Here is a 360200-nt window from a genome sequence, read left to right as displayed (position 1 = left end):
GTGGGAAAGCATGTGGGATTTCCAAAACAACCAGGAGGTTGGCTTAGAAGCAGCCATCCTTTAAAGAAAGCGTAACAGCTCACTGGTCTAAATAAGAGATCCTGCGGCGAAGATGTAACGGGGCTCAAGACGTGCACCGAAGCTTAGGGTTCAGCACTTTGTGCTGAGCGGTAGCGGAGCGTTCCGTAGGCCGTTGAAGCGGGAGGGTAACCGACCGTGGAGGTATCGGAAGTGCGAATGCAGACATGAGTAGCGATTAACAGTGTGAGATGCACTGTCGCCGAAATTCCAAGGGTTCCTGCTTAAAGCTAATCTGAGCAGGGTAAGCCGGCCCCTAAGACGAGCCCGAAGGGGGTAGTCGATGGGAACCACGTTAATATTCGTGGGCCTGGTGGTGTGTGACGGATGGCGTAACTTGTTCGGCCTTATTGGATTGGTCCGGGCAGGGAAGTTGTCCCAGGAAATAGCCCCACCGTATAGACCGTACCCTAAACCGACACAGGTGGAATGGTAGAGTATACCAAGGCGTTTGAGAGAAGTATCCTGAAGGAACTCGGCAAATTGCCTCCGTACCTTCGGAAGAAGGAGGCCCCACATATGCGCAAGCACTTGTGGGGGGCACAGGCCAGGGGGTAGCGACTGTTTAGCAAAAACACAGGGCTCTGCTAAGTCGGCTTCAAGACGACGTATAGGGCCTGACGCCTGCCCGGTGCCTGAAGGTTAAGAGGAGGAGTGCAAGCTCTGAATTGAAGCCCAGGTAAACGGCGGCCGTAACTATAACGGTCCTAAGGTAGCGAAATTCCTTGTCGGGTAAGTTCCGACCTGCACGAATGGCGTAACGACTTCCCCACTGTCTCCAGGATATGCTCAGCGAAATTGAATTCTCCGTGAAGATGCGGAGTACCCGCGGTTAGACGGAAAGACCCCGTGCACCTTTACTGCAGCTTCAGAGTGGCATTAGGAAAGAACTGTGTAGCATAGGTGGGAGGCTTTGAAGCGTGGGCGCCAGCCCGCGTGGAGCCATAGGTGAAATACCACCCTGTTGTTTTCTGATGTCTAACCTCGCACCGTCATCCGGTGCAGGGACCCTCTGTGGCGGGTAGTTTGACTGGGGCGGTCGCCTCCTAAAGAGTAACGGAGGCGCGCGATGGTGGGCTCAGGACGGTTGGAAACCGTCTGTTAGAGTGCAATGGCATAAGCCCGCCTGACTGCGAGACTGACAAGTCGAGCAGAGACGAAAGTCGGTCATAGTGATCCGGTGGTCCCTCGTGGAAGGGCCATCGCTCAACGGATAAAAGGTACGCCGGGGATAACAGGCTGATGATTCCCAAGAGCTCATATCGACGGAATCGTTTGGCACCTCGATGTCGGCTCATCACATCCTGGGGCTGGAGCAGGTCCCAAGGGTTTGGCTGTTCGCCAATTAAAGTGGTACGTGAGCTGGGTTCAGAACGTCGCGAGACAGTTTGGTCCCTATCTGCCGTGGGCGTCGAAATTTGAGAGGAGTTGACCCTAGTACGAGAGGACCGGGTTGAACATGCCTCTGGTGTACCTGTCGTCCTGCCAAGGGCGCAGCAGGGTAGCTATGCATGGACGGGATAACCGCTGAAAGCATCTAAGCGGGAAGCCTCCCTCAAGATAAGATTTCTTCGAGCGGTCGTAGACCACGACCTTGATAGGCCGGATGTAGAAGTGTGGTAACATATGGAGCTAACCGGTCCTAATTGCTCTGATCGCGCCTGAAAGTCCCACCATCAATGACAACACTGGATAAAACCAGCGTCAGCCATCGAGCGTGGTGATCAACCTCATGCCAGATAAACAAACCAACTCATTTGATGACGCGTTTCTCAACCGAAACGACCAAGTGCACGGCACCGATTAAAACCCGAAGCGCAAGCTCTATTGCTTGGTGACCATAGCGTCTGTGACCCACCCGATCCCTTCCCGAACTCGGACGTGAAACCAGTCTGCGCCGATGGTACTGTGGCTCAAGCCCCGGAAGAGTAGGGCGTCGCCAGGCATTATAGCTCGCGCTTCACATTAACCCATTCGCAATCTCCTGCGCCCAGGCGCAATGCCCCCAAGCGCAGCCCCTCAGGCCGCGCTGGCAACCGGCAAACCACCAGCCCAAATCATACCTCAAACCCACCCTCCAAACCTGGTAGATTTCCTGGAAGGAACCGGTTGAGAATCAATGGCCGTCAGAGCTGTTCCGGGATAGCAAGAACACCACATAGCCTTTGAATTGCGGATGACGCGATAGCATAGGCGGTGCCTGCCATGCTCCGCCCTCGATCAATGCCACGCGGAAGGGAATGGGGAAGCTTTCCATCCGGCGAAAATAATCCTCATAGCCGGGGATGGTGGTGCGACCCTGGTAGGTTTGGACCACAACCTCATCGACCAGGCCGGCGAGTCTTGCCAGGGCCTGCGGGTCGCCATGGGCGCTCCAGTCCATCAGGCCGGTGATCGACAGCCGCCAATGGTGGGGCAGGCGTTGCCGCAAATCACGCAGAAAGTTGCCATAGCCGCCGATCCCGCGCGTAGCGGCATCGAAATCGATCTGGAGTCCGACAACCTCATTGCCTGCCTCGCGCCAGCGATGCAGATCGTCGAAGATCGTCTTGTAAACAGCATCATTCCAATCCAGCCGATCGGCCCTGACGACCAGCCAGATCTTCTTGCCCGGCAACCGGGGCATTCCCATGCGCAGCTTTTCAAGCCGGGCCGGTCCCCGACGCCGAACCTCTCCGTCAAGAAGGTAGAGGATCTTCGCCTGGACATGCGTTGCCGGACGCACGCCAGGCCAGAGATAGAATGCCTCATAGCCAGCCGGATCGACACGCTCCGCCTCCGTCTCGCGCTGACAGCCGGTCAACGTCAGCAGCGCCAGCAACGCCATCGACCATCCGCTTGCACGCATGTTCACCAATAATAACGCAGGGACTTTGCCCATCGGCTGTCGGGATAGCGCTGCTTTAACTCGGTGAACCACGCCTTGCGATCGGCTTGAGGTGCCTGCGCCGCCTCCAATTCCTCATAGCTGCGATAGGGCCCGGTACAGCCGTTAAAGCCAGACGGCGCATAGCACATCACGGCACGATACAGGGCATAGGCCCGGTCTTCAGCCGCCGCTCCCTTGTCCGCGATGATCGCGGCATAAATGTCCGCGCGAGACAGCGGGCGGCCGGAAAAGCCGTCCGGCCCATTGCCGAGGCTGAACCTGTCGCCACCTGCCTTGAACAGGCTGAAGCCATCGAAACCGTTCAGCCGATAGAAATCGCCCAAACACAACCGCGCCTTTGCATTGGCGGGAGCGTGCGCGAGAGTCGCGGCGGTTTGCGCTATGCTGGGGCAAGGAAAGCCGTCCGACCATCTGCCCTTTCGGAACAGCCCCACCGGAATCATGTCCTGCTGGGAGAAGTCCCATATCCCGCCCTCGCTTCCCGCGCTGGCGGGCACCAGCGTAAGATCGCCGGTGAAATCGCCAAAAGCGCCTCTCGTCAAATCCTTGTAGAGCAAGGTGAAGCGCGCCACGTCCCGCTCGCGCACTGGACGCGTGCCATCATTCGCCGCCGCACGCAGGATGGATGGGCTTGCCAGGGTTTGCAGCAAAATCGCCCGGGTCATGCTGTCCGTGACAGGCGATCCGGGCGCGAAGACCTGCTCCAGCCGTCCATCGCGCTGCCAGCGGACAGCAAGCCCCATTTCCACCAACGGCCGCTCATAAAGCGGGTTCGCCCCACGCAGCAGATCGCGCCAGAACCCCGCCTCGTTGGGATCGCGCGTTCGACCAAGGGCCATGCCGCGCAGCATCTGCCGGCTGAAAGCAAGCGGCGTGAAGCGGCTGCTGCGCGCCGCATCGGGCAGCAGCGCCAGGATCGCCTTAGGATCGTCCCCGGCATAATAGAGCCTGCTGGCCTGGAGCAGCCCGTAAAGATCGGCATAGGCGGTGAACTGGCTCTTTTGCGCCGCCAGCTCGGCGGCAGACAGGACGGCCGGATCGGCGCCCTGCCGCCGCATCCGCTTGAGATCGGCCACGGCCAGCAGCAGCGGCGTTCCGTTCTGGCTGCCGATGATCCGGCTCGCATCCTGACGTTCCAGCAGCTTGATGTCGATCTCCTCTGCAAGATCGGCTGCTGCCTCATCGTCGCCGGGCACCGTGGCCAGCAGCTTTTCATAGCTGCGGGCAAGCGTCGCCATGTCCCCGCTCAACCACGCCACGCGGCGCATCAGCCCTTCGGCCGATGCGGCATAGCGGCCCCTGGGATAAGCCTTGAAATAAGCGGAAATGGCGTTGCCCGCCTCCGCGACCGCGGCGCGATCGACCTTTTCGGGGCCAGCGAAATCGCCATATTCATCGGCCGCCTGGGCCACCGCCGCGCGCAGGCCGATACGGATCGGCATATATTTCGCTGTTTCCGCGACCCATTGGCTGCGGGCGCGGGTCAATGGACCGAAGCTGTCTCGCGCAACCTGCCAGTCGCCCTTGTGGAAGGCCTCTGCCGCTTTCAGATAGGATAGATATTCGCGGCCCGGCCTGCTGGAGATCGCGGCATTTCCCCAATCGGCCGTGCCGCAACCGGTCTGTGCGCGCAGCCGCGCCAGTTCGGTGCGTTCCGCCTCCGGCAGGCCGGTCTCGACGGCCAGCGCGGCATTGAAGGCTGCGGTGGCTTCAGCGGAAGCCGCGCAGTCGGTCGCATGGCCGTTCGCCGCAGCGCCATCGCCCTGGCTGTCCCTTGCAGCTTCCGGCCAGAAGGCGGCGCGCAGGCCGGGCCATGTCATGAAGGTTCCACCGAATTGCGGATTGTTCACATCGGTCGCCGCGCCTGGGCGAGGGCCGTCCACGGGCCTCAGGCTTCGCATGAGCAGCAGGATGTTGATCCGCGTATCGTTGCCCGGGCTGATCGCCGCGCGTCCGCCGCAATCATAATCGGGGGAAGCCAATTGCCAGCCGGGCGAGCAGGAAGAGTCGGCGCAGGCCCAGAGAGTCCCGCCCAGGCCGATTGCCGACAGCGCCAGCGTCACCAGCGTGGCGGCGACGGGATGTTTGCGGTGAAACGCGATATGTCGGGCCATGGGACGGTCCTGCCGATCATCTTCTTTCATCATCCGGCGCGAAACTGAACAAAAGATCGCTTCCACGCAATGACGAAGACAGGAGACGCCGGCCTTACATTCCCCCGGCCGCTGCCGAACGACGCCGCCGCCTTGCGAAAAACAGCGCACCGGCCCCTAAGATGAAAAGCAGCCATGCCGGACCTTCGGGAACCGGCGTTGCTCCCGAACTGCCGCCGGGCGGCGTCACCGGTGGATTATACCCGCCATTATAGGTGCCCAGATGCATTTCCCCGTCCTGATCGAGGCTGCCGAACACAGCCGATCCCTGAATGTAATTGCTGCTATGGGCGGCCGCCCACGGCGCCAGGACGGAGCCGCCCCAACTGGTCGTCAGGTCCAGATTCTGTGCATCGCCAAAGTTCCAGATGACATGTTCGCCCAGTCCCGCGGTGCCGCCCAGGAAATTGTCGTTCAGGTTGATCGACGCCCCGCTCACATTGACGATGGCCGTATCCGCGCCATTCAGATGGAAGGCGATTTCCCCGATGGAATTGAGGTCGGCCGCCGTGATCGAAAAGACCGCCAGACCGTCCGCATCGGGGGCCGCGTTGAAAGTCGCCCGATTGCCGCTGATGTCCATCTGGCTGTTCGGGGAAAGGCCCGACAGGGTCGCGGACAATTGTTTCATGCTGCCGGCCAGGGTCGCTCCCTGAGCGGTCAGATTGCCGATGAAGGCGGGGTCCGAACCGGCCAGTCCGGACTGCACCACATTCTGGTTGACGTTGGTGTTGTTGATCGTTCCGCCGACCTTCACCGTCTGGCTGGGGCCATTGAGGTTGAACCCGCTATCGACATTGCCGCCGATGACGGCGCCCGATCCGTTGTTCAGGTTCTTGACGCCGCCCGTGACGTTGCCGACCACGGTCAGGCCGGGCTGACCGGTGGGGGAGGCGGTCGGCGTGCCGATCTGATAATTGGACGACGTGCCGGTCAGGTCGCCGCCCACGAAGGTTCTGCCTTCCACTTCGGAAGAGGAATCGAGGTTGCCAAGGACGATCAGATTCCATTCGCGCAGCGCGTCCGTGCCCGCGACGGGAGAAGCGAGGCCGGGCGAGGCTGCAAGGGCGGCAACACTGGCGGCGAAGAGAATGCTGAGCTTTTTCATGCGCCGACCCTATGCGACCGATCGCCCGAAGCTAAGGGTTAAAGATGGTTAACATAGGGTTGTGCCGGATCGGGACATGCATGGCTACGACCAGCGTCGCGCCCCGGATCAAGGCCCCCAGGCCTGGCGATAAAGCGCCTGGATTTCGTCCGCGTCCGGCACGATGGGGTTGTTGCCGGGCGATCCGGAAGCGAGCGCCTGCTCCGCCATCAGCGGCAGCAGCGCGTCCCATTTACCGGCGTCTATGCCGTAGGCGGCGGGCGTGGGGACGCGGAGTTCCTCGATGATGCGGGTCAGATCCTCGATCAGCTTGCCGACGGCGCCCTGGTCGCCCTCCTCCGCCGCGGCGACGCCCATGGCCCGCGCGCAATCGGCATAGCGCCGAAGGGCGCCCGGCGCCGAAAAGGCGGTGACAGCCGGCAGCAGCATCGCATTGGAAAGGCCGTGCGGCACGTGGAAATGCGCCCCGATCGGCCGGCTCATGCCATGAACCAGCGCCACGCTGGCGTTGGAGAAGGCGATGCCGGCCTGGGTCGAACCGAACATCATCGCCTCGCGTGCGGGGCGGTCTTCCGGGTCCGCCCATACGCGTTGCAGATGCGGCGCGATGGCGCGCATGGCCGATAGCGCGAAGCTGTCCGAAAAGGGATTGGCCCGGCGCGACACATAGGCTTCGATGGCATGGGTCAGCGCATCGATCCCGGTGTCGGCGGTCAGGCGCGGCGGCATCGTCAGCGTCAGTTCGAAATCGACCAGGGCGGCTGTCGGCAGATAGGCGAGGCCGGCCAGCAGCATCTTTTCGTCCGTCGTCTCATCCGTGACGATGGTGAAGCGCGTCGCTTCCGATCCGGTGCCGGCCGTAGTGGGTATCGCAATGACGGGAAGGCCGGGCGCGTCCTGGACATGGGGCACCTTATAGTCGCGGCAGACGCCGCCATGGACGGCGAGCACCGCGATCGCCTTCGCGCTGTCGATCGGGCTTCCGCCGCCGAAGCCGACGACGCAGTCATGATCGCCCTCCTCCAGAAAGGCGCGGGCCTCCTCGATGGAGGCGGCGGTCGGTTCGGGCAGGGTGTCGGCAAATATGCGGGCGGCCATGCCCGCCTTGTGCAGTTCGTCCATCAGGGCATCCGCTCGCCCACCGTCCTTCAGGAAGCGGTCTGTGACAATCAGAGGCCGCGACAGCCCCAATGTCGCCAATAGCGGGGCGAGTTCGCCGGACACGCCGCCGCCGACGCGAAGGATGCGTGGAAGCGCCGCCTGAAAGCCCATCATCTGTTCTCCGCCATCGGTTCGACGGAAATCTGGACGATTTCGATGGGGTGGACAAGGCTCCATGTCCGGGCCGGAATCCGGTGCTATGGCGCGGTCGGCGCTTCTGCCCCGCCGCTGTCCGCAAGCCATTCGCGAAAGCGCCGCATCGCGTCGCTTTCAGGACGGGAGATGAGGCGCGTGAGCCAATAACGGCCCGCGTCGATCATGATCGGGAAGGGCTGGACGAGCAGTTCCGAGGCGAGTTCGCGCATGAACATGACGGGCGGCGCCAGCGCCACGCCCAGGCCGGCCATGGCGGCGGAGACCATCAGTGCCGAACTGTCGAAAACGGGCCCGCGCAGAAGCGGGGCGGCAACGCCCGCGGCCCCGAACCAGAGCGCCCATTCGTCCGGCCGGTAGGAACGCAACAAGCGTTCATGGATGAGGTCTGCAGGTGCGCTGAGCCGCGCCGCCATGGCCGGCGCGCAAAGCGGCGTCAGCGGTGCTTCGAACAAGGGTTCGGCATGGGTGCCATGCCATGCGCCGTCACCGAAGCGAATGGCGAAATCCAGCGCTTCTCCCGCCAGGTCGACGCGATTGTTGTTGGTCGAAATGCGGAGGTCGATGGCGGGGTGGGCGCGGGCAAAGGCGTCCAGTCGCGGCAACAGCCAGCCGGTCGCGAACGTGCCGACGACGCCGACCTTCAACATCTCGCGAAAGCGGCCGCCGGCATATTGGTCGAGCGTCGCGCCCACGCGGTCGAACGCCTCCGCCAGCACGGGCACGAGCGCATGCCCCTCGTCCGTGAGCGCCAGCCCACGCGGCAGGCGGTGAAAGAGGCGGACGCCAAGGCGGCGCTCAAGCTGCGCGACATGATGACTGACCGCCCCCTGACTGACGCAAAGCTCGATCGCCGCGCGGGTGAAATTAAGGTGGCGCGCCGCCGCTTCGAAGGCACGCAGGGCGTTCAGGGGAAGTTGGGCGCGATCCATGGCCCGTCATCAATTATTCTCATGGCTTTGTCGAGAAATCATGCTTTGTGCGCGAAAGCATCCATCGGCATCCCGGCAGGGAAGGGAGATGAAGATGATCGCATCGATGGCCATGGCCGCATCGCTGGCGGTGAGTTCCGCGTCAGCCCCTGTCAGGACGGAACCCCATGCGCCCTTGCCTGCGGACGACCCCTTGACCCGCCCGATGGCGGTGGAAAGAGCCGGGGAGTGGCTTGCGCCTCTGCCGCCGGAGAAGATTTTCGGCAGCAGCTATCTGGTGGGTTTCGGCGGCCTGAGCGTCGTGCTGATCGACACGGGGGCGGGCCTCGTCCTGATCGACGGTGCGCTCCCGCAGGCGGCGCCGATGATCCTGAGGCATGTCCGCAAGCTGGCGTTCGATCCCAAAGACATCAAATTTATTCTGAGTACCGAGCCGCATTATGATCATGCCGGCGGCTTCGCGGCCCTGGCGCGCGCCACCCGCGCCACGGTGGTGGCCAGCCGGCGCGCCGCCGAGGGCCTGCGGGCCGGCGCACTTGCGAAGGACGATCCGCAATTCGATTATGGCGGCACCTGGCCGGCGGTGTCGCGGCTGCGCATCATGGATGACGGAGAAGTCCTGAGGCTGGGCCGCATATCCATCAAGGCGCATGCGACGCCCGGCCATACGATGGGCAGCATGACGTGGAGCTGGAACGCCTGTGAGGGCAGGGCGTGCAAGGAGATCGTCTTCGCGTCCAGCCTCAACCCGGTGTCGGCCGACGATTACCGCTTTACCGCGCCTTCCAGCGCCGCGATCGTCAGAGGTTTTGCTGTCAGCTACAGGCGCATGGGCATGTTGAAGTGCGACATATTGATTGCCGCGCATCCGGACAATGCCGGTCCTGGGCGGTATGACGGCTCGCCCGGCGCCTGCCGCCGCTATGCCGGGCGGTCACGCCGACTGCTGGCGACGCGGCTCGCGCGGGAGCGGGAGGAGGCGGTGAAATAGGGGCGTCCTGCCCGTTCGATCCCATCGATGAAAGGCGGGATCGACGGAGAAGGCGTCATGATCCGCGCAGGCGGCGTGCGAGAAAGTTGAGGCACGAGCGGACCTTGGGTGAATTCAACTGCCCCGGCAGATAGAGCGCCGCGATGGTCGAGGGCGGCAGCGACAGGTCGGGCAGCACCGGCTCCAGCCGGCCGTTCTCCAGATCCTCCCGCACATCCCACAGCGACTTGATGCCGATGCCCGACCCCTCCAGCGCCCAGGCGCGCGCCAGTTCGGCATCATTGGTGTTCAGCGTCAGCCGCCATCCTGCCGCGCCACCCATGATCCTTCGCCACAGCTCGCCCTGCGACGCGCCCACGACGATCTTGTTGTGTCCCGCGAGATCGGCTGTCCGCGACGGGCGCCCGCGCCGGTCGAGATAGGCGGGGGCGGCGCAGAGCAGCCGGGGATTGTCCGCCAGCCGCTTCATCATCAGTGCGCTGTCGGCTGGCGGATCGAAGCAGATGGCGATGTCGTGCCCGCTGCCGATCATGCTGGTCGCTGGCTGATCCGACGTTTCCAGATGCACGGTGACGTCGGGATGCAGCAGCGCATATTCGTGGAAGAGCGGCGCCAGGCGCGCCCGCCCCGCGTCGATGGTCGTGACGATGCGCAGCGTGCCGCTCGCCTCCGTCGACCGGCGCATCAGATCGGTTTCCGCCTCCTCGATTGCGGTCAAGGCGTGGCCTGCCCGTTCATACAGCAGCGATCCTTCGTCCGTCAGGCTGAAATGCCGGCTGTTGCGGCGGACGAGCAGCACCCCCAGCCGCTGTTCCAGTTGGGACAGGCGGCGGCTGGTCGCGGCCAGCGACAGGCCCAGACGCCGCGCCGCCTCCGACAGGTTGTTGGATTGGGCGATCGTCACGAAGGATTCGATCTCGGCAAAGCGATCAGGCATGGGGACAAGCTAGGCACGGCATGGTGCGATGCAACGGAAGTCGGGTTGCAAGGCCGTATGTTTTCATTGCCGCGTCTCTGAAATAAGCCCGGACTGTTAGCGTTTTTTGCTCGTTTCACCCTGACGCAAGACTGGGTTGCACGGCGCGGGAAGCGTTGACCGCGCCTTTCGCAACGCATCATTTTCGCGGAAATCCCCGCATCTGGAAGAGGAGTTTCCGTCATGCCGCCGATCCGGCTTTCCCGCGCCGACGCCCTTGCCCCCATCGGATGGAACGACCTGGAGGCGCTGCCCATCTATGCCGCCATGCTCCTGGGCCTGGGCTGCCTTGTCCTGGCGCTGCTCGATGGCGTGCCGACCCTGGAAGCCACGACGCTGAAAGCCGTCGGCATATTCGGCAGCCTTGCATTGCGCAACGCCTGGCTGAAGCTGGACGAACATGACGGTGCCGTTTCGTAACCTCTCATGATCATCGGTACCGCCCCACGTATCCGTCAGGGTTTCGAGCGAGCCTGGAGCGTGCTGGTCGCGCTCTTCTTCTGGGACCTGGCGGTCACCATCTTCTACTTCATCTCGCCGTTCAGGGCTCCCGCCCTGCCGCTTACCATCTTCGGCACGGCGCTTGCGCTGGTGCTCGGCGTGCGTGTCAATTCGGCCTATCAGCGCTGGTGGGAAGCGCGCATATTGTGGGGCGCGATGGTCAATGCGTCGCGCAGCTTCGCCCGCGCGGTGCTGGCCTTCCTGCCCGAAGAGGAGGAGGCGCAGGCCCTGGGACGTGAACTGGTGCTGCGCCAGGTGGCCTATGTCCACACGCTGCGCCGGCAGTTGCGGCGGCTGGAAACGGGCGGGGACATCCACCGCATATTGGGCCCGGGCGATCATCCGGAACTGGCCCGGCGCAATCCCGCCAACGGCGTGCTGGAGGGCAGCGGACGCCGTGTCGCCGGTCTGGTGCGGCGGGGATGGATCGACACTATCCAGCAAGGCCGGATCGAAGCCGTGCTGGTGGACATGGCCAATGCGCAGGGCGGCATGGAGCGGATCAAGAATACTCCGCTACCTGCCCAATATCGTGCCTTCCCGCAATTCTTCACCCGGCTTTTCTGCATCCTGCTGCCGATCGGGCTGGTGGAGACGCTGGGCGCGGCGACGCCGATCGGATCGGCGGTCGCCGGCTTCATGTATCTGGCGGTGCTCCAGATCGGGGACGATCTGGTCGATCCGTTCGGCAACAGCGTCCATGACCTGCCGCTCGACAGCATCACGACCGTGATCGAAGCGGACCTGTACCAGTCCATCGATCTGCCGCCGCCCGCCCCGGTGGAACCGGTCGATGGCGTGCTATGGTGAAGGCCGAATGCGCGGGTTGCCCGCGCTGCCCTGTTCCCCGCAAACATGGCCGAAAGAATTTTCTTCGCAGGTGCGGAACAAAATGGCCAGCCTGCCGTTTGTGGCCAGTTGACGGAATTAACCATGAAAATGCGGGCAAAGCCGCATGACGGGCGCATGAACATCGCTGGGGGGACATGAATGTCGGACCATAAGAACGCCCTGATTCGCTCGATCGTCAAACGCGCTGCCGCCGAGAATCTGGAGATTTCCTTCACCACGCCGCCATTCTGGTCCCCCGTGTCGCGGGGGAATGCCGCTGCGATCCTGAACGCCATCCAGCAGCACCAGCCGTCCCATTGCGTGATGCGGCGGTCCAATGGAGACAAGGTCGGGAGCGTCCTGCTGCGACGATAGCGCAGCCGCGCGATGCACGACGCCGCGTCCGGGAACCAGCCCCGGCGCGAGCGGTTAAAGGACGATCCGCAATTTCGCACGGAGGCAGCGCGTGGAGCCGGGATCAGGATGGATACCCTATTGCGGCCCCGCACCGGCGCCCGTGGACCTGCTGACCCGCTGGAACTTCGATCCGGTGCTGCTGGCAGCGTTCGGGCTTGCCATCATGGCGAGCCTCCGGCTGCGGTCCGCGGACGGGAAAAGCCGGTCCTTGTCCGCGATCCTGTTGCTCGCATTTCTGTTCATCTCCCCCCTATGCGCATTGACATCCGCCCTGTTTTCGGCCCGGACCCTGCACCATCTCGTCCTGACATCGATTGCCGCCCCCTTGCTGGCCATGGCTTTTGCCGAGCGGCGAGCCGCGGGCGGCGTGGCCTTATGGACCTGCCTGCATGCGGCCGCTTTATGGTCGTGGCATATCCCCGGCGCCTATGCCGCCGCGCTTTCCGATCATGCCGTCTACTGGACGATGCAGGGAAGCCTGCTGCTGACCGCGCTGGCGCTGTGGCGTGGGGTCATGGCCGCGCCGCTTCCTCTGGCGGTGACCGCTCTTCTGGCCACCATGCTCCAGATGGGCCTGCTGGGCGCGTTGCTGACCTTTTCGAGCGTGGCGGTCTATTCCCCGCATTTCATCAGCAGCTTGGCCTGGGGATTGACGCCGCTGGAGGACCAGCAGCTTGCCGGGCTGCTGATGTGGGTTCCCGGCGCGGGCCTCTATATCGCCGCTGTGCTGTTCCTGCTTTCGCGCTGGTTCAGGCAGGAGCGGGAAGCCGCGGCCACGGCATGACCGGCGCTTCGCGGCCAGCTCCGCCTTCCGGCGCGCCGGAAGGCGGAGCTGGCCGGCTCCCCTGACCGCCGCGCGTGACGCAGCCTCTTGTTTTTGCCGGGCCGCACCGTCACCCTGACGCCGGATCAACGATGCTGCGGAGCCCCAATGTCCACGAACAAGCCGAATCCGGAAACCCTTGCCGTTCATGCGGGATGGCGGGCCGATCCAGCGACGGGCTCCGTTGCGGTGCCGATCCACCAGACGACATCCTATCAGTTTCGCGACGCGGAGCATGCGGCCTCGCTCTTCGCGCTGCAGGAAATGGGCAATATCTACACGCGGATCATGAATCCGACCACCGATGTGCTGGAAAAGCGCGTCACGGCGCTGGAGGGAGGCGCCGCCGCGCTGGCCGTGGCGTCGGGACAGGCGGCGTCGGCCTATGCGATCCAGAATCTGGCGCGGGCCGGCGACAATATCGTCAGTTCGACGGCGCTCTATGGCGGCACCTATAATCTGTTCGCGAACACGCTGAAGGACCAGGGGATCGAAGTGCGCTTCGTCGATCCGGCCGATCCGGAAGATTTCCGGCGGGCCACCGACGATCGTACGCGCGCCTACTATGCCGAAACCCTGCCCAATCCCAAGCTGGAGGTGTTCCCGATCGCGGAGGTCGCCGCCATTGGCCGGGAACGAGGCATCCCGCTCATCATGGACAACACGGCCGCTCCGCTGCTGTGCCGTCCGCTGGATCACGGCGCGGCCATTATCGTCTATTCCGCGACGAAATATCTTGGCGGACATGGCACGTCGATCGGCGGCCTGATCGTCGATGGCGGGAATTTCGACTGGGCCGCTCATCCCGAACGACAGCCGCTGCTGAACACGCCCGACCCTTCCTACCATGGCGCGATATGGGCAGAGGCGGCAAAGCCCCTCGGTCCGATCGCCTATATCCTGCGGGCGCGGGTCATCCTGCTGCGCGACCTGGGCGCGGCATTGTCCCCCTTCAATGCGTTTCAGCTGATCCAGGGTATCGAGACCGTGGCGCTGCGGATGGAACGGCATTGCGCCAATGCGGTCAGGGTGGCCGAACATCTGGCGCGCCACCCCGCCGTGACCAGGGTCATCCACCCCTCGCAACAGGATGGCCGCGCCCGGGCCCTTGCGGAGCATTATCTGACCGGAGGCAAGGGCGGGCTCGTCGGGTTCGAGCTTGCCGGCGGCATGGAGGCTGGTCGCCGCTTCATCGATGCGCTGGAGCTTTTCTACCATGTCGCCAATATCGGTGACGCGCGCAGCCTGGCGATCCATCCAGCGTCCACGACCCATTCGCAGTTGAACGAAGCGGAGCAGATGGCGACCGGCGTGTCGCCCGGCTATGTGCGGCTTTCCATCGGGATAGAGCATATCGACGACATATTGGTCGACATCGACCGGGCGCTGGCCGCGGCAAGCTGACCTTCCGGGACGAAGGGGCGGACCGCCGGGCCATGTCGCGGCAACGCCGGCGGCGGCGGCGCGTTGCCCCCCCATGGAAATGCCGTTCACCGCGCCCGAACCCTATATTCTGGTCCTGACGGGCGCGGGGCTGCTGATAGTCCTGGTCGCATGGCTGCCGCTGGCCTTGAGGAAGCTGCCACTGTCGCTGCCCATCGTCTGCATCCTGATCGGCGCCGCGATATTCTGCATCCCCGGCATCGAATTCCGGCCGTCGCCGCTGGAATATCCGGATGTGACCGAACATTTTACCGAACTGGTCGTGATCATCGCCCTGATGGGCGCGGGATTGAAGCTGGACCGGCCGTTCGACTGGCGGCGCTGGATGGTGACCTGGCGGCTGCTCGCCATCACCATGCCGCTGGGCATCGCGCTCATCACGCTGTTGGGGGGCGTGCTGCTCGGTCTTCCCTGGGCCATCGCCCTGCTGCTGGCCGCCAGCCTCGCCCCCACCGACCCGGTGCTGGCCGCCGATGTCCAGGTCGGCCCGCCGCGCACGGGCGAGGAAGATGAAGTCCGCTTCGGCCTGACATCGGAGGCAGGCCTGAACGACGGCCTTGCCTTTCCCTTCGTCCACCTCGCCATCGCGCTCGCCTTGACGGGGAATATGGGGGAGCCATGGTTCGGAAAATGGCTTGGCCTGAACGTGCTGTGGGAGATCGTCGTCGGCGTGGGCGGCGGCTGGGCCGTCGGAAAGCTGTTCGGATGGCTGACCTTCCACATTCCGGCCGAGACGAAGCTTGCCCGGACCGGAGACGGCCTGATCGCCATAGCCGCCACCTTCCTGTCCTATGGCCTGACCGAAATCCTCAACTGCTATGGCTTCCTGGCGGTCTTCGTGACGGCGCTGACCCTGCGCGCGTCGCATCGCGACCATGCGTTCAACGTGCAGATGCATGACCTTACCGAACAGGTGGAGCGCCTTTCGATGATGGCTCTCCTGCTTCTGTTCGGCGGCGCGCTGATCGGCGGTCTCCTGTCGCCGTTGCGCCTGTCCGACATCGTGCTGGTGCTGCTGATCCTGTTGATCGTTCGTCCGGTGACGGGTCTTGTGGGTCTGGCCGGCTTCAGGGCGGATCGGGTCGAAAAGCTGACCATCGCCTTCTTCGGCATAAGGGGCGTCGGATCTTTCTACTATCTGGCCTATGGTCTGAACCAGATGAAGGTGGGAGAGGCCAGCCGCCTGTGGGCGATCATCGGCCTGACCGCACTGATGTCGATCCTGCTCCACGGCCTAACCGTCACACCCGCCATGCGATGGCTCGACAGGCGTCAGGGGCGTGATCCGGACATGAGCGACTGACTGCATGCCCATGGCGCCGTTCCCCAGTCCAGCGGCAATCATCGGGCGGGGCGCAGCATTGCCGTCCCCAAGCGATTTGCGCAAGCCGGGCCGGTGGACCGCCGCCCGGAACGGATTCCCAGGCAGCAGATGATTCTACCTGCCGGGAAAAGGCGCTAAATCTTCCGCTTGAGGCCTAGCAGCCATGGCTTCACCCCGCGGGTCGGATGCGGCTTGCCGTCGAGCCGCTTCGCACGGATGATCCTGACCGGCTTGACGATCATCTGACCGCGCATCGGGCCCGATCCGCAGCAGGTCGGCACGGCCAGGATGCGCTTCACCACATCCATGCCCGCGACGACATGGCCGAAGGCGGCATAGCCGATATAATCGCCCCGCGCGTCCATGTTCGGCGTCGGCCCTATGGTGATGAAGAAATTGCCCATCGCGGAATTGGCGCGGTTGGGCCGCGCCATGGACAGTGTTGCGTCCAGATGCCTGATCCCCGTCCGCGTCGTCGGCTCATGGCGGATCGGCGGCAGCGAACGGCGCGCATCGGTATCGATGCCGCCCTGGATCAGCCCCAGCTTTGGATCGCTCTTGCGCCGCGCCGCGCGATAGAAGGTGACGCCGTCGAACCGGCCGTCATCGACATAGGTCAGGAAATTGGCGGAGGTTATCGGTGCCCGGCGATCGTCCGTCGCCACGATGATGGTGCCGAGCGAGGTTTCGATCGCCACGCGGGTTTGGCCCGGTTTCGGCGCGCTGGCAGGCAAGGCGAGGACGGAGCATGGCAGAAGGGCAATCAGCGGAACGACATAACGCAAGGCAGCAGGAGGCATCGGCAACAGGCACGCTTTCAGGGATTGATGTTCCGCCCCAGGCTAGAGCGCCGGCATGCGCGGCGCAACCGGGCGACGTCCGGGAGGAGGTATCGTCCATCGAGATGAGGGCACATGCGCGGCATGGGCGGCGTTGCGCCTTCATGCATGCAATGCTTTCGAAGCCGTCTAGGCGCTCTCGTCAACCCGACGGCTCGGCGACGGCTCTGTAAGCCATCGGATTATTGATCCAACGCGACACTTCGGACGCGTGCCAGCCAGAGGCATTATCGCTGAGCGAAAGCTGCCTCGGAAACGTGCCCTTCGCAATTTTTCGGTAGAGTGTAGCCCGGCTTAATCCTGTGCGGCGCAGAACCTCGCCGATCCGGAGAATATGCTCGTCAGTTTGCATCTGGCACGACCTCAAAAGGTCTGCCCGCCACACGGATATTATAATTGGAACAGCCAAACTTGCAATAAGGCCAGCCGTCGCGCTGCGCGTTTGCGGTTATCCGGCGCTGGTGTGTGGGACAGGCCCCCATCGCTGATGCGCCGCTCGCGCTTACCCGCGAACCCACACATCACCGGGGCTGAACGTGAAAGTTTCTATGCCCAATAAAGGCGCGTTGGATTCGTAACGAGCAGCTTCTGCTGCAGCTCGACGGTTGGCGCGATGCGAGGGATCATGTCGACGACATGGCCGTCGTTGGGAATCTTGTCCTGCATGTTGGGGTGTGGCCAGTCGGTGCCCCAGATGACGCGGTCGCTATAGTCGGCCACCAGGGGTGCGACGCAGGCCGCGAAATCGTCCCACGGATCTGCTTGGGAGGAGAGGCGGTCGGGGCAGGTCGGCTTGAACCAAATGCTCTCGCGCGCATCCAGCAGCCTACGGAACGCCTTCAGCTCTGCCCCATCCGGCCCCTGGCTCATGTCCGGGCGGCCCATATGGTCGATGACGATTGTGCCGGGCAGGGCGTCGAGGAAGGGCTTCATCTCCTCCAAAATGTCCGCCTCGAAATAGACGACGACATGCCAGCCGAGCGGCTGGATGCGCCTGGCGACTTCGATGAATTTGTCCTTCGGCGCATCGTCGACCAGGCGCTTGAGGAAATTGAAGCGCACGCCCCGCATCCCGCCCGCGTGCAGCGCCTCCAGATCCGCATCGGAAATCGCCGGATCGACCACGGCGACGCCGCGACAGGTGCCGTTCGACTTCGCAATGCCGTTCAGTGTCGCGCGATTGTCGGTGCCATGGCAACTCGCCTGCACGATCACATTGCGCGCGAAGCCCAGATGCTCGCGCAGCGCGAACAGTTGGTCCGGCCCGGCATCCTCGGGCAGATATTTGGCCTTCGCGCTGAACGGGAATTCCGCCATCGGCCCGAACACATGGCAATGCGCGTCCACCGCGCCGGGCGGGGGCGTATAGAGCGGCCGGGACGGGTTCGCGTGCCAGCTGACGATGCGCGCATCACTCATGCGAAAACCTCTCCGTCCATCAGCTTGCGGGCAGTGCGCAGCAGGCCCGCGGTCAGCACCTCGCCCGCATCGTCCAGTTCCATGACGCAGCTCATTTCGCCGGTCAGATGTTCGACCGACAGGGTGATACGCTGGCCATCCGGTATCTGCGCCACCTCGGCCGCCGGCGATCCCTCGATCAGGCAGGCGGTGGCGACGCTGACCGCGCCGAGCACACCGATGGAGGCGTGAGCGCGGTGCGGGATGAAGCTGCGCACGGTCACCGCGCCACCCTGTTTGGGCGGGGCGACCAGCATCATCTTGGGCACCGATTTGTCGGTCACGTCGCCCAGGTTCATCGTCGGCCCGACGGCGAGGCGGATCGCCTCTATCTTGGCCTTGAGGTCCTCGGCGGCGTCCAGTTCCTCGCGGCTTTCATAGCCAGTAGCCCCGACATCCTTCGCCTTCATGACGACGCAGGGCATGCCATTGTCGATCAGTGTCACCGGCACGCCGTTCACGACATCGACGGCATGGCCGCTCGGCAGCAGCGCGCCGCAGGAGGAACCGGCGGTGTCGCGAAATTCGAGTGGGACGAGCGCATGGCTGCCCGGCACGCCATCGATCGTGGCGGTGCCGGCATAGGTCGGCTTGCCCCCCGGCGTCTGCACCGTGGCGACGGCGATCTGGCCGGTATTCTCCATATAGATGGCGACGCGCGTCTCTTCTCCCGTTGCGGGGATCAGCCGGCGCTCGATGGCGAAGGGGCCGATGCCGGCGAGGATGTTGCCGCAATTCTGCTGGTCGCTGACCAGCGCCCTGTCGACGAAAACCTGCAGGAACAGATAGTCGACATCAACGCCCTCGCGGGCCGACTTCGACACCACCGCGACCTTGCTGGTCAGCGGGTCGGCGCCGCCCATGCCATCGATCTGGCGCGGGTCGGGCGAACCCATGACCTTGAGCAGGAACGCATCGCGCTCGGCGGTATCGGCGGGCAGATCGTCTTTCAGAAAATATCCGCCTTTGGACGTGCCGCCGCGCATCCACATGCACCGAACACCCTCAGACATATTTCAGCCCCATCGCCTCGAGCTTGCCGCGCATGTCGTATATGTCGAGGCCCAGTTCCCCAGCGGCGAGGCGATGACGCTTGGCCTCCTCATTCGCCTCGCGCTCCTGCGCTTTCTTGAGCACTTCGACCGCGTTCTCGCGCGGGACGACGCACACGCCGTCATCGTCGGCGATCACCACATCGCCCGGATTGACCAGCGCGGCCGCGCACACGACCGGCACATTGACCGAACCCAAGGTCGCCTTGACCGTGCCCTGCGCATGGACGGCGCGCGACCAGACCGGGAAGTTCATCTGCGTGAGGTCGCGGACATCGCGTACCCCCGCCTCGATGATGAGCCCCCGGCAACCGCGCGCCTGGGCGGAGGTCGCCAGCAGGTCGCCGAAATAGCCGTCGGTGCAGGGGCTGGTCGGCGCCAGCACGATGATGTCGCTGGGCTTCAACTGCTCGATCGCGACATGCACCATCCAGTTGTCGCCTGGAGGGGCGGAGATGGTGACGGCGCTGCCCGCGATTCGCGCGCCGGGATAAATGGGACGCATATAGGGAAGCATCAGGCCGGTGCGCCCCTGCGCCTCGTGGACGGTCGCGACGCCCGCGCTCATCAGCCCGTCGATTACCGACTGTTCCGCCCGCTCGATATTCTGGACGACGACGGCCATGCTGCTCTCCTGTAAAAATGCCGACTGCGAGATGCGGCGGCGGTCCTGCCCGCGCAATTGGAAAGATCGACCGCGGCATAAATTTTTGCTAATCCTTGGGAGGTATGGACCCGCGCGCCCTCAACCTTCGCCATCTGCACGCGATGGCCGCGATCATGCGGACCGGCAGCATCAGCGCGGCGGCCAAGGCGGTGAACCTGACCCAGCCCGCGATCACCCAGGCGATCGCCAAGCTCGAAAGCCTGATCGGCCAGAAGCTGTTCGAACGGCAGCCTGACGGCATGGTCGCGACGGAGGTGGCGCGGTTGCTGCTCCCCCGCGTCGACGCCGCCCGCCGCCTGATCGGCAGCCCGCGCGTCACCATGTCGCAGCTTCACGCGCTGATCGCGCTGGCCCGCGCGGGAAGCTATGCCGGCGCCGCGACCGAGACGGGCCTGTCCGAACCCACGCTCCACCGCGCCATCGCCGATCTGTCGCTCGCGCTCGGCCAGCGCCTGGTCGACCGGCGGGGCAGGGGGATCGCGCTGACGCCGCGCGGCGCGCTGTTCGCCCGCAATTTCCGGCTCGCGCGCGCCGAATTGCAATCGGGACTCGACGAAGTGGCGGCGCTCGCGGGACGGGAAGTGGGACGGATCGCCATCGGCGCCATGCCCTTGTCGCGCGCCCGGCTGCTGCCGCAGGCGGTGGTCCAGTTCCATGCCCGCTATCCGCATTTCGAGATCGCCATTGCCGAGGGCTCCCATGCCGAACTGCTGCGCCCCCTGCGCGAAGGCGAGCTGGACCTGCTGATCGGCGCGCTGCGCAATCCTTCGCCCGGCGAGGATGTGGTGCAGGAGCCGCTGTTCGAGGATCAGCCGGCGGTCATGGCGCGTGCCGACCATCCGCTTGCCCGGCTGGCTGCGCCCGACATGGCCTCGCTCGCCCGCTATCCCTGGATCATCGCCGCGCCGGGCGCGCCGCTGCGGGCCTTCTGGGAAGGGATGTTCCGCGACGCCGGCATGTCGCCGCCGCCGGTGCCGATCGAATGCGGATCGGTGATCGCCATCCGCCAGATGCTGATGCAGGGCGATTTCCTGACCCTGCTGTCGCCCGACCAAGTAGCGATCGAGCTGGAGGCCGGCTGGCTGGCGCGCATCGCCGCGCCCCGCGCACCGGTGCGCACCATCGGCATGACCACCCGTCGCGACTGGGTGCCGACCCCCATGCAGGCCCACTTCGTCGATGCGGTGCGCCAGGCAGTCGCGCCCCGTTGATCCGCTCTCAATTCGCAAAATCTTATGTCGGGGCCGCCATTCATATTGGCGCTTCGGCGGCATCCCTTCGTAGCGAGGGTCCATGGAGCGGATTGCCCTCATCGGATTCGGCGAAGCGGGCCAGGCCTTTGCGGGCGGCTGGCGCGGCGTCGCGCGCGGCTATGACATCAAGCTCGACCGGCCCGAGGATGCGGAAGCGAAATGCGCCGACTTTGCGCGCTTCGGCATCGACGCGGCGGGCAGCACCGGCGATGCTATCGATGAGGCGTCCCTGATCCTCAGCCTTGTCACCGCCGAGCAGGCGGAAGCCGCCACCGACGAAGCGGCAACGCACATCCCACCCGGTGCGCTCTTTTGCGACATGAACAGCATCGCGCCCGACACCAAGCGCCGCAACGCGCAGGTGATCGAGGCAGCGGGCGGGCGCTATGTCGATGTCGCGGTGATGGCTCCGGTCCATCCGCAACAGGTCGCTGTCCCGCTCCTCGTCTCCGGCCCGCATGCCGATGCCGCCGCAGCCGCGCTGATAGACGCCGGCTTCAGCCGGGTGCGCGTCGTCCCCGGCGATGTCGGCCGCGCCTCCGCGATCAAGATGATCCGCTCGGTCATGGTGAAGGGGCTGGAGGCGCTCACCACCGAATGCGTGCTCGCCGCCAATGCCGCCGGGGTGCTGGAGGAAGTCGTCGCCTCGCTGAACGCGAGCTGGCCCGGCACCGACTGGGCGTACAAGGCCGACTATAATCTCAACCGCATGATGATCCACGGCCTGCGCCGCGCGGCGGAGATGGAGGAAGTGGTGAAGACGCTCAATGCGCTCGGCACCGGCTCCATGATGACGCGCGGCACGGTCGAGTGCCAGCGGGCGATCGGCAGGCTCGGCGTCGCCAGCCCGCCCGATCGTCTGGAACCCAAGATCGCCACGTTGGCGGAGAGGACCGCATGATTATCGATTGCCACGGCCACTACACCGTCCTGCCCAAGGGGCATGACACCTGGCGGGAAGAGCAGAAGGCCGCCTTCAAGGCAGGAACGCCCTGTCCGCCGTACCCCGAGATTTCCGACGACGAGATCCGCGAGACGATCGAGGCGAATCAGCTGCGCCTGATCAAGGAGCGCGGCGCGGACATGACCATCTTCTCGCCCCGCGCATCGGCCATGGCGCCGCATGTGGGCGATGCAGCCATGGCGAAGGAATGGGCGACCCGCTGCAACGACCTGATCGCGCGGGTGGTGGCGCTGTTCCCCGAAACTTTTGTGGGCGTCTGCATGCTGCCCCAGTCGCCCGGCACCGATATGGCAAACTCGATCGCGGAGTTGGAACGCTGCGTGGACATGGGCTTCATCGGCTGCAACCTGAACCCAGATCCGGGCGGCGGCCATTTCAAACATCCCCCGCTCACCGATCCCTATTGGTATCCCTTTTACGAAAAGATGGTGGAGCTCGACGTCCCGGCGATGATCCATGTGTCGGGCAGCTGCAACCCGGCCATGCACGCGACCGGCGCTTATTATATCGCGGCCGACACCATCGCGTTCATGCAGTTGCTCGAGGGCGACCTGTTCGTCGATTTTCCGACCCTGCGCTTCATCATCCCGCATGGCGGCGGCGCGGTGCCCTATCATTGGGGCCGCTATCGGGGTCTGGCCGACATGCTGAAGAAGCCGGCGCTCGACACGCATCTGATGAACAACATCTTCTTCGACACCTGCGTCTATCACCAGCCGGGCATCGACCTGCTGGCCGATGTGATCGAGAATAAGAATATCCTGTTCGGGTCGGAAATGGTGGGCGCTGTGCGCGGCATCGATCCGACCACGGGCTTCTATTTTGACGACACCAAGCGCTATGTCGATGCGCTCGACATCAGCGATGCAGAGCGGGACGCGATTTTCGAAGGCAATGCCCGCCGCGTCTTCCCGCGGCTCGACGCGCAACTGAAGGAGCGCGGGCTATGAGCGGCGCGCCGACGGATATCCATGAATATCTCGCCTCGCTCGAGGATATTCCCGGCACCCGCGTCTTCACCGCCGCGCGGGCGCGCACCGGCTATCACCTGAACCAGTTCGCGATGAGCCTGATGAAGCCGGAGAATCGCGAGCGCTGGAAGGCGGACGAGGCGGGCTATCTGGAAGACTGGCCGCTCACTGACGACCAGAAGGCGGCGGTGCTCGCCCGCGATTACAACCGGCTGCTAGACCTGGGCGGCAACATCTATTTCCTCGCCAAGATATTCGCCACCGACGGGCTGAGCTTTCTCCAGGCAGTCGGTACCATGACCGGCATGGCGCCCGAAGCCTATCAGGCAATGATGCTCGCCGGTGGGCGGTCGCCCAGTGGTGTTCGTTCGATCAGGGAGGAGCGCTGATGTCGCGTATCACAGCCGGAGTCGCAACCAGCCATGTGCCGGCCATCGGCGCTGCCATGGACCTTTTGAAGACCGCCGAGCCATATTGGCAGCCCATGTTCGACGGATATGGCTGGTCACGACGGTGGATCGCAGCCGAAAAGCCCGACGTCGTGATCCTGGTCTATAATGACCATGCGTCGGCCTTCGACATGAAGTTCATTCCGACCTTCGCGATCGGTTGCGCCGATCGCTATGGCATCTGCGACGAGGGCTGGGGTCCCCGTCCGGTGCCCGACGTCGAAGGGCATGCGGACCTCGCCTGGCATATCGCGCAGAGCCTGATCCTGGATGAGTTCGACATGACGATCATCAACGAGATGAACGTAGATCACGGCCTGACCGTGCCGCTCAGCCTCATGTTCGGTCAGCCGACGCGTTGGCCAGTGAAGGTCATCCCGCTGGCGGTGAATGTCGTCACCTATCCGCCGCCCTCGGGCAATCGATGCTGGCTACTCGGTGAGGCGATCGCCAGGGCCGTCGAAAGCTATCCAGAGGATCTCAACGTCCAGGTCTGGGGAACCGGCGGCATGAGCCATCAGCTACAGGGCCCGCGCGCCGGCCTCATCAATGCCGAGTGGGATAATCGCTTCCTGGATCTCATGAGCATGGACGACGGCGAGAAGCTCCGTGCCATCCCCCACATCGAATATCTGCGCGAAGCAGGCTCGGAGGGCATCGAGATGGTGATGTGGCTGATCATGCGCGGCGCGCTTGGCGCGCACGTCCGCCCGCTCCACCGCCACTATCACGTGCCGGCGAGCAATACCGCAGTCGGCCATCTCATACTGGAGCCCACATGACATAATGATGATCGGAGGGCGAATGACCAAGGCATATGAGTTCAGGCAAGCAGCAAGAGATCTGGAACAATTGCACCGGGAAATCGCGGAACTGGACATTGATGACGAGCGAGCATGGAAGAAGCAATTGATCGATCTACGACGTCGCCTTCAGACCCAGATTAGCAGTGTCGGTGCTCTTGTCTCGAAATTTTCAGAGTTTGGTGTCGATCGCGAGACTGCCCGGTCGTTCGGAAATCGCTTCGCCGCGATGCGATCGAAGATCGCACTGCATCAGGCTGACTGGCCGGCCGTCGCAATTGACCAAAAGGATCCATTGTATCTGGAGTCGTTGGCTAATGTGCGCCGTGCCAATCGCGACTTCGCAGACAGGATAGAAGAAATGGTGACCATCATGGAACGTGCACTCCATGGTTCCCCGCAATGAAAGGAAAGCGGACATGCGTATTGCCCTAGCCGGAGCGGGTGCTTTTGGTGAAAAGCATCTCGATGGCTTAAAATCCATCGAAGGCGCCTCGGCGACTTGCCTGATCGAGCCGAACGCTGAGCTTGGACGCGCTTTTGCCGAGCGCTACGGGATCGAAACTGTCGTTGCCGATCTGGAGACGGCGCTCGCTCTGCCCAACCTTGATGCGGTCATCTTGTGCACACCGACGCCGCTTCATGCGGCGCAGGCATTGCAATGCCTGGAGGCGGGAAAGCATGTCCAGGTCGAGATCCCGTTGGCCGACAGCTGGAAGGGAGCCCAGGCGGTGCTCGCCAAGCAGCAGGAAACGGGCCTGATCTGCATGGTCGGCCATACGAGGCGCTTCAATCCGAGCCATCAATATGTCCACAATCGCGTGAAGGCCGGAAAATTCAGCCTCCAGCAGTTGGACGTGCAGACCTACTTCTTCCGACGCAAGAACATCAATGCCAAGGGCGAGCCGCGCAGCTGGACCGACCATCTGCTCTGGCATCACGCCGCGCACACTGTGGATCTGTTCGCTTATCAGGCGGGCCGGATCGTCGCCGCGCACGCCGTTCAGGGACCGATCCATCCGGAACTCGGCATCGCCATGGACATGTCGATCCAGCTCAAGAGCGAGACCGGGGCGATCTGCACGTTGTCCCTCTCGTTCAACAATGACGGTCCGCTTGGTACCTTCTTCCGCTACATCGGCGACACCGGCACCTATATCGCGCGCTATGATGACCTCGTGAACGGCAAGGAGGAGGTGGTCGACGTCAGCAAGGTCGATGTGTCGATGAACGGCATCGAGCTCCAGGATCGCGAGTTCATCTCAGCCATCCGTGAGGGCCGCGAACCCAATAGCTCGGTCGGGAAGGTTTTCGACTGCTACCGAGTGCTGGGCGACCTGGAGGCGCAACTCGCCGGTGCCTGACCGTTTGCGTCCTTATACCGACTGGGAGCAGCGCTAGTGACGGCGGCGTTGCCGGCGTTATCGGTCCGCAGCCTCGGACCGTTCAAGGTCTCCGCGATCGGCCTTGGCTGCATGAACCTGTCGCATGCCTATTTGCCGAGGCCGGATCCCGCCGACGCCAAGCGGTTGTTGCAACATGCCTTGGACAGCGGCGTTACTCATTTTGATACCGCCGCTCTCTACGGCTTCGGTGCCAATGAAAGGCTGCTCGGCGAAGCTATCATGCATCGCCGCTCGACGTTTACGCTCGCTAGCAAATGCGTCCTCGCCGAGATAGACGGCAAGCGAGGGCTCAACGGCTCTCCCGACGCGATCGCACGTGTACTCGAGGATTCGCTTCGTCGGTTGCAAACAGATCATATCGATCTCTATTATCTCCACAGGCTCGACCGCAACGTGCCGATCGAGGAGTCGGTGGGCGCGCTCGTCCGTGCTCGCGAGGCAGGCAAGATTGGCGCTATCGGGCTATCGGAGATGTCCGCCGCCACGCTGCGGCGAGCCCAGGCGATCCATCCGATCGCCGCGATGCAGACCGAATATTCGCCTTGGACGCGCAATGTTGAGGTGGCGGTGCTCGACGCCTGCGCGGAGCTAGGCGCGGCGCTGGTCGCCTTCTCCCCGCTGGCACGCGGGATGTTGGCGGGCGGTGTAGGAGCACAGGGTTTTGAGCCGGGCGACATTCGCGCTGACATGCCGCGCTTCCAGGCCCAAAATCTCGAGACGAACCGCGCGTTGGCGGCCCGGTTCGCGGCCCTTGCGAACGGGGCCGGTTTGAACGCGGCGCAATTGAGCCTGACCTGGACCTTGTCACGGGGCGATCATGTGATCCCCATCCCAGGGACAACCAGTATCGCACATCTCGACGAGAATTTGGCGACGCTCTCTTTATCCGTCCCACAGGATCTGCTCGATGCCGTTGACCACTTGCTGCGCCCAGACGCTGTCGCTGGAGCACGCTACGCGCGGGCAGCGCAGGCGCAGGTCGATACAGAGCTTTGTCCGGGCGAACAGCTCATTTGATTTCGCGCGCCGGCAACCTGCTTGCGCCTAATCCCCTCCCGACATGGAGGCTGTTGCCGCGCCGGCCGGCGGCTCAGACCGGAATTGGACGCACCAATTGGCGTGGTCATGCCGCCGTGGCTTTGAGCCGTGCTCCGGTCGGTCTCGTCGCGCCGAAAGCCACAATTGCTGGAAATATGGACCAGCCCGCCTCGTGCTTCTTCTCGACAAGCGAAGAGCGTTTAGCAAAGCTGGATCGCAAATGAGGGGCTTCGTGCATGACCAGACGTCTTCGCGACCTTGAAATCATTGCTGCAAAGGCGATTCTCAAAGCGAAACGCGCCAGGTCATCCAGACGGTCGCGGTCTCTTATCCCGTTCGCCACCCCCTCGTAGAGTGTCATAGGTGGCAACGGGGGTGCAACGGCGCAGATTTCGGATTCACATTGATCCTCGTCTGTGCTTGATTCAATCGCGTTAAGTTTCAGCCCACTACTCCTCTCAAGCCTTCGGCCAGCTGCGATATCGCAGCCGCACTGGAGCGATTGGCGCGGGTCTCAAGCCGCCCCCGTTATGCCTTCGTGCTGCTCAACCTAATTGCGCACGTTGCTCGCTCCGACGGGTGCGCCGTTCCCTGGATCAAGCGGGACAACGAGCTTATTTCGCGGTGTGACTGGCTTTGCGACGCGCTTACGCCGACGGCCTACCGGGGCCCGCGTAACGTGGACTTGGCGGCGCGGGTCCATCGAGACCTCATCAGAGGAGGAGCGCTCCCGCGCGATGCGAAGGATGCACAGCGGGCGGTCGCCGAGAAAATGCGCGCGCGCATTCGAACTGCCGGCAAAAGCAATCTCAGCCGGGCTGCTTCCGAACTTGTGCACGCTGGACTGCTGCGTCGTCATTATAAGGGCTATCGCATCGACCACCAGAACCGCGGCGGGCAACGCTATGCCGTCTATACATTGTTTGGGAATGCGAAGCATTTGGTGTGTCCAGCTCCTCGATTCGATTCTGCACAAGCCGCCTTGGCAATGGGCAGGCGTCAACCCCTCATTGAGAGCTCATGCCAACGCCTTGCTGTCCGAAGTCATGCCGGGATGTAGCACGATTGGTGTGCGCTTCGTCATCAGTAATTCGAGTAGCCAAACCCTTCGATTCTCTTGCGCGCGAGCGCAAAACATGTGATCGCCCTTCGGGCAATCGCATTTACCGCACGCAGCTCGCAATGGTTTGCTCCGGCGTAAAGCACTGAGCGTTCCATATAATTTGGTAGTGTGCGGGATGTTCTGCAAAATCCATTGAGGATTTGAGCGGCCATGGCAGGCTGGTGATGTTCAAAGTCGCCAACCCCAATGGAGCCCCACCATGACCAGGAATGAGAATAGACCATCGATAGCGGCCGTCAAAGATTTGATGGGCGCGAACCGCGACGCCTTGCGGGAGATCGTGCAGGATTTGCTGCAGGAGATGCTGGAAGGTGAGATGACCGATGTCCTTGGCGCCTCGAAGAGCGAACGCATTGACGGCCGTGTTGGCTATCGATCCGGACATTACAATCGGACGCTGATCACGCGGGTGGGCAAGCTGGAGCTGCGGGTGCCGCAGGATCGCGACGGCCGTTTCTCGACCGAGCTGTTTGAGCGCTATCAGCGCTCGGAGCAGGCGCTCGTGGCATCGTTAGCCGAGATGTACGTCCAGGGTGTGTCGACCCGGAAGGTGAAGGCTATCACCGAAGAGCTTTGCGGCCACAGCTTCTCCGCCTCGACCATCTCAGCGATCAACAAGCGACTGGACGAGAGCCTGACAGCCTTTGCCCGACGTCGGCTGGACGAGCCGTTCGCCTACCTCATCATCGATGCCAAATATGAGAAAGTCCGCCAGGCAGGCGTGGTGCGCTCCTGCGCCGTACTCGTCGCACTGGGTGTGGACTGGGAAGGCCGGCGCCAGATTCTGGCTGTAGAGCTCGCCAACCGCGAGAGCCGCTCTTCGTGGAAGGACTTTCTCGTCGGCCTCAAGGAGCGCGGCCTCCACGGTGTCGAATATATCGTTGCCGATGACCATGCGGGTTTACGAGCCGCTGTTCGTGAAGTGTTGCCAGATGCCTGGTTCCAGCGCTGTTACGTGCACTTTTTAAGAAATGCTCTCGACCATCTGCCGCGTAAAGCTGATGACGACTGCCTGCAGGAGCTGCGTTGGATCTACGATCGTCGCGAACTATCAGAGGCCAAAAGCGATCTGGCTGCCTGGCTGAGAAAATGGTCGCCACGATACCCCAAGCTCACCAGCTGGGCGGAAGAAACCATCGAGGAGACGTTCACCTTCTACCGGCTTCCGCGGCAGCATCATAAACATATGAAGAGCACCAATATGCTCGAGCGCTTTAACGAAGAAATCAAACGCAGGACGATCGTCCTGCGTATCTTCCCCAATGAAGACAGCTGTTTGCGCCTCATACGCTCGCTTGCTGTCGAGACCCACGAAAACTGGCTCGAAGCCAACCGCTATCTCAACATGAACGACCTTAAGGAGATGAAGAAAGCCGATCTACGTCAAGCCGCCTAGCCAGCATGCCCGCCGCTATTTGCAGAACTTGACGCACACAACCTATAATTTTTAATCCTGGTGCCCAAACGGGCACTTTTGCAAATTGGACCAACTACTGAAGATAGACCCGCCTGCTAGCGCTCGCTTTAGCGTTCCCCTCCCAGCCAGTTACGCCAACCTGGTGCCGAACACTTTCAGGATACTCCCTGGTGCATCTTCGGATAAGAAAATGCCGGGCTTACCGGTAGAAGGCCAGTAAGCGTGGGCTGGAGGCCGCAGATCAGGCGGCTTCGGCGATCGGTTGCTGATCTGGTCGCCAATTCCAGGGCATGAGTTCATCCCAGCGAGCGGCAGGCCAGTTGCCGGCGATCTTGGCGATAACGTCGGCAATATAGGCCTGTGGTTCGAGGCCGTTGAGCTTTGCGGTCTCGATAACGGAGTAGATGGCCGCCGCCCGATCGCCGCCTGCCTTTGATCCGGCGAACAGCCAGTTTTTACGGCCCAAGGCCACGCATCGCATGGCACGCTCCGCAATGTTGTTATCGATCTCCAGACGCCCATCATCGAGGAAGCGCGTGAGCGCCACCCAGCGCTTGCGACCATAGGCGATCGCTTTCGCCATCTCGGACTTGGGCGAGAGGCGGCGCAGGGCATCGTCAAGTGCTTGCCGCAGCTCATCGATCAACGGCTGAGTGCGGTCGTGCCGGCTTCGTCGGCGGATCTCGGGTTGCTGGCCTTGAACCTCTGCCTCGATCTCATAGAGTTGGCCGATGCGTTCTAGCAGGTCGGTGGTGAGCGGCGTCGGCTTGGTGGCGTGGATGTCGAATATCTTCCGCCGGAAATGCGCCCAGCAAGCAACCTCGGTGACGCGGTTCGTGTCGTAGAGCTTGTCATAACCGGCGTAACCATCAGCCTGCAGGTAGCCGGCGAAGTTGGCCAGCTGACGCTGGGGATGCGCACCGGTGCGATCGGTGGTGAACTCATACCAGACGAGCGAGGGGGTCGTAGCGCCCGAGCCACGATCATCGACGGCGTAAGCCCAAAGCCTGCCGGTGGCCGTCTTGCCCCGGCCCGGATCAAGCATGGGAACAGGCGTATCGTCGGTATGGATCTTTGAGGCGGTGAGGCCCACCTCGCGAATGCGACTGACGATCGGGTCGAGCAGCACGGATGCCTGTCCTACCCAGCCCGCCAGTGTCGATCGGTCGATCTCGACCCCCTGCGCAGCCATGATCTCGGCCTGGCGGTAAAGCGGCAGATGATGGTCGAACTTGGAGACGACAACGTGGGCCAGCGTGCCGAAGGTCGCCTTGCCGCGCGCTATCGCCTTTACCGGCACGGGCGCCTGGACGATCTTCTCGCAGGACCGGCAGCTATACTTGGGCCGGATGGTCCGAACGACACGCCATTGCACTGGCACGGCATCGAGCATCTCGTCGCTATCCTGCCCCAGAGGCCGCAGCGCTCCGCCGCAATCTGGACAGGTGCAACTGCCCCGTTCGGGCTCGATCCGCTGTTCCTCCCGCGGCAGATGAGCAGGCAGCGCACGAACAGGCGACGGCCGATCAACCTCTGCCGGATCGGCCCGGCGGGCGGCGGCGACGATGGCCTCGCCTTCGAGCTCTTCGAGCGCAAGCTCAAGCTGTGCGATCTGAGTGTCGAGCTTCTCGGACGACTTGCCGAACTGCATCCGCTTGAGGCGCGCGATCTGCACGCGCAGCGTGTCGATCAGGATGTCGCGGGCAGAAATATCGGCGTGGGCGGCCGCCAAAGCAGCTTCGAGCTCGGCGATCCGAGCGTCTTTATCAGCGGTGGAAAGGCCTGCGTCCGACACCGCGACCCTATAGCGGAACAGACGCCGCAATGCCAGAAAAAGCGCCGGAAAATGGGCGTTTTAGCCCGCAAGTGACGGGGTGAAAGTGCGTTCCGGCCGCCGCCAGTCGATGCCTTCCAGAAGCATGGAAAGCTGGGCCGCCGTCATCACCACCGAACCGGTCTTGGTCGATGGCCAAATGAACCGGCCTCGGTCCATCCGCTTGGAGAAAAGGCACATGCCCTGACCGTCATACCAGAGCAGCTTTACCAGATCACCGCGCTTCCCTCGAAAGGCGAACAGCGCACCGGAATGCGGGCTCTGCTCCAGAACTTGCTGCGTCATCACAGCCAAGCCGTCAAAACCCTTACGCATATCTGTTGCGCCGCAGGCCAGGAATATCCGCGTTGAGGGCGGCAGCGGGATCATTGCGTCAGGACGCCGATCACCCGCGACAGGGCATCGGCATCGACGGTGGCGTCCACGTTCACCCTGATGCCAGACGGCAGCTCGATGCCGATCACTCCCTCGCTGCGTGCTGCGACCGTTGGCCCAGGCAAGGCCAGCTGATCGCTGATCTGCACCTCCGCAAAGGCAGGCTTGATCGACTTGCGCACCCCGGCGAGCTCACCGGACATCGCCTGTCGCCGCCATGTGTAGATCGAGCCGCTGCCGACGTCATGGCGTTCACAGGCCGCGCGCACGCAGCCCTCCGGGCCGAATGCATCCTGCAGCACGGCCAGCTTCTGCTCTACCGTCCACCGCCGCCGGCCTGACACCCGGCTAACGATCTCTATCCGACTACTCATACGACCGCTCGTATGAGTAGTCGCTGCGCTGCTCGCTGAATCTTCAATCTCGTCCGACACCGGCCACCCCGCTTAAAGAGCGGCAATCATCCCGGCTAATGGGCGCTGCGCAAGGCGGTCGCCAGACCCCGCTTACCCTCGGGCTTCGTGATCGGCAAATGCTACAAGCGCCACCGGGCAACCGAATTCCTCGACTTCCTCAAGCAGATCGACGCGCGGGTCAGCCATCTTGCCCTGCGGTGCAGCGGACCGACGGTTTAGGCTGCTGTCATCGGAAGATCTCTGAAAGCCAACTCAACACGGCTAGGGATCAATTCGGCACATCCTCTCGGAAACGCTCGATCTGATGCATGCGCTCGTGCAAAATGGTGACAATACCAACGGCACCATCGGACAAGATACGCCAATAGACATAATGATGCTCATACCGGCAATAGAAGCCTTCGACGCCGAGTCCCCGGGGGATATCCCGCCAAGCAATGCGGCGTTCGGCAATATCTTCAAAGCGAACAAAAAGGCCGCGAATATAACGGTCGGCCTGATCCTGTCCCCATTGCTCGCGTGTATAGTTGTAAATGTCATCTATCCGGCGGCCGGCGGCGTGCTGCACGCGATAACTGATCATGAGACTTAGTTGCGAGCGTTACGGGCAATAATTGCGTCGGCATCAAGCGGCAGATATTCGCTCTCTGATACGGCAAATGCGGCGGTCAACTCGGCCTTTAAGAGCGCCAACCGTTCGCTCTCGACCCGCTCCTTGTCACGCCGAATCAGGTCTCGAACATACTCGCTCACATTTTCATAGGCCCCCGCCTCCCCGACGTTAGCGGACACAAAATCGCTGAGAGAGCCGCTGACGCGGACATTCAAAGTTATAGATTTCGACATAAGACCAGTCTCCTGTCCACAAGATAAGGAATAATGAGGACGGAAGCAAGGGCATACGTCAGCAGCAGTACGGGCAGCGCCGGTGACGACCCTTGCACTAACCCGCTCTACGGGAGGGTCGCTTGGGGCGCGTTAGTGCGGTAAATATGAGCCTTTAGCGGGCGAGGTTGCCCACTGAGGTTGGAAGTTTCTTCAGCGAAGAGGAACTTGCCGTGACTGTCTCGATCAACACCGCCCCGATCAGCCTACTGCGTCAACGGATGTAGCACGACATGATGATGCGGGGTCTCGGTCCCCACACCCAGAAGGATTATGTGCGCCATGTGAAGCGTCTGGCTGCCTTTCTCGGCCGCTCTCCCGACACGGCGACGCCTCGTCCGGCCGCACATGACGCTTGGTCGCCATGAAGCTGTGCATGGTTGCCGCCATCGGTCCGTCGCCTCGTCGTCGTGGGCTGGACGAATGCGGTCGAGACGGCGTGGCAGAAGGTCAGCGGAACTTATTCGCTCTGCTTTGACTGGGATTTCGCGCGCAACTGGGTGATCGAAAATATCGACTGGTCAGATCCGGCAAATCCGTATCGGTTGCCGACGACATCGGCACCAACTTGTGCACACCCCATGCACCAAAAGTAGATACAATGTTGATACATGTTCGTGTTATGATAATGTATTATCAATATCGATACGGTGGAGATGGTTATGCGTGTGCGAGTGAAAAAGTGGGGTAATAGTGCTTCGGTCAGGATTCCTTCCTCGATTATGGCCGCGGCTGCGCTGCATATCGATCAGGAGGTGGATGTCAGGGAAGAAGAGGGCCGGGTCATCATCGAGCCGATCACCGCACCTGCCTTCACTCTTGAGGGGTTGCTGGCGGGCATGAAGCCTGAAAACTTTCCTGAAAACGTCGATTTCGGTCCGCCTGTCGGCAATGAGCTTTGGTAATGGCCAAATATGTCCCCGACATGGGCGATATCGTCTGGCTAAACTTTGATCCCCAGGCTGGACATGAACAGGCTGGTCATCGACCTGCCCTTGTCCTGTCACCGGCAGCCTATAATCGCGTGCGCGGGATGATGATTTGTTGTCCTATGACAAGCAAAATCAAAGGCTATCCCTTTGAGGTGTTAACCAGCCAGAACCTGCCAAGTGCTGTATTGGCAGATCAGCTCAAAAGTGTTGACTGGATGACACGGAAGGCGACCAAAAAAGGAACAGTATCGCAAGCGGCGCTGCTGGAAGTTCAGGCAAAAATCCGTGCTCTGTTGGCGATTTAACCTATATCCCGTCAGGCGATTTTTCTGCCCCATGGGCAGCGTTCCCCGGCAAAAAATCTCGCGGGCGATCCGCTGGAAAGGATGGCGGCATGCCGACCTGCCTCGTGCGTGCATGATGAAGGCAGTCCGTCTGCCTCGACGTTTTTCGGCGTGGTCAGCGGAGGCGATCACTCTTTGCCCGGTTACCAGGCGCAAACGCCGCAGTCTTCGTCAATCTGTGTCTTGCATGCTACTATCATAAAGTGATATTCATCATCGACAGAGGAGTTTGGCCATGCCTTCCAGTTTCACCCTGGGGCCGCATTTCGAGGGCTTCATCAAGCAGCAGGTGAACAGCGGCCGCTACGCGTCTGCCAGCGAGGTCGTTCGCGACAGCCTCCGGCTGCTCGAAGAGCAGGACGCCATCCGCCAGGCTCGGCTTGACGCGCTCCGTGCCGAGATCGAACGGGGCGCTGCCAGCGGCCCGGGCATTCCCGCCAGTGAGGCTTTCGCGAACGCCCGGCAGCGGATCGCGAATATGGCCGCCGGCGCTACCGATAGTTGATGGGTCTCGAATTTTCGCCGGCTGCTGCTGCTGATCTTGTCGCGATCGCCACCTTTACCGCGCGCGACAATGTTCTTCGGGCCGTCACCTTCGTTGATGAACTCGAAGGGGCTTGTGCGAAGATCGCCGACTTCCCCCGGTCCGGCGTTGCCCGGCCTGAGATTCGTGCCGGGCTCCGGTCCAAGCCGCACGGCAGCTATGTTAAATTCTACAGCGTTTTGGTTTCGGTCATCCGCATTGAGCGCATTCTGCATGGCCCAGCGCATCGAGCGCCGCGATCCGTACCCGATCCCAGTTTGGCCAATGACCACCTTTACGCCGTATTGCTTCGGCCGCGTCGAGCGCGGCTATCGCCTCCGCCGCGCGGCCCGCAGCCAGCAGGCGCTCGGCAATGGCTGCGGCTATCGCGGGATTATGGCGCTGGTCGGCCGGACATTGCGCGATGAAGGCATCGACATCGCCCAGCGCATCGGCAATGTCGACCAGCGCCTGGCGGACAAGCCGCTCATGCCGCCGGGCTTCCATCTCATCCTCGTAGAAAACGCCGCCTGAGCCAAAACCGATGACGCGCCGTTCGCCCTGGGGCGGCCGCTGCTGTACTTCGCGCGCCATGGCCTCGAATTTGCGCCTGAGGGATTTCAATCCTGCTTCGCCAAGCGGCTCCGTCATCAGGGTGACGAGGCCGTGGAACTGGCCATGGTCATTGTCGCAGACGCTGTCGAACACCCGGTCGACAAGCTGGTCAGTGGGCAGGCGGGCCGCAGCGGCCAGCGCGCCAAGAACAGAGAGCGCCGTTGCAAACACGGTGCCCAGCGTACCATGGCTGTCGTCGCACCAGCTGAGCACCGGACGGGCCAGCGCGATCAGCTTCCAGAGCAGCTCGAACGCCGTTGCCGGATCGGTGGGCGCGATATGCTCCATGATCGCGCGCCGCTGCGCCTCGATATCCCGGGCGAGGGGCTTCACCTTGTTCCAGTCGACAAAGGCCTCTGCCTTGGCGATGGTGGCGAGGCGCTTGGCGACCTCTCCAGCGACATCGCCGCTGCGGTTTGCGCTGGCAAGCTCCAGGCGCAGGCGCCGCTTGGTCTGGGCATCCACCGCCACGAGCTCCAGCAGTAATTGCGCCAGCCGATTGGCGCCCAGCGTCTCGAGATTGGCCTGGTTGAGGGTTTTGGAAGAAGCCATGGAATCTGTCTGTCGTCAGATGGGGCAGGGCGTCAAGGGTGGAACGGTGTGGGGTTTGAGGCTGGGTGACTGCCCGCGCATGCGCGGGCAACGGGCTGACGGGCTGGCGCCCCGAGTCCCGCTGCTCGGGTCTCGGCCCTCGCGGGCGTTCATCCCTGCCGTGGTGGCGTGTGCGGGGGGGGGGGGGGGGGGGGGAAGACATCGCGCGGCTGTCAGTGGGCGATACACGCGCGCGAATGGGGACCTTGGTCTGGAGAGGTCGTGCCGATGCGGAGGCGGACGCGTCCAGCCGCGCCGCCGGGATCAGAGAAGAGAGGGATCTCAGATTTTTGTCGCCGAAAAATGGGTTTCGGGCGACAGAATGAAAGGTCAAGTCAATGAACATCGTTGAAGTTCGTGAAATCAACGGTCGCCTCGAAGGCCGCATCGTCACCCGCACGATCGATCTCCCCCGGAGCGGGCTGCGCAAGGTCGAGAGCATGAATCCCAGGGCGCCCGCCTATGAAGTCATCGCCCTCAGATCGGCAAGACCGTAACGTATAATTATTCAGCCTATCTCCAGGCCAATTATCGCCTGACCGACCGGCTGACGCTGACCGCCGGCGGGCGCTATATCAGCATCCGGCGCGCATTCGATTTTCAGGGCGTCAACTATGACCTGGACGGCCATCCGATCGATCCGACGTTCTATCCGCAGGTGAAGACAGGCGGCGCGATCCCCGCGCTGGGCGTCACTGTCGCCGCGACGCAGGTAAATTTCGACAATAGCGGCGTGCTCAACAAGAAGACCGGGCATGCGTTCACGCCGAAGGCAGGCATTTCCTACCAGGCAACGCCGACGATCTTCCTGTTCGCCAACTATGCCAAGGGTTTCGACGCGGGCGGCTTTACCGCGCGCTTAACCTTGCCACCGCGCTGCCCTATGATCCTGAGACGGTCAATGCGTTCGAGATCGGCTTCAAGACAGACTGGTTCGATCGCCGGCTGAGGGTCAACGCGACAGGTTTCTATAACGACTATAAGGATCTGCAGACAGCGGTGTCGGCGTTCAGTCCGATCTCCGGCACTTATGTCAGCACGCGCGGCAATGCGCCGTCAGTGCACACGCAGGGCTTCGAACTGGAAACCTCGGCAGAGCCGACCAACAATCTGTCGCTGGCTTTCAATGTCACCTATCTGACAACCGAATATGACGATTATTCGGCGCCGGCGCTGGGCACCGTTCCCGCCTATAACTATACGGGCAAGCAATTTCCCGGTCAGCCGAAATGGCAATATTTCGCGTCCGCCGACTGTTCGATCCCGATTGAGGGGCTGGGCGCGATCAAGTTCGGCGGCAGCGTCAACTGGCAGACCGGCTATTTCTCCGACCAGCTCAACAATCCCCAATATCGGATCGGTTCGAAGCATTTCGTAAATGCCTTCATCGGTTTCCAGACTGCTGACAAGCGGTGGGATTTCACGCTGACGGCGCGCAACATCGGCAATGAATTTTATTATTCTACGCTCACGCCGATCGGCACGGCCATCAAGGCCGGGCCCTATGCGGGCACCTTGCTGCTGCAAGGCGCTCAGAACCCGCCGCGCACCATCTTCTTCAAGGTCGGCTTCAAATATTGATCCTTTCCGCCCGCGGCCACAAGCGGCTCTTGCGTGGCCGCGGGCGACCTGCGCTCCTCGTGATCCCTCAGTCCCCGCCATGAAAGAAACATTCCTGTCGGGGCCGGGCGCACATGGCGATCAAGCTGGGACAGGCCATGTTCGAGACTTGGGTGATACACCCCGCGACGCACGTTACCCTCCATGAGGCGGCGCGCGCGCTTTTGCATGAGGACGATCCGATGGATTTCCTGGCGATCATGACGGCTGGAACTTGATCTGCGGAAGAGCTATATCGGGCTTATGGCAAAGCGGAGCAAAATGGCTTCGGCGAGCATGCGCGACGGAAAGACCGGGATTATCATCGGGCCTGCGGGCTCGAAGCGCACGCGGACGGTCACCACCAAACTGGGTAATGTGACCGTCAGTGCCCAGAAGCCGTCGGCCGCGCTCGTCAAGGATAATGTCAAGCGCAGCTCCCAGGCGTTGGAGCGTGCCGCGGCCCGTATCGTGCGGGGCGGGGTGGCTATTCCTCAGCGCAAGAATGTGCCGCTCTATTCGGTTGATGAAGATAATCCCAAGATCGTCATCCGTAAGCTCAACGGACAGGTGAGTCGCGGCCAGCTTGTCGACGGCAAGTTTCAAGAATTTGCGTGACGGCGCTCAAGGGCGCGGTAGACCAGATACTTTCCGCACAGGTCAGGACCGACAAGCCGCTCGCGATCATTCTGGCCGGTCATAACGGGTCGGGCGAATCGACGATGTGGCGTAAGATTCTTACGCAAAAGCTCCAGCTGCCGTTGCTGAACGCGGATCGCATGATGCTTTCGATTCTGCCGGAAGCCCAGGGGGACGGATCGCTTGTGGACTGGGCGCAGGAATTGCGCGACACAAACCTCGGCTGGATGCAGGTGGCGCAAAATGGCGTGAAGGCGTTCGCCGCCCATGCCATGGCCGCGAAGGTGCCATTCGCAACCGAAACCGTCTTCAGCCATTGGGAAGAGCGGCCTGACGGCACGGTCGCCTCGAAACTCGACACGATAACCGATCTTCAGGCGGCGGGTTATTTCGTCCTGCTGTTTTTCGTCGGTCTTTCGAACGCCGATCTGTCCATATTGCGCGTCAGCCAGCGCGTGCTTGAACATGGCCACGGCGTCGACACCGGCAAACTCGTCTCGCGGTTTCCCAGGACGCAGAAGGCCATATCGCACGCGCTGGGCGTGGCCGACGCCTCCATATTGACGGACAACAGCCGTGACGAAAAGCGGGCCTTCACCGTGTGCCGGGTCCAGCTTGGCGGCGAAGCGCTTTATGACCTGCGGGATGGCGCGGACAAGGTCCCACTGGCCATCACCGAGTGGCTCGACGTCGTGAGCCCGCTCGCCTGATGAAGGGGCAGTTGATCGGGAACGGCTGTTGATATTTGCATGCGAATAGCTGGAACAGGCAGGTCAAAGCCTGCCGCATTCGCAACCCGTCCGTGTCTACGCGCAAATGGGCTATGGCGGCGACTTCGGTTCAGCAGACTGAATTCGAGGAAAATGTCCCACCGATCGCCGCCTGAATCTCAGCGCGGCCGGACCTTGCAATCCGGTCGCGCTGAGGCCGGTACTGTCCGCCGGCTGCGGTCAGTCGACGAAGATGGCCTGGAACACGATCTTGTCGTCGCGCACGATGAAGGCGTCCTTGCCCGAGACCTGCTGGGGCTGCCCCTTGAACTGGACCCAATGCAGGATGACGCTGTCCGGGCCGGCCGGTTCGATGGTCGTTTCCATCGCCTTGATGCCGGGATGATGATCCTTGTCGGTCAGCGTCGTGAAAACGCGCCGCGCCTGCGCCTGACCCGAATAGATGCCCGGCCCCTTGGCCGGCGCCTGATCCGCGACCAGCCCCTGGGGAGTCACGACGACGGTGTCCGCGGAGTAATCGTCCATGATCGGCTGCAACTTGCCGGCTTTCATGCTCTCGACATGACGGGCGACCACTTCGGCGGGTGTGGCGGCTTGGGCGGCCCCGGCCAGGCAGAGACTGAGGAGGGTGGCGAAGGGGAGGCGGAAGTCCATGTTGGCGGGGCCTTTCTCAAGCATTTCGGGGGGAAGGGTGGGTTGCGGGCCGGTCATCCCTCATAGGGGATGCCCGCTTCATGATCGCGGATGATCTGCCTTACGGCGTCGGGCTTCACGGGCAGCTTGTTCTGATTAGCCTGGAGCCAGGCGAAGAAGTCCGCCTCGATCGCGTCGGTCCAGCGGGTGTCGATCTGGCCGGCGGTATATCTGCCCTCGCGCAGGCGCATATGGCCGAACATATCGCGCAGCCGCGTATTCTCCGACAGCTTCACCACCTTTTCGGCCAGTTGCGGCGGGATGAACAGCACGCCGCCGTCCCGGCCCAGCACGACATCGCCGAGCATGGCGGTCGCCTTGCCGATGCGGATCGGACCGTTGATGCCCACCATCGTCGAATTGAGCCGCGCGCCCGTCGCCATGGCGCCGAAATGATGCGACGGATCGTAGGAGCGGACGAAGGAAACGAAATTCGGCAGTTCCCTGAGGCCGTTGATGTCGCGCACCGCCCCGTCATAGACGACCCCGTTGCCGCTGCGGGCGTAGATGGCGTTGCCGACATTGTCGCCGATCGATGGGCCGTCCTGCTTCAGCCCGAAATGGTCGCTGACATAGACGTCGCCCTTTTGCAGCATGTCGACCGGCCAGGCGTTCATGGCGCCCTTGCGTCCGTCGTCGGCGCCCTGCTTTTCCAGTACGGTCTGGATGTCCGGGCGGCCGGGCAGCCATTGGGAGGTCAGCGCCCGACCGACCAACACCTTGTCGGGGAAGATGGACAGCCAGCCATCCTCATATTGATGGTTGAAGCCGGCGCTGCGCAGCGTCGCCCAGGCTTCCTCCAGAGTGACTTCCCGCATCCGCTCCAGAATGTCGTCGGGGACCTTCGGCCGTCCGTCCGGAAAGCGTTCGCCGGTCCAGGCCGGCGTATGCCGGATCACCTGTTCGCGCGTGAAGAAGCCGTCCTCGGCCAGCGCGTGCTGCGGCAGCAGCATGGCCGCGAAGGCGAGGGCGGCGCCCATCAGCCGCCGGTCAAATCCCATGGCTCGGTCTCTCCCCATCCAGTGCGTGGCGCAGCGCCGATCCGCGCAGCGGCCGGTCGGATCTTCCATTCTAGAATTCCGGCGGCATCTGGTCGTTCGCGCCGCCGCGCGGCACCTCGACCCCTGCGGCCCACAGTATTCCATTCACCAGGAACCGGCGTTGCTGCGGATAGAGGTGCATGTTGTCATGGAAGTCGTTGCCGCCCCACACGACCGAACGTCCGCCGTCGGGCCGCTCATAGGCCCAGGCTACCGGACCGCCGGTGCCATTGGCCGCCTGTGACGGCCGGGCGGTGAGCAACGGCGTGCGGCGGGGATTGTCGGGCAGGAAATAGCGCGCGTACATTTCCTCCCGCGGCGTCCAGGGCTTGACCCCGCGCAGGATCGGATGCTTGCCGGGGATCGGCCTGATCGCCCATGTGTCGACGGGATTGTGCGAGACATAGGGAATCCAGACGCCGCCCAGCCAATCGTTCAGATAGAGGCGGCCTGCCCGGTTATCGACGAACATCGTATAATGATAGACGACCAGCCCCGTCTTCCTGCGCTTCAGAAGCGCGTCGAAACCCTTGAGCGCGGCACTGGTCTCGGCATTATAGCCCAGACCGTCCGTTTCGGCATATTGCTGGAAGATCGCGCCGGTTTCGCGCTTCAGCCAGTCGCCATTGCCGTCGATCACGATGGCGTCGGCCGCCTCCAGCATTGCCAGATCCCGCGGCTTTTCTCCGACGATGACCTGCGTCTTCACCTCTCGCGCCGCGCCGGAATGTTCGAGCAGCCAGGCCAGTTCGCGCAGGTCCTTCTCATATTCATGGCGGCCGGGCGCGCCATGCTGCTTCGGTCCCGCGAATAGCAGGATGCGCAGGGGCGGCAAGGGCGCCGTTCCAGCCGGCATCGGCAACAGGAAAGCGACCGCCATCGCCGCCAGCGCCGCACCCGCCGGGCGCGGGGCACGGGAATGGCTTCGCTTCCTGCCCGGCGGAGCAGCCATATTGCGGACCTTGCGGGCCCAGCTTGTGAACGTCCCTTTCAACTCATCCTCACCAGCAAAGATTCGTATCGCGACTCTCTCGGTCGATCCTATCCTATATGATCTGCCACAAACTGGTGGACATACCAAGACCCCGCCGCATATTTCCTGCGATCATGTCTTGGCTTTGTTCGGGGAGTGTTGGTGCACGCGCGTCTGCCACTGGCTGAGACAGAGCAGATCATGCCGCTTCTACCGGCCATCTTGTGCCGGATCTTGGCTTGAAGGCATTCACTCCACAGCCTGAACGCCTTTAGTCGGAGCGAACCATGGCTGATCGCGATTTGGAAGGGTCTGCTTGGCCGTCCTTACCGGGGAGCGGAAAGCCTCCGCAATGCCTGGCTGACCGCGAAGGCGATGAATGCCTTGGTGGGATCTGCCAATGGCCTGATCACCTATGTGGCCATGCCTTATTTCAATGACGCCGTCAGTCCGGCGGGCTAGCCGCAGATCGCCCGCACGCGCCGATGTTCCTCTGCCGCCGGTAGAAATCGCGCCGGGACCGACGCGGGGGTTCCCGAATCATGCAAATCCTTCTTTGATGCGTCAGGCTGCGCGATCAAATCGCGACGCGATACATGAAGATGAAGGTCAGATGGAAGCAGACGGCGCCATATTGCAGGATGAAGATTATGCGGCGCTGGCGGAATTCCGCTTCGCTCTGCGACAGTTCCAGGCGTTCAGCAGCGAGCGGGCGGCCAGGGTGGGACTCACCCCGCAGCAGCATCAGGCCTTGCTCGCCCTGCGCGCTGCGCCGGCCGAGGATGCGACCGTCGGCTATGTCGCGCGGCGACTGTTGCTGAAGCCCCACAGCGCGACGGGGCTGGTCGACCGGCTGGAAAAGCTGGGGCTGGTGACGCGCCATGCCAGCGCCACGGACCGGCGGCGCTCGCAATTGCAATTGACGCTGGGCGCTCTGGACCTGCTGGCGAAGCTGTCGGCCACGCATCGCGATGAGATCCGCCGCTTGCGTCCGCTGCTCAACCAGTTGCTGGCGCGCTTTGCCTAGGAAATTTCAGGCCCCAGGATAGCGGTGGAGACCTGCTCCAGCCCTTGCGGCAGGACATGGCTGGCGGGCCCAGCCCGCTACCCCCGTCGGTGGTGCAGGCGCGGAACCGCGTCGGATTGCCGGCGGACCAGCCTGTAGTCCAGTCGCGCCAACCCCCGCCCGTCCACTTCTTCCCCGCCCTTCATCGCTTCCGCCAGCAGGGTCATGGCGGCCCGGCTCATGTCGCGAATCGGCTGGCGGATGGTGGTGAGCGTGGGCCAGATCGCGGCGGCAAGCGGCGTGTCGTCGAAACCGCAGACCGTCAGATCGGCCGGCACGCTGATCTGACGCTGATGCGCGATGGTGATGGTCGCCGCGGCCATATCGTCGTTGCAGGCGAAGATCGCTGTCGGCGGCGTCTTCAGGCTCAGCAGATGCGCCGCCGCCTCCAGCCCGGACCGGTAGCTGAAATCGCCCTCGACGATATAATCTTCCTCAACCGGCAGGCCCTGCGCGGTCATGGCGACGCGAAAGCCCTCCAGCCGTCGCGCGCTGGAACGGTGCTGGGGATTGCCCTGGATGAAGGCGATGCGGCGGTGGCCGAGGTCGATCAGATGCCGCGTCATCTCGCTCGCGGCCTGGCGGTCGTCTATCGCGACGACCATCATGCCATGGTTCTCGTCCGGCGCGATGGCGACCCAGGGAATGCCCTGCCGCCCGAGCGCCTGCGCCAGTTCGTCCCAGTCGCACAGGGGCGGCGGCACGATGACGCCGGAAACGCGCGCCTGAAGAACCTGGGCGACGATGTCCTGCGCCGTGGCGCCCATCTCGCACTGTTCGACCACCAGGTGGAGGTGATGCTTCGCCGCCTCGTCCAACCCCCCCAGCAACAGTTCGCCCAGATAGGCGGAGGTCGTCGTATTGCGGTAAAGCAGCGCCACTCGCCGGTCGTCGCCCCCGGCCAGCGCCCGGGCGGAGACATTGGGCGCATAGTTCAGTTCCGCGATCGCCTTTTCCACCCGGGCTCGGGTCTGGGGGCTGACCCAGCTCTGCTTGTTCGCGACGCGCGACACGGTCATCACGGACACGCCGGCCCGCGCTGCAACTTCCCGGATTGTCGGCGGCTTACGTTCGTTCATGGTCGTTCACCGCCTAGCCTTTGCGGCCCTTGAAAGCCAGTCATGGATTGCCCGGCGCATAGGGGAAAGCGAGCGATTTGTACCAGTTCAGATCATGTTCCGGCGGTGCCGTGCCCGCCGGCAGCGGGCGTTTGGACAGCGTCTGGAAATAGGCGATGCTGGCATCGCGCCACCATTTCGCCTCGCGATGCTGGATGCCGAGGAAGGACTGCGTCTGGGCGAAGCGTTCCGCATCGACATAGGGACGCAGGCTGTCCCACGTCCTGCGCATGGCCGCGACATAGGCGACCCCCGCGTCATAATGTCGGATGAGGCCGTTCCACAGGGTTTCGCCCGATTTCAGCTTCGCGTCCCAGCCGACATGGTGGAACCAGAGGAGGTCGCGTTCCGGCGTCGTCTTCGGGTCGGCGAGCATCCTGGCGACCGGCGGGGCATATTGGGCGATGGCGTTGCTGCCGGTCCTCGTCCGGTCGAAGCCGATCCCCTGCGCGTCCGCCTTGTGATAATAGACCGGGTTCCATTCGGGCCGGGCAAGCTCTGAAATCCAGGGAGCCGGGCCGTAATGATGGCCGGTGCCCATGACATGGGACAGGCCGAGCGGGGTCATATAGTCGACCGCCGCCTCCCGGGATCCCATCATCATGGCGACCACCGGATCGGCCACCTTTGCATCCGTCGAGAAAGTCTGCGCCGCCCATTCGCGTGCGATTGCCTCCGCCGACAGATCCGGATCCCAGGCAAGGCGGCCGAAGGCGTACCAGTCCGCCTGGTTGAAGATCGATCCGCTCCAGTCGCGGTCGGCGCCGATATTGGCGACGCCGGCAATGCCAGTCAGCTTGTGGCCCTCCAGCGACCCGTCGATCACCCTGGCCACGGTCGACCCCTTGCCGCGGGCGAAGGTGTCGCTTTTCAGCGTCTCCTCGAACAAGGGCCCCAGATAGGTGAGGTGCGTCGACTGGCCCAGATATTCCTTGGTGATCTGGAATTCCATCATCAGCGGCGTCCGGGGCATGGCGCCGAACAGAGGATGGAAGGGTTCGCGGGGCTGGAAGTCGATCGCGCCGTTCTTCACCTGCACCAGCACATTGTCCGCGAACTGGCCGTCCAGCGGCTTGAAGTCGTTATAGGCCTGCTTGGCGCGGTCGTCCGGATTGTCATGCGCATAGACGAAGGCGCGCCACATCACGATGCCGCCATGCGGCTTCACGGCCGCGGCCAGCATGTTCGCGCCATCGGCATGGGTGCGCTTGTAATCCTGCGGCCCCGGCTGCCCTTCGCTGTTCGCCTTGACCAGGAAGCCGCCGAAATCGGGAATGGCCCTGTAGATCTCGTCGGCCTTCGCCTTCCACCAGGCGGCGACTGCCGGGTCGAGCGGATCGGCGGTCCCGAGGCCGGACAGCTCCATCGGCGCGGTCCATTTCACCGACAGATAGACCTTGATGCCATAGGGCCGGAACACGTCCGCCAGCGCCGCCGCCTTGGCGATATAGGGCGCGGTCAGGCTGTCGGACCTGGCGTTCACATTGTTGAGCACCGTGCCGTTGATGCCGATGGAGGCGTTGGCGCGGGCATAGTCGGTGTATCGCGGCCCCTTCCAGTCGGGCAGGCGCCACCAGTCCCAGATGGATTGCCCGGCATAGCCGCGCTCCACCGTGCCATCCAGATTGTCCCAATGGTTGAGCAAGCGCAGCTTCATGCGCGGCGCGCTGCGAATGTCGAGCCGGTCCAGCGGGGCGCCCGTTTCCGCCAGCCGCAAATAGGCATAGGCGCCATAAAGAAGTCCGGCATCGCCATTGGCCGCGATCACCGTCACGGACTGGCCGTCCAGCGTGACCGAGCGAATGGCATAGCCCTCTTCGCCCAGCCCATCGAGCTTCACTGGCAGATCGGGGGCGGAAGCCGGAGTCGCCAGCCAGATCGCGCCATTCATGGGCTTGTCAGCCAGCGCCGGCGCCGCGCCATTCGCGCCCGCAAGGCCGCGCATCAATTCATCGCGGGCGGCCAGCGCAGTCGCACCGCGGCCCGGCGCAACGACCGCCGTGGCGTGCCGCGCCATTTTGCCGCCATCCTGCACCTTTTCGTGCCGCAGCCACAGATCATAGCCGTCCTCCGCCATGGCGGGCGCCGTCATCACGGCGGTGGCGACGGTCCAGCAGAACAGGCGCGCGAACATAGATCCCCTTTCCTCTCCTTCCCGTCTTCGCCCGAACCGACGCTTCGGATCGAAGGGCATTGACAGGCCGCTCTTGTCTGAGCAATGTTAACGCTATCAGTTGGGATGCGGCAAGCAAAAAGCTGGAAGCCGCCGCAAAAAAGGGGAGAGGCTGTTTCGTGATCCGGTTCCGCAAGCTGTTGGGCGCGGTTTCGCTGCTGACGCTGACGGTCGCGACGCCCGCCGTCCCCGTTCTGGCGGCGCCTGCGTCGACGGGCGCGCGTCCGCTCTACAAGGATGCTTCCGCTCCCATCGAATCGCGGGTCGACGATCTGCTCTCCCGCATGACGCTGGAGGAGAAAATCGCCCAGATCACGGCGGTGTGGACCGACAAGGTCAAGATTTTCGATGAGAGGTTGCAGCTCGACCCATCGAAACTGGCGCAGATCTTTCCCCATGGCATGGGGCAGTTCACCCGCCCGTCCGATGCCAAGGGGGCTTTTTCCCCCCGCGAAGTTCCCGGCCGAAATCCGCGCCAGACAGTGGCGCTGGTCAATGCGCTGCAACGCTGGGCGACGACGCGGACGCGGCTGGGCATTCCGATCCTGTTCCATGAGGAAGGGCTGCACGGCTATGCGGCTGTTGGCGCTACCAGCTTTCCGCAGTCGATTGCCCTGGCCTCGTCCTGGGACCCTGACATGCTGCGCGAGGTGAATGCCGTCATCGCCCGCGAAATCCGCTCGCGCGGCGTCAGCCTCGTCCTTTCCCCCGTAGTCGACATCGCCCGCGATCCGCGCTGGGGCCGGATCGAGGAAACCTATGGCGAAGACCCCTATCTGGTCGGTGAAATGGGGGTGGCCGCTGTCGAGGGGCTGCAAGGCAAGGGGCGTTCGCGCCTGCTGCCGCCGGGCAAGGTGTTCGCGACGCTCAAGCATCTGACCGGCCATGGCCAGCCCGAAAGCGGCACCAATGTCGGTCCGGCGCCGGTTTCCGAACGCGAACTGCGCGAGAATTTCTTTCCGCCCTTCGAACAGGTGGTGAAACGCACCGGGATCGAGGCGGTGATGGCCAGCTACAATGAAATCGACGGCGTGCCCTCCCATGCCAATCGCTGGCTGCTGCGCGATGTGCTGCGCGGCGAATGGGGCTTCAAGGGCGCGGTGGTCAGCGACTATTCGGCGATCGACCAGTTGATGAGCATCCACCATATCGCCGGCGATCTGGAACAGGCGGCGGGGCGCGCACTGGATGCGGGCGTGGATGCGGACCTGCCCGATGGCCTCTCCTATGCGACGCTCGGCCGGCAGGTGCGCGAGGGCAAGATCAGCGAGGCACTGGTCGACCGTGCCGTGCGGCGCATGCTGGAACTGAAATTCCGCGCGGGCCTGTTCGAAAATCCCTATGCCGATGCGACGGCGTCGGAGAAGATCACCAATAATGCGCAGGCCCGCGCATTGGCGCTCAAGGCGGCGCAGCGCTCCATCACCCTGCTCAAGAATGACGGCATGCTGCCGCTGAAGCCGGAGGGCAGCATCGCCGTCATCGGCCCCAGCGCCGCCGTGGCGCGGCTGGGCGGCTATTATGGCCAGCCGCCGCATAGCGTCTCGATCCTCGAAGGCATCAGGGCCAAAGTCGGAACCCGGGCGAAGATCGTCTTCGCGCAGGGCGTCAGGATCACGGAGAATGACGATTGGTGGGCCGACAAGGTCGTCCGGTCCGATCCCGCCGAAAACCGCCGCCTGATCGCGCAGGCGGTCGAGGCGGCCCGTCATGCCGATCGCATCGTCCTGACGCTGGGCGACACGGAACAGTCGAGCCGCGAAGGCTGGGCCGACAATCATCTGGGCGACCGGCCCAGCCTTGATCTGGTGGGGGAGCAGCAGGACCTGTTCGACGCGCTGAAGGCGCTGGGCAAGCCGATCGCCGTGGTGCTCATCAACGGCCGCCCTGCCTCCACCGTCAAGGTTTCGGAACAGGCGGACGCCATTCTGGAGGGCTGGTATCTGGGCGAGCAGGGCGGCCATGCCGTGGCGGACGTGCTGTTCGGGGACGTCAATCCGGGCGGCAAGCTGCCGGTGACCATCCCGCGCTCGGCGGGACAATTGCCGATGTTCTACAATGCGAAGCCCAGCGCGCGGCGCGGCTATCTCTTCGATACGACCGATCCGCTCTACCCCTTCGGTTTCGGCCTCAGCTATACGAGCTTCGACCTGTCCGCGCCGCGACTGTCGGCCGCGAAGATCGGCGTCGGCGGCACCGCCAGCGTGTCGGTCGACGTGCGCAATGGCGGCCAGCGCGAGGGCGACGAGGTCGTCCAATTATATGTGCGGGACAAGGTCAGTTCCGTCACCCGGCCGATCAAGGAGCTGAAGGGATTTCAGCGCGTGACGCTGAAGCCCGGCGAGGTTCGCACGGTGACCTTCACGGTCGGGCCGGAAGCGCTGCGGATGTGGAACGATCATATGGACCGCGTGGTCGAGCCGGGCGATTTCGAGATCATGACCGGCAACAGTTCGGTCGCGCTCAAATCGGCAACGCTGACGGTGGTGCCATGAACGGTTTCGCGCGCCGGCAGGCGCTGGGCCTGCTCGCTTCGACCTCGCTGCTCGCCGCTGTGCCCGCCGCCGCGAAGGGGAGGGGCGGGCCGCTCTACAAGGATGCTTCCGCCCCCATCGACCTGCGCGTCAGGGACCTGCTGGCGCGCATGACGCTGGAGGAAAAGGTTGGCCAGATCATCGCGCTCTGGGCGACCAAGGCCGACATCATGGACGATCTGACCTTCTCTCCCGCCAAGGCGAGCAAAGCCTATCCCGACGGCTTCGGCCAGATCACCCGCCCGTCCGACCGCCGCGGCGCCCCGAACGGATGGACCCAGGCGGGCGGCGTGGGCGCGCGCTGGCGGACGCCCGCCGATACCGTCGCCTTCATTACCGCCGTCCAGAAATGGGCGACGGAGGAGACGCGGCTCGGCATCCCGGTGCTGTTCCATGAGGAGGCGCTGCACGGGCTCATGGCGACAGAGGCGACCATGTTCCCCATGGCGATCGGGCTCGCGGGCAGTTTCGACCGCCAGTTGATGGAGGAGGTTCAATCCGTCATCGCCCGCGAGGTGCGGGCGCGCGGCGTCCATCTGGCGCTGTCGCCGGTGGTCGACATTGCCCGCGACCCGCGCTGGGGCCGGATCGAGGAGACCTTCGGCGAAGACCCCTATCTCTGCGCCGAGATGGGCGTGGCCGCCGTGCGCGGCCTTCAGGGCGAGAGCAGCCGGATCGGCCCGGACAAGGTCATGGCGACGCTCAAGCACATGACCGGCCACGGCCAACCCCAGAGCGGCGAGAATATCGCGCCCGCGCCGATCTCCGAACGGGAACTGCGCGAGAATTTCTTTCCACCCTTCCGGGAGGTGGTGAAGCGCACCGGCATCGCCGCCGTCATGCCGTCCTATAATGAGATAGACGGCGTGCCTTCGCACCAGAACCGCTGGCTGCTGAACGACATATTGCGCGGGGAATGGCGTTTCGACGGTGCCGTGGTCAGCGACTATGGCGCGGTCCACGAACTGGACAGCATCCACCATGTCCAGCCCGACCCGGAGGCGGCGGCGCGCGCCGCGCTGCGGGCGGGCGTCGATTGCGAACTGCCCGATGGCCAGACCTATCGGACGCTCGTCGAACAGGTCCGGGCGGGCAAGGTGCCGCTTGAGGCGGTCGATCTGGCCTGCGCCCGGATGCTGACGCTCAAGTTCCGTGCGGGCCTGTTCGAAAATCCCTGGCCGAGCAAGGATCATGAGCGGCTGACCGGCAATGCGGAGGCGCGCGCGCTGGCGCTGAAGGCGGCGCATCGCTCCATCGTGCTGCTCGGCAATGACGGTACGCTGCCGCTCACGCCCGGCGCGCACAAGCGGGTTGCGGTGATCGGTCCCAATGCCGCCATTGCGCGACTGGGCGGTTATAGCAGCGTCCCGCGCCAGACCGTCTCCCTGCTGGAAGGCGTGCAGGCGAAGCTTAAGAGCAAGGCGGAGGTCGTCCACGCCCAGGGCGTCTTCATCACGCGGAGCGAGGATCGCTCGGCGGACGAGGTGCTGCTGGCGGACCCGGCGGAGAACCGCGCCCTGATCGCGCAGGCGGTCGAGGTCGCGAAGACCGCGGACATCGTCCTGCTCGCCATCGGCGACACGGAACAGACCAGCCGGGAAGGCTTTGCGAAGAACCATCTGGGCGACCGCACGAGCCTGGACCTGCTGGGCGAGCAGAACGAACTGTTCGCCGCGCTGAAGGCGACCGGCAAGCCGGTGGTGGTGTGCGCCATCAACGGCCGCCCGCCCAGCTATCCGATGGTCGCAGATGGCGCCAATGCGCTGCTGGAGTGCTGGTATCCGGGGCAGGAGGGCGGCACCGCCATGGCCGACATCCTGTTCGGGGACGTCAATCCCGGCGCGAAGCTGCCCGTCACGGTGGCGCGCGACGCGGGGCAGATACCGATCTTCTACAACCGCAAGCCATCGGCCCGGCGCGGCTATGTGTTCGAGGATATTTCGCCGCTCTTCCCCTTCGGCTTTGGCCTCAGCTACACGCATTTCGAATTTGGGCCGCCCCGCCTGTCGTCGCCGCGCATCGGCACGGGCGGCGAGGTGACGGTGGAGGTCGACGTCCGCAATGCCGGGCAGAGGGCAGGGGATGCGGTCGTGCAGCTTTACGTCCGCGACCAGACCGCCAGCGTCACCCGGCCGATCAGGGAACTGAAGGGCTTCGAACGCATCACGCTGGCGCCCGGCGAGAGCCGCGCCGTGCGCATGACGCTGGGCCCCGCCGCCTTCGCGCTCTGGAATCTCGACATGGAGGAAGTGGTCGAACCCGGCTTGTTCGACGTCATGACCGGGCCGGACAGCGAAAATCTCCAGAAAACCACGCTCGAAATCATCTGAACAGGATCGTCCAATGCCCAAGATCATCGATGCCAAGGTCATCGTCACCTGCCCCGGCCGCAATTTCGTCACGCTCAAGATCATCACCGATGAGGGGGTCCATGGCGTGGGCGACGCGACGCTCAACGGCCGCGAACTGGCGGTGGGGAGCTATCTGGCCGACCATGTCGTTCCCTGTCTGATCGGGCGGGACGCGCACCGGATCGAGGACATCTGGCAATATCTCTACAAGGGCGCCTATTGGCGGCGCGGTCCCGTCACCATGACCGCCATTGCCGCGGTCGACATGGCGCTGTGGGACATCAAGGGCAAGATTGCGGGCCTGCCCGTCTATCAGCTCCTGGGCGGGGCCAGCCGGGAGGGGGTGATGGTCTATGGCCATGCCAATGGCACGACCATAGAGGATACGATCAACGCCGCGCTGGAATATCAGGCGCAGGGCTACAAGGCGATCCGCCTGCAATGCGGCGTGCCGGGCATGGCGTCGACCTATGGCGTGTCGAAGGACAAATATTTCTACGAACCCGCCGACGCCGACCTGCCGACCGAAAATGTCTGGAACACGTCCAAATATCTTCGCGTCGTTCCCGAACTCTTCAAGGCCGCCCGCGAAGCGCTGGGCTGGGACGTGCATCTGCTGCACGACATCCATCACCGCCTGACCCCCATAGAGGCCGGACGTCTGGGCCGGGACCTGGAGCCATATCGCCCCTTCTGGCTGGAGGATGCGACGCCGGCGGAAAATCAGGAGGCGTTCAGGCTGATCCGCCAGCACACCACCGCGCCGCTGGCGGTGGGGGAGATCTTCAATTCGATCTGGGACGCGAAGGACCTGATCCAGAACCAGCTTATCGATTATATCCGCGCGACCGTGGTGCATGCGGGCGGGATCACCCATCTGCGCCGGATCGCCGCGCTGGCCGATCTCTATCAGGTCCGCACAGGCTGCCATGGCGCGACCGACCTGTCGCCGGTCTGCATGGCCGCCGCGCTGCATTTCGACCTTAGCGTGCCCAATTTCGGCATTCAGGAATATATGCGGCACACGCCCGAGACCGACGCGGTCTTCCCCCATGCCTACACTTTCTCCGACGGCATGATGCATCCGGGCGAGGCGCCGGGCCTGGGCGTCGACATCGACGAGCAACTGGCCGCCGGATATGAATATAAGCGCGCCTTCCTGCCGGTGAACCGGCTGGAAGACGGCACGATGTTCAGTTGGTGATCCGTGCCTGCCCCTTCTTCTCCGTCATCCCCGCGCGGGCGGGTATCCCTCTCCCGGCCTTGCGGCTGGATATGGGGCGCGAACCGGATCGCCGCCTGCGCGGGGATGACGGATCATAGGGACCGACCATGACCCGATCCATCCCCAAACCCTCCGGCAAGGTCCGCTGGATCGTCTGCGCCCTGCTGTTCGCGGCGGTGGTGCTGAGCTATGTCGACCGGCTGGTCCTGCCGACGCTCAAGCCCGATCTCCAGGCCCGCTACGGCTGGAGCGAGAGCGGCTATGCCGACCTCGCCATCTGGTTCCAGGCGGGCTACGGCATCGCCTATGTCTTCTTCGGGCGGCTGATCGACCGGATCGGGGCGCGGGCGGGCTATGCGCTGGCGGTGGGATTGTGGACCGCCGGCCACGTCATGCACATCTTCTTCACCTCGACGGCGGGGATGCTGCTTGCGCGCATTCCGCTCGCCATCGGGGAAGCGGGAACCTTCCCCGCCGCCATCGCCGCGACCAATGAGTGGTTCCCCAGGAAGGAGCGCGCCTTCGCCATCGGCATCTTCAATGCCGGGTCCAATGTCGGCGCGATCCTGACGCCGCTGATCGTGCCCGTCATCGCCGTCACCATGGGCTGGCGCTGGGCCTTCATCCTGACCGGCCTGCTGACGGTGGTCTGGCTGGCGGCATGGATCGGCTTCTATCGCCGCCCGCGGGAGAAGAAGACCCTCTCGCAGGAAGAACTCGCCTGGATCGAAGCCGACCCGCAGGAGCCGCAGCGCCCGGTCAAATGGCGCGCCCTGTTCCGCCATCGCCAGACCTGGGCCTATATCGCCGCGCGTTTCCTGATCGATCCGGTGTGGTGGACCTTCCTCTTCTGGCTGCCGGACTTCTTCAACAAGCAATATGGCGTCAAGATGCTGGACTTCGGTCCGCCGCTGATCGCCGTCTATCTGCTGGCGGACGTGGGGTCCGTCACCGGCGGCTGGCTGTCGTCGCGACTGATGGGCCGGGGCATGAGCATCAACCGCGCCCGCAAGACCGCGATGTTCTGCGCCGCGCTCTGCGCCCTGCCCATCGCCTTCGCCGCGCAGGCGCCGGGCCTGTGGGTCGCGGTCGGGCTGATCGGCCTTGCCTGCGCCGGGCACCAGGGATTTTCCGCCAATGTCTATGCGCTGCCGGGCGACCTCTTTCCCCGCTGGATGGCGGGATCGGTCGTCGGCCTTGGCGGGCTGTCGGGCGCCATCGGCGGCATGCTGATGGCGAAGTTCGCCGGCATGATCCTGGAAAGCGTCGGCAGCTTCCAGCCGATCTTCATCGTCGCGGCCTGCGCCTATCTGATCGCGCTGCTCGTCGTCCACCTCATCGTGCCGCGCTACGCGCCCGTCACCCTTTCGGAATCCCGTACATGAAGCCGCTGAAGCTCCACCCCGACCGCCTTTTCCCTGCCGAACCGCGCACCCGCGACATCGCCCGCGCGCTCCATGCCACGGTCGGAGACCTGCCCATCGTCAGCCCGCATGGGCATACCGATCCGCGCTGGTTCGCCTATGACGATCCCTTCGCCAACCCGTCCGAACTGCTGATCGTGCCGGATCACTATGTGTTCCGCATGCTGATGAGCCAGGGCGTGAAGCTGGAGGAGCTGGGCGTTCCGACCAAGGATGGCAGCCCCACGGAAACCGATCCCCGCGCCATCTGGCACAGGTTCGCCGCCCATTATCGCCTGTTCCGCGGCACGCCGTCCCGCATGTGGCTCGATTGGGTCTTCGCCGAAGCCTTCGGCATCGATGTCCGGCTGGAGGCGGAGACTGCCGACCATTATTACGACATCATCGACGCCGCGCTGAAGACGCCCGGCTTCCGTCCCCGCGCTCTGTTCGAGCGTTATGATATAGAGGTCATCGCGACCACGGAAGGGCCGCTGGACCCGCTCGACCATCATCGGGCGATCCGGGCGTCCGGCTGGGGCGGCAGGGTGATCACCGCCTATCGGCCGGACCCGGTGATGGACCCGGCGGTGCGCGGCTTTGCCGACAATGTCCGCGCCTTCTGCGCCATGGCGGGGGAGGATGCGGGCAGTTTCGCCGGCTATCTGCGCGCCCATGAAAGGCGTCGCGCAGACTTCCGCGCCGCCGGGGCGACCTCCACCGATCATGGCCACCCCACCGCCTTCACCGCGCACCTCGGAGGGGCGGAGATCGAGGCGCTTTATGCCAGCGTCATGTCCGGGCCCGTCAGCGACCGCGACGCCGAATTGTTCCGTGGCCATATGCTGGTGGAAATGGCGCGCATGTCGATCGAAGACGGCATGGTGATGCAGCTCCATCCCGGCGTGCATCGCAGCCATAATGCAGCCGTGCTGGCGCGTTTCGGCAGGGACAAGGGCGGTGACATTCCGGCGGCCGGAGAGTTCGTCCAGGCGCTCAAGCCCCTGCTCGACCTCTACGGCAATGACCCGCGGCTGACGCTGATCCTCTTCACCCTTGACGAGGATGTCTATTCCCGCGAACTCGCGCCGCTGGCGGGCCATTATCCCGCCCTGAAGCTGGGCCCGCCCTGGTGGTTCCATGACAGTCCGGAAGGAATGCGCCGCTTCCGCGAGCGCGCGACCGAGACGGCGGGTTTCTACAACACGGTCGGCTTCAACGACGACACCCGCGCCTTCCTGTCGATTCCCGCGCGGCACGACATGGCGCGCCGGATGGACTGCGCCTGGCTGGCGCGGCTGGTGGCCGAACACCGGCTGGAAGAAGACGAGGCTTTCGAACTGGCCCGCGCCTTGTCCTACGACCTCGTGAAGCAGGCCTATAAGCTGTGAGGCGGCTATCCTCCGCGACGCTCGATACGCTGCCCGCCGATGTGATCCGGCCTGCCTATGATCGCACGGCGGTCGAGGCCGGCGTCGTCCATCTCGGGATCGGCGCCTTCCACCGCGCGCATCAGGCGGCGGTCTTCGATGATGTGCTGAATGCCGGCGACCTGCGCTGGGGCATCGTCGCCGCGTCCCTGCGCTCGCCGCAGGTGCGCGACCAGATGGCGCCGCAGGACGGCCTCTACACCATGCTGGTGCGCGACGGCGCATCCCGGCGGGCGCGGATCATCGGCGCGGTCCAGCGGGTCATCGTCGCGCCGCAGGAGCCGCAGGCGCTGCTGGACGCCCTGGCGTCGCCCGACACCCATGTCGTGACGCTGACCATCACCGAGAAGGGCTATAAGCTCGACCCCGCTACCGGCGCGCTGATCGAGGGTGATCCGCAACTGGCGGCCGATCTCGCCTCGCTCGCCGCGCCGCAGACGGCGCCGGGCTATCTGGTCGCGGCGCTGGCGATGCGGAAGGCGCAGGGTCTGCCGCCCTTCACGGCGATTTCCTGCGACAATCTGCCGCATAATGGGCAGCGGTTGCGCAATGCCGTGCTGGCGCTGGCGCGCCGCCATGATCGCGTGCTGGCGGAGTGGATCGCGGAAGAAGCGGCCTTCCCGGAGACGATGGTCGACCGCATCGTGCCCGCCACCACGCCGGAGGATGTCGCCGCGCTCGCCGCACGGCTGGACGCGGAAGACCGGGCGATGGTCAAGACCGAACCCTTCATCCAATGGGTGATCGAAGATCGGTTTTGCGGCCCGCGCCCCGAATTCGGGGCAGGGGTGCAACTGACGGCGGCCGTCGCCCCGTGGGAGGAGGCGAAGCTGCGCCTGCTGAATGGAGCCCACAGCGGCATCGCCTATCTGGGCGGCCTTGCGGGCATCGACCATGTGCATGACGTGCTGGCGCTTCCCCCGGCACGCGCCTTTGTCGAGGCGCTGTGGGATGAGGCGCAGACGACGCTGTCGCCGCCACCGGAACTCGACATCGCCGCCTATCGTGACGCGTTGATGGCCCGCTTCGACAATCCGACGCTGCGCCATCGCACGCGGCAGATCGCCATGGACGGATCGCAGAAGCTGCCCCAGCGCCTGCTTGCCCCCATCGCCGCGAGGCTGGCGGCGGGGCAGGGGATAGGGGCGCTGTCCCTGGCCGTCGCGGCATGGGTGCGTTGGCAGGCGGGACGGGACGATCTCGGCAAGGCGCATGTCGTCGACGACCCGCTGGCAGGCACGATCGCCGCCCGGCTCGCGGATGCCGACACGCCGGAGGAGCGGGTCGCCGCGATCCTGCGCCTCGACTCCGTGGTTCCGCCCGCATTGGCGGCGAATGCGGCTTTCCGCGTGGCGCTGGCCCGGTGGCTCGCCATCCTCGAAACGCAGGGCGCGCTGGCCGCGCTCGCCACCTTACAGGGGGAAATATGATGCAATTCGCCAGGATCGGCGCCGCGCTCACCGCCTTCGCGCTGGCCGCCACGGCGCAGGCCGAACCGCCCCGGCTCGTCAGGCAGGGCAGCGCCACCCAACTCAGCGTGCAGGGCAAGCCGATGCTGCTGATCGCGGGCGAGCTGGGCAACAGCAGCGCGTCGAGCGCGGCCTATATGGCGCCGCACTGGAAGCGGCTGAAGGCCATGCACCTCAACACCGTGCTGGCCCCTGTGTCCTGGGAACTGATCGAGCCGGAGGAGGGCAGGTTCGACTTTTCCTCGGTGGACGCGCTGATCCGTGACGCGCGGGCGAATGACCTGAAGCTGGTCATCCTCTGGTTCGGCGCGTGGAAGAACAGCATGTCGACCTACGTCCCCGCCTGGGTGAAGCGCGACCAGAGCCGCTTCCCCCGCGCGCAGCTTCCCAATGGGCAGGGCGTCGAAATCCTTTCCGCCATGGCGCCCGCGACGCTGGAGGCCGACCAGAAGGCCTTTGCCGCGCTGATGGCGCATATCAGGGCCGTGGACGACAGGCAGAATACGGTGCTGATGACCCAGGTGGAAAATGAGATCGGCATGCTGCCGGTCGCCCGCGACTATGGTCCCCTCGCCGATGCCGCTTTCAGGGGTCCGGTGCCGGCTGAACTCATGACCTATTTGCAGCAGCATCGCGACACGCTGGTCCCGCAGATGAAGCGCCTGTGGGAGGAGCAGGGGAACAGGACCAGCGGCACCTGGTCCGAAGTGTTCGGCCCCGGCCATCAGGCGGAGGAAATCTTCACCGCCTGGCATTATGCGCGCTTTGCCGATGCCCTGACCCGCTCGGGCAAGGGCGCCTATCCCATGCCCATGTATGTCAATGTCGCGCTCAACCGCCCCGGTCGCCTGCCGGGCGAATATCCGAGCGGCGGGCCGCTGCCGCACCTGATCGACGTGTGGAAGGCGGGAGCGCCCGCCATCGATTTCCTGGCGCCCGACATTTATTTCCCGAACTTCGTCGACATCGTGAACATCTACAAGCGGCCCGACAATCCGCTGTTCATCCCCGAAGCCAATAATGCCGACCATCCGCAGGTGCCCGGCAATGCCTTCTACGCCATCGGCAAGCTGGACGCGATCGGCTTCGGCCCCTTTTCCATCGAGTCGATCGACGAGAAGCCGGGGGCGCTGGGCGAGGCCTATGGCCTGCTGGAACAGCTCGCCCCCCATATCCTCGCCGCGCAGGGTCTGGGCCGAATGTCGGCTTTCCGGCCGAAATCGCTCTATGACGAAACGCTGGTCTATGAGCCGGTGACGGAGACGATCGGCAATTACCGCTTCACCGTCGCCTTCGCCGACATCCAGAGACCCGTCGCCACTCCTGATACCGTTAACGCAGGCGGCATCGTCATACAGACCGGGCCGGAGGATTACCTGATCGCCGGGCAGGGCATCACCGTCACCTTCGCCCCGGCCGGATCAGGACCGGGTCTCGCCGGGATCGACAGCGCCTGGGAAGGGCATTTCGACGCGCAGGGCCGCTGGATCGCCGGACGATTGCTGAACGGCGACCAGACCCATCAGGGGCGCCATATCCGGCTGCCCGCCGGGAACTTCCAGATCCAGAAGGTCCGCTTGTACCGTTACCAATAAAGACGCTTCCGGGCTTGACAAAAATAACTCAGGGTTTATCAAAGCCGCACTGATAGCGCTACCAGACAGGCTTACCGGATAGGCGGAAGCTGCGCTCAGGAGGGGATTTTCAAATGGCAGATTCTCACATTTATTCTTTCCGCATCGCGCTTTGCGCAGCGTCGGCCTTCGGCGCGCTGACGCTGGCCCAGGCGGCGATCGCCCAGGACAGCGCGGCCCAGCCCGCCGCTCAACCCGTCGCCCAGCAGGACGAAGCAGCCGACATCGTCGTGACCGGCATCCGCGGCAGCCTGCAAAGCGCCACCAACGCCAAGAAGAACGCGGTCGCCTTCGGCGACTCCATCTTTGCCGAAGACATCGGCAAGCTGCCCGCCACCAACCTTGCGGAAACGCTGAACCGCATGCCCGGCGTGCGCCTGAACCGCGACATCAGCGGCGAAGGCACGCAGGTCGCGATCCGCGGCCTTGGCCCCAGCTTCACCCGCGTCCTGCTGAACGGCTCTCAGCTTCAGGTCGCGTCGGACGGCGGCACGAACGGCGGCAGCGCCAATCGCGAAGTCGACCTCGACTTCTTCCCGTCCGAACTCTTCACCCGCCTCGACCTTGCCAAGACGCCGTCGCCCTCTACGCTGGAAGGGGGCATTGCGGGCACCGTCAACCTGCGCAACGCCCGTCCCTTCGACAAGCCGGGCACCCATGTCACCGTGGTCGCGCAAGGCCAATATACCGACAGCAATGAAAAGCTGAGCCCGCGCGGCGCGATCGTGGCCAGCCATACGACCGACACTTTCGGCATTCTGGTCGGCGTGGCCGGCGTCAAGACCAAGACCCGCATCGATGGCTTCGACACGGTCGGCTGGACCGACGGCAATCTGGGTCCGGTCAATGGCGTCCCCGATCCGGGGGGCAACAACTTCTTCTGGGCTTCGACCGTCCCCGCCAATGCAGGTCACGGCCTTATCCCGGGCCAGCCGGTCGATGTCGTCGCGACCTCCGGCCTGACCCGCAGCCAACTCAGCACCGCGCTGCTGCCCCGCCTTGGCCGCAATACGCTGACTGTCGGCGACCGTTCGCGCATTTCAGCCCTGGCCTCTCTTGAATGGCGGCCCAGTGATACGCTGCACTTCGCCCTCGACGGCATCTGGGCAAAATCGAAGCGTGACTATTCGCGCATCAACATGAACTGGCAGGTCCGCAACTCCGGCCCCGGCACGGGAGCGCAGGCGACCGGCGGCATGATTCCGATCGATCTCACCGTCGACGACAACGGGGTCGTGACTTCGGGTACCTTCGCCAACTCTTCCTTCTTCCTGGAGGCGAGCGAGTTCAAGCAGACCACCAAGTTCTGGAACATCAATCCCAGCCTGAGCTGGCAGCCGACCGAAACCCTGAAGGTCGACCTCAGCGCCAATTATTCCAAGAGCCGCTTCTTCCGCGAGCAGCCGACCTTCGCGTTCCAGACGCCGCCCAATTCGGGGGTCGACGTCTATTATGACAATCTGCAAGGCTATTATCCGTCGATCACCACCAATGTCGACCTGAACGACCCCAATCTCGGCTGGCAATGGTATCGCCAGAACATCGCGCTGGTTCGCCGCAAGACGGAAACCAAGGGCGCGCATCTGGACGTCATGCTGGGCGACGCCATGTTCAACGTGAAGGTCGGCGCCGCCTATGACCGGGCGACCCGCTCGATCCGCGCCTATGACAACAGCCCGGCCTATCAGCTTTCGGTCTGCGGCACGGGCTGCACCGGCGCCACCGGATCGATCCCCACCAGCGCCATTCCGCAATATCTGATGCCGATGACGGTCGGCAATTTCGGGCATCTGGCGGGCCGGAATATCGGCTATAACGCCTTCATCATGCCTGATTTCGGCGCGATCAAGGATGCGACCGACTATTACAGCTATCGCGACAGCGCGCCGGAAACGCGCGGCGCGGTGACGGGCGGCGCGACCGGAGACATGGATGAAAAGGTCTGGGGCGCCTATTTCGAACTGAACGGCGTCACCACCATCGGGGGCCGCGACCTGCACATCAATGCCGGCATGCGCTACGCCGCCACCAACCAGCTGGTGGTCGGTCCCAGCCAGGTCGGCACGGCGATCGTCGACATCACCTCGCGGTCGAAATATGATAATTTCCTGCCATCGATTAACCTGACCTACGACATTGCCGACAATGTGAAACTGCGCGCCTCCGCCTCGCGGACCATGACGCGCCCGGATGCGAGCCAGATCCTGCCGGGCGTGACCTTCACCGATCCCTCGGCTCTGGTGGCGACCGCCGGCAATCCGACGCTGAAGCCCTATACTTCCGACAATTACGATCTGGGCGGCGAAATCTACACCGGCGGCATCGGCTATGTCGGGCTGTCGCTGTTCCAGAAGAATGTCCAGGGCTTTACCGTCACCCAGTCCCAGGATGTCACCTTCGGGTCGCTCAATATTCCCTATGACAGCCTGATCGCGACCCAGCAGCAAGCGCTGACCAACCGCGCGGCATCGACCGGCGTGGCGATCAACGACCTGATCGTTTCGGTGAACCGGCCGATCAACCTCAGCGACCTCAAGATCAAGGGGATCGAGGCAACCTGGGTGCAGCCGCTCGACTTCCTGGTGAAGGGCCTCGGCTTCTCGGCCAACGGCACCTACCTCAAGCAGTCGTCGAAGCTGATGCCGGGTCAGGCGACCAGGCTGGTTGCGACCGGCGTTTCCAAATGGTCGTATAATCTCCAGGGCTTCTATGAAAATAACGGCCTCTCGGTCAGCCTGAACTATGTCTGGAACGACAAGTCGATTGCGGTCAACGCGCCGCAGAACGGCATTACCGGCGCCGCCCTGCGCAATGATGCCCGCGGCCAGCTTGATCTGTCCGCCGGTTATCAACTGCCTTTCCTCAACAAGGCGATGCGCCTGACGCTGGATGTGCTCAACATCACCAACGAACCGATCCGCACCACCTTCGAATATGATAATGCACCCTATTCGATCTACTATCCGGGCCGGACGGTGTTGGCGGGCATCCGCGCGAATTTCTGATCCTCCCCCAAGGAGCCTGGGGCCGGTTGCAAGACCGGCCCCTTTCTTTCGTTCTGACGAGGACAAGCCCATGCGGTTGACCTTTGCGGCTTTTCTGTTCCCGCTCGCGGCCTGCATCGCGGGCCCGGCTCTGGCGGCGCCATGCGCAGGGCGTTGGACTGCGGCCTGGGCCTCTGCCCAGATGGCGCCCACCGGGGACAATGCGCTGGCGCCGGGCATGCTGGCGGACAGCAGCCTGCGGCAGATCGTCCGGCCCTCCATGGCGGGGGACCGGCTGCGGGTGCGCCTGTCCAATCTGATGGGCGCCGCGCCGCTGCACATAAGGGGCGCCAGCATCGCGCGCGCGCTGCGGGCCGGATCGCCGGCCATCGATGCGAAGACCCTCCTTCCGCTCCGCTTCGACGGGCGCAGCGACGTGACGATCCCGGCCGGCGCGGATTATCTGTCCGATCCGGTGGCGCTGCCGGTCCGCGCCTTTGACGATCTGGCGATCAGCATCGCCTTTGGGGAGGAGCCTTCGGGCCAGACCTCCCACCCCGGATCGCGGGCGACCTCCTGGCTGCTCAAGGGCGATCATCTGACCGACCCTGCCATGGCGGGCGCGCAGGCGGTGGAGCACTGGTTCTCGCTGGCCGCGCTGGAGGTGGAGCGCTGCACGGCGGCGAAGCTGATCGTCGCGCTGGGCGATTCCATCACCGACGGGAGGGGGTCGACCACGGATGGCAATGACCGCTGGACCGACAATCTCGCCCGGCGGCTTCAGGCCGATCCGGCGACACGGCATCTGGCGGTCGTCAACCAAGGCATAGGCGGCAACCGCCTGCTGAACGACGGCCTTGGCCCCAACGCGCTTGCCCGGCTCGACCGCGATGTGCTGGCGCAGCCGGGCGTGCGCTACCTGATCCTGCTGGAGGGGATCAACGACATCGGCACGCTGACGCGCGAAGCGCCGGTCAGCGATGCCGAACATGCCCGGCTGGTATCGCGCATCATCGGGTCCTATCGCCAGATCGTCATGCGGGCGCGGGCCCGGGGCATCAAGGTGATCGGCGGAACCATATTGCCCTTCATGGGCAACGACTATTATCATCCCGACGCCCGCAACGAAGCCGACCGGCAGGCCGTCAACCGCTGGATTCGCGAACCGGGGAATTTCGACGGCGTGATCGATTTCGACCGGGCGGTGCGCGATCCCGCTCGCCCCGACCGCCTGCTTCCCCGCCATGATGTCGGGGATGCGCTGCATCCTTCGCCCGAAGGCTATCGGGCCATGGCCCGGGCGATCCCGCTCGATCTGTTCAGATAGCGGGGGTCGGGCGAGCTCGTCCGTCTCGCCCTTCTGCCTGTCATCCTTTCGGGCAGGGCGGATTGCCAATGGCGATCCAGCAGCATTATGAATCGACACGGACGATATTGTCGGACTTAATAGCGCAAGCCTGCCAAGGAAGAACCGGCCCATGGACGACATGACCAGCACCCCGGCCGATCCCTTTGCGGCGCTGGGCCAGCGCGACCATCCGCTGCGGGCTTCCCTCTCGCGGGAAATGCATATTCGCGGCCTGCCCCGTTTCGATGCGCCGGCCCTCGCGCTGCAATTCGTGCTGCTGGTCGACGAGCAGCAGGCCGAGCAGGGCATCGCCCTGCTGTCCCACCGCTTTCCCGCCCTCAAGGCCGGTGATCGCTTCCTTGCCGCGCGGATCGGCGACCTCCATTTTTCCTGGGAGCGTCATACCGAATTCATGACCTACAGCTTCCTCGCGCCGGTCGAGGGCGCGACGCTGTTCGACCTCGCGCCATTTGGCGATGTGCCAGCATGGATGGCGGACATGCCGGGCCGGGTGATCCGCTCCACCCAGATCGCCATGGTCATGGACGAACCGCCCTCCGCGGCGATCGCCGCCCATTTCGCGACCGACGACCTCATCATATCCGACGTTGCGGACGGCCATGCCCGCATCTGGAGCGACTTCCGCCTGCATGCCGACGGCTTCGGCCGGCTGCTCATCCACGACAAGGGGCTGCAAGGCGGCGAAAGCTCGCAACTGGTCCAGCGGCTCCAGGAACTGGGCAATTACCGCAAGATCGCCTTGCTCGGCCTGCCCGAGGCGCAACAGGCGACCCCCTTGCTCACCGCGCTCGAACAGCGGCTGACCGCGATCACGAGCCGCGTCGCGCAGAAGGATGCGGATGCCGATCAGGTGCTGGAGCAACTTTCCGCCTTGAGCGCGGAGCTGGCCGGGATCGTGGCGCGCACCCGCTACCGCATGAGCGCGACGCAGGCCTATGCGGAAATCTGCCGCGACCGCCTCCGCCGTCTCGCCGTCGTGCCGGTGCGGGGGTATCGCTCGCTCGACGATTTCACCGAGCGGCGCCTGCTGCCGGCCATGCGCACCTGCGATGCCTTCACCCGCCGGCTGGAGGATCTGGCGCAGCGGACCGCCTGGACCAGCGCCTTGCTGCGCACGCGGGTCGACACCGCCCTTGCCCGCCGCAACCGCGACCTGCTGGCGTCCATGGACCGCCGGACCGCGCTGCAATTGCGGCTCCAGCATACGGTGGAAGGGCTGTCGGTGGTGGCCATCAGCTATTATGCCCTTGGCCTTTGGCACCATCTGAAGGAAGCGCTGGAGCTTCAGGGATGGCATTTGCCCGCCTGGATCGATGTCGCGCTGTTCCCGGTGACGATCATCACGGTCTTCCTGGGGATCGGCCAGATCAGAAAGGTGAAGCGTCCATCCGGCGACGCGCATTAGGACCGATCGACATTCAGGCTCATGGTGGCCTGCAATGGTTGAATCGAGTCACCTGCTCCGCTTCCATTCCCGTGCTTCCGGTGCTCGCTTACTTTGAATATGCTGCGCTCCGGGTCACGGAAAACTGCCATTTTCGGCTCACCCGGGACTGAGTCGGTCCCAGGATTTCCGGTTCGGTGGAACCCTGTTTGTGCCATGCCTCCCCTCAGTTCCGGGCATAAAGATAGGCGGCGATGTCGCGCGCCTGACGCTCCGACAGGCCCTGTTCGGGCATGCCGCTTCCGGGCCGCAGCGCCTGCGGATGCATCAGCCATCGCACCATCGTCTCCGGATCGTTGGGGAGCGAACCGGCCAGGCTTGCGCGTTGGCCGACATGGGTCAGGTCCGGCCCCACCATGCCGTTCGCGCCGTCGATGCCGGGAATGACATGGCAGGCGCCGCAGCCATGGCGATAAAGGGCGGCCCGGCCCCTTTCCGAATGTCCGCCGGTCATGGCGTCGGCGCGGGTTTCATCGGCGGACCTGGTTTCCAGATAGATCGCGCCGCCCGCCACAAGCGTGACGCAGACCGCGAGCAGAAGGATCGCTGCCAGCCAGACGAGGCTTGAGGGGACGGGACGGCTAGCCATATGCAGGCCTCGGCACTTTGCGGGTGACGCGCATCGCTGCGTCGGCATGGACGAGACAGCCCGGCGGCGGCGCTGGAAGGATCACGCCTATCCGAGGCATGGCGGCACGATCAGCAATGCGAGGGTCTGGAAGGCGCTCGCCAGCGCGAATATGCCCGCGACGGCGAGGGCGAGCCTGGCCAGCCAGGGATGGGAAAGGGGGCCATGCGACCCTGTCAGGGGCCAGGCGATGCGCGCCGCCAAGGCGCAAAGGGCGATGCTGACCACCCCCCAAGCAAGGCCGATCCGCCATCGCCCGCAATCGGCATGGAGCAGTGCGGAAAGGCCCTGTTCGAACAGGAACCAGGTCATCGGCGGCAGCAGCAGGCCGATCCAGGCCCGCGCCCGGATGCTGAGGCGGCTGGGCGTCATAGCGCCCTCGGCGCCCAGTAGATGAGGGCATAGACGGGCAGCCAGCATAGGATCACGAAGGTCCAATAATTGGAATTGTCCTCCACATCCGCGAACTGATCGTCTCCGACCTCATGGGTGAAAAGCCAGACGCCCAGCACCACCGTGTCGAACCAGTCGGTGACGACATGGGTGGTGTGGAGGATGAGGAGCGTCCAGACGATCGATCCATAGGCGTCCTGATGCCAGGATATGCCGAGATGCGCGAACTCGAACGCGCGGGGTATGAAGAGCAAGGCTGCGATGACCGCCATCGCCAGCGTACCCCAGCGAACGCCGCCCAGATGCTTCTTCCTGGCGCAGCGCAACACCCAGACATTGGGCACCGCGCTCAGCAGCAGGCCGATGGTGAAGATCGCGCTCCACAAAAGTCCGGGCAAGGCGTCGCCCTTGGGCGGCCAGGCAGGAGCCTGGGTCATAAGGTAGAGATAGGCCGCGGCGGCGAGTGCGAAGCCGGTCCCCTCTATGACCATGAAGCCGATATTGCCCCACCAGACCAGATGGCGCGGGCCCGATGCGCTTTCCGGCAGGGTGGAAAGATCGCCGACGATCCGGATGGAGCGGGAAGGACTCATGCATTCACCCCCAATGGTCCCGATCGGGAGCGGGGCCGGCTGGGCCAGAACCATCCCGTCAGGGTGGCGGCGACCGGCGCAGCGCCGACGACAATGGCCCAAGGCGTGAAGATGCTGCCGATGAACATGGCGGAGACCGCGAGCGCCGCCAGCAGCGGCCAGATCGACGGCGCGGCGCTCTTCTGCCTGTAGAGGGGAATGGCGTCGGTCACGGACGTCACCAGCACTTCGCGCCGGTCCGGGCGAAGGCCGTCCATGACGTCGAGCCGCCCGGCATCGTCCCACATCGGGGTCAGGCCGTGCACCACGGGCACATGCGCCATGTTGTACGGCGGCGGTGGGGAGGGGGACGCCCATTCCAGCGTCGATCCGCCCCATGGGTCGTCGCCCGCCGGCTTGCCGCGCCAATAGGCCCATAGCGCATTGCCCACGAAGACGAGCCCGCCCGCCACGGCGATGGCGCTGCCAGCGGTCGCGACCTGGTTCAGCGTTTCCCAGCCCATGCCGGGCGGATAGGTATAGACGCGACGGGGCATTCCCATCAGGCCCAGGAAATGCATCGGCATGAAGCCCAGGTTGAAGCCGCCGACGATCAGGACGAAGGCGACCTTTCCCCAGCGTTCCGACATCAGCCGCCCGGTCGCCTTGGGGTACCAATAGGCAAAGGCCCCCAAAAGCGGGAAGATCGCCCCGCCGATCAGCACATAATGAAGATGCGCCACCACGAAATAGGTGTCGGTGAGTTGCAGGTCGAGAGCGGCCGACGCGGTCATCACGCCTGAAAGGCCGCCGATGATGAAGGTCGCGACGAAGCCCAGAATCCACAGCATCGGCGTCGCAAGACGGATTCTGCCGAGCCAGATCGTCGCGATCCAGCAGAAGATCTGCAATCCGGCGGGCAGCGCGATCGCCATGCTGGCGGCGGTGTAGAAATCATTGCCCAGGCGGGGCAGGCCGACGGCGAACATATGGTGCACCCACAGGCCGAAGGCCAGCGCGCCGATGGAGATCATGGAGAGGACGAGGGCGGCATGGCCGAACAGCGTCCGCCGCGAAAAGGTCTCGACGATGGAGGATATGAACCCGGTGGCGGGCACGAAGATGATATAGACTTCCGGATGCCCGAAGAACCAGAAGAGATGCTGGAACAGAGGCGTGTCGCCGCCCCCGGCGGGCGAGAAGAAATGGGTCGAGACGAGCCGGTCGGCGATCAGCATGGAGGTGACGAGCATGACCGCCGGCATGGACAGGATCGTCATGATCGATGCGATCAGCATGGCCCAGAGGAATACCGGCATGCGGGTCAGCGTCATGCCCGGGGGCCGCATCTTGAGGATGGTCGCCGCGACATTGACCGAGGCGGCAAGCGCGGCAACCTCCGTGAAGGTGATCATCTGCGCCCAGATGTCGGCGCGATGCCCCGGGCTGTAGGATGGACCTGAGAGCGGGGGATATTCGAACCAGCCAAGGTCGGGCGTGATGTCGATCGCATGGGCGATCCACAGGGTCAGGACGCCGCCGAAATAGAGCCAGAAGCTGAAGGCGCCAAGGCGCGGGAAAGCCATGTTGCGCGTGCCAAGCATCAGCGGCACCAGCCAGAAGGCCATGGCCTCCATCAATGGCACGGACACCAGGAACAACATGGTCGAACCGTGCAGCGAAAAGCTTTCATTGTAGAGCTGCGGGCTCATGCGGGTGTTTTCGGCGACCGACAGCTGCCATCGCATGTCGAGCGCGAGCATGCCGGCCAGGAACATGAGGAACAGCGCCGTGACGATGTAGCGCGCGGCGATGCGCTTGTGATCGACCGTGGTCAGGAAACCCCACAGGCCCGGCGGGTCGCGCCACCTTTCGTCCAGCCGTTCGATCAGGGTCGCGTCGGCGGTCATCTGAGCCTCGCCAGATAGGTGGCGAGCGCATCGGCATCCGCAGGCGGCAGCGGCACGGCCGGCATCGACGTACCGGGCTTCAACGCCTGGGGCTGCGCGATCCAGCCTTGCAGCGCGCCCCGCGTCATGGGCAGCGTGCCGGCGGCGATGGACCTTCGCGCGGCGACATGGGTGAGATCGGGTCCCGCCCGGCCTGTTGCCGATGTGCCCCTGATCCTGTGGCAGGCCGCGCATTTCGTCGCGAAGAGCTGGGCTCCGCGCCCTGTGGCGGGCGCGCCGGATGCCGCCGGGGCTGCCTGGGTCTTCAGCCAGAGGTCGAAGTCGGCAGGCGCTTCCACCTTCACATCGAAGGCCATATGGGCATGTTGCGCGCCGCAAAATTCCGTGCAGGCCCCGCGAAACCAGCCCGTTCGACGCGGCGTCAGGTCGAGAAGGTTGCGGCGGCCGGGAATCATGTCGATCTTTCCGGAGACGTTCGGCACCCAGAAACTGTGAATGACATCTCCCGACGCAAGCTCGACCCGTGTCGTGCGGCCCAGCGGCAAATGGAGTTCGTTGGCGGTTTCGATCCAGCGCCCGCTCGCCGGATCGCGATATTCGATCCGCCACCACCATTGATGCCCGGTCACGCGCACGGCCATGGCGTCCTTCCCGCGGGTTGCGAATAGGGCGCGGTCAGCGAAGAAGCTGACGGTGATGAGGATGGTGAGTCCGACGACGATGATCCCCGCCGCGACATGGAGGGCGCGGTCCACCCGCGTTTCAGCGCGTCCTTCATCCTTTTGGCGGCGCGAGCGGGCGCGCATGACGGCCCAGACGAGCCCGCCCATCACCAGCAGATAGACCAGCCCGCAGACCACCGTCATGACGATCAGGAGCATGTGGAGCGCGGACGCCTGATCCCCTGCCGGGGCGAGCGGCGACTGGACGCCGGTGCAGGCGGACAGGAACAGCATGGCGATGACCGATGTCGATCGTCTCATTGCGGGCCGGACCATGCCGATCCCTGCGGCTCGCCCTTCTGGTCGAGCAGGAGCCGCCGCCGCTTTTCGGGATAGTGCAGCGGCAGATCGCGGACATAGGCCGTGATCTGCCAAAGCTGCTCGACCGGCACACGCTGGCCAAAGGCGCCGCCATGGCCCGTGGCGATCGACCGGTAGACGTCCGCGAAGCCCCCGCCCTGAACCCATTGCCCATCGGACAATCGGGCGCCGCCCTTTGCCTGTTCGCTGTGGCAGGGCGAACAGCCATACCAGGCGAAATAGCGGCCGCCCTGCGCGATCTGGTAGAAATTCCCCTGATAGGCGTCGATCCGCGGGTCCGCATTGCCATGCGGCGCCGTCTGCGGCAGGCCGGGGCCCAGGTCGCGCGCTTCCTGGCTGCATCCGCCGAGCAGGATCGCCATCAATGCCGCTGCCCCACGCTTCCGCATCTCAGATGACGATGCGGACGGGAACGCCCTTGGCCGCAGGGGTCTTCGACTGCTCGTCGTGGTACCAGAGCGGAACCAGGGGATTCATTTCCGGATAATATGCGCCCAGACAGCCGCGCGGCAGCAGGAAGGGCGTGACCGCCAGGCCGTCGACCTGACGATGAACGCCATCCCCGGCATCGCTCGCCAGGCTGACGACTTGGCCCGCCCGAAGGCCGGCGGCTCCCATATCCTCAGGGTTCATCAGCACGACGTCACGTGTTCCTTCGATGCCGCGCAGCCGGTCGGAATAGCCGTAGATCGTCGTGTTGAACTGGTCGTTCGACCGCAAGGTCACCAGCCTGTAACGGCCCACCGCCGGTTCGAAGCCGACCGAACTCATCGTCTTGGGAACGGTGAACTGCGCCTTTCCGCTCTCGGTCTTCCAGATCCGCTCCCGCGCCGAATTGCCGCGGTAGAAGCCGCCGGGCGTGAACACCCTGTCGTTGAAGTCGTGGAACTGGTCCGGGTAGCTTTCCTCGATCCTGTCCCTGATCCTGGCATAATCCGCCGTCCATGCGTCCCATTCCAGCTTTGGATTGGGGGGAAGCGTCGCCTTCGCCATTCCGGCCACGATCGCCACCTCCGACTTCAGATGGTCGGAGGCGGGCTTGTTCTTGCCCAGCGAGCCGTGGATGCAGGAGAGAGAATCCTCCATCGTCACCGCCTGCGGGCCGGATGCCTGCATGTCTTCCTCGGACCGTCCAAGGCACGGCAGAAGATAGGCGATTTCGCCGTTTATGAGGTGACTGCGGTTGAGCTTGGTCGCGATCTGGACCGTCAGGCGCAGACGCTGCCAGGCCTCCTCCATCTTCTCGCGTTCCGGGATGGCGCGGACGAAATTGCCCCCCAGGCCGATAAAGGCCTTCACCTCTTCCGACAGGATCTTCTCGCACGCCTTCACCGTGTTCATGCCCTCTTCCCGCGGCGGGTCGAAGCCATATTGCCGGGCGATCCTGTCCAGCGGCACCAGTTCCGGCTTTTCGGAAATGCCGACCGTCCGCTGGCCCTGCACGTTCGAATGGCCGCGGACCGGGGATATGCCGGTGCCGTCGCGGCCAATATTGCCCTTGAGCAGCCACAGATTGGTGAGCGCCGCAAGATTTTCGAAGCCATGGACATGCTGGGTCAGGCCCATGCCGTACATGGCGATGGAGCGGGGAGCGTCGATGTAGATCTGCGCCGCCTGCTGGAGGTCGGCGCGGGCAAGGCCGCTCTCGCGCTCGATCTCCTCCCAGCCTGTCGCCTCGACATGGGCCTTGAGCGCTTCGAATCCGGTGCAGTGCTGCTCGATGAAGTCGATGTCGAGGACGTGGCGCTGTTCCTCGCGCCACTTCCTTTCTTCCTCGGCAAGGACATGCTTGATCAGTCCGGTGATGGCGGCAATGTCCCCGCCGGCCTTGACCTGGAGATAGAGCGTCGAGATCTGCGTCGCCTTGGGCGTCAGCATTTCGGTCGGGCTCTGGGGATTTTTGAAGACCTCCAGACCCTTTTCGCGGATCGGGTTGAAGGTCACGATCTTCACCCCGCGTTTCACCGCCTCCTGCAGCGGATGCAGCAGCCGCGGGCTGTTGGAGCCCGTATTCTGCCCGAAGAAGAAGATCGCGTCGCACAGGTCGAAATCGGCCAGCACGCAGGTGCCGACCGGGGAGCCGATGAGCTTCTTGAGCGCGACGGACGTCGTCTCATGGCACATATTGGAACTGTCCGGCAGGTTGTTGTGGCCATAGGCCCGGGCGAACAGGGCATAGAGATAGCTTGTTTCCAGGCTGGCCCGCCCCGATGAATAGAAGACGGCGTCGCGGGGATCGATGGCCTTGAGTTCCCTGCCGATCGCCTCGAACGCCTCGTCCCAGGAGCAGGGCACATAGCGGTCGCTCGCCCGATCGAAGCGCATCGGATGGGTGAGCCGCCCAAGCTGCTCAAGGTCGTGGTCCTTCCATGTCCTAAGCTCGCCGACCTTGTGTCTGGCCAGCACTTCGGGCGTGCAGCGGCGGCTGGTCAGTTCCCATAGCGTGGCCTTGGCCCCGTTCTCGCAAAATTCGGCGGCATGCGGATGGGCGGGCTTGGTCCAGGCGCAGGACACGCACATGAACCCCTTGACCTTGTTTTGCCGGCGCAGCGTGTTGAGGACGGCCGGCGTCGGCTTCTCGCGCCAGGCGATTTCGGCCATGCCCTTGATCGAGCCCCAGCCGCCTTCCGTGCCGTCATAATGAACGGTGTCGTCTTCATCGCCCATGGCACGACCCTCCTGTCGCTTCTCTATCGGTTTATTACGCAGCGCGAACTAACCTGGGTTGGACGCCGGTCGGGCGAGGCTGATTTGTTTCTGTTTCATGTCCCGAACGGTTTGAAGGCGGAGACGTTCCAAGGATCGGCGTCGGCCGGTTCAGGCGGACGAGGCACCGGCCTTGTTCCCGGGCTAACCGCGCGCCAGGCCGGGGCCGATATGTCCGACGGGCGCCGGATCGCCGCGGGAATAGGTGCCGACCAGCACGCCCACCCCCAGCACCTGGCCGTCCATCGCCTTGACGATGTCGGACCGGCCGGGCCCCGGCCCCAGATCAATGGACTGCGCCAGGGCGAAGAGCTGGAAAATATAATCATGCTCGCCATGACCCGTCGGCGGGTCCGGCGGAAGCCAGGCCTGGGCAAGATAGCTGTTTCGGCCAACGGAACCGACGGTGGCCTCCTTGCCCTCCGCAATCTCCCCCTCGTCCACCTGGCGGAGATCGCCGGGCAGGTCCCAGAGCAGACCATGGACCAGCGGATTGGGTGTGGGCGCGTCGGGGTCCTCGACGATCAGCGCGATGCTGGCCGTGCCTGCCGGCACCTCACCCCAGACAAGCGGCGGGGATACCCCTTCGCCATCCGCCGTGAAGCGGATCGGCAGCCGGCCGCCGGCAGCGAAAGCCGGGCTGGACAGCGGGATCATGGGCGCCGTTCCCTGCAGCCCGGCCCTGACGATGGCCAGCCTTTCATGGCCGGCGCGGACATTGGTGAAGATCCTGCCCATCCAGGCGGGAATATGTTCGAGCATCGGCTGGCTCCATGGCTCCGGTCATCGACTGAAGGGAAAACTTCAGCCGCGTGCAGGACGTTCCATCGCGATGAGTCGCGCCGCGCTATAATCCATAACCTGAGAGACATGGATTAAAGGATGGCGCCATCCGGAAGGACGGCGCCGGTCCAAATTGTTATCTCTATCCGTCTTAGAGGATTTCGAGAGCCACGGCGGTCGCTTCGCCGCCGCCGATGCAGAGCGCCGCGACGCCTTTCCTGAGGCCGCGGGCCTTCAATGCCGCCACCAGCGTGGCGATGATGCGCGCGCCGCTGGCGCCGATGGGATGACCCAGTGCGGTGGCGCCGCCATTGACGTTGATCCTGTCATGCGGAATGTCGAGGTCGCGCATCGCGATCATGGCGACGGCGGCAAACGCCTCGTTCACTTCGTAGAGATCGACGTCCCCGGCGGACCAGCCCGCCTTCTCCAGCACCTTGCGGATCGCGAAGACCGGGGCAGTCGTGAACAGCGCGGGAGCATGGGCATGGGATGCGGTGGCGACGATGCGCGCCTCCCTGGCAAGGCCAAGCTTCTCAGCGACATCCGCACGGGTCAGCACCAGCGCGGCTGCGCCGTCCGAAATCGAGGCGGAGGAGGCCGCCGTGATCGCACCGTCTTTGGCGAAGGCGGGCTTCAGCGAGGGTATCTTCTCCGGCTTCGCATTGCCGGGCTGTTCGTCCTTGTCGACCTGGACCTCGCCGCCGCGCGTCCTGACGGTGACAGGCACCACCTCCGCAGCGAAGGCGCCGCTGTCGATCGCCGCATTGGCGCGGGCGAGGCTTTCGACCGCATAGGCATCCATTTCCGCGCGGGTGAACTGATAATCGCGGGCCGTGTCCTCGGCAAAGGCTCCCATGGGCTTGCCGCGATCATAGGCGTCCTCCAGCCCGTCCATCATCATCGTGTCGATGACCCGATCGTGGCCGATGCGCGCGCCGGAACGGTGCTTGGGCAGGGCATAGGGCGCATTGGTCATGCTCTCCATGCCGCCGGCGACGACGATGTCCACGGCCCCGGCGCTCAGCGCTTCGGCGGCCATGATTGCCGCCTGCATGCCCGAACCGCACATCTTGTTGACCGTCGTCGCCTCCACCGACTGGGGCAGGCCCGCGCCAAGCGCCGCCTGCCGCGCGGGCGCCTGGCCGAGGGCGGCGGGCAGGACGCAGCCCATATAGATGCGGTCGATGGCCTCCGGCGCGGCGCCGGAGCGCTCGACTGCCGCCTTCACCGCAACGGCGCCCAGTTCCGGCGCCGAAACGCTGGAAAGTGCGCCCTGAAAGCCGCCCATGGGCGTCCGGGCATAGCCAGCGATGATGATGTCCTTGCTCATATCTCTTTCCTCAAGCGGTTCAGGGACGAACCCTGCACTGGATCATGCCGCGAATCGTGACGAGGGTTTCCGTCCGTATCGCCAGCCTCTTCTCCCATCCCGGCAATGCGTGCAACGGGCGCACCGATATTCCTTCGAGCGCTGTCCACGTTCACGCACGCGATCAGCGGTATATTTTTTGCCTTAAGCGTATGAGCCAGGCAAGGAATTGAGTCCTTGGGTCGACCAGGATCAGGTTCTATGTTGCGGGTTCCACTCGTTTCGCAGGGAAAGGCCATGAATCCGTTTCCTCAGGATATTTTTACCGAGCCAACCGGTGTCGACCCCGACACGCTCGCCAATCTGGGACCGCTGGCGAGGCTGGCCGGTCGCTGGGAGGCCCATAAGGGTGTTGATATCAACCCCAAGGCAGACGCTCCCGAGCGGCGCGTGTTCGTTGAGCGCGTTTCGTTCGATGCCATCGATCCTCAAACCAACGGGCCGCAGCTTTTCTACGGCCTGCGCTATCACACCCATATCACGACCGAGGAAGAGGACATCACCTTCCACGATCAGGTCGGTTACTGGCTATGGGAACCGGCGACCGGGCTGATCCTGCAGACATTGGCAATTCCACGTGGGCAGGTGGCGCTGGCCGCGGGCCACGCCAAGGTCGGCGACGACAATTTGTCGCTGGTCGCGACACGCGGTCAGACGCAATATGGGATATGCTCGACCGCTTTCCTGGAATATGGTTTTCGAACGGATGCATACCGGATCGACATCCGCTTCGACGGCGACGATAGCTGGAGCTATGATATTCACACCACTCTTGCCGTCCACGGCAGGCCGGACCCGTTCGACCATCACGATACGAATACCCTTCGGCGTGTGGCCCCGGGGAAACCCAATCCTCTCAAGCAGATTCTGGACCGACGGGCGAGGTCGAACTGATATGGCGGACATCCCTGTCCGCTTTCGAAAACCGGAATTCGACGCTTGAGTCATTACCGAGAGTTAAGCTGCCCAAACGTCATTTTCGACCTGTATCGGTAAGTCACATGTTGTTGAGAAAGGGCACGCAAACCCGCCCGCCCTTTCCCATTCCCGCTTTGCAAATCAAAGTTTGACAGACACGCCCATATACATGAAGCGGCCGATATTGTCGTAAATGGCGTCGCCATCACCATTGCTGCCATTGCCGAACAATCCGTAGGGCGGTTTACGGTTGGTGAGATTGTCGACCCCGCCATAAAGGGTGAACCGCTTGTCGACATCCAGCGACGCACGGATCGAATGGTAGAAAACGCGCGGATAATAGACGGTGTCGGCATAGTTGGGATCGAGCGCCGGCACGCCATAAGTGTCGTGCTGGGCCTCCCAATCCGTGATCGATTGGCGGCCGATATAGCGGATTTGATACCCCAGAGTGAGGTTGCGGTGCGTATAGTCGATGGACGCATTGACGTTCCAGATCGGATCGCCCAGCTCTCCCTTCACCCGTTCGGGCTGGCCGGGATTGTCGAGATAGGGATAGTCGGTGCGGGTCCGCACCCAGGTGCCGACGACCCGGACCGCGATCCTGTTGTCGGGGTCGAACCGATGATTATAGGCGACATCCATGTCGATGCCTTTCGCCACCAGGGCGGCGAAGTTCACCGTGCTCTGCAACAGGGCCGGTCTGGCGAACAGTCCATTGGCCTGACGGGGATAGATGAGCTGACAGAACTGGTTGTTCAGATTTGCTCCATCATAGCAGGCGTCGAGAATGGTCTGCGCATCCACGGCACTGATGACCTTGCTGATCTTGATGTCGTAATAGTCGACCGTGATCGACAGGTCCGGGATCATGCGCGGTTGCAGGATGAACCCATAGGTCCAGCTGCGCGACTTTTCGGCGGTCAGATTGGGATTGCCGCCCGACAGAAACTCCGTGCTTCCGGCCCGCGCCACGCTGTTGACGAAGCCCGCGGGCACGCCGGCGGCGGCGCAATTGGCCGCGCGGGTCGACTTGCCCTTGTCGATGAAATTGACGTCGCAGGGATCGTCCAGAAGATCGAAATTCTGTGACGGCGAGGAATAAAGGTCGCTCAGTGTCGGAGCCCGCACCGACCGGGAGTAATTGACCCGGAACTTGATGTCGGAAACCGGCGCGTAGATCGCACCGCCATTATAGGCCCAGACGGTGCCGGTTGCGCCCTTATAGTCCGCGACGCGAACCGCGCCATTGACGCTGAGTTCCCGCGCGAACGGCATGTCCTTCAGAAGGGGAACGTCCAGTTCGCCATAGGCTTCCTTCACGGCGAAGGATGGCGGATTGAAGTCGGGAATGGCGTTCAGGAAAGTATCGCCGCTCTTCACCGTATCGTCATAGGCGTAAAACGCCTTTTCCCGACGATATTCGGCGCCAATCGCAAAGGCGACGGGACCGCCCGGCAGCTCGAACCATTGCGAGCTGTCGCCCACCAGATTGGCGTTGATGTCGAATTGACTGGCGCTACCCCGGCGATGGGATGTGGTGTTGATATAATCGAGCGCCGCCTGGCTGGGCGCACCGTCCCCGAAGAGGTTGAGCGGTGCGCAGGCCGGGTCTGTGACGGTCACCTGATTGATGCGGCAGACGATATTGCCCGCAGCGTTGAAAACGGCGTCGGCCGCATTCTGAAAGCGGGATTCGATACGGTTGTTGAAGAACAGGGAGCGGCTCTTGAACTTCCCGTAGTTGACGGAAAAATCATAGCGCCAGTCGTCGTTGAACGTTCCTTCGGCGCCCACGACGATGCGATAGGTGTCGCGGCGGTCATATTCGTCGCGGGTGCCAAGATCGTTATTATTGCGGTTGAGCCGGAAGAATTCCGCGCCCGCCGGCAGCAGCGAGCGAATGGTGGCTGCCGCGCCCGGCTGCAAATAGGCATTGTCGAAGAAGATCGGAACGCCCGATCCCAGATAGGTGTCGGGCGTCGCCGCCACGCGGATCGGATTGCCGTCCTCATCCTCCGACGCGACCGTGCCTTGTTCCCCGCCTTGTCCGAATGTCGGGCTGCCCTGGTTAAAGCTCTTCACCCGGACGAACTTGGCCTCGATAAAGGGGCGAAATGCATCCGACACGTCATAATGGGCAAGGAAATTCGCCACGAAGCGCTTGAGCGAGGGATTGAGCGTGCCGCGATCGTTCAGCGTCGCGCCGTTGCCATTCTGATTATTCCCGGATCCGGCAGGGCGGAAATCATTGCCATAGGCATATTCGTAAAGCGATCCGTCGGGGTTGAAGCCGAAAACGCGCGGGAAGCCATTTGCGCGGCAGGCCCCCGCAGCGCCAGTGCCGCAGGACAGGGGGCTGCCGCCATTATAGGCGATGAAATTGCCGCCATTGTCATAACCGAAGCTGTGCACCCCGGTCAGGAAGCTTCTGTCGGGAATGTCATTGTCCAGAGACGGATTGTCGACCAGTTGGAATTGCCGCCGTCCGGAAAAAGCGCCAGTCAGGGCGGGCCGGTCGGTATAGGTCAGCAAATTCGCGCGATTATATTCCAGGCTCAGCGCAACATTGCCCCGTCCGTCGGCGAAATTCCGGCCGAAGGTGCCCGACAGCCGATAGGTTCCCCGGTCGCCATAGCTGGAGATACCGGCCTTGCCGTCAAGCGAAAGGCCATCGAAATCGCGCTTCAGCACGAAATTGACCACGCCGGCCATGGCATCGGAGCCATAGACGGCCGAACTGCCGCCGGTCACGATGTCGACGCGCTCGATGAGGTCGGTGGGAATGGTGTTCGTATCGACGAGAAAATCGCCTTCGGACGAGGTGACATGGCGACGGCCGTTCACCAGAACCAGCGAGCGCGTGACGCCCAGGCCACGCAAATCGAGCAGGTTGAGGCCGGACGTGCCGATATATTGGGTGGAGTTCGCCTGACTGTAGGAGGACCGCAGCGAGGGCAGATCATTCAGCACATCGCCGATGACGGTGCCGCCGCTCCGGGTAAGGTCCGCAGTCGACAGCGATGTTACGGGGATCGGCGAATCCAGTGTCGGCCGCGCAATGCGGGAACCTGTCACAATGATGACCGGCTCTCCTCTTTCCGACGCCGTGTCGCTGCCCTGCGGCACCGTTGCGGCAGCCGGGGAGGCTGCGTCCGCATTCGTCTGCGCACAGGCCGCGCCGGTTGCGATCAGGAAAGCCGCGCTCCAGCTCGCCGAGCCAAGCAGAATAGCACGAAGCTGCATGTTACACCCCTCATCCCTTGCAGAAGGCATCCCTTCATGCCTTCGGGGATAGAACAAGCATCGGCAGCGCGATTTCCCACATGACGCACAAATAGCTGCATTGTCACTATTATATCACATCAAAGGTGGAGGAACGGCTATTTGCCAGGGCCGTCTCTGCCAGTGGGCGGCAGATTTGCTCCTCGATGTTGCGCATGACATAGGTTCCTGGATCGCCATGTGACATGCACCGAAAGCTTTCGATCAATGCGCCGCATCGGGATCAACTGCGCGCGTGGGTCGCGATGCAAGCCAGATGATCGATGCCGCGCAGGCGAAGAAGAAAGCAGCAAGGACGAAAGTCTGTCCGGTCGCCCGCGCTAAGCTTTCCAACTCGAGGCATATCGATCGTGCGCCAGAATCACAGCCTTTGCTCTGATCTTGAAGGCAATCTTATCCGACGCCGCCGGATCATTCCGCGCGGGCGGGTACCGGGACAATGATGAAGTGATCGTGGACTTGCCGCTGGTCGGGTGTCTCCAGCGGCTCTCGCAGGCCGGTCTGGAGTTCACCAATGGTTTGCGCCGGCAAGGGGAGGGGATGTTCGTCTGGATGGGTTGACGCTTCATGCCCATAGTCGCGCCCCGGCTCGGACGTCATCTCGATATGAGCTCCCATGACGGCGCAGATCGGATGCTTCGCCGCGAAGGCTGCCAGCCGTTCGATGCTGGCGCGATTGTCGGCCATGAAATTTACCGGCACGTAAAGGCGGCCGGGGTAGAGCGTGTCGCCCGACAACAAGATCTTGAGGCGAGGGTCGTAGATCATGATCGCGGCGGCCTGGTGCCCTGGTGTTGCGATGACGCTGAGCGCGCGATCGCCCAGGTCGAAATTGGCAACTCCCTCGGGCCAATGGGAGATGCCGAAAAAGCTGGCCACGTCCGATGGCTTCAGCCCGACGACGGTCGTATCCGGGCGGTCACGGAAGGCGGCGTCTCCGGCAACATGGTCGCCATGGCTGTGGCTATGGGCGACCACGAGCGGGATCGAACGGCGTCCGTGAGCGGCCAGCCACTGGGCGACCAGCCGGTCGACTGTCGGCCTGATGCGGCCGCCTTCGGCCCCTGTGTCGATCAGCAAAGCCCTGTCGCGCCCGAAGAGGAGATAAAGGAAGGGCGCTTCGAAATTGGTCTTGACCGACTGGCGGATGACGAAACTGTCCTCGTCGAGTTGCTGGACCTGGGTGAAGGGCTCCTGCAGCAGCGTGCCGTCGATCCACTTTTCCGCGAAGAGCTTCGGCAGCGCTACGCAAGCTGCCTTCAGGTCCGGGGCATATCCCGAGCCGCTCGCCATCAAGAGCGCCGCACTCAATCCAAGGGTTCGTACCCGTCGAACCCTGCGCGCATCAGCGGCCATGGCTCTTTCCCTTTCATGCAAGGCAGCATTGCGATGATCCTGCGCGCTCGCCGGGGCGCCATCCTTTCGAAATGGCGCCCCGGCAGCATCATTAGATCAATATTTGAAGCGTGCTTCGATGCCGAAGGTGCGCGGATTGATCACGGTCTGCTTGTAATAGCGCAGCACCACTCCATCGTTAAGGCCCACGCGCGAGCGGTCATTGGAGACGGAAGCCACCGCATATTTGTCGAAGATATTGTTCGCGAACAGGACGAGGCTGTAACGGTCCGTCTCATAGGCCAGCGAGGCGCGGTGCAGCACATAGCCCGGAAGCTTGTCGCCATAGGCGCGGTCCCAGCCCAGCCGCGTCACGACATTGCCGCGATAGGTCGCTGTCCAGTCCGCCACCAGGTTCCCGGCCATGAACGGCATGGTGTAGGTCGCGCCCAGGCTGCCGCTGTTCTTTGCAGAGCCTGGAAGGCGATCGCCCGATAGCGCGTCCAGCTGAATGGGTGAACTGGGATAGGTTCCCGCCGGGTCGTTGACCGCGATGATCCCCGGAACATCCTGGGTCAGCTTGGCATCGGTGTAGGAATATGTTCCCTGGATCGACAATCCTTCTATCGGCTTGGCCTGGAACGACGCTTCGAAGCCCTCCGACTTCGCCTTGCCGCCGTTGACGGTGATGCCCACGATGCCGTTGATGGTGGCAGAATCGACTTGAATACCGTTCCACTTGATCTGGAAGACGTTGAAATTGAACGTCAGCTTGCGATCCAGAAGCTGGGTGCGGATGCCGAGTTCCGCGTTTTTCGTGGTGTCCGGGCCATATTGGATTTCATTGGGCAGCGCGCACACATTCTGCTGCGTTAGATCGAGTGGCAGGACGCAGGGCGCGACAGTGTTCGGCCCTCCGATCCGATAGCCCTTGCTGTAGGTGCCATAGAGCATGATGTCTGGCGTGAAGTTGTAGGAGCTGTTAAACTTCCACACCCAGCCGCTCTTCTTCGACTTGCCGCCGGCAGAAGGAAGATCATAGGGGCTGACCGGATCGCCGAGCAGTGGAAGTACCGCGCGTCCGCTGACGTCCGACGTATAGCCGAAATAGCGCACGCCTGCCGTCACCTGCCATTCGGGTATGATCCTTAACGTGCCTTCACCGAAGACTGCCTTCTCCGTCACTTTCGACTTGTTGAAGCTGTTATACTCGACCTCCTCGGGGTTGGGCTGCGTTCCGAATTCCACCCAGGGATGATTCGGAACATGTTCGGTATATTCGCGCAGCCGCTTCTGCTGATTGTAGAAGCCGCCCAGCACCCAGTTGAACGGACCGCCATGGCGGGAAACGAAGCGGACTTCCTGGTTGAACTGCTTGCGGCGATCGTGGCTTTCGTTCCAGCTCGAAAAAGCGGGGAAGGATTCATAGCCATAATCGAGATCGAGCAGAAGGTCGGTATTGTCCGTCCGATTGTCGTTCTTGACATCGGTATAGGCAGTTGTCGAAACAAGATCGGCAATGTCCGCGAGGTTGGCGTTGATTTCCATCGCTCCCAGGTGCGCGCGGCGCTTCACCGGCTCGATATAACGCGCCGCACTTTGATATTTGCCCGTTCCGAGTACGCCGTCGCTATTATATTGACCTCCATCGGTCTTGGTCTGCTGGAACGCGTAGGTGAAGTTGACCTTCAGATCCTCGCTGATCTGGAACAGCAACTGGTTGCGGGTGGTGAAGGTCTTCTCGAAATTGAGGTCCTTCTCCTTTCTCAGGTTCGCGGCATAGCCGGCGGGCGAGATGCTCGTCGGACCATCCGGCTGGGGCAGCGAAACGCCGGGCGTCTGGAGCAGCAGCGGATAGTCGATGAAGCCGGGATCGTAGAAATAGCCCGTGGCCGACCGGAAGGCGATATGATCCTTGACGATCGGGATGTTGATGACGCCGTCGACCTGATAGCCCAGCTTGCCGCTGTGGCCCTTGCCGTAAAGGCGGCTATGCACCTCGCCCTCGATCTTGTCCGTGTCGGGCCGGTTGGGGATATTGCGGATCGCGCCCGCCAGGGTGCCAAGGCCATAGAGTGTCCCCTGCGGCCCGAGCAGCGTTTCGACGCGCGCGATGTCGAGCAATTTGAAGTCGTAATAGAGCGGAACCTCGCCGAGATAGACGCCCAAGGCCGTGTCATAGGAATTGCCGGTGGAACTGGAATCCGAAGCGTTGAGGCCGCGAAGCACGATCGTTCCGGTCGAGCCCGGGCCCGTGTCCGATATGGTCACGCCTGGCGTAAAGTCGGCAATGTCGCGCACGTCGTCGATCCGCTGCCGGGCGAGCTGCTCCTGGCCGACGGCGCTGATGTTGATCGGCACGTCCTGGATCGAAACCGCGCGCCGCGTGGCCGTCACGACGATCTCGTTGCCCTCGCCGCCTGCACCGTCAGCACCGTCCGCGGCGCCTTGAGCGAAAGCCGAAGTGGTCCCAACGCCCATAAGAATGGTCGCGCCAAGCAATGTATTGCGAAACAATTTCATAGTCACTTCGACCCCCTTGCAGTTGAGCCCCAAGTGACATCCTTCTCCCTGGCGCTCTGGCTAGGCCGGCACCTTGTCGGCCGGTTCCCGGCCAGTCGTCATTGTCATGCCATGATGTGCATGGTCTTTTGCAACCGAAGCGGCTGCAATCATCATTTGATCTGTTCGAGCGCCGTGCGATGAACCGGCAAGGTCACAATGCCGCGCATTGCTGGCGACCGGCGCCATAGCGCCTGAGAGAGCAGCATTGCGAGCCGTTCTTCGATTCACGAACCCTCACTTCAAGCCGGTGACTGCCCGGCTAATCTACCCTTTTGTTGCGCCGCTTCGACGAGCGGTCGATCAACTATACGGTATGGATATTACGTAATGGGTCAAGCGTAATAATTTCGCACTTGCTCAGTATGACTGCAATCGTTGGGTGCGGCGCACAATATGGCGGTTTTCTTACGATGAAGACCGATTCCAATATTGGTGGGAGGAATGGCGGCGGGACCGGAGTGGGAATTATGTGGGACCATTCGGCCCCGAATCGCAAACCCCGACCAACGGATCGACGCTGCCCGCTGTCTATCCGTCAAAATAACGCAATCTGGTCGATTCGCGGGGAGGGGCCGGTCATCGGCGCGGTCGCTCAGCCGGCCCGACGGCGGGTGTCAGGGCGCTGGCCCCCGGATTTCCGCCACGATGGAGAGTATTACCTAAAACTTTAAAGGTAATAATTCTTGGTGGACAGACCCGTGCTGCTTTGCAATAGTGTTTGCCGAAAGGGGACGAAAGAATGATCCGAATGTTCCGCAATGCAGGCCGGGCTGCTCTGATGGCTGGAGCGCTTTTGCTTGTATCCTGCTCGCAAGCGCCGGACGCCCCCTCCAAGCCGAAGACAGAGTTCAACATCGGATGGTCGATATACGCTGGCTGGATGCCGTGGCCCTATGCCCAGCAGGCCGGAATTGTGAAGAAGTGGGCGGATAAATACGGCATCAAGATCAACATCGTTCAGGTCAACGACTATGTCGAATCGGTGAATCAATATACCGCCGGCAAATTCGATGGCGTGACGGTCACCAATATGGACGCCCTGACGATTCCGGCCGCCGGGGGGAAGGATACCAGCGCGATCATAGTCGGTGACTATTCAAACGGCAATGATGGTATCTTGCTCAAGGGCGCCGACAATTTTTCAGCGATCAAGGGCAGGCAGGTCTATCTGGTCGAACTTTCGGTCTCCCACTATCTTCTCGCCCGCGCGCTGGAGAAGTCGGGGATGAAGCCCACCGACATCAAGACCGTGAACACCTCCGACGCCGATATCGTCGGGGCCTTTTCCAGTCCGGACGTCACCGCGGCGGTCGCATGGAACCCGCAGCTTTCGGTCATGAAGGGACAGGCCGGGACAAAGGAGGTCTTCAGCTCGGCCCAGATCCCCGGTGAAATACTGGATCTGCTGGTGGTCGATACGGCGACCCTGAAAGCCAATCCGAATCTGGGCAAGGCGTTGACCGGCATCTGGTTCGATACGATGGCGCTGATGAAAAGGCAGGACGCGCAGGGCAAGGCGGCACGCGCGGCCATGGCGAAGCTGGCGGGCACGACACCCGAAGTGTTCGAGAGCCAGTTGGCGACCACGCATCTCTATGCCGATCCCAAATCCGCCGTGGCGGCCACATCTGCCCCCGCACTCGTTCAAAGCATGGCGCAGGTGCGGGATTTCAGCTTCGCCCATGGCCTGTTCAAGGGCGCGGCCTCAGCCGATGCCGTCGGCATGAGCTTCGCCGGCGGGAAGACGCTGGGCGACGCGCAGCATGTAACGCTGCGGTTCGACGAAAGCTTCATGAAACTGGCGGCCGACGGAAAGCTTTGAGCTGCCCCGATCGATCCACTCTGTAGGACGATGATGATATGCGCTGGGTGAATCGACATGTCAGCCGAGGCGACCGGCTGCTGCTGGGGGCGGTGCCGATCCTGCTGCTGGTCCTGCTCTATCTTTTCCTGGCGGCTCAACGCCACGCCGCCAATCAGTTCGACAAGATATTGCCGTTGCCCGACGGCATGACGAAGGCGATGTCCGGGCTGCTTTTCCAGCCGGACCAGCTGACGGGACAGCTGCTATTCTGGGCGGATACGCTGGCGAGCCTGGAGCGGCTTGGCATCGGTTTGGGCATCGCGACGCTCGCGGCGCTTCTTGTGGGGCTGGTGCTCGGCATCCTTCCCCCCGTGCGGGCGACCTTCGGACCTTTGGTAACGGGCATCGCCGTGATCCCACCCATCGCGCTGCTTCCTATCCTCTTCATCGCCCTGGGCCTGGGGGAAACTGCCAAGGTCGCGCTCATCGTCATCGGCATAGCGCCGGTCATGGTGCGGGACATTGCCGCGCACGTCGCTGCCCTGCCGCGCGAACAGATCATCAAGGCGCAGACGCTGGGGGCGAGCAGCTGGCAGATCATAATAAGGGTGGCGCTGCCCCAGGCCCTGCCGCGCCTGCTTCACGCCGTACGCCTGTCGCTGGGGCCGGCCTGGGTCTTCCTCATATCGGCCGAGGCGATCGCGTCCGACATCGGACTTGGCTACCGCATATTCCTCGTCCGCCGCTATCTCTCGATGGATGTCATCATTCCCTATGTCGCGTGGATCGCGCTGCTGGCCGTGGTGATGGATCTTTCCCTCACCTTCCTCAGCCAGCGCCTGTTCCCCTGGGCCCACGGAGTCAGCCATTGAGCGCGCTTCTCTCTCTTCGTGATGTCTGGATCGAATATGGCGAGAAGATCGTGCTCGAACGCGTGACGATCGATATCGAGGAAGGGTCTTTCGTGTCGATCATCGGCCCTTCGGGCGCCGGCAAAAGCAGCCTGCTGCGTCTCATCCTCGGCCAGGAAGCGGCGACGCGGGGTTCCATCCTTCTCGACGGGATGCCGCTGACGCCTGAATGCGGACCCGATCGGGGCGTCGTGTTTCAGCGCTATTCGGTATTTCCCCACCTGTCGGCCTTGCGGAACACGGTTTTCGGGCTGGAATGCGCCCAATCGCCGCTTCTGGCGCGCCTGTTCGGCAGGGCTCGCAGCGCGGCGGTGGAAGAAGCCACCGAAATGCTGGATGCCGTCGGCCTTGGCGACAGCCTTCACCTCTATCCCGCACAGCTTTCGGGCGGCATGCAGCAGCGTCTGGCCATCGCGCAGGCGCTTATCAAGCGCCCCCGCATCCTGCTGCTCGATGAACCGTTCGGCGCGCTGGATCCGGGTATCCGTTCCGACATGCACCGGCTGATCACCCGGCTTTGGCGCGACTATTCGCTGACGATCATCATGGTGACTCACGACATCCACGAAGCCTTCAACCTGGGGACGCGGGTGCTGGCGCTCGACAAGCGCCGTCACGACCCGCACGCCCCGCACCGCTTCGGCGCGACGGCTGTTTACGACCTCGCCCTGCGCAAACGCGCGAGCGACGCGGCCGGGGAAGAGGCGATAGCCGCGCCGGAAAACGGCGACCGGCATCATGAGGAGAAGATTGGACATGGGTAGCGAATCTGCGGGCCTTGCAAGGCTGAGCATGAGCCTGCCGGCGGACCTGTTCCGGCAGCTCGACATGATGGTGGAGGAACGCGGACTGCCGTCGCGTTCGCAGCTCATCGCCGAACTCATCCGTCATGCGCTTGCCGAACATGAAGCCTTTACCCGGCCCGACGAGATGTTGGCCGGCACCATCACCATCGTCTATCGCGGCGACCGCGGCCGCGTGCGGCATCAGCTTGCCCAGACGCAGGCGGACTATCTGAAGGAGGTCATCTCCTCTCAGCATGTCTTTCTGGAGGATGACCAGTCGCTTGAGGTGCTGCTGGTGCAGGGGCCTGCCTCGCTGCTCAAGGAACTGTGCGATGCGCTTCGGCGGGTGCGCGGCGTCCACCAGCTCCAGCTCGTCACCACAACCGCCCTGCTGCCGCCGCTCTATGAACAGGAATCCAGCAAACAGACCAAGGGAGTGATGGCATGACGGCCCTTACCAACCCCACCGCCGCCCGCGACCATGCCAGAGCCAAGGCCGGGACCGCGGTGGAAGCCATGCCGGTGTTGCCGCCGGTGGCCAGCGACCTGCCGGACGGCGTGCCCGCGGACGATCTTCTGTGGGAAGAGACGATCGCGGCGGGCGGCTATGCAACGCGGCGTTTGCCGCGCGGCGCCCGCCTGCGGCTGATCGACCTCAAGGGCGATGCCTGTGCTTCGCTCCTCATCTTCAACGCCGAACTGCCGACCGAACGGCTCAACGTCGCCGATACGGTGAAAGTGCAATGGAACGCCTATCTCGGCACGGGCAAGCTGCTGCTGTCGGACATGGGCCGTGTCCTCATGAGCTTTGTCGAGGATGGGGCGGGGACGCATGATGCCTTCTGCGGCACCTCCAACGCTGCGACGAATGCGGCCAGATATGGCAATGGGGCCAATAGCGGCCCGACGCCCAGCGGACGCGACCGCTTCCTGCTCGGCGTCGCCAAACACGGCCTCCAGCGGCGCGACGTGCATCCGTGCGTCAACCTGTTCAAGGGCGTGCGGATCGAAGCCGACGGAGCGATCGTGCCGCAGTTGGGCCCCTTTGCCCAGGCGCGAAGCCTGGTGCTGCGCGCCGAGATGAATGTGATCGTGGTGATCGCGAACTGCCCGCATGTCCTGGACCCGCGCGAGGATTGGACCGTGACGCCGCTTCGCGCGACGGCCTGGCGCGGTCCGGTCACTCCCGCCGACGATGCCATCCGCACCGCCACTCCAGAAGGCCTGCGCGCCTTCGAGAATGTCGAAGACTATTTCCGCCGTTAAAAGGAAAACGCCTCAATGAGCGTCGATATTCACTTGTCCGGCCTTCCGGGCACTGTCCTCCATGACGTGATCGTGCCGGCGCGAGCGCCCTGGCTGCATCATGTCGCAGCCGGCCAGACCCTGCGGATCGTCGATCTGGAAGGGAATCAGGCGGTCGATTTCCTCCTCTATTCCGCGCAGGACGATGCGGAGCGTTACAGCGCGCAGGACACCGTCGCCGCGCAAGGCAATCTATTCCTTCGCGAAGGCGCGGTGCTGCGTTCCAACGAGGGGCGGGCGATGATGACGATCACCGCCACGTCCGTCGATTATCACGACACCATCGGCGGCGCCTGTTCCTGCGAATCCAACACGCTTCGCTACGGCCACCACACCAAGGCCGAACATGCCTGCGTCGAAAACTTCCTGGAGGCGAATCTGCGCGAAGGCCGGGGCAAGCGCGACATTGTCTCCAACATCAACTTCTTCATGAACGTGCCGGTGGAGGCCGACGGATCGCTGGGGATCGTCGATGGCATCTCCGCGCCCGGCCTGACCGTGGACCTGCGTGCGGAGATGGATGTCATCGTGGTGGTTTCCAACTGCCCGCAGATCAACAATCCGTGCAACGGTTTCAACCCGACGCCCGTGCGCATGATTGTCGCCGCATGAGGTTCGATACCGTTCTCATCGCGAATCGCGGAGCGATCGCCACCCGCATCATCCGCACGCTGCGCCGGATGGGCCTGCGATCAGTCGCGGTCTATTCCGAAGCCGACGAGGATTCGCTCCACGTCGCACTGGCCGACGAAGCGGTCTGCATTGGCGGCGCGCGCGCCTCGGAAAGCTATCTCAACATAGAGGCCATATTGGATGCGGCCCGCAGGACGGGATCTGGCGCCATTCACCCGGGTTACGGTTTCCTCGCTGAAAATGTCGAGTTCGCACAGGCTTGCGCGAAGGCCGGGATCATCTTCATCGGCCCCACGCCGGATAATATCCGCACCTTCGGCCTGAAGCACAGCGCGCGCGAGCTTGCCGCCGCGCACGATGTTCCGCTCGCGCCCGGCACGGATCTGCTCAGGGACGAGGCGCAGGCCGTACTCGCCGCTCGTGAGATCGGTTTCCCCGTGATCCTCAAGGCGACTGCGGGCGGCGGCGGCATCGGCATGCGCGTCTGCGAGGACGAGGCCGCCGTCCGCGAGAGTTTCGCCGCCGTCGCTCGTCTGGGCGAAAGCAATTTCGGCGACGCGGGCATCTTCCTGGAACGCTACATCCGGCGCGCGCGGCATATCGAGGTGCAGATATTCGGCGATGGCGAGGGGCGCGTCCTGCCGGTGGGCGAACGGGACTGCTCGCTCCAGCGCCGCAACCAGAAAGTGGTCGAGGAAGCGCCTGCGCCCCTGCTGCCCGACGCGGTGCGCAGCGCGCTGATCGCTGCCGCCACGCGGCTGGGCGAGGCCGCGTCCTATCGGTCGGCGGGAACGGTCGAATTTCTCTATGATGCGGAACGGGAAGAATTTTTCTTTCTAGAGATGAACACCCGCCTTCAGGTCGAACATGGCGTCACTGAAGAAGTGATGGGCATCGATCTTGTCGAATGGATGATCCGCGGCGCTGCCGGAGACTTCTCCTTCCTCGACAGGGAGCCGCCGCGTCCCAATGGCCATTCCGTGCAGGTGCGCCTCTACGCCGAAGATCCCGCACTCGACTATCGCCCGACTTCCGGCACGCTGGCGGCGGTCGCGTTTCCGCCCGACATTCGCGTCGAAACCTGGTGCATGGCCGGCAGCACGGTCAGCGCCTGGTACGATCCGATGCTGGCGAAGCTGATCGTGCACGCGCCCACCCGCGCCCAAGCCGTATCCGCCATGCAGGCGGCACTGGACCAAAGCCGTATCGACGGGATCGAGACCAACCTGCGCTGGCTTCGGGAGGTGGTGCGTTCGTCTCCCTTCGTCAGCGGGGAAGTCTCGACCCGCGTCCTCGACGGCATCGCTTTCCATCCGCGCAGCATCCAGGTCGTCAGCGGCGGCACGGCGACGACCGTTCAGGATTGGCCCGGCCGGCAGAAACTGTGGGCCGTGGGTGTTCCGCCATCGGGCCCGATGGACGACCAGTCGTTCCGGCTGGGCAACCGGCTGCTCGGCAATGCCGAAGGCACGGCTGGCCTGGAAGTGCTCCATACCGGCCCGACATTGACCTTCAACGCGCCAGCGCGCATCTGCCTGACCGGCGCTGATTTCGACGCCAAGCTTGACGGAACGCCGGTGCCGCGTGGCGTCGCCTTCGACGTGGGGGAGGGGCGGACGCTTAGCCTTGGCCGGGTGAGGGGCGGCGGCATACGCGGCTACATCCTCATGGCCGGCGGCCTGGACATCGCGCCCTATCTCGGCAGTCGCAGCACCTTCGAGCTTGGCCAGTTCGGCGGACATGCCGCGCGCCGGTTGCTGGCTGGCGATACGCTGCATCTGGCCGGTGACGGGGTCGGGCCTGCCTTGCCGGAAGTCGCGCTGCCGCCCTTGACGAATGAATGGACCTTGCGCGTGCTCTATGGCCCGCACGGGGCGCCCGATTTCTTCACCGACGAGGATATTGAGGAAATCGTGACGGCGGAGTGGCAGGTCCACTATAACAGCAATCGTACCGGCGTCCGGCTGATCGGCCCCAAGCCCCGCTGGGCGCGCACCGACGGCGGGGAAGCGGGTCTGCACCCGTCCAACATTCACGACAATCCCTATGCGATCGGGGCCGTGGACTTCACCGGCGACATGCCGATCATATTGGGTCCGGACGGCCCTTCGCTCGGCGGCTTTGTCTGCCCCTTCGTCGTGATCGCCGCCGATCGCTGGATCATGGGTCAGCTGGCGCCCGGCGACAAGCTGCGCTTCGTGCCGGTCGATGTCGAGGATGCGCGCGCGGCGGATTTGCACCAGCGCGGGCTGATCGCATCGGGTACGGCGCTTGGGGGCGGACCAGCCCGGCCCATCGGCACGCTCACCCCCATCCTTGCGGAAATCCCGGCCACCCCGGATCGCCCGCGCACGGTCTATCGCCAGCAGGGCGACCGCAATATCCTGGTCGAATACGGGCCCATCGTGCTGGATATCGAGCTGCGGATAAGGGCGCATGCGCTGATGGCCGAGCTGGAAAGGCTCGATCCTGCCGGGATTGTCGACATCGTGCCCGGAATCCGCTCCCTCCAGTTGCATTTCGACGGCGAGATCATGGATCAGCGAGCCGCCCTCGACATGCTGATGGCGGCGGAGGAGCGGCTGGGCGATCTGGCGGACTTCGTCGTCCCGTCGCGTATCGTCCACCTGCCGCTCAGCTGGCGCGATCCGGCCACGATCGAGACGATCGAGAAATATATGGGCGCCGTCCGCGCCGATGCGCCCTGGTGCCCCGACAATATCGAGTTCATCCGGCGGATCAACGGCCTTCCCGATGCCGCGGCCGTGGAGAATCTGATCTTCGAGGCCAATTATCTCGTCCTGGGCCTGGGCGACGTTTATCTGGGCGCCCCGGTGGCCACGCCGGTCGATCCTCGGCATCGGCTGGTCACCACCAAATACAACCCCGCGCGCACCTGGACGCCGCCCAATGTCGTTGGCATCGGCGGGGCCTATATGTGCATCTACGGCATGGAAGGGCCGGGCGGCTATCAACTGTTCGGCCGCACCATCCAGATGTGGAATACCCATCGGCAGACCGACGCCTTCACCGAGGGAAAGCCCTGGCTGCTGCGCTTTTTCGACCAGATCCGCTTCTATCCTGTAAGCGCGGACGAACTCGTCGAATGGCGGCGCGATTTTCCGAGCGGCCGACGCTCGATCAGGATTGAGCCGTGCGAATTCCGCCTCTCCGATTATCGCGCTTTCCTTGCCGACAATGCGAAGTCGATCGCGGAATTTGAGGCGCGACGACAGAGCGCCTTCGATGAGGAGCGGGCCGAGTGGCAGCGGAACGGCGAATTCGACCGCGTCGCTCATCTATCCGAAGCTGAGCAGCCCCAGCCGGACGCCGTGGAAATTCCCGATGGCGCCGATCTGGTCGAAGCGCCGTTCGGCGGCAGCCTGTGGAAACTGCTCGTTGGGCCCGGCGACGAGGTCGATGCCGGCGAAACGATCGCGATCATAGAGGCGATGAAGATGGAATGTGCCGTTCACAGCCCGGGCGCGGGCAGGGTCGAGGCGCTCTATGTGCAGGAGCGGCAGTCGCTGCAGCCCGGCGCGCCGATGATGGCGCTGAGGAGGCACGCATGACCGCGCCAGCCGGGAACCGGCTGAACCGCCGCAGCGTGTCGATGATTGCCGATGCGGTCAGGGCGGGGCGCATGAGCGCCGTTGCGGTGGCCGAAGAGACGATCGCGCGTCTGGCCCTTTATGACGCGGTTCAGCCCCAGATCTGGATCAGCCGGGTCGCGCCGGACGCCCTGATCGAGGCCGCCCGCACGGTCGATGCGCGGGTGGCGGCGGGCGAAGCCTTGCCGCTGGCCGGCGTCCCCTTCGCCGTGAAGGACAATATCGATGTCCAGGGGCTCGATACGACCGCGGCCTGCCCCGCCTTCACCTATCGGCCGAAGGCTTCGGCCACGGTCGTTGAGCGGCTGATCGCGGCGGGTGCGATCTGCGTCGGCAAGACCAATCTCGACCAGTTCGCCACGGGACTGAACGGCACGCGAAGCCCCTATGGCAGCCCCAGAAACGCCTACAACCTGTCCTATGTCAGCGGCGGCTCCAGCTCCGGTTCCTCGGTCGCCGTGGCGGCGGGACTGGTTGCCTTCGCGCTCGGCACCGACACCGCAGGATCGGGCCGCGTTCCGGCCGCTTTCCAGCATTTGATCGGGTTCAAGCCCAGCAAAGGCCGGTGGAGCAACAGCGGTCTCGTGCCAGCCTGCCGCACGCTCGACTGCATCACCGCCTTCACGAGCGACACGGCGGACGCCCGGCTGGTCGATTCCGTCGCGGCTGGCTTCGATGCGGCCGATCCCTATTCCAAACCGCTTGCCGACCGGCCGATCGGGCGCAAGAGGATCGGCGTTCCCCGCCGCGACCAGCGCTCCTTCTTCGGCGACGCGCAGTCCGAATATCTTTACGACCGGGCGCTCGACAGGCTCTCCACCGTCGCCGAACTGGTGGAGATCGACTATGCGCCGCTACAGGAAGCGGCGCAGCTCCTCTATGGTGGCCCGTGGGTGGCGGAGCGGACCGCCGCCATCGCGGACCTGCTTGCCGACCATCCCCACGCGATAGACCCGACCGTGCGTGAAGTCGTCGAGCCGGGACTGGAAATAAGCGCCGTCGATCTGTTCAACGGCATCTATCGGCTTGCCGAACTCAAGCGTCACGCCGACACGCTTTGGGAGAGCATCGACCTGCTCGCCTTCCCCACCACCGGCACGACCTATCGGGTGGCGGAACTCAAGGCCGCGCCGATCGCGCTGAACAGCGCCCTGGGCTTCTACACCAATTTCGTGAACCTGCTGGACATGGCCGCCGTCGCCGTGCCCGCCGGCATAAGGTCGAATGCGACCGGGTTCGGCATCACCCTGATCGGTCCCGCCGACAGCGATGTTGCGCTGCTCGACGCCGCCGACGCCTATATTTCGGCCGCGGATATTCCGTCGCCGCCACCGCTCGATCTGGAGGGCAAAATGGAAACCGTAAAACTCGCTGTAGTCGGCGCTCATCTGAAGGACATGCCGCTGCACTGGCAACTCACCTCCCGCGACGCGAAGTTCGTGGGTGCTTTCGAAACGGCACCCAACTACCGCCTCTACGCGATCGCGAACAGCGTGCCGCCCAAGCCTGCACTGGTGCACAGCGAGGATGGCGGATCGATCGCGCTTGAGGTTTACGAGCTTGGCATCGCCGAGTTCGGCAGCTTCGTGGTCGAGGTGCCGGCGCCACTTGCCATAGGCACGGTGACGCTGGCCGACGGCAGCAGCGTCAAGGGCTTCGTCGCTGAGCCGCGCGCGCTGACGGGAGCGGAGGACATCACCGCCCTGGGCGGATGGCGCGCCTATATCGCGCAGCGCGCCTGATCTTCGCAAGGAAAGGGCAAGGCATGAAAAGGCTCAGGAGATTGATCATGACAGTGGCGGCGGGATGTGCGGCTTCCATGGCCCATGCGGAGCAGGTGATCGAGGTGCCGGGCTTTGCGGACTTCCTGGCGGTCGACGGCGACAGCGTCTGGGCGACCAATGCCGGCCGGGTCGAGCGCTGGTCGCGGCAGGGCAGGCTTGCCGCCGTCGCCATGTCGAAACCCTGCGGCGCCATGTCCCTGTCCGACGGAGCGCTCTGGGTGGCCGATTGCCAGGAAAATGCGCTCATAAAGATCGATACGAAGACCGCGCAGAAGACTGCCACCATCCCCACCGGCATCGCCAATCCCAAGGGCGAACTGAATGTGGTCGCCGGTGCCGGATCGATCTGGGTCGCCAGCGATCAGAAGGGCGTCGTATCCCGCGTCGACCCGGCGAAGAACGCGGTGACGGCAACCATCCCCGTCAATCCCGGCACCCATTATCTGGCGTTCGGTTTCGGATCGGTCTGGGCGGTCAGCAGCGAGAGCCGCTCGATCCAGCGCATCGACCCCGCGACCGACAGCGTCGTCAAGACGACGGCACTGGGCAAGGAGCCGGGTTTCCTTGCGGCCGGGGAAGGCGGGGTCTGGGTTCAGGAGCAGGGCGACGGAACGGTCGTCCGCATCGACCCGGAAACTGGCGACGCGGCTGGCCGGGTGAAGGTCGGCGCAGTGCTGAAATGGGGCGACATCGATACGGGCGGCGGGCTGGTGTGGCTGCGCACCACGGAGGATCAGACCTTTGTCGTGATCGATCCCAAGTCGATGACGGTCAGGGCGCGAGTGGGGAAAGCGGAAGGCAGCGGCGCGCTGCGCTTCACGGATTCAGGCATCTGGACGTCCGCGCATGACGTGCACACGCTGACCTGGTGGCCCGATCCGGCGAAGCTGGCGAAATGAGGCGTCCGCGGCGCCATCAAGCGCCGCGGAGCAGATTTTCAGCGGGCGGAAGCCATTTGGACGGGCGACTTATCGCCAGCCTTGGCAAGCCGGGCTTCAATCTGGGCGCGGATGTCGGCCGCAACCGCAGTGCGACAATCCCGCGCCTTGGATTCGAGAGCGAGGTGCACGCCCGCCAAATGATCGCCGCAAACGGCCCGCGCCGCCTGATCCATGCGGATGGCGAGGCTCTGCTGGCCAGAGGCGGTAGAGAGGTCCAACCCCTCGAGGTCGAGGATCGCGGTGTCCTGAGCGAAGGGATTGCCGCCGGCAGTGCCAGCGATTGCCGGGGTCGCGAAGGCGAAAGCCGCCAGGCACATGAGCCCAATCTTCATTATCTTCTCCTGTGCGAAAAACGAGCACCGCTCTTCGGCGGCTGGCGCGTAGATAAGCCCAGGAGAGAAAACTTACAATATCTATTCCGAATATGTTCTTTTATTACTTATGACCATAGCGGTTATTACTTCGCCCTGACCACCAGCATCGCAAGGTCATCAGCATGACCGAGCAGCCCGATCGGCAGATCGGCTTCATGGCTCAATCCCTCGACCGCGACCGTAACCGTTCGCGCCATGGGAGCGGACCAGGACCGGACGGTGCTGACCGGCAAGCGAACCCGCCAGTTATGGCGGCCTTCGACCGGCACGATGTGGCCATTGACGCTGACCTTTGAAGCGGCATTGTCGCGACTGCCGGAAATCAGCAGGCAGTTTTCCGACCGAAACTCCACCAGACGGGTCCGTGGGGAGGAAGCGGCGGCGGCTGGCTGCACGAACCCCGCAGCCAGGGCCATGCAGAAGGCGAATGTTCCAGATCTGGGCATGGTCGCGCGCTCCCTTTCAGTCGATGGAAATGCCGGATCGTTCGAAGAAGCGTCGAACGGGTTCCAGGACCTGCTCATGCCGTTTCCACCGCGCAACCGCGTCGCGGTAGATCGGCCGGCGGACCTGCGCCGCGCTGGGCGTGGAAACCGGCGCATCATTGGTGTGGAAGGACAGGCACTCATCCGCCCATTCCAGACCGCAATGGGCGAGCAGGCGGCGGCTCTGGCCTTCCTGGTCCGCCACAAGATCCTCGTAGCGCAGTTCGATGACCCGCCCCGGCAGGACTTCGCGCCACAGGGCCATCAGCCGGTCGAAGCGGACGTAGTAAGCGGCGATCTCCAGAAGGTCGTAGCTATAGTCATAATAGCGCGAATTGACGGCAAAGAGATTGCGGAAGTTGCTGAGCACCGTGTCCATCGGGTGGCGACGGAGGCAGACGATGCTGGCTGCCGGGAGGGCCCGCGCAATGAACCCGGCATAGTGGAAATTACCCGGAAACTTGTCGATGAACCTCCGGCCCGGGGCGCGGCGGTGATGGCTGGCGCGTTGCAGGAAGTCGCGGCCGATCGCGCCCATGTCGCTGGCGGCAGCCGTGGCGATCGTCTCCGGGTCCATGACCGTGGGCGTGCGCGTGCCTGCCGCCTTCTTGACGGCGAGCGGCATCGCTTGCAGTTCCCCGGCGCTTTCGACGTCAGGGTGAGACGAGAGAATGCGGTCGACCAGCGTCGTGCCGGTGCGCGGCATCCCGATGATGAAGATCGGCGCATCTCCGGGGGCGTCGTTCACAGGAGCCGCGGCGATGCTCGGCCAACTCGCCTCTATCGCGTCGAAGGTCGCTGCATCGCGCGCAAATTCGTAGCGCAACGTCCGGCGATGCTCGGCATTGACCGCGCAGAGCCGTTCCAGTGCTTCTTCCGGGCGGCCGAGATCTTCGAGTTCTTTCGCCAGAGCATAGCCCAGCAGCAGCCTGCCCCGTCCGTCCCCGGTGGTGGAGTGGACCTTCGCGAGGCGCTCGACATGATTATGCCCGGCTGACTGCTTGCGCAGGCTGGAGAGAAGGTGATGGGCACGGGCATCATCCGGCGCCAGGGCGATCAACGCCTCCAGCGCGGCTTCGGCTTCCTCCGTCCGGCCGAGGAAGTTGAGCGTCACGGCCTGGTTGTAGCGGAACTGCCTGTTCCCGGGTTTGAGCCGCACCGCTGCCGAAAAATGACCGAGCGCGGCCGGATGGTCGCCAAGGCGGGCATAGACGCAGCCCATCGTGTCGCGGCTCAGGGCATCGCCGGGCAGGGCCTGCTCTGCGTCGTGGAGCACCGCGGCGGCGTCCCCGTCCTGCCGGACGAGGGTGAAGAGCTTGGCAAGCTGCGCGCGATATTCGCCTTGGGGATCGAGTTCGATCGCGCGGCCGAGATGCTGGATGCCCGCATGGACGCGGCCGATGCTCGATTCTGCGACGCCAAGGAGGAAGTGACCTTCGGCATCGCCGGGATTTTCCGACACCAGCGTCGCGGCCAATCGCTGAGTGGCATCGATATCGCCCCGGGCGAGCGCGCTTCGCGCTGCGATGGCCTGACCGGAGCGGGCCGCCATCATGCCGCGGCCTTTGCTCCCGCAGCGTCCCGGTCCAGATCATCGGCCGGGCCTGCCTCAGCCAGTGCGCCGCGTGGCTGCTTGGCTGCGCGCCAGACCTTGAATTTCTCGATCATCGGCGCGAAGGGGAACATCGTCTGCTCCCGGATGGTCAGCCGCTTGCGGTCGTCCTGCCCGACGAAAATGCCCTCGCCCTCGCGATATGTTCCGAAGATGCGATCCAGCAGGATCAGCGAGTTGCCGTAATTGCAACGCGTGCTCTCATAGTCGGTGGAATGGTGCAGGCTGTGGTGCCTGATCGTCGTGAAGAAGAAGGAGTACCAGATCGGGGGGTCGGCGCGCACATTGGCATGGGCGAAGACGGAGATGACGCCCATGGCGTTCAGGGCTGCGAAGATGGCCGTCTTGTCGAAATCGAACAGCGCGACGACGCTCAGGCTGATCAGGAACAGCTCGATCGGGTTGCCGACGGCGCCCTTGGCCGCATTAAGCTGGGTGATATGGTGATGCGGCGCATGGGTCAGCCAGAAAGGCGTCCAATTGTGCATCAGCCGATGCATCCAATACTGTCCGAATTCGATGAGGAAGATCACCATTGCGACCTGCGCCAGCCAGGGCAGATGGCTCGCCCATGCCGTGGTCAGCCCCAGCGAGGCCTTGAGGGCGACCAGCGGTTCCTCGGCCAATTTCTGCGTCAGCCAGGCGATCACGGTCGCGCTGAGGACCGAATAATAAAGGTCCGTCAAGAACTCCCGCCTGTTCATGCGCCAGCCGGCATGACGTTCGTGCACAGCCTCCAGCAGCAGGATGGCGATCACGATGAGGGGAGAAGTCACGGTGAGAGCCCAGGGATGCTCGACCAGAGACCTTGGCCCGCACGCCCAGAAGCTGAGGACGACCGCGATCATGGCAGGCGGGATCAGGTTGAATAGCCGGTCTTTGAGGCTGGTTTCCATGCCGCAGCTCCTGTCAGTGCATGCACACTGCGCTGCGCTGCGTCATGAAGGGAGGTGGAAAATCCCGATGAAAGCCATAGACTGGATTTATGCCCGTTGCGCACGCACGCGCCGGATGACCTCATCCCAGAAGAGCTGCGTGGCTGTGTCCCGCGCCGGTTCCGACCGGGCAAGCAGGAAGATGTCGTAAGCGGGCTCGAAATCCGCGAACAGCATGGGCCATAAACGGCCGCTTGCAACGTCACTTGCAGCAGCGGCGGTGGGAAGGAAGCCGATCCCTACGCCCATGTTGATAAGTCGCCGCGCCTCATTGATGTCCTCCGCAAGGCCGCTCACCACGGTGCCGAGCCGATAGCGCCGGCGCAAATGGGTGATCGCCTCTATTTCATCATCGCCGGTCAGGACGAAACCCTGATCCTTCAACTCGCCCAATCGGCTCACCCGATAGCCGAAATAGGGGCTGCTGCGCGAACAATAGAGCTGCTGACGCTCGATCAGCAGCGGTTCGTACATCAGGCTTCCCCGAACGCTGCTGTCATAGCCCACCCCGATCTCCACCTCCCCCTGCTCCAGCGCATCGAGAAGCTGACGCCAGGGAGAGACACGGATTTCGATGTGGATGGCCGGATTGCGCCGGTGAAAGCTGGCAATGGCTTCGTCGAACTCGGCGGACACCAGGCCGGACACGATCTGGATGCGGACGATGCCCTCGACCCGCTTGGTCGCCTGCGCGATCACATGGGGCATCATTCGGGCGGATTCCAGCATGTCCTCGCACAGCGCCATCATCGCCTTGCCGGCCGCGGTCATCTCCACGCCGGTGGCGGTGCGGTGGAGCAGCGCCGTCCCGACATGGTCCTCCAGCCGCTTGAGCGCCGCGCTGATGCTGGGCTGCTGCCGGTTGAGCCGTCGCGCCGCCGCGCCTATGCCGCCGGCGCGAACGATATCCACGAAGGTCCGCATGAGGTTCCAATCGACCCGGCTGGCAAATTTCCTGTCGATCAGCGGCGTTCTATCGTTCATGCGCGTGCTGCTTTCGTGGAAGATATAGCGGCTCTTCATAGGCGGTGGACTGCTCCGCTCATAGATCAAATCGATGGAAATCATAGCATGGGTCCATCTATCGCTATGCCCCGGGGGATTTACGCTCCTCATCCATGACACAGCACCATGCCCTGCCGCTCGTCGACATTTCGAAACTGGATAGCCCCAGGCTTGAGGATCGGCTTTCCGTTGCCCGTGAACTCGACCGCGCCTGCGTGGAGGCAGGGTTCCTCTACATAGCGGGCGCGCAGATGGACGATGCCTTGTTCCGCAGGATCGTCGCGCGCGCGCAGGCTTATTTCGCGCTCGACGCCGACACCAAGATGAAGAGCTATATCGGCCTTTCGGAAAACCACAGCGGCTATGTGCCGGTGGGAGAGGAGCAATTCGCCGCCGGCCAGCGCGACCTCAAAGAGGCGTTCGACGTCAATTGCGACTATGTGCGCTCCGAGGGCAGGCGACCGCTGCTGGGTCCGAATCTGTGGCCCGAAATGCCGGGCTTCCGCGAAGACGTGCAGGCTTATTACCGCCATGTGACGGGCATCGGAGGCCAGCTTTTCCGCGCTTTCGCCCTGGCGCTCGGGCTCGACGAAGATCATTTCCAGGCGCATCTGCGAAATCCCCCCAGCCAGCTTCGGCTGATCCATTATCCCTTCGACGCGACGGCTGAAGACCGCCAGGGCATCGGCGCGCATACCGATTACGAATGTTTCACCCTGCTGTTCGCAACGGCGCCCGGTCTCCAGATCATCGACCGGCAGGGCCAGTGGATCGACGTTCCCCTGGTCGAGGGCACGATGATCATGAACATCGGCGACATGATGGAGATACTCTCCAACGGCCGCTATGCCGCGACACGGCACCGCGTGAAGAAGGTCAGGGAAGAACGCTATTCCTTCGCGCTCTTCCACGCCTGCGACTATGATTATGTCGTTGCCCCGGTCGTGCGCGGGGAGGAGCCCCGTTACGCCGCGCTCAAGGGCGGCGAGCATCTGTTCAACCAGACGGCGCAGACCTTCGCCTATCTGAAGCGCAGGATCGCCAGCGGCGAACTCGTGCTCGAAGGCGCCCTGCCGCTCGATTCCTTCGGCCCGGCCAGCAGCGCAGCCGAACCGATGCAGCCATCGTCAACTCAGCAGGCTCTTTCTGAACAGTGATTTGACGAGCCGACCCTCCAGAATACGTCCCACGACATAGAGCGCGGCGAACAGGCCGGCGAAGACATAGGCCGCAGTGGGCTTTGGCGCCTTGCCATCCTCCTTGTTCTTGTCGTCCTTCTTGGGCTTTTCAGGCGCCGGCGCGCCCAGCGCCTTGTCGATCCAGTGCTGCGGCAGGACCTTGTCCTTCTTGTCGTCCTTTTTCACCGTCTCCTGCGCCGCTGGCTTTGCGAGCTTGCCGGCGACGATCGTCAGCCCGGCGAAGCTCAGGAACAGCAGCGGCGCCAGGAAGCAGAACAGCAATGCCCGGCTGGTCAGGCAATAGCGCAGCACCGGCCCGGCTGGCTCCCTCTCGATCCTGAGAATGCCGCCATCGAAGATGGACATCCTGTCCTGCGCGGCCTGATCCTTCTTGCTGAAGGTCAGCGTGTCGCCAATACGCTCATGGCTGGTGCCGGCCTGACGGAACAGGGGCCCGAGCCTGGCCATGGCTTCATCGGCCGATTGCCCGGAGGCGAGCGCCATGCTGCCCTTTATATGCCAGATCCAGTCCAGGAAACGCGCTGTCACATGACCCCCTTTTTGCAAGAGCAGTTGCCTTATTCAGCCGGCACCGCCGCTGGGCGGCCGTAGCGTTCCTTGATCGTCTTCCAGCCTTCGGTGAAGGGATAGGTCATCTGCTCGCGGATCGACATCCGGCGTCCGCCCTCCAATCCCAGCAATTCGGCCTCGCCATCGACGCAGGTTCCGAAGATGCGATCGATGAAGATATAGGTGTTGGAATAATTGCTGCGGGTCGCTTCGAAGTCCTGCGAATGATGCAGGCTGTGATGTTCGGTGGTGTTGAACAGGAAGCGCCACCAACGCGGCGTGTTGAAGCGGACATTGATGTGCTGATAGGTGCCGATCGCCAGACCGAAGGTGCCGGCAAGGAGGGCGGCCCTCGGCAGGAAGTCGAAGAACCCGCCAATGCCCAGCCCGATCAGGAAAAGCTCGACGGGATTGCCGACCGCGCCTTTGTTGATGTTCAACTGGGTGATGTAATGATGCACCGAATGGGGCAGCCAGAGCGGATACCAGTTATGCATCCCCCGGTGCATCCAATATTGCCCGAAGTCGAAAATGAAGGAGATCAGGAAAGCCTGCACCAGCAGCGGCAGGCCCGTGAACCACGCCAGCTTGTCCCAGTCGAAACTGTGCAGGATGGCCTCGATCACCGCACCGCTGCCGATATAATGTTCGACAAGGTCCAGAATGGTGTAGCCCAGCCCGACATAGAAGAGATCGGTGACCAGTTCCTTCCACGTCAGGCGCCAGCTCTCATAGCGCGGGCTGACCCATTCGAGCGCCAGCAGCAGCACCCTGAAACCGATGCCGATCCCGATGGCGGTGGACGCCTTGGCGATGGAATTGGGCGCATAGTACCAGAAGGCGATGAGCGCGAACAGCGCCGTGGGCTGGAACCAGGTGAAGATGAACTGCTTGAGCGGTCCGCCTTCCACCCGGCCTATATTTTCCCACCCGATGATGACGGGCGCCTGTGCGCCTATCACTCTCTTGCCTACGCGAACGCCGTCCATATGCTGACCTCGAGATGCTGCCTCGTCCCTGCGGGCGTGTCCGCCTCGCCAAGGCGACGAAAATGATGTTCGCAGTTCATTGAACTTCATGTCGTTTCAGCATCGGGAAGACGCGCCCAATGCGCCAGATGCGATTAAGGTATATGCCCCATAGATGCTGCCTATGCCCTTCCGACCCGGCGGCGATGGATCATGCGCCGGCTATTCCGATCCGCGCAGATGACGGCGCGGTTTCGGGAATGACGATCCGTTAGGGCGAAGGGGCAAAGGGGCGACGGACCATGGGCGGGCGATTTCCGGCTGCTCGTTTCAACGCATCTTGCCGGCTTTCAGTTTTCGCGCTCCGGGGCGGACCCGCGCCGGTTGGGCATGGTCATGGAATCGGCGTCCGGATCGTCCGATCCGCTCTCGCGCGGACCGATATGCTTTTCGAATATGAGCAGCAGAGAAAGCAGCAGCAGCGCGATCAGCGACCCTGCCAGCACGAGGACATATTGGCCAGCGCCCGCCGTGATCCCGACGGCAGCGGCCATCCACAGGCTTGCCGCCGTGGTCATGTTGCGTACATCTCCGCCGCGCACGAAGATCAGGCCGCCCGCGATGAAGCCGATGGCCTGGGCAAGGCCCTGAACGACGCGGATCGGGTCGCTGTCCTTGTGGACTTCCGCCAGTTCCAGGGCGGACAGGGTCAGCATGGCCGAACTCAGCGATACCAGCCCGTGGGTGCGCAGGCCCGCATCATGGCCGTTGCGTTCGCGCTCGAACCCCAGGGCGAGCCCCAGCAGGGTCGCGAGAAAGAGGCGGACGAGCGTGGTGCCGAGGTCGTTGGCCAACATAGCCATAATACCCGCGAGAGGCGCACCCGTTCCCGTGAATGCGGGCCGAATGGGAAAGCGGCTGCGCGCCTGCCGCTCAGCGTTCGGTGATGTCGGAACGGATGTGCGCGATCAGGTCGTTGACCAGCATGTCGTTTTCAGCCGTGCATGCGAACAGGCGGCAGAACCAGTCCATCCATCGCGTCAGAATCGCCATGGCCCTCTCCCTATCGCCCGATAATAGCAGTTCACGCAGGTGAAGAGAAGCTTTGCCATTGCCCGGCCGAGGGCAAGTCGCGCGATTGGAGCGGGCTGGGCCGGCTTTGTTTTTCCACCCTTGCGATTGGACGAAGGCGGCTTTATCAGCGCTGGTGCGACAGGTTCCCCGCAAGGGGATGAAAAGGGAAGTCGGGTGGAACGCCCGCGCTGCCCCTGCAACTGTAAGCGGCGAGCCATCCGGCCATCGCGCCATTGGGCCATGAAGGTCCGAGAAGGCGGCCGGAAAGCATCGACCCGCGAGCCAGGAGACCTGCCTGACGCCGTCGTTCTTCGACCGGACAGGGTGTGCCGGCCGAACGGGGGTTCCCTCGCTGAACGACAGCCATCGCCTTGCCGGTTGGACCGTGCGGGGGAAGGCCTGTCGCCTGCCTGGTGCCGGACCGTCCTCCCTTGCCCGGTTCCCGTCGGGGCACATGCCGTCGGGCGGGAGGATGTGGAATGACTGATTTGCGGGGCGATCGCTGATGCTGCGGGCCGTGGGGCCGGGGGCTTCGGTCGTCGTCTGTTCGACCTGCCGCCTTTCGGGGGAACAGCGGGAGGATGCTGCCGGACGGCGCGGCGGCGCCTTGCTGGCGGAGGCGCTGCACAGGGTACGCGATGGCGATCCCGCTTATGCGTCCGTCGCTGTTCAGGACATGCCCTGCCTCTTCGCCTGTCAGCGCCATTGCACGGTACATGTGCGCGGAACGGGCAAGATCGGCTATGTGCTGGGCGACTTCACGCCGGATGAGGAAGCCGCGCGCGCGATCCTGGATTATGCCCTGCGCCATGCCCAAAGTGACGAGGGCGTGGTGCGCTATGCGGACTGGCCCCAGGGGGTGAAGGGGCATTTCATCGTCCGCACGCCGCCCGAAGGCTTCGTCTGTTCATGATCCGGTTCAACGACCGCGCGGCCTTTGCCGCCGCGCTGGCCGCCCTTCCCGCCCCGGATGCAGACGCCACCGAATCCGCGGCGGCGCGGCAGCGGGTGCTGACGAAGCCGGCCGGTTCGCTTGGGCGGCTGGAGGAGATCGCGCTTTTCATGGCGGGTTGGCAGGGGCGGGAACGCCCCCGGGCGGAGCGCATCCGCGCCGCGATCTTCGCCGGCAATCATGGCGTGGCCGCGCGCGGAGTCAGCGCCTTCCCGGCCGAGGTCACCGCCCAGATGGTGGCGAATTTCCGTCATGGCGGCGCGGCGATCAATGCGCTGGCCCAGGCCTGCGGGGCGGAGCTGGCCGTCGTCGCGCTCGATCTGGAACGGCCGACGGAGGACATCTGCGTCGCGGCGGCCATGAGCGAGGCGGATTGCCTGAGCGCGATCAATGCGGGGGCGGCGGCGGTGGAACCGGGACTGGACCTGCTGCTGCTGGGCGAGATGGGCATTGCCAACAGCACGCCGGCGGCGGCGCTCTGCGCGCAGGCCTTTGGGGGTGCTGCGGCCCATTGGGTGGGACGGGGGACAGGCGTGGATGGCGACGGGCTGGCGCGCAAGGCCGAAGCTGTGGCGCGGGCGCTCGCCCTGCACGGGGCGCATTGCGCCGATGCCTTCGACACGTTGCGCCGGCTGGGCGGGCGAGAGATCGCGGCGCTGGCCGGTGCGGTGCTGGCGGCGCGGATGCTGCGCGTGCCGGTGATGCTGGACGGGTTCATCGGCTGCGCGGCGGTCGCGCCGCTGGCGAAGGACAATCCGGCGATCGTCGGGCACTGCATGGCCGCCCATATGTCGGCGGAGGCGGGGCATGAACGCCTGCTGGCCGCTCTGGCGCTGGAGCCGTTGCTGCGGCTCGACATGCGGCTGGGCGAAGGAAGCGGCGCGGCGGTCGCGGCGCAGATCGTGCGTTCCGCTCTGGCAGCGCATGGCGGCATGGCGACCTTTGCCGAAGCGGCGGTGGCAGGTGCGCTATGAACGCCTTTCCCCTCCACCTGATGCGCCATGGCGCGCCGCAGCTTGCCGGACGGTTGCTCGGCCATCTGGACGCCCCGCCGGAAGCGGAGGGGATCGCCCTCTGCATCGAGCGGGCGCGGCATCTGGATTTCGCGCGGGTGGTGACATCCGACCTCGCCAGGACGCGGGCGCCGGGCGCGGCGATCGCGGCGGAGCGGGGTATCGAACTTGACGTCGACCGGCGCTGGCGGGAACTGAATTTCGGGGATTGGGAGGGTGCGGACCCCGCGCTCCTGCCTGTGGAGGATCTGGCGCGCTTCTGGGACGATCCGGACGGATTTCCGCCGCCTGGGGGCGAAAGCTGGACCGACCTACGCGCCCGGATCGGGGACGGGCTGGACGTGCTTGGCGAGCCGGCGTTGGTGGTCTGCCATGCCGGGGCGATACGGGCGGCCCTGGCTGTGCTGTGCGGTTTCGACGTGCGGCAGGGCTGGGCGGTGGACCTGCCCTATGGCGCGGTGCTGAGCCTGCGGGTCTGGCCGGAAGGGCGGTCGGGACAGATTACGGGCCTGATCGCATGAAGCGGCTGGTGCTGGCCCTGCAATTGATGACGCGCCTGCCGTTGCCCGCGCAGGATGTCGATGAGGGGGATTTCGCCGCCGCCATCCGCTGGCTGCCCGCAACGGGCATTGCCGTCGGGCTGGTGGTCGCGGGCGGTGCCGGGCTGGGCATGCGCATCGACCCTTGGGCGGGGGCGCTGTTCGGCCTGGTCGCCTGGGTGGCCGTGACGGGTGCGCTGCACCTGGATGGATTGGGCGACATAGCGGATGCGGCGGGGGCGGCGCATGGCGATCGGAGCCGCCTGTCCGCCGTTCTGGCCGATCCGCATATCGGCAGCTTCGGCGTTGTCGCCATCGGCCTGCAACTGGCGGCCAAGCTGGTGCTGTTGCAGCTGTGGCTGGAAAGCTTTCCGCCATGGATGCTGGCGGCCGTGGCGATGGTGGCGCGCATCGGGCCGCTATTCTGGACGCGCTGGCTGCCGCCGCTCCATGAAGGACTGGCCAGCCGTTTCCGGGCCGGGTGGCGGGCGGAGCCGTTTATCCTCTGGTCGATATTGGGGCTGGCGCTGGGTTATCGGGAGCCTGCCCTTTTGGCGGCGATCCCGTTGATCCCGCTTTGGGGTCTTTGGCTGAGCTCGCGGATCGGCGGCATCTCCGGGGATGGGCATGGCGCCGGCATCGAACTGCTGGAAAGCGCCCTGCTGCTGGCGATGGCGGTGGCGCGATGAGCGGCTTCACCTGGCATGGCGGCCGCCTGGCCGAAGCGCGGGGCGCTTATGGCGGGCAGGACTGGATCGACCTCTCGACCGGGATCAGCCCCCTGGCTTGGCCGGGGTCCGATCATCTGTCCATCGACTGGCGGCATTTGCCCGATCCGCACGATCTGGCGGCGATGGAGGCGGCGGCGGCAGCCTGTTTCGGGGTCGATCCCGATCATCTTTGCACCGTGCCCGGCAGCGAGGCGGGATTGCGGCTGGTGGGGCGGATGCTGGACATGCCCGCACGATGGCTCGTGCCCAGCTACCGCACCCATGCGGAGATTTTCGCGCATGGCGCCCCGATGTCCGCCGATGAAGAACCGCCTCGCGAAGCGATCGCCCTGCTGCTCGCCAACCCCAACAATCCCGACGGCCGCATCCTGCCGCCTGCCCGCCTGCTGCAATGGCTGGCCCGGCTGGAGGAGCGCGGAGGATGGCTGATCGTCGACGAAGCCTATGCCGACGCCGTGCCTTCATGCAGTCTGGCGGGCGAAGTGGGGGATGGGCGGCGGCTGATCCTGTTGCGGTCCTTCGGTAAATTCTTCGGGCTGGCCGGTGTCAGGCTGGGCTTTGTGCTCGGGCCGCGAGAGGTCGTCGCACAGCTGCGGCGGATGCTGGGGGAATGGCCGGTTTCGGCGGCGGCGGTCGCGTTCGGCGGCGCGGCCTATCGCGACCGGAACTGGATCGACGGGACAGTGACGGCGCTGGGCGAGCACGCGGCGCAACTGGATGGTTTGCTGGCGCGGCACGGATTGGGGGCGCGGGGCGAATGCCCGCTATTCCGTCTGGTGGAGGTGGAGGATGGGTGGGCCCTGTTCGACAGGCTGGCGCGGCGTTCGATCCTGACGCGCCCCTTCGAGGAGGACCGGCGCTGGCTGCGGATCGGCCTGCCTGCCGATACGAGGGCTCTCGCCCGTCTTGACCGGGCGTTGGCCGATGGGTGAGCCGGTGGCCCTGGCGGCGCTGATGCTGGATGCGGCGCTTGGCTGGCCGGGCTGGCTGCATGCGCGGATCGGCCACCCGGTGGGCGGTTTCGCCCGGATCATCGGTGCGGCGGAGCGGCGATGGAACCGGGAGGCGTGGAGCGGCCCGGTGCGCCGCTGGACGGGAATCGCCCTGCTGTTGCTGTTGCTGGCCGTGGGCGGGGGTGCCGGTCTGGCTTTGGAATGGGCGATCCGCCGCTGGGGCGGGTCCATGGCCTGGCCATGGCTGGCGCTCGCCGCATGGCCGGCGCTGGCGCAGAACAGCCTCTATGTCCATGTGGCGCCGGTGGTTCGGGCTCTGGCGCGCGGGGATCTGGATGCCGCGCGGCAGGCGGTGGCCCGGATCGTGGGCCGCGACACGGCCGCGCTGGATGAGGCGGGCGTTGCACGGGCCGGCATAGAAAGTCTGGCCGAAAGCTTCTGCGATGGCGTCGTGGCGCCGCTGTTCTGGCTGCTGCTGCTCGGTCTGCCGGGAATATGGGCCTATAAGGCCGTCAACACAGCCGACAGCATGATCGGGCACAAGGAAGCGCCCTATACCGACTTCGGCTGGGCGGCGGCCCGCTTCGACGATTTGTTGAACTGGGTGCCGGCGCGGCTCTCCGGCTTGATCCTGTGCGTTGCGGGCGGCGGCGGATGGGCCGTGTTGCGGCGGGATCGCCGGAAGCATGCCTCGCCCAACGCGGGATGGCCGGAGGCGGCGATGGCCGGCGCGCTCGGCATCCGGCTGGCGGGACCGATCCACTATGACGGCGTGCTGCACGACAAACCATGGATCGGCGCGGGTGGGGAAGCGGACGTCCGCGCGATGCGGGCCGCGCTCCGGATCTATTTGCGCGCCTGCCTGCTGCTGTGGGTCCTGGCCGCCATTTGGGAGAATGTCGGATGACGAGAATGCTGGTGCTGGGCGGATGCCGGTCCGGCAAGAGCCGCTATGCGCAGCAACGCTGCGAGGCTGTCGGGAACGGGAACCTGGCCTATATCGCGACCGCGCAGGCCTTCGACGCGGAGATGGAGGAGCGGATAGCGCGCCACAAGGGTGAGCGTGGAAGCCGCTGGCTGACCATCGACGCGCCCATGGACCTGCCCGCCGCCCTGTCCAAAGCAGCGCGCCGGGCAGATGCCGTCCTGGTCGATTGCCTGACGCTGTGGCTGACCAACCTGATGCTTGCCGAAGAGGATTTGGCCAGCGCCCGGGCAGCGCTGGCGGAGGCGATGATGGCCTGTCCGGTTCCTGTCGTGCTGGTGAGCAATGAAGTGGGCCTCGGCATCGTGCCGGACAATGCCCTGGCCCGGCGGTTCCGGGACGAGGCGGGCTGGCTGAACCAGCAGATGGCGGCCCTGTGCGAGGACGTCATATTGATGGCCGCCGGCTTGCCGCTGCGGTTGAAGGGCTAAGGTCAGGCGGCGTAGGTTCGGCCAGCCATGGCGATCACCCTTCCCGAAAATCGGCCCCGATGACCCGGTAGAGCAGGATGCGGTTCCTGATCAGCGCCAGGTTCGTCGCGATCGCGCTTTGCTGCGCATTGTAGAGGCTTCGCTGGCTGGTCAGGCTGTTGAGGAATGGGTCGATGCCCGCGCGATAGCGTTCCTCGGCCAGCCTGTAACTGCGCTGGCTGGCGAGGACCAGACGCTGCTGGGCGGCCTGCTGCTCGTCAATCGTGCCTTCGCGCGCCAGTGCGTCGGATACTTCCTGAAAGGCGGTCTGGATCGCCTTTTCATATTGGGCAAGGCTGAGGTCGCGCTGCGCCTTGCTATATTCGAGATTGCCGCGAGCCGCGCCGCCGAAGATCGGCATGCCGACGGACGGCGCCGCCGACCAGGCGAAGCCGTCGCCCGTGAAAAGCGACGACAGCGCCGAACTGGCGACGCCGATGGCCGCGGTCAGGCTGATCCTCGGGAACATCGCGGCGCGCGCCGCGCCGATGTCGGCATTGGCGGCCTTCAGCTGATGTTCGGCCTGCAGCACGTCCGGCCGCTGGAGCAGCACGTCGGAGGAAAGGCCCGCCGGCACCTTCGCAATGCTGCCGGTCAGTTGCTGCAACGACCGGGGCAACAGCGCATCCTCGACCGGCGCGCCGGCCAGCAGGTCCAGCGCGTTCCGGTCCTGCGCCACCTGGGTGACGTTCGCGGCAATGTCGCTGCGCGCCTGTTCGACCGTGGTTTCGGCCTGATGGACGTCCAGCTTGCCGATCAGCCCCGCGCCGTTCAGCGACCGGGTGAGGGCAAGCGTCCGTTCGGCGCTCGCCAATGTCTGCCGGGAAAGGTCGAGATATTCCTGATCGGCGGCCAAGGTCGCATAGGCCGTGGCCGTTTCCGCGATCAGGGCGATGCGGGTCGCCCGCGCCCCTTCTTCGGTCGCCAGATAGGATTCCAGCGCCGATCGGGCCAGGTTCTTCACCCGGCCGAACAGGTCGATCTCGAACGCGCTGAAACCGATGTCGGCGCTGTAACTGTCCTGGCGGGCGTCGTTCCGCCGGGAAAAGCTGGCTGCCGCCTCGCCGGTGACGGCGGGCAGCCGTTCGGCGCGCTGCACCCGGTAGAGCGCCCGGGCCGCCTCCACATTGGCGAGCGCGGCGCGCAGGTCGCGATTATTGTCCAGCGCACGCCCGATCACCGTCCTGAGGCTGGGATCGCCGATCAGCGCGGTCCAGGGCAGGCCGGGCCTTTCCGTCGCGGCCGCGGGCGCATAGGCCGGGCCGCCGGGGAAGCCGGCGGGCACCGGGGGCGTGGGCCGCACATAGGTCGGCGCCATGTTGCAGGCCGACAGGGCCGCTCCCCAGGTTAGGATGAGGAAGGCGCGCCTCATGCCGGAACCTCCGTGGCGTTGGCGGCGGGGGAGGGCGGGTTCTTGCGGTTGAAGATGCGCATGATCGTCAGGAAGAAGAGGGGGACGTAGAAGATGGCGAGCACCGTCGCGGTCAGCATGCCGCCGATCACCGCCGTGCCGATGGCGACGCGGCTCTGCGCGCCCGCGCCGCTGGCGATGGCGAGCGGAATGACGCCCGCGATGAATGCCAGCGACGTCATCAGGATCGGGCGGAAGCGCAGGCGCGCGGCCTCCAGCGCGGCGGACATGGCGTCCTTGCCCTGCAGATAGGCGAGTTCCGCGAATTCAACGATCAGGATCGCGTTCTTGGCGGCGAGGCCCATGGTGGTGAGCAGGCCGACCTGGAAATAGATGTTGTTCTCCAGCCCGCGCAGCGTCACCGCCAGCACCGCGCCGATCAGGCCGAGCGGGATCACCAGCAGCACGGCGAGCGGGATTGACCAGCTTTCGTAGAGCGCGGCGAGGCAGAGGAACACGACCAGCACAGACAGGCCGTAGAGCAGCGGCGCCTGCCCGCCGGAAAGCTGCTCCTGATAGGATAGGCCGCTCCAGGCATAGCCGGTGCCGGGGGGAAGCTGTTTTTGCAGCTTCACCATCTCGTCCATCGCCTCGCCCGAACTGGAACCGGGCGCGGCCTGCCCCTGGATTTCATAGGAAGACTGGCCGTTATAGCGCGAAACGGTGGTCGGCCCCATCGTCCAGTGGGTGGTGGCGAAGGCGGAGAAGGGCACCATTTCCCCCGTCGTGGCGGAGCGCACCTGCCAATTGTCGAGATCGGTCGGCAGGGCGCGGAAGGGCGCGTCGGCCTGCATATAGACGCGCTTCACCCGGCCGCGGTCGACGAAATCGTTGATATAGGTGCTGCCCCAGGCGGCGCTCAGCACATTGTCGACGCTGCTCTGGGTGAGGCCGAGGACCGCGAGTTTCTCGGAGTCGATGTCGACCTTGAGCTGCGGCGTGTCCTCCAGCGTGGCGGCGCGCACGCCGGCCAGTTTCGGGCTGCCGGTCGCCGCCTTCATGAGCTGGTTGCGCAGTTCGAGGAAGCGTTCGCGGCTGAGGCCGCCGGTGTTCAGCAGTTCGAAGGTAAAGCCGTTGGACTGGCCCAGCCCGCGAATGGAGGGCGGAGTCATCGCCAGCGCCTTGGCATCGCGGATCGCGGCGAGTTGCTTCGTGGCGCGGTTCGCGATCATGGTCGCGCTGTTGGCGGCTCCCTTGCGCTTGTCCCACGGCACGAGGCTGACGAAGCCCTGGGCGGTATTCTCACCCTGCCCGGCGAAGCTGAAGCCCTGGGTCACGAAGATGAAGTCGACATTGTCCTTCTCGTCATTGACGAAGTAATTCTGGATCTGGTCGATCGCGGCGCTGGTGCGGGAGGATTTGGCGCCGGCGGGCAATGTGACCTGAACCATCACCTGGCCCTGGTCCTCCACCGGCAGGAAGCTGGTGGGCAGGCGGACGAATAGCAGCCAGAGCAGGCCGAGCATCACCGCATAGCCGATCCAGAAGACGGTCCGCCGGCCGATGAAGCCATTCAGCCGCGCCATATAGCCATGGGTGACGCGGCCGAACCAGCGATTGAACTTGCCGGTCCATCCCCGGTCGCGTTTCTCATGCGAAACCGGCTTCAGGATCGTCGCGCAGAGGGCGGGCGAAAGGATCAGCGCAACGACCACCGAAAGCAGCATGGAGGAGACGATGGTGATCGAGAATTGCCGGTAGATGACGCCTGTCGACCCGCCGAAAAAGGCCATGGGCAGCAGCACGGCGGACAGGACCAGCGCGATGCCGATCAGGGCGCTGCCGATCTCCTCCATCGACTTGATGGTGGCCTGCCGCGGGGAAAGTCCTTCCTCTTCCATGATGCGTTCGACATTCTCGACCACGACGATGGCGTCGTCGACCAGCAGGCCGATGGCCAGCACCATGCCGAACAGCGTCAGCGTGTTGATCGAATAGCCGAACAGCGCCAGCACGCCGAATGTGCCGAGCAGCACCACCGGAACGGCGATGGCGGGCACCAGTGTCGCGCGCCAGCTTTGCAGGAAGATGAACATCACCACCACGACCAGAGCGACCGCCTCGATCAGCGTCTGGACCACTTCCTCCACCGACAGCTTGATGAAGGGCGTGGTGTCGCGTGGATAGGTGACGGTGTAGCCATGCGGCAGGTTGGTCGACAGTTCCCGCACCTTCGCCTTGACCAGTTCGGCGGTCTTGAGCGCGTCGGCGCCCGGCGCGAGCTGCAACGCCATGCCGGAGGCGGGATGACCGCTGAGGCGCGCGGAGGAGGTGTAGCTTTCATTGCCCAGTTCGACCCGCGCCACGTCCGACAGGTGGACGACCGATCCGTCGCTCTGCGTCTTGACGATGATGTTGCGGAACTGCTCGGGCGTCTGCAGGCGGGCGCGAGCGGTGACGGTGGCATTGAGCTGTTGCCCCTCCGGCGCGGGGTCGGCGCCGATCTGGCCCGCCGACACCTCGACATTCTGGGCCGCGATGGCGCTTTGCACGTCCGACGGCATCAGCTTGACGGTGGCCAGCCGGTAGGGGTCCAGCCAGATGCGCATCGCATATTGCGATCCGAAGATCTGGGATGAACCGACGCCGTCGACGCGGGCGATGGCGTCCTGGAAATTATTGACCAGATAGTCCGCGATGTCGGCCTGCGACGCCGTGTCGGTCCTGTCGTAAAGGCCGACGACCATCAGGAAATCGGTCTGGGACTTGGTGACGGTCAGGCCCTGCTGCTGCACGGCATTGGGCAGCCGGCTCAGCGCCTGCTGCACCTTGTTCTGCACCTGCACCTGCGCGGTGTCGGGATCGGTGCCCTTCTTGAAGGTAACGGTGATCCGCGCCTGTCCATTGGCCGTGGACGAGGAGGAGAAGTACATGAGACCGTCGATGCCGGTGAGCTGTTGCTCGATCACCTGGGTGACGCTGGTCTCCACGGTTTCGGCCGCCGCGCCGGGATAGTTGGCGCTGATGTTGACCGACGGGGGAGCGATGTCCGGATATTGGGCGATCGGCAGGGTCAGCATCGCGCCCAGGCCTGCCATCATGATGCCGATGGCGATGACCCAGGCGAAGATCGGCCGTTCGATGAAAAAGCGGCTGAGCAAGGTCCCGGCCCCTTATTTCGCGGCCTGGTCGACCGGAACGGCCTTGACCGTGTCGCCGGGCTGCACCTTGTCCGTGCCCTCGACGATCAGCCTGTCGCCTCTCCGCAATCCGTCGGTGATCAGCCATTTGTCGCCCACGGCCTGCGCGGCGGTGACGGTGCGCCGTTCGACCTTGTTCCCCTTGTCCACCACCAGCGCGGTGGCGTTGCCCTTGGGATCGCGGCTGATGCCCTGCTGCGGCACCAGTATCGCATTCGGCACGACCGACTGCGGCGCGACCACGCGCACGAACATGCCGGGCAGCAGCAGGCCGTCCGGATTGGGGAAGCGGGCGCGCAGCGTGACGGTGCCGCTGTCGGGATCGACGATGGGCTCGGCAAATTCGATGCGGCCTTCCAGCGGATAATCGGTGCCGTCGTCCAGTTTCAGCCGGATCGTGGCGCTGGCGGGCAGCGCCTTGCCCGCCGCCAGCGCGCGGCGCAACTGGAGCAGCTTTGCGCTCGATTGCGTCACGTCGACGAAGATCGGGTCGAGCTGCTGGATGATGGCGAGCGGCGTCGCCTGGCTGGCCGTCACCAGCGCGCCGGGCGTCACGGCGGACCGGCCTATGCGCCCGCTGATCGGCGCCCGGACCTGCGTGAAGTTGAGGTTGATGCCCGCCGTCTGAAGCGTGGCGCGGGCCTGTTGCACGGCGGCGGCGGCCTGACGGGCCGTGGCGATGACGTCGTCGCGATCCTGCGCGCTCACCGCCTCGCTCTGGCCTAGCGTACGGTAGCGACTGGCCCTTGCCTGCGCGGCGGCGGCGGTCGCCTGCGCGCTGGCCAAGGTGGCCTGCGCCTCGTCGCGGGAGGCGCGGTAGAGCGAGGGGTCGATCTGGTAGAGGGGCTGGCCCGCCCTGACCGTCGAACCCTCCGCGAACAGCCGCTTCTGGACGACGCCGGCGACCTGCGGCCGGACCTCCGACATCATGGTGGAGGCGGTGCGGCCGGGCAGTTCGGTGGATACGGTCACGTCCTGCGCCGCCAGAGTCACCACCCCGACCTCCACCGGTCCCTTTTTCGGCGCCTCCTTGTGACCGCAGGCGGCGACAAGGACGCAAAGCGCCATGGAGGCGGTCCGAAGGGCGGGGAGGCGGCTGGGCATGGTCGTCGGGCGGGTCCAGAATGAAGATGGGGACTTCGCCCGGCGCAGGGGGAGGGAGGGGCGCGCCGGGCGAAGGTCGGCTCCTCCAAGGGGGCGCCGACCTGCTCCTCATCCCTCTTCATCATGTCGCATGGTAGAGCGACTTTTCATCCGGTTGGATCATTGTGTAGCGGATTGTATCGATATGTAACGGCCGCCGCCGCGAGCGCAGACTTGCCGCGCGAATGCGGTTAGAAGGAGACGATGCCCGATATGCCGCCATCCCGCCCGTTCCGCGTGATCGTCGTCGATGATGATGAGGACATAAGGGGGCTGATCGTCGGACAGCTTGCGCAGGACCATTATGAGGTGGAGGCGGCCGGCAGCCTTGCCGAGTTGCGGGGGCTCATGGCGGCGGGGGCGGTCGACCTCATCGTGCTCGACCTCAACCTGCCAGACGGCGACGGCCTGTCGCTGTGCCGGGAATTGCGGGGGCAGGGCAATGGGGTTCAGATCATCATGGTGACGGCGCGGGGCAGCGCCATAGACCGGGTGCTGGGATTGGAACTGGGCGCGGACGATTATCTGACCAAGCCGTTCGAGCCGCGCGAGCTGCTGGTGCGGGTCCGCAACCTGCTGCGGCGGTCGCGCAGCGAGGAGCCGGCGCGGCAGAAGACGGCGCGGATCGCCCGCTTCGGATCGTGGCGGCTCGACCTGTTCCAGCGGCGGCTGATCGCCAGCGACGAGCGGCTGATCATGCTCTCCTCCGCCGAATTCCGCCTGCTGTCGCGCTTCATCGAGGAACCCAATGTGGTGCTCTCGCGCGAGGCGCTGGTGCCCGAACGCCGGGCCACGGCGGCGTTTGACCGGTCCATAGACCTGCAGGTCAGCCGGTTGCGGCAGAAACTGGCCGACAGCCCGGGCGGCGACGGCCTGATCCTGACGGTGCGGGGCGAAGGCTATGTGCTGGCGAGCACGGTGACCTATGAATGACGGGCGGATGATCGGCGCATGATGATCCCCGTCGTGGCGCGGGCGCGCAATTTCTTCCGGTCGCTGGTGGGGCAGATATTCCTGCTGCTGACCGTCGGCATGACGATCGCCGCCGTGCTGGCGCTGCTGGTCGCGGAGCAGGCCCGGCATCTCGATTTCGAGCGCTGGCGCCTTCAGCGCGTCGTGGCCAGCGCCGTCGACATCGCGCAGCGGCTGAGTCACGATCCGGTCAAGATAGAGGCGATGCTGAAGGACCAGCAGATCATGGGGGCGAGGACCGCGCCGGAGGGCGTGGCGCTGGCGGACCCGGACCCGACGCTGGCGGACGCGCTGGCGGTGCGTTTCGGGCCGCACTCCAACCCCGAAGCGGGGCAGGTGCCGGTCGGGCTGTGCTTTCCGGCCGGCAAGGTCGATCCGAACAATCGGGCGGCGGGTCTGATCGACGCGCCACGGCCCGATTGCTGGGTCGTGCGCTTCACCGACGGCACGGGCGAACGGCGGTCGCTCGCCCTCTATTTGCCGCGGGTCGTCAAGCCGCCCAGCAATCTCGCCAAGCCGATCTACCTGCTGCTGATCCTGCTGTCCTCGGCGGGGCTGGCGATCGTCGTCGCGCGCTTCGTCGCCAAGCCGCTGCGCCGGCTGGAGCGGGCGGCCGAAGCCTTTTCGGTATCGGTCGATCCGGAAGAAATCCCGGAGCGGGGGCCGGAAGAAGTGCGGGCTGCCCTGTCGACCTTCAACCTGATGCAGCGCCGGGTCCGTGCGGGCTTTGCCGAGCGGACGCAGTTGCTGGCGGCGATCAGCCATGATCTTCAGACGCCGCTCACGCGCCTGCGCTTGCGGCTGGAACTGGTGGAGAACGAGGAGTTGCGGGCCCGCCTCTTGCAGGATCACCAGGCGATGATGACGCTGGTCCGCGAAGGGCTGGACCTGGCGGCGAGCACGGAGGCGCAGGAGGACTGGTCGGTGATCGACATCGATTCGCTGCTGACCAGCATGGCCGAAGACGCGCAGGACCTGGGATTGCCCGTGCGTTTCCTGTCAGGCTGCGGCGGCACGGTCCGGGTCAAGCCCAACGCGCTGACCCGCTGCATCAGCAATCTGGTGAACAATGCCGTGAAATATGGCGGCAGCGCCGACGTCAGTTGCATGCGGCAGGGGGCGCGCGTGCTGATCGAGGTGCGCGACCATGGGCCGGGCATCGCGCCCGATCAGTTGGACCAGATGTTCGAACCCTTCACCCGCGGTGTGGCGGGGCAGCCCGGCGGGCGGCCCGGGACCGGCATCGGCCTCACCATCGCGCGATCGCTGGCGCTGAGTTTCGAGGCGTCCGTGCGCCTGGCCAATGCGCCGGACGGCGGGCTGATCGCCACGATCGACATGCGGGCGTAACGGCATTTCCGCAGGCGGGATGGATGCCGAAACAGGTTCAGCATATGCAATGCAGCCTTCGATCGTCGCGATCGCATCGTTCCATGCATGGGAACCAATGCACCCCTGGTGAGATTATCTCCTTTACCCTCTTCCCTCCCGGGGGCTCAGGTGACACTATGCATCATATCGCGGCGGGGGAACGTCGCGCCGATTGGAAGATGCTGCATGACGGCGGCGCGGTAATGATCTTGCCGGTCGCATGAAGATGGTCGTGCGATTGCCGGAAATGCTTCTGCGTGGCCGGATAAGCATCGTGCGTTCTTTTTGCAGAAACATGCAGATCGACGATTGGACAGATTTGAATTTTTTACTCTGAACAGGTTCTATTGCACTGTTTTTACAGACCATAAGGGTCTATATACATTCCATGGCTACTTTAGCGGGAGTCGCCAGTGACAAAGAATGAGCTGTTTTCCAGCTTCACGCGGAAGTTCGATGATCGGCGTCAGGCCGAAATGTCTATCGAAGATTATCTGCTGGGATGTCGCAACGATCCATTGATGCATGCGTCCGCGCCGGAGCGGCTGCTGGCTGCAATCGGTGAGCCGGAGATCATCGACACCTCGCGCGATCAGCGGCTGGGCCGGATCTTCATGAACCGGACCATCCGCCGCTACAAGAGCTTCACCAATTTCTACGGCATGGAAGGGACGATCGAGCATATCGTCAGTTTCCTGCGCCACGCCAGCCAGGGATTGGAGGAGCGCAAGCAGATCCTATACCTGCTGGGTCCGGTGGGCGGCGGCAAGTCGTCCCTGGCCGAACGGCTGAAGGCGCTGATGGAAGTGCATCCCATCTATGTGCTGAAGGCGGGGGATGAGATCAGCCCGATCTTCGAAAGCCCGCTCGCCTTGTTCGACGCCGAAACCCATGGCGACTATATCGAGGAGAATTACGCCATTCCCCGGCGGCGGCTGACCGGCATGATCAGCCCCTGGTGCCGCAAGCGGCTGGATGAATATGGCGGCGACATATCCCAATTCAGGGTCGTGCGCATGATGCCGTCCCGCATGCGGCAGGTCGCCATCGCCAAGACCGAGCCGGGCGACGAGAACAACCAGGACATCAGCTCGCTGGTCGGCAAGGTCGACATCCGCAAGCTGGAAATGCTCTCGCAGAACGATCCGGACGCCTACAGCTATTCGGGCGGGCTCAACCGGGCGAACCAGGGCATGCTGGAATTCGTCGAGATGTTCAAGGCGCCGATCAAGATGCTCCACCCGTTGCTGACCGCGACGCAGGAGGGCAATTATATCGGCACGGAGAATATCGGCGCCATTCCCTATACCGGCATCATCATGGCCCATAGCAATGAATCGGAATGGGCGAATTTCAAGAACAACAAGAATAACGAAGCCTTTATCGACCGTATCTACGTCATCAAGGTTCCCTATAGTTTGCAGGCCACCGAGGAACGGCATGTCTACGAGAAGTTGCTGCGGGAATCGGACCTGAACAAGGCGCCCTGCGCGCCGGGGACTTTGGACATGCTGGCGCGTTTCTCCGTGCTGACGCGGCTGCGGGAGCATGAGAACAGCAATCTCTACTCCAAGATGCGCGTCTATGACGGCGAGATGCTGCGGGAAATCGATCCGAGGGCCAAGAGTCTTCAGGAATATCGCGACGCTGCTGGCGTGGACGAGGGCATGTCGGGCATTTCGACCCGCTTCGCCTTCAAGGCGCTGTCGGCCACCTTCAACCATGACACCAATGAGATCGCGGCCGATCCCGTGCACCTCATGTATGTGCTGGAGGGCATGGTCCGGCAGGAGCAGTTCCCCGCCGAGATCGAATCCCGCTATCTGGAGTTCATCAAGGGCGAACTGGCGCCGCGCTATGCCGAGTTCATCGGCAATGAAATCCAGAAGGCCTATCTCGAATCCTACCATGATTATGGGCAGAACCTGTTCGACCGTTATGTCGCCTATGCCGATGCGTGGATCGAGGATCTGGACTTCAAGGACCCGGACACGGGTCAATTGCTGGACCGGGAGGTCATCAACCAGGAACTGTCCAAGACCGAAAAGCCCGCCGGGATCGCCAATCCCAAGGATTTCCGCAACGAGGTGGTGAAGTTCGCGCTGCGCATGCGGGCCAGCAATGACGGGCGCAACCCGTCATGGACCAGTTACGAGAAAATCCGCGAGGTGATCGAGAAGCGGATGTTCAGCCAGGTCGAGGACCTGCTGCCGGTCATCAGCTTCGGATCGAAGAAGGACGGCGAGACTGCGACCAAGCATGACGAATTCGTCGCGCGGATGATCGAAAGAGGCTATACTGAGCGGCAGGTTCGGCGGCTTGTCGAATGGTATATACGCGTCAAGCAGGCCGGATGATGGAGGCGCCAAGCCCGCCATGCACATAGTCGACAGACGGTTGAATCCAGGAGGCAAGAGCCTGGTCAACAGGCAGCGCTTCCTGCGGAGGGCAAGGGCATATGTGCAGCAGGCGGTGCGCGACAGCCTGAAGGACCGCAGCATCAAGGATCTGGACAAGGAAGGCCAGATTTCGATCCAGCGCGACGTCATCCACGAACCGACGCTGCACCGCGCCGCGCAGGGGGGCAGCCGTGAACGGGTCTTCCCCGGCAATCACGACTATATGGAAGGCGACCGGATCAAGCGGCCCGATGGCGGCGCGGGCGCGGGGTCGAAGGCCGGGCAGGGCGAGGGGAATGACGATTTCCAGTTCGCGCTCAGCCGGGAAGAGTTTCTGGATCTGTTCCTCGACGATCTGGAGCTGCCGGACCTCGCCAAAAGGCGGCTGATCGGCGGGGCCGTCGACGGCATAAGGCGGGCAGGCTATTCGACGGTCGGCAACCCGTCCAACCTGTCCGTGCCGCGCACCATGCAGAAGGCGATGTCGCGTCGGTTGGCGCTGCGCCGTCCCAAGGGCGCCGATCTTGCCCGGATCGAGGAGGAGATCGCGCTGATCGAGGCGCGCGATCCGGCCCTGCCCGACGATGCCGTACGGCTGGAGGCATTGCGCGAGGAACGCTCGACCGTCATCCGCCGCCGCAACCTGATCGCCTATATCGACCCTGTGGACCTGCGCTATCGCCGGTTTGAGACGGTGCCCAAGCCCGTGGCCCAGGCAGTGATGTTCTGCCTGATGGACGTCTCCGGCTCCATGACGGAGCATATGAAGGATCTGGCGAAGCGTTTCTTCGCGCTGCTGCACCTGTTCCTGTCGCGCTGCTACGAGCATGTGGAGGTGGTGTTCATCCACCATACCGACCGGGCGGCGGAGGTGGACGAGCAGACCTTCTTCTACAGCACGGTGACGGGCGGAACTTTGGTGTCGAGCGCGCTGGAGAAACTGATCGAGGTGGTGCAGGAACGCTTCCGTCCGGATGACTGGAACATCTATGTGGCGCAGGCGTCGGACGGCGACACCATGCAGTCCGACAATGGCCGGGTGGTCAGCCTGATGCAGCAGGAAATCCTGCCCTTCAGCCAATATTTCGCCTATCTGGAAGTCGGGCGAGAGGAATTCGCCGACATAGAGACCATCGGCACGACGACCGGACTGTGGCAGGCCTATGCCCCGGTCAGCGAGGCAAACCGCAATTTCGTAATGCGCAAGGTGCATCATCGGCGGGAAATCTATCCGGTTTTCCGGGAGTTGTTCCAGCGCAAGGGCGTGGCGGAGCGGAGTTCATGAAGGTGGAACCGGCATGACGGTCGAACTGGCGTCCGCCCCGCTGTTCACGGGAAGCGATTGGGACTTCGCGCTCATCAACCGCATTTACGAAATGATCGAGCCCATCGCGCTCCAGGAAATGAAGCTCGACATCTATCCCAACCAGATAGAGGTCATCAGCGCGGAGCAGATGCTGGACGCCTATTCCTCCATCGGCATGCCGCTCTTCTACAAACACTGGTCCTTCGGCAAGCAGTTCGTGACCAATGAGATGATGTACCGCAAGGGGCTGCGCGGCCTGGCCTATGAGCTGGTCATCAACAGCGATCCCTGCATCAACTATCTGATGCAGGAAAATAGCGCGACGATGCAGACGCTGGTCATCGCCCATGCGGCCTTCGGGCATAATCATTTCTTCAAGAATAATTATGTCTTCAAGCAATGGACCGATGCCGAGGGAATTCTGGATTATCTGGAATTCGCCAAGCGCTACATCGCGCAATGCGAGGAACGCTACGGCCAATTGCCGGTCGAGCGGGTGCTGGACGCCGCCCATGCGTTGATGAACCAGGGCGTGCATCGCTATCCGCGCGTCCGCCCAAGGGACTTGAAGGCGGAGGCGGCGCGGGAGGCGGAACGGCAGGCTTATCGCGACCGCATCTATGACGATCTGTGGCGCACCGTGCCCACTGGAGCGAAGGCGGACGCGATCCCCAGCGACGCCAGACGGGCGGCGCTGGGACTGCCGCAGGAAAATATCCTCTATTTCCTGGAAAAGTCCGGCCCCCGGCTGGAAAGCTGGCAACGGGAGATTTTGCGGATCGTGCGGTTGATCGCGCAATATTTCTACCCGCAGCGCCAGACCAAGGCGATGAACGAAGGCGCTGCGACCTACACCCATTATCGCATCATGACGACGCTGCACGAACGGGGATGGCTGACCGACGGCGCCTTCATGGAATTCCTCTCATCCCATACCAATGTTGTCTATCAACCCACCTATGATTCAGGACAATTTGGCGGTTTCAACCCCTATGCCCTGGGCTTCGGCATCATGTCGGACATCGAAAGGGTCTGCCGGGCGCCGACGGAGGAGGATCGCGAATGGTTCGGGGATATTGCCGGATCGGGCGACCCGATGGAGGTGCTGAAGGACATATGGGCCAATTATCGCGATGAAAGCTTCGTTTCGCAATTTCTGAGCCCACATCTGATCCGGCAATGGCGGCTGTTCAAGATCCTCGACAAGCAGGGCGAATCGGAACTGCGGGTCGACGCCATTCACGATGAGCGCGGCTATCGCCGGATTCGGCGCTCCCTGGCGCGGGAATATGAAATCGGGCGGCAGGAACCCGACATACAGGTGGTCGATGTCGACCTGGCCGGCGACCGCAAGCTGATCGTTGAGCATTCGGTGCTGGACGGCGTCCAACTGGAGGCCCGCGATGCCGCTATGGTCTTGCAAAATCTGGCGAATCTCTGGGGTTATGAAGTGCTGTTGAAGGAGGTTGATTCCGCAACGCGCAAGGAATTGAAAAGCCATAGCGCGCAGCCCAATGCGGCCTGGCTGCGCTGAACCGGTGCGCGCGGCGGACGGGAAAAGGGCTGCGGCAAGATTCCGTTTTCAATCGATGATGGGAAAGGTTAAGTTGTGCGCCGGTTTTTCGTGGGCGAAGTCGGATCTGTCGCTCTGAAGGCGGTGGAGAGGACGGGCCCTGCGACAGGCAGGAGTTCGATTCATGACGAATGCTCTTACGCCAGAAGAATGTCTAGACCGGGCAAGAATGCATGATCAACTGGCAGCGACCACCGCGGATGCTTCGGCGCGCATGATGCATCAGGCAATGGCTGCCGAGTTCCGCCGCCGCGCCGAAACGGCATCGAGCGGCCTGCGACAGGCCGCGAGCAGGCCGATCATCGAATTGATGCCGAACGTCGCCTGACGGCTTCAGGGTCGTCGGACCGTCTTGCGCCTTCGTAAAAGATAGATGTCCATGATCCAGCCGTGTTCCTGGCGGAGCGCGGCGCGGCATGAGGCGATTTCGGCCCCCCTCATGGCCAGCGGACCCTGGGCGAGTCTTTCCTGGGGCAATCCCAGATAGGCGCCCCACCATATGTCGAGACCCTCGGGCGGCAGGGTCTGGAAGGCGCAATGGCCATCCAGCATGACGACCAGGCTGTCGGCGCAGTCCGGCCAGCCGCGTTCGCTGAGGCGCCGGCCGGTGGTGATCAGCACGGGATCGGCAAGGTCGTTGAGGCAGATGCCGTGGGCGGCGGTCAGCGCCTGTACGCTGGTGATGCCGGGGATCACGCGGACCTTCACGTCCGGCAGGCGCCCGGCGATGCGCAGGCTGCTGTCATAAAGCGACGGATCGCCCCAGACCAGCAGGGCGAGCCTGCCGCCTTCGGGAAGGTGCCGGGCGACCTGCTCCATCCAGAGCGCGGCGATGGCATCGTGCCAGTCGAGGACGGCGCCGACATAATCGGTCCGGTCCGGTCGCCGGGGCATGTCGAATTCCACGATTTTCACCGCCTGCGTCAGCAGTTCGGCGCAAATGGCGCGGCGCAGGTCGATGAGGTCGGACTTGGCGTCGCCCTTGCGGGGCAGCAGGATGAGGTCGGCGTCGTTCATCGCCTTCACCGCGGCGCGGGTGAGGTGATCGGGATTGCCCGTGCCGATGCCGATAAGGTCGATGCTGATCATGAGGAGGCTTTCGAGGCGGGAGCGATGAGGTGGAAGAAACTGCCGGTGACGCGGCCGCGATGCGATCCCGTCGACGGAACGGCCTGACCTTCCGCGTCGGTCACATGAGCGAGCGGGCTGTCCGGTTGCTCGACGATGGTGGAATAATGGAATTCATGGCCGTTCAGCATCGCTCCCGCAGGCATGCCGCCCATCGGCGCCAGCAAGCGCGCCTGTCGGTAGCCAAGATGAAGGCGCCGTTCCGCGAAGCTGGTGACGAGGCCGAGCAGGCCGGCCATGGCATGTGCCCGCCCGTCGGCATCGATCAGCGCCTGTCCCAGCACCATATAGCCGCCGCATTCGCCATGGATCGGACGGTCCAGTGCGTGGCGGCGCAGGCCGGAAAGGAAATGGGCCGCCTGCGCGATCCGGCCCGCATGGAGTTCGGGATAGCCGCCGGGGAGCCAGACCGCATCGGCATCGGCTGCCGGGGCTTCGTCGGCCAGGGGGGAGAAGGGCAGGATTTCCGCGCCTGCATCCCGCCAGCCGGACAGGAGATGCGCATAGGTGAAGGAGAAGGCTTCGTCCCGGGCGATGGCAATGCGCTGGCCGGGTGGCGGCAGGGTCGGCATTGAAGCGCGATCCTGCGCCGGGGCGGACCGGGCCGCGCGCCGGACAGCGTTGAGGTCCACATGGGTCGCCACGATGTCCGCCATCCGGTCGATGATCCGGTCGAGATCGGCCTGTTCGGCCGCCTGGACCAGACCCAGATGACGCTCCGGCAGGTGGAGCGCGGCGGAGCGCGGAATGGCGCCCAGGACGGGGATGTCCGCCCCCTCCATCGCCGCGCGGATCAGCCGTTCGTGGCGCTGGCTGGCGACTTGGTTGAGGACGACGCCTGCCATGGAAATATCGGAACGAAGGCCACGGAAACCGCTGGCGATGGCGGCGGCGGACTGGCTCTGGCCCGACACGTCCATGACGAGAAGGACGGGCCAGCCGAACAGCGCCGCGATGTCCGCGCTCGCGCCGGTGCCGGCTTCCCCGACGGCGGGGGCGCCGTCGAACAGGCCCATCACGCCTTCCGCGACGATCAGTTCTGCGTCGGCCCGGCCTGCAACGGTCGCCATCTGCGATGCGGACATCGCCCAACTGTCGAGGTTGAAGGAGGGGCGGCGGCTGGCCGCCTGCTGAAATGCCGGGTCGATATAGTCGGGGCCGGACTTGAACGGCTGTACCCTGATGCCCATTCGGGAAAAGGCCCGCAGCAGGCCCAGCGTGACGGTCGTCTTGCCCGATCCTGATCGGGGCGCCGCGATCAGAAGGCCCGGCGTCATGGCTTGTCGATGAAGGCGGAGTCGGCGCTGGCCGGTCGGAAACGGCGGTCATAGCCGGGCGCGTAGAGGCTGCTTTCCGCGAAATCCTCGCTGCCCAGCACCGGGCCGACAAGAATGATGGCGGTCCGTTCGGGCCCGTCCGCAGCAGCTTCCCCGATGGTGCCCAGCGTCGCCCGCACGATCCGCTGATCCGGCCAGCTTGCGCGCCACACCACGGCCGCGGGGCAATGGGCGCCATGATGCGGGATCAGGTCGCGCACCACCTGCGCCAGATTATGGATCGACAGATGGATGGCGAGCGTCGCGCCGGTCGCGCCGAATGCAGAGAGGCTTTCACCGGACGGCATGGCGCTGGCGCGCCCCGGCGTCCGCGTGAGGATCACCGACTGGCCGAGTTCGGGCAGCGTCAGTTCGGCGCCGATGGCGGCAGCGGCGGCGGCGAAGGAGGGGACGCCGGGCGTGATGCTGAAAGGAATGCCGATCGCTTTCAGCCGCCGAAGCTGCTCGCCCATGGCCGACCAGACGGACAGGTCGCCGGAATGAAGGCGCGCGACGTCATGCCCCGCTTGATGGGCATCGACGATGATGGCGACGATCTCGTCCAGCGTCAGCGGCGCCGTGTTGACGATCCGCGCGCCCGCCGGACAATGATCGAGCAGGGCGGCGGGCACCAGCGATCCGGCATAGAGACAGACCGGAGAACGTGCGATCAGGTCGCGCCCGCGCAGGGTGATGAGGTCGGGCGCGCCGGGACCGGCGCCGATGAAATGAACGGTCATGGGGCAGGGCTTTCGGCTAGGGCGCAACTTGCGAGGCGGTCGGAGGAGAAGGCGCGGGGCGCTAGCAGGCGGCCCTCTGGCCCTGAAGCGGCGAGGGCCGTGGCTTCGGCGACGCTGCCGGTGCCATGGGCGGCCATGCTGGCGGGAGATCGGGTGGCCACGGGCTGTTCCGCCAGCCTTTCCACGCCGACGGCCATCAGGGGCAGGGCGAGCTTGCGCGCCAATGGCGCAAGCTGCCCGGCCTTGCCATCGAGGGTTGCCAGCGCGTCGACCGCGATCATGGCGCCCGTCGCCTGCTCCAGCGCCGATTCCAGCGAAGCGAGCGACGCGCTGTGGCGGAAGCCGAAGCCGGCGACGATCATAGCGTCACGCTCCACTGCACCAGCGGATAGGCGGAACGCCAGCCGCGACGGCTGCCCAGGGGCATCGCCTGCGCAAGCTCGATGCGAAGCAGGTCGCCGCCCTTGTCGGCATGCCATTTGGCAAGCAGCGCTTCCGATTCCAGCGTGACGGCATTGGCGACAAGGCGCGTGGGACCGCCGGGCAGGGCGAACAATGTCGCGAGCAGGGACTGGCTCAGCCCTCCGCCGATGAAGACGGCCTCGGGGCGGGTCCGGCCGGTCAGGATGTCGGGCGCTCTGCCCTCCATGACGGTCAGGCGGTCGACGCCCAGATGAAGGGCATTGGCGCGCGCCCGGGCGGCGCGATCCGGATCGGCCTCGAAAGCGATGGCCTGGGTGGAGGAATGGGCGAGCAGCCATTCTATGGCGATGGAGCCGGAACCTGCGCCTATGTCCCATAATGTCTCGCCAGGGCGGGGCGCCAGGGCGGACAGGGTCAGGGCGCGGGCCGGGCGCTTGGTGATCTGGCCGTCATGGTCGAACCAGTCGTCGGGGATGCCGCTGGAGCGGGGGAGCGTCCTGCCTTCGCCCGCCACGGACAGGCCGACCGCAACGGGATGCGCGACATCGGCAAGGTCCGGCGCTTCGGCCGTGCACTGGCGGATATGTTCGCGGGGGCCGCCCAGCGCTTCCAGCACATGCAGGGTCGAACGGCCGAAGCCCTGTTCCGTCAGCCAGGCGGCAAGCTCGACCGCCGCCTGCCCGTCGCGCAGCAGCAATATGGCGCGGCGGCCGGGCACGAGACCGGGGCGCAACCGCGTCAGCGGCGCGGCGTGGAGGCCATGGCATTCCACGTCCTGAAGCGCCCAGCCCAGCCGCGCGGCGGCAAGGGAGAATGTGGAGGGGGCAGGGTGCGCCGTCCATTCATCCGGCCGCAAATGCCGCGTGATGCTGCTCCCCGCGCCGAACCAGAAGGGATCGCCGGAGGCAAGCAGGACGGTTGGGTCTCCACGGCGGGCGAGCAGCATCGGAACGCCGGCCGCGAACGGGACTGGCCAGGGCAGGCTTTCGGCCCTAAGGGCTGGCAGCAGCGCAAGATGGCGCGGCGCTCCGGCGACGAGCGCGGCTTTCTCCAGCGCTTCGCGGGCGGCGGACGACAGGCCATTCGGGCCGTCTTCCCCGATGCCGACGATCGTCAGCCACGGACCGTCAGGAGTATCGGGCATGTCCAACATCCTCATTCTGGGCGGCACCACGGAAGCGAGCGCGCTTGCGGCTGCTCTTGCCGAGCGGGGCGTTCGCGCGGTGTTGAGCTATGCGGGGCGGACGGACAAACCACGGGCGCAGCCGGTGCCGGTGCGCGTCGGCGGCTTCGGGGGCATGGCCGGCCTCGCGCGCTATTTGCGGGAGGAAGGCGTCACCCATCTGGTGGACGCCACTCATCCCTTCGCCGCTGTGATGAGCGGGAATGCCCTTGGCGCGGCGCGGGAGGCGGGGGTGGAGCACATCATGCTGACCCGGCCGCCCTGGACCGCGGCGGAGGGAGACTGCTGGACCCATGTGCCGGACATGGCCGGGGCGGTGGCGGCGCTGGAGGGAGCCAGGCGGAATGTGATGCTGGCCCTGGGGCGCATGCATGTGGACGCCTTCGCCGTGCAGCCTCAGCATCATTATCTGTTGCGCTTCGTCGATATGCCCGCCGTTGCGCCGGGGCTGCCCGATCATGCGCTGGTCATCGACCGCGGTCCCTTCACGGTGGAGGGCGACATGCGGTTGATGCGCGCCCATGGCATCGACTGCGTGGTGTCGAAAAATGCGGGCGGCGGCGGCGCGCGGGCGAAGCTGGTCGCCGCGCGGATGCTGGGACTGCCGGTCGTGATGATCGAGCGTCCGGCCTGTCCAGCGGCGCAGGTGACGCATGAGGTCGCCGGGGTGCTGCAATGGCTGGGTCATGCGGCGGAGCGCGGCGTATAGAGGATCGGTGGGCCGGAGCGTTCGATCAGCCGGGTGCGGCTGGAACCGACGATGACCATGGTGCGCATGTCGGCCATGTCCGCAGTGGCCCGGCTCAACGGCACCACGCTCAGCGTTTCCTCCGGCGTGGAGACGGCCCGGGCGAACAGGATGAACCGGTCCTCGCCGCATTCCTCGCGCAGGATCGCCAGCGCCCGCCCGAAACCCTCCGGCCGGGAACGGGAACGGGGATTGTAGAAGGCCATGGCGAAATCGGCCTGTGCGGCGAGGCGCAGGCGGCGCTCGATCAGCGGCCAGGGCTTGAGATTGTCGGACAGGTTGATGGCGCAGAAATCATGGCCGAGCGGCGCGCCCGCCCTTGCGGCGGCGGCGAGCATGGCGGTGATGCCGGGCAGGACGCGGATGTCGAGGTCGCGCCAGTCCTCCGGCCCCGCCTCCACGGCTTCGAACAGGGCGGAGGCCATGGCGAAGACCCCCGGATCGCCCGAGGAAACCACCGCCACCCGCTTGCCCTGCGCGGCGAGGGCCAGGGCATGGGCGGCGCGGTCGAGTTCGACCCGATTGTCCGAGGCGTGGAGCGTCAGGCCCGGTCTTTGGGCCACCCGGGCGACATAGGGGATGTATCCGATCACGTCGCTCGCCTGCGCCAGCGCATCCGCCACCTCCGGCGTGATGAGCGCGTCCGCTCCCGGACCAAGACCGGCTGCCACGACCCATCCGGTCATGGACGGCGGCCCTGTCCGTGGACCAGCAGGATCGAAAAATAAGCGGTGACGTCGGTCGCTTCCGCCAGCGGGGTGATGCGCTGATCCGCCATGGTCGCATATTCGACCAGCCAGGCGCTGTCCTGCTTGCCGGCGGCTTCGACGGCGCGGCGAAGCCTGGGAAGGTTGCGGCCGATCTTCATGACGACCAGAGCATGGCTGTCGCGGATGCGGCGGGTCAGTTCCTCTTCGGACAGGGTGGCCATCAACACCGTCAGGACATCGTCGCCCCAACTGATCGGCGTGCCGCTGGCGGTCCAGGCGCCGGACATGCCGGTGATGCCGGGGACGATCTTCACCGGCGCGGCAAGGCGGCTGTGCAGGTGCATGAAGCTGCCGTAGAAGAAGGGATCGCCTTCGCAAAGGACGACCACATCCTCGCCGCGTGCCGAAAGCCTGTCCAGATGCGCCGTGCAATCGGCATAGAAGGTCGAGAGCAGATCATTGTAGCGCGGGTCTGACAGCGGGATTTCCGTCGTGACCGGATATTCCATCGGATATTCGACGGCATCGGCGCGCAACATGCCCTCCACGATGCTGCGGGCATGGCCCGACCTTCCCCTCTTGCGGAAATAGGCGATGTGCCGGGCATTGCGGATCAGCCGGTCGGCGCGGACGCTCATCAGGTCCTGCGCCCCCGGTCCCAGGCCGACGCCATGGATGGTCCCGCCGCTCATTCCGCCGGGCTCGCTATCGCATTCACCGCCGCGACCGTGATGGCGCTGCCGCCGGGGCGACCCTCCACGATACAGCAGGGGACGGGCCGGCTGCGCCAGAGCGCTTCCTTCGATTCTGCCGCGCCGACGAAGCCGACGGGGCAGCCGATGATCGCGGCCGGGCGGGGGCAGTCGGGGTCCTCCAGCATGTTGAGCAGATGGAAAAGCGCCGTCGGGGCATTGCCGATCGCGACCAGCGCGCCTTCCAGATGCGGGCGCCAGAGTTCGAGCGCCGCGGCCGAGCGGGTGTTGGACATTTGCGCCGCCAGGGCAGGCACCTGCGGATCGTTCAGGGTGCAGAGGATCGGATTGGCGGCGGGCAGGCGCTTCAGGGTTATGCCCTCCGACACCATGCGCGCGTCGCAGAGGATCGGCGCGCCCGCCTGAAGCGCGGCGATGGCGTCCCGGGCGAAGGACGGCGAAAAGCGGATGTGGGAAGCAAGTCCGACCAGGCCCGCCGCATGGATCATGCGGACGGCGATGCGTTCCTCCTCGGGCGAGAAGCGGGCAAGGTCGGCTTCGGCGCGAATGGTGCGGAAGGACTGCCGATAGATGGCGGCTCCGTCGGTTTCGTAGCTGTGGGGCATCAGGGCCTTCCGAACAGGGCGAGGATTTGTCGGGCGGTCAGGCCGGTTTTTTCCGGCGGCGATCCGGCGCGGGCGTTGCGGGACAGGTCGAAGCGGCCCTGCCGGCCGGTGAGGACCAGCCCTGCGGGCCTTTGGCGGGCGCAGCCCTTGGCGCAGCCGGACACATGCAGCGACCCTTCGACAAGGGGCGCGAGCCGGGTGGCGAGGCCGCGCGTCTCGACGCTTGCCTGCGGGCATGCGGGCGCGCCGGGGCAGGCGTCGACGCGGAGCAGGCCGTCAGGAGAGGCGTGCTCCGCACTGTCTGCGCCGCCCTCCAGGATCAAACCGCGCCATGGGGTGAGGCGCAGGGCCGTGACATGCGGTTTCCCGGCCAGCGCGATAAGGCTGTCGGCGTCAAACTGACCGAAGGGAATGCCGTGGAAAGGCCCCGATGCCTCCGCCAGCAATCGGGACAGCGGGCGGGATGGCGCGGGCGCGATGTCGGCAGCGGTCGGCAGCGGGGCTTCGTGCCGGGCGGCACGGCCCGATGCGCCGCCGCCCGTGGCAAGGAACCAGCGGGCAAGCGCAATCAGGTCGCGCGCCGCCGTTTCAACGCTGGTGGGCGAACCCAGCGGACGCCCCTCCACCCGCAGCAGCAGCCTGCCCGCCTCGCTGCGCTCGAACCGGAAATCGGCGGGGACGGCGGCAAGACAGGGCGCAGGCCCGGCATCTATGGCGATCCCTATCTTGGAAGGAAGCTGGGGCAGCTCATCGATGTGGGCGATCAGGCTGAGCGCGATGCTTTCCGTGTCATCCCCGGGCGATGAATCGGGAGCGAGCAGGAAATTGCGGCGCGCTTCGCGGGCCGGATCGTGATCCGTAAGGCCCAGGGCGACAAGGTGCCGGAGCAGCGGGCCATGGCCTTGTTCCGTCACGCCGCGAAGCTGGAGCGCGGCCCGGTTGGTGAGGTCGACAAGGCCATTGCCGTGAAGACGCGCGGCTTCGGCAAGGCCGATGGCCTGGGGAACGGTCAGGCGGCCCAGCGGTGGACGGACCCGCACCAGCAGCCCGTCGCCCGCCATCATCGGGCGCCATGCCGTCGGGCACCAGCCGCGAATGGCGGCGGACGATGCGCTTTGCGCGTCTGGCAACGGACCTTACCTCCCACGTCGCAACGACGGCCGGAGGGTTCACCCCCAGCCGCATTTCGTCGCCCGTGCGGAGAACCGAGCCGTGACCATCCCCTGGACCATGGCTAGAGCGACCTTTGCGTTCGGCAGGTCTCCTGGCTTGCGGGTCGTCGCTTCGGCACGGGCCTTCCCGGATCGCTCCAGTGGCTGGCCGTTCCCCGGGGGGAACCGCACGTCCTTGCCTTGCTCGCCGCTCACAGTTGCAGGGACAGCCACGGATTAGGGAGTCTCCTCCCGCACCGCGTTCCCATTTAAGCCCCTTCGGGGCACCGACGCGATCGATGGAGCGGGCGGAACCCGCTCCAAAAACGCTCATAGGCCGGGCGGAAAGGAAAGGGAAGAGGCCTTCGGACGGGAATCGTCAGCGCGTGACAATGGTGGAATGCCAGTCTGTGCGATGTTCCCAGCCGCGCCTCTCCAGTTCCGGCGTCGCCTCCTCGCTCACCGGATAGCCCAGGCACAGCAGGCCGAGGCAGCGCCAGTTTTCCGGAATGGCGAGCAGGGCGTCTACGGTCGGGCGGTCGAGGATCGAAACCCAGCCCATGCCGATGCCGCGCGTGCGGGCAGCCAGCCAGAGGGTGTGGATCGCCATCACGCAGCTATAGCGGCGCGCCTCCGGCATGGTGATCGCGCCCAGCCTGTGGCCGGTTTCCGTGCCTTCGTCGCAATAGACCGCGAAAAGCACCGGCGCTTCGCGCAGGCCGTGCAATTTCAGGCTTCGGTACAGCCTGTCTTCCTCCCCCCGATAGATACTGCCCGCCTCGATCACCTGCGCGTCGACATGGGCGGCAAGATCCTCGCGCAAGGCGGGCGTTTCGATCCGGACGAAACGCCAGGGCTGCGAAAGCCCGACAGAGGGCGCGCTATGGGCGAGGGCAAGGAGCCGTTCGACCTCGCTCTCGTCCAGCGGATCGGTGAGGAAATGGCGCACGTCGCGGCGCAGGTGCACCAGTTCCTCGAAGGCGGCGATGTCGAAGGCGGTGTGTGTCAGAATTCGATTCCCGGCTGGGCCTTCACGCCGCTGCGGAAGGGATGTTTGACGAGGGTCATTTCAGTGACGAGATCGGCCGCCTCTATCAGCGCCTCGGGCGCGTTGCGGCCTGTGACGATGACATGCTTCATTTCGCCCCTGGCGGTCACGGCCTCCAGCACCTCTTCGACCGGAAGATAGTCGTAGCGCAGGACGATGTTGAGTTCATCGGCAAGGACCATGTCATAGGCCGGATCGGCGATCATGCGTTTCACCTCATCCCATGCTTCGCGTGCAAGGGCAATGTCCCGCGTCCGGTCCTGCGTGTTCCAGGTGAAGCCTTCGCCCATCGGCTTGAATTCGACATTGTCGGGGAATGCATCGAACACCCGTTTTTCTCCGGTGGTCATCGCGCCCTTCACGAACTGCACGACGCCCACCTTCCTGCCATGGCCGATGGCGCGGACCACCATGCCGAGCGCGGCGGTCGTCTTGCCCTTGCCCTTGCCGGTGTGGACGATCAGCAGGCCCTTTTCCTGCGTCTTGGTCGCCATGATCCTGTCATGGGCGGCCTGTTTCTTCTTCATCTTTTCGGCATGCTGTTCGGGCGTGCGTTCGATCATTGCGGGGCATCCTTGAGTTGGGAGAGAAGCATGGCGGCGCTGTTCGACCGGGGTTTCCAAAGGGCGCGGTCCAGCGCTTCGTGGAGGCGGGCGGCGGTCTCCCGCAGGGCGGCCGGATTGGCTTCCGCCATGAAGGCGCGAACCGCCTCATCCTCGATGAAGGCGGCGTGGACCGCGTCGAAATGATGGTCCTTCACCGCATGGGTGGTCGCGGCGAAGGCGAAGAGATAGTCGACGGAGGCCGCGATCTCGAACGCGCCCTTGTAGCCGTGGCGCATCATGCCCGCGATCCATTTGGGGTTGGCGACGCGGGCGCGGACGATGCGGCCGATCTCGTCCTCCAGCGTGCGGATGACGGGACGTTCGGGACGGCTGTGGTCGTTATGATAGCTGAGCGGCCTCCTGCCGGAGAGATGCTCGACCGCGGCGGCGATGCCGCCCTCGAACTGGTAGTAATCGTCGCTGTCGAGCAGGTCGTGCTCGCGATTGTCCTGATTCTGGATCAGCGCGTCGGCTTCGGTCAGGCGCTGCGCGAAGAGGCCGCGTTCGCTGTCGCCTTCCACCCCGCCGCCATAGGCATAGCTGCCCCAGTCGAGATAGACATTGGCAAGGTCCGACCGGTCGTGCCAGATCTTCTCGTCGATCATCGCCTGGAGGCCGGCGCCATAGGCGCCCGGTTTCGAACCGAAGACGCGGCTTCCCGCGCGGCGCCGCGCGGCCTTTTCCGGCGTGCCCTGCGCGATCAGCGCGGCGGTTTCGATGCGGTGGCGGGCGGCGGCCGGATTGTCCTCGTCCGGCTCGTCCAGCGCCATGACGGCGCGGGCGGCGCTGTCGAGCAGGTCGATCTGTTCCGGGAAGGCGTCGCGGAAGAAGCCGGACACGCGGAAGGTGACGTCGACGCGGGGGCGGTTCAGTTCCGCGATCTTCATGACCTCAAAACCGATGACCCGGCCCGAAGCCCAGTCCCAGCGGGGCCGGACGCCCATCAGGGCCAGCGCCTGCGCTATGTCGTCGCCGCCGGTCCGCATATTGGCGGTGCCCCAGGCGGAAAGGGCGATGGCGCGGGGATAGTCGCCCTCGCGCTGGAGATAGTCCTGCACGATGAGATCGGCGGAGCGCTGCCCGAGATTCCATGCCGCCACCGTGGGCACGGCCCTGGTGTCGACCGAATAGAAATTGCGCCCGGTGGGGAGGACGTCGGGGCGACCCCTGGTGGGCGCTCCGGAAGGGCCCGGGGCGACGAAATCGCCGTTGAGGGCTTTGAGGAGTGCGGCTTTTTCGGCCTCTCCGCAGCCATCGACGCGCGGGGCGAGATCGGTTTCGATAGCCTTGAGAACCGCAGCGCTCCGTGGACCGGGAGCGCCTTTCCGGCAACTGCCGTCATCCCCGCACGCGCGGGAATGACGATGTTCCAACTCATCGAGCAGGCGGATGGCGTGAAGTTCCAGCCGTTCCACCGTGTCGCCCGTGCTGCGCCAAGGTGCTCCTGTCAGGCTTTGCAGCGCTTCCGGCCGGGGTCCGGCCCAGGGCGCGCCCATCGTGCAGTCGAGCGGGTCGAGATCCAGCCCAAGATCATCCGCCAGCGCACGGAGCAGGGACTGCTGGCCGGCATCGTCCATACCCCTTGGGCAGCGGGCAAGGGCCATGAGTAGGTCGCGGCGAAGCGAACCCTTCGGGCTTTGCGTGAAAACGTGCAGCCCGTCGCGTATCTGCATTTCCTTGAGTTCGCACAGATAGTTGTCGATCGCTGCTAAAGCTTCGTCTCCGCTTCCCTGCGCGCCTGAATCCTTGTCCAGCCCTTGCGAGGCGGCGAGGGCCAGAATGTCCTTGCGCAGCGTTTCCAGCCGGCGTGGGTCCATGCCGGCGGCGAGATAATATTCGTCGACCAGAGCCTCCAGTTCCTTGAGCGGGCCGTAGCTCTCGGCGCGGGTCAATGGCGGCGTCAGATGGTCGACGATGCAGGCGCCGATGCGACGCTTGGCCTGGGTGCCTTCGCCGGGATCGTTGACGATGAACGGATAGATTTGCGGGATCGGCCCGGCGCAGATTTCCGGAAAGCAGTTTTCGGACAGCGCGATCGCCTTGCCCGGCAGCCATTCGAGATTGCCGTGCTTGCCGACATGGACGACGGCATGGGCGCCGAAATCGCCGGCCAGCCAGATATGGAAGGCGAGATAGGCATGGGGCGGGGGCAGCGCCGGGTCGTGATAGCTGCTCTTGGGATCGACATGATAACCGCGCGACGGCTGCACGGCGACCGCGATCCGGCCGAAGCGGTGCACCGGCAGATGGAAGGCGCCATCGCGGAAGAAAGGATCGGTTTCGGGCGCGCCCCAGCGGCATTGGACCGCTTCGCGGACCCCTTGGGGCAGCGTGGCGAAGACTGCGTCATAGGCCTGGAGCGAGAGGGTGATTTCACCCGGACGGTCCGGCGCGGCATTGGTGATGCCACCTGTCATGCGCTGCATCAGCGCGGCGCCGTCGGTGGGCGCATCATCCGTTCCGTAGCCTGCTTCCGCCAGGGCCTTCAGAATGGCGGCGGCACTGGCGGGCGTATCGAGGCCGACGCCATTGCCGATGCGGCCATCCCTGTTGGGATAGTTGGCGAGGATGAGCGCGACGCGACGTTCCTCCACTCGCGTTCTACGGAGTTTAGCCCAATTTGCAGTAAGTTGGGATACGAAGCTGACACGATCTTCCAGTATCTGGGGCACGACGATGCTGCATTCCGTGCGGGCATCGAACCGTGCCGCGGCCTTGAAGGCGACCGCGCGGGTGAAGAGGCGGCCGTCCACCTCCGGCAGCGCGACATGCATGGCGAGGTCGCGGGGGCCAAGCCCGCGGGCGCTCGACTCCCAGGCGCTCTGTTCGGCGCTGGCGAAGATCGTCTGGAGGATCGCGCAATCCGCCTGTTCGAGGATGGAGGGCGTGCGCGGCTCGCCCGGCGCGCTGGCGGCAAAGGCGGTGGCGTTGAGGATGACGTCCGGCGGCGCCTCCGCCATCAGCCCTTGCAGGAAGTCCCGGGCGAAAGGTTCGCGCAAGGCGCGCACATGGACGGGAAGGACGTTGAGGCCCGCCGTCTCCAATCCCGCGACCATGCGGTCCACGGCGTCCAGTGTGCCCGCGATCAGCAGCGTGCGGTAGAAGAGGAAGAGGGCTGTCGGCTGCCCTGCCTTCCATCCGCTCCTGACCTGATCCAGCGTGGGTCGATCCACGCCGGGCAAATAGAGGCCCGCGTCGGCCACCGGAACGGGCGCATCGGGAACGCCCGCATCGAAGCCGGCAAGGCGGGCGGCGTTGCGCAGGAAGGCGATGGCGTTGGCAATGCCGCCCTGCCGCAGATAGTCGCGCAGGAGATCGCAGCTCTCCGCCGTGACGGTCGATGCGGCGCGCAAAGCGGGGTCATCTTCTCGCCCATCGGCGATCGCCGCAAAGGCTATGCCCTTTTTCCGGGCGATATTTGCAATCTCATCAATGCCATAGGGCCAATAGCTCTTGCCGCCCAGCAGGATGACGCAGACGAATTTGGCGTGGGCGACGACCTTTTCGACATACAGATCGACGGAATAGGGGTGCTTGAGCTGGAGGAGATTGGCCAGCCGGATTTCGGGCGCCGCCCTGCCCAGTTCCTGCCCCAGAACATGGGCTGCGCTCGCGAAACAGGCAAGTTCGCTGTCCGCCACGGTCAGCAGCACGATGTCGCCCGGCGACTGGCCGAGGTCGATGGCTTCGTCGCCGTTGGAGACGGTGCCGGGCGTGGCGGTCAGCAGATGCATCAGGCAGCGGCCATCTGCGCGCCGAGCGCGGCCTCTATGGCGGCGCGGTCCATGCCGCTCTGGCCGATCACCACCAGGCGGGAGCGGCGCGGTTCGTCGGCCTGCCAGTGCCGGTCATAATGATGCTGGATGCGGGGGCCGACGGCTTGCAGCACGAGGCGGGCGGGGCGCCCTTCTATGGCGAGGAAGCCCTTCACGCGCAGGATGTCATGCACGGCGATGCTCTCCGCCAGCGCCGCCAACAGCGGCTCCGGACCGGAAAGTTCGCCCAGGTCGACGATGAAGCTCTCGAAATCGTCATGGTCGTGATCCTCCCCATCGTCATGGTGCGAGGGACGGGCATCGATCCCGTCCTCCACCCCGGCGCCGAGGCCGAGCAATATGGCCGGTTCGATCTCTCCCCTCGCCGTGCGGAGGATGCGGACGCCGGGGCGGATTTCCTGGGCCAGTTCCTGCTCCAGCACGGCCAGCCGGTCCACGGCGACCAGATCGGTCTTGTTGAGCAGGACAAGGTCGGCGCAGGCAAGCTGGTCCTCGAACAGTTCCTCGATGGGGCTGTCATGATCCAGCGTCGGGTCGGCCGCGCGGGCGGCGGCGAGCGCCGCCTCGTCATGGGCGAAGCGACCCGCCGCCAGCGCGTCGGCGTCGATCAGGGCGATCACTCCGTCGACCGTGGCGCGCGTGCGGATGTCGGGCCATTGGAAGGCCTTCACCAGCGGCTTGGGCAGGGCAAGGCCGCTGGTCTCGATGATGATGTGATCGGGCGGGGTGGGCCGGTCGAGCAGCTTTTGCATGGTCGGCAGGAAATCGTCGGCCACGGTGCAGCAGATGCAGCCATTGGCCAGTTCGATGATGTCCTTGTCGGGGCAGGCTTCGTCGCCGCAGCCCCGCACCAGCGCGCCGTCGACGCCCACGTCCCCGAATTCGTTGATGATGAGGGCGAGGCGGCGGCCGCCCGCATGTTCGATGAGGTGACGGATCAGCGTGGTCTTGCCGGCGCCGAGAAAGCCAGTGATGACGGTGGCGGGAACCTTTTTCATGCGGGATTTCCTTGCGGTTGGTGGCTGGGGATGGGAGCGACTTCGATCTCGTCGAAGCCTTTCCAGCGATAGATGGCCCAGCTCAGCAGCCAGCAGGCGGCGAACAGGCCGATGATGATGAAGCCGAGGCTGTTGAAATGCTCGCCAAGGTCGGCGGCAAGGGTCCAGACGCCGCCGCTGAGGCCGAGCTTGTCGCCCAGCAGGGCCGCTGCCTCGATCCCGCCGATGAGCAGCGCGACCAGCGCCGACACCAGCGTGATGGTGATATTGTAGTAGAGCTTGCGGATCGGCTTCACGAACGCCCACTGATAGGCGCCCATCATCAGGGCACCGTCCGCCGTGTCGATCAGCGCCATGCCCGCCGCGAAGAGCAGGGGAAAGATGAGGACGGTCGCAACCGAAAGGCCGCTGGCGGCCTGACCGGCGGACAGGCCCAGAATGGCGACTTCGGTTGCGGTATCGAAGCCCAGACCGAAGAGGAAGCCGAGCGGAGCCATGTGCCAGCTTCGCGTCACCAGCCGGAAAAGCGGGCGGAAGAGGCGTGCGAGCAAACCCCGATTGCCAAGCAATATGTCCATATCTTCATCGACATAGGCTCCACCCTTTCGAACATGGTTGAACGTCCTGAGAACTGATCGGAGGATGATCAGGTTCATCGCCGCGATGGCGAAGAGGAAGGTCGCCGACACCATTGTCGCGATGGTGCCGCCGATGGCTCCCGCCGCTTCCACCCGGCTCAGCGCACTGGCGGCGACAGCGATGGCGACGGCGGCGATCAGGACGATGCCGCTATGGCCGATGGCGAACCAGAAGCCGACGGTCAGGGGCCGCTGGCCGTCCTGCATCAGCTTGCGGGTCACATTGTCGATGGCGGCGATATGATCGGCGTCCACGGCATGGCGGAGGCCCAGGCTCCAGGCCAGCAACGCCGTGCCCAGCATGACCGGATCGCCCGCGAAGATCGTGAAGGCCGCGATCCAGGCCGTCAGATTGGCGGCGATGAGCCCGGCGAACATGCCGGTCGCGCGGCGGCGAAGACGGCTGGCCGGCGCCCCGGGCGATTCCGGCTCATGGGTCGATATGCTCATAGGGTCGGTACCCCGTCGGCGTCTGCGAAACCGGACGGGAGCCGCCTTCATGCCGGACGGACGCTCTTGCGCCCGGCATGCCGACAGCAGCTCCCGCTGCGTGAAGCGTCGCTCAGACGGAGGACCGTGCCGTGGCCATCCCCTGGACCAAGGCAAGAGCGACCAGACGCAGGCAGGTTTCCTGGCTCGCGGGTCATAGCTTGGCGCATGGCCTTCCCAGGCCTCGCATGATTTAGCGTCCGGCCCAGTGGCTGATCCTCCGGCGCTTCCGGGGGATCGCTATGCGTCTCGCTCGCCGCTTACAGTTGCAGGGACAGCCGCGGATTCATCACCGCATTCCCTATTAAGCCCCTTGGGAGGGCACCGGCGCGATCATGAAGGTCGGTCGAAACCACCCTTCGGCGGCCATGCATAGAGGCTGGAACAGGGAATGGGAAGAGGAGGCTTGAGCAGAAGATGTTTCCTCAATTAACTCCTACAAATGACGTTCTTCCAGCAGGGTCTTCAGAAAGGCCTGGCCGGTCGGTGACAGATCCTCATGATGGATCAGCCAGAGCGCGCTCATGACCGGCACGTCGAAGGGGCGGTTGATCACATTGTCGACGTGCAGCCGCGCCATCGACCCGGCAATCACCGTGGGGCCGAAGCCGGCCGCGACAAGGCCCAGCAGGGTCGCGAGGCTGCGGGCTTCATGCGAGATTTTCGGGACGAACCCTGCTTCCGCGCACAGGGCCTGGAAATGCTCCGTGAACCCTGTCCCATTGGGCGCGCCATAGAGCACCAGCGGCTCGTCGGAAAGGTCAGCGATGCGCGGCGGGGCAGGGCGCAGCGCCAGCGGATGATCGGCGCGCAGGGCCAGCACCATCTCTTCCTTGAGTAGGCATCGGGACAGCATGCCTTCGGGCAGCGCCGGCGCCTCGAAATTACGCACGATGCCAAGGTCGAGCTGACGGCTCGCCACACTCTCCACCTGCTCGTCGCGGCCTTGTTCGCGCAGGATCAGTTCGACATCGGGATAGGTCTGGCGGAAGCGGTAGAGCGCCCGCGCCACCGGAGGCACGAAGGGGCCGGAAGTGGTGAAGCCCAGCCCCAGCCGCCCGATCTCCGCCCTTTGGGCCATGCGCGCGATCTGTGCGGCGCGGTCCGCCTGGGCAAGGGTCCGGCGTGCTTCAGGCTCGAACAGCCGGCCGGCCTCCGTCAATCGCACCCTGCGGCTGGTGCGGTCGAACAGGCGGACGCCCAGTTCCTCCTCCAGAGCACGGATCTGCTGGCTGAGCGGCGGCTGCGATATGCCGAGGCGCAGCGCGGCGCGGCCGAAATGCATCTCCTCAGCGACGCACAGAAAATAGCGGAGATGGCGAAGGTCCATGGATCATGTCGCTCAACATATCGATCATGCCATATTATATATTAGACGCAGAATGTCCAAGGGCGCATGGGCGGCTTCGAATGTGGCGGCGTCTCCCGGCTGGCCGGCGGAGGTGCGCGGGCTATGCCCCCTCATTGCCGCAGCACTCCGCCATGGCCGGGGATGCCGTCGCATTCTAGGATGTGTGGAAATTCGCTTCGCCCCGAACGAAGTCCCCACGCGTCTTGGAGCATTTCCGCGCTGGCCGCCTTTCTGGCGACGGCCGGAAATGCGGCAAACGATATGCGCATTTCCTGGCGCGCTTCGTCTTTGGTATCAGGCGGCGAAAATATCTGGAGAGGTTGTATCGTCATGTGCGGCGGGGATCGTCCGGCGGCGCATCCGTGGAGTCGTGAATGATCGGTATCGTCAAGGTTGCCCTGCATCGTCCGCTCACCTTCATCGTGATGGCGATCCTGATCGCGATCGCGGGGGTGCTGGCGGCAGCGCGAACGCCGGTCGACATCTTTCCCAATATCCGCATTCCCGTGGTGGCGGTCGCCTGGCAATATGCGGGCCTGTCGCCGGAGGACATGGCCAACCGCATCGTCAATCCCTATGAGCGCGTGCTGACCACCACGGTCAACGACATCGAACATATCGAGAGCCAGTCGCTTCAGGGCATCGGCATCATCAAAATCTATTTCCAGCCGGGCGCCGACATCCGCACCGCGACCGCGCAGGTGACGTCGGTGTCGCAGACCGTGTTGCGCCAGATGCCGCCGGGGATCACGCCGCCGCTTGTCCTGAATTACAGCGCGTCGACCGTGCCGATCCTCCAGCTCGCCCTGTCGGGCAAGGGGCTGTCGGAACAGCAGCTGTTCGACATGGGGATGAACCAGGTCCGCCCGCCGCTGATCACGGTGCCCGGCCTTGCCATGCCTTTCCCCTCGGGCGGCAAGCAGCGGCAGGTGCAGATCGACCTCAATCCGCTGGCGCTTCAGTCCAAGGGGCTGTCGGCGCAGGATGTGGGTGCGGCGATCGCGGCGCAGAACCAGATCAATCCGGCCGGTTTCGTCAAGATCGGGGAAACCCAGTACAGCGTGAAGCTGAACAATGCGCCTTCCTCCATAGAGGCCCTGAACGACCTGCCCGTCAAGGTGGTCAACGGCGCGACCATCACGATGCGCGATGTCGCGCATGTCCGCGACGGCAGCGGGCCGCAGCAGAATATCGTGCATGTCGAGGGCAGCCGGTCCGTGCTGCTGACCATCCTCAAGAACGGCGCCACCTCCACCCTGGCGATCGTGGACGGCGTCAAGGAAAAGCTGCCCCAGATCGCGGCGGGCCTGCCGGACAGCCTGAAGATATTGCCCATCGGCGACCAGTCGCTGTTCGTGAAGGCGGCGGTGGAAGGCGTCATTCACGAAGGCGCCATCGCGGCGGCGCTGACATCCCTGATGATCCTGCTGTTCCTGGGCTCCTGGCGCTCGACGGTGATCATCGCGCTGTCGATCCCGCTTGCGATCTTGGCGGCGGTCGCGGCGCTTGCAGCCTTCGGCCAGACGCTGAACGTCATGACGCTGGGCGGGCTGGCGCTGGCGGTCGGCATATTGGTCGACGACGCCACCGTGACCATAGAGAATATCAACTGGCATCTGGAGCAGGGCAAGGGCGTGATCGAGGCGATACTGGACGGCGCGGCGCAGATCGTGACGCCCGCCTTCGTGTCGCTGCTGTGCATCTGCATCGTGTTCGTGCCGATGTTCTTCCTGCCGGGGGTCGCCGGATTCCTGTTCGTGCCGATGGCGCTTTCCGTCGTGTTCGCGATGATCGCATCCTTCATCCTGTCGCGGACGCTGGTGCCGACCATGGCCATGTATCTGCTACGGCCTCATGTCGAACAGGGCGACGCGCATATGGCCGGAGCGCCTGCCTCGCGCAATCCGCTGGTCCGCTTCCAGCGCGGGTTCGAACGGCGCTTCGAAAGGATAAGGCGCGGCTATGTCGGGCTGCTGCACCGGGCGCTGAATGCGCGCAAGCCCTTCCTGCTCGGCTTCATGGCCGTCGTTCTGCTGTCTTTCGGGCTGTTGCCGATGCTGGGCAGCAACTTCTTCCCCTCGGTCGATTCAGGGCAGATCGCGATGCATGTGCGCGTGCCGGTGGGTGCCCGGATCGAAGACAGCGCCGCCCGCTTCGACCGCATCGCGCGGGAAGTCCGCTCACTGATCCCCGCGAAGGAACTCGCCTCCATCACGGACAATATCGGCCTGCCGGTCAGCGGCATCAACGCCATCTACAATAATAGCGGCACCATCGGCCCGCAGGATGGCGACATGCTGATCGCGCTGACCAAAGGTCATCGGCCGACGGACGAGATCGTCGCCACCCTGCGGCGGGAGCTGCCGCGCCGCTTCCCCGGCACCGGCTTCGCCTTCCTGCCGGCCGACATCACCAGCCAGATCCTGAACTTCGGCGCGCCCGCGCCCATCGACGTGCAGATCGCGGGCAAGAACGCCGCCGGCAATCGCGCCTATGCGCAGAAGCTGCTGGCGAAGATGGCCACCATTTCGGGACTGGCCGACGCCCGCATCCAGCAGCCGGCGCGCTCGCCGCAGCTCGATGTCGAGGTCGACCGCTCGCGCGTCGGGCAATATGGCCTGTCGGAGCGGGACGTGACGACCAGCCTGGCAAGCCAGCTTGCAGGCACGTCGCAGACCGCGCCCGTCTTCTTCGTGAACCCGGAAAACGGCGTGCAATATCCGGTCGTGGCGCAGGCGCCGGAATATCTGGTGGGCTCCATGAGCGACCTTAGCAATGTGCCGGTGTCGGGCAGCGCGGCAAGCGCCTCGGTTCAGCCGCTGGGCGGGCTGGCCACGATCAAGCGGTCCAACACCGTGCCCATCGTCAGTCACTATGACATTGCGCCCGTGCTGGACATCTTCGCGACGACGCAGGGGCGTGACCTGGGTGCGGTCGCCCGGGATGTGCAGCGGGCGATCCGGTCGCTGGAGAAGGAACTGCCCAAGGGGACGACCGTCACCATCCGCGGCCAATATGCGACGATGAACACGGCCTTTTCCGGGCTGGGATGGGGGCTAGCCGGGGCCATCGTGCTGATCTACCTGCTGATCGTCGTCAACTTCCAGAGCTGGGTCGATCCCTTCGTGATCATCACGGCCCTGCCGGCGGCGCTGGCGGGAATCGTTTGGATGCTGTTCACCACCGGTACGACGCTGTCCGTGCCCGCGCTGACGGGCGCGATCATGTGCATGGGCGTGGCGACCGCCAACTCCATCCTGGTCGTCAGCTTCGCGCGGGAGAAGCTCGCTGAACTGGGCGACGCCGGCAAGGCCGCGCTGGAGGCGGGGATGGTCCGGTTCCGACCGGTGCTGATGACCGCCCTTGCGATGATCATCGGCATGGGCCCGATGGCGCTGGGCCTGGGCGACGGCGGCGAGCAGAATGCGCCGCTGGGCCGGGCGGTCATCGGCGGCCTGATCTGCGCGACGGTCGCCACCCTGTTCTTCGTTCCCACCATATTCGCCTTCGTCCATCGCAAGCATGGGCAAAAGGCGCCTTCCCTGGAAATGCAGCCGAGCCATGTCTGAGCACAACCCCATCGAAAATCCCGAGGCGCAAGGACCCGATAGCCGCACGTTGAAGCGGGTAGGGATCGGCGCGGCGGTCGTCGCGGTCGCCATCGTCGGCATCGGCGTGGCGTCGCGGATCAGCGCGACCAATGAACTGAGGCAGGTCGCTGCCGACGCATCCATTCCCACCGTCTCGGTGGTGACGCCGTCCGCCGGTGGCGAAGGCGACGCATTGGTGCTGCCGGGCAATGTCCAGGCCTATAACAGCGCGGCGATCTTTGCCCGGACCAATGGCTATGTGCGGCGGTGGCTGGCCGATATAGGCGATCATGTCGGGGCCGGGCAGCCGCTCGCCATATTGGACGCGCCGGAGGTGGACCAGCAGCTCGCACAGGCGCAGGCCGATTATCAGACCGCGCTCGCCAATGAACGGCTGGCCGCCACCACGTCGAAGCGCTGGGCCTCCATGCTCGCGCAGGACGCCGTCTCGCGGCAGGAGGCGGATGAGAAGGCCGGCGATCTTGCCGCGCGCAGGGCCCTGTCCAATGCGGCGCTCGCCAATGTGAAGCGCTTGCAGGCCTTGCAGGGCTTCACCCGTCTGTCCGCGCCGTTCAGCGGTGTCGTGACGAGCCGGTCGGCGCAGATCGGCGCTCTGGTGGTGGCGGGCAATGCGGCGGCCCAGCCCTTGTTCACCGTGTCCGACACGCATCGCATGCGTATCTATGTGCGGGTGCCGCAAGGCTATTCGGCGGCCATCAGGCCGGGAATGGCGGCGACGCTGACCCTGCCGGAATATCCCGGGCGCAGCTTCGACGCGATCCTGACCAGCAGTTCGGGCGCCGTCGATGCCCAGTCGGGCGCGGTGCTGGTGCAATTGCAGGCGGACAATCGCGACGGGGCGCTGAAGCCGGGCGCCTATGCGCAGGTCCGCTTCAAGGTGCCGGCGGGATCGGGCAATGGCGCGACCCTGCCGGGCAGCGCGATCCTCTACGGCAATGACGGGCCGACCGTGGCGGTGGTGGGCCGGGACGACCGCGTGACCGTCAAGCCCGTCACGATCGCGCGGGACGAAGGCAATGTGGTGCTGCTGTCGGGTGGCGTCCTGCCGACCGACCGGGTCATCGACACGCCGCCCGATGCGATCCGCAGCGGCGACAAGGTGCATGTCCAGGCCGCCGCCAAGGGTGCTGCCCATGGGGGTTGATCGCCGGGCGGCGGCCCTGTTGCTGGCAGGGCTGGCGGGATGCTCGATGGCGCCAGCCTACCGGCCGCCTGCAACCGCCGTGCCGCAGGCGTTCAAGGAGGCTGAGGGTTGGACGGCGGCGACGCCGATGGACCAGGCGTCGCGCGGCAAATGGTGGGAGGCCTTTGGCGATCCCGTGCTGAACGATCTGGAGGCGCGGGCGGAGCAGGCCAGTCCGACGCTGGCGGCCGCCCTTGCGCGCTATGACCAGGCGCGGGCGGCGGCGCGGATCGAGAGGGCGGACCTGTTCCCGCAGGTGAATGCAGGGGGCGATGCCAGCCGTCAGAGGCTGTCTGGAAGGCGTTTCGGCGGCAATGGAACGGCGCCGACCTATGATGATTTTTCGGTGGGGGCCACGCTGGACTATGAACTCGACCTCTGGGGCCGCATCCGCAACGGCGTGAGGGCGGCGCGGGCGGATGCGCAGGCCAGCGAGGCCGATCTGGCCTCCGCGCGGCTCAGCCTTCAGGCGGCGGTGGCGGACGCCTATGCGCGGTTGCGCGGGCTGGACGCAGAGGCGGAATTGCTGCGCCAGACGGTGGAGGCATTCGGCAAGGCCTATCGACTGACGGCAACGCGGCATGATGGCGGCATCGCCTCCGGGATCGACGTCAACCGCGCCAAGACCGTGCTGGATAATGCGCGGGCGCAGATTTCCGCCGTCGCCAACGAGCGGGCGGCGACCGAGCATGAGATCGCTGCGCTGGTCGGGGCGGTGGCGTCCGACTTCTCCGTCCCGGTGCGGGTGCAGCCTCTCGGCGCGCCTCCATTGCCGGCGGGCGCGCCTTCGGAGCTGTTGCAGCGGCGGCCGGATATTGCGGCGGCGGAGCGGCGGATGTTTGCGGCCAATGCACGGATCGGCGTGGCGAGGGCGGCCTTTTTCCCGACGCTGACCCTGGGGCTGTCCGGCGGGTATCAAACGACGCATGGCGAGTTGTTCAGCAAGCCCAGCAGTTTCTGGGGGTTGGGACCGGCTTCGGCGGTGCTGGCGCTGTTCGACGGCGGTCGGCGGAGGGCCGGGGTGAAGATGTCCCGCGCGGAATATGAAGAGGTGAGCGCGGGCTATCGGGAGACGGTGCTGGGGGCGTTCCGGCAGGTAGAGGATGCGATCGCCGCGAACCGGCATCTGGCCGATCAGGCGGTGAACCAGCGCAGCGCGGCCGCGGCGGCAGGGCGGACGAGTGAGCTGGCGCTGACCCGCTATCGGGATGGGGCGTCGGACTATCTGGAGGTGGTGACGGCGCAGACGGACGCGCTGGAGGCGCAGCGCGCGCTGCTGTCGGTGGAGACGCAGCGGATGCGGGCGAGCGTTGCGTTGGTCAAGGCATTGGGCGGCGCGGTCTGAAATCCCGGAAACGCTGGATGCTCCCGCCTGCGCAGGAGCATGGTCCTTGTCAAATCCGGCGCAAATTCAATGCACCTCCGCCTTCATCCGCTCGACCAGCTTTTCGATCTCCCAGGGTTCCAGCACCCAGGTCCGCGTCTTGCGGCCTTCGCGATGGACGGGCTGGGTCAGCAGGATGCGCGCCTGTTCCTTCGCATGGGGTTTGAAGATCGCGAAATGCTGGGCGCAATCACGGATCGTGCCGATGATCGGCGCCTTGCCGTCCAGGTCGATCATGGTGGCGGGCTGGTCCCAGGGCATGTTGAGCATGACGTCTTTTCCGTTCTTGGATAATCAGGGCCGCGGCTCGCGGACGATGCAGCGAAAGCCGATATGGCTGGTGGAACTGTCCACCGCCTGAGGGTGTCGGGCGGCGGGGCGATAGCGCTGGCAATAGCTGGGCGCGCAGAGATGGGAACCGCCCTTCAGCACTTTTCGCGGGATCGGCACATGCGGATTGGCGGGGTCCAGGCTTTCCCGCTTCGCGCCGCCGCGCGGGTTCGCCGGAACGCAACAACTTCCCTTCGCCTTGCGCTCGACCCTGGGTGGGGCATACCAGTCGGCGGTCCATTCCCAGACATTGCCGATCATGTCGTAGAGCCCATAGCCATTGGGCGCATAGGTCCGGACCGGGGAGGTCCGTTCATAGCCGTCCTCCAGCAGATTGCTGTAGGGGAACATGCCCTGCCAGTAATTGGCCAGCATCGCTCCGCCCGGCGCAAGCTCGTCGCCCCAGCCATAGTCCGCGCCGTCCAGCCCGCCGCGCGCCGCGAATTCCCATTCCGCCTCGGTCGGCAGCGCCTTGCCTGCCCAGCGGGCATAGGCCTCCGCATCCTGGAAGACGATGTGGACGACCGGATGATCCCAAAGCTCGTCCAGATTGCTGTCAGGGCCATGGGGGTGACGCCAGTCGGTGCCGAAGCTGAACTGCCACCATTGGCTGAAGTCGCCCAGGTCCACCGGCGTCGCCGTGCGCTGGAACAGCAGCGATCCGGCACGCGCCATTTCAGGCGCCATGCCGGGATAATCCTTGGGGTCCGGCGCGGTCTCCGCGGCGGTGCGATAGCCGGTGGCTTCCACGAACTGCGCGAACTGCCGGTTGGTGACGGGCGTCTCGTCCATCCAGAAGCCGTCCACGCGGACCTGCCGGACCGGCGCTTCCTCCGGATAGAAACGGTCCGAGCCCATGGCGAAGGCGCCGCCCTCGATAAAGCGCATTCCCTGCGCAACGACAGTCCCGGTCTCGATCACCCGGCGACCATAGCGGCGGATCGGCCGGCTGTATCGCCCAAAAACAAGGACGCCGGAAGCGGCTTCGCTTCCGGCGTCCCGGGTGGAGGCGGTTCTAGAAGTCCTTGCGGACAGTCACGCCGATCTTGCGCGGGGTGCCGATATTATAGCCCAGCCGTCCCCGGCCGCCGCGCTCCCGGTCCAGCGAGTAAAGCGCATTCTCGTCGAACAGATTGTTGACGTAGAGCGTGACCGACAGGCCGCTGTTCCAGCTAATGCCGGTCGACAGGTTGACCAGATTATAGGCGCCGAGCTTGTAGGAGCCGAAGTCGAAGGCGCCGGTGCCATAGGCGCCCGTGGCCGGATCATAATAGATGGAATTGGGGAAGCTGCCCGCGCCCGGTTCCTGATCGGCAAGCTGGGTATAGCGGTCGCCCACATGCTGGAAGCTGGCGGTGAAGGACCAGTCGGTTTCCGGCGCGACTTCCGCCGTATAGGTTGCCGCCGCCGCCATCTGGAACTTCGGCACGGTGGGCAGGCGGTTGCCCTTGCGGATGCCGGCGATGATCGCGCCGCCCGCGTCGGTGACGTTGCTGTCGATTTCCGAGTCGATGTAGCTGCCGCTCAGCGACAGGTCGAGATTGGGGGAGACGCGGGCGCTCAGTTCCGCTTCCAGGCCCGCCGTATGCGCCTTCGGCACGTTGAAGAGGATGCGCGAGGAGCAGCTTCCCGCATCCGCCGTGACCTGAAGATTCTTGATGTCGTTGTAGAACACCGCCGCGTTGAAGGTGACGCCGCCGCCCGACGCCTTCACCCCGGCTTCATAGTTCCACAGCGTTTCGTCGTCGAAGGTCGGCCGGTTGCCGTAGGTGGCCGCATCCGGCCCGGTCGCGCCGCCGCTGCAAAGTGGCAGGTTCAATGGGTCGTTGACGCCGCCCAGACGGAAGCCCTTCGACGCCTGGACGTTGAAGGTCAGGTCGCGATTGGCCTCATAGCTGGCGATGAAGCGCGGCGAGAAACCGGTCGATCCGGTCTTGTCGTCTATGCGGTTGTCGCCATTGGAGAACAGGCCGCCGGTCTTGAAGTCACGCGTTTCCTTGAAGTCGTAATAGCGGCCGCCTGCCGTCAGCTTGAACTGGCCGATCTTGTAGCTCGCCTCGCCAAAGGCGGCATATTGCTTGATGATGTATGGAATGTCGGCGTTATAGGGAGAATTGAGCGGGAAACCGTTCGCGGCTCCAGCCGAAGTTCCCGCGCCCAGAGTGGCATCGACGATGGCGTCATAGCCGGGCGTCGGCAGGCGTTGCTCATATGTCCGGTCCACATGGCTGTAGAAGCCGCCCAATACCCATTGGAACGGACTGTCGCCCGTTGAGGCAAGGCGCAGTTCCTGCGTCCATTGCTTGAGTTTGGTCGTGTCGCGCAGATTGGAGGGCAGATTGGCGAGAACGGGCGCGACTCCCAGCGACTGAACGAAGGGCGTGACGGACACCGATCCGGTCAGCGCCGACGCATCGCGGCTGACGAGGATGTCGCGATGGATATAGGTGGTGATCGAGGTCAGCGCGATGTCCGATCCCACATCGATGTTCGCCGTCAGGTCCGCCAGCGTGGTCTTGTCGCGGAACTCCTCGCGCAGCTTCAGATATTGGGTGCGCTCGGGCAGGATGTCGAGCGGACTGATCAGCTCGTTATAATAGAGATGATAGCTGTCCTCCCGGTTGAAGCCGTTGGTCTTGATGTCCTGATAGATGATGCGCGGCGTCAGCTTGATGCCCGGCGCGGGTTCCCAGAGCAGGCTGAGGCGCCCGCCATAACGGCGCCCGTCATTGACGTTCTTGCCCGCGGCCGGGCCGATCGCGTCGATGAAGCCCGCATAATGTTCCGCATAGCCGACCGCGCGAATCGCCGCCGTCTCCCCCAGGGGCAGATTGATCGCGCCCTTGCCCGAATAGCCGACATCGCCGCCCTTCAGGACATTGACGCCGCCCTCCACCGTCCCTTCGGTCTGGCCGAGCTTCGGCTGCTTGGTGATGTAGCGGACGGTGCCGCCCTCCGAGCCCGATCCGAACAGCGTGCCCTGCGGTCCGCGCAGCGTTTCCACGCGATCGAGGTCGAACAGGTCGAAATCAGGCGTGAACAGCGACATGGAGATCACGGATTCGTCCAGATAGACGCCGACCTGTTCCTTGACGCCCGGCTGGTCGCGGACCACCTGGCCCGCCGATACGCCACGCACCGACACCTGGCTTTGGCCGGGCCCGAGATTCTGGACGGTCAGCCCCGCGACGCTCCGCGACACATCCTCGATCGAGGTGGCGCCCATGCGCTGCATGGCTTCGGCGGTCTGCGCGTTGATGGAAAAGGGAACATTCTGGATCGATTCATTGCGTTTGGTCGCAGTGACGATGATCTCATTGCCTGACCAGTCGGACGAACTGTCGGTCGCTTGCGCAAGCGCAGCAGTAGAAAGGCCTGACAGGGCCAGAACAAGGCATGATGCGGACAAACGCAATACGGATTCATGGCGGGGAAATCTTGTCATATCATCCTCCCTGTAGTGAACATGCAATTATGGTTATTGTGGACGCCGGCTGTTCAACTTCGATCATCCATGAATATTGGGTTGAGACAATCTAGATCAGGCCTTTCCCATGATGCAATGAAAATTGCGCTGGAAAGATTGATTCTTGCTCAACTGTCACATCCCTGCCTCACTCCTTGGAACGAGGCGGCGAACAGGGCCTTGCCCGGTGCCTTTCGCCTTGCGGCGCACCATCGGGCGGCGTTATGACGGCCCGATCATGCTAAGGGGGGCCTTGCACGGACATATCCGGCGGGGTTTGGGGGACAAGCCTTTGAGCGATTTGGGGAAGTTGGTTCGCGGGCCTGCCATGTGGGCCGCCTTGAGTCTGTCTGTGGCGGCACATGCCCAGGCAGCGGGCGACCGTCCGCTGTTGAGAGACAGCTTCCGCATCGGCAGCGAGGGCGGCGCGCTGTGCCAGGCGCAGAGCGCCACCGGCGATCCCGCGGCGCGAACCATGTTCGATCGCGCATGGACGCTGGTGTGCCGGGATGCTGCGCGCCCGGTGGGACAGATATATGCGCTGCGGCGCGGTTCGGGCGATGGGGACGCAAGCTTGCTGGACCGGCTGGCGTCGTCGCGCAAGATGGCGGTCGAGTGCAATGCCCCCGGCGGCGTCAGCCTGCCCGGCATGGGGGCGGCGCTCATGCGCAACTGCACGGGCGCAGTCGGTGCCTATCGCATATTGACTGTCGAGCGCAGCAAGACGGTCTATGTCGCCCAGGGCTATGCAGCCTATACAAGCGCCCTGGATCTGGGGCTGCGCTCCGTCATGGCAGGGCGGATCGTGCCGGGCAAGGTCGACATTGCGACGGTGGGGACGAACGATGCGGGTTACGCCCGCTTGCAGGCCGCGACGCTGGACCCGCAGACCGTGCTGGCCGAGGGCTACCGGCGCAATGCGTCGGGCAATTATGCCGAAGCGGCGGAGTTTTTCGACAGCCTGACCGACCGGCTGGCGCGCGATCCCGATGCGGCGAAGCTGACGCCGGCGGAGCGGGCGAACCGGGCGCATGAATATCTGGTCAATCGCGGCCTGCAATTGTCCAATCTGGGGCTGTTCGATCAGGCCGACGCGGCCTTCGCGGAAGCCCGCGGGATCACGACCGCCGATGCGGTGCAAATCCGCCTGCGCCGCAATTTCGAGGCCATGCACCATATCAACCGGCAGGATACGGCCGGCGCGTTGGCGATACTGGACCGTCCCCTGGCTGGCAGCGTTGCGACCGTGGCGGCAGACGGAAACGGCGGGGTTTCCGTGCCGCCCGAGGTGGCCGCCGAAATGAGCAGCGGGGCGATGCAGGCCCGCGCGCTCGGCGTGCGGCAGGACAATAGGCTGACGCCGGTCGAGCGGGCGGCGATCATCGACGCGCAGGCGCAGCAGTTGCGCGGAACGATCCTGCGCCTGTCGGGCCAGCCGGGACCGGCTCGGGACGTGCTGTCGAAGGCGATGGCGCGCGCGGTTGCGATCCGCGACGGGCGGGTCACGTCGATCACGCGCCTGCGCGCCCAGCTTCTGGGCGAGATCGCACTGACCTACGAAGCGCAGGGGGATTATGGGCAGGCTGAGCGTCAGCTGAATCAGGCGCTGACCCTGCTGGGCGCGCAATATCCCGAAACGGTGGCGCTGAACGGCGCAAGGGCGCGGCTGGGGGCGTTCCTCATCCGGCGTGGCCGCAATGAGGATGCGCTGACAATCTATCGCGGCATCGTCGCCTCCACCATGGAGAATCGCGCCACGCTGACCGGCATGGCGAACCAGCTCCAGCCTTATTTCAACCTGTTGACGCGGGAAATTCCCACGCGACCGGAACTGACCGCCGATCTGTTCGCGGCGTCGCAGATGCTGCTGCGGCCCGGCGCTGCCGATACGCTGGAGCAATTGAGCCGCGAGCTGTCCGCCGGGGATGGAGAGGCGGCGCGGCTGTTCCGGCAGTCGGTCTCCCTCTCGCGCGACATAGAGCGCGGACGGATCGCGCTTGCGCAATTGCAGCAGGCGGCGGAGCGGCAGGAGGCGCTGTTGCCCGACATGGCGCGGGCGCAGGCCGACATCGACCAACTCGCGGCCGATCAGGCCAATACGCTGTCCTCGCTGGCGGCTTATCCCCAATATCGCGCCCTCAGCCCGCAGGGGCTGACGCTGGCCGAAATGCAGGCGACGCTGAAGCCTGGGGAGGGCTATTACAAGCTGGCGCAACTGGGCGACGCGCTGTACGCGCTGTGGATCGACGGCGCGGGGGCAACCGGATACCGGCTCACGGCAAGCGCGACGGACGTGGCTCGCAAGGTGGCGGCGCTGCGCGAGACGATCTCCATCGACGTGAACGGCGCACAGACCACCTATGCGCTGGACCTGCCGGTGGCGCGCAGCCTCTATCTCGACCTGTTCGGGCCGGTGGAGCAGCGGCTGGCGGCGGCGCGGCACCTGATCTTCGAACCGGACGGAGCGATGCTGCAACTGCCGGTCAATCTGCTGGTCGCGGGGCAGGCGGGCGTTAATGCCTATGAAGCGCGGGTGGCCCGCGGGGGCGACGAGTTCGACTTTCGCGGCGTCGAATGGCTGGGGCGCGACCATGCGGTGAGCACGGCCCTGTCGGCCCGCGCCTTTCGCGATGCGCGGGCGGCTGCGCCCTCCGGCGCGGCGCAGAACTATATCGGCTTTGGCGACAATGCGCCGCTGGCAGGGGCGGTGCTGGCCGCCTCCAGCCGCGGGAGCCTGTCCAACGGGACGGGGGACGATTGCGGTTGGTCGCCACAGCAGTGGAACCGGCCGATTCCGGCCACCGAGCTGCGGGAAGCGGCGCAGGCCATTGGCGGGCAGGGCAGCGAACTGATCACCGGCGCGGCCTTCACTGACGAAGCGGTGATGGCGCGCGGCGATCTCGACCGCTTTCGCATCCTGCACTTCGCGACCCATGGGCTGGTGACGCCGCCCCATCCGGGATGCCCGGCCCGGCCCGCCCTGCTCACCAGTTTCGCGCCGGACGGCAAATCGGACGGGCTGTTGCAGTTCAGCGAGATTTTCGACCTGCGGCTGAATGCCGATCTGGTCGTGCTGTCGGCTTGCGACACTGCAGGCGCGGCGGGGGTGGAAACGACGCGGGCGGCCGGGCTTTCCGGCGGCGGCGGGGCGCTGGACGGGCTGGTGCGCGCCTTCATCGGCGCGGGGAGCCGCGCCGTCATCGCCAGCCACTGGCCGGCGCCGGAGGATTATCGCGCGACCGAAAGGCTGATGGGCGGCCTGTTCGCGGCCGGGGCGGACCAGCCTGTGGCCGACGCGCTGCGGGCGGCGCAGATCAGGCTGATGGACGATCCGGAGACGTCGCATCCTTTCTACTGGTCCGGCTTTGCCATCATCGGTGACGGCGCGCGTCCGCTGATCGCGCGCCGCTGATCGCCATGCCGACGCGGGGCCTGCTGCGCCGCGGTGCGCGACTGGTGCGGGACACGGGCCGCTGGCGGTTGGTGGCGACCGGCGCGCTGCTGCTGCTGGCGCTGTTCCTGGCCGGTTGGGACTGGAACAGGCCGCTCGGCAGCGGCGCGGCGCGGGAAATACCGACCGCCGACGCGGAAAGGGGCCTTTACGACTGGCGAGCCGCCACCTTCGCACCGCGGGTCGCGCAGGACCAGCGCATCCTGATGGTGGTCTATGACGACCAGACGCTGATCGCCACGCGCAAGCGGTCGCCGCTGGACCGGGGTCTGCTGGCGCGGGCGCTCCGCAACATGGATGCCATGGGGGCCAAATCGATCGGCATCGACATCCTGTTCGACCAGCCGCAGGACGAGGATGGCGAACTGCTTTCCGTCCTGCGGTCTATGCACACGCCTGTCTGGCTGGGCTACGCCAATCTGGGCGACAATCAGGAACAGATCATCTTCGAGCAACAGCAATTTCTGGATCGCTTCGTGCGGGCGGCGCGGACGGCGAAAGTCCGCCCGGCCAGCATCCGGCTGGAGACCGATGCCGACAATGTGGCGCGAAGCTGGCCCGTTCCCACGCCGGGCCAACCGCCCCTGCTGACGCTGGCGATGCAGCCCTCGCCATCCTTTCGCGACTATCGCGGCGCGATCCGATTCCGTTTGCCGGTCAGGCAGGCGGACGGATCGGAGGAGCCGGTGATCCCCAGCCTCCAGATCGACACCCTGGCCGATCCCGCCATGGCCCCGGCGCTCGCCGCCATGGTGCGTGGACGGCATGTGCTGATCGGCGGCGACATCGTCGACATCGACCAGTTCGAGACGCCATTGTCGGGGCGGCAAGCCCGGTCGACCATGATCGGGCTGGAAGTGCATGCGACGATGTTGGCGCAATTGCTGGATGGCGCGCGCTTGGTCGCGGTGCCGGAGGGGTGGCGCTGGGCGGCCGCGCTGCTGGTGATCTGTGCGGCGGGGCTCACCAGCCTGGCGGAATTGCGCTGGTTCGCGCTGGTTCCCGCGCTGGGGGTGCAGGCGGGAGCGATTGCGGGTGTGCCGCTCTGGTTGCAGGCGCGGGGGTGGGACACCAAGGGACTGCCGGCCGTCGGCTGGGTGCTGGGATGGGTGCTGGCCTTCACCGCCATCGGAGTGGCGGCGCGGGCCGTCACCTCGCAACAGCGGCGCTTCGCCCAGGCTGCGCTCGGCAAATATCTGCCCCGCGACATCGCCGCGCAGATATTGGCGGAGCCGGAGAAGCTGGCGCTGCATGGTGAAAAGCGGCAGATTTTCACCCTGTTCACCGATCTGGAGGGCTTCACCAAGCTTAGCCACGCCATCGCGCCGGAAATGGTCGCCCAATTGCTGAACCGCTATCTCGACATGCTGAGCGACGTGGTGCTGGCCCATGGCGGGACCATAGACAAATTCGTCGGCGACGCGGTGGTGGCCTTTTGGGGGGCGCCCATCGCGCGGCCCGACGACGGGCGCAACGCCGCGCTCGCCGCCTATGCGATGTGGCAGGCGGGGGAGGCTTTTCGCCGCGACCTGCCGCCGGGCGTGCCGCCGATCGGGCGAACCCGCGTCGGGCTGCACCATGGCGAAGCGATCGTCGGCAATTTCGGGGGTGAGGGGCGCATCCAATATACTGCGCTGGGGGACAGCATGAACACGGCGTCCCGGCTGGAAGCGGCGAACAAGGCACTGGAAACCACTGTGCTGGTAAGCCGGGACGCGATGCTGCTGTCGGGGCTGGACTGGTGGCGGCCGATGGGACGGGTGCGGCTGCGCGGACGCTCGACCCCCGTCGACCTGTTCGAGCCCGCGCCTGAATTTCCGGTGGAGGACCGGGCGGCGTTGGCCGAGATACTGGCGGCGTTCGACGGCGAGGATGCCGTAGCGCAAAGCGCCGCGCGAGAACGTCTCAAAGCGATGGTTAACCATCATCCCGATGATGCGGCCATCGCCAATCTGCTATATCGTTATGAATATGTCGGGGAAGGAGGAAGCTATGGTCTGGGGTAAGCTTGCCGCGCAATGCGCATTGGCCGGATGTGTCGCCGCCGGGCTGGGTGCGCAGGCCGCGGCGGAGACCATGGTGGTCCGCGCTACCGGTCCATCGGCCGCGACCTACAGGCCGGGAAGCAAGCTGGCCGATGGCGGGTCGCTGGTGCTGAAGGCGGGCGATGTGGTGACGCTGCTGGACGCAAGGGGCACGCGGACGCTGCGCGGGCCGGGAAGCTTCCATGCGGCCGCCGCCGCCAGCGCAGCGCCGGCCAATGGCGTGATGCTCTCCGCCCTGCTGGATACGAAGCGGGTGCGGCGGGCGCGAACCGGGGCGGTGCGCGGCGGCGTCGGTGAAGCGCCGGCCACGCCGCCCCGTCGGCCCAATCTCTGGATGGTGGACATCGCGCAGTCCGGAACGCTCTGCATCGCCGATCCCGCCGCCGTGCGCCTGTGGCGCGTGGACGCGGCAAGGCCCGCGACCGTGCGCATCAGCGGCGGGGGCGTGCAGGCGACGGCGAGTTTCGGGACGGGCGAATCGATCGCCGCCTGGCCGGTCGCCGCGCCGGTGCGGGACGGCGCGGCCTATCGCCTGACCGATGGCTCCCGCGCCGCCGATGTCCGCTTCGCACTGCTCGATCCTGCATCTTCGGGGCTGGACGGCATGGCATCGGGCCTGATCGCGCATCAATGCACGGCGCAGCTCGACCTGCTGGTGGAGACGGCGGCGCTGTCGGACGGCGCTGCGCGGAATTGATTGTCGCGGGGCGCGGCCGCTGTTAACCGGCGGCTGGAGCGCAGTCCGGTCCGGTGGCATCGGTTCGGCTGCTCCAGATTAGCTTCGCAGCGTTTTCCGGGTCGGCAGGTTTCGCCTGCCTGGGAAACGCGCTGGTCGCGGGAAAGGGGTGACGGGCAAAAAGCCTGCGCCTGAAAACAGGGGTGGGGCAGCCATGAGGGAAAGGGCTGCCTTTGACGCTTTGGGGACGTCTATGGGGAAGAAGGGGCACATGCGGGCTTCCGCTTTGGGAGGTTCGGCGGCCATGGCGCTGGCGATGCTGCTGCCCGTGGCGGCGACGGCGCAGGTCGCGCCGCGCGCACCGACGCGCGAGGAATTGACGCGCGGGCAACTGACAGGGGAGGCGTCCGCGCAGGGCAGCCGCCTGACGGTCGTGGGCGGCGTCGAGCGCGCACCCTGTCCGCTCGCCGATCCGCGCTACGCCGGCGTGGCGGTCGATTTTACCGATGTGCGTTTCGAAGGGCTGCGTGTCGTCGATCCGGCGGCGCTGGAGGATAGCTGGCGCGAATATGCGGGGCGCGAGGTGCCCATCGCCACCCTTTGCGAAGTGCGCGACCGGGCCGCGACCATGCTGCGGCAAATGGGCTATCTGGCGGCGGTGCAGGTTCCGCCCCAGCGTATCGAGAAGGGCGGCACGGTCCGCTTCGACATCTTCATGGCGCGGCTGGTGGCGATCGAGGTGCGGGGCGACGCCGGCAATGGCGAAAGGCTGATCGCCGCGCATATGGAGGCGCTGAAGGGCCAGCCGGTGTTCAACGTGCGCGATGCGGAACGGCATCTGCTGCTGGCGCGCGACCTGCCGGGCTATGACGTGCGGCTGGCGCTGCGCCCGGCGGGAACGGCGCCCGGCGAAGTGGTGGGCGAGGTGCAGGTGGTGCGCCAGCGCGTCGAACTGGACGTCAACATCCAGAATTACGGCAGCAACGCGGTCGGCCGCTTCGGCGGGCTGGCGCGCGTGCGGTTCAACGACATGACCGGCCTGGGCGACAGCACGCTGTTCAGCATCTTCAACACCGCCCAGCCGAGCGAGCAGACGGTGCTTCAGGTCGGCCACAGCATGGCGCTGGGCAACGACGGGCTGCGCCTGTCGGGCGACCTCACCTATGCCTGGAGCAAGCCGGGGATCGACGGCATACCGCTATCGTCCGAAACGATGATCGCGACGGCGGCGCTCGCCTATCCGCTGGCGCGGCGGCAGGTGCATACGCTGCTGGCGACGGGCGGGCTGGACATCGTCAACCAGGACCTGCGCTTCGGCACCGCCACGCCCAAGGTGCCGCTGTCGCGCGACCGGCTGCGCGTGCTGTTCCTGCGGCTGGAAGGCGAGCTGATCGATCCCGACAGCATCGTCAGCACCCTCGGCTATTCGGGAATAGAGCCGAAATGGCGGCTGGGCGGCATGATGGAGGCGCGCCAGGGCCTGAAAGGGCTGGGCGCGAGCGATGCGTGCGGCGCGGCTCTCGTCAACTGCGCTTTCCCAAGGACGCCGATCAGCCAGTTGGACGGCGATCCTTCCGCATTCGTGCTGCGGGCGAGTGTGCAGGCGGAATATCGGCCGACCCCGAAACTGAGCTTCACCCTGTCGCCAAGGGCGCAATATAGCCCGGACGTGCTCCTTTCCTACGAGCAGATGAGCGCGGGCAACTACACTGTCGGACGCGGCTACGATCCCGGCATCATCACCGGCGACAGCGGCGTCGGCATAGGGGCGGAGCTGCGTTACGGACGGATCACGCCGCGGGCGCCGGGCGCCATCGCGTTCCAGCCCTTCATCTTCTTCGACGCGGCCTGGATGTGGCATCACAGCGCCAATTTCGCCGGGCTCGACCCGCAGAAGCTCTATTCGGCGGGCGGCGGCCTACGCACCACGTGGGACAATCATGCCCGGCTCGACCTGACACTGGCGACCCCCCTGCGCAAGGCCGGTTTCCAGACCGAAAAGGGCGACACGCGGCTGCTCCTTTCCCTGACCACGCAAATCTTGCCGTGGAGGCGTTGATGACCAGGAAGCATGGCACATTCTCGCTCTGGACCCTGCTGGGCCGCACAAGCGCCGTGGCGCTGGCGGTCGGGCTCGGGGCCGGCGCCGCCATTGGCCAGAAGGCGTTCCAGGGCACGCCATCCATAGTTTCGGGCGACGCCTATATCCCGCCGAGCACGAACAGCGTCTCGCTGAACTCGACCCAGGCGGTGATCGACTGGACGCCCGACGATCGCGGGCCGGCCAGTGCCGGCACGATCGACTTCCTGCCCCAGGGCAACACGGTCACGTTCAGCTCGTTCAGCGACTTCACGGTGCTGAATCGCATCCTTCCGCTGGACGGCAACGGACTGCCCGTATCGCGTGCGATCGCGTTCAACGGCACGGTGCAGAGCCAGGTCAGCGGCAGCCCGCCAAGCACCGGCGGAGCGGTGTGGTTCTATTCGCCCGGCGGCATCATCGCGGGCGCGAACAGCGTCTTCAATGTCGGATCGCTGGTGCTGACCGCCAACGCCATCGACATCAGCAACGGCCTTGACCGGAACAATATCCGCTTCGCAGGCCCGGCGGGCAGCACATCGTCCGTCGAACTGCTTCCGGGCGCGCAGATCAACGCGCTTTCGGCCGGCAGCTATGTCGCTCTGGTCGCGCCGCGCGTGGTGCAGGGCGGCACGGTCACGGTCAACGGATCGACCGCCTATGTGGGGGCCGAAGCGGCCGACATCCGGATCAACAACGGCCTGTTCGACATCGCCATCACGGCCGGCACCACGGACGCCAATGGCGTGGTGCACAGCGGCACGACGAACGGCCCTGAATCGGCGGGCAGCACCGACCCGCAGCGCATCTTCATGGTCGCGGTGCCGAAGAACAACGCACTCACCATGCTGCTGTCGGGCAATGTCGGCTACACGCCAGCGACGGCGGTCACCCCGGACGGGAGCGCCCTTGTGCTCTCGGCGGGTTCCGACATCGCCCATGACGCCGACGGGAACCTCATCACCACGCGCAACGCCACGGCGACGGTAGAGGCGGGTTTCAGCATCGGATCGGGCGACTGGCAGAACGACCTGACCGGCACGGCGACCGGCGACATCGTCATACGTCCCGCCGCGACAACGCATTTCCTGGGAAATGTCACGCTGTCCGCCGAACGCGGCATCACCCTGCGGGCCGATCAGTCAGGCGCGATCGCCGCGGACAGGGACATGATCCTCACCGCCGGAAGCGGCGCCACGGGCGGCCGCATCGACCTGCTCGCCTTCGGCGGCAGCGGCGCGGCCCTGACCAACGGACAGATCGACGTCACCGGCAGCCTGACGCTGAACGCCAGCGGCGATGGCGAGGCGGGCGTCAGCGCGCCGCCGCTGATCGGCGGGGACGCGATTGGCGGGACGATCGACCTGATCGCCACGGGCGGATCGATCGCGGCGGCCAGCCTGATCGCCAATGCCGTGGGCTATGCCGGCTATGGCAGCGACAGGTCCGGCAATGCCACGGGCGGGGCGATCACCCTCTCTGCGCTGACCGCCGCCGGACCCTCCGGCACCGAGGGAGGGAGCCTGCGCTTCGGCAGCACGGCGCTTGACGCCTCTGCGGGCACGGCTTTCCAGGTTTCGGTGCCGCCGGTCGATGGCGGCAGCGCCATGGGCGGCAGCGTTGCGCTCAACGGCACGTCCGGCAGCTTCATAACAGGCGGCCTCGACCTCGGGACCGTCAGCGCCAGGGCGCAGGCGACCGGCGGCATCGCCAGCACGGGCGCGGCGGGCAACGCGACCGGCGGCGACATCCGTGTCGCCATTTCCAGCGGCACGCATGAATGGACCAGCCTGAACGCCGACACCAGCACCGCGCCGGGCTATGCGACGGAGGGCGGCAGCTATGGCGCGGCCATCCCCGGCACCACCGGGATCGACATCGACGTCGGCGGCACGGGCAACCTCAATATCCTGACATCCGTTTCGCTCTATGCGGATGCGCGGGCCTTTGGCGGGGGTGCGTCTGGCGGCACGCTGCGGGCCGGGCGGATCAACATCTCCGCGCATGACGGGGGCAGCTTCGCGATTGCGGAGGATCTGTTCGCCACCGCCAATGCGTCCGGCTTCCCCGCTTTTCCGGGATCGACCTTCCTGACGCCCCGAACGGCCGACGCCTTTGGCGGGACCATCAGCATCGGCGCGGCGGGCGGCAGCTTCGGTGCGGCGGGGCTTTATGCCAGCGCCGGAGGCTTTGCAGGCGACGCGCCGGGCGTGGCGGGGAGCGGCACCGGCGGCGGCGTGACCCTGTTCGCCAGCGCTTCCGGCGGGCAGCGCGGCAGTTTTTCGCTCAGCGACTGCGCCAGCTATTTTTGCCGCGTCTCTGCCGATGGCTGGGGCGCGGCGGGCGCCGACGGATCGAACGGAACGGGCGGTTCCATCCTGCTCCATGCCAGCGATGCCGATTTCTCGGTGCCTGGCGAACTGACGCTGCAAGCCCAAGGCGTGGGCGGCGGCGCGGCGTCCGACGGCGTTGCCGGTCGCGGGGGCGATGGGCTGGGCGGCAGCATCCTCGTGGAAAGCCGCCTCGGTCTTGCCGGCACCGGCGACCTCAGCTTCGGCAGTCTGTTCCTGTCGGCGGAGGGTGCCTCGGCGCCCTCCAGCGACGGCATGTCCTTCAATGGCGGCGATGCCGGCAACGGCACGGGCGGAACGGTCAATATCAACATATCGGGCGGCAGCCTGACCGCCGATCTCCTGGATGCGCAGGCGAGCGGCTTCGGCGGCGCGGCGGGCGAGAACTGCCTTAGCTGCGAAGGCGGGGGCACTACGGCGTTCCTTGCGGGCAGCGGGCAGGGCGGCTCGGCCGGCTTCCTGATCTCCGGCGGCGCGGCGGCCATCGGCACGCTGGCGCTGGGCGCTCACGGCACCGGCGGCGAAGCGGACGGCGCGAACGGCCCATCGTCAGCGGCAGCCATTGCCGGTGCCGGCCTGGGCGGCCATGCACTGCTCGAATCGCGGGGCGGCACGCTGGAACTGGCGACGCTCGGCATCGATGCCAGCGGCACGGGCGGTCTGGGCTATCCGGTCTTTCAGGCCGACGGCGCGGATGGCGGAACCGGCATGGGCGGTACTGCGGGTCTGCTGATGACCGCCGGGAGCGGCGGGCAGGTCACGATCAGCGGCGCGGCCGTCGTCCGCGCATCGGGTCAGGGCGGCGATGGAGCGGAGACGGGCTCCGACGGTCCCGGCAATTATGCCGCCGGTTCCGGCGGCAGTGGAACGGGCGGCGTCGCGGATGTCACGCTGGCAGGCGGCATGCTGACCGCGCCTTCGCTTCTGATCTCGGCGGAGGGCCTTGGCGGGGCGGGCGGCAATAACGGCAGCGACGGGCCGGGCGCGGCAGCGGGCGATGGCTTGGGCGGCACCGCGCGCTTCTCCTATCTGAACGAAGGCCATGCGATCGGCACGGTCACGGTGAAGGCCGACGGGCAGGGTGGGGGGGCCGGCAATAGCGGCTTCTTCAGTTTCGACAATAGCGGCAATCCGACATTTTTCTATGGCGTCGCGGCGGGCGGAGCCGGCGGCCGGGGAACGGGCGGCGTCGCCGCCATGCTGGTCGACGTCGATCCGCTTTTCGCCAGCCTGACCGTCAGCGCCGACGGCATCGGCAGCATGGGCGGCGGCGGGGGGACCGGCGGCGCTGGCGGTGCGGGGACGGGCGGCGTTGCGACGCTCGATCTGGCGTTCGGCACGACGACGGTGAGCGGCGCGCTGCGCGTCACCGCTGCCGGCCTGGGCGGTGCTGGCGGCATGGGCCATGACGGCAGCGGCGGGCGCGGCGGCGATGCCTTTGGCGGTAGCGCGACGTTCGGCCTGACTGGATCATCCACCCTGCTGGATGCCAGCGACATCGGCGTGCTGGCCGAGGCGCTAGGCGGGGTGGGCGGCCAGAGCGGCGTGCGCAGCGGCGCTGGCCTTGCCGGGGCGGATGGCGGCGACGCGACCGGCGGCACGGCGCTGCTCGATCTCAATGCTGGAGCGGCGGCGATAACGGGTCTCGCGCTGCGTATCAGCGGCAATGCAACGGGTGGCGATGGAGCTATCGGCACGGCCGGGCCGGTTGGCGGCAATGGCGGTGCGGGCGGCAATGGTTTCGCTGGCTCCGCCACCTTGCATATTGCGGATGCGCGCATGGCGGCTGGCAGCGCTTTGCCCCAGATGCCGGCCTACAGCATCACGGCGGTCGGCCTGGGTGGCAACGGAGCAGATGGCAGCGCGGGCAGCAATGCGGGCCTCACCGGCGGCCTGGGTGGTAGCGGCGGGAACGGCATCGGCGGCCTTGCGGCGTTCGACGCGGGTAATGGCGATTATGTGCTGGGCGGCCTCACCCTGCGCGCGGATGGATTGGGCGGGCCTGGCGGAATCGGCGGCGCCGGGCCGGCGGGCGCATCGGCCGGGGGCGCGGCGGGTCTGGGCAGCGGCGGCACCGCCAGTCTGGCCAATGGCGATGGCGGCCTGCTGTCACCGGGCGCGCAGCGGCTGATCGACGCATTGTTCATGGGCGCGAACGGCGACATGAGCGGGCTGGTCCGCTTCACCGACAGCAGCACAGCCGCCAACGCTGGGCTGCGCGTCAACGGATCGCTCGCGCTTTCCAGCCTAGGTGTTCCGGTCGCCGGATTTTCCCGGATCTCCTTTGCGGCGAGCAATGCCGTGCAGGTGGGTGGGAATGCCGGCTTCACGAGCGATGGACCGCTTTCCTTCGCCTTCACAGGGTCGGGGGGGCTGGCCGCGACCGGCGCGCTCACCGGAACTTCAGGCACGCGCATCGACCTGAGCCATGCCGCGCGGCCGCTGGGCAGCGACAGCCTGTTTGCGAACAGCATCCTGTTCACGACTCCCGGCGATGTCACCCTGTTGACGGCGGGCAGCCTGCGCGCGGTGGCAGGTCTGACGATCCTCGCCACGGGGGGCAATATCGGCCTCGCCAGCGGCAGCGCCCTGACGGCGGGCGGCGACCTGCGGCTGTTCGCGCAGGGCAGCGTCAACGGCACGGGCGCTGCCGCCAGGGCGGGCGGCACGGCAGCCATCGGCCTGGGCGGGGCGGGCGACATAGTGCTGGGTGATCTGGCGTCAGGCACATTGCTCGATCAGGTCGATTCCGCCGGCAATCTGTTGGGGACGGGCGGCATTGCGATCGGGGGCGACTTCGCCGTCTCCGGCCGGCTTGACATTGGCGCGGGCACCGGCACCCTGTCCGCCGCCAATATCGACATCGGGACGCTGTCCGCCGATACCCAGCGATTGGCGGCGTCCGGCGCTCCGGTCCGCATCGGCAATGCGCTGATGAGCGGCGATCTGATCGTCAATTCCAGCCTGCTGCTGGGCAATGCCGATATTGCAGGACTCCTCCAGGTGCGCGCGCCGGGGCCGTCGGGCCTTGCGCAGCTTGGCGGCGCGGTGGCGGCGGGCGCGATCGACATCGCTGCGGGCGCCATCGTCAGCAGCGGCCTGACGGCGCGCAATGGCGACCTGTTGCTGCAATCCTCAACCGACCTGAATGTGACGGATGCCCGTGCATCAGGCGCGATCGTCATGGCCGCCGCCAATCGCCTGACCATCGGCAACGCAGCATCAGGCAGCAGTCTGGCCCTGTCCGGGCAGGGGATCGACGCCGCCAGCCTAAGCGCGGGCGGCCAGAGCCTGCTGAACGCGGGCGCCGGCAGCCTGATGGTGGGCGACATCGCATCGGCTGGAGCGATAACGGCCAGCGGAGACGTGGTGAGTCTCGGCGCGACCGGCAACATGGCCGTAGCGCAGGCCACGGCATCGGCAGGCGCGTTGCTGTTGAACGCTGGCGGCGCTCTTTCCATTGTCGATGCGAGTGCGGGGGGCAATATGACGCTCACCGGCGGATCGATCGATGCGACCGCGCTCGACGCCACGGGATCGCTGACGGCCACCGCCTCGGGCGTGGCGAGTTTCGGCAATGTGACGTCGCAAACGGGCGGCATCCTGTTGAATGCGGGAGGGTTGCTGAGCCTGACGGCTTCCGTCGGCGCACGGACGATCACGATGGCGTCCGGCGACATCGTCCTTGGCGGGGCAGCGCGGATCGGCAGCCTGAGCGGAACGAGCCGCATCGTCTTCAACGCGGTGAACCTGCAACAGCCCGCTTATGTCGGCGGCAGCGACGTCGCCGGAACCTACAGCCTGTCGGCGGCGGAACTGGCGCGGGTAGCGGCGGCGGACATCGCCATCGGCGCGCCCGGGCGGGGCGTTGCGGGATCGCCCGACATCGTCGTGCGGGATCTGACCCTTGGCACCGCCAATCTGCCGGGTGGCGGCCTGCTAACGATCGGCGCCGGCGGGCATCTGCGCGTCGAGGGGGCGGTACGGCTGACCGGACGCTCGGGGCAGGGCGGGCTGATCCTGTCGGCGGGGCAGATGTTGGACATCGTCGCCGGTCCCGGCTCCATCGACATCAGCGACGGCAATGGCGGATTGGGCGGCGTCTTGACACTGGACAGCCCGAACATCATCGCCGCGTCCCTGTCGGCCATGGCGGACGTCGCTTCGACAGGCTCGCTCATCGCCAGGGAATTGCGGCTGGCGCAGAATGTAGGGCTGGTGAACGATACGGGCATCCTGCGCGCGGGGACGATCCTGGCGAATGCGAGCCAGACCTTCTTCATCCAGAATAGCGGCCTCTCCAGCACGATCCCGGACCGGCGCGGCTTCACGGCCAATGCGCTGCTGATCGGCTCGGGCGGCTCCGCGTTGCAGATCGCCATCAACGGGCGGCTTGCCCTGCCCATGGGCGGTTTCGCGCAGGGGCTGGAGACGGTTCCGCTGGTCGCCGTCAATGGTTCCTATGCCCTGGGGTCGAAGGTCAACGGCTGTCTCATCGGCAATCCCGCCGCCTGTACCGGCACCGGCTTCGACAGCCGGGATACCTGGAACGGCGTGCTCGATCCTTCGGTGTCGGTCAGCCGCATCTTCACCCTCTCCCTCATCGAATTGCGCGACATCGTGGCGCAGGGCTATCCGCCGCTGATCGACGAGCCGGTGACGGGCGCTGGCAATGAGGATCTGTGGGAACGCTCCTGCGGCGGACCGGATGAACCGAACTGCGCGGAAGGCGGCGCGCGATGATCGGCGGACAAAGGTAAAACGGGATTGAAACAACGGGTTGAACCCGTAGAGAGAAATGCACGGCGGACGCAGGGGAAAGCGTCCGAATCAGCCGGCACGGGGGCGTGACGAATGGGGGGCGGTAAGCGCAGGGTGATAGGCAGGTCCTTGGGCGGCATGGCGCTGTGCGTCATGCTGCTGGGATGGCTGCTGCTGTCCGGCCTGCCCGGTGGCGAATGGGGCGTGGCGGATGCCGCGCCGGCGGCGCGCGCCTATACCGGCGTAGCCTCCTGCGCGGGGTCCACCTGCCATGGCCGGATGGAGGGGGACGGCAAGGTCGTGCGTCAGGACGAACTGATGCGGTGGCAGGAGCCGTCGACGCCGGGCGGTGCCCATAGCCGCGCCCATGCCGTGCTGAACGGCACGCGCGGCCAGCAGATCGCGGCGACATTGGGGCTGGGCGACGCCGCCTCCGCGCCGGCCTGTCTTGGCTGCCATTCCACCCCGGCGGCGGCGCGCGGCGCGCGCTTCCTGACGCAGGATGGCGTCGGCTGCGAGGCCTGCCATGGCCCGGCGAGCGGCTGGATCGCCTCCCACTATGCCGTGGGCGCGAGCCATGCCGCCAATGTCGCGGCGGGCATGACGCCGCTCGACCGGCCGCAGGCACGGGCATCGGTCTGCCTCGATTGCCATTTCGGCAGCGCGCGGGACGGTCAGTTCGTCACGCACCGCATCATGGCGGCGGGTCATCCGCGCATCTCCTTCGAACTCGACCTCTTCTCCTCCATGCAGGCGCATCATGACGAGGATGGCGACTATGCGCAGCGCAAGGGGCGGACAGACAGCCTGAAGCTCTGGGCCGTGGGGCAGGCGATGGCGGTGGAACGGGCGCTGACCCTCTATGCCGGGGAAAAGGGGACGGAGGGGGCCTTCCCCGAATTCTATTTCTTCGATTGCCAGAGCTGCCACCGCCGCATCTACGACCAGGCGGAGCGCAGCAAGACCTGGGAAGCCAATCCGGGCCGGCCCATTCCAGCGGGCATGCCGCCCTTCAATGACGAGAACATGATCCTGCTGTCCGCGGCGGCGCGTGTGGCTGCGCCGGGACTGGCCGGGCGCTTCGATGCGGACAGCCGCGCCTTCCATGCTGCGATTGCGCGGGATCGGGCCGGGGCGGTCGCGGCGGCGGGCAGGCTGGCGGGCAGCGCGCGAGCGCTGGCGGATGCCTTTGCGGCTGGCGGGATGCAGGGCGACATGGCCTTCGCCATCGTGCGCGAGATTGCGGGCAGCGCCATTTCGCCGCGCTTCACCGATTATGAAGGGTCGGTGCAGGCGGTGATGGCGGTCGACACGCTGCTCAACGGTCTGGTGAAATCCGGGCGCGTCACCATCGGCGCGGCGGCGGGCATCCGGGCGGACGTCAACCGCGCCTATGCAGCCGTCAGGGAACCGAACGGCTATCGCCCCGGCGATTTCCGCGCCGCACTGGGCAGCGCGGCGCGCAGCATCGGGGCGCTGCAATGAGGGCGCAGCATCATCGGCTGAGCGCACTCGCCGCGAGCGCAGCGTTGATCCTCTCCTCCTGCGGCGGGGGAGGCGGCGACAGCAGCGGCACGCCGACGCCAGCGCCCACCCCGACGCCAACGCCGGCCAGCCTCTATGGGACGCCCGCGCAGGAATCGCTGACGGTCGCGGATGTCGAAACCGTGGTGGCGCATGCCGTGGCGGAGGCAAAGGCGCGCAACCTGCCCGCCGTGATCGCCGTGACCGACCGGGTGGGCAATGTGCTCACGGTCTTCCGCATGACCGGCGCGCGGGCAGGCGCCACCACCAGCGCCGCACCCAATGGCGACAATATCGACGCGCAGAACCTGACCGTTCCCGCAGAGGCCGGCGCCATCGCCAAGGCGATCACCGGCGCCTATCTGTCGAGCGGCGGCAACGCCTTTTCGACCCGCACGGCGAGCATGATCGTGCAGCAGCATTTTCCGCCCGCGCCGACCACGGCCGGGCTGGAAAGCGGGCCGCTGTTCGGCGTGCAGTTCAGCCAATTGCCCTGTTCCGACCTTTCGGCGCGCTTCGTCTCCTCGGGCGCGCAGGCGATGATCGGGCCGAAGCGGTCGCCCTTGGGGCTGGCGGCCGATCCGGGGGGCTTCCCGCTCTACAAGAATGGCGTGGTGGTCGGCGGCATCGGCGTCATGGCGGACGGCGTCTATGGTTCCGACGGCAATGTGCTGGACGATGACAATGATCCGGAAGAATATATCGCGCTGGCGGGGACCCTGGGGTTCGAGGCGCCCGAGACTGTCCGCGCTGATCGCATCACGGTGGACGGCACCTCGCTGCGCTATTCCGATGCGGCCTATTCCGGGCTGATCGCGACGGGTGCGGTGAGCTTCGCCGCGATCAACGGAAGCGAAGGCGCGCTGGTCGCGGTGCGCGGCTATTATGGCGATCCCGCACCGATGATCCTGGCGGGTGTCGCTTATGGTACAGAGGCGTCTGGCGTCCGGCGGGCCCGGTCCGCAGAATTTTCCAAGACCGACGCCTTCGTCCTGACCGACGGGTCGGGCAATGACCGCTTCCCCATCCGCGCCGGAACCGACGCGGGCGATGTGGCGCAGCCGCTCACGACGGCGGAAGTGACCGCGATCCTCGAAGAAGCCTTCACCGTCATGAGCCGGGCGCGGGCGCAGATCCGCCAGCCGCTGGACAGCCGGGCGCAGGTGACGATCAGCCTGGTCGATACGCGCGGGCAGGCGCTGGGCATCGTCCGGTCGCCCGACGCGCCGATATTCGGCACCGACGTCAGCCTGCAAAAGGCCCGGACGGCGGCCTTCTTCTCCGGTTCCCACGCGGCGGCGGACCTGCTGGGCAGCAGCAGCGCCGATGTGGCGGCCTTCGTGGGGAAGGCGCGGACCTTCCTTAACGATCCGTCCGCGTTGACCGGGCGATATGCCTTCACCGATCGCGCCAATGGCAATCTTTCCCGCCCCTATTTTCCCGATGGCGAGGTTGGGCGGCCCAACGGGCCCTTTTCGCGTCCCATAGCGCAGTTCAACCCCTTCTCCACCGGCTTGCAATCGGCGCTGGTGGTGGGCGATCTCGCCGCCCATCTCGCCTTCGTGACGGGGGCCAGCGCGACGGACGCGCCGCAGCGCTGCTCGGCCGTGCCGACCGTCTCCGACCGGAACCGGGTGCAGAACGGCATCCAGATCTTTCCCGGTTCCGTGCCCATCTATCGCGGCAATGTGCTGGTCGGCGCCATCGGCGTGTCGGGCGACGGCATCGATCAGGATGACATGATCAGCTTCCTTGGCCTGCACAATGCCGGCCTGCGCATGGGCGGCGTCGGCAATGCGCCCGCCGCGATCCGCTCCGACCGGATCGTGGTGGACCTTGGCAATGCGACGGTGCGGCTGCGCTATGTGGGCTGTCCCTTCGCGCCGTTCCTGGACAGCGCATCGCAAAATGTCTGCACGGGGCTGTAGGGGATGGGCCTTGTCTCGCTCATGCCCCTGTTCGCGCTGGCCCAGCCGGGCGAGCCTGTGCCGCCCCCTCCGCCGGAAAACTGGCAGGAGCTTTTGGATGCCGACCGTCAATCCATAGAGGGCCGCCGTCGCCCCGGCTATGAAGCGCCGCTGCCCCAAGCCGTGACGCAGGACAATAAGGGTGCGGTTCGAGCGCCGCCGCCGGAGGCCTTTCCGACCGATCAGGTGCCGATCCCGGATCGCTGGCGCCTGATCGAAAGCCTGGGGGTGGTGAAGGAACGCTGGTTCGATCCCTATAACCAGAATATGCTGAAGGGCGACCGGCCGATCGACCGGGAAAAGGCGAAGTGGCTGCCGATCAAGGGCGACGACTGGTTCTTCGTCGCCAATGCAGTGAGCGATACCGTGCTGGAACCACGGACCTTCCCGATTCCGGTGGGCGTGCAGACGACGGAGCGGCCGGGCAGCATCGATGTCTTCGGCAAGGATGCGAGCTATGTGTTCAGCCAGACCTTCATCGGCGGCGTGGCGCTCATCAAGGGCGCGACCGCCTTCAAGCCGCCGGAGATCGAATATCGCCTGACGCTGGCGCTCAACGTCAATCATGTGAACGTGCCCGAACGCCGCGTGCTGTTCGTGCAACCCTCCCGGCCGTCGCGCCGCACCGACCATTTTCTGGGCGTGCAGGAAGCCTTTGTCGACTATCACCTCGCCAACACGTCGGACCGCTATGACTTCCGCTCGCTGCGCGTCGGTATCCAGCCCTTCCAGTCGGATTTCCGCGGCTTTCTGTTCAATGATCAGCAATTGGGCATCCGGCTGTTCGGCAATCGCGACAATAACCGCTTCCAGTTCAATCTGGCGGCTTTCTGGCGGTTGGAAAAGGACACCAATAGCGGCCTCAATTCGGTCGTGCAGTCGCCGCGCAGGGACTGGACATTCCTTGCCAATCTCTACCGGCAGGATTTCCTGATCCCCGGTCTCACCAGCCAGATCACCGCCGTCTACAACATGAACCGCGAGAAGCGGGACATAGAGATCGACGATAACGGCTTTCCGGTGCGTCCGGCGCTGCTGGGCGACCTGCGCGGGCGGGAATATGATGTCGTCTATCTCGGCTATAATGCCGACGGGCGGATCGGACGGCTGAATCTGACGGCGTCGCTTTACGGCGCGCTGGGGGAGGATCGGAACAGCATCTTCACTTCGCGGCCCGCGCAGATCAGGGCTTTTTTCGCCGCCGCCGAAGCGAGCGTCGATAAGGACTGGATGCGGTTCCGTATTTCCGGCCTCTATGCCAGCGGCGACGGCGATCCCCATGACAATCGCGAAAACGGGTTCGATGCGATTTTCGAGAATCCCGTCTTTGCCGGCGCGGACACCAGCTATTGGATCAGGCAGTCCATTCCCTTTGCCGGCGGTGGGCGCGTGATCGGGATCAACGGACGCAACGGCATATTGAACTCCCTGCGTTCCTCGAAGGAACAGGGGCAGTCGAACTTCAACAATCCCGGCACGATGCTGCTGGGCGCGGGGGCCGATTTCGACCTGATGCCGGAACTGCGGCTGTCGGCCAACGCCAATCACCTCTGGTTCCAGAACACGGCCACGCTTCGGGCGCTGCGCAACGAGGGCAGCATTCCCAGGGCCATCGGCTGGGATTTGTCGACCGCGGCGATCTGGCGGCCGTATGCGACGCAGAACATCGTCTTCCGCCTGTCGGGCGCGACGCTGTTGCCGGGGGCGGGATTTCGCGACCTCTTCACCAATAGCGAGCGCAACCGGAATTATTATTCGGTGCTCGCCAATTTGATCTTGAGTTACTGATGCGTTGGCCTTTTTCCCCTCTGTCATTCCCGCGAAGGCGGGAATCCATCTCCGGCGCTGCGTCCAGACGACGGGTTGGGAGGTGGATTCCCGCCTTCGCGGGAATGACGGTGGTGGTGGTGCTCGCGGCGTTGCTCCTTCCCGTGGCTATCCTCTACGCTTCCGACGCCGAAAAGCCGGTCGAGCGCCACTATGCCCCCGCGCCGCCAGCGCCGATGAGCCAGACCGCTGAACAGGTCGCGGCGAAATCGGACGGCTGCTATAGCTGCCACAGCAAGACCGACGAGCCGTCCATGCACGCGACCCCTGCGGTGATGCTGGGCTGCACCGACTGCCATGGGGGCAATGCGGCGGTGCGGGGCGATCCCGCATTGGGCTTCGAAGACCCCGCCTATGTCGCAGCGCGGGAGAGGGCGCATGTGCTGCCGCGCTATCCCAAGAGCTGGCACTATCCCTCCTCCGCCAATCCGCAGCGGACTTACACGTTGCTGAACCGGGAGGCGCCGGAGTTTGTGCGCTTCGTCAATCCCAGCGACTATCGCGTGGCGCGGGACGCCTGCGGGTCATGCCATATGCAGGTTATCGAGGCGGCGGAGCGTTCGCTGATGGCGTCGGGCGCGATGCTGTGGGGCGGGGCGGCCTATAATAATGGGATCGTGCCGTTCAAGAACTACATCTTCGGCGAGGCCTATACCAAGGATGGGAAACCCGCGAAGATCGTCTCGCCCGGCAGCCCGCCCGGCACGCTGACCGCCGAACAGAAGGCGCGCGGCGCGCTGGCGGAACTCTATCCGCTGCCGACATGGCAGGTGATCCCGCCCGGCGACGTCTTCCGCGTATTCGAACGCGGCGGCCGCAATATCGGCACGCAATTTCCCGAAATCGGCCTGCCCAATCCCACCGGATCGATCCAGCGGCTGGAAGAACCCGGACGGCCCGACCTCAAGCAGTCCAATCGCGGCCCCGGAACGGGTTTGCGCGTGGCGATTCCGGCGCTCAACATCCACAAGACCCGCCTCAACGATCCCTATATGTGGTTCATGGGGACCAACGACCAGCCGGGCGATTATCGCCATTCGGGCTGTTCGGGGTGCCATGTCGTCTACGCCAACGACCGCGAGCCGCGCCACAGCCTGATCTACGCCCAATATGGCCGCGACGGGCAGACCGCCACGGTCGATCCCACCATCGCGGCCAAGACGAGCCATGGCGGGTTGAAAGGCCCGCATGGCGAGACCGTCAAGCCGGATCATCCTATCGGCGCCGTCAAGGAAAGCGGCCATCCGATCCGCCACGCCTTCACCCGCGCCATCCCGACTGCCCAGTGCATGAACTGCCACATGCACCAGCCCAATATCTTCCTGAACAGCTATCTGGGCTATACGATGTGGGACTATGAGTCCGACGCGCCGCTGATGTGGCCGGAAAAGCAGAAATATCCGACCGCCGCGCAAGTGCATGAGACTCTGGAGCGCAATCCGGAAGGGGCTTCCCCACGCGGCAAATGGGCGGACCTGGAATTTCTGCGCAACGTCTACGACCTGAACGACAGGGCGAAGGACACGCAGTTCGCGGACTATCACGGCCATGGCTGGAACTTCCGCGGCGTGTTCAAGCGCGACCGGGAAGGCAATCTGCTCGACGCGGACGGCCGGATCGTTTCGCCCGACGATCCGGAAAAATGGCGGAAGAAGGGGGAGGAGAAGTTCGTTCCCGTCGGCACCAATCCCGGCAAGTCCGTGCACCTGATGGACATTCATGCCGAAAAGGGCCTGCAATGCGCCGACTGCCATTTCGCGCAGGACAGCCACGGCAACGGCTTCATCTATGGCGAAGTGGCCAATGCCATAGAGATCGGATGCAAGGACTGCCACGGTACGGCGGATGCCTATCCGACGTTGCTGACCTCCGGCCCGGCCGCGCCGCCCAAGGGCACCAATCTCGCCCTGCTGCGCAATCCGGACGGCAAGCGGCGCTTCGAATGGTATTATGACGCCAGCGGGCGGCAACGGCTGATCCAGCGGTCGATCGTCGATCCGAAACTGGAGTGGGAAGTGAGCCTGGTGAAGGATTCGGTCGACCCCGCCAATCCGCACTTCAACGCCAAGGCCGCCCGCGCCAAGCTGGTGAGCCGTTCGGGCGCGGAGGATGGCAGCTTCGCCTTCGGTCCCGGCGTGGCGAAGGCGGACCGGGCGCATGGCGACGACAACATGGCATGCTTCACCTGCCACCTGAGTTGGACGACCAGTTGCGGCGGTTGCCATTTGCCCATCGAGGCGAACTGGAAGACGTCGCTCCACCATTATGACGGGGAGGAGACGCGCAACTTCGCCACCTATAACCCGCAGGTGGCGCGGGACGAGATGTTCCAGCTTGGCAAGCATATGACCACCAAAGGCAATGAAACCGCCCCGGTTCGCTCGACTTCGGCGCTGGTCCTGTCGTCCACCAACATCAACCGTGAACGCATCTACATCCAGCAGCCGCCCATATCCGGCATCGGCTTCTCGTCCCAGGCCTTCGCGCCGCATTTCCCGCATACGGTGCGCAGGACCGAGACGAAGACTTGCTCCGACTGCCATTTGTCGGCCAAGGACGACAACAACGCCATCATGTCGCAATTGCTGCTGCTCGGCACCAATTTCGTGAACTTCGTGGGGTTGAATGCCTGGACCGGGCTGGAGGGTGGGTTCGAGGCGATCCGCGTTACCGAATGGGATGAGCCGCAGGCGGTGATCGGCAGCTATCTCCAGAAATATGCCTATCCCGACTATTGGAAGCTGCATGTCGAGCAGAACAAGCGGGAACTCAAGGATTGGGTGCGCGGCAAATATTTCGACAAGAAGGCGTCGGGCGAGACCCATGCCGTAGAAGAGTTCCGCAATGTCGTGAAGGGCACGGCGGGGCGCGTCGGATGCCTGCAACTGCGCGGCGAATATATGTATGTGGCCGAAGGGAAGGGCGGTTTCCGCGTCTATGACGTGGCGTCCATCGCGAACAAGGGCTTTTCCGAGCCGATCCTGAGCGCGCCTTTCTCGAAGCTGGGTCACAATAGCGGCGTGCCGTCGAAGAACGCGACATGCATGGCGCTGGCCACCAACCAGCCGGTCAACCCGCTGCGCAACACGCCGGAACTGCGCCGGATCAATCAGGAGCAGGCGTTCCTGCCGATCTACAGCTATGCGGCGGTGACGGACAGCGTCGAGGGGCTGATCATGGTCAATATCGAGACCATGGCCGATGGCGAATTCCGCAACAATTTCCTAAAGCGGGCCGTGACCTGGAACCCCGATGGCGTGCTGAACGGCGCGCGGCACATCCAGCTGGCGGGGCAGATCGCCTATATCACGGCGGATGTCGGGCTGGTGGTGGTGGACCTCAGCGATCCGCTCCACCCCCGTCTCGCCGCCGTCCGCCCGATGAAGGATGCGCGGGCAAGCGCGATCCAGTTCCGCTATCTGTGGGTCACGGATGCGGAAGGATTGAAGCTCTTCGACGTGACGAAGCTCACCGATCCGGTGGTGGTGCCGTCCGCCACCGTGCCGCTGGCCGATGCGCGCCGCATCTATCTCGCCCGGACCTATGCCTATGTCGCGGCCAAGTCCGAAGGGCTGGCGATCGTCAACATCACCAACCCGTTGCGGCCGCTCGTCTACGCGAAGGAGACGTTCGGCGGGCAGATGACCGATGTGGAGGATGTGATCGTCGGCACCACCAATGCGTCGCTGTTCGCCTATGTCGCGGACGGCCGGAACGGGCTCAAGGTCATCCAGCTCACCAGTCCGGCGAGCCAGCCGAATTTCTATGGCTTTTCACCCGCGCCCAAGCCGGAACTGATTGCCTGGGCAAGGACGCCTTCGGCGGCTTTGGCGCTGTCCAAGGGGCTGGACCGCGACCGGGCGGTCGATGAAACGGGCGGGCAGATCGCGGTGTTCGGACGCCTCGGCTCGCGGCCCTTCACCCGCCCGGAAATGGAGCGACTGTTCCTGAACTCCAGGGGGATTCCCTATAAGGTCAGCGACGAGGTGGATATGAAGGGCTGGCGGCCGCCTCTGCTGCGCTGAGCCGGGTTTCAGACGCCCGGCACGCCCAATATCCGTGCCTCATCCCTGATCCGTCCCGCCTGCGCCGGATTGGCCGACCGCGCCTGCGCATAGGCCGCCGTCGCCTTGCCCGTCTCGCCCAGCGTCATGCGGCTGCGCATCAGCATGATCCAGCCGTCGACATTGCCCGGATTGGCCTTCAGCCTGGCCTCCAGGCTGGCCACCATGCCCTCGACCATCGCATCCTGCTGCCCCTTGGGAAGCTGCGCCGCGGCCTGCATCTGCTCGCGGCTTGGACCCGGTATCGCCGCTGCCGCCACGGACATGCCGGCGCCCATGGGAGGATGCGGTGCGGTCGGCTTCACCGCCGCCAGCCGCTCCGCGACATTGATGCCGTTGATCTTTCCCACCTGCTCTATCGTCCGGCGCAGATCGGCTTCCCATGGCGCGCCCGGCGGCGTGTCGCCCAGCAGGGCCAGCCAGTCGCGGATCGCGCCGTCATGATCCTTCGCCAGATCCTTGCGCACCGCCAGGAAATAACGTGCCCTGGGGTCCTTGGGGTCGAGCGAGATCGCCTTGTCGAAGGCGTCGGCCGCCTCCTTCGGCATGGGATCGCGCTCGCTCGCCATCACTGCCGCTTCGCCAAGCGAGGACCAGAAGGTGGCGTTCCCCGGCGCCAGCTTCGTCGCATGGCGATAGGCGCGCACCGCATCGGCATGGCGGCCGCTCTCGAAATAGGCCCAGCCCAGCCTCTGCCAGCCCTCCGCATCGTTGGGATTTGCCCCGACCCGGTCCTGTAGCGCGCGGATCGCCGCTTCCGGGTCGCTCGGCCCTTCGTTCGTCAGCGGCGAGGGCAGGACGGGCGCTTTCGTCTCCTCCGGCGCGTGCGTCAGATTATAGCCGATCGATAGGGCGGCGATGCCGACCGCGCCCATCAGGACCACGCGCCTCCAGTTCCAACCCATTATTCTTCCACTCCCCGGCTGTTCCCCGCGATCTTCTCTAGCGTGACGCTGCGGAAATGATAGAGTGCCGCCCGGGACAGGCATCCGGTAACAGCCGGAACGCAGGGGCATATTGGGGGATAATCATTGACTGACCGCGTGCGTATCGCGATCGTCGGATCGGGGCCGGCGGGGCTGAGTGCGGCCGCGCGCGCCGCTGCACTGGGGCTTTCGCACCTGCTGATCGAGAAGACGGACCATCTGTCCGACACCATCTTCAAATATCAGAAGGGCAAGCATGTGATGGCGACGCCCAGCCAACTCGTGCTGCGGTCCGACTGCGATTTCGAGGCAGGCAAGCGCGAAGCGATTCTCGACCGCTGGAACGCGCAGGCGGCGGACCAAGGCGTCAATGTCGCCTATAATGCGGAGGTGAAGGCGATTGTCGGCATCGGCGATCCCATCCCCGGCAGCATCCAGAAGATCGTCGAGCGCAGGCGCGACGGCACGACCGAAACGAAGGAAATCCAGCGGCTCGCTCCGCCCTATCGACTGACCCTGAGCGACGGGCGGGATGTGATTGCCGATGCGGTCGTCATGGCCATCGGCACGCAGGGCAATCCCAATCTGATGCGTGTGCCCGGCGCCGACCTGCCCCATGTCCAATATCAGCTGGACGATCCGGGGGAATATAATGACGAGCATATCTTCGTCGTCGGCACGGGCGATGCGGGCATAGAAAACGCCCTGGGCCTGGCCGCCGACGTGGCGCAGGGCAATGCCGTCACGATCCTCAACCGCTCGACCGAGTTCGCCAGCGCCAAGGCCGCGAACGTCAAGGCGCTGATGGCCGCCGCCGAAGCGGGACGCCTTGCCATCATGACCGAAACCACCACGGCGAAGGTCGAACCCGGTTTCATCACGCTCGACAGCCGCGACGGCGAGGTGAAGCTGAAATGCGACCGCATCATCGCCCGCATGGGTTCCGCCCCGCCGCGCGCCTTTGTGGAGAGTTGCGGCATTGAGTTCACCAGCGGCGACCGCCTGGCCTTCCCCAAATTGTCGCCGGTATTCGAAAGCACCGCCCCCGGCATTTTCGTAATCGGCGCGCTGGCGGGCTATCCGCTGATCAAGCATTGCATGAACCAGGGTTATGACGTCGTCGAATATATCAACGGCAATCGCGACCTGAAGCCCGCCGACGAACCCATACTCGCCGCCAAATTCGCGGGTTTGCCGGAAAAGAAGAGCGTCGCGGACTGGCTGGAGCATCTGCGCGCCAACGTCGCCATCCTGGAGGGCCTTTCTCCGCTCCAGATGCGCGAATTCATGCTGGACAGCGAAGTGCGCGCCTATCGCAGGGACGATGTGATCTTCGAGAAGTTCGATCCCGGCTCCTCCCTCTTCGGCATCGCGCGGGGGCAGGCGCTGGTGGAGGTCGCGCCGGGCGTCGACATACCCATCGACCAGGGATCGATCTTCGGAGAAGTCGGCCTCATTTCCGGCCGCCGCCGCGGCGCGACCGTGCGGGCGGGCGCGGACTCGATCATGGTGGAGGTGTCGCGCACGGCGGCGCTCAAGCTCATGTCCTCCAACCCGCCGGCCAAGCGCGCCATCACCCGCATCTCGACCGAACGGCAACTGCTCCAGATGTTCGGCGCCGGCCTGACCCCGGCGGATCTTGCCGACATTCTCGACACGGCGGAAATCCGGACCGTGAAGGCGGGGGAAGCGATCCTCAGCGAAGGCGACCTTGGCAATGACATCTATGTGATCCGGGTCGGCTCCATGATCGTGGAGAAGAAGATCGGCGGGAAAAACGTCTTCCTCTCCTATCTTCCCGCCGGCAGCTATGTGGGGGAAATGGCGCTGATCGCGGGCGGGCCGCGCACGGCCACGGTCAAGGCGACCGTCAAGTCGGAGGTCATCAGGCTGAATGGCGACGCCTTCGCCCGGCTGATGGCCGCCAAGCCCGCCCTACTGGAACGCGCCCGCCGCGACATGGCGGCGCGGCAGGACGTCAACGCCTTCATCGAAAGCCGCAAGGACAGCTTCTCCACCGTTGTCGACATGTATTCGGAAACGGCGAAGTTCCTGGTCGACAACGGCATCGGCGAAGCGACGGACGTGCTGCTGATCGACGAACATCTCTGCGTCGGCTGCGACAATTGCGAAAAGGCCTGCGCGGACAGTCACGATGGCCTCTCCCGCCTCGATCGGGAGGCGGGCCGGACCTATGCCCACCTGCATGTGCCGACGAGCTGCCGCCATTGCGAGCATCCGCACTGCATGGCCGACTGCCCGCCCAACGCCATCCATCGCGGCCCCGATGGAGAGGTCTTCATCGACGAGACCTGCATCGGCTGCGGCAATTGCCAGCGCAACTGCCCCTATGGCGTGATCCGCATGGACAGCGTGCCGCCCAGTAAGCCGGGCCTGCTGAACTGGATGTTCTTCGGCGCAGGCCCCGGCCCCGGCGAACCATCGAAGAAATGGCGCGCCAAAAATGCGGAGCCCGGCGTCGAAAAGCCGAAGAAGGCCATCAAATGCGACATGTGCTCCGGCATTGAGGGCGGCCCGGCCTGCGTCCGCGCCTGCCCCACCGGCGCGGCCATCCGTGTCGCACCGGAGGATTTCCTGACGGTCGCCCGGCTGGGCGGGGAGGCGCGCTGATGGCTGCCGGAGCCGCCAGCCCCATTCGCCGCGCCAAGGGAGAAGTGCTGCATGACGGCTTTCTTCGTCACGCCGGTTTCCGCTGGCTGAAGATCGCGACGCTGATCTGCGTCCTGTCGATCGCCAGCTACATGCTGGTCGACGTCACGCCGCATCATAATGGCGGGAGCTGGTACGGCTATGCCATGGGCACGATCGGCGTGCTGCTGATCCTTTGGCTGACCCTGCTCGGCCTGCGCAAGCGGGCGATGACGCGGGGACGCTGGTCGCTCAAGGCCTGGACCTCCGCCCATGTCTATCTCGGCCTCAGCCTGATCGTCATCGCCACGCTGCACACCGGCTTCCAGCTCGGATGGAATGTCCATACCCTCGCCTATGCGCTGATGATGCTGGTGATCCTGTCGGGCCTGTTCGGCATCGCCGTCTATGCGACCCTGCCCGCCGCGCTCAGCAACAACCGCGCCGAAATGACGCAGGTGCAGATGCTCGACGCGGTGCGCGCCATCGACCGGCAACTGCATGATGCCGCGCAGCCATTGACCCATGAACAGGCCGCGCTGGTGCGCCAGTCGCTGGAGGATGATCCCTTCGGCGGCGGCCTGATCGCCCGCCTGTCGGGCCGCTATCCCCGCTGCGCCACGGCGAGGGCGCAGGCTGCGCTGCGCCGCTGGACGGGCGAGACGCCCGATACCGGCAACGACCCGCTGGAGAGGATCGACGCCCTGCTGGAGCGCAAGCAGGCCATGCTGGCCCGTCTGCGCCGCCACCTGAAGCTGAAGGCGCTGCTGGAAATCTGGCTCTACGTCCATGTGCCCGCCACCTTTGCCCTGCTGGCAGCGCTGACCGCACATGTCGTCAGCGTCTTCTTCTACTGGTGAGCCTGAGATGAGCTTTCTAGTCCGCCAGATCAGCCTCACCGCCGATGGCCGTGAGATCGTTCGCGCCGCCACCATCGCCCAGGCGCAACTCTCCCTCGGCCGCGCGGCTGAAAGCGACATCCACTTGCCCGACCTGGCGCTGGAGCCCGACCATGCCCGGATCGAGCAGGTCGACGAACGCACCATCCGCGTGCGCGCCACCGGCACCTTGGGCTTCGAGCTGGAGGGCCGCACGGTGCTGCGTGCGGAGATCGACCCAGCCAAGGGCGCGGAACTGCGCTTCGGTGGTCATCGCGTCACCCTGTCGCGGGGCGACGACGGCGCGACCATTCTCTCCATCCGCCGCGTCGACGCCGTGTCCGAAGCCTCGGAGGAAAAGGAGGAGACGAAGGTCTTCTCCCTGCGCGGCCTGCTGCCCGGCAAGCGGCTGATGGCCTGGGCGCTGGCGCTGGCGATCCTGATCGGCTTCCTCGCCATTCCGATCTGGAGCTATGCCGGTCGTACCGCGGACGACACGCGCAACATCTACAAGATGGTAGGCGACAAGGCCTGGTCATCCGGTCCGCTCAGCCAGGCCCACCACGCCCTCGAAGGCCGCTGCGAAACCTGCCATCAAAAGGCGTTCGTCTCGGTCCGCGACAGCGCCTGCCAGACCTGCCACAGGGATGCGCACGACCATGCACCGGCCGCCCGCATCGCCATGGCACGGGCTGAAGGGGGACTGGGCGACAAGCTGCTGGCGGGAGTGGCCGCCGCCTTCGGCAAGCCGCCTGAGGGCGCCTGCGTCGACTGCCACCGCGAACATGAAGGCGCAGGTCCGATGCAGCCGACGGCGCAGGCCTTCTGCACCGACTGCCACGGTACGCTGAAGGACCGGCTGAAGGACACGAAACTGGGCAATGCCGCCGATTTCGGCACCAGCCATCCGCAATTTTCCGCGCTGGTGCAGGCGCGGCCGGGCCAGCATCCCCGTTTCTCCCGCGCATCGCTCGACAGCAGGCCGATGGACGATAGCGGCCTCAAATTCCCGCACGACATCCACCTGTCCGCGAGCGGCGGCGTCGCGAAAATGGCGCGGACGATGAAGGCGCAATATGGCTTTGGCGACGCGCTTGCCTGCAAGGATTGCCACAAGCCGACCGCCGACGGCGTGCGCTTCCTGCCGGTGGACATGGAGCGCGACTGCCAGATGTGCCACAGCCTCGCCTTCGAGACGATCGGCGGCACCGTCCGCACGCTGCGCCACGGCCAGCCGGATCAGGTGGTTGCGGACCTGCGGGCCTATTTCCGTTCGACCGGTCCGGCCCAGCCGGCGGCCTTGGGCGGAACGGCGCGGCGGCGGCCCGGCGATTATGCGCAGGGGCGGCTCTACCATGCCTATTTCGGGGCGGCGGCGGCACGTCCGTCGCGCGCGGACGACGCCGTCACGGCGGTCTTCTCCAGGGGCGGCGCCTGCTACGACTGCCATATCGTCACGCCGCCGGGCACGAACGGCAATGCGGGTTGGCAGGTGCTGCCGGTGCATCAGCCGATGCGCTATATGATGAACGGCTGGTTCGACCATGCCGCACACCGGACCGAGAAATGCGAAAGCTGCCATGCCGCACCCAAATCGCACGATGCCAGGCAGCTGCTGCTGCCCGGCATCGACAGTTGCCGCACCTGCCATGGCGGGGAAAAGGCCAAGGCGGACGTGCCATCGGGTTGCGCCATGTGTCACAGCTATCATGCCGGCGATGACGCGCCATGGGTTCCCGCCAGCCGTTCGATCGGGAAAGATGCGGCCGACAGGCGGAAGGCGCTGAGCACATCAGCCTATCCCGTGCTGCTGCGCGGGCGGGAGCCCGGTTGAAACGGCGGAACCGGCATAGCCTTTGCAGGAGCGGATGGCGCCGAAGAGTGGCCGAGGACACGAATAAGGGGAGCAAGGACCAATGCTGATCGCGCAGGTCACGGACATCCATCTGGGGTTCGATCCGGACAATCCCGCCGAGTTCAACCGCAAGCGGCTGGACCAGGTCCTGCGTGCCCTGAATGATGGTCCCAACCGGCCCGATCTGTTGCTGGCGACCGGCGACCTGACCGACCGGGGCGATGCGGACAGCTACCGCCGCCTCGCCAACGCCTTCAGCCAGTGCGATTTCCCGGTGTGGCCCTGCATGGGCAATCATGACGACCGGGCGCATTTCGCCGCGCATTTCCCTCACATTCCCCAGGAGGATGGCTTCGTCCATTATGCGATCGCGCAGGATGGGCGGCGGATCATCATGCTCGACACGCTGGAGCCGGGGCGTCATGGCGGCGCCTTCTGCGAGCGGCGCGCGCAATGGCTCGCCGCGCGGCTGGACGAGGACAGCATCACTCCGACGCTGATCGTCATGCACCATCCCCCGGTGGAGGTCGGCATCGACTGGATGAACACCCATCCCGAAGAACCCTGGGTCCGGCGATTCGCTGCGACGATCGCCGGTCGCCCCAATCTGCAAGCGATCCTCTGCGGTCATATTCACCGATCCGCAGTGGCGCCGTGGAAAGGCACGACCATTGCGATCTGCTCGTCGACCGCGCCGCAGCTTGCCCTCGACATGCGGCCGATGGACCCGGACGCTCCGGACAACCGCCCGATGATCGTTGCCGATCCGCCGGCCTATGCACTCCACCGATGGACCGAAGAGGGGCTGATCACCCATTTCGAAACCGCGGACGATCATGTGATGCTCGCGAAATTCGACGGCAGCATGCAGCTTCTGGTCCGGACGCTGATGAACGAGCGGCCCTGAGGCAAGGGTTGTGCATTGCCGGACCGGTTTGGTCCGTTCCGGGCTGCTGCCGGATGTCTCGGCATGCGTTATCCTTGTTCACAATTGGATATGGCCGGGGCAAAGCCGGCAAAAGGAAGGAGCCGATATGTCGCGCATTTTCATAACCGGCAGCACCGAAGGCCTGGGACGTGCCGCCGCCGAAGCGCTGATCGACGATGGGCATGAGGTGATCCTGCATGCGCGTTCGCCGGAGCGGGCCGCGGCACTGGACGGGCTGGGAAAGCGGTCCGGCGGGCTTGTCGTGGGTGATCTCGGCAGCGCCGCCCAAACACGCGACGTGGCCGATCAGGTCAATGCCCTGGGCAGGATGGACGCCATCATCCACAATGCCGGGATCTACAGCACGGCGGACCGGGGACCGGCTGCAGAGGGACATGCGACGATCTTCGCCGTGAACAGCCTGGCGCCCTATATGCTCACCGCCCTCATCGATCGGCCGTCACGCCTCGTCTATCTCAGCAGCAGCCTGCATCGGGGCGGCGAGGGCTCCCTTGACGATCTCGACTGGGAAAAGCGCGAATGGGACGCGGGCAAGGCCTATGCGGAGACCAAGCTGCATGTCGCTGCCCTTGCCGCCGCATTGTCGCGCCGCTGGCCGGATGTCGTCTGCAGCGCCGTCGACCCCGGATGGGTGCGCACGCGCATGGGCGGGGCCAGCGCGCCCGTCGACATAGACACAGGCCGCAGGACTCAGGTTTGGCTTGCCGCCAGCAACGACCCGGCGGCGCTGGTCAGCGGTCGCTATTGGCACGATCTTCAGATGGAGGAGCCTGCCGGCGAAGTGACCGACACCGGCTTTCAGGACCGGCTGCTTCAGAGGCTGGAGGAGATAACGGGCATAGGCCTGCCCTGATTGCGCCAGCCTGCCGGACATGACCTGCCGCCGCGATCAGGCGGCGAGCGCACCCCGCGTCGAGGAGATCAGAAGGGCCTCAGCCAGCGCCAGACATTGTTCGAGCGACGGCCCGGCCAGATGCGTGTCGCTGCCGTCCCAATGCCGGATGCTCAATTCCCAAAGCGTTCCGCTGTCGATGCAGGCGGCGCGAGCGTCCTGACCGGCGAAATGCAGCACGTCCCCGAGCCGCTCGCGGTGCAGAAGATGACGCGCAACCGTTGTGTGGCTTTCATGATGCGCATTGAAGTGCAACTGGATATTTTCGCTGTTGGCTGCCAACCATGGAAGAATATTGCTGTCGATCATCGGGCCTGCTTTGCATGACGCGGCCGGTACACAGATCGCCGCTTCTGGCGTATACTCGCGGAACCTGCTTATGTTCCTCGACATTTCTCCTTATTCACTCAGGTTAATGAAATAGGGGGTGCTGGCGAACATTTCGGCTGCCAGCTGATCGACCTCACCCTCCAACCGGCTGTCGCTCCACCACTGGGCCGGGGGCAGGGCGCCCTGTTCGGTCAAAATCCGTCCGCAGCGGATCATGACAGCGCAGCAAAGGCGCACGCCCGCATGACGGCGTTCGAACGCGAACATATGCGCCGCCCTGGGGCCAGCCGGGCAAAGCGGACGATAGCTGCCCAGCGCGAACAGGTCGGGATGCTCCTTCCGGTAGCGGAGCAGGCGCTGGATGAGGACCATCTTCCCCCCCTCTGCCACGTCGCCCTCGTCCAACAGGCGGAGCCGGCGTGCATAGTCGACGGGCCGCCGGTTGTCGGGATCGACGAGGCTCAGGTCTTCCAGTTCGCTACCCTGATAGATGTCGGGCACGCCGGGCAGGGTGAATTTGAGGGCAGTCTGGACCAGGCTGTCGGCGCGCGCCGCGGGGAGGAGCCGCGCCACGAAGGCCCCCATGTCCTGCGTGAATTCCGGTTTTGCCAGAAGGTGATGCAGCAGCTTACGGGCGTCCGCCTCATAGCCCGCTTCGGGTTGTTCCCAGCTCGATCGCAGCCGCGCTTCGCGGAGGGACTTTTCAAGCCAGCCGGAAATACGACCGGGAAAATCCTCCGGCAAAGCCTGATCGGCCGATGCCGGCCAGGCGCCGAAAAGCGTCTGAAAGAGCTGGTAACGATCAGCGGGATGAATGTCGGCGCCGCATTCGTCCGCCATGCGCGACCATCGGCCGACCGCCTCCTCCCACAGTCGCGGGACGGCGCTCAGCACCGCAAGCCGGGCACGAACATCCTCGCCGCGCTTATGGTCATGGGTCGCCGTCGCGAGCATGGCATGGGGAAAGACCTCTGCACGGGCCTGCACGCTTCGGTGAAATTCCTCCGGAGAAAGGGTGAAGCGTTCCGGATCGGCGCCCACATCATTGGCGGATAGCAGCGGAGCGTAGCGGTAGAAGGCGGTGTCCTCCACGCCCTTGGCGGCGATGGGTGCGGAAAGCTGCTGGAAGCGCCGCACGGCCTCCGCAGCGCAATCGGCATCGCCCGGACCAGTGCCTCCCAACCAGTCAAGGATATGCCTTGCCACCTCTGCCTCGCCGGGGGGGAGGTACGGCTGAACGGCGTTCCAGGCCCGTTCGCGGACCGTCGCGTCGCTCATCGGCGCAGCGCGGCCGTCGCCATAGGTGCGATAGACGGGAAAGACCCAGAGCAGCCGTTCGATCGCCCTGCGGATCATTGCGGGGGTGACGGCTTCCAGTGCGGCGTCGGCGGTCCGTGCCGAACCGGCAAGGGCAGCGAACGCAGCGACGCAGGCGGCAAGCTGGCCTTCGAACTGCCAGGACAGCATGTCGCGGCGCGCCTCCAGCACCACCCTGGCCGGATCGCCATGATCGGGATCGAGGTTCCGCCACAATGCCCGGAGCGGCGCTTCACCGGACGGATCGTGGAGAAGCGCCGTCATGTCGCTCATGAAATCATAGCCGCTGGTGCCGTCGACTCCCCAATCGGGCGAAAGCGGCTCGTCCGCGGCCAGGATCTTCTCCACCACGATATAGGCGCGATCCGGTCCGGAACGGATCGCATCGAATGCGGCGCGCAGGGACCGGCAATAGGCGGCGGGGTCGGACAGGCCATCGACATGGTCGACCCGCACGCCGTCGATCAGCCCCTCCCCGAACAGGTCGAAATATAGCCGGTGCGTGGCATGGAATATGGCGGCGTCCTCGATCCGCAGGCCCGCCAGATCGTTGATCGAGAAAAAGCGCCGCCAGTTCAGCAGGTCATTGGCGGCGCGCCAGTGGACCAGCCGGTAATGCTGCATGTCCAGCAGGCGGCGCAGCTCGTCAGGTTCCCGTTCCAGCGATCCCGGCTTTAGCGGCAGCCGTTGGTCGCCATAGAGCAGCAGGTGCGGATCGTTTCCGGCTGAAAGCCTGATGTCGCCATCCTCGATCGCTTGGGTCAAGGTCGCGCCCAGCAGCGGCAGCACCAGCGGACCGCTCTGCCAGTCGATGTCGAACCAGCCGGCATAGGGGCTATCCGGCCCAAGGCGAAGAACGTCGTTCCAATAAGGGTTTTCGCCGCCCGCCACGCCCATGTGATTGGGCACGATGTCGATGACGATGCCCATGCCCCGCGCGCGAAGCGCGGCGACGAGGCTGCGGAAGCCGCTTTCGCCCCCCAGTTCGGGATTGATGCGGGTCGGATCGATCACGTCATAGCCATGGGTCGATCCGCTGCGCGCCATCGTGATCGGGGATGCATAGACATGGCTCACCCCCAGCGCCGCCAGATAGGGAACGATGTCCTCCGCCGCCGCGAAGGGGAAGTCGCGGGTCAGTTGCAGGCGGTAGGTGGCGCGCGGGATCATGCGCCCCGCTCCCGGTTCAGCCGGTCGATGCGGCGGGACACATCCGGCCGGTCGAGCAGCTTTTCCATCCTGTCGGGCAGGCGCCGCCGCCAATTGGGATGCGTGTCGACGGTGCCCGGCAGATTGGGCTGTTCGATCATGCCGACCATATCCTCCATCGGGACAAGAAGCAGGGACGAAGGCGTCCCGGCCAGAAAGGCGAGCGCCCGGTCGATCACCATGTCCGGATCGTCTTTCGCGGGCATGGGCGTTGCTTCACCGATGGCGCGCCACAGCGCCTTGCGGTGCTGGTCCCGGTCCGCTCCGCTGTCCCCGCCGCGATCCAGCAGGCGGCTCCACTCAAGATCGCGTCCGGTCCACCAGCCCGCCAGCGTCGGCGTGTCATGCGTCCCGCTCATCGCCACCGATCGCGCCGGATAGGCGGCGGCGGGCAGGAATTCGCCAGCCTCATCGCGCGAGAAGGGCAGCACCGCCATGCCATGGATGCCCGCCGCCTCCAGCGCGGCGCTGAAGCCCGCAGGCCGGGTGCCCAGATCTTCCGCGATCACGATGGCGCGGGCGCGCCACGCCTCCAGCTTCACCAGCCGCAGCAGATCGTCGAACGGATAGCGGAGATAGGCGCCTTCGCTCGCCGCCCGTCCCTCCGGCACGACCCAGAGCCGTTGCAGGCCAAAGCCGTGGTCGATGCGGATGCCGCCGCCCACGGGCATGTTGGCGCGCAACATGGCGATAAAGGGTTCGAAACCCCGTTCGACCAGCGCCAGCGGGCTAAAGCCCGTCAGCCCCCAATCCTGCCCCCGGGGGCCGAGCGGGTCGGGCGGCGCGCCGATCCGCAATCCCTGAAGAAAGGCGGCGGGATCGGATCGGGCGTCGCTGCCGCCGGGATCGACGCCGACGGCAAGATCGGCGATGAGGCCGATGGCCATGCCCGCCTCCCGCGCCGCCTGCTGGACGGCATCCAATCCACGCCGGGCATGGGATTGCAACAAGCCGGCGTCGTCACCGCCGAGAGTCCGGCGGAGCGCCGCCAATTTGGCCGGGCCGGCCTTGCTCCAGTCGATCAGGTCCGATCCATCCGCTGCGGCTATGGGCTCGGCCTCCCCGAAAAGGATATTGAGGGCAAGGCGGCTGGAAGGGGAATAGGGCGCGAAGCGGGCAGGGTCGTCCAGCGCATGGACCGGGCTGATCGCCACGGCATCGGCGCCGTTCGCGCCCAGCAGCCGCACCGCCTCGCACAGCGTGCCGAAATCCCCGAAATCGCCGGAGCCGCGAAGGGACGGGATCTGGATGGCGACACCCCAGCAACGGCGGCCTATCGGCGGGCAGCGATCCGGCGCGATGGCGATGCGGATGCTGCCCTGTGCGGATTCCAGGCGGTAATATCCCGGTTCCGTCAAGCCGGATCGACGCAGGCTGTCCATGCCGATGTCGACGGCATGGCCTGCTTCGTCCAGCAATTGCGCGTCGTGCAGCCGGTCGGGCAGGGGGATGGGCTTGTTCCGGTCCGCCGTGATCATGGCCGGCAGGCGATCCAGCCGGTGGTGGAGCGAGACCCTGCTTCTGGCGATCTCCTCCGGCGTCCCGGCCGGCAGGTCCAGCGCCGTCAATATGGCGCGCAGGCTGCCGTCGCTGACCTCCTGCCGCGCGCCATCGGCATCGGTCCAGCATCGCATCAGCCCGGCTTCGGCGGCAAGGCGGTGAAGGTCGCTCATGGCTCCTCGATCCAGGCGGCGAAGCTGGCAGGGGCGCCGGGGGAATTGGTGGCGAACAGGGGTGGATCGGCCAGGATCGGATCGACGGGTGCGTCGCCCAGATTGAGCAGAATGGAAAGATGGCGGCCTGTTCCCAGCCGCCACCGGGCGCTGACGCAGTTCGGGGACAGCGCCTGGGCGCCGATCGCGCGGCATCCCTCCAGACCGGGCACGACATAGGCGTGGCGCAGGGCAAGCAGATTGCGGTAGAGGGCGCGCCATTCCTCCGCATCCTCGCCCGCGGCGATGCGGGATTGCCCGAAAGTCTCAATGGCATTGGGGTCGGGAATGCGCGCGCGGGCTTCCGCGCTGGAAAAGCTAGCAAAACCGGCGAATTCGCGCCGCCGCCCCTCGCGCACGGCATCGGCCAGTTCGTCATGGAAATCGGTGAAGAAGAGGAATGGGCTGCGCGCCCCCACCTCCTCCCCCATGAACAGCATCGGGATTTGCGGCATCAGCAGCAGCAGCGCCGTCGCCGCCCTGAGCCGCGCCGGATCGGTCAGGTCGATGATCCGCTCGCCCATCGCCCGGTTGCCGACCTGATCGTGATTCTGGAGGAAGGCGATGAAGGCCGTGGGCGGCAGATGTCCGCTGGGTGCGCCCCGCGTCCTGCCCTGCTGGTGCGGCGAGGCTTCGCCCTGATAGATGAAGCCCTGTTCGAGGCAGCGGGCGAGCTTTTCCGCAGGCCGCCGGGCGAAGTCGGCATAATAGGCGTCCCGCTCGCCGGTCAGCAGCACATGCAGGACATTGTGGAAATCGTCGTTCCATTGCGCGTCATAGCGGCCGGGCATGAGCCGGTCGGGATCGTTGCGTTCATTTTCCAACATCAGGTGGACATGGCGCTGGGGCCCGATGGCGCCGCGGATTTCACCCGCCAGCCAGTCGAGGAACCGGTCGTCGCCTATGGCATGGACGGCATCGAAGCGCAGACCGTCGAAGCCATAGTCGTTGAGCCACATCAGCGCGTTTTCACGGAAGAAGGCGGCGACCGGAGGACGGTCCACGGCGACCGCGCCACCCCAGGGCGTATGCCGCTCCGCATGGAAGAAGGGCGAGGCATAGGCGCCGAGATAATTCCCGTCCGGCCCGAAATGATTATAGACCACGTCCATGAAGATCATGAGGCCATGGCCATGGGCGGCATCGACCAGCGCGCGCAGGTCTTCCGGCGAGCCATAGGCTTCGGCCGGGGCGAAGGGCAGGACACCGTCATAACCCCAGTTCCGCGCCCCGCTGAAGGCATTGACCGGCATCAGTTCGATCGCCGTCACGCCCAGTTCCGCAAGTTCCGGCAACCGGGCCCGGACTCCAGCGAAGCCCCCTGCAAGACCGGCATGGATTTCATAGATGACCGTTTCGGTCCAGGGACGGCCGCGCCAGTTTTCGGCCGGCGGGTCGAGCGCCGTGATGACGCTCCACCCATGGACTCCGCCGGATTGCCGTCGGGAGGCGGGGTCGGGCACCGCCCGTTCCGGATCGAGGCGGAAGCGGTAGCGCGTTCCGGGCCCGGCGGGCGCTTCGGCAAGGAACCATCCGTCCGCCTGCGCGGCCATGGCGATCGGCGCCGCGTCTTCGATCTCCAGCGTCACCGCATCCCGGTCCGGTGCCCAAAGGCGGAAGCGCCAGCGGCCTTCTTCCAGTTCGACAGGGCCCCAGAGCGTCATGCGTCCGGCTTCTCGCCCACCCAGCGCACCAGCACGGCCGAATGGGCCTGCACGCCATAATCGCCGGCGATCTCGAACGCTTCGCGCTCGGGCTGGGCGCTGTCGATCAGCACTTCATGCGAAGCGGAGGGCGCCGACAGGTGGAAGTCGATGGGCGCATCGCTGGCGTTCAACAGCAACGAAAGGGCCTCTACCCGCCCGTCCTCCAATCGGTGCGCGCGGCGCATCGCCAGCGCGCGCCCCTCCGGATTGTTCCAGTCCTCCTCGCTCAGCGGGTTCCCGCGCTCGTCCCACCATTCGATGTCGCCCACACCGGAGCCCGGGCCGTCCTGGCCGTAGAGGAAGGTCGATGCGCGCAGCACGGGATGGCTCCTGCGCAGGGCGATCAGCCGGGCGGTGAAGTCGAACAAGGCCTGGCCGGCCTCACCCTCCATCATCGACCAGTCGAGCCAGCTTATCTCATTATCCTGGCAATAGGCATTGTTGTTGCCGCCCTGGGTCCGCCCGAACTCGTCCCCCGCCACCAGCATCGGCGTGCCGAGCGAGGCGAGCAGCGTCGTCAGCATGGCCCGCCGCACCCGGTTGCGCGTGTCGTTGATGGCGGGATCGTCGGTCGGTCCTTCCGCCCCCCAGTTGCGCGAGAGATTATTGTCATGCCCGTCGCGATTATCCTCTCCATTGGCCTCATTATGCCGCTCCTCATAGGAAATGAGGTCGGCCAGGGTGTAGCCGTCATGGCTGGTGAGGAAATTGACGCTGGCCCAGGGCCGGCGGGCGCGGCGGTCGAACAGGTCGCCGGAGCCGGAAAGCCGCGCGGCGAGATCGGCGCGCTGCCCCGGATCGCCGCGCCAGAAGCGGCGGGTGGTGTCGCGGAAGCGGTCGTTCCATTCGGCAAAACCCGGCGGGAAATTGCCGAGCTGGTATCCGCCCATGCCGACGTCCCACGGTTCCGCGATCAGCTTCAGCCGGCCCAATATCGGGTCCTGCCGCAGCACGTCGAACAGCCCGGCATTGGGATCGAACCCATGGTCGGTGCGCCCCAGCGTCAGCCCCAGGTCGAAGCGGAAACCGTCGACGCCGAAGCTGGTCGCCCAGTAACGCAGCGAATCCGCCACCATCTGGATCACGCGGGCATGGGTCAGCTTGAAGGTGTTGCCGGTGCCGGTGTCGTTCAGGCAATAGCGCGGCTCGCCCGGCACCAGCCTGTAATAGGTCGCATTGTCGATACCGCGCCAGGACAGGGTCGGCCCCAGTTCGCTCCCTTCGCAGCTATGATTATAGACGACGTCGAGAATGACCTCGATCCCCGCGGCATGCAGCCGGCGCACGGCGACGCGCAGTTCATCATGCGTATCCCCGGCGAAATAGCTGGGTTCCGGCGCGAAGAAGCTGAGCGTGTTATAGCCCCAATAGTTGCGCAGCCCCTTTTCCTGAAGGAAGCGGTCCTGCACGAAGGCGTGGATCGGCATCAGCTCCAGCGTCGTGACGCCCAGCCGCTTCATATGGTCGATGACCCTGGGGTGGGCGAGCGCGGCGAAGGTGCCCCGTTCCTGCGGCGGCGCGGCCTCCAGCAATTTGGTCAGTCCCTTCGCATGGGCTTCGTAGATGACGGTTTCCGACCAGGGCACGTTGGGCCGCACGTCGCGGGACCAGTCGAAACTGTCATGAGTCACCACCGCCTTGGGCATGGCCGCCGCGCTGTCCCGCCGGTCGAAGCCCAGATCCGCGCGCCGCCCCCTTACCGGATAGCCGTGCAGCACGTCGTTCCATCGCAGGCTGCCCGACAGGCGCCGGGCATAGGGGTCGAGCAGCAGCTTGTTCGGGTTGAAGCGATGCCCCTGTTCCGGCGCATAGGGTCCGTGCACGCGATAGCCATAGAGCAGGCCGGGCCGCGCATCCGGCAAATAGCCGTGCCAGACCTCATCTGTGCATTCCGGCAGGGCCAGTCGGGCGATTTCCTTGCGGCCTTTCGGATCGAACAGGCAAAGGTCGACCCGGTCTGCATTGGCGGAGAAAATGGCGAAATTGACGCCCAGCCCGTCGAAGGTGGCGCCCAGGGGGTAGGGTGATCCGCCCTCAAGGCGGTCGGGATATTGGCTCAAGCGGACTCCGGCTATGCTGGAATGGACGGATCAGGCCGATTTCGTTCGGGAAGCGGGCCTGGAGAGCAGCTCGGCGGCGGCACCGGTCGCCAGCGGATTGGGGAGGGTGCTGTCCTCCGGAAGTCCGCTGATCTCCGCCTCGGCCTGCCGCCAATGATCCTCGGCCAATCCTTCGGGGTGGCCCTGCGCCTCCCATATGGCATAGGCGCGCTCGCGAATCCTGTCTTCGGTATCGTCCGGCATGGAGCCTCCCTCGGCGGCCCTGATGGCTGCCTCGGTCAAATGCGCGGGATGCGAATAGGATGCGCGGTCTGATCTGGATCAGTAAAATTTCAGCCCGGACGTCAGCCCCGCCCAGCGCCAGTGCGCGTCATTCGGGCGCAAGTTCAGGATATTTCTCCATGATCGCGCTGGTCACGCCATTGGTCCAACCGAAACCGTCCTGTGTCGGATATTCGCCGCCGCCGCCGGGCTTGCGTTCCTCCACATCATATTTTTCCAGCATCCGGCCGGTCTCGACATAGGCGGCCGTCACCGTGCCCAGCCAGCGCCTGGCGATTTCGCGCGCCAGCGCGGCTTCGCCCGACCGCTCAAGTCCCGCAATCGCGATCCATTGCAGCGGCGCCCAGCCATTGGGCGTATCCCATTGCTGGCCGGTGCGCAGCGTCGTTGTGCGCAGCCCGCCCACCGCCAGCAACTCGCTCCGCACGGTCGCGCCGACCGCCTTCGCCTGGGCGGGCGAAGCGGCGCCGGCGAACAGCGGGTAGAGCGTGGCGGCCGACAGAACCGGCGTCGGCTTGCGGGCGGTGCGGTCCCAATCGGCGTAGCGGCCCTCGCGCGCTACCCAGAAATAGCGGTCCAGCGCTCCGCGCCTCTGCCTTGCCAGACGGGTGAAGCGATCGGCGCAGGCGCCGTCCCGCGCTTCGCCGCAACGGCGGGCGATGGTCTCCTCCACGATCAGCATCAGGCTGTTGAGGTCGACGGGCACGATGTCGGCGGTGCGGATCGATGAAAGCCGGCGCGGGTCCGCCAGCCAGCGGCTGCTGAAGTCCCATCCGCTTTCCGCCCCGGCGCGCAGATGGCGGTAGAGCGCCTGGGCGGGGCGCGTCCGGTCTTCTGCCGCCGTCGCCACATCTTCGGCATAGGATTCGTCGCGGGGCTGCGGAACATCGTCCCAATAGCGGTTGAGCAGCGTGCCGTCCGGCATTTTGACGACCCGCGCGCATGCGCCGCCGGCGTCGACACAGCTGGCGCCCGTCATCCAATAATCATATTCGCGGCGCAACGCGGCAAGCCGTCGGGCGTCGACCGCATGATCGCCCTGTTTCGACAGGCCCAGCATCAGCGCGAAAAAGGGCGGCTGCGACCGGCCCAGATAATAGCTGCGCATTCCGTTGGGAATATGGCCATAGCGCTCGATGGCCGCCGTGAAATCCGTCAGCATGGATTCGATCAGCGGCTGCTGCCCGTCGACGGCCAGGCCGAGCATGGTGAAATAGCTGTCCCAATAATAGATTTCGCGGAAGCGGCCGCCCGGCACGACATAGGGCGCCTCCATCGGCAGGGCGGAACTGCCCGGCGCCACGGCTTCGGACTGGCGCACCAGCGTGGGCCAGAGCGTCCGGATGTGCCGGCGCAGGGTGCCGGCGTTACGGTCATTGACGCCCGGCACGGCGAAATTGGCGAGGACGAAGCTGCGCAGCGCTTCCTTGTCCTGCGGCCTGCTGCTTCGGAAATCGGCCATGATCGCTTCCGGCGAGCGCCGGGGCACTGCGTCGACGAAGGTCTTGCCGTCGGGGAACAGGCGCTGCGTCTGCACGGCCCGGAACAGGTCGCCATAAATCTCCGCCGGGGAGGTTTGGGCCGAAATCGACGCCGGCAGCGTCAATATTGCAGCCAGCATGACGATACGCCGCCAGGGCGACGACTTCATGGCGGATCGGACGTGCATGGTTCCTCTCTCCTTGACCGAAGACTTTATTATGATGCGCTCCCGTGCCGCGCGGACCGGCTTCTTCTCGCTCTCTTCACCGGAGGGATCAAAGGAAAACCTCTCTCCATTGAGACATTAATGCAACGATTGCGCGGAAAAAAGAAGAGCATAGCGGCTGTGGATGCACTTTCCATTCCGTCATCGAAAACAGATGCAGTATGTCAGCGGCAGATCGGCGGGGCATCGATCGCGCCGACTTCGGATGAGGGAGGAAGTCATGCCGAAAAGCCTTCAACGCCGCCTGATGGCGGGTGTTACCGTCAGCGCCTTTTTCACCGCCTTTCCCGCCTTGGCCCAGGTTGCAGGCGGCAGCGCCGCTCCGCCGGAAGAAGCCAGCGACGTCGAGATCGTGGTCGTCGGCACCGCCGGCGCGGGCACGCGGCGGCAGGATGCGTCCTTCGCCGTCACCTCGCTCAATAGCGAAGCGATCACGCGGGCGGCGCCCAACAGCACCGCCGACCTGCTGCGCACCGTGCCAGGCGTCATGGCGGAAAGCTCCGGTGGCCAGAACGGCGCCAATATCTTCGTGCGCGGCTATCCGTCGGGTGGCGACGCGCAGTTCGTGACCTTCCAGCTTGCCGGCGTGCCGATCTTTCCGCCGCCGACATTGTCCTTCCTGGAAAACTCGCAACTCATCCGGCTGGACGAGACGGTGCAGCGCGTCGAGGCGGTGCGCGGCGGCACCGGCTCCCTCTTCTCCAGCGGCCAGCCGGGCCTGACCGTAAACGTCGTGCCGCGGATCGGCGGGGCGGATTTCAAGGGTTCCGCCAAGATTTCCTATACCGATTATGACGAGATTCGCGGCGACGCCTGGGTCTCCGGCCCGCTCGGTCCCGACACGGGTTTCATGGTCGGCGGCTTCTACGCGCAGGGCAACGGCATTCGCGATCCGCGCTATCGGGCGGAAAAGGGCGGCCAGATCACCGCGAACATCCATCATGACTTTGGCGGCCGCGGTTCCGTGGAGGTATATGCCCGCTATCTCAACGATCACGGCCAGTGGCTGCTGCCGATCCCCGTCGTCTCGAACGGCGGCAAGATCAGCGCCTATCCCGGCTTCGATGCGGGGACGGACACGCTGAACGGTCCGGATACGCGCCGCGTCGCCAATCTGGTCGGGCGCGCCGTCGATCTGGCCGACGGACGCGGGGCCAAGGTGATCAACACCGGCATCACCTTCGACTACGAACTGGTCGACGGGCTGCGTTTCCGCGAGCGCATGAGCTTCCTGGGCGGGCGCGCCGACACGGTGGGGCTGGTGCCGGTGGCGGCGCCGGTGGCCGCTTCCGCCATGGCGCAGACGCTGGGCGGAACGGGCGCGACGCTGGCCTCGCTCACCTATGCCAATGGCGGTGGCGTGGTTCCGACCGGAGCCAATACGCAAGTGCTGCGCGCCGGCATCTGGGAAGTGCGCAAGAAGATCTCCTCCTTCGTCGCAGACAGCGCGCTGGAATGGGCATCGGGCAACAACAAGCTGACCGGCGGCTATTATTTCGCGGACTACACCACCCGCGACCAATGGGTGCTGGGCAATCAGGTGCTGTTGCAGGCGGAACCCAATGCGCGGCGGCTCGACATGACGCTGACCAGTGGAGCCGGGGTGTTGCAGGCAGCGACGCTCAACGGTTTCTCCAGCGGGCCCGCCTTCCAGGTGCGCGGCAATTATGAGGGCAAGGACTATGCCTTCTACGCGGTGGATGAATTGCAGATCACGCCCGAACTGCGCGTGGATGGCGGCGTGCGGTGGCAGCGCCATGTGGTCGATGCGACGCTCAGCACATCGGCCGATGGCGGTTCGTTCGATCTGGATGGCAATCCCAACACATTGTACGACAATGCGATTACTCGGCTGGGGCCGCCGCGCTCAATCCGTTACCGGGACTCGGCCTGGTCGTGGACCGTGGGCGCGAATTACGATTTCAGCCGGGAGATCGGTGTGTTCGCCCGGTACAGCCGGGGCAACAGCTTCCCGCAATTCGACAATCTGCGCGAGGCGTCCGCCACCAATATTGCAGACAAGACCGGCCTTGCCGCCGTTGCCGAGGTGGACACCTATGAGGCAGGCGTGAAAATATCGACTGCCTTCGCCAATCTCTATGCGACGGTGTTCCACAACAAGTTCGATGGTCTTGCCACCACGACGCTGATCAACAATGTGCCGATCAGTTCGAATGGCGGCGCGAAGGCGACGGGCGTGGAACTGGAAGGCGCGCTGCGGCCGTTCGAAGGGTTCAGCATTTCCGGCGCGCTGACCTGGCTGGACGCCACCTATCGCGGCTTTTTCAGCGGCGGCGGCACGATCGACAACACCGGCAACCGCGTGCAGCGGCAGCCCAAATGGGCCTGGCGCGTCACCCCTGCCTATGAAGTGACGGTGGGCAGCCTCAAACCCTCCGTCTTCGCGACGCTGCAATATACCGGGGACCGCTTCTCCGATCCGGAGAACAACCAGTTGCTGCCGAATTTCTACCAGCTTGACGCGGGCGTGGCCGTCACCGTCAACGACCGCATCCGCCTGGCCGTCACGGGCAACAACCTGACCGACGAGATCGGATTGACGGAGGGCAATCCGCGCATCATCGGCGGGCAAGGCTCCGGCCCGATCCTGGCGCGCCCGATCCTGGGCCGATCCTTCCGGTTCAGCGCCGCGGTCAATTTCTGACCGCTGATGGACCGGCGCGACCTTCTGAAGGGAATGGCCGCGGCGGCGGCAGCGTCCGTCGCCCCGGCCGGCCTGTCCCAGACGCGGCGGGGCAGGGCGCGCAACGTGCTGCTGCTGATTTCCGACGATCAGGGCCTGGACCTCGGCTGCTATGGCGTGCCGATCCGCACCCCGCGCATCGATCGGCTGGCGGGGGAGGGGACGCGCTTCACCCAGGGCTTTGCCGCCGTATCCTCCTGCAGTCCCAGCCGGGCGGTGATCAATAGCGGGCTCTACACGCACCAGAACGGCATGTACGGGCTCCAGCACGACATCCATCACCAGTCGTTGCTGCCGGGAATAGAAACGCTGCCCTCGCTCCTGCGGCGGGCGGGCCATGCGACGGCGCTCGTGGGCAAGAAGCATGTGGGGCCGGACTCGGCCTTTCCCTATGAGGCGGAACTTGTGCCCGAACGGTCCGGCATCCGCGATGTCCGCGAACTCGCGATTGCGGCCTCCAGCTTCATCCGCTCCACGGACGATCGGCCTTTCTTCGTCACCATCGCCTATAGCGATCCGCATCGCGCCGCCGTCGATTATGGCAATGACCGGCCGTGGCCGGGCGTGAAGCCGGCCCGCTACGATCCGCGCAAAGTGCCCGTTCCGTCCCATCTGCCCGATCTGCCGGCCGTCAGAGCCGACCTGGCGGAATATTATGAGTCCGTCAGCCGCCTGGACAGCGGGGTCGGCATGGTCCTGGACGATCTTGCCGCGACCGGCCGCGCCGACGATACGCTGGTGATCTTCCTCAGCGACAATGGGCGGCCCTTTCCCGGCGCGAAGACCAATCTCTACGACGCCGGACTGCACCTGCCGCTGATCATCCGCGCCCCGGGAAGCGCGACCGCGGTCAACGATGCGATGGTGAGCTGGGTCGACATCGCGCCGACCATATTGGAATGGACCGGCGTCGCCGCGCCGACCGCCTATGCGCTTTCCGGCCGTTCGCTGCTGCCGCTGCTGGGCCGTCGCGCCGATCCGCAACGCGACGCCGTGTTCGCCAGCCACGACTTTCATGAGATCAACCAATATTATCCCATGCGGGCCATCCGCACGCGGACGCACAACTATATTCTCAACCTCGCTTCCCCGCTGGACTATCCCATCGCCGGAGACGTGGCGGGTTCTCCGGCGTGGAAGGCGATCAGCGCCGATCCCGCCATCCGCCTGGGGAAGAGGACGCAGGCAGCCTATCTCAAGCGGGACGCGGAGGAGCTTTACGACCTGACGCGCGATCCGGATGAGCTGGGGAACGTCGCCGCCGATCCCGCCTATGCCGGGGTGAAGCGGACGCTGGCCGAACGTCTGCATGCCATGCGGGCGGCGACCAAAGACCCCTGGCTGGCCGGACAGACCGATCCCTATTCGCATATGGGACGGCCGTGATGGCGGACGAGCTGGACCGGCGCGGCCTGTTGCTGGCCGGCAGCGCGGGAGCATTCGGCCTTTACAGTTGGGCGGCGGCGGATGCCGCGGCCGTCCCGGCCAAAAAGAAGCGGTTGAAGCTGCGCCGCCGCGCAGGGACCAGGCCGAAGAATATCCTGGTCGTCCTCACCGACGATCATCGCTACGACGCGATCGGCTTCATGAAGGCGCAATCCTTCGGGGAGACGCCGACGCTGGACCGGCTGGCGCGGGAGGGGGTGCATTTCAGGAACGCCTTCGTCACCACCGCCCTGTGTTCGCCCAGTCGCGCCACGATCTTCACCGGGCTCTATGCACATCAGCACAGGGTGGTGGACAATAATCATCCGATACCGGCCGGCCTCATCTATTATCCCGAATATCTCCGGCAGGCGGGCTATGAGACCGCCTTCATCGGCAAATGGCACATGGGGCAGGAAACGGACCAGCCCCAGCCCGGCTTCGACCATTGGGTCAGCTTCAAGGGGCAGGGCACCTATCTGCCGGGCGAGGATGGCCTGAACGTCAATGGCCGCAAGGTGCCGCAAAGGGGCTATATCACCGACGAACTGACCGACTATGCGATGGACTGGATCGGCAAGCGCGACGGCAAGCGCCCGTGGATGATGCATCTGGCGCACAAGGCCGTCCATTCGGAGTTCATTCCGGCCGAGCGGCATGCAGGGCGCTATTCCGGGGAGACGTTCCGCTATCCGGACACGATGAAGCCAGATGTTCCGGGCCGGCCGATGTGGGTCGAAAACCAGCGCAACAGTTGGCACGGCGTCGACTATGCCTATCACGGCAAGCTCGACATCGCCGACTATTACAAGCGCTATATGGAAACATTGCTGGCCGTCGACGAAGGACTGGCGCGTATCATGGACCTGCTGGAACGAAGGGGCGATCTGGACGACACGCTGATCCTCTATATGGGCGACAACGGGTTCATGTTCGGGGAACATGGGCTGATCGACAAGCGCGCCGCCTATGAGGAATCGATGCGCGTGCCGATGCTGATGCGTTGCCCCTCCCTCTTCGGCCCGCGGACGGTGGAGGACATCGTCGCCAATCTCGACGTTGCGCCCACCATGCTCGCCGCCGCGGGGCTGGAGGCGCCGGATGGGCTTGCCGGCATGGACATGTTGCCGCTGGCGCAGGGACGGGCGGTCCCGTGGCGCAAGGATCTGGTTTATGAATATTATTGGGAACGCAACTTCCCGCAGACGCCGACTGTCCATGCCCTGCGCGAGGATCGGTATAAATATATCCATTTCCACGGCATCTGGGACGTGGACGAACTGTACGACCTGGCGGCCGATCCGCAGGAGAGCGACAATCTGCTGGCCAGGCCGGGGCATGAGCAACTGGCCGAACGGATGAGCGCGAAGCTGTTCCGGATGCTGGAGGAAACGGGCGGCATGCAGATTCCGCTCAGCCCGGATGCCGGGGAGCGGAACGAACTGCGCGATCCCAAAGGCTCGCCGGCCGCCCCTTTCCCGCCGCGCTTCTATCGGCCATCGGGAAGATAGCGACGCGAAGATAGGGCGGGGCGGACGGAAGGGGACCGGAAGATGAAATTGGTCATCGAACCGTTGCCGACGCCGCCATCACCCCGCGTCCTAACTCGTTGCGCTCGACGACAGCCATGCACCTCTGCCGGCCGAGGAATCGCCGCCGGAAACGCCATCGTCCAGTCCCACCGTATCGGGTCGGAAACCGGCATGGCGCGGCAAGGCATCGGCCATTTCGAACCAGGGAATGCGGCTGGCATCCCAGATATGGAATTGAGGGGCAAGGGCGGAGGGATCGTCAAGCGTGGCAATCGTGAAGTCGATCGTGGCGGGCTGGTGATCGACCTGCATGGTGAGAGGCGTTCCGCACGCGGCGCAAAAACCGCGCTCGCCAAAGTCGGAGGACCGGCGGACGGCGCGTTCGCCCGCGACGATGCGAAAGTCCCCGACCGGAACCGTGGCGAAGGCCATGACGGGCGCGCCGCTCGTCAACTGGCATAGCCGGCAGTGGCAATAACCTGCATCGAAGGGCGGGGAATGAAGCGCATAACGCACCGCGCCGCAGGCGCAGCCGCCGGAAAGCATGGCAGAGGCGTTCATCATCCCTTCTCCCTGGCGCGCGGCGGCGGCGCATCCGCCAGTTCGATCCAGACCGGCGCATGGTCGCTGGTCTTTTCCCAGCCGCGCACGTCGCGATCCACTTCGGCGGCGACGAGCCGGTTCGAAAGGGCCGGACTGAGCAGCAGGTGATCGATCCTGAGCCCCGCATTGCGCGCATGGGCGTTCCGGAAATAATCCCAGAAGGTGTAGATGGTTTCATCGGGATGAAGCGTGCGGAGGCTGTCCGTCCAGCCCTGGTCGAGCAGGCGGAAATAGGCCGCCCTGACCTCCGGCGCGAACAGCGCGTCGTCGCGCCAGCGTTCCGGCTTATAGACGTCGAGGTCCGTGGGCATGACGTTGAAGTCGCCGGCGAGCACGACCGGCAGCCGCTGGTCGATGAACCCGGCGGCATGGTCGATCAGCCGGTCGAACCAGCGGAGCTTATAGTCGAACTTGGGGCCGGGGCGGGGATTGCCGTTGGGAAGATAGAGGCCGCCTATGAGGATGCCGTTCACCGCCGCCTCGATATAGCGGCTGTGGCTGTCGTCGGGATCGCCGGGCAGGCCGCGCCGGGTTTCGTGGATTTCGCCGACGCGGCTGAGGATCGCCACGCCGTTCCAGCTTTTCTGGCCATGCCAGACCGCATCATATCCAAGGTCACGGATCGGCCCTTCCGGAAACTTCTCGTCGGGCGCCTTGAGTTCCTGAAGGCAGACGATGTCAGGCCGCGCCTCGGCCAGCCAGCGAAGCAGGACAGGGAGCCGGCCGTTGACCCCGTTCACATTGTAGGTCGCGACTTTCACGGCCCGGGCGACAGCCGGCGGGCGTCATGGGCCATGACCGCCGCATCTCGCGCCAAAATATCGTCGCCTGTCTTCATGGTGATTCAGGAGACGCCCGTCCGCGGGACTCGTTCCGCCCTCATGTCGCTTCTTCGGCCATTATCCATGCGGCGCGGCTTTCTTCGTCAGAATTGCCATAGCAGCCCCGCCCGCGCGGCATGGTTCTGACTGGCCGGCGAGAGCGCGCCGCTGTAGCCGAGATTGATCCGCATGTTCGATCCCACCGTCGCTTCCAGCCCGATCTCGCTGACCAGCGTGTCGCGGGCGATCGGCAGACCCGTCACATGGAAACGCTGGCCGCCCAGAGCGGCTCCCACCACCGGAAGCTGATCTCCGAAAGCATGCTGCCAACCGGCCGATGCGCGCAGGGTCAGCGATGAAGCGCCCCATTGCAGCCGGGTGTCGCCGCGCAGACCGGCGGTCGCGAAGCTGGTCCGCATCGAATCCCCGCCCAATGCCAGCGCCGCGCTGCCGCCGCTTTCCTGCCCTTTTCCGACGCGAAGCTGCACATGCGCCACGCTGATGAAAGGTTCCAGCGCTCCGGCGGACACGGCGAAGCGATGGGCCGCCTCGGCGAAGGCCTGGGTCGTCGTGGCGCGGTACCGGGTGCTGAGGCTATCCGCGAACCCGGCGAAGGCGACCGAGCGTCGCGCGTCAATGTCCTGCCAACTGACGATAAGACCGCCGCGCAGCGTGACTGGCGCCAGCGCAGCGCCGCCATAGAAACCGGCATGGTAGCTGTCGATGTCGGCATAGCCCTGCGCCCTCATGGCGGCGCGATGATGGCCGCCGACGATACCCAGCCGCAGCGTCGTTTCCGGCACCTGCCATTCGGCCCCGAACAAGGCGCCCGACGAACCTTGCGCCACGGCCGACGCATTGTCATGGCCCCGCCGGTTGCCCCATTCGTCAAGCGCCTTCACCCAATAGGCAGGCCCCAGCCGGTCGTCGGCCGAACCGCGCAGCCGTTCCAGCGTGGCATCGCGCGAAAGGCCGCTGGCCTCCACCAGCGCCGTACGGATCGAGGCGTGGAACGCCCCGGAAAGCCGGTCGAAGGCATTGCGCGCCGTGTCCGCATCGCTCAGCAGCACGGCGTCATAGGCCGCATTGCCCGAACCCAGTGTCTGGAGCGCGGCTCCGGCGGCGCGCTGGTTGGACGTGGCGGCCACCTCTTCGAACCGGACGTCGTTGCGCCTGAGCGTCAGGGTGACCGCATCGGCCGAATAGCCAAGGCTCGGCGTCAGGAAGGCGAAGGAGGAGGTGACCGTGTCGAACCGCCCCCGGATTCCAGCCTGGGCGGTGAGGATGGTATAGGTCGCGCTTGGCCGATACGCGCCGTTCGCGCCGATATGCGCCACCGTGCCGCCAAGCGTCGCCGTGCCCAGCACATCGATGCGGTCAGTGACCGTGCCCGATGGATCGACCTCGATCTCCGTACGGCTGCCCGGCGACAGTTCCAGATCGCCTTCCACCGTGAGCGTCGCGATGCCTGGCCCCGGCGCGATTATCCCTCCCGGTGCGATCCGCACCGAGCCCAGGCGGCCGCGTCCCGCCAGAAGGCTGCCGCCCTCCACCGCCAGCGCGCCGCCTAGCGCGCCGTCGACCGTCAAGCGACCGAACCGCACTTGCGTGGCGCCGGTAAAATCCCGCGATCCGCCGATCAGCGTCAGATCGCCGGTTCCTGCCTTGATGAAGCGGCCGGCGCCCGCCAGCGTGCCTGCATAGCGGCTGTCGCCCGGTTCCTCGAACAGCAGTTCGGCGCCCGGGTTCAGAACGGCGTCGCCGGTGAAGCGGCTGGCGGCGGTGGCCAGCCGCCCTTCTTCCAGCCGCCAGTCCAGCGTGCTTGCTCCCATGAGCGTCAGAACGCCGCTGCCGCGCTTCACCATCCGGCCCGCAATGCCGCCAAGCGGGCGGATGCCACCGGCAAAGCCTTCATTGGTTCGCTGGTCGAACACTATTGTCGCCGCGTTCGATATGTCGCCGCGGATCGACAGCGCATTGCCGACCAGCGTGCCCGCCGCAACCTCCGTATCGCCGGCATAGCCGTTCACGCCCGACAGGATCAGCGTGCCCGCGTCCTGCTTGACGAGCGTGGTGTTGCCCGAAAGAGCCACCGCGATTTCGGCGGTCATCGTTGTGCTCCAGACGCTTCCGTCACCGACCCGGATGACCGTGCGGTCGCCTCCCGCCAGCGTCAGCCCGCTTCCCGACAGTTGGTAGCCGGTCACGGCGAACTGCATGCCTGCGGTCGACAATGCCCCCGCGCTGCCGTCCAGGACCACCTGTCCGCCACGCCCGGCAAAGATGGCGAAGGCGGCGGGATCGGCTGTGCGGCTGCTCGCGCCATCCTCCCCGGTCCAGTCCGGCGTCCCGGCGCGCCATGTGCCGGGCCCGCCATCCACCCTGCCATCGGAATGGCGCGTTGGATCGCCGCCATCCCAGAAAAGCAGCGGGCGTGCGGACGCGCCGGACAGCAGGTTCACCTGACCCGCCGTCGCCGTCTGGACCGACAGCCTGCCTGGAACCTGTCCGGGCGGCGGGGCGCCGAGTTCCAGGCCATGATCGGTCAACTGCCCGCCATAGCTGAACAGCCGGTAGAGGCCGTCTTCCAGAGGATCGCTGCCGCCAAGGTCGAGGATGCCGTCGAGTGTCAGGTTCCCGACTATATCGAACAATGCCGGATCGCCCGACCGGCGCAGGGCGGCCACGACGACCGATCCCGAACCCAGCTCCAGGCTGGCCATATGGAGCGTGTCGCCACCCCTGCCCAGCAGGCGGCCGCCGCCTCCGACATCGACCGCGCCGACCCGGCCCGTGCCGCTCAGCACGCCGCCGTCGGAAAGGCGAAGCGTGCCGCCCAGCGCGCCATCGACCCGCAATGCGCTGCCTTCGACCCGGGTGGCGCCAGTGAAATCGCCCGATTGCCCGGTTATCAAGAGCGTTGCGGAGCCGGTCACGTCGAATCCCCCGCTGCCGGATAGCCGATAGGGATATACCGTTTCCGCGCCCGTTATGTTGCCGGAGGAGAAGGTCAGCGCACCTCCACCGCCGATTTCGACATCGCCGCCAAATCCCTGGGCGCGGGCGATCAGCCGCCCCTCGTCCACCCGCCAGTTCAGTGCATTGCCGCCGCTCAGCGTGAGGGCGCCCGCGCCCTGTTTGATCATATATCCCCAGAAGCTGAACACCCCGCTGACATTCCCGGCGAAGGTCGCGTCCTCCTCCTGGTCGAAGATCACGGTGCCGCCATTTTCCAGATCGCCCCGGATCGAATGGACATTGCCGATGACGGTGCCGCCATCCACCCGCGTGTTGCCCAGATAGCTGTTCTTGCCGGTCAGCACGACCGTGCCCAGATCGTTGAAGAACACCCCGCCCGTGCCGGTCAGTTCCGTATCGATCCGGGTGGTGGCGCCCATTTCCGACCGGATCGAGGTATAGGCGCCGCCGTCCAGCTTCAACGACCCGCCGGTGAGGCGATAGCCGTCCGACCGGAACAGCATGCCGGTGACGGACGGCACGCCCTGGCTGTCGTCTATGGTGACCGTTCCCGGCCTTCCCTGGAATATCGCAAAGGCGGGCACCGGGCGCATCGGGCCGTTGATGACGCCGTTGCTGTCGGTCCAGCTCGGTTCCGTCATGCGCCAGAGGCCGGACCCCCCGTCTACGGCGCCATTGGCGTGCAGTTCAGGATCGCTGCCATCCCAGAAGCGGAGCGCCGTCTGCGCCTCCGCTTCGGCGGGCGTCATCATCATGCCCCCCAGGAAAAGCGCTGCGGTCGTGTCCCGCGCGATCGATCCGGACTGCGCAAACCCTCCGCGTCGACCCCTACGTCGCATCGGCCTGTTCCCTTTTCACGCCAGCCCCCGAAGGGGATTGCGCCCGCTAAGCAGTTCATCGGCAACGCTTTTGCGCCGATCTGTGAGATTGGCGCGGGGAAGGGAGGCCGCAACATTCCATCCGCCGATGGAGCGCGGGCATGCCGCAGACCGCTGGCGGCAAGCGACTGCGCGCTCCGGGATCAAACGGCGTTTCCATCGGTTCGAAGGCGATGGACATCGCGACCAATCCCGAATGGCAACGCCTTCTTCCCTATGCACTGGCAGGCGCCGTCTTCCTCATCCTGCTCTTCAACATTCCCTTCATCGGACGCGTCCTCCGCGCCCTCCTATCGGTGGCCCTGCTGGCGCTGTGCCTTCTGATCCTTGCGCAACAGGCACCGTTCGACCCCAATCTGAGCCCGCTGATGAACCGATTGGGCCTTAGCAGCCAGCAGGTGACGGGGGATATGATCCGCATCCGCATGGCGGCAGATGGCCATTTCTGGGCACGGGCCGAACTCAATGGCGTGAGGCGTCGGATGCTGATCGACAGCGGCGCGACGGTGACGGCGCTCTCCCAGGAGACTGCGCGCCAGGCCGCGGTCAGCGTGGACGATGGTCTGGTGCCGGTCCTCATGCGGACGGCGAACGGAACCATCCGGGCCGACACCGGCACCGTCGCGCGTCTGAAGGTCGGCGGAATGGAAGCCCGCAACCTCAAGGTGATCATTTCCCCGGCGCTGGGAAATGTCGACATATTGGGCATGAACTTTCTGACGCAGCTCGCGTCCTGGCGGGTGGAAGGACGCGAGCTGATACTGGTGCCGGCCAAGGATCGGGACGGCTGAAGCAAAGGGAAGCCGCTTCCCGCATCGGCGGCCCGCTCAGGCGGTAAGAAGGGCGTCCCGATAACGGGGCGCGACATCGCTCTTGGACAGATTCGGTCCCATGGCGAGGCGCGCCTCCTGCAAGGTCAGCCATTGCTGTTCGTCGGACAGCGGCGGAATAGTGACGGTCTCCCCCCTGTCGAAGCCGAGCAGGGCGGCATCCACCATATCGCCCGCTTCCATCACGAAGCCTGCGGGAAAGGCATCGACATCCTTGCCCGACCGCGCCCAGATTTCGGTTCGCGTGGCGCCCGGCAGGACGGCCTGCACGCGGACGCCCTTGTCGCGCAATTGTGTGGCCATCGACTGGCTGAGGTTCAGGATGAAGGCCTTGGTTCCGCTATACACCCCATCGAACATCTCGGGCGCGAGGGCGAGCACGGAGGACAGGTTGACGATCGCGCCACGGCCCGCCGCGACGAAGGCCTTGCCCGCCGCGGAGGCGAGCCGGGTCGGCGCCGTCACGTTGAGGGCGATGATCCGCGACAATTGCGGCGTGTCATTATCCAATATGCCGCCGTTCAGCGACATGCCCGCATTGTTGACGAGCATGGTGACGTCGCCTGCGGCCAGACGCTCCTCGATCCGTTGCAGGTCGCCCTCGGCGGTCAGGTCCGCCGCGATGACCTCCACGTCCACGCCCGCTTCGCCGCGCAGCCTTTCGGCCAGCGCATCCAGGCGCGGCCGGTCCCGCGCGACGAGAATGAGGTCGAAGCCGCGTCTGGCCAGGCGGTCCGCATAGACCGCGCCGATACCGGTCGAAGCACCTGTGATAAGGGCGATGTTCTTTTCAGCCTGTGTCATGGCAATACTCCTGGGGATGGTCGAAAGAGCCGTTGAGGCCCGTCACATCAGCGGCGGCATCGGAAAAGCGGCAGGCTCCAGCACGGGCTGGTGCCGGCGGATCCTAACATTATCTCGGGCTGCATCATCGCCCTTCCTGACACCGTTGCGAATATGACGATCATCATATATATGACGATTGTCATTTGTCCAGAGGGAAGGGGCATGGCAAAGACGCAGAAGAAGAAGAGGACGAGCGGTCATGGCTGACAAGAGCGCGCACAAGGCGAAGACGCGCGCGCGTATCCTGGGCGAGGCGGCCGGGGCCATGCGCATGGCGGGCGTGCAAGGGATCGGCGTCTCGGCGCTGATGCAGCGGGCGGGGCTCACTCATGGCGGCTTCTATGCTCATTTCGAGTCGCGGGACGATCTGGTGGCGCATGCCGTCGACCGCATGTTCGAGGAAAGCGCCATGATATTGGACCGCTTTCTGGGGGAAAGGCCGGACCTTGCCGGCCTGATCGACCATTATCTGTCGGAAAGCGCCTATCGGGCGGTGGACCGTGGTTGCCCCTTGCCCGGCCTTTCGGGGGAGGCCGCACGCATGCCACCCGCCGCGCGCCTGCGGTTCGAAGCGGGGGTCAGGCGGTTTCGAGAAGGGATTGCGCGGGCGCTGGAGATTGCGGGCCGGTCCGATGGCGCGGCGCTCGCCCATTCGCTGCTTGCGGAGCTTGTCGGGGCCATGACGCTGGCGCGGGCGATGTCGGATGAAGGCGCGGCGCTGGATTTCCTCGCTTCGTCTCGCGACCGGCTCAAGGAACGTATCGGTCTGGCCTGACCGCCGCTTCCCTTCTGGGGGTGTTCATCGCCGGCCCCAGTTCATGCAGCAGGCAATCCACGACCTGCCGCACCTTTGGCAGCAGATGCCGCCGCTGGGGATAAACCGCCCATATGGGCTCATCGTCCGGCTGGACATCCTCCAGCAGCAGTTCGACCATGCCGTGCTTGAGATAGGGGAGGATGTAGAAATCCGGGAGCTGGCAGATGCCGAGCCCCGAAATGCACGCTTCCATGACGGCGTGTCCGCTATTGCACCTGAAGCGCCCCTTGGGCCGATGGATCATTTCCTGGCCGTCGACCTTGAAATGCCATGTGCCTGCGGAGCCCGCGATGCACTCATGCCCGGCCAGCGCACCGACGCTGGCGGGGCGGCCCGCGGAAGCCAGATAGCTGGGGGCGGCGCAGGTGTAGAGCGTGCGCGACGCCACCCGCGTCGCGATCAGGCGAGGGTCGTTGACCGTCCCCGTCCGCACCGCGACGTCGAATCCCTCGCCGACCAGATCGATGACCCGGTTGGACAATTCGATCGACACGGCCAGCTTGGGATGCTGCATGGCGAAGCGGCGGATGATCGGCGCCACGAAGCGCTCCCCCATGGCCGTCGAGCAGGTGACGCGCAACTCTCCCTGCGGCTCGCTTCTCTCTCCGATCAGGGCGATGGCTTCGTCCCTGTCCTTGGCGATGCGCTCGCACCGTTCGAAGAACACACGGCCGGTGTCGGTCAGCCGGACGATCCGGGTGGTCCGGTGGAAAAGCTGCGCCTGCACGCGCTGCTCCAGCGCCATGATGGACCGGCTGACATGGGTGGTGGAGACACCCAGCGCCCTTGCCCCGCGCGTGAAGGAGCCTGCGGTGGCGACACTGATGAACTCGTCTATGCCATCCCAGTTGGACATGTGATTATACCAGCTCAGGAATAATGATTTTCCGAAACACTATATTATCACCATTGCGGAACAGCGCTAGGGAGGATGGAGAGAGAGGGCGCGGCGGGAGCCATGGCCTCTCTTCTCGCAAATGATCATGACGAGGAATGAGAGATGAAGACCCGCGCCGCCGTCGCCTTCGAGGCGAAGAAGCCACTGGAGATCGTCGAAGTCGATCTGGAAGGCCCGAAGGCGGGCGAGGTTCTGGTGGAGATCATGGCGACGGGCATCTGCCACACCGACGCCTATACGCTGGACGGTTTCGACAGCGAGGGTATTTTCCCCTCGATCCTTGGCCATGAGGGCGCCGGCATCGTGCGGGAGGTCGGCGCGGGCGTCACTTCGGTGAAGCCCGGCGACCATGTGATCCCGCTCTACACGCCCGAATGCCGCCAGTGCAAAAGCTGCCTGTCGGGCAAGACGAACCTGTGCACAGCGATCCGCGCGACCCAGGGCAAGGGACTGATGCCGGACGGCACGACCCGTTTCAGCTACAAGGGCCAGCCGATCTTCCACTATATGGGCTGCTCCACCTTCTCCAACTTCACCGTCCTGCCGGAGATCGCTGTGGCGAAGATCCGCAACGATGCGCCCTTCCAGACGAGCTGCTATGTCGGCTGCGGCGTCACCACCGGCGTGGGCGCGGTCGTCAACACGGCCAAGGTGCAGGCGGGCGAGAATGTCGTGGTCTTCGGCCTGGGCGGCATCGGCCTCAATGTCATCCAGGGCGCGAAGATGGTCGGCGCGGACAAGATCATCGGCATCGACATCAACCCGGACCGGGAGGAATGGGGCCGCAAGTTCGGCATGACTCATTTCATCAACAGCAGGGGCCTGTCGCGCGAGGAGACCGTTGCCAGGATTCTGGAGGTGACGGACGGCGGCGCCGACTACAGCTTCGACGCGACCGGCAATACGGAGGTGATGCGCACCGCGCTCGAATGCTGTCATCGCGGCTGGGGGGAAAGCATCATCATCGGCGTCGCCGAAGCGGGGAAGGAGATCAGCACCCGCCCGTTCCAGCTCGTCACCGGCCGGGTCTGGAAGGGTACGGCCTTCGGCGGCGCGAAGGGCCGCACCGACGTTCCCAAGATCGTCGACTGGTACATGAACGGCAAGATCGAGATCGATCCCATGATCACCCACGTCCTGACGCTGGAGGAGATCAACAAGGGCTTCGACCTGATGCATGCGGGAGAGAGCATCCGCAGCGTCGTGCTGTTCTGATACGGCGAGGAGAAAATTTATGGCGGTGACTTCCGGTGCCGTTTCCACGCGATCGGATGGCAGGTGATCATGGAACAGGTGAGCGCCAACAAGGCCTTTGGCGGCGTGCAGGGCGTGTACCGGCACGCCTCCGCCTCGACCGGGACGGACATGACCTTCTCGGTCTATGTGCCGCCCCATGCGGAAGGGACGAAACTGCCGGTCGTCTGGTATCTGTCCGGACTGACCTGCACCCATGCCAATGTCACCGAAAAGGGCGAGTTCCGCGCCGCCTGCGCCGAACTGGGCCTGATCTTCGTCGCGCCGGACACCAGCCCGCGCGGCCCGGACCGCAACGGCGATGCCGTGGCGGACGATCCGGACGGGGCCTATGATTTCGGTCTGGGCGCCGGCTTCTATGTCGACGCGACGCAGGCCCCCTTCGCCGCCCATTATCGCATGTGGTCCTATGTGACCCAGGAACTGCCCGCGCTGGTCGCGGCCAATTTCCCCGCGGACATGGAACGCCAGTCGATCATGGGTCACAGCATGGGCGGCCATGGCGCGCTGACCGTCGGCCTCACCCTTCCCGACCGGTACAAGGCGGTATCGGCCTTCGCGCCGATCGTCGCGCCGGGGCAGGTGCCCTGGGGACAGAAGGCGCTGGCCGGCTATCTGGGCGACGACCCGGCCGCGTGGCGCCGGCATGACGCGGTCGCGCTGATCGAGGACGGCGCCCGGGTTCCGGCGCTGCTGGTCGACCAGGGGACGGCGGACAATTTCCTGGAACAGGAATTGCGCCCGGAACTGCTGAAGGCGGCTTGCGCGGCAGCGGGGATCGACCTGACGCTGAACCTGCGCGACGGCTATGACCACAGCTATTACTTCATTTCCACCTTCATGGCGGACCATCTGCGCTGGCATGCGGCCCGTCTTGGCAAGGATTGATCGATGGTGCAGATTTTCGTGACCGGACGCGACGGCGCAGAACATGCTTGCCATGTCCATGTGGATGACGAACGCGCAGGCGGTCTGCCGCCGCTCGGCCCTGATGAGAACGACCTGCTCGACAGCAGCGATCATCGTATCGACCGGTCCCGCCTGTCCTGCCAGATTCCGCTGACGGTCGAACTGGACGGCCTTCGCGTCACCATCGCGCCGGAGGATTGAACGCCATGGCTGCGGACCTGCTCGGTCGCTATTATGAGGCCTTCAATCGCGGCGACAGCGCGGCGATGCTCGATCTGCTGGCGCAGGATGTCGTGCACGAACCCTCGCAGGGTTCAGCGCGGGAAGGGAAGGCGGCCTTTGCGCAATTCCTCGACCATATGAACCGCTGCTACAGGGAATGGGTCATCGATCCCGTGTTCCTGGCCTCCGCCGATGGAAAACGGGCGGCCGCGGAATTCATGCTGGAGGGCGAATATCTGGAAACGGACGGCGATCTGCCTCCTGCATCCGGCCAGCGCTATATTTTGCGCGTCGGCGCCTTCTTCGAACTGCGCGACGGCGCGATCGCGCGGGTCAGCAACCATTATAATCTGGCCGACTGGCTGGACCAGGTGAAGGCGGGATGAGGCAGGCCGGGGAGGGCGATCATCCGATGCGCTTCGGGCGGAAGCCGCTACGGGACGCCGAATGACCGAGGTCCGCATTGCAGCCGCGCAATATCCGATCGAACTGTTGCCGAGCTACGGCGCCTGGGAAGCGAAGCTCAGCCGCTGGGTGTCGGAGGCAGCGGTCAGGCGCGCGCAGCTCCTTGTCTTTCCGGAATATGCCGCCATGGAACTGGCCGGCACCGATCCGGCGGCGGCGGCCGATCTTCATGCTTCGCTCGACCATGTCGTGGCGCTGGGGGAACGGATCGACGAACTGCACCGGCAACTCGCCATCCATTATGGCGTGACGATTCTGGGCGGCAGCCGCCCGTGCCGCGGCGCACGGGGAGCGGTCGTCAACCGCGCCCGGCTCTTCTGCCCCGATGGCCGGACCGGTTATCAGGACAAGATCGTCATGACGCGGTTCGAACGGGAAATCTGGGGCATAACGGGCGGCGAGGCCGTTCATGTCCTGGAAGCGCCCTTCGGTCGGGTGGGAATTTCCATCTGCTACGATGCCGAATTTCCGCTGATCGCGCGGGCACAGGCCGAGGCGGGCGCCAGGATCATCCTGGTGCCGTCTGCGACCGACAGCATGCAGGGCTATTGGCGCGTCCGCATCGGGGCGCAGGCCCGCGCGCTGGAAAACCAATGCTATGTCGTCCAGGCGCCCACGGTGGGGCAGGCGCCCTGGCTGCCCTCGCTGGATGACAATCACGGCGCGGCAGCCATTTACGGTCCGCCCGACGGCATCGCGCCGGATAATGGCGTATTCGCGGTCGGTGAAGTCAACCGGCCGCAATGGCTGTTCTCGGATGTCCGGCTGGATCAGGTTGATGTGTGGCGTGGCTCCGGTACGGTCCTGCCCTTCCTCCATTGGCCCGAGCAGCATGCGGCCATGCGACCGGATGATGCCTGCCGGGACGAGCCTGCGCCTCCCGCTCCAATCACGGCTCCGGACAGGTCTGAGGATCGTCCCGAACCGATCTTCGGAAGTCTTGAATGAGCAGCCATCGATCTTATCGAGCCTGACCGAAGCTGGCGCAGATGCCTCGCGCCATGTCCTCTCATTTCCACCAAGCAGATACAGGATATTCCTGTCAGGTCGCCCAAAGTCGCCGAGCCCTATTACCTAAGTTATCTGACATAGGTTAAACGCAGAACAATTTTCAGTCTAATGACAGAAGCGTTAAATCAATCATAACCATTCGGGGCGCAGTCAAACGGCAAGACAAGGCTGGTCAGACGGGGGCTCTTACATCGTGCGGCATCTAGCCCCATTGACAGGTGCACTTCGCCGCCTGCCCGGCGCCATCCTGCCGCTCATCGCGTTGACGCTCGTGACCTTCATGACCTGCGGCATCCTCGTGACCGTGCTTGTTTCGAGGATGGACGATGCGGCGGCGCTGGAAAAGGCGCGCATGGTCAACGGCGCCATGAAGCGGGAGACCAATGCTCTTGCAGCCACGGCCCGGGATTATGCGCTCTGGGATGACGCCGTCGATCATCTATACGGCCGGATCGACCGTGAATGGGCAGCCTCGAACTTCGGCGGCGCCATGCCCCTATATATTCTCGACGAGCGCGGCGGGACCATATTCGGCTGGCAACCGCGATCGACCGTCAGAACCACGCTGATGAAGGATGCGCCGGAAGCGCTTCGGCATCTTGAGCGTACGCTGCCCAAGCATGTCGATGATCGCCGCAATTTCCCCATCCGTCCCTTCATCCAGCTTTATCGGGGCCGTCCGGCCTTGTTCGCCGGCGCCCCGATCCTTCCTTTTTCCGCCAACCGGCCGCTCCCATCCGGGCCGCTCCGCCATGTCGTCGTCGTTCGCCTGCTGGATGCCGAGCTGTTCGCCAGTTGGGAACAGGCCTATGCATTGGCCGACATCAGCTTCAACCCGCCGGAAGCGGATGCCGAGACATCGCCCGGTCATCCCTTGATCAGTCCTGACGGGACCGATCTGGGCCATATCCACTGGTTGCCGGTGCGCCCGGGCATAGCGGCGCTCAAGAGCCTTTCATGGCTGCTGGCATCGGCCGCCGCGCTCTTCATCCTGTTTTTCCTCGCCGTCTCGCGCGCCATGTTGCGGACCCATGCGTCGTTGCTCGCCGGCCGGTTGCGGGCCGAACGCATCTCCAGGGATCGGGAGAATGCGACTCTGGCCGCGGAAGAGGCGCGCCAACAGGCTGAACAGGCGAGGGAGCAGATCGCCGCCATTGCAGAGCGGGAAGGGCGGGAACAGGCCGAACATCGCGAAGCGCTGCGAAACGCCGCGCATGAGGTCGCCAATCTTCTCTCCACCAGCGTGGGTGACCTGTCGGGATCCTTGCTGAGGCAGGCGGATCAGCTTGAAGCCAGCGCCCGCGACACGCTGGCCGCTCTCGCGGAACAGCTCACCGGGACGGCCCTGGTCCGCGACCGCAGCCGTGCGTCGGCGCAGGCCGTGCACGAGATCGAGGCGCATGTGCAGGAGTTGAGCGTGGCCATTGGCCAGATCCACACCCAATCGATCGCCACCCGTCAGAACATGGACAAGACGGAAGTCGAGGCTCGCGCGGTGATGGGCGCCAATGACCAGTTGCAAAGGGAGATAGAGGCGATCGACCTTGCCACCCGCACCATCCGGCAAATAGCGGGCCAGACGAACATGCTGGCCCTGAACGCCACGATAGAGGCTGCGCGGGGCGGCGAGGCGGGAGCCGGCTTTGCCGTCGTCGCCGGCGAGATCAAGACGCTGGCGAACAGGGCCGGCGACATGGCGGGCCAGATCGAGCGGCGGATCGAGGCGGTGAACGCATCCGCCTCCTCGATCGCGTCGCTGCTCAACCTGCTGAACACCGTCGTCCGCCAACTGGAGCGCAACGTGTCGGATGTGTCCCTGGCCGCCGATAAGCACCATCAGGGGGCCCGTACGATCCTGGCGAGCAGTCAGAGCGTCGGCGGCGACGCGCAAGCGGTGCACGACGCCATCAGCGTCATCGCCGCGGGCCTGGATGCGGTGAAGGCGAACGCCGAACATACGCTCAATGTGGGCGCCGCGGTCCGGTCCAGCGCCAGCGAGCTGACGCAGCGGTTCGATCTGGTCATCGCCCGCCTGCGCGCGGCGTGAAGGGGTAATCATGCATCTTCGTATCTTCCCGGCCCTGACGGCCTGCGCCGTCATGCTGCCGCATTCCGCCTCTGCCGAGGACCTGCCGAACCCCATATCGGCGGCGGAGATCACCGTCACGGCGCAGCGCCGCGAGGAAGCGATCCAGACCGTTCCCGTGGCGATCTCCGCCTTCGGCGAAGCCTTTCTCGACCGCACGCGGCTGGACGACGTCAAGGACATCGTCACCTTCACGCCCGGCTTTTCAGGCAATTCGGACGACAGCTATATCGACAGCATCGCCATCCGGGGCATCACCTCCAACGACTATGGCATTGGCGGCGATCCTTCGATCGGGATCTTCAAGGATGGGGTCTATCAGGGCAGGACAGGCGCTGCCGTGACCTCCCTGTTCGATGTCGCGCAGGCGGAGGCCTTGCGAGGGCCCCAGGGGTTCCTCTTCGGCCGCAATGCCATTTCCGGTGCGATCAGCATCATGACCAACAAGCCGGATCCGGGGCGTATTTCCGGGCATCTCTATGTCGGGGTCGCCAGCTTCGACCGCAAGGATGCGGAAGGCGCCATCAACCTGCCGGTGGCGGAGGACTGGACGCTTCGCATTGCGGGCTATGCGACGGATTATGATGGCTGGATAGACAATGCCTTCACGGCCGGCCGCAATGATCGCCTGATGGGCGGCAACAAGCAGGCCGGGCGCGTCGCCCTGCGTTACAGGGCCGGCGATGCCGATGTCCTGCTGAGTGCCGAACATGAGCGTCGGCGGCTCGACGGCGCGCCTTATCGGGCGTCCAATGACGATCGTGAAGTTCTCGACTATCTCAGCGAAGTCTTGCAGCGGGATATTTTTATCCGGGGGTCTCGCCGCGACGTGGATACCGATCTCCTCAGACCGCGTGACGATGGCGACATCACCAGCCTGACCGCATCGATCGATCTCGATCTTGGATCGGCGCGCTTCAACAGCCTGACCGCCTTTCGCAAGTCCGATTTCCATTATCTGGAGGACTATGACGGGACGGCGCTGCAACTGGGCAATTACGACCAGCGCCAGCATGCCCGCTATGTCAGCCAGGACTTCCGGCTGATGTCCAGCGACGATCGGCGCCTGACCTGGTCGGCGGGGATTTCGCTCTATTGGGAGGATGTCGCGGCGCGCTTCACCAACGAGGCTGCCGAGGATCTCGTCTGCACGGCGGGCTATGGCTATGCCGATTGCGGCGGGATGACCATGGACCTTTACGGCGCGCCCTACCGGCCGGCGCCGGGCGGCCTGCTGACCGACATCAACGACGTGCGGTCCCGCAACCGCGGATGGTCCGTGTTCCTGGATACCAACTTTCATTTCTCGAAAGCGCTGGAGGCTGGCATCGGCATTCGATATGCGCGCGACCGCAAGCATTTCAGCATCGATGTGCTGCCCAGCCAAAGCAGCCTCGGCAATGTCTGGACCTTCACCTATTTCACCGCTGGTCCCGTTTCTTCCAGCAAGAGCTGGGGCGGACTGACGCCACGCGCCTATGTGCGATATGCGGTGGGGCCGGACATCAACCTCTACGCCAGCATCACGCGCGGTTACAAGGCGGGCGGCTTCGGATCGTTCACGGTCGCCGCGCCTGTCCCGATCGAGGCGTATCGGCTGGTGCCCGACGGAACGAAGCCCGACGCCTTCGCGCCGGAGACGATATGGAGCAAGGAGCTGGGGATAAAGGGCCTGGCCCTCGCCAGGACGCTGAGCTTCGACATAACCGGCTTCCATTATCGCTATCGCAATCTTCAGACGGTTTATTTCGACACGGAAAGCCGGACCCAGCAGGTCGTGAATGTCGGCAGCGTGACCGGATATGGCGTGGAAAGCGCCCTCAATTGGAAGCCGAGCCGCTATTTCGACCTGTCGGGCCATGTGACCTGGACGCGAACCGAAAAGCAGGGGGACCGCGACTGTGGACAAAAGGATTGCGGCGGCCTGCCCAATCCGATCTGGTCGAGCGCGGGCGTCGCGACCGGCCATTATCCGATCGGCCCGGCCGAGATCTATCTGCAAGGCGAGTGGATGCATGAGGGGCGTCGAAGGGAGAGTTTCGACTGGCGGGGAATCACCCGACGGGAAGCTTATACGCAGATCAATCTGAGGCTGGGCTATGACAGCGGCAGGGGCGTCGAAATCGTCGCCTATGTGCAGAACCTGTTTGATGCCTATTTCGTCAGAGGGGTGGAAAATGGCGGCGATCTTACGCCCGCCAATAGCTGGGGCATCGCCCAGCCACGCAGCTTCGGCGTCGACCTTCGATTGCGGTTCCGGTGACGATCCGCGATTCCCACGGCGCACTCGCGGCGATTGCGCCTGCCCGGTAACGCTGCCGGCCGCGGATGCCCTTGCCGACTTGATCCCTCACGTCATGCTAGATCGAATGTGCTTGTGACGCGCGGTCAGCGCTGCACGACCTGTTCGGTCAGTCGGCGCAATCGGTCTCTTTGTTGTCATAACGTCTCCGAGCGTCGCACGCGGAACAAAAAATCTTTTTATTACAGAAAGATAAGTCGATATTCTTGGACCAGGATGTCTTTTGCAGAGGCACATGGTTCCGACGCTTTATGTTATGGGATAGAGGTCAGCGATACGCTCCAGACCGAATCGGGCTGCGGTCAACTACCCCTGGCTCCAATCGAAGCGCGCAGAGCGGGAGATCGGCAATGGCCTGGGTTTCGGTGCCGTCGGGAAGGAGAATGATGGCCTCGTTCCCGTAGCGCGCGAGCGCATGGGCGGCGCCCGGCGTGCCGGCGATTGCGATGCTGGCGGTGAAGCCGAGGCGTTCAAGAAACGGCAGCAACCGCCGACAGAAGCGCGCCTCGCCGCCGAATAAATGGGTCGTCCCCGTGAGATCGAGCCAGAGGCCGTCGGGTCCAGAGACGCAGGCTGTCGGCGTCCAATGCGCGACCGCGTGCAGCGCCAGCCGATCCAGCCAGGCCTGGTCCGCCACTGGCTGCGCGTTGCGTACCTCAAGGTCGGTCACCAGCGCTCGCGCATGGGCGGCGGCCATGCCGGGGCCAAGGCCAAGTTCCAGCGCAAGCGGACAGGCGGCGGTCACGACGTCTCGTTGCCCGGTGCGCGTGATAAGGACGGTGGGCTCCCCCCAGAGCGTCGCCCATGTGAGCGCGGATACGGGGAGCGATGCTGCGCGGCCGCCACCGTTATCGGCGGGCATGGCCTTGAATGGATGCTCGGCTGCTTCGCTGCGCCGTCCCATCTCGCGCATGGTCGGCCGTTGTTGCGCTGGCATGGCGTCGATATCGGCCTGGGTTGGCCGTCTACCGAGCGCGCCATCGCGCGCCCAGCGGGCGCCGGGACGCCAGCCGCCCGCCTTGGGGACGGAACAGGCACCAGGATTATCGTCGATCGGCGAGGCGAAGCGCGGTGCGATCGGGACTGGCGCAGGCTCAGGCAGCCTGGCGGGCCGCTCTGCCTTCCGCAATCGCTCTATCGGGAGCTGCGGCAGGTAGAGCGAGGCGCCCCGTGTCATCGCACGCCTCCAGTTCGATAGAGAAGGGATTGCCGTTCCGCTGCCGGACAAGCTCGACTGACCAACGCGGCCGACCAAGGCCGGTATGGGGGAGGGGGCTCGACGGCGCAGCACCGATGCGCCAGCGCGTCATCGCCGAGGAGAGGCCGCTCAACGGGCAACGCTCGCGGCTGCGATGGCGGCGGAAAAGCAGCATAGGCGTCTTGCCGTCGGAAGCCGCAAGCTGGAGCCGGCGGGTCGCGGTCTGGTCGGCGGCCTTCGCGTCCACGACCACGCAGGCGAGCGATCCATCGCGCAGGCCATCTTCGGCAAGCGCCAGGACGTCGGAATCCTTGCGGCCCTGGGCATAGAGGATCTTGTCAGGGCTAAGGCCGATCTGCTCAAGCCCCGGCGCATAAAGGTCGAAACGCGACACGGCCCAGAGGATGGTTAAACCGGGCTTCGCGCAAAAGCGCGACGCGATTCCGGCGGCAAACAGCGTGGCGCAGCCATCATCGGTGAGCTGGCCGAGGCAGCAGCGATTTCATGCAGTCCCGCGCCATCGAGACCATGATCCGCGAGGCGCTCGTCCAGCTCGGGCAGTCCGAAGGCCAGAGCCGGCCCGCGGGCGGCGCGGACGTGCGCCAGGCTTGCGCGAAGCGCGGCCAGCTGATCGACCTGATTATGGTCGAGGGGGGAGGGACAAGCAGACATGGGAACAACGACTCAATATGTTCCCCATATGTTCATTTGAGTCTGCCAACTCGTCAAGGCGGATGATTCGCGATTCGTCTGAGACTTAGGCGAGGAGGTGTAAGGTCGAGGCATCTCGCTCGCCATCGAACCATCGTTCGAGGGCGTCGTCGAGCAGCGGCGGCCCACCCGCCGCAGCGAACAGGGTGAGCGACGAGCGGAGCTTCATCGCGTCGACCGAGCCGAAGACAGCAACCGGGTCATTGTCACCCAGCTTTTGAAGCGCTTTTATGCATTCGAGATAGCGCGAACCCAAGACCGGATGACTGAGATAGGCTCGGGCTTCTGCAAGCGTGGCGATCCCATAATAGTGCGCGGTCGGGCTTCGGCCCAGGCCGCGGAGCTGCGGAAAAATATACCACATCCAATGGCTGCGCTTGGCGCCGGCCCGGATCTCGGCAAGCGCTGTGTCATAGATATTTGCCTGAGCCTCGAGAAAGCGGGCGGGGGTGGCGTCCTGCGTCATAGCAGCGCGGCTTGCGCCGGCGGCGCGCCATAGACCTGGATCACCGGCAGGCTGCCCTGCGGCAGCCGTCCCAGCACGTGTTTCGCGGGCACGGTGGGATCGAGCCAGTGCCCCCATTGATCGTGAGTGAGCGGAATAATCTGGCGGTGGTGATAGGGCGACACGTCGGGTCCGGCGTTCATGGTGAGCATCGTGAAGGCTTCTCCAGCCGGGCTTTCGCGCCAAATGCCGGCGATGCAGAACCAGTCATGATCCTTCATCGTGAACAGCCATTTGTCGAGGCGTTTATCCTTTGGGCGAGGCACCGGCGGGTCGGTGAACTGGTAGAAGCCGTCCGCCAAGATGAGAGCGCAGTGGGATCTCAACTCGCGGCCCTCGGTGCGGAAATTATAGATCGGTTTGCCGCGGTTGCCCGGCCAGCTCCATCTACGGTTGACCAGTTCGCCCATGCCCCGCGCGCCCTCGTCGCTGCGCACGATCGGCGCCATATCGGTCATCCTGATATCGTCGCGCGCCGGCACATTGGGCTTGCCCTCGGGCATCTTGATCCTGATCTTGAGGTCTTCGAAATCCTCGACGATCGAGGCGATATCCACCTTCAACCGGTAATCGTTGCACATAGGCTCTCCGCGCGGGTTTCCTCAGCTTGCCCTTGGCGTCCGTTCGCTTTATGTTCTCACCATGGACTCGAAAGCAACTCCCTTCGACTCCGACGCCCTCGGAAGTCGCCGTGCCATCATCCGACGCAACCCGGATGATGCCCGAGAAATTGAGATGATTGAAGCGGCCTGGGGTTCCAACCCGCGCTTTGCCGACGGCGTCTCCTACGAGTTCATCCGATCGGAAGGCAAAAGCTTTCCCAGCAACCGCTGTCTCGTTCCAGCCTCCGAGTTCCACATCCGCAACGCTGAGAAGAAGTCCCGCGCCTTCCGCGAGGACGGCAATTTCTTCTATCTCGCCGCCATCTGGGAACCGCCGATGGGGGACTGGCCAGTGAGTTACCGCATCCTCACCGTCGACGCGAACCCTGACGTCATCCGTTATCAGGGCCGCCATGGCGCGATCATCGAACGGCGGCAGGTCATGCAGTGGCTGGATTTGCTGGTTCCGCAAGAGGAACTGCTTGTGACGCCGCCCGGCGACATCTTCAAGATCGAGGAAATCCTGACCAAGCCGGTGCAGACGAGCCTCGCGCTTTGATCGGCCAGAGCAGACGATAACGCCGATGGCCATGATGCTTCCCCTCGATTTGCCGCCGCCGCCGCGCGAGCCGGTGCTGCCTGGGTTGACCCAGGAGGAGGGCTTCATCACAGCGGAAGAAGAACGCACCTTAATCCATGGGATCGATGGTGCAGGGCTCACGCCTTTCCTCTTTCAGCAGTGGACTGGCAAACGGCTCACCAAGAGCTTCGGCTGGAGCTATGATTTCCAGACGGGCAAATTCGGACCGTGCGAGCCCATCCCGGACTGGGCGATGACCGCCAGGACGCGCGCCGCGCGGTTCGCGGGGCTGACACCGGACGAACTCGAGCAGATGCTGCTGATCCGCTATGACCCAGGCGCGGGCATTGGCTGGCATCGCGACCGTGCGGCGTTCGAGCATGTGATCGGCATCTCGCTGGGAGAACCTGCCACCATGCGCTTCCGGCGGCGCACGGGCACAGGCTTCAGCCGGGCAAATGCGATGCTCGCGCCGCGCTCCATCTATCATATGAGCGGGCAAGCCAGGTATGACTGGGAGCACAGCATCGCGCCCATGGAGGCCCTGCGATGGTCGATCACGTTCAGGAGCCTGCGGAAGCCGATCTTGTAGCGACACGCAGCCGTAACGTTAGGAACCAGACCCTGCTTTGCTGGTTAGCCCGTCATCGATCCGCGCATCTTTGCGCCCCCCTCGCGCGGTTCGATGATATCGGCGGCCCGTCAGTTCCCCGACTGGCGGGCCGCCTTCATGTCGTAGAGGGCAGGCTATATGGCGCCCAGACTGAAGCTCTTCCGGACACCAATCGGCTTTCATGACGCCTATGTCGCAGCAAGAGCCAGAAGGCGGCGTTGAAGGCCTGGGGAGCCGACGCCGATCTCTTCGCGCGAGGCATTGCCGAAAGGATCGACGATCCAAAGCTTTTGGCGGAAGCGGCCGAAAAGCCCGGCACCGTCATCAAGCGCGCCCGCGGGACCGCTGCCGAACATCTGGCCTCGGCGGACAAGTCGATGAAGGCGACGCCGCGCAAGGCAGAGGGCAGGGTGATCCCTGCGAAGCCTCCAGCAAAGCCCCGGCCGCGATCCAGCCGAACGGCGCTGGATTTGGCGGAGCAGAAACTGGACGACTATCGCCGGTCCCTAGAGGCGCGCATTGCGGAGGTGGAGGAAGAGCGCGCCCGCATCGGAACGCAGATTGCCAAGGTGCGGAAAGAGGGTAGGGAACTTACCGACAAATTTCAGGCAACGATCGATAAAGCCTGCGCTAAATATGAGGACGCGCTGGACCAATGCGCCGGCAGGGATGATAGGGTCTGACGGGCCTTGAAGGAGCGTCGCGATCCGACAAATGGAGCCGAGCATGGCTGACGACATGTTGACCGACGATGAAAAGGCCCTCTTCACCCTTGCTCTGGTCGAACAATGCGTGCGCAACACCGGGCTGGAGAATCTCCATGGGGGTGACGCCCAGCAACTCGAGCGGCGATTATAGCGACGTCAAGGTCATCACGCCCTATGGCGAAATTCCTTGGACCAATCTCTCGCGCATTTCCGAAGAGGAAATGAAGGCGCTGATGATAGAGGTGACGAACAAGGTCTTCACCTTCCTTACGCGCGGCGACGACCTGATGACACTGGGGCCGGCGGCGCGATGGAACAGGCCGGAGCTCGAGCAAGGACTGCTGTCGAAGGCGGATCGTCGCGCGGCCCAGCGCGGGCGCCGATGAAGGCGATATTACCGTAAAGATTTCTATATGCACGAATTTGTGCCATTGTAGAGTGATCTTCTTGCCCAATCTGGATGCCGATGATTGGCCGATTCCAGAATGACGGCTTAACGGCATGCGGCTCGGCAAAGCTGTCCATCTGGTCGTTAAGAAAGCCGCCGCGCTGCAATCGGCCAAACCAGCATCAATGAGGATAGCCGCTCGCGAGGTTGCTGCTAAGATCGTCGCCATGGAACGCTATCTGGACGAACTCGACGATATTCTGCTTAACCAGTTCGATGACGGGATGCTTCTGTCGGAACTGGACGGCTTCCTGACCGGCATCATCCTCAGTCCAGATCTCATCAACCCGTCCGTCTGGTTCAAACACATATGGGGTCCAGACACTCCCAAGTTTGACGACGCTGCCGGGCTCCAAACTTTCTTCGATCTGGTGATGCGCCATTACAACGAGATTTTGGCCTCCCTTAATCATCCCGGCGAATATGAACCGATATTCGAGGTCGATACCCGCACCAATGAAACGCTGTGGGAGCTTTGGATCGAGGGTTTTTCCAAAGCCATGAAACTGGCTCCCAAAGGGTGGAACCGTATCAGGGCCAGCGATGACGAAGGACCGAAAGCAGCGCTAGCGGGAATTTCGGAACTCGCAGCTTTTTCAAGTGGCCGAGTCACGTTGAAGGAGGTCGAGGAAGACCAATGGGACAGGGAAGCTCCTCATCTCATTCCCATCTGGGTCCAGTTGCTGCACGAATGGCGGCTGGAGAATGACCAATACAGGCCGGTTTCCGTGAAGGGTGACAAGGTAGGACGCAACGATCCTTGTCCGTGCGGATCAGGCAAAAAATACAAAAAATGTTGCGGTCTGAATTGATTTCCCTGGCACCACGATGTGCAGGGAAAGCCTGCGCGGTTGCGGCAAAGCTGCCGGGGCAAAACCGAACCTTTGTGGACGTTCAAGCGCCAATCTATCACTCACAAGTCCGGCCGTCGCTTTCCAAGGTTAGCTTATCGAGGACGGCTTCTGGCGGCAGCCCAGACATCTTGCCCGTGCGTCGTGGCAGCCAATTGCAGACAGCAACGGGAAACTGTCTACGTCGCTTGTGGCCCGAGCGATGTTCTTCCGGCAAAAGGCGGGAGAGGCTCGCGCCACGCCCGCCTTTTGCGTGCAGACGGCTGTGGATTCAGGCCCCGAACCCGCCGTCGATCGTCTGCAGCGATCCCGTGATCATCGCCCCGTGCGGCCCAGCGATGTAAGCGGTTAGTTCGGCGACCTCGTCCGGCCACACGTGACGCTTGATCGCCATGAAGCTGTGCATGGTTGCTGCCATCGGTCCGTCGGCGGGGTTCATGTCACTGTCGGTGGGGCCCGGCTGAATGGAATTCACCGTAATCCCGCGCGGCCCCAAATCCCGCGCCAATCCGCGCACCATGCCTTGTACCGCCGACTTGGTGAGCGCATAGGCAGCCCCGCCTGCAAACGGCATGCGATCGCCATTGACCGATCCAATGACGATGATGCGGCCGTTTTCGTTCATGCGGCGCGCGGCCTCCACGGCGGCGTGGTAGGGTGCCCGCACGTTGACGTCGATCATGTGATCGACGGCGTCAGCCTCGATCTCCAACGGATCTCCCAGAACCAGCGCACCGGCGACGACGATCAGCACATCGAGCGCGCCGCGCCCGGCCACCGTGGTGATCAGTTCACTGCGGTCGGCGCTATCGGTGCGAATTGCGGTGGCGCCGGTTTCGCTCGCCAAGTCCTCGGCGGCCTGACGCGAGCCCGCATAAGTGAAGGCAACAAGACCATCGGTTGAGGCAAGGCGACGTACGATGGCGGCACCGATGCCACGGCTTCCGCCCAGGACGAGTATGTTCTTGCCGGTAAAATCGTTCATGACACATCTCCAAGGTTCAGGTTGGGGCCGAAGTAGGTGGTCGCATTCGCTGCTTCCGGCCTCTGAACCTCAAGATGAACCTGCTGCATTGTTCGCACTAGACGGCGAAAATTGGTTCTAACTGACGGAATACCCGAACAATGATGAAGCTTGAGGGAGTTGTCGCCTTCGTGATGACCTCTGAGGCCGGCTCGATCAGCATGGCCGCTCGACGCCTTGGACTGGCCAAATCCGTGGTCAGCGAGCGCCTTGCCGAACTCGAACGCACGCTCGGCACCACGCTGATCCAGCGCTCCACCCGCAAGCTCTCGCTAACCGGCAGCGGGCTGACCTTCCTGCCGCGGGCGCAGCGCATCCTTCGCGAAGCAGAGGAGGCGACTTCAGAGCTCGCAGCACGCAGCGGCAAGCTGGTTGGCCCCTTGCGCATTTCCGCGCCGGTCGGCTTCGGCATTCTCCACTTAGGGCCCGCAGTGGGGCGCTTTCTGCGCGATTATCCCGAGATCGAGCTTTCGCTCGAACTCGACGACAGTTTCGTCGATGCCGCGACCGGAGGCTTCGATGCTGTCCTCAGGCATGGCGCGATGGGCGATGGACGCCTGATCGCGAGGCGGCTCGCGAGCAGCCGGCGGTTACTGGTCGCCTCCCCAGGATATCTCGACAGAAACGGCACTCCTGCCACGCTCGGCGACCTTGAACGCCATAGCGCCATCCTATACTCGAGCCGCGCAAGCGACTGGCGTTTCTCCGCGCTGGAAAATGGACGAAGCCGCTCAGAGGGTGGCTGGTCGGTGGTCCGGCCTCGCGCGGCGCTGCGCGTCAACAGCGGCCTCGTCATGCGCGATGCGGCCATGGAGGGTCTTGGCATTGCCCTGCTGCCAACCTTCTTCGTCCACAACGCGCTGGCCAGCGGCGCGCTCATCGAAGTGAATATCGGACTGCAGGCCGAAGGTGCCGAATTGTTTCTGGCTTACCCCAAGGACCACGGCGCCGCCGCCAAGATCCGCGCGTTCGGTGACAGCTTGCGGCGCAGTTTCGGTACGCCACCCTATTGGGAAAAGCCATGATGGCTACAGGTCGAACGCTCCAGAATAGGCCGAGCCTTTTCGGTCGCTGAACGGCGAATTCAGGTTCGCTGGTTGCGGATGGTCAGCTTAGGGCGCGACATGCGCCGCACCAGAGAGCAGAGTTTTGTTCATCCTCGACGCAGGCGCGGCGCCAGCATGCCGGTTCTTGCGCGGTAGCGGACATAGTCCTCTCCGAACGTGCCCACCAGGTCGCGCTCCTCGAACCGGATCGCCACCAGCATGAAGGTCGACATGCCAGTCGCGAACATCAGGTGCCCGAGCGTCATATATGGCGTCGCCCAAAAGGCGATGAAGAAGCCGGAATAGAGCGGATGGCGCACCAGCCGGTAGAAGAACGGTGTCCGGAAGACCGCCAACCGTCGAGCACGGCCGTGCACATGGTCCCAACTCTGCTTCAGCCCGAACAGTTCGAAATGGCTGATGAGAAATGTGCTCAGCAGCACGATCAGCCAGCCGAGGCCGAAAACCGCCCAGAGCAGCACGGCGCCGCCACCGCCGACTCGCCACAGCACATCCGGCACCGGTTGCCAGAGCATGAACAGCAGGATGAGGGCGAGGCTTGCTGCCAACACGTAGATACTCCGCTCGATCGGCTCGGGCACCAGCATGGTCCAGAGCCGCTTGAAGCCGGGCCGCGCCATGATGCTGTGCTGCAGGGCGAAGGCCGTGATGAGCAGCAGGTCGACGAGGACGGCAATGATGACGGGAGCGCCGCCGCCATGATCGACACTTTTCGGCAGGATCGGCAGCCCTGCGACGAATGCGATGAGATAGAGAAAGGTCGACAGGAAGACCGCATAGGCGATCGCGCTGAATGACAGAAAAGCCAGCCGCTTCATGATCCATACTCCCATGGGATTGCGATGCGCGCCTGCAGCTGCTGCGGAACGCCCTTTGGAGCGCTCCGCAGCGGCGGTCAGGCAATGAGGCGCAAAGAGAAGTGCGCGAGGAGCTGAAAGAGCAGGGCAAGCTGCATCGTCGACGCGAAGATCGCGAGACCGACAGCATAAGCAGCGGTTCCCGCCCAGGTTGACAGCCATTTCATCGGATGTCCTTTCAGTAGTAGAAATAGGGATCCAGCACCCGGATCTCGGTGATGCTGTCGACGGGCAGGCCCGTCCGGTCCGCCGCAGCTTCGATCGCCGACGGAGTGGGGGCGTCGTACACGCAGAAGGTCTTCTGCTTGTCCATCGAGACGAAGCTCTGCACCCAGGTCACTGATCCCTGCGCATTCTGGTCGACGACGTTGAGGCAAGCACCCGCGCCATCGATGTTGCACGGGATGTGAAGACCCGACGGGAAGGTACGCTCGACAATATAACGTGGCATGACAATATTCCTTTGCTTTCTTGAGCAAGGGCTGGATCGTCGAAATGCTGGGCTGCCGCATCGGCGGAACTCCCTATTTTGCGGGAACCGCTTCCCCATTTTTGATCTCCCTATTTTCGCCGCGCCCGTTCTTGTATTGTAGCGCCCGCAATGCTGCTGGAGCGCGATCATATCCTCGACGAACTGGACGAGCTTGGGCGCGACGCTCTCGCTGGCCAGGGCCGGGTCGTGTTCCTCGTCGGCGAGGCTGGCATCGGCAAGACCAGCGTGCTGCGCGCAGCCGCCGTTCGGCTCGAACCGCGTTTGCGGGTCCTCTGGGCCGCGTGCGAGGATCTGAGCGCGGCCGAGGCGCTCACGCTGCTGCGCGATCTGCCCGTCATCGAAGCCGACGCGCTTGATCGCGCGAATGACAGCGGCTCGCGGCTTGCACTGTTCAATGAGGCGATCGCGCGCCTGCGCGATGTACCGACCGCCCTCCTCATCGAGGATCTGCATTGGGCTGACGACGGCAGCATTGACTTCGTGCGCTATCTCGGCCGTCGGATTGCGGACCAGCCGCTTCTCCTCATTATCTCGTCCCGTAATGAGGATCTGGCTGCGCGCGTGCGCCTCGGTCGCGCCGCCAACGATCTTCCGCCCGCGTCGCGCCGCCGGTTCGACCTGGCCCGCCTGTCCTCTGCGGCCGTCGGCAAGCTTGCTGCAGCGCATGGCCTCATCGGATCGGCCATTCATGAGGTGACGAACGGCAATCCCCTTTTGGTCACCGAAATCCTTGCCAATGGCGGCAGCCGATCGAGCTCGATCGATGACCTTGTCGTCGGTCGCGCCGATCGCCTCGACGAAATGGCGCGCGACTTTCTGGACTATTGTTCGATCATCCCGCGCCGGGTGTCGTTGGATCAGGTGGAGGCACATGGCACGCCGGACGATGCCCTAACCGCCTGCATGGAAACGGGCCTGTTGTTGACGGATGGCGCCGGTCTCGCGTTTCGGCATGAGATCACGCGACGCGCGGTTGAAGACGCGCTGTCTCCGCTCAAGCGCAAGCAGCTTCACAGCCGCGAGCTGGCCCGGCTGGAAGCGGCAGGCGCCAGTGCGGCGCGGCGCCTGCATCATGCGATCGGCGCGAACGATCTAGACACCATTCGTAGGCTCGCGCCGCTCGCCGCCCGACATGCCTCGTCGCTTGGTGCTCACCGCGAAGCCGCACGCGCATGGGGCGCTCTGCTCAAACGAGAGGCGGAAGATCTTAATCCGGAGCATTGCCAACAATATGCCTATGAGCTGCACGTGACTGCCGACACGGCCGGCGCCATCGAATGGCAGGAGCGCGCTCTGGCCATTCACCGCGCGGCCGGCGATGCGCTGCGCCAAGGGGACGCGCTGCGCTTCCTGTCCCGATTACATTACGTCAATGGCGACCGTGTGCTTGCCGATGAGGCCGGCGAGGCCGCCGTCACCCTGCTCGAGCCTCATTCCGAAACGCCGGAACTGGCGCTTGCCTATGCCAATTTGGCGCATCTCGCGATGCTTGCCGATCAACCGCGCGAAACGGCGCTGTGGAGCGAGAAGGCAATCCCCATCGCGCATCGGCTCGGGCGCAAAGATATCCTCTCCACTCTGTACAACAATTACGGAACGGGCCTGCAATATTCCGATCTGGAGCGCGGCCTCGACCTGCTAGATCAGAGCATCGCGCTCGGGATCGCTTCCGGCAGTCAGGAGCATGTCGCGCGCGCATACACCAACAAAGGGTGGGTGCTCATGCAGTGCCGCAGGCATGGGGAAGCACTGTCCGTCCAGGACGAGGGCATCCTTTATTGCCGGGAGCGCGATCTTGATCCCTGGCGCGATTACATGCTGGGCGGCAAGGCGCTGAGCCTGCTCGACGTCGGTCGCTGGGGCGAGGCGCGCGAGACGGCGGGGCCCGTCGTGCTTGATCAGAACAACAGCTATTTGATGCGCAATCCGGCGGTGCGGGTGCTCGCTCTGCTCGCCGTGCGGCGCGGCGATCCCGATCTCGAGCGGCTGATCGAGGAACTGCGCGAACATATGGCCCGCGGTCGCGAAGCACCCCGCTTCACCAGCCTGGCGCTGATCGTCGCGGAACATTGCTGGGTCAGCGGACTCGATCCCTCCGAGGCACTTGCGCTCCTTGAAGAAGCACAGGGGCTGCTGGCACCCGACAGCAGTCGCTGGGATCGAGCCGCACTCTGGTTCTGGCGCAGGAAGCTCGGTGATGCGCAAGACCCGCCCGCGGATATCCCCGCGCCATTCGCCTGCCTAGCGAAAGACGACATCGTCGGCGCGGCAAAAGCTTTCTCGAAAATTAAATTGCCGTTCGAGCAGGCTCTCGCATTGATCGAAGGAGATGAATTGCAGGCGACGCAGGGCCTGGCCATCCTTGAGCGTCTCAGCGCGACCGCCAGCGCCGCACGGGTGCGGGCGGATTTCATTCAGCGGGGCATCCGGCGTGGCGTTCGCGGTCCTCGCGCTTCGACCCGGAACAATGGCTTCGGCTTGACGAGGCGTGAGGTCGACGTACTGAATGCGATCGGCAAAGGCATGACCAATCGTCAGATCGGCGAACGCTTGTTCGTATCGGCCAAGACCGTTGATCATCATGTCTCCGCCATCCTCGGCAAGCTCAATGCGCGTACCCGCGGTGAAGCGGCAGCAATTGCGAGAGAACGGGGTTTGTTGGCACCCTGAACGTGCCGTCAATCTACCCGTTATCGTTAATATTGTGCCATTTCGCCAACAATGCCGCCTTTTCCACTTCGGTTTAGCCTATTGGGCGCTGCCGTTCCTTAGGTTATCTCGAACGGCAGTGACTGGGTCGCAAGTGGTTTGAAGGCTTCTCGGTTCACCAACCGATCAACCGGGCGGTCAGTGTCTGTTCGTCAGGCGAGCGGCCGCCATGGCTAGCGCCATCGCCCCGGCTGGACGCAAGACTAAAAATCCATGCATCCGCCCGATCTTGGCATCTCGTCATGATCGGTGATCCTGTCGCAGATGATGTGGATGACCTCGCCCTCCTTCAGCCGTCCTTAAAACTAAGCGATATCCAGACAATGAAGGGCTTTGGCGGACTGAAACTGACCAGCCGGCTTTCCTCTCCGAAACCAGTTTCCACACTTGGCGTGAAAGCCCGACAGCGGTAGTCCCAAGCAGAGAAGGAGACGAATGTGTGAAGATTAGGCTAGGTTGATCGCGCCTGAGGGCGCGCCCGGCGGACGCGCCCGTTCGTTTTCAAGCGTTTGAATTGTTACATCTTGTAGGACAAGCGCAGATAGCCGAACTGCCCCGGCACGTCGTAGCTGGTCGTGTCGAAATTCGCGCCGTCGCATGTTCCGCAAAGCGGCGGATCCTTATCGAACACATTGTTGACGCCGATTGTCAGGCGGGTGCGATGATCCAGCCAGTCAGGCGAGAAATAGGCCTGGATGTCCCCGTAGAAGGTCGCCTTCATGACATGGCCGTCGCTTTCAGTGACCTTGCTGAGATAGCGGCCGGTGAAGGACAATCCATAGCTTTCGGTTGAGTAGTCCAGCGTGGCGTTCGCCTTGAAATGCGGATAGGCCTGATCGCTCGCCCCGCACCGCTCCGTACCGGCGCACTTGATCGTCGGCGCGCCCAGATCCGCTGGGGGCTTGATGTTGTACTTCAGCAAATAAGCGGCGTTGATGTTGAGACCGATGGAGCCGTTGCCGATCATCTTCGAGCGGTAGTTCAGAGTGCCGTCGATCCCGTCGGTTTCAATCGCGTTGAGGTTCTGGAGCACGCCGTCGATACCCGCGACCGCACCGCTGCCGGTACGGGTGATCGCGGCACAGCTGATCGGATCGGCCTCGAACGCGCAACGCTGGAGTGTGAGCGTGGCGGGCACCGAGTCAATCGCATTCTTCAGCTTGATCGTGTAGTAATTGACCTCGATGCTGAACGCGCTGGCGAAGCTGTCGCGTGCCCAGGCCGGGCTATAGACGCCGCCTGCGGTCCAAGTCTTGGATGTTTCCGGCTTCAGACCCGTAAAGCCCTGCGAGAAAACGCCCAACTGACCGCCCTGCGGTTCGGCATAGCTGCCGCTGGCAGGGACGCCATTGGCAATGCAATTCGCCCGGACGGTCGCGTTGGTCTGCCATGGGCTGCCCGGCACATTCGTGCAGGGATCGTTGATCGTCGCGTCAGTGCGGGAACGGCCGGCATAGAGTTCACCAATGCTGGGCGCGCGAAGGCTTTCGGCATAACCGCCGCGCAGCAGCAGATCACGGGTCGGCTTCCACAGGCCCGAAACCGTGTAGGTGGTGTTGCTGCCGAAGCTGGAATAGTTGGAATGGCGCACCGCGCCGTCCAGTTCCAACTTCTGGAAAAAGGGCGTGTCGGACAGGATGGGGATGCGCAGTTCGCCATAGAATTCATCGACATTGAAGCCGCCGCGTGCAGGGCTGGTCGGCACGTCCGCCCCCAGGCCCGCTGTGATGATCGGGTCGGGAGTATAGGATGCCTGCTGATCGCGATGCTCATAGCCGACAGCGAAGCCCACCGCGCCGCCAGGCAGGTCGAACAGGTCGCCCGACAGGTTGGCAGTGACGTCCCACAATTCCTGTTCGCTGCGGTCGCGCTCGTCGAAGGTCACATAATCAAGCATTGCCTGAGTTATCGACCCGGCGCCGCCGAAGATATTGAACGGTACGCAAGCGCCGGTACAGGCGCCGACTGGCCCCAGCGCCTGGGCGAGCCTGGCGGCGTTGAGGTTGCCGGTGAAGACTTGGTGCGCATTATTGGTGCCATAGCTGCCATTGACGTCCCAATACCATTTATGGTCGCCGACATCGAACGTGCCTTCCAGCGTGGCCGCCATTGTGAGCGTATCGACTTCCTGGCTGAAGATGCGCGGCCCGCCCTCTACGAAGCGGCGGCGGATCGTCGAATAGTTAGCCGATCCGGGATCGGCCGAGAGCGTGACGCCAAACGGATTATAAGGGTTGCTGGCATCGACCGAGATCGTGTCCAGCAGGTTGCCGTTACCCGCATCGGGCCCGATGAACAGCGGAAGGAACGCTGCTTGCGTGGTCGACTCGCGGTGCTGATAGACCAGCCTTGTCCGCAGGCTGACAGCGTCGGAAAATTCAAACTTGCCGTTCAGAAAGGCGCCATAACGCTTCGAGGGCGTCAGCAGATAATTATAAGGCGCGAAGTTGAAAGAGTCCGTTGCGGACACATAGGGGCGATAGTCGCTCAGCACCGGCGCGCGGCCTATAATCGGATTGCTCAACGTCAGGCTTTGTCCCAGCACGTCGTAGCGGCCGTTGGGCGTAGCGCTGGAACAACCGCCATCCGCGCAACTGCTACCGCCGGCGGCGGGCCATTGCGAGATCGAGCGGTCGGCGGTGCTGACGCCTTCCTGCTTCACATAATTGCCGCCAAAGACGATCGAAACGCGATCGGACTGGATGCCGTAGCTGGCGTTGATGTCGTAGGTGTGTCCGTCGCCCTGACGATAGGTGCCGAACTGGGCCGACATGTCGAGGCCCTTTTGCGACTGGCGGGTGATGATGTTCACCACGCCCGCAACCGCGTCCGAGCCATAGAGCGGGGATGCACCTGACTGCAGCACTTCCACCCGCTCAATCATGCTCTGCGGAATGGTGTTGAGATCAACCGAGGCCGGAATGCCACCAGCCGCCGATCCGTTAACGTAGCGCATACCGTCGACCAGCACGAGTGTCCGCTTGGCACCCAGATAACGCAGATCAATTTCGGCTGAACCCGAACTAACGCCGGTGCCGTCGGGCGGCCCACCGATATTCCCCGCATTGTTGGTCTTGGTGTTGAGGCCGCCTGCGGCGCTTGGGATACGTTGCAGCACGTCGGCGATCGAGGTCAGGCCGGTCCGCGCGATGGATTCCTGATCCACCGTGACGATGGGTTTGTCTTGTTCGGTGGGATCCCGGCGAATGCGCGATCCGGTGACGATGATGGCGTTGCCGTCATCGGCCTGCGGAACAGCGGACTGCGCTAATGCCGGCGCAGTCGCTCCAAGAACCGAAAGCATGACGCCGCAATACAAGGTATTTTTCAATCGCATGATTTTACCCCTTGATCGTCGTTCCCTGGAGCGGAGTGTTGCTGCTCTGCTACCGGCTGGCAATCGCACTTCTGTTGCGGCGCACAACCTATGTCGGTTTTTTGTAATATGTTGCTACTTGGCAACAAACTGTTCGTCGCGTCTTTTCCGCGATTGAACGGACCGCCCGCTTTGCTCATGTTCGTCATGAAGAGTTGATCGAAAAGCTACAGATTGCTGCTACCCTTCTGGAGAGTAAATGATTCCCACTCTTGCACGCGCCCGCTGAAGTATCGGCGTCAACGATACGGTGGCCGTAGTGGCTTGGATTATAGAGACTGATCCGGCATATTATTTTCAGGGTAGGAACGCCATCCTCCGACGGTTCGCTTGTTAGCCCCGGTCAAAGCCGACTGAGAGCCTCTACGATCTGGCGGAACGGGACAGGCTTCTGGAGCCTCGCCACATCTTCCAGCTCCGGCGGAATCTTGTCGGGATCGTATCCGGTCATGAAGAGGAAGGGCACGCCGCGTTCCTTCAGCAGGCGCGCGATATCGAACTTCGGCCCCCCGCCGCCCAGGTTCAGATCCAGCACTGCATGGGTGGGCGTTTGCGATTGCAGAAGATTGAGCGTCGCGTCCTCGCTCGGGCAAGGACCCAGAACATCGGCGCCCGCGCCGCGAAGCGCTGCGGCGGTGTCGCCCGCGATATAGTAGTCGTCCTCGACCACCAGAATCTTGCGACCGCTCAGGTCCGGTGCCTCCGTCATATCGAGCATTCCTCCGAAAAAAGTCATGGGCGCATCGGTCTCGAGGATGCTTTCGCCGTCCTTGAGCGGAAGCTCCATTCGACAGTGTGCGCCGCCGGGCTGGAGACTCAATGTCCCCGTTCCTCCAAGTTCGTAGGGGATACGGCCCTCGATCAGGTCGCTGCCAAACCCTCTACGTTTGGACGGTTCCAGCAATGGAACACCGCTCTCCGTCCACTCCAGCGCCAGCCAAGCGCGTTCCCGTTTCTCAAAAGACTCCCACGACACGCACAAACGGCCTTCCGGGACTGAGAAAGCCCCATATTTCAATGCATTGGTCGCGAGTTCGTGGATAGCTAAGGTCAGCACTTCCACCGCCTTGGGCGACAGCCTGATCTCAGGCCCGTTCAGTTCGAATTGATCCTCCCGATGCGCTTGTGCGCCGACCTCACTCGCGATGATCTCTCGAAGGAAACCACCGGCATTGGCCTCGCGCGTTAGCAGGACCTGCACGCGCGCCAATGCCAAGAGGCGCCCTTCCAGCAGCGACCTGTAGTCAACAACGTCCATGGCGCCATCAGCTGTGCGCAGCGCCATAGACCGGATCATCGCCATGATGTTGCGCACCCGGTGCTGAAGCTCCGCCAGCAGCACGCCTTGATGTTCTATGGCGCGCTTCGCGTCGGTAATATCCTCTGCGATCCCACCGATCCGCTGAACGCGTCCATCGGCATCCTCGAGCGGGAAGTCTGTGTTCCTGATCCATCGGAACGCCCCGTCGGATGGCCGCTGGATGCGAAACTCATGGATGGCAGTCTCTCCCGCCAGCGCAGCCTCCATCCGCGCAAGGGCGCCATGTCGGTCCTCGGGCACGACCAGCGCCGCCCACCGCTTCACGTCCCCGAGCAGCCCGTCGGGTTCCACGCCGTAGATCGCGGCGGCAGCTGGGCTGGCAAATTCCATTGCCAGACTATTCGCGTCTCTGATCCACAGACCAGCCGAGGAGGCGTTGGCAAACTGCCCGAAGCGCTCTTCGCTCTCTCGCAGCGCAGTCTCTGCTGCGGCCCGATCCATAGCCGCCCAGGTGCGCTCGGAAACTTCTTCGAGCAGAGCAATCTCACCTTCCGACCAATGCCTGGGCCGAGCGGATACCGCAACCAGGACCCAGAGCGGGTTCTTCTCACCACGGCGCAGCGTTGCAGCGACAAGCGCTCCAAAGCCGAGCGCCGCCATATTATGTCTGTCCGTCTGGGAAATGCCCGCAGTTCGCGCGACATCATCGACCACAAGCGTTCGATCAAGCACCTCGCGATAGGCTTCCGGGAAGTCGGAGAGCCGTATTTCCCGAGGCATGGCTGGGACGTCGTCGGTGCCGACCTGATGGGTAATGTCGGCACGGTCCTCCGCCAGCCGATACGAGGCCAGGTAGCAGCGATCCAGCTTCAAATGGTCGTCATCGCAGCCTCCTGGAGCCCCGTGACCGCCCAACCCGGGCTCGCCTCTCCGCGTCGATCAGGTAGCCGAAGTCGATCTCATCGCCCAGGGCGCTGCAGGCGATCAACGCGTAGGGAGCAGCACTTACGGCCTGCCCGAGTTTCTCGAACGCGAGAAAGGTGGAACTCTCCGGCGCGAGCACCTCGTCCGCGCCGTCGCGAAGGTGATGGACATGATGGGTCACGGATGCTCCTGGTGGCGGACACGCTCCATCAGGGCGTGACCCTCCCGCTGATTGTTGCACCACCCATAGCAACACAGCATGTGAGTCGCCCCAACTTAGGTTGGCCGTGTCCGCTTCCACTCACTTCTGAGTGCCGCGATTTGCTGGTGGCGCCAAGAAGAATGCGAACTCATCCGACGGCCGGTCGCATCGAGAAACGGACAAGTTCAAGCTTGTCCGGCGCCTGGGGGTCGGGCTGGTAAACCGACAAGCCTGGCTCGCCCGTCGCTATGTCACCGCGCCCCAAAGCGGCCAGCATGCTCGTCATAGCTTCATAACCAGCGTGCCAGTGCGCCGCGGCAGATTGGCTGGAGAAGTCGAATGCCTTGCCAGCAACCTCCTTCGCCTGATCGGCATAGGCAAGGCGCAGCACCGTGACCGAAGCCGCTCGCTCGCCCTCGGCATCGAAAAGAGCCTGCCAGGCCGCGAGCGCGCGGCGGCTTTGGGTCGCGAACATGAGGTCCTGGCTCCGCTTTGCGCTGTCGCCCAGCGTGCGCGGACGGCTGCCAGATAGCGGCAGCAGATCTACGGCGATACAGAGAAGCGGGCGAGCAGGCTTTTCGGACAGAATGACATCGAGAGGCAGGTTCACTGAAATGCCCGCGTCTCCCAGCAGCCTCTTGCCGACCGCGACCGGCGGGAACAGCGGAATGAGCGCGGCGCTCGCGCGAATTTCGTCGCAGCCGATCCAACGGCACCTCGTGTCGAAAGCGACATCCTCTCCGCTTTGAATATCAACAGCTGTAAGCGACAAGCGCGGCGAGCCTTCATTGAGTTTCGCAAAATCGACAAGCCGCTGAAGCGTGTCGGCCAGCGGCCGGAGATCGTAGAGGCTCGCGGGTTCGTCATTGCCCAGCGGGTTCCACCAGGGGCCGTAAATTTGACGGGGCACGAAAAGCCCAGGATGTCCGCCAACCAGCGTCAGTGCAGTCGCCCAGCTACGCCTTACCGTCTCGGCGATTTCCGGTAGATCGAGTGGCCTAACGTCGCCGTCATATTTCCACAGTTCACGAAGCCGGCTGACCCGGTCGGAAGCCCTGTTGCCGCAAATCACCGCTCCGTTCACCGCGCCTGCAGACGCACCCGCGATCCAGGAAGGCTCAAGCGCCTGATCGTGAAGCGCCTCATAGGCTCCAGCCTGATATGCGCCCAGTGCGTTGCCACCGCTCAGCACCAGCACAACATCATAGGGTTGACCGTTCAAAGCGAAACGCCCGCAGCCGAGCTCGGGTCACGGTGGAAAATGACAGGCGCCACACAATCTCCTGCGTTGTAGCATCCCCAAACCGCTCGCGGGGGGCGTCGTTCCACGTTGCGATGCTGCTCGTCGCCCCCTTTCGGTGCGTCTGGCGTTCCTGCATCGTGCCTACCGGAAAAGCCGGCACTTCCGGGAGCACATAGATTGACCCGTTCGTTTAGGCGGCGGACGCACATCGCCGCGTGTCCGCGCTCATGATGAGCCTCATTATCACGCTGGCCTCTGGGGCATCCGCCTTGAGCACGCCAGCGTCCCCGAAACGGTCCGGCCACAATGCCGCAGGATTGTTCAGAGACCTCTCTCCTTATTCAATCGACCTTGTGCCTGGCCGCCAGTCTGGCACAGGCGCCCGGCGGCATGGGGAGCAAACCGCTTCCCTGCTCGCCGCCCGGGCCGATGGCGCGGGAACTTCCGGCATTGCTTATGAAGCGACACTGCTCTCCATCCGAGCGGACCGTGACGGCTCCTGACTGGAGACATGCGCCTTCGACCCCAGTTTTGGCCCAGGCAATCGACTATGCGTGGATCATGGGCGAGCGTCATCGGCATGCCGATGACATCAAGCCAGGCGATCCGCGCCCTAGAAACCAGGGCGCTTGGCCCACGAAATGCAACAATGACTGATGCTTGGCGGAAACCCGCGCCCGCGCCGTTACTGCCGCCAGCGGCTCTACGCTCTTGCGCGTCACTGGCATCATCAGCCCTGTGCAATAGTCCCGGAGCGGTTCGGCCCGGTCCGCATGCCCGATCACCTCCGTCAGTCCCTTCACATAGACTTCGAACGCCTCCGCTGCGCGACCGCCTGTGCTCTCCATGCCGCTCATCCATCGCTGTGAATCAGCAGCGTATCACACCTAAGTGGCGAGCGAATCCCCGGGACAAAGTTTCGTAACTCAGTAAGACTAGGGCCTGGTCAAAGGCAAGACGCAGACCCATCTGGCTTGGGACAAATGGGAAAATCCCAATCTGGAAGGGCTGAAGGAAAAATGGTTTCACGACATTTCCCATGCCGACGGCACCTCTTATGATGAAAATGAGGTCGCTTTTCTTCGACTGATCAGCAGGCTGGACGAAATGACGGCATGATCCCGATCAGACTGCGAGTGAAGTGGTATGCCCTGCAGTCGAGTTGCAAAAAGGAATTTCCGAACAATTGGGAAAAGGGATCGGCGCGCAGCCTAAAGGCCAGTGGGCACCACCTGCGTCCGATTATTCGCCGCAGGACGAAAAGCGAGCTTCTGGTAACCTGCGTTGCACGCGCAGGAAGCGAAAGCAGGTTGGCGGCATTCAATGTCCATGAACGGAAATGACGGACATTTATCGCACGATGCTGCCACCGCCGACATTCTGCATGGGTGGATGGGGACCAGGGTGCACGTGATCCTCGCCGATATAACCAATGTCGTTGCATGGTGGATGCCGCAATCCTTTCACAGTGGATTGTGAACGTAGGGAGGCGAGAAGCAAAGGTTCGCATCGCTCATTTGCTTTGCGAAATGGCTTCGAGGCTCGGCGCGCCGGCTGCTGCCAACTCCTTCTCGTTCCCGTTCATGGTCACCCAGGTTCAGCTCGCGGATGCGACAGGGTTGACGACCGTTCATGTTAATCGGGTGCTGAAGACGCTGCGAGAGGACGGCTTGGCGGACGTTCGCCGGCGCGAGGTAACAGTTCACGACTGGGAAGCTTTGGTTGCGGCGGGAGATTTCAATCCTAACTATTTGCAGGCTGATATCAGGCCAGACGAGAGACTAAGGATCGTTCAGACCGCCTGAGTGGCTCGATTGACTACAACGGTCCGGAACGTCGTTATCAAAGCCGGGCATGGCCTCGAGTCGGCCCCTAATGTGGGTTAGCGCTCACTCCTTTTTGGCTTCCGCATCGGAACTGGCAGCCGCCGCGACGATTGGCACCTTCACCCATGCGAGCAAAAAAGTGGCCGCATCCGGAAAAGGATCGAAGACATGTCCGTTCTCGACAGGCTCGTCGCGGCCGTAACCCCGCCGGAATCGGAAGCTGTTCTCGCGGCTGGGTGTCTGATCGCAACGGGTGCGGCAGCCTCCCCGCTCCATCTTGTGTGCATCGGCGCGGGGTCGGCCAATCGGGTTACAAGTACCTATGGGCAGGCATGGTCCAGCAATGGAACGTCAGCATGGGGGCAGGCGATCGGTAATAAAGATGTGCCGTTTGATGATCAGGTGAACATCGCACTCGGCGACGATGGCCTTGGTCGCATCAGAATGCCGCGCGCCATGCTTCCTCCAATTCGAGGCGGCAAGGATGGCTGGTTTGAGATCAAGGACGTGGTGAAGGGCCAGGACGAAATCACAGGCACTGTCCAGGTGAACGTCTTCAACTCTCCAAAAATGCGGATCGACCGGATTCGAGGCCATATCAGCCTCAGCGGCAAGGCCGGCGACTATGTAGGAGTTTGCCAGCCATATGACCCGACGACGGTGCAGCGAGCATTTTAAGCATGGGCGGCTATTTGAAACTCGCTCTCTTTGCTGCCTTGCCGATATCAGCGGCATCAGCGCATCCCGGTGGCCTCAACGCGGAAGGATGCCACAACAATCGCAAGACAGGCGATTATCACTGTCACCGCGCTTCCGCCGCACCCGTTCGCCGGCAGTCGCTCTTAGCAGGCGCAAGAGCATTCCCTAATTGCTCTGCCGCCCGTGCTGCTGGCGCTGCTCCGGTCAGGGCTGGCGATCCTGGCTATGGCCGCCATTTGGATCGCGATGGTGACGGAATTGGATGTGAATAATGCACCGCCCCACCCGGCATGAACTGGAAGGTATTTTGCTGGAGAATGGCCTCTATCCCATCCTCCGCATGCCGGACGGAGGCGAGTGGCGGTTAGAGATTCTGAAGCGCCATAAGCATTTGTTCGGAACCCGTGTCAAAGTCACTGGAACTCGTGACGGCTTCGACCTTCTCGCCGTTGATCGTATCGAATGTCAACGGCGGAGTAAAAGTCGGCCATTGGGCGGCGCAAAATCAGGCCGGGTGATCCGTGTGCTGGCGAGCGCCGCGAGGGCGTAGCCCGAGTGGGGGTCGCCAACACACGGATGGTCTTTTCTGTCAGGGGTTGGAGCGTGCCTTGCGCGCCTGGCTTTGGGCCAGACGATAGCTCTCTCCGTTCATCTCGAGTATGGAGACGTGGTGGGTAAGCCGGTCGAGGAGCGCGCCTGTCAGGCGCTCGGAGCCGAACGTTTCGGTCCACTCGTCGAACGGCAAGTTGCTGGTGATCAGCGTCGAGCCGCGCTCGTAACGCTGCGAGATCAGCTCGAACAGCAGTTCCGCGCCGGTTTTCGAGAGCGGCACGAACCCCAGTTCATCGATGATGAGGAGCTTGTATCCGGCCATTTGCTTGTGGAGGCGCAGAAGGCGGCGTTCGTCGCGTGCCTCCATCATCGCGCTGACCAGCGCGGACGCGGTGGTGAAGCCGACCGTCAGGCCCTTCTGGCAGGCGGCAAGGCCGAGGCCGATCGCCACATGGGTCTTGCCGGTTCCCGAGGGACCAAGGGCTATGACGTTCTCGCGGCGGTTGATCCAGTCGCAGCGTGCCAGTTCCAGCACCTGCATCTTGTTGAGCTTGGGGATCGCGGCAAAGTCGAAGCTGTCGAGGCTCTTGGCGGCCGGGAACTTCGCAGCCTTGATCCGGCGCTCGACCATCCGGCGTTCCCGGTCGATCAGCTCCAGTTCGACAAGCCGGGCAAGGTAGCGGACGTGATCTGCGCCCTCGGCCGCGCATCGCCGGGCCAGCTTGTCATGCTCGCGCAGGAAGGTTGGTAGCTTGAGCGTCTTGAGGTGGCTGGCCAGTAACAGCTCGGGGGACGGACTGCTCATGCCGCATCCTTCGCATCGCCCGAGAGCAACTGCATGTAGGAGCGCGCCGATGTCGTCTCCACCCTGGCTCTGGGCAGATAGGGATAGATCGCCATGTCCAATCGGGGTGGTCGGCGCTCCACCCGGCACAGCAGGAGATGCTTCACGGCATCAAAGCCGATCGCCCCGATATCGAGAGCCTGCTTTACGGCCGCATGCAGATCGGCAAGCGTGAAGCTCTCCAGCAGACGCAGCACCTGCACATACTCGCGCCGACCATGCTTGCCCATACGAGCTTCCATGAGGCGGCGCAGCGTTGCAAACGCTTCGGGCAGGTGCCAGCCTTGCAGGGGCGCTGCCTGATCGAGCGCATTGATCTTCTGTTCGATCAGGGGAAGGTAATGGATGGGATCGAAGATCACGTCCTCGCGCTCGTAGCTGCGCACATGACGGGCAATGACCTCGCCCCGGCAGCCGATCACCACCTCGCCGACATAGCCCCGGATCCATACCTCCTGATGGCCGAAGCGCACCGGCACCGAGTAATCATTGGTCCGGTAACGCACCAGCGCCTGCGACGAGACCTGGCCGCTGGTCTGGTCACAAGCCTCGAACGGGGCAGCCGGCAGTTCCTGCATCGCCGCCAGATCGCGCTTCAGCCTCTCGCCGATCGTCTCGCTCTCGCCCCGCAGCCGGTCGTTCTGACGCTTGCGGCATTGCTCCTCGAGCCACAGGTTGAACGCCTCCCACGTCGCGAACCGGGGGATCGGCACCATGAAGTTGCGGCGAGCATAACCGACCAGCCCTTCAACACTGCCGTTGTCGTTCCCCCTGCCGGGACGGCCGTAACGATCGCGGATCAGGTAATGCGACAGGAAGCCGCTGAACAGCCGGGCGCGCTGCCTCGTGCCGTCGGGCAGGATCTTCGAGACCAGGCAGCGGTCGTTATCGTAGACGATCGACAGCGGCACCGCGCCGAAAAACGCGAAGGCGTGCACGTGGCCGTCCATCCATGCCTCGGCAACGGCAGCGGGATAGGCGCGCACGTAGCAGGCGTCGCTGTGCGGTAGATCGAGCACGAAGAAATGCGCCTTCTGCACAACACCGCCGATCTCGACCATGGCCTCACCAAAATCTGCCTGGGCATGGCCGGGCGCATGCGCCAGCGGCACGAACATCTCCCGGCTGCGCTGCTCGCGCTGTCGGATGTAATCCTTGATGATCGTGTAGCCGCCGGTGAAACCGTGCTCTTCGCGAAGGCGGTCAAATACCCGCTTCGCCGTATGACGCTGCTTGCGCGGAACCTGACGGTCACCATCAAGCCATGCATCGATGATCGGAACGAACGCTTCCAGCTTGGGCCGCCGCACCGCCGCCGTCCGGCGGTAACCGGGGGGCTCCGAATACGACAGCATCTTGCGGACCGTGTCGCGCGATACGTTGAAATGCTTCGCCGCCTCACGCTGGCTCATGCCGCCCGCGCAAGCAAGACGCACCTTCAGGTAAAGATCCACGGTATATATCTCCACGCCCTCCCTGCTCGCGCAAAGAAGGCAAAGTGGACGACTTTTACGCCGCCCGCAGCAGCACTTCGCCGCCGCCACCGTGGTCTAATTTTGCACCGCCGTTCTCACATGCTCGCGCAGGAAGGTTGGTAGCTTGAGCGTCTTGAGGTGGCTGGCCAGTAACAGCTCGGGGGACGGACTGCTCATGCCGCATCCTTCGCATCGCCCGAGAGCAACTGCATGTAGGAGCGCGCCGATGTCGTCTCCACCCTGGCTCTGGGCAGATAGGGATAGATCGCCATGTCCAATCGGGGTGGTCGGCGCTCCACCCGGCACAGCAGGAGATGCTTCACGGCATCAAAGCCGATCGCCCCGATATCGAGAGCCTGCTTTACGGCCGCATGCAGATCGGCAAGCGTGAAGCTCTCCAGCAGACGCAGCACCTGCACATACTCGCGCCGACCATGCTTGCCCATACGAGCTTCCATGAGGCGGCGCAGCGTTGCAAACGCTTCGGGCAGGTGCCAGCCTTGCAGGGGCGCTGCCTGATCGAGCGCATTGATCTTCTGTTCGATCAGGGGAAGGTAATGGATGGGATCGAAGATCACGTCCTCGCGCTCGTAGCTGCGCACATGACGGGCAATGACCTCGCCCCGGCAGCCGATCACCACCTCGCCGACATAGCCCCGGATCCATACCTCCTGATGGCCGAAGCGCACCGGCACCGAGTAATCATTGGTCCGGTAACGCACCAGCGCCTGCGACGAGACCTGGCCGCTGGTCTGGTCACAAGCCTCGAACGGGGCAGCCGGCAGTTCCTGCATCGCCGCCAGATCGCGCTTCAGCCTCTCGCCGATCGTCTCGCTCTCGCCCCGCAGCCGGTCGTTCTGACGCTTGCGGCATTGCTCCTCGAGCCACAGGTTGAACGCCTCCCACGTCGCGAACCGGGGGATCGGCACCATGAAGTTGCGGCGAGCATAACCGACCAGCCCTTCAACACTGCCTTTGTCGTTCCCCCTGCCGGGACGGCCGTAACGATCGCGGATCAGGTAATGCGACAGGAAGCCGCTGAACAGCCGGGCGCGCTGCCTCGTGCCGTCGGGCAGGATCTTCGAGACCAGGCAGCGGTCGTTATCGTAGACGATCGACAGCGGCACCGCGCCGAAAAACGCGAAGGCGTGCACGTGGCCGTCCATCCATGCCTCGGCAACGGCAGCGGGATAGGCGCGCACGTAGCAGGCGTCGCTGTGCGGTAGATCGAGCACGAAGAAATGCGCCTTCTGCACAACACCGCCGATCTCGACCATGGCCTCACCAAAATCTGCCTGGGCATGGCCGGGCGCATGCGCCAGCGGCACGAACATCTCCCGGCTGCGCTGCTCGCGCTGTCGGATGTAATCCTTGATGATCGTGTAGCCGCCGGTGAAACCGTGCTCTTCGCGAAGGCGGTCAAATACCCGCTTCGCCGTATGACGCTGCTTGCGCGGAACCTGACGGTCACCATCAAGCCATGCATCGATGATCGGAACGAACGCTTCCAGCTTGGGCCGCCGCACCGCCGCCGTCCGGCGGTAACCGGGGGGCTCCGAATACGACAGCATCTTGCGGACCGTGTCGCGCGATACGTTGAAATGCTTCGCCGCCTCACGCTGGCTCATGCCGCCCGCGCAAGCAAGACGCACCTTCAGGTAAAGATCCACGGTATATATCTCCACGCCCTCCCTGCTCGCGCAAAGAAGGCAAAGTGGACGACTTTTACGCCGCCCGCAGCAGCACTTCGCCGCCGCCACCGTGGTCTAATTTTGCACCGCCGTTCTCAAGGCACGCTCTACGGCCGCAATTCGATCGGCGGTACGATAAATTTGATTTCGCGAAAGCCCAGCGACGAGTTGACTGGCAAGGCGCAGGTGACCGTAGGAAATTATGCCGCGGTCCAGACGCAGGCCTATGTGAGTGGCGCCATCGTGCCCGGAGTGGTGCAGGCGAGCATCGCGGGCAACTATATTCGCCATGATCCATACGTCAAAAACATCAATCCCGGCCAAGCCGATGTTGGCGATGCGAACCGGGGGGGGCTGCGTGGCCAGTTGCGGATCGTGCCGAGCGATGCCATCGAGTTGATCACCAGGGCTGACTGGAGCCGAGGCAGTGAGCGCGTCGACGCTTACTCCCATATCTTGGCGCCAGTCTCCGATGCGCCGCTCGCCTCCAGCACGGTCGGCGATCTTACCAAAGTATCGCTCAACAACCCGCCGCTTAGCAAGACCGAGGGATATGGGGCATCCCAGGAAATTAACATCAAGCTCAGCAGCGCTCTAAGCTTCAAATCGCTTACTGCGTACCGCTATAGTCATTACAATTTCGTCGGCGACGCCGACGCTACGGAAATACCGTTCAACAATGTACGCGCCCAGGGCGATACCTCGAGGCAGTTCAGCCAGGAGTTGAACCTGGTTCTGGATACGTCTGGGCTGCGAGCCATCTTCGGCGCCTATTACTTCCATGAAAAGGACGACGGCTTCTTTATCTCCGAGGTTGGACCGAGCGCGAAAACCTTGGCGGCGAATTCCTTCTATCAGACGATCGCGCCTAACACCCGGTCCACGTCAAAGGCGCTGTTTGCCCAGGGAACCTATCATCTGACCGATCGCCTGGGGATCACTGCTGGTTTGCGCTATACCAAGGACGATAAATCTATCGTCCAGAGCTTTCAAAGGACGTCCCTAAACCCGGCGACCCTAGGCACGCCGCGTCCGGGCTTCCCCTTCAACGGTTCAGCTAACCGCACATATGATGCGTGGACACCAAAGTTCGGAATTGATTTCCAAGCTTCGCGGAATGTGTTCTTTTATGCCTCGGCCACGCGCGGTTACAAAAGTGGCGGCGTGAATTTCGGGGCTTCGAATGCGCCGTCGCTCGTTTTCAATCCGGAGAAGATTTGGGCGTATGAAGCTGGGGTCAAGACAAACTGGCTGGATCGGCGGTTGCAGGTCAACATCACCGGCTTCAAGTATAACTACACGGACCTCCAGGTTTATTCGAGCATTGGGCCGGGCTTGACCGCAATCGGGAACGCGGCAACGGCGACCGTCAAGGGCCTCGAGATTGAGACAACCTTAAAGCCGGTCCAGAATCTGACGCTTTCAGCGAATTTCTCGGCGCTCGATTCGAAGTATGGATCCTTTCCGCAGGCCACGGTCGCAGCGACCTACCAGCCCTTCCTCGCCGGAGATCCGAATTTCGATCCTGTGACGAAGCTGTACAATGCATCCGGGAACCGGCTGAGCTATGCGCCCCAATTCTCGTTCTCTCTGAGCGGGCGTTACGATATCGACCTGTCCACCGGTAAGCTGTTCATGCGCGGCGATTACTACCATCAGAGTACATCCTACGCAGAGCCGACCAACGTCGCCATTTCGGCCATCAGGCCTTATGGTGTGCTCAATCTTGGCCTTGGCTACGAAAGCGAAAAAGGGGGATGGAGCGCGCAGATCATCGGTAAGAATGTCCTCGACAAGCAATATCTGACGGCCATCGCCTCGACGGGGCTTGTTCCCAACGGCATTCCAGGCGCGCCACGGACAGTCGCTCTGCAATTGGGCATCAACTTCTAGGTAGCCTGATCGTTTCAGGTCTCATGGCCTGAAAAGATCAAACTCAAGGCGCTGCTGCAGGCCGGCCAGGTTATTCCGCGCGTCGCACTTCACCGCTGCCCGGGCGCGGGGACAATGGGGGCATGATAGGTTCGCCCATCCATCCGGCATCGCCATGGACGGGTGAGGTGCAGCTTGCTGGAAGCACGAATGTCTTTGGCATGAGTCAACCGAAAGGCTGTAGAATGTTGGCAAAACCCCCGCGGTCCGCTTCGTTGTCGGCATCGTTGGCACTATCAACCCGCGACTGCGCAGGTGAAGTGGTGGTGTCAGCCCCAGGAAGGAAACTAATGGTGGTATTGGACAAGCACGGCCAGGATGCTGACATCGTTCGCGGCAGACCGGAATATGCATGGTTTGTGGTGGCCATGCTCACGCTCGCTTATATGTGTTCCTATATCGACCGGCAGATCATCAACCTGATGGTCGAGCCCATCAAACAGGATCTGCATCTCAACGACACGCGAATGAGCCTGCTCCAAGGCGCGGCGTTCGCCGTGGCCTATCTCATATTCACGCCGATCCTGGGCCGGCGCGTAGATACCGGAAACCGTAAGAACATTATCGCCATCGCCGTGCTGGCCTGGTGCGGGAGTACGCTGCTTGGCGGCTTCGCGAACAACGTAACATGGCTTTTCATTTCGCGGGCGGGCGTAGGGGCGGCAGAGGCGGCGCTTGCGCCCGCCGCTTTTTCCATCATTGCCGATTACTTCCCATCTGAGCGGCTGCCGCGCGCAATCGGCGTCTTTACGATGGGACCCTACCTAGGAGGCGGTTTCGCGCTCATCGTCGGGGGCGCACTGATCGGGTCGAGCGGGGATTTGGTTCGGTCGTTCGACTTTCTGGGGAATCTGGCACCCTGGCAACTGACCTTCATCCTCGTCGGTCTTATGGGCCTGCCTTTGGGCGCGGCCGTGTTCATGCTTAAAGAACCGGTACGGCGCGCCACATCCGGGGCGGTCGAGGGCGATAGGCACTTCTCCACCTTAGAGACGCTCTCATACCTCTGGCAACGGCGAGCCTTCTATCTACGCTTTTTCGGCATGATGGCGTTTACCGTCGTCGTTTTCTATTCCATGCCGGCGTGGATCCCCACGATCCTGATACGCCGCTACGGCAGTGCTACCGGCGAGGTAGGGCTCATTTACGGGACTATAGTGCTGGTGGTCGGCACGCTCGGGGTGCTAGCCGGGCCTCAGTTAGAGCGTTGCCTTCATAAGCGCGGCTACACGAGCGCCGGCATCCTATGTATTGCGTTCGCTTCCGCTGGCCTCGTCCCTACCAGCCTGGCGTTGTTCTTCTTCAAGAGCTCTGCCGCCGTGATGGTGATCGGCGCGATCGCCACATTCCTTTATTCGATGCCTCAGCCCATCGCCGCATCGGCTCTCCAGATCGTGACGCCCAACCGGATGCGCGGCGTCACTTCCGCGATATACGTCATCATCGTTTCGGCCATCGGCCTTGGCATTGCGCCGACCCTCGTCGCTCTTGTGACCGATTTTGTGTTCGTGGACGAGAAGGCGGTCGCCGCGTCGCTTGCCCTGGTTTGCTCGACGAGCGCGGTGATCGCGACCTGGTTGGCGCAGAGCACTCGCAAACCTTTCGTTGACGCGCTTGTTGCCGAGGAGAGCGTCGCACTACCTACACTCGAGGCGAAGACCAGCGCCTCAGAACCGGGCGGATGAACCTCAGGAAGTGCGCCTTGCGGCCGCGGGGATCAACTCTGTCGACATCAATCATGAGGTGGCGGGATGCTGGCGAATATTGAGGAGCTCATCGCTGTTCGCGCCATCGAGCAAGTGATGGCATGTCGGCTGCGCGCTATGGATACCAAGGATTGGGTATTGTACGCGGCCATGCACACTGACGATGCCATCATGGAGAGCTTCTCCAATTTTCCCTGCTGCGCGAGGCCCATGGGCACCGAAACGAACGGACAGATTGTCGGCCGTGACAATGTTACCGCCGCGATCCGCTCTTTGATGGAGGAGCCAGTGCCGATGACATCGATCCATCACGTCTTCTCCAACGAAATCACCTTCCTGTCCTCGACCACCGCTATCGGCATATGGGCGATGGAAGACCGGCTCTTGTGGCGAAACGGTGATACCGAGGAGGAGTTGCACGGATTTGGCCACTACCACGAGGAATACCGCTGTGATGAGGGCACCTGGCGAATTTCGCGGCGGCGCGTGGCGCGACTGCGCGTGGAGGCCACTCCGAATTTCTATGACAAACTTCGATGATCATCGACCGTTAGAGCGACGGCGTGGCTGGGTAGCAGCACATCCAATTGTGCGGCAGGACAGCGTAAAGTACCATCGGATTTTCATATGGGTCCTATCATAACAAGCCATTTTGTGGATCGCTTCAAATAAACGATCAAGACTGCTGGAGAGAAACGAGCGAGCAGCAGTGGCACCTTGGTCATCACCTCAGTCGCACCGGTCCCAATGGCACCGTCATGGGAACGAGAGGGTGGATTGCGCGACGCCTGACGGCGCTATGCATAGCGACGGCCCACCACGGTCCGTTGTCCAACCCGACCATCAGCCATCGAATCCGGGCCGCCATTGCTCTGCCAGAGGTCTGGCGCAGCGCACGCACGGCTCCGCCGCACGCGGCGCGTTTATACTTCGCACGGTTTTTCCAGGGGGGACGGGCAGTGGATCGCTTCGGTGAAATGAGCGTACTCGTTCAGATCGTTGAGAATGGTGGGTTCTCGGCGGCCGCTCGCGCGTTGTCGATGACACCATCGGCCGTCAGCAAGCTGGTCGGCCGCATGGAAGAAAGGCTTGGCACACGCCTGTTTCACCGCACGTCGCGAAGTGTTGTCCTGACTGCGGAAGGCCAGTTGTTCTACGCTGCCGCATTGCGCGCGCTCGATGCACTGGAGGACGCCGAGGCCGTGAACGATTCAATTTTACGCGGCACACTGCGCATCCGGTCGATGCCGACCTTTGCCAAATACCAAATACTGCCGTTGCTACCTCGCTTTCGCGAGCGCCATCCCCACCTTCGGCTTGAATTCCACCTCGACAATGAGTGGCTTAACCCCCTCGAAGGAGGAATTGACGTCGCGCTGGTTGGAGGGTTGCCGGCGGATTCCGCCTTCGTGACGCGGAAAATTTCTACGACCCGTTGGCTGATTTGCGCGGCGCCCGCCTATCTTGCCCACCGAGGCAGGCCAACTTCGCTCTGCGAACTCGATCGCCATGACTGCCTAGGTTTCACTATGAACACGCCTTGGAATCTGTGGTCGCGCCCCGGCTCAGGGGAGATGGAGAATGTGCGGGTTCCGGACACGATCGCATCTAACCAAGGGGAGATGTTGATCGCCCTCGCGAAAGCGGGCCTGGGCATTTTGCGTACAGCAGAATATGCGATCGCCGAAGACCTTCGCGATGGCTCGCTCATCGATCTGTTTCCGGAGTCTGCGGCTTTGCCCGAAGAGCCCATATACATCGTATTTCGTGATCAGGCCCATTTGAGCGCACGGACACGCACCTTTGTGGACTTCGTGGTCGAATCATTTCGGGGCACGCCGCCCTGGAGCATCCGCGCATCGCAGATTTTGGAAGAAGTCCGGGTAGAAAACCAGTTCGATTCCCGGCATCCCGCGCCCAACGGCAGGCTTTTCGTCGACACCGGTCGCCAGCTTGGACGGGCCTCTTAATCGAGCTTGGCGCTCCGCTTCAGCGCCTATGCCCAGGTGTTCGTGCAACCGCTCAGCATCCGTGAATTCCAGCATCGAGCGTCACCAGAAGGCGGGTCTACACTCATCCCGTGAACGGCATTCACAGCTGATGGGACTGGATAGTGCATGGTTCGCTGCCCAGCGCCATGACATCTAATTGACCTCATCGATAACGCGCGGGGCTGTAGCCGCGAACCAAAGTGTCTGGCGGCGCATGGACTGCGCAGTCCAAGAAAAAACAGGAGCAGTGGGTGTTCGGACTGGCGGGAAAACGTGCACTGGTTACTGGAGCATCGAGCGGACTGGGCGCACGCTTCGCCGAAGTGCTGGCGGCGGCGGGGGCCCATGTCATCTTGGCCGCGCGCAACCAAGGGCCATTATCTGAGGTCGCGGTGCTCATAGCGGCGGGCGGGGGCTCGGCGGAGACGATGACCCTCGACGTATCCAATCCTGCGTCGATCACCGAGGCGGGTCAACGCATCGGCGCGGTCGATATCATCATCAACAATGCCGGAATCACGAATGAATCACGCGCACTCGATCTGACCGAGGCGGACTGGGACAAGGTAATAGATGTCAACTTGAAGGGCATGTTCTTGATCGCACAGCAAGGCGCCCGGGCGATGCGCGACGCTGGCAAACCTGGTTCGATCGTGAACATCGCTTCGATTTTGGGATTGCGTCAGGCGGGCGGCGTGCTGCCCTACGCGGTCTCGAAGGCCGGCGTCATCCAGATGACAAAGAGCCTTGCGCTAGAGGTCGCGCGATTCGGCGTACGTGTGAACGCTCTTGCGCCCGGCTATGTCTCGACCGGACTGAACAATGAATTTTTGCAGACAGATCAGGGAAGATCTCTGATCTCCCGTGTGCCGATGCGCAGGCTCGGAGAAGTCGGGGAACTCGATGGGCCGCTCCTGTTGCTAGCGTCCGATGCCAGCCGCTTCATGACTGGCGCCGTCGTGGTGGTCGATGGCGGCCACCTCGTGAGCACATTATAATTGGTGGGGATCCAAGTGGCATCCAAGATACGGCCGGACGCGGCATCGACGCTACGATCGCTGGTGTTTGACGGCATGACCATCGCGGCCGGCGGGTTCGGTCTGTGCGGCATACCTGAAACGCTCATCGACGCGCTACTCGAAACCGGCGTCCGCGATCTGACATTGATTTCAAACAACGCTGGCGTGGACGACTTCGGGCTGGGGCTGTTGTTGCGCGAACAGCGTGTGCGCAAAATGATCAGTTCCTATGTCGGTGAGAACAAGGAGTTCGAGCGACAATTTCTGGCCGGCGAGTTGGAGATAGAGTTCAATCCGCAAGGAACCCTCGCCGAGCGTATCAGGGCCGGCGGGGCGGGCATCCCCGCGTTTTACACCCGAACGGGCGTGGGCACTGCGATCGCGGATGGCAAAGAGGTCCGCACCTTCCAAGGCCAGGACTATCTGATGGAAACGGGCCTCGTCGCTGATCTGGCGATCGTCAAGGCTTGGCGCGGCGACCCGTACGGCAATCTCATGTACCGGAAATCCGCGCGCAATTTCAATCCGATGATCGCGACCTGCGGTAAGGTGACAGTCGCCGAGGTCGAGGAATTTGCGGCGCCCGGCAGCTTCGACCCAGACTCGATCCACACCCCCGGGATCTTCGTCCAGCACCTCCTCAAATCGACCCGCAACGAAAAGCGCGTCGAACAGCGTACGATCAGGAAGGAACTAGCCTAATGTCCTGGACACGCGACGAGATGGCCGCGCGTGCTGCGCGCGAACTCCAGGACGGCTTCTACGTCAATCTGGGCATTGGAATTCCGACGCTCGTCGCCAATCATATTTCGCCGGGCATGGACGTGACTCTCCAGTCCGAAAACGGCATGCTTGGCCTTGGTCCCTTCCCCACCGAGGTGGGGATTGACGCCGACATCATCAATGCGGGCAAACAGACAATCACCGAACTGGACCGGACGAGCTATGTCTCATCAGCCGACAGCTTCGGCATGATCCGGGGCGGCCATATAAACCTGTCCGTCCTCGGCGCCATGGAGGTCGCCGAGAATGGGGACCTCGCCAACTGGATGGTGCCAGGCAAGATGGTGAAGGGCCCGGGCGGCGCGATGGACCTCGTTGCCGGCGTTCGCAAGATCATCGTCGTCATGGATCATGTCGCGAAGGACGGCAGCGCGAAGTTTCGAAAGAACTGCACGCTGCCGCTGACCGGCACCAATGTGGTCGACATGTTGATCACCGACATTGCAGTGTTCGAGCGGCCGGACCGGTCGAGCCTATTCCGGTTGATCGAATGCGCGCCGGGTATCACACCGGAGCAGGTTCGCACTCGAACCGAAGCCACCTATGATGCTGGGGCGGTGGCATGAGTACGGGAGATGATACTGCGCTCGCAGCGACCATCGCTGCGCGGGTCGAAGCTTTCGTACGGGACATCGTCATTCCCTATGAGCACGATCCGCGCCGCGACGCGCACGGCCCGAGCGAAGAACTGGTGATCGAACTGCGCGACAAGGCGCGTGCCGCCGGGGTCATGACGCCGCACGTGCTGGATGGCGGCGGGCATCTTAGCCAGCGCGGCACTGCAACGGTCCTGAAGAAGTCAGGACTTTCGCCGCTTGGGCCACTCGCGCTGAATACGGCCGCACCCGACGAAGGAAACATGTATCTATTGGGCAAAGTGGGCACGCCCGAGCAGAAAGCGCATTTCCTCGCGCCGATGCTGACCGGTCATGCCAGATCAGCATTTTTCATGACTGAGCCAGCCTCCGACGGCGGAGCCGGGTCCGACCCGTCTATGATGCAGACGACGGCTCGCCAAGACGGCAACCACTGGGTGATAACCGGGCGCAAAGCCTTCATCACCGGCGCCAAGGGCGCCAAGGTCGGGATCGTTATGGCGAAGACCGGAACGGCCGATCATATTGCTGCCACTATGTTCCTGGTCGATCTGCCCCATCCGGCTATCAAGATCGAGCGCGTACTCGACACCATCGACAGTTCGATGCCGGGTGGTCACGCAGTCATCGCGATCGAAGAATTGCGCGTGTCGGCGGACCAGATCCTAGGGGAAATCCACCAGGGTTTCCAATATGCGCAGGTTCGGTTGTCTCCAGCCCGACTGTCGCACTGCATGCGCTGGCATGGCGTGGCGACACGCGCGCAGGAGATTGCCGTGGCCTATGCCCTCAAGCGCCAGGCATTTGGCAAGGCGCTCATCGATCACGAAGGCGTCGGCTTCATGCTCGCCGACAATCTCATCGACCTGAAGCAGGCTGAACTGATGATCGACTGGTGCGCGAATGTGTTGGACACCGGATCCCTCGGAACATCGGAAAGCTCGATGGCGAAAGTGGCCGTTTCGGATGCGCTCTTTCGCGTTGCCGATCGCTGCGTTCAGGCGATGGGCGGCATCGGCGTTACGCAGGACACAATCGTTGAACAGGCGTTCCGGGAAATACGCGCCTTTCGAATCTATGACGGCCCGACCGAGGTGCACAAATGGAGCCTCGCCAAGAAAATCAAGCGCGATGCAAAGGTTCCCGACTGATGAAGCCAACCCCCAACTTCTCTGGGATCGGTGCCGTGCGCGAGGCGCATCGTTTCGACGAGGTGGCGCTTGCGCGCTGGATGGACGCGAATGTGGCTGGATACACCGGCCCGCTGAGCGTCGAGCAGTTCCAGGGCGGGCAATCCAATCCGACCTACCGGCTGGTGACGCCGACGCGCTCCTATGTGATGCGCCGCAAGCCGCCGGGCAAGCTGCTTAAAGGGGCGCACGCCATAGAGCGCGAGGCGCAGGTGTTGATTGCATTGGCCAAGGCCGATTTCCCCGTCGCCGAAGTCTACGGACTATGTACCGATGAGGACGTGATCGGCACATGCTTCTATGTGATGGAACTGGTGGTCGGCCGCACCTTTTGGACGGCCTCCTGCGAGGAACTCCAACCGGCCGATCGCACGGCCGCCTTCGACGCGATGAACGCGACGATCGCGCGGCTCCACAGCGTCGATCACGAGGCGATCGGGCTTAGCGACTATGGCCGGCCCGGCAGCTATTTCGAGCGGCAAATTTCGCGGTGGTCCCGTCAGTATCTTGAGGATCCGCTAGCTGGACGCGACCCTGCAATGGACAGGCTTATCGACTGGCTGCCATCGCACATCCCCGACGTGCCCGAGCGCACCAGCATTATTCATGGTGATTTTCGCGTCGATAACATGATTTATCACTCGACCTCGCCACGTATCTTGGCGGTGCTCGATTGGGAGCTATCCACGGTCGGCGATCCGCTGGCCGATTTCGCCTACCATCTTATGATGTACCGTATGCCGCAGTTGACCATTCCAGGGTTGGCCGGCTTGGACCTCGCCGCGCTCGGCATTCCGAGCGAGGCGGACTATGTGGCATCCTATTGTTCGCGCACCGGGCGGAGCGGTATTCCGAACCTTGAATTCTACCTCGCCTTCAACTTCTTTCGTTTCGCAGCGATCATCCACGGGATCAAGGGCCGGCTTGCCCGCGGCACGGCAACCTCGCCGCACGCCCGATCTCTGGTTGACGATCTGACCACGATCTCGGCTCTAGGGTGGGACATCGCGCAAGCTAACTAAGACACTATTCAGGCCCAGAATCTACGAGATCAGCGTAACCGGCGCTCGCTATGGCGACCGGCATCGTGCATGGCCATGTTGGCTTCCTGGGTTCCATGCATTCCCAGCACGCCGAGCCATTGCCGCGCCGGGGCCGCAAAAGCGCCAAGACTCATCAAAGTCGAGGTCACAGGTGCGCCGGTCAGTTCCACGAGCTTGCGCAAGTGCGCGCTGGCCGTGGTTCCGGCGTTGATCACCCCGCCGCCCGTATAAAAAACCGGGCGCCGCGCTGCGGGGCGGCTTGATCAGGTAGTTGTGCTTGGTGCAGCGCCGGATAATGCCAATAGAATCGCAATCTTGAAAGGCGTCCGTGCCCAGCACCGTCGTCGGGACTTGTCCGCTGAGCAGCACAATGGGGATCGAATCCATCCAGGCATCGGCCAAGGGCGTGACCGCATTGGTCAAGCCCGGCCCCGAAGTGACCAGGGCTACGCCCGGTTTGCGGTCGACCGGGCATAGCCCTGAGCCCATGTGCCGCGCCGGCTTCATGCCGGACCAGCACGCGGCGGATGCGGCTCTGCCTGAACAGTTCTTCGTAGATCGGCATTATGGCCCCGCTGGGGTACCTGAAGATCGTATCAACCCCCAACATTTTCAGGATGACCGCGGCGCCGGTATATTGCTCCGTGGTGCGCATGCGTATTCCTTTTCCCGAAAGTGCGAGCGGGGTTGAGCCTGTCAGATCGATTACGCCGCTCAACAAAGGAGCAGCATCGGGCTTTCAATGCTTTCGCGCAGGGCGGCCATGAACCGCGCGGCCACCGCACCGTCGATCGCGCGATGATCGAAGCTGGCGGTCAGGGCGACGATGGTCGCGAGGCATATCGCACCGTCTACTTTCCAAGGCTGCTCCACGGCGGCGCCGACGCCAAGGATCAGGGCTTGGGGCGGGTTGATGACCGGGACCATCTCGTCGATGCCGAACATGCCGAGGTTGGAGATGGACGTCGTGCCGCCCTGATAATCCTCGGGCGTGAGCTTGCCCTCGCGGGCCTTGGCGGCGAGTGCCTTCGCCTGGGTCGCAATGGCGGAAAGTGACAGCGTATCCGCGCCCTTGATGACCGGAGTGATCAGCCCGCCTTCGATCGCGACCGCCATCGAAATGTCGACGCGCCCGAAGCGGTGCAGCTCCTCGCCGCCGAACTGGACGTTCGCGTCCGGCACCTCGACCAGCGCGAGGGCCAGGGCCTTGATCAGCATATCGTTGACGCTGAGCTTGATGCCACGTTGCGCGAGGCTGGCGTTCAGCTCGCCGCGCAGCTTCAAGAGCGGATCGAGATTGCAGCGCGCGGTCAGATAGAAATGCGGGATGGCCTGCTTGGATTCCGTCAGACGTCGCGCGATCGTCTTGCGCATGCTGGACAACTTAACCGTCTCGACCGGCACGCCGGCGGGCGGCGGGGCGATGACCGGTGCCGCCCCGGCGATGATCGCCTGCGGCACGGGGTCAGGTCGGGGCGCGACCAGCGGCCCGATGCCGAGATCGGCCCGGACGATCCGGCCATTGGGACCGGTGCCCTTGATGCCGTCGAGATCGATGCCCTTGGCCTCGGCGATGCGCAGGGCAAGCGGGCTGACTTTCACTCGTTCGCCGGGCGACAGGCGGGTACGTGGCGCGGCCGCCTCAGGCGCAGGTCGCGGCGGGGCCGGCGCCGGATCGGAGGCCATGGGCGCGGCCTCGACCGGCCCGGCGATGGCGGGCTCGGCTTCCTCCAGAACGGGTTCAGGGTCGACCCCTCCGCTCTCGCCAAGCAACGCGATGACCGTGCCGACCAGGACGTCTGCCGTTCCTTCGCGAACGACGAGGCTGGCGACCCGCCCCTCGTCGACTGCCTCGAACTCCATCGTGGCCTTGTCGGTCTCGATTTCGGCGAGGAGATCGCCGGGCTTCACCGCATCGCCCGGCTTGACCAGCCATTTGGCGAGCGTGCCCTTTTCCATCGTCGGCGACAGCGCCGGCATCTTCAGTTCGATGGCCATGTCAGTTTCCTAAGAACAGTTCGGCGGCAGCTTCGACGATGGCGTCGCTGTCGAGCCGATAGGTGTGATAGAGGTCGAGCTGGTCGCCGGTCTGGCCGAAGCGGTCGGTGCCGAGCGGGCTCACCCGCATGCCCTTGACGCCGCCGAGCCAGGACAGCGCCGCGGGCGAGCCGTCGAGCACCGTCACCAGGCCCGCGCCCGGTGCCAGCGCGGATAGCAACGTCTCAGCATGGCAGGGCGTGACCGGCTCGTCTGTCCAGCGCGCTGCGCGATGGGCCGACCAGCCGCGATGCAGGAGGTCGGGTGAGGTGACATTGAGCAGGCCGATGCCGGGTATGTCCTCCGCAAGCTGCTCCCACGCGGCCAGCGCCTCGGGAGCGATGACACCTGTGAACACGATGGCGGCCTCCGCCCCCTTGGCGGGACGACGCAGCCAGTAGCCGCCCTTCAGTGCATCGTCCCGCCAGCCGTCGTCCGCGCGCGCCACCTGCGGGATCGCACGCGTGGTCAGGCGCAGATAGACAGAGCTGCCATCGGGTTGCTGCATATGGTCGAACGCATAGGCCATCATCGCGGCCAACTCGTCCGCATAGGCTGGCTCGAAATAAGTGAGATTGGGCTGGCCCATGCCAATGAGCGGCGTGTTGATCGATTGGTGCGCGCCGCCCTCGGCCGCGAGCGTGATCCCCGACGGCGTGCCCACCAGGAGGAATCGCGAATCCGAGTAACAGCCATAGTTCAGCGCATCGAGACCGCGCGCGATGAAGGGGTCGTAGACGGTGCCCACTGGCAGCAAGCGGGTCCCGAAATGGGGCGCCGCCAGACCGAGCGAGGCCAGCATGATGAAGAAGTTGTTCTCGGCAATGCCCAGTTCGATATGTTGGCCCGCCGCGTGCTGCGCCCACTTCTGCGCGGACGGGATCCTGGCCTTGTGGAACACGTCGGCCAGTTCCTGCCGCCGGAACAGGCCGCGCTGGTTGACGAAGGCGCCGAGGTTGGTCGTCTGGGTCACGTCGGGCGCGGTGGTCACGATACGGTCGGCTAGCTCCTCGCCGGACTTCGCGAGATCGAGCAGGATGCGGCCGAAAGCTGCCTGGGTCGATTGCTCCGCGCCGTCGGGTGCGGGGATCGCCGGGACGGTGACCGCCGGCGCGGCCGGCTCCGGCTTCACGCGCGCGATCGGGCTGTCCGCAACGAACGCTTTAAGCTCGGCCGCAGCATTGTCGCCAAGGCCGCCCCAGGGCTCCCATTCCTCGCCCTCCTTGATGCCGAGGCTGGCGCGGAACTGCTTCATCTGGGCCGGGTTCATCATGCCCGAATGATTGTCCTTGTGACCCGCGAGCGGCAGGCCATGGCCCTTCACCGTGTAGGCGATGAAGAGAGTGGGCACGTCGTCGTCGCAGCGGTCGAACGCCTCGGTCAGGCTCTCGATGCAGTGACCGCCCAGGTTGGTCATCAACCGGGCAAGCGCCTCGTCGTCGTAGCTGTCGAGCAGCTTCTTCACATTCGGCTTCTGGCCGATGTCGGCCATCAACCGCTCGCGCCAGGCTGCACCACCCTGATAGGTCAGTGCGGCGAACTCGGCGTTCGGGCAGCTGTCGATCCACTCTTCCAGCGCCTTGCCGCCAGGCTGCGCGAAGGCGGCCTGCTGCATCTTTCCGTACTTTAGCGTGACGACGCGCCAGCCACAGGTCTCGAAGATATCGTCGAAGCGGCGGAACATGCGATCCGCCGTGGTCGCGTCGAGCGACTGGCGGTTATAGTCGACGATCCACCAGCAGTTCCTCAGGTCGTGCTTGTAGCCCTCGATCAGGCATTCGTAGATATTGCCTTCGTCAAGCTCCGCATCGCCCATCAGCGCGATCATGCGGCCCGCATCCTCCTCCCGCACCTGGCCGTGCGCGATAAGATAGTCCTGGACGAGTGAAGAGAAAGCCGTGACCGCGACGCCCAGGCCGACCGAGCCCGTGGAGAAGTCGACGGGGATATTGTCCTTGGTACGGGAAGGATAGCTTTGCACACCCCCCAGGCCGCGGAATTTCTGCATGCGCTCGAGCGTCTGGTTGCCTAGCAGGTAATGGATGGCATGCAGCACCGGCCCCGCATGCGGCTTGACCGACACCTTGTCCTGCGGGCGGAGCGCGTGGAAGTAGAGCGCAGCCATGATTGCCGTCATTGACGCGCAACTTGCCTGATGCCCGCCGACTTTCAGCCCGTCGCGCTTGGGTCGAAGGTGATTGGCATTATGGATCATCCAGGACGACAGCCAAAGTAGGCGCTCGTCCAAAGCCTGGAGGTTTGCGATTGTCTCGGAACGGTCGCGTCCGTCAATGTGGTGTAGAATTGGGTGTGGCCAGCGGGCTGCATTTTCAGGCGGCCTTGGGTGTAATCTGTAGCGGCTGTGCCTCCTCGATCATTGGTGTAGCAAGGGCGGCCATGCCCTCGATCTGCATGTAGCGGTGCTGGAGCTGGTATTCGTCATTCTGCTCCAGCAGGACGGCGCCGACGAGGCGGATGATGCTATCCTCGTTCGGGAAGATGCCGACGACATCGGCGCGGCGCTTCACTTCCTTGTTCAGGCGTTCCAGTGGATTGGTGGAATGTAATTTGACGCGGTGCTGCTCGGGGAAGGTCATGTAGGCCAGCACGTCGTGCTCGGCATCGTCCATGCAGGCGCCGAGCTTTGGCCAGCGGGTACGCAACTGGTCGGCGACCTGGCGCCAGACCTGTGTCGCGGCGGCATGGTCGGGCTGGAGGAAGACCTGGCGGATGGCAGCGGCGACGACGGTGTTCTGGCCCTTGGGCACGTAGGCCAGGGCATTGCGCATGAAGTGGACGCGGCACCGCTGCCAGGTGGCGCTGAGCACGCGAGTGATCGCTGCCTTGAGGCCCTCGTGGGCATCGGAGATGACCAGCTTCACGCCGGTCAGTCCGCGGCGTGCGAGGTCCTTGAGGAAGCTCGACCAGAATGGCTCGGCTTCGGAGGGTCCAATGTGAAGGCCAACGATTTCGCGCTTGCCCTCGGTGTTGACGGCAACGGCTATTATCGCGGCGACACTGACGATCCGCCCGCCCTCGCGCACCTTGAGGTAGGTAGCATCGAGCCAGAGGTAGGGCCAGTCGCCGGTGAGCGGCCGCTTAAGGAAGGCATGGACACGTTCGTCGATATCCTTGCACAGCTTGGACACCGAGGATTTGGAGATGCCGGTCATGCCCATGGCCTGCACCAGCTCGTCGACACGCCGGGTGCTGACGCCGGCGATCCACGCCTCCTGGATCACCGCGACCAGCGCCTTCTCGACGGTCTTCCTGGGTTCCAGGAAGCCAGGGAAGTAGGCGCCGGTCCGTAGCTTGGGAATCCTCAGGTTGAGCGTGCCGAGCCGGGTATCGAGGCTGCGGTCGCGGTAGCCGTTCCGCCAGGTCGTCCGGTCGCCGGAGCGCTCGTGTCGGCTAGCGCCGACCAGGCCATCGACGTCGGCCTCCATGATGATCTGTAATACGCTCTCGGCGATCGTGCGCAGGAAATCTCCATCTCCAGTCTTCGCCATCAGCTCGGCAAGCGGTAGTCTGTCGTCGGTCATCGGGATCAACTCCTCGGTGGGCGTGTGAAGTGTGGTAACTCCACCTTACCGATGAGCCCGGTGGCCACCGAGATCGAAATCGCATGGGGTGGGGCATGCCCCACCCCATGCGATCATCTCAATCTACACCAGAAATTACACCACGAGCGCGGACGCTAACCTCGGAACGCGTATCGGATTCAGTAATCGCCATTAGGCCTCTCCAGAACTGGAGGGCAATAATTAGCCGAACTTGCGCTAGCATGTCCTTGCCAAGGATCGCGCGAGAATTGCCGAATTCGCAAGAATCCACTAATAGGAGCTGATACAGAGAGGTAAAATGCCAAATTATCAGACAGACGCGATTGACCGGCGAATCCTCGAAGTGCTTCAGGCGAACGGCAGAATCTCCAACCAGGAACTGTCCGAACAGGTTGGCCTATCGCCCAGTCCCTGCCTCCGCCGGGTCCGCCAGCTGGAGGCCGAAGGGGTTGTCGAACGCTATGTCGCCTTGGTGGACCCGGAGGCAGTCGGCCTTTCTGTGACAGCCTTCGTCCGTGTCCGCTTGGACCAGCAAGACGACCGTCACCTTGCCATCTTCGAGAGCGCCGTCACAGAATTCCAGGAAGTGATGGAATGCTATTTGATGTCCGGCGAGGCCGATTACCAGCTACGCGTGCTGGTCCGTTCCTTGGGGGCATTTGAGGATTTTCTGCGCCATCGCCTGACCAAGGTGCCGGGCGTCGCCAACGTGACTACCAGCTTTGCCCTCCGCCCGGTGATTTACAAGACCGAGTTGCCTTCCCTCGAATGGTGACACGCCTCGAAGAGAAGACCCGGATCGGCAAGGGCGGGACCCTGGCGGGACAGCTCTCGCGGCTCGACCTGGTGGTGCTCGATGAGCTTGGATATCTGCCGTTCGCGCGCTCTGGTGGCCAGTTGTCGACACTTGCGATATTCTGGCAGGCGCTCCCAGCGATCCTGATCTAATTCGGCGATGGGGCGGCGTGGCGGACGAGGCGCCTCATGGCTCGTAGGGTACCGGGCAGGTCAACATAACTAATCTAAATGGCGTCCGCGCAAAGTGGGTGCAGTATCGACCAGCGGCCGCTATTCGCCGAACGGGTAGGTGTCCGGAACTCCCGGCCCATGGTGCTCCGTCCCGAGCGGCGTCAACGCCTCCGTCTCGTCGAACCAGACATAGGCGTCGAACTGCTCGGACAGCACCGCCTGCGAATAATGGCTCCAGAGTTCGGTATCCGGGCGATAGATGACACCGATGAAACGCTCCAGGCGCGGTTCGGTAAGTCGGCGCCTCAATGCGTCGTGTTTACCCGGCGCGAGATCTAGCAGGAAGCGCGGCTTGCCCGCATCATGGCATAGCCGCTCATAGCTGTCGCGGCGCGAAGGAAGCACATGCTTCACCTCCATGTCGCCGTCCCAGTCGGTCGCGGCGGCGACCGTGCCGCTGTGCGTGCCTAATCCGATCAGCGCCGCGTCGCGGCCGAACCGTTCGCGACAGAGCTGGCCGATGTTGAGCTCGTCGCGAACCGCACCCATGTCGGTATGGCGGGCATCGCCGATGTGACTGTTGTGCGCCCAGACGATCGCCTTGGCGTCGCGGCCCTTGGCTTCGAGAATGTTCTCAAGTGTCTCGAACATGTGCGTGTCGCGCAGATTCCAGCTCTCGGAGCCGCCATAATACATGATGCGGTAATAGCGCTCGGCCGAGGCGACCAGTCGCGCGTTCTGCGCCGCATCGAGGAAGCTCTCGCCATCGGCCTGGGCATAGTCAGCCTGTCTGGCGAGCAGCGCGCGGCATTGCTCGATCACGGCGGATTCGCATTCGGCATAGCCGCGCCGGAGCGCGGAGCGGCCATAGGTGGCCGGGTCCTTCTGCCAGGGGGTGAGGCAACCGTAACGCTCGCGGGCGGTGGCCGCGGCGTCCGGATCGACCCTATCGAGATAGTCGAGCACAGCCGCGATCGAGCCGCGCATGTTGTACATGTCGAGCCCGTAAAAGCCCGCGCGGCGATCCATGTCGGCGATGGCTTCATTATGCCCGCGCATCCACTCCGTAAGAACCGCGATTTCGGTGTTGCGCCACATCCAGGTCGGAAAGCGCTGGAACGGCGGCTCTGCGGAAGTCCTGCGGGGGCGATGCCGCACATAGCGGTCCACTGCCTCGGCATCGGGCCAATCGGCCTCGACCGCTACGATCGTGAAGCCATGATGTTCGATGAGGTGCCGGGTGATCGCAGCGCGGGCGCGATAGAACTCGGCCGTGCCATGGCTGGCCTCGCCCAGCAGCACGACGCGGCGGTCCGCGAAGCGATCGAAGAGCGCCCCGAACGCCGGATCGTCGAAGTCGGGGAGCGGCTCGGCTGCCTCACCGATCATCTCGGGCAGGCTCAGTTTGCGCGTGGCACCCGGCAGGTGGTTCGCCGCCGAGCGGCGCCCGTCCTCGGACCAACCCTGCGCGCCGATCAGTGGTACGAACCGGACCGTGCCGAGATCCTCCTCCGCATAGCTGCCAGTGGCAGTGCGCGTGATCTTGCACAGCGATTGTTCGCCCGCATCGCCCACCGGCACCACGAGGACGCCGCCGACCTTAAGCTGCTCCTTGAGCGCCCGCGGCACCTCGGGACCACCGGCTGAAACCAGAATCGCGTCGAAGGGCGCCTGATCGGGCAGCCCGAGCGTGCCATCGCCGATGCGCAGATCGACATTGCGATAGTCCAATGCCTGCAGCCGCTCGCGCGCCGCGCGGCCGAGCGTCTCGTGCCGCTCGATGGCGAATACGTCTCCCCCGATGCGACTGATGACGGCAGCTGCATAACCTGAGCCCGCGCCGACCTCGAGCACGCGGTCACCCGGCCCGATCTCGGCCGCCTCGATCATGGCCGCGACGATGTAAGGCTGGGAGATCGTCTGTCCTTCGTCGATCGGCAGCGGCGCGTCCTCGTAGGCGAACTCCTCCATGCCTTCCGGCACGAAACGCTCGCGTGGGACCTCGCGCATGGCGGCAAGCACCGCTTCATCGCGGATGCCGCGACGGGCGAGCTGGACATCGACCATCCGGTCCCGCTGCTCAGCCAAATCAGCCATGAGCAGTCTCCGCGGCAGCGGCTCTCACTGATACGCCGAGCGCGCTCAGTTCGGCGAGGGTCTGCTCGGCGCTGCGGTGATGAACGAAGGTGCCGCCGGCGTCCTGCCAGAGAGGGGCGTGCTTGCGCTGATCGTCGACGAGGATGTCGCCGGACCGGCAGTGATTACGTTTGTCGACGGCCATCACCGTCAGAATGCGGGTGCCCGGGAAATGCTCGGCCGCCCAGCGCACCTTCTGCCGGGCGGCCCATTTGCCGCGCGGAAGGCCAGTCAGGATGATGGGATCCAGGTGCCGTACCCCCTCAAACAGGATCATCGCATCCTGCATCAGCGGCAGGGTGCCATAGAAGTCGGGATGGCGGGCGATCTCGCGCCAGAAGGCGGGGAGGCCGCGGCGCTTCTCGAAGACACACGGCGGCATGCCGAGCAACTCGGTCGCGCCGCGATCGAAGTCGGCCAGTACGCCGTCGCAGTCGAGATAGAGCTGCATCAGCTAAAACCTTGCCGGTTGGATATGAATCGGAACCGGCGTGGGCAATGGCTCCCAACCCCGTTCGGCGATCACGTCATTGCTCTGGACGGCCTTGCGGCCCCGGCTTCGGTCAAGCGACCAGGTGATGTGGTAGGTGCTGCCGTCGGGCCGGTCCGTGCTGCCGTCGATCGAGACGATCAACGCCTGCAGACCTTCGCCATCATCGACCCTCCCGACGATCTCGGCAGCCTCTTGTGCGGGCAGAGGCTCATTGGCGGACGCACCCGCCTGGAGCGTGACATGATCGGCTATCACGTCGGGCCAAGTCGGCGGAAATCGTTCGAGCAGCTGTGCCCGCACGTTCCGATCGAGTTTCCAGCCCGTGACTGGCATCGTTCAGGACTTTGGATAAGGGTCGGCCGGCGGCGCCTTGTCCGCGCGGGAGGTCTCGCCGCGAGCACGATCGTCGGGCGACGGGTCCTCGCCCGCCGCGCGGGCGTTGCCGCCGATCTCCGCTTCTTCGCCGGGCTCGGGGGCGGGCTGGCGATGGGCGCCCTCAGCCTCATGTTCCTTCAGGGTCGGGTCGCGCAGATTGTTCTCCGCATCACCCTGTCCGCTATTTTCGCGCATTCTCTCTCTCCATTTTCGATTACTGAACGGTCGGAAGCGCCTTGCGGCAGTCGGCCGCGCACTCCCGGCACATCTCGGCGCAGAGCCGGCAATGCTCATGCTCATGGCGTGCGCATTCTTCCGCACACAGCTCGCACACCCTCGCGCAGGTCTCGAGCATCAGCCGCAACGTCTCGATATTCTGCGCCGTCCGCCGGATTGCGAGCCGGCCTGTCGCAGCGCACACATCCGCGCAGTCGAGGCACGAGCGGATGCACTGCGCCATATCCATCTTCTCGGCGACACAGGCGTCGGCGCAAGAGGTGCACATTTCCGAGCAGAACGTCGCGTGGCGCGCCGCGGTCGCGAGCGCCTCGTTGAAGTCCTCACCCACATCGGGATGGAGCGCGATCATCTTGTGAATGGACATGGCGGTCTCCTAGATGATCGGCTTGCCGCCGGTGACGGCGATGGTGGCCCCGGACACATAGCTCGCCTCGTCGGTAGCGAGCATCACATAAGCCGGCGCGAGTTCCTTGGGCTGCGCCGGTCGCCCGAGCGGCGTGTTCTTGCCGAACTCCTTCACCTGGTCTGGCGGCATGGTGGACGGAATGAGCGGGGTCCAGACCGGCCCGGGTGCAACGCAGTTCACACGGATTTTCTTCTCGCCGAGCAGCTGCGCCAGCCCGCCGGTGAAGTTCTGGATCGCGCCCTTGGTCGTGGCATAGGGCAGCAGGGTCGGCTTGGGCGTGTCGGCGTTGACCGACGTCGTGTTGATGATGGCGCTACCCTCGCGCATATGCGGCAACGCGGCCTTGGCCAGATAGAACATCGCGTGGATGTTGGTCGCGAAGGTCTTGTCCCACTCCTCGTCCGGGATATCCTCAAGCTGCTCATAGGTCATCTGGTGAGCGGCGTTGTTCACGAGAATGTCAACACGCCCGAACGCTTCGACCGCTTTGTCGATGATGGTGCGGCAATGATCGGCGCTGCTGATGTCGCCGGAAACGAGCACCGCCTGGCGCCCCGCCTTCTCGATCCAGCGCGCGGTCTCCTGTGCATCGTCGTCTTCATTAAGATAAGCGATGAGCACGTCGGCACCTTCGCGGGCGTAAGCGATCGCCACTGCGCGGCCGATGCCGCTGTCGCCGCCGGTGATGATCGCCTTTTTCCCCTCGAGCCGACCCGACCCCCGGTACGTTTCTTCACCATGGTCGGGACGCGGATCCATGTCTTCGGTCTTGCCGGGAACCTGCTGTTGCTGCTCCGGGAGAGGCGGCTTTACCGCTTCGAGGGCTTGATCGCTCATCACGGGATACTCCTTGGTGCACTCGGCCAAGAAGCACCTCCCGAGCGGCGCTGTTCCCGCGGCAGGAGCCCAGAGAGGTTGATTGCAGCCGAACCGTGCTGCCAATGTGATTACCGGCGCGGCTGAATCACATGGATCAGTGGTGCGCTCGTCCGGGCGTGTACGGCACCCCTTTGCTCGCCTTTCTTGGATTTGTCGGTCTTCCGTCCGGTTACTTCGACTGATCACCGACTTCTTCAACACTATCGGTCGCTTGCCGCTGGTCAGGTCACCTGCGCGGAGGCGATGCCCAGGCCGATTTAGAATCAGACAGATCAGAAGGAGGAATGGCCGGTTCCGGGATTGTTATCTTGACCCCGAATGGCGACAGGTGGCGCGTAGCAGCCACTTCCGCGGTCGACCCATCCCGGCCCGCGCACAAATTTGCTGATCCTAACTGCTGACCGTCAGCTATTCCGAGTGCGAATATTTCGGCCAGGACTAGATCAGCTTATCGAGCGTTAGAGGCAGGTTGCGCACGCGCTTGCCGGTTGCGTTGAAGACGGCGTTGGCGATGGCGGCCGCTACGCCGGTCGTTCCGATTTCGCCGATCCCTCGCGCACCGAGCGGCGTGCGGGGATCAGGGATGTCGGTCCACACCACATCTATGTCGGGCACGTCGAGATGCACCGGCACATGATAGTCGGCGAGCGACGTGCTCATGATGCGGCCGCTGCGCTCGTCGAGCAGCGTTTCCTCAGTCAGCGCCATGCCGAGCCCCATGATCATGCCGCCCTTGAACTGGCTGGTCGCCGTCTTGGCATTGAGGATGCGGCCGCAGTCGAAGGCGCCGACGAGGCGATCGACGCGGATTTCACCCGTGACCTCGCTGACGCGCAACTCACAGAAGTTCGCCGACGTGCTGTGCATCGAATATTTCATGATCTCCAGCGGCGCGCCGCTTTCGCCGACCACGCTAACCTCGCTCCGGCCGGAACGGCGCAGGATGGAAGCGAAGCTTTCCTGGCGGGCGGGATCTTCGACGCTGCGGAGGCCTCCGTCTACGAACTCCACTTCGCTGGGCTTGAGGCCGGCTAGCGGCGTGTCGTTACCCGCCAGCCGCAGCAAGTCCGTCACCAGCTTGCCACTCGCTGCGGTGATCGCCGAAGCCAGGGAGGCGGTTTGCGACGACCCGCCGGCAAAGCTCGCGAAGGGCAGGCTCGAATCCCCGATCGTCACTATGACGCGGTCAAGTGGCAGGCCCAAGCGATCGGCGGCGTGCTGCCGCTGCACCGTCGCCGTGCCCATGCCCATTTCGTGCGCGGCGCTGGCGACATGGGCATTGCCACTCGCGTCGATAGTGATCCGCACGGACGTGCCAGGCATGCGCATGAACGGAAAGGTGCCGGTGGCGCAGCCCATGCCGATCAGCCACTCGCCATCGCGCCGCATGCCCGGCTCGGCCAAACGCCGATCCCAGCCGATGCGCGCCGCGCCGAGGTCGTAGGCCTCCATCATCGCGCTTTGCGAGTGCGGTGCGCCGCTCACCGGATCGCGGGTCGCGACATTGCGCCGGCGCAGCGCGATGGGGTCCATGCCAATGGCGTGCGCCAGTTCGTCGATCGCGCATTCGATCGCGAAAGTGCCGGGCGTCTCGCCCGGCCCGCGCATGAAGCTGTTCGCCAGCAGGTCGAGGTCGACATAATGCTGGACGATATCGAAGCTCTCGCTGGCATAGAGCGAGCGGCCAGTGAGGGTGAAGCCTTCATCGCAGATGCTGTGCAGCGGCCTGACGCCATAGCCATGGTGCAGCAGAGCCTTGAGCTTGCCGTCCGCATCCGCGGCCAGCGCCACCCGCTGCTCTGTTTGCATGCGCCCGCCGATCAGCCGGTGCATGCTGGCGCGTGAGAGGGCGATACGCACGGGCCGGTCAGCAAGCTTCGCCGCCGCCGCGCCCAGTATCTGGTGATCCCAAAGACCCTTTGCGCCAAAGCCTCCGCCCACGTAGGGGGAGCTTACCTCGACATCGCCGGCCTTCAGCCCGAATGTCTTCGCGAGCGAACTGGCTGTCCCGTGGATCATCTGGGTCGCATCGTGAACGATCAGCTTGCCGCCCCGCCAGACGATCGTCGCGGCATGCGGCTCGATCGGATTATGGTTCTCCCAGGGCGTCGTATAGACGGCGTCGATCTTGAAGGCGGCCTCGGCGAACTTTCGGCTTGGGCCGCCCTTCTCTAGGCGATTGCGTTCGACGAGGATGGACTCCGGCGTATAGGCGCTGGCCTTGCCTTCCTCGAACCGCGTGCGCGCTGAAGCGGCGTCATAGCGCACACGGACCAAGTTGGCCGCATGGTCCGCCTGCTCTCGCGTTTCAGCCAGTACCACCGCGACGACCTGACCGTTCCAGCGTATCTCTGCGTCTTGCATGATCGGCAATGTATGATTGCCAGCGGCCTTGAGGTTGGTCATCCCGATCGGCGGAGGAACGCTCATTTTGGGGGCGTTGCGATAGGTCATGACGAGCGCGACGCCGGGTGCCGCCTCGGCCGCGGACACATCGATATCGGCGATGCGGCCGCGCGCGATCGTGGAATGGACGAAGGCGGCGTAGAGGAGACCCTCCATCGGCACTTCGGCGGCGAACCGCGCCGCGCCGCGCACCTTGTCGGGTCCGTCGACCCGCGACTGCTGCTCGCCGAGCGACACGCGCTTGTCGATCAGGGGATCGGGCGTGCCGCCGGGCAGCCAACTTGCGGGCACTTGGCCAATGACGGCGCGCACGCCGCCGACGATGGCATTTTGCAGCTTCGTCATGCATGCGCTCCTGAAAGGGCGGTCAGGACGGCGACCACCGTGCGTTCGACGAGACCTATCTTGAAACCGTTGCCAGACAGCGGCCGCGCGCCGGCCAGCTCCTCTCGGATCGCGGCAAGGAAAGCCTCGGGCGTCGGCGCGACTCCGACCAGCGCCGCCTCTGCCTTAGTCGCCCGCCAGGGCTTGGCCGCCACGCCGCCGAGCGCGATGCGGGCTTGCGTGACGCGACCATCGGCAAGCGCCAGGCCGCCCGCAACGGAGATCAGCGCGAAGGCGTAGCTGGAGCGATCGCGGACCTTACGATATTCGGCATGCGTCAGCGCGTCAGAAGGAGGCGGCAGTTCGACGCCGGTGATCAGTTCGCCCGGCTTCAGCACGGTTTCTACATGCGGCATAGCATCGGGCAGGACATGGAAATCATTCAGCGGCACCGACCGATTGCCATCGGGCCCGGACAGATGGATCACGGCATCGAGCATGGTGAGCGCCACGCACATGTCAGAAGGATGGGTGGCGACGCACTGATCCGACGCGCCCAAAATGGCATGATAGCGGTTGAACCCGTTGATCGCGTCGCATCCGATGCCCGGCTGCCGCTTGTTGCAGCGCGCGCCTTCGACATCGTAGAAATACATGCAGCGCGTACGCTGTAGGATATTGCCACCGACCGTGGCCATGTTGCGGATCTGTGCAGAGGCGCCGGCGAGCAGTGCGCGGGCAAGCACCGGGTAGCGGCGGCGCACGAGCGGATCGGCAGCAACGGCGGCGTTCTTGACTGACGCGTCAATGATCAGCCCGCCGCCTTCGCTTTCGCGAATGGTGCCGAGCGTATGGCTGACGTCCACCAATTCGCTCGCCTGTTCGACATTCTGCCGCAGAAGATCGACAAGGTTGGTCCCGCCGCCCAGAAACCGTGCACCACTCTCAACGCGGGCGAGGGCGTCGGCCCGATCCGCCGCGCGAACATAGGTGAAAGGCGTCATGCCGCTGTCTCCGCCAGCATCGCCTCGATCGCCTCGACGATCCCATTATGCGCTCCGCATCGGCAGAGATTGCCGCTCATACGCTCGCGTATCTCCGCGCGTGTCACGACCGGTGAGGCGGTGATATCGAGGGTCACATAGCTGGGGTCGCCCCCGCGAAGTTCCTCCGCCATCCCGATCGCCGAGCAGATCTGGCCGGGCGTGCAATAGCCACATTGCAGTCCGTCATGCGCGATGAAGGCCTGCTGCAATAGGTGGAGATCGACGCCTTCACCCGCTAGACCTTCGATCGTCCGCACCTCGCTACCGTCCGCCTGAGCCGCCAAGGTCAGGCAGGACAGGACCCTGCGGCCATCGAGAAGAACCGTGCAGGCGCCGCATGCACCCTGGTCGCACCCCTTCTTGGTGCCGGTGAGATGAAGATGCTCGCGTAGCAAATCCAGCAGCGAGACCCGGGCATCGCGGGGCGGTGGAACTTCCGTGCCGTTCACACATATCGTCATGACTTGGCTCCATCCGTTGGCGCGACGCGGCTCGTGCGATGTCACCCACAAGATACAACGAAGTTCGGACTATTCAATCATCGTTGTAGACGATCTTTGTAATCATCGCGATGAACCGATCTCGCTCCTCAGCCGACAGCCGCGAAAGCATCAGCATATACATTTGCCGATATGTCTCGACCTGGGCCTGGGCGTAGGCCGCGCCAGCCTCGGACAGCGTGAGCGCAACCGCCCGGCGATCCGCTTCGATACGCTCGCGCTTCAGGAAGCCTCGCTTCACGAGCCGATCCGTCGCCGAGGATAAGGTCGTCGTCGGCACCGCGAGGAAGCGCGCGACATCGGTCGGGCCGCAACCGGCATGGTCCGCGACATAGAGCAGCACGGCCTTGTCCAACTCGGCGAGCGGCCGCTCGGAACGCCGGGCGTCGGCCAGCTTGTATCGCCGCGCGAAGGTATCGAACGCAGTGCCCAGTGCAGCGAGCTGTTCTTCGGTCGGATCGCTCATTTCGCCCACATATCGCGTCTTTGCCTGCGCGAGAAGCGCGACTGCGTGCAACCTGGCAGAACTGCTCAAGACGGGAAGTGCGATGCTTGTCGATGCGACGGCTGTTTTGCATCCTTTGTCGGTGTCCGTGCTTTGCGGCACAATGTTAAGACGGAGATGGATGGACGCAAGCAGCACATCGTCCCGAGAGGTTCCATACACAGCCGACCCTTTGTCACCATTCAGCGCCCGACTTTCGCTTCCCAGCAACAGACCGTCCGCTATTCCGGCAGCTGTCGACCAGTTTAAGTCGTTCTACGGGTAAAGTTTGATCGTCTGCCTACGATGGTAACGGTCATTCGGAGCAATCTCGGCATGAGACCATCGAGCGCCGGAGGGGCCGAGTTCATTCCTGTTCTCACGTGGATCATGGCCGAGCATCCCGCCTCCGAATCGAGTTCGATTTGGCCACTCCTCGCAGTCGAAAACCTACCCGCGGGTCTTTGTTCTCGCTCCCGTCGACTCCCCGCTGGTGACGGGGCAAAATTTCTACACCGCGATCACTCGTGCCGAATTTAGCGTGACGCTCTGGACCGAGAACCGGGCGGACCTCGCGGAGAAATTGAAGCGCAATTCCGGCCAGAAGACCTCGTCCCTGGAAGGGCTGGACCTGATCAAGCGAAGCGGAACGGAAGCACGGCTCGAAAGGGAAGCCGCCCGCATCCAGAAAGAACACGACCTCTATGACGTGCAGCGGCGTGAACTGGCCCTTCTGCGCACCGAACGCAGAAACCGTAATCGAGGGAGCGAGCCCAAGGGTCTGGCCGGCGCAGGGCTTCGCGCAACGGAAACCCTCACGGCGCTCATCGAGCGCATGCTTCGGAACCAGCCGCAGCCGGAAATCTCCCAGCCCAAACAGCCGGATCGGACGACCGAGGTGCGCAGGGACCGAGGGCGCGACCGATGATCGGGCGGTGTTGTGCAACGCTTCTGGCCGGCGGCTTCGCTTCCACGCTGATCGTTCAGGCAGCGCCAGCTTATGGTGAGGCGAGGGACCTGGACATGCTGGCGGCGGAGAAGGCGATCAATCAATGCATCCATCGGGCAGCTTCCGGCCGGCCATGGCTTGCCCAAACCCTGCGGGCCTTGAGGAAGCGGGAGGGGGGATGGATTGGTGCAGAAGTCAGGAATAGGGATGGTTCCGTCGACCTGGGGCCGATGCAGGTCAACAGTTGGTGGGTTCCTCGAATCGCCCGAATGATCGGGCGGAGCGAATCGCAGATCAAGTCGTGGCTGCGGGATGATCCGTGCTTCAATGTCGATGCGGCCCGCTGGATATTTCTCTCAGCGCTCCACGACGTAAAGGATTTCTGGCGGGCAGTGGGCATTTATCACAGCCCTACCCGCTGGCGACAAATGCGATATTCGCGAAGCATCGCCTCGATCATGTTGATCCAGCGACAGGCATTCGTCGCCTCGCCATTGCGGGAACGAAAATTCAGGAAGTCACATTTGGTTATTTTCGGACCTCGCTAGCGTTCGCACTTCGAACGGTTCGGCACGGCCGATAGCGAGAGTGAAATTTACAGGCTTTTAGGTGACTTTGGCTTGTGTACTCTTCGCGTAGATAACAGCCTCCCGTGGCTTCCTCGCGGCAGATTGGAGCCTCCCTATAAAGGGCGATGCGCGTTGCTTTCAGATCGGACGTGGATTGCCCCATCCACGCCCGTTTGACATTCGTTCCATGGCGTTCCAGAGTGTCGCTTGCCGCAACTGTTGGAATTTTGTTGGAAACTGCGACAGGGGTGGCAATAAAGTAGCTTATTTTTCAACGTTGTACCGGGCAGTGGGGTTAGTCGGCGCAATATTCCCAGCGCCCGGCATTGCAGGCCGCTACGGCCCGGCGCCATTCCGCCATTCTCTGCGCATATTCGCCGCGGGCGTCGGCATAGCTGTCGCGATCGCCTTGCGCCTGGCGGTAGTTGCGCATGATCCTGGCGTCGCGCTGACGGACATAGGCGAGCTGCTGCTGATTCATCCTTCTGATGATCGCGCTGTCGCGTGCCCGTGCTGCGGCGCTGCGCATCGTCGGATCATTGGGGTCGTCCGCATGCGCCGTCACGGGCAGCAGGGCTGCACCTATCGCAAGCGCCAACGCACAGGATCCAAGCTTCATGAATGCGCCCCTCTTTATCAGTCGCCTTCCTTCGCGCGGGAGAGGGCGCAAGGCAATCGATTTGCGATAAATGGAGAGCGCCCCGCAGGTTTCCGACCTGCTTCCGCATGTGCAGCCTGGCAAATGCGGCTGAGGCAACTTCACGGGCGATGCCGCGTTACCCTGCTTCCAATACGATGGTGAAGATGATGAACGGCACGGAGAGTTATGGCGAACGTCTGACGATACTGGCGCGCATAGGGTTCGCGGCGCGCGGGATGGTGTATCTTCTCATCGGACTGTTCGCCATAGACGTCGCGCGCCACGGCGGCCAACCAAGCGACAATCAGGGCGTTCTCGGCTCCCTTTCCCAAAGCAGCCTGGGGTCGTTCCTGCTCCTGCTCTGCGCGGCGGGTTTCGCGGGCTATGCGCTCTGGCGCTTGATCGAAGCCGCTCTCGACCCCGAACATCGCAGCCGCAGCCTGAAGGGAAGGCTGGAACGGGCAGGCTATGCCATGAGTGGAATCGTGTACGGGGCACTCGCCTTGGCGGCGGTCAACCTGGTGCTTCGCAAGGCGCCGGCAGCCGAAGGAAGTCCCGGCGACCGGACGGCGCAAGGCTGGTCCGCCTGGCTGCTCGATCAGCCGGGCGGTCAGGCCGTGCTCGTCATTTGCGGGGTCATATTCTTCTTCATTGCGCTCGCACAGGCGGTAAAGGCCTATCGGGGCCGTTTCGACGAACTCGCGGCCGATGTGCCGGTGCCGGAAGCCGTGCGCTGGGCCGGACGGATCGGCTATGCGGCCCGCGCCATCGTCTTCGCCATGATCGGGTGGTTCGTGATCAACGCTGCCTTGCATGCCGATCCCGACGAGGCGGGCGGGTTGGGCGCGGCCCTCAGGCAGCTCCGCGATCAGGAGCATGGGCCGCTGCTGCTCTTCATCGTGGCGAGCGGGCTCGCGCTGTTCGGCCTGTTCAGCATTGTGGAAGCGCTATATCGCCATGTCAGGATCGACGGTTCGCAGCTTCGGGAAATTGCCCGGACGGCCAGACAATGAATGGAAAGGGAACAAGAATTAAGGCCTGATTGTTTCCCCAGTCTCTTAAGGAGGAGGATGGAGATGGTAGAAGTTCACAGGGATCGCTATACGGATGACCGTGTCGTGGTTCATAAACATCGCGGCGGGCGGACCGTTGCGATTGCCTTGATCATCGTTCTGGCGATTGTCGGAATATTGTTCGCAACCGGCTTCTGGAAAGCCGATGTTTCCGGTGGAGATGTTCCGGAGGTCAGTGTGAAGGGCGGCGAACTTCCCAAGGTGGACGTCGATTCCAAGGCGGTCGTCGTCGGCACAAAGAAGGAAACCATCGACGTGCCGACAGTGGGCGTGAAGGATAATGGCGAAGAATAAAGGCCGATTGTAAATTCAGCGCCGGCGCCCTGTCCCGAAAGGGACGGGGCGTTTTGTTATGGCAGGGGGCCTGCCTTCCCTTGCGAAGTCGTCGGCTACCCGCAAACATGAGGGTTGGACGCCGTGTCGTGCATGGGCGTCGGTCCTGCATGTGGAACCGGAGATGAACGAGGCTGGCATTTTCCCGTTCATCTGTGGCCACGCTCACTCCAGCTTCGTCAATATGAAGGCAATCAGGAATCCCGCGACGGCGATGAGGCCGGAAAATTCATGCGCTTCCTCCGTCGCTTCCGGAATCATCGTGTCTACCAGCATGGCCAGAATGGCTCCTGCTGCCACGGCGGTGGTGGCTGCGATCAGATCCGGATCTGCGCCCGCCAGAGTGATGTAGCCGATCAGCGCCGCCAGACCGGAAGCCAAAGCGATAGCTCCCCAGACGCCGAAGATATAGGCGGGGCCCCGGCCCGCCTTCTTCATTCCCGCCGCGCTGGAAAGGCCTTCGGGAACGTTCGAAAGGAACACGGCGATGACCGTGACCATGCTGACGCCGCCGCCGTGCAGCAGACTCACCCCTATGACCACGGACTCCGGAATGCCGTCCAGCAAGGCGCCGACGGCAATCGACAGCCCGGAATTCCCGGCAGCCGGCGCCTGGCTCTCGTGCGGGTTCGAACCCGACCGTTTACGATGCCGGGCACCGGCCCGCGACACGGCCACATTCGCAATCGTGTAGACGACCGCCCCGGCCAGAAATCCGAAGGCGGTGGAATCGAAGCCGCCGCGAGCATAGGCATCGTCCATCAGGTCGAAGGCCACGGCCGAAATCAGCACGCCCGATCCAATCGCCATGATCGCGGCGATCAGCCGTTGCGGAAGATCAGCCACATAGGCGATGCACGCGCCTATCAACAGCGCCGATCCGCCCACCAGGCCCCAAAATCCCGCTTCCAAGGCTCCATGCATCGATGCTCTCCCTCATTCTGAAACGGCAAGGGGCGATAAAGGATGCTGCGGCCGCCCCATTTCGCGGCGCGCCTATGTCGCCCATGCGCGCTTGCTGGACGACCGCTTGGACCAGGGCGTCGCGCTGCCGAACTCGCCCGAGACAGGCTCGCTTGTCAGCATAGGTTCTTAATAGTACCTATCCTGGCATAAGGTGCGCAGCGGCGGAGGACAGGGTGCAGAATTTCTTCAAGGGCTTTTTCCAGTTCGGCTATGTCACCCGCGACGCGGACGCCGCTGTTGCCGCGTTCCGCGCGAAATTCGGCCCGGTCGAGTTCATGGTGAACGAACCGCCGGCGATCGACGGCCGACCGGCGCCGACGCGGCGGATTGCGCTTGCATGGATCGACGAGGTGATGACCGAAATCATCGAACCCGATCCGATGCAGAGGACAATCTATGACGATCATGTACCCGCTTTGGCGGGACCGATACGGCTGCATCATTTCGGTTATCTGATCGACGATCATCAGGCGATGCTCCACCGGCTTCGGGGCATGGGCTATGATGTACCGATGGCGGGTTCCATGCCGGGGGTGCTGGACTATAGCTATGCCGATACGCGCCGCGATCTGGGCCTATGGTCGGAATTCATCCGTCTGGAGGAGGCCGGCAAGGCCTTTTTCGACGCAGTTCCGCGCACGATAACAGGCAATTCATAAGAACGATCGTTCTATATATTTGGCGAATTTCCGTTCACCTTCATATCCGTGATGGAATCACCAGTAATATTGATCATCTTCATGGCCATATAATAAACTTGGTGAAATATCATCGAGTGGAGAGAGCCGTGCAGCCCATATTGGCGGACAAGGTGGCTGTCGTGACGGGCGGCGCATCGGGCATCGGCAAGGCGACAGCCGAGTTGCTCGCTACGCAAGGCGCGGCGGTGGTGATTGCCGATCTGGACGAGGGCAATGCACGCTCCGCGGCGGGAGCCATTGCAGCGGCCGGCGGACAGGCGTTGGCGCTACGGGTCGACATGCGCAACGAAGCGCAGGTCCGGATGATGGTCGATGAGACCGTGGCGCGCTTTGGGGGTGTCGATCTGCTCGACAACACCGTGTCGTACAACGCGCCCGATCAGACCGGTGCCGATGGCGAGATTCATGAGATGGACGTCGCCATCTGGAACCGCGCGCTGGAGGTCAATCTGCGCGGGCCGATGCTGGCCGCCAAATATTGTATCCCGCAGATGTTGAAGCGCGGCGGCGGGGCGATCGTCAATATTTCGTCCACCGCCGGCATATTGTCGCTTGGCACCGTTCCCGCCTATGCGGCTTCGAAGGCGGCGGTGCACAGTCTGAGCCAATCGATCGCCACGGCCTATGGCAAGCGGGGAATCCGCTGCAACACGATAGCGCCGGGCTTCATCGACACGCCCACGACACGCAATATGGGCGACCGGTTCTTCCAGATGACACTGGACAATAATGTGCTGCCTTATCTTGGTCGGCCGGACGATATTGCGCAGGCCGCGCTGTTCCTGCTGTCAGATGCGGCCCGTTACATCACGGGCCAGTTGCTGGCGGTGGACGGCGGACAGACCATCCACCTGCCGGTAGTCGCGGACATGTGGCGCATGACGGCGGGCAAGCCGCTGATCGAAACGGCTTGAGGAGGGAAATGATGCAGACGCATGGGCGCCTGAGCGGCAAGGTGGCGGTCGTCACGGGCGGCACGAAAGGCATTGGCCAAGGCATCGTGCTGCGTTTCCTGAAGGAAGGCGCCGCAGTGGTCTATTGCTCGCGCAGCCCGGAAAATAATCGGGAGAATGAAGCGCTGATCGCGCAGCTTTCCGGCGCTGCGGAACGGGCGCAGTTCGTCGCCGCCGATGTCGGCAACCGGCAACAGATGGAGGATCTGGTCAATAATGCGGCCGAACGATTCGGGCGGCTCGACATCGTCGTCAACAATGCGCAGGGGATCGCGCCTGTCCGGTCGATCGAGAACAAGCCCGACGCCGATTACAGCATGACGCTGATGACCGGCTTCTACCAGTCGCTCTGGACCAGCCGCGCGGCGGTTCCGCACATGCGCAAGCTTGGCGGCGGGCGGCTGATCTATTTTTCCAGCCACTGGAACATCTGGGGTCAGCCCTATGCCAGCGATTACAACATCACCAAATCCGCCAATGAAGCACTGACGCGCAGCGCCGCACGAGAATTCGGCAAGGACAATATCACTGTCAACTGCATCACGCCGGCGGGCGACAGTTGGGCCTATAAAAGCTGGGCCGACCAGAACAGGGAAATGGCCGAAGCCAGCGTGCGCCAATTTCCGATGCGTCGCATGGGCGATTGCGAGATCGACATTGCCGGCGCGGTGCTGGGGCTTTGCAGCGACAATGGCCGCTTCATCACCGGGCAGGTCTTCTGCGTCGACGGCGGCGTATGGGCGACCGCGCCGCTCCAGATGCATGAGGAAGGCACCGACATCCACAAGGGGCACAGCCAGGCGGCCGTCGAGCTGACGGCCTGAGCGCGGGGAGGACAGGATGGGATTGATCGAAGGGCAGGTCGCGATCGTTACCGGCGCGGCCAATGAAGTGACGCGGGGCATCGCCCTCCGTTTTGCCCGTGAAGGCGCAAAGGTGGTGCTGGTCGACAAGGATCACGAAGCGGCACAAGCGGCCGCCCACCCTATTCCCGGCGCGGAGGCGCGCAGCGCCGACCTTTCCGACCCCGAGGCCGCACGGGCGCTGGCCGATGCGGTAGTGGGGGCGCATGGCCGGATCGACATAATGCTGAATGGCGCGCACGCGGCGCTGAAATGGGACCGGCTGGCGGACAGGCAGGCGGCGCCCGACTTCACCGCAGCGTTCAATGACGTGCTGCTGAGCGCGCTCAACATGATGCAGGCGGTCTATCCGCACATGAAGGCGGCGGGCGGCGGGCGCATCGTCAACCTGGGTTCGATCTACGGTCCGACGGCGAATGAGGGCGTGACGGATGCCGTCACCATGGACTTCGCGCTGACGGGCCTTACCCGGTCGGCAGGCGTCGAATGGGGGAAGGATGGCATTCTCGTCAATTTCCTCCAGCCGGCGGTGCCGGACATTGCGGTCTTTGCGGATTATCGCGCGAAGAAGGGCAAGAGTGTCGATACGCTGATCGCCAATATGGCGATGCCGCGCCTTGCCGACCCGGTGGAGGATGTGGGCGGGGCGGCGATGTTCCTGGTCTCGGACGAAGCCTGCTTCATCCTGGGCCATCGCGTGCTGGCGGACGGCGGCCAGCATCTGACCGCCGCGGTCTTCGAACCCGGTGCGCAGCGGTGAGCGAAGGCGGGGCCGGCATCCCAAGCAGGCAGCCGGGCAAGTTCGTCCAGCTCCGCCATCTGGCGCCCGACGAGGGGTTGCGCTTTTCCGGGCCGGGATAAGATGCCGAACGCAATGGCATGACGCGCATGATGCGCCATGCCATTTTCCGCCCCGGTCAGAGCTTGTTGAGGTCGGCTGCGGTCAGGCTGGTGACCAGTCCCTTTTCCCCATTGGACAGGGTTGCCGCCGGTATCGACACGAAGCGGCCCTTGTAGATGATCTGTACGGAGGTCGGGGCGCCCTCGGCATTTGCATTGACGCGATCGATGAAGCCGACGCGGACGCCATCGGCCGTCTTGACCATCATGCGCGCCTTGATGACGGGCGCGTCCTGCGCGGCCGCCGGGCTGGAAAGGGACAGGGCAGCCGCAAGAGCAAAAATATACTTCATATATGCCTCATGATCGTTTGCCCGCGCGCTATCATGCCGGCCGGCAGCAAACAAAATGAATCCGATCCGTTCAGCATGCCATCGCCTATCTGAAGATTGCCGTGGTCATATCCTCATGCCCGCAATTGGCACGGCGGCCCGGTTTGCGTTGAAACCAGCCGCGATTGGGAGCATGGAGCTTTGCATGCAGAAGGAACATGAATATGCCGACGGGGAGCTGGAGGCGTCTGGGCATTTCGAACCGCTGACCCGGCCGGAGGCGCTGACGGAAATGGTTGCCGAACGGCTGCGCAATGCCATACTTTCAGGCGCACTGGCCCCCGGCACTCATTTGAGCGTGCCGGAGATCGCGCGGCAATTGGGGGTTAGCCGTACGCCTGCGCGCGAAGGACTGATCGCGCTGGAGCGGGAAGGGCTGGTCGAACCCCGCGCCAGGACCGGCGTAGCGGTGATCGCAGGCGGCACGCCCGACATTCTCGATCTGCTCGACATTCGGGAAGGGTTGGAGATCATGACCGTGCGCCGTGCGGCCGAGCGCATGGATGCGGAAGGCGTTGCCCGGCTCAGGGCGTTGTTCGCGCAGCATGAGATCGTGGTGGAGAAAAGCGATCTGGCTGCTCATGTCGAACTCGACGCCGCCTTTCACGGCATGATCCGCGAGGGTGCGGGCAATATGCGGCTGGCGCGGCAACTGGTGCAGATCGACCAGCAATTGCGGGTGCTCAACAGCCGGCTCTCTCGCGCCCGTGGCTGGAGCGGACGGGCCGTGCTGCGGGATCACAAGGCGATCATCGACGCGATCGAAGCCGGCAATCCCGACGCTGCCGAACGGCATATGCGGGCGCATATCGAGCGCACCCGCGCATTCCAGTTGCAATCCGCCGGCCAGGACTGAGGCTGCAAGCGGTCTGTATTGGCCGATCCCGGTTGTGGCCCCGCTCGTGGCGCTGGGCCACCCTATGTGGACTATTGCCGCCGCTCCGCCGAAGGGACGCCGCCATATAATGGATAGGCGATGTTTTGGACGCGGATATGGCGACGCCGCCCCTCTGCATGTTGCATGTATATGGACAGGCGAGAGGAAGCGGGATGATTCGGTTGGACGGGCGGGTCGCGATCGTCACGGGGGCGGGGCGGGGCATGGGCCGGGCTCATGCCCTTCTGCTCGCCGCGCGGGGGGCGAGGGTGATCGTCAACGACTATGGCGGCGCGCAGTCCACATTGACGCCCGGCACCATTTCCCATGCCCAAGCGGTTGTGGATGAAATCCGCGCTGCGGGAGGTGAGGCGGAAGCGGACGGCGAGATGGTCGGCACCGGCGAGTCCGCCCGGCTCATCGTCGAACATGCGCTGGACGCCTTCGGCCGGGTCGACATTCTGATCAATAATGCCGGCGGATCGCTGATCGGTGATCCCGATGCCTTCACCGATGAAGAGATAGAGGGCGTGCTGCGGACCAATTTCATCGGTCCCTATATGCTGCTGCGTCGGGTCTGGCCGCTGATGCGCGGTCAGGGTTTCGGACGCATCGTCAACGTCATGTCGTCGGCGGTTCTGGGCGCGGGACATCTGGGGCCCTATGCAGCGGGCAAGGCCGGGCTGCTGGGGCTAACCCATGATGCGGCCTTTGACGGGCGGCCGCATAATATATTGGTGAACGGCATCTTCCCCACGGGCGCCTCCCGCCTTACGGAAACGTCGCACGAAGATCTGGCGCGCTGGTATCGCACCCATTTCCAGCCGGAAAAGGTGTCGGCGCTGATCGCCTATCTCAGTAGCGAGCAGTTGGACTTCGGCGGAGAAGTCTTCAACGTCGGGGGTGGGCGCGTCGCGCGGCTGGCGATCTTCGACAATGACGGATCGTTCGATCCGGCGATCACCCCTGAAAGCATAGCCGCCAATATCGACCTGATTCGTGACATGAGCAAACCCACCATGATTCCCACGCTCTGGGCGCAGACCGAGCGCTATTTTGCGCGCATTCCCTGGACTGGCGGCAAGGCCGGCCTGTTCTGAAGCGGTGAAACGACAGGATATGGCTGCCTGGCAGAAAGGCCGCAGCCATCAACGGAAGCGGGTTCGGCATAACCACCATGAGCTGACAGGCGCCGGATGAAGGAGAAGAAGATGCAGGAGGGTAACGCCCCGGCGCGCTGCGTGCTGGACATCAGGGCGGAATCGGGCGAAACCCCGGTCTGGTCGGTGGCGGAGCGGAAGCTGTTCTGGGTGGATCAGGAGGCGCACCGGCTCAATGCCTTCGATCCGGCCTGCGGGAGCAATGAAAGCTGGCAGATGCCCGCCCATGTCAGCAGCTTTGCGCTGCGCGGCGCGGGCGAGCCGATTGTCGTGGCGCTGCGTACCGGCCTGTTCGATTTCGACCGGGCCAGCGGCACGTTGGCGCCGGTCGCCGCGCCGCCGCCCTATCCCGTCGAAACCCACCGTTTCAATGACGGCCGGTGCGACCGGCAGGGTCGCTATCTGATCGGTTCGGTCGACCTTTCCTATTTCCAGACCGGGGTGGCCGGCCGCGCCGCCGTCTATCGGCTGGACGGCGGCGGGTTGGCCGAGGTGATCGGAGACATCACGTGCAGCAACGGCATGGCCTTCAGTCCCGACGGGCGGATCATGTATCTGGCGGATTCCCCCGCCGGGCGGGTCTATGCCTTCGACTATGACATCGTGACCGGCACGCCGTCCAACCGCCGTGTCTTCACGGAGCGGGATCGCGGCGACGGGATTTTCGACGGGGCGGAAGTGGATGCGGAGGGCGGCTATTGGGTCTGCCTGCTGATGAAGGGCGCGGTGGCGCGCTATATGCCGGACGGACGGCTGGACCGGGAGATTGCTGTGCCGGTTCTGCAACCGACCAAGGTGGCCTTTGGCGGGCCGGAACTGGCCACGCTTTATCTGACGTCCGCCGCTCACCGCCATCTTCCCGGCGATCAGCCCCTGGGCAGGCATGCCGGTGGCCTCTTCGCGATCGAAACGGGCGTTCGGGGCATTGAGGAGCCAAAATACCGCTTCTGAAATGCCCAATTTGACAATTTGCATGCAACATGCAAAAAGATGGTGGAGGTAACGACATGACCATCATTCTCGATCCCACTGCATCGCTGGTGCACGATCTGGCTGAGCCGGGTCCGGATGCCGGCGTCCTGAGGGGCAAGAAGATCGCCATCCGCATCGATATGCTGTGGCGTAGCTGGGACTGGGTCAGCGAGATCTGGGCCGAAGGCTTGCGGGCCGAAGGCGCCGAGGTGACCTTCTGGCGCAGTTGCGGCCGCACGGGCCGGGAGGGCGAGCAAGCCGAACGCGACTATGGCGCGCTACTGGCGCAAAGCGACATGGCCATCGTCGGACTGGGCAATTGCGGGTCCTGCACCAGTTGGACCATCGCGGACGCACTGACCGCGGCAGCCGCCGGCATCCCGACCATCGCGGTGGCGACCGCGCATTTCGAAGGGCTGGCCCATAATCTGGCGAAACGGGGCGGCCGGTCGGGCCTGCGCTTTCACATCCTTCCCTATCCTCTCGACATTCTTCCAAAAGAACAGGTCCATGACATTGCACGAAACCACTATCGATCGTTCCTGCGGAATTTCGGGGTGCGAAGCAGACTGGCTGAGCAGTCGGCGGCATGAGGTCGAGGATGACATCGTCGCCTTCAACGATTTCGCCATGGCTCAGGGCTGGGGTGACGGACTGCCGCTGATCCCGCCGACGCAGCAGCGGGTGCAGGACTTCCTGATCGCGGGCGGACGCTTTCCGGACGAGTTGATCGCCGTGCTGCCGCCGCTGCGCGCCGAATGCACGGTGGAGAAGATCGCGATCAACGCGGTTATGGCCGGCTGCACGGGCGACGCGATGCCGCTGCTGTGCGCGGCGATAGAAGCGATGGCGGACCCCAGGTTCGACCTGGCCGGCCTCAATGCCACGACCGGGTCGGTGGTGCCCGCCATGATCGTGAACGGGTCGATCCGCAACCGGCTGGACATTCCCTGTCAGGCCGGTTGCCTGGGCGGAGTGGCCGGTCGAGCGGTGGCCATCGGCCGGGCGATCCGTCTGATCATGCGCAATGTGGCGGGCCAGTCGATCGGTTCGACGTCGCAAAGCGTCTATGGCACACCGGGGCGTGTCGCCGGCATCGTCTTTGGCGAATGGGAGGAGCGCTCTCCCTGGGCGCCGCTGGCTGAACGTCGCGGCGTAGGAGGCGATGCCGTCACCGTTTACGGCGCGATGGGCACGGCCAATATCTGCGACGTGGTGGCGAACAGTGCCGACGGTTTCCTCGACATGATCGCCAAATCCATGGCCTATCCGGGCGCAAACGGCTTCCTGCCGTCCTCGGCCTTTGCGGAGACTTTGTGCGTCATCAACCCGATCTGGGCGGAGGTGATTGCGAAGGCCTATCCCAGGATCGAGGATGTGCAGGCCTATATCTGGGACAGATGCGCATTGCCGATCGACTGGTTCCGACCCGAATATCGCGATCCCATCGGCAATTTGGGTCGGATCAAGCCCGACGGGCGCGTGCATCTGGTGCCGACGCCCGATGATGTGCTGGTCATGGTCGCGGGAGGGGAAGGCGGCCTGCACGCCGCGATGCTGCATAGCTGGGGCACCTGCCTCACCGTGACCCGGCCCGTCGAGACGGCATGAGCGGCGATGTGATCGTCGGCGATCGCATTCGCGGACGCGCCGAACTGCTCGACCGGGCGGCGCGGCTGGCGAGCGCGATGGCGGCGGCAGGCGTCGGCGCGGGCGATGCGGTGGCGCTGTTGCTGCGCAACGACTTTGCCGTGCTGGAAGCCAATCTGGCCGTGCGCAGGCTCGACGCCTATGGCGTGCCGATCAACTGGCACTGGCACCCGACGGAGATCGGCTATGTGCTGCGCGACGCGACGCCCCGGCTGCTGATCGGCCATGCCGACCTGCTGGACGGGCTGGGCGCCCATATTCCCGAAGGCCTGCGCGTGATCGCCGTCGGCGGTTCGGGCGAGCAGCCGGATTATGACGACTGGATCGCTGCCCATGAACCCCATGAGGGCCATGGCAACGGTCTCGGTTCCTCCATGGTCTACACGTCGGGCACCACGGGCAAGCCCAAGGCGGTCAGGCGCCTGCCCGCGACAGGCGAGGAATCGGCGCAGCGCGCCCGTGTGCTGGCGGTCATCCATGACACGGCGCCCGGCAATGTCGCGCTGGTGACGGGACCGCTCTATCATCTCTTCAGCCAGGCGATCCTGATGGCGACTTTCGCCGCCGGGGGCACGGTGGTGGTGATGGAGCGCTTCGATCCGGAGGATTGCCTGCGGCTCATCGAGCAGCATCATGTGACCCATGGCGCGCTGGTGCCCACGCTTTTCGTCAGGCTGCTGCGCCTCCCCGAAGAGGTGAAGGGCCGATATGATCTCTCCACCCTTCGTCACGTCGTCCATTCGGGCGCGCCCTGCGCGCCGGAAGTAAAAAGGGCGATGCTGAACTGGTGGGGGCCGGTCCTGTATGAAACCTATGGATCGACCGAAACCGGCGTCGTCACGAAGATCAGTCCTCGGGAATGGCTGGCTCGACCCGGCAGCGTCGGCCGACCTGTCCTGACTGGTGAAGTCCGTATTCGTGGCGAAGACGGCCAATGGACAGAGGCGGGGCGGACGGGCGACGTCTACCTGCGCATCCACGGCACGCCCGATTTCACTTTTCACGGCGATCCGGAAAAGCGCGCCGCCGTCGAATATGACGGCCTTATTACCTGCGGCGACATGGGCTGGCTGGACGAAGAAGGCTATCTGTTTCTGTGCGACCGGCGCGCGGACATGGTGTTGTCCGGCGGGGTCAACATCTATCCGGCAGAGGTGGAGGCTGCCTTGCTGGAGCATCCCGCGGTATCCGATTGCGCTGTCTTCGGCGTGCCGGACTCCGAATATGGTGAAGTGCTGGTCGCGTATCTCCAGAGCGACGAGGCGCTGATCCCCGATGAGGTGACAGCGTTCCTGCGCGGGCGCATCGCGGGCTACAAGATTCCGCGTCATCTGGTCGTCGGCGCCAGCTTGCCGCGCGAGGAAACGGGAAAGATCTTGAAGCGCAGGCTGCGGGAAAGTTTCCTGGCCGGCGAAGCGCGGGAAACGGGAGCATATTGACGGATGGAGGAACCGGGGAAAGGCGCCATCCCGCCCGGCGCGCTGGCGGGGCTGAAGGTCATCGACATGGCGTCGCTCTATGCCGCGCCGCTTGCGGCGACGATCATGGCCGATTTCGGCGCCGATGTGCTGAAGATCGAGCCGCCGGAGGGCGACCTGTTCCGCGACAGCAAGATGTGGCCGCTGGTCGCGCGGGGGAAGCGTTGCCTGGCGCTGGACTTGCGTTCGGAAGAGGGGATCGACCGGCTCAAGGCGCTGGCGGCGCAAGCCGACGTGCTGGTGGAAAATTATCCCGCCGCCGTGCTGGAGAGGCGGGGCATCGGCTGGAAAGTCCTGTCGGCGGTCAATCCCCGGCTTGTCATGCTTTCCGTGTCCTGCTTCGGCGCCACCGGTCCTTATCGGGGCCGGCCGGGATCGGGCACGATCGGTGAAGGCTTTGGCGGCCTGACCTTCCTGACGGGGACGGAAGACGGTCCGCCGATGCTCCCTTCCGTAGCCTTGGGTGACGCCGTGGGCGCGATGAGCGCGGTGATCGGCACGCTCTCTGCCCTTTATTGGCGCGACCGTAGCGGACGGGGGCAACAGGTGGACGCCAGCCTCTACGAACCGATATTGCAGATCGTCGCCCATGCGGCGCAAAGATGGGAGCCCGGCCGCTCGCCCGAACGTTGCGGGTCGCGACTGCCCGGCGTACTGCGCAACGTCTATCGAACCTCCGACGAAAGATACGTCGCTATCTCCGCCAGCACCGCTCGGCATGCCGCCGATCTGCTGGCGCTGGCGGGCGGGCAGGGGGACGACCAGGATGCCTGCGTCGCCGCCTGGATCGCCACCGTGCCGCAGGCTGCGCTGGTGGAGCAGCTCGTCGCCCGGCGTATTCCGGTGACGCCGGTCAACAGCCTGGACGATATGCTGGCCGATCCTCATATGCGCGCTCGCGGGAGCCTGATCCATGTGGCGGATGAAGCGTTGGGCGATCTGGCATTGGCCGCGCCCGCGCCGCGCCTATCGGAGACGCCGGGCAGGATTGGCGATGTAAACCCGCCCCTGGGTACGGATGCGGATGCCGCGCTTGAGCGCTGGGCCGGAAGCTGACGGCGCAGCTCATGCGGTATGCGGCGCATCTTGGCATAGCCGATCCCGACGCGCCGTTGCTGGCCGCAACGGCCGGCTCGGTCGATCCGGTCGCTCAGATAAATTGCGCCGCTCGGCTGGGCTTTGCCGGCATCACCGACAATGGTCTGAAAGCCCGCACGCCGGAGGTTCAGCGGCGCATGGGTGTGGCGTTGCGGGATCATGGGATGGAGATGGGCAGCTTCACCCATAATGTTCTGGGGATGGAGCCGCCCTTCTTCTGGGGCGCGCCGATCACCGATATGGAAGCGGCCATGGCGTCCAGCCTCACGGCAGCGGAGCATGTGGGCGGTGGCTGCATCAACGCGGTCCTGCTGGATTGCGGCGCACCGTTGGCGGAACAGCTAGCGCGGGCGACGGAGAATTTCGCTGCCGCCACGAAGCTGGCGGCGGAGCGGGGCGTGGCGCTGGCGGTGGAGATGGTCAGCCGGGAGCGTGTACCCCTGGCCCTGGTCGAGCGCCTGGCCGACATCGGCGCTATCGCCCGGTCGGCAGGCGTGGGGCTGATCCTCGATAGCTGCCATTGCCATTGCGCCGGCGAGGACATGGCGGCGGCGATTGTGGCGCAGGCGGATATTCTCGCCGCTGTGCAGATCGCTGACATGCCAGGCCGCGTTCAACCCGGTGCGGGCGTGATCGACTTTGCGCCGATCATGGCGGCGCTGCGGACAATCGGCTGGGGCGGCCTTGTCGAGGCGGAGCTGATGCCGAAGCTGCGGGACATCGATGGGGAGGCGGCGGCCATCGCCGCGCTCAGGACGCTGGGTTGACGTTTCTTGCCGGGCGCGCCGTTGCGCCTCAGCCCTGCCGTTCCGGCGTATGCACGATAAGGCCATCCAGCGCCGCGCGCAGACGGATCTGACAGGAAAGGCGCGAATCCGCCCGCTTGCCATGGGCGAAGTCGAGCATGTCCCATTCGTCGGCGGATGGAGGACCGACCCGATCGATCCACGCGGGATCGACATGAACATGGCAGGTCGCGCAGGCGGCGCTGCCGCCGCATTCCCCGATGATATTCTCGACGCCCGCCCGCTTGCCGATGTCCATCACCGACTGGCCGACATCGCCGTCCAGCGTGGTCGCGATCCCGGCAGGGGTGATGAAGGTGACATGGACCATGGTGATACCCTTTGAACCGGCTTGGCGCGATCGGAAAGCGCTTATGCCGCCGGCCGTTCCGGACATCATGTTTGCGATCACTCACCGCCGATCTTCACACCTCTTGCCGCTACGGGCAGGTTCGGCCGCAGGCCGACCGGTCCAGTGCCGCCGCTTTGTCATTTTAGGTACTGAATAGTAGCTTTAATGGCACGGTAGGAGAAGGAGGAGAGAGATGAGGGCAGCGTTATTCAAGGGCGCGGGCACACCGCTGGTCGTGGAGACCATAGACGATCCCCAGCCCGGCGAGGGCGAAGCGGTCATCAAGGTCACGCGCTGCGGCGTATGCGGCACGGACCTCCACATGACCTCCGGCCATGGCAATGATTTCCCCGTCGACAGCGTGATCGGCCATGAATATTGCGGGGAAGTCGTCGCACTGGGCAAAGGCGTAGACAATCTCAAGGTCGGTCAGTTCGTCACCGCCATGCCGGTGGCGGGCTGCGGCCGCTGCGCCCCCTGCCTGGCCGGTTATCCCATGGCTTGCGCGCAGATGCAGGGTCTTGTCGGCGGCTTTAGCGAATATATGCGGATCGCGGCGACGAGTTCTATCGTGCTGCCCGACACGCTGACGCCTGCTGACGGTGCTCTGATCGAGCCTCTCGCCGTGGGTCTGCGCGGCATACGGCTCGCGCAGATGCCGCCGGGCGCGAAGGTCGCGGTGCTGGGCGCTGGGTCCATCGGCCTCGCTGCCATCTATTGGGCGCGGTTGCTGGGGGCGGGGAAGATCGTGGCCATTTCCCGTTCGTCACGGCGCGCCGATCTTGCGCTGCAGATGGGCGCGAACAGCTTCGAGGCGCTGGGCGAAGGCGAAGCGGAACGCGTTTCGGCCGCGCTGGGCGGCATGCCCGACATCGTGCTGGAATGCGTCGGCGCGGTCGGCATGACGCAGAAAGCGGTCGAACTGGTCGCGCCCGGCGGAACGGTCGTCTCGCTGGGTTTCTGCACCTCGCCCGACCCGATCCTGCCTTCGCTCGCCACATGGAAGCAGGTCACGATCAAATTCTCGTTCGCCTATGATCTCAGGGAATTCGAACATAGCGCCAATGCGCTGGACGCCGGACACGTCGAGCCGCGCCTGATGGTGTCGCGGACGGTCGGCCTGGACGCCTTCCCCGACCTGTTCGAGCAACTGCGCGCCGGGGCCAACGAAACCAAGATTCATGTCGATCCGTGGAGCGCGGCCTGATGAACACAGAAACCATTGTCCAGGACCAGCGGATATTGACCCTCGACGCCCTGCTGGCTGCCTCGACGGCGCGCACGGGCCTTGACGATTTTGGCGACGCCGGCTTTCGCGAGGGGCTGGGCCTGCTGCTGTCCGACATCCGCGCGCTCGACCTTGATCCCGCGTGCGTGCAGGCGACCGCATGGCGCATCGGCCAGTCGCTCGATACCCGCGCCCTGGCGGTCAAGGGGTTGAGGGAACGGCCGGAGGCGCTGGAGCAGCCGATCCGGGAGCCGATCATCATCGCCGGTCTCGTCCGTTCGGGCACGACGGCGCTGCACCTGCTGATGTCGCTGGACCCTCAGTTCCAGGGGCCGGAACATTGGCTGACCGTCTATCCCATGCCGCGCCCGCCGCGGGAGACGTGGGACGGTATTGCCGAATATCGGACGGAGAAGGCGTCGCTGGACGCCTATCTGGCGGCGTCGCCGGAATCGGCCGACGACCATATGATGACGGCAGAGGGGATTGAGGAATCCCTGTTCATCCTGGGCGCCAGCTTTGCCAGCAACATGTGGCCGTCCATGTGGGACGCCCCCCGCTATGACCGCTGGTATCGCGGGCGCGACGACACCGACAGCTATCGCTGGCTGGCCGATGTGCTGCGTCTGATCGGCGCGGGGGACGATCGCCGCTGGCTGCTCAAGAACCCGACGGACCTCTTTTCCTTGCAGGAGGTGCTGAACGTCTTTCCCGATGCGAAGATCATCCAGACCCATCGCGACCCGGTGGATTCGACGCCATCGGTCAGCAATCTCATCTTCTCGGCGCGCCGGGCCTTTTGCGGCGACAAGGCGGATCGCGCCGATGTCGGGCGGCGCGAGGCGGAGATGTGGGCGCAGGCATTGGAACGCGCCGAGTCGGTGCGCGAAAAGAGCGACGCGACGTTCATCGACGTCGAGTTCCGCGACTTCACCCGCGATCAGATGGCGTCAATCCGCTCCATCTACGACCAGCTAGGCCTGACGCTGACGGCCGAGACGGAGGGCGCGATGCAAGCCTGGCTGGACGCGCATCCTCACAAGCCGAGCAAGGGGCCCAAGCACAGGCCGGAGGATTTCGGCCTGACGCGGGAAGGGCTGGAGGAACGCTTCGCCGCCTATCGCGCCCGGCGCGGCTATATCTGACGGATTTGCATCTGAGGGATCTGGGCGGGGGGCCCGTTCAAAAATGGGCCCGCGCGCGATCTGTTTCAGATGATCCCGTCTTCGGCCAGCCCGTCAAGCGCCGCCGCGTCCAGCCCCAGTTCCTGCGCCAGCACGTCGCGCGTATGTTCCCCCAGCATCGGCGGGGCGCGATAGTCGGTGATCGGCGTTTCCGAGAAGTTCAGCGGGCTGCGGATCACGTCCAGATCGGGCTTCAGCGGATGCGGAGCGCGCACGCGCAGGCCCCGATGCAACGCCTGCGGATAGGCGAACACCTGCTCCAGATCGTTGATCGGCCCGCTGGGGATGCCGGCGGCCCCGAGCTTCTCCAGCCAGTAATCGACGCTGTTCGTCTGGAAGATCGCGTTGAACACCTCGGTGATCTCGTCGCGATTCTTCACCCGCTCGACATTGGTATAGAAGCGCGGATCGTTCTTCAATTCAGGATGGCCGACCGCGTCGCACAGCGCGATATATTGCTTGTCGTTGCCCGACGTGATCATGATCGCGCCGTCGCTGCACGGGAACATGCTGGTCGGCATGCCGCCATTACCCTGCGTGCCCCGCCGGACCGGCACTTCGCCTGACGTCAGGTAGATTTGCGCATAATGGGACAGCGCCGACACGCCGCAATCGAGCAGGGCGATGTCGATATACTGACCCTCGCCGCCCGCCGCGTCGCGATGATAGAGGGCGGCCAATATGGCATTGGCGACGTTCAGCCCGGTGAACAGGTCGATGATGCTGGGGCCGACCTTCATCGGTCCGGCGCCCGGCTTGCCCTCCGGCACGCCGGTCACGCTCATCAGGCCGCATTCGCCCTGAAACACCGCGTCATAGCCGGGCTTGGTCGCCAGCGGGCCGTCCTGGCCATAGCCGGTGACCGAGCAATAGATGATGCGGGGATTGACGGCCTTCAGGCTTTCATAGTCGAGACCGTAGCGCTTGAGATCGCCGACCTTGTAATTCTCCATCACCACGTCGCAGGACTTGACCAGTTCGCGGACCAGTTCCTGCCCCCTGGCGCTGGCGATGTTGAGCGCGACCGACCGCTTGTTGCGGTTGACCGACATGTAGAAGGCGTTTTCCCGCGTCGGCCTGCCTTCCGCATCGCGCAGATAAGGCTCCCCGAAGATGCGGGCGTCGTCGCCCACGACCGGCCGTTCGATCTTGATCACGTCGGCGCCCATGTCAGCCAGCACCTGCGATCCGAACGGCCCCGCCAGCACGCGGGTCAGGTCAAGCACGCGGATCTTTTCAAGGGGCAGTCTGGCCATGGATCACCTTGCTGAAATACCCTTTTCCCATGCCATCGGCAGGCATGATGACAAGATCGGGGCACGCCTGTTCACAACCATGATATGCTCTGCGCGGAAGGCTGTCAGGGGTTCCGCGACCCCCGTCTTTTGGTCGACTATGGTCCACAGCCACGCGGAATGAAAGAAAAGGACGGGAGCCAGATGGGCGACATCTTGCGCGACATGCCGGTAGAGGGCGTCTGCCGACTGACGCTGAACCGGCCCGATGCGCTCAATTCACTGACCTATGCCATGTATGCCGAACTGATCGGCCATCTGGAGGCCGTGCGCTATGATCATGACGTGCGGGTCGTTCTGCTGACGGGCGCGGGGCGCGGCTTCTGCGCGGGTCATGACATTCGCGGCGCGGGCAAGCCCGATTGGGTGGCCGAAGGGTTGGGCAGGGCGCAGTTCCAGCAGCGCGTCATGGCCAAGCTGGGCCAGATTCCGCTGCTGATGCGCGCCCTGCCGCAGCCTGTGATCTGCGCGGTGAACGGCGTGACGGCGGGCGCAGGCTATCCGATCGCAATCGCCGCCGACATGACTATCGCGGCGCGCTCCGCCAAGTTCGTCAACGCCTTCCACAATGCGGGGACGGGCCATGAAATGGGCTTTTCCTACCTGCTGCCGCGCCTGGTCGGATTGCAGCGCGCCGCCGAGCTGGTGTTGACGGGCCGCGCCGTGATGGCCGAGGAAGCCGAACGGATCGGCCTCATCCTGCGCTGCGTCGACGACGATGCGCTGATGGAGGAGGCGCTCAAGCTGGCGGAGGCGGTGATGGTCAACAGCCCGATCGGCATCGCCCTCACCAAAAGCTCGCTCCAGTTCAACGCCGACGCGCCCAGCCTGGAAGCGGCGATCGAAATGGAGAACCGCGCCATCTTCATGAGTCAGTCGACCGCCGACACCGCCGAAAAGCGGGCCGCCTTCATCGAGAAGCGCAAACCCCTGTTCAGGGGGGAATGATGAGCCTGATCGATCCTCTGCTCAGCCCTCTAACTCTGCGTGGCCTGACCCTGCCGAACCGGGTGGTGATGGCGCCAATGACCCGTTACCGCTCGCCGCTGGGCGTGCCGACCGATGACGTGGCGAGCTATTATGGCCGCCGCGCCGCAACGGGCCTGGGCGCGATCCTGACCGAGGGAGTTGCGTTGCCCCATTATGCGGCGGCCGATCATCCGGACATACCGCGCATCGACGGGGTCGAGGCCCTGGCCGGCTGGCGCAAGCTGGTCGATGTCGTGCATGATGCGGGCGGGCGGATCATTCCCCAGCTCTGGCATCAGGGGCCGATGTGGAATGTCGAATATGCCGGCACCGGCACCGGCAATCCGATGCGGCCGTCGGGCATCTGGGGTCCGCCGGACGGCATCATCTCCTTCCGCGAGGAGGGACGGGTGGAGAGCTTGGCGCCTGTGCCGCCGATGAGCGAAAGCGATATTGCCGACATCATCGCCGCCTACCGCCAGGCGGCGCGCAATGCGGTGGCGCTGGGCGTGGACGGCATCGCCATCCATGGCGCGCATGGCTATCTGATCGACAGCTTCCTGTGGGACTATACCAACCGGCGCGAAGACCGATGGGGCGAACGCGCCGCCTTCGGCGTGGCGGTGGTGAAGGCGATCCGGGCGGAGATTGGCGAGGATATGCCGATCGTGCTGCGCTTTTCCCAATTCAAGATGCAGGATTACCGCGCCATGCTGGCGGATACGCCGGATGGCCTTGGCGCGTTGCTCGGGCCGCTGGCCGATGCGGGGGTCGACCTGTTCGATGCCAGCCAGCGCTATTTCGACACGCCGATTTTCGACGGATCGCCGCTCAATCTGGCGGGCTGGGCGAAGAAGCTGACCGGCAAGGCGTCCATGACCGTGGGCGGCGTCGCGCTGGACAAGGCCAAGGGCAAGGCCAGGCATATCGACGACAGCCAGCAGTCGGTGAACAATCTGCCGCTGCTGATCGAACGGTTCGAAAAGGGCGAGTTCGATCTGGTCGGTGTCGGCCGGGCGATCCTCAACGACCCGGACTGGTTCGGCAAGGCGAAGCGGGACGAACCCTTCCTGCCATTCGACCCCGCCAATCTGGAGCGGCTGGCATGAACGAACTGGAGGCGCGGATCGACCGGCTGGAATCGCTGGCGGCGATCCAGCAGCTTCCGATCCGTTACGCGATTGCGGTGGACAGCCGGGATATGGACGCCTGGGTCGATCTGTTCATCCCTGATGTCTATTGTGGGGCGCGCGGCAGCGGGCGCGATGTGCTCAAATCCATCATCACGCCCGCGGTCAGGACTTTCTATCGGTCCGTCCACCAGATTTGCGGGCACCGGGTCGAATTTGACGATGCCGATCATGCGCATGGCGTGGTCTATTGCCGCGCCGAGCATGAGGACCAGGGCAAATGGGTGGTCATGGCGATCGCCTATTTCGACAGCTATGAACGGCGGGATGGCGAGTGGTTTTTCGTCCGGCGACGGGAAAAGCACTGGTATTCGGCCGATTGGCAGGAACGACCGGCGGCCCCCTTCACCGGTTGGGCCGGGCATGACAATCCGCCTGATCTTCCCCAGGATTTCGACAGTTGGGCGCGTTTCTGGGCGGACATGGACGGGCAGGACATCGACCGCCTGACCGACCGGCCGGCACATTGACGGATAAACAATCGGCAGGAGATTCAGGATGGGCGACAGGCGGCGTTTCGAGGGGCGATCGGTTTTCATCACCGGCGCCGGATCGGGCATCGGTGAAGCGACGGCGCATGCCTTTGCCGAGGAAGGCGCGAAGGTGGCGATTGCCGAACTGGACCCGGCCAGGGGCGAAGCCGTGCGCGACGCCATCCGGGCCAAGGGCGGCACCGCCCTGTTCGTCGCCACCGACGCCACGGACGAGGCGTCGGTGAAGGCCGCGATCGCCGCCGCCAACGAGGCGCATGGTCCTATCGCCCACGCCTTCAACAATATCGGCATGTCGCGCCCCGGCAGCATCGAGGAGATGAGCCTGGAGGATTGGAACTGGACGATCAGCATTTCGCTGACCAGCACCTTCCTGGCGATGAAATATGAAATCCCGATGATGAAGGCCAATGGTGGCGGCACCATCGTCAATACCGCGTCCATGGCGGCGCGGCTCTACACGCCGTCCGCGCCCTGTTCCTATGCCGCGGCCAAGGCGGGGGTCATCCATCTCAGCCATCATGCGAGCTGCGCCTATGCGGACGACAATATCCGCGTGAACAGCGTGCTTCCGGGGTTGACCGCGACGCCGCAGATCGCATCCATGTTCACCGCCGAGGAGCAGGCGGAGATTGCGGGCGAGAATCAGGTGATCCGCCGCGCGGTCGATCCCCGCGAAATCGCCAATGCGGTGCTCTTCCTGTCGAGCGATGAGGCATCGATGATCACCGGGCGCGGGATCGAAGTGTCGGGCGGACGCAGGCACGGAAGCTGACATCAGCCCGTCGGGCGGCGCCCGGCCGCCCGAGGAAATGACGATATGGAGAAGGAGAGTGCCGGATGAGGACGCGAAGGACTTTGCACTGTCACGCCGGGGCCTTCTGGGCGCCGCGCTCTGCACAACGGTCGGCGGCCTGCTGCCGGCATCCGCATCGGGCGCGGCCATGAACAGCAGCGCCGCGCCTGCCGCCGCGCTCAGGGACTGGAGCGCCTATGCCGACCTGTTGAAACCGGCAGGGGCGCTCAACGCCATGACCGGCTTTCCCGAGGATGGCCAGATCCGCGCCGAGCTTTATCGCCAACTGGTGATGAACATCGCGCAATCCTATGTCTGGTATTTCCAGTCCACGCCTGAACATCCCGACTGGATGCCGTTCGAAAACAGCATCTTCCTGCTGCAACCCAATCCTGACGCCATTTATCATATCGCGCCGGTCAGCGGCGACGGCGTCTACAAGATCAGCGGCTATCGCGGCACCAACAAGGTGATGGGTTTCGCCGTCGGCGGCGGCATGTTCGGCACGCAAGACCCCAAACCCGGCTTCAACAATTATGATGCCGATGGCCTGACGCTGGGCAAGGACGGCTATTTCGAGGTGATATTCAGCGCGGAAAGGCCAAAGGACTGGACTGGCGACTGGCGTTATCTCGATCCTCAGGCGGGCGACATCATGATCCGCCAGTTCGCCTATGACTGGGGCGTCGACGTGGATGCGCGCTTCGCCATCGAACGGCTGGACAAACCGCCGCTGAAACCCCGTCTGACGCAGGAACAGATCGCGGCGCGGCTCGACGCGATCATGGGCGGTTTCGTCGAGCGTTTCTCGCGCATCTGCATCGGCTATCAGAACAAGGTCATCCATGATCTTGGCCTGAACGTCATGGAATTGTCGGGCTTCGAAGATCTGGGAAACAGCGGCGAATGGCCGCAAAAATATTTCCGGTGCATCTATGACTATCAGCCGGGCGAGGCGCTGATCATCGAGACGGAATTGCCGGAGAACTGCAAATATTGGAATGTGCAGCTTAACGACGAACTCTGGAACCAGATAGAGTTCGGCTATCGCCAGAGCAGCCTGAACGCGATGCAGGCGAAGCTGGACCGCGACGGCAAGTTCCGCGCCGTGATCGCGTTGGAAGACCCGGGCGTCGCCAATTGGCTCGACAGCGGCGGTCACAGGCGGGGCATGCTGGTGGGGCGCTGGCATGGCGCGGACAGCTATCCGATGCCGACGATCAGGAAAGTGCCGCTTTCCGAAATCGCCAGCCACCTGCCCGCCGACACGCCGAAGGTGACGCCGGACGAGCGGGAGGCTGCCCTGCGCAAGCGCAATCTGGGGCTCCAGATGCGCAGGCGCTGGTAGGATATTCTTCCGGCATCCCCGGCGCAGGGGGATGCCGGGGCCTATCGCATGTTTCAGTGCAGGCCGTCTTCCGCAGCGGCGACCATGCGCGACCAGTCATTGAGGCGCTGCCACAATATGGCGCGGGTGGAAGCGAAATTGTGCATGTGCGCCATGCGCGGCACGATGAAGAGGGAGACGTCGCGGGAAGTGGAATAGGCCGACGGCTCGCGATAAGGCTCGGGGCAGGTATCCCGCTCGCCATCCCCGACCAGCACCGGCACCGCGACACGCGCCGCATCTTCCGCGAAGACGCCGGGCAGCATCATCCGCACCGCGCAATGCGGGATGGTGAGGCTGCCGAATATCGGAGCGGTCTGCCGGATCGGGTATCCGCCCTTCATATCCTCTTCCAATATGTCGGCGGGCACATCTTCCCAGTGGAAGGGGTAGACATAATCGACCCCCTCATGGTCGTGGTCCAGATGGCTTGTGACTTCCCCACTCGCCACCTTGTCGAAGCGGCGCATGCCATGTTCGAAAGCGGCCTTGTCGCGCTGGGGCAAGGCGGTGTGGATCGCGCTGACGCCGAAAGGCGCAATCGCGTCGAAGGTGGCGAAGCGGCCCTGCGTCAATATGCTGACACCGCCGCCCATGGACTGCCCCATGCCCACCAGAAAGAGCGACGGCAAGCCGGGAAAACCCTCCGCCGCCGTGCCGTCGCGCAGGGAAGCGGCAACCTGCCGTACGCAGGCGTCATGGGTCGCCGCCATCGTCTGGAAATCGATGCTGGAGAGGTCCGGGATGCTGCTTTCCCCGACGCCCACATGGTCAATGGCGACATGGATCAGGCCGTGCCGCGCTTGCCATTCCGCCTCGTCATAGCCTTCATGACCCTCGAAGCGCATCATGAAATAATGGCGCGAATATCCGCCGCCCGGACAGGCGAAGATCGCGACGGGCCGGTCCGGCATCGCGGACGGATCGGGCAATGTCAGCGTGACGGCCATTTCGATCCCGTCTCCCAATTTTGGGGCGGCCGTAGTGACATCAATGCGCTTATGCACTCTCAGCATATGCTTCTCTCCCTGCAAATATCCCCTGGCCGGGCAGGCGGATCGTTTCGTTTATTGGATCGCGCCGGTTCAGCCCATGTCCATCATGGCGATCCAGCGCCTCTCAGCATTGGCGCGCTCGACCGCCTCGACCACCCGATGCACGGCTGCCGCCTCGGTGAAGCTGGGCGATCCTTCCGTCCCGTTGCGGATGGCATCGACCATATGCCGGAACATCCAGTCCATCGCGGCGAAGGGACGAGGCTCCGCCGTGGCGCCCGCGACGCCGGGAACGGCATAATAGTCGTCCACCGTCACCTCTTCGCAGGTGCGCTGGCCATAGGTCAACAACCGCGCATCGCCGGCATAGAGCTTTGCCGAGGGGAAATTGCCGAAGCTGTCGTCGACCAGCAGCAGCCGGCCCCTGTCGCCCCAGACCTCCACCCGCCAGCCTTCGGTGTCGGGCACGCACCAGCCCGCCTGCAGGCTGCCGATGGCGCCATTCTCCATGCGCAGCACCGCGCTGCCCAGATCGTGCGTCTCCGGCCGGAGCACTTCGCCATTGGGCAGGAACCATTCGGGCACGCCGGTCGTCAACATGCCGGTCGCCTCCGCCACCGGGCCGATCAGATGCGTCAGGAACAGCAGCGAATGGGTGGCGAAATTCCGCCACGCGCTGCCGCCGCTGCTCTTTTCCGCCAGCCAATAATAGGGGTCGGTATGTTCCGAATAGGCGCAATAGGCATAGGCCTTGTCGTTGGCGACGATCAGCGGCAGCATGAGCTGGACATTGAAGCCCAGCGGGCGGCCGATGAAGCCTTCATCGATCATGCGCTTCATCTTCTGCGCATGCGGCGACCAGCGGAATTGCGCGTCCACGACGCCGACGACGCCAGCGGCCCGCTGCGCGTCGCGCATCGCTTCGGCATCGGAAAGGCTGACCGCGAAGGGCAGGGCGTCATAGACATGCTTGCCGTTCTTCAGCGCCGCCATGACCATAGGAAAACGGAAGGATGGCCGTGTGCCGACATCGATGATGTGCAGGTCCGGATCGGCCGACATCTCCTCATGGTTCCAATAGGCTTTGGGAATGTCATATTCCCGCGCCGCCCTTTCCGCCGTTTCCTGGCGAGAGGTGCAGATGGCGGCGACTTCCACGCCCTCGATCCGCCGCCAGGCCGCGCCGTGGACCTTGAGGCTCCAGTTGGCGCTGATGATCCCCACCTTGAGCGTATCCGCCATTGCCTTGCCCCTTCGCCTTGATTTAATTGAACCTATGTGTCCAATTAAAAAGCAGCCCGCGCAAGCGGGAAGGGGATCAGGAATATGATGATTGGGCACCAGGCCCGACGGCGGCGGGGGCGTCCCACGGCGGACGAGACCCAGGCGCGCGAGCAGGCCGTCATGGAGGTCGCTGCGGCACTGTTCGAACAGCATGGCTTTGCCGGCGTAACGATGGCGGAGGTGGCGCGCCGCGCCCGCATCAGCAAGACGACGCTCTACGCCCGCTACCCCGACAAGCCGACGTTGTTCCGTGCGATATGCAGCTATGCCTGCCGCGTCCCGGCCTATCGTTTCGCGGCGGTCGCGACAGAGGGGCGTGAGCCGGACGATGTGCTGGCCGATTTTGCCGTCGCGATTGCCGAAGCGACCGCCGACCCTGCCGCCGACCGCTTCCTTCGCCTGGTCATTTTCGAAGCGCCTCGATTTCCCGAACTGGCGGAGCAGATATTGCTCGAGAGCCGCGACGTGGCCGCGCCGCTCGTCGTCTGGCTGGAGGGGCTGGCGCGGGAGGGGCGACTTGCCAGCCATGATCCGGCTTTGCTGGCGCGGCAATTCGGCGCGCTCGTGACCGGCGGCCATGACGGTCTGCTGCAATGCTCCGAACAGGAGACGGGAAAACGGATCGCCTCAGCGGTCGCATTGCTGCGGCCGCTGTTCCGCCATGAAAAAGACCGGCACGGATAGGACCGTGCCGGTCTTCAGGAGGCCCGCGCGCCCCTTATCCGCGCGGACACGCCCTATCAGGCGACTTCATGCTGCCTCACCTGCGCGGCTGCCGGAGCGCCACGGACGCCGCGCACCAGCCGGCCCGGAAGCGCGTCGGTCGCTTCGCCATTGCGGTAGGTCACGGCGCCGCTGACGAGGGTCGCGACATAGCCCTTCGACTTTTGCGACAGGCGCTTGCCGCCCGCCGGCAGGTCCGCGATCACCTGCGGCCGGTGCAGGATCATGTTGGGGATGTCGAGGACATTGATGTCCGCCTTATAACCCACGCCCAGCACGCCGCGATCGCACAGGCCCACGGAGTTTGCGGGCTGGCTGGTCAACGCCTTGATCGCGGTCGGCAGGTCCAGACCGTCCCGGCCCAGCCGCCCGGTCAGCAGATAGGTGGTATAGGCCGCGTCGCAGATCATGCCGTAATGCGCCCCGCCATCGCCCAGCGCGACGATCATATTGTCCTGCCCGATGAGGTCGCGGCTCTGGGCGAGATATTCAGGCACGTCGGACGAATAGGAACAGAGGATCGCCCGGCCGTCATCCTCCAGCAGCGCGTCGTAGATCATTTCGCGCGGATCGACGCCGCGACGCGCCGCTTCCGCCTGGATGCTGTCCTCGGCCGCGAAATTGTAATCGGCCGGATCGCTGATGCGGAACAGCGCTTTGATCGACTTGATCAGCCCGACGAAGGCGGGGTTCGGATCGTCCGGCTCCTCCGCGATCAGGCGCGCGCGCAGTTCCGGATCGCGCATCTGCGCCACCTTTTCCTCCAGCGGCAGTTGGGCGAGCGGGCGGAAGCTGGGGTTGAGCGAGAAGGGGTGGTAGCTGAGCTCCAGCCCGTACATGACGCCCATCGGACGCGGCATGAACTGGCAACGGATGGTCAGGCCATCAGCCGCCGCCTGGCGCACGCCTTCGACATAGCGGCCCCAATTGTCCGGCCGCGTCGGCATGGCGATCAGGCTGAATGTCACGGGAACGCCCGCCTGCTGGGCGATGGTGCGGAAAATCTTCAGTTCCACCTCGGCATCATTGTCGAGATTGGGGTTGCACTGGAACGTGCCAGCGCCCGCATCCTTCAGGCCCTCGGCCAGGGCCAATACCTCGTCCAGTTCCGTCGTGACCGAAGGCGCGAGTTCGCCGGAACGGAAACGGTGGAACAGATTGCGCGAACTGGCGACGCCCAGCGCACCGGCCTTCACTGCCTCGCTGACGCAGCGGCGCATTTCGACCAGATCCTCCAGCGTTGGAGGCTCCAGATTGGCGCCACGCTCACCCATGACGAAGACGCGCAAGGGGCTGTGGGGGATTTGCGCGGCGAAATCGACGTCGGACACGCGCTGGTCCAGCGCGTCGAGATAGTCGGGGAAGCTGTTCCAGTTGAACGGCACGCCTTCGGCCATGACGACTTCGGGAATATCCTCGACCCCCTCCATCAGCTTGATCATCAATTGATGATCGCCGTCCCGCACCGGCGCGAAGCCGACGCCGCAATTGCCCATGACGACGGTGGTGACGCCGTGATTGGACGAAGGAGCCATGCGGTTTTCCCAGGTGATCTGGCCGTCATAATGGGTGTGGACATCGACGAAGCCGGGCGTCACCGTCAGGCCGCGCGCATCGATTTCCTCCGGAGCCGAAGCCTCGATCCTGCCGATTTCAGCGATCACGCCGTCCTTCACGCCGACATCCGCGACATAGGGCTGGGCGCCGGTGCCGTCCACGATCGTGCCACCGCGGATCACCACGTCGAATTGACTGCTCATGCCTCTCCTTTCAGAATCGCCACGCAATGGAGTCGCGTAGATAAATAGTATGTGCTATTTATAGCATCGATGAAGACAGGACAATGGCCTAGTGACGCATGCATGATATTTCCGATCGCCCCCAGGACGTTGCCGTTCCTCGTCGCCGCGCCCGGCGGTCGACGGCGGAAATTCGGGCGCTCATTCTCGACGCTGCCCGCGCGGTCTTCGCGGAGCGGGGCTTTGCCGGCGCGACGACGCGCCATATCGCTGCCCGCGCGGAGGTGGCGGAGCCTTTGATCTTCAACAATTTCGGCAGCAAGGAGGCTTTGTTCACCGAAGCGGTGACCGAGCCGTTCAATGCCCGTTTCCGCGAATTCCTGGACTACAGCGACACGCTGCCGCCCGACCGTGAGGAACGCAGCATGCGCTTCGTCCAGGCGCTGTATCCCTTTCTGCGCGACCATGCCGATCTGTTGCTGGCGATGGTCAAGTCCAGGGGGGACGTGGATGCGGCGGCCATTCATGGTCTGGACGACTATTTCACGCGCGCCGTCGCCCGCATGCGATCGCAATATGAGCAGGCGGGGCTGGAATTCGACGTGCCGCCGGAACTGATGGTCCGCTATGGATTCGGCATGCTGGCCGGATCGGTCCTGCTGGGCGACTGGTTCTTTCCCGAGGGCGGACCGGACCCGGACGTCGAGGAAAGCGTTCTGGCGCGCATGCTTTTCAAGGCGAGCGAACCCAAACAGCTTTGAGTTACGGCGCCGCCATTCATCACATGGCCGAAATTCCATCGCCCGGCTTGGCGGCCGGCCGGGCTGCCGCCATGGTCGGCGCCTGATGGAGGCGCGGATGGCGATCGATTTCAACGGGCAAGTGGCTGTGGTGACGGGTGCGGGCGGCGCGCTTGGTTCGGCCTTCTGCCGGGAACTGGCGCGCAGAGGTGCGGCTGTGGTCGCCAATGACCTGGGTGGAGATCCGACGGGGCAGGGCGGATCGACCGGCTATGCCGATGCCGTCGTGGAAGAACTCAGGAATCTGGGCGCCCGCGCCATCGCCAATTACGACACGGTGGCGACCGAGACGGGAGGACAGGCCGTCGTCGATGCCGCGATGGCCGCCTTCGGCCGGGTCGACATCGTCATCTCCAATGCCGGCAATCAGCGGAACGGAGCTTTCGGCGCACTGACCGGGGAGGACATCGAATCCGTGCTGGCCGTTCATGTGAAGGGCGCGTTCAACATATGCCAGCCCGCCTATCGCGCCATGATGGAGCAGGGCTATGGCCGGATCGTGCTGGTCAGTTCGCAATCGGGCGTATTCGGCAACCCCTATCGCGCCAATTATGGGGCTGCCAAGACGGCGCTGATCGGCCTGATGAACGTCATCGCGCAGGAGGCTCCCGCAGGGATCGTCGTCAATACGCTCTTCCCCAATGCGCAGGGCGGGCGGCTGGGCGGCACCCCTGTCGAGCAGCGCCCGGACATCGCTTTCCTCAAGGCCGCAGGCGCCCGGACCCGTCATTTCATCGAAGGGATGAAGCCGGAATTCGTCGCCGCCCTGGCCTGCTATATGGCCAGCCGGGACTGCACCTCCTCCCAGCATATGTATTCGGTGCTGGGCGGCAAATATTCGCGGCTGTTCGTCGGCCTGACGCGGGGCTGGTACAGCCCCGGCCCGGACGCGCCGAGCTGCGACGACATCGCGGCCCATATCAGCGAGATCGACGACCGCTCGGAATATGACCTGCCGTTGAGCGGTCTGGACGAGATGGATACGGTCCTGTCGGTGCGGCGCGCTCTGGGACTCGATGCATGATCGCGGCGGATGGGCCGTTCCATGACGATAGACCCCTGCCGACGCGGGATGCTATTTCCGACATCCTCGATGTCACGCAAACGGGACCGGACCGGTTCACCGGATCGGCCGGAGCGCACAATCACATCGGGTCGGTGTTCGGCGGGCGATTGCTGGCCCAGGCCTTGCTGGCAGGGATGAAGACGGTGGAAGCGCTGCCCGCAAGCTCTTTCCACGCCTATTTCCTGGCCGCCGGGCGCACGGATCGGCGGCTCGACTATCAGGTTGCGCGCCTGCGCGACAGCCGTCGCTTCGCGAACCGTCAGATCACCGCCTGTCAGGATGGGCGGGCGATCTTCACGATGATGGCCGAATTCCATGCGCCAGAGGAGGGATTCGTCCATCAGAACGCAGCGATGCCTGTCGTGCCGCCGCCCGAGCGGGTCGCGCCGATCCAGCATTTCGTGCGCGAACGGGCGGCGGAGTTGGAACAGGCGGTGACGCACAACTTCGCCGCCGCCCTGGCGATAGAGATGCGCCCGATCGCGCCGGAAGACTATTTCCTCGCACGGCCGACCGAAGCGGCGCGATCATTCTGGTTCCGCCAGTCCGGCGCCGCCACTGTGGAGGACAGCCGGTTGCAGCAGTGTCTGCTCGCCTTCGCCAGCGATTACTGGCTGGGCGGCGCCGCGGCGATTCCGCATTTCCTGCCCACCAACAGCGGCGAATTCCTGATCACCAGCATGGATCATGCGATGTGGTTCCACCGCCCTGCCCGCTGCGAGGCATGGATGCTGCATCATACGTCCAGCCCGTCGGCAGGTGATGGCCTGGGCCTCACGACGGGGCGGATTTTCGACCGCGATGGCCGTCTGATCGCGTCGACCGCCCAGGAATGCCTGATGCGCCGCCTCCGGACTTGAGGCGAGCTTAGAGCCAATCGACATTCAGCCCTGACGGCCTGCGAATGACGCTTTTCCGTGCTTCCGGTGCTCACGTACTTTGAGTACGCTGCGCGCCGGGTCACGGAAAACCACCATTTTCGGCTCGTCATCTTCTGAATGTCGATGGCTCTAGTCCGGTTGGCCGCCCTTCGGATAACGCCCCATCATCAGGTAGAACAAGGCGGCGAGAAAGAAGCTGCTTGAACAAGCCAGCAGGGCAATGTCGTAACTGCCGAAACGATCATAGGCCATGCCGATCAGGCTGGCGCCTACCGCGACGCCAAGCGCGATGCCCAGCGTCGACAGGCTGTAGATGGTGGCATAGCTGCGCAGCCCGAAATAGCGCGCGATCATGAAGGCGACGATATCGATCTCCGCCCCCTGGCCAAGGCCGATCATCAGCACCGCGCCATAGAAAAGCGCGGGCGGTACATCGTGCTGGAGCAGCAGCAGGCAACCGACCGCAGGCGCGAAATTCAGGATGAAGGCAATTGCGGGCGCCCAGAAGCGATCGACCAGGACACCGCTGAGCAATGCGCCCATGGCGGCAGCCGCGCCCATCATCGATACCGCGCCCACGGCGGCGACGGCATCGAGCCCCTTTTCCACGCCAAGCGGCTTCATCTGGGAGAGCAACGCCACCACCGGCACATAGTTGAGAACGGACGCCGCGATGAGGATGCGGACCTTGCCATTGGCCAGCAGCGACAGCGCGCTGTCAGCACGGGGCAGCGCGGTGCGTCCGGACCGCAGCTCCGCAGTGCGTGAGGGCACCCAGAACCAGATGAGAGGCAGCGCGATCAACAGGATGAAGGCGGCAAGCAGCAGATAGCCGCCCGACGATCCGAAGCGCAGGATCATCGGATATAGCGCCATCGGCATCAACGCACCCGCGACCGCCAGCCCCGACCGGCCTATGGCGAGCGCGGTCCCCCGCGTCCGCTCGAACGCGCCGCTCAGGATGCGCGTGACGGTGATGCCGGTCGTCGCCATGCCGACGAGCGCAAAGCCGAAATGCACCGCGTAGAAATAGCCGAGCGATCCGCCCATGGAAGCGAGCAGCCCATAACCGATGGCGGTCAGCAGCAGGCCCGCCGACAATATCGGTCTGACGCCGTGACGATCCGTCATCCGGCCGATGACCGGCGCGATGAAAGCGATGATCAGGCCGAAGCTGTGGACGAAGGCGATGTCCCCGCGCGACCAGCCGAACTGCTGCTGCAAGGGTTCCACGAACAGGCTGGAAACCGCAGAATAGAGGGAATAGCCCAGCGATCCTGCGAACAGCGCCGCAACGCCGGGACGCCAGGCGCGCCTCCATTCTTGCGCGATCAGATGCAATTGGGATGTACCGGCGGCGTCAGGGGGCGGGTGCGGGCTCATGCCCCATTCCTGCGCGAAAGCGGGCGATGGGAACAGCCGCATCCCATTTCTACGCATATGTGTAGAGACCATGGCCATGGCTTGCCAGCGGGTCGACGGCGGCGGCACCGTCATGGCCATGTTGGGGAGAGGATGATGGCCGAGGATATTGTCGTCGAACGGCTGACGGACGGCCAGGGAATCGCGCTCGTAACGCTCAATCGGCCCGCGCGCATGAACGCCCTGCTTCGGGAGACGGTCGCCCGCTTCAACGGGCTGATGGACGAACTGGCGGCCGACGCCGCCTGCCGGGCCGTCATCGTCACCGGCGCGGGGCGAGGCTTCTGTTCAGGGCAGGATCTCGCGGCGACCAACCAGCGTAACCAGACGGGCAGCAGCGGCGTCATCGAGAAACTTCACTGGCAACAACAGTTCGCCGGCATGGGCGGACGCATCCGGTCCATGCCGAAACTGGTGATCGCGGCGGTCAATGGCCCGGCTGTGGGTGCGGGCATGGCGATCGCGCTCAGCGCCGATGTACGGATCGCGACCCCCGCAGCGAAATTTCTGGTGGCGGCGGTGCGGATCGGGCTGACCGGCGGCGAAAGCGGCATCTCCTATCTGCTGCCGCGCATGATCGGCGCGGCGCGAGCCTTCGACATATTGCTGACCGGCCGCGCGATCGAGGCGGAGGAAGCCGAGCGCATCGGCCTTGTGCGATCGCTGTCCGATCCGCGGTCGTTGATCGACGACGCCATCGCCTATGCGCGCTCCGTTCTGGCAAACAGCCCCTATTCGGTCGCCCATACCAAGGCGCTGATGTGGGCCAATCTGGATGCCAACAGCTATGAAGCCGCGATCCAGGCAGAAAACCGGGCGCAGATACTGGGCACGATGACCGAGGATTATAGCGAGGCGACCGCCGCTTTCATGGAAAAGCGGCCGCCGCATTTTTCGGGACGATAGGCCAAAGGCGCCCCGTCACGGCCCGAAGGCGGTGACAAGGCGCTTCCCTGATTGTCAATCCACGATCCGCTTGACGGCCCGGTTGCGGTCGAGCGTGGGATCGAGATAGCGGCCCACCGCATAGTCGCCCATGATCGTGGTGCGTCGGGCGCTGCGTGGGACGTTCAACGGCACGCCCTCCGCATGGTGAATCATCCGCCAATTATCCCACACCAGCATGTCGTTCTTCTGCCAGTCGTGGAAATAGGCATGTCGCTCGTCGGTCAGATGCGCCGCCAGTTCGGCGAGCAGCGAATCGCTTTCGGCCCGATCCATGCCCAGAATATACTGCGCCTGCAGCGGTGAAATCTTCAGCGCCTTGCGCCCGGTCTCCCGCTGGGTGATGACCATCGGGTGGACGACGGGCGGGAAATCATATTTCGTTCCACCAGAAGGCGTGTCGCGCGCCAAGGCACGGAGATCGGCCGGGACGCCATATTTGCACTGCATGAAGTCCGTCACGAAATGATAGACGACCTCCATGCCGTCGATCTTCTCCTTCATTCCGGGCGACAGCCGCTCATAGGCTTCGATCGCATCGATGAACCCGGTTCGGCCAAGCTGCGTCGCCGGCTTCTCCATGCGGAGCACCGCGCCGCGCACGATCGTCGGCATGAAGCTCTGGTCCCAATGCCACGGGATATAGCCCGCCCGGTCATGCCCGCCGAAATGATAATCGGTCTGGAAGCGGGGCTTGTCGTCCGCCGGGTCATATTTCAGCGTCATCATGAACTGGTTATTGGGATCGTTCATATCGGCGGTCGCAGCCGGCTCCATCTCCCCGAACAGACGGCTCAGCCGCATCTGCGCTTCGTCATCGGCATCGGGATCGCGGAACAGCAGCAGTCCGGCCTCGATCCATATGTCGCGGATTGCGTTTGCCATGTTGTCGTCCAGCGGGCGCGACAGATCGACGCCGATGATCTCCGCACCGAAACCGGGGCTGAGCGCGCGGACCTTGAGCCCGGCCCTTTCCTGAACCTCGTCTTCTTTCAGCATCATTCTCTCCTCGCGCATGCGGCCGGGCCATAACGGCGGACCAGTGCGCTCATGTTAAACCTTACCCATTGCCCCTATAATCGGGCAATTTTCGAAAAAACTATTCAATATCATTGAACAATGATCTTGAATGGACTTTCGACAACTCATCAGAAGTCTGATGACATCGCCCGGAACCCGCCCATAACGGCGCCTATTGCTTCGGCCATGCTATAAGGGCGAGCAAGACGGGGGTGGCGGACGGCAGCCCCGTGTCGGACGAGATCCCCAAGAAGGAATGGAAAAGGATGAATAGTTTCACCGCGACCCCGTGGCCCAAGGACCGCGTCATGCCGGCCCGATCGTGGGAGAGGCCCGCCGGCATGCGCGTCATTTCCAGCGACGATCATCTGATCGAGGAACCGGGGCTGTGGGAAAACCGGCTGAAGGGCGCGGACAAAGATCGCGCGCCTAAATATTGGAAGGACGAGACGGGCTTCCATCTCGAAGTCGACGGGCAGAATTATGACGTCCCCGGCCTGCCGCCGACCTTCCCCGAAGGGCGCGAGGGCTTTTGGGATGTCGACAAGCGCCTGGCGGACATGGACGCGGAGGGCATTGACGCCGCCATCATCTATCATGGCCGCCTCAACAGCCTGATCCGCATGCCGGACAAGGAATTCTGGTATCGCTGCGTCGATGTCTGCAATGAATGGGCCGCGGAATGGAAGGAAGCGGCGCCCGACCGGCTGTTCCCCGTCGCGCTGCTGCCCACCTTCCTGTGGCCGGAACGAACGAAGGATTATCTCCAGAAGCTGAAGCAGCTCGGCTACAAGGCGATCGACATTCCCGTCAGTCCCAAGGGCGTGCGCTACAACAGCAAGGATATGGACCCGTTCTGGGAAGCGATCCAGGAAAGCGGCTTTCCCGTCTCCTTCCATATCGGCGCCTATCTCCAATATAGCGGCCGGGGCTCATTGGGCGCGAACCTGAACGCCAATCTGATGCCCTTCACCGGGCTGTTCGGACAGCTGGTTTTCTCCGGCCTGTTCGACCGTTTCCCCGGCCTGCGCGTCGTCTTCACCGAAGGCGGCGCGAGCTGGGTGCCCGGCACGCTGGAAAATGCCGACAAGGTCGCACGCGACTATGCGACCGAATTGCGGCCCAAGCTGGCGCAGAAGCCGAGCTGGTACTGGCATAACCACTGCTACACCACCTTCATGGAAGACGATGTCGCGATGGAGAATATCACGCGCATCGGGGATGGCCGGGTGATGTGGTCGACCGACTATCCGCATCCGGAAGGCGTGATGGGCAGCAGCGACGCCATCATGAAGCGCATCTTCGATACGGTGGGCGAGCCCGCCGCGCGCAAGGTGCTGGGCGAAACGGCGGCCCAACTCTGGGGCATCTGATCGGATAAGGGGTAAGGGAAGGGGAGCGGACCTGAGGTTCGCTCCCCTTTCTTTCAGCCGGGCGTCGCGCTGCTCCACGCCATGGCGCCCATGGCCTTGCGCTTTTGCAGCGCTTCCGTCTCGATCGCCAGCGCGTCGGCCAGCGTGCCTTCCGTTCCGCGATCGATCACGCTCTTGGACATGCGGATCAGGCCGGGATCGTGCGCGGCGATCGCCCCGGCGATCTCGATGGCTCTGGGCAGCAATTGCTCAGCCGGCAGAAGCTCATTGGCCAGGCCCACGCGCAAGGCCGTGGCGGCATCGACCGGCTGGCAACTCAATATCATCTGGCGGGCGAAGCGCGCGCCCACGGCGTGGGGCAGGCGCGACCCCATGCCGCTGCCGGACAATGCGCCGATCTTCGCATGCGTATCGGCAAACCGGGCATTCTCGCTGGCCAGAATGAAGTCGCAACCCAGCGCCAGCTCAAGCCCGCCAGTATAGGCCGCACCGCCGACCGCGGCGATCATGGGCTTGCCCAGGCGCGGTACGCGCTGGATCAGCGCCGTCACGCTCTGGCGCGGCGCATCAGGAGCAGAGAAGGTCTTAAGGTCCAGCCCGGCGCAGAAGGCCGGCGGCGCGCCCGTCAACACGCCCACCCGCCAGCGGTCGTCCTGCACGAAAGCATCGAATGCCGCGTTCATGGCGTCAAGCAGCGCGGGATCGATCGCATTGCGTTGCGCCGGCCGGTTCATCGTCAGCAACATTATGCCTTCGCCGGCTTCCTCGGCCAGCAGCACGCCATTCGGTTCCAGCGTCATATCTGGCTCTCGAAAAATGCGATGACGTCGCGGGCGAACGCCTGGGGTTCCTCCATCGCGGCGAAATGCCCGCCCGCGTCCATCTTCGTCATGCGGACCACATGATATTGCCGCTCGGCCAGGGCGCGGCTGGGCATGGGATAGAATTCGCCGGGAAAATGGGCGAGCGCGGTGGGCACTGTCACCGGCCCGGCCGCCAGCGCGTCGCCGTTCAGGCCGTAATACATCCAGATCGACGACATCACATTGTCGGTGACCAGATAGGACATGAGGTTCGTGATCAGATGGTCCTTGCTGAACCGGCTCTCTATATTGCCCTTGGTGTCGCCCCAGCGCCAGAATTTCTCGACCACCCAGGCCGCCCAGCCGACTGGATTGTCATGCAGCGCCAAGCCGATGGTCTGCGGTTTGGTGGCCTGTTCGTGATGATAGCCGCTTTCCGCCTCCATCACCGTGCGGACCTGCGCCCAATAGTCGAGCAGTTCCGCATCGGCATCGGCATGCGGCGGCGGCGCCATGAAGAAATTGAGATGGATCGCCGCCACGACATCGGCGTGGCTGATGCCCAACTGCGTCGTCACCGCCGATCCCCAGTCGCCCCCCTGCGCGAAGAAGCGCGGATAGCCCAGCACGTTCACCATCAAGGCGCGCCACAAGGCGGCGACGCGGGCGGGACCGATCGGCCGCGGCGGCCGGCCCGACCAGCCATAGCCGGGCAGCGACGGCACGACGACGGAAAAGCCCGCCTCCACCAGCAGCGGGATCGCCTCCTGGAACTCCACCACCGATCCCGGCCATCCATGCGTCAGCAGGATCGGCGGCCTGTGCGTGTCACTGTCCCGCACATGATAGAAATGAATGGGGATGCCGTCGATCTCGACCATGAACTGCGGCCAGCGGTTGAGCTTCTCCTCCTCCGCGCGCCAGTCATATGCCGAACGCCAATAATCGACCAGCTCGGCCAGATAGCGCGCATCCATGCCATATTTCCACTGGTCGGGATCGTCGGGCATATAGCCGATGCGACTGTCCGCCAGCCGGTGCCGGATATGATCGAGCACAGACTGCGGCACGTCGATGCGGAAGGGGGTGGGGGTCAAAGGGCCTCTCCTCAATGATCGGCCGATTCATAATGCTTCCATCCCCTGGCCGAATATCCATGGGCGGATGCATCACAGTCATGATCGGACTCCCGGGCAGTCATGACGGGAGAACGGGCCGGTGGTACGATGGCGTATCCTTGATGACAACGAAAGATGGAGGGGGAGCCAGTGGGCATCGTCATACGCTATCCACGTATCGATTTTTCAAAGGTGCGCGCGCATTGGGCACCCAATATCGCCTTCGCCCAGTTTCAGAACGCGACCTCGATCATTCCCGCCCCGGTCGAACCCTGGCTGATCAAGGTGCTGAACATCGCGATGGAGCGCCTGCCCGCCGGTTCGGAGCAACTGCGCGAGGACATGGCCGCCTTCATCGGCCAGGAATCGCAGCATTACCGCCAGCATCAGAAGTTCAACAAGGTGATCGCGGCGCAAGGCTATCCCCGGCTGGCCGAGTTCGAGAAGAAGCTGGCCGACGATCTGGACGCTTTCCTGAAGAACCGCTCGCTCAAATTCATGCTCGCCTATGCCGACGGCTTCGAATCGCTGGGCGCGGTGCAGGGCGGCATCTGGTTCGAGCGGATGGATGCGCTGATCGAAGGCGCCGACCCCAATGCCGTGGCATTCTGGAAATGGCATATGGCCGAAGAGTTCGAACATCGGGAGGTCTGCTTCCAGATCTATCACCGGATTTACAGCCGCGGCCTGTGGGGCAGGATCTGGAACGGCTATTTCTACCGTGTCTATGGCTGCCTCTATGCCATGGTTCATTTGCGGGGTTTCATGGACCGCATGTTTTCCTACCTGATCGAACAGGACAAGAAAAGCATGACGCCTGCCGAACAAGCCGCGCTTGATCGCGACATCAAGGCGCTCAACAATTTCCAGCTCAGGGTATTTTTCCCACAACTGCTCAAGAACTTGCTGCCCTGGTACGATCCGGGGAAAAAGCCAACCCCGCCCGGGCTGTTCGATTTTCTCCGCCAGTTCGAAAAATCGGGACCGGCGGAGGCCTGAGCTGACGGTTCGCCAGAAATGACGGGGCGCGCGGCGCTGACGCCCTTCTTCCCGGTCACGCGCTTTTATACAGTTCCTTCAGCGCGAACTTGATCACTTTCCCTGTCGAATTCATCGGCAGCGCGTCGAGGAAGGTGACGCCGCGAGGAATCTTGTAATTGGCGAGATTGGCCTTCGCCCAGCCGATCACCTCCTCCGCCGTGATGGAGGAACCGGCGGCCCGGACGATGAAGGCATGGCCCACTTCGCCCAGCCGCTGGTCGGGCACGCCGATGATGGCGGACTGGTGGATGCCCGGCAGGCCCGTCATCTGCTTCTCGATCTCCGCCGGATAGACGTTGAATCCGCCGACGATATACATGTCCTTCAGCCGGTCGGTGAGCTTCAGATACCCGTCCGCATCCAGACAGCCGACATCGCCCGAATGCAGCCAGCCATCGGCGTCGAGCGTGGCGCGGGTCGCCTCCGGATTGTCGAGATATTCGATCAGCAGCTTGTCGTCGCGGATCAGCACTTCGCCCGGCTCTCCCACCCCCAGCGAGCGGCCATCCGGCCCGGCGACGCGGATTTCGGTGCCGGGGATCGCCGTGCCGACCGTATAGGCGATGCGTTCCATGGGATCGCCCGGCCGGGTGTGCGTCGCGGAGCCGCAGCATTCGGTCATGCCATAGCCGGTGCTGATCTCCTGGATCGGGGTTTCGGCCTGGAGCCGTTTCATCAGTTCGATCGGCACGACGGTCGATCCCGTCGACATGAAGCGCCAGCTCGAAATGTCCCAATCGCGCCAGTTGGGAAAGGCGAGCATTTCCTGGAACACGGTCGGCGGCGCGGGCATAACGGTGATCCGGTTCTTCGCCACCAGGTCGAGCACGCTTGCCGGATCATAGGCTTCGGGCCAATAGAGCGTGCTGCCCGCGATCAGCGATGCGACCCAGCCCGCCTTGTAGGATGCGTTGTGCGAGAAGGGACCGAAGGCGGCATAGCGGTCGTCCGCCGTCTGCCGGGCGATGTCGACCCATGCCTGACCGCCGCCCAGCGACCGGCGATGATCGAAAAGCGCGCCCTTGGGCGCTCCCGTCGTGCCGGACGTGAACATGAGGTCCGCCAGCGTGTCGGGCTTCACCATCGCCTCGCGCTCGGCAAGCTGCGCGTCGCTGCTGTTTGCGGCCAGCGCGACGAAATCCTCGAAACCGATTTCGCCTTCGCCCAGTTCCTGCGGTTCGGCGCGCAACACGATGCGGCGGCGCAGGCCGGGCATCGCTTCGTCCTTCAGCATGGCCGGATAATAGCGGCCCAGGAAACTGCCGATGGAAAACAGGCGGACAATCTGTCCCCGCCGCACGATGTCCGACACCTCGCCGCCCTTCAGGCGTGTGTTGAGCGGCACCATCACGCCCGCGGCGCGCTGGATGCCGATGGCGATGGCGACCCATTCCCACATATTGGGCGCCCAGATGGCGGCCCGGTCGCCCGGCCGGGCGCCGTCCGCGATCAGGGCCTTGGCGACCAGATCGGCCTGGCGGTCGAGTTCGCGATAGCTGATCGCCCCGTCAGTCTGCGAAACCAGGGCCGGGCGGTCCCCGTGACGCGCGGCGGCGCTGCGCATGAGGGCGGGAATAGTCGTCGTCATGATGGCCTTTTCGTCAGGATTCTGGTGCCGATGCCATGTTGCAGCATGGGCCGAACTCGCCTTCGAAGGAAGGACAAGCTTGGCATCACCGTGGTTGTGATGGCTGGCTTCATCGATCCAGATGGCGCAGGAAATCGCCCCGCGCCGACCAGACCATCCAGGCCGCGAGCGGTCCGGCGGTCAGCAGGCCGGTGATGATCGCCCAGCCCAGCTTCATGGGATCGCCATAGACATAATCCGTCAGGAAACCGATCAGCATCGGTCCCAGCGCATAGCCGCACAGATTGGACGCCAAAACCATCAGCGCGGCGAAGCGTCCGCGCATCTCGATGGGCGCGATCATCTGCACGGCGGCCATGGTCGGCCCATAGCTCGACCCCATGGTCATCATCATCAGCGTGATCGCGCCGAACAGCAGGGCGAAATTGCCGGCTGCGAAGGCCGCCGCCAGAACCGGGGGAATCGCGATGCAGAAGCCGCACAGCAACCGCAGCGCCATGTCGCGGGTGCCGCGCGCGAAGCGATGGTCGATCAGCACGCCCAGCGACAGCCCGCCGACGATGCCGCCCAGCGCGACCGCGACCGACATCATCGTTCCCACCTCCGCCGCGCTGACGCCCAGCACGCGGCGGGCATAGGTCGGCGTCCATACCATCGTCCCCTGAATGGCGACGGCCATCACCGCCGATCCCAGGATCAGCCCCAGCATCAGCCGGGGATGCGCGCCGATATGGCGGAAGAAGGCGCCCCAGCTTGCCGCCTGCCGGTCGGGCGGAGGCTGGCTGCGGCGCTTCGGCTCGCGAAAGGCGAAAGCGAGGAAGGCGACCGCCACGCCGGGCAGGCCCGTCACCACCAGCACTTGCCGCCAAGGGGCAAGCCCCGCGAACGGACCGCCCAACGGCTCCGCGCTGAACAGCGCGAGCAGGTTGCCGCCCAGCGCGTAGGACAGCGATATGCCGATGACGCCGGACACGGAAAGGCAGGCGATCGGCGTCGTCAGCCGATGACGGGGGAAGATGGAGGCAAGGAGCGACTGCCCAGCGGGGGATACCGCCGCCTCGCCCGCGCCCACCAGCAGCCGGCCGGCGAAGAGCTGGCTGTAGCTGCGCGCCAGCCCTGTGCCCGCCGCCGCCAGCGACCAGACCACGATGCCGGTGAACATGATCGCGCGCCGCGAATAACGGTCGACCAGCCCGCCGATCACCAGCCCCATCAGCCCGTAGAAGAGGGCGAAGGACAGGCCTTGCACCAGGCTGATCTGGAAATCGTTGAGGCCAAGGTCGGCCCGCATCTCCGGGATCAGCACCGATATGACTTGCCGGTCGATCATCGACACGATCTGGAAGATCATCAGGATGAAGACGGTCCACCAGGCGCTGGCCGGACCATAATTGTCCGGCCAGTGACTGGTCTGGGCGGGGGCGTCGGCGGGGCCATCCACGCGCGCGTGCAAGGGGTCAGCCCTTCAGATGGGCAGGCAGATCCTGCATGAAGACGGCCTTGATCTCGGTGAAGCCGTGCAACCCTTCCTCACCGCCCTCGCGGCCCACGCCGGACTGTTTGAAGCCGCCATAGGGAATGGTGTAGTCGATGACGCGGCCATTATGGCCGAAATTGCCGGTACGGATGCGGCGGGCGACCTTGTAGGCGCGCTCGACATCCTGCGTGAACACCCCGCCCGACAGGCCGTAGATATTGTCGTTGGCGATGGCGATCGCCTCTTCCTCGCTGCCATAGGCGATGATCGTGCCGACGGGTCCGAAAATCTCCTCGCGGGCGATGGTCATGTTGTTGCTGGCGTCGGTGAACAGGGTCGGCTCCACGAACCAGCCCTTGTCGAGATGAGCCGGGCGGTTGCCGCCAGTGACGATGCGGGCGCCCTGCGCCTTCCCCTGCTGGATATAGTCGAAGACGCGGCCATGCTGGCGCTGGGTGACGAGCGGGCCCATCTGCGTCGTTTCAGTGAAAGGATCGCCCACCTGCACATATTGCATGGCGGCGGCGAGCGCTTCCTCCACCGCGCCCTTCAATGAGGCGGGCACTAATATGCGGCTGAAGGCGGCGCATTGCTGGCCGCACAGCCCGACCAGGTTCGGCATGATCCCTTCCACGACCTTGCCGATGTCGGCATCGTCCAGGATGATGGCGGCGGACTTGCCGCCCAGTTCCGTCGTGATGCGTCCCGACCGGGCGCTGACGACCGAGGCGATGTGCAGGCCGGCGGCGGTCGAACCGGTGAAGCTGACCTTGTCCACCCCTTCATGGCGGATCAGATAATCGGACACTTCGCGATCCGCCGTCAGGACGGAAAAGACGCCGTCGGGCACGCCCGCCGCCGCGATGCATTCGGCCAGGATCAGCGCTTCCAGAGGCGTTTCGGGCGAAGGCTTGGCGATGATCGTGCAGCCTGCCGCCAGCGCGAAGGCGACCTTCAAGGAGAGCGTGGCCAGCGGCGCGTTCCACGGCACCACGGCGGCGAGGACGCCCACCGGCTCGCGCACGACGATGGCATGCCCGCCGGCCAGGGCGGGGCGCACCTCCTCAAACCCCTTTTCGGCAAGGTCCGCGGCATAGGTGTAATAGCCGCCCATGAAGGGGGCCGTCATCGACGATTGCGAATAGGGCATGCCCACCTGCAGCGACCAGGCGCGGGCGAAATCGTCGTTGCGCCTGGCCATTTCCTCAGCGATGCGGCGCAGATAGACGGCGCGCTCCGGCCCGGTCATGCGGGGCCAGGGGCCGTTGTCGAAGGCATTGCGCGCCGCCGCGATGGCGCGGTCCATGTCGGCGGTGGTCGCCTTGGCGACGCGGCCCACTTTCTCCTCGGTGGCGGGCGAGATGATCTCGATACCGTCCGATCCCGAAGAAGGGGACCAGTCGCCGCCGATGAACAGCTTTTCGGGGTTCGCGAGGTGGAGAAGCGTATCGGTCATGCGCGATTTTCCTTCTGGATTCGGCAAAGAAAGGGCGGCTGCTTAGGTCTCGACCACGACAGGCAGCGACAGGATATTGGCGACGCCGCCATCGACCGGCAGCATGTGGCCCGTGATATAGGCCGATGCGTCGGACGCCAGGAACTGGACGGGGCCGACCATCTCCTTCGGATCGCCAAAGCGGTCGAGCGCTATGGCGCTGCGGAAGATTTTCGCCCGCTCCGGATGGCCGACGGTGGGCGCTGCCATGTCCGTGTCGAAGAACCCGGGCGCGATGGCGTTGCAGGTGACGCCATGGGGCGCCAGGTCGGCCGCGATGGATCGCGTCAGGCCCAGCACCGCATGTTTGCTGGCGACATAGGCGGACAGGTTCGGCCGCCCGGTGTCGGAGACGTAGGAGGCGAAGTTGATGATCCGCCCCCATTTGCGCGCCGCCATGCCTTTCGACAGGTCGCGGCACAGCAGATACATGGACGATACGTTCACATCGAACATATTCTCCCAATGGGCGAGGGTGGACTCGTGGAGCGGTCCCCATCCGCCGATGGCGCCGTTATTGACCAATATGTCGATGGCCGCGCCTTCGGCGTTCAGCCTGTCGGTCGTCGCCTGCACCGCGTCCAGATCGGCCAGGTCGAACGCGATCGTTTGCGCCCGCCCGCCAGCCGCCCGTATTTCTTCGGCGGTTTCCTCCAGCTTCGCGCCGTCCCGCGCCGCGAGGATCAGCGATGCTCCCGCGTCCGCCAGCCCCAGCGCGATCGCCCTGCCCAGGCCGCGGGAGGCTCCCGTGACCATCGCCGTGCGTCCCGCGAGCGAGAAAAGCCCCGTCATTCTTATCCTCATCCTTGGCCAAGACTACGTCCCGATGCAGTCATAGCGCTGGCGACCCCCGGATTTCGATGGCATCCGCCAAGCCATCATAAGGGCGATGTTCGTCGGTAAAGTCCGACATAAGGCTTGCGCACCCTTCATCCCTCCCCGCTATGCACGGTGCTGAGGATAAGGAGAAAGGCAGCATGGTCGAGGCGCAGAGCAGCGTGGAGGCGGAAGCCGATTATGTCATCGTCGGCGCGGGATCGGCCGGCTGCGTGCTCGCCAACCGGCTGAGCGCCAACGGCCGCCACAAGGTCGCGCTGCTGGAGGCGGGCGGCGACGACCGGCCGTTGCAGAATCTCTTCAATCCCGCGCAGGCGATGAGCACGATGAACATTCATGTGCCCGCCGGTTTCACCAGGATGCTGAAGGACCCGCGCATAAACTGGAATTACATGACCGATCCCGATCCGGGTTCGGACGGCCGGCAGCATTTCTTCCCGCGCGGCAAGGTTCTGGGCGGTTCCTCCTCCATCAACGGCATCCTCTGGGTGCGCGGCTTGCCGGAAGATTATGACGGCTGGCGGCAAAGGGGCCTGACCGGCTGGGGCTGGGACGAAGCGGAAACCTATTTCCGCCGGATCGAGAACCAGCAGGGCGAAGGCGCCAGCCGCGACCAGCAGGAAGGCCCGCTCAAGATCAGCGACGTGCCGATGCGGCACCCGATGCTGGACATCATGACGAAGGCGTTCGAGGAAGCGGGCGCCCCGGTGGCCAAAGACCTGAACGGCACCACGCGGGAGGGCGTCGCGCGGGTCCGGCTCAACGCCCATAAGGGCCTGCGCGTATCGGCGGCGGTCGCCTATCTGCACCCGGCGATGAAGCGGCCCAATCTGCAGGTCATCATCCATGCCCACGTCACGCGCATCCTGTTCGAAGGCAGGAAGGCCGTCGGCGTCGAATATTGGAAGGGCGGCCGGCTGCGGCAGGTGCGCGCGCGCCGCGAGGTCATCCTTTCGGGCGGAACGATCAATTCGCCCCAATTGCTGGAACTGTCCGGCATCGGCCAGGGCGAACGTCTGCGGGCGCTGGGCATCACGACGCTGGTGGACAGCCCGAACGTCGGTGAGAATTTGCAGGACCATTATGCATCGATGGTCCGCGCTCGCCTCAAGCCGGGCGCTTCCAGCTTCAACGCCATGTCGCGCGGCCTGCCGCTGGTGGGGCAGATGATCCGTTTCGCCGCGAGCCGTACCGGACTGCTGGCGCTGGGTGGGTCGAACCTGACGGCCTTCCTCAAGTCCGATCCGGCGCTCGATCTGCCCGACCTGCAATTCTTCGCCAGCCCCGCCACGGTGGATTTCGAGGCGCTGGCCAAAAACGGCGCCATGACGATGGAAAAGCTGCCGGGGATGACGGTGGGCGGTTATGTGATGCGGCCGCAGTCGAAGGGCTCCATCCATGTGAAGAGCGGCGACTTCCATGATGCGCCCTCGATCAAGCCCAACTTCCTGTCGGCGGAGGCGGACTGCCGCGCTCAGGTCGGCGGGCTGCGTTGGGCGCGCCGCGTGATGGAAAGCCCCGCGCTCGCGCCCTATTTCGACCATGAACTGACGCCGGGGGCAGCGCTGCAAAGCGATGAGGAATTGCTGGCCTTTGCGCGGGCTAGCGGGTCGACCGGTTATCATCACACCTCCACCTGCGCCATGGGCGTCGGCCCGGATGCGGTCGTATCCGGCACGCTGAAGGTCAATGGCGTGAAAGGCCTGCGGGTCGTCGACGCCTCGGTCATGCCCGCCGTCGTGTCGGGCAACACCAACGCAGCGACGATGATGATCGCGGAGAAGGGTTCCGACCTGATCCTTGCAGAAAGCTGATGGGAGTGGCGCCGCCGCCTGTCTCAGTCAGCGATGCTTTGGATTGAAGCGCGACTTGCTCCTGCACAGGAACGCGGTTCAAACTAGGCCGCGTGGACAATTCGGAATGGCGGGAAATGGCCAATCCAAGACATTCCCCTCCCGTAAACGGGAGGGGTTAGGGGTGGGTGCGAGCGCAGCGAGCTTCTGACTTAGCCGTTGCAAAACAGCGCAGATGCCGCGCCAGCCCACCCCCTAGCCCCCTCCCGCCTGCGGGAGGGGGAATGTCCTGATTCCACCCAAATCACTCAGTCCGGCGAGTCTGGAATTATCCACCCCGCCTGGGCAGGACAAACTCTAGGCTTCCCGCCGCACCTGCTCACCGAACAGCAGCAGCGACTGGTCCGTCGGCAATGCGGCCCAGATCTGGCGCGCCGCGCTGTCTATGTCCATGACGCCGATGCCCTGTTCCATCTGCCTGCGCATCTGCGAAGCGATCGGATAATGGTCGTCGGCCATCGCCGCGACATGCCGGGTGAGGGGGGTGTCGACGAAGCCGGGCCGCACCGCCGTGACCCAGACGTTGCGTCTATCCCGCATCGCCAGTTCCCGGCGCGCCACCCGCACCCACATTTCCAGGGCGGCCTTGCCGGCGCAATAGACGCTTTGTCCGATGGTGGGAGAGCGGGCGGAGGAAGAGGACATCATGACCAGCCCCGCCTCTCCGGCAAAACCGCTCTCTCCGACCGCGCGCAGGAACATCTCTCCCAACCGAAGCGGCGCGGCGACATTCGCGGTGATGTCGCGGGCATAATCGTCCGGCGGCACCTCTCCGACAAAGCCCGTCATCCCCTTCATATGCGCGTTCTGGATGAATATCGCGCGGGCACCCCGAAAATTGGCGAGGCTATCGGCAAAATGCGCGCCGACATTGTCCCAACTCTCGGGATCGGCCAGGTCGAGGAAGATGCTCTCATGATGGGGATGCGGCCGCCGCGACAAATTGATGATGCGCGCATCGCCATAGGGAACGTTGCGCGCCAGGCCCAGGCCGATGCCCTCGGTCGCGCCCGAAATCCATATCAGACTGCCGCGTTCCGCATCCGCATCTTCTTTATCTGCATTTTGCATGTATGATTTTCATCATGACGACTATCTACTGTCAAATCGTGCCGCCGCACCATCGCATGGATGATGCTGCTCCCCGCCCTGCTTGCACCCCTGGGGAGTGCAGGCCATGGAAATCGGGTATCACCCTATAGTCAGCCGGAGCCGATCCGATGGAATTGCGCCTCGATCCCGATCTTCAAACCTTCCGGACGGAAGTGCGCGCCTTTATCGACAGCGTCTTGCCCGCCGACATGAAGGAGCGCCAGCGTCGGAAGGTCGCCAACAACGCCGCCGTGCCCGACTTGCTGGAATGGATGCGCATCCTCAACGCCCATGGCCGATCCGTGCCGCACTGGCCGGTGGAGTTTGGCGGCTGCGGCTGGACTCCGATGCAGCTCTTCATCTTCAATGAGGAATTGTACAAGGCCGACGCGCCCGAATTCGACTGGGGCGGCACGCATATGCTGGGGCCGGTGCTCTACACCTATGGTTCCGATTATCTGAAGGACAGGTTCCTGCCCATGATCCGCGAAGGCGCGACGATGTGGGCGCAGGGCTTTTCCGAACCGGGGTCGGGCTCCGATCTCGCCTCGCTGCGCACCAGCGCCGAACTGGTCGGCGACAAATATATCGTCAACGGGCAGAAGATCTGGACCAGCGGCGCCGCGCATGCGGACTGGGGCTTTTTCCTGGTCCGCACCGACAAGACTGTAAAGCCGCAGCGCGGCATCAGTTTCCTGATCATCAAGATGGACACGCCGGGCATCACCGTGCGCCAGATTCCGCAGATCAATGGCGAGGCGCATCTGTGCGAGGTGTTCCTGGACAATGTCGAAGTGCCCGCCGACCAGTTGATCGGGGAACCGGGCATGGGCTGGACCTATGCCAAGTTCCTGCTGGAGCATGAGCGTACCACGTCCAGTTTCATTTACTGGAGCAAGCGTGAGCTTGCCCGCGCGAAGGACATCGCGCTTGGCGAAAGCGTGGGCGGCCGCCGCGTCGCGGACGATCCCGCCTTCCGGGCCCGTTTCGCGAAGGCGGAGGCGGATCTGCTCGCGCTGGAATGGTCCGTGCTGCGCGTGCTGGCGCATGAGGAGTTGGACGAGCCGGAGGCTGCCGCCGCCTCCGTGCTGAAGATCAGGGGCTCGGAACTCCAGCAGGAAATCACCATGTTGCAGGTCGACGCCATGGGCGCCAAGTCGCTGCGCTTCTTCGACGCCGCGCCCGTCCCGCCGCCGGCGCCCACCGACGTGTGGCCCGACTATGCGCCCGGCCGGACCACCGTGGCGCTGATCAACCGGGCGGCGACCATCTATGGCGGCTCGAAGCAGATCCAAAAGAATATTCTGGCCAGGCTCGCCTTCGGCCTTTGAGGGGAAGACAGGGACAATGGATTTCGCGAAGTCGGACATTCAGGCGATGCTTCTGGACAGCGCCGATCGGCTGCTGTCCGAAAATGCCGACGTCGAATATTGGCGGCATCAGCGATCGAGCGCGCTGGGCTTTGACGAGGCGCGCTGGGCGCAGTTCGCGGAACTGGGCTGGCTCGCCCTGCCGGTGCCGGAGGCAGCGGGCGGTCTGGACGGCACGATGGAGGATATTGCGCTGCTCAACATCGCGCTTGGCAAGGCGCTGGCGACCGAACCCTATGTCAGCACGGTCGTCCTGGCCGATCATGTGTTCAAGCAGGCGGCGGACGAAGCGCGCGCATTGGAATTGCTGGGGGAGATCGCGGGCGGCACGCTGCGCGTCGCGCTCGCGCATCAGGAAAATGGCGCTCATCCGCTCGATGTCGAAGTGACGGGCACACAGGCTCGTCCTTCGGGCGACGGTTATATTCTGTCGGGTGCTAAAATCATGGCGCTCGATGCACCGGGCGCGGGGCAGTTGATCGTCTCGGCTCGCATCGAGGGAGAGGAGGGCATCGGCCTGTTCCTCGTGCCCGCCGATGCATCCGGCCTTTCCGCCCGGTCCTATGCGTTGATCGACGGCACCCGCGCGTCCGACATCGTCCTTGCCGATGTAAAGCTGCCGTCCGCGGCTCTGCTGATCGGCGGCAATCGCGGCTCGGCGGTACTGCGCGAGGCGATCGACCGCGCTTCGATCGCGCTGATGGCCCAGGCGGTGGGCGCGATGGAGGCAGCGAACAAAATCTGCGGCGCCTATGTTCAGGAGCGGAAGCAATTCGGTGCCGCGATCGGTTCCTTCCAGGCGATCCAGCATATCATGGCCGATAATTTCGTCGCGGCCCATCAGGCGCGATCCATGCTCTATCATGCCTTGGCCAATGCCGATCAGGATGAGGCGAGGCGGTCCGCCGCGCTCTCCGCTGCGCGGCTCGTCGTCGGGGAGGCCGGGCAGACCGTCTCGCGCAACGGCATTCAGGTGCATGGCGGCTATGGCCTGACCGATGAATATGCGATCGGCCATTATTTCCGGCGCCTGATGTGCATCGAAAAGCAATATGGCGACCTGATCCAGCATGGCGAGCGGTTCGGGAACAGCATCTTCGGCTAAAGCCTGTCCCGATCAGGGCCGAGGCACAAGCTGTTCCCGCGCAGGCAGGAACGGGTTTGACCGAAGCAGGAAAATTCGCCTGGGCGGGAATTTCGGTCCTTGGCCGGGCAGGCGGATCGCGCCCGCCCCTTGCGGATCGTATCGGCCTATGGCTTTGTGGCGCGATGACGGGAAGGGCCAGGACTGGGGAAGGGCGGCGGGACCTTGAGGCATGCCGCGCCGCGCTGGAGGCGCATTATGCGGTGCATCGCACCATTCCATCCATGGCGGGCCTTGCCCGGCTGTGGGACTATGCCAGCAAATCCTCGGCATCCCGGCTGGTCGATCAACTGATCGAGGCGGGCGTGCTGCTCTGGTCGACCGACCGGCGGCTGGCGCCCGGCTCGGCCTTTCGCATCCTGCCCGACCCGCAGGCGCAGGTCAGCGATGCTCCGTACCTGAACGATATGGGTCCGAACGATAATGGCCGGCACAATCCCGATCCGCTTCAGGCCGCGCTGGCAGCCTGGGCGACCGACTATGATCCCGTGCTGGTCCGCGCCTATTCCGTCACCACGCGCCTGCTGCGCCTCGCCCGCAGCATGGAGCGGCATATGACGCAGTCCGCCGCAAGGGAGGGGCTGACCTCGGGCGACGTGCTCCTGCTCGATGCGTTGTACCGCGTGGGGCCGCCCCATCGCATCGCGCCGACCGCGCTCAAACATTATTTCCTCATGTCGCTGGCGGGCGTCGCCAAGCGGGTCGACCGGCTGGAGGCGCTCGGCTTCATTCGCCGCGTTCCCAATCCCGACGATCGGCGCGGCCTGTTCATCGAATTGACCCATGCAGGTCGAGCCGCGCTCACCAGGCTGGTGGCGGTCGATCGCACCGCTCCGCACATCCTTTGGCCAACGATGCTCAGCGATCGGCAATATCAGGCCATGATAGAATCCCTGACGGTCGCGGAAGCGGTCGTGGCCGCTGCCGATAAGAACGATCGTTCCGAATTTCCTCCTCCAGATATGTGATGTTCTGCCGGTTCATTGACTTTTCAGCACCAATCCGATCCAGTTTCCATATCTTGGTAAACTAAATAGGAGCGGATGATGCGGAGCAGGTCGGAAAAGGTTGGAAATGTCGCTGCCCTTTCGACCGGCATAGACGCTTCGGCTCTCATTCGTAGCTCGCAGATGATCGCCGGCCATTTCGATACGCCCGATCCCGCGCTGGTCGGACGGGTCAAGCGGTTCATAGCCTGGCTGAACGACCAGCCCCCTCTGCGCGCGGAGCAGAAGGCCGACGTCGAACTGCAACTGCGCAAGCTGTTATCGACGCGCCTGCGCCTTGCCGCCGATCGCAAGCGCATTCCCGCCATTGCCGAGGAGAAGATCGAGCGACCCATTTTCGTCATCGGCTTCGGCCGTACCGGCACCACGCTCATCCATTCGCTGCTGGCCGAGGATATTGGCGCCCGCGCACCGCTCTGGTGGCATAGCCATTCGCCCAGTCCGCCGCCGGGCGAGGTGCCGGCGACGCCGGAACGGATCGAACTGGCCGCCAGGGAACTGGACGAGATGCTGATGCGCTCGCCCGGTCTGCTGACCCTGCACCCCTATTGGGACAAGCGCGGACATTGCCCGATCGAATGCGAGGAAATCTTCACCCTCGACTTCCAGAACGCCTATCCTTCGCTGCTGTACAAGCTGCCTGCGCTGGCGATGATCCTCGACGCCAGCAATATTGCCGATGCCTACCGCTTCCATCGCCAGTTCCTCCAGCAGTTGCAATGGCGGCAGCCCACCAGTCATTGGGTGGTCAAGGGCATCTATCACCAGTTCGCTCTGGACGCGCTGTTCGAAGCCTATCCCGATGCGCTGTGCATCTGGCCGCACCGGGACCCGGTTCAGGTTCATCCGTCGATCATGGCGATCACGGCCGTGCTCTATGGCGGCATCACCAACTGGCAGATGGATTTCCAGGCTCTTGGCCCCGCCTTTGTCGAAAGCATCGCCGCATCGTTGTCCGAAACGATGGAAAATCCGCTGGTGGACGATCCGCGCATCTTCCATGTCGATTTCCACGACCTGACGCGCGATCCGGTGGACGTCATCCGCCGCGCCTATGGCCATTGGCAACTGGATTGCACACGGGAATTCGAAGCGCGGATGCGGGCCTGGCTGGCCGATCCCGGCAATGCCTCCAACCGCTATGGCCGCTACGATTATGCGCTGGAGCCTTTCGGCCTCACCCGCGAGATGATCGAGACGGCGTTCGAGGGCTATTCGCGCCGGTTCAGGCTGGGGCGCTTCGCCTGACGTTCGGCCTGATGCCGAATGCCGACATGAGAGAGGGCTGATGACTAATCCAATCGCCAATGCGGATCAGTTCGCCGCCGAAGCGGAAGTTCGCGCCATGTGGGACGATGCGGCAACCAGGGCGGCGCGCGACCATTGCGCGCAGCTCTGGCGCGTGGGTCATGGCAGCGACGTGCCGCCGGAGGTCGAGCCGCTTTTCGACGCGGCGATGGATGCGTGGATGGGCAATTACCTGTTCAAGGCGGCGGCCCGCGATCCGATCCGGCCTCGCTTCGTGCGTAATTTCATGCCGGGCCATGGCTGGAAGGGCGCGGTCGTGCCCGATGCGCGGATGGGCGGCGACAATCCCGACAATTGTTATCGCCTCGCGGGCATCGCACATGGCGGCCGTTATCGGATCGCTGGCCGGGTGATCGACGCTTGCCCGGCGCATGTGTCCTTCACGCTCGTCGAGAATTGGGGCACATCGATGACCGTCCAGACAGTCGAACTGCCCGGCATCGATGTGACGCAGGACGGTCGCTTCACGATCACCATAGACGATCAGCCCGCCAATGGGCGGCGCAACCACATGACGACCAATCCACGCGTCAAATTCCTGTTCGTGCGCGATTCGATGATGGATTGGGAAAGAGAGACGCCACTGGCTCTGGAGATCGAACGGATCGATGCGGCCGGCGCCCAGCATTTCTCCTTCGAGCGGCGGCTGGACGAAGCGCTGCGGCGGGCGCGGGAAGAGGTGCCGCTCTATTTCTGGTTCTTCCGCCTGTCGGCGGCACGTCGGGCCAACAGCATGCCGCAACCCATGCGCACGGCCAGCGTCGGCGGCCTCGTCACCCAGGCAAGCAGCATCGGAAGGCTTCGTCTGGAGGAGGATCAGGCGGCGATCATCCGCTTCGACCCCGCCGGCGCGGCCTATAGCAGCCTGCAACTGGCGATGTGGTGGTACCGGTCCATCGACGCGCATCTTTTGCAGAGCGGCCTCTCCGCGGCACAATCGGCGCGCGATGCCGACGGGCTGATCACCGCGGTCGTTTCGGCGCGCGATCCGGGCGTCGCCAATTGGGTGCAGACGGACGGATTGCGCGACCTGTTGCCGATGATCCGCTGGCAGGGTCTTCCGGAAACGCAGCAGGGCGCTGGGCCGATTCACTGGCTCGACATCCTGCCCTTCGACCGGCTGGACGCGCATTTGCCCGCCGGCATCGTGCGGACGAACCGGCAGCAGCGCGAGGATCAACTCCGCGCACGGCGCGCCGCCTGGTCGCGCAGGATCAGCGTTTGAGTGAAAATATCCGGGCGGCCGGACAAAAGCATCCGACGAAGATCTGGAGATTTGCTGTGGTCGGAATGTTGATGCCCATGTAACCGCCAGGAATGGAAAGCGAAAAGCCGGCGGTCGAACTGTGGCCTGGAATCAACCATCCGCTCAAATCTTCATCCTCTTCCTCCGGCGATCAGAAGATCGTGTATCTGATGATGCATAACATCCGCTAATCAAGGGTTTGGCATGGCCGGAAATGAGGCTAGCTGGCTTTCATCCGTTCGCCGGCTTCAGAGCAGAGCCTATTGGCCGGTTCCATCCAGTCCTTGAGAGGATGCAATGACCTATCGACGCTATCTTGCCGCGACCTGTGCGGCCCTGTTCATATCCGCGCCTGCCTTCGCGCAGGATAATGCGCAGCCGCAGGCCGAAGGCGTGTCGAGCGGCGACATCGTGGTCACGGCGCGCCGTCGCGACGAAGCGCTCCAGGATGTGCCGATTTCCGTCTCCGCCATTTCGGGCGAACAGCTTTCCCGCTCGGGCGTGACCGACGTTCAGGGTCTGCAATATCGCACCCCTTCGCTGTCGATCACGAGCGCGCAGAGCCAGCGCAACACCGTCGCCTTCTCGCTGCGCGGCCAGCGCACGCAGGAAACGCAGCTTTTCACCGACCCGCCGGTCGGCACCTATTTCGCTGAAGTAGTGCAGCCGCGCCCCTATGGTTTCGGCAACAGCCTTTACGATCTGGAATCGGTTCAGGTTCTGAAGGGCGTCCAGGGCACGCTCTTCGGCCGCAACATGACCGGCGGCGCGGTGCTGGTCGAGCCTGCTCATCCGAAGCTGGGCGAATTCGCCGGCGAAGTGCGCGGCCAATATGGCAATTACGACATGCACGACCTGTTCGGCATGGTGAATGTGCCCGTCGGGGATTCCGTCGCCCTTCGCTTCGCGGGTAAGACCCGCGAACGCGACGGCTGGGCGCGCGACATCGGCAGCGGCCTGCGCCTCGACAACCAGAATTACGACACGTTCCGCGTGTCGGCGCTGGTCTCGCCGGGCAACGGCATCGAATCGCTGACTATATTCGACTGGTTCAAGTCGCGGGAAAACGGCACGGCGTCTTTCCTTACGTCCATCAACTATCCTTCGGCTCTCAACAACTATGCCAGACTCGCGGATATTCCGGGTCAGTTCGCGGAGGCGCAGCAGCTTTTCCGCTCGCGCCGCTTCACGCTCAATTCCGGGTCGGGCAATGGCAGCAATCTCGACGTGTTCGGCCTGCCGCGGGAGAGCATCAAGAACTGGGGCATCACCAACAAGACGACCTGGGATCTGGCCGACGGCCTGACGCTGAAGAATATCTTCGGTTATCGCAAGGAGCGTCGGGATACCGTTCAGGATTATGACGGCATTCCCGCCTTCCTGATCGCCCCTTATCAGTTTGCGCGTTCACGCAACATTTCCGAAGAACTGCAACTTCAGGCCAAGATGTTCGAAAACCGGCTCGACCTCATCGTCGGCGGTTATTATTTCGAGGAAAAGGGCATTGACGGTTCGCTCGCCAATACGCTGCCTCAACTGAATATCCTGGGAGCCGGCCTCAATCCTGCGACGACAGACGCGACGCTGTTCGTCACCAGCAATCCGGGCGAAGGCTATTCGCGCACCGCGGCCGCATTCGTCGCCGGCACCTTCAAGGTCACGGATCAGCTCAGCCTGTCCGGCGGTCTTCGCTATAATTATGACAAGCGCAAGATCACCGTTTCGCCTTCGCAGCCCAACTATCCCAATGCTGACGGCACCTTCGGCCGCTGCTCGTTCGACACCGATACGTCGACTGCCGGCGTTCAGCGGGTTCCGCTCAGCCAATGTTCCTTCACCAACAGCAAGTCGTTCAAGGAATGGACCTACGACGCGACGGTGCAATATGAGCCGAGCCCGGAAGTCACCACCTATGCGTCCTATCGCCATGGTTTCCGCGCGGGCGGCTTTTCGACCCGGGCCACCGACGCGATCACGCTGCGGCCGTTCCTGCCCGAATTCGTCGATGAATATGAAATCGGCCTGAAGACCAACCACCGGCTGGGCGCGGGCCGCCTGACCACCAGCACCGCCCTGTTCCGTCAGGACGGCAGCGACGTGCAGAAGCAGCGCGCGACCTTCATCGACGGCAATGTCTTCACCATCGTCGACAACACCGCCAAGCAGCGCAATGTCGGCGGCGAGTTCGAGGCGAATTTCAGCACCGACAGCTTCTCGCTGGCGGCCTTCTATTCCTATACGAAGGTCGACATCCGGGCGGGCCGGGTCGTGCTGAACGGCCTGACCGAGTTCGAACAGCGCGGGGTGCCCAAGCATCAGCTCGGCGCCACGGCAACCATTTCGCCGCCGGTCAGCGAAGATCTGGGCCAGCTCAACTTCGTCCTGAACTATACCTGGCGCAGCAAGATCTATCTCGACGACTTCGAGATACAGGGCGTGCAGCCCGCCTATTCGCTGATCAACCTGCGCGCCGAACTCAACAATGTCGGCGGTTCGGGCGCTTCGGTGGCGGCCTTCGTCAACAACGCGCTGAACGAGACCTACCGCATCGGCGTGCTGGGCCTCATCGCGGAAGGGCTGGGCTTCCAGAACAGCGTCTACGGCGAACCGCGCACCTATGGCGTTGAAGTCGGCTTCAAATTCTGATCCGGCCCGGGCCGTGAAGCATCAAGGGGGCGCAGAGTTCTGCGTCCCCTTTTTCTTGCACGCCGCCGTCTGGCATTCTGTGCGGAAACGACGCTGGAGAGAATGATGAGTGAGGCTTATCCCGCCGATGCGCTACCCCTGCCGTTGACGCCGCAGCAGATCGACAGCGCGTGGCTGACCCGCGCCTTGCGCCAGCGGCTGCCTCATATATCCGTTGTTGAATCGCAGGTGATCGATGTCATTCTCGGCACATCGACCAAGATTCGCGTTCGCCTCGCCGTGGAAGGGGAGGGCGCCGGGCAGATTGGCGAAACCCTGATCGTCAAGGGCGGCTTTGAGGAGCATAGCCCGAAGATGGCGGCGATGTACGCCAATGAAACGCGCTTCTACGCCGACATCCAGCCGCTCATCCCCATGCCGTCGCCACGCGCCTATTTCGCGGGCACCGACCCCCATTCGCACCAGTCCATCGTCATCATGGAGGATCTGAAGCGCCCCGGCGTCGATTTCTGCGACGCCTTGCGTCCGCAGCGGTTCGACCAGATCGCCCGCCGCATGGAGACCATGGCCGCCTATCATGCCGCGACCTGGGCTTCACCCCATTTCCGGCCCGGTGGCCGCTGGGCCGACATCGCCAGCCGGTTCGACGGTTGGGGGCTGGACTATATGCGCCGTTATCTCCTGCCCGATGTCTGGGCGCATTATATGGCCTCGCCGCGTGGCGCGGCCGTCTCCACCCGGCTGCACGACCGCGACTGGATGGAACGGGCGCTGATGACCATAGGAGAGATTCAGCGCGCCCAGCCCCGCTGCCTGATCCATGGCGACACGCATCTGGGCAATCTCTACATATTGGAGGACGGCACGCCCGGCTATTTCGACGCGCAGGTGGCGCAGACCGCCTGGCACCATGAAGTCTCCTATCATATCGTCTGCGCCGCCGACCTGGCCGACCGCGCCGCATGGGAAGGCGATCTTCTGCGTATCTATCTCGACGCGCTGGCGCGGGAGGGTGGTCCCGTTCTGGATTGGGAATCGGCCTGGCTCGACTACAGGCGGTCCATTCTGTGGGGCCTGTTCATCTTCCTCACCAATGAGGTGCGCTTCCAGACCGAGGCCGTCAACACCGCCTATGCCGCCCGCTTCGGGCAGGCGGCGCTCGACCACGATCTGCGTCTCCTATTGCCCTAAGGCAAATAGGAGACGCAGCGCGCGTTCATATCGCCAGTTCATTCATGAACTTGTCGATTCTGGCGTTCAGCCTGTCGACCAAAGCGCGGTCCGAAAGCTCCACATAATAGCCAAGCTGCTCCACCGTATCGAGGTGGATCACCGCCGCATCGCCATTGGGCATTTTGGCGCCCCAACTCTCGAACACGCAATCGACGCCATCGGGCCGCTGCGACAGGTCGTCGACCGCATAGCCGAGATGGAAAATGCCTTCACCGCGCGTTTCCAGCCATTCCCTGGCGTTCCCTTGGCCGACCACCGGCTCGATCATTTCCAGATAGACGTCGCCCCATTTGGTGAAGGCGTTCCTATTGGCGAAGCGCCCGCGCCAGTCGCGATAGCGCCCTTCATAATCGGTATCGAGCCGCCAGAAAGGCCCAAGGCCCAGCAGATTGCGATAATGCGCCATGCCTGCATCGATGTCGCGCACGACGACGCCGATCTGATAGAAGTCGCCCTTGAATTTCATGGTCATGCTCGCTTCCATTCTGTGATCAGCCCGCGGCTTGGGCCTTCGCCTGGTCGCGCAGCAGGAATTTCTGGATTTTCCCCAAGGGCGTGCGCGGAAAGTCATCCACCAGGAACAAATGGCGCGGCACCTTGTAATTCGCCATCTGCTCGCGACTCCAGGCCGTCAGTTCGGCCAGCGTCAGCGCCGCGCCTGCCTTAAGGATGACGCAGGCTGCGCAGACCTCGCCCATGCGATCGTCGGGCCAGCCGATGATGCAGACATCAGCGATGGCGGGATGTTTGCGCAGGATATTCTCGATCTCCGCCGGATAGGCGTTGAATCCGCCGACGATGACGACATCCTTGAGGCGGTCGAGAATGCGGAGCGTGCCGTCCTCGCCAATGCACCCGACATCGCCGCTATGAAGCCAGCCATCCGCGTCGATCGTCGCCGCGGTCTGCTCCGGCTCCTCGAAATAGCCCTGCATGACCATTGGCCCGCGAATCAGCAGTTCGCCGCTTTCTCCGGGAGGCAGCGGATTGCCGTCCCCATCGACGATGCGCAGTTCGACGCCGGGCAACGGCTTGCCGACCGTCTTCGCAATGGTTTCGAAGCTGGCGTCGGGATAGTTGACTGTGGCCAGCGCCGTGCATTCGGTCTGGCCGAAGCTGGTCAGGAACAGGTCGAACCCGAATATTTCCCGCCCGGCGCGGATCAACTCCACCGGAACATTGGATGCGCCCGTATGCCCGACCCGCAGGGATGAGATGTCGAACGCGCCGAAACGCGGATGCTCCATCAGCGAGAAGAAGATGGTCGGCGGTCCCATCAGCACGCTGATCTTCTCGCGCTCGATCAGCCCCAGCAGCGCTTCCGCGTCGAATGTCGCCAGCGGATAGACGGTGATTCCCGCGACCAGCGCGGAAATCCAGCCCGACCGGTAACCGAAGCTGTGGAAGAAGGGATTGACGATGGCCATGCGGTCGCCCGCCCGCAGGTCGTTGGATTCGTTCCAGATGGCCGGCACCCACAGCGCCTGCCCATGATTGTGCATCGCGCCCTTCGGCTGCCCGGTGGTGCCGCTGGTGAAAAGAATGTCCGCGATGGTCTGCGGCGTCACGGCCGCGATTCGCGCCGCCAGCGCGGCCTCGTCCGCCTGTTCGCGCTGGAAGGCGGCGAAGGCAGGCCCGTCCAGCGCCACGATATGGCTCAACCCCGGCAGGTCGCGCACCGGCCCGGTTTCGCCTGCGCCGCCGCCCGCCTGAACCAGCATGGCGGCATAGTCATTGCCCAGAAATCCCGTCACGGTGAACAGGATCTTGGCGCGCGTCTTCGCCAATATGTAGAGCGCTTCCCCACCCTTGAAGCGGGTGTTGACCGGCACCATGATCGCGCCGATGCTTTCCGCCGCCGCCGCCGCGATCATCCATTCCGGGCTGTTGGGCGCCCAGATCGCCACCCGGCCGCCATGGGCGACGCCATGGGCGATCAGGGCGCGGGCAAGACCGTCCACCCGGTCCTTATATTGCGCGAAGCTGATCCGCGCTCCGTCCTCGCCTATGATGAAGGGCGTGCTGCCATAGCGTGCCGCGACATGCGCGATGACTTCCGGCAATGTGTGTTCCAGCGTCTTCGGCAGGTCGGAAAAATGCGGATTCGCCATGGTCGTCGCGCCGGTCACAACAGCCCCTTTTCCTCCGCCGTCTGCACGTCCGGGGACACGCCCGCTTCCCGCATGGCCTCGATGACCGCCGTGGTGGCGGAGGCGATGCAGGGGAAGCCGACATAGGGCGTAAGCTGCACCAGCAATCCCTCCAGCTCTTGCGCCGTCAGTCCGTTGGCGATGCCGATCTTGACGTGGTTCTTCAGTTCCAGCGACTGTCGCATGGCGATGAGCGCCGATATGACGGCCATGCTCTTTTCCCTGGGCGCAAGGCCCTGATGCTGCCAGGCGTCGTGAAAGGCCCAGCTTGCCGCCATGCGCGGAATGGGCGAGCCGAAACGGTCAGCGGTGCAGGCTTCCCGAAAGGCGTTGCCGAACCCTTCGCCCATGATGCCGCTGATGAAGTCGACGCCCGATTTCTGTTTCTCGTCCAGCTCAGCCATCCATTGCCTCCATGCGTTTTGATTGTCTGGCCTATGGGTGGCGGCCTGCCCGCGTCAATAACGCCGCCACCGCCATCGGAGGGTAACACACACTGATCGGCCATCTGATGGCATCGGCATCCCATCGCCTATGTGATGGCAGGGCGGGGCCGATATTCGCGACATGCAGCCATGCCTATATAGATTTCGACACTTACAGGTTTCGACACTCGGCGCCCGGTTTTGATGGCGGCGTGGTCCAGATCATATCGAATAACGTCATGGTTTTGGGGAAGGAACATCATGTCTGCACAAATCGAAGCGGCGGAAACTTCGCCCGTTTATTCCGGTCCGATCTTCGATGCCGATACGCATTTCTGGGAAACGGATGAGGCATGGACGAAATATCTGCCCCAAGACGCCGCCGAACGTTATGGCGTCACGTTCAAGTCAGGACCGGACGGCGACTTCGCCATGTATGTGGGGCCGCGCAAGGTGGAGATCAGCGCCGACCATCTGTTCGAGGATGGCCGCGTTCCCGCGCCCGGCAAGCTGCATGAATGGCTGCGCGCCATGAAGGAAGGCAAGGCCGAGATCGACATGCATGTGCCCAAGACCCCGGCCATGGTCGAGCCGGGGGAACGGGTGAAACTGCTCGATGCCTGGGATGTGCGTTCGTCCATCCTCTTCGTCGGCAACATGATCACGGCCATCAGTTTCCTGGACGACCCGCGCTATGCCTATCCGGTATTGAACGCCTATAATGGCTGGATGTACGACCAGTGGAAGTATAATTACAACGACCGCATCTTTTCATGCCCCATCATGACGCTCGACAATGTCGAGGAAGCCTGCAAGGCGCTGAAGGATGTCGTCGCCAAGGGCGCGAAGCTCATCCTGATGCCGATGGGCCCCTATAACGGCAAGGCGCCCGCGCATCCGGATCACGATCCCTTCTGGGCGATCGCCAATGAAGCCGGCATCCGCGTCGTCTTCCATGTTTCCGAAGCCATCTACATGAAGGATCATATGGCGCTGTGGGGGGAGGGGATGCAGCAATCGCGCATCCGGCAGTCCGCCTTCGTGTGGATGCACGGCTATTCGGAACGGCCGGTGATCGAGACGCTGTCGAGCTTCATCTTCTGGAACTTCTTCGAACGCTTTCCCAATATAAGGCTGCTGTCTGCCGAAAATGGCGCCGAATGGGTGCCCTCCATGCTGGTGAAGATGGACAAGTGCCGGGGTATCGCGAAGAACGGCCAGTGGCCCGCCGGCCAGTTGAAGGACCGGCCGAGCGCCATTTTCGCCCGGCATGTGTCGGTCGTCGCCTATCCGGAAGACGATCTGAAATCCATCATCGATCAGGTCGGCAACGCCGATTGGGTCCTGATGGGATCGGACTATCCCCATGCGGAGGGCGTCGCTGAACCGCGCCTGTTCGCGGAGGAAGCGTGCAGGGACCTGTCGGCATCGGATGTCCGCAAGGTCATGTATGAAAACGGCATGCGCTTCATGGGCCTGCCGGTCTGAACCTGATCCGACCCGTCGCCGCGCGTCAGCTTCCCGCTGAGGCGTGGCGGCCCGCCTCCACCGTGGCATTCAGAAGCCGTTCGAAATTCTGCTTCATCCGGTCCAGCGGAGCCGCCAGCATGAGCGCCCCCAGCAGATCGCCGTCAGGGCCCATGACCGGCACCGCCAGGGCCGCGGTGTCGCTCAACATCTCCCCGAAGCTGGCGCAATAGCCCTGTTCGCGTATCGCCGCGAGGCCGGCGCGGATGACATCGGGGTCGGTCCGCGTGCTGTCCGTCAACTTCCTGAGATGGGCGCGGGCCAGATATTCCTCCACCTGTTCGGGGCTGGCAAAGGCCATGAGGACACGCCCGGCGGCGCTGGCGTAGAGCGGCGCCCGCAGCCCTGCCTGCATGGCATATCGCACCGGCTGCGGGCTGTTGCTCGCCTCGGTGTAGATGGCCTGCCCGATTTCCCAATCGGCAATGGCGAACCCCACCGACTCGCGGGTTTCGGAGGCGAGCTGCTTGACCAGGGTGCGGATGAGTTCCGGCGCCGACCAATGACGCACGATCCGGCTGGCGAAATGATAGGCCGCCGGACCCAGTCGGTATCGCCCCTCCTGACAGGACAGATAATGCATGTCGCACAGACCCCGCAGCGTGTCGATGAATGTGCTCTTGGGCACCGTCATGACCGCGCTGAGTTCGGCCAGGCTCATGCCGTCCTGCTTGCCTGCCAGCAGGGCCAGCAGATCGAGCACGCGGGTGATCGCCCTCGGTCCGCGGGCGCGGGTTTCCTCTGATTTGGCCTGCTGCATCGTCCCCTGTTCACCTTTCCGGTCTCAACTCGCATTGCATAGCTGTTCGAAAATTCGAACGCAATTCGAAAAACCGTTGGACATTATATTCATGATGCGGTACGAAAATCCGTGCAGCAGATGCAATTTCATGCATCCGCGGGAGGAAGAGGAAAGCCAATGGCCACCAGCGCATCCCGGACCATCAAATCCGCGCATCGAGTGCTGGAGATCCTGGAATATTTCGACCAGGATCGCCGCGTCGCCACCGTCATGGAAATGTCGCGCACGCTGAACTATCCGCAATCCAGCACATCCGAACTGCTCCGCTGCCTGACGCGGCTGGGCTATCTCCACTATAATCGCGTTCGCCGGACCTATAGTCCGACCGCGCGGGTCGCCCTGCTCGGCGCCTGGGTGAAGCCTTCGCTGTTCCGTGGCGGGCCGGTGCTGTCCGCAATCGACGAGATCGCCAAGCTGACGGGCGAAACGGTGCTGCTGTCGACCAGTTCCAACTATGTGCTGCAGCATCTGCATGTCATCCACGGCAATAATGAGGATGCGCTCGATGCTCATGCGGGCGATCAACTGTCCATCCTGCACAGCACGCAGGGGCGGCTGCTGCTTTCGAGCTACCGCAATGAAGGCATCCGTTCCGCGGTCCACCGCCTGAACGCGGAGGAAACAGACCTGTCCCGGCATGTCCGCCTGGCCGAGCTTCTGTCCGAATTCGCCGTGCTGCGTGAAAAGGGCTGGGCCATCGAACAGGATCGGGACGGGGTCGGCTGCGTCGCTGTATTGCTGCCTTTCGGCCGGAATATGGATCGGCTGACCGTCAGCGTCATCGCCCGGCCGTCCGTGATTGCGGAGCGCGGACAGGAAATGCTGGACCTGCTGATCAGCCGCAAAGCCCGGATTGCCGAACTGCATCAGGAGGAAGACGGGCTGGAGCGGGACAGCAGCAATGTCGTGAAAATGCCCGAGACGATCAAGATCGCCAGCTACCGGCGGCATTTCGCCTGAGCGCAGGGCCGGTATCGGCGTGAACCGCGCGGTGCTGCCCTGCGGAAAGGGGCGTGTCCGCCTTGCGGAGGCGCCGGCGCCGTCCGTGCCCCGGAATGATGAAGTGCTGGTGCGCATGGCCTATGCGCCTGTCAATCCGGCTGACCTTCTGGCGATTGAAGGCGGATATTCCTTTGATCTGCCGCATGACCAACCGCTGGGAGCCGAGGGCGCGGGGCTGGTGGAGGCAGTGGGCGAAGCCGTTGCCGACCTTCGTCCGGGCGATCTGGTGATGGTGCTTGGCCGGGGCAACTGGTGTGCGATGCGCCTTTTGCCCCGTCGCCATCTGATAGCTCTGCCGGCCGGATTCGATCCCGTGCAGGCGGCGATGTTGCGCATCAACCCTCCTACTGCGCATCTGCTCCTGCGCCATGCTGGCGTGCTTCCGGGCGATGCGATCATTCAAAATGGTGCGGGATCGGTCGTGGCGCATTGGGTTCGCACCTTTGCCGCGCGCATGGACGTCAAGGTTGTCGATGTCGTGGGAAGGCCGCATCCCGCGACACCCGATGCGCTGTTGGACGGCGACGGTCTGGCGGAGCGCGCACTGGCGGCGTCGGGCGGGCGGCCTGTCCGCGCCGCACTCGATTGCGTGGCGGGCGCGGCGACCGACCGGCTTGCAAGCTGCCTGGCGCCGGGCGGCCGGCTGTTGCTGTTCGGCCATCTCTCCGGCAAGCCGATCCAGGTTCGTTCGCAATTGCTGACCGGGGGTGGCCTCTCGATCTTGGGCTTCAGCCTTCGCCCCGCGGAGGAGGCCATGGGTGTTGAGGGCGTGCACGCCATGTTCGCGGAACTGGCCGCGCTCCATGCCGCCGATCCGCCGTCCCTGCCGGTGCGCGCCATCGTTCCGCTGTCCCGTGCGGAGGAGGGGATTGCGCTTGCCCGGACGGGCGGGGGCGGGCGCGTGCTGTTCGATCTGACGCAATGATATCGGGCATGTGAAGGCCTTGGTCGCGCCGTTGACTTGGAAGCCTAATGCCTGCTGGGGAAGGGGTTCTTATATGGGAACAGCGCGATGAAATTGGATTTTACGCCCGAGGAAACGGCCTTCCGCGATGAGGTGCGGACCTTCCTCAAGGAAGCCCTCCCAGAGGATCTGCGGCGCAAGATGATCAACCGCGATCATCTGACCAAGGAGGATACGGTGCGGTGGCAACGCATCCTCAACGCGCGGGGATGGGCCGTGACGCATTGGCCCGTCGAATATGGCGGGCAGGCCTGGACGCCGGCTCAGCGCTATATCTTTCAGGAGGAGATGGCGTTGGCCCATGCCCCGGAAGGATCGCCGTTCAATGTCAACATGATCGGTCCGGTGCTGTGCAAGTTCGGCACCCCCGCGCAAAAGGACAGGTTCCTGGCGGTCACCGCCAATATCGACATCTGGTGGTGCCAGGGCTTTTCCGAACCCGGCGCCGGTTCCGACCTTGCCAGCCTCAAGACGACGGCGGTTCGAGACGGCGATCATTATGTCCTCAACGGGCAGAAGATCTGGACGACACAGGCCCAGCATGCGGACTGGATGTTCGGCCTGTTCCGCACCGACAGCAGCGGCAAGAAGCAGCAGGGCATCACCTTCCTGCTGCTGGACATGAAGACGCCGGGCATCACCGTCCGCCCGATCGAGACGATCGACGGCGAGCATGACGCCAATGAAGTCTTCTTCGACGATGTGCGCGTGCCGGTGGAGAATGTCATTGGCGAGGAAGGCCGGGGCTGGGACGTCGCCAAGCATCTGCTGGGCAGCGAACGCAGCGGCATCGCCCGCATCGGTCTTTCCAAGGAAAGGCTTTCGCAACTGCGCGCGCTGGAGAGCCGCCTTGCCGCGGACGGCACCCTGACCGACGAAGAACAGCGCCGCCTTGCGCACAAGCTGGCGGAGGTGGAGGTGGAATTCCGGGCGCTGGAACTGACCCAGTTGCGCGTCGTCGCCGCCGATGCCCATGGCGGCGGCGCCAATGCGGCGGCGTCCATCCTGAAGGTCAAGGGCACGGAAATGCAGCAGCGCATGACCGAACTGGTCGCTGAGCTGGCAGGCCCGGCGGGCCTTGCCATGCCCGATCATGATCATGCGCCGAACGATCCGGACGATGGCTGGATCGGCGCTGCCGCTCCTTTCTATTTCACGATGCGCAAGGTGTCGATCTTCGGTGGGTCCAATGAGGTCCAGAAGAACATCATCGCCAAGACCATGCTGGGACTTTGACGCGCCATGGATTTCGACCTGAACGACGAACAGAAGATGCTGCAGGAAACCGTCACGCGGTTCGTGGCGGAAACCTACGACTTCCAGAAGCGCGAACATGCGCTCAGGACGCCCGATGGCTGGAGCCGGGAGGCCTATGCAGGTCTTGCGGAGATGGGCCTGCTCGCGCTGCCGTTCGCGGAAGAAGATGGCGGCTTCGGCGGCGGCGGCGTGGAGATGATGATCGTCATGGAGGCGCTGGGGCGCGGCCTGATGGTCGAACCCTATTTCGCAACCGTGGTGCTGGCGGGCGGCGTGCTGCGCCATGGCGCGTCAGCGCAGCAGCGCGGGGACATCGTTCCGGGCATTGCGGCTGGCGAGCGCATCCTGACGCTGGCGCATGGCGAGAAGGGCCTGCCGCGCCATACGCTGGCGGCGCGCACGACCGCGTCTGCGTCGGGCGATGGATGGACGCTCGATGGCCGCAAGATCGCGGTCCTGCATGGGCAGAGCGCCGATACGTTCATCGTGAGCGCGATGACGGCAGAGGGCCTTTCGCTCTTCCTCGTGGATGCGGCGGCGGCTGGCGTGACGGTCGAGGGGAAGCGCGGCTATGATGGCGTGCCGGTCGCCACGCTCGCCCTGTCGGGCGTCAATGTCCCGAAGGATGCGCTCATCGGCGCGACGGGGCAGGGGGAGGGCATATTGGCCCGCGTGTTCGAGGAAGCGACCGCTGCACTGGTGGCGGAATCGGTCGGCGCCATGGCGGAGACGTTCGATGTCACCGTCGACTATCTCAAGACCCGGCAGCAATTCGGCGTCGCCATCGGCAGTTTCCAGGCGCTCCAGCATCGCGCCGTCGAAATGCTGATGCAGCTTGAACTGTCGCGCAGCATGGCGATCCTTGCGGCGCTGTCGCTCGACAGCGATGCCGATCAACGGAGCCGCAACATCTCCGCAGCCAAGGCGCAGATCGGCAAGTCAGGCCGCATCATCGGGCAGGAAGCGGTGCAGATGCACGGCGCCATCGGCATCACCGCCGAATATAAGGTCGGGCATGCCTTCAAGCGGCTGACCGCCATCGACGCGCTGTTGGGCGACCGGGACTGGCATCTCGCCCGTCTCGTGGAAAAGCGCGGCGTCTATCCCGCCTCTGCCTGAGGGTCGTTGCTGATGTCACTGAGGGGGATCGGCGCGTTCCCGTCAGCCATAGGGGCGCATGTTCCAGGCGGTTAGGCCGCGTGGAGAGTTTCGGAATGTCGGGGATTGGCCAATCCAAGACATTCCCCTCCCGTAAACGGGAGGGGTTAGGGGTGGGCGCGAGCGTAGCGAGCTTCTGACTTAGCCGTTGCAAAACAGCGCAGATGCCGCGCCAGCCCACCCCCTAGCCCCCTCCCGCCTGCGGGAGGGGGAATGTCCTGATTCCACCCAAATTACTCAGTTCAGCGAGTCCTGAATTTGTCCACGCCGCCTAGAAAGTCGAACTGGGATTAGGCCTCTGACGGACTCGCCCCCAAAAGGCCTGCGCGGGGGCATCCAGCATGTCGGCGCCATAGGTGATCAGGCCCTGCTCCACGCGGTAGAGCATGGCCCATTCATAATGGATGTCCTCGCCATTCGCCGCGCTTTTGCGGTAGGCGCGGGCGTGGACGAAGGCGCATTGCCGGTCGACGCAGGTGATGGCGATGATCTCGTCCCGCCTTTCCGCCAGAGCCTCCGCGCAGGAGGCCGCGAATGCGAGAAAGGCGTCGCGCCCGACCAGCGTCTCCTTCGTGCCGCTGGGGCCGAACAGGCTGTGCACGACATCGGGATGGAAATAGTCCGCCGGCGACGGCCGGCTTTCGCCTCCGACAGGAAAGATGTCGGGACGGTGCCGGCCTTCTTCCGTGAAGCCGAACATGCGCGTCAACAGCTTCACGGCATCGTTCATCGCCTTGCCCTTATCCCTCCGCCGCCTTGCGCAGCATGACGGCGCGGTCGCCATCCCGCACCACGACCAGCCGCATGCCGGGCTTCATATAGGTGACGAAGCCATCGAAGCTCTCGCGCACGCCCGGATCGATGGGGCGCAAATAGCTGTCCTTGTCGATATTCAGCGTGATCTCCCCGACGCGATCCGCATCCACGGTGACGGTCGTGGGCGTGAAGGACTTGACGGTGGCCGCGATGGCGCTGGGGTTGGCGGCGGACTGCACCCGCGAGTCGAAGGAGACGCGCAGCCGGTCGCTATTATTGGGAAGGCCGCAATGCGGCGTGCACGGATGCACGACCAGCACGTCCCCCGGCATATAGTCGGTCGTCGCCCAGCTTTCCGCCGGGATCGCGTCGCGCGGGATCGGAAAGGGATTGGGCTTGCCGACATTGTGGAAATAGCCGCGCTTGTTCTGGCCAACCGCCAGCGCCAGCCCGCCCATGTCGCGGGTGCAGGGGGTCAGCGACACCCAGACCGGGCGATAATCCTGAATGCCGGGGCTGTAGAAGCCGTCCTGATGCACGGTGCCCAGCTTGCTCTGGGGCGGATAGGTCCGATATTGCACGATCGGGACGGAGCAGGCCGGTTCACCCAGCACCTTTTCCATCACCGCCTGATTGGCCGGGTCCTCGATCAGACGGGCGGCGATCCCGGCATAGAGATCGCTTTCCTCCATGCCGCCGACCGAAGGCTTGCCCGTCCACTTGCCGGTGGGATCGCCCGGCTCGACCAGCCCCATCTGAGCAGCGACCGCGAGCATTTCATCCCGCGCGCGCGCCACCGTATCCCTATCGAACACGCCGCGCAGCAGGATATAGCCCTTCTCCTCGTAGAAGCGGTTGAGCGCTTCCGGGTCGTCCAGCAGATGGTTGCAGCTTTCCAGTTCGCCCGCCGCGACGACATCCTGCACATGCAGGTCTTCGGCTTCCGGGCGATTGATCACATCGACGGTCATCTCTTCCTTCCTCTCCACTCGGACCGGCCAACCTTTGGAGGCGCCGGGACGGGACCATATTATCATGGCCGGGATCGGTAGGGTGGGATGATTTTCGTCTACTTTCGGCTATTATTGCTCATTGTCCGGCGCCAGCAGCTTCAGCATCTGCATCAGCTTCTCGTCCTGCCGGGCGGCGATTTCCGCCACGCTTCGCCCGGCAGCGGCTTCCTCCATCTGCTCGACCAGCATCGCCTGCAAGGCCGGGTCGGCCAGCGGCGGATCGGCCATGCTTTCCCAGCGCCTGACGATGCCCGGCCCGAATTTGGGAAGGAATTCGGCCAGACCGCCCGCGCCGCCCGATGTGTGGAAGGTGGTGAACTGCCCCTGGATCGCCCATTTGAGCGCGAAGCTGTGTTTCATCGCCTTGTCGATGTCACCGACGCTGGCATAACCCTCCGCCACCAGCCGCACCGCCTCCCGGAACATGGCGGCGGTCAGCCGGTTGCCGATATGGCCGAATATCTCGCGCTTCAGCCGGATCGGCTGCTTGCCCATGGCGGCATAGAGGGCGAAGGCGGTGTCGACCGCTTCTTCTGCGGTCCGTTCGCCGCCGCCCACTTCGACCAGCGGGATCAGGTGCACCGGATTGAACGGATGGCCCAGCACGAAACGATCGGCGGTCGCAAGGCCGGCCTGCAACTCGGTGACGGGCAGGCTCGACGTGCTGCTGGCGATCAGCACATCCGCGGGCGCCAGCCGGTCGAGATCAGCGAACAGCGCCTGCTTGACCTCGGTGCGTTCGGGGGTGCTTTCCTGGACGAAATCCGCGCCTGCGAGCGCGTCGGCCACCGTGTCGTGGACCGAAAGGCGCACAGACCAGTCGTCGTCGGCCTGGGCCAACCCAAGTTCGACCATCTGGTCCCATGCGCCCGCAACATGGGCGCGGGTGCGTTCGCCCGCGCCGGGCATCGGATCGTAAAGGCGCACGGCCCGGCCGCTGCCCAGAAAGGCAGCGACCCAGCCATTGCCGATCACGCCGCCGCCGATCGCGGCGACGGTGCTTATGCTGTCCGCGTCGCGATAGGCGGCCATGGCGATCAATATCCCTTGAAGACCGGCTTTTCCTTGTTGGCGAAGGCGGTCGTCGCTTCCTTGTAATCCTGCGTCAGCATCGTCATCGCTTCATAGGCGATGGACAATTCGCCCGTCAGGTTCACCTGATCGCGGATGCACTTGTTGACCGCCGCCTTGGACCAGCGGACCGCCCACATCGGCTGTCCGGCGATCTCGCGCGCGATCTTCAGCGCTTCCTCCAGCACCTGCTCCTTGGGGAAGGCATAGTTGACCAGGCCGATCTCCTCGGCCTTCCTGCCGTTCAGCAGCTTGCCGCGCATCAGATATTCCTTGGCCTTTTGCGGCCCGACCAGCAGCGGCCACATCACCGATCCGCCGTCGCCCGTCACCAGGCCGACGCGCACATGGGTGTCGCCCAGCTTGGCGTCCTCCGCGACGATGCTCATGTCGCAGAAGGCGAACAGCGACGTGCCAAGGCCGATGGCGTCGCCATTGACCGCCGCGATGATCGGCTGCGGCGTCATCAATATCTGGTCCCAGATGCGCAGCGTGTTGATCGGCACGCGCAACGCATATTTCAGGCCATATTCGGTCTGGGCGCGTTCGGCCATCAGCTTGATGTCCCCGCCAGCGGAAAAGGCCTTGCCCGCGCCGGTCAGCACGATGACCTTGACGCGCTCGTCGCGCGCCAGCTTCAGCCAGATGTCCTCCAACTGCCAATGATTATGCGGTCCCACCGCATTCAGCTTGTCGGGATCGTTCATCGTGACGGTGGTGACGCCGTCCTCGGCGATTTCGACCTTGAAGAAGTCGAACTCGCTATAGTCGATGTCGCGCTGAAACTCGTTGTCGCTCATAATCGTCTCCGAAAAATCCCTGTAATATTCTCTGTCTCGTTCAGGCCGCGGCGCGGCTTTTCTGCCAGTCGGCGAAGTTCTGGCCCCCGTCCGCCAGCTCTACCAGAAGCGCGGCGGGTTGCAGCGACGGATCGCCCGGCGTTTCGGCCGCCATCTCGCGCAGCTTGGCGACGATCGTCGCCAGGCCGGTTTCGTCCGCATAGAACATGGGCCCGCCCAGATGCCGGGGCCAGCCATATCCGTTGATCCACACCAGATCGACGTCGGACGCCCGCAGCGCGATGCCTTCTTCCAGGATGCGCGCGCCTTCGTTGATCAGCGGGAACAGCAGCCGCTGCACCATTTCCTCCTCCGCTATGTCGCGGCGGGTGATGCCCAGCTTTTCCGATGTCGCGATGATGAGCGCCTCCGTCTCCGGACTGGGATGGGGCGTGCGGTCGCCCGGTTCGTAGCGATAATAGCCTGCGCCCGTCTTTTGTCCCAGCCGCCCGCTCTCGACGATGGCGTCGGCAATAGGGAAGGGGGTGCCGCGGCGCTTGCGGATCGAATAACCGATGTCCAGGCCGGACATGTCGTTCGTGGTCAGCGGCCCCATCGGGAAGCCCAGATTGGTGAGGGCGGCGTCGACTTGTTGCGGGAAGGCCCCCTGCTGCAACAGCCGTTCGGCCTGTGCGGAGCGCTTGGCGACCATGCGGTTGCCGATGAAGCCGTCGCAATTGCCCGACCAGACCGGCACCTTGCCGATCGTCTTGCCCACCGCCATCGCGGTCAGGATCGCCTCGGGGCTGCTGTGCCGGGCCACCACGACCTCCAGCAGCTTCATGACATTGGCGGGCGAGAAGAAATGCATGCCGACGAAATCCTGCGGACGCTCCAGCACCGACGCGATCTCATCCACGTCGAGCGCCGAGGTGTTGGAGGCAAGGATGGTGCCGGGCTTCACCCGCTTTTCCAGATCGGTGAAAATCTCCTTCTTGACGTCCATATCCTCGAACACCGCCTCGATCACGATGTCCGCGTCGGCCGCCGCCGCGCGGTCGGTGGCGCCCGCGATCAGCGCAAGGCGCTCGTCCATCTGCGCCTGACCGATGGACCCGCGCTTGACCGAGGTGGCGTAATTGCCCTTCACCCGCTCCAGACCACGATCCAGCGCTTCCTGCGTCGTGTCGACCACGGTGACGGGCACCCCGGCCCCGGCAAAGCACATGGCGATGCCGCCGCCCATGGTGCCCGCGCCGATGATCGCGGCTTTCTGCACGGGCCGCGCCTTTGCGGTTTCCGGCAGGCCGGGGATGCGGGCGGCTTCCCGTTCGGCAAAGAAAAGGTGACGCAGAGCGCGCGACTGGCTGCCCGCCATCAGTTCCCGATTGGCGGCGGCGTCGATCGCCAGCGCTTCGTCCAGGCTCATGGTGAAGGAGCGGCGGATCGAATCGATATTGGCCTGCGGCGCGGCCTGGCCCTTGCTGCGCGCCGTCAGCTTCTTCGCCAGCGCGTCGAAGGCCGAAGGATCGGCGCGGGTCGCCGCCAGCTTCTCGTCGCGGTCGCGCACCGGCACGGCAGGGATGTTTTCGTCGATCACGCGGCGGGCGAAGGCGGCGCCGATGACGGTGGGATCGCCTTCCTCCACGGCATCGACAATGCCCAGCTCCAATGCCTGCCTGGCGCCCACCGGCTTGCCGGACAGCACATGCTCCAGCGCTTTTTCCGGACCGATCAGGCGCGGCAGCCGCTGCGTGCCGCCGCCGCCTGCGAACAGGCCCAGGTTGATTTCGGGCAGGCCCATCCGGGCGGAAGGGATCGCGACGCGGAAGGCGCAGCCCAGCGCCGTCTCCAGCCCGCCGCCCAGCGCGGTGCCGTGGATCGCGGCGACCACCGGCCTGGCTGAGCTTTCCAGCGCGGCGATGATGTCCTGCAGGGTGGGCGACTGGCGCGGCTTGCCGAATTCGGTGATGTCGGCGCCCGCGAAGAAGGTCCGTCCCGCGCAATAAAGCACGATAGCCTTCACGCCCGGGTCGGCGTTCAGTTCTTCCAGCGCGCCGACCAGTCCCTGCCGGACGCCGATGCCCAGCGCGTTCACAGGCGGATTGTCGCTGACGATGAAACCTATATCGCCTTCGATGCGGGTGGAGATCTTGTCATTGATCTGGGTCATGGCTGGATCGAGGGGCCCTGTCTTGAAAATGCGTCTGAAACCTGTCCCCACAAGCTATTTGCCGGTCATAACTGTCAAGCTGGGGCGGCGGGCGGCGGCGATGCATCGTAAATGTGAAGGATCGCAGCGGTAATCTTCGCATCGCGATCATCCCCGATTAGGTCGAGGATAGCAGTTTATCCGCGGCATATGAGCCGCCCTATGGGAAGCGATCGAATGCAGTTCGACCTGAATGAAGAGCAGACCATGTTCCGCGACGCGGTAGCCGCCTTCGCGCAGCGCCATCTGGCCGCCGGAGCGCTGGAGCGCGCGCATAGCGACGATTATCCGTGGGACGTGGCCAGGATGATGGCCGAACAGGGCCTGATCGGCATCACCGTGCCGGAGGACAAGGGCGGTCTGGGCGGAAGCCTGATGGACGCGGTCATCGCGATCGAGACGATCGCGTCGGTGTGCCCCCGGTCTGCGGATGTCGTGCAGGCGGGCAATTTCGGGGCGATCCGCACTTTCGCCCAGTTCGCCACCGACGCGCAGAAGGAACAATATCTGGCCCCCCTGCTACGCGGCGAGGGGCTGATTTCGGTCGCCATGACGGAGCCGAATGCCGGTTCCGCCGTGACAGAGCTGACCACCACGGCAGTGGAGGATGGCGATGGCTACCGCATCACCGGGCAGAAGATCTTCACGACCCACGGCACCCATGCCACCGTGTTCCTGGTCTATGTCCGCTATGGGCCGGGCACTGGCAATATCGGATCGGTGCTGATCGAGCGCGGCCAGGAAGGCTTCAGCTTCGGCAAGCCGATCCGTTTCCTGTCGGGCGAGGAATGGAACCCGCTGTTCTTCGACAATGTCTATGTGCCCAAGGACAAGGTACTGCTGGGGCCGGGCGGCTTCAAGAAGCAGATGTCGGGCTTCAACGTCGAACGCATCGGCAACACGGCGCGCAGCCTTGCGCTCGGCCGCTACGCCTTCAACGCGGCGGTCGAGCATGCCAAGACGCGCAGACAGTTCGGCAAGGCGCTGTGCGAATTTCAGGGGTTGCAGTGGAAATTTGCGGAAATGAAGCTGAAACTCGATGCGGCCCAGTTGCTGCTGTATCGTGCGGCGACCAATGCCGACGCGGGCCTGCCTTCGCCGGAAGAGACCGCCATTGCCAAGGTCGCGTGCAACCGCGCCGGTTTCGAATGCGCCAATGAGGCGATCCAGATCATGGGCGGCGCGGGCTACAGCCAGGACAGCCTGGTCGAATATTGCCTGCGCCGCACGCGGGGGTGGATGATTGCAGGCGGCGCGATAGAAGTGCTGCTCAACCGTATTGCGGAAGGCGTATTCGACATGCGTTTCCCCCAGGGCCCCGCAAAAGGCTGAAAGGCTGAAGCGTCCCGCCAAGGAGAGGATCGGACAATGAACGAAATGATCAGCGTTTCCAGGCAGAAAGTCGCGGTGACGGCCGATCGCATCCCGGTCGACGCCTATATTTCGCGCGACTATGTGAGGCTGGAAAAGGAACGGCTCTGGCCCAAGATATGGCAGGTCGCCTGCCGCGCCGAAGAGATTCCCAATCCCGGCGATTTCTACACCTACGACATCGCGGATGAATCGATCGCGGTCGTCCGCCAGAAGGACGGGACCATCGCCGCCTATTTCAACGTCTGCCCTCACCGGGGCCGCCGCCTGACGGAAGGCTGCGGCCGGATGGGCAAGTTCCACTGCAAATATCATGGCTGGCAGTGGAGCCTGGACGGCAAGCCGACAGAGATTGTCGACCGCCACGACTGGGGCGATGCCCTGCCGGACGAGGACGTCGCCCTGCAAGGGGTGAAAGTCGGGCAATGGGGCGGCTGGGTCTTCATCAACATGGACCCGGACAGCGAAAGCCTGGAGGATTTCCTGGGCGAGGCCAAGACGATCCTCGACCCGTTCGAGATCGAGCATATGCGCTATGCTTGGCGCAAGCGCATCGTCATGCCCTGCAACTGGAAGACCGCGCAGGAGGCCTTCATGGAGGGCTATCATGTGCAGACGACGCACCGCCAGCTGCTCGCCTACCAGGACGATTACACCTATTCCAAGGCCTATGGGAAACATGCGATGTTCGGCTATGCGCCGACCGCGCTGTTCGGCCTGCCCAGCCCGCGCGTCAGCGACCAGAGCGGCGACATCCGCAAGGGTTTCTACGAGTTCAACAAGGAAATCTGGGACACGCTCCAGGCGACCACCACGCAGGAGATGCTGGCGGCGGGCAAGCGCCTGATGGAATTGCCCGAGGGCGTCGATCCCTTCGCGCTCTACGGCGCCTTCGCCCAGTTCCATGCGGAGGAATCGGCCAGGAGCGGCCGTCCCTTCCCGGCGATCAGCGGGGAGCAGTTGATGAAGGCGGGGACCGACTGGAACATCTTCCCCAACCTCGTCTTCCTGCAACAGGCGACCAATGTGCTCTTCTATCGCGCCCGCCCCTATGGCGACGACCCGGACAAGTGCATCTTCGAGGTCAATGTGCTGGAGCGTTACGCGCCGGGCGCCGAGCCCAAGGTCGAGGTGGAAGACGGCGGCGACGGCAGCGACGGCCAATGGCGCGCCCTCAATTGGGGCCTCATCCTTGAGCAGGACTTCCAGAATATGGAGGAAGTGCAGAAGGGCATGAAGTCGCAGGCCTTCAGGACCGCCCGGACCAATCCCGTGCAGGAGGTGGAGATCAGCAATTTCCACCGCGTCTATCATGACTATATGGGGAAGGCGGACTGAATGGACGAGACGAAGTTCGACGAGGTGGCCGACTTCGTCATCATCGGTTCGGGCGGCGGGTCGATGGCGGCGGGGCTGTACCTGAAGTCCATCGGCAAAACGCCGCTGATCCTGGAGAAGACCGACAGGCTGGGTGGTTCCACCGCCATGTCCGGGGGCGTGCTGTGGGTGCCCAACAATCACATCATCAGGGCCAAGGGCATCAAGGACAGCCATGAGATGGCCCGCACCTATATGGATGCGACCGTCGGCAACGATGGCGGGCCGGGCGCCACGCCGGAGCGCAAGGAGGCCTATCTGCGCAACGGGCCGGTCATGCTGAAATGGCTGGAAGAGCAGGGCATGAAGTGGCTGCACACCGAAGGCTGGTCGGACTATTATGACGACCGGCCCGGCGGCGTGACGCGCAGCCGCTCCATCGGCGCGCCGATGCTGGATGCGCGGGAGATGGGGCCGCTGTTCGACAAGCTGCGGCTCGGGCCGATGGTGATGCCGCTGCCGACGGACAAGGCGGGCATTATCGGCCTCGCCACGCGGACCCCCCGCGGCATGTGGGAGGGGCTGAAGCTGCTATGGCGCATGCGTGTCGTCGCCAGGCGCGGAAAACCGATACTCAGCTTCGGCGGCGCATTGCAGGGGCGTCTGCTGATGCTGGCGGACAAGGCCGGCGTCGACATGCGCACGGAGCATGGCGTCACCGAGCTGATCGAGGAAGACGGCAGGATCGTCGGCGTCATCGCGGAGCATGGCGGCAGGACATTGCGCATCGGCGCCCGCGATGGCGTGCTGATCAATGCGGGCGGTTTTTCCCGCAATGCGGAGATGCGCAAGCAATATGGTCCTCAACCCAGTTCGGTGGAATGGACCAACGCCAATCCCGGCGACACCGGAGAGCTGATCCAGATTGCCGAAAGACATGGCGCCGCACTGGACCTGATGGACCAGGCCTGGTGGGTTCCCGGCACGGTCGTGCCCGAAGGCGGACCGGCGAACATGCATAATACGGACATTTCCAAGCCGCATTGCATCATCGTCAACCGCCATGGCCGCCGCATCCTGAACGAAAGCGGCTCCTATATGGAGAATGGCCAGCGGCTGTACCGCAATGACGTGCCTGCCTATGTCATCCTGGATAGCCGCCACCGCAAGCGCTACGCCTGGGGCTATTATCCGCCCGGCAAGACGCCGCAGTCCTGGCTGGACAGCGGCATGATGAAGAAGGCGGATTCGATCGAGGAACTGGCGCGCATCACCGGCATCGATCCCGCCGGGCTGAACGCGGAGATCGAGAAGTTCAACGGTTATTGCGAGACCGGCAAGGATCTGGACTTCAACCGGGGCGGGCGCGGCTATGACAATTGCTTTGGCGATCCGACGGTCAAACCGAACCCCAATCTGGGCAAGATCGACAAGCCGCCCTTCTACGTCATGGAGATCGTGCCGGGCGACGTCGGCACGTCGGGCGGTGTCGTGACCGACGAGAATGCCCGTGTCCTGCGCGCTGACGGATCGGTGATCGAGGGTCTCTACGCCACCGGCAATTCCACGGCTTCGGTGATGGGCCGCTGCTACCCGGCGGCGGGCGCGAGCATCGGCGCGTCCTTCATTTTCGGATGGATCGCCGCCCACCATGCCGTAGGCGGCAATGGCTGATCGGGGTCAGGCCCCTCCCGAACAGGGCGGGGCCTGTCAGTCAGGCTTCATTTTCGCCGCGGTTTCGCCCGCCATTCGCTAGCGGTCATGCCGGCATGCTGGCGGAACATCGCCCGAAACAGGCGGCTGTCCGAATAGCCGACCAGTTGCGCGATGCGGTCCACCGATCGCGTGGATTTTTCGAGCATGCGCACCGCCGCCTGAAAGCGAAGCTGCCCGACATAGGCCTTGGGCGACAGGCCCAGCGCCTTGTGAAAGCGGCGGTTGAGCGTCGCGGGGCTGGTCGACAGATGCCCCGCCAGTTCGGCCATGTTGATCGGCCCGGTGAAACGCTGCTCGATCCACAATTGCGCGCGGGCGACCAAAGGGTCGGGCGCCAGCAGTTCCTTCTCCTCATAGTCCTGCCCCACTATCGAGGAGAGCCATCGCGCGATGTCGGGGGAGATCATCCGCTCCAGCACCCGGATGATCAGTTGCAGGTCGTTGCCCATGCCGTTGCCGATCAGCAGATGGCCGTGATCCACCAACCCAAACCGCTCCTCGAACGGCTGGCGGGGGAAAAGCATGCGGGTCAGCGGCTGCATCGCCCGCGCCACCGGAACCGCAAGATCGGCGGTGAAACCGCCCGCCATCAACAGGGTGGAAGCCGCTCCGCTGGCGCCGATCACCGCGCCCATCGCCGATTGGCGGCGGAGCCAGTCGAGCAGCGGACCTGCCTCCGCCAGGCGGCGTTCCAATGGCTCGCGTCCCCCGGCGCGGAAGGCGGGCAGCCAGATGAAAGCCATCGGTTCATCCCGGTTCGCCGGGCCGCCGACCGGAAAGGATCGGCCGTCGCCCAGCACGACCGGCCCGCCGTCGGCGGAGAGGATATGCAGCTTCGTTTCCATGCGCATCTGGTCTTCGCCGGCGAAAACATGCTCCACCCGGTCGCGGGCGATCAGGAAGCTGTCCACGAGCGCGCCGATGCTGCTGAAATAGGCGCCGGGCAGCGCGACAAGGGCGAAATCAAAGGCCATGACTGAGAGAAAATAGCCGGTATATGCGCAAATACTCCCTGTCAATCTGCCCCGCCCTGCGCGAACAGCAGGTCTTGCACGCTGGACGGATCACGCGCTTGGGTCCATCTGCGCGACCGACGAGGAGAGAGCCCGCATGCCCGAACCGATCCGCCATTATGACCGTCTTGCCGGAAAGGTGGCGATCGTCACCGGCGCTGGAGCGGAAGGGGATGATGTCGGTATCGGTCGTTCCATCGCCCTGCTCATGGCCGCGGAAGGCGCACGACTTGTTTGCGCCGATCTGGACCCGGCGCGGGCGCAGGCAACGGTCGAACGGATCAAAGCCGATGGTGGGCGCGCCGTTGCGGCTGGAGGCGATGTCGGTGACCCGGACGTCTGCGGAAAGCTGGTCGATGCGGCCGTTGCGGCATTCGGCAGGCTCGACATATTGGTCAACAATGTCGGCATTTCGGGACCGGCCACGCTCGAAACCATGACGCTGGACCAGTGGAACCGGACGCTGACCACCAATCTGACCAGCGTGATGCTGATGAGCCAGGCGGCCATTCCCCTTATGGTGCGCGGCGGCGGGGGATCGATCGTCAACATCTCCTCGCTGGCGGGCATAAGGGCGATGGGGGCGATCGCCTATGGCCCGTCCAAGGCGGCGATGGCGCAGCTTTCCCGCGAGATCGGCGTGCTGCATGGCCGCGACGGCATCCGCGTGAACACCGTGGCGCCCGGCCATGTCATGACGCCCCATGCAGCGCGTTACATGTCCGAGGAGATGCGCGAGATGCGGCGGAAGGTAAGCCCCCTCGGCATTGAGGGCGACGCCTGGGACGTGGCGCAGGCGGTGCTGTTCCTCGCCAGCGACGAGGCCCGCTTCGTCAACGGCGTCGAACTGGCGGTCGATGGCGGCGTCGTGGGGATCGGACCGCTCGCAGGCCATGGCTTCATCGCGGAAAGCTGACGGGGTCGCGGGCAAATATCATGACTGCGATCAATCTCGTCCCGACGCTCGGGACGATTGAGTAAAAATATCCTTTCGACATGATCGTTCCCCAGAGCCGCAACAGCGGCCAGACCGGCGCCAGTGCCGGACGATCAGGAGAGGAAGGATGACCATGTTCCGGTCCGCATTGCTTGCCGCCACATCGCTCTTCGCCACCGCAGCCGCCGCGCAGGACGCCGCACCGCAGGACTCGGGCATGGCCCAGGCGTCCGACATCATCGTGACCGCCCGCCGGCGCGAGGAGGCGTTGCAGGACGTGCCGATTTCGATCACCGCCGTCAGCGGCGACTCTCTTGCGCGAAGCGGCGTCAGCGACGCGCTGGGGCTGCAAAGCCGCGTGCCCTCGCTCAGCCTCACCAACCAGGGCACCAGCCGGAACGAGCTGGGCTTCGCCATTCGCGGTCAGCGCACCCAGGAATCGCAACTGCTCACCGATCCGCCGGTCGGCACCTATTTCGCTGAAGTGGTCCAGGCCCGCAGCGTCGGCTTCGCCTACGCGCTCTACGACCTGCAATCGACCCAGGTGCTGAAGGGCGTGCAGGGCACGTTGTTCGGCCGCAACATGACCGGCGGCGCGGTGCTGATCGAACCCAACAAGCCGGTGGACGATTTTCATGCCGAATTGCGCGGCCAGATCGGCAATTACGACATGCGCGACATTTACGGCATGGTGAACCTGCCCCTTACGGAAGGTCTCGGCGTGCGTTTCGCGGGCAAGATCAGGAAGCGGGATGGCTTCACCAGGGATGTTCTGACCGGTCGCGACTATGACGATCAGGATTACCAGACCTTCCGAACCTCGATCCGCTTCGCGCCGACGCCTGAATTCGAATCCAATACGATCGTCGATTATATCAAGACGAACGAACATGGCACGGCGCTGGTCGGCACCGCCGCCAATCCCGCCGCGCCCGCCATCGCCGGATATGCGACGCTGCGCGGCTTCGGCATTCCGGTATCGGACGTCGTCGGCCAGTTCGCGGCGCAGCAGGCGCGGCCGCATTATCGCTTCGCATCGGGATCGGGAACGGGCGGCACGCTCGACGCCTATCAGACCCAGCCTTTTGAACGGCTGAAGAACCGGGGCGTCACGAACCGCACCACCTACAGCCTTGATACCATCACCTTCAAGAATATCGTCGGCTATCGCAAGCTGGACTTCGACCAGGTCATGGACCTGGATGGCGTGCCCGCCTATCTCATCAATTCCAATCGCTATCGCAGCATCGAACAGTTCAGCGAGGAATTCCAGATCCAGGGCAAGGCGATCGAGAACCGGCTGGATTATGTATTGGGCGCCTATTATTTCGTCGAGAAGGGGAAGGATGGTTCCACGTCCAGCCAGTTCCCGGAACTGGCGATAGCCGGCTCGGGATTGCCGCTCAACACTCCGGCCGCGACTTTCCTCAACGCCTATGCGGGCAGCGGCAAGGCGAAGACTTTCGCGCTGTTCGCGGCGGGCACCTATGCCTTCACCGACCAGTTCAAGGTTTCGGCGGGCATCCGCTACACGACCGACAAGCGCAATGCGCGGATTATCGCCTATTATCCCAATCTGGGCACATGCCTGTTCCGCGTGGACACCGGCACGACCTCCTTCGTTCCCGCGACGCTGGCCGACTGCCCGCAGACCAACAGCAAGAAATGGGACGCCTTCACCTGGGACGTCACGCTGCAATATGAACCCAACGCGAATCTGACGACCTATATCTCGACCCGGCGCGGTTTCCGCTCCGGCGGTTTCTCGCTGCGGGCGGCGTCGACCGAAGAATTGCAGCCCTTCGATCCGGAAACCGTGCAGGAATATGAGGTGGGGCTCAAGACGCGCCATCCGCTGGGCGGCGCCACGCTGACCAGCAGTCTCGCCATCTTCTATCAGGACTATAAGAACGTCCAGAAGCAGACATCGTCCATCGACAGCGCGGGCAATGTCAACACGATCATCGACAACACCGCCCGGCAGAAAAATTATGGCGGCGAGCTGGAACTGGGCCTCATCGCGGGTCCGCTCAACATCAGCGCCTTCTATTCCTATGTCGGCGTGGAGATCAGCCAAGGCCGCCAGCCGGGCGAATTCGCGCTGGTCGGGTCGCCCCATCATCAGATGGGCGCGAATGTCAGCTATGAGATCCCCCTGTCGGGCGATGCGGGCGCGATCAACCTCAACGCCAATGTCAGCTATCGCACCAAACAGCATCTCGACAAGAATGACGTGCTGGCGACCGAACCGGGATATGAACTGGTCAACCTGCGCGCGGGTTGGGACAATATCTTCGGTACCGGACTGGGCGCGGCGGCCTTCGTCAACAACCTGACCAAAAGCTATTATCGTGTGGGCGTGATCGGCATCTACAACGAGGCCGGCTACATCTCCTCCGTCTATGGCGAACCGCGCACCTATGGGATGGAATTGTCCTACAAATTCTGATCGAAGCGTCACCGGCGCCGGACCTTCGAGTCCGGCGCCGATGATTGAGGGCGGGCATGGCCAAGCCGCTTCGACATCCAATCCCGGTACATCAGCACATCGCCAATCACCGGACCGATACTTGCCGAATAAACTATCCTCCCGTTCCGAGTGCGTCTAACGGGGCGGGATGAACGGTGGCGGACAAGGGTATCACGACAATGCGCGCGGGGCGCTGTGGATGCTGGCCTCCGGCTTTGCCTACAGCATCGCCATGGCGCTGGTGAAGCTGCTGGGCGACGACTATTCGTCGGCAACGCAGAATTTCGTGCGGCAGGGCGTCGGCCTGATCGCATTGGCGCCCTTCATCCTGCGGCGGCCCCGCAGCGCTTTCATGCTGCGCCGGCCGATGCTGATGATCCTGCGCTGTGCGGCCACCAGCCTGTCGATCATCCTTGCCTTCAACAGCTTTCACTTGTTGGGACTGGCGGAAGCGAACGCCCTGTCCTTCACCCGCACCCTGTTCCTCGTGCCGCTTGCCGCCCTGCTGCTGGGCGAAAAGCTGGATCGGCAAAGGCTCTTCGCCACGCTGGCGGGCTTTGCCGGGGTGCTGATCATCATCGCGCCCGGCTCCGCCCATTCGCTGATCGGCTGGCCGGCGGCCCAGGGGCTGCTGGCCGCGCTGCTCGTCTCCTGGTCGGTGATCAGCGTGAAGCAGATGACGCGCGATCATAGCGACCTGTCGCTCCTCACCTGGTCGACATTGCTGGGCCTCATCTTAACCGCACCGCTGGCCTGGAGCAGCTGGCGCATGCCCACGGCCGGGGATGCGCTGCTGCTGGCCGCCATGGGCGTGCTCGGCGTCGTGTCCCAGGCCTGCTACATTCGCGGCATGACCTTGGGAGAAGCGAGCCTGATGGGGCCGCTCGACTATGTCCGCATCCTTTTCACCACGGCGCTGGGATATATGCTGTTCAGCGAATGGCCGCAGCCCGGCACCTATGTGGGATCGGCGCTGATCATCGGCACCGCCATCTACATCACCCTGCACGGGCGGCGGCGCGCTTGATCCTCGCTCAGCCTCTTTCCACGTCCGGGCCGAAATCGGGCGTCTCGGCGGCCGTCCAGGGCAGATGGCGGAAATAGCGCGCGCCTGCTTCCGCCTGATTGTGCACGGGCGTGAGCAGGCTTTCGTCCCCGATCTCCCCAATCCTTTGGGCGACCCGCTCGGCGCTGATCTCCGCGTCGAAAATCTCCCCTGTTTCCGCGAAGATCAGGCTCGACAGGCGACCGCCGCCCGTCAGCAGGATGCGGCCGGTCTCGGTGCAATCGCGGCTCAGGAACCAGGCCATTGCCGCCGCCACCTTCTCGGGCGGCAGGTTGTCGCGGAACCAGGCGACCGTGGAGGGATCGGGTATCTGCTCGATCAGCCGGGAATAGGATGTCGGCATCACGGCATTCACCGATATGCCCAGCGGCCTGCCCTCGATCGCGGCGTCCAGCGTCAGGCCCAGCATGCCCGCCTTGGCCGCGGCATAAGGGGCATTGCCGCCGACGCCAAGCGCGCCGTTGGAACTGACGTTGAGGATGCGGCCATGACGCTGCGCCGCCATATGCGGCCAGGCGGCGCGCATCAGATGGTGGCCGCCAATCAGGTTCGTCGCATAATGGCGCTCGATCGCCTCGTCATCATGGGCGGTGAAGGGCCCGGCAATGCCCGTGCCGGCATTGTTGACCAGAACATCGATCCGTCCAAAGGCAGTCAGGGCCGCCTGGACGATGGCCCGCGCATTCGCCGCCGTGCCGACCGCCAGACCATTGGCGATCGCCTGCCCACCCGCCGCCGTGATTTCCGCGACCACCGCTTCGGCTGGAGCGGAACTGCCATTCTGTTCGCCCAGAACGCCGCCGCCATAGTCGTTGACGACCACGGCGGCGCCGCGCCGCGCCAGTTCCAGCGCATAGGCGCGCCCCATGCCACCGCCTGCTCCCGTCACGATGGCCGTCTGGCCGGAAAAATCGATGGTCATGCTGTCATCGCCTTCACCAGTTCCGGCATGATCTCCGCGCCGGACGCAAAAGAGCTGGTCCATTCGGGCTGCGCGGTCAGGCCCCGCATCACGCTGTCGATGTCGCCTTCCGACAATTGGCGAACCGGCCCTTCCAATATCTGGACGCGGCGGACATGGCCTGCGCCCGCATGATAGATGCCGCCCGAGGTCGAACATCTGTCGCTGCATAGCCAGCCAACGACCGGCGCGACATGATCGGGCGAGGCATAGTCGGCCCATTCCGCCGGAATGCTGCCCGAGGACATAGGCGTATAGGCGGCGGGAGCGACGACATTGACGCACAGGTCCGCGCCAGCCGGGACATCGATCGCCAGGGAACGCGCGATGCCCACCATCGCCGCCTTGGACGCCGCATAATCGGCCGATCCGACCTGTCCCCACAGTCCGGCGCTGGAGCCGGTCAGCACGATCCGCCCATAGCCCGCTTTCACCATGGCGGGCCACACGGCCTTCAGCCCCACCAGCACGCCGCGCAGGTTGATGTCGAGCAACGCATCCATTTCCTCCAACGTCACCGTGCCGAAATCGCGGAACGCCTGAACACCCGCATTGCTGACGAAAATGTCGGGCGCGCCGAAATGCCGCCCGGCGATCCGCACCATTTCGGCGGCGGCCTGCGGCATCTGCACAGGCCCGTCATGCGCGACCGCCCGGCCGCCTGCCGCCACGATTTCCTCCACGACGGCCCGCGCCGAGGATGAGCCGTCCGGCGCCGAACGGTTGCTCACGACCACGGCGCAACCATGGGCGGCGAGCCAATGCGCATAGGCGCGGCCCAGCCCCTTGGCGGCGCCGGTGACGATGGCGGTGCGGCCCGAAAGGTCGAGCATCCCGCTCACAGCATCATCTGCCCGCCGTCGACATTGATCGTCTGGCCCGTCACATAACGGCTGTCCTCGCTCGCCAGGAACAGCACGGCAGGGCCGATGTCCTCTGCGCAATCGCCCAGATAGCCGAGCGCGACCAGCTTCATGACCTTCTCCGCTTCTTCCGGGAAGTCCTTCACCCATTGTTCGGCAATGGGGCTGAGCGCGGCCGGGCAGATCACATTGACGCGGACTTTATATTTGCCCAGTTCCCGCGCGGCGGTGCGGGACAGGCCGCGAATGGCCTCCTTGGTCGCGGCATAGGCGGCGAATCCGACGCCGCCATGAATCCCCTCATAGGAACCGAAATTGATGATCGATCCGCCCTTTTCCTTCATATGCGGGACAGCCGCCTGCATATGCTGGAACGTTCCATAGAGGCCGGATTCGATCGTCAGCGCGAACAGCGCGTCGTCCGTATCCTCGAACATGGTGCCGGGTTTGGACGTCTGGGCGTTGTTGACCAATATGTCGAGCCCGCCGAACAGGTGGACCGCCCTGGCGACGGCGGCCTCCGCATCGGCGCGCACGCCGGCGGTCCCCGCGATCCACGCCGCTTCGCCGCCCTCCGCCTTCAAGCCGGCGACCGCCGCTTCCAGCTTGTCGGGCGTGCGGCCGGTGATCAGCACCTTCGCGCCTTCCCGCAGGAAAACCTGCGCGATGCCCAGACCCACGCCCTGGCCGCCGCCGGTGACGATCGCGACCTTGCCGCTCAATCTGCCAGCCATATTCTCTCCTTTTGAATCTTTTGGGTCAGGCGCCGATGAACTCGCGCAGCGCCCGGTGGAAATTCGACACGCTCCGTTCCTGCACGGGATTGGTGCGCGATCCGGTGAAGCCCGTGGAGCGCATGCCCCGCTGCACTTCGGTCATATTCTCGAAATCCTGCGTCAGGATCAGGCCCCAGGCGTCATGATCGCGCCAATCGTTGAATTCCTGCCGTTCCAGCGCCGGCTCCTGTCCTTCGGGATAGAGGACCAGCGAATAGACTTCGAAGATGCACCGTTCCGGATCATTGCGGTCGGGACGCGCGCGATAGGCCAGCATCGCATCGGGCGCGGGCAGGAAGACCATGTTCGGGAACAGGTGCCAGTCCGCCCCGGCTCGCCCGATCTCCTCCGGCGTCAGCGATGGGAAGGGGATGCCGCGTTCCTGCGCCGCCTCGAAGGCGATCTGGCCATATTTCATCAGCACGTCGAGCAGGGAGGCGTCCTCCGGCAGTTCGTCGACAAGCCGGTCCGCCAGTTCCGCCATGTGCGGCGGGATCGAGGCTTTCAGATCCTCCTCCAGCATCAGGACGAAGTCGCGGACGTTGCGGCGATAGTCGACCTGCGTGCTGGCAAGCCGGGGGGAGCGCTCGCCCAGCGAAATGCGCCCCGGCGCAAGCTGGTAACTGCCATGGCGTCCCTCGGCAAAGGACAGGGCCTCGTCATCGTGGACGGGCAGCAATTGGGTATGGGTCGTCTGGACGTGATAGCCCTCGTTGAAGGCTTCCAGCGCGGTCTTCCAGTTGCAGTCGATGCCCGTGCGCTTGTACCAGCGATAGCGCATCTTCTCGAACGGATAATTGCGGAAAACATCCGGAATGGGCGAGAGGAAGTCGAGCAGCGGTTCGGCATCCCCGTCCATGCAGATGAAGACGAATCCGCCCCAGCGATCGACCCGGACTTGCGGCAGGGCGATGTCCTCGTCCTTCAGGCTGCCGTCCCAATTATCGCGGTCGACCACATGGGCGATGGTGCCGTCCAGCTTCCAGGACCAGCCATGAAAACGACAGTACAGGCGGGCGGCATGGCCGCACCCTTCCGTCAGGCGGCGGCCGCGATGCTGGCACGCATTATGATAGGCCGCGATCCTGTCCGCCGCGACACGCACGACGATGATGGATTCGTCCAGCACGTCATAGGTCACATAATCCCCGACGCGGGGAATCTCCTCCTCGCGGCAGGCCATCTGCCAGGTGCGGGGCCAGAGCCGCCGTTGTTCCAGCCGCGCGAAATCGCGGCTGACATAATCTTCCTTCGGGATGAAATCCTCTGGCCCTGCCTTTTTCCTGCGGGTGATCTTCGGCTGTAGCGCGGCGGCTGGCTGGTTCACGATTGCTGCCCTCTCCTGAGACCTTGCCATCAGCTTCCCGCGCCCACATGGCGCAAGTCAATGTCGCGGGTCCACGCGGCCCGGATCATCGCCAGTCTGATCCCTGCCCGCCCGATCGGATGGATTTACCGTCAACCGTTCGGCTGCGAGAAGCGGATCATGGCAGGCTCACATCGGCGGCGACGCGCCGTCATGGGCGGCGATGGAGGCCATGATCTCCGCCGTGGTGGGATTGCGGCGCAGCGTCAGCCCGCCCGTCACATGGAAGGTCTGGCCCGTCATGAAACATTCGTCGCTGGCCATGAACAGCGCCGCATTGGCGATGTCTTCCACCGTGGTGATCCGGCCCAGCGGATATTCCTTCGCATAGGCCTCCACCATGCCGGGCACGTTGAACCCGCCCAGCATCGGCGTGATGGTCAGGCCCGGCGCCAGGATGTTCGCGCGGATGCCATGCCTGCCATATTCATAGGCGACAAAGCGCGTCATCTGGTTGAGCGCGGCCTTGGCGCCCATATAGCTGCAATGATCGTCGGACATGATGTCGGCCACGGCGGAAGAGATGTTGACGATCGCGCCGCCCCTTCCGTCCGGCCGTTCCCGCTTCATCGCGCCGACCATCACCTGCATGAAGAACAGCCCGCCCTTGAAGATGACGGAGAGGATCGAATCGATCTGCTCCTCCGTCTCCTCCTCGAAGGGCGCGAGGAAGCCGATGGCCGCCGCATTGACGGCGATGTCGATCGCGCCATGCCGCGCCAGCACCGCGTCCGCCAGCGACTGGATCTGGTCGCGGCTGCGGATGTCGCACGGAATGGCGGTGGCTCCGGTCGCGGCGGCGAACGCGTCCAGCCCTTTCTGGCCGCGACCGGACACGACGACATGCGCGCCTTCCTCCAGGAAGCGATGGGCGATCGCCTGTCCCATATTGCCTTCCCGCGTCGCGCCCATGATCACAGCGACCTTGCCGGACAGACGGCCCATGATGCTCTCCTTATCCATTCTGTTCCGACGACCGCGCGATCAGCGATTCAAAGTCGCGATGGGGCGGGAATTTGCGGCGGAAGACCGCATTGGCGCGCAGCGCTATCTCGCCGTCCGCGCTGAAGCGGCATTGCGCGAAGCCAAGATTGGGCGTCCAGCGCAGAACCTCCGCCCGTCCTTCCACCCATTGGCCTTCCGCCGCCGCGCCCAGGAAGTCGATGCTCATCGAAACGGTGGGCCCGCTCAGTCCTGTCACGAACCCGACATTCACGCCCATGACCACATCGGCCATCGTGGCCCAGGTGCCGCCATGACAATGGCCGCGCGGGTTGCAGTGCTGCTGTCCGACATGAAAGCCCAGCGTCACATGGCCGTCCGCTTCCCGGCGGATGTAAACCGGGTCGAAGCCGCCGATCACATCGTCCATCCGGTCCAGCCGGTGGAAGCCCGCCGGCACGTCCGCCATCCTCGCCTTTGCATTTTGCATAAGCGGCAGGACTGCGCCCTCCACCCGGACGGGGCAAGACGGGGAGGGTGCAAGGATCACATGGCCGATAGGCGGCGGGGCCAGCCTCGCCAGCGCGGCACGGGGCGCGCTATGCTGGCGCGATAGGGATTTGGAGAGCGGAACATGGGCATGAAATGGCTGAAATCGACGGACTGCATCAGCTTCGCGGTGCGCGACAATGTGGCCCGCATCACCCTGAACCGCCCCGAAAAGCGCAACGCCCTGTCGGGCCAGATGCTCAAGGAATTGCATCAGGCGCTGCTGGAAGCGGACGACCGGCGGGACGCCAATGTCATCCTGCTTTCGGGCGAGGGCAGGGATTTCTGCGCTGGCTACGACCTGACGGACAGCTATGGCGGCGCGGCCGACGCGGCGACGGACTATCATCCCGCCGCCTATCGCAGCCGCGCGGGGACCATCGACGACGACATCTGGAATCTGGAGCGGCAGCAGGAGCTGACCTCCATCATGCTGGACCTGCACAAGCCGATCGTGGCGAAGGTGCAGGGCAATTGCCTGGCGGGCGGCACCGACCTCGCTTTCTCCTGCGACATCGTGCTTGCCGCCGACGACGCGAAGATCGGCTTCCCCGCCGCCCGCGCCAACGGCACGCCGCCGACGAACCTGTGGTTCTATCATTGCGGTCCGCAGTGGACCAAGCGCATGCTGTTCACCGGCGACACGATCAGCGGCATCGACGCGGCGCGCATCGGCATGGTGCTGGAAGCCTATCCGGCCGAGGAACTGGATTTCGAGGCGGATGAGATGGTGCGCCGCATCGGCAGCGTCGACGCGGAAATACTCGCCACGCACAAGCGCGTCGTCAATGCGCAGATGGAGCTGGCGGGGGCGAAACAATCCCTGCGCTATGCCGCCGAACTCGATGCCCGCGCCCATCTCAGCACCGGCCCGCGCCGCAGCCGGTTCCGCAAGGACATGGCGGAAAAGGGATTGAAGGAAGCGCTTGCCAATCGCGACGCGCCGTTCGGCAAGGGGCGGATAGAGCTTCGCGCCCGCCGTCCCCGGCCGGAATAGGGACGCCGCCTCATCCTTCACAACTGCGATATGGCAGGGGCGGGGCTTTCCTGCCCGCCAAAACATGGCAGATGCTGGACGGCGTATAGCGAAAATCCGGCCTTTCGAAAGGACGTCTGAAATGAGCAACAGGGCAACCCCCGATGCGGCGACACAGTTAGAGATCTACCGCCGCATGGCGCTGATCAAGGCGAATGACGAACGGTCGCGCAAGGTCATCATGAACGGGCGGCTGGTCATGCCCTATTACAGCCCGCGCGGTCAGGAAGTGATCCCCAGCGCCATTTCGGTCAATCTGACGGATGAGGATTATATCTGCACCATCTATCGCGGCAGCCACGACCAGCTAGCCAAGGGCCTGCCGCTCAAGGATCTGTGGGCGGAGGTCGCCGGCCGCACCACCGGCACCTGCAAGGGGAAGGGCGGTCCGATGCACGTCACCTATCCCGCCAAGGGCATCATGGTGACGACCGGCATCGTCGGGTCCACCATGCCCATCGCCAACGGCCTTGCCTGGGGATCGCAGCTGCGCGGCGACGGTCGCGTGACGGTCGCCTCCTTCGGGGATGGCGCGGCCAATATCGGCGCCTTCCATGAATCGCTCAATCTGGCCGCCGTCTGGAAGCTGCCGGTGATCTTCGTGTGCCAGAACAATGAATGGGGCGAGCACACCGCCTATGACAAGACCAGCAACGTCAAGGTCGCGGATCGCGCCGCCGCTTATGGCATGCCGGGCGTGCGGGTGGACGGCAACGACCCCTTCGAAATGTACGCCGTGGCGCAGGAGGCGATCGCCCGCGCCCGCGCCGGAGAGGGGCCGACGCTGATCGAGGCGATGACCTATCGCTTCTTCGGCCACGTCTTCGGCGATGCCGACGCCTATATGGACAAGGCGCGCAAGGCCGATGCGATGGCGAACGATCCCGTCCCGCGCTTCCGCGCGCAGCTCATCGAAACCGGCATCGCGACGGAGGAGCAATTGGCCGAAATGGAAGCCGCCATCGAGAAGGAGATCGACGAAGCGGTCGAATTCGCGCTGGCAAGCGACTTCCCCGGCGTGGAGGAACTGAAGCGCGACGTGTTCGCGGAGGAGATGGCCTGATGAACGCCGAGACCCCAATGGCCCCCGCAAATATTGTGAAGGCCGCCAAGGCGAATATCCTCCAGGGCATCAACGCCGCCATCGCGGACGCCATGGAGGAGGATGAGAATGTCATCGCGCTGGGCGAAGACCTGGCCGATCCGGAGGAAGGCGGCGTCTGCGGCGTCACCAAGGGGCTGTCGTCGCGCTTTGGCGAGCATCGCGTGCGCTCCACGCCCATTTCCGAACAGGCGATCATCGGCGCGGCCATCGGCGCCAGTCTGGTGGGCTTCAAGCCCATTGCCGAGATCATGTTGATGAACTTCACGACCGTGGCGATGGACATGATCGTCAACCATGCGGCGAAGCTGCGCTTCATGTCGGGCGGGCAGACCCATGTGCCCATCGTCATCCGCACCATGACGGGGACGGGTTTCGCCAGTGGCGGGCAGCATTGCGACTATCTGGAAGCCTGGTTCGCGCATACGGCGGGGATCAAGGTGGTCGCGCCCTCCAGCCCGAAGGACGCCTATGGCCTGATGCGCAGCGCCATCGACGATCCCGATCCGGTGCTGTTCATCGAGAATCTGCCCACCTACTGGTCGCCCGCCGAAGCGCCGGAAAAGGGCCATCGCGTGCCCATTGGCAAGGCCAATGTGCTGAGCGAGGGCAGCGACGTCACCATCATCGCCTATGCCCGCATGATCCAGGAGGCGATGCCCGCCGTCGCCAAGCTGAAGGAAGCGGGCATCTCCGCCGAACTCATCGACCTGCGCACCATCGCGCCGTGGGACAGGGAAACGGTGGTGAAGTCGGTCGCCAGGACCGGCCGCGCCATCATCGTGCATGAGGCGGTGACGCCCTTCGGCGCCGGCGCGGAGATCGCGGCGGTGCTGAACGAGGAACTGTTCGGCAGGCTCAAGGCCCCGGTCCGACGGCTGGGCGGCGCTTTCTGCCCGGTTCCCTTCTCCAAACCGCTGGAAACCGCCTTCGCCCCGCAAACCGCCGACATCGTCGCGGCGGCAGAGGCCCTCGTCAAATCCTAATATCGCTCAGGGAGTTCCCAATGGCTGTTGAAGTATTGCTGCCCAAGATCGGCTTTTCGATGAATGAAGGCACGCTGGCCGAATGGCTGGTGGAAGATGGCGGCCAGGCCGTCGAAGGCCAGCCGCTCTATGCGCTGGAATCGGAAAAATCGACGCAGGAAGTGGAAAGCCCCGCCAGCGGCACCCTCAGGATCATCGCCCAGATCGGGGAAACCTATGAGGTCGGCACCCTTCTGGCGACCATCGGCTAAGCCCGATGCGCTACATCCTGCATGTCACCTCGCGCGCGGTGGCCGGGCGCGAGGCCGAATATGACCGCTGGTATGATGAGGTCCACTCGGTCGAGATGTGCCGGTTGCCGGGCATCCTGTCCTGTACCAGCTACAGGGAACTGGACATGACCGGAACCGAAACCGGCCTGTTCGTTGCCGATTATGAGGTTGAGACGAACGATCCCGCAGCCCTGCTGAATAGCGTGTTCGTGGCGGCGCCGACCATGCGGCTGACGGATTCCATCGACATGGAAAGCCCGCGCTTCACATTCCTCAAGCCAACGGGGCCTGAGCGCATATGAGCGATCTCCTGGCAGGTCTGGCCCCCTGGCCCACGGGCGACTTCTCAGTCTTTGGAGAGGTCGAGCAGCGCCCCCTCAGCAAGATTCAGAAATTCGTCGCGGCCTTTCTGGGCCGCAACTGGGTCGCCATTCCGCACGTCACCCATCAGGACGATGCGGACATCACGCAATTGGAGGAACGGCGCAAGGCGCATAACGCGGCGGGCGGCACGAAGCTGACCGCCGTGCCGCTGCTGGTGAAGGCGCTGGCCGACGGCCTGGCCGCCTTTCCGCAATTCAACGCCTCGCTCGATCCGGCGAGCGGCATGCTGACGCTCAAGAAATATGTGCATGTGGGCGTGGCGGTGGACACGCCGGGCGGCCTGCTGGTGCCGGTCATCCGGGACTGCGACCGCAAATCCGCGACGCAGATCGCGGAGGAGATTGTCGCCCTTTCGGACAAGGCGCGGACCAAGGGCCTGTCGATGGCGGAAATGTCCGGCGGCTGCATCACCCTGACATCACTGGGGCATATCGGCGGGACGGGCTTCACGCCAATCGTCAACGCGCCCGAAGTCGCCATTCTGGGCGTCACGCGCGCCCGGCCGGTGCCGGTTCCGGGGGATGACGGCGGGATTGCGTGGCGGCAGATGCTGCCTCTGTCGCTCAGCTATGATCATCGCGTGATCAACGGTGCGGATGCAGCGCGTTTTTGCCGCTTCATCGCCGACCGGCTGGCGGCGGCCGACCTCTTCGCCTGAAAGCCGAAATGCGGTTCTGGGGACGTCTCGTCTTTCGGCGGATCATTTTCCCGCTCTCATGGCCGCGAGCGCGTCCGCCGTCTCCGTCCAGATCGCGCCCATGTCCGGATGCCGGCGCGCTTTCTCCCGATAGCCCGCCAGATTGGGGCAGTCCGCGAGAGGATCGTCGAGGCCGAAGATTTGGGCCACCACCTCGCACAGCAACAGGCTGGGCAGCAATATGCAGTCCGCCTTGCTGATGGCGCCGCCCGCGGCGAAAGCGGCGTCTGCCGTGAACCGGTCGGTGAGCGCCAGCCCGTTGCGCCAATTGGCGATCTCGGCCGCGACCGTCGCCTCGTCGCGGGTCACAGGGTCCATCTGCTTGAACAAACGCGACATGGCAGGCGTGGCATAGAGTTCGAAACTGCGGATGATGTTGCGCATCCGCACCCGTTCGGCCGTATCGGCGGGCAATAGGGATGGAGCAGGGAAGCGCTCGTCCAGATAGTCGATGATGGTCTCCGATTCGGCAATCGCCAGCCCGTCGTCCGTCACCAGCACCGGCAATTTCCCGATCGGATTGATCGCCAGAAATT

General features: G+C 64.4%; 306 protein-coding genes, 2 rRNA genes, 6 pseudogenes and 3 riboswitches (2 of these 317 running past the window's edge). Of the genes and pseudogenes, 171 read left to right on the top strand and 143 right to left on the bottom strand.

Annotation, left to right across the window (positions count from 1 at the left end):
- Both LDB29_RS24785 and rrf read left to right on the top strand, forming a co-directional pair.
- A 23S ribosomal RNA gene (locus LDB29_RS24785) occupies positions 1–1744 on the top strand; it begins 1054 nt to the left of the window's first position.
- A gap of 164 nt (positions 1745–1908) precedes the next feature.
- Positions 1909–2023: ribosomal RNA gene (gene rrf, locus LDB29_RS24780) — 5S ribosomal RNA — on the top strand.
- 171 nt (positions 2024–2194) lie between these two features.
- Here the strand turns inward: rrf and LDB29_RS24775 are convergent.
- The 5 genes from LDB29_RS24775 to LDB29_RS24755 form a co-directional block, all read right to left on the bottom strand.
- A complete protein-coding gene (locus LDB29_RS24775) occupies positions 2195–2905 on the bottom strand; it encodes a DUF3142 domain-containing protein (protein ID WP_257557385.1) in 711 nt (236 codons plus the stop codon).
- A 23-nt stretch (positions 2906–2928) separates the two neighbouring features.
- Positions 2929–5082, bottom strand: a complete 2154-nt coding sequence (locus LDB29_RS24770) for a hypothetical protein (protein ID WP_257557383.1) — start codon at positions 5080–5082, stop codon at positions 2929–2931.
- 94 nt (positions 5083–5176) lie between these two features.
- Positions 5177–6229, bottom strand: coding sequence for a choice-of-anchor A family protein (locus LDB29_RS24765; protein WP_257557382.1), 1053 nt, complete (start codon positions 6227–6229; stop codon positions 5177–5179).
- Between the two features lie 108 nt (positions 6230–6337).
- The gene (locus LDB29_RS24760) at positions 6338–7504 is read right to left on the bottom strand and encodes an iron-containing alcohol dehydrogenase (protein WP_257557381.1); all 1167 of its coding nucleotides are present in this window, start codon (positions 7502–7504) and stop codon (positions 6338–6340) included.
- 83 nt (positions 7505–7587) lie between these two features.
- Positions 7588–8475 carry a LysR family transcriptional regulator gene (locus tag LDB29_RS24755; RefSeq protein WP_044660874.1) on the bottom strand — a complete coding sequence of 296 codons (888 nt, stop codon included), beginning with the start codon at positions 8473–8475 and terminating at the stop codon, positions 7588–7590.
- 94 nt (positions 8476–8569) lie between these two features.
- Here LDB29_RS24755 and bla point away from each other — a divergent pair, with 94 nt between their 5' ends.
- Positions 8570–9466: a subclass B3 metallo-beta-lactamase gene (gene bla / locus LDB29_RS24750; RefSeq protein ID WP_257557378.1), complete on the top strand. Its 897-nt coding sequence runs from the start codon at positions 8570–8572 to the stop codon at positions 9464–9466.
- A gap of 55 nt (positions 9467–9521) precedes the next feature.
- Here the strand turns inward: bla and LDB29_RS24745 are convergent, their stop codons facing one another.
- Positions 9522–10403, bottom strand: coding sequence for a LysR family transcriptional regulator (locus LDB29_RS24745; RefSeq protein ID WP_257557377.1), 882 nt, complete (start codon positions 10401–10403; stop codon positions 9522–9524).
- Between the two features lie 222 nt (positions 10404–10625).
- Between LDB29_RS24745 and LDB29_RS24740 the strand changes: the two genes are divergently transcribed.
- From LDB29_RS24740 to LDB29_RS24715, 6 genes are all read left to right on the top strand, one after another.
- The gene (locus LDB29_RS24740) at positions 10626–10862 is read left to right on the top strand and encodes a hypothetical protein (protein ID WP_025546856.1); all 237 of its coding nucleotides are present in this window, start codon (positions 10626–10628) and stop codon (positions 10860–10862) included.
- A 6-nt stretch (positions 10863–10868) separates the two neighbouring features.
- A complete protein-coding gene (locus LDB29_RS24735; protein ID WP_048575613.1) occupies positions 10869–11753 on the top strand; it encodes a bestrophin family protein in 885 nt (294 codons plus the stop codon).
- A gap of 180 nt (positions 11754–11933) precedes the next feature.
- Positions 11934–12149, top strand: a complete 216-nt coding sequence (locus tag LDB29_RS24730; RefSeq protein WP_025546858.1) for a hypothetical protein — start codon at positions 11934–11936, stop codon at positions 12147–12149.
- 91 nt (positions 12150–12240) lie between these two features.
- On the top strand, positions 12241–12975 hold the full coding sequence (locus LDB29_RS24725; RefSeq protein WP_257557376.1) for a cytochrome c oxidase assembly protein: 735 nt from the start codon (positions 12241–12243) through the stop codon (positions 12973–12975).
- 147 nt (positions 12976–13122) lie between these two features.
- On the top strand, positions 13123–14418 hold the full coding sequence (locus LDB29_RS24720; protein WP_257557374.1) for an O-acetylhomoserine aminocarboxypropyltransferase/cysteine synthase family protein: 1296 nt from the start codon (positions 13123–13125) through the stop codon (positions 14416–14418).
- Positions 14419–14497: 79 nt separating this feature from the next.
- Positions 14498–15760 carry a cation:proton antiporter gene (locus LDB29_RS24715; protein WP_373886380.1) on the top strand — a complete coding sequence of 421 codons (1263 nt, stop codon included), beginning with the start codon at positions 14498–14500 and terminating at the stop codon, positions 15758–15760.
- Positions 15761–15915: 155 nt separating this feature from the next.
- Here the strand turns inward: LDB29_RS24715 and LDB29_RS24710 are convergent, their stop codons facing one another.
- The 5 genes from LDB29_RS24710 to ligK all read right to left on the bottom strand — a co-directional run bounded on the left by LDB29_RS24710 (position 15916) and on the right by ligK (position 19755).
- Positions 15916–16581, bottom strand: a complete 666-nt coding sequence (locus tag LDB29_RS24710) for a peptidylprolyl isomerase (protein WP_044660868.1) — start codon at positions 16579–16581, stop codon at positions 15916–15918.
- 181 nt (positions 16582–16762) lie between these two features.
- The gene (locus LDB29_RS24705) at positions 16763–16972 is read right to left on the bottom strand and encodes an AlpA family transcriptional regulator (RefSeq protein WP_257557370.1); all 210 of its coding nucleotides are present in this window, start codon (positions 16970–16972) and stop codon (positions 16763–16765) included.
- A gap of 194 nt (positions 16973–17166) precedes the next feature.
- The gene (locus LDB29_RS24700; RefSeq protein WP_257557368.1) at positions 17167–18039 is read right to left on the bottom strand and encodes an amidohydrolase family protein; all 873 of its coding nucleotides are present in this window, start codon (positions 18037–18039) and stop codon (positions 17167–17169) included.
- Positions 18036–19091: a 4-oxalomesaconate tautomerase gene (locus LDB29_RS24695; protein ID WP_257557366.1), complete on the bottom strand. Its 1056-nt coding sequence runs from the start codon at positions 19089–19091 to the stop codon at positions 18036–18038. Before LDB29_RS24695 ends, LDB29_RS24700 begins: the two co-directional genes overlap by 4 nt.
- The gene (gene ligK, locus LDB29_RS24690; protein ID WP_257557364.1) at positions 19084–19755 is read right to left on the bottom strand and encodes a 4-carboxy-4-hydroxy-2-oxoadipate aldolase/oxaloacetate decarboxylase; all 672 of its coding nucleotides are present in this window, start codon (positions 19753–19755) and stop codon (positions 19084–19086) included. Before ligK ends, LDB29_RS24695 begins: the two co-directional genes overlap by 8 nt.
- A gap of 104 nt (positions 19756–19859) precedes the next feature.
- Between ligK and LDB29_RS24685 the strand changes: the two genes are divergently transcribed.
- From LDB29_RS24685 to LDB29_RS24640, 10 genes are all read left to right on the top strand, one after another.
- On the top strand, positions 19860–21008 hold the full coding sequence (locus LDB29_RS24685) for a LysR family transcriptional regulator (RefSeq protein ID WP_257557362.1): 1149 nt from the start codon (positions 19860–19862) through the stop codon (positions 21006–21008).
- An 82-nt stretch (positions 21009–21090) separates the two neighbouring features.
- Positions 21091–21951 (top strand): NAD(P)-dependent oxidoreductase, encoded by an 861-nt coding sequence (locus tag LDB29_RS24680; protein WP_257557360.1) that lies wholly within the window; start codon positions 21091–21093, stop codon positions 21949–21951.
- Entirely contained in the window at positions 21948–22964 is a 1017-nt protein-coding gene (locus tag LDB29_RS24675; protein WP_257557358.1) for an amidohydrolase family protein, read from the top strand. Before LDB29_RS24680 ends, LDB29_RS24675 begins: the two co-directional genes overlap by 4 nt.
- Entirely contained in the window at positions 22961–23374 is a 414-nt protein-coding gene (gene ligA / locus LDB29_RS24670; RefSeq protein ID WP_257557357.1) for a protocatechuate 4,5-dioxygenase subunit alpha, read from the top strand. Before LDB29_RS24675 ends, ligA begins: the two co-directional genes overlap by 4 nt.
- Positions 23374–24216 (top strand): class III extradiol dioxygenase subunit beta, encoded by an 843-nt coding sequence (locus LDB29_RS24665; protein WP_257557356.1) that lies wholly within the window; start codon positions 23374–23376, stop codon positions 24214–24216. Before ligA ends, LDB29_RS24665 begins: the two co-directional genes overlap by 1 nt.
- 22 nt (positions 24217–24238) lie before the next feature.
- Positions 24239–24643, top strand: a complete 405-nt coding sequence (locus LDB29_RS24660) for a hypothetical protein (RefSeq protein ID WP_257557355.1) — start codon at positions 24239–24241, stop codon at positions 24641–24643.
- Between the two features lie 13 nt (positions 24644–24656).
- Positions 24657–25601 carry a Gfo/Idh/MocA family oxidoreductase gene (locus tag LDB29_RS24655; RefSeq protein WP_257558030.1) on the top strand — a complete coding sequence of 315 codons (945 nt, stop codon included), beginning with the start codon at positions 24657–24659 and terminating at the stop codon, positions 25599–25601.
- A 36-nt stretch (positions 25602–25637) separates the two neighbouring features.
- Positions 25638–26660, top strand: coding sequence for an aldo/keto reductase (locus tag LDB29_RS24650; protein WP_373886367.1), 1023 nt, complete (start codon positions 25638–25640; stop codon positions 26658–26660).
- Positions 26661–27162: 502 nt separating this feature from the next.
- Entirely contained in the window at positions 27163–27741 is a 579-nt protein-coding gene (locus tag LDB29_RS24645; protein WP_257558028.1) for a hypothetical protein, read from the top strand.
- A 262-nt stretch (positions 27742–28003) separates the two neighbouring features.
- A complete protein-coding gene (locus tag LDB29_RS24640) occupies positions 28004–29200 on the top strand; it encodes an IS256 family transposase (RefSeq protein ID WP_037449607.1) in 1197 nt (398 codons plus the stop codon).
- 262 nt (positions 29201–29462) lie between these two features.
- On the opposite strand, the gene LDB29_RS24635 is transcribed toward LDB29_RS24640, so the two are convergent.
- The 5 genes from LDB29_RS24635 to LDB29_RS24615 all read right to left on the bottom strand — a co-directional run bounded on the left by LDB29_RS24635 (position 29463) and on the right by LDB29_RS24615 (position 32692).
- Positions 29463–31037: an IS66 family transposase gene (locus LDB29_RS24635; RefSeq protein ID WP_373886338.1), complete on the bottom strand. Its 1575-nt coding sequence runs from the start codon at positions 31035–31037 to the stop codon at positions 29463–29465.
- Positions 31038–31076: 39 nt separating this feature from the next.
- Positions 31077–31424, bottom strand: coding sequence for an IS66 family insertion sequence element accessory protein TnpB (gene tnpB, locus LDB29_RS24630; protein ID WP_011950829.1), 348 nt, complete (start codon positions 31422–31424; stop codon positions 31077–31079).
- A complete protein-coding gene (locus tag LDB29_RS24625; protein WP_041380262.1) occupies positions 31421–31804 on the bottom strand; it encodes a transposase in 384 nt (127 codons plus the stop codon). Before LDB29_RS24625 ends, tnpB begins: the two co-directional genes overlap by 4 nt.
- A 310-nt stretch (positions 31805–32114) precedes the next feature.
- The gene (locus LDB29_RS24620) at positions 32115–32429 is read right to left on the bottom strand and encodes a type II toxin-antitoxin system RelE/ParE family toxin (RefSeq protein ID WP_048575603.1); all 315 of its coding nucleotides are present in this window, start codon (positions 32427–32429) and stop codon (positions 32115–32117) included.
- A 5-nt stretch (positions 32430–32434) separates the two neighbouring features.
- Positions 32435–32692, bottom strand: coding sequence for an addiction module antitoxin (locus LDB29_RS24615; RefSeq protein ID WP_048575602.1), 258 nt, complete (start codon positions 32690–32692; stop codon positions 32435–32437).
- A gap of 701 nt (positions 32693–33393) precedes the next feature.
- Between LDB29_RS24615 and LDB29_RS24610 the strand changes: the two genes are divergently transcribed.
- From LDB29_RS24610 to LDB29_RS24595, 4 genes and pseudogenes are all read left to right on the top strand, one after another.
- Positions 33394–33636 carry an AbrB/MazE/SpoVT family DNA-binding domain-containing protein gene (locus tag LDB29_RS24610; RefSeq protein WP_082166021.1) on the top strand — a complete coding sequence of 81 codons (243 nt, stop codon included), beginning with the start codon at positions 33394–33396 and terminating at the stop codon, positions 33634–33636.
- Entirely contained in the window at positions 33636–33968 is a 333-nt protein-coding gene (mazF, locus tag LDB29_RS24605; RefSeq protein ID WP_103001490.1) for an endoribonuclease MazF, read from the top strand. The genes LDB29_RS24610 and mazF overlap by 1 nt, the downstream gene beginning before the upstream one ends.
- Positions 33969–34242: 274 nt before the next feature.
- The gene (locus LDB29_RS24600) at positions 34243–34512 is read left to right on the top strand and encodes a type II toxin-antitoxin system ParD family antitoxin (protein WP_044660855.1); all 270 of its coding nucleotides are present in this window, start codon (positions 34243–34245) and stop codon (positions 34510–34512) included.
- Positions 34512–34709: pseudogene (locus LDB29_RS24595) on the top strand (type II toxin-antitoxin system RelE/ParE family toxin); the annotation flags it as partial. The gene LDB29_RS24600 and the pseudogene LDB29_RS24595, both read left to right, overlap by 1 nt.
- A gap of 31 nt (positions 34710–34740) precedes the next feature.
- On the opposite strand, the gene LDB29_RS24590 reads toward LDB29_RS24595, so the two are convergent.
- Positions 34741–35697, bottom strand: coding sequence for a DUF6880 family protein (locus tag LDB29_RS24590; protein ID WP_257557354.1), 957 nt, complete (start codon positions 35695–35697; stop codon positions 34741–34743).
- Between the two features lie 377 nt (positions 35698–36074).
- Here LDB29_RS24590 and LDB29_RS24585 point away from each other — a divergent pair, with 377 nt between their 5' ends.
- The 5 genes and pseudogenes from LDB29_RS24585 (at position 36075) to LDB29_RS24560 (ending at position 38684) form a co-directional block, all read left to right on the top strand.
- Positions 36075–36233: a DUF736 domain-containing protein gene (locus LDB29_RS24585; RefSeq protein WP_239659656.1), complete on the top strand. Its 159-nt coding sequence runs from the start codon at positions 36075–36077 to the stop codon at positions 36231–36233.
- Positions 36218–37317 (top strand): annotated as a pseudogene (locus LDB29_RS29465) (TonB-dependent receptor). Before LDB29_RS24585 ends, LDB29_RS29465 begins: the two are co-directional and overlap by 16 nt.
- A gap of 113 nt (positions 37318–37430) precedes the next feature.
- A complete protein-coding gene (locus LDB29_RS24570; RefSeq protein ID WP_257557352.1) occupies positions 37431–37574 on the top strand; it encodes a hypothetical protein in 144 nt (47 codons plus the stop codon).
- A gap of 58 nt (positions 37575–37632) precedes the next feature.
- The gene (locus LDB29_RS24565; RefSeq protein ID WP_037481402.1) at positions 37633–37953 is read left to right on the top strand and encodes a hypothetical protein; all 321 of its coding nucleotides are present in this window, start codon (positions 37633–37635) and stop codon (positions 37951–37953) included.
- Positions 37950–38684, top strand: a complete 735-nt coding sequence (locus tag LDB29_RS24560; RefSeq protein WP_257557350.1) for a zeta toxin family protein — start codon at positions 37950–37952, stop codon at positions 38682–38684. Before LDB29_RS24565 ends, LDB29_RS24560 begins: the two co-directional genes overlap by 4 nt.
- A 240-nt stretch (positions 38685–38924) precedes the next feature.
- Here LDB29_RS24560 and LDB29_RS24555 read toward each other — a convergent pair whose 3' ends face one another.
- From LDB29_RS24555 to LDB29_RS24545, 3 genes are read right to left on the bottom strand one after another with little or no spacing between them, the layout of a single operon-like run.
- Entirely contained in the window at positions 38925–39359 is a 435-nt protein-coding gene (locus tag LDB29_RS24555; protein WP_044662922.1) for a hypothetical protein, read from the bottom strand.
- 53 nt (positions 39360–39412) lie between these two features.
- Positions 39413–40468, bottom strand: a complete 1056-nt coding sequence (locus LDB29_RS24550) for an RraA family protein (protein ID WP_257557348.1) — start codon at positions 40466–40468, stop codon at positions 39413–39415.
- Between the two features lies 1 nt (position 40469).
- Positions 40470–41432 carry a ThuA domain-containing protein gene (locus tag LDB29_RS24545; RefSeq protein WP_257557345.1) on the bottom strand — a complete coding sequence of 321 codons (963 nt, stop codon included), beginning with the start codon at positions 41430–41432 and terminating at the stop codon, positions 40470–40472.
- A gap of 592 nt (positions 41433–42024) precedes the next feature.
- Between LDB29_RS24545 and LDB29_RS24540 the strand changes: the two genes are divergently transcribed.
- Positions 42025–42438 carry a MarR family winged helix-turn-helix transcriptional regulator gene (locus tag LDB29_RS24540; protein WP_065846334.1) on the top strand — a complete coding sequence of 138 codons (414 nt, stop codon included), beginning with the start codon at positions 42025–42027 and terminating at the stop codon, positions 42436–42438.
- Between the two features lie 77 nt (positions 42439–42515).
- On the opposite strand, the gene LDB29_RS24535 is transcribed toward LDB29_RS24540, so the two are convergent.
- Positions 42516–43556, bottom strand: a complete 1041-nt coding sequence (locus tag LDB29_RS24535) for a LacI family DNA-binding transcriptional regulator (protein ID WP_257557341.1) — start codon at positions 43554–43556, stop codon at positions 42516–42518.
- 40 nt (positions 43557–43596) lie between these two features.
- Positions 43597–45729, bottom strand: a complete 2133-nt coding sequence (locus LDB29_RS24530) for an alpha-glucuronidase family glycosyl hydrolase (RefSeq protein ID WP_257557339.1) — start codon at positions 45727–45729, stop codon at positions 43597–43599.
- Positions 45730–45887: 158 nt separating this feature from the next.
- Between LDB29_RS24530 and LDB29_RS24525 the strand changes: the two genes are divergently transcribed.
- Genes LDB29_RS24525 through manD form a run of 3 tightly spaced genes read left to right on the top strand, consistent with a single transcriptional unit; the run spans position 45888 to position 51857 of the window.
- Entirely contained in the window at positions 45888–48263 is a 2376-nt protein-coding gene (locus LDB29_RS24525) for a glycoside hydrolase family 3 N-terminal domain-containing protein (RefSeq protein WP_257557337.1), read from the top strand.
- Positions 48260–50632, top strand: coding sequence for a glycoside hydrolase family 3 N-terminal domain-containing protein (locus LDB29_RS24520; RefSeq protein ID WP_257557336.1), 2373 nt, complete (start codon positions 48260–48262; stop codon positions 50630–50632). The genes LDB29_RS24525 and LDB29_RS24520 overlap by 4 nt, the downstream gene beginning before the upstream one ends.
- A gap of 13 nt (positions 50633–50645) precedes the next feature.
- Complete coding sequence (manD, locus tag LDB29_RS24515) at positions 50646–51857, top strand: D-mannonate dehydratase ManD (RefSeq protein ID WP_044660850.1); 1212 nt, start codon at positions 50646–50648, stop codon at positions 51855–51857.
- Here the strand turns inward: manD and LDB29_RS24510 are convergent.
- Positions 51847–51987 carry a hypothetical protein gene (locus tag LDB29_RS24510; protein WP_257557335.1) on the bottom strand — a complete coding sequence of 47 codons (141 nt, stop codon included), beginning with the start codon at positions 51985–51987 and terminating at the stop codon, positions 51847–51849. The genes manD and LDB29_RS24510 overlap by 11 nt on opposite strands.
- Here LDB29_RS24510 and LDB29_RS24505 point away from each other — a divergent pair.
- The 7 genes from LDB29_RS24505 to LDB29_RS24475 all read left to right on the top strand — a co-directional run bounded on the left by LDB29_RS24505 (position 51986) and on the right by LDB29_RS24475 (position 63572).
- On the top strand, positions 51986–53263 hold the full coding sequence (locus LDB29_RS24505; RefSeq protein WP_257557334.1) for an MFS transporter: 1278 nt from the start codon (positions 51986–51988) through the stop codon (positions 53261–53263). The two genes, LDB29_RS24510 and LDB29_RS24505, sit on opposite strands and share 2 nt — an antisense overlap.
- Positions 53260–54672, top strand: coding sequence for a glucuronate isomerase (gene uxaC, locus LDB29_RS24500; RefSeq protein ID WP_257557333.1), 1413 nt, complete (start codon positions 53260–53262; stop codon positions 54670–54672). Before LDB29_RS24505 ends, uxaC begins: the two co-directional genes overlap by 4 nt.
- Positions 54669–56141: a mannitol dehydrogenase family protein gene (locus LDB29_RS24495; RefSeq protein WP_137709065.1), complete on the top strand. Its 1473-nt coding sequence runs from the start codon at positions 54669–54671 to the stop codon at positions 56139–56141. The genes uxaC and LDB29_RS24495 overlap by 4 nt, the downstream gene beginning before the upstream one ends.
- Positions 56138–57775 (top strand): DUF5597 domain-containing protein, encoded by a 1638-nt coding sequence (locus tag LDB29_RS24490; protein ID WP_257557331.1) that lies wholly within the window; start codon positions 56138–56140, stop codon positions 57773–57775. Before LDB29_RS24495 ends, LDB29_RS24490 begins: the two co-directional genes overlap by 4 nt.
- A 113-nt stretch (positions 57776–57888) precedes the next feature.
- Positions 57889–60819, top strand: a complete 2931-nt coding sequence (locus LDB29_RS24485; RefSeq protein WP_257557329.1) for a TonB-dependent receptor — start codon at positions 57889–57891, stop codon at positions 60817–60819.
- Positions 60820–60889: 70 nt separating this feature from the next.
- The gene (locus tag LDB29_RS24480; RefSeq protein ID WP_099186739.1) at positions 60890–62125 is read left to right on the top strand and encodes an SGNH/GDSL hydrolase family protein; all 1236 of its coding nucleotides are present in this window, start codon (positions 60890–60892) and stop codon (positions 62123–62125) included.
- Between the two features lie 151 nt (positions 62126–62276).
- The gene (locus LDB29_RS24475) at positions 62277–63572 is read left to right on the top strand and encodes a DUF3422 domain-containing protein (RefSeq protein ID WP_099186740.1); all 1296 of its coding nucleotides are present in this window, start codon (positions 62277–62279) and stop codon (positions 63570–63572) included.
- Positions 63573–63777: 205 nt separating this feature from the next.
- Here the strand turns inward: LDB29_RS24475 and LDB29_RS24470 are convergent, their stop codons facing one another.
- The 9 genes from LDB29_RS24470 to LDB29_RS24430 form a co-directional block, all read right to left on the bottom strand.
- A complete protein-coding gene (locus LDB29_RS24470; protein ID WP_099186741.1) occupies positions 63778–64200 on the bottom strand; it encodes a cytochrome c family protein in 423 nt (140 codons plus the stop codon).
- Between the two features lie 87 nt (positions 64201–64287).
- Positions 64288–64611 (bottom strand): hypothetical protein, encoded by a 324-nt coding sequence (locus LDB29_RS24465; protein WP_099186742.1) that lies wholly within the window; start codon positions 64609–64611, stop codon positions 64288–64290.
- Positions 64608–65225 carry a cytochrome c oxidase subunit III gene (locus LDB29_RS24460; protein WP_048575588.1) on the bottom strand — a complete coding sequence of 206 codons (618 nt, stop codon included), beginning with the start codon at positions 65223–65225 and terminating at the stop codon, positions 64608–64610. The genes LDB29_RS24465 and LDB29_RS24460 overlap by 4 nt, the downstream gene beginning before the upstream one ends.
- Positions 65222–67114, bottom strand: coding sequence for a cbb3-type cytochrome c oxidase subunit I (locus LDB29_RS24455; protein ID WP_257557327.1), 1893 nt, complete (start codon positions 67112–67114; stop codon positions 65222–65224). Before LDB29_RS24455 ends, LDB29_RS24460 begins: the two co-directional genes overlap by 4 nt.
- Positions 67111–68112 carry a cytochrome c oxidase subunit II gene (gene coxB / locus LDB29_RS24450; RefSeq protein ID WP_257557326.1) on the bottom strand — a complete coding sequence of 334 codons (1002 nt, stop codon included), beginning with the start codon at positions 68110–68112 and terminating at the stop codon, positions 67111–67113. Before coxB ends, LDB29_RS24455 begins: the two co-directional genes overlap by 4 nt.
- A complete protein-coding gene (locus LDB29_RS24445) occupies positions 68094–68519 on the bottom strand; it encodes a cytochrome c (protein WP_099186745.1) in 426 nt (141 codons plus the stop codon). The genes coxB and LDB29_RS24445 overlap by 19 nt, the downstream gene beginning before the upstream one ends.
- A gap of 28 nt (positions 68520–68547) precedes the next feature.
- Positions 68548–70824, bottom strand: coding sequence for an FdhF/YdeP family oxidoreductase (locus LDB29_RS24440; protein WP_257557325.1), 2277 nt, complete (start codon positions 70822–70824; stop codon positions 68548–68550).
- A gap of 183 nt (positions 70825–71007) precedes the next feature.
- Positions 71008–71625 carry a YbhB/YbcL family Raf kinase inhibitor-like protein gene (locus tag LDB29_RS24435; protein WP_048575583.1) on the bottom strand — a complete coding sequence of 206 codons (618 nt, stop codon included), beginning with the start codon at positions 71623–71625 and terminating at the stop codon, positions 71008–71010.
- A gap of 172 nt (positions 71626–71797) precedes the next feature.
- Entirely contained in the window at positions 71798–72979 is a 1182-nt protein-coding gene (locus tag LDB29_RS24430) for an acetyl-CoA C-acyltransferase (RefSeq protein ID WP_048575582.1), read from the bottom strand.
- A 240-nt stretch (positions 72980–73219) separates the two neighbouring features.
- On the opposite strand from LDB29_RS24430, the gene LDB29_RS24425 reads away from it, so the two are divergent.
- A complete protein-coding gene (locus LDB29_RS24425; RefSeq protein ID WP_257557322.1) occupies positions 73220–73912 on the top strand; it encodes an FABP family protein in 693 nt (230 codons plus the stop codon).
- Between the two features lie 165 nt (positions 73913–74077).
- Here the strand turns inward: LDB29_RS24425 and LDB29_RS24420 are convergent, their stop codons facing one another.
- The 3 genes from LDB29_RS24420 to LDB29_RS24410 form a co-directional block, all read right to left on the bottom strand.
- A complete protein-coding gene (locus LDB29_RS24420) occupies positions 74078–77182 on the bottom strand; it encodes a TonB-dependent receptor domain-containing protein (protein WP_257557320.1) in 3105 nt (1034 codons plus the stop codon).
- A gap of 450 nt (positions 77183–77632) precedes the next feature.
- Positions 77633–78514 (bottom strand): MBL fold metallo-hydrolase, encoded by an 882-nt coding sequence (locus tag LDB29_RS24415; protein ID WP_099186749.1) that lies wholly within the window; start codon positions 78512–78514, stop codon positions 77633–77635.
- A gap of 159 nt (positions 78515–78673) precedes the next feature.
- Positions 78674–81079 carry a TonB-dependent receptor gene (locus LDB29_RS24410; RefSeq protein WP_257557316.1) on the bottom strand — a complete coding sequence of 802 codons (2406 nt, stop codon included), beginning with the start codon at positions 81077–81079 and terminating at the stop codon, positions 78674–78676.
- A 781-nt stretch (positions 81080–81860) separates the two neighbouring features.
- Between LDB29_RS24410 and LDB29_RS24405 the strand changes: the two genes are divergently transcribed.
- From LDB29_RS24405 to LDB29_RS24365, 9 genes are read left to right on the top strand one after another with little or no spacing between them, the layout of a single operon-like run.
- Complete coding sequence (locus tag LDB29_RS24405) at positions 81861–82943, top strand: putative urea ABC transporter substrate-binding protein (RefSeq protein ID WP_048575578.1); 1083 nt, start codon at positions 81861–81863, stop codon at positions 82941–82943.
- A 38-nt stretch (positions 82944–82981) separates the two neighbouring features.
- The gene (locus LDB29_RS24400; protein WP_048575577.1) at positions 82982–83797 is read left to right on the top strand and encodes an ABC transporter permease; all 816 of its coding nucleotides are present in this window, start codon (positions 82982–82984) and stop codon (positions 83795–83797) included.
- Positions 83794–84600, top strand: coding sequence for an ABC transporter ATP-binding protein (locus tag LDB29_RS24395; protein ID WP_044660831.1), 807 nt, complete (start codon positions 83794–83796; stop codon positions 84598–84600). Before LDB29_RS24400 ends, LDB29_RS24395 begins: the two co-directional genes overlap by 4 nt.
- On the top strand, positions 84593–85069 hold the full coding sequence (locus tag LDB29_RS24390; RefSeq protein WP_025546584.1) for a CopG family ribbon-helix-helix protein: 477 nt from the start codon (positions 84593–84595) through the stop codon (positions 85067–85069). Before LDB29_RS24395 ends, LDB29_RS24390 begins: the two co-directional genes overlap by 8 nt.
- Positions 85066–85887 carry an urea amidolyase associated protein UAAP1 gene (locus LDB29_RS24385; protein WP_099186752.1) on the top strand — a complete coding sequence of 274 codons (822 nt, stop codon included), beginning with the start codon at positions 85066–85068 and terminating at the stop codon, positions 85885–85887. The genes LDB29_RS24390 and LDB29_RS24385 overlap by 4 nt, the downstream gene beginning before the upstream one ends.
- A gap of 15 nt (positions 85888–85902) precedes the next feature.
- Complete coding sequence (locus LDB29_RS24380) at positions 85903–86538, top strand: urea amidolyase associated protein UAAP2 (RefSeq protein ID WP_025546586.1); 636 nt, start codon at positions 85903–85905, stop codon at positions 86536–86538.
- A complete protein-coding gene (gene uca / locus LDB29_RS24375) occupies positions 86535–90131 on the top strand; it encodes an urea carboxylase (RefSeq protein WP_137709051.1) in 3597 nt (1198 codons plus the stop codon). Before LDB29_RS24380 ends, uca begins: the two co-directional genes overlap by 4 nt.
- Positions 90128–91912 (top strand): allophanate hydrolase, encoded by a 1785-nt coding sequence (atzF, locus tag LDB29_RS24370; protein ID WP_137709050.1) that lies wholly within the window; start codon positions 90128–90130, stop codon positions 91910–91912. Before uca ends, atzF begins: the two co-directional genes overlap by 4 nt.
- Positions 91913–91935: 23 nt before the next feature.
- Positions 91936–92853 (top strand): YncE family protein, encoded by a 918-nt coding sequence (locus LDB29_RS24365; protein ID WP_137709049.1) that lies wholly within the window; start codon positions 91936–91938, stop codon positions 92851–92853.
- Positions 92854–92891: 38 nt separating this feature from the next.
- Here LDB29_RS24365 and LDB29_RS24360 read toward each other — a convergent pair whose 3' ends face one another.
- The 5 genes from LDB29_RS24360 to LDB29_RS24340 form a co-directional block, all read right to left on the bottom strand.
- Entirely contained in the window at positions 92892–93227 is a 336-nt protein-coding gene (locus LDB29_RS24360) for a UrcA family protein (protein ID WP_065846358.1), read from the bottom strand.
- Positions 93228–93352: 125 nt separating this feature from the next.
- The gene (locus tag LDB29_RS24355) at positions 93353–93715 is read right to left on the bottom strand and encodes a hypothetical protein (protein WP_044660827.1); all 363 of its coding nucleotides are present in this window, start codon (positions 93713–93715) and stop codon (positions 93353–93355) included.
- A 16-nt stretch (positions 93716–93731) separates the two neighbouring features.
- Positions 93732–95309 (bottom strand): tetratricopeptide repeat-containing sulfotransferase family protein, encoded by a 1578-nt coding sequence (locus LDB29_RS24350; protein ID WP_257557305.1) that lies wholly within the window; start codon positions 95307–95309, stop codon positions 93732–93734.
- Positions 95306–96262 (bottom strand): sterol desaturase family protein, encoded by a 957-nt coding sequence (locus LDB29_RS24345; RefSeq protein ID WP_257557303.1) that lies wholly within the window; start codon positions 96260–96262, stop codon positions 95306–95308. The genes LDB29_RS24350 and LDB29_RS24345 overlap by 4 nt, the downstream gene beginning before the upstream one ends.
- 87 nt (positions 96263–96349) lie before the next feature.
- Complete coding sequence (locus tag LDB29_RS24340; RefSeq protein WP_025546599.1) at positions 96350–97285, bottom strand: LysR family transcriptional regulator; 936 nt, start codon at positions 97283–97285, stop codon at positions 96350–96352.
- 134 nt (positions 97286–97419) lie between these two features.
- Here LDB29_RS24340 and LDB29_RS24335 point away from each other — a divergent pair, with 134 nt between their 5' ends.
- Positions 97420–98463: an isopenicillin N synthase family oxygenase gene (locus LDB29_RS24335; RefSeq protein WP_257557301.1), complete on the top strand. Its 1044-nt coding sequence runs from the start codon at positions 97420–97422 to the stop codon at positions 98461–98463.
- On the opposite strand, the gene LDB29_RS24330 is transcribed toward LDB29_RS24335, so the two are convergent.
- From LDB29_RS24330 to LDB29_RS24320, 3 genes are all read right to left on the bottom strand, one after another.
- Complete coding sequence (locus tag LDB29_RS24330) at positions 98434–99033, bottom strand: hypothetical protein (protein WP_137709044.1); 600 nt, start codon at positions 99031–99033, stop codon at positions 98434–98436. The two genes, LDB29_RS24335 and LDB29_RS24330, sit on opposite strands and share 30 nt — an antisense overlap.
- Before the next feature lie 29 nt (positions 99034–99062).
- Positions 99063–100043, bottom strand: coding sequence for a sterol desaturase family protein (locus LDB29_RS24325; protein ID WP_257557299.1), 981 nt, complete (start codon positions 100041–100043; stop codon positions 99063–99065).
- 329 nt (positions 100044–100372) lie between these two features.
- A complete protein-coding gene (locus LDB29_RS24320) occupies positions 100373–100879 on the bottom strand; it encodes an MgtC/SapB family protein (protein ID WP_025546607.1) in 507 nt (168 codons plus the stop codon).
- 340 nt (positions 100880–101219) lie between these two features.
- A riboswitch (cobalamin riboswitch) is annotated at positions 101220–101410 on the top strand.
- A 191-nt stretch (positions 101411–101601) separates the two neighbouring features.
- Here LDB29_RS24320 and LDB29_RS24315 point away from each other — a divergent pair.
- The 7 genes from LDB29_RS24315 to cobU are packed head-to-tail and all read left to right on the top strand — an operon-like array spanning position 101602 to position 106700.
- On the top strand, positions 101602–102009 hold the full coding sequence (locus LDB29_RS24315; protein WP_257557298.1) for a DUF1636 domain-containing protein: 408 nt from the start codon (positions 101602–101604) through the stop codon (positions 102007–102009).
- Positions 102006–103022 (top strand): nicotinate-nucleotide--dimethylbenzimidazole phosphoribosyltransferase, encoded by a 1017-nt coding sequence (gene cobT / locus LDB29_RS24310; RefSeq protein ID WP_257557297.1) that lies wholly within the window; start codon positions 102006–102008, stop codon positions 103020–103022. Before LDB29_RS24315 ends, cobT begins: the two co-directional genes overlap by 4 nt.
- Positions 103019–103582 carry a histidine phosphatase family protein gene (locus LDB29_RS24305; RefSeq protein ID WP_257557296.1) on the top strand — a complete coding sequence of 188 codons (564 nt, stop codon included), beginning with the start codon at positions 103019–103021 and terminating at the stop codon, positions 103580–103582. The genes cobT and LDB29_RS24305 overlap by 4 nt, the downstream gene beginning before the upstream one ends.
- Positions 103579–104289 (top strand): adenosylcobinamide-GDP ribazoletransferase, encoded by a 711-nt coding sequence (locus tag LDB29_RS24300; protein WP_257557295.1) that lies wholly within the window; start codon positions 103579–103581, stop codon positions 104287–104289. The genes LDB29_RS24305 and LDB29_RS24300 overlap by 4 nt, the downstream gene beginning before the upstream one ends.
- On the top strand, positions 104286–105263 hold the full coding sequence (locus LDB29_RS24295; protein WP_257557294.1) for a threonine-phosphate decarboxylase: 978 nt from the start codon (positions 104286–104288) through the stop codon (positions 105261–105263). The genes LDB29_RS24300 and LDB29_RS24295 overlap by 4 nt, the downstream gene beginning before the upstream one ends.
- On the top strand, positions 105256–106191 hold the full coding sequence (gene cbiB, locus LDB29_RS24290; protein WP_137709117.1) for an adenosylcobinamide-phosphate synthase CbiB: 936 nt from the start codon (positions 105256–105258) through the stop codon (positions 106189–106191). The genes LDB29_RS24295 and cbiB overlap by 8 nt, the downstream gene beginning before the upstream one ends.
- 5 nt (positions 106192–106196) lie before the next feature.
- Positions 106197–106700 carry a bifunctional adenosylcobinamide kinase/adenosylcobinamide-phosphate guanylyltransferase gene (gene cobU, locus LDB29_RS24285; RefSeq protein WP_137709116.1) on the top strand — a complete coding sequence of 168 codons (504 nt, stop codon included), beginning with the start codon at positions 106197–106199 and terminating at the stop codon, positions 106698–106700.
- A 34-nt stretch (positions 106701–106734) separates the two neighbouring features.
- Here cobU and LDB29_RS24280 read toward each other — a convergent pair whose 3' ends face one another.
- Genes LDB29_RS24280 through LDB29_RS24270 form a run of 3 tightly spaced genes read right to left on the bottom strand, consistent with a single transcriptional unit; the run spans position 106735 to position 112394 of the window.
- Positions 106735–108111, bottom strand: a complete 1377-nt coding sequence (locus LDB29_RS24280) for an efflux transporter outer membrane subunit (protein ID WP_137709040.1) — start codon at positions 108109–108111, stop codon at positions 106735–106737.
- Entirely contained in the window at positions 108108–111251 is a 3144-nt protein-coding gene (locus tag LDB29_RS24275; protein WP_044660813.1) for an efflux RND transporter permease subunit, read from the bottom strand. The genes LDB29_RS24280 and LDB29_RS24275 overlap by 4 nt, the downstream gene beginning before the upstream one ends.
- Positions 111252–111263: 12 nt before the next feature.
- On the bottom strand, positions 111264–112394 hold the full coding sequence (locus tag LDB29_RS24270; protein ID WP_171009960.1) for an efflux RND transporter periplasmic adaptor subunit: 1131 nt from the start codon (positions 112392–112394) through the stop codon (positions 111264–111266).
- Positions 112395–112637: 243 nt separating this feature from the next.
- On the opposite strand from LDB29_RS24270, the gene LDB29_RS24265 reads away from it, so the two are divergent.
- From LDB29_RS24265 to LDB29_RS29460, 6 genes are all read left to right on the top strand, one after another.
- Positions 112638–113366, top strand: a complete 729-nt coding sequence (locus LDB29_RS24265) for a response regulator (protein ID WP_044660811.1) — start codon at positions 112638–112640, stop codon at positions 113364–113366.
- 18 nt (positions 113367–113384) lie between these two features.
- On the top strand, positions 113385–114755 hold the full coding sequence (locus LDB29_RS24260; protein ID WP_044660810.1) for an ATP-binding protein: 1371 nt from the start codon (positions 113385–113387) through the stop codon (positions 114753–114755).
- A gap of 497 nt (positions 114756–115252) precedes the next feature.
- Positions 115253–117133 carry a PrkA family serine protein kinase gene (locus LDB29_RS24255; RefSeq protein ID WP_229742594.1) on the top strand — a complete coding sequence of 627 codons (1881 nt, stop codon included), beginning with the start codon at positions 115253–115255 and terminating at the stop codon, positions 117131–117133.
- Between the two features lie 19 nt (positions 117134–117152).
- Positions 117153–118460: a YeaH/YhbH family protein gene (locus LDB29_RS24250; RefSeq protein WP_044660808.1), complete on the top strand. Its 1308-nt coding sequence runs from the start codon at positions 117153–117155 to the stop codon at positions 118458–118460.
- Between the two features lie 13 nt (positions 118461–118473).
- On the top strand, positions 118474–120015 hold the full coding sequence (locus LDB29_RS24245; protein ID WP_137709039.1) for a SpoVR family protein: 1542 nt from the start codon (positions 118474–118476) through the stop codon (positions 120013–120015).
- Positions 119996–120133 carry a hypothetical protein gene (locus LDB29_RS29460; RefSeq protein ID WP_373886364.1) on the top strand — a complete coding sequence of 46 codons (138 nt, stop codon included), beginning with the start codon at positions 119996–119998 and terminating at the stop codon, positions 120131–120133. The genes LDB29_RS24245 and LDB29_RS29460 overlap by 20 nt, the downstream gene beginning before the upstream one ends.
- A gap of 254 nt (positions 120134–120387) precedes the next feature.
- Here the strand turns inward: LDB29_RS29460 and cobF are convergent, their stop codons facing one another.
- The 5 genes from cobF to cbiE are packed head-to-tail and all read right to left on the bottom strand — an operon-like array spanning position 120388 to position 124805.
- Positions 120388–121143 carry a precorrin-6A synthase (deacetylating) gene (gene cobF, locus LDB29_RS24240; RefSeq protein ID WP_137709037.1) on the bottom strand — a complete coding sequence of 252 codons (756 nt, stop codon included), beginning with the start codon at positions 121141–121143 and terminating at the stop codon, positions 120388–120390.
- The gene (locus LDB29_RS24235) at positions 121140–122459 is read right to left on the bottom strand and encodes a cobyrinate a,c-diamide synthase (protein WP_137709036.1); all 1320 of its coding nucleotides are present in this window, start codon (positions 122457–122459) and stop codon (positions 121140–121142) included. The genes cobF and LDB29_RS24235 overlap by 4 nt, the downstream gene beginning before the upstream one ends.
- Positions 122456–123238: a precorrin-4 C(11)-methyltransferase gene (gene cobM, locus LDB29_RS24230; protein ID WP_025546638.1), complete on the bottom strand. Its 783-nt coding sequence runs from the start codon at positions 123236–123238 to the stop codon at positions 122456–122458. The genes LDB29_RS24235 and cobM overlap by 4 nt, the downstream gene beginning before the upstream one ends.
- Positions 123235–123600, bottom strand: a complete 366-nt coding sequence (locus tag LDB29_RS24225) for a cobalamin biosynthesis protein (protein WP_025546640.1) — start codon at positions 123598–123600, stop codon at positions 123235–123237. The genes cobM and LDB29_RS24225 overlap by 4 nt, the downstream gene beginning before the upstream one ends.
- Positions 123597–124805 (bottom strand): precorrin-6y C5,15-methyltransferase (decarboxylating) subunit CbiE, encoded by a 1209-nt coding sequence (gene cbiE, locus LDB29_RS24220; RefSeq protein ID WP_137709035.1) that lies wholly within the window; start codon positions 124803–124805, stop codon positions 123597–123599. The genes LDB29_RS24225 and cbiE overlap by 4 nt, the downstream gene beginning before the upstream one ends.
- Here cbiE and LDB29_RS24215 point away from each other — a divergent pair.
- Positions 124804–125553, top strand: coding sequence for a cobalt-precorrin-6A reductase (locus LDB29_RS24215; protein WP_137709034.1), 750 nt, complete (start codon positions 124804–124806; stop codon positions 125551–125553). The two genes, cbiE and LDB29_RS24215, sit on opposite strands and share 2 nt — an antisense overlap.
- Here the strand turns inward: LDB29_RS24215 and cobJ are convergent.
- From cobJ to LDB29_RS24165, 10 genes are all read right to left on the bottom strand, one after another.
- Positions 125529–126278 (bottom strand): precorrin-3B C(17)-methyltransferase, encoded by a 750-nt coding sequence (gene cobJ / locus LDB29_RS24210; RefSeq protein ID WP_137709033.1) that lies wholly within the window; start codon positions 126276–126278, stop codon positions 125529–125531. The two genes, LDB29_RS24215 and cobJ, sit on opposite strands and share 25 nt — an antisense overlap.
- On the bottom strand, positions 126275–126994 hold the full coding sequence (gene cobI, locus LDB29_RS24205; RefSeq protein ID WP_137709032.1) for a precorrin-2 C(20)-methyltransferase: 720 nt from the start codon (positions 126992–126994) through the stop codon (positions 126275–126277). Before cobI ends, cobJ begins: the two co-directional genes overlap by 4 nt.
- On the bottom strand, positions 126991–127620 hold the full coding sequence (locus tag LDB29_RS24200) for a precorrin-8X methylmutase (protein ID WP_044660799.1): 630 nt from the start codon (positions 127618–127620) through the stop codon (positions 126991–126993). The genes cobI and LDB29_RS24200 overlap by 4 nt, the downstream gene beginning before the upstream one ends.
- The gene (locus LDB29_RS24195) at positions 127620–128684 is read right to left on the bottom strand and encodes a cobalamin biosynthesis protein CobG (protein WP_025546645.1); all 1065 of its coding nucleotides are present in this window, start codon (positions 128682–128684) and stop codon (positions 127620–127622) included. The genes LDB29_RS24200 and LDB29_RS24195 overlap by 1 nt, the downstream gene beginning before the upstream one ends.
- A gap of 172 nt (positions 128685–128856) precedes the next feature.
- Positions 128857–129078: riboswitch (cobalamin riboswitch) on the bottom strand.
- A gap of 72 nt (positions 129079–129150) precedes the next feature.
- Positions 129151–129759: a 5,6-dimethylbenzimidazole synthase gene (bluB, locus tag LDB29_RS24190; RefSeq protein WP_076605713.1), complete on the bottom strand. Its 609-nt coding sequence runs from the start codon at positions 129757–129759 to the stop codon at positions 129151–129153.
- 17 nt (positions 129760–129776) lie between these two features.
- The gene (gene cobO / locus LDB29_RS24185) at positions 129777–130382 is read right to left on the bottom strand and encodes a cob(I)yrinic acid a,c-diamide adenosyltransferase (RefSeq protein ID WP_025546651.1); all 606 of its coding nucleotides are present in this window, start codon (positions 130380–130382) and stop codon (positions 129777–129779) included.
- The gene (cobN, locus tag LDB29_RS24180; RefSeq protein WP_137709031.1) at positions 130379–134158 is read right to left on the bottom strand and encodes a cobaltochelatase subunit CobN; all 3780 of its coding nucleotides are present in this window, start codon (positions 134156–134158) and stop codon (positions 130379–130381) included. The genes cobO and cobN overlap by 4 nt, the downstream gene beginning before the upstream one ends.
- Positions 134158–135198 carry a cobalamin biosynthesis protein CobW gene (gene cobW, locus LDB29_RS24175; protein ID WP_257557281.1) on the bottom strand — a complete coding sequence of 347 codons (1041 nt, stop codon included), beginning with the start codon at positions 135196–135198 and terminating at the stop codon, positions 134158–134160. The genes cobN and cobW overlap by 1 nt, the downstream gene beginning before the upstream one ends.
- Positions 135195–136286: a HoxN/HupN/NixA family nickel/cobalt transporter gene (locus tag LDB29_RS24170; RefSeq protein ID WP_025546657.1), complete on the bottom strand. Its 1092-nt coding sequence runs from the start codon at positions 136284–136286 to the stop codon at positions 135195–135197. The genes cobW and LDB29_RS24170 overlap by 4 nt, the downstream gene beginning before the upstream one ends.
- Positions 136287–136439: 153 nt before the next feature.
- Positions 136440–136669, bottom strand: a riboswitch (cobalamin riboswitch).
- A gap of 92 nt (positions 136670–136761) precedes the next feature.
- Positions 136762–137655: a LysR substrate-binding domain-containing protein gene (locus tag LDB29_RS24165; RefSeq protein ID WP_044660793.1), complete on the bottom strand. Its 894-nt coding sequence runs from the start codon at positions 137653–137655 to the stop codon at positions 136762–136764.
- A gap of 395 nt (positions 137656–138050) precedes the next feature.
- On the opposite strand from LDB29_RS24165, the gene LDB29_RS24160 reads away from it, so the two are divergent.
- From LDB29_RS24160 to LDB29_RS24150, 3 genes are read left to right on the top strand one after another with little or no spacing between them, the layout of a single operon-like run.
- Positions 138051–141245, top strand: a complete 3195-nt coding sequence (locus tag LDB29_RS24160; RefSeq protein ID WP_025546661.1) for an efflux RND transporter permease subunit — start codon at positions 138051–138053, stop codon at positions 141243–141245.
- On the top strand, positions 141238–142431 hold the full coding sequence (locus LDB29_RS24155) for an efflux RND transporter periplasmic adaptor subunit (protein ID WP_137709029.1): 1194 nt from the start codon (positions 141238–141240) through the stop codon (positions 142429–142431). The genes LDB29_RS24160 and LDB29_RS24155 overlap by 8 nt, the downstream gene beginning before the upstream one ends.
- Complete coding sequence (locus tag LDB29_RS24150; RefSeq protein WP_025546663.1) at positions 142421–143815, top strand: efflux transporter outer membrane subunit; 1395 nt, start codon at positions 142421–142423, stop codon at positions 143813–143815. Before LDB29_RS24155 ends, LDB29_RS24150 begins: the two co-directional genes overlap by 11 nt.
- Positions 143816–143881: 66 nt before the next feature.
- Here the strand turns inward: LDB29_RS24150 and LDB29_RS24145 are convergent, their stop codons facing one another.
- The 3 genes from LDB29_RS24145 to LDB29_RS24135 form a co-directional block, all read right to left on the bottom strand.
- Positions 143882–144124, bottom strand: a complete 243-nt coding sequence (locus LDB29_RS24145) for a hypothetical protein (RefSeq protein WP_025546665.1) — start codon at positions 144122–144124, stop codon at positions 143882–143884.
- Positions 144125–144148: 24 nt separating this feature from the next.
- The gene (locus tag LDB29_RS24140) at positions 144149–145072 is read right to left on the bottom strand and encodes a formylglycine-generating enzyme family protein (protein WP_065846930.1); all 924 of its coding nucleotides are present in this window, start codon (positions 145070–145072) and stop codon (positions 144149–144151) included.
- 127 nt (positions 145073–145199) lie between these two features.
- Entirely contained in the window at positions 145200–147629 is a 2430-nt protein-coding gene (locus tag LDB29_RS24135) for a TonB-dependent receptor (RefSeq protein ID WP_137709028.1), read from the bottom strand.
- 361 nt (positions 147630–147990) lie between these two features.
- Here LDB29_RS24135 and LDB29_RS24130 point away from each other — a divergent pair, with 361 nt between their 5' ends.
- From LDB29_RS24130 to LDB29_RS24090, 9 genes are all read left to right on the top strand, one after another.
- Positions 147991–151062 (top strand): CHAT domain-containing tetratricopeptide repeat protein, encoded by a 3072-nt coding sequence (locus tag LDB29_RS24130; RefSeq protein ID WP_306812582.1) that lies wholly within the window; start codon positions 147991–147993, stop codon positions 151060–151062.
- Positions 151063–151067: 5 nt separating this feature from the next.
- Positions 151068–153107: an adenylate/guanylate cyclase domain-containing protein gene (locus tag LDB29_RS24125; RefSeq protein ID WP_137709026.1), complete on the top strand. Its 2040-nt coding sequence runs from the start codon at positions 151068–151070 to the stop codon at positions 153105–153107.
- Positions 153094–153843 (top strand): hypothetical protein, encoded by a 750-nt coding sequence (locus LDB29_RS24120; protein WP_130029996.1) that lies wholly within the window; start codon positions 153094–153096, stop codon positions 153841–153843. The genes LDB29_RS24125 and LDB29_RS24120 overlap by 14 nt, the downstream gene beginning before the upstream one ends.
- A gap of 250 nt (positions 153844–154093) precedes the next feature.
- Complete coding sequence (locus tag LDB29_RS24115) at positions 154094–155881, top strand: ShlB/FhaC/HecB family hemolysin secretion/activation protein (protein WP_226870142.1); 1788 nt, start codon at positions 154094–154096, stop codon at positions 155879–155881.
- Positions 155881–162996: a histidine kinase gene (locus LDB29_RS24110; RefSeq protein ID WP_171407212.1), complete on the top strand. Its 7116-nt coding sequence runs from the start codon at positions 155881–155883 to the stop codon at positions 162994–162996. Before LDB29_RS24115 ends, LDB29_RS24110 begins: the two co-directional genes overlap by 1 nt.
- Before the next feature lie 111 nt (positions 162997–163107).
- The gene (locus tag LDB29_RS24105; protein ID WP_103001030.1) at positions 163108–164499 is read left to right on the top strand and encodes a multiheme c-type cytochrome; all 1392 of its coding nucleotides are present in this window, start codon (positions 163108–163110) and stop codon (positions 164497–164499) included.
- Complete coding sequence (locus tag LDB29_RS24100; protein WP_137709023.1) at positions 164496–166466, top strand: heme-binding protein; 1971 nt, start codon at positions 164496–164498, stop codon at positions 166464–166466. The genes LDB29_RS24105 and LDB29_RS24100 overlap by 4 nt, the downstream gene beginning before the upstream one ends.
- Before the next feature lie 3 nt (positions 166467–166469).
- A complete protein-coding gene (locus tag LDB29_RS24095; RefSeq protein ID WP_137709022.1) occupies positions 166470–168293 on the top strand; it encodes a hypothetical protein in 1824 nt (607 codons plus the stop codon).
- Positions 168294–168397: 104 nt separating this feature from the next.
- Positions 168398–172357: an LVIVD repeat-containing protein gene (locus tag LDB29_RS24090; RefSeq protein ID WP_137709021.1), complete on the top strand. Its 3960-nt coding sequence runs from the start codon at positions 168398–168400 to the stop codon at positions 172355–172357.
- An 8-nt stretch (positions 172358–172365) separates the two neighbouring features.
- Here the strand turns inward: LDB29_RS24090 and LDB29_RS24085 are convergent, their stop codons facing one another.
- Positions 172366–173271 carry a tetratricopeptide repeat protein gene (locus tag LDB29_RS24085; RefSeq protein ID WP_099187074.1) on the bottom strand — a complete coding sequence of 302 codons (906 nt, stop codon included), beginning with the start codon at positions 173269–173271 and terminating at the stop codon, positions 172366–172368.
- Positions 173272–173439: 168 nt separating this feature from the next.
- Here LDB29_RS24085 and LDB29_RS24080 point away from each other — a divergent pair, with 168 nt between their 5' ends.
- The 5 genes from LDB29_RS24080 to LDB29_RS24060 all read left to right on the top strand — a co-directional run bounded on the left by LDB29_RS24080 (position 173440) and on the right by LDB29_RS24060 (position 180506).
- Positions 173440–175953: a cyclic nucleotide-binding domain-containing protein gene (locus tag LDB29_RS24080; RefSeq protein WP_137709020.1), complete on the top strand. Its 2514-nt coding sequence runs from the start codon at positions 173440–173442 to the stop codon at positions 175951–175953.
- Entirely contained in the window at positions 175953–176831 is an 879-nt protein-coding gene (locus LDB29_RS24075; RefSeq protein ID WP_137709019.1) for a hypothetical protein, read from the top strand. Before LDB29_RS24080 ends, LDB29_RS24075 begins: the two co-directional genes overlap by 1 nt.
- Before the next feature lie 7 nt (positions 176832–176838).
- Positions 176839–178683: a cytochrome c3 family protein gene (locus LDB29_RS24070; protein WP_137709018.1), complete on the top strand. Its 1845-nt coding sequence runs from the start codon at positions 176839–176841 to the stop codon at positions 178681–178683.
- Between the two features lie 82 nt (positions 178684–178765).
- Positions 178766–179611: a metallophosphoesterase gene (locus tag LDB29_RS24065; RefSeq protein ID WP_061936724.1), complete on the top strand. Its 846-nt coding sequence runs from the start codon at positions 178766–178768 to the stop codon at positions 179609–179611.
- 127 nt (positions 179612–179738) lie between these two features.
- Complete coding sequence (locus LDB29_RS24060; protein WP_137709017.1) at positions 179739–180506, top strand: SDR family NAD(P)-dependent oxidoreductase; 768 nt, start codon at positions 179739–179741, stop codon at positions 180504–180506.
- 36 nt (positions 180507–180542) lie between these two features.
- Here LDB29_RS24060 and LDB29_RS24055 read toward each other — a convergent pair whose 3' ends face one another.
- From LDB29_RS24055 to treA, 7 genes are all read right to left on the bottom strand, one after another.
- Complete coding sequence (locus LDB29_RS24055) at positions 180543–180854, bottom strand: hypothetical protein (RefSeq protein ID WP_044660774.1); 312 nt, start codon at positions 180852–180854, stop codon at positions 180543–180545.
- 90 nt (positions 180855–180944) lie between these two features.
- A complete protein-coding gene (gene treY / locus LDB29_RS24050) occupies positions 180945–183362 on the bottom strand; it encodes a malto-oligosyltrehalose synthase (protein WP_257557264.1) in 2418 nt (805 codons plus the stop codon).
- The gene (gene malQ, locus LDB29_RS24045; RefSeq protein ID WP_257557263.1) at positions 183359–185074 is read right to left on the bottom strand and encodes a 4-alpha-glucanotransferase; all 1716 of its coding nucleotides are present in this window, start codon (positions 185072–185074) and stop codon (positions 183359–183361) included. The genes treY and malQ overlap by 4 nt, the downstream gene beginning before the upstream one ends.
- Positions 185071–186777 (bottom strand): malto-oligosyltrehalose trehalohydrolase, encoded by a 1707-nt coding sequence (treZ, locus tag LDB29_RS24040; protein ID WP_257557262.1) that lies wholly within the window; start codon positions 186775–186777, stop codon positions 185071–185073. The genes malQ and treZ overlap by 4 nt, the downstream gene beginning before the upstream one ends.
- The gene (gene glgX / locus LDB29_RS24035; protein WP_257557260.1) at positions 186774–188879 is read right to left on the bottom strand and encodes a glycogen debranching protein GlgX; all 2106 of its coding nucleotides are present in this window, start codon (positions 188877–188879) and stop codon (positions 186774–186776) included. Before glgX ends, treZ begins: the two co-directional genes overlap by 4 nt.
- A gap of 30 nt (positions 188880–188909) precedes the next feature.
- Entirely contained in the window at positions 188910–189122 is a 213-nt protein-coding gene (locus tag LDB29_RS24030) for a DUF2934 domain-containing protein (protein ID WP_257557259.1), read from the bottom strand.
- A gap of 127 nt (positions 189123–189249) precedes the next feature.
- Positions 189250–190830, bottom strand: coding sequence for an alpha,alpha-trehalase TreA (gene treA / locus LDB29_RS24025; RefSeq protein ID WP_257557258.1), 1581 nt, complete (start codon positions 190828–190830; stop codon positions 189250–189252).
- A gap of 259 nt (positions 190831–191089) precedes the next feature.
- Between treA and LDB29_RS24020 the strand changes: the two genes are divergently transcribed.
- The 3 genes from LDB29_RS24020 to LDB29_RS24010 are packed head-to-tail and all read left to right on the top strand — an operon-like array spanning position 191090 to position 196509.
- Complete coding sequence (locus tag LDB29_RS24020; protein ID WP_257557257.1) at positions 191090–193534, top strand: TonB-dependent receptor; 2445 nt, start codon at positions 191090–191092, stop codon at positions 193532–193534.
- A gap of 6 nt (positions 193535–193540) precedes the next feature.
- Positions 193541–194959 carry a sulfatase-like hydrolase/transferase gene (locus LDB29_RS24015; protein WP_257557256.1) on the top strand — a complete coding sequence of 473 codons (1419 nt, stop codon included), beginning with the start codon at positions 193541–193543 and terminating at the stop codon, positions 194957–194959.
- Positions 194959–196509, top strand: a complete 1551-nt coding sequence (locus LDB29_RS24010; RefSeq protein ID WP_084694338.1) for a sulfatase — start codon at positions 194959–194961, stop codon at positions 196507–196509. The genes LDB29_RS24015 and LDB29_RS24010 overlap by 1 nt, the downstream gene beginning before the upstream one ends.
- Positions 196510–196599: 90 nt before the next feature.
- Here LDB29_RS24010 and LDB29_RS24005 read toward each other — a convergent pair whose 3' ends face one another.
- The 3 genes from LDB29_RS24005 to LDB29_RS23995 form a co-directional block, all read right to left on the bottom strand.
- Positions 196600–197094 (bottom strand): GFA family protein, encoded by a 495-nt coding sequence (locus LDB29_RS24005; protein WP_257557255.1) that lies wholly within the window; start codon positions 197092–197094, stop codon positions 196600–196602.
- Positions 197091–197894: an exodeoxyribonuclease III gene (gene xth, locus LDB29_RS24000; protein WP_140043359.1), complete on the bottom strand. Its 804-nt coding sequence runs from the start codon at positions 197892–197894 to the stop codon at positions 197091–197093. The genes LDB29_RS24005 and xth overlap by 4 nt, the downstream gene beginning before the upstream one ends.
- Positions 197895–198058: 164 nt before the next feature.
- The gene (locus LDB29_RS23995) at positions 198059–201688 is read right to left on the bottom strand and encodes an autotransporter domain-containing protein (protein WP_257557254.1); all 3630 of its coding nucleotides are present in this window, start codon (positions 201686–201688) and stop codon (positions 198059–198061) included.
- Between the two features lie 224 nt (positions 201689–201912).
- Here LDB29_RS23995 and LDB29_RS23990 point away from each other — a divergent pair, with 224 nt between their 5' ends.
- On the top strand, positions 201913–202602 hold the full coding sequence (locus tag LDB29_RS23990; RefSeq protein ID WP_257557253.1) for a TIGR02281 family clan AA aspartic protease: 690 nt from the start codon (positions 201913–201915) through the stop codon (positions 202600–202602).
- A 36-nt stretch (positions 202603–202638) separates the two neighbouring features.
- Here the strand turns inward: LDB29_RS23990 and LDB29_RS23985 are convergent, their stop codons facing one another.
- Positions 202639–203445, bottom strand: a complete 807-nt coding sequence (locus LDB29_RS23985; RefSeq protein WP_025550200.1) for an SDR family oxidoreductase — start codon at positions 203443–203445, stop codon at positions 202639–202641.
- A gap of 241 nt (positions 203446–203686) precedes the next feature.
- On the opposite strand from LDB29_RS23985, the gene LDB29_RS23980 reads away from it, so the two are divergent.
- Positions 203687–204262 carry a TetR/AcrR family transcriptional regulator gene (locus LDB29_RS23980; RefSeq protein ID WP_257557252.1) on the top strand — a complete coding sequence of 192 codons (576 nt, stop codon included), beginning with the start codon at positions 203687–203689 and terminating at the stop codon, positions 204260–204262.
- On the opposite strand, the gene LDB29_RS23975 is transcribed toward LDB29_RS23980, so the two are convergent.
- The gene (locus tag LDB29_RS23975; RefSeq protein WP_257557251.1) at positions 204237–205160 is read right to left on the bottom strand and encodes a LysR family transcriptional regulator; all 924 of its coding nucleotides are present in this window, start codon (positions 205158–205160) and stop codon (positions 204237–204239) included. The genes LDB29_RS23980 and LDB29_RS23975 overlap by 26 nt on opposite strands.
- Positions 205161–205304: 144 nt before the next feature.
- Between LDB29_RS23975 and LDB29_RS23970 the strand changes: the two genes are divergently transcribed.
- From LDB29_RS23970 to LDB29_RS23940, 7 genes and pseudogenes are all read left to right on the top strand, one after another.
- Positions 205305–206417, top strand: coding sequence for an S-(hydroxymethyl)glutathione dehydrogenase/class III alcohol dehydrogenase (locus LDB29_RS23970; RefSeq protein ID WP_025550197.1), 1113 nt, complete (start codon positions 205305–205307; stop codon positions 206415–206417).
- A 69-nt stretch (positions 206418–206486) separates the two neighbouring features.
- Positions 206487–207344 carry an S-formylglutathione hydrolase gene (fghA, locus tag LDB29_RS23965; protein ID WP_099186806.1) on the top strand — a complete coding sequence of 286 codons (858 nt, stop codon included), beginning with the start codon at positions 206487–206489 and terminating at the stop codon, positions 207342–207344.
- A gap of 48 nt (positions 207345–207392) precedes the next feature.
- A pseudogene (locus LDB29_RS23960) lies at positions 207393–207566 on the top strand (ferredoxin); the annotation flags it as partial.
- Between the two features lie 5 nt (positions 207567–207571).
- Entirely contained in the window at positions 207572–207973 is a 402-nt protein-coding gene (locus tag LDB29_RS23955; RefSeq protein ID WP_257557250.1) for a ketosteroid isomerase-related protein, read from the top strand.
- Positions 207974–208034: 61 nt separating this feature from the next.
- Entirely contained in the window at positions 208035–209000 is a 966-nt protein-coding gene (locus LDB29_RS23950; protein WP_257557249.1) for a carbon-nitrogen hydrolase family protein, read from the top strand.
- Between the two features lie 256 nt (positions 209001–209256).
- Positions 209257–211110, top strand: coding sequence for a methyl-accepting chemotaxis protein (locus LDB29_RS23945; RefSeq protein ID WP_257557248.1), 1854 nt, complete (start codon positions 209257–209259; stop codon positions 211108–211110).
- 10 nt (positions 211111–211120) lie between these two features.
- A complete protein-coding gene (locus tag LDB29_RS23940) occupies positions 211121–213412 on the top strand; it encodes a TonB-dependent receptor (protein WP_257557247.1) in 2292 nt (763 codons plus the stop codon).
- 307 nt (positions 213413–213719) lie between these two features.
- On the opposite strand, the gene LDB29_RS23935 is transcribed toward LDB29_RS23940, so the two are convergent.
- From LDB29_RS23935 to LDB29_RS23920, 4 genes are all read right to left on the bottom strand, one after another.
- The gene (locus LDB29_RS23935) at positions 213720–214628 is read right to left on the bottom strand and encodes a hypothetical protein (protein WP_257557246.1); all 909 of its coding nucleotides are present in this window, start codon (positions 214626–214628) and stop codon (positions 213720–213722) included.
- Entirely contained in the window at positions 214546–215043 is a 498-nt protein-coding gene (locus LDB29_RS29325) for an ImuA family protein (RefSeq protein WP_306812581.1), read from the bottom strand. The genes LDB29_RS23935 and LDB29_RS29325 overlap by 83 nt, the downstream gene beginning before the upstream one ends.
- Positions 215044–215406: 363 nt before the next feature.
- The gene (locus tag LDB29_RS23925; RefSeq protein WP_222886375.1) at positions 215407–215826 is read right to left on the bottom strand and encodes a DUF1810 domain-containing protein; all 420 of its coding nucleotides are present in this window, start codon (positions 215824–215826) and stop codon (positions 215407–215409) included.
- Positions 215823–216446, bottom strand: coding sequence for an SOS response-associated peptidase family protein (locus LDB29_RS23920; protein ID WP_257557244.1), 624 nt, complete (start codon positions 216444–216446; stop codon positions 215823–215825). Before LDB29_RS23920 ends, LDB29_RS23925 begins: the two co-directional genes overlap by 4 nt.
- A 154-nt stretch (positions 216447–216600) precedes the next feature.
- Between LDB29_RS23920 and LDB29_RS23915 the strand changes: the two genes are divergently transcribed.
- The 6 genes from LDB29_RS23915 (at position 216601) to LDB29_RS23890 (ending at position 219627) form a co-directional block, all read left to right on the top strand.
- Positions 216601–217026 carry an SOS response-associated peptidase family protein gene (locus tag LDB29_RS23915; RefSeq protein WP_257557243.1) on the top strand — a complete coding sequence of 142 codons (426 nt, stop codon included), beginning with the start codon at positions 216601–216603 and terminating at the stop codon, positions 217024–217026.
- A gap of 25 nt (positions 217027–217051) precedes the next feature.
- Positions 217052–217639 (top strand): alpha-ketoglutarate-dependent dioxygenase AlkB, encoded by a 588-nt coding sequence (locus LDB29_RS23910; protein ID WP_229742566.1) that lies wholly within the window; start codon positions 217052–217054, stop codon positions 217637–217639.
- Positions 217640–217878: 239 nt separating this feature from the next.
- On the top strand, positions 217879–218343 hold the full coding sequence (locus LDB29_RS23905) for a hypothetical protein (RefSeq protein ID WP_130029990.1): 465 nt from the start codon (positions 217879–217881) through the stop codon (positions 218341–218343).
- A 43-nt stretch (positions 218344–218386) separates the two neighbouring features.
- Positions 218387–218518: a hypothetical protein gene (locus LDB29_RS23900; RefSeq protein ID WP_257557240.1), complete on the top strand. Its 132-nt coding sequence runs from the start codon at positions 218387–218389 to the stop codon at positions 218516–218518.
- The gene (locus LDB29_RS23895) at positions 218481–218753 is read left to right on the top strand and encodes a hypothetical protein (protein WP_229742568.1); all 273 of its coding nucleotides are present in this window, start codon (positions 218481–218483) and stop codon (positions 218751–218753) included. The genes LDB29_RS23900 and LDB29_RS23895 overlap by 38 nt, the downstream gene beginning before the upstream one ends.
- A 115-nt stretch (positions 218754–218868) precedes the next feature.
- Entirely contained in the window at positions 218869–219627 is a 759-nt protein-coding gene (locus LDB29_RS23890; protein WP_229742570.1) for a UPF0149 family protein, read from the top strand.
- Positions 219628–219937: 310 nt separating this feature from the next.
- Here the strand turns inward: LDB29_RS23890 and bdcA are convergent, their stop codons facing one another.
- Positions 219938–220651: an SDR family oxidoreductase gene (gene bdcA, locus LDB29_RS23885; protein WP_257557237.1), complete on the bottom strand. Its 714-nt coding sequence runs from the start codon at positions 220649–220651 to the stop codon at positions 219938–219940.
- 140 nt (positions 220652–220791) lie between these two features.
- Here bdcA and LDB29_RS23880 point away from each other — a divergent pair, with 140 nt between their 5' ends.
- Complete coding sequence (locus LDB29_RS23880; RefSeq protein ID WP_257557235.1) at positions 220792–221715, top strand: LysR family transcriptional regulator; 924 nt, start codon at positions 220792–220794, stop codon at positions 221713–221715.
- A gap of 128 nt (positions 221716–221843) precedes the next feature.
- Here LDB29_RS23880 and mddA read toward each other — a convergent pair whose 3' ends face one another.
- The 3 genes from mddA to LDB29_RS23865 all read right to left on the bottom strand — a co-directional run bounded on the left by mddA (position 221844) and on the right by LDB29_RS23865 (position 223065).
- Positions 221844–222575 carry a methanethiol S-methyltransferase gene (gene mddA, locus LDB29_RS23875; RefSeq protein WP_257557233.1) on the bottom strand — a complete coding sequence of 244 codons (732 nt, stop codon included), beginning with the start codon at positions 222573–222575 and terminating at the stop codon, positions 221844–221846.
- A gap of 77 nt (positions 222576–222652) precedes the next feature.
- Positions 222653–222781, bottom strand: a complete 129-nt coding sequence (locus LDB29_RS23870) for a hypothetical protein (protein ID WP_257557231.1) — start codon at positions 222779–222781, stop codon at positions 222653–222655.
- An 11-nt stretch (positions 222782–222792) separates the two neighbouring features.
- Positions 222793–223065 (bottom strand): DUF4242 domain-containing protein, encoded by a 273-nt coding sequence (locus LDB29_RS23865; RefSeq protein WP_257557229.1) that lies wholly within the window; start codon positions 223063–223065, stop codon positions 222793–222795.
- 150 nt (positions 223066–223215) lie between these two features.
- Between LDB29_RS23865 and LDB29_RS23860 the strand changes: the two genes are divergently transcribed.
- Positions 223216–225777: an AAA family ATPase gene (locus LDB29_RS23860; RefSeq protein ID WP_257557228.1), complete on the top strand. Its 2562-nt coding sequence runs from the start codon at positions 223216–223218 to the stop codon at positions 225775–225777.
- A 556-nt stretch (positions 225778–226333) separates the two neighbouring features.
- On the opposite strand, the gene LDB29_RS23855 is transcribed toward LDB29_RS23860, so the two are convergent.
- The 5 genes from LDB29_RS23855 to LDB29_RS23835 all read right to left on the bottom strand — a co-directional run bounded on the left by LDB29_RS23855 (position 226334) and on the right by LDB29_RS23835 (position 233670).
- Positions 226334–229153, bottom strand: a complete 2820-nt coding sequence (locus tag LDB29_RS23855) for a TonB-dependent receptor domain-containing protein (RefSeq protein WP_257557227.1) — start codon at positions 229151–229153, stop codon at positions 226334–226336.
- Between the two features lie 382 nt (positions 229154–229535).
- Positions 229536–231326, bottom strand: a complete 1791-nt coding sequence (locus tag LDB29_RS23850; protein WP_257557226.1) for an HWE histidine kinase domain-containing protein — start codon at positions 231324–231326, stop codon at positions 229536–229538.
- Between the two features lie 7 nt (positions 231327–231333).
- On the bottom strand, positions 231334–231558 hold the full coding sequence (locus LDB29_RS23845) for a hypothetical protein (protein ID WP_044660752.1): 225 nt from the start codon (positions 231556–231558) through the stop codon (positions 231334–231336).
- 169 nt (positions 231559–231727) lie between these two features.
- Positions 231728–232801 carry a patatin-like phospholipase family protein gene (locus LDB29_RS23840; protein WP_257557225.1) on the bottom strand — a complete coding sequence of 358 codons (1074 nt, stop codon included), beginning with the start codon at positions 232799–232801 and terminating at the stop codon, positions 231728–231730.
- Positions 232802–233394: 593 nt separating this feature from the next.
- On the bottom strand, positions 233395–233670 hold the full coding sequence (locus LDB29_RS23835) for a transposase (protein ID WP_044660750.1): 276 nt from the start codon (positions 233668–233670) through the stop codon (positions 233395–233397).
- Between the two features lie 594 nt (positions 233671–234264).
- On the opposite strand from LDB29_RS23835, the gene LDB29_RS23830 reads away from it, so the two are divergent.
- The 4 genes from LDB29_RS23830 to LDB29_RS23815 all read left to right on the top strand — a co-directional run bounded on the left by LDB29_RS23830 (position 234265) and on the right by LDB29_RS23815 (position 235897).
- Positions 234265–234627, top strand: a complete 363-nt coding sequence (locus tag LDB29_RS23830; protein WP_257557224.1) for a Crp/Fnr family transcriptional regulator — start codon at positions 234265–234267, stop codon at positions 234625–234627.
- A gap of 189 nt (positions 234628–234816) precedes the next feature.
- Positions 234817–235326: a hypothetical protein gene (locus tag LDB29_RS23825; protein WP_257557223.1), complete on the top strand. Its 510-nt coding sequence runs from the start codon at positions 234817–234819 to the stop codon at positions 235324–235326.
- A gap of 2 nt (positions 235327–235328) precedes the next feature.
- A complete protein-coding gene (locus tag LDB29_RS23820; protein WP_257557222.1) occupies positions 235329–235619 on the top strand; it encodes an excalibur calcium-binding domain-containing protein in 291 nt (96 codons plus the stop codon).
- On the top strand, positions 235619–235897 hold the full coding sequence (locus tag LDB29_RS23815) for a DUF5818 domain-containing protein (RefSeq protein ID WP_257557221.1): 279 nt from the start codon (positions 235619–235621) through the stop codon (positions 235895–235897). Before LDB29_RS23820 ends, LDB29_RS23815 begins: the two co-directional genes overlap by 1 nt.
- 39 nt (positions 235898–235936) lie before the next feature.
- Here LDB29_RS23815 and istB read toward each other — a convergent pair whose 3' ends face one another.
- The 3 genes from istB to istA (LDB29_RS23795) all read right to left on the bottom strand — a co-directional run bounded on the left by istB (position 235937) and on the right by istA (LDB29_RS23795) (position 239846).
- Positions 235937–236704, bottom strand: a complete 768-nt coding sequence (istB, locus tag LDB29_RS23810; RefSeq protein ID WP_054944222.1) for an IS21-like element helper ATPase IstB — start codon at positions 236702–236704, stop codon at positions 235937–235939.
- Positions 236701–238197: an IS21 family transposase gene (istA, locus tag LDB29_RS23805; RefSeq protein WP_257557220.1), complete on the bottom strand. Its 1497-nt coding sequence runs from the start codon at positions 238195–238197 to the stop codon at positions 236701–236703. Before istA (LDB29_RS23805) ends, istB begins: the two co-directional genes overlap by 4 nt.
- Positions 238198–238391: 194 nt before the next feature.
- A complete protein-coding gene (gene istA / locus LDB29_RS23795) occupies positions 238392–239846 on the bottom strand; it encodes an IS21 family transposase (protein ID WP_218036328.1) in 1455 nt (484 codons plus the stop codon).
- Here istA (LDB29_RS23795) and LDB29_RS23790 point away from each other — a divergent pair.
- The 9 genes from LDB29_RS23790 (at position 239820) to LDB29_RS23750 (ending at position 250148) form a co-directional block, all read left to right on the top strand.
- Positions 239820–241802, top strand: coding sequence for a TonB-dependent receptor (locus LDB29_RS23790; RefSeq protein WP_257557219.1), 1983 nt, complete (start codon positions 239820–239822; stop codon positions 241800–241802). The genes istA (LDB29_RS23795) and LDB29_RS23790 overlap by 27 nt on opposite strands.
- Before the next feature lie 329 nt (positions 241803–242131).
- On the top strand, positions 242132–243526 hold the full coding sequence (locus LDB29_RS23785; protein ID WP_257557218.1) for an MFS transporter: 1395 nt from the start codon (positions 242132–242134) through the stop codon (positions 243524–243526).
- Positions 243527–243592: 66 nt separating this feature from the next.
- Positions 243593–244087, top strand: coding sequence for a nuclear transport factor 2 family protein (locus LDB29_RS23780; RefSeq protein WP_257557216.1), 495 nt, complete (start codon positions 243593–243595; stop codon positions 244085–244087).
- Between the two features lie 419 nt (positions 244088–244506).
- Positions 244507–245517 (top strand): LysR family transcriptional regulator, encoded by a 1011-nt coding sequence (locus tag LDB29_RS23775; RefSeq protein ID WP_257557214.1) that lies wholly within the window; start codon positions 244507–244509, stop codon positions 245515–245517.
- 272 nt (positions 245518–245789) lie between these two features.
- A complete protein-coding gene (locus LDB29_RS23770) occupies positions 245790–246536 on the top strand; it encodes an SDR family NAD(P)-dependent oxidoreductase (protein ID WP_257557212.1) in 747 nt (248 codons plus the stop codon).
- Between the two features lie 15 nt (positions 246537–246551).
- Positions 246552–247259 carry a CoA transferase subunit A gene (locus LDB29_RS23765; RefSeq protein ID WP_257557211.1) on the top strand — a complete coding sequence of 236 codons (708 nt, stop codon included), beginning with the start codon at positions 246552–246554 and terminating at the stop codon, positions 247257–247259.
- On the top strand, positions 247259–247906 hold the full coding sequence (locus LDB29_RS23760) for a 3-oxoacid CoA-transferase subunit B (protein ID WP_257557209.1): 648 nt from the start codon (positions 247259–247261) through the stop codon (positions 247904–247906). Before LDB29_RS23765 ends, LDB29_RS23760 begins: the two co-directional genes overlap by 1 nt.
- On the top strand, positions 247903–249087 hold the full coding sequence (locus tag LDB29_RS23755; RefSeq protein WP_257557207.1) for an acyl-CoA dehydrogenase family protein: 1185 nt from the start codon (positions 247903–247905) through the stop codon (positions 249085–249087). The genes LDB29_RS23760 and LDB29_RS23755 overlap by 4 nt, the downstream gene beginning before the upstream one ends.
- A complete protein-coding gene (locus LDB29_RS23750; RefSeq protein WP_257557206.1) occupies positions 249087–250148 on the top strand; it encodes a phosphotransferase family protein in 1062 nt (353 codons plus the stop codon). The genes LDB29_RS23755 and LDB29_RS23750 overlap by 1 nt, the downstream gene beginning before the upstream one ends.
- A gap of 29 nt (positions 250149–250177) precedes the next feature.
- On the opposite strand, the gene LDB29_RS23745 is transcribed toward LDB29_RS23750, so the two are convergent.
- The 5 genes and pseudogenes from LDB29_RS23745 to LDB29_RS23725 form a co-directional block, all read right to left on the bottom strand.
- Positions 250178–250384 (bottom strand): hypothetical protein, encoded by a 207-nt coding sequence (locus LDB29_RS23745; protein WP_257557205.1) that lies wholly within the window; start codon positions 250382–250384, stop codon positions 250178–250180.
- Between the two features lie 145 nt (positions 250385–250529).
- Positions 250530–250734, bottom strand: a pseudogene (locus LDB29_RS23740) (thiamine pyrophosphate-binding protein); the annotation flags it as partial.
- Positions 250735–250883: 149 nt separating this feature from the next.
- Entirely contained in the window at positions 250884–252167 is a 1284-nt protein-coding gene (locus LDB29_RS23735) for a pyruvate dehydrogenase complex dihydrolipoamide acetyltransferase (RefSeq protein ID WP_257557204.1), read from the bottom strand.
- Between the two features lies 1 nt (position 252168).
- Positions 252169–254499 carry a transketolase gene (locus LDB29_RS23730; protein WP_257558019.1) on the bottom strand — a complete coding sequence of 777 codons (2331 nt, stop codon included), beginning with the start codon at positions 254497–254499 and terminating at the stop codon, positions 252169–252171.
- A 37-nt stretch (positions 254500–254536) separates the two neighbouring features.
- Positions 254537–255748 carry an IS256 family transposase gene (locus LDB29_RS23725; protein ID WP_011950834.1) on the bottom strand — a complete coding sequence of 404 codons (1212 nt, stop codon included), beginning with the start codon at positions 255746–255748 and terminating at the stop codon, positions 254537–254539.
- A 319-nt stretch (positions 255749–256067) separates the two neighbouring features.
- On the opposite strand from LDB29_RS23725, the gene LDB29_RS23720 reads away from it, so the two are divergent.
- Both LDB29_RS23720 and LDB29_RS23715 read left to right on the top strand, forming a co-directional pair.
- On the top strand, positions 256068–256544 hold the full coding sequence (locus LDB29_RS23720; RefSeq protein WP_257557203.1) for an Lrp/AsnC family transcriptional regulator: 477 nt from the start codon (positions 256068–256070) through the stop codon (positions 256542–256544).
- Positions 256538–256669, top strand: a pseudogene (locus tag LDB29_RS23715) (ATPase); the annotation flags it as partial. The gene LDB29_RS23720 and the pseudogene LDB29_RS23715, both read left to right, overlap by 7 nt.
- A gap of 168 nt (positions 256670–256837) precedes the next feature.
- Here LDB29_RS23715 and LDB29_RS23710 read toward each other — a convergent pair.
- The 11 genes and pseudogenes from LDB29_RS23710 to LDB29_RS23665 form a co-directional block, all read right to left on the bottom strand.
- Positions 256838–258214 carry an erythromycin esterase family protein gene (locus LDB29_RS23710; protein WP_373886378.1) on the bottom strand — a complete coding sequence of 459 codons (1377 nt, stop codon included), beginning with the start codon at positions 258212–258214 and terminating at the stop codon, positions 256838–256840.
- Positions 258212–258805, bottom strand: a pseudogene (locus LDB29_RS29455) (protein-L-isoaspartate(D-aspartate) O-methyltransferase); the annotation flags it as partial. The gene LDB29_RS23710 and the pseudogene LDB29_RS29455, both read right to left, overlap by 3 nt.
- 22 nt (positions 258806–258827) lie before the next feature.
- Complete coding sequence (locus tag LDB29_RS23705; protein ID WP_257557201.1) at positions 258828–259325, bottom strand: hypothetical protein; 498 nt, start codon at positions 259323–259325, stop codon at positions 258828–258830.
- A gap of 3 nt (positions 259326–259328) precedes the next feature.
- Positions 259329–259667 carry a hypothetical protein gene (locus LDB29_RS23700; protein ID WP_257557200.1) on the bottom strand — a complete coding sequence of 113 codons (339 nt, stop codon included), beginning with the start codon at positions 259665–259667 and terminating at the stop codon, positions 259329–259331.
- A gap of 36 nt (positions 259668–259703) precedes the next feature.
- The gene (locus LDB29_RS23695; RefSeq protein ID WP_257557199.1) at positions 259704–259937 is read right to left on the bottom strand and encodes a hypothetical protein; all 234 of its coding nucleotides are present in this window, start codon (positions 259935–259937) and stop codon (positions 259704–259706) included.
- A 19-nt stretch (positions 259938–259956) separates the two neighbouring features.
- A complete protein-coding gene (locus tag LDB29_RS23690; RefSeq protein WP_044660741.1) occupies positions 259957–260346 on the bottom strand; it encodes a four-helix bundle copper-binding protein in 390 nt (129 codons plus the stop codon).
- A gap of 9 nt (positions 260347–260355) precedes the next feature.
- Positions 260356–261225 carry an SDR family oxidoreductase gene (locus tag LDB29_RS23685; protein WP_257557198.1) on the bottom strand — a complete coding sequence of 290 codons (870 nt, stop codon included), beginning with the start codon at positions 261223–261225 and terminating at the stop codon, positions 260356–260358.
- Positions 261226–261705: 480 nt separating this feature from the next.
- Positions 261706–264018 carry a xanthine dehydrogenase family protein molybdopterin-binding subunit gene (locus tag LDB29_RS23680; protein WP_257557196.1) on the bottom strand — a complete coding sequence of 771 codons (2313 nt, stop codon included), beginning with the start codon at positions 264016–264018 and terminating at the stop codon, positions 261706–261708.
- Positions 264015–265001 (bottom strand): xanthine dehydrogenase family protein subunit M, encoded by a 987-nt coding sequence (locus LDB29_RS23675; RefSeq protein ID WP_257557194.1) that lies wholly within the window; start codon positions 264999–265001, stop codon positions 264015–264017. Before LDB29_RS23675 ends, LDB29_RS23680 begins: the two co-directional genes overlap by 4 nt.
- Positions 264998–265504, bottom strand: a complete 507-nt coding sequence (locus LDB29_RS23670) for a 2Fe-2S iron-sulfur cluster-binding protein (RefSeq protein ID WP_257557193.1) — start codon at positions 265502–265504, stop codon at positions 264998–265000. The genes LDB29_RS23675 and LDB29_RS23670 overlap by 4 nt, the downstream gene beginning before the upstream one ends.
- Before the next feature lie 73 nt (positions 265505–265577).
- A complete protein-coding gene (locus LDB29_RS23665) occupies positions 265578–266009 on the bottom strand; it encodes a MarR family winged helix-turn-helix transcriptional regulator (RefSeq protein ID WP_025548418.1) in 432 nt (143 codons plus the stop codon).
- A 511-nt stretch (positions 266010–266520) separates the two neighbouring features.
- On the opposite strand from LDB29_RS23665, the gene LDB29_RS29320 reads away from it, so the two are divergent.
- Both LDB29_RS29320 and LDB29_RS23655 read left to right on the top strand, forming a co-directional pair.
- Positions 266521–266955: a hypothetical protein gene (locus LDB29_RS29320; protein ID WP_306812580.1), complete on the top strand. Its 435-nt coding sequence runs from the start codon at positions 266521–266523 to the stop codon at positions 266953–266955.
- Positions 266952–267524 (top strand): lytic transglycosylase domain-containing protein, encoded by a 573-nt coding sequence (locus LDB29_RS23655; protein WP_238320122.1) that lies wholly within the window; start codon positions 266952–266954, stop codon positions 267522–267524. Before LDB29_RS29320 ends, LDB29_RS23655 begins: the two co-directional genes overlap by 4 nt.
- Positions 267525–267840: 316 nt before the next feature.
- Here LDB29_RS23655 and LDB29_RS23650 read toward each other — a convergent pair whose 3' ends face one another.
- Entirely contained in the window at positions 267841–268164 is a 324-nt protein-coding gene (locus tag LDB29_RS23650) for a hypothetical protein (RefSeq protein WP_044660683.1), read from the bottom strand.
- Between the two features lie 149 nt (positions 268165–268313).
- Between LDB29_RS23650 and LDB29_RS23645 the strand changes: the two genes are divergently transcribed.
- Positions 268314–269198 carry a DUF1206 domain-containing protein gene (locus tag LDB29_RS23645; protein ID WP_052628115.1) on the top strand — a complete coding sequence of 295 codons (885 nt, stop codon included), beginning with the start codon at positions 268314–268316 and terminating at the stop codon, positions 269196–269198.
- Positions 269199–269255: 57 nt separating this feature from the next.
- A complete protein-coding gene (locus LDB29_RS23640; RefSeq protein WP_226870466.1) occupies positions 269256–269552 on the top strand; it encodes a hypothetical protein in 297 nt (98 codons plus the stop codon).
- A gap of 204 nt (positions 269553–269756) precedes the next feature.
- On the opposite strand, the gene LDB29_RS23635 is transcribed toward LDB29_RS23640, so the two are convergent.
- Positions 269757–270515 carry a ZIP family metal transporter gene (locus LDB29_RS23635; RefSeq protein ID WP_025548404.1) on the bottom strand — a complete coding sequence of 253 codons (759 nt, stop codon included), beginning with the start codon at positions 270513–270515 and terminating at the stop codon, positions 269757–269759.
- Positions 270516–270730: 215 nt separating this feature from the next.
- On the opposite strand from LDB29_RS23635, the gene LDB29_RS23630 reads away from it, so the two are divergent.
- The 4 genes from LDB29_RS23630 to LDB29_RS23615 all read left to right on the top strand — a co-directional run bounded on the left by LDB29_RS23630 (position 270731) and on the right by LDB29_RS23615 (position 273834).
- Entirely contained in the window at positions 270731–271216 is a 486-nt protein-coding gene (locus LDB29_RS23630) for a VOC family protein (protein WP_025548402.1), read from the top strand.
- Positions 271217–271344: 128 nt separating this feature from the next.
- Positions 271345–272172: an SDR family NAD(P)-dependent oxidoreductase gene (locus LDB29_RS23625; RefSeq protein ID WP_257557191.1), complete on the top strand. Its 828-nt coding sequence runs from the start codon at positions 271345–271347 to the stop codon at positions 272170–272172.
- An 8-nt stretch (positions 272173–272180) separates the two neighbouring features.
- Positions 272181–273035, top strand: coding sequence for an SDR family NAD(P)-dependent oxidoreductase (locus LDB29_RS23620; protein WP_052628111.1), 855 nt, complete (start codon positions 272181–272183; stop codon positions 273033–273035).
- Positions 273036–273051: 16 nt separating this feature from the next.
- Entirely contained in the window at positions 273052–273834 is a 783-nt protein-coding gene (locus LDB29_RS23615) for an SDR family NAD(P)-dependent oxidoreductase (RefSeq protein WP_044660682.1), read from the top strand.
- A 157-nt stretch (positions 273835–273991) separates the two neighbouring features.
- On the opposite strand, the gene LDB29_RS23610 is transcribed toward LDB29_RS23615, so the two are convergent.
- The gene (locus LDB29_RS23610) at positions 273992–274267 is read right to left on the bottom strand and encodes a hypothetical protein (RefSeq protein ID WP_044660681.1); all 276 of its coding nucleotides are present in this window, start codon (positions 274265–274267) and stop codon (positions 273992–273994) included.
- A 184-nt stretch (positions 274268–274451) separates the two neighbouring features.
- On the opposite strand from LDB29_RS23610, the gene LDB29_RS23605 reads away from it, so the two are divergent.
- The 8 genes from LDB29_RS23605 (at position 274452) to LDB29_RS23570 (ending at position 282308) form a co-directional block, all read left to right on the top strand.
- Positions 274452–275162, top strand: a complete 711-nt coding sequence (locus tag LDB29_RS23605; RefSeq protein WP_082718674.1) for a GntR family transcriptional regulator — start codon at positions 274452–274454, stop codon at positions 275160–275162.
- 194 nt (positions 275163–275356) lie between these two features.
- Positions 275357–276283 carry an SDR family NAD(P)-dependent oxidoreductase gene (locus LDB29_RS23600; protein WP_025548394.1) on the top strand — a complete coding sequence of 309 codons (927 nt, stop codon included), beginning with the start codon at positions 275357–275359 and terminating at the stop codon, positions 276281–276283.
- 111 nt (positions 276284–276394) lie between these two features.
- Positions 276395–277294, top strand: a complete 900-nt coding sequence (locus LDB29_RS23595; RefSeq protein WP_037482046.1) for an SMP-30/gluconolactonase/LRE family protein — start codon at positions 276395–276397, stop codon at positions 277292–277294.
- A 56-nt stretch (positions 277295–277350) separates the two neighbouring features.
- Positions 277351–277908 (top strand): hypothetical protein, encoded by a 558-nt coding sequence (locus LDB29_RS23590; RefSeq protein WP_025548390.1) that lies wholly within the window; start codon positions 277351–277353, stop codon positions 277906–277908.
- Complete coding sequence (locus LDB29_RS23585) at positions 277826–278926, top strand: hypothetical protein (RefSeq protein ID WP_226870233.1); 1101 nt, start codon at positions 277826–277828, stop codon at positions 278924–278926. The genes LDB29_RS23590 and LDB29_RS23585 overlap by 83 nt, the downstream gene beginning before the upstream one ends.
- Positions 278923–280404 carry an AMP-binding protein gene (locus tag LDB29_RS23580; protein ID WP_044660678.1) on the top strand — a complete coding sequence of 494 codons (1482 nt, stop codon included), beginning with the start codon at positions 278923–278925 and terminating at the stop codon, positions 280402–280404. Before LDB29_RS23585 ends, LDB29_RS23580 begins: the two co-directional genes overlap by 4 nt.
- Before the next feature lie 3 nt (positions 280405–280407).
- The gene (locus LDB29_RS23575) at positions 280408–281499 is read left to right on the top strand and encodes a CaiB/BaiF CoA-transferase family protein (RefSeq protein WP_025548385.1); all 1092 of its coding nucleotides are present in this window, start codon (positions 280408–280410) and stop codon (positions 281497–281499) included.
- An 11-nt stretch (positions 281500–281510) separates the two neighbouring features.
- A complete protein-coding gene (locus tag LDB29_RS23570) occupies positions 281511–282308 on the top strand; it encodes a sugar phosphate isomerase/epimerase family protein (RefSeq protein ID WP_025548384.1) in 798 nt (265 codons plus the stop codon).
- A gap of 28 nt (positions 282309–282336) precedes the next feature.
- On the opposite strand, the gene LDB29_RS23565 is transcribed toward LDB29_RS23570, so the two are convergent.
- Positions 282337–282657, bottom strand: coding sequence for a 2Fe-2S iron-sulfur cluster-binding protein (locus LDB29_RS23565; protein WP_044662881.1), 321 nt, complete (start codon positions 282655–282657; stop codon positions 282337–282339).
- 214 nt (positions 282658–282871) lie between these two features.
- On the opposite strand from LDB29_RS23565, the gene LDB29_RS23560 reads away from it, so the two are divergent.
- Both LDB29_RS23560 and LDB29_RS23555 read left to right on the top strand, forming a co-directional pair.
- A complete protein-coding gene (locus LDB29_RS23560) occupies positions 282872–283885 on the top strand; it encodes an alcohol dehydrogenase catalytic domain-containing protein (RefSeq protein ID WP_025548381.1) in 1014 nt (337 codons plus the stop codon).
- A complete protein-coding gene (locus LDB29_RS23555) occupies positions 283885–285051 on the top strand; it encodes a sulfotransferase (RefSeq protein ID WP_044662880.1) in 1167 nt (388 codons plus the stop codon). The genes LDB29_RS23560 and LDB29_RS23555 overlap by 1 nt, the downstream gene beginning before the upstream one ends.
- Positions 285052–285116: 65 nt before the next feature.
- Here LDB29_RS23555 and LDB29_RS23550 read toward each other — a convergent pair whose 3' ends face one another.
- Entirely contained in the window at positions 285117–286346 is a 1230-nt protein-coding gene (locus tag LDB29_RS23550; RefSeq protein WP_025548378.1) for a CaiB/BaiF CoA-transferase family protein, read from the bottom strand.
- Positions 286347–286529: 183 nt separating this feature from the next.
- Here LDB29_RS23550 and LDB29_RS23545 point away from each other — a divergent pair, with 183 nt between their 5' ends.
- The 5 genes from LDB29_RS23545 to LDB29_RS23525 are packed head-to-tail and all read left to right on the top strand — an operon-like array spanning position 286530 to position 291179.
- On the top strand, positions 286530–287333 hold the full coding sequence (locus tag LDB29_RS23545) for an enoyl-CoA hydratase/isomerase family protein (RefSeq protein ID WP_025548377.1): 804 nt from the start codon (positions 286530–286532) through the stop codon (positions 287331–287333).
- Positions 287333–288463 (top strand): NADH:flavin oxidoreductase, encoded by a 1131-nt coding sequence (locus LDB29_RS23540; RefSeq protein WP_025548375.1) that lies wholly within the window; start codon positions 287333–287335, stop codon positions 288461–288463. Before LDB29_RS23545 ends, LDB29_RS23540 begins: the two co-directional genes overlap by 1 nt.
- Positions 288460–289014 (top strand): nuclear transport factor 2 family protein, encoded by a 555-nt coding sequence (locus LDB29_RS23535; protein ID WP_025548373.1) that lies wholly within the window; start codon positions 288460–288462, stop codon positions 289012–289014. The genes LDB29_RS23540 and LDB29_RS23535 overlap by 4 nt, the downstream gene beginning before the upstream one ends.
- A gap of 28 nt (positions 289015–289042) precedes the next feature.
- Positions 289043–289810 (top strand): SDR family NAD(P)-dependent oxidoreductase, encoded by a 768-nt coding sequence (locus LDB29_RS23530; protein WP_044660677.1) that lies wholly within the window; start codon positions 289043–289045, stop codon positions 289808–289810.
- Between the two features lie 58 nt (positions 289811–289868).
- The gene (locus LDB29_RS23525; protein WP_229742576.1) at positions 289869–291179 is read left to right on the top strand and encodes a DUF1214 domain-containing protein; all 1311 of its coding nucleotides are present in this window, start codon (positions 289869–289871) and stop codon (positions 291177–291179) included.
- A gap of 53 nt (positions 291180–291232) precedes the next feature.
- On the opposite strand, the gene LDB29_RS23520 is transcribed toward LDB29_RS23525, so the two are convergent.
- Both LDB29_RS23520 and LDB29_RS23515 read right to left on the bottom strand, forming a co-directional pair.
- Complete coding sequence (locus tag LDB29_RS23520; RefSeq protein ID WP_229742578.1) at positions 291233–292168, bottom strand: hypothetical protein; 936 nt, start codon at positions 292166–292168, stop codon at positions 291233–291235.
- A 135-nt stretch (positions 292169–292303) separates the two neighbouring features.
- On the bottom strand, positions 292304–293455 hold the full coding sequence (locus tag LDB29_RS23515; RefSeq protein WP_025552039.1) for a Gfo/Idh/MocA family protein: 1152 nt from the start codon (positions 293453–293455) through the stop codon (positions 292304–292306).
- An 84-nt stretch (positions 293456–293539) separates the two neighbouring features.
- On the opposite strand from LDB29_RS23515, the gene LDB29_RS23510 reads away from it, so the two are divergent.
- Complete coding sequence (locus LDB29_RS23510; RefSeq protein ID WP_025552037.1) at positions 293540–294181, top strand: TetR/AcrR family transcriptional regulator; 642 nt, start codon at positions 293540–293542, stop codon at positions 294179–294181.
- A gap of 56 nt (positions 294182–294237) precedes the next feature.
- On the opposite strand, the gene LDB29_RS23505 is transcribed toward LDB29_RS23510, so the two are convergent.
- Positions 294238–295980, bottom strand: a complete 1743-nt coding sequence (locus tag LDB29_RS23505) for an amidohydrolase family protein (RefSeq protein ID WP_044660676.1) — start codon at positions 295978–295980, stop codon at positions 294238–294240.
- Between the two features lie 98 nt (positions 295981–296078).
- On the opposite strand from LDB29_RS23505, the gene LDB29_RS23500 reads away from it, so the two are divergent.
- The 3 genes from LDB29_RS23500 (at position 296079) to LDB29_RS23490 (ending at position 298685) form a co-directional block, all read left to right on the top strand.
- Positions 296079–296720, top strand: coding sequence for a TetR/AcrR family transcriptional regulator (locus LDB29_RS23500; RefSeq protein WP_025552035.1), 642 nt, complete (start codon positions 296079–296081; stop codon positions 296718–296720).
- Between the two features lie 97 nt (positions 296721–296817).
- Positions 296818–297783, top strand: a complete 966-nt coding sequence (locus tag LDB29_RS23495; protein WP_025552033.1) for an SDR family NAD(P)-dependent oxidoreductase — start codon at positions 296818–296820, stop codon at positions 297781–297783.
- Positions 297780–298685: an acyl-CoA thioesterase II gene (locus LDB29_RS23490; protein WP_025552031.1), complete on the top strand. Its 906-nt coding sequence runs from the start codon at positions 297780–297782 to the stop codon at positions 298683–298685. The genes LDB29_RS23495 and LDB29_RS23490 overlap by 4 nt, the downstream gene beginning before the upstream one ends.
- 150 nt (positions 298686–298835) lie before the next feature.
- Here the strand turns inward: LDB29_RS23490 and LDB29_RS23485 are convergent, their stop codons facing one another.
- On the bottom strand, positions 298836–300089 hold the full coding sequence (locus LDB29_RS23485) for an MFS transporter (RefSeq protein WP_037483849.1): 1254 nt from the start codon (positions 300087–300089) through the stop codon (positions 298836–298838).
- A gap of 135 nt (positions 300090–300224) precedes the next feature.
- Between LDB29_RS23485 and LDB29_RS23480 the strand changes: the two genes are divergently transcribed.
- Positions 300225–301034, top strand: coding sequence for an enoyl-CoA hydratase/isomerase family protein (locus LDB29_RS23480; protein WP_025551327.1), 810 nt, complete (start codon positions 300225–300227; stop codon positions 301032–301034).
- A 54-nt stretch (positions 301035–301088) separates the two neighbouring features.
- On the opposite strand, the gene LDB29_RS23475 is transcribed toward LDB29_RS23480, so the two are convergent.
- A complete protein-coding gene (locus LDB29_RS23475; protein WP_226870230.1) occupies positions 301089–302075 on the bottom strand; it encodes a TauD/TfdA family dioxygenase in 987 nt (328 codons plus the stop codon).
- A 284-nt stretch (positions 302076–302359) separates the two neighbouring features.
- On the opposite strand from LDB29_RS23475, the gene LDB29_RS23470 reads away from it, so the two are divergent.
- A complete protein-coding gene (locus LDB29_RS23470) occupies positions 302360–303466 on the top strand; it encodes an amidohydrolase family protein (RefSeq protein WP_025551331.1) in 1107 nt (368 codons plus the stop codon).
- A 53-nt stretch (positions 303467–303519) separates the two neighbouring features.
- Here the strand turns inward: LDB29_RS23470 and LDB29_RS23465 are convergent, their stop codons facing one another.
- Positions 303520–304266 (bottom strand): enoyl-CoA hydratase-related protein, encoded by a 747-nt coding sequence (locus LDB29_RS23465; RefSeq protein WP_025551333.1) that lies wholly within the window; start codon positions 304264–304266, stop codon positions 303520–303522.
- Positions 304263–305366: an epoxide hydrolase family protein gene (locus tag LDB29_RS23460; RefSeq protein WP_025551335.1), complete on the bottom strand. Its 1104-nt coding sequence runs from the start codon at positions 305364–305366 to the stop codon at positions 304263–304265. The genes LDB29_RS23465 and LDB29_RS23460 overlap by 4 nt, the downstream gene beginning before the upstream one ends.
- Before the next feature lie 171 nt (positions 305367–305537).
- Between LDB29_RS23460 and LDB29_RS23455 the strand changes: the two genes are divergently transcribed.
- Positions 305538–306386, top strand: coding sequence for a metal-dependent hydrolase (locus tag LDB29_RS23455; RefSeq protein ID WP_025551337.1), 849 nt, complete (start codon positions 305538–305540; stop codon positions 306384–306386).
- Between the two features lie 55 nt (positions 306387–306441).
- On the opposite strand, the gene LDB29_RS23450 is transcribed toward LDB29_RS23455, so the two are convergent.
- From LDB29_RS23450 to LDB29_RS23435, 4 genes are all read right to left on the bottom strand, one after another.
- Positions 306442–308016: an AMP-binding protein gene (locus tag LDB29_RS23450; RefSeq protein WP_025551339.1), complete on the bottom strand. Its 1575-nt coding sequence runs from the start codon at positions 308014–308016 to the stop codon at positions 306442–306444.
- Between the two features lie 109 nt (positions 308017–308125).
- On the bottom strand, positions 308126–309469 hold the full coding sequence (locus LDB29_RS23445) for an MFS transporter (RefSeq protein ID WP_257557187.1): 1344 nt from the start codon (positions 309467–309469) through the stop codon (positions 308126–308128).
- A 4-nt stretch (positions 309470–309473) separates the two neighbouring features.
- Positions 309474–310949, bottom strand: coding sequence for an aldehyde dehydrogenase (locus LDB29_RS23440; RefSeq protein WP_257557185.1), 1476 nt, complete (start codon positions 310947–310949; stop codon positions 309474–309476).
- A gap of 42 nt (positions 310950–310991) precedes the next feature.
- A complete protein-coding gene (locus LDB29_RS23435; RefSeq protein ID WP_044660673.1) occupies positions 310992–311780 on the bottom strand; it encodes an SDR family NAD(P)-dependent oxidoreductase in 789 nt (262 codons plus the stop codon).
- Positions 311781–311965: 185 nt separating this feature from the next.
- On the opposite strand from LDB29_RS23435, the gene LDB29_RS23430 reads away from it, so the two are divergent.
- Positions 311966–313639, top strand: a complete 1674-nt coding sequence (locus tag LDB29_RS23430; protein WP_025551345.1) for a GMC family oxidoreductase — start codon at positions 311966–311968, stop codon at positions 313637–313639.
- Positions 313640–313975: 336 nt separating this feature from the next.
- Here LDB29_RS23430 and LDB29_RS23425 read toward each other — a convergent pair whose 3' ends face one another.
- A complete protein-coding gene (locus LDB29_RS23425; protein WP_025550522.1) occupies positions 313976–314749 on the bottom strand; it encodes an SDR family oxidoreductase in 774 nt (257 codons plus the stop codon).
- Between the two features lie 149 nt (positions 314750–314898).
- Here LDB29_RS23425 and LDB29_RS23420 point away from each other — a divergent pair, with 149 nt between their 5' ends.
- The 7 genes from LDB29_RS23420 to LDB29_RS23390 all read left to right on the top strand — a co-directional run bounded on the left by LDB29_RS23420 (position 314899) and on the right by LDB29_RS23390 (position 324682).
- On the top strand, positions 314899–316101 hold the full coding sequence (locus LDB29_RS23420) for an acyl-CoA dehydrogenase family protein (protein WP_025550524.1): 1203 nt from the start codon (positions 314899–314901) through the stop codon (positions 316099–316101).
- A gap of 16 nt (positions 316102–316117) precedes the next feature.
- A complete protein-coding gene (locus LDB29_RS23415) occupies positions 316118–317245 on the top strand; it encodes an acyl-CoA dehydrogenase family protein (protein ID WP_025550525.1) in 1128 nt (375 codons plus the stop codon).
- Between the two features lie 56 nt (positions 317246–317301).
- Positions 317302–318252, top strand: coding sequence for a MarR family winged helix-turn-helix transcriptional regulator (locus LDB29_RS23410; protein WP_226870402.1), 951 nt, complete (start codon positions 317302–317304; stop codon positions 318250–318252).
- 75 nt (positions 318253–318327) lie between these two features.
- Positions 318328–319539, top strand: coding sequence for a sulfotransferase (locus tag LDB29_RS23405; protein ID WP_226870404.1), 1212 nt, complete (start codon positions 318328–318330; stop codon positions 319537–319539).
- Positions 319540–319579: 40 nt separating this feature from the next.
- Positions 319580–320824, top strand: a complete 1245-nt coding sequence (locus tag LDB29_RS23400) for a hypothetical protein (RefSeq protein WP_025550530.1) — start codon at positions 319580–319582, stop codon at positions 320822–320824.
- Positions 320825–321142: 318 nt separating this feature from the next.
- Positions 321143–323491 (top strand): TonB-dependent receptor, encoded by a 2349-nt coding sequence (locus LDB29_RS23395; protein WP_025550532.1) that lies wholly within the window; start codon positions 321143–321145, stop codon positions 323489–323491.
- 105 nt (positions 323492–323596) lie between these two features.
- Positions 323597–324682 carry a phosphotransferase gene (locus LDB29_RS23390; RefSeq protein WP_257557183.1) on the top strand — a complete coding sequence of 362 codons (1086 nt, stop codon included), beginning with the start codon at positions 323597–323599 and terminating at the stop codon, positions 324680–324682.
- Between the two features lie 25 nt (positions 324683–324707).
- Here LDB29_RS23390 and LDB29_RS23385 read toward each other — a convergent pair whose 3' ends face one another.
- Genes LDB29_RS23385 through LDB29_RS23375 form a run of 3 tightly spaced genes read right to left on the bottom strand, consistent with a single transcriptional unit; the run spans position 324708 to position 327278 of the window.
- Entirely contained in the window at positions 324708–325196 is a 489-nt protein-coding gene (locus LDB29_RS23385) for a VOC family protein (RefSeq protein WP_226870406.1), read from the bottom strand.
- Positions 325197–325215: 19 nt separating this feature from the next.
- Positions 325216–326853: an AMP-binding protein gene (locus LDB29_RS23380; protein ID WP_257557181.1), complete on the bottom strand. Its 1638-nt coding sequence runs from the start codon at positions 326851–326853 to the stop codon at positions 325216–325218.
- Complete coding sequence (locus tag LDB29_RS23375; protein ID WP_025550538.1) at positions 326850–327278, bottom strand: carboxymuconolactone decarboxylase family protein; 429 nt, start codon at positions 327276–327278, stop codon at positions 326850–326852. Before LDB29_RS23375 ends, LDB29_RS23380 begins: the two co-directional genes overlap by 4 nt.
- A 282-nt stretch (positions 327279–327560) precedes the next feature.
- On the opposite strand from LDB29_RS23375, the gene LDB29_RS23370 reads away from it, so the two are divergent.
- Positions 327561–328787: an amidohydrolase family protein gene (locus tag LDB29_RS23370; RefSeq protein WP_257557178.1), complete on the top strand. Its 1227-nt coding sequence runs from the start codon at positions 327561–327563 to the stop codon at positions 328785–328787.
- Positions 328788–328812: 25 nt separating this feature from the next.
- Here the strand turns inward: LDB29_RS23370 and LDB29_RS23365 are convergent, their stop codons facing one another.
- A complete protein-coding gene (locus LDB29_RS23365; protein ID WP_257557177.1) occupies positions 328813–329586 on the bottom strand; it encodes an IclR family transcriptional regulator in 774 nt (257 codons plus the stop codon).
- A 159-nt stretch (positions 329587–329745) separates the two neighbouring features.
- Between LDB29_RS23365 and LDB29_RS23360 the strand changes: the two genes are divergently transcribed.
- From LDB29_RS23360 to LDB29_RS23345, 4 genes are all read left to right on the top strand, one after another.
- Complete coding sequence (locus LDB29_RS23360; protein WP_025550544.1) at positions 329746–330588, top strand: IclR family transcriptional regulator; 843 nt, start codon at positions 329746–329748, stop codon at positions 330586–330588.
- 85 nt (positions 330589–330673) lie between these two features.
- Positions 330674–331555: a 2-enoyl thioester reductase domain-containing protein gene (locus LDB29_RS23355; RefSeq protein ID WP_254657256.1), complete on the top strand. Its 882-nt coding sequence runs from the start codon at positions 330674–330676 to the stop codon at positions 331553–331555.
- An 87-nt stretch (positions 331556–331642) separates the two neighbouring features.
- Complete coding sequence (locus LDB29_RS23350; RefSeq protein ID WP_257557173.1) at positions 331643–332830, top strand: acyl-CoA dehydrogenase family protein; 1188 nt, start codon at positions 331643–331645, stop codon at positions 332828–332830.
- 6 nt (positions 332831–332836) lie between these two features.
- Positions 332837–333970 carry an acyl-CoA dehydrogenase family protein gene (locus LDB29_RS23345; protein ID WP_257557171.1) on the top strand — a complete coding sequence of 378 codons (1134 nt, stop codon included), beginning with the start codon at positions 332837–332839 and terminating at the stop codon, positions 333968–333970.
- A 310-nt stretch (positions 333971–334280) separates the two neighbouring features.
- On the opposite strand, the gene LDB29_RS23340 is transcribed toward LDB29_RS23345, so the two are convergent.
- The 5 genes from LDB29_RS23340 to LDB29_RS23320 all read right to left on the bottom strand — a co-directional run bounded on the left by LDB29_RS23340 (position 334281) and on the right by LDB29_RS23320 (position 339801).
- On the bottom strand, positions 334281–334739 hold the full coding sequence (locus LDB29_RS23340) for a nuclear transport factor 2 family protein (RefSeq protein ID WP_025551479.1): 459 nt from the start codon (positions 334737–334739) through the stop codon (positions 334281–334283).
- 10 nt (positions 334740–334749) lie between these two features.
- Entirely contained in the window at positions 334750–335736 is a 987-nt protein-coding gene (locus LDB29_RS23335; protein ID WP_025551477.1) for a phytanoyl-CoA dioxygenase family protein, read from the bottom strand.
- Positions 335737–335847: 111 nt separating this feature from the next.
- Positions 335848–336810 (bottom strand): 3-hydroxyacyl-CoA dehydrogenase NAD-binding domain-containing protein, encoded by a 963-nt coding sequence (locus LDB29_RS23330; RefSeq protein ID WP_257557169.1) that lies wholly within the window; start codon positions 336808–336810, stop codon positions 335848–335850.
- A 5-nt stretch (positions 336811–336815) separates the two neighbouring features.
- Entirely contained in the window at positions 336816–337649 is an 834-nt protein-coding gene (locus LDB29_RS23325) for an enoyl-CoA hydratase/isomerase family protein (protein WP_025551473.1), read from the bottom strand.
- Between the two features lie 40 nt (positions 337650–337689).
- A complete protein-coding gene (locus LDB29_RS23320; RefSeq protein ID WP_257557168.1) occupies positions 337690–339801 on the bottom strand; it encodes a 3-hydroxyacyl-CoA dehydrogenase NAD-binding domain-containing protein in 2112 nt (703 codons plus the stop codon).
- A 216-nt stretch (positions 339802–340017) separates the two neighbouring features.
- Between LDB29_RS23320 and LDB29_RS23315 the strand changes: the two genes are divergently transcribed.
- Genes LDB29_RS23315 through LDB29_RS23305 form a run of 3 tightly spaced genes read left to right on the top strand, consistent with a single transcriptional unit; the run spans position 340018 to position 344202 of the window.
- Positions 340018–341172, top strand: coding sequence for an acyl-CoA dehydrogenase family protein (locus LDB29_RS23315; protein WP_025551471.1), 1155 nt, complete (start codon positions 340018–340020; stop codon positions 341170–341172).
- Positions 341173–341208: 36 nt separating this feature from the next.
- On the top strand, positions 341209–342549 hold the full coding sequence (locus LDB29_RS23310) for an aromatic ring-hydroxylating dioxygenase subunit alpha (protein WP_257557166.1): 1341 nt from the start codon (positions 341209–341211) through the stop codon (positions 342547–342549).
- Positions 342550–344202 carry an FAD-binding protein gene (locus LDB29_RS23305; protein ID WP_257557164.1) on the top strand — a complete coding sequence of 551 codons (1653 nt, stop codon included), beginning with the start codon at positions 342550–342552 and terminating at the stop codon, positions 344200–344202.
- Between the two features lie 47 nt (positions 344203–344249).
- Here LDB29_RS23305 and LDB29_RS23300 read toward each other — a convergent pair whose 3' ends face one another.
- Positions 344250–345263, bottom strand: coding sequence for a GlxA family transcriptional regulator (locus LDB29_RS23300; protein ID WP_257557162.1), 1014 nt, complete (start codon positions 345261–345263; stop codon positions 344250–344252).
- A gap of 91 nt (positions 345264–345354) precedes the next feature.
- Between LDB29_RS23300 and LDB29_RS23295 the strand changes: the two genes are divergently transcribed.
- The 3 genes from LDB29_RS23295 (at position 345355) to LDB29_RS23285 (ending at position 349691) form a co-directional block, all read left to right on the top strand.
- The gene (locus tag LDB29_RS23295) at positions 345355–346173 is read left to right on the top strand and encodes an SDR family NAD(P)-dependent oxidoreductase (RefSeq protein ID WP_257557160.1); all 819 of its coding nucleotides are present in this window, start codon (positions 345355–345357) and stop codon (positions 346171–346173) included.
- Positions 346174–346321: 148 nt separating this feature from the next.
- Complete coding sequence (locus LDB29_RS23290) at positions 346322–348643, top strand: TonB-dependent receptor (protein WP_257557158.1); 2322 nt, start codon at positions 346322–346324, stop codon at positions 348641–348643.
- Positions 348644–348812: 169 nt separating this feature from the next.
- On the top strand, positions 348813–349691 hold the full coding sequence (locus LDB29_RS23285) for a DMT family transporter (protein ID WP_257557157.1): 879 nt from the start codon (positions 348813–348815) through the stop codon (positions 349689–349691).
- A 7-nt stretch (positions 349692–349698) separates the two neighbouring features.
- On the opposite strand, the gene LDB29_RS23280 is transcribed toward LDB29_RS23285, so the two are convergent.
- From LDB29_RS23280 to LDB29_RS23255, 6 genes are all read right to left on the bottom strand, one after another.
- Positions 349699–350652: an SDR family NAD(P)-dependent oxidoreductase gene (locus LDB29_RS23280; protein ID WP_257557156.1), complete on the bottom strand. Its 954-nt coding sequence runs from the start codon at positions 350650–350652 to the stop codon at positions 349699–349701.
- Positions 350649–351524, bottom strand: a complete 876-nt coding sequence (locus tag LDB29_RS23275) for an SDR family NAD(P)-dependent oxidoreductase (RefSeq protein WP_235600884.1) — start codon at positions 351522–351524, stop codon at positions 350649–350651. Before LDB29_RS23275 ends, LDB29_RS23280 begins: the two co-directional genes overlap by 4 nt.
- Positions 351525–351529: 5 nt before the next feature.
- Entirely contained in the window at positions 351530–352288 is a 759-nt protein-coding gene (locus LDB29_RS23270) for an SDR family NAD(P)-dependent oxidoreductase (protein WP_257557154.1), read from the bottom strand.
- 25 nt (positions 352289–352313) lie between these two features.
- Positions 352314–353657, bottom strand: a complete 1344-nt coding sequence (locus LDB29_RS23265; RefSeq protein WP_257557152.1) for an aromatic ring-hydroxylating dioxygenase subunit alpha — start codon at positions 353655–353657, stop codon at positions 352314–352316.
- A gap of 168 nt (positions 353658–353825) precedes the next feature.
- Positions 353826–354641 carry an SDR family NAD(P)-dependent oxidoreductase gene (locus tag LDB29_RS23260; RefSeq protein ID WP_025550253.1) on the bottom strand — a complete coding sequence of 272 codons (816 nt, stop codon included), beginning with the start codon at positions 354639–354641 and terminating at the stop codon, positions 353826–353828.
- Between the two features lie 10 nt (positions 354642–354651).
- On the bottom strand, positions 354652–355107 hold the full coding sequence (locus LDB29_RS23255) for a PaaI family thioesterase (protein ID WP_025550255.1): 456 nt from the start codon (positions 355105–355107) through the stop codon (positions 354652–354654).
- 171 nt (positions 355108–355278) lie between these two features.
- Between LDB29_RS23255 and LDB29_RS23250 the strand changes: the two genes are divergently transcribed.
- From LDB29_RS23250 to LDB29_RS23225, 6 genes are all read left to right on the top strand, one after another.
- Positions 355279–356184, top strand: coding sequence for a crotonase/enoyl-CoA hydratase family protein (locus tag LDB29_RS23250; protein WP_229742582.1), 906 nt, complete (start codon positions 355279–355281; stop codon positions 356182–356184).
- A 121-nt stretch (positions 356185–356305) separates the two neighbouring features.
- Positions 356306–357286, top strand: a complete 981-nt coding sequence (locus tag LDB29_RS23245; RefSeq protein ID WP_257557150.1) for a thiamine pyrophosphate-dependent dehydrogenase E1 component subunit alpha — start codon at positions 356306–356308, stop codon at positions 357284–357286.
- A complete protein-coding gene (locus LDB29_RS23240) occupies positions 357286–358311 on the top strand; it encodes an alpha-ketoacid dehydrogenase subunit beta (protein WP_170825573.1) in 1026 nt (341 codons plus the stop codon). Before LDB29_RS23245 ends, LDB29_RS23240 begins: the two co-directional genes overlap by 1 nt.
- A 20-nt stretch (positions 358312–358331) precedes the next feature.
- A complete protein-coding gene (locus LDB29_RS23235; protein WP_025550263.1) occupies positions 358332–358562 on the top strand; it encodes a biotin/lipoyl-containing protein in 231 nt (76 codons plus the stop codon).
- A 5-nt stretch (positions 358563–358567) separates the two neighbouring features.
- The gene (locus LDB29_RS23230; protein WP_257557146.1) at positions 358568–358885 is read left to right on the top strand and encodes a hypothetical protein; all 318 of its coding nucleotides are present in this window, start codon (positions 358568–358570) and stop codon (positions 358883–358885) included.
- Positions 358882–359625 carry a 2-oxo acid dehydrogenase subunit E2 gene (locus tag LDB29_RS23225; protein ID WP_257557144.1) on the top strand — a complete coding sequence of 248 codons (744 nt, stop codon included), beginning with the start codon at positions 358882–358884 and terminating at the stop codon, positions 359623–359625. Before LDB29_RS23230 ends, LDB29_RS23225 begins: the two co-directional genes overlap by 4 nt.
- A 42-nt stretch (positions 359626–359667) precedes the next feature.
- Here the strand turns inward: LDB29_RS23225 and LDB29_RS23220 are convergent, their stop codons facing one another.
- Positions 359668–360200, bottom strand: the 3' portion of a protein-coding gene (locus LDB29_RS23220; protein ID WP_257557143.1) for a glutathione S-transferase family protein. The gene runs 118 nt beyond the window's last position; only the last 533 of its 651 coding nucleotides appear in the window; the start codon falls outside the window, past its right edge; the stop codon is at positions 359668–359670.

Source organism: Sphingobium sp. CFD-2, from assembly GCF_024611135.1.
GTDB lineage: Bacteria > Pseudomonadota > Alphaproteobacteria > Sphingomonadales > Sphingomonadaceae > Sphingobium > Sphingobium fuliginis.
The sequence above is the reverse complement of the archived record's forward strand: the minus strand, read 5'-3'. Positions and strand labels throughout refer to the sequence as shown.

What these genes read in the sequence shown, in the direction of transcription:
- LDB29_RS23900 (WP_257557240.1), top strand. Translation starts at nt 218,387, where the DNA reads ATGGCTGACGACATGTTGACCGACGATGAAAAGGCCCTCTTCACCCTT.
- LDB29_RS24570 (WP_257557352.1), top strand. Translation starts at nt 37,431, where the DNA reads ATGGCGATCAAGCTGGGACAGGCCATGTTCGAGACTTGGGTGATACAC.
- LDB29_RS24610 (WP_082166021.1), top strand. Translation starts at nt 33,394, where the DNA reads ATGCGTGTGCGAGTGAAAAAGTGGGGTAATAGTGCTTCGGTCAGGATT.
- ligA (WP_257557357.1), top strand. Translation starts at nt 22,961, where the DNA reads ATGAGCGGCGCGCCGACGGATATCCATGAATATCTCGCCTCGCTCGAG.
- LDB29_RS23305 (WP_257557164.1), top strand. Translation starts at nt 342,550, where the DNA reads ATGGACGAGACGAAGTTCGACGAGGTGGCCGACTTCGTCATCATCGGT.
- LDB29_RS23545 (WP_025548377.1), top strand. Translation starts at nt 286,530, where the DNA reads ATGGGCGACATCTTGCGCGACATGCCGGTAGAGGGCGTCTGCCGACTG.
- LDB29_RS23550 (WP_025548378.1), bottom strand. Translation starts at nt 286,346, where the DNA reads ATGGCCAGACTGCCCCTTGAAAAGATCCGCGTGCTTGACCTGACCCGC.
- coxB (WP_257557326.1), bottom strand. Translation starts at nt 68,112, where the DNA reads ATGGTCCGGCCCGCAATGAGACGATCGACATCGGTCATCGCCATGCTG.
- LDB29_RS23260 (WP_025550253.1), bottom strand. Translation starts at nt 354,641, where the DNA reads ATGGGCCGTCTGTCCGGCAAGGTCGCTGTGATCATGGGCGCGACGCGG.
- LDB29_RS23595 (WP_037482046.1), top strand. Translation starts at nt 276,395, where the DNA reads ATGCAGGAGGGTAACGCCCCGGCGCGCTGCGTGCTGGACATCAGGGCG.
- atzF (WP_137709050.1), top strand. Translation starts at nt 90,128, where the DNA reads ATGACCGCGCCAGCCGGGAACCGGCTGAACCGCCGCAGCGTGTCGATG.
- LDB29_RS23915 (WP_257557243.1), top strand. Translation starts at nt 216,601, where the DNA reads ATGATTGAAGCGGCCTGGGGTTCCAACCCGCGCTTTGCCGACGGCGTC.
- LDB29_RS24345 (WP_257557303.1), bottom strand. Translation starts at nt 96,262, where the DNA reads ATGGAAACCAGCCTCAAAGACCGGCTATTCAACCTGATCCCGCCTGCC.
- LDB29_RS24150 (WP_025546663.1), top strand. Translation starts at nt 142,421, where the DNA reads ATGGGGGTTGATCGCCGGGCGGCGGCCCTGTTGCTGGCAGGGCTGGCG.
- LDB29_RS24775 (WP_257557385.1), bottom strand. Translation starts at nt 2,905, where the DNA reads ATGGCGTTGCTGGCGCTGCTGACGTTGACCGGCTGTCAGCGCGAGACG.
- LDB29_RS24005 (WP_257557255.1), bottom strand. Translation starts at nt 197,094, where the DNA reads ATGATGAACGCCTCTGCCATGCTTTCCGGCGGCTGCGCCTGCGGCGCG.
- LDB29_RS24655 (WP_257558030.1), top strand. Translation starts at nt 24,657, where the DNA reads ATGCGTATTGCCCTAGCCGGAGCGGGTGCTTTTGGTGAAAAGCATCTC.
- LDB29_RS23285 (WP_257557157.1), top strand. Translation starts at nt 348,813, where the DNA reads ATGAACGGTGGCGGACAAGGGTATCACGACAATGCGCGCGGGGCGCTG.
- LDB29_RS23950 (WP_257557249.1), top strand. Translation starts at nt 208,035, where the DNA reads ATGACCGAGGTCCGCATTGCAGCCGCGCAATATCCGATCGAACTGTTG.
- LDB29_RS23620 (WP_052628111.1), top strand. Translation starts at nt 272,181, where the DNA reads ATGATGCAGACGCATGGGCGCCTGAGCGGCAAGGTGGCGGTCGTCACG.
- LDB29_RS24755 (WP_044660874.1), bottom strand. Translation starts at nt 8,475, where the DNA reads ATGGATCGCGCCCAACTTCCCCTGAACGCCCTGCGTGCCTTCGAAGCG.
- LDB29_RS24360 (WP_065846358.1), bottom strand. Translation starts at nt 93,227, where the DNA reads ATGAAGATTGGGCTCATGTGCCTGGCGGCTTTCGCCTTCGCGACCCCG.
- LDB29_RS24300 (WP_257557295.1), top strand. Translation starts at nt 103,579, where the DNA reads ATGAAGCGGCTGGTGCTGGCCCTGCAATTGATGACGCGCCTGCCGTTG.
- LDB29_RS23735 (WP_257557204.1), bottom strand. Translation starts at nt 252,167, where the DNA reads ATGGCCATCGAACTGAAGATGCCGGCGCTGTCGCCGACGATGGAAAAG.
- cobW (WP_257557281.1), bottom strand. Translation starts at nt 135,198, where the DNA reads ATGAAAAAGGTTCCCGCCACCGTCATCACTGGCTTTCTCGGCGCCGGC.
- cbiB (WP_137709117.1), top strand. Translation starts at nt 105,256, where the DNA reads ATGGGTGAGCCGGTGGCCCTGGCGGCGCTGATGCTGGATGCGGCGCTT.
- LDB29_RS23495 (WP_025552033.1), top strand. Translation starts at nt 296,818, where the DNA reads ATGGCGATCGATTTCAACGGGCAAGTGGCTGTGGTGACGGGTGCGGGC.
- LDB29_RS24100 (WP_137709023.1), top strand. Translation starts at nt 164,496, where the DNA reads ATGAGGGCGCAGCATCATCGGCTGAGCGCACTCGCCGCGAGCGCAGCG.
- LDB29_RS24260 (WP_044660810.1), top strand. Translation starts at nt 113,385, where the DNA reads ATGATGATCCCCGTCGTGGCGCGGGCGCGCAATTTCTTCCGGTCGCTG.
- LDB29_RS24470 (WP_099186741.1), bottom strand. Translation starts at nt 64,200, where the DNA reads ATGGCTAGCCGTCCCGTCCCCTCAAGCCTCGTCTGGCTGGCAGCGATC.
- LDB29_RS23760 (WP_257557209.1), top strand. Translation starts at nt 247,259, where the DNA reads ATGTCCTGGACACGCGACGAGATGGCCGCGCGTGCTGCGCGCGAACTC.
- LDB29_RS23690 (WP_044660741.1), bottom strand. Translation starts at nt 260,346, where the DNA reads ATGTCCATTCACAAGATGATCGCGCTCCATCCCGATGTGGGTGAGGAC.
- LDB29_RS24490 (WP_257557331.1), top strand. Translation starts at nt 56,138, where the DNA reads ATGATGCAATTCGCCAGGATCGGCGCCGCGCTCACCGCCTTCGCGCTG.
- LDB29_RS24550 (WP_257557348.1), bottom strand. Translation starts at nt 40,468, where the DNA reads ATGGAAGATCCGACCGGCCGCTGCGCGGATCGGCGCTGCGCCACGCAC.
- LDB29_RS24215 (WP_137709034.1), top strand. Translation starts at nt 124,804, where the DNA reads ATGTCCAACATCCTCATTCTGGGCGGCACCACGGAAGCGAGCGCGCTT.
- LDB29_RS24385 (WP_099186752.1), top strand. Translation starts at nt 85,066, where the DNA reads ATGACGGCCCTTACCAACCCCACCGCCGCCCGCGACCATGCCAGAGCC.
- cobN (WP_137709031.1), bottom strand. Translation starts at nt 134,158, where the DNA reads ATGCATCTGCTGACCGCCACGCCCGGCACCGTCTCCAACGGCGACGAA.
- bla (WP_257557378.1), top strand. Translation starts at nt 8,570, where the DNA reads ATGATCGCATCGATGGCCATGGCCGCATCGCTGGCGGTGAGTTCCGCG.
- LDB29_RS24105 (WP_103001030.1), top strand. Translation starts at nt 163,108, where the DNA reads ATGGGGGGCGGTAAGCGCAGGGTGATAGGCAGGTCCTTGGGCGGCATG.
- LDB29_RS23665 (WP_025548418.1), bottom strand. Translation starts at nt 266,009, where the DNA reads ATGAGCGATCCGACCGAAGAACAGCTCGCTGCACTGGGCACTGCGTTC.
- LDB29_RS24295 (WP_257557294.1), top strand. Translation starts at nt 104,286, where the DNA reads ATGAGCGGCTTCACCTGGCATGGCGGCCGCCTGGCCGAAGCGCGGGGC.
- ligK (WP_257557364.1), bottom strand. Translation starts at nt 19,755, where the DNA reads ATGGCCGTCGTCGTCCAGAATATCGAGCGGGCGGAACAGTCGGTAATC.
- LDB29_RS23310 (WP_257557166.1), top strand. Translation starts at nt 341,209, where the DNA reads ATGAACGAAATGATCAGCGTTTCCAGGCAGAAAGTCGCGGTGACGGCC.
- LDB29_RS24060 (WP_137709017.1), top strand. Translation starts at nt 179,739, where the DNA reads ATGTCGCGCATTTTCATAACCGGCAGCACCGAAGGCCTGGGACGTGCC.
- LDB29_RS24720 (WP_257557374.1), top strand. Translation starts at nt 13,123, where the DNA reads ATGTCCACGAACAAGCCGAATCCGGAAACCCTTGCCGTTCATGCGGGA.
- LDB29_RS24090 (WP_137709021.1), top strand. Translation starts at nt 168,398, where the DNA reads ATGACGGTGGTGGTGGTGCTCGCGGCGTTGCTCCTTCCCGTGGCTATC.
- LDB29_RS23970 (WP_025550197.1), top strand. Translation starts at nt 205,305, where the DNA reads ATGAAGACCCGCGCCGCCGTCGCCTTCGAGGCGAAGAAGCCACTGGAG.
- LDB29_RS24265 (WP_044660811.1), top strand. Translation starts at nt 112,638, where the DNA reads ATGCCCGATATGCCGCCATCCCGCCCGTTCCGCGTGATCGTCGTCGAT.
- LDB29_RS24510 (WP_257557335.1), bottom strand. Translation starts at nt 51,987, where the DNA reads ATGGTCGGTCCCTATGATCCGTCATCCCCGCGCAGGCGGCGATCCGGT.
- LDB29_RS24740 (WP_025546856.1), top strand. Translation starts at nt 10,626, where the DNA reads ATGCCGCCGATCCGGCTTTCCCGCGCCGACGCCCTTGCCCCCATCGGA.
- LDB29_RS23820 (WP_257557222.1), top strand. Translation starts at nt 235,329, where the DNA reads ATGGGCGGCTATTTGAAACTCGCTCTCTTTGCTGCCTTGCCGATATCA.
- LDB29_RS23340 (WP_025551479.1), bottom strand. Translation starts at nt 334,739, where the DNA reads ATGAACGATGCCGTGAAGCTGTTGACGCGCATGTTCGGCTTCACGGAA.
- LDB29_RS24400 (WP_048575577.1), top strand. Translation starts at nt 82,982, where the DNA reads ATGCGCTGGGTGAATCGACATGTCAGCCGAGGCGACCGGCTGCTGCTG.
- cobJ (WP_137709033.1), bottom strand. Translation starts at nt 126,278, where the DNA reads ATGACCGGATGGGTCGTGGCAGCCGGTCTTGGTCCGGGAGCGGACGCG.
- LDB29_RS23585 (WP_226870233.1), top strand. Translation starts at nt 277,826, where the DNA reads ATGACATTGCACGAAACCACTATCGATCGTTCCTGCGGAATTTCGGGG.
- LDB29_RS24480 (WP_099186739.1), top strand. Translation starts at nt 60,890, where the DNA reads ATGCGGTTGACCTTTGCGGCTTTTCTGTTCCCGCTCGCGGCCTGCATC.
- LDB29_RS23235 (WP_025550263.1), top strand. Translation starts at nt 358,332, where the DNA reads ATGGCTGTTGAAGTATTGCTGCCCAAGATCGGCTTTTCGATGAATGAA.
- LDB29_RS23570 (WP_025548384.1), top strand. Translation starts at nt 281,511, where the DNA reads ATGCGGTATGCGGCGCATCTTGGCATAGCCGATCCCGACGCGCCGTTG.
- fghA (WP_099186806.1), top strand. Translation starts at nt 206,487, where the DNA reads ATGGAACAGGTGAGCGCCAACAAGGCCTTTGGCGGCGTGCAGGGCGTG.
- LDB29_RS23240 (WP_170825573.1), top strand. Translation starts at nt 357,286, where the DNA reads ATGAACGCCGAGACCCCAATGGCCCCCGCAAATATTGTGAAGGCCGCC.
- LDB29_RS23675 (WP_257557194.1), bottom strand. Translation starts at nt 265,001, where the DNA reads ATGACGCCTTTCACCTATGTTCGCGCGGCGGATCGGGCCGACGCCCTC.
- LDB29_RS24305 (WP_257557296.1), top strand. Translation starts at nt 103,019, where the DNA reads ATGAACGCCTTTCCCCTCCACCTGATGCGCCATGGCGCGCCGCAGCTT.
- LDB29_RS24070 (WP_137709018.1), top strand. Translation starts at nt 176,839, where the DNA reads ATGAGCTTTCTAGTCCGCCAGATCAGCCTCACCGCCGATGGCCGTGAG.
- LDB29_RS23830 (WP_257557224.1), top strand. Translation starts at nt 234,265, where the DNA reads ATGGTGGATGCCGCAATCCTTTCACAGTGGATTGTGAACGTAGGGAGG.
- LDB29_RS23980 (WP_257557252.1), top strand. Translation starts at nt 203,687, where the DNA reads ATGGCTGACAAGAGCGCGCACAAGGCGAAGACGCGCGCGCGTATCCTG.
- LDB29_RS23365 (WP_257557177.1), bottom strand. Translation starts at nt 329,586, where the DNA reads ATGCAGCAGGCCAAATCAGAGGAAACCCGCGCCCGCGGACCGAGGGCG.
- cbiE (WP_137709035.1), bottom strand. Translation starts at nt 124,805, where the DNA reads ATGCCCGATACTCCTGACGGTCCGTGGCTGACGATCGTCGGCATCGGG.
- LDB29_RS23250 (WP_229742582.1), top strand. Translation starts at nt 355,279, where the DNA reads ATGAAATGGCTGAAATCGACGGACTGCATCAGCTTCGCGGTGCGCGAC.
- LDB29_RS24015 (WP_257557256.1), top strand. Translation starts at nt 193,541, where the DNA reads ATGGACCGGCGCGACCTTCTGAAGGGAATGGCCGCGGCGGCGGCAGCG.
- LDB29_RS23230 (WP_257557146.1), top strand. Translation starts at nt 358,568, where the DNA reads ATGCGCTACATCCTGCATGTCACCTCGCGCGCGGTGGCCGGGCGCGAG.
- LDB29_RS24430 (WP_048575582.1), bottom strand. Translation starts at nt 72,979, where the DNA reads ATGAGCAAGGACATCATCATCGCTGGCTATGCCCGGACGCCCATGGGC.
- LDB29_RS23935 (WP_257557246.1), bottom strand. Translation starts at nt 214,628, where the DNA reads ATGACACGGGGCGCCTCGCTCTACCTGCCGCAGCTCCCGATAGAGCGA.
- LDB29_RS23430 (WP_025551345.1), top strand. Translation starts at nt 311,966, where the DNA reads ATGGTCGAGGCGCAGAGCAGCGTGGAGGCGGAAGCCGATTATGTCATC.
- LDB29_RS23825 (WP_257557223.1), top strand. Translation starts at nt 234,817, where the DNA reads ATGTCCGTTCTCGACAGGCTCGTCGCGGCCGTAACCCCGCCGGAATCG.
- mddA (WP_257557233.1), bottom strand. Translation starts at nt 222,575, where the DNA reads ATGAAGCGGCTGGCTTTTCTGTCATTCAGCGCGATCGCCTATGCGGTC.
- LDB29_RS24765 (WP_257557382.1), bottom strand. Translation starts at nt 6,229, where the DNA reads ATGAAAAAGCTCAGCATTCTCTTCGCCGCCAGTGTTGCCGCCCTTGCA.
- LDB29_RS23890 (WP_229742570.1), top strand. Translation starts at nt 218,869, where the DNA reads ATGCGGCTCGGCAAAGCTGTCCATCTGGTCGTTAAGAAAGCCGCCGCG.
- treZ (WP_257557262.1), bottom strand. Translation starts at nt 186,777, where the DNA reads ATGACGCTCTGGGGCCCTGTCGAACTGGAAGAAGGCCGCTGGCGCTTC.
- LDB29_RS23335 (WP_025551477.1), bottom strand. Translation starts at nt 335,736, where the DNA reads ATGACCGTCGATGTGATCAATCGCCCGGAAGCCGAAGACCTGCATGTG.
- LDB29_RS24715 (WP_373886380.1), top strand. Translation starts at nt 14,498, where the DNA reads ATGCCGTTCACCGCGCCCGAACCCTATATTCTGGTCCTGACGGGCGCG.
- LDB29_RS23435 (WP_044660673.1), bottom strand. Translation starts at nt 311,780, where the DNA reads ATGACGGGGCTTTTCTCGCTCGCGGGACGCACGGCGATGGTCACGGGA.
- LDB29_RS23650 (WP_044660683.1), bottom strand. Translation starts at nt 268,164, where the DNA reads ATGAAGCTTGGATCCTGTGCGTTGGCGCTTGCGATAGGTGCAGCCCTG.
- LDB29_RS23605 (WP_082718674.1), top strand. Translation starts at nt 274,452, where the DNA reads ATGCAGAAGGAACATGAATATGCCGACGGGGAGCTGGAGGCGTCTGGG.
- istA (WP_218036328.1), bottom strand. Translation starts at nt 239,846, where the DNA reads ATGAGCCAGCGTGAGGCGGCGAAGCATTTCAACGTATCGCGCGACACG.
- LDB29_RS23465 (WP_025551333.1), bottom strand. Translation starts at nt 304,266, where the DNA reads ATGACGCTGGAACCGAATGGCGTGCTGCTGGCCGAGGAAGCCGGCGAA.
- LDB29_RS24335 (WP_257557301.1), top strand. Translation starts at nt 97,420, where the DNA reads ATGACACAGCACCATGCCCTGCCGCTCGTCGACATTTCGAAACTGGAT.
- LDB29_RS24415 (WP_099186749.1), bottom strand. Translation starts at nt 78,514, where the DNA reads ATGGCGAGCGGCTCGGGATATGCCCCGGACCTGAAGGCAGCTTGCGTA.
- LDB29_RS23295 (WP_257557160.1), top strand. Translation starts at nt 345,355, where the DNA reads ATGCCCGAACCGATCCGCCATTATGACCGTCTTGCCGGAAAGGTGGCG.
- LDB29_RS23520 (WP_229742578.1), bottom strand. Translation starts at nt 292,168, where the DNA reads ATGGCCGTCACGCTGACATTGCCCGATCCGTCCGCGATGCCGGACCGG.
- tnpB (WP_011950829.1), bottom strand. Translation starts at nt 31,424, where the DNA reads ATGATCCCGCTGCCGCCCTCAACGCGGATATTCCTGGCCTGCGGCGCA.
- LDB29_RS24475 (WP_099186740.1), top strand. Translation starts at nt 62,277, where the DNA reads ATGGACGACATGACCAGCACCCCGGCCGATCCCTTTGCGGCGCTGGGC.
- cobT (WP_257557297.1), top strand. Translation starts at nt 102,006, where the DNA reads ATGATCCGGTTCAACGACCGCGCGGCCTTTGCCGCCGCGCTGGCCGCC.
- LDB29_RS24110 (WP_171407212.1), top strand. Translation starts at nt 155,881, where the DNA reads ATGACCAGGAAGCATGGCACATTCTCGCTCTGGACCCTGCTGGGCCGC.
- LDB29_RS24685 (WP_257557362.1), top strand. Translation starts at nt 19,860, where the DNA reads ATGGACCCGCGCGCCCTCAACCTTCGCCATCTGCACGCGATGGCCGCG.
- LDB29_RS24660 (WP_257557355.1), top strand. Translation starts at nt 24,239, where the DNA reads ATGACCAAGGCATATGAGTTCAGGCAAGCAGCAAGAGATCTGGAACAA.
- LDB29_RS24355 (WP_044660827.1), bottom strand. Translation starts at nt 93,715, where the DNA reads ATGCCCAGATCTGGAACATTCGCCTTCTGCATGGCCCTGGCTGCGGGG.
- LDB29_RS24705 (WP_257557370.1), bottom strand. Translation starts at nt 16,972, where the DNA reads ATGCAAACTGACGAGCATATTCTCCGGATCGGCGAGGTTCTGCGCCGC.
- LDB29_RS24115 (WP_226870142.1), top strand. Translation starts at nt 154,094, where the DNA reads ATGCGGGCTTCCGCTTTGGGAGGTTCGGCGGCCATGGCGCTGGCGATG.
- LDB29_RS23395 (WP_025550532.1), top strand. Translation starts at nt 321,143, where the DNA reads ATGACCTATCGACGCTATCTTGCCGCGACCTGTGCGGCCCTGTTCATA.
- LDB29_RS23990 (WP_257557253.1), top strand. Translation starts at nt 201,913, where the DNA reads ATGCCGCAGACCGCTGGCGGCAAGCGACTGCGCGCTCCGGGATCAAAC.
- LDB29_RS23895 (WP_229742568.1), top strand. Translation starts at nt 218,481, where the DNA reads ATGGGGGTGACGCCCAGCAACTCGAGCGGCGATTATAGCGACGTCAAG.
- LDB29_RS24420 (WP_257557320.1), bottom strand. Translation starts at nt 77,182, where the DNA reads ATGCAGCTTCGTGCTATTCTGCTTGGCTCGGCGAGCTGGAGCGCGGCT.
- LDB29_RS24770 (WP_257557383.1), bottom strand. Translation starts at nt 5,082, where the DNA reads ATGGCCCGACATATCGCGTTTCACCGCAAACATCCCGTCGCCGCCACG.
- LDB29_RS23420 (WP_025550524.1), top strand. Translation starts at nt 314,899, where the DNA reads ATGGAATTGCGCCTCGATCCCGATCTTCAAACCTTCCGGACGGAAGTG.
- LDB29_RS24405 (WP_048575578.1), top strand. Translation starts at nt 81,861, where the DNA reads ATGATCCGAATGTTCCGCAATGCAGGCCGGGCTGCTCTGATGGCTGGA.
- LDB29_RS24055 (WP_044660774.1), bottom strand. Translation starts at nt 180,854, where the DNA reads ATGATCGACAGCAATATTCTTCCATGGTTGGCAGCCAACAGCGAAAAT.
- LDB29_RS24555 (WP_044662922.1), bottom strand. Translation starts at nt 39,359, where the DNA reads ATGGACTTCCGCCTCCCCTTCGCCACCCTCCTCAGTCTCTGCCTGGCC.
- LDB29_RS24625 (WP_041380262.1), bottom strand. Translation starts at nt 31,804, where the DNA reads ATGAGTAGTCGGATAGAGATCGTTAGCCGGGTGTCAGGCCGGCGGCGG.
- LDB29_RS23415 (WP_025550525.1), top strand. Translation starts at nt 316,118, where the DNA reads ATGGATTTCGCGAAGTCGGACATTCAGGCGATGCTTCTGGACAGCGCC.
- LDB29_RS24160 (WP_025546661.1), top strand. Translation starts at nt 138,051, where the DNA reads ATGATCGGTATCGTCAAGGTTGCCCTGCATCGTCCGCTCACCTTCATC.
- LDB29_RS24095 (WP_137709022.1), top strand. Translation starts at nt 166,470, where the DNA reads ATGGGCCTTGTCTCGCTCATGCCCCTGTTCGCGCTGGCCCAGCCGGGC.
- LDB29_RS23865 (WP_257557229.1), bottom strand. Translation starts at nt 223,065, where the DNA reads ATGCCACGTTATATTGTCGAGCGTACCTTCCCGTCGGGTCTTCACATC.
- LDB29_RS23645 (WP_052628115.1), top strand. Translation starts at nt 268,314, where the DNA reads ATGCCGCGTTACCCTGCTTCCAATACGATGGTGAAGATGATGAACGGC.
- LDB29_RS23955 (WP_257557250.1), top strand. Translation starts at nt 207,572, where the DNA reads ATGGCTGCGGACCTGCTCGGTCGCTATTATGAGGCCTTCAATCGCGGC.
- LDB29_RS24505 (WP_257557334.1), top strand. Translation starts at nt 51,986, where the DNA reads ATGACCCGATCCATCCCCAAACCCTCCGGCAAGGTCCGCTGGATCGTC.
- LDB29_RS24620 (WP_048575603.1), bottom strand. Translation starts at nt 32,429, where the DNA reads ATGATCAGTTATCGCGTGCAGCACGCCGCCGGCCGCCGGATAGATGAC.
- LDB29_RS23995 (WP_257557254.1), bottom strand. Translation starts at nt 201,688, where the DNA reads ATGATGATGACGCCCGCCGAAGCGGAGGCGCAGACGGCGCTCCGCTTC.
- LDB29_RS23790 (WP_257557219.1), top strand. Translation starts at nt 239,820, where the DNA reads ATGCTTCGCCGCCTCACGCTGGCTCATGCCGCCCGCGCAAGCAAGACG.
- LDB29_RS24235 (WP_137709036.1), bottom strand. Translation starts at nt 122,459, where the DNA reads ATGACGCCGGGCCTTCTGATCGCGGCGCCCCGATCAGGATCGGGCAAG.
- LDB29_RS23655 (WP_238320122.1), top strand. Translation starts at nt 266,952, where the DNA reads ATGATCGGGCGGTGTTGTGCAACGCTTCTGGCCGGCGGCTTCGCTTCC.
- LDB29_RS24200 (WP_044660799.1), bottom strand. Translation starts at nt 127,620, where the DNA reads ATGCCCCACAGCTACGAAACCGACGGAGCCGCCATCTATCGGCAGTCC.
- LDB29_RS24455 (WP_257557327.1), bottom strand. Translation starts at nt 67,114, where the DNA reads ATGACCGCCGACGCGACCCTGATCGAACGGCTGGACGAAAGGTGGCGC.
- LDB29_RS24170 (WP_025546657.1), bottom strand. Translation starts at nt 136,286, where the DNA reads ATGAGCATATCGACCCATGAGCCGGAATCGCCCGGGGCGCCGGCCAGC.
- LDB29_RS24165 (WP_044660793.1), bottom strand. Translation starts at nt 137,655, where the DNA reads ATGGACCTTCGCCATCTCCGCTATTTTCTGTGCGTCGCTGAGGAGATG.
- LDB29_RS23225 (WP_257557144.1), top strand. Translation starts at nt 358,882, where the DNA reads ATGAGCGATCTCCTGGCAGGTCTGGCCCCCTGGCCCACGGGCGACTTC.
- LDB29_RS23405 (WP_226870404.1), top strand. Translation starts at nt 318,328, where the DNA reads ATGATGCGGAGCAGGTCGGAAAAGGTTGGAAATGTCGCTGCCCTTTCG.
- LDB29_RS24065 (WP_061936724.1), top strand. Translation starts at nt 178,766, where the DNA reads ATGCTGATCGCGCAGGTCACGGACATCCATCTGGGGTTCGATCCGGAC.
- LDB29_RS23685 (WP_257557198.1), bottom strand. Translation starts at nt 261,225, where the DNA reads ATGAGCGATCAAGCCCTCGAAGCGGTAAAGCCGCCTCTCCCGGAGCAG.
- LDB29_RS24435 (WP_048575583.1), bottom strand. Translation starts at nt 71,625, where the DNA reads ATGCTCGAACATATTCCCGCCTGGATGGGCAGGATCTTCACCAATGTC.
- LDB29_RS24365 (WP_137709049.1), top strand. Translation starts at nt 91,936, where the DNA reads ATGAAAAGGCTCAGGAGATTGATCATGACAGTGGCGGCGGGATGTGCG.
- cobU (WP_137709116.1), top strand. Translation starts at nt 106,197, where the DNA reads ATGCTGGTGCTGGGCGGATGCCGGTCCGGCAAGAGCCGCTATGCGCAG.
- LDB29_RS24120 (WP_130029996.1), top strand. Translation starts at nt 153,094, where the DNA reads ATGGTCTGGGGTAAGCTTGCCGCGCAATGCGCATTGGCCGGATGTGTC.
- LDB29_RS24735 (WP_048575613.1), top strand. Translation starts at nt 10,869, where the DNA reads ATGATCATCGGTACCGCCCCACGTATCCGTCAGGGTTTCGAGCGAGCC.
- LDB29_RS24760 (WP_257557381.1), bottom strand. Translation starts at nt 7,504, where the DNA reads ATGATGGGCTTTCAGGCGGCGCTTCCACGCATCCTTCGCGTCGGCGGC.
- LDB29_RS24320 (WP_025546607.1), bottom strand. Translation starts at nt 100,879, where the DNA reads ATGTTGGCCAACGACCTCGGCACCACGCTCGTCCGCCTCTTTCTCGCG.
- LDB29_RS23720 (WP_257557203.1), top strand. Translation starts at nt 256,068, where the DNA reads ATGCCAAATTATCAGACAGACGCGATTGACCGGCGAATCCTCGAAGTG.
- LDB29_RS23610 (WP_044660681.1), bottom strand. Translation starts at nt 274,267, where the DNA reads ATGAAGTATATTTTTGCTCTTGCGGCTGCCCTGTCCCTTTCCAGCCCG.
- LDB29_RS24250 (WP_044660808.1), top strand. Translation starts at nt 117,153, where the DNA reads ATGCACATAGTCGACAGACGGTTGAATCCAGGAGGCAAGAGCCTGGTC.
- LDB29_RS23535 (WP_025548373.1), top strand. Translation starts at nt 288,460, where the DNA reads ATGAACGAACTGGAGGCGCGGATCGACCGGCTGGAATCGCTGGCGGCG.
- LDB29_RS24135 (WP_137709028.1), bottom strand. Translation starts at nt 147,629, where the DNA reads ATGACAAGATTTCCCCGCCATGAATCCGTATTGCGTTTGTCCGCATCA.
- LDB29_RS23750 (WP_257557206.1), top strand. Translation starts at nt 249,087, where the DNA reads ATGAAGCCAACCCCCAACTTCTCTGGGATCGGTGCCGTGCGCGAGGCG.
- LDB29_RS24590 (WP_257557354.1), bottom strand. Translation starts at nt 35,697, where the DNA reads ATGGCTTCTTCCAAAACCCTCAACCAGGCCAATCTCGAGACGCTGGGC.
- LDB29_RS24600 (WP_044660855.1), top strand. Translation starts at nt 34,243, where the DNA reads ATGCCTTCCAGTTTCACCCTGGGGCCGCATTTCGAGGGCTTCATCAAG.
- cobF (WP_137709037.1), bottom strand. Translation starts at nt 121,143, where the DNA reads ATGATCAGCATCGACCTTATCGGCATCGGCACGGGCAATCCCGATCAC.
- LDB29_RS23815 (WP_257557221.1), top strand. Translation starts at nt 235,619, where the DNA reads ATGCACCGCCCCACCCGGCATGAACTGGAAGGTATTTTGCTGGAGAAT.
- LDB29_RS23680 (WP_257557196.1), bottom strand. Translation starts at nt 264,018, where the DNA reads ATGACGAAGCTGCAAAATGCCATCGTCGGCGGCGTGCGCGCCGTCATT.
- LDB29_RS23600 (WP_025548394.1), top strand. Translation starts at nt 275,357, where the DNA reads ATGATTCGGTTGGACGGGCGGGTCGCGATCGTCACGGGGGCGGGGCGG.
- LDB29_RS23400 (WP_025550530.1), top strand. Translation starts at nt 319,580, where the DNA reads ATGACTAATCCAATCGCCAATGCGGATCAGTTCGCCGCCGAAGCGGAA.
- LDB29_RS24195 (WP_025546645.1), bottom strand. Translation starts at nt 128,684, where the DNA reads ATGATGGCGGGCGACGGGCTGCTGGTGCGGGTCCGTCCACCGCTGGGC.
- LDB29_RS24460 (WP_048575588.1), bottom strand. Translation starts at nt 65,225, where the DNA reads ATGAGTCCTTCCCGCTCCATCCGGATCGTCGGCGATCTTTCCACCCTG.
- LDB29_RS24695 (WP_257557366.1), bottom strand. Translation starts at nt 19,091, where the DNA reads ATGTCTGAGGGTGTTCGGTGCATGTGGATGCGCGGCGGCACGTCCAAA.
- LDB29_RS24640 (WP_037449607.1), top strand. Translation starts at nt 28,004, where the DNA reads ATGACCAGGAATGAGAATAGACCATCGATAGCGGCCGTCAAAGATTTG.
- LDB29_RS23985 (WP_025550200.1), bottom strand. Translation starts at nt 203,445, where the DNA reads ATGACACAGGCTGAAAAGAACATCGCCCTTATCACAGGTGCTTCGACC.
- LDB29_RS23910 (WP_229742566.1), top strand. Translation starts at nt 217,052, where the DNA reads ATGGCCATGATGCTTCCCCTCGATTTGCCGCCGCCGCCGCGCGAGCCG.
- LDB29_RS23290 (WP_257557158.1), top strand. Translation starts at nt 346,322, where the DNA reads ATGACCATGTTCCGGTCCGCATTGCTTGCCGCCACATCGCTCTTCGCC.
- cobI (WP_137709032.1), bottom strand. Translation starts at nt 126,994, where the DNA reads ATGAGCGGCGGGACCATCCATGGCGTCGGCCTGGGACCGGGGGCGCAG.
- LDB29_RS23755 (WP_257557207.1), top strand. Translation starts at nt 247,903, where the DNA reads ATGAGTACGGGAGATGATACTGCGCTCGCAGCGACCATCGCTGCGCGG.
- LDB29_RS23780 (WP_257557216.1), top strand. Translation starts at nt 243,593, where the DNA reads ATGCTGGCGAATATTGAGGAGCTCATCGCTGTTCGCGCCATCGAGCAA.
- LDB29_RS24380 (WP_025546586.1), top strand. Translation starts at nt 85,903, where the DNA reads ATGAGCGTCGATATTCACTTGTCCGGCCTTCCGGGCACTGTCCTCCAT.
- LDB29_RS24245 (WP_137709039.1), top strand. Translation starts at nt 118,474, where the DNA reads ATGACGGTCGAACTGGCGTCCGCCCCGCTGTTCACGGGAAGCGATTGG.
- cobM (WP_025546638.1), bottom strand. Translation starts at nt 123,238, where the DNA reads ATGACCGTTCATTTCATCGGCGCCGGTCCCGGCGCGCCCGACCTCATC.
- LDB29_RS23480 (WP_025551327.1), top strand. Translation starts at nt 300,225, where the DNA reads ATGGCCGAGGATATTGTCGTCGAACGGCTGACGGACGGCCAGGGAATC.
- LDB29_RS24145 (WP_025546665.1), bottom strand. Translation starts at nt 144,124, where the DNA reads ATGCTCAACATGCCCTGGGACCAGCCCGCCACCATGATCGACCTGGAC.
- uca (WP_137709051.1), top strand. Translation starts at nt 86,535, where the DNA reads ATGAGGTTCGATACCGTTCTCATCGCGAATCGCGGAGCGATCGCCACC.
- LDB29_RS23370 (WP_257557178.1), top strand. Translation starts at nt 327,561, where the DNA reads ATGTCTGCACAAATCGAAGCGGCGGAAACTTCGCCCGTTTATTCCGGT.
- LDB29_RS23505 (WP_044660676.1), bottom strand. Translation starts at nt 295,980, where the DNA reads ATGAGCAGTCAATTCGACGTGGTGATCCGCGGTGGCACGATCGTGGAC.
- LDB29_RS23515 (WP_025552039.1), bottom strand. Translation starts at nt 293,455, where the DNA reads ATGGCGGATACGCTCAAGGTGGGGATCATCAGCGCCAACTGGAGCCTC.
- LDB29_RS24270 (WP_171009960.1), bottom strand. Translation starts at nt 112,394, where the DNA reads ATGCCCAGCCGCCTCCCCGCCCTTCGGACCGCCTCCATGGCGCTTTGC.
- LDB29_RS24325 (WP_257557299.1), bottom strand. Translation starts at nt 100,043, where the DNA reads ATGGACGGCGTTCGCGTAGGCAAGAGAGTGATAGGCGCACAGGCGCCC.
- LDB29_RS23490 (WP_025552031.1), top strand. Translation starts at nt 297,780, where the DNA reads ATGATCGCGGCGGATGGGCCGTTCCATGACGATAGACCCCTGCCGACG.
- LDB29_RS24540 (WP_065846334.1), top strand. Translation starts at nt 42,025, where the DNA reads ATGGAAGCAGACGGCGCCATATTGCAGGATGAAGATTATGCGGCGCTG.
- LDB29_RS23785 (WP_257557218.1), top strand. Translation starts at nt 242,132, where the DNA reads ATGGTGGTATTGGACAAGCACGGCCAGGATGCTGACATCGTTCGCGGC.
- LDB29_RS23635 (WP_025548404.1), bottom strand. Translation starts at nt 270,515, where the DNA reads ATGCATGGAGCCTTGGAAGCGGGATTTTGGGGCCTGGTGGGCGGATCG.
- LDB29_RS24445 (WP_099186745.1), bottom strand. Translation starts at nt 68,519, where the DNA reads ATGGCGATCCTGCTCGGCGGATGCAGCCAGGAAGCGCGCGACCTGGGC.
- LDB29_RS24030 (WP_257557259.1), bottom strand. Translation starts at nt 189,122, where the DNA reads ATGCCGGACGATACCGAAGACAGGATTCGCGAGCGCGCCTATGCCATA.
- LDB29_RS23485 (WP_037483849.1), bottom strand. Translation starts at nt 300,089, where the DNA reads ATGAGCCCGCACCCGCCCCCTGACGCCGCCGGTACATCCCAATTGCAT.
- LDB29_RS24225 (WP_025546640.1), bottom strand. Translation starts at nt 123,600, where the DNA reads ATGATCGTCGCCGGCTTCGGCTTCCGCCACAGCGCGTCGCTCGCTTCG.
- LDB29_RS23870 (WP_257557231.1), bottom strand. Translation starts at nt 222,781, where the DNA reads ATGAAATGGCTGTCAACCTGGGCGGGAACCGCTGCTTATGCTGTCGGT.
- LDB29_RS24585 (WP_239659656.1), top strand. Translation starts at nt 36,075, where the DNA reads ATGAACATCGTTGAAGTTCGTGAAATCAACGGTCGCCTCGAAGGCCGC.
- treA (WP_257557258.1), bottom strand. Translation starts at nt 190,830, where the DNA reads ATGCACGTCCGATCCGCCATGAAGTCGTCGCCCTGGCGGCGTATCGTC.
- LDB29_RS24140 (WP_065846930.1), bottom strand. Translation starts at nt 145,072, where the DNA reads ATGCGCTTTATCGAGGGCGGCGCCTTCGCCATGGGCTCGGACCGTTTC.
- LDB29_RS24730 (WP_025546858.1), top strand. Translation starts at nt 11,934, where the DNA reads ATGTCGGACCATAAGAACGCCCTGATTCGCTCGATCGTCAAACGCGCT.
- LDB29_RS23345 (WP_257557171.1), top strand. Translation starts at nt 332,837, where the DNA reads ATGGATTTCGACCTGAACGACGAACAGAAGATGCTGCAGGAAACCGTC.
- LDB29_RS23640 (WP_226870466.1), top strand. Translation starts at nt 269,256, where the DNA reads ATGGAGATGGTAGAAGTTCACAGGGATCGCTATACGGATGACCGTGTC.
- LDB29_RS23510 (WP_025552037.1), top strand. Translation starts at nt 293,540, where the DNA reads ATGATGATTGGGCACCAGGCCCGACGGCGGCGGGGGCGTCCCACGGCG.
- LDB29_RS24615 (WP_048575602.1), bottom strand. Translation starts at nt 32,692, where the DNA reads ATGTCGAAATCTATAACTTTGAATGTCCGCGTCAGCGGCTCTCTCAGC.
- LDB29_RS23350 (WP_257557173.1), top strand. Translation starts at nt 331,643, where the DNA reads ATGAAATTGGATTTTACGCCCGAGGAAACGGCCTTCCGCGATGAGGTG.
- LDB29_RS24255 (WP_229742594.1), top strand. Translation starts at nt 115,253, where the DNA reads ATGTCTATCGAAGATTATCTGCTGGGATGTCGCAACGATCCATTGATG.
- LDB29_RS23670 (WP_257557193.1), bottom strand. Translation starts at nt 265,504, where the DNA reads ATGACGATATGTGTGAACGGCACGGAAGTTCCACCGCCCCGCGATGCC.
- LDB29_RS24535 (WP_257557341.1), bottom strand. Translation starts at nt 43,556, where the DNA reads ATGAACGAACGTAAGCCGCCGACAATCCGGGAAGTTGCAGCGCGGGCC.
- LDB29_RS23530 (WP_044660677.1), top strand. Translation starts at nt 289,043, where the DNA reads ATGGGCGACAGGCGGCGTTTCGAGGGGCGATCGGTTTTCATCACCGGC.
- LDB29_RS24020 (WP_257557257.1), top strand. Translation starts at nt 191,090, where the DNA reads ATGCCGAAAAGCCTTCAACGCCGCCTGATGGCGGGTGTTACCGTCAGC.
- LDB29_RS24350 (WP_257557305.1), bottom strand. Translation starts at nt 95,309, where the DNA reads ATGATGGCGGCCCGCTCCGGTCAGGCCATCGCAGCGCGAAGCGCGCTC.
- LDB29_RS24440 (WP_257557325.1), bottom strand. Translation starts at nt 70,824, where the DNA reads ATGGGCGATGAAGACGACACCGTTCATTATGACGGCACGGAAGGCGGC.
- LDB29_RS24700 (WP_257557368.1), bottom strand. Translation starts at nt 18,039, where the DNA reads ATGAGTGATGCGCGCATCGTCAGCTGGCACGCGAACCCGTCCCGGCCG.
- LDB29_RS23470 (WP_025551331.1), top strand. Translation starts at nt 302,360, where the DNA reads ATGAATAGTTTCACCGCGACCCCGTGGCCCAAGGACCGCGTCATGCCG.
- LDB29_RS24425 (WP_257557322.1), top strand. Translation starts at nt 73,220, where the DNA reads ATGTTGCGGGTTCCACTCGTTTCGCAGGGAAAGGCCATGAATCCGTTT.
- LDB29_RS24010 (WP_084694338.1), top strand. Translation starts at nt 194,959, where the DNA reads ATGGCGGACGAGCTGGACCGGCGCGGCCTGTTGCTGGCCGGCAGCGCG.
- LDB29_RS24315 (WP_257557298.1), top strand. Translation starts at nt 101,602, where the DNA reads ATGCTGCGGGCCGTGGGGCCGGGGGCTTCGGTCGTCGTCTGTTCGACC.
- LDB29_RS24465 (WP_099186742.1), bottom strand. Translation starts at nt 64,611, where the DNA reads ATGACGCCCAGCCGCCTCAGCATCCGGGCGCGGGCCTGGATCGGCCTG.
- LDB29_RS23695 (WP_257557199.1), bottom strand. Translation starts at nt 259,937, where the DNA reads ATGCGCGAAAATAGCGGACAGGGTGATGCGGAGAACAATCTGCGCGAC.
- LDB29_RS24710 (WP_044660868.1), bottom strand. Translation starts at nt 16,581, where the DNA reads ATGCCTCCTGCTGCCTTGCGTTATGTCGTTCCGCTGATTGCCCTTCTG.
- LDB29_RS23500 (WP_025552035.1), top strand. Translation starts at nt 296,079, where the DNA reads ATGCATGATATTTCCGATCGCCCCCAGGACGTTGCCGTTCCTCGTCGC.
- LDB29_RS23280 (WP_257557156.1), bottom strand. Translation starts at nt 350,652, where the DNA reads ATGACCATCGATTTTTCCGGCCAGACGGCCATCGTGACGGGAGCAGGC.
- LDB29_RS23615 (WP_044660682.1), top strand. Translation starts at nt 273,052, where the DNA reads ATGGGATTGATCGAAGGGCAGGTCGCGATCGTTACCGGCGCGGCCAAT.
- LDB29_RS23705 (WP_257557201.1), bottom strand. Translation starts at nt 259,325, where the DNA reads ATGCAGCTCTATCTCGACTGCGACGGCGTACTGGCCGACTTCGATCGC.
- LDB29_RS23575 (WP_025548385.1), top strand. Translation starts at nt 280,408, where the DNA reads ATGGAGGAACCGGGGAAAGGCGCCATCCCGCCCGGCGCGCTGGCGGGG.
- LDB29_RS23275 (WP_235600884.1), bottom strand. Translation starts at nt 351,524, where the DNA reads ATGCTCGACCTTTCGGGCCGCACCGCCATCGTCACCGGCGCCGCCAAG.
- LDB29_RS23325 (WP_025551473.1), bottom strand. Translation starts at nt 337,649, where the DNA reads ATGAGCGACAACGAGTTTCAGCGCGACATCGACTATAGCGAGTTCGAC.
- LDB29_RS23330 (WP_257557169.1), bottom strand. Translation starts at nt 336,810, where the DNA reads ATGGCCGCCTATCGCGACGCGGACAGCATAAGCACCGTCGCCGCGATC.
- LDB29_RS23270 (WP_257557154.1), bottom strand. Translation starts at nt 352,288, where the DNA reads ATGGCTGGCAGATTGAGCGGCAAGGTCGCGATCGTCACCGGCGGCGGC.
- uxaC (WP_257557333.1), top strand. Translation starts at nt 53,260, where the DNA reads ATGAAGCCGCTGAAGCTCCACCCCGACCGCCTTTTCCCTGCCGAACCG.
- LDB29_RS23360 (WP_025550544.1), top strand. Translation starts at nt 329,746, where the DNA reads ATGGCCACCAGCGCATCCCGGACCATCAAATCCGCGCATCGAGTGCTG.
- LDB29_RS23255 (WP_025550255.1), bottom strand. Translation starts at nt 355,107, where the DNA reads ATGGCGGACGTGCCGGCGGGCTTCCACCGGCTGGACCGGATGGACGAT.
- bdcA (WP_257557237.1), bottom strand. Translation starts at nt 220,651, where the DNA reads ATGAACGATTTTACCGGCAAGAACATACTCGTCCTGGGCGGAAGCCGT.
- LDB29_RS24565 (WP_037481402.1), top strand. Translation starts at nt 37,633, where the DNA reads ATGCGCGACGGAAAGACCGGGATTATCATCGGGCCTGCGGGCTCGAAG.
- LDB29_RS23835 (WP_044660750.1), bottom strand. Translation starts at nt 233,670, where the DNA reads ATGGAGAGCACAGGCGGTCGCGCAGCGGAGGCGTTCGAAGTCTATGTG.
- LDB29_RS24390 (WP_025546584.1), top strand. Translation starts at nt 84,593, where the DNA reads ATGGGTAGCGAATCTGCGGGCCTTGCAAGGCTGAGCATGAGCCTGCCG.
- LDB29_RS24280 (WP_137709040.1), bottom strand. Translation starts at nt 108,111, where the DNA reads ATGAGGCGCGCCTTCCTCATCCTAACCTGGGGAGCGGCCCTGTCGGCC.
- LDB29_RS29460 (WP_373886364.1), top strand. Translation starts at nt 119,996, where the DNA reads ATGCGGCCTGGCTGCGCTGAACCGGTGCGCGCGGCGGACGGGAAAAGG.
- manD (WP_044660850.1), top strand. Translation starts at nt 50,646, where the DNA reads ATGCCCAAGATCATCGATGCCAAGGTCATCGTCACCTGCCCCGGCCGC.
- LDB29_RS23390 (WP_257557183.1), top strand. Translation starts at nt 323,597, where the DNA reads ATGAGTGAGGCTTATCCCGCCGATGCGCTACCCCTGCCGTTGACGCCG.
- LDB29_RS24155 (WP_137709029.1), top strand. Translation starts at nt 141,238, where the DNA reads ATGTCTGAGCACAACCCCATCGAAAATCCCGAGGCGCAAGGACCCGAT.
- LDB29_RS24125 (WP_137709026.1), top strand. Translation starts at nt 151,068, where the DNA reads ATGCCGACGCGGGGCCTGCTGCGCCGCGGTGCGCGACTGGTGCGGGAC.
- LDB29_RS24520 (WP_257557336.1), top strand. Translation starts at nt 48,260, where the DNA reads ATGAACGGTTTCGCGCGCCGGCAGGCGCTGGGCCTGCTCGCTTCGACC.
- LDB29_RS24075 (WP_137709019.1), top strand. Translation starts at nt 175,953, where the DNA reads ATGGCTGCCGGAGCCGCCAGCCCCATTCGCCGCGCCAAGGGAGAAGTG.
- LDB29_RS23375 (WP_025550538.1), bottom strand. Translation starts at nt 327,278, where the DNA reads ATGGCTGAGCTGGACGAGAAACAGAAATCGGGCGTCGACTTCATCAGC.
- LDB29_RS23540 (WP_025548375.1), top strand. Translation starts at nt 287,333, where the DNA reads ATGAGCCTGATCGATCCTCTGCTCAGCCCTCTAACTCTGCGTGGCCTG.
- LDB29_RS24530 (WP_257557339.1), bottom strand. Translation starts at nt 45,729, where the DNA reads ATGTTCGCGCGCCTGTTCTGCTGGACCGTCGCCACCGCCGTGATGACG.
- LDB29_RS23555 (WP_044662880.1), top strand. Translation starts at nt 283,885, where the DNA reads ATGAACACAGAAACCATTGTCCAGGACCAGCGGATATTGACCCTCGAC.
- LDB29_RS23320 (WP_257557168.1), bottom strand. Translation starts at nt 339,801, where the DNA reads ATGACCCAGATCAATGACAAGATCTCCACCCGCATCGAAGGCGATATA.
- LDB29_RS23860 (WP_257557228.1), top strand. Translation starts at nt 223,216, where the DNA reads ATGCTGCTGGAGCGCGATCATATCCTCGACGAACTGGACGAGCTTGGG.
- LDB29_RS23560 (WP_025548381.1), top strand. Translation starts at nt 282,872, where the DNA reads ATGAGGGCAGCGTTATTCAAGGGCGCGGGCACACCGCTGGTCGTGGAG.
- LDB29_RS24680 (WP_257557360.1), top strand. Translation starts at nt 21,091, where the DNA reads ATGGAGCGGATTGCCCTCATCGGATTCGGCGAAGCGGGCCAGGCCTTT.
- LDB29_RS24085 (WP_099187074.1), bottom strand. Translation starts at nt 173,271, where the DNA reads ATGGGCGCGGTCGGCATCGCCGCCCTATCGATCGGCTATAATCTGACG.
- treY (WP_257557264.1), bottom strand. Translation starts at nt 183,362, where the DNA reads ATGATCCCGCGCGCCACCTACCGCCTGCAACTGACCCGCGACTTCCCC.
- mazF (WP_103001490.1), top strand. Translation starts at nt 33,636, where the DNA reads ATGGCCAAATATGTCCCCGACATGGGCGATATCGTCTGGCTAAACTTT.
- LDB29_RS23565 (WP_044662881.1), bottom strand. Translation starts at nt 282,657, where the DNA reads ATGGTCCATGTCACCTTCATCACCCCTGCCGGGATCGCGACCACGCTG.
- LDB29_RS23925 (WP_222886375.1), bottom strand. Translation starts at nt 215,826, where the DNA reads ATGACGCAGGACGCCACCCCCGCCCGCTTTCTCGAGGCTCAGGCAAAT.
- LDB29_RS23440 (WP_257557185.1), bottom strand. Translation starts at nt 310,949, where the DNA reads ATGACCGATACGCTTCTCCACCTCGCGAACCCCGAAAAGCTGTTCATC.
- LDB29_RS23475 (WP_226870230.1), bottom strand. Translation starts at nt 302,075, where the DNA reads ATGATGCTGAAAGAAGACGAGGTTCAGGAAAGGGCCGGGCTCAAGGTC.
- LDB29_RS23725 (WP_011950834.1), bottom strand. Translation starts at nt 255,748, where the DNA reads ATGACCGACGACAGACTACCGCTTGCCGAGCTGATGGCGAAGACTGGA.
- LDB29_RS23975 (WP_257557251.1), bottom strand. Translation starts at nt 205,160, where the DNA reads ATGTCCAACTGGGATGGCATAGACGAGTTCATCAGTGTCGCCACCGCA.
- LDB29_RS23580 (WP_044660678.1), top strand. Translation starts at nt 278,923, where the DNA reads ATGAGCGGCGATGTGATCGTCGGCGATCGCATTCGCGGACGCGCCGAA.
- LDB29_RS23855 (WP_257557227.1), bottom strand. Translation starts at nt 229,153, where the DNA reads ATGCGATTGAAAAATACCTTGTATTGCGGCGTCATGCTTTCGGTTCTT.
- malQ (WP_257557263.1), bottom strand. Translation starts at nt 185,074, where the DNA reads ATGAGCGACCTTCACCGCCTTGCCGCCGAAGCCGGGCTGATGCGATGC.
- LDB29_RS23425 (WP_025550522.1), bottom strand. Translation starts at nt 314,749, where the DNA reads ATGCAAAATGCAGATAAAGAAGATGCGGATGCGGAACGCGGCAGTCTG.
- LDB29_RS24665 (WP_257557356.1), top strand. Translation starts at nt 23,374, where the DNA reads ATGTCGCGTATCACAGCCGGAGTCGCAACCAGCCATGTGCCGGCCATC.
- LDB29_RS23590 (WP_025548390.1), top strand. Translation starts at nt 277,351, where the DNA reads ATGACCATCATTCTCGATCCCACTGCATCGCTGGTGCACGATCTGGCT.
- LDB29_RS23245 (WP_257557150.1), top strand. Translation starts at nt 356,306, where the DNA reads ATGAGCAACAGGGCAACCCCCGATGCGGCGACACAGTTAGAGATCTAC.
- LDB29_RS23920 (WP_257557244.1), bottom strand. Translation starts at nt 216,446, where the DNA reads ATGTGCAACGATTACCGGTTGAAGGTGGATATCGCCTCGATCGTCGAG.
- LDB29_RS24410 (WP_257557316.1), bottom strand. Translation starts at nt 81,079, where the DNA reads ATGAAATTGTTTCGCAATACATTGCTTGGCGCGACCATTCTTATGGGC.
- istB (WP_054944222.1), bottom strand. Translation starts at nt 236,704, where the DNA reads ATGAGCAGTCCGTCCCCCGAGCTGTTACTGGCCAGCCACCTCAAGACG.
- cobO (WP_025546651.1), bottom strand. Translation starts at nt 130,382, where the DNA reads ATGATCGAACGCACGCCCGAACAGCATGCCGAAAAGATGAAGAAGAAA.
- LDB29_RS24340 (WP_025546599.1), bottom strand. Translation starts at nt 97,285, where the DNA reads ATGAACGATAGAACGCCGCTGATCGACAGGAAATTTGCCAGCCGGGTC.
- LDB29_RS23385 (WP_226870406.1), bottom strand. Translation starts at nt 325,196, where the DNA reads ATGACCATGAAATTCAAGGGCGACTTCTATCAGATCGGCGTCGTCGTG.
- LDB29_RS23450 (WP_025551339.1), bottom strand. Translation starts at nt 308,016, where the DNA reads ATGACGACGACTATTCCCGCCCTCATGCGCAGCGCCGCCGCGCGTCAC.
- LDB29_RS23940 (WP_257557247.1), top strand. Translation starts at nt 211,121, where the DNA reads ATGCATCTTCGTATCTTCCCGGCCCTGACGGCCTGCGCCGTCATGCTG.
- LDB29_RS24675 (WP_257557358.1), top strand. Translation starts at nt 21,948, where the DNA reads ATGATTATCGATTGCCACGGCCACTACACCGTCCTGCCCAAGGGGCAT.
- LDB29_RS23880 (WP_257557235.1), top strand. Translation starts at nt 220,792, where the DNA reads ATGATGAAGCTTGAGGGAGTTGTCGCCTTCGTGATGACCTCTGAGGCC.
- LDB29_RS23315 (WP_025551471.1), top strand. Translation starts at nt 340,018, where the DNA reads ATGCAGTTCGACCTGAATGAAGAGCAGACCATGTTCCGCGACGCGGTA.
- LDB29_RS24745 (WP_257557377.1), bottom strand. Translation starts at nt 10,403, where the DNA reads ATGCCTGATCGCTTTGCCGAGATCGAATCCTTCGTGACGATCGCCCAA.
- LDB29_RS24485 (WP_257557329.1), top strand. Translation starts at nt 57,889, where the DNA reads ATGGCAGATTCTCACATTTATTCTTTCCGCATCGCGCTTTGCGCAGCG.